The organism is Domibacillus sp. DTU_2020_1001157_1_SI_ALB_TIR_016 (assembly GCF_032341995.1).
GTDB lineage: Bacteria > Bacillota > Bacilli > Bacillales > Domibacillaceae > Domibacillus > Domibacillus indicus_A.
In genome coordinates, this window is sequence record NZ_CP135438.1 from 1,384,117 (window position 1) to 1,711,846 (window position 327,730).

Sequence of the window (327,730 nt, forward strand, 5' to 3'; positions counted from 1 at the left end):
ATGGAAAACAGCCTGTTATTGCAAATGGGCATTTAGAAAAGCCAGAACTTGCTGTCAGTATTGTTGAAAAAGGAGAAGCGGATGTAGTTTCGCTTGGTAAAGGAGCTCTTGCGAATCATGACTGGGTCAAAAAAGTCAAAGAAGGGGAGCCATTAGCGGAATTTCAGCCAGAGAAAGTGTTAAGCCCAGATGCGAAAATTAAGGATTTTGAAGCGCAAGGATAAATAGCGTTTTGTACGCCTAAGAAAGAAGCCTTACGGAATCTAATTGTTCCGTAAGGCGACTCTTATTATTTGGATAAAAGTTCACCGCAAAAAGGGAAATATGGCGAATTAGCAACATTCTGCAGTGTAAAAAAGAGCCGATGTGGCTCTTTTTAAACGCATAAACCACGCTCTTTATTTCTCGTTTAAATGCCTGGCTGTTTAGAAGAAGGAGGTTTTAGCTTAAAGTCTGTCAAAGCCATACAGTAATGAAGAATAGGACCCCCTAAACAAACAGCTAGTATCGTTCCAACGCCAACAGGTCCTTGAAACAAAAGAGATAAAGAGAGGAAAAGAATATAAATGATTGTTTTCGTAAGCCATATGTTCATTTTGGTTAATTCCCGGATGATAAGCATAAAGCGATCAACAGGGATAGGGGCGAAATCGGCGTATAAGTAAATGGCGGTGCCCATCCCTATTGTTAAAAGACCTATGCTAAAACATAAAAATTTAGTAACCCATAACTCTGGCGTAACGAAAGTGCCCAGTGAAAAAAGCCATACATCAATGCTGATTCCTGTAATCAAGGCCGTTAACAAGCCGGAAAACTCTGGTTTCTGCTTTTTTAACATCGAATTGCAGCCAATTAAGATAAAAGCAATGATCACTTCCCAGCTCCCTACTGTCAACCCTAGATTGGCGGCTAAACCGACTAGCAGAGCATCAAAAGGAGACACGCCGAGGTCTGACTGTATTGTAAGTGTAACACCAAGCGTGAGAATAACGATCCCCGTTGTGTAGTACATATATTTCGCCATTCTCAGACGCCTCATAGTGGTTCAGCAGATAATTCTTTTTTCATTAAAAGATGGGGAATACCATCTTCCATAAAAACATCAGACGCAGCATAATAGCCGAGTTTCTTATAAAAACCTTCTGCCTGTATCTGGCCATGCAGTTTAACTTGAGATGTTCCTTGTTCCTTAGCGATCGTCTCTAGCGCTTTAATGATCACTTTCCCGAGACCGAACTGACGGTAAGGTTTTAGTATACAAATTCTCTCCAGTTTACCGACACTGTCAGCCCATCTTATCCGCCCCGTTCCAACAGCTTGATCCTGATAGTAAACCAATATATGCAGAACGGGTCCCTCAAGAGTATCAAATTTATCAAATTCGTCTTCTAAAGGTACTCCTTGTTCGTCAACAAACACTTCTTTCCTGATGGAAAAAGCTTTTTTTAATTCACTTTCTAATGTTATTTTTATTGCATCCATTTTTCTTCAGTCCTTTTCTAGATTTCTCAAAACGGTCCAGTCATAATACAGATATGACTTATTATAATAAAAACTATAATGTATTTTTGTTGCAAATACAACAAAATTTTATAAAGGGGTTTACATATGAGGGAAATTCTTCGGGAAATCGGCATGATTGCAAGAGCGCTCGATTCGATCAGCAATATTGAATTTAAAGAGTTTGACCTTACGAAAGGGCAGTATTTATACCTTATTCGAATCTGTGAAAATCCGGGCATTATCCAGGAAAAAGTGGCGGAAATGATCAAAGTAGACCGTACCACAGCAGCGCGTGCGATCAAAAAATTAGAAATTCAAGGTTTTATTGAAAAAAAAGACGACGATCAGAACAAAAAAATTAAGAAGCTACATCCAACAAAAAAAGGCAGAGAGCTTTATCCCTTTTTGAAAAGGGAGGGGGATTATTCTAACAAAGTAGCTCTATCTGGGTTTTCAGAGGAGGAAGCTGAGGTACTTCATGATCTTCTTCAAAGAGTTAGAAAAAACGTAGAAATCGATTGGGATTTTGTGAAAAAAGGGAACAAAAGAGAGTATTAACTATACCTACCTATCCAGCCACTGAGCATTTGATGTATAAACGTAGGTAAATGGATTGAGAAAAGAATTAAAAATTCTTTTAATTTTTCAGAAAAAGAGTGTTATATTAAATAAATAAACATATTAATGTATTTTTATTCTTTTTCATCAGTCTTTATTTTTAAGGGAAAGTAGATTTTTGCTCAGTGAAGTATGGAGGGAGTGCGTTATGAAGAAGATTGCTATTATAGGAAGCAGCGGTGGGAATTTATACAATTTAGGAGGGAAGGATCCCGAAAAGCTGCTGCAGGAGATCATTACACAAAGTGATGCAGCTGGGTTAACCATTTCTGCTGTTCAGTTTATTGCTGCGGCTGAATCGATGGATTCTATTAAAGATACGACTAAAGCAAAAGTATTTACCTTTGATAAACACGGACAGCCAGCTGAAATGTTCCATGGACTTCTTGCAGAAGCCAACAAGGCAGCGGTGGAGCTGGATAAAGATATTGCTCAAAAAATTCGAAACGGGCAGATAGATGGATTAATTTTAATGAGTGCAGATCCAGAGGGAACGAACAAACAGGCCATTGAAGCCGCTGTTGAAATGAAGCTGCCTATTGTCGGTACAGGCGGTACATCCATGGCTATGATCGGTTCAAAAGGAGCCAACATTATAGCGCAGTCGGGAACAACCGGAACAACAAGCCGGACGCGAGCTATTTCTTTTATTACTTCCTTGTGTAAGATATGGGGGATAAAATACCAGCCTGTCATTGGTGCATCTAGTAAAAACCCTTCCGCTCAGCAGGGAAATGTATTTAAAAGGATTAATATTCGCGGAATCATGGTTTCGGCCCTGCCCGGTTTTATTGCAATGGCTATTGTATTGGCCTTGAGCCAGATTCCGGGCCTCTCTGGCATGAAGGAAGTATTCGATGTGATGATTCAGGCACTTCCTGTAGTGGTGGCAGTCATAGCAGCTAAACAAGTTTCTGATTTAGATGAAGTATCCATTGTTTCTGGTGTAATTGCAGGAATTTTATCTGTAAATGGCGGCATTATCGGAGGAATTATTGGCGGTATTTTAGCTGGTATACTCGTTCAGTTTCTTTTTAAAAAATGTATTCAATGGCGCTTTCCAATGACAACCGTCAATATTGTGGCCGGAGGATTTTCAGGATTGATTGCCGGGTTAATAGTGTACTATCTGCTTGCTCCGCTGGCTTTACAGATCGGTGACGGATTCAAAGCTGCTATCGAGTTTGCGATCAATTTCAATCCAATTCTTGCAGGAGTAGTGGCAGGCCTATTAATCTGGCCAGCTATTTTAGGTGGTATTTATCATGCCGCTATTCTGCCTATTGTTTTATTGGAAATGGAAAAAACGGGAGCCAGCTTTTTAGGGGCTGTTGATATGGTAGGACTTGTTATGGTATCTGCTGGAATTAATTTAGCGAATGTGATTGCTCCAAGGGACAAGGGAGAAGCAGCGGCCGCAACTCCAGGTTTTTTGATCAATATGGGATTTGGCACCTTTGTAGAAGCCGCGTATCCTTTTATGTTTTCCAATAAAGCCGTGTTTGCAGGAGCGATTCTTTCAGCAGGGGCAGGGGGGGCCTTGGTTGGTATGTTTAATGTTCGTGGAACAGCTTATGTACCGACCTTTACAGCGCCGCTGTTAACCAATAACATGGCTGGTTTAATTATCGCCATGGCTGCTGCATTGATTTTGTCTTTTATCATAACGATTATCGCCAATAAAGCAGCAGGCTTAATGAGGAAGAAGGATAACGCAGTGAAAGGTAAGGCAGAGAATCCAAAGTCTTATAAAGCAGAATAGAAAATACACTATAAAACCTTTGTTATCAATGATTCGTTAACAAGGGTTTTTCTTTTTTTAATAACATTTAAACTTATTACATTATGTGCAAAATTCAAATAAAATTAATCAAAAACAAAGAAATAACAACAATCAAACAAGGAGATAAAAATTATCACACGCTATCTATTTTTATATATTCAACATAAAAAATACCCCTGTCGACTTTAAAAAAGACAGGGGTCATAATTTGGATTTGTAAAAATCAATCTGATACTCCACAAAAAGAAATCTTTAGTGGGTAATAACCTCGTCATCTTCATCATCATTTGGATTGTCAACGTCAGATAAGTCTTTTTGGAGAAGTACTTCTTTTGTTTCCTCGTTCCAAGTGACTTCATACCCAAGTGATTGTGCCACTTTTAAAACCGGCAAGTAAGAGCGCTTATGCGGTTTGTATGCATTTAAATCGGAAGAGTCAATTGCACCTAAGCCAAGCAGCAGCTTATCTGATTGAATATAAGGCGTACCATTGAGCAGCTTCATTTGATCAGCTGTGTACGGATAAACCGCATCATTCACTTTAAGAGTAAAAGGCCCTTTTTTCTCTTCTTTTATCTCTTTTGACTGTTTAGACGTGTAGGAGATAGCATCCACCCCTAGAACCGTTCCTTCTCTTGTATTGTCTGCTCCGCCATACATTTGGCCATTTTCGTAATCAAAGATCACGGCTTGTACGTTGCCGATATTTTCGGGCTGTTCCTCAAAAACGTGTCCTTTCGCCATCAATTCCAATCTTGTATTTTGACTGATTCCCGATTCCCATCGTACCGTTGGATAGCCTGCTGAGTAAATGCGAGGCATTAAAATGGCTTCTTGAATCGGCATCTGATGATCAATGACATTCATGATCGTTTCAGCCACTGACGCAATAATAGTTGGTCCGCCAGGAGATCCGAGGGCCATAAATGGCTGTCCGTCTTTTAACACAAGAGTAGGGGACATACTGCTTCTTGGCCGTTTGCCGGGTTCTACTTGGTTCACGCCGCCTGGAGCTGCATCAAAGTCTGTCATTTCATTATTCAGCATAAATCCATAGCCTGGAACCATGATGCCCGATCCAAATACCTGTTCAATCGTTGTAGTATATGAAACCATATTTCCCCATTTGTCCATAACCGAAAAATGAGTGGTCTGCCCGATTGGATTTGTTTCTTTTACCGTCACCTCAGCAGCGGGTTCTTTATTTTCAAACTTCCAAGGATCGCCTTCTTTGACTACAGCTGTTGCTTTTAACGGGTTGATCAGCTTTCTTCTCTCTGCAATATATTGCTCATTTAAAAGTCCTTCTGATGGAACATCATAAAAATCTTCATCTGCCATATAAGCAGCACGATCTGCATAAGCGAGATGCATGGCTTCAATCAAATGATGAAGGTAGGCAGGGGAATTCACACCCATTTTTTGAACATCATAGCCTTCCATTAACTTTAGAATTTGGAGAACAGTTAAACCGCCTGAGCTTGGAGGAGCAGCACTGACCACATCATATCCCCGGTAATTTGCCCGCACGGGTTCCCGCTCTTTTGCAATATATTGCGCCAAATCTTCTGTTGTCATCGTTCCGCCGGTTTTCTGCACTTCTTGTACAATCGCTTCTCCAATTTCACCGCTATAAAAAGCATTCGTCCCTTGCTGCTCAATCAGTTTAAAGGTTTTAGCCAGATCCCGCTGAACAAGGGTTTGTCCTTCTTTTAGCGGCTTTCCATTCGGCACAAACACATCCGCTGCCGTTTTATATTTTTGCAGTTTCTCTGCATTTTCGTCAATATACTGCGCCATCGACCAGTTTACTTTAATCCCGTTTTCAGCCTGGTCAATAGCTGGGTCAATGACTTCAGACAATTCCATCGTTCCAAACTCTTCAAGAGCCATTTCAAGCCCTTTTAATGTTCCCGGAACTGCTACTGCTTTACCGGTTGTATGACGTTCCCCAAAAGGCACAGGCTGTCCGTTTTGGTCCAGGAAAAGTTCAGGCGTTACATTTGCTGGAGCCATTTCCCGGCTGTCGATCATAGTAATGTTATTTTCTGCTTTATTATATACCATCATAAAGCCGCCGCCGCCAATCCCTGACATCATCGGTTCCACAACATTTAGTGACAGCTGAATAGCCGCTGCCGCATCTACGGCATTCCCGCCTTGTTCTAAAATCTCTTTGCCTACTTCAGCGGCTAATGGGTGAGAGACAGAGACAATTCCTTCTGTTGCTCCTTTTTTCATCGAATCATCTACACCCGGAACAGCTGCAGAAGCGGGGGTGATCATCATAAAAAAGCTCAATGTAGCGAAGGTACTTCTTTTTAGATGTTTCATATACATCTCTCCTTTGTCCGCATTTTTCACTGACAGGTTTATGAAATAGTCCGAGAAACAGCCCTCCTTCTTAGTAAATAATTTACAAAATGTATTTCCTGCTTAGCTCTTTATATTAATCTATTTAACAACAGTGATGGATTTTCCTACGTAAATAACTAATAAAAGTAAAAAATCGCCTTTTGAACTACTTGTCCGCCAGGCACATTATAGGCCATTTTCCTGACATTTATCTGGGGGCAAGTGTAATAAAACACATTAAAAGGCAGGGGGGACGTTTTTAAAAAAAGAAACCCGGCTTCAAAAGCCGGGTTTTAAAATAAATTATCCATTGTAATGAATAATTATGTTTCATTGCATTATATTAGTGCTTCAGGCCAGACGGGTGGGAGGAAAAAGATCATTATTGCATTAATTTATAAGCGGAAATAGCATTTTTTAGCGTTCCTTTTACATTAAGCTGGTCAAGAGAGACTCCTAAATTAACCATCGGCAGGGCAAGGCTGGGTTTTATACCCGTAAAGATCAAGTTAATGCCAATCAGACTAAGTGACTGTTTCAGCTGAAACAGTTTATCTGTACCCATTGTATCTACCTGAGGGACTCCAGATAAATCTAAAATAAGGTCATTGATTTTTAAATCTTTACATTTAGGCAGCACATTTTCTAATAAAATGCTGGCTCTTTCTTCACTTAATTCACCAATTAAGGGAAGAACAGCTACTTGATCTGAAAGTGCGACAACCGGAAAAGACACTTCATTAAATGCTTTTTGTGCAGCTCTTATCGCTTTAGTATGATATTCCACATAAGAAACACTAAAGACTTGCGCAGTTTGATCCAAAATAGCATCAATAATTCGGTTTACTTTTAACACCGAGAAAGGGTTCATAGCCTCAATGTCTATTTCTTTCTCAATATAATCCCAAATCACTCCTCGATAACAGCGGACCGTAAGCATTAAATCATCGATTCCTACTCCGTAGTTAACGGCTCCTTCAGCTGTTTGTACAGACCAGTCAGCTACAGAATCAGTGACAGAAGCGTCATTCTGGTCTAAAATGGCTGTTCCAATAAAATGAATTAACTGGGCTCTCCACTTGGCAATCGCATCGTCGGCAAGCCCGCTTTCATTAAGAAAAGAAGTATAGCGTTGATTTAATTTCCGGCTGATTTCTATTGATATTTCCATTTGATGACCTCTTAATAGCTGACCCGCCGCTTCAAAAAACTTCATTATGATAAACCACCTCTCCAGTTAGACCTCTTTAGATTTATTTATAACATGTTTGTTTATTATCACCTTTTATTGCTTTTTCGATGCTATTCATCCATGTTTCTTTACCTTCCATTCATTGTGCCATTTCTTTATAAGAGAAATCAATTTAAAATTCATAAAAATAACGTTATCTTTATCTTTTTAGGATTTGTTGATGTTATTGATTAAAGGAATGAGGGGAGTAGTGAAAATGAAAAAACCTGTTTTGAAAGGATCAAAACAGGCTTTTTTTGTTCATTTACATGCAAATGAAGTCATGCTGTACCTGCTGCGCTAGGGACAGAAGCCATTACTTCACTGATATGTATAAGAACCATAATTCGTATAATTGGATTTGTTTGAACCAAAATCTGAATCAATAAATTTATCTAACGGATGCCCGGCTTCTGTGATATTTTCAATGACCGGTCCTAAATAAAGATCTGTCTGCCAGTCGCCATACGGCAGGTCAACTTGAACAGTATAAGTGCCTGGACCATACAGAGCGGTTTGGTTATCATAGCTTGTTTGATTGCCGTCACCGATTTTACGGTAGCTTGTAAAACTAAGTTCTACCGGTTTCATTCCTTCAGGTACCGTAAATGTAACCGTCCCTTTATCTACATGAGACTTAAAAAAGTCATTGTACGGCTGTTCAGGCTCCAAAACCGTATAATTTTCATTTGCTTGTGTTACAGGAATGGCCTCGCTCCATAACTCTCCCTTACCAGGATGGTTTGGACGCTGATACGCTTTAAATATGTAATTTCCTTCTTCACTCGGTATGTATGTTAATGTTTGTGATTCACCAGAAGCTAACTCATCTACTGTTCCTGTGTACACCACTTCACCGTTTTTAGGGTTGCCATCTGGCGCCCAGTATACTTCATACGTTACAGTACCTTCCATATCACGGGAATCCTGACCATTCTCTATTACAGCAAATATAGAATCTGGCGTATCATTTTGTCCAGTAAAAACTAAAGAACTCTTATCCCAGCTAAGCGCTTTTCCGGTTGATGCTATTTCTTTTTGTACATTCGCACTTTTTGCTGCATCAGCAAATGCTAAATGTCCTGGCAGCGCCAAAGAACCCCCTAATAGTGAAGCTGCAAGGGCACCCGCAGTGATTTTCGTGAATTTTTTCATAGTCTCACTCTCATTTTCAATAGATTTTTTACCGTCTGACTTTTTCGCAACAAGTTGCATGCCTGCTTTTTCATGAAGGCTAAACTAGCTTAGCGAAAATTAAAATAAGTTGTCAATTAAAGCCGTGACGCCAAAGTGAGATATGATTTTGGATTTAGAAGCGTTGGTACATATGAGGTGAAAACGCAGTCATTCTGCAGGATAGCGGTTTCAAAATTTGGGGAAATTGATACAAATATCCTGTATTTTCTAATATCTCATCTAGGGAAAATAACCTCAAAGAAGGAATATATTTGAAGGTATTTTCGCATTTCTTTAATGTTAAATTTTATATACTTATATACAAATTAAAGGTTTGTTTAGGGAAAAAGCTATATTTCTCACCAGACACTTATAAAAAGCATAAGAAGCATAATGAGCATCAAAAAAGGGGAGGCCTTGTTTTAAAAGCATTCGTTATGATTTCGGTTTTATAGCTGGAGGAAGCGAAGGAGAGAGAATCTGCATTGAATAGACATTTGCAAGTTGCCAGGACATTACGTCTTGCGATGAGACAACAGCATAAGGCAAGCCGGCATTTGTGCCGCTTGCCTTATGGAATGGCGGACAAATCGCTGAAGGTTGGTTCTGTGTAATGTTCTGATGTTCATACTGCAAGCGCTGCAGCCGGCAAAGGGGTGATGCTTACAGCACTTTGGACGTAGCAATCGCATTTTTTAAGGTGCCTTTTATATGAAGCTTGTTAATCGGAATCCCCAAGTTGACCATAGGTACAGCCAGTTCGGGTTTTATGCCGGTGAAGGTCAAAGAAATACCGATGATTGCAAGAGAGTCTTTTAACTGAAATAACGTATTAGCCGATATTGTATCGATACGAGGAACCCCTGATAAGTCTAAAATCAGCTCATCAATTTTTAAATCTTTGCATTTAGGCAGTACATTTTCTAATATAATGCTGGCTCTTTCTTCATCCAATTCGCCGATTAAAGGGAGAATCGCTACTTTATCTGATAGAGCTACTACAGGAAAAGAAACTTCATTAAAGGCTTTTTTGGCAGAGTCTATCCTCTGTTCGTAGAAATTGATATAGCCAGCATTATAAACAAGAAGGACTTGATCAAGAATATCCTCTATTAAGTAATGTACTTGCATCACGATAGAAGCTTTTGTTTGATCGATGTCGATTTTATTCTGAAGGTAGTTCCAGATGGTTTTTTTATAAGAACGAAGGGAGTGGATAAGCTCTTCTACCTGTATTCCTTGCTCAACAGCTGCTAGAGCCGTTTCCCTGGTCCAGTCCGCTATTTCCTCTGCTACACCGGGATCGTGCTGATTTAAAATAGCTGTTCCAATCAATTCAATTAAGTGTGTCCGCCGTTGCGTCATCGTCTCATTTGAAAGACCGCCTTCATCAAGCAAGGAATGATATTCATTATCTAAGGCTTTGTTAATTTCTGCCGCTATCTCAGCACTATTATTTTGCAAGAGCTGTCCTACTGTTTTAAAAAATGACATACTGACAACCTGCCTCTCTGTTTTGGCAATTTTTGAATACATATATAAGTAATTCAAATAATAAAGAAAACTTCTCTTAAAAACCATCTTTTCTTTTAAAAAATTTCCATCTGGCAGAAGCGGGGTCTTCGCACAGCAGCATTATAAGAAAAAAAGCTATTGCTATAAGGAAGTGTTTAAATTGTTAATCGCGGTCAAATACCCATGTGCATCCTGACGTAATCAGGGTACTTTCTTTAGAAATGGATAAAGAAAGATATTTAGAAGGCGGAAAGCAGAAAATAAAAGCTAAAAAGTAATCTAGAGGAGCAGGTGCCCGAAACATTCAATAAGAAATTCATAAACTAATAAAAAAAGCGGCGTATTCAAAATCTCTTGAAAGCGGACTGCAATTAGCAGCCGCTTTTTTTTTTGGTAGATACACATATATAAGCGGGCTGCGTGTCTATCAATCAGGGAATAACAGCCGTTTGGTCCTTGTTTCTTTTAACATGCAGGCTGAAATTGGTTTCAAATTGCTTTCAACAGGGTATGCTATATTTGTTTGAGCAGGCTGCCTCCAGCATCCCCCTCTTACTTTTACTCCTGAAAAGCAGATTCATTTTTTTGATTGATTGGCTTTCGTAGTAATATACATAAGAAAGATGTTAGCTAATAGAAGCGAGGATATTGAAATGACAGAAAGATTAAATCCAGCCCTGGATATTCGTTTTCAAGATTTTGAAGAAGCAGCGGTCCGGGTGCTTCAAATCATGGCGGAATTCATCCACGTGAATACTTTATTTATTGCCCGCAACGATGGCAAAACGAACCGCATGATAAAGGTATTAAACAAAAGTGAAAAGCTTGTGAATGAAGGGGATGAACGCCCATTCCCCGAAGCGTACTGCAGCTTAAGTGTGGAACATGGCGAACAGGTTCTTGTCATTCCAGACGTGAAACAGCATAAAGAAACAAAAAACATGGACGTTACAAAGAAACTTGGCGGCGGGACGTTTATTGCCATTCCGATTAATTATAAAGATGGAAAAAACTACGGAACGATTTGCGGCCTCGATACAGGAAAGCAAACATTTACAGAAAAACAAATTAAGATGTTTGAGACGATGTCTGCTCTTTTATCGTACGTGCTAGAGCTTGATTACACGAACAAGCAGTTATTTACCATATCGGCACCGGTTGTAAAGGTCGCAAAAGGCATTGCGATTTTGCCCGTTGTAGGTGATATAGATGAACAGCGCGCAGAAAGCATTATCGAAAAAGCGCTTTTTAAAAGCCGCGAATTAGAGCTTGAGTGCCTCATTGTGGACTTGTCCGGCATTTTGCATATAAATCATACAGTTGTAGCTTCACTTTTAAAAATCTCCACAGTTTTAAAGCTGGTAGGTGTAGACTGCATAGTGACCGGCTTGCGTCCTGACTTAGCTATGAAAGCCGTTCAAATGAATGCAGATTTAAAAGACATGGTGTTTGAAAAAGATTTGGAGAAAGCATTACAGAAAATTGGCTTCGAATTGAAATGAAAACAAGCCCGCCGGTAGGGAGCGGGCTTGTTTTACTTTGTTCTTAGGATATATACTAAATGAATTTAATCCAGATCTATTTTCACTTTAATCGGTGTGAAAATAGCCTTCAGACAAAAGGAAGGAAAATAATATCCTTCCTCTTCCTTATTTTACATGCTTTAAACGTCAGTCATAAAGTATGATTTGTGCTTAAAAAAAGGATGTGATACAGTATGGTCGAGACTTATTAAAGACGTTTAATAAGCGGAAGAAAAAAGAGAGGTGAGGATCATGAACGAGATGTTTGCCACTCCAAAATCCATGAAAAAGGTGATTCTTTACCGCATTCGTAAAGCCTTATTGGAGATGGGAGGAGCGACCAAAGCAGAACTCAGCGAAAAGTTAAACATTAGTTTTCCGACCATCAGCAAGTTTCTCACGCAGATGGAAAAAGACGGAGAGCTGAAGCTGCTTGGCCTTGATGATTCGAGCGGCGGCCGTAGAGCGAAACGGTATGCATACAATCCTGAATTCCGACTTGGTTTAGCCATTTTTCTGGAGAGGGAAGAAACCCACTATACGATCTTCAATTGCCTGGGCGAGATCAAGAAACAAGGAAAAGCAGGCAGTGTTTTAGCAGGAGGTTTACCGATGCTGACCGTCTGCATAGAAGACATCATGCGCCAGTATTCCAACATACGCGCGATTGCCATTGGCGTACCTGGCTCGGTGGAAAATGGCCGCGTTTTTTTTATACCGGGCTATGAACAGTTTCAGCAGGTTGACTTAAAAGAATACTATGAAACGCACTTTTCTATGCCTGTTGTGGTTGAGAATGATATGAACGCAGCGGTCCTCGGTTACCAACGGGAGAAGACTACGCAAACCAATTCATCATTTATTTATTTGTATTTTGGACAAAACGGCCCAGGGGCTGGCATTTTGGTGAATGGGAATATTGTACGTGGAAGCACATTTTTCTCCGGAGAAGTTTCCTTCGTACCGCAATACGATCACCGAAACTTTCAGGAAGCATTGGGAACCAAGCGTTCTTCCGGTTATAGCGGTCAGCAGATAGATGCTATTAGCCGCCTGGTGGCTGCGTTTGTTTCCATCCTTAACCCCCGTGCCATTATATTTTGCGAAGAAGAAGCCGATAAAGCTTTGATGGAACAGATTTTGGCTCAAACTGCAAAGTACGTTCCGGTGGAGCACCTTCCGGAATTGATTGTGAGTGACTTGAAGCAGGATTATCTATATGGATTGCAAAGTCTGGGGCTGGACTTAATCATCAATGAAACAGGGCTGCCTTCTACGTAATAATAAACGCTTTTACAGGAAATGAATCATCCTCATGACTTACTTTTGATAGGAACTGTTTTGGGATGAAAATAGAAAAAGAAAAAATGCTGGCTGGAGAGCTCTACAAAGCATAGGATCAAGAATTAAGGAAAGAACGGACCCATGCACGAAGACTCACGTGGTTATTTAACGAAACCATTGAAACAGATAGAGATACTCGGAGAGAACTGTTAAAAGAGCTATTAAGCTCAACAGGTAAAGAGTTGCACATAGAGCCATCATTTCGCTGTGACTGCGGCTGCAATATTTATGTAGGCGGGAATTTCTATGCAATTTCCACTGTATCTTTTTAGATGTCTGTGAAATCCAGATTAGTGACATTTGACCGCCCCTGGAGTGCACACTTATCCGGCAGCTCATCCTAATGGTGGTCGCATCAGAAGCTGCTGTAACCAGAGATGTACCAGATAATGTTGTCATAGGTGAGAATCCAGCAAGAATGATTAAGACAAGCGAATCTTCAATGGAAAGTGCCCTTATGAGAAAGGAGAAAATATAATGGACAGCCTGATGATATTGTTAGAAGAATTTAACCACAAAGACATAAACAAAGGACTTAAATGGTTTTCGCCTCCCCAGCATTGGAGTCATGATTCCGAAAGTGCCGCTTTCATGATCAGAACGGACAAGCAAACGGACTTTTGGCAGAAGACGCATTATGGATTCGAAGCTGATAATGGGCATTTTTTCTACTATGATGTAAACGAAGACTTTCGGTTAACGACAAAAGTACATTCAAAACCCAAAAATCGATATGACCAGGCCGGCTTAATGGTGAGATTCTCCAAAGATACATGGGTAAAAACGTCTGTTGAGTATATACCGGGCGGAAAGAGTAAATTAGGGGCTGTGGTTACAAAGCAAGGATATTCTGATTGGTCCAGTCAGGCCTTTTCCCAAGAAAACTTTTCTCTTTACTACAGAATCACAAAAAAAGAAAACAACTTTTACGTTGAGTACTCAGTGGATGGTGATGTCTGGACTCAAATCAGAATGACCCATTTACCCAAAGCAACCTACGTCCAGGCTGGCATTTATGCCTGCAGCCCTCAGGGAGAAGGATACGAGGCAGCATTTGACTTTATAAAAATTGAAAAAGTCCATGATCAGACAACAGTATACGAGTAATGGAGAGTATCCAGCTACTCATTAGGCACAAGGGAAGAGGTGAAAAAAGTGAAGATTGAACATGTATTTTGACGGAATATCCAACGAAAAGTACGTGAATCAGGCTAAAGGATTTGAGTCCTATTTTATTTCCTTTGGAATGGGCAATGCAAGGCTCGAGATTATGCGTAAAACAGGGATCAATCAACTTCAGGCTGAAAATATGACTGGGTGGGCCCATGTGGCATTTTCAGTAGGAAGCAAAGAACCGGTAAATTATAAAACGGAGCAACTTCGGGATGCTGGCTATGAGGTAGCCGGAAACCCGCGTGTTACCGGCAATGGCTACTATGAAAGTGTTATTAAAGATCTAGAAGGAAACCTTGTTGAAATTACGGTCTAAAAAAGTTGGTCATATAATTTACAAGCTTTTAACGAACCAAAGCCTTCTTTTTTTAAAGAAGGCTTTTACTGTTTTAGGTCAATTTTTACGTAATGGTTTGAGAAGCCAAACCATTACGTAAAAATTATCCAGAAAAGAAGTATGTTAGATTTTCTGCCATATTTTTATTTTGGAAATTTGAATCATGTAAGATGGAAGGAAGGGAGGAACGTGTTTATGCTACACATGCAAATGCTTCAGAACCAATCAATTCAATTAAAAATTTCACCAGAGCTGTCACAAGCGATCTCTATGCTGCAGTATTCAGCAGAAGAGCTTCTGTCTTTCTTGCAAGAAAAAGCGGAAGAAAATCCGTTAATCGAAATCGACGAGCTTATAGATTATTCCTTCCTGCCCAGTCATCCTTCTTCTAATACCCAAGCTGATCCTTTGGAGTTTATCGCCGCAGAGGACATACATTTAACAGACTACTTATTAGAGCAGCTGCTTTTTTTTGATTTATCTCCTGACGAAAAGCGCTTAACGACTTATCTCATTCAGTGCCTTGATGAGAACGGTTATCTTCAGGAAGATGAAAATGAAATGGCTCTTCGCCTTCACACAACGCAGTCAGAAGTAGAAAGATGTCTCGAGCTTATTCAAAGTTTGGAGCCAGCTGGGGTGGGAGCACGCAATTTGCAGGAGTGTTTACTTCTCCAGCTTGAGAACATACATATGCACACGCCTCTTGCTGAACACATTCTTTCCACTCACTTTGAAGATTTTGCTTATCGAAAATGGTCCAAGCTTGCAAGGCTTTTAGAAGTCGATATCAAGCAAATTCAGCACCTTCATGAAACGATTTTAACATTAGATCCAAAGCCTGGCCTTTCTTATTCAAACCAAGGGATCCCAGCTGTGATACCGGATTATACCGTTCAGTTTCAGAACGGAAAGTTATTCGTGACAAAGAACGGACAGGGCAATTGGAATATCAGCTTAAACAAAGCGTATGAAACTATGTTACGTCAAAACAAAAAGACAGAAGAAGGTTCTTATTTACGGGAAAAGTATAAAGAATTTCAATGGATTCAAAATGGGCTAAATACTCGAAATACTACTATACATAACGTTGTACTCAGCTTAGCAGACTGTCAAAAAAGTTTTTTTCAAAAAGGACCTGAATATTTAAAGCCCCTTACAATGAAAGAGCTCGCCGCTTACTTAAATGTTCATCAATCTACCATCAGCCGGGCGGTTAGAAATAAATATGTCCACACACCCTTTGGCGTATTTGAATTGAGGTCTTTTTTTACAGGTAGCACTCAGGCGGTTAACCAGGAGGAAGTATCATCAAATCGAGTAAAGCTGTTTATTAAACAAATCGTCGAAACAGAAAATAAATACAATCCGCTGTCCGATCAGCAGATTGCGGCTATGCTGAAGCTGAAACATGAAATAAATATTTCGAGAAGAACAGTAGCCAAGTACCGCGATGAGTTAAGAATTTTGTCTTCTTCCAAACGAAAGCAGTTTTCGGCAAGTGGAGCTATTTAATAGATCTCTAAAGAAAAACACGACAAGACCCAGCTTGTCGTGTTTTTTGCTTTTTAGTTGTAAGTGAAAAGCGTAGTTTAAAGAAGCATCTTTCTATCAGCTGACAACTGAATCTCCTGCTGCTCTTTTTCAATCGCCTGGTTTTTCTTGATCTTCAGGTGGTAGATCGCATAGCAGGCCAGCATAAATGGAACCCCGCAGTAAAGGGCAAGCCGCTGATCTGGATTAAATGCCATGCTGACGAGGACAGCGCAGTTCAGCACAAGGCCCAGCAGCGGGAAAAACGGATAAAGAGGGGCTTTGAATTTCAAGTCTGCTACATTGCCGCCTTCCCGGACATATTTCCTGCGAAACGCAATCTGGGAAGCGGTGATAGAAATCCAGCCGACCTGGGCGCCGAGCCCGGCAATAGAAAGCAGCCAGAGAAAAACCGTTTCTTCTGCAAAAAAGCCGGATAACAGCGATAGAAGGGCGATGCCAAGCGTCAAAATAAGCGAGTTCATCGGAATGCCTTTTTTGTTTACTCTTGCCAGGGCAGGAGCAGCCATGCCTTCTTTCGAAAGCGAGTACAGCATGCGGGAAGCCGCATACAGGCCCGAGTTTCCAACCGATAAAAGAGCCGTCAAAATAACAAAGTTCATAATATCAGCCGCATACGGAATACCGATGCTGTCGAGCACCAACACAAACGGGCTTTCCGTTACACCTGCCTGGTCCGAAGGAATTAAGCCGGCCAGGACAAAAATCGATAAGACAAAGAATACAAGGGTGCGCCACACCGACTGTTTGATCGACTTCGGAATCGTTTTTTCCGGGTTTTCACTTTCCCCAGCCGCAATCCCGATTAATTCAGTTCCCTGAAACGAGAAGTTAACTGCAATCATCGTAATCAGCAGGGCAGTGACGCCGTGTGGAAGCAGGCCGTCCGAAGCATAATTCGAGAAAAAGGGTGCTTCCTGGCCGCCTTTCATGTCAATCAGTCCAAACATCGCCGCGCCGCCGAGAATAATAAACAAAAGGATTGCCACAATTTTAATGCCGGAGAACCAGAATTCCGCTTCCCCAAATGCCTTGGCCGATAGGGCGTTGAGTGAGAAGAGCAGAACGGCAAACACCGCACACCAAATCCATGTCGGTGTATCAGGAAACCATCTGCCCATCAGCTGTCCGGCAGCCAGAAACTCCAGGGCAACCGTAACGGCCCAGCCGAGCCAGTACGTCCAGCCGAGAGCAAAGCCTACGCCGGGTCCGATAAATTTCGTTGTATAGGTTTGAAAAGAGCCGGATACCGGCATGGCCACTGCCAGTTCCCCGAGGCAGACCATCGTTAAATACATGACAAAGCCGCCGACTAAAAACGCTAAAATGGCTCCTCCGGCCCCGGCTTGATTAATCGTATAACCCGATCCGAGGAACAATCCAGAGCCGATGACCCCTCCGAGTGAGATCATAAATAAATGCCTGGTTTTCATGGTTCGTTTCAACTCTTGTTGATGATGTTCCTTCATGTATTCTCCTCCTATTTTGAGTAAATTGCTTTCCTGCCTTTTATACTGCAATTCTGATGCCAGACAAATATTTTCATTTTTCTAAAAAAATCGATGATTTTTTCCTTTTTCAAGAAAAAAACGCCAATATTTTTGGCGGATGTTATAAAAAAATCTTTGCAGGCCAGTTGCCTGGAAAGATTAATGGCCTCAAATAATAGATAAAGCAAAGCGGTGCAGCCCGCCAGGCACTTAAGAGGTAAAGCAGCTCAGTAAAAGAAAAGCAACTTCTGTAGGATTGGCATGAAGATTGCATTCTAAAAGGTACGATTCATTTTGATGGAGGTGAACAGCACTAAAGAGCAGGGGAGGGGATAAAAGTTCCCCAATAAAAAGAATGGAAGCCGCTAATGAAAGAAGAACACTGTTCAAGTAATGACTAAAAAGTGAAAGGCGGCTCATCCGCTTATAAAGAAAGGGCGATTAGGATGTGGAATATTACAGTTTTTCTGCCAAACAAGATTTGTATGTATGAGTTTGAAACAAAACAGGAAGCAGAGGAGATGTATCAAAAGATCCATAAAGGCTCTAAAATCATTTCCGAAATCATCTGCATGCAAGAACGTAAAACAGTCGTTTCAGTTTGAATGTAAAGAAGAACGATTCATTTTTTCTGTTCTTTTAACAGAGAAAAACAGACTTTTTCATAGGTTAAACAAGCCGGCTCGTTTCCTTTATTTAATGAATCTGTGAAAGAGGTAGAAACAATGAAAAATTATTTGATAGAAATAACGCTTATTATAATAGGTTCGTTCTTTTTTGCAGCTGGTGTTAATTTTTTTGCTATTCCAAATGAGCTGGGGGAAGGCGGCATTACTGGCATTTCTATGATCTTATATTATCTTTTTGAATGGTCTCCCGGCCTTACCACTCTTTTATTTAATGCTGTGCTTCTCGCTGCAGGATACAAGTTACTGGAAAAAAGAGTCATCCTTTACACGATTCTTTCGATCCTGTTTACGTCCTTTTTTCTTCATTGGATTACAGGGATAGAAATGGTTTTTGATGAAAGCATTTTAGGAACCATTTTTGCCGGCGTATTTATTGGAATAGGGATCGGCCTTGTCCTGCGGGGAGGCGGCACAACAGGCGGATCGACCATTCTGGCCAAGTTTGCCAATCAGTATTTCGGCTGGGGCATGAGCACGGCCCTGCTTATTTTTGATTCCATCGTTGTTTTTTCATCCTATTTTGTGATAGGCATTGAAAATACGATGTTCACGATTCTGTCTATTTATATCAGCACAAAAGTAATTGATTACATTATTGATGGGCTGAATATGCGAAAAGCGGTCACGGTTATCTCGAAAAAAGCTCCTCAGATTGCAGGGCAAATTAATGAGGAACTCGATAGGGGAGTTACAATTTTGCCGGCACGGGGCCACTTTACGCAGGAGTCCAGGGAAATCTTGTATATTGTCATCAATAAGCAGGAGCTGTTTAAATTTAAAAAGATCGTTCATCACATTGATCCAAAAGCGTTTGTTGTGATTCACGATGTACGGGATGTGTTTGGGGAAGGATTTAGTTATCCAAAGTCTGCATTAAAACAGAGTATGTAGCACGACATAAAGAAAATGTTTCTCTTGAAAAAAGCACCTTTAACGGTGTTTTTTTCTTTTTAAGAGAAGCAGAACGTAAAATGTAGGTTAAATGACACAATTAACAAGCAGGAATATCCATGCTATATTCTTATAAACTACGAAATACGGTATACGTAAGTTAAAAATTTGTAAATAAAGAAATTAAAAATAGATACTTTATTCCTAGTGAGCTACAATGAATACTGGTATAGTATTTTTGCAGCTGGAGGATAGACAATGTATAAAAGTAAAGAGTTACAGGAGTTTTTGCTGGTAAAAGCCCGTCAATTAACAGAGGAATGATATCATTCTTTAGATAAAAGCAATCCTTCAGGAGTTTACAGCAATACAGATCCTCAAGCTGTCCGCATTTTAAAGGAGCAAAACTACGAGTTTCATTTGCACTTTTGCCAGGTGTTTGTCCAGGAGGAATTCACCTTCCTTCAGGAAATCGAGGAATGGGTGTTAAAGGTGGCTTCAGATGAACATCACTTATCCACGCCGATTCATTTTATTGTGAGGGAATTTTTTAGAACGCGTGATCAGTATCTTCAATTCGTTCAACATTTTGTATCAAAGAACAAAGGAAGCTATTCACGGGAAATCATCGAGATGTGGAATCAGAAAATTATGAGCACAATTGATGAAATCGTCACTTCGTATATCGAAACATACCATGAATTCTGCTCCAAAAGACTGCAAAGCCAGCAGGAAATGCTCAATGAATTAAGCTCGCCAGTCATCAGCCTTAGCCGGAACGCAGCACTTCTTCCATTAGTGGGGGATATTGACACGACAAGATCTAAATATATTCTTGAGAGGACACTTAAACAATGCTACACAAAAAATATAGACCAGCTTCTTATTGATTTATCGGGTGTAGTGGTAGTTGATACGATGGTTGCCCAGCAGCTGTTTCAGCTGGTAGAAGCATTGGAGCTGATTGGAGTCAAAACATCTTTATCTGGTATCCGTCCGGAAAAAGCACAGACAGCTGCTCAGCTCGGTATAGCTTTTGACAACGTTTCTATTGCAGTCAATTTATCAAGCGCACTACCCACTCTCCATTTGTAACATTTTACTTTTATGTATATATAAGTTATCATGTGGTTTGTTCCCATCATCAAGTCTAACTCAGTCACGCTAGCGTGGAATGACTGGGTTTTTTTGTTTTAATAGCAGGAATGGGATAAAGCAGTTCCATGCAGATCTTTTTTGTTTCTATGGAAATTGATCTTTAACGGGTACTGTAACCTCAACACAGAAACAACATAAGGAACCGACCGAAACGATGACACAAAGAAAGAGGAGGAAACAAAACGTGCTGGGTGATTCAAGATAAAAGCAATTATCTGCAAATACCAACAGCTATAAAAAGAAATAAAGATGATTAATTAAAAGGAATGACTGTTTGTGACTTATACAAAAGACGATTTACAAGTCCTGGCGAAAAAACATGCTCGTTACTTTAACTCGGTAGCGGAATGGAACGAATTTGCGGTTCAAATGGAACTGCCTAAAGCCCGCACATTTATTTATACATACGGAACGTGGAACCGGGCGAAAAAAGAAATATTTTCAGATGCCTCCCACATTCACTATTCAGGTAAAGCTGCTAGCGACAGAAAAAAAGAACTGGTCGATATTGCGATTCAGCATGCGGAACATTTTGAAAAAATAAAGGATTGGAACAAGCATGCAGAAGAGATGGACCTTCCATACAGCAGATGCTATATTTACTTGTTCGGCAGCTGGAACAAAGCAAAAGAAGCGATTTTTGGGCATCAAAAAAAGAAAAACGGTGTACTGGTGGAGAAAAAGCAATTGATTCAAAGTGCCCGCATACATATAGATGCGTTTACAGATATACAAAGCTGGAATCAATATGCCGAAGAGAGAGACCTTCCGAAAGCCCACCATTATATTCACCACTTTGGAAGCTGGAATGAAGCAAAGTTAGCAATCTTTCGTAGTACAGAAGAGGTTGAGTACAATCCTGTTCGGCGTTATGAAAAAAAAGAGCTGAAAAAACTAGCACAGGACCATGCTCATCATTTCACGACAAAAAAAGACTGGGATGACTATGCGAAAGAACGGGAGCTTCCTCGCTCTGAAACGTTTGCCAATCATTTTGGCGGCTGGAACGAAGCAAAAAAGCTGATTTTCAAAGAGAAGGCCCGAATTAGGCGAAGAAGACCTAAAAAACCCGATCCTGAAAAAGCTTATTCCATGACTTAAGCGCGGCAGTAAGAGAACACACAAAAATAAAACCCTCTGTCCGGTTATCAAACAGAGGGTTTTGTGCGTTTGTTTAAAGGTATATGCCCATCCGCACGATATTTTTATTCTTTTATAACAAAAGCATCCTTGCTTTCTATACCAGTTGCAGACACGGACTTTACACTATATGTGTAGGTTCTGTCCGAACGCGCTGATTTATCCAAAAATACGGTTTTGCCCTTTGTATTGTATACGACATCTACAATATTACGTGCATCCTCATAAGATCCTAGTGTTTTGCCTGCAAAACGATAAATCACGTATTTACGCGGCTGTTTGCTGGCCTGGTCCTGAATCACGATTTTTCTGCCTGCTGCTTCTTTCTTTACTTGTACGGATGTCGGCTTTACAGGCTGCGATGCATCTTTCCAGGAGAACGCCGGCGTAAGGGAAGGGTACTTATACAGCTGCTGTTTTACAATCGTTGCATAGCCAAGTGAATTTTTCTTCCAGCTTTTCAGCGAAAAGTGCATTTGCCCTTTTGTCATTCGGTCTGCCCGGTTAGAAACAATTTGATTGGGCAGCTCCATTTTGTTTTTCCATGCCGGATCAGAATCCTGTCCAACTTTATAATCGGCTACTCCGATATACAAGTTTACCGGATGTGTTTTTGCATATACTTTTACTTCATTGCTCCACCAGTTAAGAAGCGTCCCGTATTTAGCAGCAGCTAATTTTTTCGACCAATAAATTTGCGGCGTAATGTAATCGACTGTTCCTTCTTTGATCCATGTACGCGTATCCGCATATAAATCATCATAATTATTTACGCCAGCTTTTGTGGCACTTCCTGTTTTATCGATCGATTGATTGCGCCAGACACCAAACGGTGAAATACCGAACTGGACATATGGTTTTGTCGTTTTAATCGTAGAATAAATCTTTTTAACAAGCTGATTCACGTTATTTCTGCGCCAGTCTTCTATTTTCTTAAAGGACTTTCCATACTTTTTAAAAGCAGCCTGGTCTGGAAAGGTTTCATTTTTAATTTTATATGGATAAAAGTAGTCATCCATATGGATGGCATCCACATCATAATTCTGCACCAGCTCTTTGACAGACGATACGAGATAGTCTTGTACTTCCGGAAGGCCGGGATTTAAATAGTACTGCTTGCCATATTTTACGACCCAGCCAGGGTGTTTGCGTGCCGCGTTTTGAGATGACAAGTTTTTCAGCGTTTCACCTGGCATCGTCACCCGGTACGGGTTAATCCACGCATGAAGCTCCATTCCGCGGCTGTGAGCTTCCGTAATCATAATTTGCAGCGGGTCATAGCCCGGGCTTGTCCCTTGCTTTTTCCCTGTGATATACGCTGACCAAGGAGCCAGCTTAGAAGAGTACCAGGCATCACTGGTCGGCTTTACCTGAAAAATAACTGTATTAAATTTGTTAGCTTTCAAGCTGTCTAATGTCTGCCGGGCCCAAGTTGTATACTGCGTTTTATTCATTCCTGCTTTTACATCGCTGTTTTGAACAGATGCAATCCATACCGCCCGCATTTCTCTTTTTGGTGGTGCAGACTCCGCTGCATGAGAAAGCGACGGGATGAGAGACATACATAAAACAAATGTTAATATCCACACGAGCCAGCTGCATTTTTTCATTCTCACATTTTTCTTTCTATCTTTAAACAACATTATTCTAACTTGTTCCTCCATCCATCCTTTTTTTAGTGTTATCGACAAATTCTTTGGAAAATGAAGTATTTTTTTAAAATAATGTTGGTGAATAAGCTTCTTTTTCACCTCAAAAGTTCCACTACACAGTTATTTTTAGTTTTTTGTGTTTATTTTTTATAGATAAACCGATTTTGCACCAAATCACTAAAACTACATACAAGAAATACCGATAGAAGAGATAGATTACAAAAATAGGGCGTGATACCCATAAATTGAACGGGGGCGCAGTTATGATTTACACAGAACAGCAAATGTCTAAAAGCTATGCCAATCAAGATCAACAGCTGAAAAAAGAAGAAGATGTAGAACAATTAATTGCCCAAAATATTATTCGACGGAGAAAAAAGCTTGGTCTTACGCAAAAGCAGATGGCCGATCAGCTGAATACCCAGCAAAGTGTCGTATCGAGAATTGAAACAGGAAACCATAATTTAACCATTGCGAACCTGAAAGGAATTGCCCAGGTTCTCGAGACAGATGTCAGCTCCTTGGTGGCAAGGGGAACAGGACTGACGCACAAACGATACAAACTTGTTAAAAGGTAAAAAGCCGAGTTGGTAATGGAGGATAGAACAAAAAATAAGTGAATGTTTTTTCCTTACTTTCTTTGAAAACCAAGGCAGCCTTTCCTATAAGATGATATAATAAAAGAACAATAGAACAGGTTTTCTCAATGGTGGTCAGCAAAATCCCCTTTATAGAAAGGGGGTGGCGCTGTGACAACTTTCGAATCACTTATGTTTGCAGTTAGTTTTGCAAGCCTCGTTGTAGCGATTTTGTCATTTAACCAAAAAAAATAATCCACCATTGAGTTGAGCGCTCTGGTGGATTATCCCCTTAGACTGCTGACTCCCCATAAGGGAAGCCTGCTATTGGTAGGCCGATTTGATGTTACCAGCATCGAATCGGCTTTTTTAATATAGCTGTTTGTTACCTTCAGTATACACGATCTTTTGAGAAAAGAGAAATGGAATACGCTTTTCTTTTGGGGCACAGACAAAATACAGTACTATTGCTGTAACAACCAACATAAAGGGTCCATACAGCTATTAATTATTAAAATCTGCTCTTTTTTAGATTAAATTAGCACTTTGCTTGCAAGTGCGGAAGTATACATAAATACAGATAGGTTATAAGGGAGGGGAACGGTATACATAAGATCTTTATTAGAAATATCATTTTATTATCCTTGTTTGTGTCTCTTCTTCTTTTGATTCAGCTTGACCATTATTGGAGTATTGGTCTATGGGCCGCTGTTGCTATCCTCTTTTATATCGCGTTTGATCACCTGATGAAGAGGTTTATCATCACAACCCTTTTATTTGGAATCGGTTTTTTTGCGTATTTAACTGCTGCTTCTTATGGAGATGCACAGTTTCAATCAAGGGAGCTCCAGCTGTTTTTCAACCGAGGATCATTGGTTTTCATTTTGATCCCCTTATTTTGTTATTCTTTCTTTACGCATTCTCCTTTTATAAAATATACAAAAAAACCAAAGTGGCAGGAATTGATTCATTTTCCGTTTATCTGGTCAGGGTTTCACCAGACAAGCGTTAAAGTCTTTCTTATGATCGCCTTAGTTATCAATACAGCTTCTCTGGTACCTTTTATTCTTCGAAATGGCTGGACTTATTTTGAAGAAATCTGGCTGCTTATGACCATCTTTTCTATTACAAACTCTCTGCTTGAAGAACTCATCTGGAGAGGGGCGCTGCTGAGCCGCTTTTCAGAACAACTAGGCGAACAATGGGCCGTGATCATCACGAGTATAGGATTTGGCTTGCAGCACTACTCTCTTGGCATCCCTTGGGCAGTATGTATCGCTTTTTCTATCGGCGGCGTGTTTTATGGAGGCATTACCGTTAAATCAGGAAGCATGATTCCTGCAATGGTTTGGCATTTTGTTTTAAATATATTGATGGTTTCAAGTGGTTTCATTCTAAATTAGGGAGCGCTTAAGATCTTATCTCGATGATCTCTGAGCCAACAAGGTTAACATACAGTAACTTCATAAAAATTAGTTTAGTACACGTATTTTAAAGGAGAAGTATCATGAACGTGGCTGCTGCTATTGATAAACTACAAAAAAGGTGTATTTACCTACAAGGAAAGAATGTCTCATTTCACATCCATTCTTGGGGGGCACATCCCAATCACCCAGATAACCCACTTCACAAACACTCCTTTTTTGAGATCTGTTATGTATTTGACGGAACAGGTCTTTATGTCGAAGACGGTCAAAGCTATCCTCTGCAAAAAGGCGTGTTCTTCTGTTCACGCCCGGAAAAACTGCATAGAATTCATAAAGGAAAAAACCTTTCGCTTTTCTGGATTGGTTTTGAAGTAGATTTGTCGTCTTCAACAGAAAAAGGAGTTTCTCTTTTTAAAAAGCTTTCCGAAACGAATAATATCCTTATTCAGGATGCTGAAGATTCGCCGGCGTCTCTCTTATTAATAACATTAATGAAGCACGGAAGCACATCCTGCTCAACCGACGTTTTGAACGCCCTTAGTCATTCTTTGTTACTTTCACTTCAGACGTTGTTTTGCGGAGCGGAGGAGGAAGAGAACGAGAGCGATATGAGTCATGAAACAAAAGGCCGGATGCTGGTCAACCAGGCTCAGTTATTTATTAGAGACAATTTAAACAGGCCTCTTTCAATAAAAGATGTAGCGCAATATCTGCATATATCAACCCGGCACCTATCCCGCTTATTTACTCACCATTTAGGGGTATCCTATACGGCTTTTATACGCCAAGAACGCGTTGACGCGGCAGCAGAGATGCTTCGGATGACGAACCTGGATATTAAAATAATTTCGGAGCAATACTGTTTTTCATCAGTCCATTATTTTACTCGTGTGTTTCAAGAAGAAACGGGTTTAACCCCGGGAAAATATAGAAAACAAGCAAGCCTCTAAGAACCCTTTAGAGGTCTTTTTTTATTCTTCATGTCCTTACATTATAAAAATTTAGTCTTTTTAGGACAAATACTTTGTAAGCGATTTTCATTATACTCAATTTAAGTTAAGCACTTAACCATTCAAGAAAAGGAGGGGAACTTTAGAAATACTACCTTTACATCCAAGGTACATAATGGAAAGGTAGTTGGAGGATTTTTCTGTCTTCCAAATGCAAACAAGACAGGCTGCTGCCTGATGCATAAACAGATGATTACATACGTTGATGGATCTGAAAATAAGCCAGAGCAAATTCTTAGGTGAAAGAGCATCTACTACAACGCATCCCATGGAGGTGGTTACACATGAGTAATCAAGTAATGAAGAAATCCATCAATCACAAAATGTATTTGCAAATTATTATGGTTTCCGCAACATTTGGAGGGCTTCTTTTCGGATATGACACAGGTGTGATCAATGGTGCTTTACCGTTTATGGAAAGGCCTGATCAGCTTAATCTAACACCGGTTACAGAAGGGCTTGTCACGAGTTCACTCCTGTTAGGAGCAGCATTTGGCGCCCTGATATGCGGAAGATTAGCAGATCGCTATGGACGCCGGAAAATGATCCTCAATTTATCCTTTTTATTCTTATTGGCATCGCTTGGCACTGCATTTGCTCCCAATGTTTCCATCATGGTTGTCTTTCGATTTTTACTGGGTCTTGCTGTTGGAGGAGCTTCCTCTATGGTCCCGGCCTTTTTAGCAGAAATGGCACCTCATGAAAAAAGGGGCCGAATGGTGACGATGAACGAATTTATGATTGTGGGCGGGCAGCTGCTGGCCTACGTCTTTAATGCCATTCTTGGTGTCACTATGGCGGATACTGGCCATGTTTGGCGGTATATGCTTGTTCTTTGTGCTATTCCAGCTTTAATCTTATTTGTTAGTATGCTCGTTGTACCAGAGAGTCCGCGGTGGCTGGCTTCAAAAGGAAAAAATACGGAAGCGCTGCGTGTTCTTAAGCAAATACGAGATGAGAAACGAGCGAAAGCGGAATTTCAAGAAATTGAAGCAGCCGTAAAAAAAGATTCAGAGCTTGAAAAAGCCTCTTTAAAAGACTTTTCTGCTCCATGGCTGCGCCGTATTTTGCTTATTGGGATTGGTATTGCCATGGTGAATCAAATTACAGGTGTTAACTCCATCATGTACTACGGAACGCAAATTCTTGAAGAATCAGGCTTCGGCACGAAAGCGGCCTTAATCGCAAACATTGCAAATGGACTTATTTCAGTCATCGCAGTCGTAGTCGGTATTTGGCTGGTTGGAAAGGTGAACCGGCGCCCCATGTTGATCATTGGTTTATCTGGAACCACAACCGCTCTTTTTCTGATTGCCATCTTCTCTATGGTACTCGATGGATCTGCTGCACTTCCGTATATTGTACTTTCTTTAACCGTTCTGTTCCTTGCATTTATGCAGGGCTGTGTGGGACCGGTGACATGGTTAGTCATTGCAGAAATCTTCCCGCAAAGGTTAAGAGGTCTTGGTTCTGGTATAAGCATCTTTTTCCTCTGGATTATCAACTTTGTGATTGGTTTTGCTTTTCCGGTATTGCTAAGCTCTGTCGGTTTATCGGCTACATTCTTTGTTTTCGTAGCTCTAGGTTTATTAGGAATTGGGTTCGTATATAAATTTATGCCGGAGACAAATGGGCGTACACTTGAAGAGCTGGAAGAACATTTCCGCTCACAATCTAATAAAGGTGATAAAAGGGATTCAATTGTTAAGGCAAGATAATAATAACTGTCTATTTTAAAAAGATAATTGAAAGCGCTTCTAATTATAGAGATCTTTTCATTAGGAACGAGTAAGAGGAGGGTTTTAACATGGGAGTTAAAATTGCAGGAGCGCCGTGCTGCTGGGGAGTGGATGATCCAAAAAATCCATATCTTCCGCCATGGGAACGAGTGTTATATGAAGCATCACAAGCAGGCTACAAAGGCATTGAACTTGGTCCATACGGATATATTCCAATGGATATTAAGCGGGTACGGGCAGAGCTATCTAAAAACGATTTAAACATCATTGCGGGGACCATTTTTAATGATTTGGTATCACCCTCTAACTTAGAGAGCTTATTGCACCAGGTAGACGATATCTGTTCCCTGATTACCAAACTTCCATTGTCACCCCCAGAAGAAGGACAGAAATTTCCGACTCCTTATCTGGTGATCATTGACTGGGGACATGAGGAAAGGGATTATAAGGCAGGCAAGCCGGATGAAGCACAGCGACTATCTTCAGATGCCTGGACTACAATGATAACACATATACGGGCACTTGCCGATCGCGCCTGGACAAAATATGGCGTCCGTTCTGTGATTCATCCTCATGCGGGCGGCTACATTGAATTTGAAGATGAAATTAAACAGTTATTAGAAGATATACCTTATGAGACAGCCGGCCTTTGCCTGGATACGGGTCATCTTTATTACTCTAAAATGAACCCATACCAGTGGATTCAAGGCTATGCAGACCGCTTAGACTACATTCATTTTAAAGATATTAACCTCGACATTTACAACGAAGTGATGGGTGAGCATATCCGTTTCTTTGAAGCATGCGCCAAAGGCGTGATGTGCCCGATTGGACAAGGCATCATTGATTACAATTCCATCCATAAGCTGTTAAAAGAAATTGGCTACCAGGGTTATATCACGATTGAGCAGGAACGGGATCCCCGCAATGCAGATACAAGTCTGCGGGATGTGAAACAAAGTGTCGACTATTTAAAAAGCGTAGGTTATTAACGAAAACATAGAAAAAGGGGAGCATGGCAAATGATTAACGGTGAAAAAGTAATTCAACAACCAATCCGCTGGGCGATGGTAGGAGGCGGGCGTGGAAGTCAAATCGGTTATATCCACCGCTCAGCTGCATTGCGTGATCACAACTTCGAACTTGTTGCGGGCGCTTTTGATATTGATGCAGAACGCGGCAAAGACTTTGGGGTGAATCTGCACGTTTCTCCAGAGCGCTGCTATCCTGACTATAAAACAATGTTTGAAGAAGAAGCAAAACGTGAGGATGGCATTCAAGCGGTTTCTATCGCTACGCCAAACGGCACGCATTATGCGATCTCTAAAGCAGCCCTGGAAGCAGGCCTGCATGTGATCTGTGAAAAGCCGCTCTGCTTCACGACGGAAGAAGCACTGGAGCTTGAAATGTTAGCCAAAGCACAGAATCGCGTTGTCGGGATTACATACGGTTATTCCGGCCACCAAATGATCGAGCAGGCGCGCCAGTTAATCGCAAACGGTGAGTTAGGCGAAATCAGAATTGTGAATATGCAGTTTGCCCACGGCTTTCATTCGGGAGAAGTGGAAGAGCAAAATGCCAGCACAAAATGGCGTGTCGATCCTAAAATGGCAGGGCCGAGCTATGTACTCGGAGATTTAGGAACACATCCGCTATTCTTGTCAGAAGTGATGCTGCCAAACATGAAAATCAAAAAGTTAATGTGCACACGTCAGAGCTTTGTTAAAAGCCGTGCGCCGCTTGAAGATAATGCTTACACGATCATGGAATATGAAAATGGGGCAGTGGGTACAGTCTGGTCTTCCGCTGTGAATGCAGGCTCTATGCACGGACAAAAAATACGGGTGATTGGTTCTAAAGCAAGTATTGAATGGTGGGATGAACAGCCGAACCAGCTTCGTTTCGAAGTCCAGGGGCAGCCTGTACAGATTTTAGAACGCGGAATGGACTACCTGTATCCACAAGCATTAGCAGACGATCGGATTGGCGGCGGCCATCCTGAAGGGTTATTTGAAGCATGGTCGAACCTTTATACTCGTTTTGCTAAAGCAATGGCAGCACTGGACAGCGGAGAAGAGATGAATGACGTTTGGTATCCAGGAATTGAAGCGGGTGTAGAAGGCGTTCGCTGGGTAGAGAACTGTGTGCGCTCTGCTGATAATGGTTCTGTCTGGGTTGACTACCAGCATGAATTAAGCCCATCCAAATAAGAAGAGCGAATAAAAAGCTGCCTAACAGTAGAATGAGACTTTAGGCAGCTTTTTTGCTGCTATTTTTGGAAACAGAACTGAATAATTTTGCATAAAAGGGGATAATTATTCATTTTTGCGTAAAATATTTATTTAGCACAAAGTTTGACCAATTTTGACCTTTAATCCAAAAGGACAGAACACGGCTTTCAAGATAAAAGAAAGCGAACAGCATAGCCTACGGGCGGCACATTGACTCGAAAGTCTTTTATGAATCATTGTAGAGAACTGGCTGAACACGATTTTGGTACAAAATAATTCTTGTTTCTTCAGAAAAATAATCCTTGATTTTAAAATGAGCATCCAGCGATCTGATTTATGAAATCATGTTTGGATCAAGTTTTCTGTTTGTCTTTTTACGAACAAACGTTTCATTAAAGAGGATTGTTAAAATGACATGAACATGCTTAAAAGCTGATTTTTTAGGATTTCTGAAGGATTTTATGCAGGATTTACGGAACGCAGCTGGCTGAATGTGAATAGCTAATGCGTAAATCATCCAAAGTAAAATCATTTAGCTCAAATAATTAAAAATATTTGCATGAAAAGCTGAATTTACCAAACGGATTGGGTATAATGAATATATACTATCTTTTCTTAAAAATTGAATTTTACGCAAAGTTGAAATTGATCGAAAGAGGTTTAAAAAATGGCTAATACACGTCAGCATCAATTGCACGAAAAAAAATTAGAAGAATTAATGATTATCATGCCGTTTTACGTGGTGGAATATGTGGACCAGAAACTGGGCAGCCGGTCTCCTTCTACTCTTTTAAATTATGTGCACGATTATAAGCTGTTTTTTGAATGGCTCATTGCAGAAGGCATCACCGACGTCAAAGAAATAAAAGATATACCCATGACCGTACTCGAAAACCTTAAATTGGTAGAAGCACAAGGATTTATCCGCTTTCTGGAACGACGTGATATCCAGGTAAATAAACAGGATACAAAAAAAGCGGAAAAAGTATCGATTAATCGTAAAATCTCGGCACTTCGCTCTCTTTTTAAGTATTTAACGACGCAAACAGAAAATGAAGACGGCGAACCTTACTTTCACCGTAATGTCATGCTGAAAATTGAAGTCACCAAAGTAAAAGAAACGCTAAATGCCCGCGCTGCGCGTATTGCAACGAAAATCTTTCACCAGGATGACGATATTCGTTTCCTGGAATTCCTGAAGAACGACTATGAACAGGAACTGCCTGCAGATTCTCGTAAAGTTGTTTATTTTAAGCGGGATAAAGAACGGGATATTGCCATTCTTTCGCTTTTCCTCGGAAGCGGCATCCGGGTAAACGAGCTGTCTAATCTCCGCCTGCGGGACATGGACTTTGAAATGGGCCAAATCAGCGTTCTGCGTAAAGGAAATAAGCGGGACATTGTCGCAGTCATTCCCCAGGCAATGGATGACGTAAAAGCTTATCTCGCAATCCGTAACGAGCGGTATAACGCAACTGGTGAAGATTATGAGTTCGTTTTTTTAACAAAAGTTAAAAATGAACCGCAGCCTCTCTCCAACCGGACCATTGAAGCCCTGGTGAAAAAGTATACGAAAGCATTTATGTCCAATAAATCGATGTCACCGCACAAACTGCGCCATACGTTTGGTACAAATTTGATGGAAGAAACAAATGACATTCATCTGCTTATGATGCAGCTTGGCCACAGTACGACTTCGACCGCTGCGCTTTATACAAACCCTGAACAGGAAAAAGCACGTAAAGCGCTGAAAGAGTTAGGAGAAAAACGTAAAGAGCGTTAAATGTTGAATAAATAAGTGGAAGATTCGACATTGAGGTCTAGGAATGGAACGTACCCGCATTCCGAAGGAGCCCCCCGCCTCGGCAGCTTTACAGGCGGGCTCCCGCATATTTTGCTTCTAATTGAAGTAAATACTGCTTTAACTCCAGGCCGCCTCTGTAGCCGGTCAATGCCCCGTTTTTTCCGATCACCCGGTGGCATGGAATGGTAATCAGCACGGGGTTTGCGCCAATCGCGGCTCCTACTGCCCGGACAGCAGCCGGCTTTCCAGCAAGCTCGGCAATATCCGAATACGAATAGGTTTCTCCATAAGGAATCTGCTTGAGCGCCTCCCATATTTGCAGCTGAAAAGGTGTTCCCCTTACATCAACAGGCAAATGAAAAGTGCGGCTCGTTCCGTCAAAATAAGCATACAGCTCGTCCTTGTAAGGATTTAACGCACTGCGATCTTCTATAAGAACAGCCGCTGGGAACCGTTTATTCACCCATGTTTCGAGCTCTTCGAACGTCTGTCCCGGTGACCCTACATAACAAAGCCCTTTCTCTGTTTTGGCTATATAAAGCGATCCATGTTCATAGTCGACTGTGGACCACTGGATCGCTTCTGCTTTCTTGTTCATTTTTCCCCGCCTCCTTTATCCCTATTATACAGGTAAACGAAAAACAAGACGCTTCTTTAAAAGAAGCGCCAAACAACTTACATCTCTTTCTCTAAATCTAGTAAATGCTTATACTGCCAGGCACGTTCATTAGCCACCGCTTCCGTATCAAAGTGGGTTGCATGAGCAATAGTCTTTACCGCGTAGGTGGATGCATGGATCGCATGACCGAATATATGGACGGTTGCGACGGCCTGCCCTGCTGCCCGTGCAGCAGCAGTCGCTGCCTTATCATCTGTTTGACGGGCTGCAGTATGAGCTGCAAATGAAGCTTGGCGGGCTTCCCTGATACCCATAGTTCCCTGAAGCCATGCATATCCTGCTTTAATCGCTTCTCTCGGTCGCTCATCATGTGGGAATTTTTGTTCATAATGATCAATGACATGTTCTGCACAAGCTAGTGCCCAGCGTACAGCGATTGGATGAGTGATGCGTTGCAGGTGCTCTTCAATGGTTTCTTTTGTTTCTGTATCTATAAATAGCTGCTTTGTCACCGCAGTTTCCTCCTTTTATTATTTTTATTGTTTTTTTGAAATCTTTTTTATCTTAATCGATGGATTTCTTAACGAGTTGTTTTTATCGCTTTTTGAGAGGAGAGGTATACCTTTTCTCTTCCTTGTTTACTTTCATTTAAACCTTTATTTTTTAACCGAGTGTAAAATCAGCTCAGTCACCGAAGGCTTGTCAAATATTCATCACACTTAAGCCGTTTCTAGCATGGAAGTATGACTTTAAATTCCCGAGATACTATTGCAACAAGAAAAAACAGGAACCCAACTCTGGGATTCCTGCTTTTTTTTATCTCATTAACCAGCTAGTGTTCTGTTTTTAAACGATTAACTTCGAAATAGAAGATCTGAATAAATTTTTTGGTGTTTATTTTCGTTGGTGAGTCAGCAGGCAGAGAGTGTTCTTGAAGCTCTCTCATCTTTTTACGTACTACTTCAAAATCAAAAAAACGGGCTGCATAGGTCTCAAATGATGGATGAGAGTAATCTGTCAATCCAAGAGAAGCAAAATGAATAATGGAATGGAGAACCGCTCTGCGAATACGTTGTTCCGCTGCTTTTATCTCGCGATTAATTTCAAGATCAGAGGCCTCTGGTCCCAGCTTGCGTTTAGCGGTTTGCCTAAAGATATCTTTCAGTGAAGGAAAGCTATGTTCAAAAGTGTAGCTGTGTTCACAAGAATATAAATATTCGAGAACATTAATCAGGTCTGCAGCACCAGTTTCTCCTGTAATACCAAGTTCTGTCAGGAGAAAATCACAAATATCTTCCCAGCTTCTTTCTTTCCTTGATATGGTGCACGTGCCTTGCACATCCATCAATTTATTAAGAGAATTTTGAATATCCTTAAAAGAACGCTCCATCTGAATTCTGGCTATCACTTTTTGAACGATTATCACAATTTCAATGCGGTTTACCGGCTTTAAAATATAGTATTCTACGCCAAGCTTATACGCTCGTGCAATCAGTTCTTTGGACTCTACCTGTGAAATCATAATAATTTTTCCATTGAAGGATCCCAAGAGGTGGCGAATGGTTTCAATACCATCCCGAATAGGCATCAATAAATCAATGAATAGAATATCTACTCCTTTAAAATTTAAAAATGAACTTGTCAGCTGCTCTCCGCTTGCTGCTTCTCCTACAAGCTCCCCTAAATCTTCGTCTTCAATAATTTTATGTAAGACAGCGCGTATAGCGGAGTCATCATCAACAATGTAAAATCGCATTTTCTCACCTCATTCGAGATAATTGGCGGATTGGTATTTTAACAAAAAAAGTGATACCGCTTTCTTTGTTTTGAAAGTCACACTGACCTGCCAGGTTATGTACGGCTTCTTTTACATAAAAAAGCCCGATTCCAGTTGATGAATTTCCTTTTTCATCAAATTTTGTTGTAAACCCGGGCTCGAATACGGTGTCTCTATACTTGTCCGGGATAGACGACCCACTGTTAAAAACACGAAACTCAGCTTGTTCTTGCTGCTCAAGCAGTTCTAGATGAATCGTTCCTTTTTCTTCTATTGCTTCTATAGCATTGGCCATTAAATTGTTGATCAATGATAACACTGTGTAAATATGGTAGGCTGGATGCTTTCCTTTGATAGTGTACGTGAAGGTAATCTCTTTCTTCAGAGATATCGCATACTTCTCATTAATATGAACAAGCAGTTGTAATAGCTCTTCTCCGCTCATATAGTCTTTTAAGCTTTGATTGGAGATTAACTTTGACAGACCTGCCAGAATGCGTTGATGGTCTTTTTTGACTTCATGAATCTCGGCTGCTATTTTCAAGGCCAGCTGGCTGAGCGAAGGATCCACTTCTCTTAAATGACTGTACAAATCGTAGGATTCTTTTGTTACCGTTTCTACATTGCCGGATGATTTTTTTAGATGGATGGCTTCTTCATACAAAGTAGAAACGAGCATCATCATATGATTATTCTGTTCCCTCACCTGTTTTTCTTTTGACTGAGCCTCATACATCTTAATCATGCTGAAAAAGCTTAATACGATAAAGGAATGGGCTAAAGCAATGGCAATCATCTCAAACAGCTGTGCAGCAAAAATACTGAATCCAAACAAAATGAACTGAACAGACATCTCTATTACGTTAGAAATCAGTTCAATCAGCAGCCCAAACAGCCCTATTGCTAGTGGTCTATCTTGAAATCTGCTCATTTTCATCCATTGAAATAAACAGGCATATGTAAAATAAAAGAAAAAAGCAGGGAAATGGTATGTAAAAGACGACCAGTTATCTCTTTGAATTCCAGTATAATGATCAAGAAAAACGCGAAACAAGACCACAGCCAACGCGGTTAAAAAGCCCGATAAAATAAATGTCCTTTTTCGCAACAATAGCAAAAAAAACATAGCTGGAGCACCGAGGCTGATACGGAAAGTTTCATTTAACGGATAAAACTTCATTTCTCCTAAAAGTGGAACGAGAATAATCATGAGTATAAGAATGTAAGCATCTTTCATTTCTTTGAAGAGAATCCTCACCACCTGCTTTCTTCCGTTCACTGAAATTCAGTATACATCCCCTCTTTCTTTTAAACAATGAAAATTTTAAAAGCTGCTTTGTCACTTTTTATATATTTTTATAGGCCGCTTTTTAAGATTCAGTTAATCAGCTGAAATGAATTATGAAAGCGCTTAATAAAAGGAGATGATAAGGTGGATGCAAGAACAGCCAGCAAGGAATTGCTTTATTCCGAACAATATATTCTTGATAAATGGGTGGAAGAAAGCCGGACTTATGCGGCCAATGGACAAACGGCTGCATACATTCCTGCACTTCAAAATGTAGAAGCACTGCAGCTTGGCATTTGCATAATTGAGCCAAATGGTCGCATGTTGAAATCAGGTGAAGCAGACTGTTTTTTTACCCTGCAGAGCATTTCAAAAGTAATATCCTTTATCGTCGCATGTATGCACCACAGTATTTCGTATGTACTGGAGCGGGTAGATGTGGAGCCTACTGGTGATTCGTTTAACTCTATAGTCCGTCTGGAAGTAAATCACTTTGGAAAACCATTCAACCCAATGATTAATGCAGGTGCGATTACTATCACCTCCCTCTTGCCTGGCAGTAGCGCAGAGGAAAAAGTACAAAGCGTTACTTCCCTGCTTAAACAAATAACGGGCCGTCCTTTTCAGGTAGACGAAACCGTTTTTAAGTCTGAGTGGGAATCAGCACACCGCAATCGTGCTCTTGCTTATTACTTAAAGGACAATGGCCATCTAGAGTCGGATGTAGAAGAAACCTTAACCGTGTATTTGAAACAGTGCGCTATTCAAGCAACGATCGAAGATATCGCGCTTGCAGCTCTGATTTTATCGCAGGATGGTTATCATCCTTTTTTTAAAAAACAGGTTATCCCTATCGAAGTAGCAAAACTGGCAAAAGTTTTGATGGTTACCTGTGGAATGTACAATGCTTCTGGAAAATTTGCGGCTCAGGTTGGCATACCGGCAAAAAGCGGAGTATCCGGTGGGATTATGGCCCTGGTGCTCCCAAATAAAGGACCTTTTCAAAAAGGATGCGGAATAGGCATCTACGGTCCAGCTATTGATCAATATGGGAACAGTTTAGCTGGAGTAAAGCTTCTGAAAGAAATAGCATCAGAATGGAATTTAAGTATCTTTTAAATAGGAGGATGAAATATATGCTGGAAGCAGTTGTGCAAGAATTAAACGAATTTTTTTGGTCCAAGGTGCTCATCATTTTACTGGTTGGAACAGGCTTTTACTTCACACTCCGGTCGCGTTTCTTACAGTTTCGCCTGTTAAAAGAAATGATGTTGGTCTTAAAAGAAGGAAAAACAGGTGCGGCGGCCGGCCTGTCTCCATTCCAGGCTTTTTGCATCAGTATGGCAGCGCGGGTAGGTACCGGCAATATTACTGGTATTGCTATCGCTATTGCGCTTGGCGGGCCCGGAGCTGTTTTCTGGATGTGGATCATTGCCTTGATTGGTTCTGCCTCTGCTTTTGTAGAAAGTACGCTGGCACAGATTTATAAAGTGAAAGACCGTGACGGTTTCCGTGGCGGTCCGGCTTATTATATGGAAAAGGGCTTGAAAAAGCGCTGGATGGGTGCCTTGTTTGCCATCCTGATTACACTTTCGTTTGGCCTCGTTTTTAATGCGGTACAGTCTAATACGATCACAGTCGCATTCCAAAGCTCCTTTGGAACCGACCGCTTGACGCTTGGCATCATCATGACTGTTCTGTTTGCGGTTATTATTTTTGGCGGTATTAAGCGGATTGCCAAGGCCTCTGAATATATTGTCGTTGTACTTGCTATTTTTTATATTGGTGTCGCGCTGTTTATTGTCACCATGAACATTGACCAAGTACCCGGTGTTCTCGCGCTGATTGTAAAAAGTGCCTTTGGCTTCGAACAGGCTGCAGGCGGTGCGTTTGGGGCAATGATTATGAATGGAATTAAGCGCGGCTTGTTCTCAAATGAAGCGGGTATGGGAAGTGCGCCGAATGCAGCAGCAACAGCTGTTACAAGCCATCCTGTTAAACAAGGGCTTATTCAGGCTCTAGGTGTTCTAATCGATACAGGTGTGATTTGTACAAGCTCTGCGTTTATCGTGTTGCTTTCTCCTGTATATAAACAAACCGATCTAAGTGGAATTGAACTTACACAAGCGTCATTGGCTACCCATATTGGTTCATGGGCATCAGGATTTTTGGCTTTCATGATTCTTCTGTTTGCTTTCAGCACCCTAATTGGCAATTATTATTATGGCGAAACCAATATTGAGTTTTTGAACACAAACAAAATATGGCTGATGCTATACCGTGTAGGTGTGCTCGCTATGATCTTATTTGGTGCTGTGGCCAAGGTGCAGCTTGTATGGGATCTTGCAGACTTATTTATGGGATTCATGGTTATTGTGAACTTGATTGCTATCCTGCTTTTATCAAAAGTAGCATTTACGGCGTTACATGATTACGTCCAGCAAAAAAAAGCGGGGCATAATCCCCAGTTTTACAGCGATAGTATTGAAAATATAGAAGGAGCGGAATGCTGGCCGGTGGCGGAAATGCACAAGAAGGAAAACATCTTATAACTCTCTTTCTTGCTTTCCTCATGCTTAACACCAAAACAAAGATAAAAAAACAACGGTTCTTTAAAGAACCGTTATTTTTTTGAAGCTTTTTAAGTTTAAACCCATCCACGGAACATAGATGCCTCAGCTGCCCGTCCAATGCCGACAATATAGGCAGCCAGGCGCATATCGATACCGCGTGTCTCTGACGTATGAGCAATTTGCTCAAACGACTCCCTAATTTTATAACGTAGTTTTTGAGCCACCTCTTCTTCCGACCAATAGTATCCCTGATTATTTTGTACCCACTCAAAATAAGAAACGGTTACTCCGCCTGAGCTTGCCAGCACATCAGGAACGATTAGTTTATTGCGTTTCGTTAATATTTCTGTTGCCTTTCGGGTTGTAGGGCCATTGGCTGCTTCTACAATAATATCAGCTTGTATATGTTCTGCATTTTGTTCGGTAATTTGATTAGAAATGGCTGCTGGAACTAAGATATCACATTCTTTTTCAAGTAGCTCTTCATTGGCTAACACATTTTCAAATAAGTTTGTTACCATGCCAAAACTGTCCCGGCGCTCCAATAGATAAGGTATGTCAAGCCCCTTTGGGTCGTAAAGAGCGCCGCCAACATCTGAAATCCCGACAATTTTTGCTCCAGCATCATACAGGAATTTGGCTAAAAAACTCCCTGCATTTCCGAATCCTTGAATGATAATACGTGCTCCGTTTAAATCAAGTCCTCTTCTTTTTGCTGCTTCCTCGATGCAGATCGTCACACCTGCTGCAGTTGCTGTTTCGCGTCCCTTTGATCCGCCCAGAACAATCGGTTTTCCTGTGATAAATCCTGGAGAGTCAAATTCTTGGATGCTGCTGTATTCATCCATCATCCAGGCCATTACCTGGGGGTTGGTAAACATATCCGGGGCTGGAATATCTTTTGTCGGACCCACAATCTGGCTGATCGCACGAACGTAACCACGGCTCAGACGCTCCAGTTCAAGCATGGACATTTCTCTTGGATCACAAATAATTCCACCTTTTCCGCCTCCATATGGAAGGTTGAAAATGCCGCATTTAATGGTCATCCACATCGATAACGTCTTTACTTCTTCCTCGGTTACATCCGGGTGGAAGCGGACCCCTCCTTTTGTCGGTCCGACTGCATCGTTATGCTGGGCCCGGTATCCAGTAAAAATTTGTGTGGAACCATCATCCATTTTGACGGGTATACGCACTGTCAGCATTTTTAAAGGTTCTTTCAAAAGCTCGTACATACTGCTGTCATATCCAAGTGACTGAATTGCCTCTTGAATAATCGCCTGGGTAGAACTGAATAATCCTTCTTTTGCTTTTTGTTTTACCGCTTGAACTTTTACCATATAATCCACATCTCCCTTTAAAGCGCTTTCATAATCCTCTAAACATTTAAATCATAGGAAATAAACTACAAAAGCAGACAGATAGTAACATAAAAAAATTTATTTTTAGGCAATATATTTTCTACTGCAGCAGCCCACGTAAAAAAGCAGAAATCCTTTGGATTTCTGCTTTTTATTTAGAAATATTTAAGAGCTCCCACAGCTGCTTGAAGAACAGCTGGATCCACTACTGCTGTCAGAAGAACAAGAAGAATCATTCCCGGAGTCATGATGATCATAGCGGTCGTCACGGTCATCACTATCGTAATAACCGCCTGAACTCATGTAGTTATTGTCTTCCGGTATAGGCTCATGCAAGGCCAGGATCGAATAAGACAGCAGCAAGACAGGGGTTTGATCCTCCGGCCGGGTCGCCACAATCGTTTTAGACCGTGTTTTTTGACGGCGGTCAACGTGTTCTTCTGCTTCTTCAAGAAGCTCTGCAAGCTTTTTCGTTAAAGCATGGATAAGAGGCTCATATTCTTCTGGCGCTGCTTCAAACAGCTCTTTTTGAAGATATGTTTCTCGTTTCTTTCCTTTTGCTTTCTGCCATTTTTCTACAAAGGATTTGCGAAGCAGCGTTTTTCCAAATGGACCTTGAATGGTTTCAGTGTAATCATGCTCGGTGAACAAAACTGAATATACCAATTCAAAAACAGCCCGCTCGTGCTGTGACGCTCCTTTTGTTACTTTAGCTTTGTCAGTTGGAGTATGATGAATCATCGTACCATGAAATTCCTCGCAAAAAGCCGCGTAATCCTTGGTAAACAAAATCATATCATGCCAAATGGCATCGACCTTTGTGCTGTACATCGGTACATTTTTCATGATGGCAGAAAGAATGAAAAACCGCTTTAATTCAAGCTGGTACCATGAAAACGACTGCTCGGACACCACCCCTTTTTCAATCAACCGTGCTTTTACAGACGCTTCGAGACTCCGGTTCCAGGCATGCTCTAGTTTTTCAGCTAACGGGTTTCCTTCCGGCATTTTTAAGCCAAGTGTCTGTTCCAGTTCAAAAGAAAGCGGCTTGTCTATTGCCGTTCCCTTATAACTTCTTGCTTTCTGACCGGAGCGCCTGCCAGGCGTGTTTTTTCCGCTGGCCTTTTTGATAATGACGCTGGCTATAATGGCTGCAATCACGAGGAAAAATACAACTTCCATTTCAGTCCCTCCTTTTAACTCTCCCTGCTGTTTTTTCTCTGTTTGATCTGCTCTCTTATCTCGATAAATAAAGGGAAAAAATGAAATAAATAGATTTTTTTCTGCAGGGCTTCTCTTCTATTGTATCATGCTCTTGTATTTGTTCATGTCTCCCTGGGTAAAAAGTTTAAAACATTGACAATATGCCGGTATTTTTTTGCAGAAAAAGGATTAAAAGAAATAAGGGAAGGGAAAAGGCTAGATAAAATTCAGTGAAACAGCTCACACTACCTGAATACATAACTGTCTATGGAGGGGTTTTTTATGTTAAAGGAAGCTATTTATCACCGGCCTAAAAACAATTTTGCTTATTCCTATGATTCAGATACCGTTCATATCCGCCTGCGCTCCAAGAAAGGCGACCTCACACATGTATCGTTGCTTCACGGAGATTCCTATATCCTTAAGGACGGTATATGGGTATATGATGAGGAAGATATGATTTTAGCTGGATCAGATATGCTGTTTGATTACTGGATGGCGGAGATTAAGCCTGCCCACCGCCGTCTCCTTTACGGATTTAAATGTGTCAGCGAGGACGAGACTATCTATTACACAGAGCGTGGCTTTTTCGATCAAGCGCCGGAAAAAACAGCGAATTACTTTAACTTCCCATACATTAACCCGGCCGATATTTTCACTGCTCCCCACTGGGTAAAAGATACGGTCTGGTATCAGATTTTCCCGGAACGGTTCGGCAATGGCGATCCACGTCTGAATCCCCCTAATACACAGCCTTGGGGAGGAAAGCCGGAGTTTGATAACTACTTTGGCGGCGACTTCCAGGGAGTCATTGACCACTTGGATTACCTGCAGGATCTCGGCATTACGGGTATTTACTTCACTCCTATTTTTAAAGCAAACACAAACCATAAATATGATACCATCGACTACCTTCAAATCGATCCACAATTTGGCGATGAGGCACTGCTGAGAAAGCTCATTGATGAATGTCATCAAAGAGGCATTAAAGTGATGCTCGATGCCGTATTTAATCATAGCGGCTACTTTTTTGGCCCGTTCCAGGATGTGCTTGAAAAAGGTGAAGCATCGAAATATAAAGACTGGTTCCACATTCGAAAATTTCCGCTGCAGGAAGGTGACAAGTTAAATTACGAAACCTTCAGCTTTGAAAAAAACATGCCAAAGCTGAACACCGAAAACCCGGAAGTAAAAGACTATTTGTTGAATGTGGCCTCATATTGGGTGAACAATTTTGACATAGACGGCTGGAGGCTGGATGTGGCCGATGAAGTCGATCATGCCTTTTGGAGGGAGTTCCGCCGCACGGTAAAAGCGATAAAGCCGGATGTGTATATTCTGGGTGAAATCTGGCATGATGCCCTGCCTTGGCTTCAGGGAGACCAGTTTGATGCGGCTATGAATTATCGTTTTGTTCATGCGATCGTAGACTTTTTTGCCCAGAGAAAGATGACAGCCGAACAGTTTAAACAGGAAATTACCCATGTCTATCATTCTTATCCGGTTCCCACCAATGAAGTTGCCTTTAACCTGCTAGGAAGCCATGATACGCCAAGACTTTTAACGGTTGCGTATGACAATAAACAAAGCGTCAAACTGTCTTACCTGTTTGCTCTGTCTTCCCCAGGGTCTCCATGTATTTATTACGGAGATGAAATTGGCTTAACAGGCGGGCCAGATCCGGACTGCCGCAAATGTATGATCTGGGATGAAGACAAGCAGGACTGCGATTTACGGGCCTTTATTCAAAAAGCGATTGCGCTGCGCAAACAAATACCTGCTTTTGGCAACAGCGGCAGCTTTGCGTTTGCGGATATTCATCCGGAGCTGATCAGCTACACGCGCGAAAATGAACAAGAAAAACTTCTGTTTTTGATCAATTCAAGTGATACACCAATACAAGCTGATGTGCCAGATGTCTTTATGAATGCTCAAAATGTGTGGACGGAAGAAATACACAATGAAAAGACCGTCACCATTCAGCCTCAGAACTTTATGATTTTGCATAAAACAATGCAGTAAGCAGGCTTTTGCTTTTCTAAACAGGCATATAAAAAACCGGTACGCCCTCTTTTCCATCACAAGGGGGCGTACCGGTTTTATTCTATGTTATATACGATTAATCCAGGCTCTCTAATGCTCTTTTCACAGTAGAAAACGTATCTGTACCTGAAAGCTCAAGCCCGCTTTTTACTACAATTTGAGCTAAGTCAGGACGAAGACCGGATGTGATGAGGTGAATACCCACTAACTTGAGCATCATGCCCAGCTGTTGAAGGTAGGCCGCCATCTTTACATCAATTTGGGAAAGACCTGAAAAATCGACAATGAGATGATCGATCTCCATGTCTGATAGTTTAGGAAAAACGTGCTCTAGTATATAGTTGGCTCGGTAGGCATCCATTTCTCCTATAAGAGGGAGAATCACAATTCCTTCCCTTACAGGTATAATGGGCGCGGATAGAGCGGCCATTTCTTTTTTCGCCTGCTCTTTCTTTTCCTCATACAGCTGTTCAAATGCAAAAATAGTCTCATTTAAGCTGCGGTCCAGCATTTGATTGATACGCTTAATGATCAAAACGATTTGTTCCAGGGACAATTGAAGCTTTTGTCCGATTTCTGTAAACATATCGGTTAACACTTCCCGTGTTGGAGGATACCGGACAGCCATAACGGAAACCCTTCCGCCTGAAGAAGTCTGCATATCTGCATTTTTTCGGCTCCACTCTATAAAGAAATCAGGAACGCATTTTTCTTCTTTTACAAAGGAATCCCCAAAAAACTGTAAGAACTCAAGGTACATTATACGTGCCTGCTCTTTTTCCCAGTCTGGAATCGTCAGTTCTAGATTTGAAATCACTTTTTCAACGACCTCAGTTGCTAATGCTTCTACGTTGTCAGTAATATAAGCCGAAAATTTTAAAAATGAACTCACGATGGCTTCCCCTTTTTCTCTATTACATACTTTAATACATGTATTTAATGGTTGTTCCTTGAACTACCGCCCACTTACCTGACGGTTAAAGTGGGGGATTCCTGGGCAAGAGGATCTTCGACCCTCAGTAATCAGGCTAACCCCGTATTCCAACGGTTTTATGATTAAGCTTAAATAGACTGAAGTGAAAGAAGCCGAAGGGCTTCTCTTTTAATATTCAGGCTCGCATTCAGGTCCCGGTCGTGACGAACGCCGCAGGAAGGACACTCCCACACCCGGACAGCGAGATTTTTTACATCCTTATGCTGGTGGCCACACCCGAAACAGAGCTGGCTTGATGGGAAGAACGGATCGACTTTTATAATCGTCCGTCCGTACCACTTCGCTTTGTAGGCGAGCATTTCGTTGAACCTCGACCATGACGCATCGTGAATCCCCTTGCTTAGCTTTTTGTTTTGGACGAGATTCTTCACGGACAAATTCTCCACTGCGATCACTTGGTTTTCATGAACGAGCCTGGTCGTCAGCTTGTGAAGAAAATCTTCTCTTGTGTGTTTGATTTTTTCGTGCAGTTTAGCAATCTGGGCTTTATTTTTTTTCCGCGATTTCGAACCTTCTTTTTTACGTGCAAACGCGCGCTGAAGAAACGCTAACCGTTTTTCGTATTTTTGGTAGTATTTTGGGTTGGCGATGACTTGGCCGTTTGAGAGTACAGCAAATTCTTTCAGCCCGACATCGATGCCAACGGCATCGACAGTGCTTGGCTTATAGGGGGAATATGACATTTCACAGATAACCGAAATTGAATACCGGCCGGTGCTGCTTCGGCGCACGGTGACACGCTTAATGTCACCTTCAATGTTTCGGGACTTTGAAAAACGAATCCATCCGAGTTTCGGCAGCTGAATGCGATTGTCCACGATTTTAATATTGTGATTTATCATTTTGGTTGTGTAGCTTTGGACCGGGTTTTTCTTGCTTTTGAATGTCGGATGGCCCTTAAAGTCATACGCCGTTGGCGTATAGCCTTCTGCGCATTTTTTAGCGGCTCGTTTTTTTAATTCTTTTTTTGGCTGATCCTTATATTTTTTGAATCCTTCGTACTGATATTCGATACTTGCCTGAAGAGCAATACTGTCAGAACCAGACAACCATTTGAACGTTCCTTTTAGCCCAGGGAGGAGCTTTTTAGCGGCTGTTTCTGTATACCGTTTTTTTGTTTTTTCAAAACTCTTGATGTTTTCATTTAATATATAATTGTAGACAAACCGGCAGCAACCGATCGTTTGGTTAATCAGTTGTTTTTGCTCGTCACTTGGATGGATTTTAAACCGAAAGGCTTTAAAATGAAAGTTCTTTGTTTCATCTGTTTTGGTTTTCATATTTTTCCCATCCCCTGAACGTTTGTTCTATACCTAATTATACCATTTTAGCAATAGAGCGTTCAAGGAAAAGGAATGACTGAATCGCCGAAAATGATAAAAATCTATTTTCTGTTTTCATTCCACACAAATAAAAATAAAAAGCAAACATCATCCTAGTATTAAGTATCGGGTCATTTTCTTCATATTAAATATGACTTTCTTCACAAATCAGCATTATTAATGATCAGCAATGTGCATTTATTATATAAAAAAAAGCCCGTTCTTACTAGGTTAATAAGAACCAGCGTTTTTTTATGTTACCAAAAGAGCATGAAAAAACAGGTGCCTGAAAAAGCACCCGTTTTAACGCCCTATTATGATCGTCTTACATGTATAGGAAAGTTTTTTAATCAAGCCATGTATATTGTCTGCCCCAGCTTTCTTTTGCAAGAGATGTAATTTCTTCAACGATCTCATCTTCTACCGCGTACGAATCTCCTTGTTCGTAAGGATTATAATGAAAAGCATACATACGTGCCGCAAATTGTGAAAACGGAAGAGACGCTTCTCCCTCCTGCTCTCCATGCCCTTTTACAGAAGGCTCAATGCCCTGTCCCCAGTTTTGGCCGCTGTCGTTATTAGGATTATAAAAATAAATGCGGTACTCTCCTGCTTCGTCTGCAGCGATCCGCTGAATAGACACTGCGTGAAGACCTAACAGATCACCATGCACATTGGTAATATAAATACCTACTGGATTCGGATAAATCAATTCATACCCTTCGTTATAGTCAGGATGATGGGTAGAATAAAATAAGCGGACAAAACCGGCGTAATCTGTTACCGCTCCGGTCGCAGGATTAATGATATTCGCAAATCCGCGCGGCACCCACTCTCCATAAAACTCGGGATTTACCCATTTATGGCCGTCTTCTCCGCGCAAAGCAGTTCGTTTCATCATTTCATTGTAAATCTTATCTAAATGGGGAACGAGAACCTTTGAAACGGGATCTAGTTCTTGATGAATCTCTGAAGCGACGCCTCCCTCAAGCGAAGACGAGTGAAGGGGTTCTCCTTCAAAAATAATGTCTACATCGTTGTCTCTTGCTCCCCGGGCAATAAATTCAAGAAGCTGGCCAGGGCCGTGCTGTGCCCAGAGGCTGAGAGCCCGTGCAGACTGGCATGTCGGATTTAAACCCTGCCCAATTCCTAAAGGCTGGCCAAGTACACTAAGCGTTCCGGCTAAAAGAACAGCATTCGCTGTTAAGCCTTCCCGTTTATTTTCAGGCGTAAGCAGGATTTGTTTCACTTCCGGATGAATATCAAGTTCAATCAGCCGGCGAATACTTGGAAGAAGCGGTTCCTGTGAAAGCAGTCCCCGGTCCAATATCTTCCCAAGCCCGTAAATAGATTGAGCTGTATGGGGGTGGATAGCGACCTGAATCATGTCATGGACAAGATTGGATTGAGCATTTAAAATCGCTTCACCCGTTTCAGATAAAGAGAGGGCGGCTGGCAGAAGCTCCGGTTTTACCCGATTTAAATGTCTTAAAAAAACAGCGTGATAAGGAGAAACAAGCCCTGTATCCCTTACTGATCCGGCAAATGCTTCTGCTTCTTGTTTCAATTCCTCTTCTGACGCATTTTTTAAGCTTAAGCGGTATTCCCTAAAGCTGGACCACTCTTTGCTTAACGGGCTTGGTGCCGTAACAGCAGCCGAGTATGCCTGTAAAGACTGCTTCACTTCCTCACTAATATCACTTTCCATCATTTGTTTGGCCATCGTAATCATTTTTACAATTCGGTTGACCATGATCGGCCTTTGGACAGTCAGCCGATCAATTTCCGCTACAATCTGATTGGCAATAGCCTGAAAAGAAAGTTCATCTCCTAAGAAGCGGAATAACCGTTCTGCCCGTTCAATATGTTCGCCTGAACCAATTCTGGCTTCTTCTGTTTCTGGCGGAAAAAGAATATCTAAATTTAATGCCAATACTTCGTTTAAAAATTCTTTCGCTTCCTGGGCAGACACTTCTTTATGCTCGTACAATCCTTTGGCAATCGCGAGCATGCGCAATTCACTAAGCAGCTCAACAATCGAATTGACGCCTTTTAGCTTTAAAGAGCCGCCGACAAAAGGGGGCTGGAGCTTTGATGCTTGCTCCCACGGACCTCCCTGGAAAACCCCTGCTTCATCAAATCGAGGGGCATAGCTGAATAATTGTTTAAGGCCATCATCGGTTCGTGCCAGATCGATGGCTTGTTGAAATACTTCTGTTTGATACAAACTTTTGGCATAAGGTTTTGCCTGCCCCAGGGTATCAAGAGCTTGTTCGAATTTTGTCGGTGCCAATTTGCTTTCAGCGTCCATTCTATATTCCTCCCTAACCGGTCTCCAAAATAAAAGTTTTTCAAAGATAGAAATCATAGGTTTCATATTTTTTCATCAAACCGCGCATTTCTTCACTGTCTTCTCCAAAGAAGAAAATAGTCCCGTAGTGATTGCCAAATCCAACCCGCTCCGCTACTTTGCTGGTAGCCGGGATGAACATATCGTGCTTTTCAAAATAAGGATGCGATTTTAATTCTTCCGGCACTTCCAGGCGGTCGATAATTTTAACGCGTGGATAAACCATCAAGCTTCCAGCATACCCTTTCGCAGAAGTTACCTCTTCAGGGAAAAACGCTTCCAGCTCTTCTGTGGTTGTATCTGGGTCACTGCAAAGAACCTGGGCCTGATATGCACTGAAACCGTATGCCCGCTCAATTAAATCAAAAATATGTCCCCCAGGGATCCGCGCTGCGACTTCTCCAAAATGAAGCGTGCCGTCAGGTGAAATGAAAAATTCCGGGTGGATCACTCCATATTTGATTTCAAAGGAAGTGACCAGCTTTTCAATTTCTTCTCGGATTCTAGGGCGCCATTCTTCTAGAGAAGGAGATGCAGGAACAAAATTAGAATGCCCTAATTGGACATATTCCGTAATATTTAAGAAATAAACTTTCCCATTGTGAACAAACGCTTCACAGGAAAATTCCTGACCGTCTAAGTGGCTCTCCATTAAACAAGGAAAATCCTCCTGAGGGATCAGATCGATATCAGAAGCATCCCGTATAACCCGGTGGCCAACCGTGCCGGCTTTATTTAAAGGCTTTACATGAATAGGGTCATTGATATCCCCGTCTATTTTAATTAAAGCCTCATTCACCCGTTTTAAAAAGCGGTACACATCTTCTTTTTGGTACGCCTCTTCAAATACCCCGACTTTGATGCCGGACATTTGTGCTTTTCGCTTCATAAGCCCTTTATCTCGAAGAAGAAGAGATCGATTGAAAATACGGGGATCATCCTGGAACCTCGCGTTTAAAGCACCTGCCCATTCAACCGTTTCTTCATAGATTGGAACCGCAAGCTTTACGCCTAAAGAATGCAGCTCTTTATATAGCTCCTCTGATTTTTCATTTAACCGCTCGAACTGCCAGCCGACAAACTGAATGTCATTTTCTTTGGCAAACGGTTCAAATTCAGGCGGTCCTACTACAAGAAAAGGCCGGTCAAGCTTGTCTACCGCTTCAATGACAGGCAGACTCCACCCAAGAAGGGCTGTAACTTTTTTTTCATTTTCCATTTCTTCTTCCCATCCTTTGACTAAAAAATAACAAACAGGGGTACAATTCCCTATCTTACTATAAATCAAACTTTTTTGTCTGATTTTTGTTTATTTTCTAATTTTTTGAGATACTAATTAATAGTTTATATATGTAAGAGGTAAATATTACAAAAGAGTAGGGTAATTACCCATTTTTAAATAAATTAAACTTTTTTTGAATTTTTTTGTTTATTTTCTACTTTTTTAAGGTAGTGATTAATAGTTTATATATGTATATGACAAAGGAGGAATGAAAATGAACACTTGGTATATGGCACTATCAGAATATTTTCCTGCAAATGAAATGAAATCAGAAGAGCATTTTGAGCTTCTTCTGGAAGACAAAGGCTGTTCCTACAAGATTGAAGAAGGTGCTGACTATGTACTCGCTTATTTTGAACAGGAGGATTTTTTATTTGTAGATTACGTACTGGTACATAGCCATAGCCGGAGCGCAGGTTTAGGAAGCCGAATCATGGACCAGTTGAAAAAGAAGAAAAAGCCTATCCTTCTTGAAGTAGAGCCGGAGTCGATTCATGAACCGGATACGATTAAACGGGTTCACTTTTACAAAAAAATCGGCTTTCAATGTATTGATCACATCCAATACGTGCGCAGGCACCCGGTCACTAAAGAACTGAATGAAATGAAGCTTTATTGCTGGTCTTTCGCACCAAAATCAGATAGATGGATAATAGAGAAGATGGCTGCTGTTTATCAGGAAGTTCATGCTTACCAATCAAAAGCTTTGTATGGGACACAACCGCAGGAAATCAATGAAATTCTTATTCTACGGGAACATACATACAACCAGGCTAAATAAAAAGAATTTTAAATATTCTCACATCATTGTATGCGCTTAACAGGTTTAGGCGCAAATGGACAGATTTGAGGAGGAAATAACTTGGAGAGTTTTGAGCAAATCGTCGCTTCGCTGTCAGGATGGATCTGGGGAGTGCCAATGATTATTTTATTATTAGGATGCGGCCTGATTTTAAATGTCCGGATTGGTTTTTTTCAGTTCCGGTACTTCCCTCACATTATGAAGCAGACATTTGGCAAAATGTTCTCAAAAGGAGATGCACCCGGCTCTGTTACGCCTTTTCAGGCTTCTACGTCTGCCCTGGCTTCCACAGTCGGAGCGGCCAATATTGTCGGAGTACCTCTTGCGATTGGGCTGGGCGGGCCTGGAGCCGTTTTTTGGATGTGGCTCGTTGCGCTTATCGGCATGGGAACCAAATATTCAGAAGTGGTTCTCGGATTAAAGTACCGTACAAAAAATGAGGCCGGCGAGTGGAGCGGCGGGCCTATGCATTATATTGAAAAGGGACTCGGCTGGAAATCGGTCGCCACCTTTTTTGCTTTTTTTCTTATGCTTGAAGTGATTGCAAGTACGATGGTCCAATCTAATTCCCTGTCTATCACCGTCGAATCTTCCTTCGGTATTCCGCCGCTGGCAACAGGGATTGTGGTCTTGCTGGCTGTTGGCATCGTAACCTATGGAGGCATTAAACGAATCGGTTCTGTTACCGAAAAGTTTGTGCCGATCATGGTCGTTCTGTATTTAATTTGCTCAGGGCTTGTGCTGGCTGGAAATCTGTCTGAAATCCCAACAGCCTTTGGCTTAATTTTCTATCACGCTTTTACGCCTATTTCGGCTGCCGGAGGCTTTGCAGGTGCGAGTGTAGCTGCTGCTATTCGCTGGGGGCTTGCCCGCGGTATTTACTCAAATGAAGCAGGCATGGGAACAGCGCCTATCGCCCATTCAACGGCTATGAACGATCATCCAGCCAAACAGGGCTTATGGGGCGTGTTCGAAGTGCTGGTGGATACCATTATTGTCTGTACATCAACTGCACTCGTCGTATTAACATCAGGTGCCTGGAAAGAAGTCGAAGCGAATGACGCTTCGACGATGGTGATCGAAGCATTTGCCACCGTTGTCGGTCATGGGGCTGCCGGTGTAATTCTTTCCATTTCTTTATTCTTTTTCGTATTATCTACCGTACTGGTAGTGGTTTTTTATGGAGAAAAACAGGCGGAATATTTATTTGGGATTCAGTTTTCCAAGCTGATGCGCATTGTTTACTTAGCGGCTATTTTAGCCGGAGCCGTCGGGGCTCTTGAGTTTATCTGGCAGTTCCTTGATTTAATGCTGGCATTGATTATTGTGCCAAATGTAATTGCCCTCGTGTTCTTAAGCAAAGAAGTTCGTGAAATAACAAAAGATTACATTAAAAAATATATTTAGGGGAAAAGCTAAAGTAACCCTGCTTGTCAGCAGAAAGGAGCCGTCAGAATTGATAGAGGAGTTAGCCGCTGCAATCAAAAAGAAAAAAGCCATTTTGTTTGCCGGATCTGGCGTCTCTAAAAATTTGGGACTGCCGGATTACTCAGAAATGATTCATCAAATTGCTGAAAATTTCGGTTATAACCCAGACGAGTTTACAGCATGGGGTAACAATGACTTTTTAACGCTGGCTGAGTATTATTGTTTAGAAAAAGGGTCACTCGGTGAACTGCGCAGCTGGATGGACCGAAAATGGCATAATCCGAAGATTGAGCTTGAACACTCGGAGATCCATCGAATGCTGATTGAATTGAATTTCCCCTTAATTTATACAACCAATTTCGACCGCTGGCTTGAAGAGGCACATGACTTTTATGGAAAGCCGTACACGAAAATCACCAATGTTGCGGATATTACTCAAATTGAGGAAGGAAAAACGCAGATTGTCAAATTTCATGGTGACTTTGACGATGACTCCTCTATTGTGTTAACGGAATCCAGTTTTTTTAAGAGGCTGGATTTTGAAACATCCCTGGATATTAAGCTCCGTTCAGACTCATTAGAGAAATCTTTGCTTTTTATCGGGTACAGCCTTTCGGATATTAATATCCGCTATATGCTTTATAAGTTGCATAATCAGTGGAAAATTTCTAAATACGAACATTTAAGGCCAAAATCGTACATCTTGCTGAATGAACGAAATCCTATTAAAGAAACAATCCTAAAAGAAAGAGGGATTACCCCGATCATTTATGAAAATGAAAATCCCGGAAAATCTCTTCATGCTTTTTTAACGGATTTACTCAAACTTGCCCGAGAAGAAGCGTAAATAAAGAAAGCGCCGCTTGCTGCCCATTCAGAAGCGGCGCTTTTCTCTTGTGAACCCGTGGAAATAAAACCAGTTATACTCCGTCCACAGCGTTCAGACTTCGTTTTTTCACCACTTCTTTTATCTCATCTACAAATGTATCTATCCTTCTTTGAGACGCGTCCCTTTGCCCGTAACGCCGTACATTGACCGTTTGACTGGCACACTCTTCATCTCCTACTACTAATGTATACGGTATTTTCTTCATTTGCGCTTCTCTTATTTTATAGCCGAGTTTTTCTTCCCGAGCATCCCATTCCGCCCGTATACCGGCCTGCTGTAATTGCTGCATGATTTCTTCGGCATATGTTTGATGAACATCATTCGAGACAGCGATCACTTTCACCTGTACAGGCGCGAGCCAAACAGGAAACGCTCCAGCAAAATGTTCGACTAAAATGCCAAGAAACCGGTCAAGAGACCCGAAAACAGCTCGGTGAATGACAACCGGCCGGACTTTTTGGTTTTGTTCATCTATATAGGATAGATCAAATTTTTCAGGCATTTGAAAATCCAGCTGTACCGTTGCGCATTGGTGGCTTCTTCTTAAAGCGTCTTTAATATGAATATCGATTTTAGGTCCATAAAAAGCGCCATCCCCTTCATTCACCCGGTATTCCTGTCCAAGTTTATCTAAAACCCTCTTTAACGCCCCTTCCGCCTGATCCCATAATTCGCGGCTGCCCATCGAATCGGCCGGTCTTGTGGAAAGCTCTATTTCATATGGAAAGCCAAAGACACTGTATACATAATCAATTAATTCCAAGGCAGAGGCGATCTCGTCTTCGATTTGGTCCGGCCTTACAAAGATGTGGGCATCATCCTGGCAGAATGTGCGGACCCGCAGCATTCCATTGAGAGCTCCGCTGAATTCATGGCGGTGTACCTGCCCAAACTCGGCCATACGAATCGGCAGATCGCGGTACGAACGGAGTTTATCTTTAAAAATAAGCATATGCCCCGGGCAGTTCATCGGCTTCAGAGCAAAACGCTGCTGGTCAACCTGTGAAAAATACATATTGTCTTTATAATGGTCCCAGTGACCAGACCGTTCCCAAAGCCCCTGATTCATCATAGTCGGTGTCCGTACTTCCTGATACCGATGCTTAAATTGAAGCTCCCGCAGAAAAGATTCAAGCTCGTTCCGGATGATTTGTCCGTTCGCTAAATAAAAAGGCATACCCGGCGCTTCTTCCGAGAACATAAACAGCTCTAACTCATTGCCAAGCTTCCGGTGATTTCGGTTTTGTGCTTTCTCCAGAAAATGAAAATAGTCATCCAGTTCTTTCTTTGAGGCAAAAGCAGCCCCATAAACGCGCTGAAGCATTTGGTTGCGGCTGTCACCGCGCCAGTATGCACCGGATACATGTGTCAGTTTAAAAGCCTTTAAAAAGCGCGTAGACGGTAAATGCGGGCCCCGGCACAAATCAACGAACTCTCCCTGACGGTAAGCCGTGATTTTTTCTTCCGGCGGAATACGCTCTAGCAGCTCCAGCTTTAATGGATCATCCTTAAAATATTCTTCCGCTTCCTGCCGTGTCCATTCCTCGCGGCGGATCTCCAGGTTTTCGGCAATGATTCGATTCATTTCTTTTTCAATTCTTTTTAAATCATCAGGGTTTAACGGCTGATCGATGTTTATGTCATAATAAAAGCCGTTTTCAATAACCGGCCCCACGCCTAAGTGAACGGATCCATACAATCGTTTTACGGCCTGTGCCAGTACGTGGGCGGCTGTATGGCGCATCACACCTGTTCCCTCTTTTGATTGGAGATCAAATAATACAATACTGGCGGATTCGTCAATGCTTCGTTTCATATCCCAGAGAACACCGTTTACCATTCCGGCTGCTGATCTCTTTTTTAAACCCGGACTGATCGACTGGGCAATCTCTTCTAGAGTGATCCCCTGTAAAAAGCTTTTTGTCTCCCCGTTTGGAAATGTAATCATAATGTTTTTTTGATTCATAAGAAAGCACTCCTTTAATGATTGTTTATATAAAAAAACACACCCGTCCCTAAGAAGGGACGAGTGTGTTTTTCCTCGTGGTTCCACCCAAATTCCCACTGCTGAAAAAAGCAGCGGCTTCAGTCAGTTTTATCGCACTGCTGCGGTACCGGTTCGCCAGTACAGCTCTAAGGCGGTAAATGATTTTTCTGCGCTGGGAAGCTTTCAGCCTTGGCTTCCCTCTCTGTGAGCCGGTCGAAATCACTCATGTCCTTGTCGTCGCTTATTTCTTTATGCCTTAAAAAACAAAAAAACACACGCATCCCTCAAAAGGGACGAGTGTGCTTACCCGTGGTTCCACCCAAATTCCCACTGCTAAAAAGCAGCGGCTTCAGTCAGTTTTATCGCACTGCTGCGGTACCGGTTCACCGGTACAGCTCCAAGGCGGTAAATGTATTTTCAGCGCTGGGAAGCTTTCAGCCTCGGCTTCCCTCTCTGTGAGCCGGTCAAATACATTCATGTCCTTGTCGTCGCTTATTTCTTTATGCCTTAAAAAAACAAAAAAAAACACACTCATCCCTAAGAAGGGACGAGTGTGTTTACCCGTGGTTCCACCCAAATTCCCACTGCTCAAAAAGCAATGGCTTCAGTCAGTTTTATCGCACTGCTGCGGTACCGGTTCGCCAGTACGGCTCCAAGGCGGTAAGTGATTTTTCTGCGCTGGGAAGCTTTCAGCCTTGGCCTCCCTCTCTGTGAGCCGGTCAAAATCACTCATGTCCTTGTCATTGCCTGTATAGACTACAACACTTCATGTTATTTAATCGGGGATTAAAACCAGCCTGCCTTACAAGAGATGAAGATGTATAACATGCAAATGACAGATGGCTAGTAAGATATTACAGCCACTTTATCATTTCCTTAATTGGAAATCAAGTGCCAAAAATAAAAAAGCTTTAATATTATACGGCTGTCAAAGCCTTCTCATTTTCAGCAGTATTCAAGGATAGTTCATGAAGAGTGATTTCAGGGCGGCTCCCCACTCTTATGTTAATAGAGGTTTGTCCCAATCCTTCACTTATATAAAGAGGTTTTTCATGATAATAGTGCAGCCCTTTAATCATATCCATCCGCATCATCGTGCGTCCCAGTTTTGCAAGATGGTACGGCTTGGGCCAGTAAATTTGACCGCCATGAAAATGGCCAGCCAAAAGATAATGGTATGCGTAACTCTCCATACCAAGAACAATGTTTGGATCATGAGTTAAAACAAGGCGGTATCCTTCTTTGACATTCGAAAATGATGCCTGCAAATCGCTTTTCTTTGTATGAAAGTCGTCCACTCCAATAATGTTGAGAGGTTTTCCTTCCACCAAAATGGTTTCATGTGCATTTTGAAGTGTTTTACAGCCGTGCTTTTCCAATACATTTTTTAAAGAGTTAAAATCCGTTTTGCTTAAACGATAATCATGGTTTCCAAATACAGCATACATACCATATTGAGGATTCAAGCGGTTCAACATATCTAAATAGGGAATTAATCGAGGGATGCTTCGTTTTTTATCTAAAAAGTCTCCGGTGAGGGCAATAAGGTCTATTCTCTCGCCTGCCAGTTTGTTATAAAGCTGCTCAGGGGAAATAGAAATATTCTCAAGGTGCATATCTGAAATGTGTAATATAGCGAGAGAGCTGGTTGAGTCAATGGAATCTATTGAAGACAAGTGAATTTTTTTAAACGCCACTTCATGTGTATTCTTATAAGCCTTATAAAAGAGGATCAGCGAAACGATAAACAATACAAACAACAACAACAATTTCATTCTATTTCACCTCCGCCTATCATTATAGAGGAATTTAGAATGAACTTTTACCGGTAATTCATGGGCTTTTTTAATAATGTGAAGATGTTAGTGTAAAAGAATCGTTATATAACAGTTCAGCTTGCTTAACTGTTCATAAAAAGAAGCGTTTATGTGAATCGCCGGGAATCAAGCAGGAGAACTGCAGATGAAGCCTATTTCCACTAAGGCTTCTAAACATTAGAGAAACGCTGTAAAGTACAATTCGTTATAAAGAAAGCATTTTTTAAACCTGCTGATCACATTGTAGCGAAAATGTTCCTTTGTGAAATAATCAAGATACTGTTCTTCCTTTTGAATATAATCCCCTTTATCGTTGGTTTTCATAAACCAATTACAGATCGGAGATGCATCACATAAGTAAGGTTCAATGACCACTACTTTTCCATTCGGTCTTAAAATGCGTTTGAATTCTTTGATGTAATGTCGAACCATGTCTGGCGGAATATGATGCAGAACCGCAATAATCAAAATGACATCAAAGCTGTTTTCTTCCACAGGGAGTTCATTGCCGCTAAATGCTTCAAATTGATAAGCCGCATACAGCCTTTTGGCAAAGTCAATCCTATTTGTATCAGGATCTATCCCAACGTAATAATCAGGTGAACATAACATGCAGTTCGCACCTGTACCCGCTCCGAAGTCCAGCACTTTCTGCCCCGTTAAATCAAAGTGCCGTTGAATGTTATTTTGAATATAAATTTTTGTAAACCATTTTGGCCGAACCAGTGAGTGATAAATTTTAGGGGATAATTGCACTTAAAACACCTGCACTTTTTTGGATTCACGTTCAATTTTTTTTGATTTCGTTCCACAGTATAAAAAACAATACACACAACATTCATTTCTAAAAAATCCAAAGGGTTAGTTTAAAAAGTACAAGGTGATTTTCCTAACCGCCTGATGGGTCGTTATTAGATTGGGGAAAAAACCTTATTTTTATGTTTTTTAAAATCATCCATCTCATGCAGAAAATAATATCTAGAATAATGAGCCTTCTTTTTCACATACTACAAATGGTCTTTTTCAATGAATCGTAAGGAGATGAGAGACGTGAATAATCGAAATGGCATGTTTAAATCGGTCTTGCCCATAGCTGCAACAGGTGTCGCTATCCTTGGCATCGTTAGAGGAATACGCAGCAGGTCTTTCCAGCCCTTTTTCCAAACCATTTTAAGTTCTTTAATGGGAGCGGCTCCACAAGCTGCACAAGGAATGATGGGCGGACAATTGGGGAAAAGTTTGGCACAGCCTCTTCAAGGAATGATGAATAGCCAAGGTGCTCAACAACAGCCAGCTAATCAACAAAACCCGCAGGCTGCGCAAGGTATGACAGGTGGACAAACTGGGCAAAACATGACACAGCCTCTCCAGGGGATGATGAATAATCAAGGCGCTCAACAGCAGCCAGTCAGTCAACAAAACCCACAGGCTTCTCAAGGAATGATGGGTGGACAAACTGGCCAAAACATGACACAGTCTCCTCAGGGAACAATGAACACCCAAGGCTTCCGGCAGCAAGCTGCAATTCCAAAAAATTCGGCCCGTCAATGAACAAATAGAACAGACATTTAAACATACCGACAGCGTACATGATGGAGAATACAACGATGATGGCAAGAAAAGACATATAGCCCCGGCGGGAGAACCAGGGCTTTTTTTGTTATCTATTTTCATGACGAATCTGGGGATTCAAACCGACTTTCCGGGCGATTACATTCCGGCCGGCTTCTGCCGCTTCTCTGCTTAGGAAGGTGCCTGTCCATACCCTCTTGTCTTTCGAGAATGTGTGAAAACCAGTTGCTTTTTTGATTGTATCCGCCGCCGCTTCTGCGCTTTCGTCAGTTGAGAACGTACCGGTGAAAATCCGGTATGTGCCTGGTGTAGAAGCCACTGTAATGGTATTGAGAAAAAATGCTAATGTTTTGTCGCTGTTTAACCGGCTTAAATCAACAGGCCCAGAAACACCTGCAAGACGGCCATTATCTGTATATTGCCACAAGTCACAAGAATAATCCGGCTTTTGGCTGCTATAGCGGGGAAGCCAGACAAAGTCCGCATCTACCTGATCGGCACCAAATGCCCTATATGTATGATGACCTGTATACAGCCCCACTTTTTTTGCGCCCAGGCGGCGTAATTCATCGAGATAAGCCTGCGTGCCCGCGCTTATATCCTCCATCGTTTTTACTTCAACGTCCGCTATCCAAAAGAAAGCGTTTTTATCGCCTCGGTTCCAAAAATCCTGCGCTTCCTTTTTCGCATCGTCTATAGAAACAAATCGGCAAAATGCGTAATTGCCAAATGGAATGTTATTTGCTTTGCAGCCAGCCGCATTTTGGGAATAGGTTCGGTCCTGAATACTCGAGCCATCCTGCACCCGAAGAATCGCCAAATCCAGTTCTTTTGCTGCAGCTGCCCAGTTAATACTGCCTTGATGATGAGATACATCGACAATTTTCATCGAGTTTTACCGCCTTTCTTGATTAATTATACGCTGCTCTTCCAGCTGTCCGAACCCCTCATAGAACACTTGTAATGTAATAAAAACTTAAAAAGCCTGGTGATACTCTTATTATGCACGCTCTCGCAAGTACCGCATACTTTCAAACTACTAAGGGTTAGGTTTACTCATTCGTATGCGTAAAAAGGCGGAAATAACGTGAAAATCAAGACTACATGCAGGCATATATGATACATTTCAAATGTGTGTACATTGGGAGTCATTTTCATAAAATATTTTTGCGGGAAGCTTATATAAATACAGGAGGAACAGTATGGGATATTTTAAAGCAAGAACCGCTGATAGGTTGAGGAATATATACAGTGTCATTATTGAATATACCGGAACAAAAGAATCATTGGAATCTTTGCCGCTCTCCACATCAAAGTTAATTTGGCAATATGATCACAGCCGCGGTTCTTCTTTTTTAACAGGTATGTTTAACAGAAGAAAAAGACCAGTGTTTTTGATTGATATAGTGAAGACCGATCAAATAAGTGAGAGTATGCTGGAAGATAAACGTACGGCATTATATGAATTAGATGATTTACTGACCGATGGAATATACATTGAATTTAAGGATCCAAAAGAACAAACAATATTCATGTTGGAGGCACCTCATGTTTTGAACAAATGGGCTGCCCTTCAAAGAGTTTAACATACATAATCTTTGGAGCTTAGCAAAGCTGGATTACAAAAAAGCTGGACTGCTCTGCAGTCCAGCTTTTCTCATTTCACACTTTCTTTTTGAGCAGCCATTAAGTGCAGCCTTCACACTCATAATAATTGTCTTTCAAATCTAATACCTTCAACAGGTCGCCAATCTCGATATCTTCTTCTTCTGTCATTTCGATATCTGCTACTCTGGCTTTGATCGCCTTATGAGCTGCTTCTTCGTCAGGCATGGCTACGCTGAACTCGCCTTCAGTACCTGTTGATACTACTCGATAGGCAAACAAAAATCGTTTCATCGCTTGTTTGTCCCCCTTTCCTATATGCTGCTTTCCCATCATAAACGAAAACAAGTGAATAAGGAAAAGTTTTGACTTCGAAGCAAATCAATGAAACCATTTCACTGAGCACGTGTATTTTTGTGAGCATTTCTTGTTTGAGAACAATTTTTAAATCTTTTCACCAACATTTATGCTGTTTCATAGAATGATAAAAATAAACACTTTTGAATATAGTGTGAAGAAATAATGTTTTTTCTACAAAATTAGCGTACTTTCGACAAAATAGACCTCTATCGAATATAAAAATGTCATGATATATTTGGAAAAACTCAATCTTTGTTGAAAAGAAGGGAGCCAGAGAAAAATATGTCCCCACATTTCATTCTTACCATGCTGAAAACGTTAGAAACATTTCCGACAACAGAGATATGTTTAACATTTTATAAGATAGATCAAACGCCTGCCATCAATGTTTGTTATGTAGACAAGTATTTTAAAGTATCATGCTTGAGGACATGCACCAGTAAATATTATCGTGATAAATCATCTGCGCTTTCCGCTATCAACAGGGCACTAGATCCACAAGTTCAAGAGTCTTCAGCTTAATAGCAGCACTTTGGGATCTGCATTTTGCAAAACTCAGTCGTTATATAAGTTCTTACCCATTTCCGTTTTACTATTAACCCTATATCCATTTGTTTCTTTTATTTTTTCAGGGAAATAGTAAATAAAAGAAACAAATTGTTTGAAAATTATAATTATTGTTAATATTGTTAAAGAGCATTTTTCCCAAGCGGAGCAGCTGATAACGGCTGCCCCGTTTTATTTTTCACAAAACAAGTGGCTTCCGGTTTTATTTTTGGCTATTTATTTTCCAGAAAAAAGTTGCTCATTGTTAAACTATACTTAGTCTATTATATTGAAGACATCTCATGTTTCTAAAGTAAATAACTATTATATTTTATTTCTATAATATTTTTTAGATAACGATATGGATTTATCACTTCTTTGCCTGGAAAAACATGAACGAAGCTCAGAGTAAAATCCTCCTTCCCCTTGCTATGTACATAATCCTTGAGAATGACGTTTTTTAGCTGTGCTGTATAAACCCATAACCGATTAATGTCCTCTCCCTTTTTAAGAAGAGGACATTTTTTAATTTCATACGGCTAATCCTTTACTTCTCCAAAGAAAGGTGAACTTCCTTTTCATCAATCACAAAGGCTTTCATATGTTCACGCTGCTCAAAATGAAGAGACTGCAGGACCAGACTGCCCTGCACTAATTGATCATGCTTTTGAAGCATCTTCTGAATATCAGCGGCAGCATGGATAAATAAGTGAACTCTTAACTCTACAGGAAGGTTCAATTCTTTCCGGTACGCCTGCACAGCCCGGATGATTTCTCTTACGGTTCCTTCTTCTTTTAATTCATCGGTTAACGCTGTCTCCAAAACGACCGTGAAAGAATCGTTTTCTGCAAGCGCAAATCCTTCTGGTACGCGCTTAGTGATTAACAGATCTTCTTTTTGAAGGTTTACTTTTGTTCCATCTGTCAGTTCAAGATCCAGGCTGCCACCTTGAAGCAGTCGGCTGATCTCTTCCTTTTTCAGCCCTTCAGCTCTTTTCTTCAATTCACCCATGTGCCTGCCGAATTTCGGTCCGGCCGCTGCAAAATTAAGCTTTACGATATAATCGACCAGCTCCAATGCGCCAGCGGGCTGAATGTGTTTTACATTGGTTTCATCTTGAATAATAGATGTATATGAAAGCAAATAGGATACGCCCTGATGCTTGGCGGGCAGAATATAAAGCTTGGCGAGCGGCTGCTTCGTTTTGATTTTTGCCGCGTTTCGGATTGATCTTGTCAGCTCAACCACCTGCAGCACACTGCCCATTTCCTGTTCTAACTGCTGGTTAATCCTATTCTTTTCCGGTTTTGGATAATCAGATAAGTGGACACTTTGCCCCGTTAACCCAAAATAAATGTCTTCTGCGAGAAAGGGTGTGTATGGCGCTGCCAGCTGAGCGGTTTTCTTTAAAGCTTCGTGCAGCGTGCGGAAAGCAGCCCTCTTATCCGGATTCATTCCGGTGCCCCAGAAACGCTGTCTGGACCGCCGTACATACCAGTTGCTCATGTCTTCGACAAAGGAAGCGATACTTCTCGCTCCTGCGGTAAAATCGTATGCATCTAAAAACGCCTGCACATCCTTAATAACAGTATTGAGCCGCGATAAGATCCACTCATCAAGGACAGATCGTGTTTCCTCTCCCTCTTCTTCAGGATCAAAATGGTCAATTTCTGCATACAGCGAATAAAACGAATGCACATTGAGCAGTGTATCCACCATTTTTGACTTGGCCTGGCTGACCAGTCCCTTTGAAAAACGCTTGTTATTCCATGGAGCGCTGTCTGCAAGCAGTGCCCATCTGAGCGCATCGGCGCCAAACTCTTCGATCAGTTCAACCGGATCAAGGGCGTTTCCTTTACTTTTAGACATTTTCTGCCCGTTTTCATCCAGGATATGCCCTAAAGAAAGAACGCGTTTATACGGAAGTTTCCCGGTAAACAGAACAGAGACCGCTAACAGGCTGTAAAACCAGCCTCTTGTCTGATCCACACCTTCCGCAATGACATCAGCCGGAAATTGTTTTTCGAATAACGCTTTGTTCTCAAATGGATAATGATACTGGGCATAAGGCATTGACCCGCTGTCAAACCAGACATCAATCACTTCTGGAGTCCGTTTCATAGATGCGCCGCATTCACATAAAAGCTTTACTTTATCAACGTATGGTTTATGAAGCTCAATGTTATCCGGTATTGCGCCTGCAGCCCACTGCTGCAGTTCTTTGATGGAATGAGGAGCTCTTTCTTTCCCGCATTCCCCGCATTGCCAAATATTTAATGGGGTGCCCCAGTAGCGGCTTCGGCCGATATTCCAGTCGACCATATTTTCTAGAAAGTTTCCAAACCGGCCTTCTTTCATATGATCCGGAAACCATTCGACCGACTGGTTATGCTTCTGCATAAGCTCTTTGACAGCCGTTGTTCGAATAAACCAGCCCTCCATTGCATAGTAAAGAAGTGGGCTGTCACAGCGCCAGCAGTGCGGGTAGCTGTGTTCATATTTTTGTTTATGAAACAAGAGGTTTTTTCCCGCTAACAGCTTAATAATCTCCACATCGCACTCTTTTACAAATTTTCCAGCAAGCGGTGTAACCACATCGGTATATCGTCCTTTACGGTCTACTACATTCACAAAATCAAGCCCATTGGCCTGGACGGCCCGATAATCATCTTCTCCATATGCCGGTGCTATATGCACAAGACCGGTTCCGCTCGTATCTGTTACGAAGTCAGCTAAAACCACTTTATGGCCATTTGTGACCGAAACAAAGTCAAACGGTGCTTCATATGCCGTATCTGCCAGTTCATGTCCCTTGATGACCTTTAAAACTTCTCCTTTTCCCTGCATCACCTGATCAACGAGTTTTTTGGCGACCACAAAAATCTCTGATCCCCGTCTCACTTTCACATAATCGATGTCTGGGTGAACAGCAAGAGCGACATTTGCAGGCAGTGTCCATGGCGTGGTGGTCCACCCCAGCAGGTACTCATTTTCTTTGCCTTTTATCCTGAACTTAGCAGTAGCAGATAAATCGGAAACGTCTTTATAGCCTTGAGCGGTTTCATGAGAGCTAAGCGATGTTTCGCAGTTTGGACAATACGGAACGACGCGATGCCCTTTATAAAGCAATCCTTTATTGTGAATGGAAGCCAGGATATTCCATACCGATTCAATATAGTTGTTCTCAAGCGTAATATAGGGATCGCCCATATCCACCCAATAGCCAAGGGACTCAGTAAACTTGCGCCATTCTTTTTCGTAAGAAAATACACTTTCTTTGCATTTCTCAATAAAAGATTCAACACCGTATTGTTCAATTTCATCTTTTCCACGGATCTTCAGCTGCTTTTCAACTCCTAACTCTACCGGCAGTCCGTGCGTATCCCAGCCTGCTTTTCGAATCACCTGATAGCCGGACATGGTTTTGTAGCGGGCTACAAAATCCTTGATTGTTCTCCCCAATGCGTGGCCGGCATGCGGCAGACCATTGGCAGTAGGCGGCCCTTCATAAAAAACAAACGTTTCCCGGCCTTCCCTGTTTGTAATGGACTGGCGAAATGTCCCTTTCTTTTCCCATGCTGCCCTGATCCGGGTTTCTCTTTCAAATGCCGTCTCTTTCATTGGTCTCACCTCGTTTTTAAAATTAAAAAACCCGATTCTGATACTGCGCAGAATCGGGTTTATAAACAAATAAACAATGGATAAAAAGAAAAAAACCATCAGTAGTGGTTTTCCTTTATCTCTCACTACGTACCATCATACGCGTTCTTTTTAACGGCAGAAACCCGTCAAAGCTTAACCTATGTTCAGCTTTGCTTCTCGGAGAGGATTTTCACTGCGGTCTTACCGTTGACTCTCAGCAAATCGTCAACTCTCTGTAGATAAGATGGTCACAGTTACTCTTTCTCGTCATCGAATTTTCATATTTTGTTAATAGTTACTGGCTATCTTACGCGTCACAATTCCTATTGTCAATAAAATTCAGAAAATATTTTGCATAAGCATTATAAACAAGAATCTTATTTCCCATCATTGTAGTATAGCCATTCAAAAAATGGACAGGTTACCTAATAAGTGAATCGGCAATACGTTTTTTACTGCTTGCCTGTTTAAAGCGCATACATTAGGGCATCTTCCCATTATGCATTCCATAAAGGAGTTAGGGCGATATGTACTTCTCTTTGACTTTGCTGGCCGTTCCGTGGATTATTGCTTTGTGGCACCTTCATCCAAAAGATAACCAGCTGATCCCATTGATCGCTCCTTTTGCTGCCGTTGTAGCCTTCATTGTTAATGGGCTGGGTGTGTATTTTGGTTTTTGGCGTTTTTATCCTTTTATCGAACTAAATGTTTTCGCGACATACCCCTGTAATTTAGGAGTCTTTCCTGTTTTAGGCTGCTACATGATTTACTTTGTTCAAAAAATAAAGCAGCCCTATGGAGTTGTTCTTGGAATCGCACTGTTCACAACGCTTCTTGAAGGACTGTTTGTTTTAATGGGTAAAGTTGTATACGGAAACGGATGGAATATTTTTTGGACCTTTATTTCCTATCTCCTGCCCTATCTTTTAGGATACTGGTTTTATTTGTATTTACAAAAGCTGAATATCATAAAAAAATAAGTGAATGGTGCTTATTTTTCAATATATGCTTTTTTATGTATAAATTACCACAAGGGAGTTCATACTGGTATTGTTAGTTTCAAAACCTAACTCCTATAGAACCGAAACCATTTCGCAGCCAGGCTTTCCGCCTGGCTGTCTTTTGGCGTTTTTTGTTATTCAATCATAGCGAATAGGAGTAAGCGCATAGGAAAATGCTGAATTGTATGAAAGGTGCAAGACCACAGTTCTTCATGAAAAAGGGTAATTCTACTTAAATTTTATATATTTCGTTTTAAAAAGTGTACCTTTCACACTGTGGACTTACGAAAAGCTGTCATTCTGACTTATTTTTTATTATATCAAAATACTTTATGGTTCGACGAATAAATTATCAAATAAATCAAAAAATAACAAATATTTTATCGGCAAGGGTTGCCAGAATGATAAATGAATGTATATTATTAACAATAGAATCTTTTTGAAGCATATGCGTAAAATAACGTTTCCTCTATCATTATGGACTTGATAAGTGAGAAACCGAAAAAGTGGAGTGTGTAGTAATGGAAAGTAAATTTGCTAAAAGAGCGAGCCGGGTTAAGTCTTCAGAAACGCGTGAAATCTTAAAGGTAACGGAACGGCCAGAGGTTATTTCCTTTGCTGGAGGTCTCCCGGCACCTGAATTGTTTCCAGTTGAAGCGTTAAACGCAGCCTGTGAAGCTGTACTGAAAGAAGACGGGCCGGCCTCTCTTCAATACAGTACAACGGAAGGTTATATTCCCTTAAGAAACGCGATCATCAAGCGTATGAGTGCTATCGGCATTCAGGCTTCCCTGGAGCAGGTGATCATTACATCCGGTTCACAGCAGGCGATTGACCTGACAGGGAGACTGCTTCTAGATGAAGGAGATACTATTCTTTGTGAAAGCCCTACCTATCTGGCTGCGATCAACGCCTTTAAAGTGTATGATGCCAACTTTGTGGAAGTAGATATGGATGAAGACGGTATGATCATGGAAGCGTTGGAGAAGCAGCTGCAGCTGCATTCTAACGCTAAATTTATTTACACCATTCCTGATTTTCAAAACCCGACTGGCCGAACGATGAAACTCGAAAGACGAAAAAGAATGATTGAACTTGCTAATCAATACAATGTTCTCATCGTGGAAGACAATCCATATGGAGCGGTGCGTTTTTCCGGTGAACCTCTCCCTCCTGTCAAACATTTTGATACAGAAGGCAGAGTCATTTATTTAAGTACGTTTTCGAAAATCTTCACGCCGGGACTTCGGCTTGGCTGGATTTGTGCCGACGAAGTATTTATTGAAAAATACGTAGCGTTTAAGCAGACCGCTGACTTGCACTCTGACAGCTTTGCTCAGCGAATTACCGCAAAATACATGGAGCTCTATGATATAGAAGCTCATATTGAAAAAATTAAAACGGTATATAAAGAACGATGCACCACAATGCTTGACTGCATTGATCAATTTTTCCCTAAAAGTGTCTCTCACAGCAAGCCCGAAGGCGGATTGTTTATTTGGGTAGAGCTTCCGGATTCAGTTGATTCAAGTAAAATCTTTTTAGAATGTTTGAAAAATGATGTAGCATTTGTGCCAGGTATTCCTTTCTTTCCAAACAGCCAGCAAAAAAATACGCTGCGCTTAAATTACTCTAATATGCCGAAAGAGCGTATTATAGAAGGAATGAAGCGCTTGGGAGAAGTGCTTCAGCGAGAACTGCAGAAAGAGCCTGCGTCTTAAAAAGCTTTATAAACGCAGTATGTATACAAAAAAGCACTTAGACTTTTGTCTAAGTGCTTTTCTTTTTGTGTTTATTGATAAACAGGATACTTTTTAGGCTCCATTACAAATGCCTGTTCTACATCATATACTTCTTCTACATAAATCTGGTGCCAGATCATAAACACAAGAATCGTCCAGATTTTACGGCTGTTGTCTTTTTTATTGTCTACATGCTCCTGCAGAAGGCGCAGCGCTTCCTGCTTATTGAACAAGTAGTCGGTTCCGCTGACTTGAATTAAGTTCACAGACCAGTCGTATAACTCATCTTTCAGCCAGTGGCGGATTGGTACCGGGAAACCTAATTTTTTACGGTTTACAACATGATCCGGCACAATACCTTCAGCTGCTTTGCGCAGTACATACTTCGTTGTGTTATTTTTAATTTTTTGGTCTGTCGCAATGGATGACGCTACGTCAAACACTTTTCGGTCCAAAAACGGCACGCGCAGTTCAAGCGAGTGCGCCATCGTCATTTTATCGGCTTTCAGTAAAATATCTCCCCGAAGCCACGTATGAATGTCGATGTTTTGCATTTTTGTAACCGCATCATAGTCAGCTGACTGGCGATAAATAGGTGCGGTTATGTCCGTATAGCCCAGGTTCGGCTTGTACTGGGACAGCAGGGCTCTTTTTTCCGCTTCTTCAAACATTTTCGCATTTCCGATATACCGCTGTTCAAGCGGTGTCGCACCGCGCTCGATAAAGCTTTTTCCCCTGAAGCCGTCCGGCAGAATACCGCTCAGTGCTTTCAGTGCTCCTTTCACCGGGCCTGGAATCGATTGGAATACACGTAAAGATTCCGGCTCACGGTAAATATTATAGCCGCCGAACAGCTCGTCCGCCCCTTCCCCGGATAGAACTACTTTCACATGTTTCCTCGCTTCACGCGCTACGAAGTAAAGCGGAACGGCCGCCGGGTCTGCCAATGGATCGTCCATATGCCAGATGATCTTGGGAAGCTCCTGTACAAATTCCTCCGGCGAAATAATGTGGCTGATATTCTCTAAACCGAGCGCATCCGCTGTTTCTTTTGCTACATCTACTTCACTGAAGCCATTGCGTTCAAAGCCGACTGAAAAAGTTTTTAAATTCGGATTTACCTGCTTCGCCAGTGACACGATAAAGGAAGAGTCAATTCCACCTGATAAAAAGGAACCGACCGGCACATCACTTCGCATATGCACGTTGACAGAATCAATCAGCACATTGCGAATGTCTTTAATAATCTGGTCTTCCGTTGACTTAATCGGGCGGAAGGTCGGTTTCCAGTAAGATTGGATCTTCATAGCTTGTCCAGGTTTTTGCGTAAAGAAATGGCCAGGCTCAAGCTTTTTCACGTTTTCCGTCATCGTATCAGGTTCCGGAACATACTGGAAGCTTAAGTAATGCTGCAGAGACTTGGCATCTAATTCACCTTTTCGAGCCGACAAAATGCTTTTCTTTTCAGAGGCAAAGTACGTTTTTTCTCCCTGCTCAAGGTAGAAAAACGGCTTGATGCCAAAATGGTCGCGCGCTCCAAAGATCTGCTGTTCTACTTTGTCCCAGATCACAAAGCCAAACATTCCTCTTAGTCTCTTCACTGCTTCTTCCTTCATATCGCTATATAAAGCAATAATCACTTCTGTATCAGATTCCGTTGCAAACTCGTATCCTTTTTCCATTAATTCTTTCCGAAGTTCAACATGGTTGTAGATTTCTCCATTGAAAATAATCCAGTAACGGTCGTTTTCATACGAAAGCGGCTGGTGTCCACATTCAAGGTCGATGATACTCAGCCGTTTAAACCCAAACTGCACTTGATCTTCCATAAAGTAACCTTCATCATCTGGTCCTCTATGGGTAATCAAGGCATTCATTTTTTTAAAGTTTTCTGCCATTTCTTCTGTTTGTCTATATGGCCGTGCGTGCATACAACCCACAAATCCGCACATACATTACACCTTCTTAGATAAATTTAATAAAATATTGTTTCCAGCTTTATATACGACATCCCTTTGTAGAATCCCTTTTTTTGGATGAAGAAAAATTTGTATTAACTGTACTAATACAAATAATATAGTTAATTTCACCAAAAAGCAAAGATTTACCAGGGTCGATTATTATACCATGAAAAAGAACAAATTTGTATAATAACCTTTATCTACCTTTCCACCATTTCAGAGACTATAAACGGGGAAAAATGACACCGAACAAAGAATGACAAAAAGCCTGTTTTCCTTAGAAAACAAGCTTTTTCGACGGTTTTTTTCTTATTGTGACGAAGTTCTTATATATACTTGCCAAGCGATTCACTCGACCACTGATGAATGACATGCTGTTCTCTATGAAGAACTTTTTGCAGGTAGATCATCGTTGTGTGAATGTCTTCATGCCCGAGTGCTTTCATAATTGAAAAGATATCTGCTTTATTCAAGTGAGAAATAATCGCAAAACTATGCCTGAATACGTGAGCTGTTAATTTAATATGGCCGGAATGAACAAAAGGCAGGTCCACTTCTTTAATCACTCTTTTTAAATAATGGGCGAGTCCGTCTGGTTTAAATGCCCGTCCTGTACTTGTGACAAACAGCGGTTCCTCACTGCTGTTCGGAAAAGTAACAGGACGAAACCGCGCTTTTCGGTACTGAAGGATGCTCTCAAGCACTTTTTCTTTTAAAGGAATTTCCCGCCTCTTGCTTCCTTTTCCCGTGACAGACAAATAATGATGGCCCAAAATGCTGTCATACTGCACATCGGCCAGTGTCAGCCGGCATAATTCCTCATTCCGCATGCCGGTGCTGACCAGTACATGAATAAGGGCAAAAGCAATGTATTGCTTTCGCTCCTCAAAGTAATCCAGCAGCTGTATTACTTCACGCGGCCCTAAATCGCGGTTCGGCCGGTCTTCAGAACGGACCGAAACGGTCAGCAGTTCTTCATGGATCGGTTTTTGGATATAGCCGCTTTTAAATAAAAAGGAGAAAAAGCTTTTCCAAATAACCGTTTTTCTTTCAAGTGTGGCAGGTGAATAGCTTCCTCTTTTCTTTACATGCGGGCTGTCTTCCGCGACCCACTTTTGGTACCGGCGCAGGTGCCGTTTTTCTAAGCTCTTAAACAAGGAATCATCCACAATATCCAAATCTAAATGCATCACAGGCCCATTCTCAAGCATCTGTTTAATCATCATATGTAATTCTTTTTCATACTCCCGAATCGTACGTTTGGAACGATTCGCTTTTTTGTTTAAATTGGTTTCCCGGTATAAAAAGTAATGCAGCATATCCCGGTCGTTAAAATAGTAAAAGTCTGGCTTCCCTTCCCTCTCTGCCCGGTCTTTCTGATCAACCAGCGCAGAAATAGTTTCTTCCGTGTTCTCGGGAATTAGCGGACTACTTTCATTATGTATGATTAATTTGTCCATATATATCTCCTGATTATCTATAAATTTATTTTTAATCAACATATATTTTTATTATAAAATAAATTAGTTTATTTTTGTATAATTAAAAATTAAACAATCAATAATTGATTTCTTCTAAATTTAAAATAAACTATCTTATATCAAAAAATATAGCATTTGTTGATATTGGTATAATAATTAATATATAAAAATTTTTATTTTAAACACTTACTTTAAATTAAATCTTTTTTTGTGTTTTATTTTTTAATGAATTATAATAAGAGAATAAGTACTATCAAAAATATATTGCATTATTATACATATTTTCTTATTTCATTGATTTCTTATTTTTTTAAAAAAGTATGATCACTTTTTTCTCTGTTTGTAATTAAACTTGTTTATGTAATAGCAAGGCAAAGGGAGAAAAAAGAAGAGCGTATATCGAATGCAACAAAAGAAATGGCGTTTTCACCCGAGAGGAAAAGCTGTTTTTTATAAGATGTTACAAATGGTTCTGCTCAGCTTGAAACACTGCTTGTAGAGAGCGGCATATATAATGGAAGAAACTCGGATTAAAATGAAGGAGAATGAATAAAAAAACATGAATATTTCGGATTGCTACACAACAAAAGAAGCAGCTGAACGCCTTGGAAAATCTGTGGTTACGATCGGTCACTATATACGAACTGGAAAACTGACGCCTGTTGAAGATTTTTGGGGCGGACACCGGGGACATTTATTTGAAAAAAGCGCGGTTGATCAGTTGAAAGAGGAGCTCAATCAGGAACAGCCGAACGGAATGATGACAGGAGAAGCCGCCGCTTATTTAGGTGTAACGAGAGCCGTGCTGCAATCTTACCTCCAGGAGCAGATTATTCCTTTTGAAAAAACGACCTGGCGCAGCCGGGAAGTTGTAACCATCAAAAAAGTCGACTTGGATTTGTTTCAAGAAACGCATAAAGAGCGTCTTGTAGAAGACCGCCTTAAGCAGCGCTTGTTTTATGATCGTAAAAAGCAGATTGCTTTTTACCAGCGCTTTTCGTCCAGCACGATTCAGGAAGCACGCCTTACCTGGAACGCCCAGAAAGAATGGGTGTTTTTTATCCAGGATAACGGCGCTCAACTGCCATTTGAAGAAGGCATTTATAAGCATGATTTAACACCAGACTACACACTTTCTTTTGGCAAGCGGACTGGAACGCCTGGCTACGCGAGGCTGTCGCTGCCTTTACAGCTTTCCTTTACCCGACAGTTTCTGGATCTCTTATACGAGCAATTTGACTTATCCAATGTTTATATGGATATACGGCAGGAAGAAAACATTATCGTCCTTTACGTTAAGGATATGTTATTAAATGCAGTGGAAAATGCGGAAACACTTGGCCATTTTCTAGAAAGCAACACAGAAGAAGGCTTTGTAGCAGCCAATAACAGTCAAATTCGGATCGAATCGGCCGAAAAAAGTCTATCTATTTACCTGCCGGCCGATATTAAAAAGAAAATCAAGCAGGCAGCAATAGAACAAGGCACAACCATGCAGGAGATCTCTAAAAGAATTATTATGGATTACTTTAAATAACGAGGTAAAAGAAAAAGATCCCTAAAAAGCGGCTTTCTGTTGAAGAAGCCGTTTTTTATATATTTTCATTTTGCTATTCCCCTTCAAAGTTTACATAATAAATTTATTGTTAATAATAAACCAGGTGCTTTCATACAAAAAAACACCTTTACGCAAAAATAACGTAAAGGTGTTTTGAGCTTTTGTACTCTACAGGCTTTGTGACATTGAAAGAATTATTTATTTTGCTCCATGATTTCATACGGTGAGTTTATACCGCTCTTCTTCCTGGCTTGCTCTGCTCTTTTTCCTGCTTCGTTCTAGTAAACAAGCTGATCATATATCCGGCAAGTCCGCCTGCAATCGCAGGGAAGATCCAGCCCAGACCAATTCCATAAAGCGGAAGATAGTTTGTGAAAAAAGCATCGATAGCTGAAACATTCAAGCCAGCTCCTTTTAAACCATCCATGATACTCACTAAAAAGGTTAACAACATGCTGCCTTGATATACGTGGGCATGTCCTTTAAATAAAGGATGAAGGAACGTCAAAACGATCAAGACGATCGCTAATGGATAAAGAACAGTCAATACTGGTACAGAAATTGAAATTAATTGAGCCAGACCAATATTAGCGATAACTGCACTAAATACACATAATACTACAGCAATTGTTTTATATGAGATGTTCGGGAACAGTTTGTGGAAATAAGTAGAACATGCTGTGATCAGTCCTACACTTGTTGTTAAACAAGCAACCGTAATCATTAAACCTAGTAAAACTCCGCCGTATGTTCCGAAGTAGTAGTCCGAGACACTTGCCAAAACTGCTCCGCCATTATCTAGACGTCCGACACCCGTTACACTGGCAGCCCCCATATAAGACAGAGCTGTATAGATAGCTGCAAGAATAACAGCGGCGATTCCAACCGCTTTTAAACAAACGATCAAAATATCTTTTCTCGTTTTTGCACCTTTTTCTTTGATTGCATTAATAATGATGATACCAAATACAAAGGATGCAAGTGTATCCATTGTCAGGTACCCTTCCTGGAATCCATTGAAAAAAGCATTCGTTTGATACTTTTCTGCAGGCGCCTGCAGCTTACCAATTGGGTTAAAGCATGCGACGACTACTAAAATCCCGATAAATGTGATTTTGATTGGTGTAAGGAATTTTCCGACAATATCGACAATTTTCGCTGGATTTAAAGAGAAAAAGCATGTGATGCTATAAAAGATCACTGTGAAAATCAGCAAAGGTACAAACGTTGAATTTTCTGACAAAAAGGGTTTTACGCCAATCTCAAAAGAAACACTTCCTGTCCTTGGAATCGCGAACAAAGGACCAATTGCCAAATAAAGAACGGTTGTAAAGACGAGGCCGAAAATAGGATGAACGCGGCTTGCTAAGGATTGTAAATCCTCTTTTCCAGAAAACCCAAATGCCATAACCCCTATTAGAGGAAGGCCTACTCCGGTTACTAAAAAGCCGGCAGTTGCTATCCAGACATTTGTCCCTGCTGACTGACCAAGCATAGCCGGGAAAATCAAGTTTCCTGCTCCAAAAAATAAAGCAAACAGCATCAAACCGATCACTACTATAAATGAAAATGGTATTTTGTTTGTCATTTAAAAAGCCTCCTGTTGTTACTCTTGTTGTCACAAACCATCCCCTATCATACACCAATTGAATGAAAAGTGTAAGAGTTTCTTAAATATCCAGAAAATTAAATTAATAATATACTGAAATAATTTTTCTAATTTTTGTTAAAATTTTTACAACAGTTTATATTTTTTTATACATAACAAATACCCCTGCTCTTTTAAGCGATCAGGGGTATGTTCAAGAAAAATAACATATTAATACAGTCATGTTGGATTTCCTTTTATATACTTTGTTTTATGGGGTAGAAAGAAATTTTTCAAGTGAATCCAATGCTTTTTCCTCATCGCTTCCATCAGCAATAAGCTTCACTTCAGTCCCTGGAGTCAATGCCGCAGCCATGACACCCATAATACTTTTAGCGGCAATCACTTTTTCATTGCGGATCAGGGTAATGTTGCTGCTGAATGTATTCGCTTTTTCAACAAATTGAGCAGCAGGTTTTGATTGAAGTCCTTCTTTTAATCCAATTTTCACGTTTCTTTCTAACATTATGCAGCCCAGCCTTTCACTTTATATTTTAAAATTTGAAAACGCTTTCTAGATTATTTCCATTTTATCTTATTTTTATACCTCTTCGAAATAGGCAAAGTGCCTAAATAATTTTCTGTTTCTTTGTGCAAAGCGTACAACACTGACCTGAATTAAAGCGTTTTCAGCTTTTTGTTTACTTATAAATATTGTTTCATTGGTTGTTGAAACAAGTAAGTAATAATATTGGTTCACTTGAATAAAAATATATTCATTTATTCCATACAATATGCCAATAAGAATGGCACTTTAGCAAATAACCTCTGGCACGGTTATATTTATTTCTCTAGCCACTGCTCCCCTATCCTCCTCTTTATTTGTTTTATATTTTAGCATCAACTTCTGAAAAAGGGAAATTTTTACCTTTGGTTTTGTGGATTTTTAATGATAGTCCAAGAAAACAAAGTGAAATCCACGTCCTGTACCAGCAAGATAAGATTTACTAACAAACATCATCCGGTTTTCCTCTTTTATTCGGAAAAATACATGTATACAAGTATTTATATATATGTGTATACAACTGAATATAATTTCAAAAAAATATTTTTCTTCTTTACTCCTGGCTAAAATGAAGTGAAAAGCAGCTCGCCCTTTTTAAAAAAGACGAGCTGCTTTGTTTATGACTGGTCTGGATAATGATAAATGTTTAGTTTATCACCTTTTAAGGTCGCTAATAAAACGTCTGCTGCCTTTGATTCATTATGAGCTTTTAACTGGCTGTGGAGCCACGCTTCATCTTTACCGCTTTTCTTCAATTCCTCATGGTCTATTTCCCCTTCTTTGATTACGGCCCGTGATAAAAGCAAAGGCTTTACAGCCAGCTTCATATCAGCTGGAGTGACAGGTGCATACTCCGGATGAAGGAAAAAGGAAATCGTTCCGTTCGGTTCCCAAATGGCATGTGAAATTTTTTGGATATCTTCAATTTGGCTTTTTCGCAGCTCAGCCAATAAAATATCAATAGAAATTCTTGCTTTTCTTAAGTTTTGATACCTAATTTTTCCCTGCTCAATCAGCGGATAAGGAGAGGGATCAAGCAGGCGCTGGAATCTTTTCCACTTTAAACTTAAATAAGTGCCCGCAACGTACAAAACCACCAACACGACCATAGTGATCATGGAGCCTTTTAATCCTAAATGTTGGTCCGATAAAGGGTGAGCTAAAATATTCCCAATTAAAATGGCCATTACAAAATCAAGCAGCCTTAGCTGCGCCATCGACCGCTGGCCCATTATTTTTGCAGCTAAAAGTAAAAACAAAAAAGCAACAAGCGCTCTTAAAATCCATTGAATGGTTGTAAGAGATTCTTGGGCATGAAAAAAATCCACAAGGTTCACTTCCCCTGCCTTAACTTTGTTAAATGAGTATCTGTAGCATTCCCTATTCATGTAAATTTATGATCGCAGATAATCAAAATAGTTCTTTTCCTGCTCTCTAACGAAGCAGTTTTACCGCTTCTTTTAATCCCGATTCTCTATTCGATCTAGGATCTATAAAAGGTACAATTAGAACCTAGATAAATTTTAAATAATCGGTACACCTGTATAGCGTTCCCCTTTACATACAAAACCGGCTACAGATCATTTCAGTATAAGACTCTAAGAGTTATGAAAATTCATTGAAGAAGATTTGTTTGTATGCACAGTCTCTCATTTATAACTAGAGGTTCATTAGTGTGGTAGACAGCGCCCTTGCCTCTAAGATGGCACGTTTAAACGGAAACGATTAATAAAAGTGTGTGATTTGGTTGTTAAACTGAGAAGACTTAAAAATTACAATCACTTCCCTTGTATATATGGCGAAAAGGTGTCTGCTGAATGTGAACACTTTTTGACTCTCTCTTTGTTTAGGACTAAACGTCAATAAAACGAGTAAACTATTAACAAAGGGAGGGATTAATCATGAACTTGGCATACAGCTATCTGCAGTTACACAAAGAATACCTACTCGACATAAGCAAACAAAATCGCCCCGGTGAGATGAATCAATTTGAAGTACTCTGTTTGGATTTATATAACTGGCTGCAGAAAGAACAGGGACTTACTGAGGCACAGGCAAAAGCAATCATAGAAGGTTCTCATATGCACGATGATGTTGCATAAGCCTACGGGCTCTTTTTTTTTGCTCACTTTCTTTATTTTGCTTTACTTTTAATTGGAAAAGTGTTTAATTGAGTTATTACTTGGTTTTTTAAATTTATTATTGAATTTTGCACATTGTTAATTATGTATTAAATAGGAAGCGCATTTCACCTCTGACTTTTTCGCTGTTTTAGGTGGATATCTGGATAATGATCGCTCATTTCATACTAGATTTTGCGTCATATTTTTGTTTTGCGATCCAATAATCTGCAGCTATATCCATAACCATTGTTTCGTTCTTTTTCCATAAAGTCTTCCGTTATAAATCTATTCGAACCGCTGTGTTCATTTTTCTTCCTAACTATATCTTTCTTCCTGAAAAACCATAACGCCCTATTGCCTAATTAATATTTTCCAAGACAAGATTCGACAAACTATTCACTTTTCTCTTGGTACAATACTCTTCGGTAAACCAAAAGAAAAACATATAAAAGTAAAGAAAGCTGGTCAAGCGAGAGGAGCTACTACCATTGAAAGTACTAAAATCTGCACATGACCCAGGCCTATACTGTCTGTGGAACAATATTGGAAAAGAAGTAACTGAAGCTGTGGCTTATGATCGAATTATGAAAAGTATCGTAGATGAAGAAGACTGGGATCCAGGTATCTTTAGGTGGGTCAGCGACCATAATCTTAATTTTGAGGAATGGCAAGAGATTATAGTTTCACCAATTACATATACTCATCATGGACGACCGGCTTCAGTCGGTCTTTTTTTAATATTTTAAAATAAACGAGAGAAAAGAATCCTGCTATAAACCGGATAAATTATTTTTGTTTGGCCTGTATAAGATCCTTTGAACTTGTCCATAATATGCCTATGAGACCCCCCATTTTCTCATGCGATAACCCATACCACTGTACAGCCACAGATCTATCTGGCTTTTTTTGCATATTTTTCATTAAATGTGGGAAATAATCAGTATCAAGGCGTTAAATAGTTCCCCTACCGTTAACGCTTTTGATGCTCCTTTTAGCCTCGGAGCTTTTCAAGCTCCAAGGCTTTTTTATAATACTTTATCCGACGGGCTGCCATAGTTCTGCTGTTGATCTGTAAATGTCATGTTTCTTTAGTCAAACATCCCTCCCTTGGCTATCTTCTTACACCCATTTTCCTAAAGCAGCTTTATTATGATCTAGCCTTTAGCTTGAAAACATTTTTTAAATCATATTTATAAAGAATTATCCATGATATGGTTACAGCTCACAATGAAAATCGGTTTAATTATTCTCTCTTCAGATTGAATCTCTATTTATTGGTCTATCCTGCTGTTTTATGGCATATGTTAGTATGGTTAGCTTTTCATTTAGCTCCTGTAACGAATTGGTTTTTCAGTGAGTTCATTGGGCCCACTGTGTTTATTTGTGTCTTTGCGCGGATAATTATTTCCTTTTAAAACCAAATATGGATAAGTGAGAAAGAGAATCTGAATTACATTTATTTACTTTCCTTGAAGGATATATTAGGGTTTACCTGTTTGGACATTTTTTTAATTTTTTTGTTTGTAGTCATAGATTCTTCAAAAAAGGGGTATATGCATTTTGAATAAGCAAACACTTATCCGATTAAAAATGCAACGATCAATAATCATCTTAGACTTTCACCAGCCTCTTTCCTTGTGCTTATGCAAAGGTTAGAACCAGAGAGGAGAATTAACATTGTCATTAAATAGCCTGCAGGATTTGCTAGAAACATTATGTTCTTTTAACACCATCAATATTACCCATACTTTCGAAAAGGATGAGCAGCCGATTGCTTCAGTTTGCTGCTTAAAAGATACTTCTATCATCCAGTTAACACTTTATGAAACCCAGTCAATTAAGCAGTATAAAAGTATTGAAGAAGCAGCAACCGCGATTGATAAATTGCTCAATTAGATTTTATCTCCTAGTAAAAAATGATTTGATTTACAGCCGTTTTCGTCGGATCCCTTCATACTGAGTAGGCAGCCAAAGCATTATATAGGTTTACCTGCTCTTATAATCTGCTATAGCAAGGTGTTGGTGTTCCCTTCGTAAGTAAAAGAACACAACCGATGTTAATTCTTTAAACTTGATAAGTTTAAAGTTCAGAGGTATGATTCTTTCATTACCTGGAAATGGAGGGGATAAAAATGCACTGGCTTCGCTTAATCCCTGTAGTTTTTTTCTCTTTATCGGCTTTATCGCTATTTACCATTCAAGCCGAGGGAATTCTACATTCTATCCAGGAATTTATCGCTTTTTATAAGCAGGATTCCTGATTCATTTGATAAAATCCCTTTAAGGGATTTTTTTTATGTATTCCTTTAGCACTACTCTCCCAAGCAAGAAACAATCTCCTTCTTTCAAAGTAAGTTTTGCATCCTTTCCTCCATTTTTCCATTTGCTTGTTAATAAACAGTTTATATTATTTTCATTATACTAAATCAATCATTCAAACTAAATTCGTGATATAATTCTCATAGTAAACGCTTACCCAAATACCTATCACTAAAGTAAATATTAACTTTTTAAGGGGCTGTTGAACGGTGATCATGGATAGTAACCAAGCAAGCATAAAAGAACAAACCATTTTTAGCCACACAGGAAATCTTATCCAAACCGAAGATAGAGAAATTAAGGTCATTGCGCGATTTGAGGAACCGCTCATTGTCGTTTTAGGAAATGTATTGAGCGATGAAGAATGCGCCGAGCTGATCAACTTGTCAAAAGACAATATGCAGCGTTCAAAAATTGGATCTTCACATGAAGTAAATGAAATGAGAACAAGCAGCGGAATGTTTTTTCAAGGCAATGAAAGCGATATCATTCAAAAAGTTGAAAAAAGACTGTCCTCGATTATGAATATACCCATTGAACATGGAGATGGTCTTCACATTTTAAAATATACTCCTGGTCAAGAGTACAAAGCGCATTTTGATTTTTTTGCCCCAACAAGTCCTGCAGCGAAAAACAATAGAATCAGTACCCTCGTTTTGTATTTAAACGATGTAGAACAGGGCGGAGAAACCTTTTTCCCTAAACTTAATTTTTCTGTTTCTCCACAAAAAGGAATGGCGGTCTACTTTGAATACTTTTATAACGATAAAAGCATAAACGAACTTACTTTGCACGGTGGAGCACCCGTTATCAGGGGAGAAAAATGGATTGCTACACAATGGATGAGAAGGCAGAAGTTAAGATAAAGGGGAAAAGCCAAACCTTGATTAATCAAGGTTTGGCTTTTTAAATGAATATTCATTCTACTCAATCATCATTGCTGTCGAAGAAATCAAAAGAGTCTTCTTGATCCACCAGAACCCTCTGATTCGTAATCTTCATTTTCATACCCCAGCTCCTTTTCAAAGAGGTCGCCTATTTCATCCATTAACAGAAGCGATTTAAGGATCAGGGGATAAAAAAGCCGCATCCGTAATAGGATTGATGCGGCTTAAATTATATACTTTTTTGAAAAACTAGGCTCTTTCTTCTCAAATATCCCCATTCCCTCTCTTTCCAAAATGGCTAGAAACGCTTTTGCAGTTTGAGGATCGAACTGACTCCCTATATTCTTCTCAATCTCACCCATTACATAGTTTAAATTCATGATTGGTTTATAGACTCGCTTTGTTGTCATGGCATCAAAAGAATCTGCGACAGCCAAAATACGCGCTGCCAAGGGGATCTCTTCTTTTTTCAAACCGTGGGGATACCCATTTCCATCGTATCGCTCATGATGATACAACACCATGTCGAGAACACCGTTTCTTTTGAAATCGGAAATATGCTTTAATGTTTCGTATCCTATTGTTGGGTGAAGTTTAATAAATTCAAATTCATCATCGGTTAATCTTGAAGGCTTTAATAAAACAACTTCTGGAACATCAATTTTGCCAATGTCATGGAGCAAGCCCCCGATATAAATTGCCTCACACTGTTTTTTAGGTAATTCCATTTCCCGTGCAATTTTTAAGGCATAGTCCGCTACTTTTTCGGAATGGTTTGCTGTATATGAATCCCGTGAATCCAAAGACTTAGCCAGAGTAAAAACCAGCTCAGCCTGATGGTGCTTTATTTCATAATATTTTTTTATAACCTCAGATGAAATAAACGTTACAGCTAAATAAACACAAAGGCGAACCAAAACAGCTGTAATATTGACAAACTCGTCATTTAAAAAAGTACGAGTAAAAACTACAGAGCAACAAGAAAAGAATATAAAAAGTCGTGATTTCTCTGAAAAACCAAGCCCTAAAAAAATAACAGTTAAAATATATAAAGACTTAAAATCACTTATCCAATTTGTAATTAGTATAGTGACACAAAAAGATACCGAAAAAAGAAGACGAAAAAACAGCAGATTATCCAATGAAGGTATTCTTCCACCCAACAAATTACACAATTGAGTGTATTTTAATTCCAAATCATCACACCTTAATGTTTTCTTATAAAGTAATATTTTCCTTGATAACCTTATAATAGATTTCTTTAAAAACAAAGGGTTCATTATAATGTAAACGATTTTAGTTTTCATCAAATCTCGACATATGCCATTAAATGTTCAATAGTTAACTTAGTTCTCTTTCCATTTGGGAAGAGTTTAACCTTGAATGAGTCACCATTTTTCAGATAATATAAAGTACAATAACAAGCTGGCACAGAAGAATTTACGCCAGCTTTATTTCGGGTAGTTCTATGAATATTATGAGGACATCTTAAACCTTGCTTTTGTTTGTTGTCTCCGTTATGCACTTGCCTTTCGAGGGAAGCCAAACCTATAAAGGCTGCACTACATTCAAAGTAAAATGCTCCATCAGAATCTTTAATTTAGGTGGAGAAGTCCGAGGATCATATTTGTCAGTCTTTATTTTTTCATCATTAATGGACTGATAGTGTAATAAGAGGTTATTTCGAAGAGGCTGTGTCTCACTATGCATTAAATGCTGTTTTGATTTTTTAATGTATTTGAATTTTGCACATTGTTATTTTTGTTAAAACAAGCGTTTTATTTATTCTGTAATAAATTCAACTTCATACTTTTCTTCAAAAACACGGTTTTATCTTATTGTGTATTAAAAGAAACAGCTTGCCCTGGCATGTCTTTATATCCTGTCGAATTCGTATTATCACCTTTTGTTTTCTTAAAAATAAAACTTTTTGTTATTATATGGTCATTTATACAGGCTTTCCTTAAACCCCTCCATACTATGTAAAAGTGGGAGGTGATAATCGTGAGCTGTGAAAACAATGGTGGGTACGGATCTGGCTTTGCACTAATTGTTGTTTTGTTTATTCTTTTAATCATTATCGGTGTCTCTTATGTTGGAGGCGAATATGGTGGTGGCGGATACTGCTAAGTGTCCAACACTGGCCTGTAAAACATTTTTGAGTTAGTCGAGCTTTTCAGCTGTTCCCCCGCTTCCTTCTTTAGCTCCCTATTTGATATACAGTTGACTGTATTAAATAATACAGTCTTTTTTTGTTCAAATTTTTTTATAGATAGTGATAAGTCGGTTCATTCTTATAAGAGCCTTAACTCACTGCCTTTCCTTCAGTCAGATTCCTCGCCAGGCTGCTTTTATGAAAATGCCCACCACTTCTTTGCTTCATGCAGCCAGATGTCAGCTAAGGATAACCATTAATCATTTCTTACTCAGTAAACCCTTGTTTAAGGTCACGCTCATATTGCTGCTTATTGGGTCTCGTCAGGCATAGGGCATTTTTTTTCATTCACTGTTTTTCGAAAAGCGACAAGTATTATCTTGGCCCGCTTTTTTTACTTAGACCAGCCTTTTTGATTCAAACTTTCCTTTACAATAAGCTTGTATTTTTTCTGGTGTTCATTGCTGTTTAGCGGCTGCTCCGCGACATGGCTATTTTTGTTTACCTCTCTCCAAGCCTAATCACGGTTTTCCTTCTCAAAACACGCTATTTTAGTTCTCATTTTCCACATACAAAATCGTTTATTTTTCACTAAACTGGGTATTTTAATTTTGATAAAATCACAATATTTATCTTGTGGAGGTTTTCTTTATATGTCTTCGAACGAATTGACTTTGTGGATATTTCTAACGATTTTAGAACTTATTCTTATTTATCCAATCATTTTCAGGCTAATAAAATCTGAAAGGTTTTCAACACTTCAATATAAACAGTCACAAAAGATTAACCCTAAACCTAAAAAGAAAGATACATACTTTAATTAAAGCGCTTCTGGCGCTTTCTTCCTTTTTATAAAACCTCCTGAACTTGTCCAATATACTTGCCATGTAAAAACGCTGATTTTCCCATTTGATAACCCATAAAGCTATACAGCCAGACCCACGCGGGGTGTTTTTTTACCGCCAGCACATCCACTTTTGCTTTTTTCATTATTAAAGAATAATTAGTACGATCAAGCAATCCCCCCTGTGGTACATGCTTGATAGCCCGGGAGCATTGCTTCTGGGTTTTATTGAATTCCCCACCGTTTCTTCTTCGCATCCAGCACTCCCTGTGTTAAATCCTCATACTTCGCTAAAATATGCTCATCGTTTAACCCTTTTGCAACAAACTTTTCGTACTGGACTTTACTCAAATTCCCTTTTGAATTGACCGGGCGTTTCCTTCTTGAAGAAAACCTGTTACCTACCCGTTTATCAGCTTCTCTTACATATGCGGGGCGTTTCGCTTCAAATTTCCTGCAATATGCTTCTACTTCTTCTGGGGTCCATTGTTGTTTAATTACTGCTCTACGGTATGCCATTTCTGCTTTTCCCCCGTCAGTTCTTTGAACCATTCTTTGTCACCTGTTTTTAAAGCTAGGTCAACCAATGTTGATTTATCTTGGTGCTTGTCCCAAAAATCACCGATCGGTTCTAGCTGCTCTTCTGTGAAGATACCTGGTGATGGTTTTTTTAAAAGGTATTTATTGTCCTTAATCCAAATCACTTTTGTTAACTCAACTCGTTTACTGTGCCAGCTAAAATTAATGATGTTGCTTACATATCCAACGGCTGTCATACCACCAATTTTGACTGCTTTCCAATCTCCAATGTTTAACAAAGCTTTCACCTCCAGTTTTCTTACTTTCTTTATTTCTCTTTTTATCTGAATTTATTCATTCTAAAACACAAACATATGATAATATCTTCTTAAGCTGGTGCTGATTTATGTTCACAAACCCACATATAACGTTCGCAGTGAATTCTCGCTTCCAAATTTCGCACTCCAAAACATACATATTCTTAACTGGTAACATCATCGTGATTTGTTGCCAGAAGTGTCTGAATTAAAGTGGATCAGCAAGCGTGACTCTTTGGAATACGAAACTTACAGATGGGATAAGAAGAGGGGTGCTCCTCTCCAACTAGCCCAATAGCGCTGTCTTGCCTGTCTTTCACTTCGTGTAGCACTCCTTCTCCCTAATTCGGCAGCTGATTTTTCTTTTTACACTTACTTGTATATTTGTATATATGTTAACTCTCCATTGTATACACCTTTAGATGCAACTTTTAGACGTCTTTTTAGGTAACAAGCTCCTTTCTAAATAAATAATTTCTCTTTAATTCCGTAATAGACTTCCATTTAATTTTAAATTTTGTATAATTGGCTTAATCTTAAGAAAAAGGATTTAAATAATGATACAAGCGTTTTGTTTGAGTGACGTTTTAAACAATCCTTCCATTTTAACTGCTCCCTTCATTCGTTAATCCAATTATACAGAACGTATGTTTTTTGTTACAAATAAAAAACAAACATGTTTTCGTGTTTTTATTTGCGCCCAATTAATACATGTAATGAAGCAGGAATGAAAACAAAGGAACCCCCGAGAATTGCCTCGAGGGAGTGGAAAAGACAAGAAAAAATAGATTTTTGTTCTGTCACTAATTTAATTTCTCCTAAACAAGTGTAAATCGAAATACTTTTCGCATTCATTTATTCTTTATGAAAGGTTACCGGACTATCCGACAGCCATTTTTAAGTTTTAAACGCTAGTATTGCCACTATACCTGTGAGAATGGGGATAAGAACCATTAACAGTTGTTACTCCTCGGAAAGTATGATAATGTCTGCCATCAGGCAAGGGAATAGCTGGGCCAGTTACCCCTCGGACTTCATGTTCATGCCCATCATCAAATGAAGTCACTGTTAAGTATCGATGAGTATGAGGGACGCCAGTAGGAGCTGGTGCCGTTATTCCAGCATATTGATGACGATGTCCAGCATCAAAAGAGGTTAATCCTGAAAAATGATGGGTATGAACGGGCTGCCCATTCCATGTTGTAATATACAAATGATGAGAATGATGAGAATCTGAATTTGGATCGTCTGAATCAATTATCAATCCAGTTACCGGTATCTCCATATATGTTTTTACCACCTTTCCTATCGCTTTTTCCATGTTATGAACGCAAAGTTTATAAATTCCTGTATCTTAAGATAAATGAGAAGAAGTAGGTGATTTTTCATACTAATACGCGGTAAAAGAGTATACTCTATAGATGTTATTTCAGTTCCCTTCAAAATTTTTGTTCATAAAGGAACTTAAATATAGGGTTTTGAGTAGCTTTGATTTATGTATATTTTGTTCCTTAGTAAATGGAGCAGCTAGAAGAAGTTGCCCTCTTTAAAAGAGGGCGCATATTGCAGGTTTATTTCAATAAGCCTGCTTCTCTTGCCGCGTCATAACTATCTTCAGCAAATGCAACAGGATCGCCAACATCTTCCCAGTGCATGTACATTAAGCGTGGGTTGTCAAAAGCCAGTGGTTGTGAACCGCTGTGACAGTAATTCCTCTACGTCGTAATGCAGTCATAAATCGGTTAATTTCTGATTGAAGGATGACGGTTTCTCCTAGATTAAGAGTCTTTCCACCAATGTTATTTTCGAATGATAGGGCAAATGGAAGTACCAGAGGAGAGCGGGTGCGGCGGCCTAAAATGGTTGCGTCTATATTTCGAAGACGTTGTACCACACAGACGGGAGTTGAGGTGATAACCTGGCCTCCAATTATATCAGCGAGCCGTTGACAAGGTAGTGACATGATTGTTCCTCCTTTCTACTTATTCGTTATAGTCTATGTAAAAAGTAAAAGATTTGTATAGGTTTATGTAGAAAGATAAAAATTAAGAGAATACTAGTTTCCTGATTTTAGCCGGAAGCAATCAAAAGCAGCTGCCATGAGATAGCAGCTGCTTTTTTCATTTCCTTGTTTTGATGGTTCACGTGTCATTTATCTAGCAGAGGTAAATGAGGCTGGAACCGATCATGAACCCGAATGATTCCCCACATACCCTGCTCAATTCCCCAGCGGATGTTGCCGGACCGGTACAAATAGTCGCCGGGATAGTTAAACAGTCCTCCAGCACCACCGATTAAAAACAGATCCTCTGCTGCGCCCGGTGCCAGGTGGCCGACATAGGAATCAATCCGGACATCAATGTCTCTTGGGTCAAACTTCCAGTTATGACCATGGAGGTGAAAGGTGTTGGCTCGTCTTCGTTCAGACGGATTGGCAAGGCGGACAACGATAGGTTCCCCTGGATACGCTTCGAAAACAGGTGTCGCCGGATCACCGTGAATCTCTGAGCTGAATAAGTCACCTAAGACGGGATGTTTTTTAAAGCGATTAATCAATCGTTCTGACCGGTAATTAAAGCCGCGCGAGCCGTAATCATAGGTGTCTACTTCACCGTCTTCGGGATCCGGTTTTGGAATCACGCCATCAAGTGGATCAACAATGACTTTGCCACGCTTATTCTCAAGCCGGACACCATCATGCATAATCAAGACAAATTCTCTGTAATCAATTCCAAGTGGATTACGGAGCACTACATTGGTGCCAGTTTGGACTGGTTTAAGCGTCTGCGGATCATGGTAAGTCGTAAAACGCGGTTCAGCAATAAAAGCGCCGAATGTACCAAAAGACCGGTGATTCCGTAAATCTGCCATGTCCCACATGGCACAGGTGCCTATGCTCTCTTGTACATGCCAGCGGTACGTAATGGATTCTCCAGGCCCAACCGTTTGATCTCGATTGAATCCTACGGTTCCACCGCTTGAAGTGGTAACATCGTAATCCAGCATACTGGCGTGCAGCGAAATACGCAGGGACGGCGGGTAAAATGCCTGCTCTTTTACCGGTGGGTACCGGTGAATGCCATCAGGGAACGGAAATAACTTAGCTTTCAGCCGACTGGTCAAGGTGACTTCAACCAGATCGCCGGCATTTCCTCTCAGTACCAGCGGCTCAGGTTTTTTTGTACCGCTCAAAATATCCTCCACATCTTCTTCTATAGCAAATATAATCCCGAATGGATCATAGTCTCTAAATGAGTTGTATAAAATGGGTGTTTGAAAAGCAACCACGCTGTACTTTCGGATCGGCGGCTGATGGGTTGCTTCAGGCGGCAATGTATGCTGCGGATTGGCCGGCTTCGGCGGCTTTCCGGTCACTTTTGGCAATCGTTTTGTCCGCGGCGGGGGCAGCGGACGGTCCGAAAGGGGCATTAAGTCATCAACGGCTTCACCAAATGCGCGGATCAGCCCCCATGTACCATTCCAAATATCTTCTTCATCTTCAAAGGCCCACAAATAATCTCCAGCCTTCGGAATAGCTGTTTCAAGCGTAAACGACTCTGAAATGCTGATATGCTGCTGTGAACGCATCTGTGAATCCTTGCTGGGCCGTTCTGCTTTCCAGCTTAATCCGTGCACATTAAAACTATGGGACTCTTCATGGGCACCCTGCAGCAGCCGGATGCGGATTGGATCTCCTTCATAAGCCTCCAAGATAGGCGTGACGGGATCTCCGTGCACATAAGAGCTGAAGGAATAGGCTGGATCCTTGTCTTTCCCGAGCCGGAACTGCAGTGGTTCATTTTTATAATTAACCGCAAAAATGCCGGGATCATCTAAGGAACCTGGAAATGGCGGCGGCTGAATCGGACAGCCGTCTTTGTCATACAGAAGAGCGAAATCCTGGACAAATAATGCGAAATCCCGATAATTCGGAATAAGCGGATGGGAAACGGTAATCTGTGTGCCATGATCCAGTTCCTCACCGGTTTTTGAATTTAAAAATGTAGAAAAGCGGGGCTGGATCACACAAGATCCAAAAATTCCGTGCTGCTGATGAGTCGTTGGGAACAAGTGATCGTGAAAGAAAAAGGCTTTTAATTCTGTGTCGGCATACCATTCGTACCGGCAGGTCTCACCCTGTAGAATAGAACTGTCATAATTCCAGCCTACATTAGCGCCGTCGGACACAAGGACATCGAACTTTACAAAATGGACGTGAAAACCCACTTCATAGGTTCTGGTAGTGAGCTGAAAAGCATCTCCGTCCAGAACATGAGGCAGCCTATTTGTAAAATTCAGCCTGATGCAGGAACCAGCTGGTGCGTGCAGAACAAGCGGTTCCGGCTCTTTTTTTCCAGACAGCACATCATCCAGATCTTCGTCTGCTACATAGATTCTTCCTTTCGGATCATGCCAGCCCTGTTTGTTATAAACAAGCGGCAGCTGAATAACGGATATGTTAAATTCCAGGACGACGGGATTTCCCAGGCAGGAATCAGTAAAAACAGCCCCCGGCCTTGCATTAGGTACGGCTGCATTTTTTTCAAGTTCCGTCATGTCCCTTCCGCCTACAATGCCAAGCGGCGGCCTTGGCGCTTTATATCCGACTTTTCCGGGGATAAAGTTAGGAAATCCTGGCTTTTCTTTTGTAGGCAAAGGCGGGCAGGGACGGTCCGGCAATGGCTTAAGCGGCGCAATCGGCACACCGTTTGGATAGCACTGGGTGCCGTCCTGCAGGGTATCAAAGATGCGATTTATCCCCCACATTCCAACTTCAAAATGCGGATAAAGATGGCAATGGATAACCACATCCCCGATTGCACCCTGCAGGCTGCCGAGTCCGTATAACGGCTGCACGGTATAATGGGACTGTGGGCTGATCGCCTGCGCGTCAACAATTTCTGAATGAATGTTGCCGGGATCTCTCAGCCATTGATGGACATGGTAATGAAACGCATGCGTTTCTTTTGAGCCTCCATGAATCAGGCGGATCACAGCCGGGTCGTCCCGGTAACCGCGCAGAATCGGTGTAGCCGGATCACCAAATACCCACGAGTCATGATGAACTTCCTCGCCTTCTAATTCAGGGGATACGACTCCTTCTTCAATTAATTTCAAACGATTATGAAGTGGCTCATACCGGTAGTTAACGCCATGAAAGGATTCACTTTCTTGATTGGTCATCGGATTAAGCGGCCGGTTGCCAGTTAAGTCATTTACTTCCATTTCATCACTAAAAAACCAGGCATATTCACGGAAGGAGGGAAGGAAAGGATGATGAATGTCCGCAAACACGCCGCTGTTGATCGGTCCCCCTGTTACAGGATCTGTCCACCAGGAACCTCTTTTTTCAATCAGCAGTGTGCCGAAAAGACCTTGGATGCTGGAGCCCTCTTCAGTACTTGATACATTGCCGACATCTGTAAAAAAACAAATTCCTTCATATGTTGCATTAAGCGTGTAAAGAAGCTTTTCACCGCAATCAGCCAGTGAGCTTGGATTAAGGCCGACGTTGGCTCCGTCTGACGTTAACACATTATAATCGAGATCTTGAAAATGCATGCCCACTGCAAAAGGAAGCTGGTTTTCAAAAACAATTTCAACAATATCACCTTCGTTCGCTCTGATCGTAAGCGGCTGTACGAGTTCCACAGGAAGAAAAGGTTTTTTGCGCACAAGCTCTTTTACCTTTGCTTCATTTTCCTTTAAGACATACATTCTTCCATTAGGATTATGGTCGCCAAAGTTGTTAAGGACAATGCGGATCGGAATGGCGACCACATGATAACGCCGTATCATTGGTTTTCCTCCTTATTACAGCATCTCACTTAATTCTGGAATGCGCGGCTCGCCGGGAAATTCGATATAAAACACTTCTATATTATGGATATGAGCCAGCCAGTTTTGGTTTTCCAGCTGAGCAAAATGTGTTGTTTCCACTGCAATCTTTACCTGTTCTCCTATCAAGGAAACAATTTCACTGATAACCAAAAAGGGATAGGAAGGGGCGGCAGTATAAAGCCTTCTGGCCAATACTTTCTCTAAAAGTGTTCACTAGCGCCATATCATGCCTAACGTTATCAGAATTTGAAGCGGAAGATCTAAGTACCATCCTTTTACCCTTCCTTTCTGGCTCATCCTAAGTGAGCGGGAAATCGGCCTTATAGTCGATACACGATCAAACATTTTTGTCTCAACTACAAGCCAAACAATGAAGAATGTATGTTGTAAAAGGATGTAATATTCTTTGTATCGTTACTAAAGAAAGATGCTTGTGATAAAAAGGTAAGAATGAATCACATAATAGTGATTGCTGACCTAGCCATTATTATTTTTAGTATATGAGCATAAGCCCTGCCGGTTCATCGTATAGTTCTCTTACAAAGGTCTCGCCAGCCTTATTGTTTCATTTCCTTCAACACATACATTCGCGGAAAAAGCAGCTGTCTCCTTTGGAAAGGGACAACTGCTTTTTTGATCAACAAGAGCAATACGTTTGTTTTTCTGCCAACAGCTTTAGAATGATTTTTAATGCAACATGATAGCTTTTGCCAGAACCGTAGCCGCCAACAAGAAGCTGAAATTTAGTGGACCATTCAAAAAGAAAATCATCAAAGTGTGGGCTTACTTCTTTTTCAATTGCTGTCATTTTGCCTCACCTTTTCTTTTGATGACAATTTCAATTGGTCCATCATCGTTATTGCTGGTCAGCTTCTCAACCTCGGCTTTTGATTTGGCAATAGCGGTTTGCATGCCCTCAAGCTTCAAGCAGCGTTCATCGTCAATATGCGCCTGCTCACCAAACTGTTTAATAAGTTGCGAAGCTCTGGCACGGCCTGGGACTGAGCACTTAAATAGGCGTAATATTGTTCATAGGCAAAAGACACTTTGTGCGACTCACTGCCGCCTCCTTCGCCTCAACTGCTTCCTGATTCTTTTTTCAAATGATCGTCGCCGTTTTCCACCCACATAACTTTTTGAGCACGGATGATCGCAGTGTATTGAATAACGATTTGATCCCAAATTAAATCAAGCGGATCTGCCTGGCACACTTCATCCATGATTTTTAAAAACTCTTCTGGAAAATGCTTGGCATAGAAGCCATGTTTCAGAGCATTTGAGTTTCGTTTCGGAGAAGCTGCGTGTTTATTACCCCGATTACCTTTCCCACTAGAATTACCAACGGGTGCGCCCTTCTTGTTGGTTGCATCCTTTTGCTGAATAGTTGCAACCTTTTTCGTCGGACCCCTCGACCATCCTTCACGGCTTTTCCGGCTTTTTAAGGTACCGAGATTTATATCATGCTTTTCCGCTAATGCAGCAAGCGTGATCTTGGTTGTTTCCCATTCTGTTTTGATATCATCTCAGTTTGCCACTTCACATCAACAACACCTCCGAGATTGTTTTTAAGCAAAGAAAAAAGCATCCCGCAGGATGCCTATAGAAAACGAAATTAAAATTCATGTCATACTCATAATTTTTAATTTGTCTTTATTTGTAGCCAGCTTTTTGATCAATGCTTCTTTAACCAACGCACTCACACTATCACTTGAGTCTGGATCAATCTCTACTTGTTCATAAAGTTGACGTCCTTCTGGCATCCCATCACAGTCTAAGGTATAATAACTCACTTTAATTTTTATAAGAACATCTCCTTTCCCCTTGTATTCGACAAAAGAAGCTAATTTCCCTCTTCAACATTACTTTACGTATTTGAACATAAAAATAGCACCCCGTAGGATGCTTCAATTGCACTGTATTAATATTCCTTCACTCTCACATAATCCACATTCTCCATATTTGCTTGGATGAGCGCGTCGTCTTTATCAACAAATGTGTAAACTTCTCCATCTTTTATGGACCTTAATGCATTTTCGGGCGAATCGGCCTTTACTTCTTGAACAAGTTCTTTTCCAGATGAAAAAACAAAAGTCAGTCTATACGTTTTCATTGTCTACCTCCTTTGCCTTACCATACCACAAAAGAAGTTAAATACCTTTATTCACATACATGAAATACAGCAAGAGCGTCTCCCTGCTGATTAAACAGTTTTACTATCTTTACCATGTTACACCTAGTTTCTGTCTCATTTCTACCTAATCCGACCTTTCACCCGTTTGTAAACGGGTTAATATTTCAAGAGCCGTGGACTTGCTCTCGGCTTTTTGTATAAATTTTTCTTTACTGGTCTATACTAGAATTGTTCGTTCGGAGTCCAATTCCCATGAATAAAACCATTCCCCCAGCCAGGTTCCCGCCTGGCTTTTTTGCATTACTAATCAAAACGAAACATATACTGCATACGGGAAGAAGGAAGCAGGTTAGCCCTTCCTTCATCCTGTACATAATGGACATACTGCTGATTATTCTGTTAATTTCAGATTCAATTCCTAAGGATCGAAGTCATTATGCAGTCAGAGCCCCTCTGGCTGTTTTTTCTGTGTCCGCATCCTGCTTGTGATACAATGATCTGTAACACTATGAAAGGAAGAAGGATATGAAAAGATCAATGAATTTAATCAGCCTTAATCCGTGCTTGTAAGGTGTGCTGCAGCACTCCTTGAGACACCTTGCAAGCTCGGGTATTTCAAGGAAGCTGACCTATATGAAAAACCGATCCAAAGTGTATACCCGTCACCAGCGGGAAATAATCAACAGCAATACATCAATAACTTTAAAGCTAGATCTTTGCTTTAATTAAACAGGAGTGCACATGAAAAAAACTTTTTGGATTTTTGTGGTACTTTTCATTTCTACAGTCGTCAGTGTTTCTGCATACTTAGTGAATCAATCTGATGAACAGAAGAATCGAATTGTGGTAAATGGGATCGAAAACCTTACTTTTATGAACGAGATTTCCGAAGATCACTACCTTTTATTTTATCCTTCTGACTCAAGAACCTCACAAGAATTTACGCTGGTTAAAGAAGTATCAAATACAGGCAAAACTATAAAGGAATATGAGGTTCACGATGATACAATCAGAAGAATAAATGTTCATCAAAAACCAACGAATCCTAACGAGCTTTATATTTCTTTCTTTGGAGAAGCCGTCATTGAAAACTGGTACTATATATACGATATTCAGAAGCGTTCCTTTGAAAAAGTGGACCTTCCTTATTTTAAATACGACACAGGTGTCGATCATATTATGCACTACGGATCTGATGTGCTGCTGCAAAATCTCGTTTCTCATAAAACTGGAGACCAAAACCTAAATGAAGAAACAGGCGATTTTCAGATGTCTATTACGAATGACACCGAGCAAAAAAGTTACGAAACGGACTACAAACTTGTACCTCTTTGGAGCCCGCTTTTAAAATTAGGAAATAAAATTATTTATGCTGGAAACGGAGAGGAAAACAATCTGGGAGTAGCAAAAGGTGCTATTGGCTTGATAGACCGCAAAACAAGTCAAACCGTTTATATGGATTTTGGCCAAAAGTCGTCTCAATTCTATACAGTTTATGGAACGGAGAATTATGCCTATATTATCACTAATAAAGGAAAAATCTTTGTTCTTAATCAAGATCTAACCTTCAAAGAATACGATACCTTCAAAAGTGTGCCTGCACAGGATTCTTATTTTACTGATTCTTCGGGAACTCTTCTTATAGATCAAGATAGAGCTCTTCACTTTGTATACAGTGAACAGAATGGTCCGGTTCTCGGCCTGTTATCATTTAAAGGAGAGCCCTCTTTTTCACCAATGGACAAGCCTTACATTCAATTGGATATGAATTATCGTATTTTGTATCAAGACGCCAAGCAGGACGAAATTTATATGATTGAATCAGATGGAGAAAAAGGAAACCTGCTCGTTATTGATCATAAAACATTTGATTTAGTGTACAAAATTCCGATTGAATATGATCACTTGCTTGATTTTGTAGTAAAAAAATAATAATCGTTCTAGAAAGATTCCGTTATATCTTTCGATGGTTTCTCAAGACACCCTAAATTAAAAACCCTCAACCTCAAATGGCGGAATTGGCCGCCATTTGAAATAAGGACCAAACTACCTTCAAAGCAGCCAAATGTTCATTATATACGGCAGCCCGCTGCTTAAATTCACCACCCAAAAGCTTTTTAACTTCTTTCAGCTCTTCAATCAGGTTATTTTCATCCCTTAACAGCTTTACCTGGACTTATCTAATAGGATCAATTGTCGAGTACTGTTTTTCAGCGCTCCTGCACTCAATCATTTACGCTCACGTGTTGGCGGATGCCAGCAATTCTAATCCGTTATTTTTCCTGGATGAATTTCACCACATCATACCCGCACTCGTTACAGACCATTAAATGAGGACAAATCTGATCTTTCGCAGTGTTGGGATAGCCATCACCCATTTTTACCGTCTCTTCATCATTATAATGACCGTACGGGTCTAAAAAATCTGATACCTTGCCTGAATCATCTAATTGAGTATTACATTTTGGACAATTAATTTCTAATACTGCTAATGAGTTACATAAAGGACACATGGCCATAAATATCACCCCTTTTAACTTTCAACTGTAGTATTCATTTTTTTAGCGATACTATGTACCCTGATCAAACGTGAATTAATTCCGCGTTTTTAACTGGTTCAAATTCAACAAAAAAGTTTTAGATCGAATGTTCCTGAACAGAGCCTTTATCTAAAGGTGCAAATCGCCCAAAACATTTATGTACATAACGAAAAAACCGTACCAGTTTAAATACCGGTACGGCTTTAGCGCATAATATAACGAAAGAGGCGAATCCTAGTAGATATTGGACAATTAACGATTCTAAAGCAAACGGCTGAAATAGTGTACAATAAGTAACGGTAAAGATCCCTCGCCGTATCAGACGGAATGAATAAACCTAAAAGGATGAAGCAAAAAAAGGTATAAAAAAACGCCCCCTAACAAAACCCAATCAAAATGAGTGCGACGGTTTCTGCAGCATCTTTCTTTATTCATCCTTTTTGTATATTAAAAAGACTTCGGTACGTCTGCCTCTCTGTTTGTAACAGCTGTTTTAAAATAAAGAAAGTCACAATGTTCGCTAAGATGGCTTGCAACAGCCACCATTTTACCGCTTCCTGAAATGGATCAGGATATGCATTCTATGCAAAGATGCTAGCGAAAGCTGTACCGAACAACACAAACAGCACGACCCGCATTCCTAGTGAAATGATGGCTCTTCTGAACATATTCTGTTTGTTTTGAGACTGCTGTGAACAAGCAAGTATATCCACCCTAATCCCTCTCTTCTACTTCCTTTGTTGTTTTGGACTCCTTTAAACCAGCAGTAAAATCAAACTTTTTCAGACCTCAAAAATATTTTATATTGAACAACTATTTCTTTCTGTGATAAAAATAATGCAGGTGTACCGCTATGTATTAAAGGAGGAAATACGTATGAAAATTACTGATGGGATTGAGATGCTTTCATTAGAGTATCAAGTGTCTGGACAAAAAATCGTTTTAAACCCCACACTTCTTTGGGATGAAGAAGCCGCTATTTTAGTAGATACGGGCATGCCTGGAGCGCTGCATAACGTATCTGATGCTATAAAAAGTACCGGCCTGTCATTTGGCCGATTAAAAAATGTAATCTTAACCCACCAAGATTTAGATCATATTGGAAATCTTCCTGACCTCATAAACGAATCTAAAGGCACGATAAGAGTGTCTGCCCATAAACTTGACCAGCCTTATATTGAAGGCAGCCTGCCGCTTATCAAAACCGATGCAAAGCGTATGAGCAAAGAATTTTTAGCTTCTCTTCCGGAACACGCAAGAGCCTTATACTATAATCCTCCAGTGTCAAAAGTGGATGAAACTATAGAAGATGGCGAAGAACTGCCTTACTGCGGTGGGGTTCGCGTCATTCACACACCTGGCCATACACCTGGTCACCTTTGCCTTTATGTAAAACAAAGTAAGGTACTGATTGCAGGAGACGCCCTTGTTTGTTCGGAAGGCACATTACGTGGACCCGTCGAACAAACAACATTAGATATGGGAATGGCTTATCGCTCACTTGATAAACTTTTAGATCTTGAAATTGATACCATCATCTGTTATCACGGCGGGGTATGCAGTGCGAATGCAAAAGACCAGCTCCATGATCTAATACGCGCACATGCGAACACCTAACATGAATAAAAAAAGGAAATAGTAGAATGACAGCCATAAAGAAAGAAGGCAAAAAGATGACGACATAACAGCGCTCATTTTCAAACGTTTTAGTTCATAGGGAGGAATTCCTCAGAAAAACCCCAAAAAGCTCTCGCTTATACCTGAAGAGCTGGTTCGCTTTTCTTCACTGAGCGGATGGATGGAAGTGTCTGCACGAATGGGTGACGCTCCACAGTCAGGCCTTATGTTTGTCCCATTTCATTTTGGCAGCAGAAAAAAAGAAGCCGCCAATGAATTAACAGCTGGTTTTGTAGATCTATTATCAAAGCAGTCACCGTTTAAACAATCAGCGTGTAAAATTGAAAAAATACGCAGAAAACACAAAGTTGCAGCTTATGAATCGCTGGATTTTTTTGTAGGACAGTACAGCTTATCAGCCGAGGATCTAAAAGATGCCAAAATAAACATTTCGCTAAAACCATTTATGCCCTATCGTCAAAAAATTTAACTTTGTAAAAGTGATTTCTCTTATTTTATAAAGGGGAATCGCTTTTTTCACTTCCTGGATTTTGCTGCCTGAAGTAACCTTTATGTACAAACGCTTTCTGCAAAAGGAAACTTAGATACAGCGAAGAAAACGCCATTTGACTTTTTCAGCGTACGTGTCTCTATCTTCTTTTGTTTTCACATGGAATCCTTCTGTGTACAGCACGTTTGTGTTTTCTTCATCCATGATAAAAATCGTACAAGTAATCTGGTCTTTATGCTCGGCTGCATTATCCACTACTATCATTTTATAATCATTTATATTCAATAGTTCTTCACCCCTCGCATGGCTTTTACCTTTCCACTACTATTACCAATAATGAAAAATAGTATTCAGAATCTAGGCAAAAATAGCATGAAAAGACTTGGTATATCATAGTTTTCTATGTTCTTTCTTGCTCCGCTGAGCCAGAAATATCTGAAAAGTCATCCTTCTTATTATTTAAAACATGTACCGCCCTATAGAGTGGCTATACTTGTGCATAGTATAAATAAAAAATCATTCATCATCATGAATTTTATGTAGTCCCTTTCTTAATTGAAAAAAGAATCAGCTCTTTCAAACTGATTCTTTATTTTAAATTCAAATGTTCTTTAAACTCATTTGATACACGTGCAACTTCTTCATCTTCCACCACATAATAGTAAACGCCGCCAATTTTCGTACTAGTACCGTCCATGGTAACGGTTTGGATGTGGTTACGCGCCGATGTGTAATTTTTTTGAATCGCGAGCATGTCGCTGATCGATAAATTCGTTTCAACATTGTCTCCAATCGCCTGCATGACATCTGTTAATTGCAAAATGACTGCCGGGTCACTCCCTTTGTCTAAGATGCCTTCCATTACTTGACGCTGCCGGGCCTGTCTACCGAAGTCACCATTTGGATCTTCCTTGCGCATCCGTATATAGTTCAATGCTTCAGATCCGCTTAATGTAATATGCCCTTCAACAAAATGATCGCCTCCGTAAGAAAAGGCGGAATCATTTTGCACTTCCACACCGCCAACAGCATCTATAAGTTCTTTCATGCCTTCCATATTCATTTCCACATAATAATCGACCGGCATATCCAGAAAATTTTCCACTGTTTCCACAGCCATTTTCACCCCGCCGAATGCGTAGGCATGGTTGATTTTATCTTTTGTCCCTTTTCCTACAATCTTTACTCGTGTATCTCGTGGAATGCTTAGTATTTTCGCTGTGTTATTATCCCCGTTTACGGACAAAAACAGCATGGTATCCGACCGGCCTACATCCCCTTTGCGCTCATCCACACCAAGCAAAAGAACGGTAAACGCTTCTTTTTTCTGTAGTGAGACATCTTCCGTCCGCTTGTTTGAATGCAGCACTTCCCCGCCCAATGTATTTTGAAGGGACTGGTAGACCGTAAACGCCAAACCTGCTCCAATCAGGAGTAAGACCAAAAAGAAACCTAATATAAACCGTCCTTTATTTCGCTTTTTTCTTCGCTTGTCTTCTCTTCCCACAGACACGACCCCTTCATGAGATGTGAATTGGGAATAGCTTGCCCATGAAAAGGATTTTCACAACAATCTTTTTTAAATTACTCCTTTCTTTTTAAAAGAAAAGGGCGACAGAGTGAACAAAAAGCTATCCAGCATATGAGGATAAACATAACCGTGATAATGATAGACGGGCAGTTAAAAAGTTAAACGTTTGTATCTTGCCAACTGCTCCTTATCGATACAAGTATTTTCCTTTAGACTATCAGGGAGCAGACACTTCTACTGAAACTGAAAGCTTTATTTGTCTTTACAACTCGTTTTCTTCAAATGAAAAGTAGTGATTTTCATTTCCTCAAAGCGAGTTTATCTGCATAGAAAGAGAAAACTCGCCAACAAAATCAATAAAATAAAAAAGTACATATTTTTCAAAAACAAAAAAGACAACTTGATTTCTCAAGTTGTCTTAGTGTGCCAGGCGGCGTCCTGCTCTCACAGGGGGAAACCCCCAACTACCATCGGCGCTGAAGAGCTTAACGGCCGTGTTCGGGATGGGAACGGGTGTGACCTCTTCGCTATTGCCACCTGACTATGAAGTTTGAAAGAAGTGTTCTTTCAAAACTGGATAGAAGCATAATTGTATGGGCAAAAACCTTTCGGTTACACGCCAAGTGTACATTGATTAAGTCCTCGATCGATTAGTATTCGTCAGCTCCATGCGTCGCCGCACTTCCACCTCGAACCTATCTACCTCGTCATCTTCAAGGGATCTTACTTACTTGCGTAATGGGAAATCTCATCTTGAGGGGGGCTTCATGCTTAGATGCTTTCAGCACTTATCCCGTCCACACATAGCTACCCAGCGATGCCTCTGGCGAGACAACTGGTACACCAGCGGTGTGTCCATCCCGGTCCTCTCGTACTAAGGACAGCTCCTCTCAAATTTCCTGCGCCCGCGACGGATAGGGACCGAACTGTCTCACGACGTTCTGAACCCAGCTCGCGTACCGCTTTAATGGGCGAACAGCCCAACCCTTGGGACCGACTACAGCCCCAGGATGCGATGAGCCGACATCGAGGTGCCAAACCTCCCCGTCGATGTGGACTCTTGGGGGAGATAAGCCTGTTATCCCCGGGGTAGCTTTTATCCGTTGAGCGATGGCCCTTCCATGCGGAACCACCGGATCACTAAGCCCGACTTTCGTCCCTGCTCGACTTGTAGGTCTCGCAGTCAAGCTCCCTTGTGCCTTTACACTCTGCGAATGATTTCCAACCATTCTGAGGGAACCTTTGGGCGCCTCCGTTACATTTTAGGAGGCGACCGCCCCAGTCAAACTGCCCGCCTGACACTGTCTCCCACCCGGATCACGGGTGCGGGTTAGAATTTCAACACAGTCAGGGCAGTATCCCACCAGCGCCTCCACCGAAGCTGGCGCTCCGGCTTCCAAGGCTCCTGCCTATCCTGTGCAGACTGTGCCAAAATTCAATATCAGGCTACAGTAAAGCTCCACGGGGTCTTTCCGTCCTGTCGCGGGTAACCTGCATCTTCACAGGTACTATAATTTCACCGAGTCTCTCGTTGAGACAGTGCCCAGATCGTTGCGCCTTTCGTGCGGGTCGGAACTTACCCGACAAGGAATTTCGCTACCTTAGGACCGTTATAGTTACGGCCGCCGTTTACTGGGGCTTCAATTCAGACCTTCGCTTGCGCTAAGCCCTCCTCTTAACCTTCCAGCACCGGGCAGGCGTCAGCCCCTATACGTCGCCTTGCGGCTTTGCAGAGACCTGTGTTTTTGCTAAACAGTCGCCTGGGCCTATTCACTGCGGCTCTCTCGGGCTTGCACCCTACCAGAGCACCCCTTCTCCCGAAGTTACGGGGTCATTTTGCCGAGTTCCTTAACGAGAGTTCACTCGCTCACCTTAGGATTCTCTCCTCGCCTACCTGTGTCGGTTTGCGGTACGGGCACCTTACATCTCGCTAGAGGCTTTTCTTGGCAGTGTGGAATCGAAGACTTCGGTACTAAAATTCCCTCGTCATCACAGCTCAGCCTTAATGGAAACGGGATTTGCCTCATTTCCAGCCTGACTGCTTAAACACGCGTATCCAGCTGCGTGATCTCCTATCCTCCTGCGTCCCCCCATCACTCAAACGATGCTTGGTGGTACAGGAATATCAACCTGTTATCCATCGCCTACGCCTTTCGGCCTCGGCTTAGGTCCCGACTAACCCTGAGAGGACGAGCCTTCCTCAGGAAACCTTAGGCATTCGGTGGAAGGGATTCTCACCCTTCTTTCGCTACTCATACCGGCATTCTCACTTCCAGACGCTCCACCAGTCCTTCCGGTCTGACTTCACAGCCTCTGGAACGCTCTCCTACCACTGACACCGAAAGGTGTCAATCCACAGCTTCGGTGATACGTTTAGCCCCGGTACATTTTCGGCGCAGAGTCACTCGACCAGTGAGCTATTACGCACTCTTTAAATGGTGGCTGCTTCTAAGCCAACATCCTGGTTGTCTGGGCAACTCCACATCCTTTTCCACTTAACGTATACTTTGGGACCTTAGCTGGTGGTCTGGGCTGTTTCCCTCTTGACTACGGATCTTATCACTCGCAGTCTGACTCCCAAACATAAGTATCTGGCATTCGGAGTTTGTCTGAATTCGGTAACCCGGGATGGGCCCCTAGTCCAAACAGTGCTCTACCTCCAGTACTCTTCGTTTGAGGCTAGCCCTAAAGCTATTTCGGAGAGAACCAGCTATCTCCAGGTTCGATTGGAATTTCACCGCTACCCACACCTCATCCCCGCACTTTTCAACGTGCGTGGGTTCGGACCTCCAGTGAGTGTTACCTCACCTTCATCCTGGACATGGGTAGATCACCTGGTTTCGGGTCTACGACCTCATACTCATGCGCCCTATTCAGACTCGCTTTCGCTGCGGCTCCGCCTTATCAGCTTAACCTTGCATGAAATCGTAACTCGCCGGTTCATTCTACAAAAGGCACGCTATCACCCGTTAAAGGGCTCTAACTACTTGTAGGCACACGGTTTCAGGATCTCTTTCACTCCCCTTCCGGGGTGCTTTTCACCTTTCCCTCACGGTACTGGTTCACTATCGGTCACTAGGGAGTATTTAGCCTTGGGAGATGGTCCTCCCGGATTCCGACGGAATTCCTCGTGTTCCGCCGTACTCAGGATACACTCAAGAGAGAAGAGAATTTCGGCTACAGGGCTGTTACCTTGTACCGCGGATCTTTCCAGATCGCTTCACCTATCCTCTTCCTTTGTAACTCCGTATAGAGTGTCCTACAACCCCAAGAAGCAAGCTTCTTGGTTTGGGCTATGTCCCGTTTCGCTCGCCGCTACTCAGGGAATCGCGTTTGCTTTCTCTTCCTCCGGGTACTTAGATGTTTCAGTTCCCCGGGTATGCCTCCTCCTGCCCTATGTATTCAGGCAGGGGTGCCATCCCATTACGGATGGTGGGTTTCCCCATTCGGAAATCTCCGGATCAAAGCTTACTTACAGCTCCCCGGAGCATATCGGTGTTAGTCCCGTCCTTCTTCGGCTCCTAGTGCCAAGGCATCCACCGTGCGCCCTTTCTAACTTAACCTAAAATGGCGGTGTATCTTACTCGGTTTTTTGCTTTGGTCATACAATGTGTTGCTTCTATCCAGTTTTCAAAGAACAGTTTCAGCTGCCTGCATAAATAAATGCGGGCACAAGAAGAGATTGAACTCTTCAAAACTGAACAAAATCAAACGTCAAACGTTTGTGAGAACCAAGTTCTCACTTCCGTAAATATCCTTAGAAAGGAGGTGATCCAGCCGCACCTTCCGATACGGCTACCTTGTTACGACTTCACCCCAATCATCTGCCCCACCTTCGGCGGCTGGCTCCCGTAAGGGTTACCCCACCGACTTCGGGTGTTGCAAACTCTCGTGGTGTGACGGGCGGTGTGTACAAGGCCCGGGAACGTATTCACCGCGGCATGCTGATCCGCGATTACTAGCGATTCCAGCTTCATGCAGGCGAGTTGCAGCCTGCAATCCGAACTGAGAATGGTTTTATGGGATTGGCTAAACCTCGCGGTCTTGCAGCCCTTTGTACCATCCATTGTAGCACGTGTGTAGCCCAGGTCATAAGGGGCATGATGATTTGACGTCATCCCCACCTTCCTCCGGTTTGTCACCGGCAGTCACCTTAGAGTGCCCAACTAAATGCTGGCAACTAAGATCAAGGGTTGCGCTCGTTGCGGGACTTAACCCAACATCTCACGACACGAGCTGACGACAACCATGCACCACCTGTCACCGCTGTCCCCGAAGGGAAAGCCCTGTCTCCAGGGAGGTCAGCGGGATGTCAAGACCTGGTAAGGTTCTTCGCGTTGCTTCGAATTAAACCACATGCTCCACCGCTTGTGCGGGCCCCCGTCAATTCCTTTGAGTTTCAGCCTTGCGGCCGTACTCCCCAGGCGGAGTGCTTAATGCGTTAGCTGCAGCACTGAGGGGCGGAAACCCCCCAACACTTAGCACTCATCGTTTACGGCGTGGACTACCAGGGTATCTAATCCTGTTCGCTCCCCACGCTTTCGCGCCTCAGCGTCAGTTACAGACCAAAGAGCCGCCTTCGCCACTGGTGTTCCTCCACATCTCTACGCATTTCACCGCTACACGTGGAATTCCGCTCTTCTCTTCTGCACTCAAGCCTTCCAGTTTCCAATGACCCTCCACGGTTGAGCCGTGGGCTTTCACATCAGACTTAAAAGGCCGCCTGCGCGCGCTTTACGCCCAATAATTCCGGACAACGCTTGCCACCTACGTATTACCGCGGCTGCTGGCACGTAGTTAGCCGTGGCTTTCTGGCCAGGTACCGTCAAGGTACGGGCAGTTACTCCCGTACTTGTTCTTCCCTGACAACAGAGTTTTACGATCCGAAAACCTTCTTCACTCACGCGGCGTTGCTCCGTCAGACTTTCGTCCATTGCGGAAGATTCCCTACTGCTGCCTCCCGTAGGAGTCTGGGCCGTGTCTCAGTCCCAGTGTGGCCGATCACCCTCTCAGGTCGGCTACGCATCGTCGCCTTGGTGAGCCGTTACCTCACCAACTAGCTAATGCGCCGCGGGTCCATCTGTAAGTGACAGCCGAAGCCGCCTTTCAATCAAGAGCCATGCAGCTCTTGATGTTATCCGGTATTAGCCCCGGTTTCCCGGAGTTATCCCAATCTTACAGGCAGGTTACCCACGTGTTACTCACCCGTCCGCCGCTGACTTCCGGGAGCAAGCTCCCTTCTGTCCGCTCGACTTGCATGTATTAGGCACGCCGCCAGCGTTCGTCCTGAGCCAGGATCAAACTCTCCAAAAAGTGTTTGACTTGCTCATTTGTTTCCATTAAAACACGGGGTGTTTTTAATGGAAGATAAAAATTTAAAACGTTGACGTTTTTATTGATTTTGTTCAGTTTTCAATGTTCAATGTTTATTACTGTCGTTCGTGACAGCTAAATAAATATATCATTTATACAAATGAGAGTCAATACTTTTTCAAAAGTTTTTTAAAAAATGCTTAACAAGTGTACTCTCAAGTATATTCTCAATTTCGGAATGTCAGCTCTCAATTTAGTAATATAGTTTATTACTATATAAAGAGAAAAAACAAAGATAATTTTTATTAAGTTCCGCTGTTGTTTTAACGGCGGATGAACAATATAACATTGTATTTTCTTTTACGCAATCATATTTTTTATTTTATTAATTGTATAAATATGTTTACTATACCTTCATATGTTTTATGAATTATTCTGTCTTCCTTGTAAGGAAGACATGCTTGCACCGGCAATCTCTGGCATTCATCCTGCCGCTTCGCCTCGGTACAGAATGAAAGCAAAAGTAATCAACCCGCAAGAACCTGATAGGAAGAGGCTGTATTCTATTCATGACCGCCCCCTTGTACGCTAAGTATTTATAATAGAAAATAAAAAAAACGCATATTCTGTCCGAATATGCGTCAATCTCATTATAGATTTTATCTTTTATATGGGCCCGCTCAAAACCGGCTTACTTGCTGATTATATTATCTTCTTCTTGAACATCCAGTGGTGCACGCTTACCAATACCAAAAGCGAAAAAGCTGATCACAACAAGTACAAGGAATACAATTCCGGCTACAAGCGACATGCGTGTGTCATCATTAAACCACATACCAACCAATACAGTCAGTAAGAAGGCGATCGTTACATAATTCGTTACAGGTGCAAACGGCATTTTAAAAGGATGATTCGCCATTTGAGCCCCTTTTCTTTTCCGGAATTGAATCTGGCTGATCAAAATCACAAACCATGGCACCATTCCAGGAAGAACGCTGGCACTGTATACATAAACGAACAAGTTTTCTGGCGCGATGTAGCTTAATACAACTCCGACAGCCAATCCAATCATAACACCTAATGTACTGAAGATAGGCACTCCGTTACGGGAAAGTTTTGCAAAGAACTTTAGTGCCTGTCCGTTCATCGCCAGTGTATAAAGCATACGGCCAGCGCTGTAAATCCCGCTATTGCAGCCGGACATCGCCGCAGTGATTACAACAAAGTTAATCAGTCCGGCAGCCGCTGTAATTCCCACTTTTGCAAACGTCGCCACGAATGGACTGCCAATAGAGCTTAGCTGATCCCATGGATAAACAGTTACAATAACAAAAATAGCCCCTATATAGAAAATTAAAATACGCCAAATAATGCTTTGGATCGCTTTTGTTAAGGTATTTTGCGGATCCTTCGCTTCTCCAGCTGTAATCCCAATCAGCTCCACTCCTTGATATGCCCCAATGACAAGGGACAGTGCAAAGAAAAACCCGGACCAGCCGCCTGTAAAGAAGCCGCCATGGCTCCAAAGATTTGAGATTCCAATGGCATCTCCTCCGTTGCCAAGCCCAAAGAAAATCAAGCCAAATCCAGCAATAATCATTAAAATAATGGTCACAATTTTGATGAGTGCAAACCAAAATTCAAACTCGCCAAATGATTTAACCGAAACTAAATTCGCAGCACCAAGAATCGCCATTGCTACAATGCCGGGAACCCAGGCAGGCAGATCTGGGAACCAGTACTGCATATAAGCTCCAACCGCAATAATTTCCGACATTCCCACAATCACCCATTGGAACCAGTTGCTCCAGGCAGTCATGTACCCTGCTAATGGATGAATATATTTATGGCCAAAAGTCGCAAATGACCCTGTGCTTGGCTCTAAATAAAGCATTTCTCCCATTGCACGCATAATAAAAAAGATAAAAACGCCAGTGATTGCATAAGCAAGCATAACAGAAGGACCTGTCCATTGAATCGTGCTGGCAGAGCCCATGAACAGCCCGACACCAATAGTGCCGCCTAAAGCAATCATTTGAATATGACGAGACTCAAGGCCTCTATTCAATTCTTTGTTTGCCACTTTCTTTTTCCTCCTTTGACACGATAAATAGCAGAACGCCGGGAAAGTCCACCCTGTCTTCTTTTATTCACCAGGGAAATAGTGAAGGAGGCATTGTGCTTCTCATTTTTCACCTGCAAGCATGATGCAGCTAGAAAGGTTCGTTATTTACCGTAACTGAATTATCTATTCTATAATAATAAATTTCTTCAAAAAATACAATTGTATCTCCTGGAAAAACACTAACAACTATATTTGCACTAATATTTAGAATAGTTTAACTTTTCGTAACGGTTTTACGATTAATTATCCTGAAATAGTAAATCTTGTTCCCCAGTGTGAATACAGTTTTCGCTTGAAAAAGGAGGCTTTATACCTCTTTCCTTCAATTAACCTTTTTCTCCACAAAAAGACCCTTTAAAGCAATGATCATATTGCTTTAAAGGGTCTTTTAAAGGAGTATTTACGCTTTTACGCCTTCTTGACTGTGAGCAGCAAGAAACGCTTCTGTAATCAGTAAGATCTCATCGGAATTATTATATATCACCGTATTTTCGGGAATTTCAATGTCCTCCATGACAATAGCCCGTTCGATGTATGCCCCACGGCCAATTCGCGCATTCGGCATAATAACGCAGTCTTTTACAATTGCATCCTTTTCGATCTGTACACCTTGAGAAACGACTGAATGTTCCAGTTCGCCATCGATGATAGACCCTTCATTTAAAAGAGAGTGTTTAACAGATGCATTACGGCCCATTACCTGTGGCGGATGATTGGCATTAATGGAGTAAATGCGCCATTCTGGATCATACAAATCCAACTCTTTGCCCTGGTCGAGCAAGTCCATATTGGCTTCCCATAAGCTTTTTACTGTACCTACGTCTTTCCAGTATCCTTTAAATGGATAAGCCGTTAACTTTAAATTGTCTGCAAGCATAGCCGGTATCACATCTTTACCAAAATCGTTGGATGAATCCGGATTTTGCTCATCATGCTCTAGGTATTCTTTTAAAACAGACCATTTAAAAATGTAGATGCCCATTGAAGCAAGGTTGCTTTCAGGATGTTCCGGCTTTTCATCAAAACGAGTGACATTATAAGATTCATCTGTATTCATAATGCCGAAGCGGCTTGCTTCTTCCCACGGAACTTCAATAACAGAAATGGTCGCGTCTGCACCCTGCTCTATGTGATAATCGAGCATTGCTTCGTAATCCATTTTATAAATATGATCACCCGATAAAATCAGCACATGCTCTGGATTATGCTGTTGAATATAATGGAAGTTTTGGTAAATGGCACTTGCTGTACCGGAATACCAATTTACTTTTGAAGACTCTGCGTACGGCGGAAGAACAGTTACTCCGCCATCCCGGCGGTCTAAATCCCACGCACTTCCAATCCCAATGTATGAATTTAAAGCCAGCGGCTGATACTGTGTTAAAACACCTACAGTATGGATACCGGAGTTTGCACAGTTAGAAAGCGGAAAATCGATGATACGGTACTTTCCGCCAAATGGTACAGCAGGCTTGGCTAGCGTTTCGGTTAATTCCTTTAAACGGCTTCCTTTTCCTCCAGCAAGAATCATTGCAATACATTTTTGTCTTTTCATGATGTCATTCTCCTTTTTCTTTCTCCTGTATGTTTTTTATCTATTAAATCAAGCATTAAGTATGTGAATTTACGCGGACGAAAAGTGCCACAACCTTTGTATACCCCATTTGCCGACTGTTAATCCTTCTGCCTTTAAAATTTTTTCATTTTACATTCAAGGAGAAAAAAACAATATGAAGTTTAAAAAAAGATTTCTGATAGAAAAGACCGAAAAAAATGCTGGTTTTACATAAATGTTTATTAAATAACGGGTGAATATTCTTACTCCTCAAGGCGTTTTATTGCGAATGACCGGGAATCTAAGTAGTATAAAGTGCTAGAAATAGAAAAAATTTCATCCGCGAGAGAATGAGAAAATTTTGCTGGCTGCCATAAAAAGGAGAAAAAATGAACATAATAAAACATTCAGTTGGCACCAATGAAAAAACGAATTATTTATCGCATTACAGGCCAGAAGACTCCTTCAAATTGCCTTGCAATTAGTGGGAGATGAATGGCCGCTTTTTTTTTGTTTGTTACTTAGCAGTTGAAACGTATGTTTCCTTTTTGCTATACTGTACTTGTTAAATACTGGAGGTGGATCAGAATGATGCTGAACTACCGCTTTGAAATTTTTCCGAATGAGGAACAAAAAAGCACGCTTCACTCATGGGTGAACCTCTGCCGCCAGCAGTATAATTCCGCTCTTCTTGATAAACAGAGAGCCTACCAAAAGAACAAGAAAAACCTGATGAAATCTGATCTCAGTGCTTTATTAACCCTATCTAAGAAACACCATCCCTATCTTAAAAAAGTGCCTTCTCAGCCCCTTCAGGAAACACTGGACAGACTGGGAAAAGCGTTCGATAAATTCTTTAAAAAAGAAGCCGGCTATCCTAAAGTGAAAAAACATAAAGACTACCACTCGATTACATTTACACAGTTTGGTATGAGCAAACAAAAAGATAAAAAAGGAAAGATGCATACCGTCCGGCGGGCTGTTTCCTTCGGAAAAGGAGGAAAACTCCTCATTTCTAAACTGGGCTTAATGGATATCCGCCTCCACCGGAAACTGGACGGCAAAGTAAAACAGGTGATCATTAAGCGCCAGAATGGGCGCTGGTTTGCTATTTTCTGTGTCGAAAGACAGGCAGACCCGCCACAGGCTTTCCATCAGGCCTCTGAAACAGCTGGTATTGATGTTGGTATCAATAAATTTGCCGTTCTGTCGAACGGAGAAGAGATTCCAAACCCAGGCTTTCTCCGTAAGGAGGAGAAAAAGCTTATACGTGCCCAAAAGAAGCTTTCGAGAAAGAAAAAAGGCTCCTCAAACTGGCAAAAGCAAGTGGCCAGAATGCAGAAGCTTCATGCCAGGGTAGCAAACCAGCGGAAGGATTTCCTGCATAAAGCAGCGTTCCGCCTGGCAAACACCTACAGTGTCGTTTGTGTAGAGGATTTGAACATCCGCAATCTGGTGAAAAACCGGAAAGTGTCCAAATCGATTCATGATGCAGGATGGGGAATGTTCCGCCAGTTCCTTGCGTACAAATGCGAGCGCAATGGCGGCCAGCTGGTTAAAGTGAAGCCGCATTTCACCACCCAGGACTGTTCAGACTGCGGAAAAAGGGTAAAAAAATCCCTTTCCATCCGAACACATGCCTGTCCGGATTGCGGTCTTGTGCTAGACCGTGACCACAATGCTGCCTTAAACATTGAAAAAGCCGGGCTGGTACAGATCGGACTCATTCCGGCAATATAATTTCTTTACAACTGTAGGTCGAGGTCCCGCCCGAACAGTATAAAACAACGCCTGGGGAGATGATGTAAGACCTTATTCGGAAGAACAGGGCAGACATCGATGAAGCAGGAAAATCAATGAAGTCAGAGTATATTTTTTCATGTCTCTGGCAGAGATGCTCCATCAAATTGCGCAGCAATTAGTTGGAGAGGTTCACGAAAGCGCTCGAAAAACATTTAGCCATTATTAAGTTTGATCGCAATGCGCAGGTATCCTATGTAAATCATCATTTTGTCAATCGATGGACTACCCGCCTGCTCAAATGATCGGCATGCATCATAAGGAATTTTGTTTTGCCGAGTTTTCAGAAAGTCCAGCATACCTGGACTTTTGGGAAGGATTTTTTCCAGGAAAAGCTTTCAAGATAAAATGCTTCCGGCAGAGCCCTTCACCTTGAGGCAACGTATACGCCGGTTTTTGATGAGCAAACTAAAGAAGTGGTTGAAGTTGCAAAAGCGGCGACAAATATTATAAAGCGGCAAAGTACCATCACTTCCATGGCGTCGAGCCTGCAGCAAATGGCCGTCAATTTGAATGAACGGGCTCATTTAGGTATTGTAGAAAATGAAAATTTGCTGCAAAGTATTGATGGCATTACAGAAGAATCTATTAAAAACAGTCAAACATTGACCGCTCTTCAAAAGCAGTCCGAAGATATCCAGAGCATTGTCCGAACGATTCGCGAAATTGCCGCTCAAACAAATCTTCTCGCTATCAATGTAGCTATTGAAGCGGCCCGCGCAGGAGAACACGGCCGGACATTTGATGTTGTCGCAAAAGAAGTGAGAAAGCTTTCTAATCGTGTAGAAAATTCGATTGATGAAGTACGCGCTCACATCGAGGGAGTTCGTACAGAAATCGTTCGAATCAGCTCTGGTACGCTGCGTGTGCAGGAACATGCTCTTGAAAGCCAAAAGCAAATTCATGTAACCATGGAAGGGTTTAATGAAATCTCCCAATCTGCAGAAAGTCTAGACGAGCAGGCGCAGTCTTTCCGGAGCATCATCTAATATTTTAATAGATGTTGTCCGTATCTTATGAAAGGAGACCGTGCATGAAAGAGTTAAATAAAGCTTTCCGTAAAAGAATTGGCTTTTCTGAACACGAACCGGTTACATTTGCGAACTTAGAAATGGTTTTGAGCAGAGCAGCCCAAGCCCTTCCTTTTGAGAACCTTTCTATTCTTTCTGGGAAAACAAAAGAGATCAGTGAGAAAAATCTGATTCAAAAAATGATTCTACATAATGAAGGCGGTCTTTGCTACGAACTGAATGGCCTTCTTTATCTTTTCTTAATTGAGAATGGCTTTAAGGCCGTTTTAGTGCGGGGCGTTGTTTACAGCGAGCCGGACCAGGATTGGAGCCGTACAGGCCAGACACATGCGGCTGTGCTTCTTTTTCATCAAGGGGAAAAATACTTACTTGATATAGGATTTGGCGGAAATCTTCCTTTAGTTCCTGTTCCGTTAACAGGAGAAACCGTTTCTTCTGCTAACGGCGCATTCCGGATTAAACGTGAGAAGACTCCCTATGGTGATTATCTGCTTGAAATGAAAGTAAACCACAAGCATACACACTGGAAAAAAGGATACGCATTTGATTCAAAGTCGGAAATAACAAATGTGTCTGAATTAAATCCTATGCAGGAAACGATTGTTCACCATCCTGACTCCGCTTTCAATAAAAAACCATTGGTTACCCGCTTGACGGAGCAAGGAAACATTACTTTAACGAGCACCTCACTGACTGAATGGGCAGACGGGAAAGAACACAAACAAGAAATGACAGAAGAAACATTTGGCCAATCGTTAAAAAAATATTTTAATTTAGAAGTATAATATTTTTCAAAGCCGGTATATATGTAAAGCTAGAATTAAGGAACATATGCTTTAGTTCCGGCTTTATTCCATGTTTTTAATTTTCAGCCGGTATTTTGCAGGCTTTTGAAAAACTTTTTTGCTGGTTCAGGTTTCGACAAAATCCTTTCCAACCTTTTGTTACAATGTGGAAGTAAAGATGAAAAGTTATATTATCCAAAAAACAAAAAAGGAACAAAAGGTAAACTGGCCGAAAGGCTGGGGCACAAAGCTACAGATCTAAGGTTCTTTTTATAAGACTATGATGGCTGAGCTGCTTCGTCACAGGAGGGTATTCAATGCTGGATCAAGATCTTGATCAAGGGATTGTAGAAGAGGTATTGGACACTGAATGGATAGCACTAATGAAAGCTGCAAAAAGCCTCGGCCTGTCAATTGAAGAAATTAAAGAATTTTTAGCTGCCAATACTGTAAAAAACTCTGCTTCATAATAGCGGAAGCAGAGCGGCTTACATTTTCCGCTTAAGCCAGCTTTGATGTAAGCTCTTGTCCTGGCTGGCTGTAAGATAGGAGCTTATCCCCCTCTTTGTTCTTAAATCACCCCACTGCTCTTATGTTTATACTTATTTTGATTGAATTCCTTTTAAAAGACCTTCTACTAAATGTGTAATATATGCCTGATCAATTTCCTGCTTGTAAATCGCTGCTTTTAAATACACGGCGCCAAACAGCATATCGAGGGAAGCGTCTATATCACTTTCTTCACAAATATGGCCGTTTTGAATTCCCTGCTTTAAAATGCTCTTGGTTGTATTTCTTCTTGGGTATAAAAAGGAAGAAGAAAATTGTTCAGAAACCTCATGGTTTTCAATCACCACAGAAAGCAAAGCTTTGCCTAAAGAGCTTTTCAGCACTTTCGCAAGTTCCTCTAATTGTTTTGTTAAATTTTCCTCCAGCTTCAGTGAAGGAATGTAATCGAATTTGGCTTCTGTCATTTCTAAAAAAGCACTTATTAGAAGTGCCTCTTTGTTTTTCCACCAGCGGTAAATCGTTGCTTTGCTGACGTTTGCTTCTACCGCTACCCGTTCGATTGAAAGAGCTGAAAATCCTTTTTGTTCAATTATTTCTATAACGGTGCAAATAATGGCTTTTCTAGCTTCTTCACTTCGCGGCCGTCCGGCTGCCCTGCTTTGACCTTTATCCGTTTTCATTTTAAAAAGCACCTGTCTTTCAAAAAATCCCTGCTTCCTTATCTTCATTTTCATTTATATATACTTTCTTCATTTAAAGAATTCCTTTTTATTTTAACAGGTGTAACTCCCGCTGCGCTACTATCTCAGAGACAGATAAAAGAAAGAGACTGCTTCTTCTCTTCTTGCCAAATAAAACGCAAGATAGTATATTATAGTTTGCATAAAAACGAAACGGTTCGTATCGTTTTTGAATGGATTACACTTAGAAAGAAAGGAGATTTTTTATCGTTGAACCCATTATCAAGTTCTGCTCCTCGCAGTGAGAACCATTCTTTCATCACTCTTTTATTGTTTTGGTGCGGGCTGGTTCTGTTAAGCAGTATGTATGTTACTCTCCCTTTAACTACCTTGTTCATGGACTCATTTGGGATTACCAGTGCTCAGACAGCCTGGATTGGAAGTTCTTTTTCACTTTGTTATGCGCTAGGCTGCCTGCTGTATGGCCCGTTTTCTGATAAATATGGCCGCAAGATCTTTTTAGCTGGCAGTATTTCTCTTTTATCCGTTATCACGATCAGTATTGGTTTCGTTGAAAGCTTTCATGCCCTTCTTGTCCTGCGGGGCTTGCAGGGGTTGGTTGCAGCAGCATTTGCGCCTATTTCCCTTGTGTATGCAGGAGAATTATTCCCTCCCCATAAACGCTTAACGGCCATTGGATTTATCAGCTCTGGATTCCTCATGGCCAGTATTGTCGGTCAGGTGTTCAGCGGTATGGTTAGTGAAGCGTTCGGCTGGCAATCTATCTTTTTTGTTCTGGGTGCTGTTTATCTTATTACGGCCATAGCTGTTATATTTCGCCTTCCTAAAGAACAAACACCTAAATCAGCAGAAAGCATTCTTCGTAAATTCAGCAATATGACCGGGCTTTTAAGAAATACTCAGCTTTTGCTTGCTTTTTCGATTACCTTTGTGCTACTACTTTCACTCGTTGGCATGTATACAGTATTAGGCAGTTACCTGAGCTCAGCCCGTTTTGGCCTTCAATCTGGAGAAATATTGGCTGTCCGCGGAGCCGGCATTCTAGGCATGCTTTTTTCTCCATTCGCTGGTCAAATTGCTCAAAAAATCGGACTGGGTGCTGTCTTGAAAGGCGGCTTAGCTATGGCAGCAGCCGGGCTTTTAGCTATTGGGTTCAGTCCCACGCTTCCAATCCTTGTTTTAGCAACGATTATATTTGTAGCCGGTATTGCCTTGGTCACGCCTGTTGTGATTTCACTGGTCAGCCAGCTGGCCGGAAATGCCCGGGGAAGTGCCGTATCGTTTAACGCCTTCGTTCTTTTCCTTGGCGCAAGCGCGGGTCCAGGGCTTGTGATGGGCCTTTCTAAAACCGAGCGATATGTGCTGGCGCTTGATTTATTAAGTGCCGTTATGGTCATCGCTCTGCTCGTTTCCCTGTTTATTAAAGCAGAAGCTAAAGCGCCTATTGAGGCAGCTGCCAAACAGCAAATCAGCCAATAACCCTATTAAACCAAACAAGCGAAACGCATTTTTAGCGTTTCGCTTGTTTGGTTTAATAAAACTTTTAAAAGCCATGCTTTTTAAACAGATTGTTTTTTAAAGGTACTTGAGTAGATAAAAGCCACTGCAGCAATTAAAAGAGCCAAAACCGCATAAATGTTGCTGTAGTTAATGCTTTCCTGATTGTGAAGAAACGGATTCAGCTGAATCAACGTATGGTGAACCTCTAGCGCTTTACTGATGAATGTAATAGATGTAGCTCCGGCAATAAAGTTTGTCATCATAAAAACACCCATTCCTACTCCCGCATGCTCTTTTGGAAGAGACTGTGAGACTGTGTTGCCAAGGGCAATTTGAATAAATGTCTGTCCAATGCAGGCAAGAAGCAAAACGGCCATGACGATTAAAGGGGACAATCCGGCAATCAGTGCCAAAAAGCCATAACCAAGGAAAAAGCTTAAGAGAGCCGTATAAGCCAGAAAGTGGTTTCCTTTTTGATCTGCTAATAAACCCGCTTTTTTCCCTAGAACAGCCGCCACCAGCGCGCCTGGAAACATCACAAGTCCGCTCATTAAGGGGGATAATCCATTAACGGTTTGCAGCAGGAGCGGAGTCAAATACGGAATGCCAAATCCAATGCCGGAACTTAAGGCAGAAACAAGGATGCCAATAGAGTAATGCTTGTTTCTAAAAAGAGAAAGGCGGATAAATGGATCATTCGCCATATTCATTCTCCATAAAAAGAAAACAAACAGAACTGCTCCGGCTGCAGCAAGAAGCGGCGCAGACTTCGTAACTGCCAGCAGAAGCAGTGCCAGTGTGCCAGCAAGAAAAGCAGCCCCTGCCAGGTCAATATTTGTTTTTTGCTTTTCCGCTTCATCATTCAAATACTTTCGGAAAAATGGCAGAGTTACCAACACTAGGAGGGATACGATAAAAAGATAGTGCCAGCTGATAAAACTGGTCACAAATCCAGCGACGATCGGTCCGATCGCTGTTCCCAGCGCCATCCCTGCAGAAGTAATACCGAGCGCCCTCCCCCTTGTTTCAGGGGTAAAGTAACGGGAGGGAATAATCATGGACGTAGCAGGCATAACGGAGGCTCCAGCTGCCTGAAGAAGGCGGCCGGCTACAATCATCCAAAAGTTAGCTGCGGTAAATCCAATCACCGATCCAACAGCAAAAAACAGAAGGCCTGCAGTCAATAGTGTTTTAAGTTTGTACTGATCTGCCAGCTTTCCGTACATCACAGAGCCGATCGCATACACAATAATATAACCGGTGACAATCCACCCGGCTTGAGAAGGCTTCAGCCCAAATTCATCTGTAATAGCCGGAATGGCTATGTTAAACATGGTTGAATTCATTACGGAAATCACAAGAGCAAAAGCCAAAATAAAGATAAGTCTTTCCCTTCGCTTTTCCTCTAGTTGTGAAATTGATTCACTCATTCTTTTTCCTTCTTTCTTTGTGTAAACAGAAAGGGAGCTTTTCTCCCTTTCTGTTTACACAAGTATATAGACTCTTTTTAAGCGTTCACTTTATGGGCCATTTTCAAATCCAGTTTCTCTATGTTTTGAATAACCCGGTCGAAACGAAGTGCCTGCGGATGGGCTGGGAAAATATGATGTTCATATGGATCGCCCAGCGTACGGAAGAACGGCTCAAATAAACCGGAAACGAGCAGCCCTGCGATTTTTGTATAAGCTGAATCCAAACGGTAAGAATGCACTGTATGAGCAGGAACGTGCAGGAAATCTCCCGGATTTAAATGAATTTCTTCTCCGTTTGCCCACATCGTCATCTGTCCTTCGAGGCAGAAAAAAGTTTCCGTATGCTGTTCATGATAATGGTCTACAATACGGTCTCCTTTTGGGCCTTCAGATGAAACGATAATAAACTGGCCATCCGTCGTGTCTTGAGTCGCTATAATTCTGTGGAGCTGGTCACCTGTTAAAAGCCGGTCTCCCTCTCCTGACTCAAGCACATAAGGAACCATCTTATCTGGCAAAACAGCATTTTCAACCAGCTTCGCTTCACCTTCCTGGTCATCATCCTTATGAAAAATCACATCAGCACAAGCAGCTGCTTTTGAAAATCGATCACGGCTTACTTCCCCAGCAGCATAAGGTGGATGCTCGATCTTGTTATATGAGTCTCCTAGAATGGAATAAAGATGCGCTGTATTTTCACCCATCGTATAGGATACGAATCTCGTTCGATGACTTCCCATTTTGTATCCATGAAGCGTTCCTGCCGGGATATGAGCGTAATCTCCAGGCAGCAGCAGGTGCTTTTCTCCATTAAGCGTAAGCTCTAGTTTTCCGTCTAAGACTAAAATTCCTTCCTGGCTGTTTTCATGAAGGTGTAACGGAAAAGAATCACCTTTTCCTCCGGATAACAGCACCATTTCAAAAAGATCGCCTGTGCTTTTGGCATCCGCCATCACCGTTGCTACCTGCCGACCAAAAAGGTAACGTTCTCCTTCTCCACCGCGAAGCAAGTAAGGTATTTTTTCTTTTGGTAAAGTATTTGTCCATAGTTGAGTCATTGTCATCCTCCTCGAATGTAGACCGGTCATTATAATCATAAACAAAAAAATAAATAGACCGTTCTATATAAAAATAACATAAAGGATGCAGAAGTGCTATCCTTTTCTCGGTATTAAACTTGGTATGATGTCAGACAGCAGTAAGAGCGGGGTTTTATCTTTGTCTGTCAATGAGCGCATTACACTTCCCCCAACCATCGAACTGATAAGCACTCCTAATTTCTCTGCTTCTTCTTGTTCCATCCCGCTTCGCACGAGTTTTTGAGCAAAAAGAGATTCCCATTTTGTAAATGCTTCAACACAAGCTGTACGCAAAGGTTCGCTGATCAAAGCCGTTTCTGCTGCCAGCAAACCGACAGGCACACCCTGTATGCTTTCCGGATGATCAAACTGCCTTGCCGTTTGGGCAATAAATAACTGCACCGCCTCTACAGGGTCATCTGTTTTTTCCATATTCTCCTGTATAATTCCCCCGATATATTGGCTTGTATAACGAACAGCCTCAACCGCTAACTCTTCTTTTCCATTTGGGAAATAGTAATAAAGAGAGCCTTTCGGTGCTCCACTTTCTTTTAAAATCTGATTTAATCCTGTTGCATGATACCCTTGAAGCTGAAAAAGACGTGAAGCGGTTTGAAGAATTTTCTCGCGTGAGTCTGGTTTGTTTTTCATAAAGAACGTACCCCCTGTTAGTAGAAAACGCCTTATACCAATATAAAAAACATTATGCTTCATGTCAAAAAACGCTAAAATCCTAAAAATCTGCGAAAAACTACGCTCTTCATGAACAGAGCATAGTTTTTCTTTTGTAATTTACCTCTAATAATTAAAGGTCTATGTAAAAGCAAAAAAAGCTAAATAACATTATTAAATTAAAGTTTCTTAGGGATTTGATTTAATTTGTGCTTTTGAATTCCCTTTACTCTCCCCATTGTTTTTGGAGAACTTGCAGGGAAAATTCGAACAAAAATTTAATCTGAGAATACATAATCGCCTTCTTTAATTTGATTTCTTTCAAACCATCCAAGATTTACTTCAAGTGCATAACGATAAGAAAGTTCGGGATCATACATACGGCATTCTTCCTCTTTACATGGCTCCATATCCATTATTTTGAGTATTTTTCCATCTGAATCAAGAAAAGCAATAGACAATGGAATTAAGGTGTTTTTCATCCAAAAACCGCCATATATTTTTTCTCCGTACATAAATAACATTCCCTCGTTTTCGGGTAATTTTTCAACAAACATTAGGCCCTTTTCTATTTTTTCTTGCGTGTTTGCAATTTGAACGGTTAATTTGGTTTTCCTTTCTCCACTTATTATTTTGATCTTTCTTTTCACTGTATTCCCTCACCTTCGAGAATAATTGTAAACAGATTTCAAAAGAAGTTTATGATTTTTAAATTTCCATTTTCCGAAAAAAATGCCTTTTCCCCTTGACGCTGCTCAACGAACCCGCGCCGCTCGTTCAATCAAAAAATCGACACCGGTCTTTATATACATATGATCGTTCTTGCTTTATGAGCCAAAACAGTCATCTGACAACAGTTTATGTGTAAATAAGCAGAACCTATAAATATCGATGTGTGACATAGCCTAAATAAGTACTACCAAAGCTGTTAAATTTTATTATTCATTTTTAGCCAAAGAAAAAAGACCGAAAAAATCCGGTCTTTTTTAGATTTTATTAAATTGACGCACCCGTTCATTCATTAAGTATAAACAGGATCACACGTTCCAGGTCTTGGTTCATAAAAACAGTGATTTTTATATTGACCGGCGAAAGGCTGGCCATACCATGTTGGAGGGCATGGAGCATATGGATTAAAATACCAAAGGGCATATTTCCCTGGTTGTTGTCTCCAGTAATCCAAAGCCTGTTTTGCTAATCTTTTTTCTTCCGTTCTCGCTCGATGATAAAATAAATTACCTTTTTGAACAGCTTCAAAGGCATAATTATTTCCTTGTATTTGATAAATAACATGGGGAACGGTTCTTAAATTTTTAAAGTCTAAACAATTTGCTTTAAGGCGATTAACAATTACATTTCCAACATACAACATTCCCTGTGCTCCTTCGGCTTCGGCTTCTGCTCTCATCATCCTTGCCATTAAGTCAACGTCTGAACTTCGGTAACTTACTCTTGGCATTTTTTCACCCCCAAAATATACTATAAAAAAAAGCCTGCGTTGGTGTAGGCTTTTAGAATGCAGACAAACCCTATTTTTGAAAAAAACCTTTGCAAATGGGGTTTTGCCTGTTTGTTTGGGCTTATTTAGGGAATTTCTGATTAAATACAGCACTACCTTGATTGATAATTTAGTATTTAAAATGACTGTTTACAGTAGAATAGGTTTTTCAAATAAAATCACCTTTCATCCTGAGTCCAAATTTATTTAGGTTACATTTAAAATAAATAAAAAGGATAATTAGCCACCAAAATGGACTAATTACCCTCTAAATGAGTATCTACATTCAGTTATTCGAACACCATTTTTCTTTCTTCTCTGCACTGTTCACAAATATGCAGCACTCTAGAAGGATTGTTTTCTGCGTCTACTTCTTGATTGGGCTCTTCAACCGCACCACAGATTTCACATATTTTCATGTGACTCATTTATCTCCTTCACATTTAGTTTATTCTCATCATCCGAGTAAATCGTAAAACCAGAATCAATAATCGCCTGCTCAAAGTCATGTGAAGACGCCATTTGTTCATCGTACGTAAAGACGGCTTCATTCTTTTCCAAATTGATTTCAGCCTGCCCAATGCCCCAAACCGAAAGAAGGGCATCTAAAACCGTATCTGCATCTCTCATGCTGTGCATATCTTTCACCATAATTGAACCTGACTGCATTTGTTTCACCCTTTCTTATTCTGTTCATGGTGGGAAGGCTGAACAAAAGCCGTACCCAGCCCTTCCATAAAAGCTGCCATGGCCGCGATCGACGCTTTTATTTCCGGGCTTTTTAGTTTTTTCCGCATCTTCCATAAGCTTTGAGGTTCTTCCTGCTGGCTTGCCTCAGCCATTTTTTGAAGTCCGAGGCCGACTCCTCTCATCATCTTATCGGTCTGTTCCGGCGAAAGTGAGCCAAGGAATTTAGCGCCGTTCATGCCATTTTTAATCACGTTGTGCATGAAGGGCTGGTTGATCTGCTGAATCGCAATAGCACCGACTTCTGTACGGTTCTCCAGCATCCCTCTCAGCGCATCATAAATCCCCATTTCCTGAAGGCCTTTCATTAATTGGATCATGCCAAGGACAGCTTCTTTGTTTTCCGTAAGCTCCCGCATAATTTCGGCTGCAGCCTGTGCTTGTTCTTCCTGCTGGTCAGGAACTCTTTTGCTGATTTTCCGGATAGCCTGTGCCATGTTCATCCCCCTTAATAATCATCTCATTAATTGGTGTAAAGTCTGTCCGATTCCACTTCTCTTCCACTTTTACGCTGATCTGCGGCACCCTGTTTCCATACCGGTGATTGTGTTTCGGCAGCGGCGGCTCGCCTTTTTGTTCAAGCACTTGCATTTTTACACCCATTTCCTTATAAGCCGGTGTATGCGTAATATAATCATGGTAGCTGCTCGTTAAATAGTTAACAGCTTCGTTATCCTCGCGTGTATTCATTGGCAGATACAGTTCATTGCCTTTTACCCGGTCGGTCACCATCACTCTTACTTCTACATACCCATACGGAGAAGTCAGGCCGACTAACGTGCCGTCCTCAAGACTCCGTTCTTTCGCCAGTTCTGGAGATACCTCAAGCCATACATCCGGTACTTTGTGGTTCAGCCCTTTGCTCCGGTGCGTCATGTTTCCTTCATGGAAATGCTCAAGAATACGGCCATTATTTAAATGTAGATCGAAGTCTGCGCCTGCTCGGAATGGCGGTGTCCAGTCAACAGGAACAAGTCTTGCTTTACCATCTGGAAACGCAAAGTTTTCGGTATACAGAAGAGGTGTATCGGTGCCATCCGCTGCAACAGGCCATACAAGAGACTTGAACCCTTCCAGGCGTTCGTAGTTAACACCTGCAAAGATAGGAGCGAGAGAAGCGGCTTCATCCATAATTTCACTTGGATGTTTGTAGTTCCAGTTAGCACCGAATCGGTTGGCCACCAGCTGGAAAATTTCCCAGTCAGGCTTCGAATCTCCAAGCGGCTCCATTACTTTATAAAAACGCTGAATTCTTCTTTCTGTATTCACAAATGTCCCGTCTTTTTCAAGGCTTGGTGCTGCCGGCAGGATAACGTCAGCAAACTGGGCCGTTTTGCTGAAGAAAATGTCCTGCACAACGAAAAACTCCAGTTTTTCAAAAGCATTTTGTACAAAATTAGCATTCGCATCGACGAGTGCCATTTCTTCACCAAATAAATACAATGCTTTCAAACGGTCGTCCTGCATCGCTTCTACCATATGGTGGTTATCATGGCCAGGTTCTGTTGGAAGCGCCGTACCCCATGCTTTTTCATACCGCTCACGCACGCTCGCATCCTGTACAGGCTCATAGCCTGGGAACCAAGCTGGCATTGTGCCGAAATCACAAGCTCCCTGCACATTATTATGCCCCCGAAGCGGATAAGCTCCTGTACCTGTGCGCCCATAATTTCCGGTAATCAAAAGAAGATTGGAAATCGCTGTACTCGCATCTGTGGCTCCTTTATGCTGAGTAATGCCCATCGCCCACAAGGCGCAAACAGATTTAGCTTCGTGAATCATGGTGGCAATCTGTATCATCGTCTCCTGCGATAGCCCGGTTTGTTCTTCAGCATACGCCAATGTAAATTTATCAAGCGATTTTACGTACTCATCGAGGCCATTTACTCTGTTTTGAAGAAATTCTTTGGCTTCCCAGCCCATATCCAGAATGTACTTCGTAACCGCACTAATCCAGATAATATCGGTGCTTGGCTTTGGATGTACAAGCAGATCCGCCCGCTGTGCGAGCTCATGTTCCCGTATATCGGCCACCAACAATTTCTGCCCATGGAGCTTATGAGCTCGCTTAATACGCGTAGCCAGAACAGGGTGGGATTCAGCAGGATTCGCGCCAATGACTATGATCAACTCTGCTGAAGAAATATCATGAATCGTCCCTGCATCTCCCCCGCGCCCGACTGTCCGAAGCAGCCCGGCTGTGGCAGGAGACTGGCAGTAACGCGAGCAGTTATCGACATTATTAGTTCCCATTACACTGCGGGCAAACTTTTGAAACAAATAATTTTCTTCGTTGGAGCATTTGGATGAGGCAATATATCCAATGGAATCAGGCCCATACTGCTCTTTTACATAGCCAAGCTTTTCCTGAATTAAGTCAAGCGCTTCTTCCCATGTAGCTTCAACAAATTCATCTCCTTGACGAATTAACGGCTTTGTCAATCTCTCCTCGCTGTTTACAAAATCCCATCCCCACTTGCCTTTTACACAGGTAGAGATTCCATTAACAGGCGCTTCTTCAAGCGGCTCGATTTTTAAAATATCCCGGTCTTTTGTCCAAACTTCAAAACTGCATCCGACTCCGCAATACGTACAGACGGTTTTGGTTCTCTTAATGCGTGATTTTCTCATTGCTGCTTCCACTTCGGATATGGCGAAAATCTCTTTATAGCCCGGTTCTACTTCCTTCGTCATGTCAATCATCGGTCCAAGAATTTTAGGCGGGATGGCCGTTAAGTAGCCGGCTTCTCCAAGCATCGATTTTTCCATCAAAGCGTTACAAGGGCACACATTTACACAGTGTCCGCATGATACGCAAGATGACTGGTCAATAGGTACATCATTGTCCCAAATGACCCGCGGTACTTCACGGCTCCAGTCAATCGTCAGCGTTTCATTTACCTGCAAATCCTGACAGGCCTCTACACACCGGCCGCAAAGAATGCACTGATCCGGTTCATAGCGGTAGAAAGGATGGGAATTGTCCGGCGGGTACGGTTTTGCCTTGAATGGATACTTTTGATGGGAAAGCCCCATATGCTCAACCGTATTATGTACGGTGCAGTTTCCATTGTTGTTGTCACATACCGTGCAGTACAGCTCATGGTTTTTTAAAATTCTCGACATGCCCTCGTACTGCGCTTCCTGTACAAGAATCGATTCTGTATCAACCACCATGCCAGGCTCAGCTTTCATTACACAAGATCGAACCAAAGCGCCATTTACACTTACGTAGCATGTATCGCACGTCTGAATACTGCCGAGCGCAGGCGTATAGCAAATACTTGGCACAAACACGTTTTCCTCTCTCACAACCTCGAGGACGGTTTGCCCAGGCTTTGCCCTATACGATTTGCCATTGATTTCGATCGAAAAATCCGGTTTATTCATTCGTCTTCCTCCGTTACATTTCGTTGAACTTGTCAATCATGCTTTATAGGTCTCTTTTTTATCAGAGAGCGTTGTTGGATCAGCTTTTAAATAAGCAAGCCAGTAAATCAGGGCCACAAACAGGGCGCCGCCAGCCGCATTTCCAAGAAAGACAGGAACGAAGTTTTGTATGAAGTCTCCCCAGTCAGCGTGACCGGCAAAAATGGCGGCTGGAATAATGAACATATTGGCTACGACGTGCTGAAAACCAATCGCTACAAACCCCATAATTGGAAACCAGACGGCCAGTATTTTCCCGCTTATATCTTCTGCGCCATACGACTGCCAAACCGCCAGTCCTACGAGCCAGTTACAGCCAATCGCAGAAAAAAAGCTTTGCCAAAATTCTGTTTCTATTTTCGCCTCAGCCGTATGAATTGTTTTGTCTAAAAAAGGGCCCGTTTCGGTTAGTCCAACCAGATGGCCAAACACGTAGGCGACAAACAGCGCACCGACAAAGTTACTGATTGTAATCCAAAACCAATTGGCAAACAGCTGACGGGCAGTGATCTTTTTATGCAAACACGCAATCGTGACTGCCACCATATTACCGGTTAACAGTTCACCTCCCGCGACAATGATTAACACGAGGCCAAGCGGAAAAACGGCTGCGCCTAGAAATGACGCAAATGATCCCCACTCTGCCGGCAAATCACCAGTGACCCGAATGGAAAGAAGGTAGCCGATTGAAATAAAGGCTCCGCCTAAAAAACCTAACGGGAGCATGCTTTGGAGCGGAAGCTCTGCTTTTGTTTTGCCTGTTTCAGCGGCGATCTGTGCAATTTTTTTCGGGGGCTGATATCCCATTGGAAAATCCTCCTAATCTTTACAAGCAATATTGTTTGCTGATTTAGGAGAAATTATGAGTGTTTTCAATTTATTAAAGAAAGAAGGAATGAAAATGGATAAAGGAGTTTTATTGCAGCGTGTGCAGGCGATGATTGTTTCTTCCACGAAAAAGCCAAAGCAGATGATTCTTTCTACAGTCAAAATGGCAGATTTATTAGGTGTTTCGCCGGAAGAAATCAGTCAGGGACTAAATGAGCTTGTAAAGGAAGGGCGTTTAAAGCAGTCGAAACTCAAAGAGGCGCCTCATCATGAGGTTTATTTCCTGCCTTAATCATGCGCGTGTTAGAGGAAAATGATACAGAAGCAGAGAAAGATGTGGAAGTTAACGTTTAGGCAGTATGGGATGCAAGTGGCATTCTCTCTTGGAATAGATGGATCACGATAAGAGTTCTGCCACTTGGCCATACAAGATTACATTCAGTCGGTGCGGCACCAAAGCTTTCTCAGGGTTTCTCATTCAGGGATCGGCTTATATGGACAAGCTGCCTAATCCCTTCTCTGATTTTTGTTTCATTCATATAGGAATAAGTTAGCCGAATTCTTGAGCAGTCCTGGCCATACGGGTCAAAATAAACGCCTGGCACAAAAGAAACCGACTGCTCGATGGCCCTTTTCAACAAACAGCTGCCGTCTATATGGTCAGGGAGCTCTATCCACAGATTCAGCCCTCCTTTAGGGCTTTCCCACTTCCAGTTAGTCTCGGATAGTTCTTCTTCCATAATTTCTTTCCGGATTTGCAGAGCAATTCTCAGCTTGCTGAAATGCTGCCGCATTCGTTCAGAGTGAAAAAAGTGCAGGAAGATCTTTTGATTCAGCAGCGGGGATCCGTTGTCTGCCAGTGATTTTACAGTGATCAATGACTGTCTTAAGGCAGGCGGACATAGCATCGCCGCAACCCGGAGACCGGGTGATACATATTTACAGAAGCTTCGAACATAAATAACAGATCCTGTCGTATCAAATGTGTAAACAGGCGGTGCTGCCTGCTTTTCAAAGTAGATATCCGGATAAGCATCATCTTCCACAAGCAGGCAATGATATTGTTCAGCAAGCTCTACCAGTCTTTTCCGCTGAAAAACTGGCACTACATAGCCGGTCGGATTATGAAATGTCGGATTTATATAAAAAAGTCTTGGCTTATAGGTTTTCATACAGTACTCGATCCGATCGAGGTCATATCCGTTTTCTGTTATATCGACAGCTATAATATTGGCTCCATGATTTTTAAACGTGTCAATGGCAGCACTATAGGTGGGCCGCTCAAACAGCACGGTATCTCTTGGTTTCACAAAAGCCTGGGCAATCAAATGAATCGCCTGCTGAGAACCGGTTGTAATGAGAACATTTTCGGGTGTAACGTATGTTTTATGTATGCTCATAAAGTAATGGGCCAGTGATTCACGCAATTCGTGGTCTCCTTCTACAGTAGCATAGGTAGCCAGCACCTTCGGATACAGGTCAAATACTCTTTTTACGTAATGAGATAAGTAATGGTTTGGCAGCAAACTAGGATCGATAAGCGCCTGCGAAAATTGGTATTCAACAGAAGCAGCATGAAGAGCAGCAAGCTGGTTTTCTTTTCGATACGCCGTCACAATCGGCATAGCTGCTTCTTCCTGTCTGAAGCTTCCGGTCTTTACGTAGTAGCCTTTTTTGTCGACTACATACACCTTGTTTTGTTCTTTTAGCAGCTGAAACGCTTTAAAAACCGTGAGCCGGTGGACATTCATTTCTATAGACAACTGGCGGATGGACGGAAGCTTCTCATGTTCCTTCCATTCTCCTCTTTCGATCCGCTGCAGGATAAAATCATATACCTGCTCAAAAAGAAAGCCGTTCTCGTTTTTTCTTTTGACTTTACTCACACTCCACGCTCCCTTCTGTCCTAGTGTACCACGCAGTTTCTTCGTTCTGTTCTGTTTCTTCCAAACTGTTCTATTGAGGCAGGTTTATGATGGGAGCAAGGAGGTTGTAAAGATGATTCTTTTGTTCTATGTATGGATGTGCCTGATTTTCGGGACTACTTTTTTAGCGATTAAACTGGGCGTAGATGCTGGTGCGTCCCCATTTTTCTCAGCTGGGCTCCGCTTTTTTGGGGCTGGTGCGCTTTTGTTTCTCCTTATACGCATCAAAGAAAGGGTTCCCCTTGCCCTGCTGCTCAGCCGGGATCTTTTTCTGATTGGAACCGGCCTTACATTTGGCACGTTTGCTACGCTGTATTGGGCGGAACAGTTCGTGTCCTCGGGCACGGCGGCCGTTTTGTCTGCCACTGCGCCTATGATGATTTTAGGAATGCAGACATTCGGTCTGAAACAAAAAATGCAGCCGTCTGCGATTGTGGGCTGCGCGGTAGGAATTATAGGTGTGTTTCTGCTGATTCTGCCTAACCTTTCTTTATCCATGAATGCTCACTGGCTATCCGGCTGTTTCGCTATTATACTCGGCCAGGTGTTTTACGCCGGCGGAACTCTTTACGCAAGGCGCTCCAAAGAAACGGCGGTGTCGCCAATCGCTTTGAACGCCGTCCAAATGATGCATGGCGGGCTGCTGTTGTTTGTGCTGTCATTCTTTACAGAAAACGGGCAGCTGTCTTCTTTAAGCCAGCCTGTTTTTCTGCTCTCACTGCTCTATCTTACCGTTGTCGGCTCTATGATCGGCCACACCCTGTATTATTATTTAGTCACAAAAACCAATCCGGTATTCCCGTCTACCTGGCTTTATATTTCGCCATTGATTGCTGTTATGGCAGGCTTTTTGTTTTACGGCGAGGAGCTTTCCCGGATGACGTTAATTGGGTCCATCACAATCATTGCCGGTACGATACTAGTGAATGCAGAAGCACTAAAGTCACTGGCGAGAAAAAGAATTTTGGCTCGAAAGCCATATTAAAAAGTGGAGGTTATCCCTCCACTTTTTAATATGAAATCGTCGTTCGGTTTCTTCCTTCAGCTTTCGATTGATACAAAGCGCTATCAGCAAATTGAAAAAGTTCTGGCAGTGAACTTGTCTGCCGTGGAAACTCAGAGATGCCAAGAGAGATGGTGACAGACCTTTCCTTTATTTTTATCTGGTTTTCTACAGCAATTCTTATTTTTTCCGCGATACTATAGACTTCTAACGCAGTGGTATGCGGAAATAAAATAACGAACTCTTCTCCACCATACCGAAAATAAAGGTCGGTTTTCCGGACAACAGAACGAATGGTAGCCACCAGCTTTTTTAATGTTTCATCTCCTATATGATGCCCATACGTGTCATTTATTTGTTTGAAGTAATCAACATCTATGACGACAAGAGAAAATGGCCGCCTTTGCGCCGCCCAGCTTTCCATCACCTCATTTAACTCTCTGCGATTCGGAATACCAGTCAATGGGTCCGTCCTAGCCGCTCGAGTCAGCTGCTGATTATTTTCTTGTACTGCTTTGACCGCAATCATCACACTCTTAGTCAGAAAGTCTGCTTCACGGTTCCAATGAGATTGTTCCTTGGGAACCTCTGCCGGCTTGCCTGATGCAAGCTGATTCATTAGACCAGCTAAATAAATAAAAGGAGCCGCAAGCTTTCTGGCAATCATAATCGCTAATGTCAGCAGGAGGAGAAACGGAGGCAGCACTCTCACGGCTAATTCTTTCATGTGGTTAAGCAAAACATCCTGCACATATGAAACAGGCGTCTGCTGAATAACGCCCCATCCGATGTCAGGTACTACATTATAAGCGGCAAGCATAGGCACGCCTGCTAAATTTGTAATTCTTTCAGTCCCGCTTTGTCCCTGCATTACCTTGTGTACAACTGGGTTTGATGTGTGGTCCAGTCCGATCCGCTGTTGTAAAGGATGAAATAAAACCGTACCATCGGGGCCTACCACATAGTAATAGGAACCGTTTTCATCTACGGCTCCATTACCCAGTATTTCATTTAAAACATTTTCTTCATGAAGGTAGATACTGCCGCCAATCATCCCTTTGTATTGCCCCTTTTTATCATACAGCGGCTGACTCATTAAGACTATTAGACGTCCTGAAGGGCCAATATAAGGTTCTGTTAGAGCCGGCTTCTTGGCATCAAGAACTTTTTTAGTCTCCCCTGTCGTAATGACTTGTCCTCTAAGTCCAATTTTTGAAGGAGCAATACTGCGCACACATCCTGTTTCATCGATCCATGAAAGAGAGTTAAAGTAGCGGCTGCTGCTTTGTAAAAGTTCCAGCTGCTTTTGAATTTCCTCATCGCTTAAAACATCTTTCTCTTGCAGAAATGCAGCCGTTCCTTCAAGACTTAATCGCATCGAGCCAAACAATGAATCAACAGACTGGCTGATTTTGCTTGATTTAGAATAGTTAGCAGAAAGATAGGTTTCTGTGAGTGTTTCCTTCTCCGATTGATAAGATGAAATCATTATGATAAGAACCATTAATATAACAGAGATGCTTACAAGACCAGTGAACAAGGTGGCCAAACTTACCTTATGATTAGTAAACAATTGCTTCATGGGTGTCTCCTTAATTATGGAAAAAAATCATTTATCCACTAGCCATCCCTTTATTATAAAACATACAAGTTAAAATATATAGCCTTTCGGAGCAACTATAGGGGGTAATAAACCTTTATCTGCAGGAATTTTTATTGAAAAGCTCTTTCGGCTAATCTACCTGTTAACAAGGAGAGTGTTTCTTATTTTCATCTGCATAGATAAAGTGGTTACGTTATACTAAACTTTGAGGAGGGACACATTATGCAGGCTATACTTATGTTTGCCATCTCAATGGCAATCTTCGGTTCAATCGGCCTTTTTTCGGAGAAAACGGCCCTTCCATCGATTGAACTGGTTTTTGTGCGCTGCCTTTGCGCCACTGTATTATTAGGAGCAATTTTAATCTTCCAGCTCGTAAAAAACACTGAATCCCCCACTTCTAAAGTACCGCGCCGGGAGTACGGGCTTGCCCTGCTGTGCGGGGTTTTTCTAGTTACCAACTGGGTGTTCTTCTTTCGTTCTATTGAAGTCATGCCGATTACAGTAGCGGTGTCTATTTATCATCTTGCTCCCGTGATTGTACTTGTGATCGGTTCTTTTCTTTTTAAAGAAAAAGTGACCATTTTAGGAGTAGTGTTTTTCTTTGTGTGCTTTTTCGGCACTCTGCTTGTCGGAGGAATTCACCAGCATACAAGCTTCACTGCGTTTTTATCAACTGGTGTAATGTGGGCTTTCCTGGCTGCTCTTTTCTACGCGCTGACCTCTTTGACTGGAAAGGGAATTCAAGCCCTTAATCCGTTGTCCACTACCGTTATTCAAACGAGTCTTGGCATTTTATTGCTCGCTCCATTCGTCGATTGGGTGAACTTTACCGCGCTTACGTTAGAAAATTGGATCTATATTCTGATTACCGGATTTATCCATACAGGCTTCGTCTTTTATTTGTTTTTCCGCAGCCTGCGCCAATTATCGGCTCAAACGATCGCACTGCTTGTTTTTATTGACCCTATTGTGGCGATTTTGCTGGATGTATCGGTTCTCCATTACCGGCCAGATCTTTATCAAATTCTCGGCATCATCCTCGTTTTCGTCGGTATCAGCTACTCTCCTAAAAAAGAAAAACGAATGAAAAAACAAGCTGCGTGAACACCTATATTGTTCACGCAGCTTGTTTTAATTAAATATCCAGATGGTCGTTTAACGATTTTTCAATAAAGTTGCCCTATACCCATTTAATGCCTGTTTTTCGATTTCTTGAACAAAATGATCTTTTCAAGTAATATAGTCTGCTATATTTACAATATCTTTGCTTCATAACTGATACACGTGAATATGATACGTCCGCAAGCTGTCTCCTTTCCGAAAAAAACGGCGTCCTGTAATTCCATTTTTCCCCTTCGATTCATATCCTGCTTCAGCCATCGCTTCATTGAAGGTATCCACTTTGCTTATATCTTTCACTACCGGCATCATGTCGATAATGGCTTTGCTTCCAGACCAAGAACCGCTGTGCTGCCAATACGAGAAATCCTCAACTAACTCGTCCTCAGAAATGGCGGAGAGCTTTCAGCTTCTATTTTAATTAACAACGCCATTCCTTCTGATATGAACACACTTCTACTTTTCTCATCCATTTATCCATTTCCTTGTGGTTCATCTTCCCTTGAACGCTCTTCTTTTTCATCATGAAACTCTTCTATCGTCTGTCCGGCAATATAATCAAAGGGAGTATATGTATGGCTCGGGAGTTCTTTTTTCCAAATCATTTTAAAAACGACTGTTATCACTAAAGCAACAATCAAAAGCGTGAAAATGATCGGTGCATAAAAAGCCACATTCATTTTGACGCCTCCTTACGACTTGTTTTTTAACTCTTCAAGAAGAGAAATGATTTTTTCATTTTGATCAATCAGTGTTTGATTTTGCTGTCGGAGCTTTGTGAAATCATATAAAAAAACGAGAAGAATAATTATGACAAAGAAACCCACACCTTCGCCTCCCCTTATACAAAATCCTTTTTTTACCCTATCACAAATATCCATAATTAACCACCAGCATTTTAATTTCATATAAAGGCGGCAAAAAAGGCAGCCTGTAGATGGGCTGCCTTGAAAAAGAATAGAACATTGTTTTCGGTTCACTACACACCTTCGCTGCACCTTGTAAAGAGACGTTACTGGCTGAAATTTCTATAATCTTTGATGACCAGCATCAGTACGAAACCAAACAAAACCGTATAAGCAATGAATTGAGTGTACTGAACATCTATATAGGCGTTTTTTATTAAAAACGTTCCTGCCACTAAACATACGAGCGTGCACCAGAACGACATATACCCTGCAAAATGGGCATTGGAGCGTGTACGCTGGTCATGCTGCCGGTTGATTTTGTTCCACAGTTTTTCTTTTTGATACCTAAAGCCAAGTGAAACGAGACGGATTGCTGCTAAAACGGCTGCAGCCAGTGTCAGATCTGAACCTGAACCGGCTCCTTTCCAATAGAATATAAACAAAACAACTGGAAGTAACGCTTGCATCAAAAAATAGGCTCTGTACGTAACATTCATCTTAATTATCTCCCTCAATCCAAAATAGTTTTTCAACAGGACATTTAAGCACTGCCGCCAGTTTAATGGCTGTACCAATTAAAGGTTCATAGCGCTGTTTTTCAATCGCAATTATCGTTTGTCTTGTCACACCAATTTTTTCTGCCAGCTGGTCTTGGGTGAACCCACGATGCTTTCTTTGTTCTTTTACGTGGTTATGGACTCCTTGTTTCATTCGTTGCTTCCACCTTAAAATGTAATGTACAACTTACATTTACTAGTATATTCCAGACGAAATGTAAAGTCAACCTTACATTTTAATCATGCAAGCATTAACTGAACAATCTTTGGCCATAAAAAAGCTGCTTAGCAAAAGCAGCTTTTAAACATCACTTACTATTTAAATAAATTTGAAATATATAACGGTTGTATCAAAGCTGCCCCCTGCCGACTTAGCATAGCGGGGAATCTTCCCTGCTTCCACATAGCCTAACGATTGATACAGCTTATTGGACGGGTCGCCTTCTCTTGTATCCAGCACTAAAAGAGATCGATTTTCTTGCGATGCCCTCTCCTCTGCTTTTTGCATGAGAAGACGCCCGATGCCATTCTGTCTGAAGTCGGGATGAACCATGAGCTTAGCCACTTCGGCTCGATGATCACCATTAGGCTTTGTGATAAGCTGCAATTGTACAGTCCCGGCAAGCCCGTCATCTATCTTTGCAATCAAAAGCACCGTATGAGGCGTTAATACCGTCTGCCAGTACGCTTTTGCTTCTTTCATTTGAATCGGTGGCAGAAAACCGATGGACGCTCCGTTATCTACTACTTCTTTTAAAAGCACAGACAGCTGGGCGATCACGCCTTCCATACTGCTTACTTCTTCTACCATCGCTTTTTCCATTTCTTGTCCCCCATTTCGCGTATTATACATATAAGGATAAAAAGCCTGCTTCAACCGGATATAGGTCAAAACAAGCTTTTTTAGAGCAAATAGATTTTCAATAAATTTAGCATTTGATATATTCTTTCATTTGAGCCCATTTACTACTAGGCCCTCTGCCGGAAAGCCGGTACTTTCTCTTATTGTTCATTCAATATGTATGTTTCTTGCTTGCTCATACTTTTAGTGATCCGAAAAACTCTCTTTCAGCAGCCGGCCATTCGCTTGCAATAATACTGTAAAACACTGAATGACGATACGACCCATCTCTTCGAATCATATGGTTGCGAAGTGTACCTTCTTTTACTGCACCAAGCCGCTCAATCGCTTTTTGGGACCTGATATTTCGATCATCTGTTTTAAATTGGACACGGATCATACCTAACTCATGAAAGCAATAACGGAGTAGCAAATGCTTGCACTCTTTGTTTACAGGTGTGCCCCATACAGATGGACGAAACCATGTCCAGCCAATCTCCAGACTTTTATGAGCTTGTGAAATCGCCAAAAAGCGTGTTGTACCAATGATCTTTCCTGTTTTCCGCTCAATCACAACAAATGGATATTCAGCACCTGTTTCTTTTGCTGTTAATGCGTCTTCTACAAATTGAGACATCTCTTGAAGCGTTTTAATGTGCTGGGGCAGATGCGTCCAGATATCTTGATGGCCCCCCGCTTCCCATAGCCCTCTTATATGCCCTCTTTCCATTGGAATAATACGAATGTGATTCCCTGTTAATTCTTTGAGTGAATGATTCATTTGCCCCCTCCTTTTCTCCGGATGTTTAGCATATTTGGTACTCGTCTAATCTACTGACTCCTTTAAAGAAAGTACTTCTTTATATTCTCAATGCACATACTCCTATTATTCCCATTATATCCAACTCCAGTTTCCTTGTGGAGAATGACCGACCAAATTTTTTCTCGTCGAGCCTGTAGAAATCGCAGCGAGCATAATATTTTCAAAGCTAAATACTTACTTTTAGCTTTTTTTATTTTGTTTGCATAAAATGGCTGGAACGAGGCCATACTGTTTTGTGTAAGGCAGTCCTATTCTCTTGAGTTTATATCCCTGTTACCACCATGCAGCCAGAGCCCCCTCTGGCTGTTTTTTTGTCTATATCCCCTAACTCTTGGAAAAGAATTAAAAGGGCTCACTATAGAATAAGTAATCGCAGTCGTATGCTTTATCGTTTCCATCGAACTACCACCCACTTGAACCGTTAAGTGGGTGGCGGCAGTTCCATTCAGACAGCTCTTTTTCGAAGCGCAGCATAACAGGCTACAACAATCGCTCCCGCTAGACCCGTCAGCATATCGGTCATTGTATCTTTATTATCGTCTTCTTCCATGAAACCCATAACGGCCCCGAGAAATTCAGCACTTTCCCACAGAGCACTGATCGTCACTGCGAATGTTAAAACAAACAAAAAAATCATCCATCGCGAAATTCCTTTTTCTACACTGTTTGGCAAAAGAAGTTTATAAATAGCTATTCCCACAAAACCCGCAAAAACACTCCCAAAGAAATGAAGCATTGTATCCCACCAGCGAAAGCGGTCATAAAATTTCAAGATGGCCCCCAGAAAAAATGTACAAAATATAAAAAGATAGTAGCTGATAATCAAAGGCAGGTTGAAAGGGATCTTTTTTAAAAACAAAAGTAAAACGGGCAGTAAGCTGAACAAAACCCTGCCAATTGCATCCGGCCAGGTAGAAGAATTTCCATTTGAAATGTCTCGAATAAACACAGCTGCCATTACGACAACAAACGTTATGCTTAAAAACAAAATGACTTTCTTTTTCATGTCATCACCATCTAAAAAAGTTTTTATTAGTATGCCCAGTAACTGCCATCTCAACCCGGTGATGAAAGTGCCCTTATCTGCATTTTCCTGATTCTCATACTTCTCCACTCATATTCCATTTACTCCAGAGAAAATTTCTTAGGGAAAATACCTATATGGGACAACATTCCATTCAAAAAACAGAGCATATACTTATGTCATGAACAGAATGGAGGGGTCCCTATTGGCCGACAAATCAAGAGTACACCAGCACTTGGCCTGGCATGAGACGCTTGAACTGCATGAAATAGCAGCCACGACAGCCCATTATCTGACTGAATTCAAATTGCAGCTTGCGAATGTACAGGACCCGACGCTGCGAGGTCTGTATATGGAGGCGATCCGGAACCTTGAGCAAAATACGCTTGAGCTGCTTCCTTTTTATGAAAAAGCACCAATTCCGATGTTGCTCAAAGACAGCCTTGAAACGTTCAGTCCCAAGCCGATGGGGGTAAACTTGACCGCCTTCTATGGAAGAAAACTGCTTATATTTGCAAAAAATGCTGTGCGTAATTATGCGGTCGCCATTACGGAAACTGCCACTCCAGCTCTGCGTGTCATCTTTCAAAAACAATTACAAAAAGCGATCGAATTGCACGCCAAGACGTTCGATTTTATGCTGCAGAGAAGCTATTACCCGGCGTATGATTTAGAGAAGCTGCTTGCTGAAGATTTGAAAAATGCCAAAACCTCTTTGTCCGTAAGACGCTGATAAAGTACCTTTCCTGCTTCGCTAGTATAATAACACCAAGGCACAATCAACTCAGAATTTTAAAAAACAAAAAACCCTCTGGCTTTTTCTCTTTTAACGGAAGAAAGCCAAAGGATTTTTTATTATGCCACTTGATGAAGGGAAGTGCCGCTAACTCCTGCATTTTAATCTTTCCAATAAAACACAGCATCAAATATCGTATACTGCTCTCCAAAGTCAGGCATCGTTAAAATGGTTGGAATCTCTGCTTCAAAAGGAAGCAGCCCTTCTACGTCACTTTTTTCTAAAATTATATACCCTGCTTCGTGTAAACATTGCTTAATTTCTCTTAGTTCTGATGAAAACTTTTCTGGTACATCGTTAAGATTTTCCGGTCCCAAGAAACTATAACCGCTGTAACTTTCTTCTACTCTATTATTTTCTTCTCGAATGAACTTCGATCGTTCACTCCATCCAAACACAGCAACTGGGACTAGACGACTCACGTATACAGAGACTCCTTCCATTTCCCAAACAACAACAGGAGCTTCCTTTACTTCACTTTTGCTCATCACACTGCTTCCATTTTTTTGTAGCAAAAAAATTAAATAAAAGAAGCATATCCACTTCCGTAATGACCAAATTCTCCGTCACATTCCAACTGTTCTGACTCATTTAGCTTGAAAAGAAGCTTTTTAATGTAATCCTCTATTTCCTCCCCGCACCCTTTTTCATAAGGAAACGAATTTCCGACAGGCTCTCCATTAATAATTGAAAAAAGCTGTTCATTTATAGATTTCATTTTTATCCCCTATATAAGCATGTTATAGCTCATCTATCTTCTTGTCTTTGTTAGGTTTCTGTATAAGAATAGCCTATGAACAATGAATTCATATACCGAAGTAAATGAATGAGATAAAATTCGCTTCAAATTATTTATACGGGGGTGAGCTGTTTGGATTTTTTTCCTGAAGAACTCGATTTCTTGTCATTATTTTGTGTAGAACCAATAAAACTCGATCAACATATACCCTTTTTTTATAATCAATCTACCTTTTCTTTTAACAATGAGACGGAGTCCTTTGTAGTAAAGATGGCGCCGAGCTACAGCGAATTTGATTTAAAAGTTACAAATAGGGCTAATCATACATTAATTGCATTCCACTCTTTTAAAACTGTTGGAAAGTTAGAGATTCTTTGTGATAAAAAGGATTGCGCGAAAATCCTCCTTATCCTGGATTATGATAGAGATCGCTTTATCACATCCGTTGAAATAACCTTTAAACCAAAGTTTAGTATCATTCTCAGAGAGCACTTTATTGATTGAATAAGTGATTAGATTCCGCCACACGGTTATATATATTTTATTAGTAGAAAGATAGTATTGATTTATTTTCTCTTTTTCTTATTCCCTCAATAAAATAAAGTACCCGTTCATAAATTAAAAATTCCCAATTACATAGGGGTGATATGTTATCCTAAATATCATATGTTAACAAGCAATACATTTCGGTTAACTATTTAATTGAACCTAAACCTATAAATGAGGGATAAATATGTACAAATTGCGAGGTCATCACCTTTTTTGTCTTCTGGGCTATCGAGGAATGGGCTATTCCGAAGAATACGTCGAAAATATGACACGTTTGCACCAAACGTTAAGAGATTACCCTAATACGCTCATTCATCTTGTAAACGGCCCTGATCAGTTGTGTGAAAAGTACCCCAATTCAGGTGTATACCATTGCCAGGACAACAGTATTTATGAAAGGGATGCCGCTATTTTGGAGAAAATGGGGCTTAAAATCGGACAAATGTTAAGCTGGAAGGATATTGAGTCGTGTATCCGAAAGTTTGTGGTCCCCTCTGATGTTCAGGTTATATGTGAAACCTGTGCCTGGCGGTCATATGGAGTTTGTGAAGAAGGTATTCAAGAGATTCATGAAGGGAAAAGGTTGAGGAAAATTCAATAATCCCCCTCTTCCCTTTTATTAATCCGTCCATTTTGAGAGCAACTCCTTCTGTGCAATCATCGTGAACCAGCATTTCTTTACCGTTAAGACTATTTACTAGAGAAAAACGTAAGCAGCACCTGGTAAGAGATATCACTCAAATAAGGAAGGAGATTTATCACTGAAGGCTGCCCCTTTCTTCTGAGCTATGCATTCAATATTTAGCATTAAAAAAGACCAGGCTCCATTCCTTGATAGAGAAGGAATAGCGCCTGGTTTTTCTGTTGGTTTAAGTAATCCGTCTTATTTAAATGTATGCATACCCACCTAATTCTTTTTTGCAGACATGGCGGCAATTGCAGATTCATTAAATCCTTTAGCGATCAGCCAAACGGTTAAAATCATTTCATTAGCTGCTACCGGCAGTGCCAAAACAGCACCCCAAACCGAAACTTGTTCAATAACACCGAACATAACTAACAGGGCACAAAGGAAAACAAGGGCTGCCCCCGTCATTCCTAGGATGGGTATGAATCTCGGTACGAGCTTGGATTTATAAAAGATATAACTGTACATCACGGTATTGATACCGAGCATAAAATTGGGGCCAAGCAGGAATGTCCAGTCATGTATTGCTTTTAATATGGTGCCCGAAGTTTGAAAAGATGTGGTATCCGGAGCTCCTGCCGCTACAAATTCCCGGCTTAAGGTCAACAGCGACAGCACGCTGATGACACCCACAGTAATGACAACCGCTTCAAGAAACCGGAAGCAAACATGCCAAAGAGCGATCGTTTCATTATATCTTCTTAAAATTGGAAACATGGTGGCTGCTGTACCAACCGCTGAAACGACAAGAATTAATTCCATCAACGCCCCCATTATCACCTGGTCGGCATGTTCAGCACCTTTAATCAGGTAATCAGGACTGTTTAGGATAGGATCATATAAAATAACACCCATTATCGCCGTAACAGCGGCAAGTATAAACAGGACACCGACAATTTTTGCTGCTTTTTTGTTTGAATTCATTTCTATCTCCTTCTTTCCACAAATTAACAAATGGTAAAGCAGAAACAATCATCGGTCTTACAGCTTCGAGTTGTCCCCATAAAAGAATACTTCTTCCAGCGGTAAGTTAAAGGCGCGAGCAATACGAAAAGCCAGTTCCAAAGATGGGGAGTAATTTCCCTTCTCAAGAGCTACGATAGTCTGTCTTGTTACGCCTGCCTTGTCAGCCAGTTGCTGCTGGGTCATTTCATTATGGTTGAATCGTAATTTTCGAATGTGATTGCCGACAAGATGTTTGCCCATATTAAATTCCTTTCCGATAATGATAAAGTTTTGTAATGGAGCCGGTCACATCGGAAAGAAATCCTGAAGCGATCAGGATCATAAACATCGCCTGTGACGGCTGATAAATGACCAGCGATCCCATTGCAAAAAGAAAGCCGAGGATAAATACAAAAAAAGAGTTTCGGTGTGCTTTCAATTCGATAAACTTATCCAGTTCATCCGCAAATGCTGGTTCCTTTTCTCTGGTCGTTATTCTAAAGATGATGTTAAAAATAATGCTGATTACAATGTGTGCGACTATGGAAACCAAAGTTAAAACAAGGACGAAGGACCCCCAATAGCGAAAGGTTTCGGTCGACTGAAGCCCTCCCTCGGGATGCTGCGGGTACATATATAAACAAAAAAATCCGAAAATGAGAATAACACTGATCAACGATACAATGCTTTTCTTTTCTTGATAAGTCATGACTTCCCCCCCTTGTACGTTCGCTTTTACATGATGTAAAGCGTGTTTTACACGATGTAATATAGACTATGCACAAAGTCAATTAAAGATGACACCTAATCAATATAATAAAACTTTTTTCTTTAAAAATGCAAAAAAGCCGATCCCCATCTTAGGACGTAAGCACAAAAAGATACGTAAATTTAAAAAATCCCTGATTCCTTTAATAACAAGGTTTCAGGGATTTTTTGTGTCCTTTGATGACGAATGGGAATGCTGATAATTCCCCAGCTCCTCCAAAACTCCCCTAATCTCCAAAACGTATTTCTTCTATTGTATATAGCTATTGCGTGCTGCAAAACCTGCAGTCAGAGAACGGACGATTAAAGCTTAATAACGTTTCTGACTGTATAAAAGATATGTAACGATCGGGTTTGCTGATTGATTTATCGTGAATAAAAAATAGTTTTTATAAATATTAATATAAACCCCTTACACTCTTCACTCCTTCTTATTATAATAAATGGAAAACGAGGGATTTTATTGGTAATAAGGTTAAAATTATTCATTACAATGTTTGCGGCTATTGTATTATTTTTAATTACGCACCATTCAGCAGAAGCAGAAAATCCGATCAAGCCGAGTCAAAGCCGGGTGACCTATACCCTTAAAGATGCAAATGGTGTAGCATACAAGGTCTATTTTGCTGGTGTAAGAGAGAAGAAGGGCTATGCATCTTATGATAAGTGGCCCTATGTCTGGGCAGGAGCCAATGAGGGGGATCTTATCTACAAAGGAAACTACACTCTTTACACCCACAAAGTAGGCACAAGCTATATCAAAAAGTCACGTTTCTATTTTAAAGATTACGAATTGAATTCCACTCGCAAGATGGTTCATGTTTACCCATCTAAATACAAAGGGCAGCCAGATATTTTAGCAGTTGCCGAAACAGATCATTCGAATTTAGAAATTGCGCAATGGTACTACATGAAAGATGGCGTACTAACAAAAATGATTGATGTAGGATATACTAAACGCGCGAAGCGTATTGCTATAAACAAATTTCAAATAGCAGGATACGACAATAGCACTGGCAGTTGGCATTTTAGTGATTTAGTCTTCAATCCTAAGAAAAACAAATATAGTACGGTTAATGTAAAACCAAAAAACCCAAGCCAAGTAATCAAAAACTGGCCAAAACACTGGCAATAAAAAAGACCCGTCTACTCGTCATGAGCAGGCGGGTTAGTTTATTACATTTTCATAAAATGTCTTTAAAGATCATCTTTACTCTTTATGTTGGAGTTTTTCCGCCAGCTTGTAGAAATCGAGGCAATGCTTTGAAAATTCTTCATTGATCTCTTTGTACAGTTTTGTTGATTCGTCTAATACGTTATTTAAACGATCATAAATATAATACTTTTTCGCACCTATTCCATAGCGTTTATATATAATTTCGTACTTCTTACCATTATAAACACCATTAAAGTACAAATAGTTACCTATTTCCTTCGAGAGAACAAAAGACAAATTTACTCTACCTCCCCCCTTAATATCTAAATGTATGCTGAACTGAAACGAAAAGAAGAAAAAGTAGCATCCCCTCTTTATCTGGATGAGCAGGCGCTCGAAGAAATGCAGCAAATCGTCTGCTCCCCGAGTGTGAAGTCTGCAGGTACGATGTACGACTTCACTACTTCACCGACACCATCATTGAAATCGTACTGCTTATCAATATTGGGGGCATCCTTCATAAATCCATGAGCGGCTTTATCTACATAGGATACATGTGTAATCGTTGCATTTATTCGTTCTCTAGCCACTATTCTCCATCTCCTTTCAGTGAACTTTGAAGACTCCTGTATTTCTCATGTATACAGTACATTTATTCTCTCCTTTCCAGGTTCAAGTTCATTAAGCCTGATTACTTTAGGCCAAAAGAAAAAGACCGACTTGATCGGTCTTCACTAAACATTTTCTTCAATTAAGGTACATTTATCAGCTAGATTATAAAAGCTGTTGACTCTTTATGGCAGAAGCACTTATAGCATTGGAAAGCGTAGATGTAATTGATACTTTATCAAAGCTAAGCCCCAGCTGAACAGCAGTCTGTGCTATTTCTGGCCGAATTCCTGATAAAGTCGTTTTTACTCCAATTAGACTCAACGCATCGATTAATTGAAAGATCTGATGGGCTACCATTGTATCAATCATCACTACACCGGATAGATCGATAAGGAGGTGGTTTAATCTTCTTTCAGAACATTGTTCCAAGGTGTTTTCGAGTATTAACTTTGCTCGTGCTGTGTCAATATCACCCACTAGCGGTAGTAATCCCATATTGTTATTAAGACTAATGACTGGTGAGCTTAATTCATTAATCATTTCTTGTTGACCTTTCAACCTCATCGTTGAAGCTTTGTGATGCTCTTCCATAAACCAGGTTACCACATCATCCATGGTGTCTAAGATTTTTTGATACCATAATTCGATCATTTCTTCTGAATACTTTCCTTTATTTAAAGAAACAAACTCTTTTATTAACTTTAAGTACTGATTTCGCACGCTAAAAAACTCTCTTGCTATAAAATGAACGGGCGTTGCTAAATGCTGCGCATCATTTGCTAAATAAGTCAGCCACTCCTCAAGCCCCTCTTTGAACTTGGCTTCTTCCTCAATAAACATTTGGAAAAAACGACGATGAAATTCATAGTTTTGTGTTTTTAATAATTTAACATCTTCAGTATTAGTACTGGTATAAACTCCAAACGATTCACTTTTATCTAAGGATTTATACCATTCCTCAGTCACTTCCCATGCTCTTTCTATTAAAAACTCGCCTAGCTCTTTATTTCTGTACACCTTCATTCCTCCTACAGTTTGTCGGAAATTGTCTGTTAACCCAATGATTAGTTTAACCTAACGAAGGTAAAGTATCTATTTTTCATCTCCTTCTAGAGATCGGTGCCTCAATTCCTCTTTCTCTTTCTTGCTTAATCTAAGTATCACTACTGGAGAAAGCACACAATGGCAGTTCACCCGCTCACCTGCAGGTAAAGAAGTATCACGTGGATGGTCAGCCGCATGTCCGTTCGTATCGAGCATTTCATCAACCGGAATCTCTTCCCCGTCCAGGTCAACATGCGCTTCACGTGGGTTGTTTCTCTCGATGCCTGGCGAAAGACTAAGATCGTTAAGAGAAAAAGCCAGACTTACTCAAAAAGAATTGGCTTCACGTCTAAATGTACCTAATCAAAATATTTCTAATTATGAACGCATCTTTCGTCAGCCGGATTATGAAACATTACAGAAATTAGCTGATTACTACGATGTATCAACTGACTACCTTCTCGGAAGAACTGACACATCTAAAAAAGAAAATAATGATGAGAAAGAAATGATGAATTCTTCAGTAATTCAGCACTCAATCTGTTTTTTATGAAAATGGCTGATTCTCTAGAAGAACAAGTTGAAGAGCTACGTGATTTATGGGAGTTCATCAAAAAAGAGGATTATACAAAAAATAACACGCTGCGGCGTGTATTATTTTTGCGTATACACTGGTACTTTTTTTATATTATGTTAAAAGTACCTGTTTACAAATGGAGAATAAACATGAAGAAATTATTAAGGACGAACTCCTGTTACAATCACAGGAACAATCATTTTTCCTCCAGCAGTCGATAAAACCGTAACACTCGCTGGAACACTAATAAGATTTAGTGTCAACACGCCCCCATCTGGAATAGGTAATTCGCCTTGTCCTAAGTCTGCTACCGTTAAAATGATTGGGTTAATAGAATCACTTGAGGCTGCTTGAATTGTAAGAATTTGAGTGTCGTTATTATAATTTGCGGAAGCTGATATAAAGTCGACTGGGACTGATTCTTTGATGCTTGCAGGATTATTATCACTAACATTTGTTACTGTAACCCTACTAGGCGGTTTTTTACCTATATAAGAAACACGAGCAAAGTAAAGACCGTTTTCACCTTTCAGCCTTTTAGGATTAATCCCCCTGCCAGTTACTTCAATTTCTTGCGGCGTAACATCCGATATAGCAAACACGTCTAATAAGCCACCAGAGCTTTCACTTTGTGTGTAGGATGTTCTTACCACGTCAACACCAGAAATAGTAGAGAGTTTTCCTAATAAGGCAAAGTCTCTTGTTTCAATACAGTTATTCGGATTAATTCCTGGTGTAATTGAGCGATCCGGTGATCCAATGCCAATTCCAGGTCCTTCAATTCTAAATATATTTTGAGGCTTACCAAAGCGATCAACAAACGGACTCCCAATAACAGGATGAGGCACGTTTGGGTCACCAATATACCCTTTTGGAGCTAGCGGCAATACACTAGGATCCCATTGTAAAAACGGATGGACACGACTAGTTAGCGCAAGTTCAAAATTCCCGCCATTGAATCCACCTATATCTTCCGTAAAATTGATTTCGCCGAATCCTTCTCCATCTGGCTCAGCAATGAAAGTATCCACTCCATATGGGTGTGTTACTGTATATTCCTCATTAGGCTGTAATCCTGATACACGAATTCGCACACGTCCGAATACAATTTGTTCCCCTGCTTTAGGTATTTCATTAGCAAATGCTGCCTCTAATGCTAAAACGAGCCTTGCCCTTTCCCCCGTGCCTGTTTCCATTTCCGCTTCGGCTAAAAAATAAAATGCTTCACCTGGATAATTATCTGGAAAAGAAACAGGCTGAGCAGGCTCAGGCAGATCAGCAGGCGTAAGACCAGAAAGCGAGTCATTTGGATTTGTGTTCAATTGGAGCCTTAATCCATTCTCATCTTTATACCACACGGGAAATCCATCCAAGGAATTAATCGGACCTTTTTTCATATAAATCCTCCCCAAAATAAAATTATAGAATAATAGAATTTGTATGCAAATAACAAAAATCCATCTACGACTATGCCTTATTATTAAATGAAAAATGGAAGGAAAAGGTGCAAAAAACAAACGAGTATCTTTAATGGGAAAGCATGGGATAGGTTATTGAAGGGAGCAGCAAAAACTTCAATAGGTTTTCACAATCATGATTTTTACTTTCCATTCACTTGTGATATAGTTCATCTCGATTAATTTTAAAGATAGCCAAAGACTCTGGGGTGCACACTAATGTTTTCTGCGAATTCCTTATAAGTAATCCCGTTCCATTAACCCCCATACATTACCCTCCTAAAATTCAAAGAAATTTTACATATATCCAAATCAAATTTATAGCTAATTCTCTTTATGTTTAACAAAAAATAAATGACATGAATTTTTCTGTCATGTTTTATCAATCGAAAATGATAGAAAGATCCATTATTTTGTAAGAGAATGAGAATAATGTCTATAAAATGTTTTTGTATGCTAAATATTATTAAATTTAAAATCTATGTCACTTTGTCTTCTGTGTACTATAGACAATCCGTTCAAATGGAAAAGGAATTAGTACATGCTTAAATAGTAAGTCTGGCCTGCCCCTTCATCGGAGCAGGTCTTTTCTTTATCTAGTAGTTTCCACACTTATCTCTTTTCTCATTGGTATGACAACTGTAAATTGGAAAATAGTCCTACCTTATGACCCATATGAAATCCCGCTTTGAAGACTTTATTGAGAATTTATACATAAAAATTTCGATTACTTCCCCTGAGCAGCTAAACATCGAGTTAATTGCCAGGGGGCTTGATATAGAGGTGGAATATAGTCATAAGAAAAGCAAGTTTGCAGAGATCGATAGTATCATGATGATCAGGCTTAATGAAAACTTATCCAAAGCAGAACAATGGCAGGAGCTTGCCCATGAGGTTTGTCATCTATTAAAACACTCAGGTAATCAAACAGTGCTGCTTTCCCTTTTGTGCAGCTGCAAGAGTGGCAAGCTAAAACATTTGCCCTTCACTTCTGCATGCCTACTTTTATGCTTGAAAAATTGGATCTGCCTTTCGATAAACGGCCGGCCATCAATAAAGCTGCAGAGCTATTTAATCTGGAGTATTCTTTTGTAGAAAAACGCCTTGCTCTCTGGGAGATTCAAATGATGGGGATTATTTTAAACTTCAATGGAAATTTTAAAAGCAAAAAAGACCTTATGGTACTTTTGATAAAAGTATCTTTGCAAGGTCTTTCTTGATGCCTGCATGCATATTCTTGGCTTAATGGTCGTCTCCCTGCTCAAGCCGGCCGTCTTGCTGTCCCGCTAATTCCATTTCATGAAAAAGCGAGAGTTCAGAAAGGTCAGTATGGTCCTCAGGACCGACTTTGTTGGTCAGGTAGCCTTCATAGCGCGCGTCCATCATGCCGATAAACCCTTCCGGTTTGTCTAAAACAGTCTGGCCGGTTAATTCATAAGCAGGCAGCGCAGTTTGAACAAAACGCATTTTCTCTTGAGGGGTAAAGTTGTCCCAGTCCGTCATAGAAAACGAGTGAAGGGTTTCTTTGCTGATGGCCTGTTCCCTCAAAAAACCGGATTCCTCCCCACCTGTACTTTCAGAAGCGACAAGGGATTCTATTTTTCCAAATAGGCTGGAATCAGACCCTTCTTCCCATATAGCGGATAAACTTAACCCAGCACTAACGCCTATTAGTACCATAAAAACCGGCGCAAGCAGTAACATAAGTACGTATTTCATAAGAGGCACCTCCTTTTTTACACAGTGTGCTAGGTGTCCCACTGTAAATAGATGCCAGGGATTTTCGCTTTGTTGTTTTCTCGTAAAACAAAGACGTCGTTCCCCGTAACTCCTATCTTTTCTACAAAAGCGGAAATTTATTCAAAAAACGTGAAAAATAAGATCAGTAAAATTTAAATCTCAACTACCTCTCTTTTTATGAAATAGCTTATTTTTAATCTCAAAAGAACAATATATTTATAAAGTGAAAAGCCGTATCAGCATGACAACTGATACGGCTTCTTTTATTTATAGCTGGAGAATCCATTTTAACATTTGATGTTAGATTCAAATATCCAAGATAAAAAGCTGTCTCTATTGACAGCCACAGTGAAAACAATAAAAAAGATATAAAGAAGCCCTGAAATAAGGATTTTATATCTAAAAAGATTACTGGGCAGCTTCTATTGACTTGACCTCTTTTTTCACTACTTGCAGTACCTGTTCCAATTCATATTCTAAACTTGGATCAATATATCCTTTGATAGGGGTGCTTAAATTTCCTGTAAACTGTCTACTCGCTTGTGCTTCAGCTTCCATCATTAAGATACGGTCCTCTACGCGTGACATCCCATTAGCGATCGTTTCAGAATGGAATGTCACATTCGTTTTTTGAATCTGTTTGATCGACTGAGCTATATTGGCTCTCGAAATGAGCATTAATCTTTTTTGTTGAAATTCATGATAGGTTTTTTTTAGTTCATTCAATTCTTCATACAGTGTCTCGGTTTGGCCCTGAAGAATATTCAACTGCTCAGTATACAGAGTGAGCTGCTGCTGGTGAATCAATTTTTCCTGCAAAGCCAATTTTGCGATAAAGTCCTCTCCTTGTTCCACAGCCAGCCTTGCCTGCCTGTCCCTTTTTGCAACCAGGCTTTCTGTTTCATTAATTAATGCTTTTTGTTTGTTTTCGAGGTAAATCTGCTGGGCTAATGCCTGTTCCCCTTTTTTGAGCTCCCCTTCCATTTCCCTCGTATACTCGTTTAACATCGCAATCGGATTTTCCAGGCTATCGAGTACGCCGTTTATTCCAGCAGTGCTCATCGTTTTTAATCGTTTAAAAATCCCCATATTACTCATTCTCCTTCTCAGGTTTTTGTTCTTTCTCCCAGTTGTCTAAAATGTCCGCATTACTTTGGTTTATCGGAGGGCTTATTTTTGAAGCAGGGGCATTCGTGACAAATTGCTGAAACGCATCAGCTTTGCTCTTTTTCTTATACCACCTATAGGCGAATATCGCAGCAGTCCCAGCTGCAGTAAGGAAGAGCATCATTCCAAGCCAGGAAAAGTCACCGCCGTGGTGCGGCCCACGCATGTCTGCATGGAATGCTGGTCCTCCTCCATGGACTCTCCCCATTTGATGGGCATATCCATATCGCTCATGACCTTCAGACCTTTCGAAGAGATTTAGAAAATAGTTGATTCCAGTAAGCCCTGAAACGCTTACAGTTCCCCAGAAAAGCACTTGCTTTATTTTTTCATTCACTTGTTTATCTCCCCTTTCTATTGCGTGATGAATTGATTATAGTTATGAAAAGTGAAAATTCAGTGAAAACAAAGTAATTTTCAACAAAATTAAGCTATATTGCCACTACTTAGTACAAGTAACTTCCAGCCTCGTCAAGCTCTATATAGAATTCCTTTCTGAATCTATCCACGTTTGCCTCGGAGGAGAAGGTTCCAAGTCCATAAAAGGAAGAGTCCAGAATGTAAAGCCATTCTCCTTTTAAGTTATAGGCCTAAATAAAAAAGCTCCATATTTATAGGGGACTGACCCCATAGAGTGAGACAAATAAAAACACCTTTAAGTTGAAAACGGGTATGGAATACCTGAAAACAACTTGGAGGTGTTTTTTTCTATGGGTACAAGAGTCAGTTATCCAGCGGAAGTAAAAATGAAAGCTGTAAAAATGAGATTAGCTGGAGTGCCGGTTAAAGAAGTCTTGAAGGAATTAAATATCCGAAATAAGACACAGCTTAAAACATGGATGAAATGGTACAAAGCAGGCGAACTTCATCGGTTTGATCAGCCAGTGGGCAAACAATATTCCTTCGGAAAAGGACCTGAGGAGGAAAACGAAACAGAGAAACTGAAAGCAGAAAACCGGTATCTGAAACAGCAGATTGAAGTCTTAAAAAAGTACGAAGAATTGGAGAGGAAGTGGTACCGGAAACAGCCGTAGAATTAGTGGAAGAACTCAAAAACAGCTTGCCCGTCAGGGAAATATGCCGGCATCTTGGTATTGCTAGATCCACTTACTATCGCTGGAGAAGACAGAGCCGGGAAGAAACATCCAAGCAGGCCATTGAACGAAAAATCGGCACGTTGTGCCGGAACCATAAGTTTCGATATGGCTATCGTAAAATCACAGCCTTATTAAAACGGGAGATGTTGATTAACCATAAAGCGGTACAGCGTATGATGCAGAAGTATGGCTGGCAGTGCCGGGTGAAAGTGAAGAAACGCAGGCAGACAGGACAGCCTTGTCATATTACCGATAATCTATTGAAAGGTGATTTCCAGGCAGATCAGCCCCTTCAAAAGCTCGTCACAGATATTACATACTTGCCTTTTGGCCAGAAACAGCTGTATCTTTCAAGTATCCAGGATTTATTTAACGGTGAGATTATTGCCTATTCTATTGGAGACTGCCAGGACACAAATTTTGTGCTCGACACCCTGTCGCAGCTTTCTTCCCTGCCAGAAGGGTGCATCCTGCACAGCGACCAGGGATCTGTTTACACATCTCACGCTTATCAACAGGCAGTCAAAGAAAAAGGCATTATCATGAGCATGTCCCGAAAAGGGACACCCGCTGATAATGCCTCCATCGAATCGTTTCATTCCTCGCTAAAGTCTGAAACGTTCTATCTCGACAAGTTAGACAGCACTACGACGGCCATCGTAGAGCAAACTGTCGAAAACTATATTCACTATTATAACCATATCCGTATTCAAGCGAAACTAAACAACCAGCCACCGGTTGCGTACCGGCAGCTGGCTGCTTAAAGGTGTTTTGATCCCTGTCTCAAAAACGGGGATCAGTCCCGTCCCATATGAATGGGGCTTTTATACAAAAGTTATTCGTACTCACACAGAGTTGGATTTATACGCCCTTCCCAATTTCATCGATGAGATGAAGCAATCTACTATTCTACTTTGCAAAAAAGTTTAACAATGGAGACAAATGTTTAATCCAATATGCTTCTTTACTCATATCCTAATAATATAAATCGATTACAAACATTGATTTATAGAACTGCTTCACTACCTTTCTGTAAAGGAGGTGAAATGGTATGAGTGGTTATTACGGTGGTGGCTATGGTTACAACGGCGGCTTTGCGCTGATTGTAGTGCTGTTCATTCTTTTAATTATCATTGGCGCTACATTTAAAGGCGGATACGGCTACTGATTCGAATAAGCGGGAGCGACATTTTAGAAATTCCCCTGGAATTCTCAATAGACTAGAAAGAACGCTCTCGTTAAGCTTATGATGCTGCTTTCGTGTAACTTTTACACTTTCCCGCTGAGAAAATGGTTTATATTCTACCGCAGCGGGTAAATAATCTAAGACATGGTCTTACATTGACCACTTACCCTAGTTTCTTACACCGCGGTGTCCCCCGCGGCTTTTTTTTATGCTCCATCTTCATTATTTTTACATTCATATAAAAATTCAAATAAGGTTTTTCTATCAAATAAAAAACTGAAAGACCAAGGGTCTTTCAGTTTTTTCAAAGCAACACTAACACTTATACGGGATTTGACATTTTTTCTTTATATAAACTACTATTTGGAAGACGTTCACCCTCTTGCCTTCCACTTCTATTATTGATTCAACCTTTTGCTACATTCACACGGCCCGAAAAAAAGACTGCTCCCCCGCCCATGTCCGATAAGCGGTCTGGTGTCAGGGAGTTGACGAGCTGTTTGGTTCCCGGTTCATCCGCCCACAGCCCCTGGGATACGACCACACCCGGCAGCACCTGGCTGCCGACCACTACAGTAAGGCGGCATTCTCCGCGCGAATTCCAAACGCGTACTTGGTCTCCGTCTTCAATCCCGGACGCTTTGGCATCTTCCACATTCATATATAACCGGGCTTCTTTTTCAAGCTGAATATGCTTTTCATTATTGGAAAACGTCGAATTTAAAAAGTTATGATTCGGCGCCGGAACGAATACATAGGGAAGCTTCTCATCCTGCTTAATAGGTACATAAGTCGGCAGTGGCGGAAAACCGTCCTGCTTCATTTTTTCAGAGTATAATTCGATTTTCCCGCTTGGTGTCAGCAGCTTTCCGGGAATAATCGGCTGCACATCCGCTCTTATAAACTGCTTTTCCGTCAGCGACGTATAATTGATGTGTTTCATAAATGGATTCTCCGGATAATCAAGCGCACGGTCAATCATTTCTTCGTCTGTTTCCCGGAACTCCGGCTCTTCAAATCCCATTTTTTCAGCCAGCAGGCGGAACACTTCAACATTTGATTTAGACTCCCCGTATGGCCCAATGACCGGCTGCTGAATTTGAACAAAATGATGCCAGTACGATGTAAAAAAGTCGGTGTTTTCATACGAAGATGAAGCCGGCAGGACAATATCCGCATACTTGGCTGTTTCAGTTAAAAACAGATCATGGACGACAAGAAACAAATCTTCACGCTCCAGCCCTTTTCTCACCTTGTTTCCTTCCGGAGCCACAACCGCTGGATTTGTGCTGTATACAAACATGGATTTAACCGGCTGTTTAAGCTCCGTCAAAGCCCGGCCGATCTGGTTCATGTTAATACGGCGTGTGTGTTTGTTTTGGAGAAAATCCGGACGCTGCAGTGCATCGGAATTAAAAGCCAGGTACCCCGCGTTTCCTTTAATGGCTCCACCGCCCCGCTTCAGCCACTGTCCGGTTAAAGCAGGCAGGCAGGAAATCGTGCGGATGCACATGCCGCCGTTGTCATGGTGCTGCAGGCCATTTCCAATGCGAATAAAAGAAGGTGAGGTTGTCCCGTATAAACGGGCAAGCGTATAAAGATCATCAACTGAAACGCCTGTAATCTGCGTGACCGTTTCCGGATCATACTGAACCACATGCTCCCGCAGCTCTTCAAAGCCCACTGTGTATTCTCTTAAAAAGTCTTCATCCACTAAATGTTCAGCAAATAAAATATGCATCATGCCAAGCGCGAGCGCTGCATCAGTACCTGGCTTAATGGGGATAAACCAGTCCGCCATCTTTCCAGTCTGGTTTTGGTGTACATCAATCACCACAATTTTGGCACCCTTTTTTCGTGCTTTTTGCGCGAGTACAACCTGGTGCATATTGGTGCTGACGGCATTGACACCCCAGAAAATGATCAGCTTGGCATGAACGGTATCCTCGGGATTTGTTCCTTTGCTGTCTCCCATTGTGTATCGGTAACCCGCTTCACCGGCTGACTGGCAGATTTTCCGGTCTAGCTGTGTCGCACCGAGCCTGTAGAAAAAGCGGCGGTCCATACTTTCGGAATTGAGTACGCCCATGTTGCCATAATAGCTGTATGGGAGAATGCTTTCGGACCCATCCGTTTCGATAAGCTCTTTCCAACGGGACGTAATCGTCTCAAGCGCTTCTTCCCACGTAATTCGTTCAAACCGGCTTTCTCCTTTTTTCCCGACACGCTTCATTGGGTATGACAGCCGTTTTTCGTCATAAAGCCGTTCTTTTATGTTGCGAACCTTGTTGCAAATACTGCCTTTTGTAACAGGATGGTTTGGGTCACCTTCTACCTTTACGATTCTGCCATTCTTTTTGTGGACCAGTAGGCCGCACTGGTCCGGACAGTCAAGTGAGCAGACCGAAGGAAACACGCCATCCGGCTGGTCTTTGTAAGCATACATCCCCATTCTCCTAACCTTCTAAAATAGATATCTGTTATCTCATCATAGCGCAGGCGAAAAAACCTGACAATAGAGCGGCTTCAGTCCTGCTTTTCCTAAGCATTTTTTTAAGTTAACGATTTTAAATAAGAGTAAAATTTGGTGTCTCTTTGCATGCCGACTTTTTCATACAGCGTCTGCGCAGTTATGTTATCTCTTGCTGTCTGAAGGGTGACAAATTTGGCTCCTTCGCCCTCGCAAAATTGAAAAGCGGTGTGCATCAGTGCTTTACCGATTCCTTCTTGCCGGCAATCGGGATGAACAAATAAATCATTCAAGATGTATGCCCGCTGCATGCCGACTGATGTAAACGTTGGATACAGCTGAACAAATCCAGCTGCCTTTTCTTTTTCGTATCCAATAAAAACAATCGACTCTTCCCTCTCCAGTCTCTCCTTTAAAAAAACAGCTGCTCCTTTTTCATCACTTGGCTGCTCGTAAAACACGCGGTAAGCATCAAATAATGGAGAAAGTACAGGCAGATCCTTCAGCTCAGCTCTTATTATTTTCATTTGTCTTCCTCCCACTTGATTGATAAAAAACTTTCTGTTTATAGTATAGGAAAAATGTCACATGTTAAAAAGATACAGTTTTCATTATTTTCACATGTCAAATTCGAGTACTTTATGTAGGAAGCGCGTCATTTATATCAGCACATTTCCAAAGCCTTTTTACCGTCGATCCGGCATGTTTTAGTCCAGTATGCCTCTTCCTCCAGCGAAGCGGAATTGATCGAAAAAGCCAAACAGGCTTGGGTAAAAGTTTATCCAACCGCCCTTTATTTTTCAAAAGACCCTCCCTCCGTTCCTTATATTCCATTAGGGTTCAGCGGCCTTTCGTCAGAACAAATACGCTTGGGTGTCCAACTGCTCAAAGAAGCTTGGACATAGAGCTTTTATGTAGTACTTTCGCTTAAATCTTAAAAAGTTGTTTAAGAGAAGAATAGGCGGGTATCATTAACACTGTACCACCAGAAATTCTAAGAGAACTGAGGAGGAACTTTTAATGGCTAACAACAATAACGACAAAATGAGTCGTGAAGAAGCAGGACGCAAAGGCGGAGAAGCTACAGCAAAGAACCATGACAAGGAATTCTATCAGGAAATTGGAAAAAAAGGTGGAGAAGCCACTGCCAAGAATCATGATAAAGAATTTTATCAGGAAATTGGCGAAAAGGGCGGAGAAGCCCGCGCTAAACAACGCGATAACGATTAATGCCGGTTAAACACCGAAGATAATCACATAAATCAAATCGCCATTGATCAAATCAAAAACGAGCATGCTTCGCTGTTCTAGCATGCTCGTTTTTGTGTGCTTTTGGCATCTTATACTTTAAATTTATTGATTGTTTCTCTTAACTCTTGAGCCATCCGGCTTAATGCTTCTGCGGAAGCCGACACTTCTTCCATCGCTGCATTTTGCTCTTCAGCCGAGGCAGCTACATTTTGTATGTTTCCGGCAGCCTGCTCAGAAATTCCGCTTACTCCTTTGATCATTTTCGCAGTCTTATTAAAAACGTTTTTTTACGATCCATTTATAAGAAAAGGCAACCGTTATAATAATCCATACGACTGTTGCTGCTATGCCTTTAAACATTTCTGCTTTATTTAAATGGGAGGAAAGCAATTCTATCGCCTGCAGGCTGGCACTGGCTGGATTTAGCCAACCCAACATAGGATGCAGCCCGGCCAGTATTCGAAAAGCAAGAAGACAGGCTATACTGATAAGCGCAATAACCGCTTGCCCATTAAACAAGGTACTCACCATTGCCGTAAAGGAAACAATAAAAAACACCCATAATAGGTACAACAGCAAAGCCGGCAGCGCCGTCCGAAAAGAGATATCTGTAAATAAGTAATCTGTATAGATGAAAGAGACAGCAAATCCAGCTGCCACGCTTAGGGCAGCAGTGGAGCAGCCGGCCGCTATTTTCCCTCCTATATAAGCTCCCACAGTAACCGGTTTTGTTAAAATGAATTTGAGCATGCCACTCACTTTGTCTGCCTGTATAATTCCCATAGTCGAAACGACAATAATAATTAAGCCCATCTGATCAAATTGTGAGGCAAGTGTACCAGCGAGCACTTCATCTCCGCTTTGATGGGTCATCGCCGGATCAATGGTAATTCCCTGCCCTCCTCCAACTGCTTCCAAAATAGAAGGCAGAAAAAACAGCAGAACAGGCTGTGCGGTTCCTAAACCCATGAAGGCGAGCGGCATCCAAATGATTTTCGCTTCTCTTATTAATTGAATCCACTCTTTATGCCAGATCACGTAAAAAGCATTCATGCACCTGCCACCATTCTTAAAAAGATTTCCTCCAGGGTATCTGACCTTCTTGTTTCAAAACGTAAAATGTCTACATTATTCTTCAATGCATGCCCAATCAAATGGTTTTTATATGCCTGCACATCGTCAAGCGTTACTTTAACAGTATTACCAATAAGGTCTACCTTCTGAACATAGGGCAGGCACCGGACAAGCCCCGCCCAGCCCAAGTCTCTTGGCGTAAGGTCAACATAAACCGCTGAATCCTCATTTCTGCATGTCAGCTCAGCCAGTGTAGTATCTTCCAGTTTTATGCCGTTTTTCATAATGACGAGCCGCTCACAAATTTCTTCTGCATCACTTAAGATATGTGTTGATACCAGTACAGTGGTGTCTTTTTTTATATCTCGAATTAAATCCAACACCTCTCTTCTTCCGATTGGATCCAGCGCTGAAACCGGTTCATCCAATATAAGAAAAGACGGCTTATGAAGAAGAGCTTGCGCAATACCCAGCCTTTGTTTCATGCCCCCGGAAAAGGTGCCGACTTTTATATTCTCTTCCTGCTTGAGGCCTACCCGCGTCAGCACCGTTTCAATTTCTTTCAGAAGGTTTTTCTTTGGCATGTCTGATAGGCGCCCCATAAAAACGAGTGTTTCTTTAGCCGTCATCCAGGAATAAAGAGGTGGCTCCTGTGGAAGGTAGCCAATCTTGCGCTTCATAGAAGACAGCCTTTTTCCGTCTAGGTGCACCTCACCTTTATCTGCTGGCAGCACATCTGTAATAATATTGAGCAGCGTTGACTTTCCTGCTCCATTCGGGCCAAGCAGACCTACACATTCCCCTTCCTCAATATGTAAAGAAACATCTTGGACAGCTGTTTTATGTTTAAACGTTTTAGTCACATGTTCAACGCTTATTTTCATCGGGCAGCGCCTCCTTTTCGTCCAATTGTGAAATATAAAATAGGACCGATCGTGTTACAAACTAGAATGATGATCATCCAAAAAAGCACATGATCTTGTGTTTTGCGGTGCCGGTATAAATCAATTAACGCCACCACAATTAAAACCAAAGCAATGGCTATAAACGGCATAAGAATAGGCAGCACAACCGTCCATTCGATTTCTTTCAATTCTTCCAATCCGTAATGAAGCTGCAATTGTCTCATTCCTTTCAATTTATTATTATTATCGATAATGATAACATTAAAATATGGAGAATGCATTTGTTTTTTTGGCTAAAGTTTAATATGATTTCTTTATTATCGTTACTGATAATATTCCCAACTTTTTTCAAATGACAGTTTTTAACGCTAAAAAATAGAACGTTTTCGTTCTCAAAGGAGACTTATATATGAATAAAGCGGAAATATTAATGCACCCTGTCAGAATGAAAATATCGCAGGCTCTTATGCGAAATAAAGAAAACGGCCTGACACCTTTAGAAATGGTTAAAATCATTCAGGATGTGCCTCAAGCGACACTCTACCGTCATATCAGCACCCTGCATCAAGCAGGTATCATACGTGTGACAAAAGAAAAAAAGGTCCGGTCCGTGTCTGAAAAATATTATGTATTGGACGAAGAAGCTGCCCAGCTCCATGCGGATGAGTGGAAACATTTAACGAAAGAAAAAAAGCTCAGCTATCTTTCCTACTACCAGCTATCGCTGATGATCCAGTATCAAAACTATTTGTCGGTACTAGATAAAAAGCAGCAAGCGGAAGACCACTCGACTTTCTCGCTTATGGAATTAAAAATCGATGACCAGCACTTTAAAGAGTTTCAGAAAGAATTAAACGATTTGATGCGAAAATATTATGATCGGAAAAACGAAGATCCTGATGCACCAACCCGCACGATTGCGGTAACAATTATTCCTGAAACTTAACATCCATACCTTTTTAGATCAGATTACAAATAGATACTATTGAACAAAAAATTAGCACCGCATTCCCCTTCAAAATCTCCGATTTAGTGGGGGTTAGGTGCTAAGGTCTTTATTCTCCCTGCTCTTCAATCTTTTTTCATTCCACCGATTGCCGCTTCTTGCTGGTAGTTATTTATACTGATTCTCTTTTTGATTTACAAGTAATTTCCATTTTGATACAATCAACGTATCATAAGGACTAAAAAATAGAAAGGAGGGTTTGGCTATGAAAGTTGCGAAGTCGCTGCTGCACAAGATTACAAACCAGACCGAAACCTTCAATGATACACTGGATATTTACAATGACGCCCTGTCCTTCATCATCCAGGTTATAGACAAGGAGTTTGATGGTACCGAGGGTCTGGCAACCAAGTCGATTGTGCCGGCAGTGGAAAAACTGATTCACGCAACCAAGTCAAATCCTCTTCCGAAATACAAGGAGTTTAACGAACGTCTTTACAAGTTTCCGTCCTACTTCCGTAGAAGTGCGATTGCTTCTGCTTTTGGCAAAGTAAAGAGCTTCCGCTCTAACTATCAAAACTGGGAAAAAGAGCAGAAATACGCTCTTTCCGAAGGGAAGAAATTTAAGAAACAGCCTCCGCGCCTGCAGGCGGAACATAAAGAATTCCCTGTTTTTTATCGAGGGAACATGTTCAACAGAACATCCGATACATCAGCACAAATCAAAGTGTTCCACCAGAATGACTGGGTATGGATAAATATCGAATTTAAAGGGCAGGACCATTACAAACGTGGTGTCTGGGAATGGAAAGAACATAACCCTAAGCTGATTAAGCGGGGAAAGAAATTCTTCCTTTCCATCAGCTATGAAAATAAAGTTACTTTAACTAAAACGCCTATTCAAGAACAAAAAGTGTGTGCGGTAGACCTTGGACTGACGAATTCTGCGGTTTGTTCCGTTATTGATGCAACAGGCACTGTCTTAGGCAGGACGTTTATTGACCAGCTTAAAGAAAAAGACCGTCTGCAGACGTTAACAAATAAACTACGGAAAGCACAGCGGGTAAGCGGCCGCATTCATGCGCCAAACTTTTGGCGGCAGATCAATGGGTACCAGCAGCATATTGTCTGCTACACCAGCCATGAAATTGTTAAATTCGCGTCAAAGCATGGCTGTGATGTCATTGTATTCGAGTACCTGGACAGAATGAAAATCCCAAAGGGGTTTTATGGAGCCAGGAAACTTCGTTTCAAGCTTCACGGGTGGCAGAAAATAGGTATCCAGAACAAAGTAGAAGAAATGGCGCACTGCCTGGGCATGCGCATTTCCCGGATCAATCCGCGAAACACCAGCGCCCTGGCGTTCGACGGCTCTGGAAAAGTGGAACGAAACTCGAAAAAAGACCTTGCCACATTTTCAACAGGCAAAGTCTATCATTCGGATTTGTCCGCTTCTTATAATATCGGGGCCCGTTATTTCATTCGAGCTTTTCAAAAATCCATTTCGGAAACGAAATGGTTGTCACTTCAGGCAAAAGTTCCTGAGCTGGCAATAAGGACATCTCAGACCTTGTCTTCGTTCATTAGTCTCCATCATGCACTCGGGCTTTCGAAGGAAGCTTAACCAGCTGGTGTTGTACTGTATTCAAGATAAGGGATGCTCCATCAAAATCTTTGATTTAGGTGGAGAGGTTCACCCCCGGGCATAAGCAGTGCCATTGCGAAAACAGCCGCTGCTGCATAAAGTGCAGCGAATCTTTTCTAGCCAAGCCCTTTTTCAATATAGTAGGCCGGGCCACCCCGGTACTGGTCATCTTGCTTTATTTTATAAATTTGGGCAAGTGTCGATTCAATATAAGCACTGGCTGAACCAATAAAAGCAATAAGCCACATCAAAAAAACAGCTCCTGGGCCGCCAAATGCGATAGCAGTGGCAACCCCTGCAATGTTTCCAGTCCCTACCCGCCCTGAAAGTGCCATAGACAAAGCTTCAAAAGAGGAAATACCCGCAGTTGAACTTTTCCCTTGGAAAATTAAATAAAGCATTTCTTTAAAATGACGAATTTGCAAAAACCGGGTGCTGATCCTGAAAAAACCCCTATTCCAAGAAGCAGGTAAATCACAGGGTCACTCCATAATATTCCGTTTAAGAATGTGATGATTTTCTCCATCGTATCGTCTCCCATCTTTTTGTATGCACTTTCAAATATATTTGATTGAGAGCCGCCTGTTCAATAAATCAAGCGGCTCGTTTATTAGTTTTTGCCGATTTTTTCAGATTCCAGCACCTGCTTCAGCCATTGCTCTTTTTTCATTGCCAGCGCTATGTTTTCAATATCTTTCGAAAATACCCGATCTTCTGTAATAATAGGCACAACAGAGCGGATATTAGCATGCAGCCGCTTTGAAAAAGGAGATAAGCGTTCTTTTCCGCGAATGTCAGCGGCCTGGGCGGCACATATCGCTTCAATCCCAAGCACTCGACGCGAGTTTTGCACGATATCGTATGCGTGGCGTGCAGCTGTTGTCCCCATGCTGACATGATCTTCTTGGTTCGCAGAGGATGGTATTGAATCGACACTGGACGGGTGTGCGAGTGTTTTATTTTCAGAAACAAGCGAAGCTGCCACATACTGCGTGATCATTAAGCCAGATTGAAGACCCGGATCCGGACTTAAAAAAGCGGGCAGGTCATTGAGCTGCGGATTGACAAGGCGCTCAATCCGTCGTTCGGAAATACTCGCGATTTCTGCCACCGCGATGCCAAGAAAGTCCATTGCAAACGCGATCGGCTGGCCATGAAAGTTTCCTCCGGAGATGACATTTCCACTGTCCGCAAAAATAAGCGGATTATCAGTAGCCGAGTTGATTTCAATCAATAACTTTTCTTTTACATAATGAAGTACCTGCTGAATGGCGCCATGCACCTGTGGAATGCAGCGGAGAGAATAAGCATCCTGTACGCGTATTTCTCCCTGGGTAGTGGTCAGCTGGCTCCCTTGCATGTAAGAGAGAATACGGCCGGCCACCTGCTGCTGTTCCGGGTATGGACGTACCAAGTGGGATTCTGGCTTGAATGCATCCACAATGCCCTGAAGCCCTTCCAGTGTAAGTGCCGCCACACCATCCGCTAAATCAGCGAGCTCTTGCGCTTCCATATAAGCGATTACTCCAACGGATGTCATCGCCTGAGTTCCATTAATCAGCGCCAGCCCTTCTTTTGCCTGTAAACGGACTGGATGCAGGCCCGCTTGTTGAAGTGCTTTTTCTGCAGGCAGTGTGTTTCCTTTATACATGACTTCTCCTTCACCAATTAAGACGAGAGCTAAATGAGCGAGCGGAGCCAGGTCACCGCTTGCACCGAGCGAACCCTGGCTTGGCACGACGGGGTGAATGCCATGGTTTAAACAGTCAATAAGAAGCTGAAGCGTTTCTTTGCGGATGCCCGAGTATCCTTTTGCAAGGGCATTCGCACGAAGCAGCACCATCGTGCGGGCAACCGTATCAGAAAACGGCTTGCCTGCAGCGCACGCATGGCTTCTAATTAAATTGAGCTGCAGGTTTTCCACGTTTTCTTCAGAAATCGGTGTATCGCTAAATTTGCCAAATCCCGTATTGACTCCATACATGATCTTTCCTTCTGCCATCAGCCGCTCGACAGCTGTGCGGCTTTCCTCGACTTTTTTCCACGCTGCTTCGCTCAATTCTACTGGTTCGGCATGATACACCACCTGTTTAATTTCCTCAAATGTTAATGTGCTCCCGTCTAATTGAATGGCCATGTGGACCGCTCCCCTCATCTGTTTTTCAAACATCGATTATATAAAAACAAAAAAGAGGGCTGCACAAAAAGAACACGCGTTCTTTTTGTGCAGCCCCCTCTAAACTAAAAACCACTCTGGGCATTTTTATTCTATTCGCTTCTTTAAAAAGGTCTTGCTACTAGGTAAATCACTAAGTTAGGATTCTCACTTCATCCTATACTTTCATTTTATGCATGATTCCTAAAATTGTCAAGGTTAAATATGGTTAAAACCGAACCCCAGAGCATCATGTTCAAAGCCTTTTTTAGGCGCACCGATCGTTCCATAAATACAGATACTGATCCATTCACCTGAATAACCGGGACTGTTAATTTCTCCTCTGACGATGCTATAGGTCAGTCCGACAGTTCGAAGTATTTCTCCGAACTGAACCGTGCCCCGTCCAACTCCTTGAACGGCTTCTAAAATACTATGGTAAAGGGCGTGCACTTCACGGTAAGATTCTCCATCAATGATATCGTTGGATTTAGCATTTGTTTCAATGGAGGCAATCACTTTATTGAGATCCATCGCTCCAACGCGCCCAACTGTAAACCGATATCCTCTGTTTGTTAATTCTTTTTTGATTTCATGGCCTGCCGGACTTTTATGAAGCAATGCCAGCAGTGTTGTTAATTTTCCTAAAGGAAATTCTTTTTCGTCGTTGTAAGACATTTTTCTTCACTTTCCAATCTCCGTCATCTCTGACAAAATGCCGTGCTTTTCTAGCGCGGGTCAGGCTTTGAAGGCTTCCTTATAGAGTAAAACATATTACTTTTTGAGATAAAGCTTACACTAGCCTCGAGCCAATTGAGAACTCTGTTTTATTCGACCGTTTTTAAGGAGTTTGATTATCCGGTCTTCTTAAAAACCATTATTCTTTTTTTTACTGACAAGGCCGCTTACAAATTGGAGCCAGGCATAAACACCGGTTTTTACCGTCTGTTCTACAGGTGAATCTTTAGATGGGTCCAGACACACAAAGTCAATATGAGATACTTTGGGATGCCTGCCCACTTCCAGCAGCACGTCAAACAACTCCTCGGGTTTCATTCCGCCCGGTGTAGACGCTGGAACACCCGGTGCGTTTGAAATGTCGAGCACATCCATATCAACTGTTACATAAAGGCGGTCTGTTCTTTCTGCTAAATACATAAGGGACTCTTGAACAGCTTGGATCATACCTTTTTTGCGTGCGCTGCTTAATGAAACCATTTGTATACCCTGTTTTTTCGCATAGTCAATGAGCGGCTTCGCATTAAAATAGCCATGCAGGCCAATGTTGACAACATGTTCACCTTTCACAGTTTCCCCATCAATAAGCTGGCGGATCGGCGTACCATTCGCCGGGCCAAGCTCTTTGGGATCCCGGACATCTAAATGCGTATCAAATTGCAAAACCCCTATTATGTCTTCTGGATAAGCTTCTTTAATTCCTCTTACGGCACAGGCCGTTGTTGAGTGGTCACCGCCAATCATACAGGTAGGTACGTGCGGGAAAGCTTCAGCTAAATATTTTGTTGAAGCTTGAATACGGTCATGTGACAGGACGATATCCGTTGTATGCATTATTACATCCCCTGCATCTGCGACACGGTAAGGAGATAAATCAAGATCTTCATCCAAGTTATACGCTGCAAAACTCTTCCACATGCGGCGAAATTCCTCCGGATACAAGGAAGCACCCGATACACTGATTGATGAGCGTGAGATTGGCGCACCATATATAATAAGGTCAGGCTGTTGTATGTCCTCTAGCGGTTTTACCCACTGATGTACAAAATGCTCTTCACCACCGTCTGCCTTCCATGACCAGGCTGGTTTTTGAAGCCATGAGCCGCTCATAAGCCGCCCGCCACTTGAACACCTTTTTTCCAAACCGAACGGACATGGTTCACGCCGAACAAATACTGCAGTTCTTGATAGCTCTTCACATTCCACAGAACAAAATCAGCCTGCTTGCCTTTTTCAATAGAACCAATCGTATCTTCACGGCGAATGGCACAAGCCGCATTGTATGTTGCCGCAGTCAGCGCTTCAGCTGGTGTTAATCTCATAGAAATACAGGCGAGGTTCATGACAAGCGGCATGGATGTAGTCGGCGAAGACCCGGGATTACAGTCGGTTGAAATAGCTACCGCTACACCACGGTCAATCATTTTCCGTCCTTGAGCCGCTTCTTCACGCAAATACAAAGCTGTAGCCGGAAGCAGGCAGGCGATTGTGCCAGCTTTCGCCATTGCCTCAATGCCTTCATCCGACGCTTTTAAAAGATGCTCTGCTGAGATCGCACCCACTTCGGCTGCCAGCTCTGCACCTCCATAAGATACAATTTCATCCGCATGGATTTTTGGGACAAGCCCGTATGTTTTCCCTGCTTCCAGAATGCGCCTGGATTGTTCGGGGGTAAAAACATCTTTTTCACAGAAAACATCATTAAACTCGGCTAATTTTTCTTTTGCAACTGCCGGCAGCATCTCTTCGATAATCAGGTCAACAAATTCTTCTTCCCTTCCTTTAAACTCTGGAGGGATTGCATGGGCTCCCATAAAAGTCGAAACAATGTCGATGGGATGCCGCTTCTGCAAAGCTTTCATTACCTGCAGCTGCTTGCGCTCTGTTTCCCAGTTCATGCCGTATCCGCTTTTGCCCTCAATGGTGGTTACGCCATGCGCTAAAAACGAATCCAGGCGTCTCCACGTTTGGCTGATCAGCTCTTCTTCCTCTGCTTCTCTGGTCATTCTTGCCGTTGCATGAATACCGCCGCCTGCATTCATAATGTCCATATACGAGGCTCCCTCGAGACGCATCTCAAATTCTTTTTCTCTTGTACCGCCATACACAATGTGGGTGTGCGGATCAACAAGGCCAGGTGTGACAAGGCGATAAGCAGCGTCAATAACCTCGGCTTCTTTCTGTCCATAAATTTTCTCTAGTTCAGCTGTTGTTCCAACTGCTTGAATGATGCCATCTTTAATCCAGACACTGCCATCTTCAATAAAGCCAATATCAGACATTGCTGCTTTCGTACGCGGCCCTTTTTGACTGGAATAAAGCGTCGCGAGTGCGGCGTGTTTAATCCATATATATTTCGTCATGAGGAAGATGCTCCTTTGTCCAGCATCGGCATGTGGATGCCCTTTTCCCGGGCTGTTTTTTGAGCCAGTTCATATCCCGCGTCTGCATGGCGGACCACACCCATGCCAGGATCGGTTGTCAGCACTCGCTCGATGCGCTTGGCTGCTTCTTCTGTTCCATCTGCGACAATGACGACACCTGCATGAAGAGAATATCCCATTCCGACGCCGCCGCCGTGATGAACAGATACCCACGTAGCGCCGCCTACGGCATTAATCATGGCGTTTAAAATTGGCCAGTCGGATACCGCATCAGATCCATCTTTCATCGCTTCTGTTTCACGGTTTGGTGAAGCAACAGAACCGGAGTCAAGATGATCACGGCCAATCACAATCGGTGCTTTTAATTCACCGCTTGCCACCATATCGTTTAAAATTTTGCCAAAGCGTGCGCGTTCTCCGTAACCAAGCCAGCAGATGCGCGATGGAAGCCCCTGGAATTGAATTTTCTTCTGCGCCATGCGGATCCAGTTGCATAAGTGCTCATTATCCGCAAACTCCCGCAAAATGGCTTCGTCTGTTTTATAAATATCTTCTGGATCGCCAGACAAGGCCACCCAGCGAAACGGCCCTTTTCCTTCACAGAACTGTGGCCGGATATAAGCCGGTACGAAACCCGGGAAATCAAAAGCGTTTTCTATCCCTTCATCTTTAGCGACCTGGCGAATGTTATTGCCATAATCAAACGTAACGGCCCCTTTTTCCATCATTTCAAGCATCGCTTTAACATGTACAGCCATTGAAGCCTTTGAACGCTTTACATATTCTCTAGAATCAGCCTGACGAAGCTCTGCCGCTTCATGGAGAGTCATCCCTGCCGGCGTATACCCGTTTAGTGGATCATGAGCAGATGTCTGATCCGTTAATACATCCGGTATAAAGCCACGCTTTATCATGGCTGGCAGCACTTCCGCTGCATTGCCAATCAAGCCGATTGAAAGGGCCCTGCCTTCTTTTTTCGCTTCTTCTGCCCACTGGATCGCCTCATCAAGTGAATGGGTTTTCAAATCGGTATATCTCGTTTCGATGCGGCGGTCAATTCGGGTTTCATCTGTGTCAATGCCGACACAGACACCGCCATTCATTGTAACAGCAAGCGGCTGTGCGCCGCCCATACCGCCAAGACCGGCTGTGACGGTAATGGTCCCTTTTAACGAGCCGTTAAAATGCTGCTTGGCCAGTTCTGCAAATGTTTCATATGTCCCCTGGACAATGCCTTGGGATCCAATGTAAATCCAGCTTCCCGCTGTCATCTGGCCGTACATCATCAATCCTTTTTTATCAAGCTCATGAAAAGTATCCCAATTAGCATAAGCCGGTACGATATTAGAGTTGGCGAGAAGCACTCGTGGTGCATCCGTGTGCGTTTTAAATACAACGACCGGCTTCCCTGACTGGACGAGAAGGGTTTCATCATCTCCAAGATTCTTAATCGTCTTTACAATCGCATCGAATGATTCCCAATTGCGTGCTGCTTTTCCAATGCCGCCGTAGACCACCAGTTGATCTGGATGCTCAGCCACATCCGGATCTAAATTGTTCATCAGCATGCGCAGCACGGCCTCCTGCTGCCACCCTTTCGTGTGAAGCGCTGTTCCTCTATACTGAATGACCTTTCTTCCTGATACCGTTTTCATATGGACATTTCCTCCCTTGCTTTCTTTTATACATTGATGATAGCACGGAGAGTATTCCTTTTCGGTTATGTAATAATGATTATTTTATTATTGATTTCACCAAATTAAACTTTTTCCCTTTTTGTTATGAAGTATCTCATAAACTTTAGCAGGCTAGAAGCCGGAGCGATAGTCTCGAGGAGTCCGGTGTTCGTATTGCTTAAATTTCGCATTAAACTGGGTCTGATGAGTATATCCGGTTAAACGGGCAATTTCCTGAAACGACAAATCCGTTTCTTTTAGCAGCCGCTTCGCTTCATCAAGCCGTACGCGGTGTAAGGTATCGCGGAATGTTCGTCCTGATTCTGCCGCAAACCGGCGGCTTAACGTGCTTTTATTTAAACGAAGTGCTTCTGCGCAGTCAGCCAGGTTCCATTGACTGTTCCAATAGTTCCCTTCAATTAAGCTGCGGGTTTTATCAATGAGCGACTGTGGAGTATCTTGAGAAGCCAAATGGCCGCCTGATGTAAGCAGTTTGCGAATAAATACTTGAAGCGCTTGAACAATTTTATACATAACCGGCTGCCTGACTATTTGATTGAATACATTATGATATTCATATTCTAAGTCGTTTCCTTCGATGTCATGTGATTTCATATAACGCCTCACCTGGGCCAGTACGCTCGTTAACGCAATCCGGACCATCTCTGGATCTGGATATGGGGGCTCCATTTTTAAATAATGCTGTTCCAGCCACTGCTGGATTTCTTTCATATTCCGGGTTTCCAGCATTTCGACCCATTCCCGCTGCTCGAGCGGCGTTAAAAAAGGGTCCATTTCCTGTACCCCATCCTCTTCACCCCCCTGCAAAATAACGTCATATCCTTCAAAAAATACACGCTCGGCCTGTCTTCGCAGTGCTTGATAGGTTGATTTAAACGGGGCACCGCTTTTACCTTCTTGTATCACAATGGCAATTGGCTGACTGAGCCGCTTGTTACAAAAACGAAGAAAAGCTTGATAATCCTCTAAATCAGCACGATTTACACTTTCTTGAACGGCTAAGACCATGTCTGTCAGCACGAATACATAGACTTCTTCCGCAAAAGGATATGCCAGCAACTCCTCATAAAGGTCTGACAGCACAGTCTCATCTGGTGTTAAAAAAGCCGCCATCCTGTACGGATCTCCGCTCAGCCTTTGACTGGAGATAAATAAGTCCGCATACTGGATAAACGATTGTTTCGATGAGTGAGAAACAGGCTGATTGCGCTTTTCAAAACGAGCCTGCTGAAGATGGCGGATCACCTCCATAGGCGCAAAAGGACGAAACAAAACATCTTCCGCTCGAAACTTAAGCGCTTTATAAGCTGTTTGAAAAATACGTTCTGAAGATAGGCCAAGCCAACGAGCATTGTACCTTTTTAGCAGTTTACCCACGTCCTCATGCTGCCACTGATCCATATCCACAATCGCCATTAAGGGCCTTTCCCGCTTAAATGCTGCATCAAGTTCGGACACACTATGTAATAAAGTTAATTCCAGCGTCTGCAGATGGGATTTGATCATCCACTCAATCCCTTGTGCTTCAAGTTCGTCTTTTGCCAGTACATATACCTTCATTCACACACCCCATTCTGTCTTTTTTTATTTTAACAGCTCATTATGGATTTAGTAGAATAGATAAGTCATTTACTACTCCACCCTCCAGCCAGTCTTATTAACTCAACACTCCTCCATTCTTTTAAATGGTAAAAACGAAAAAAGCCAAACCCTAAAAAGGGTTTGGCTTTTTAAGCACTTTTATGCTCTATATAGATGTTTAATCCGCTTTACATTCTCTTATTGTCTATATTTCCCGTGACTTTTCACCAGCTGCCGTATCTTCTTTGCTTCGTTTGTTTAAGGCGCACCTGTCCATAAGAACGGCCGGTATAAAAACCTTTTTTAATTAAATCCAGTGTTTGAGAAAACATAAAAGACGTTATTGGCTTGATATTTCCATCTGTTAAATTAAATAAATAATATTCACCGTTTTCATAGGTCATACTCTTTAACTGGCCTTTTTCATCTGTAAAGCAAACAAATGCTTTAATAAGGCCTTTTTGCTTTAAGCGTATAATAAATTTAGAGGCTTTTACCGATTGATCGTTTCTTGAATGTTTATGCAGAAGCACGAAAACTCCTCCTTTAAGTAGGTCCGTCTCATTTATATGCTAAGAAACCGACTTTAAACAGAGTATTTTATACAAAACCAAGGGCTGGTACAAACTTCGTTCTTTTTTTCATATATCTTAGAGTATTGAATGTCCTTGCTCATTTTGTTTTCTAATCTTTACCCACCTTCTCGAAATATAGACATCAAAATCAGAGATTCCTAAAAAAATCATTAAAAATCAGGTAAATTGATCAATATGTACTATTGACGATAGGGTCCAAACCCCTTCTTCCTCTATAAAAAAGGCCTCTGACTCTCTCTTTCATTAATTTTTAATCAGATGCTTAAATATGAAAAGCAGCTGAGTCATTCAAACGCAACTGCTTTTCAATAGATTAAGCTTTTTTAATTACTCGATTAAGTATTTTTACAGACTTTCCCGCTCGGAAAGTCTGTAAATTAAACCGACTATGTCAAGGGTTGAAACAAAACTATGAACTTTTTCCTTTTTGCATACTAAAAAAACCTGTTTATCTTCGGTACCATGTTCATGACTCGTTCCTGTTCTGAGAACATTACTTAAATAAGCATAAGCAAAAGACTGCCTAGTGAATTGCTCAATTGTACAGGCATTTATCCTTAAAAGCGAAAAACAAATGGCCCCTATGTAAAACAATGTGATACATATACACCCTTACATATTTTTCTTTATTAATTCTGTTATCGCCCGTTCCCCTGAGCCTCAGTCCTCCACTTCTGAAAAGTATTGGGTTCCAAAGCGTCGTAGCTGGGCAAGATCTTTAAAGTTGAAATCCTCATTCATATTATTGGCAGCCAACGGGGATACTGATTAGAAAATTCTAAAACTTGCTGAAAATCCCTGATGGAAAAGTGCTTATTGAAAGGATTGATAAAAGTGGAGCATACTTTCCACTCCTCCCAATGGAAATGGTATGAACTTGACCTTCAAGATACTCATCTGATCGAAAAAAAAGTAAAAGAATCACACGAGTATGAAAGATGGATTAAGCAGATAAAGAAAAACGATAATAATTCGATCAATATGTACACTGGAACGCCCGGTAAAGAAAATGTATGGGGTTCTCTTATTTATCAGCAGGACGTTGAAAAAAGAGAAGAAAATGCGACCTTTCACTTTTATTTAACAAGGAAAGAACTGGTCACGGCAAATTTTGATTTATCTCGATTAGATCATCATAATGCCAAAACCATGAAGGAAAAAATGCACCATTGTGAATCGCCAATGGAAGGTTTTTTGGTCCTGCTTAGTGAAATAATTGCTGACTTTTTAAAAAAAATCGATAAGTTTGAAGTAAAACTGCACACTCTGCTTTGGGAAATAAAAGAGAATAATCGTACGAAAATCTTGGATAGAGCTGCTACTGTCGATCATGAACTCCTCGTTTGGAAGAACCTACTCATCCCAATAGAAGAAACACAGATGGCTGTTGAAGAAGCATTTGGAGAACAAACGGCACAAGGAGCACAGTTTAAACGGGCTATATGTCGGATTGACCGGGCTAAAACACTTTTAGATGCGTATGAAGATGAGATTAAATCGTTATTAAATCTCGAAAACCTGATATCCACTCACCGGGGGAACGAAATTACGAAGACACTAACCATTATGACAACTCTGTTTGCTCCTACTACAGCCCTTGGTGCAATTTGGGGAATGAACTTTAAGCATATGCCCGAGCTGGAATGGAAATTTGGTTACGCATTTGCGGGTACCTTAATCGTTTTTAGTACAGTGCTCCTTTATTTTTATTTGAGAAGCAAAGGCTGGATGGGCGACCTTTTAAACACGAAAAGTAAAAAATCCTTTTTTAAATAAACGCATTTTTTAAAGGCAGCTGACCCCCTGTTTTTATCAGCTTTTGGCTAAAAAACATGTTATTTCTTACTTGTGTAAGGGAAAAGAAAGGAGATTAGCAAAAGAGAAAGGAGTAAAGGGAATGAGAGAATCCTTCAAATTATTGAAACTCGGCAGCAAATCCGCCCTGTGGGCCGCCATTGTAAATACCGTTGTCGCGTTGATTAAAACCGCTGCTTACCTCATTACAGGAAATGTCGCCATGTTTGCTGAAATGATGCATAGTTTCGGGGATGCAGCCAACCAGCTTTTCGTTTTTATCGGATCGGCTTTAAGTAAAAAAGCGCCAACGGATCGTTTCCCGGCTGGTTTTGGACGTCTTGTCAACCTTGTGCTGCTTGGCGCTGTACTTGTCGTTGGCGTCCTCGCCTATGAAACGATCGTCGAAGGCATTCATCATATTTCGAATGCAACTCATTCAGACGACTGGTTCTGGCTGAACATTGGCGTCCTAGGAGCTGCAGCTGCGCTCGAAGCAACTGTTCTATATAAAGCAATGCAGGAAATTACGGAACATTTGCCCCGTGAAAAAGTAAAAGGGCTAAAGATCATACCCGAAAGCTATAAGCATGTTCGAGACGCAAAGCCTGCTACAAAGCTGGTTTTCTTAGAAGATAATGTGGCTGTTGGCGGTGCGGTGCTGGCTTTGCTAGCGATCATTATTTCCACCTATACCCCGTTTCACAGCGCAACCGGTTATGCGTCTATCATTATCGGTATCCTTCTTTTATTAGTAGTCGGACGCGTCTTTTTAGACAATGCCGCTGGGGCGCTGGGCGTCGCGGATGTGAAAATGCAGGCCAAAATTGGCTCTAAAGTTTTCGCCCATCCGCAAGTAAACGATATTCAAGATTTGGATGTTATTAAAGAAGGAGACAGCCTTCATGTTGAGCTTACACTCGAAGTAGATCCAAAAATGACGATCGAGCAAGCAGATGACATCAAAGATGATATTGAAAAAAAAATCAAAGAGAGCGTTGCGAATGTTACGGATGTAGTTATCGAATTTGATGAAGATGATGGTATCAACACTTGGGACAAGATCAAAAATGTAAAAGAATAAGCAGCCTATCAGGAAAAGCTCTAAGCGAATAAAGATGATGTTCGCTTAGAGTTTTTTCTTTTCCACCAAAATCAAAAAGGGTTTTTTGTAAGTGTTGTAGAATTAAAGATTAAACAGATAGACAATAAAAGCGGGATATAAAGATGAAAGCTGAAACAGCTTCTTCTTTTGAAGTATTCAATTAAAACCGCCAATAAGGCTTAAAATCGTTAGGTACAAAAAGCGCTTTATTGTCCCTTCAAATGAATGATTATCACCTCATCAAATGAAAAGGCTGGGAGAAAAATCATGGAAACCCTCGAAGTAACCTACAACGATTTACACTCTCAAATTGAAGAGCTTCGCTGTTTAATGATTGATGCTGCCACGTTACACGGAATCAGCAGCCTGGATACACTAAGATACAGCGAGGAGCTGGATAAGCTGATTATGCAGGCACAGCTTCAAAATCCATAATGTCCTTTGCTTAGTTTTACTTCATTCAGAGAGAATCTTTAACTGTAATCATCTGTTTTCTGCCCCGTTTACCCTTTTTGCAATCCCATAGGCACAATTATAACCGCTATTTTAACTCTTCTTTTATCTTCTCTTAGTCAATGGTCCATGACAGGTACCGATTGACCGTATTCCTTCGGTTAGAAATAAAAAAAAGCCCCCGCCTTTGCAGCTTAGGGCTTTCTGATAGACGGCAATCGCTTTATATCATGAACAAATAAAGAGCCGTTCTATGGTTCGCTTCTTCTTTTTTTCGCCGGATGGCACACGTGCAGTTCAGCCATTTCGCTTTGCTTAATCTTGTGTGCAGCTGGTCATCCAGTTCCTCCTCAATTTCTCTCATTCTTTTTAATATTTCACCATATGAACAGTCAAAATGAGCTGCGGCCTTTTTGTGCGGAGCATGCTCTATTAAAAGAGATATAAAATGCTCCGAAGTTGCCGCCCGCTGTGCAAGCGTGTCCTCCATCTTTACAATATACTCGTACAGCTCTCTCTTTTCTTCCGGCAGGGATCTAACAAGTCCTTTCAGCAGCATGCCAGCCAGTGATTCGTTCATCGGCTTACCAGCTGGCCTTTTTCACGCCTGGGATCTGGCCTTTATGGGCATATTCCCGAAATGCAATACGTGACATTTTAAATTTCCGCAAGTATCCACGCGGACGCCCTGTTACTTCACATCTGCTTTTCAGCCGTGTCGGAGAAGAATCTCTTGGCAGTTTGCGAAGTGCTTCGTAGTCACCTTTTTCTTTTAGCTCCCGGCGCAGCTCCGCATATTTTGCGACCATTTCCTGTCTTTTTTTCTCTTTTATCACTTTTGATTTTTTAGCCATTTCTTATCACTCCACTCTAGTATCGTAATCATTACGTTTTAAATTTCAAATGACATCCTTGTTCCTAAACGCACTTAAAGCTTTCCGCATTAATTAACTGAAAAAGCTGGAATGGGATCCCGGAATTGAGTCCAGTCCATCGTTGCCTCTTCTTCAGAAAGCAGGCAGGAGTCCAGAGAAGTTATGACTTCCTCTTCCTGCATATCCATTCCTATGAAAACCAGTTCAATCATGCGGTCCCCATATACGGGATCCCAATTCTGAAGCAATTCAGGTTCTTCATTCAAAAGGGCTTGTTTTTCGGATTCTGGATACGCATCCACCCACTTTCCAGCTCCTTGAATCATAATAGAGGGCCCTGCCTGCGATAATAAACCGGTTGTGTCATTCCGGCTGGCAAGCCAGAAAAATCCTTTCGCCCGTATAATATTTTCCGGCCAGCTTTCGAGCCAGCTCATAAAACGTTCTGGGTGAAAAGGGCGGCGCCGCCGGTAAACGAATGAAGAAATACCAAGACTTTCTGTTTCTGGTGTGTGCTCTTCATTTAACTCTTTTATCCAGCCGGCTGCCTGGCTCATCTGGTCAAAGTCAAAACGCTCTGTATGTAAAACCGCCGTTAGTGGAACCTTGCTAAAAGCCGTTTTGATAATCTGGGCTTCGGGATTTAGCTTTGTCAGTATCGCTTCTAATTCTTCCACGCTTTGTTTATTCAGCAAATCGGTTTTATTTAATAAGATCACATTAGCGAATTCAATTTGATCAATCAACAGATCAACTACCTCCCGGGTATCAGTTTCATCTGTTCCCTGACTGCGATCTACGAGTGTTTCTCCTGATGAAAAATCCTGCCAAAAACGGTTGCCGTCTACAACGGTGACCAGCGTATCCAAATGGGTTTTTTGCGTTAAATCAATCCCCAATTCTTCATCGATGTATGTAAATGTCTGTGCAACTGGCACTGGCTCGCTGATGCCTGATGACTCGATTACAATATAATCAATATCGCCCTGTTCTACGAGCCTTTCTACTTCCTTCATTAAGTCGTCGCGCAGCGTGCAGCAAATACAGCCATTTTGCATTTCAACCAGTTTTTCCTCTGTCCGTGTAAACCCGCCATGCTTTAAAAGTGCTGCATCGATGTTTATTTCACTCATGTCATTTACAATAACCGCTATCCTTAAGCCTTCACGATTTTGCAGGATATGATTGAGCAGTGTGGTTTTCCCTGATCCTAAATAGCCGCTTAAAACAGTAACAGGAACTTTCTTCATGTGAATCCCCCTAAAAATAGTAATCATTACGATTTAAAATATAAACATCTTTCTCATGCTTTAGTGATTATAAGCTTTGTACAATTCGTTCTGCTGCCTGGCGCGCACCTGAAATGTTTCTTGCAATTGGTCCTATTTCTAATTCCGCCAAAGCGCCGATCACATATAACCCCGGCCCCCATTGAAGAGAAGAAGAAACAATCGGATAGCCGCAAGCAGCACACGAGAGGTTCAGCTTTTTAATGACCGGCTCCAGCCAATGTTTTTCGGGCAGAGATGGGTCAAATCCTGTGGCTAAAAGAACTGTTCCTGTTTGATGAATAACACGGCCCTGTTCATTTTCAAGGATAACCTCCCCCTTTTTCATCGAAGCTCTATAAACTTCTCCATCCACTGCCATCAACTTCTCATCACGGATAGAACGCCGCATCTTCATATACAAATCGCGGGGCAGCGAACCTTTCTGGCGGGCTTGCTTAATTTGTTCTCTCCGTTTTCGATAACACGCCGTTTTCCGAAATGACATTTGATTTTTAGGACCAAGCCAGGCTGGATCACTGTCAAAATCATGCAGGCGAAACGAATGTCGTTTAAGCAATATCACCTCGCCAGGAAACATGGAAGATAATTTTAATGCCAAATGAACAGATGTAATCCCCCCTCCGATTATGGTAAAAGGGCGTTTCATTTGCTCAAACGTCGGAAGAGTAGAATTAAAAATATGATAAACAGGCACATCCGGCTGTTTTTTCACTTCTTTTGCCCAGTCAGGCCAGGCGAGCTGTTCGCTGACACCAACAGCCAGCACAATATTTTCTCCAGCAAGTTTCCTGCCATCCTGCAGTTCAAGCTGCCAGTAGTTTTGAAATCGCTCCAGCTTTTGAACGCGGCCTTGAATCCAGCTCTCTTTCAGCTCTGTGTCTTGAATAAGATGGCTGCAATGCTCATTAAACAAGGAAAGAGCCGGCCGCTTAAATCTTCCATAAAAAGCGGTGGACTCATTCATTACGCTGCTTTTTGCAAACGACTGCAGACTGAATGGGTGCACGTCAAGATGATGAACAACCGGCGAGCGCAAATATGGCATTGAAATAAGCTCAGTACACCGTTTCCAGTTTTGAAGCGGTTTTTGATGTGGATCAACAATGGCCAATTCCCTGATAGAGGCCTTGTTTTCCTTTAGCAGGAAAGAAGCCATCGTTACACCTTGAATGCCTCCCCCTACGATAATCCACTTAAACATACTTCTCCTCCTTCTTAAATCGAAATCATTACGATTTATTTATCATACATCAATCCTTTCTTCCAATCAACTGCCAAAGCTTTTTATATACATGTTTTTGATTTTGATGTATAACTACTACTTCCATTCATTTTCTTTGTTTTTGTACCTTTTTTCGTATAAAAAAAGCAGAAAAATGCACATTAAGGACAGAAATTTGAATCATTCTTTCCTTTTATTATTTTGTCTCCAACATAATTTTAATATAATTTTAAGTAATATAAACGAAGAGGCCTGTTTCCAGTTCCTTTTTTTCTTAATTTTAACGTGTCCTTAGAAATTTAAACAGCTTCACAATATTTAAACAGTATCTTTACATTACTGTTTTATTTTCTTAATAAAACTTCTTTATTCTTAGTTGTATCAAGTTACTCGGAGGGATTACGTTGAAGAAGTTAAACAAAAAAGCTGCAGGAATTACATTGGCGGGAGCTGTCGCGCTTTCTTCGTTAGGGTTTTCTGCGGCTAAGGAAGATGTACAGGCGAAAAACCCGAAAAAAGAGCCAGTTAATGTCATTATGATGGTAATGGATGGGACAAGCTCCAGCACAACCACTCTTTCAAGATGGTACAAGGGCGGAAATCTGGCTATGGATCAAATGCTCGCTGGTGGTGTTCGTACATACTCCGCTGAATCGGCGATTACAGACTCTGCACCGGCCGGAACTGCGCTTGCAACAGGTAACAAATCAAATGATAAGTATGTGGGCATCCTGCCTTCAGTCGTCAATTCACCTGGCTTGGAGCCCATTAAACCGGAAGATGCTCAAAAGCCTGTAGCCAATGTGTTAGAAGGAGCTAAGCTGCAAGGAAAAGCAACAGGTATCATTGCTACTTCTGAAATTCAACATGCCACACCAGCAGGCTTCTCTGCTCACGCTACGCACCGCAACAACTACGGTGATATCGCTGAACAGCAGGTGTATCAAGGCATTGATGTTGTATTAGGCGGAGGAAAAGAGTCTCTTGCTCCAGGAACTACGAAAAATGCCCGAACGGATGGAGAAAACCTTTTAGATGTTTTGGACCAGAAAAAATATGACTTTGTCGAAAACCGCGATGAGCTTTTGGCTTCTGATTCCAACAAAATCTGGGGCAGCTTTGCCACAAGTGCTCTTGCTTATGACTTTGACCGCGAAAGTACTCAGCCAAGCCAGCCGACGTTAGCGGAAATGACAGGAAAAGCGATTAACACGTTAAACAAAGACGAAGATGGATTCTTTCTGTTTGTAGAAGGAAGCAAGGTTGACTGGGCAGCTCATGCCAACGATCCAATCGGGATGATTAGTGACACGCTTGCTTTTGACGACGCCGTAAAAGAAGCGGTTGAGTTTGCGAAAAAAGATGGAAACACGATGGTTATTGCACTTACGGACCATGGAAACAGCGGTATTTCAATCGGGAACACAAATACAAATTCCTCCTATCCTTCAACGCCGGTTTCTTCTTACATTGACCCGTTGAAAAAAGCAAAGATGACTGTTGAAGGTGCTCTCAGCCAGTTGAAAGAAGATAAATCGAATTTGAAGGAAGTAGCCGCTCTTTACGGCCTTGAAGACCTGACGGATGAAGAACTAAAAACTCTTACTGCTTCTAAAAACATTGGTTCCGATATGTCAAAAATGCTGGCTAAACGTGCAAATCTCGGCTTTACAACCGGCGGCCATACAGGTGAGGATGTTTTCTTGTACTCATACGGTCCATCAAGACCAACTGGGTTAGTTGAAAACACAGATATCGCGAAAAAGATGGCAGAAGTCATGAACTTCGATCTTGGTAAGGTGTCCGATAAGCTGTACACGAATGCCGAGAAAGCTTTAGCGAAAAAAGGCTATACATCCCGCATTGATGTAACAAATCCAAACAATCCTGTTTTAGTAGCGAAAAAAGGCGATAAAACCGTCGAATTCCCGGTGAACAAAAATATTGTCATTCAAAAATCAGGAAAATCAACGGAACAAAAAGAAGTGAACGCTGTTACAGTGTACAATGGAAAAGAATTCTATATTTCCGAACAAGCGTTGAAATTAGTAAAATAAACATTTTCATTTCGCGACTTTAAAAAGCCGGGGCATAGCCCCGGCTTTTTATATAGGTGATGGCAGTCAACAGGATAATTTTTTCTTCATTCACCTGCTTCTTTTAACACTTTAATCAGAGCCGCCCAGTCCAAGTCTTCCCAGCCCTTTTCAATCCCCTTCGCATAATGCTGCTTAATCAGCTCTGCACCTGGAAGCGGCGCCTTTACTTTCTGGGCTGCATCCAGCATGAGATTCACATCTTTTAAACCGAGCTTCATTTTGAAGCCAGCCGGCTCAAATTGGTTTTCCGCCATTATGCTTCCATAGTTTTTGTATACTGGTGAAGCAAAGAGAGCATTCGCTACTTCTAAAAACGATGTTGATTCAATTCCATACTTATTCACCATCGTCAACACTTCTGACAGCGCTTCAAGCATGGACACAATTAAAAAGTTATTCCCCAGCTTTACTACATTCGCTAAATAAGCTTTTTCGCCGATCACAAAAAGATCCTGCCCAATGCATTCTAATAGTGGCATCACCCTGTTTTGCGCTTCTTCCGGCCCGGCAATCATAAGCCGCAGTGCAGCAGCTGCTGCCGCATCGGGACGGCCTAAAACAGGTGAAGAAATGAAATGCTGGCCGCGTTTTGCGTGTTCCTTTGAAAGCTTCTCTGCTAATTCTACACTGAGCGTGCTGATGGATACATGGACGCCTCCTTCTTCAAGTCCCGCGAGGATCCCTTCTTCTCCAAAGGTTACCTCTTCTGCAGCTGAATCATCCGAAAGGACGGTGAAAACAATACCCGTCTCCCGTGCAGCTTCTGCCGGAGACGAAGCAATTCTTGCTCCTTTCGCAGCTATCTCTTCTGCTTTGCTTTTTGTTCGATTATAAACCGTTAGTTTATAACCGCTTTTTAATAGATTTTCTGCTATTGGCATCCCCATATTCCCTAGCCCGATTAATGAAACTTTCATCGTTTTTCCTCCAACTTTTTCCGGAACGTTCATTCCAGAAAAATTAAATTTTTTTAGAGTGAATCGATTACCTTATCGACCATCGCATAAACAAGCTGTTTTTCTTTTGTTACTTTAGAAAGCAAATTGATGCTGTGGTTAAGGTTTAAAAGCAAATATGCCGCAACGCGTAAGTCTGTTGTTTGGTCAATTTCACCAGAACGCTGCCCTTTTTTTAACACCTTATAAAACAGTTCCTCCAAGTCTTCCACACTCTCTTGCACAACCTGAATAATGGCTGTATCAGCAGTTCCCGCCCGGACCGCTTCATTTGTAATGAGACAGCCGCCTGGGAAATCCTTATCATAAGCAGCGTCAATATGAGAGCTAAAAAACTGCCGGATCCCTTCCTTTACCGTCGATGCTCCCAAAAGAAGTTCCCGCTTGTTCCGCCTTACTTTTTTGTAGTGGTCAATTGCCTCTAAATAAAGGCTCTTTTTATCCGTAAAACTTTCATACAAACTCGAACGGCTGATTCCCATGGACTGAATCAAATCAGGAATACTAGCGGACTCATACCCTTTTTCCCAAAACACAAGCATTGCTTGATGTAAAACGAGTTCCCTATCAAATTCTTTTGTTCTTCCCATTTGCCCCCTCCTTTGTTCACTACCTTATCATTTCCGGAATGATCGGTCCAGAAATGACTCGTTTATTTTTCAATGTTATTTAGCCTCTTTAACTGGCTCAGTCGACTCTTCGAAGCCGTTAACACCTTCCATCATTTTTTACGTTTTTATTTGACACTTTATTTTTTTCGTGCTATAAAAATATCAACGCTTACAATTTCATTTTCAATCGGATTGTTACTGTTCGGCAGGCAAAACCTAAATTGACTTTTTCGCGAACACTGTATAAAGAGTGCACCTTTATACAGATCGTTTCACGCGGTCAGTTTAGGTTTTTTTTATTGCCTGGCCCATTGTTGGGCAAACGCGTAAACGCGATGTAAGCTGTATTCAATTACACGATTTCCAGCCATAAACACAATGATACATATAAGGAGATGAAGATAATGAGTCAATTTCCACAAGGCTTTTTATGGGGCGGAGCTACGGCAGCCAACCAATTAGAAGGTGCCTACCAAGAGGGCGGCAAAGGAATGAACTTGGCAGATGTTATGCCCGGCGGGAAGGTACGATTAAAGGTTATTGCAGAACCTGGCTTTGATTTTAAAATCAATAAAGAGAAATATGTTTATCCGAATCACGATGGTATTGATTTCTATCACCGCTTTAAAGAGGATATCGCTCTTTTTGCTGAAATGGGATTTAAAACATATCGTATGAGTATCGCATGGAGCCGTATTTTCCCGCAAGGCGATGAAACGGAGCCAAACGAAGAAGGTTTAGCTTTTTACGACCGTGTATTTGATGAATTAAAAAAATATAACATTGAACCCGTTGTTACGATTTCTCACTACGAGATTCCACTGCATTTAATTACTGAATACGGCGGCTGGCGTAACCGAAAAGTGATTGAATTTTTTGAACGTTATGCAACAACGTTGTTTAAACGCTATAAAAACAAGGTGAAATATTGGTTAACATTTAACGAAATTAACGGTGCAACACACATGCCGATTTTGGGTCTTGGTTTTTCACCGGAGAGTGAAGAAACAAAGTTACAAGATAGCTTCCAAGGCCTGCACCACCAGTTTTTAGCAAGTGCACTTGCTGTAAAAGCCGGACACGAAATCATCCCTGGCAGCCAAATTGGCTGTATGCTGGTTTATGTCCCAACTTATTCTTACGACTCAAATCCTAAAAATGTGATGCACGCTCTACAAGAGGAGCGTCTATTCAATAACTATTGCGGTGATGTGCAGGTGAGAGGGGCCTATCCGGCCTTCGCAAAACGTTTCTGGAAAGAAAATGGCATCACTTTAGACATTCAAGAAGGCGACTTAGAAACCATTAAAGAAGGTACAGTTGATTTCATTTCATTAAGTTACTACATGTCCCGTACAGAGAAAAAGGATAAAACGCCAGAAGAAATTGGACAAGGCAACTTGATCGGCGGCGTAAAAAATCCATTCCTGGCTGCAAGTGATTGGGGCTGGGAGATTGACCCTACTGGCTTGAGAATTGCTTTAAATCAACTCTATGACCACTACCAGGTTCCTTTGTTCGTCGTTGAAAACGGATTGGGCGCTTATGATAAAGTGGAAGAAGATGGAACTATCCATGATGATTACCGAATTGATTATCTGCGCGAGCACATTAAAGCAATGGGTGAAGCGATTGAAGATGGTGTGGAATTAATGGGTTACACACCTTGGGGCTGCATCGACCTGGTAAGCGCATCTACCGGAGAGATGTCTAAACGTTATGGTTTTATCTATGTAGATAAACATGATGATGGCAGCGGTACACTAGAACGTAAAAAGAAAGAATCCTTCCACTGGTACAAAAACGTTATAGCTACCAATGGAGAAGAATTATAAAAGCATTTCTTTTAATTAAAATGAACATATTTTATTTGGATTGTTACTGGTAAAGCAGGCAAAACCTAAATTACAGCTGGCCTCAGAATTTGCTTCTGTGTGCCGTGTAATTTAGGTTTTTTTATTTTTCAAACAGCAAAAACAGCCGGCTATTTTGATAGCCGCTTTTTATTCACTCAACTTAGGAGGTACCTGTATGGACCACACAGCGTTAGCCAAAGATATTTTAAAGCTGGTCGGTGGAGAAGAAAATGTGCAGAGCGTTGTTCATTGCATGACGAGACTCCGCTTTACCCTCTCTGACAACAGCAAAGCAGATCGTGCTCAGCTCGAGAATTTACCCGGGGTGATGGGAACCAATATTAGCAGCGGGCAATTTCAGATTATTATCGGAAACAATGTTCCTAAAGTGTATCAGGCTCTTGTCCAAAACAGCCATATAAGCACAGAAGGAAACAAAGCAACCGAATCAAAGGAAAAGAAAAACCCTGTAACAGCTGTGTTTGAAGTGATTGCAGGCGTATTTACGCCGATCATCCCAGCCATCGCTGGAGCCGGTATGATTAAAGGTTTTCTGGCCCTGTTCGTTACACTGGGATGGTTAACACCGGAAAGCCAGACGTATGCAATTTTAAACATTATCGGTGACGGCGCTTTTTACTTCCTGCCTATTCTGTTGGCAGTGAGTGCAGCGAGAAAATTTAATACCAATCCCTTTATCGCTGCATCAGTCGGCGCCGCTATTCTTCACCCAAATTTAGCAGCGTTATTTGCCAGCGGAGAAAAGATTGAATTTATCGGCATTCCTGTAACCGTAGTAGCAACCTATTCGTCTACCGTTATCCCGATTTTACTGGCAATCTGGGCGGCCTCTTACGTAGAAAAATGGATAGACCGTATTACCCATCAATCATTAAAATTAATTGTTGTGCCAACATTAACCCTATTAATTATCGTTCCTTTTACATTAATTGCGGTTGGTCCGCTTGGAACGGTAATTGGCGATTATTTATCAACAGGCGTTAACTTCTTGTTTAATAATGCAGCCATTGTTTCTTCCATTCTGCTGGGCGCAACATTCTCATTAATTATTATGACCGGTATGCACTATGCCCTTTCACCGATTATTATTAATGGGCTGGCTCAAAACGGATTTGACTACATGATTCCAGCTATGTTTGTCGCTAATATGGGACAGGCAGGTGCGGCCTTGGCTGTTTCTCTGCGTACTAAAAATACAAAGTTCAAATCACTGGCTTTTACGACTGGAATTACAGCTTTAATGGGGATTACAGAGCCAGCCATGTACGGAGTCAATATGAAATTGAAAAGACCTTTTGTCGCAGCTATGATTGGCGGTGCTGCCGGCGGGTTCTACAACGGGCTGACAGGCGCTAAATCATTTGTTATTACTGGAAATGCCGGCCTGCCGGGTATTCCTGTTTTAATCGGCCCTACTTTTGTTCACGCCTTAATTGGTTTAGTGATTGCCTTTGCGGCTGCTATCATTGCCGGCTACTTCCTCGGATTTAAAGATGTAGAAACGGAACAAAAAGCCTCGGCTGAAACAAAACAGCCGGTAGAGAACAAAACCTTATCTGTCCAGCCAGGTGTCACTGCTGAACAACTGTTCAGTCCTCTTCAAGGGGAAGTGAGAAGTTTGCACACAGTGAATGATGCGACATTCTCGCAGGAAATTATGGGGAAAGGTATTGCCATTTTTCCTCATCAAGGAGAAGTAGTCTCTCCCGTACACGGAACCATTACGACGATTTTCAAAACGAAGCATGCAATTGGCATTACGAGTGACGATGGAGCCGAAATTCTGATTCATGTCGGCTTGGATACAGTTCGACTGGACGGCCAGCACTTTACCGCCCATCTGCACGAAGGCAGCAGAGTTAAACCCGGTGACAAAATTGTTTCCTTTGACGTGGAAGCCATTCAAGCAGCCGGCTATGACCTGGTGACACCGATTATTATTACAAATACAGATCGCTACAAACAAATCGAAGCGGCCGCTCAAGGGATAACAGTACGTGCCGGAGAACCGCTGCTGATGCTTTCTGCAGAGAGTGCGGAAGAAGCTGCACCACATACTTCACCCGTCCTGTCATAAGTAGCTGTGTATAAACGGTTTTATAAGGTTAAAGAATAAATAAGCAAAAGGAAAAAGGATAACATTGTCGTTATCCTTTTTTTATACAAAAAAGATGAATTGGCTAATGATCACTTTATATGGAGAAAAAACTGAAGCTCTCTGATCCCCTCTCCTGAACGGCTGCTCACAAAAAAGAACGGAATGTTGTATCTCTTCAATTTAAATTTCTCATTAAACTCCTGCTCGAGGCTTTTTCTGTCGTCCTCGGTTAAATCTTCTGCATACCCTCTTACCAGCACAACGGTGGACATGCGCTTGCTTTTATCCATGATCAGCCGGAACATGTCTTCATCGCTTTGATGAATCTTCCCTTTTATCACGAATACAATTGCGTCAACATTCTGGAAAGGAAAGCACTCACGGTAGCTTTGAAACGGATGGGTTTTTGTATCGTAGCCCGGTGTATCAATAAAGTACATTCCGTTATACAGATGATACCATACAGGCTCCCGGCTGCTGCTCCAATTGGTTGTATCCGTTCCCTGGCCAATGTTCGGTTTCGGTTCACACTTTCCATCCGTCAGCTTCAGTAGAAGAGAAGATTTTCCGGCACCGGGCTGGCCAATAAACACAATCTTCCTGCTCTCTGCTTCTTCCAGCAATGCCGCAAGCTTTAAAAAATTCTCTTCCAGCCTGCTTTTTCTCCAATAAGGAGCAGTATCGTAAATGGAAGAATCATAACCAGTGTTCTTTTTGTCCCGCTTAAACGGATTTTTCACCATAGTCCGTTACTGCAGCTCTTTCTTTAATACCTCAGTCGCCAGCTCATGGCAGTCATCCAGGTAATGAATGCCCGCTTTATACGTCATCGCGTATCCGGCTGACGCCGCGATCACCTGGCCGACGATCGGAACATATTTAGATGAATTTTTAAGTGCCGTCTTGGTGGCAAAGCGTTTTAATAGAAGAGACAGCCCTTCTTTTGTCGCGTAATCCAGCACTTTTTTAGCCACCGGAAGCAGTGCGCCTTCTAATAAAGCAAGTTTGGCGTCATTTAATCCATATGCTTTATTAATTTGAGAGAACAGCTTCAACATGACAGAAAGGTCAACGCTGATGTCGACTCCTGGTACTGGATTAATTCCATTTGCTGCTGCGATCGCTGCATATTTCGTCACCAGCTTTTTGCATTCTTCTCTTTTTTGCTCTAGATGTTCTACTGTATACGCTTTCGCATAGCGGATATACTTTTCTTTCTTCGCGGGCTCAAGAGATTCCTGAATAGCGTCCTGCAAAGAATCAAAACCAGTAGAAGTTCGGCAACTTGTAAAGTATACGTTTTGCTTCGACCCTACCTGCTTTTCTACATCATCAATAATATCTTGCTTCAATTCTTCCAGCGTTTTTCCGTCTTCCCACAGCTGATCGCTCATGTTGCGGACAAACAAGCACACTTTCCCGCTTTCCTGCAGCTCTTTAAAAAAGCGCGTATCCGCTTCATGGAATTTTCCGGAGAACACACAGAGGAACAAATCAAATTCCTTTGGATTAAACTGGTTCATCCATTCATTTGGCGGGAACTTGCTAGTCCCATAGCCCGGCAGATCCACCAGCAGCAGGCCTTCATACGGAATAAAATCAGCTTCTGTTGTCACATCGGTAGACGCTCCCGTTTCGGCTACCCGTTCACCGACCAGCTTATTAATAATCGAGGATTTACCTGCTCCCGGCTGGCCAAACAGGGCAATTTTCAGCGGCTCGCTGTTTTCTTCCTCTATTTGTTTTTTAATTTTTTCAATATCATCATAAATCGACATGTCCTTCACCTCATATGTATCGTTAAGCAATATTTTATCATAGATTGCATGAGCCATTATAAAAGATGAAAATAAAAAGCTTTACGCTAAAGGCACCTTTTTTTTCTACTCAGAAAAAGCCGGGTCTCTAAAACGTAAAGCTTGCCGCTAGTATACTACTTTATTTCATTTTAAAATCTAGTTCACTCTGCCTCTTTACCTCATGAATGGCCGATCAGCACAAAATTAATAATAAAGGCGGCGCTCACCACGTACATCATCCAATGAACTTCTTTCGTTCGGCCTGTCACAAGCTTTAGTACAGTATAAGAAACAAAGCCGAATGCCAGCCCTTCTGCAATGCTATATGTTAAAGGCATTAAAATCAGCGTTAAGAAAGCCGGTACAGATTCTGTGAAATCATCAAAGTTGATTTTTTTGATCTCGCTCAGCATCATTGAACCGATGATGATCAGCACAGATGCTGTTGCCGCATTTGGGATAAAGTGAATAAGGGGTGCCAAAAACAGCGTAAAGCCAAATAAAACAGCTGCTGTTACGGCCTTTAATCCTGTTTTCCCGCCTTCTACAATACCCGTGGCATTTTCAACATACGTATTTAAAGCGGTGCTTCCGAAGACAGCACTGGCCATCGTTCCAATGGAATCTGCTGTTAAAGCGCGGTTTAAGCCAGGTACTTTTCCGTTTTCATCGACCAGTCCCGCTTTTTTTGTTAAGCCGATCAAAGTTGCCAGCGTATCAAACAGCTCTACAATGGTAAAAGAAAACACAACTGAAAAAAGGCCATACGCAATTGCCCCTTTTAAATCAAGCTGCAGGAACGTATCCGAAATGCTGGGCGGCGTTAATGAAAAGACGTCACTCCATTTCTGTGGAATTTCTTGAGCTCCCACCAGCATGGCTAAAACCGTTGTAGCGAAAATGCTGATAATCAATGCTCCTTTTATCTGCTTCGCCATTAACACAGCACACAAAACAAGCCCAAACAAAGCAAGCAGCGGGCCTGGCTGGGAAAGATCGCCGAGGGAGACAAATGTGGACTCATTCGCCACAACTAACCCAGCATTTTTAAATCCAACAAAGGCAATAAACAATCCAATACCTGCCGTAATCGCCGCTTTTAAACCTTCTGGAATCGCGATAATGATTTTTTCACGAATACCTGTAACCGTCAGCAGGAAGAAGACAATACCTGAAATAAAAACAGCTCCTAGCGCTGTTTGCCAGGAAAGCCCCTGCCCTAACACAACCGAATAAGTAAAAAAGGCATTGAGTCCCATGCCCGGCCCTAAAACAATTGGAAAGTTTGCCCACAGACCCATGAGGAGTGTGGCAAACATAACTGCATAAATGGTCGCTCCCAGTGCAGCTTCTACCGGCATGCCTGCATCTCCTAAAATAATAGGATTGATCAGGATAATATAGCTGACAGTCATAAATGTCGTCAAACCGGCTAATATTTCTGTTTTTACGCTCGTATTGCGCTCGGACAATTTAAAAAACCTGTCTAAAAACAAATATAGTGAACGCGCAGGGGGCTTCTCCTGTTTTTTCGCGTTTAAGTTACTCATTTTTTCAGCTCCTTCATCGTTAATCAAAAAAAATAAGCTGCAAAAAATATGCCGACTAAGCATATCTTCTGTAGCTTGGAAATGCCGGTTTTTCTAGCGGGGTAATAAAAGTGCGGATTTCAATATGGGTCATTATACGGCTATAAGCTTTATTTAACAAGGGAGCAGGAGCACTTTTTATAATTAAAAAACTAACATGCAGACATTTGGTTTCGAACAAAAAAGAACCCAACGAGGTCCTTTAGGTGGTATCTTTATGAATGGCGCCATACCGCCGCATATTGCCTTTGATATTTAGGGTTTTCTTCTCTTTCTATTAAGTCGAGAGCTGCTTGTTTGATTTCTTCTCTTTTCACTTCATCATATAAGTGTTTTAGACCTTGGATGATATCATACCGAATCAGTGTATCATTTTTTTCATCCGCGCAATTCATAAAACGGTCAGTAAAGTGAGCCATAACTAGTTTTTGTTGCTCATCTCCCGCTAAGCCCACTCTCCAAATAGATTGTAAACTATGCCTGGCAGTGACAAACTTAGGATCTTTCGTTACTTCCCATAGCTTCAGAAAGTCATTCACTATTCTTTTCTCTGGATCACTTTTTGCTAAAGAAGCCAGAAATTGTGCTGCACGTGATCTTTTATGATGATCACGGCTCGTTAGCTCTTGCAACAATTCATCCCAAACCTCGTATGCCCATTCGACCTTCTTTTCGATTTCCGTTAATACCTTTTGGTAAGCCTCATATTGGATTTCTTTGTTTTTTGATTCTAAATCCTGAAAATAACTTTGAACTCGCGCATCCATCTAATCAGCTCCTGTGAAAAACAATAATTCATTTTAACACAGCTTTAAATCCTTCTGTTCCACCCGGTCAATTAAAAAAAGCCGTTTCCCTGGTTAGAGAATCGACTTTGAAAAAATTCTTTCCATAATATTGGATGGATTTGTGTACATTTTAGGGTTGTAATTTTTAATTCCTAACATAAAGGATTCTCCCTTCATCATTGAATACTGATTTTGGGCACAGCCCGCTCCACTAGTTTAACAGAAAATGAATAACAGTCTTTAATGCTCCTTTCCTGTGAACCGGTTATCGAAAAAACTTTTTTCGCTAACTGTTGCTCCTCCAGGGAATAGGCTGTTTATTATATGGGCGAACTACTGCGTAACTTACTTGTATTTTGTTTAGAACGAAATTATCTAAACCTAAGTGGCTTTTTCATCTTTAACAGCTGAATAGTCTTTGAAGAAGAATCCTTATTCAAAGACAATAAAGCAATCATGATAATAATACATATTGCTCCTACCCATTGAAAAATCCCAAAGGGTTCTTTTAGCCAAAAGACTGTCGTTAGGACAGCCGCCAGCGGTTCTATACTGCCAAAAAGGCTTGATTCTTTAGGCGACAGACTTTGTAAACTTTCGATATAAAACCAAAAGGCAATCATTGTACCAAATACGATAACAAACACTAAGTATACATAAGCTTCTAATGTTAAGCTTTTAAAATCCATTTGCCAAGGTGGATGTATGAAACTTAAGGCGAAACCGCCAATAATCATAGCCCAGCCAACAACGACAAGAGAATCGTATTGCTTTAATAAAGGAACAGCATATAACGTATAAAAGGCTAATGCGATTCCAGATAAAACACCCCAAATCACTGCAAGTATCGGTACAGATAATTGAGAGATTGAGCCGTTGGTTAATAAGAAAAAGCAGCCAGCTAAAGCAAGCGAAACGGTTATAAAATCCTTTCTTGTAAAAACGGATTGTTTGCGTAAGATTAAATAAATGATAATCATGACAGGTGCTAAGTATTGCAATAGTGTTGCGACAGCCGCGTTCCCATGTTTGATGGATGCCATATATGTATATTGAACTGCAAGCATGCCCATTAATCCAAAGATAATCAGTGGAACAGCAGTCCTTTTCTTTTTCCATACACCAAGTATTTGAGAAGAGTCTTTCCCAAAAAATTGAACGGCCAGGAGTAAAAAACCTGCTATAAGCAATCGGGTTGTTACAAGCCAGTTTATATCAATGGCGTATTGATGAAAAAGTTTTTGTGCAACGGTGCCTCCAATACCCCAAAAAGTTGCACCTGTAATAACAAGAAATAATCCTTTTTTTCTATTCACGCTTAGCTCTCCACCTTCAACTACAAAAATAGTATTATAATATTGTCATAATAAGTGAAGAAGCCATTAAATAATACTTAAATTGAATGTAAAAATATAAATATATTGAGGCGGTAATATGCAAATAAAAGATTTTAGAATTAACCAAAACTTAAAGGAACTAACAGAACATCGTACCGTTGTATTGCCGATTGCCTGTTATGAAACCACGATTAGCCAAAATATTAATGGGTATATACCTCTTCATTGGCATGATGAAATTCAATTTGTTTTGATTATAAAAGGAGAAGCCCTCTTTCAAATAAATGAAGAAAAGGTAGTGGTTCGTGAAGGCAGAGGGATATTTATAAATAGCGGCTGCCTTCACATGGCGGAAGAAAAAAATGATTCCGGTTGTGTTTATATTTGTTTAAATGTTTCTCCGCATTTTGTTTTATCACAAGAACTTTATACGACCTATGTACATCCTTACATCGAAGCGACTAATTTATCGTATTTATACTTAGATACAAAGGAACCTTGGGAGAAAAATATTTTAGACGCCATCATAAAAATCAATCAATTGATTCAAGAAAAGCCACCATTCTATGAAATCGAAATCACCACACAGCTAACGTTCATTTGGAAGAACTTAATCGTGAATGGCTTCCAACTAGAGTATGAACAGACAGAAATGTTGAAAAACCATCGATTAAAGCAAATGTTAAATTGGATACATCTACATTATGCTGAGAAAATTATGTTGGATGATATTGCAAGGGCTGGCCAACTGAGCCGGTCGGAATGCTGCCGATATTTCAAGCGAATGTTAAACAAAACTCCATTGAATTATGTAACAGATTACCGCATTCAAAAAAGCTTACTCCTGCTGCAACAGCCAGATTCCAATGTCACAGATGTTGCTTATCAAGTAGGATTCAATAGTACAAGCTATTTTATCGATAAGTTCCGGAAGTCTGTCAACATGACACCATTAGCCTACAAAAAACTCAAAAATGGATAGCTTTATGAGTATTATTTTTTGGCGAATGGCTATTTTGTGCCCTCCCCTTCTCACGTCTTAAAATATTAACAGTAAACAGATACTTCAGAGAGAATAGGCATTAATATAAGGGGCATTTTTGGTCTTTTTCTTATTTAACGAATCTTTCCTATTAGATGAACAAGAAAATCAGCAATATCACGTCCCTTTTTTAAGTCAGTTATCGAAAAGGCCTTTTACTCAACCGTTCCAATCTACTGTAAAAGAAGAATTGAGTAGAAAAGAGCCACATAATTACTAATGAAATAATGATGCGGCTCTTACAATTTACTTTTTTCATTTTAAAAAAAGAGAAATGTTAACCTTTCCGCGTGTTCTTTACTCAGCTCTCCGTACCCCTCTTCTTCTTTTTCACTCTGAAAAGAAATGCTTCCTTCTTTCATAAGATAGACTTTGCACATGGATAACGGTTCCGGCATGTTCTCTTCATATGTATAAAAGAAGGTGGCTTCTACTGTTCTTTCGCCTTGAATATCCATCTTGGTATTTGGTTCCCATTCGAACTTTTCAAAAGCTTCTCTTATCACATCAAAATCTTTTTCCTCCGTAATCACAAATCCATTTTCTGTTTTTACATATAATTCTCGTACCTCTACTCTGGCAAGCTGGTTTAAATCAAATTTTTTTTGATCTTCAATGGCGTGTCCAATTATTAAAAGTATAATTACAATCATAACCAGAGGAATAAGCTTCTCTTGTACTACACTATTTCCAAAGCTTCCTATTAAAAAAAGAATAATAAGCATAACAATAAAATAAATCGATCGCTCTTTCAAAAAATTTTCCTCCCAAAACAAATTCCATAATGATACATTTTAGTTTATCACAGGAAAATCATGATTGTTGTTTAATCTGAATTTTGAATCCAACCGTTTTTGTCTTGGCTTAATCAACAGTAACTGTCAACTATGAACCTAGCTGCTTTATTTCTTTTGTGGCTTTCTTAACTGATTTTTTACCGGGCTTTTACAAAACCCGGGTTTCTCCTTAATAATTGCCGTTTAATCTATTACTAGATTTAAAAAAATTATTGGTGAGGGGACACGTACTTTATGACTAATCAAACATCTAATCATGACTTGAACAGGAGAAAGTTCTTAAAAGCGGGAGGAATGGGCGCACTTGCTCTTACCCTTGGATCAACTGGAGTATTATCACTCGGTTCAAAAGTATTTGCGGATACAGCTGCTAATCCAACCAATAATCCAACCGGCGGCTTTGGCGGGTATGGTCCTTTAGTTCCGGATCCAAATGGTATTCTTGATCTTCCAGAAGGTTTTCATTACAAAATTATTTCCCAAGAGGGCGGTCAGCTGACAAACGGCGGAAAAATCCCTGGAGCCTTTGATGGAATGGCTGCTTTTGAAGGACCTAATAATACGACTATTCTTGTTCGCAATCATGAATTAGGAACAAGTGCAGACAATCCGGTGGTTGGAATCAACCCTTTTGATCCAGCCGCTAAAGGTGGCACAACAGCTCTAGTTGTTGGTCCAAATCGAGAAGTCATCAAAGAATATGTAAGCTCTTCAGGAACAATCCGAAATTGTGCAGGAGGAGCGACACCTTGGAATACGTGGCTGACTTGTGAAGAAACACGTACTGCGACACACGGATATGTATTCGAAGTAGACCCGCAGCAGCCGGAGAACGAAATGTCCAAAACTCCAATCAAGGATATGGGACGCTTTTCCCACGAAGCCTGCGCGATCGACCCAGCGACAGGATATGTATATTTAACTGAAGATGCCAGCCCAAGTTACTTGTACCGTTTTATTCCAAATGACACGAGCCAAAAACCAGGTGCATTACAAAAAGGCGGCAAGCTTTATGCAGCAGCAATTGAAGCAGTAACTGACCCAGCAGCAAGCACATTTAAAACAGGACAAACATTTAAAATTGTTTGGAAGGAACTAGATCCTCATTTATGCCGCGAGGACGCCAAGGCACAAAAATGCATTGAATTCAGCAGACTAGAAGGAGCGTTCTTCCAAGAGGGTGTTTTCTGGTTCGATGACACCTCTGCCGGGGACAAAAAGCTTGGACGCGTTTATCGTTACGTTCCTCACACTAATACATTGGAGCTTTTCTATGAGGGAAATGATGCACGAGAAATGGAATATCCGGATAATATTTGCTGTACTCCTTGGGGCGACCTTTGGTATGCAGAAGATGGTTCTGGACAAGACCGCATTATGGGAATTACCCCAGAAGGCAAAGTTTATCCTTTTGCCGCCAATCGCCTAAGTGACTCTGAATTATGTGGCCCAACTTTCTCACCAGATGGAAACACACTTTTTGTCAATATTCAAAGCCCAGGAAAAACTTTTGCTATTTGGGGACCTTTCCAACGCAGAAACGCTGCGCGCGCAAGAGAAATGTCCTTTGCTGCTCCTGTAAATCTTGCACCACAAGTTTCAGAAAAAGTGGCTAAGGCTGCTGAGGCGCAGGGTATGTCCATTCTAGAAGCGGCAGCATTTGAGCGCCACGGAGTAAAGATGATTTAAACTGTTTTACAGGATACCCCTGGAAAGATGTAAGCCAACACTTTGTATGGTTTACATCTTTTCTTTTTGTTGATCTCATATAAAAGTAATTGGCTGGGAGAGTTTCTTAGGACCTCCCAGCCCTCTTTTTAACTTATGGCTTGCCATGCTAAATCAGACAACTCTTTTAAGAAAATCGGTCCTTTGTCAAAGAAATGGCGTCCTGGTTGTATACTGAAGTAAATTACTTTATCAATTAAAGTAATACAAACAAGGTAAAAACAATGGCTAACACAATTCGATAATAAGCAAACGGCACTAACCCCAGCTTCTCCAGCCATTTTAAGAACGTGACGACGGCTATCATGGCCACCACGAAAGAAGTTAGGAATCCTACTACAAACATAGGAATATCACTTACACTTAAATAATGCCAGCTCTTAAACAAATCAAGCCCTGTTGCGCCTATCATAACCGGGAGCGCAATTAAAAAAGAGAACTCAGAAGCGGTCTTGTAACTGGCTTTTGCTAACAATCCTCCCGAAATGGTCGATCCAGCTCGTGAGAAACCAGGATATACAGCTAAACACTGAAATAATCCAATTGTAAACGCCTGCCGGTATGTTAACTCATCCAAAGAGTAAGAAACCGGTTCTGCTTTTTTCTTTTCGGCAAAGATCATGAGAAAGGCCCCTGCTACAAGGCCAATCACGACTGTATTTGGACGAAATAGATAGTCTTTAATAACATCATGTAATACCAAACCAACGATAATGGCAGGAAAAACCCCTAATATGATATGTATAGCATTAAATTTCTTCTCTTTTTCCAGGATAGGCTTAATATTGAATAAAGACACGAGGCGTTTACGATAAAGAATAGAAATAGCTAAAATCGCTCCTAATTGAATTACAATTTCAAAAGTTTTAGCTCTTTCACCTTCAAATCCTAGCAAATGACCTACTAGTATAAGATGTCCAGTGGAGGAAATCGGCAAAAATTCTGCTAACCCTTCGACAACCCCCAAAATAAAAGCAATTAACACATCACTCATCGGCTCACTTCTTTTCATCATATTTTGATTGCTCCTCTATGTTGATCACATAGCTAGAAAATCCACTAGATTATAACATACAATATTTTCATGTATAACCATTTTAATTACAAAAAATCTTCGAAGTCTCTTTGTTTTAAGCTGCTCTTGCAATAGATAATGGTATATAAGTAAATGAGGAAAATAAGAACTTCCAGCTTATGATTACTACTAAAACAATAAAAAGCACTGTTTAGATTTAAACAGCGCTGTCCGTGTAAACATTTCATCATTCTTTCGAAAACAACCTTTTTATTATGGATTCTGAAAACCGAATAAACCGATCCATGCGAGACATAGATTTAGTAAAAGTATAAAACTGGTCGAGACAAGCAGTAATTTCAATTTTTTGTTTTTCATTTTGATTACTAATGATAAAACAATACAAATAAAGATTCCTAGGATACTGTTAGCGAGAAACCCTATTGTTACTCCACCCTGACGGGTAACCCATGTATAGATGGACAAGATCAATGCATAAATTGCTGTTAATGGAGGCAGGAAAATCATTCAAAGTCTCCTCATTTCCATTTGAAACTATGTTTGATCATTTATACACACGGTTAATTTAATATAAAAATACATAATAGATCAATAGTCCTTGTCAATATTGAATTTTTTTAAAAACCAGATTCACATAATTAGCTACACAACACCAGGTCATTTATGTGGCATGCTCTTCCGATTAAAAACTCGGCTCACTTATTTAGAAACTGTCAAAAGAGGAATATCTCTTGTACCTTCAAAATCGCCTGTACATTGTTTCAAAACATAATTATCGGAACCATTTTCTATATCAATTGCTATGTCTTTACAACTGTATTCCTCTATAAATTTCTTATCAACACTACTAGAAACATGAATGTTGTCCTCTTTAGAGGTTAAGGTTGTTACCCCTCGCTGTCCTTCTATCCCGTACTCAATATAATTTACGGTATCTTCCTTTTTGATTTTTGCACGTTTTATAAATGTATCGAGAGCCTCTAAGTTCTGAATATCATTATGTTTATTCACTACCTCTCCAACATTGTTATTATGAGACTGAACATTATTATCGTTAGAACAGCCTGCAATGAAAAATAAGGAACATAAAACATTCACCATTCCTCTGTTCATAACCATCCTCCTTACTTGAAAAAGAAGTCCACCACGTTATTCCGCCCAAAAAGCACTAAAAAATTCTATCCTCTTTCTTTTATAGGCTATTTTATATTCAGAAATCTAGCGCCTGGCTAAAAGATTAAGATTCCTCTTCATAATGCTTCCATTCCTTGTCAGCACCCTCTTCGGAAAAACCGCCATCCTGCTTCACCTTGCCTCCCTCTACGTAGTAGGTATACCCTTTGTCCAGTTCATTAAGGAAAATCACTTCTATTCCTCCATGATTAAGAGAGACTCCTTCCTCTCTTCTAATAAACCACTGTTCACCTGGATATCTTTCCCGCAGATGCGTTTCTACCGTACCCATGTTTTCCATAATCGTTCTTTTTTCTGTGTCTTTTTCTCCTATCAAATAAATGACTTCCGTTGTACTTATCAAAAGGGCCAGCGCTAAAAAAACGCTTCTTTTCCTCGAATAAAATAATGCGACAAGCGACAGAATCAAAATAGGCAGCACCATGAAAAAACAGGTTACAATCGCATTGGGTGACACGGTATTCTCCCCTCCTTTATGCAAACCTTACAAATATTAAATTATGATCTATTTCCAAAAACCAGGAGTCCTTCTTCTTAATTCTTTTTTGTTAAAATAATCACTTCTGTTTTCTGCTGATGGTCTACGAGCCAATCTAGTGTCAAGGTGACTTCCTCACTTTCTGAAGCGACTGTTTTCGTGATCTTTTCATCTTTGAAAGAAATTTCTCCTTGTTCATTGAAAGAAATATCTCCTCCGCTAAAACTTCCTTGATCAGACTCCAGCTTATATTCAACACCTTTTATTTCTGTAGACGCTCCACCTCTCGGTTTAAGATATACGTAAGGCTCCGTTCCCTTTACTTCAGGCTCTATTATTTTGCCTGTATAAACTTCTGCTTCCCAGTTTTCTCCCTGACCTTTAAACAGGAGACCTTCATCGGCATTTTCATTTGTACCAGAAGCACAAGCAGAGAGGAAAGCAATGATTACCACACATGCATACAAAGCAAATAAATGATTTCTCAACTTCAATACCTCATTTTATCTTTTTACCAATATTACCATAAATAACAAAACCTTAAATGTATATGCGCAGGGTATAAGACAGATATTTCCCTGTAAAAAAACAGCTATTTGGTCTTCTAAATAAAAAAAGCTTTATGACAGATCTCTGTCATAAAGCTTTTCCGAAAATGAATGTGTTCCCTATTTATTTATGAAGGAAGCGAATCAGCTCATCAAGAGGCATTTCTTCCATGGAAGCGAGGCGATGGTCCACTTCGCAAAAAGACAGGCCGCTCGTCACCTGATTCGGTATAATCACACAGCACATCCCCGCTCTTTTTGCAGCAAGGGCCCCATTTGCAGAGTCCTCAAATACAAGGCACTCTTCCGGTTTTAAGCCGAGACACTCCGCTGCCTGCAAATAAAGTGCAGGGTCCGGTTTCACGTTTTCTACATCATCCGCTGTGCGAATGCATTCAAAATGTTCAAGCAGGCCTAAGTTTCCTAAATGAGTGGAAATCCAATTGGAATCAGAGCTTGACGCCAAACCAACTTTTAAGCCAAGCACTTTCGCAGAAGCCAAATACGCTTCTACGCCAGGCCGTGCCCTCTCAGAAGCAATTCTCTGATCAAATCGTTCTGTTCTCAGCTTTCTGAGTGCCTCATGATCAAGCTGCCTGTTCAGCTGGCTCTCCATAAAAACGAAAGGGTCAAAATCAGATTTGGTCCCGACTAATTCTGCCCATTTACTGAGCGGCAAATCACACTCGTGCTCCTGAAAAATCTCCTGAAGCACTTCATATTCATGGAGCTCTGTATCCAAAATCAGTCCGTCGAAATCAAAAATAACGCCTTTAATCATGTTCTACACCCTTTCTCTTTAAAATCAAATGCCTATTTTTTGCCCTGCCTCAAATATGTACCCTTCTTACTGAGTATGGATGACACTATCACATGCTTCACCATAAAACAGTTTCCAGTCCTCTACAAACTGTTTAACATTTGATTCAGTGACTGGATGTTCTACTAACGATTTAAGAATCTTCGGACCCGCTGTTACACCATGTACGCCGGCTAAACCTACTCCATGCACCTGCTGTGTGTTTTTAAAGCTGGCAGCCAGCACCTGGCAGGGCAGCTGGCAGCGGTCAAATGCCTCGACGATATCTCTTACCACCTGAACCCCGTCACCTGCCAGATTATCAATACGGTTCACATACGGAGCGACAAAGTCAGCTCCGGCTTTTGCCGCTACGAGCGCCTGCATCGGCGTGTAGATAGCCGTGGCAAGTGTCCGTATTCCTTGTTGCTTTAATTGTTTGATTGCTTTGATGCCTTCTGCTGTTACAGGGATTTTTATATAGAGGTTCCCGCCGATTTCTTCTTTTAAATAGACAGCTTCTTTCACCATTTCTTCAGCATATTCCTGCAATACTTGAACAAAAAGCATCCTCTCTTTGCCAATGATCGATTGGATCTCTTTTAGCAGCGGAAGAAAAGGCTTCTTTTCTTTCGTAATAATAGCCGGATTAGTTGTCACCCCATCAACCGGAAAACATTCGGCGAGGTCCTGAATGCTTTCTATATTTGCTGAATCAATAACGAGTAACATATTCTCACCTCTTTTAAAATAAAGAGAGTAACTTTTCCAGTTACTCTCATCATACACTGATTTACTTACTTTAGCAGTTAAAGACTACCCCAAGCGATTTAGCCGCGTGATTTTCCACCTGATATATTTACTGTTGTGCCTGTCACATAGCTGGCACGATCTGAAGCCAGATATGTAACGAGTTCACCAATTTCATCCAGCTTTCCAGGGCGTCCAAGCGGAATGGCTTTGCTGTAATCCGTTCCCAAACCTGCTACCGTTACGCCGCGTGTGTATGCCAGTGCTTCATTATAGGCATCCGTTGTTAATCCTGTTTGCTCGTTAATTCCTGGCGCCACTCCTACAACACGAATATTAAATTTACCGAGCTCTTTTGCCCAGGAACGTGTAAAGCCATTGACAGCTCCTTTTGTAGCTGAGTAAACACTTTGCCCAGCTGAGCCTTCCATTCCTGCTTCGGAAGAAATATTAATAATGACGCCTTTATTATTCTTCACCATCACTCTTCCGGCTGCCTGCGCACAAAGATAAGGACCTTTTTGATTGATGGCGACCATAAAATCAAAATCTTTTTCATTTAACTCGTATTGTACCTTTTCTCCTCTGGCATCTACCAACAAGCGAGGCAGGTTGACGCCTGCATTATTAACCAAAATATCGACGGTTCCAAACAATTCCGTTGCTTTTGCCACCATACTTTCAACGCTTTCTTTATTCGTTACATCACATTGAATGTGATAAGTGCCATCTGCCTGCTCACCTGTCGTTACATTAATATCAGAGACAATGACCTTCGCACCGTTGTTTACTAAATTTTCTGTAATTTTCGCGCCAATTCCAGAAGCACCCCCTGTCACAATTGCTACTTTGTTTTCTAATTCAAGCCATGAATTACTCATTTTATTTCCTCCTCTTTCTTTATAAACAGACACGTGTTTGTAATTTTTTATCCTTATTCTTTTTAGAAGGTTTTTGCTGGACATCGCCAGGAAAACCCTCATTTTGTGTTTATCTATTAACCATTTAAATAAATTATTTTTTTACAATTTGAATGGTTGTTCCTGCTGCAGGTACTTGGATATCTGATTTCTCAAGGTGCAATGTCCCTGGCAGATCCGCTGTTTCAGCGCCATCAAATTTCAGTGTAATATGCCCAAGAGAACCTAAATTCTTTTTCACTACATCTCCTACAGCTGTAATGGTGTATGGCTGGCCACCCATTACGAAAGTATCTCCCTTTTCGATTTCATCGTTAATATCATTTACATCAATTAACAGGCAATAATCCGCTAATTCACTTGGCGCATTTGCTCCAAACAAAATAAACATTTTTTCTCCAAGAAAAGCTGCTACCTCAGAACCTAATCCGTTAATTTGAGTTTCATAAATTGTTTGCATATAATACGCCTCCATTTTTGAGTATCTATGATGTTATAAAGAATCTACTTTTTTATTCATATAATCCAAAGCTTGCAAGCCAGGCAATAAACACGGTTGGAGCTCCGGTTAAAAAACGTCCATACAAGACAGATGGCACACCGACTTCAACCGTTTCCGTTTCTGCTTCTGCTAATCCCAATCCAACCGGCACAAAGTCAGCTGCAGCCTGGGAGTTGATCGCGAAAAGAGCCGGCAGTGCAAGATGCGGCGGAATGTTCCCTTTTCCAATTTCTACGCCGATTAATGTTCCAATTACCTGCGAAATAACCGCTCCTGGCCCTAAGAAAGGGGACAGCAATGGAAATGAGCAAATGAGTGATATTAATAGAAGACCAGGTAAAGAACCAGCATATGGTGATAAATAGTTGGCAAACAAGTCACCAACACCAGATGCCTTAATCACACCAATCAACATAGCGACAAATGCCATAAACGGTAAAATTGTTTTAATGATCGTATCGATCGTGTCACGGCCGGCTTGATAAAAGACGTTGACAATGGAACCCATCGCCATACCCACCCTGGCTATAAAGCCTTTAGGCTTTTGTTGTTCACTAATTTTCTTATCTGCGCTATACTTAGGTTTAGAAATATTTTTTTCAATTTGTCCGTTAGCAGAACTACTTTCCGATACAGAAGGTGTTGCAGCACCATCATGTAATTGAATGTTTTGCGGTTTTACACCCGAAACATAGATATCTTCGGTAATGTGTTTTGCTAACGGGCCGCTTTGTCCAGTTGGCATAATATTAATCGTCATAATTCTTTTTTGCGGGTACAGTCCGCAGCGGAGTGTTCCTCCACAGTCAATGATGACGCATGCCATTTCATTTTCAGGTACACTTGTTTTAAAGCCATCTACTAACTCACACCCTGTCAGTTCAGCAATTCGATCCGCTATATCCGGCTTTGTTCCGCCTGTTACGTATACCACTTTATTTTTTTCCTCTGTTGGTGTGATTATTAAAGGACCGCCAAATCCGCCTGGTCCTGCCTCAACAATAACTGAATTATACTTCGTTGCTGTTTGAGCCATTGTTTTTCCCTCCTTACAGGTCTACTGTTTCTTTCAGTTTTACACCCTGCTGTTTCGCCACGAAATGAGTAGTCAGGTCTGTTACCCAGCCTCTTAGGAAGTTTGTGAAGATCCCTACCAAGAAATAACGAAGCGCCAGTTCAGTAGTTTCAAAGCCAAGTGTTGTAATCCCAGCGGCAATTCCTAAGAATACAAATAGTTCTCCTGGATTAACGTGCGGGAAAAGTCCATTGTGCGTGTGGCAGGAGTAGGAAGCTGCCGCATAATAGCTTGGCTTGTACTTTTCCGGTAAAAATCTTCCTAATGATAATGTCATCGGGTTAGCCAGCATGAAGGTTCCAACAACAGGAAGAACAAAATAGCGTGTAAATGGATTTTTACCTGATTTTCTTGCGATCCGCTCAACCTTTTCTTCCCCAACCAACCGGATAAGCGCGTTCATTGCCACCAAAAGCATAATGAGAAGGGGCACAATCCCCGTGACTAAATCCACAAAGGTTTCAGCGCCTGCTCTAAATAAATTCATAAAGCCGTCAGCTGCATTTACAAGCCAATTCATCTGTTTCACCTCATAAATATTTATTTGTTTTTTCTAGATAAAAGTAAGTCAATCCAGCCCTTTTTAACCTTTAACTCACCTCCTTTAGAGATAATGTGGTAGCTATTTAAAGCATCCTCGATGGCTGATCGAGTCAGCTTGTTTACGGAATGGAAATCCCCTTCATTTAAATGCAAGAGGTTTTTTCCTTCAAATCCTTTTAATGTTTTGACTCTGGAAAGTACCGTTACTCCTTGCATTTTGGCCGCTTTTAGAATGTTGTTTCGCCGGTCAATGGCGAACATTACAACAGTTCCTGCTTTAAAAAGCCCTGTTTTTTTGCCAATGGCTACTCTGCCAAGCTGCCGCATTTCTGCATATTTCCTATTGAAATGCCTGATCTGCATAAAGCCGAAAAAGCTTTGCATAAGCCAGGACAAACCAATCAATACAATCACATACCATAACATAGTGGACCCTCCTTTCTTGATAGCAGAATACTTCTGCTGAAGCTCTTTTTCTACCGTATTGTTAAAGCAGAATTACTTTTCCTGCTCTATTAGACGAAGCATTTCCTCAGCTGTTTCTTCAGTGGTGACAAGTGTATTAATAAATCCCCCTCTTAATCCCCCAATAATAGAGGGCGCTTTTTCAATCGATTCTGCTACACCTATAGAATACGGAATACCCCGAAGCTTTTCGATTTCAATTGCGATGGTCCGCTCTGATAAATCAGATCGAATAAGCGTTCCTTTAATATCATAAAATCGGGAACAAATATCTCCAATGGCACCTTGACGATTCAACTCCTCAATCTCCTGATCACCGCAAAAGCCAGCCCATACTAGGTTAGAGGATTGATTTGGATTTCCTATCCCTACGACAGCAATGGTAAGGTTATCCCACAATTCTGTTATTTTACTGAAGTAGTTCGATTGAACAATATCGTCTTTTGTTTCTTTTCTTTCTACTACTGCTGCTGCGTCGATAAAGTAAGCTGTTCCATCAAAATCTTCTGCAATATTGTACACAATCGTATTCACATGATATTTCGTATCCATAGGTCCGGGACCGCCGACCAGCGGAACAAAATGGGCATCTTTTTTATCAACATGATGAAATTCACCGATCATGCTGGACATGGTGGTTCCCCAGGCAAAGCCGACTACGTCATCGTCCTTAATAATTCTCTTGAGAAGATCAGCACCAGCCGTTGCGACCGCTTTCTTTTTATCTGCTGCTGTTTGATCTTTTTTTACAGGCAGAATTATAACTTCCCGCAAGTTAAATATTTTGGCAATGCGCTGCTCTAAATCAAAGGTTTCATCAATATCGGTTTTGATTGTGATATTTACAATTCCTTCTTCCCTGGCTTTTTTAAGCCAGCGGCTGATTGATGTGCGGTAAATCCCCAGTTCTTTTGATATGGCACTTTGTGTCATATCTTCTTCGTAATACATTTGAGCAATTCTCACCATCAGCTTTTTTTCTTCTCTGCTATCCATCTTCTTTCCCTGCCTTTGACGGTATGAATTTGCACATATGTGCATTGTTTTTTTAAAATCAATCATTTGTGCTTTCTTTGAGTTGAGTATACGCTTTCAAAAATACACTGTCAACAATATTTTAACTTTTGTGCTCATTTTTATTTTTTTGTGTCATTTGTGCAATATAAGTTTTCCCATTGCTTTTTTTGTTTAACCCTCCTTTAACATCCTACTCTGCTTTTAACTGCCATAAAAAAATCGGGCTCTTAAAAGAACCCGATCCTGCCTGCTAACAAACACCTTCCCTTCCACTCCTCAATCTTTTCTTTACCGTGTTCAAGGTTCGCCAAGCATAACCTGCATTCCACTGAAATAGCCTTCTTCGGCTTTACCTTCTGGTCCATGGATTACAAGACACTTAATATCAATGAGGATCCATACATGCCTTTTACTCGGCAACTGAAGGTCTTTCAGCATAGATGACCTTCCACCTTCTTTATCCATTAACCAATTGCTTTTGATTAACTAAAGAGCTGAGCGGCTACATAACAGGTAGAAAGGTCACAATGAAAAGCAGGAATTCTGAACATTCGGCCGTCTTTTTAAGATGAGGAAAAATAATCTTTGTGTTTTTCCAAAATACATTTATAATTAGGGTTACAAACTCATAATTCCAATTCGTTAACTTGGATTTGGATGTGAGATTCAATAGAAACGCATTGGTTACATTGATCTGAAAAAACTGAATGTTCTTGTTTAAACTAACTTCGTCGCAAGAGAAAGGAAAAAAATATGTTATTAACGTACACAGCTATTGGAATTGCCCTATTTTTTGCTATGAACATTGGTGCCAGCGGAACAGCTGCTTCCATGGGTGCGGCCTATGGCGCCAGCGCGATAAAAAAACGGGCCGCTTTAATTTTAGTTTCCATTGCCGCTTTTTTAGGTGCCGTTTTGGGCGGCGGTGAAGTAGTAAAAACGATTGGAAAAGGAATCATCCCTTCTGATCTGTTAACGGTTAAAATCGTTATTATTATTCTTTTGGGCGCAACTCTTACTTTATTTATCTCCAATCTTCTAGGAATTCCGCTGTCGACTAGTGAGGTAACGGTTGGAGCGGTAGTAGGCGTCGGTCTTGCTTACCACCGGTTATTTACGGATCAGCTTTTGGTGATTTTATTGTTTTGGGTGATCGTTCCTATTGCGTCTTTCATTATTACTTTTGTTGCTGGAAAATTGATTTCCCGGGCGGAAAAACGCTGGCCTCAATTAAAAGGGCAGGGGAAATGGGCAAAAGGGCTTTCTATTTTATTAATACTTGGCGGCTGCTGGGAAGCATTTTCTGCCGGAATGAACAACGTGGCCAATGCAGTCGGCCCTCTTATTGGCGCAGGGATTATGTCCACCAATAGCGGCCTCTGGCTCGGCGCTTTATTTGTTTCAATTGGGGCCCTGGTGATGGGCAGCAGGGTGCTGGAAACCAATGCAAAGAAAATTACCAAACTGTCTCTGTTGGAAGGTAGCGCCATTTCATTTACAGGCGGTACGCTTGTGGTAGTGGCCTCTGTATTTGGACTGCCTATCCCTCTTACGCAAGTGACTACTTGTGGAATTCTTGGAGTGGGGGCGGCTCAAGGAGGATTTGGCATTTTTCAAAAAGGGATTATTAAACGAATTCTATTGATATGGATTATCTCTCCCCTGTTTTCTATTGTTGTTTCGTATTTCCTCATCAATCTGCTTGTAGATATGGATATTTACAATTTGATCGTGATGTTAAGTGTCTTTATTGCTACGGTTGGTTCCATTAAATTAGCGCAGCATGTGCGAGAGGAACAACGCTCTATTTATAACGAGGGTGAAGGAATTTAAGGTTTTCTCAGGTTAGCCAGCTTATCACGAGCTGACTAACCTTTTTTAGTATCCTCTTCCTTCTTTGGCTGCATGTAAATAATCCAGCTGTATATCCAATACTTCCTTCTTTTAAAAATGATCTATAATCCTTATTTATACTTTCGATCAACTTGCGCCTAGACCGCTTTGCTTTTTCATCGCTTCTTCCCGGAACTTCTTCTGCTCTTCAGGCGACAGCGCTTTATGCTGTTTTAAAAAGGCCTCATACGCTGGGATCACTTCTTTTACCGGTCCAAAGTCTTTTATTTCTCCATACTCCAGCCAGAGGGCTTTATCGCAAAACTCTTTAATCTGCCCCATTGAGTGGCTGACAAAGAACATTGTTTTTCCTTTTTCTTTAAACTCAAACATTTTATTTTTTGATTTCTGTCCAAATACCTGGTCTCCTACTGAAAGAGCTTCATCCACGATGAGAATATCCGGGTTTACCGTGACAGAAATCGCAAATCCAAGACGGGATCTCATCCCGCTCGAGTATTTTTTAACAGGCTGATCAATAAACTTGCCGATATCAGTAAACTCAATGATTTCTGCTTCCATCTCCCGTATTTCTTTTTTCTTGAAACCGAGCATTAAACATTTTAGTTCAATATTTTCGCGGCCCGTTAATTGATTGTTCAACCCCGATGAGATGGCGATGATCGAAGCCTGTCCCACTGTTGTAACCGTACCGGATGTAGGCGGTATCACACCGCCTAATATATTTGAAAGAGTAGACTTTCCTGAACCATTTACACCGACCAGCCCAATAACATCTCCTTGCTTCGCCGTAAATGAAATGTTTTGCAAAGCATAAAAATCTTCCCCGTAGCCCCCCGGCAGGATCACATCCAAAATCTTTTCTTTCGGGGACTTGTGCATTTTATATTTTTTGTAAACGTTTTGAACGACAACGGTTTCTTTCATCACTGCCTCCAGCTTACAAGAAATCAACAAAGCGATTTCTGAATTTCAAATGTAAAGCAGACCCAATCAAAAGCATCACTAATATTAAAGACCAAAAATAAAGCGTGTAAGGCGCATATTCCGTCATATACCATGTCGTCCCCAACAGAGATGCCCTATACCCTTCCACCAGATAATAAAGAGGATTCAGCTTTAATAAAAACGTTATGTCCACTCCTTTCAGCACAAGCTGGTCGGTATGCCAAATAAGCGGCGTAATGTACAATACCATTCTTAAAATAGACTGAACAATCTGCTGTACATCACGAATGATCGTCGAAAGTGTTGATGTAATAAGTGCAAGAGCTAACAAAAAAATTAAGGTGGCAAGCATAAAGTAAGGCAGCTGTATATAATAAACAGACAGCTTAAAATCCGTAAACTGTAATACAATGATGACAATGGCTACTAGCATTAAATGAGTATAAAAATTCGCCATAATGACAAAGGAAGGAATAGCACTCATCGGAAAACTCATTTTCGAGATCAGCTGCAGCCTTGAATAAATCGATTTCGAGGACTTTGAGATAGCCGGATTCACAAAAAACCACACAATCATTCCTGTTACCATCCAAATAAAAAAAGGTACGTGAATACCATTTTCCATGGTTATCTGCTGGCCTCCCCGTACCCCAACGCCAAATACCAGCCAGTAAATGGCCAGTTGAATCACTGGATTTAAGATTTCCCAGAGCCTGCCCAAATAATTATTGGTATGAGCGCTTTTCAGTTCAAAAGCGGAAAGTCTCAGAATAAGATAAAAAGAATGAATTTGCTCCCTTACAATGGTAATCAGTGACTTTATCATAAAAGGTGATCCTTCCCTTAAACGCATAATAACTTTGTTACCATCATTGCCTAAAAACCCATATTATAAAAATAATCACGCAAGGCTATAACGCTTCTTTTAACAGAAGGCAGCCCTAACGCGTTGTTTTCTTTTGGGACAAGCTTTTTTCAGGAAATAAGTATCGTACGACGTTACGGCTGGATTGTCCTTTGGAATATGCATTCCATTTTTCCGCGTAGCTGCGAATCGCTTCGAGATCAAAATGATTCGCTTGAATGCAGTGAACAATAGAATCCGTATCCCTCACCATAGGCCCCGGAAGGTCTCTTTCAAACCCTTCTGGCACTCCTCTGGTCTGCTTATACTCTTCTAAATCATATGTAAAAAAAATTATGGGCTTTTGCAGAAGTGAAAATTCGACGGGGATTGATGAATAATCGGTAATTAAATAATCCGCCACAGCAAGCAGCTCATTAATTTCATATTGATCCGAAGAAACATCTACTACAAAGTCCGGATATTTCTCTCCAAAAGTGGTGGTTTGCTGAATGGCCGGATGCAGCCGTAGAAACAATAGATAGTCTCCTCCGAGCTGTTCAGCCATTTTTCCAATATCCAGCTCAAGCTTAAAATGCGCTAATGCTTGATCCCGGTATGTAGGAACGTACAAAATCACTTGTTTGTGCTCAATGGCTGGATATTGGCCAGCTATTTTATGCTTCGCTTTTTGGAGCGCTTTTTTGTCAAAAAAGAAATCGGTCCGCGGGACACCCGACGGTAAAATCTGTTTCTTTTGAAGGTGAAAGGATTTGATAAAAATATCAGCCATCTGATCTGAACCAGTCACTACTTTATGAAATTGGCTGTACACCTTTAAGAAACGTTTTTTGGCTCTCTCGCTTCTTTGTTTGACCGATCCATCCTGGAGTCCAAACTTCTTTAATGCACCTGAGGCGTGCCATAATTGTATGCATTCTACACTCTTTTTAAAGTGAACGGCAGCTAGAAACCCATAATAATTATCCACCAGAACACGACGAGATGTAGCTAAATGGTATATAGAGCGGAGCACATAAAATGGATTGGTTTCAAACACAACCAAATCAATGTCAGGACAGTCTTTGAAGAGATGAAGCTTGTTTCTTTTACAAAGAACAGCCACTCTCACAGAAATATGCTGATGCCGTATTTCATCGAGTACATACCGGCTGTTATCGCCAAAGCTGACAACAAAGGTTATTTTGTTTTGAAGCGGCAGAAAAGAAAAAAAGAAAAACATCCACTTAAAAGAAAATAGAAAAAGAAAAATGGCTAGCTCCCTAACCATTTTGAATTGCCTTTAAATCTTTTTTGATTTGAGATGTAGAAACCCCGATGGTTCTCGGCAGGTACACGACTTCACAGTATTCTTTAAGAAAATCAAAATGTCCCTTCCAGTCGTCTCCCATCACAAACAGATCAACCTCATGTTTTATGACATCTTCAATTTTCTGATCCCAGCTTTTTTCCGGTATTGCTTCGTCAACAAAGCGGATCGATTCCACTATCATTTTTCTATTTTCAAAGCTGTGATATGCTTTTTTATTTTTTCCTTCGTTAAATTCATCTGTAGAAAGGCCGACAATTAAATAGTCACCTAATGCTTTCGCCCGTTTCAGTAAATTAATGTGCCCGAAATGCAGCAAATCAAAAGTACCGTACGTTAACACCTTTTTCATGTGCTGGCCCTCCTTCATGATGTAAAAAAACGTTTTTCTAACCCTTATTGTGGGAAGAAGAATTGGTTTTTATTCGGAGAAAGAGAAAAAAATGGCTTAACGGTTAAGCTTATAAAAATAAAACACAGAAGTGATTACATATCCAGCCGACAAACCAATCACTTTAAGCAGAAAGCGTATATATTTATTCATTTTGTACATAATAAAGGGCAGAAATTTTAACCATAGGGAGGAAAAAGATTCTGATAAGAAAAAAGCGATTACCTACCCGTTGTTCTTTAACTTCGATTTACTTTCGCGAACACTGCTTATACATGCAGATTGGGGTTCCCGGCTTTGATTCAACAGAACTAGACTCCTTGACCCTGCTGTTCGTTGAGCGGTACACAACCAAAAAGAAAGAGTATGCTCTAACAGCTGCTCATGAAAGAGAAAATGTGCTTCAAGCATGTTTATCGGAAGCGGACCTCGAGCAGCTTTTATCTGAAGGAAAAGACTGGGACGTTTATATTGCCCACCGTTCCGATGACAGAATACGCCTGTGCAGTAATGGCCTGGAATTAGAGCTGCTTTTTTTTCTGAAAAACGGCCAAATGCTGATGCCTTTTACAACCAATCAAGGAAATGTTTCGTTTAAATCAAAACAGCCTGAGCTGATTGAAAAAGCAGAACGAATTGATTTTATGGGCAAGCACCATATCGCCTTAAAAGGCTATACCGTTTACCCTTTATGGCTCAAACGGCCTGACAAGCTGACAGGAACATTAATACTGTCAGCGAATGAGGATGAGTATGCTATTAAAGTGCCTTTAAACATAAGTTACCGTCGTTTCTCATCAAATGGAGAAGACTATCTGCCTTTAGTTGTTTATGAAGCAGCCGTCCCGATTGAAGCGCTTCTTGCAAAACATAGTGAAGCGGTCATACTAAAAGCTCGAATTGAATTTTCCTATGCTGAGGGCAACAGGAACATCAAAATGGAGACAACTCCTATCAAGCTTAAAACTCTCCGTTTTACCAAAAAAGTGCTCGTTAAAAATGTAAATGGTCAAAAGAAAGAAATTTCGATCACGAGAACGAAAAAAAGCGGACAATTAACCATTCAGATCCTTGACTTTGATGTGAAGAAAAATGTAAAAGCGAAAATGAAGGAAAGGGTCGTCTTTATAAAAAGACATACTCTCGTCAAACAGCTCTATAAAAATGCTTTTTATTGGATTGGCAAACTTCCGGTCAATAAAAATGTCGTTGTATTTGAAAGCTTTCTAGGGAAACAATTCAGCGATAATCCCCGTGCTATTTATGAATATTTGCAGCAGCACAATTTCCCTTATAAATTGTATTGGAGTGCGGACAGGAAGCACCTTCATCATTTTCAAGATAAGAATGTACGCTGCATCCGCCGCTTTTCTCTTAAATGGCTTTTGATCATGCCGCGGGCCCGCTTTTGGGTGACTAACAGCCGGATGCCTGGATGGCTTCCCAAACCAAAACAAACACTTTATCTTCAAACATGGCACGGCACTCCGTTAAAACGGCTGGCGGCAGATATGGATGAAGTATATATACCCGGCACGACGGCTGAAAATTACAAAAAAAATTTCATTCAAGAAGCAAAAAACTGGGATTATTTAATTTCTCCTAATGCCTATTCAACCCAAATTTTTCGAAGAGCGTTTCAATTCGATAAAGAAATATTGGAAACAGGCTATCCGCGAAACGATTTTATTTGCAATCATGAGAAGGAGGAAACGGTTGAAAAGCTGTCAGCCGCTTATGGGATTCCCCGGCATAAAAAAGTGATTTTATATGCGCCAACCTGGCGGGATAACCAATTTTATGCGAAAGGCCGCTATCGTTTTGATCTCCAGCTGAATCTTGATTTAATGAAAGAGCAGCTGGGTGAAGAGTTTGTAATTCTTACCCGCCTGCACTATCTGGTGTCTGAAAATCTGGATTTAACGCCTTATAAAGATTTCGCTTATGATGTCTCCCATCATGAAGATATCCGTGAATTATACGTGATGGCCGATATTTTACTGACCGATTATTCATCTGTGTTTTTCGATTACGGCAACTTAAAGCGGCCAATGCTTTTCTACGTATACGATATTGACCAGTACAGGGATCATCTTCGCGGTTTTTACTTTGATTTTGAGCAGGAAGCACCGGGCCCACTGGTAAAAACAACGGAAGAAGTGATTCAAGCAATCCGAAAAATCAAAGAAAACGGATTTCAGCCATCCACAAAGCTTGATTCCTTTTATGAAAAGTTTTGTTACTTAGAAGAAGGAAATTCCACCCGCAAAGTCGTGGAACAAATCTTTTTACGCTAAAAAAGAACCGGCTATTCGAGACCGGTTCTTTTAAACTGTAGACAAATGATATGGATGATTGTGCACATGAATAGGGTGGATCGGCGGCGTCCAGGCAGCTCCGCTTTCCATGGGGCAGGCGCTGAGCCCGGCTTCGCCTGTCGGCTCCACCGGTCTCAGCTGCTCGCTCGTCCCATAGGAGTCTGCGCCGCCCTCCCGCCGCCAAGTGGCTTGCGACAAGATTGTATGGAGCTAATAAGGTCATATCTTTCTGTTTAAAAAAGAGAAAATGTCTATTCAGTCCATGCTTACTGATGTTTAATAACACTTAGTGAAGCCTGCCGGACGAAGACTCCTGCGGGAAGTACAGTGAGTCGGGAGACCCCGCAGGCACAGCCGAGGAGGCTCCCGCACTGCCCGTGGAACGCGAAGTCCGGCAGGCTTCACTTATCGGCTCTTTTTCAAAAGCAAAAGCCTTTATCTACACACTGAAAGAACCGGTTATCCAAAACCGGTTCTTTTTGAGTTATTTTACTTTTAGTCCGATATTCGAATGAATGGTCGTGTAAAAAGTAAAGTCACGATTTTCATAGCGAATTTGGTTTTCATTGAGTTTTCTAATATTGATTTTGTGGTAGTCATTATAGCGCAGGAACATCGCATAGCCCGCTGACGGCAGCTGGTTTAATAGATCAAGGCTTACTTCCAGCTTTCCACGTCCGTCCTGATCCACTTGAACAGGAATGGAATATTCTCTATTCACATCTTCTCGGTCCCTGATGATCACATCGGTAATTTGATCAACATAATCACCGTATACGTTAAAGTCCAGGCAATACTCGTTATCATAAAACCGGTCTTCTTTAAAAATGGCCAGCATCGGCACCCGTATATAGCGGTATTTTTCTTCAAGAAACGGGGCTACATGATAAGGAAGGTTGTCTTTAATCAGCACAGGCTTTACCTTCTCTTTTTTCTCCCATTCAAAAAGCTTTTCAAGCTGCTTCGTTTTTCCTTCTTTAAAAAGCTCATAAGCAATTTTATTTAACGGGTGAAAAAAGTTGTCAGAGACCTCATAGCGCAGCCCTTCTGTCGTTTTCAGTATTTCATTAAATTTATTATAGTACAGTGCCTTCAATTTCGTTTTTTGAAAATGGCCCGTATTAAACAATCGCGTAATCGAATCAAATTCATATAATCGATTGAGCAGCATCTTCTCTTTATCAGGCTCTAACTTTTTACTGATGATATAATGAATCACCTTTATATTGCTGTCTGTTTTTTGCATAATATTCGTTTGTTTTGTCAGCGAAGCATTATTGTCATCAAGCCGATTCAAATAATAAATGGGTGCTTTTGTCGTTGAAATCGTATTGCAGTGAATTAAGACATCCATAAAAAACTGTTTATCTTCTGCAAATTTCATTTCCGGAAAAACGATTCCATTATCTTTAATAACGCTGGCTCTGACCATCCTCGCCCGCGGCCCTAAGTGCTGAAATATATGGGGAATCGAGTAAGGAGATATATTTCTCCGTTCTTTGCAGGATTCATGCTCTCCTACAATTTTGGATCCATTTGTCTTCAGCTGTATCGTTCTTCCTACCACATAGTCATCGCCTGTTTTCTCTAAAATATCATGCAGTGTTTCCAAGCCAGAAGGTTCAAGCCAGTCATCTGCATCCAGAAAAGTAATGTACTTGGAAGTAGAGAGTTGAATCCCTAGATTGCGCGGCTGGCCGGGCGTTCCTGTATTGCATTTGAGAAAAACAGCCCGAATGTTATCATATTTAGCAGCATACTCTAACAGGATCTTTCTGGAGGAATCCGTTGAACAATCATCAACCAGGAGGTACTCAATGTGTTGAAATCCTATTGTTTGGTTGATAACCGAGTCGATCGTTTTCCTTAAATACTTTTCTGCATTATAAACCGGCGTGACCACAGATACTTTCGTTTGATTGGCTTTTCTGCCCTGTTTGTTTTCCACTTCATAATAACCGTCCGCGTTATAGTCAAAGGAACGAGTTTTCGGAAATTTTATTACATTGTAAATCCACGATACACTACCCATAAAACCACCTTATCTTTCTACTAATATTTTTACCTTCAGGCTTCTTTCAAAGACCGCCACCATTGACGGCTGGAAGGAATGGCAGCCATACCGGCAATTATTTATTTTGTAGACATAAATCGGTACATTTATTCATATCGTGTGCAAGGATTTATTTGAAAGCCCTAATTTAGTGGCTGACTCGGGATCTTTACACCCTCGTCTTTGTCGATTTCACCTCTACAGCTCCGCTGCCGCGCCGTACTCTTTCTACAAATACTTGAAGGGCAAAAACAGGCAGAACCATTTGTCTTTTTATTCTTTTCGGCTCACATAAGAGGCGGTAAAACCATTCTAATCCTAATTTCCGAAACAATTCAGGTGCTCTGCAGATTCGCCCCGATAAAATATCAAAACTGCCGCCGACACCAATCATAACCGTCGCACCGAGTTCATTTTTAAACCGATGAATAAATTCCTCCTGCTTCGGGTTACCCGCACCGACTAATAAAAGATCCGGTTTCTCACGGGAGATCCGTTCTACAATGAGACGTTCCTCGTCGGAGTCTTTTTCAAAATAGCCGTGGTGTGTACCCATAACCTGAGCATGGCCGTATAATTCTGTTAGTTTCTCGCCCGCAGCTGCTACTACGTCTTCCGTACTTCCGAGCAAGAACAATTTTGTGGCCGCGCCTGTATGTTCCCTGTGCTCAAGCAGGGCATGAATCATATCATACCCCCCCACTCGCTCTTTTAAGGAATATCCTAATATTTTAGACGCATAGATAATACCGATGCCATCGGGTGTAATCATATCAGCAGCAGAAATCACTTCATAAAAGCTTGAATCCTTCCTGGCTTTCATGACGATTTCCGGATTGGCCGTTACAATAAAAGTTGGAAGAGCTTTTTCCATTCTTTCGTTCGTCCAGCATACTGCTTCAGTCATGTTATTTTCCGCAAACGGAACAGATAAAATTTTCAGCACCAAAAACCCACCCTTTGAATAAATTTCGTATTTGTAGCCGATAGTATTGGCTAAACGCCTGCAAAATATGTCTCAAAGGCTGTCATCTACTTTTGAGATAAAAAAAACCGCCCATCCAGCTGGACAGGCGGTTCTTAAGGGTATGGGCAGCAGTTGCTCTTAAAGAAAGACTGCCTGCACACTTTTTTGATGAAAAACTATGCTCCTTTCACGGTTCAGTACCGTTTTAGACAAATAAAAAAAGCCCAAATCGTTTGGGCTTTTTTATCTGCTTATTCTGCTGCTTTCGTTGCAGGAAGACCTGCTGTGTGTGCAAATGAAGAATCCGCATTTGCACTTGAAGTTGTCTTCACAGCTGTGAAATCAAACGCTGCTTTTGCTTCAGATTCAAAGTCTTCAACGATCATCGTTCCTTTTTTGCCGGTTAAGGATACACCTGTATGGTTAATCATTAAAGCTTTGCGGTCATCTGTAAGAGAATAAGAAGCAGGTTCGAATTCTTCTACACTTCCATCGCTGTACTGAACACTGAAATACAGGTATGCTGCTACATCAGCTGCTGTATAGTCTGTCGGCACCGCTTCTGTCAGATTAATTTTCGTTTGTGTGGCCGAAGTCACTTGTACATTTGCAACCACTGGGAAATAAGAATTTTCAACAACAAAGACATACGTTCCATATAATAAATTGGCAAATTCGCCGCGCGTAATATTTAAGTTCGTGCCGTATGATGTGCTCGTCTTGCCTGATGTAACTCCTGTTCCGTAAAGAGCTTCAACATAAGGCTTGAATACGCCGCCAACATCCGTAAATGGTGTCTGTTCTGCATAATCCTCCAGCTCAAATGCCGTTACAAGGAATTTAGCCATTGCACCGCGGCTGAGAGACAATTCCGGCTTGAATTCCGTCTTGGTTACGCCTGAAATCACCCCGATTTCAGCAAGTGCGTTAACCGATCCTTTTACACGCGGATTTAAATCTTTAAACCCGGCGTCTGGTGCGCTTTCTGTATCAAGCATAAGCATATTGGCTAAAATAACCGCCGCATCGCCCCGTGTTAATGTTTGGCTCGTACCGAATTTTGTAGCTGAAATCCCATTAACTACTTCATTGTCATATAAAAAGCTGACCGCTTCATCGTACCGGCTTCCTACATCCGTAAAAGGATGGCTGGACTCCGCGCTCGCTGGAACGGCTAAACTAGAAATCGCTACTGTAGTGGCTGTGGCAGCCGTAAATAAAGAAAGTTTTTTCAAAGGGGTATCTCCTATTCTGCAAATTTATTAAAATGATTCTAGCACTTTCCAAAAATACAGTAAATAGGTAGAGAGACAGATAATATTGTATGAGTATCCTTAAGTTGGATAATCTACAATCAACTCTGCGAATATAATGGAATTAACTTCATTTATAGTAAATATAATCTTCTATGTTTATCATTTTCCATAATAAATAGGAAACCCTATTTGTATCTAATCTAAATCGCTCCCACACCAAGGACAATATTGAATTGCAATAACCGAGCTGCCCCCGTCGTGAATAATGATTCCAAACTCCCTGCCATCCTTATCACAGTAGACAAGCTGATCAGGACAGTCGAAGGGATTTTCATGAACATTACATTTAAAAGAAGCATGATACTTCATGTCTTCACAGCAATAGGTTTTCATTTGCTCCACATCCTATTTTTTAATTAAACTGTGAGATTGGTTCCTGTCATTTTCTATCAGATTTTACTGAAAGAATACCCCCGCTGCCATTTCGTCAAGGGCGCAGCCCAGAAATAAGCGGTGGGGTGAATGTCAGTTTTGCGAAGCAAACGTGTTTAGTTTTGCCTTGATTTTGGTATAATTTGTATTATAGTTACTAAACGAGGTGAGTAGAATGCTGGTGAACAAAGCCTATCGCTTTCGCCTATATCCAACCAAAGAACAAGAAGTGCTGATTGCGAAAACCATCGGCTGCTCGCGTTTTGTGTTCAACCGCTTCCTTTCCTTATGGAACGAAAACTATCAAACAACCGGAAAAGGCTTATCGTACAGTGCCTGTTCTTCCCAGCTTACCAAACTCAAGAAAGAACTAGATTGGCTTCAAGAAGTTGATTCACATTCCCTGCAATCATCCTTGAAAAACCTGGCTGATTCCTTTGACCGTTTCCTCAAGAAGCAAAACAAGGCTCCACGATTTAAAAGTAAGAAAAATAAAGTGCAGTCCTACACGACAAATATTGAAAAAAAGAATCAGCTTCCGGAGGTAAGCATTTTGGGTAATCGCATGAAACTGCCTAAGCTGGGCTGGGTTCGTTTTGCGAACAGCCGTGACGTGCAAGGCCGTATTTTAAACGCAACGGTACGGAAAAACCCTTCCGGAAAGTACTTCGTTTCTTTGCTTGTTGAAACAGCGGTGAAAGACCTGCCCAAAACAGATTCCACCGTTGGGATTGATGTTGGCTTAAAAGACTTTGCCATTCTCTCGAATGGGAAAGTATACAAAAATCCAACGTTTTTTAGAGCGTTAGAAGAAAAGCTGGCCAAAGTACAGCGCATTCTTTCCCGCCGCCAGCGCCTGGCGATTCAGCAAAAAAAACCTTTATCAAAAGCGAAAAATGTACAAAAACAGCGTATGAAAGTGGCACGTATTCATGAACAGATTGCGAACGCACGGACTGATTACTTGCAGAAAATCACGACCGAGATCATCAAAAACCACGATATCATCGGGATTGAGGACCTGAAAGTATCAAATATGCTGAAGAACCATACATTATCCAAAGCAATCAGCGAAGTTTCCTGGTCGGAATTCCGCACGATGCTGGAATACAAAGCGAAATGGTACGGCAAGAAGGTGATCGCGGTTGATCCTCGCCACACCTCCCAAAGATGCCATTCATGCGGGCATACAGCGAAGGAAAACCGTCGAACACAAGCGGCATTTATTTGCGTTTCCTGCGGTCATTCCGAAAACGCGGACATCAATGCTGCCCGGAATATCCATGATTTAGCCATGGTTTAGTCACACAATTTGATTTTCCGCAGGAGACTTGCTGCAAAGTCGTTCGTACTGCCAACCGTCGGAGTGACGGGTGTAGCCTAATGAATTAGGGGCCGATAGGTTCCTGTACTTAGGAATCGCCCATGTTCAACGAACGTAGTGAGTAACTGGGGGTAATTCAAATTATTAGTTCCCGCTTTTAAGCTTTTCAGGCTGCCCTTTAGATAAAAACCAGCCGCCTAAAGCAATCAGAACCATTACGGACCAGAAAATTGTTTTCCAAATAGGCCCTTCAACAAAATCATGAGAAATGAGATGTACCGCCGGGTGTGCAAGGGTATGCATCAACAGCTTGACCCCAACCCAGCCTACCAGCACCATTGCTGCCGTTTCAAGGCTTGGACGCTTAACAAGTAACTCCACGAAAAACCCGGCTGCAAATTTAATGACGATCAGGCCAGCAAGCGCCCCAAGAACAATGACAATAAACTTGGCGCCATCCATACCGCCAATAGCACCGATCGGTGTATCGGGCAAAGCCAGAACCAGTGCTACAGCTGCTAAAATCGAATCGATCGCAAAGGCGATATCCGCTAATGCAATTTGTGCCACTGTTGCGCGGTAGCTTTTCACTTTCTTTTCTTTTTCGTGACCCTTATTCTTTTTAAGCAGGTGTTTTAAAGCAATAAAAATTAAATAAGCAGCTCCGATAGCCTGTACCTGCCAAACATGGAAAAGAAACGAAATAAGAAAAATCGCTCCAATCCTGAATACAAAAGCTAACATCAGCCCTATATTAATCGCTTTTTTCTGCTGCTCTGCCGGCAGGTTTTTAGCCATGACCGCTAAAACCAGGGCGTTATCAGCCGATAGAACACCTTCTAGAAGGATTAAAACAATTAAAATCCATCCATACTCTAACAACAAAGACGTGTCCATAATTCCCTCCTTATAATAACCTATGAAAATAGTTTAAACACTTTTAAATTTTAGTATAAAACACATTATTTGTGAAATGGTTCACGGAAAATTTTTCATATAAATATACATACCCTTTTCATATGACCGATCGAGAAAGCATTAAACCTGAAACAGATACTTTTCACACATTGTTCATTTATTGAATAGCAGGATTGTGCCTGTTCCCATATGTATCAAACGAACTGCCAAGCAGAAAGATCTATCCTTTTATCTAATTCAGCATGAACGGATCAAGGACAAGCACTTTTTTCTCGTGTTTGTAATACGCTAAACTGATTTGAAAAATAAAAATGGGAGGGTCTAGGATGCAGCGTTTTTACACAGTCCGCCCTGGAGACACGCTTTATCAGCTCGCAAGGCGATGGCAGCTGCCGCTTGAGTCCCTAATCGCTGCCAGCCACTTAAAGGCGCCTTATACGATTTATGTCGGGCAGCAGCTTTCTGTTCCTCCCGGTGTTGATATGATTCGCGTTGAGCCCGGGGATACCGTTTTCGGCATTGCCCAATTTTTCGGCGTTCCGCAATCGTTGATTATTGAAGCCAATCAGCTTCATCCTCCTTATACGATTCAAGTCGGACAATTGCTACAAGTCCCCCAGGGTGCACCTTATTATGTTGTACAGCCTGGAGATACGTTATTTGACATTTCCAGGCGGTTTAACGTGGTAACAGGAGGACGCATTAATACAGAGCTGATCCGAAAAGCAAATAATCTTCCATCTGAGACACTGCTGCCTGGGATGAGACTACGTATCCCTTATGCGCCTCCGGGCGATGATGGCTTTATTGCCTACACCTCTAATCGTGAAGGAACGTATGACATATGGCTTTATAACCCAAACAACGGGGAAAGTGTACGGGTAACCACAGGGTTAGGAGAAGCTTTTTCAATCCCCTTCTGGTCACCAGACAGTCAGAAAATTGCTTTTGTCGGAAAAAATAACATTCTCTATGTTATTCATTTAATGGAGAGGACCGTTTCCCGTATTGATCAATTTGAAGAAGGGCTGGGCATTTACCTCAGTTGGTCACCGGACAGCCAAACGCTAGCGTATACAAATCAAAATCAAATTGTCTTATACCCTCTTTCCACCCATCAACCCCAAAAAATAAATGAGCCTGGCGCGACCGATGTCCAATGGTTTGCAGACGGAACCGAGCTGCTGTTTCAAGCGCCGGATGCATCGGGAACGAGCCAGCTTTACCGTATAAGAAGCGACAGCTCACGTAAACACCAAATTACCCAAAACACTGGCGGACCGCTTCACAATATACGCCTTTCTCCTGATGAAGCCTACGTCCTATTCACCACTCCTGGTGTCAGTATCTCTCTGATTTATACGCTGGAACTCTCTACAGGCAGAATATTTGAAATAAAAGGCGGACCGCTTGCGAAAAACTATTTTCCGGTATGGTCCCCTGATTCATCAACGATTGCTTACAGTGCTACTGCCTTTGAAGAAGCCGGGTATTTTTCATTAATTCGAACGTCTGGAAAACAAGGAGAAAACGACCGAACAAAAGCTCTTTCTAATTGCTTTGCCACTCCTGTCACATGGTCGCCAAACGGCCGAAAAGTTGCTTATCTGTCAGGATGCAGCACTGAGGAAATCGCGGATGAGATGTGGGTGGTAGATATCCAGCACCCCGTTCCAATCCAGCTTGTAAAAGGGGCTTTTATTACTGCTTTACAATGGTCTCCTGCGCCACGTTTGCCGCTGACAAAAACATTTACGAATTCTGCCTATCGTGTTCAGTTTCAATACCCTTCCCATTGGAAAAAAGTAAGCGATGAGCGGTATGAAGGCCCAGACGGTTTCTTTCAAATATCTGCTATTGCTTCAGAGGAAGCGATTCATGAAGTCTGCCGTAACGAAGCCTTTCACCCGTTACAGCCATACGGCTCCGCGCCTAGAATCATTCATACAAAAATCCAGCAGCAGGAAGCCTGCTTGATTTTCCCATCAGAGGACCAGCCTTCGGAAATGAATGGGCAGGCCGCTTTGATTGTCCGCTATCCAAAGCCGGTGCAGATTGAAGGAACGACTTACAACTATTTTATTCTCTGGGCTGATCAGCAGCATGTAAATCAATTAAGTACGTCGCTTCGATTTCTATAAAAAATAAAGGAGCGAGTCCAAATGGTTTGGACTCGCTCCTTTTCTTTCTTGCATTCTGTTTTTAAATGGTCATTTGCTTTTTTTCTTTTGAAACGGCATCTGCTGACCGTGAGTTTCTTTTCACAAAGAAAGAGCCGACAACTAAAACCGCGATCAACAGTGTCAAGAAGAACTGCGATCGAAGAGAATCAATAAATGCCATCGCGATAAAAATAGTCGAAATCGCTATAATGGTCGCGTATGTCAAATATGGAAACAGCCACATTCTGATGCGCAGCGCGCCTGGGTTTTCTTTCTCATATTTGCGTCTCATGCGCAGCTGTGAAAAAGCAATAACAAGATAAACAAGCAGCGCTACTCCCCCGGAAGCGTTTACTAAGAAAAGAAAGATTTTATCCGGGGACAGATAATTGAATGCCACACTGATATAGGAAATAACGGTACAGCCTAAGATCGCCTGAACGGGCACGCCTTTTTTATTAATTTTTAAGAACATGCGAGGCGCGTCTCCGTTTTGCGCCATTGTAAGCAGCATCCGTGAACTTGTATAAAGGCCGGAATTCAAGCAGGAAAGCACAGCAGTGAGTACGATAAAGTTCATAATTTGTGCTGCAGCTGGAATATTGACCATTTCCAGTACAGATACAAACGGACTTTTCAAAAGATCCTGGGAATTCCACGGAAGAAGCGTTACCAGTACAAGAATAGAGCCAAGATAAAAAATAAGAATACGGTAAATGACACTATTGGTAGCTACAGTAATCGCTTTTTCAGGATCCGGCGTCTCTCCTGCAGCTGTTGCAACAATTTCGCTTCCCATAAATGAAAACATCACAAGGGTAATGCCTAGGAAAATAGCGCTGATTCCATTCGGGAAAAAGCCGCCTTGGTGTATAAGATTAGATGTACCCGGTGATTCAACGCCTGGGAAAAGCCCAAAGATAATGGCTCCACCGAGAATTAAAAACAGCCCAATGCTGACCACTTTGATTAATGAGAACCAATACTCAAATTCTCCAAACGATTTAACAGAGTACAAGTTTGTCAATGTTAACAAGAAAGTCAGGATCAAACTGACGGACCAGCTTGGCAAAGACGGGAACCAATATTGAATAATGTTTGCACCGGCAATGGCTTCAACAGCGATTACGATTACCCAGAAAAACCAATACAGCCAGCCGATTGTATAGCCTGCCCAGGGACCGAGTGCTTCTCTAGCATAGGTCGCAAATGAGCCGCTTGATGGGTTGACCATCGACATTTCTCCCAGCATGCGCATAACCAAAATGACAAGCAGGCCTGCCAGGGCGTAAGAAAAGATTGAAGCAGGGCCTGCCATATTAATAAGTGAGCCGCTTCCTACAAACAATCCGGCTCCAATGATTCCACCTAAAGAAATCATGGTGATATGCCGAATCTTTAAATCTTTCTTTAACTCTGTTGGTGAATGGTTCATCTTCTCACTCTCCTTTAAATATAGAAACAGATGGCAAAAATACGTAAGCGCTTTCTTTCTTAGTTCAGCCATTCCCTTTGATCTTTTAATTTAGCAAACGATGAAATTTTGGAAAGACTGAGGACAGTTTAAACAAATCCGCTAAACTAATTTTAAACAATTCTGTTAAATAAAATAAAGTTTAAACAAATCTGTTTAACTTGTTACTATGATTATAAATAAATTTCTTTCGTTGTAAAGCCATATCGTCATATTTTCTGACAAAGAAATTACTCATTTGGTTTTCACCTATACAACAAAGGACTTTATTCCCACTCCCCTCCCCCTATTCCATGCAGATATTTCCTGAATATAACCCGCCGACGCTTATATGTTCCGTATGAAAAGTGATCAATCAATGAACGTTCTGACCAGTTTATGGTAGAATATGATTAGATATCAATCTCTTCCTGCTTCCTTTTAGCTATTTTTTCTTATTGTTTCTTGGAAGCTAACGAAATCATTCGGCCAAAAAAGCAGGAAGTACGGTTTAAAAATAAAAGATGCCGTGTTGTTTTTTCGGCATCGAATTATAGGAGTTTGAACAATGGAGGTTACCCTTCTTTTTGGCACAGGTGCCATGACACTTATTTTTGCAGCAGCTTATGTAAAAAACAGGTTTTTAAAGCCCGCCAAACCACTTCTTATTTATTCCTTTTTATCACTCATGCTGTTCGTCGTTCTTTGTGTATACAACCTCAATTTGTATAAAGAAGATATCAGCCAGGCCGTTTCTTCCTTCGGACAAGCAGAGCCCGAGAAAGCCATCCAGGAAGAACGGCCTAAAGAATCAACAGATCCTGAGCAAAAACAGGCGAATGTAAGCACAGAAGCGAATGTGACAGAAAAAATTCTGGATGCCCCTTTAATCAATCAAATGCCTGAACTGCCGCGGGGATGTGAAGTGACGAGTCTCGCTATGCTGCTTCAGGATGCGGGTGTGAACGCGGATAAGATGACGCTTGCCAAAGAAATTAAAAGAGACCTTACACCAATGACGAAGCAAAATGGAAAAACCTATTTTGGCAACCCCCATACGGGTTTTGTTGGTGACATGTACTCCTTTGAAACACCGGGATACGGCGTGTATAATGAGCCGATTTTCGAATTGGCTGAGCGCTATCTTCCCGGCAAAGTAGAAAACATCACCGGGGAAAGCTTTGACAGTATCATCAACAAACTCAAAGACAACAAAACGGTCTGGATTATTACGAACGCTACATTCGATGTGTTAGGAGAAGAAGAATTTCGGACGTGGGAAACACCAGATGGACCGGTGGAAATTACGTATAGAGAGCACTCTGTACTGGTGACAGGCTTTGATGAAAACTATATTTATTTTAATGACCCGCTGACAGGAATCAAAAATAATAAATCAAACAAAGCCGCTTTTATTGCTGCGTGGGAACAAATGGGGAAACAAGCGATCAGCTTAAAGTAAAACGAATACCGAACCCCTCAAGCAAAGGGCGATGTCCATTTTGTGCTTAAGGGGTTTTCTGTCCGGTTCTTCCCGAAATTGAAACAGGTGTTTGGTCACCAGCTAAATAAGGCATATACAAGAGATCTCCCCCTTCAGCAAAGTGAAGTTTTATTATTATAATCACTTGAAAACTTCGGCCATTACTTAGAAATTGGCCTGGTCAACATGATGAACAGGTTTGATCCGGAAGCTGTTATATTGAGGAATTCCCTGATTGAATCGAATTCCTTTGTATTAAACGCTTTGACACTCTGACAGCTAAAACCCCACAAGCGTTAATCCTTCTGATCTCACGATGAGAATTCTTAAGTTGTGTATTTTAGCTTTTTAGTGTACTTCAGCTTGTCCACACTATCCATTGCGCTTTGTGCGTTTTTTAAACGGGGGATCGTCAAAAAAGGGAAAATACGTGGTGGGGCGTTCTTTCTATTTTGATTAGATCCATTTCCATAGTTATGTTAAAAAACTCGATTGTAGATACAAAAGGTCTTATCCGGCTGATGCTGCCACTTCAACTTTCTCTGGATATCAGGATCATGGATGATACTATTACGGCTGTTCCTCCCCTAGTTTACTGGCATTTTGGTTGGATTTTTCTTTATGCTTTGTTCGTTTCAGGCCTGTTTTTTTGAATTATAAAGAAAAACAGGCATCTTAATGACCTGGCCCAGCCCAGTAGATGGGAGAATCGAAACCGTCCAGCCAGAATTATACTTCTTTCGGCAGCTTCATTCCCCCAAAGTGAAACTCTACTTCAAATTTCTGCTCAGCCAGCCGCAAAAGATGCAGGTAACCAGCATCTTGAAAAGGAACAATACCGGATTTTTTTAGCTCAGTTCCTAAACAGCCGAGGCTGGCCAGCACATCATTTTCCCTTATCTTAGGATAATGATCTTTTCGTTCAATTCTGTAACTGGACGGCTTTTGGTTTAATAATTCTTCATTAATAATAATAAGTGCTTCATCGATTGTAATATTCATTTTACTCTGCTCCTATAAAGAAAATATAAAGCGCTTTCTCTGCATTATATCCACTTTTCAGCTCTTTTATTGCTTGTTCTCCTTATATTCTTTTGTAACTCCTCCATTTTTTTGATCCTTTTATACAAAAATGTTTGTGAAAATGTGACAAAGTTATGAACAAATGAAAATCGGGACAAAATATAAAAGCAGTGACATAACAAAGAAAGGAAAAGATGCTATGAACCATTCCAAACAAAACCCGGGCCTTTACGATGTGGCCTCCCTTTTAACTTTTGCTGGATTGTCTCTTTTAGTCAGCTTGTATGTGTGTCTGCAACAGCCTGATATATATGCTTATATCCTGCCTGTTTTTGCAGTTTTGCTCCTGTCTTCTGTCCATTCCTTTAACCGTCATCATAAAGAACTCGGCAAAAAAGAAGCACAAATGAATGAACGTGCTGCCTTTTACAAGGGGTGCATGATTATGTATTTCGCTTTTTCTCTTTACCTGTTGAGTATCAGCTTTATCTTTTTTACCATTTACTCTTATGGAGGATATATGGTTGTTTGGTCCTGTGCTCCGCTCTCCCTGCTTTGTTTCTTTATGTCCTTGAAGGCAGAAAAAGGATTAACTCATATGTCAACAGACAACACGCCGATCCAGACGGATGCAGTGTAAGTAATCAAAGTGCCATTTAATCAAAATTCCTGATAATGTTACCTCTTGTGTAAAACAAAAAGAGTCCATTTTGAAAAGGACTGATCAAAATGGATTCTCCTATTTTGAAAAATAGACGTGACATCATACATACAAGAACCAGAGCAGTTGGACCCGCTTCTGTGCTGGTTTTATAATTTTTTCAAAATCACCTAATGCGCCTAAGGGATTCCCGCAGCATGGCGGCGGCAGCGTATTTGAGAGATTGTTCGTTTTTTTCTTTTATCAGATATCAGGAATTTAAATTAGTAGAATACGTCCGCTTTTTCAAAATAAAAGAAAACGAGATTCACTAGGAAAAAAGTGGGGTTTTAACGCATAAAAAAGCAAAAATTGTTTACGCTTTTATCCCCCGGGTATAAATTGAGCACAACCACTAAAGGAGGTGTTTACCTTGGAACACGTAAAAGCGATTTTGATCAAATTTGTCATGATTGCGGTTGTTTTGGGCATCGTTCTTACTGGTATTTATGATGGTGAGTTCGGGGATACACTTCTGATTAGTCTTGTGCTCACCATCGTAGCCTATATCCTTGGCGATCTGCTTCTGTTCCGCAGAACCGGTGACAATCATGGACCGAGCTCAGACTACGTAAAACGCAATACGATCGCAACAGTATCAGACGCTGTGTTAGCTTTTCTAGTCGTTTGGCTAATGGGAAAAGCTCTTTTCATTAACGACGGTGACGTGTTGTCAGCTGCTTTTCTTTCAGCACTCATTATTGCAGCGGGTGAATGGTTCTTCCATAAATACCTGGATGATCATGTCTTCCGTGAAAAACACTCGCACTATGAAGCTTAATCGGCTAAAAGCAGCATAGAAAAGCCCCGGATTTTTTATCCGGGGCTTTTCTTCGGTTATTTTTCAGCTGATTCTAAAAAATTTTAATATTTTAAAGTTTACTGAAATTAATGACGATTAAATACCGTACAATTCTTCTCGATCCAAAAGAAGTTTTTTAGTTATAAGATGCCATATGACTTCTATCCAATTAACTCCCCTATACCCGTTAACATAATTTTGGTTCCACGAGAGTCCGGGTCAAAGTCTGAAACGAACGCAGTTCCTTTAAATTCATCATTTTCAATACTTTTGAGTTCAAAATCAATGTATCCTTTTTCTTCTAATATCGAATCGTCGAATATTTTATGATTCTTGACATTTGATAATTTAACTTCCCATCTTTGTCTTTCACTGCCTTTATAAACGTGTAAAGTACCCCCGTCAAATTCAACCATTTCCCCGGTCTCTCTTATCACAATGTTCTTTAAGTCATACCTTTTTTCGTAAAAGCCCATTGTTTATCCAACTCCTTTTAGTTTTAATTCAATAAACAAGTTTTATTTTCCTTTACCTTTGATTAGGATTTCTCAAATATGAGCGTTCCTCTTGAATGAACCGTATTAAAAGAAATGTTTATTTTTAACCCTATTTAGCCTTTTACAAAAATGGTTGATTCCACCAAAATGTGGGTAACAAGAGAAAGGTAAGAAAAGAAAGGGAAAAACTCATATTTAAAAGGAGGATTCATTATGTTCCGCCATCAAAAAGAACTTCAGTTCGAGGTAAAGGTTGAACGTCCCGATCCAATGCTTGCCCGCCAGATTCAAGAGGTGCTCGGCGGCCAGTTTGGGGAAATGACTGTCATGATGCAATATCTCTTTCAAGGGTTTAACTGCCGTGGAGAAGAAAAATATAAGGATATGCTGATGGATATCGGTACAGAAGAAATCGGCCATGTCGAAATGCTTTGCGCTCTGATCAGCCAGCTTCTAGACGGGGCATCGCCAGAAGCACAGGCTGAAGCAGCGGAAGATCCAGCTATTGCTGCTATCATGGGCGGTATCAATCCGCAGCATCTGCTTGTCAGCGGGCTGGGCGGCCTGCCGACCAATTCAAATGGTGTGCCGTGGAATGGTGCTTATATTGTAGCGAGCGGCAACCTGCTGGCTGATATGCGCTCCAACCTGCACGCTGAATCTCAAGGGCGACTGCAGGTTGCACGTCTTTACCATATGACGAAAGACGAGGACGTTCGTGCCGTATTCCGGAAAATGTTGGCACGTGACCGTTATCATCAATATCAGTGGATGGCGGCTATACAGGAACTTGAAGAGAAAAATGGCGTAGTGGTGCCTGCCTCATTCCCTGCTGAGGCGGAGCAGGAAGCACAGCCTCACGCGTATGAATTCTGGGATCTTTCTGAAGGAACAGCTTCTTCTACAGGTCTATGGGCCACAGGAAGTGCACCGGATGGAACAGGAGATTATGTCTATCTGGCAAATCCATCTTCAAAAGGACAGATCCCTAATCCGGAGATCCCCTCTCCAGCTCTCCATCACGATTTAGATGCTAAAAAAGTTTCTTCTAAATGACAGAATAACACAGGGTATAGACAAAGTTAGAAAGCAGGCTGTTGACAAAAGGTACTAAACAGAGTACCTTTTGTTTTTCGTTTTATCTCCTTATTTTATCATCTTTGGCGAGAACACCCCCACATCAAGCTTGCTAAGTGGGCGGTAGTTCAAAAGAATAACAAGTTTAATTGATGAACAAGCTAGAGATTTTATATCTAAGCTTTTATACCTTTAAACAAGGAGTTGAGAGTAAGCATCTAGATGAGCAATAAAACGCTCTAGTATTCTGGATTAATGTCTGTTAAGTAAAGATAAGCAACGGCTTTTTATCTGCTGGTTCCATAGATCCCGGCATTCAGGAGACAGCGTTTTGATTTCATAAAAAAAGCATCCTATAGGATGCCTAACCAATGACTGTTTTGCATTTAGGGCAATAATGCTCCCAGTAAGAACCATCTTCTGTTACTCTTTCATCCAATTCTGTTTCCTCAAACTGGCCTTCCCATTTGCAGCTTGGGCATTTGAACATGTCTAATTCAGCCATCATATTCACCTCAAGGTTATTATGCGAAGTTAGATAAATTTAATCCTATTCCTTGAGCAATTTCCTGTACCAGTCTGCACTCCATTCAACCTTTGACACGTTGTAGATTCATCTACTTGTATTCAACAGCAGATAAATTTCCCACTTAACTTTTCTGCTCTCTCTACCAGCTTATCTTTCAATTCGCCGGGTTTTAAATCAGGCTTTTCCACTAAAGCAGCTAGCGTAATCTTCATGGTTCCCCCCTAAACTCCTTCGATTCGTTCACCATCACTTCTGCTGATTTTTTGTTTTTGAGCAAGGAAAAGCTGCTCATTTAAAAGGAATAGATCCCTCCAGATTGTAGTACTAATGTAAATGCATAGATAATGAAAAGGATTTATTTTCCTTATTAAAAACCTTGAACAATGTCTAAATATCAAGTGTTCCCGTTGCTCTGACTGCGATAACGGTCCGTCCTTAATGTTGATGCAGGCTCCTCTTTATTACAGGAAACTGCTTTTTTTATGGAGATAACAGTTTGATTTGAGTGGTAAAAAAACAAGGGAGCTGAAAATCTCCTTCAATAATCGGTACTGAAAGGGAGTGGCAGCTTGAAAACGTTACTTTTAGAGGACATATTGCAAGTAATGGGAATGAAACCAAATCAAGCACAAATGAAAGTGCCCATTGTACATGTGACTCGTGAGCTTTATGAAGCGGAAAACAATACCGTTTATTTCCGTGTAAAAAAAGGCAGAAAACTGAACGGTGAACGCTTAAAAAAATATCACCACTTCTATATTGTGACGGATGAGCCTTTTTTAAATATGGAAAAATTACATCCCGATCAAATTATAATGGTTGCCGATGTAACGGAAGCTTTCCTCAAATTCACTTCTTATTACCGGCATTTGTTTAATATCCCTGTTGCAGCCATAACTGGCACCTGTGGTAAAACCACTACGAAAGAAATGATCAAACACATTCTCCAAAATGATTTCACCGTTCAAGCTTCCATTTCCAATAAAAATGCTAGATGTTTTCATCTTCCCTATCTGCTGGGCATTGATGAAAATACAGATGTTGCTGTTTTTGAGACAGCCGTGTCAAAGCGCGGGGACATGATGAAAGCCTGCAGTTATTTCTTCCCCACTATTGGTGTCATGACTATGATTGGTGTAGATCATACAGATAAAATCCGTCGATTTGAAAATTATAAAGCAGAAAAAGCAAAGTTAATAGAAGGGCTGGGTTATAAAGGGACATTAATCATTAATCTTGATGATGAACACATTTCCTCTATGGATTTCTCTAACTACCGGGGAAAAATCGTAACATTTGGTAAAGGGAAGGATGCACAATTTCAAATTAAGGATATTCGTTTCGACAAAAACAACATGAAATATAAGATCACTCATAACAACAAGGAATTTAAAGGGACTGTTCCAGGACTGGGAAGCCATAATGTATATAATGCAGCCGCTTCTATTGCAGTGGCTGTAGAATTAGGAATGGACATGGATACTGCCATCAAAAGACTGGAATCCTTTCCACCTTTAAAATCTCATTTTCAACTCGTTGAAGGCCGAAATGACACCACTATCATTGATGATACATGGAAGTCAAATCCAGCTTCTTTAGAAAGCGGATTACGGACTTTCCACGAAATCTCGCTGCCGTCTCAAAGGAAAATAGCGGTTTTAGGCAGAATTGCTGCACTTGGCAATTATGCAGATACAGAGTATCAAAAAGTGGGAAAATTATTAGTCGAGTTGGGAATAAACAAACTGATTACAAAAGGCTCCCTTGCTAAAGATATAGGGAAAGCCGCGGTTGCATTCGGAATGAACAAAGAAGATGTGTATCATTCTTCTGACCCCGAAGACATCATCCGTTATTTTGACAAGCTGCTGCAGCCAAATGATGTGGTGTACTTTAAAACGGGGGGGAATGATAAAGCATTTAAACACTTTATTAACTACCTGAAAAAATGAAAAGTATCCCTTCTTGATTTTTAGTGAGGCTCACTATTAGGGTTCATTGGAAAAGGTAAATTCCTTAAACAATGGACTTTACCTTTTCTGTGAAAAATTCATTATACATGGTCCTTTTTCGCTGGCAGCTAAATAAACTGTTCAGCTTTTTCATTTAGCTGTGACTGAAAAAGCAAGCGGGTATAAGGATGAACGAAGCTCTGGTGGTTCCCTGGTTGAACGGTTTCAACAATTTCTCCTTCATACATGACCATGATGCGGTCACAAAGCTGCTCGGCCGATTGAAGGTCATGCGTAATAAATAAGAAGGCGATTTGCTGCTGTTTTTGAACCTGCTTCAGCATACGAACAATTGCGTTTTGTGAAGGCGGGTCAAGGCTCGCGATTGATTCATCAAAGATAATTAAATCCGGCCGGGCAGCTAATGCTTTCGCGATACAAACCCGCTGCTTCTGTCCCCCGCTCAGCTCGTGCGGATATCGAGACAAAAAAGAAGCATCAAGGTCCACTAAATCGAGCAGTTCCCTGCATGCCGCTAAACGACCTTCTTTATCGAAAGAATGAAAGTTCCGTAAAGGCTCTTCCAGTACCTCTCTTACACACATACCCGGATATAAAGAAGAAGAGGAATCCTGCAGAACAAGCTGAGCATGCTTGTATAAGTATGTGTCTTTCCCTCTTCTGCCAACCGGCTGTCCTTTTACTTTAATTTGTCCCGATGTAGGAAATTCCATATTCATAATCAGCTTGGCCAGCGTGCTTTTTCCGCAGCCGCTTTCACCCACAAGTCCCATGCTCTCTCCTTTTGCAATGGAGAAGCTGACTCCATGAACCGCTTTAAACGAAGCGGCTGGCTTAAACAGCCCTCTCCGCTTCGTGTATTCCTTTGTGACATTTTGAAGTTCAAGAATCATGTATGCACCAGCTCTCCTTCTTTCATCTGCACGACCCGGTCAGCAAATCGGCTTACACTATTGTGATCATGGGAAATAAGCAAAATTGTCAGCCCTAATTCGGCTTGAAGCTTTTTAAAAAGCCTTAATACCTTTTCCCGATTAATGACATCGAGCGCGGTAGTCGGTTCATCGGCAATTAAAAGTTTAGGCTCCAGGCTCAGCATCATAGCCAGCAGCACACGCTGGCGCATGCCTCCGCTGAGTTCAAACGGATAAGCAGATAAAATGGCTTCCGGCTCCGTAAAACCGACTTGCGTTAAAAGTGAATGCAGGCAGGCTGCGGCTTCTTTTTTAGACCGCTTTTTTGTTTGGTTCAGTGTCTCGACCATTTGCTTTTTTACCGTACGAATTGGATCTAACCCGTTAAGCGAGTGCTGGATCAAAAGCGCAATTTCCCGGCCGCGCAGCTGCTGCCAGCCTGCTTCATCATTGCACATAATAGACTGTCCTTTATAATAAATGCGTCCATTGGTGACCATACAGCTCTTTTCAAGCATCCCAGCCAGTGCATGAGCAGTTATACTTTTCCCACAGCCGCTCGGTCCTGTTAATGCGACCATTTCTCCCTCGTACAGTTCAAATGACACATCTCGAACGAGCGGTTTGGCCCGGTCGGCTTTGAGACGAGAAATTTCTATGTTCTCCACTTTCAATAAAGGTTGTTCCATACTGCTTATCAAATCCTTTTTAAAATGATGAACAATCTGTTTGAATCTAATAACTTTCAATCAATATGTACGCATCTATTTTAGATGACCGCAAACTGAATGAAAATATAATGTAAAAAACCACGGACACTTTATACTAACATAATGTGTCTCCGTATTTTAGAAATCAGGCAAAGGGGACATATCGAATTTCATTTAAAACACGGACAACAAAAAAGCATGATTCCTGTTAGGAATCATGCTTCTGATTTAAGAATTGAAGGCTGCAGGCGCTGCATTTAAGTGGAGGATAATCTTCTTTACTTGATAGTTTTCTATCTCTAAAATTTTGAACAGATGAGAGTGAAGGGCAATTGTGGCTCCTTCTTCAGGCAAAGCAGGCGTTTGAATTTGAATCCAGCCGCCAATGGTATCGACATCATGAGCGTCCGGAAATGCCAGATTGAACCGCTCTTCCAAGTCTGCAAGCAGCACACGTCCGTTTACTTCATATTCTTCCTTGCTTTTTTCTAAAATATCGGGCTGTTCGTCCACGTCATATTCATCACGGATTTCACCGACAATTTCTTCTAATATATCTTCCATTGTTACAAGGCCGGCTGTTCCCCCATATTCATCTGTTACGAGAGCCATGTGTACCCGGCTTTGCTGCATATTGAGCAGCACAGATTGAATCGGGGTCGCTTCATGAAAGCGCGGCATGCTGTGAATAAATGCGTCCATTTCGCGCTCCTGTCCGGCTGCGATATTTGTCATCATCTCTTTTGTATTGATAAAACCGATAACCTGGTCTTTATCGTGCCCATCTGTGACCGGATATCGCGTATATTCATGTTCATCCAACACGGCGATTAACTGTTCAAAAGTAAGGTTCTTCTCGAGTGTCACCATTTGCAGTCTCGGAACCATAATATCCTTGATCACACGGTCATCAAATGTAAAGAAGTTTTGCAAATAAGCAAGCTCTGTTTTATTAATTTCACCGCTTTTATAGCTTTGCTGCATAATCAGCTTCAGCTCTTCTTCTGAGTGTGCATGATCATGCCCAGCCGGTTCTACGCCAAAAAGCCGTAGGAACAAACGGGCTGCTCCATTTAAAATCCGGATAAACGGAAACATCACCCGGCCGAACCAGTAAAGCGCCGGTGCCAGGAAAAGGGTCATTTTCTCGGCAAACTGAATCGCGAGTGTTTTCGGAGCGAGCTCTCCGATTACAACGTGTAAAAAGGTAACGATGGACAGCGCGATCACATAAGACAGCACCGTAGATAATGTCTCGGACAATTTCAGCTGATCAAATACCGGATGCAGCATTTTCTCGACCGTCGGTTCACCGAGTGAGCCAAGAACGAGCGCTGTAATCGTAATTCCCAGCTGGCAGGCAGACAGGTAATAATCTAAATCATTGGTTACTTTTTTGGCAAGAACTGCTTTTTTATTTCCTTCTGCGATCAGCTGGTCAATCCGTGACATACGTACCTTTAAAATCGCAAATTCAGCTCCTACGAAAAATGCTGTCAGCACAATCATAAGCGCTGCTAAAAACAAGTTTATTATTATCGTTCCGTCCAATTGGTTCCCCTAAACAGGGGACTCACCTCCTGAGTGTTTGCCCCGTAATCGGGCGTTTATTCGTCTTTAAAATCTTCTTGGCTGAGTGTTACTTCTTTAATTTGGTACTGGTCCATCTCTGACACGGTCCAGGTTCTTCCGGCTTGTTCTACGGTATCACCATGCTGAACAAGATCAACTTTTTGAAATTGAATCCACCCGCCAATCGTATCTACCTCTTCACGTCCTTCAAACTGAATACCAAACCGCTCTTCCAAGTCCCGCAAAAGTACCCGGCCGTTAATAAGGTATTGATGTTCGCCTTTTTTGCGGATATCCGGTACTTCATCTGCATCGAATTCATCGCGGATTTCACCAACGAGCTCTTCTAGAATATCTTCCATCGTTAAAATACCAGCTGTGCCGCCATATTCATCGATCACGAGCGCCATATGCACGCGGGCACTCTGCATTTTCACAAGCGCTTCCTGCAATTTCGTTACTTCATGTACAAGCGGCAGCTCACGGACAAATTCTTCAAGCTTACGGTCTCGTCCTGCCGCAATGTGTGTCAGCATTTTCTTCACATTTACGAACCCGATGATCCGGTCTTTATCTTCTCCTTCTGTTACTGGATAGCGCGTATAATTGTTTTCAACCAGCACCTTTATAATGTCTCGATGGCCCATGCTTTTATCAAGCGCTACAATCGATGTTCTTGGGACCATGACATCTTTGGCCACCCGCTCATCAAATGAAAATACATTTTCCATGTAGGTCAGTTCGTTTGCTCCAATTTCACCGCCCTGTACGCTCTGAGCCATAATGATCCGCAGTTCATCCTCTGAATACGTTTCATCATGCCCGGCTGGCTGTACGCCAAAACCGCGAAGAAGAACGCGTGAGGTTCCGTTAAGCGCCCGAATAAACGGATACATGATTTTTCCGAACCAGTACAGCGGCGGCGCTAGCAGCAGAGTTGTTCTTTCAGAAAACTGAATCGCCAGTGTCTTTGGCGCCATCTCTCCAAGAACAACGTGAAGAAACGTAACGATTGTATACGCAATCACATACGATAAAACGGAAGCGGCTGTTTCCGATACGTTGAAATAATCAAAAACAGGGTAAAGAAGCTGCTCTATAGCCGGTTTACCAAGGGCTCCTAGTCCAAGCGCTGTCATTGTAATTCCAAGCTGACAGGCTGATAAATAATAATCAAGGTCGCCAGCCACTTTTTTTGCCAGGACAGCCTTTTTATTTCCTTCTGCAATCAGCTGATCAATGCGCGATAGACGGATTTTTACAACCGCAAATTCTACTGCCACAAAGAAAGCCGTTAATCCGAGCAGAAGCACAAGCAAAAACAAATTAATCGTTGTTGTAATGTCCAATTATTTCCCCCTAATGAGGGATTCACCTCCAAAAATAGTCACAGCATCGTTAACAGGCTCATCACGTCTGCTAGTTTTTGTTCAAGCATACAACGCACCCGCTTTCTCTCATCCTGCGGCGCGTCTTTTAATTTTTCTTCCAATGCCGCTAGTTTTTTTTCCAGGCATTCAATTTTATCCTGCACTTCATATAGAATGGACTCAATCTCCTGATTCTTTGACTCTTGAAGCGCCTGTTTAATTTCTTCAATGGACAATCGATGGTTTTTCAATAACTTTATTCTTTCTAATGTTTGCAGCACATCTTTTGAATACAGGCGGTAATTTGCTGAAGAACGCTTTACAGCCAGCAATCCGCACTGTGTATAATAATCAATCGTCCGAGACGACAGCCCGCTTAGTTTCGCCACTTCGCCAATACGCAATAACGCCTTCCCAATTTACACGCCTCCTTATTAAGAGTTTGAAAGTTACGCGGCCTTCATCTAATGCTGGGTAACTATACAGTACTACGTTATGGTTCTGATTTTGGTTTCATATTTTAAAAAAAGAAAGAGAAGTTCATGATTTAGACAAAAATAGAAATGGCCAGCTCATAAAAAGGAATGATACATGGAATTTGCTCTTGTTATTCTGATTGTGATCCTGAATTTGCTTGTGGAGGTTTATTGGGCAGGATATAAATTTATAAATTAATGGATTCAACTGCTTGTGAATCTTCTATAATAAGTACACCAGTATTTAAAACATCCATAATTTTCACGGTTCTTTTTGTAGAAATAAAAAAGCGTCCAATCCTGCTAAATCAGGGTTGGACGTTTCTGCTAGAAATAATATATTAAATATTTTAAGGATTAGGGGGCGTTCTTTAGTAGATAAATATATTAAAAGTAGTTAAATCCCATTTATATCAACAAAGTCGATCTCTTTTCTTCCTATCACCCTTGCTCTAAAAACAAGTGCGGCCCCTCAGTTTTGGCACCATTCCATGTAAGACGGCTCTTTCCTTTAAAAAATGGTAATAGCTGAATAAACGAGTAACAAACACATGATTATATTTATGATTTTATCGTATTTCGCAAATATCTTTTTAAAAGCCGAGCCAAATGAAGCCCACAATAACAACGCCGCACAGCCTATGCCTATGGTGACACACATGAAAAAGAATGCAGATGCGTTCGAATCATGATAAGGCAGGATGAACGTGGACATCGCTGTTAAAAAATACAAGATGCTTTTGACATTAAGAATTTGAAAAAACAAACCTGAAAAAAAAGAAGATTGGCTATGCGTCTCCTGCTCTTTGCTTTTTTTAGAAAAACCAATTTTCCATGCTAGATACAATAAATACGCCGCACCGACCACTTTAAAGTAAGGCTCTATCATAGGTAACCACTCATAAAGACTTGTCGTTAAAAATGATGTTACGATTCCAAGAATAATAAAACCTGAAATAATGCCAATATTGAACGGTATGGATCCTTTCCACCCAAACCTTCTTGCTTCATTCATAACCAAAATATTACTCGGTCCCGGGGTAATAGATGTGATGATAATATAAGAAAGGAATGCTGTCATATTCATTTTGGTTTATCTCTCCTCTCGATAAAAAAAGTTGAATACGTTTCGTGATTCATTGTAGTATAGGTCTATCCATCGGTAAAATTGAAATTACAAATAACCATTATCATTTTTTTAAATAAAAGAGGAGCGTTTACCTAATGGAAATAAGACAATTTATCACTTTTCGAACTATTGTCGATGTTGGAAGCTACACAAATGCTGCTTTAAAATTGGGCTATACCCAGTCAACCATTACTTCTCATATTAAAGCACTAGAAAAAGAAATGGGCGGGGAATTATTCACTTACACCAAGCGCGATTTAAAATTAACCTCCCTGGGAAAAGAACTAATTCCTTTAGCGGATGAATTGTTAGATACGTATAATCGCATCGCCCAGATGAAGAGCGATCACAAAGTAAGTGGAGAATTAAAAATTGCAGCGCCTGAGTCATTAACGATTTCCAGACTAGGACCTATTCTAAGAGAATATACAACGAAATATCCAGACGTTAATATTATATTGAGCAACGGAACCTGCGGACAAAATCAAAAAGACCTGATGAGCGGGCATGTCGATATTGCGTTTATGGTCTGGCCGCAGTTAGAAGCAGCGGATTGTATTCACCATCAACTGCATAAAGAAGAAATTGTGTTAGTGACCAGTCCGAGTAAAAACCGTCACTTTGATCATTATAAAAACAAAGAGACGGCCGATTACTTTATTACAAATGAGGACGGATGCAGTTATCGTTCTATGTTTGAGACTCACCTGGCTAATCATAAAATAACCAAATTTCAAACAATGGAATTATGGAGCCTAGAAGCTATAAAGCAAACTGTCATGAGCGGTTTAGGATTTTCTGTCCTGCCTTACGTCACGGTAAAAAATGAGATTGAAAAAGGGTTATTAACGATGATTGAACACAATGAGCAATTCGAGCCTATTTACTCGCACTTGCTCATTAAAGCAAAAAAGTGGCAATCTCCCGCGGTTGAAAAGTTTATTGAATTAACATTAGAATCTATTTAAAAACCTTCGCTGAAGCGAATTATTTATTCCTTATGTGTGATGAAACATAAATAGGATAAAAGCAATCAAGAACCCCCTTGCTGAGCAAGAGGGTTCTTGATTGCTATAAGGCAGCATTTATTAATTTTTTAATCATGAACTTTCATTGCCAGTCCAATTGATTTAAAAACGTATGTACGTCTTCGTAAACTTTCTCTTTCTCCTTACCCAACGTAATAATATGGCCCGATTGTTCATACCATTTCATTTGTTTTTCTTTCGTTGCTGCGTTTTCGTAAATCACTTTAGCACTCTCTTTGTACAGGGGATCATCCAGCGATCCCTGCAATACAAGAATCGGTGAAGTAATCAAGTTGATTTGTTTGCTCGTTTGGAGTATCAGCTGCTGCAGGCTTGTTAAAGACTGCATAGGCGTTTGTGCTAACCTCTTCATCTCTTCAGTAATTTGTTCCCCTTCTTTGCCTTCCAGCTTCTTGTATCCCCTGGCATAATGGAGAACCCGCTTAAATAAGTCATCTACATTCTTCGCCTTAACAGGTGCACACATAGACACAACCCCTATTACGGGAAGTTCGATTCCCACTTTTAAAGAGAAGAGACCGCCAAGCGAAACACCCGCCACAGCAATGTCCTCATAGCCTTCTTTTCTGAGAAAATGGTAGCCTTCTAGTACATCCTGCCACCAATCCGCTGGACCCGTTTGGATCAGTTCTTCAGGATCTTGTCCGTGCCCCTTGTATAAAGGAGCGTGACACGTAAAACCGCGTTCTTGTAAATACTTTCCCAGCTTTCTTACATCAATTGTACTTCCTGTAAATCCGTGCAATAAAAGAACCGCTTTATTTCCACCACGGTAGGTAAAAGACTTAGGTGCCACAACTTTCATTCTTTCCCTCCAAAACCAAAATGACATAATCATCTATTTTATTTATTTGTTACTTCTATACATTTCGCTTTCTCTACATCTCTATTATACAAATCAAACTATAAAGTGAATAATGCCTATTACTCATATGTTTCATGCATATTAACAATTAGAAGTTACCTGTATCAACCAGTAAGGTCTTTCAATGGATTGGCACCTATATATCAATAAACTTTTCTTACTTTTTCAGTTTGGTCCGTATTCAGATTCAGTGCCTTCACGTATAATCAAAGATTGTACTGAAAAAAACTATTTTAGAGCTGAATCTTTTGGAGGAAGAGAATTGAGACAAAAGAAGGTAATCATCCCTCTGCTCCTCTTGGCCTTATTAGGGTACGGTGTGTACTGGGCATTTTTTGACATGGACCGTTTACCAAAGGGAGATTTCATTTCAGAAGCAGATTCTCCAAATGGAGACTATACCGTTAAAGCTTATGTTTCCAGTGGAGGAGCCACTACTGATTTTGCGGTTCGTGCTGAATTACATTTTAACAAAGAGAATAGAAAGCCGAAGACTGTTTATTGGAATTATCATGAGGAACAAGCCGTGATAAAATGGATGGATCAGGATACAGTCGTCATTAACGGCCATTGGCTGGATGTCCCTTATGATGTGTTTGATTTTCGAAAAAATTGAAAAAGCACCTTGATTCCTAAATTAAAAGAAAAGCCCATACTATTTAACGTATGGGCTCCTTTCTTATATTTTTATAATTTAAATGGATGAAAGAACTGTCTCATCAGAATAAACAATCTCCGACAGGATTTTGCATCCTTTCATTTCTTTAAATGTCTTGTCCGCTTCCGTCTTCGTTTCAAATTCATACATACAAATCCTGTTTTCCGTCCACACTGTTATGACCCACATAGGAAACGTCCTCTCTTTTTTCTTTTTTAAACCCAGCCGCGGAACGTTGAAGCCTCTGCTACACGTCTGATTCCGACTATATAAGCAGCCAGGCGCATATCAACCTGTAAAGACTTTGATGTTTGATAAATATTTTCAAATGATGAAACCATCACTTTTTGAAGCTTTTCCATGACTTCTTCCTCTGTCCAGTAGTAGCCTTGATTATTTTGAACCCACTCAAAGTAAGAAACCGTCACCCCGCCCGAACTCGCCAGTATATCTGGCACAAGCAGCACATTGCGTTCGCTTAATATTTTGGTAGCTTCCAGCGTAGTCGGACCATTCGCTGCTTCCACCACAACGGATGCTTTGATTCTGTCTGCATTTTCTTCTGTAATTTGATTCGAAATAGCAGCGGGAACTAGGATATCACAGTCAAGCTCCAGCAGCTCTTGGTTGGTGATTGTGTCTTCAAAAAGATTGGTGATATTGCCGAAGCTGTCCCGGCGGTCCAGCAAATACGGAATATCCAGCCCGTCCGGCTCGTAAATGCCACCGAACACATCAGAAATGCCAATAATTTTTGCGCCTTCTGCATGCAGGAATTTAGCCAGGAAGCTGCCGGCATTCCCAAATCCCTGTATAACCACACGGGCACCTTTTAATTCAATCCCTTTTTTCTTTAAAGCTTCTTCGATACAAATCATAACCCCTTGGGCAGTCGCTGTTTCTCTTCCATGTGACCCTCCGAGTACAAGAGGCTTTCCTGTAATAAATCCAGGTGAATCGAATTCACGGATGTGGCTGTATTCATCAAGCATCCAGGCCATAATTTGCGAATTTGTGTAAACATCTGGAGCTGGAATATCTTTTGACGGACCTACAATCTGGCTGATGGCTCGTACATATCCGCGGCTTAATTGTTCAAGCTCTCTCATTGACATTTGCTGCGGATCGCAAATAATACCGCCTTTTCCTCCTCCATAAGGAAGGTTCGTAATACCGCACTTTAACGTCATCCATACGGATAACGCTTTTACTTCTTCTTCTGTCACATGAGGATGAAAGCGGACGCCGCCCTTTGTAGGTCCGACCGCATCGTTGTGCTGTGCACGGTAACCAGTAAATACTTTTACTTCTCCGTTATCCATTCTTACCGGAATTCGAACGGTCATCATCCGCATCGGTTCTTTTAGCAGCTCATATAAAGATTCTGAGTATCCTAACTCTGTAAGCGCCTGATGAATAATTTCTTGCGTTGATCGGAATAAGCTGACGTTCTCTTTTTTCTTTTGTTCTTTAGGAATTGGTGCTGTTTTTTTAATAATAGCCATGTTCTCACCTCATAATAGTTTGTTTTAAATACGTATCTATTTAACGAGTTTCTTTCTTCGTGCCAAATCACTGAAGAAAGCACAACCCGCATCTATGTTTCATGTTCTTCCCTGCGCAAAATCTTTTGTGGGATGATGACCGTTTTGATTGAGCGTGCTAAATAACTCCCGCTTTAGAGTCAGATTTTCACGATATTGAAATCGCTTCCAATAGTATGTCAAGAAAGTTTCCCATACAGCCAAACCTCTTTAGCTGTCGTTAGCTTCTATATGTTTTTTGTCTCTGTTATTACAATAAGCTGGCGGATCAGCTGCTGACTGTTTTTGCCCAGCTATGCTCTTTCCATTTAGAGCCAATCATACCATATTCCATTTTTAAAATCTTGTCTGCTTTTCCGTCAAAGTAAACGGTCAGCCATTTTTGATACTTGGCCAGCCTATAATACGTTTTATTAGAGAAGGTAATAGAATCTGGCGCGTACAGTTTATACGTTAAGTCGGTAAAACCTTCTTCCGCAATATGAATCTCGTCAATTTCCTGTACAATATCAGCGTTTTCTTCAAAGCAGCGTTTCATTTCTTGAAAACTTGAGCAGTTCTTGATCATTGCAGCCTCTTTTTCTCCTCAAATGTATTTGAATCAGTCCCAAGGATGATCAGTGGTAATAAAAACGGTTAATTCCCTACTTTTTTGCTTTCTTTCTTTTCTCATTCTGGCACGCTCGGCAGCACTTTCATTCAATCTTTTTTCTTCTTCTGTTTCGGGAATCACCTTTGGAACGGGTGTCGGTTTTTTATGCTGGTCCAGCGCGACAAAGTTTAATAATGCCGTCGCTGCGATTTTTCTTTCCCCGCTTTTCAGGTCTTCTGTAATGATTTTTACAAATACCTCCATCGAGGATACGCCGGTCCACGATACATAAGATTCAAAACAAACCGAGTCGGTGGTTTGAATCGGATTCCAAAAATCAATTGAATCGGCCGATGCTGTTACACAGTCTCTCCGGCTGTGGCGTGCTGCGGATGTGGAGGCAACTTGATCCAAATGATTCATTAACCGGCCGCCAAACAATGTATTATGATTATTCACATCACTGGGAAATACTCTTGTTGTTCGGATCACCTTTGACTCTCTGCAATACTTTGCATTCATGCTTCTTTTCCTCGTTCCTTCTTCTCTTATTCTTATTTAGTAATGAGATCCTCACATGCATCAATTACCTTATGACATAGAACTATATCGGATTTTATAAATGGGGAGCCGCTTATAAAATGTTATTTTTTTCATAAGCGGCTCAAAACAAGCCTTCCTTATTTCTAAAGCTTATCCTTAAGCAAATACCTGCTTGATCTTGTCAATAGCCCAGTCCAGCTCTTCACGTGAGATTACTAAAGGAGGTGCAAAGCGGATTACGGTTTCGTGTGTTTCTTTACACAACAGCCCTTTTTCCTTCAGCTGTTCGCAGTATGGACGGGCTGGCTCATTCAATTCCATTCCAATAAAGAGTCCGCGTCCTCTTACCTCTTTAATAGAAGGATGATCGATGCTGGAAAGCTGCTCTTTCAAATAATTGCCCAGCTCTTCTGAACGCTGTACAAGCTGTTCTTCTTCAATCACATTAAGAGAAGCGGTCGATACCGCACAAGCAAGCGGATTGCCTCCAAATGTCGAGCCATGAGATCCGGCATTGAAAACACCTAAAATACCAGCGTTAGCGACCACACAGGAAATCGGGAATACTCCGCCGCCCAGTGCTTTTCCAAGAATCAGCATATCCGGATCTACATCTTCCCACTCACAAGCAAACAGACGGCCTGTCCGTCCCAGTCCTACCTGGATTTCATCAGCAATAAATAGAACATTGTTCTCTCTGCATAAAGCAGCTGCTTCCTTTAAAAACCCTGCCGGCGGTACAATAATTCCTGCTTCTCCCTGGATCGGCTCTATGATGAAAGCAGCTGTCTGCGGTGTGATCGCTGCTTTCAGTGCTTCAAGATCGCCATATGGAATCAGCTTGATGCCAGGAAGCATCGGACCAAAACCTCGCTGGTATTCTGCTTCTGAAGAAAGAGAAACCGCTGCCATTGTGCGGCCATGGAAGTTTCCGATGCACGCAATAATTTCAGCCTGGTTGTCTGCAATCCCTTTGACTTCATAGCCCCAGCGGCGAGCAGCTTTGATCGCTGTTTCTACGGCTTCTGCTCCTGTATTCATCGGAAGAGCCATTTCTTTTCTCGTCAGCGTGCAGATTTTTTCATACCAGGGTCCGAGCTGGTCATTGTGAAAAGCACGGGAAGTGAGTGTAACCTGGTCTGCCTGGTCTTTCAGCGCCTGAATGATTTTCGGATGGCGATGTCCCTGGTTCACCGCGGAGTACGCACTTAGCATATCCATATAACGGCTGCCCTCCGGGTCTTTTACCCAAACGCCCTCCGCCTCTGAAACGACGATCGGCAGCGGATGATAGTTATGGGCGCCAAATTCTTCTGTTTGCTGAATCACTTTTTCTGAATGCGTCATCGATACTGTCATGTTAGTTCCCCCTATTAGTTGTTTGATTCAATTCGAAAAACTGCATCTGTACACCAGCCGGATATACAGATGCTTTTTTACTTAAAATGTTTCCGAGATCGTTTTTCCCTGCATATGCAGCAGTAAATAATCCGGGCTGCCTGCTTTAGAGTCTGTACCCGACATATTGAAACCGCCAAATGGCTGGTAGCCGACAATGGCACCCGTACAGCCCCGGTTAAAATACAGGTTCCCTACATGAAATTCTTTTTCGGCACGCTCAAGGTGATAAGGGTTCTTGGAAAGCAGTGCACCCGTTAAGCCATATTCTGTGTTGTTTCCAATCGCCAGCAGGTGGTCAAAATCATCTGCTTTGCAAAAAGCCACTACAGGACCGAAAATTTCTTCCTGCATCAGTCTGTCTTTTTCTTTTACATCTGCAAAAATCGTTGGCTGAATAAAATAGCCTTCTGTTTGATCTCCTTTACCACCGGCTACAAGGCGTCCTTCCTGCTTGCCAATTTCGATGTATTCCATAATTTTGTTGTATGCTCTCTCATCAATTACAGGGCCCATATATGTACCATTCTCTTCGGGGCTGCCCAGTGTCAGGTTTTTTGTTAAAGCAACCGCTTTTTCAAGCACTTCGTCATACACATCCTGGTGTACAACTGCCCGGGAGCCGGCTGAGCATTTCTGGCCGGAGAATCCGAAAGCAGAATATACGATCGAAGAAGCTGCCAAGTCTAGATCCGCATCTTTATCAACAAGCACGGTATCTTTTCCGCCCATTTCAGCAATGACACGCTTTAACCAAATTTGTTCGGGATGTACTTTCGCAGCCCGTTCATAAATCCGGCATCCAACTTCACGGGAGCCGGTAAAAGAAACAAAGCGTGTTTTAGGGTGGTCAACAAGATAGTCGCCGATCTCTGCTCCGCTGCCCGGCACATAATTTAAAACGCCTGCCGGCAATCCTGCTTGTTCCATCACTTCTACAAACTTTGCAGCGATAACCGGAGTAGAGGCAGCTGGTTTTAATAGAACCGTATTTCCTGTCACAAGAGCGGCTACGACGGTGCCGGCCATAATCGCAAGCGGGAAGTTAAACGGCGAGATCACGACCCCAACACCTAACGGAATATATGAAAATTTATTGTTCTCACCAGGACGGCTTTCTACCGGTGCGCCATTTTTCAGTTCAATCATTTGGCGGGCATAATACTCTAAAAAGTCGATGGCTTCTGCTGTATCTGCGTCGGCTTCTTTCCATGGCTTCCCTGCTTCTTTCACAAGGTAGCTGGAGAATTCATGCTTGCGGCGGCGAATAATCGCCGCTGCGCGGAACAGGATATGAGCACGAAATTCCGGGTCTGTTGTTTTCCATTTTTCAAAGGCCTGCAGTGCTGCCTGCATCGCTTGTTCTGCACGCTCTTTATCCGCTAACGAAATCGTTCCAATCACTTCTTCTTTTTTGGCTGGATTGATAGAAACAGCTTTTTTATCCGAAGTGATTTTCTCTCCCCCAATCACAAGCGGGTATTCTTTTCCAAGCTGTGTATTTACATAGGCAAGCGCCTCTTTAAATGCCTGCTTGTTTTCTTCTCTTGAAAAATCCGTAAATGGTTCATGTTTGTACGTAATCACCACGATGTGTCCCTCCAATAAGTTTTTTTCACTCTCACCCAATCTATTGCAATATCCGTGCCAACTTGAAAAAGCTAATTTCTTTGCGTTTTTCCTTGAGGCTTTTTGTTTAAAGCGCAAATTTTTTTTGCGAAAAGCAAAAAAATAAAATTATTTTGTATTCATCGAAAAAACCTTCGATTCTCTTAAATGAATATTATTGTATATTTATTCAAAAAAATGTCTAGTTGAACCGTTTTCATTTTTGTGTTTTTAATAGATAGCGATAGTACAACAGCCAGGGAGGTTACAAAAATGAAAAACAGAAACGTTTCAATTATTGGTGTACCAATGGATTTAGGACAAACCCGCCGCGGTGTAGATATGGGTCCAAGTGCGATCCGCTACGCCGGAGTCGAAGAGCAGCTTGAACAGCTTGGCTATGCCGTATACGATGAAGGCAATATCACTGTAGAATTAAAAGAAAGAGCGGCTGCTGATCCCGATACCAATTTAAAAAATCTTGCAGCCGTTGCAGAAGGAAATGAATTACTCGCAAAAAAAATCCAGGAAAGCACCGCACAGGATCGATTCCCTTTGATTCTTGGAGGCGATCATAGTATTGCGATCGGTACGCTCGCAGGAGTCGCAAAAGATAATCCGAATTTAGGTGTTATTTGGTTCGATGCCCATGGAGATTTAAATACGGCCGAAACGTCTCCTTCAGGAAATATTCATGGAATGCCCCTTGCTGTAAGCATTGGAATTGGACATCCTCTCCTTACCAACATTGGCGGTTATGCTCCCAAAATCAAACCTGAAAACATTGTTATTATCGGTGCCCGTGACCTGGATGATGGAGAAAGAGAATTAATTAAAGAAACAGGCATTAAAGTGTATACGATGCATGAAATTGACCGCCTTGGCATGACTTCCGTTATGCAGGAAACGATCAGCTACTTGCGGGAAAGAACGAATGGGGTTCACCTTTCTCTTGATCTGGATGGACTGGATCCGCAGGAAGCACCAGGCGTTGGAACACCTGTGCCAGGCGGCATTACATATCGCGAAGGCCATCTTGCAATGGAAATGCTTGAGGAAGAAGGCATTATTACATCTGCGGAATTTGTGGAAGTAAACCCGATTTTAGATGAAAAGAATAAAACAGGAAATGCTGCCGTTGCACTTATTTGCTCTTTGTTTGGGGAAAAGCTGCTTTAATCATCTAAATGTAAACAAAAAATAGTTAGAATCTTTTCATGAGTGCAAATTTTTCAGTCTAAACGACAGAAAAATTTGCACTGCTTCACGCTAATCTTAGATTATTCCTTTATTTCAAGCTCTTTCTGCAGACACTTTAAGCTGGCACGAAAATTGCATAAAAAGAGTATAAGGCATGGATCTTATGAAAGCGTTACCAAAATATGGAGCAAGGGAGGCAATACAATGAAAGTAATTGAAAACCAAGAACTACAACGAACGATGAAGACCAGGCACTTATTTATGATCTCACTCGGAGGGGTCATCGGCTCCGGTCTGTTCCTCGGATCGGGTTATACGATTAATCAAGCCGGGGCCGGAGGAGCCATTTTAGCGTTTTTAGTCGGCGGCTTTGTCATGTATTTAACGATGGTCTGCCTCGGAGAACTGGCAGTGGCGATGCCGGTATCCGGCTCTTTTCAAACCTATACAACGAAATTTATCGGACCTGGCGTAGGCTTTGCTCTCGGCTGGACGTACTGGCTCGGCTGGGCCGTTACGGTTGCCCTGGAGTTTCTGGCTGCCGGACAGCTGATGGGCAGATGGTTTCCTGATACACCGACATGGATTTGGTGTGCGGTGTTTGCCGTTCTGCTCTTCTCACTCAACGCCCTGTCGGCCAAGGCATTTGGGGAAGCGGAATTCTGGTTCTCCGGCATTAAAATTGTGGCAATCCTTTTGTTTATTATTCTCGGCGGCGCGGCGATGTTTGGACTGATTGACATGAAAGGCGGCCAGGAAGCACCCTTTTTCTCGAATTATGCTTCGGACGGCCTGCTTCCACACGGCGTCACCGCCCTGCTGATTACGATGATTGCGGTTAACTTCTCGTTTCAGGGAACCGAATTAATCGGGATTGCGGCTGGGGAAAGTGAAAACCCAGAAAAAACGATTCCGAAGTCGATCAAACAGTCGGTGTGGCGCACCCTTGTATTCTTTGTCTTATCGATTTTTGTCCTGGCCGGCTTAATTCCTTCGGACCAGGCAGGCGTAACGGAAAGCCCGTTTGTTTTGGTGCTCGACAGCATCGGTATTCCGTATGCGGCTGATATTATGAACTTTGTTATTTTGACGGCTCTTTTATCGGTTGGAAACTCGGGCCTGTATGCGGCTTCCCGCATGCTGTACTCGCTTTCGAAAGAAGGCATGGCTGCTCCTGCCCTGGCAAGAGTAAACAAAAAAGGCATTCCGATGAACTCGCTTATTTTGACGCTTGGTATCGCCCTTCTATCGCTGCTATCTGGCTTTTTTGCAGAAGAAACGGTTTTTCTCTGGCTGCTTTCTATTGCCGGGCTCGGCGCCCAGGTCGGCTGGATTTCCATCACCGCTTCCCAGATTGCGTTTCGCAGAAAATACGTCCGGGAAGGCGGCAATGTGGCAGACTTGAAATTCAAAGCCCCTCTTTATCCGTTTTTCCCGCTGCTGGGCCTTGTGCTGAACTGCGCCGTCCTGGTCAGCATGGCCTTTAATCCAGACCAGCGGCTTGCCCTTTACTGCGGAGTTCCATTTATGCTAGCCTGCTATGCGATTTATCACCTGAAGATCAAGAAAAACCAGGCGATCGAAAAAGAACAGCAGGAAATTCAATTGTCAGCTGATAAAAAAATGCTGCTCTAAAAAAAGATAACTGTGCTTTTCCGCTAAATTAAGGACAGGCCCGTAATGGATAAAACCACAAAAAGCGATCTTTCTCCTAAAAAGAAAGATCGCTTTTTTTATGGCACAACGACTGTAACGAAAGATGTATGTAAATAAGAAATGCCCTTTGCACGTCTTTTTTACTCATACATACTTGAGGCGTACAATACATCCGCTACAGTCTTCCATGATGGCTGTTCTGGCATGGGTTCTTCTCTGTTTTGATAATAGCCATTCATATCGATCACCCACGCCTCTATCGCTTCTAAATACCTTTCAAGTGTATGGTTCTCCCATTGAGCTTTATTGTTTTGCAAGTCTATCCTTAAGAGAGAAATAAACCTCGCTAAATCTTCCCTGCTTGTGATAGAATCTATACTTTTATATAGTTCCATTCCTATATCTCCTTCTTTTATAAGTTCCTCAACTGGCGGCGAAAATAAAAGACTCCTGCCAGAAGTGATAAAAGATGTTTCAAGGGACAAAACATCTGACCAAGTGACCTATCTGTACATGAAAAAAGCAGGCTGCTTCTCATTTTTATTGTATTCAAAAGAATTGTTTTGTTTTATTCGCCTGGAACGTTCATCCGCTGCATGGACACTCAGTCGATATCCACTTCAATATTCTTAACATAAACAGCCGTTCCTGAAATAGAAATATCTAATTGCTCCTGTTTTTCTTTTACATGCACATATACCTGCCCGTCCTTATGAATTTCATGACCTTGTTCTACAATAAGCGTTGCCGGTAATGCCATATCCTTCTTTACAAAGGTTTTAAAATACGCTCCCATTACGCCTGAAGCCGTTCCTGTAATAGCATCCTCAACGGTACCCGAATAAGGGGATGAAAAGTGGCGAGCATGCATATCACTTTCCTTATTTTGAACTTCAAAGCAAATCGGATGCAAAGATGCTTTTGGCATTTCCTTTAAAATGCCTGGAAATCTTTCTGTCAGCGGATTCATTTTCTTGAAACTTGCCAGTTTCTTAACGGGAATAATCAACGTCCAAATGCCTGTACTGCCATATACAATAGGATACGCTGCATGTAAGTCTTCTTCTTCTAAACCGATGGACGCAGCTAAATCCGACCTTGAACCATTAAATGGTTGAAATTCAGGCTTTGCATGCTGCATGGTGATCCGTAATTGACCATGCTCTTCACAAATATGTATGGGCAGTATGCCTGCATTTGTTTCAATCATAAAATGTGATTGTTCCAGTAAACCGTTCATTTTTAAAGCATAAACCGTTCCCATTGTCGCATGGCCGCATAAATTTACTTCATGTCCGGGTGTGAAGTACCGAATGCGAAAATCAGCTTCATCTGAAGAAACAACAAAAGCGGTTTCGTTAAACCCTACTGCTGCTGCGATGGCTAACATCTGTTTTTCCGTATAATCATTACCGTTTAACACAACGCCAGCCGGATTCCCTTTCTCAGGAATTGAACTAAACGCATCAATATGCTGTACGTCCACCTTAACCACAATGAGTCCTCCCTGTTTATGTAAACGTGCCTGCTCGCTGCAAAAATCATTATTATTATACCTCAATTGGTTAAATTATACATAAATTGTCGTCTATCAACCTTTATTTCTTTCGTTATAAGTGAAAGTATAATTGCGATCTGCCCCGGTTCATTTAACCAGTTATATGAATATATGCTGTTTTTTATATAATAAGGCATCATACAAAAAGGGATGTTTTATTTGAAACTTCGATTGTTAAAAGAAACGATATTCATTTTTTCTAGGTATCTATTTTATTCCTATTCTATTTGCATTTTTCAACGATGGAATGGAAATTTCAGCTCTTAAACGAATGTAATCAGATTATTGCGACTATAGGTGTTACCATTGTCGGCAGCTATATCGCTAGAGGTGAAAAACTCATAAAAGGACGGTGCCGCTTCTTTACTATGTTGATCGCTTTAATCCTTTCCGGCTTTATATATGTTGCACTAACCTAAAGCCTGCTATCAGCCGAACATCTTATGAAGAAACCTACAGGATAGGAGCCATTTAAACGTGAGCCATTTTAGATTTTTCGCTTATCAGTTCATCCTCATTAGTGGATTTATCGCGGCGGGCTCTTACTATAATGAACATATCAGCAAACCATTTGACCGTACAGAGCTCTTCGTAATAGGCATATCCGCTTTCCTTTTTTTACTAACCTTCCACTTAATGGATAGGCTTTATGAACATTTACGCTCTATGCGGTTAATGGATAAAATTCTTCTTTCGATTCTTGCCTTTGTTCTAGCTTCCCTAATGGTAGGGCTGCTCCTTGGCGAAATAACGTTCTAAGGCTCCTTCATTGATCTTTTATTTGGACGAATATAAGAGTAGACTGAATGAATCAGCTAGTTAAAAAGGAAGTGGGCACTTTGAGAAAGCAGGTTTATATTTACCCGTTACTGTTGATGAGTTTATGGGTCATACTGGTCAGTCGCTTTTTCTTTAAAGAATTTGCGGATTACCTGGATATATTATTTATTATTGTTTTACTGTTTATGGCAGCCTCCTCGTATAGAAGAAAGAAAAACAAAAAAATTATGTAACCCATCTGTTCATTTAATAGTTACATGATCCATTCACTCAGCAGCCGGTAATTAAGCTTTCCTGCTAAGTAAGCCACTCATGAAAATGGAGCTACGCATTAATAAGGAGATAGCATGCTGAAAAGAAATGTATTATTTAAACTAGGTCAGATGAAAAGCAAATTTTATGCCTTTCCTTAAATGGTCTCTACTTTTAACCATTACACTTGATATTTTTGAGGAGTTCCAGTAGTTTTGGGATATAATAACAAAAAGAGGATTAAATAAAAAATAATACGCTGCGACATGTAATATCTTTTTTATACAGGCACCATTAAACTTCATTGTTACTTTTCTTGGTAAAGTAACAAGACAGTTTGGCTGAAGAGTAGGGTTTAATATTTATTTATCCAGCAGGCCCTATCGTGGAAGAAAGAATGGGATTTTTGTAAGCAAAACACACGGCGTCAAACAAAACACAGCTACACGTTAGCTGTCTTGAAAAACTTCTACAATGATCGGGCCCATAAAACATATTTTAATCAGCAATTGGTAAATAGTCTTTAGCAGAATCGTATAACCATTTTCCATTTTTAAAAAGCAGAAATTCGTGATTATCGATATTCTCACCGATTTCCATAGTAATTGATATCGTCCTAATACTATACACAGTGTATATTTTATCTTCGTGAATATGTTTTACTTTAAACAAAATACCTCACTTCCTTATCATTTCTAAATTTGAGAAATAATATGTCTGAACCTTTTAATGTAGAACCGTAGAAAATTATAAAAACAGAATTCTGAAGGGCACATTGATAAGATCAACGGGAGGCATAGTTATCTCCAAATAAAAATATAGGTCATTGCTTAATGAACATCTATGAAGTTTTCACGAGAACCGCTTAACCTCAATGGTTATTAATCCAATTTATAATATCGTTTTGTACTTCGTCCTTATTGATTTCATTCAATAATTCATGACGTGCATCTTTATATAACTTATAGCTTACATCTTCAATACCAACTTGTTTAAATGACTTAAAGGTCCTGATTACTCCTTTTCCATTTTTCCCTCCTACAGGGTCATTGGTTCCAGAAACCAGGAAAATAGGAAGATCTAAAGGAACAGTATTTTTATTTTTTGGGCTATGTACCGTCTCAAGACCACTAAAGAAGTCGAAGTAGAAGCCACTGGAAAAGATCCCTCCGCACATATCGTCCTCAATATATTTGTCTACTTGTTTTTCATCCCTGCTCAACCAATCAAATTCTGTTCTATTCGGCTGGAATGCTTTATTGAAATTTCCAAATGTAAGCTTATTTAATAAGGGGCTAGGTGCCTTGCTTCCTTTCTTTTTCTTCTCCCTGGAAGCAATCATGATTCCGATTTTCCCCATTATTCCCGGATTTCCTCCCGTTCCGCACAAAACCACGCCTGAAAGCTTGTCTCCGAACAATTGAATATATCGCCTCGATAAAAAAGACCCCATACTATGACCAAACAAAAAGATAGGGACATTCGGATACTCCTTTTCCATAATAGTGGTCAAGGTACGCATATCCTGCAAGACTTTTTCAAACCCATCCTCATCAGAAAAATATCCATAACTATTTGCCATTTTTGCCGTTTCACCATGACCACGATGATCATTCCCATACACAAAAATATTTTGAGCAGCCAGCTCCTTTGCAAAGGAATCATAGCGTATAATATGTTCTGCCATACCGTGGGCTATCTGAACAAGGGCTTTCGGCTTTTGTTGTTCTTCTTTTATCCACTTGCTTGCAAACAAATCTAACCCATCGTGGGATAGAAACGTAAATGCTGATTGTTTTATCAATTTGAGCCCACCCCTCAAGATTTATCTTTTACAGTTTTGTAAATTGCTTCTCACTGTTGGTATTCCTTATTTTTTTATGCACTTTTATTTTTTCTATGACAAGGAGAAAGCGTAAAAAAGTATCTATTGCTGAAGCTAAAAAGCTAGATAATCGGACGTATTGCATGGTAATCTTTTGAACTTCGGATAGACTAATCACTAGTGTTCCAAAAACAGAGAAGAGTTACCGGACTACACTAGTGGATGACTGCATCCACCACATCCTGGTGCGTGACTGAGTAAATCAACAACACGACAGTATTGCTGATTTACTCGTTTGATATTAATCAAATGGACTGCCCTGTCGATTAAAGCCTGCATACAAAGCCGTTTATTACCAGCAGGCATTTTTTCAGAATTGAATGCTGGGCTGCAGGCAGATGTATATGCCAGGAATGATTGTAAAAATCATTAGGGAATTCCCTCGTAGGAGATTCAATCTGCGCAGTTATATTTTTTGTTTTTCTTTTTAAGCCTCGCACTTTGTGTTTACTCATTCAGCCTCTTCTTCTACATAGACACTGGCTCCCAATACATTAAAGCAGCATGAAATGGATATACGTATTCGTATGTACCGTTCTTTTCTATCACATATTTACGCAACACACGCTCTACTTCTTGAACGTCGTAGTGAGCATCTAAAATCTTCGTAATATTATCCTTCACTAACTGTTCATAAGAAGAATAGCTTTTCCGGCTTTGCAGCTTCACCATCTTGCAGCTGGCCATAATGCCAAGCTGATGCAGCACATTTAAGATGTGGATATAATCCCGGCGCCTTAGATTGATGCTGTAGCCCATTTGATGCAGCTCCATATAATGCGGCTTTTCCGGTCCTGTTGTCATTCCGGCAATGGCCAGCCGGTTTGCGGACTCATTCATTTTTAGTAAAGCTTTCCCTATGTCGTACATGCGGTAGAAACAGTTAAAGCCAAATACAACATCATACTTTTCACGTTCTTTATCACTTTCCCACTTATCGCAAATCAGCTCCATGTTCCTCACGCCTTTAGCAGCAGCCTGTGAATCTAAAAACTCTACAATACTTTTTGAACTGTCTATACCGGTCAGCTTTCGAGCTTTATCCGCGATGGCAAACGTATAATTGCCCCATCCAGGACCAATTTCCAGTACATTGTCATCGCTGTGTAAAAGAGGAAGAAGCTCCTGCTGCACGGCTATTGTATACGGATCAGGCTTGTGCGAGGTTTTTTTCTCCATCATAGAGGCCCAAAAAGCTTCTTCTGCCTGGTCATCCCTTAACCGCTCGGGTATATGCCCCTTACGATCTTTCATCGATTCCTGCCATAGCTCAATGTAATCATAGCCTTTTTGAATTACCGCCTTCATCTCATTCTCTCCCAGTCTAACTCAATAGTATTTTTGAATATGACATGCTCATTATGAAAACAGCTTCGGTGTATATATGAACAAGTCAAAAGCTTTAATAGTTCTTTTTTTAGATCATTTACCTTTTCAATATATACAGCATACATGATGATAAAACAGCTCTAAGTATGTAAAATCGACAGAGCAGTTTTGATTGATTCAAAGTATGTTTAATCTTGAACTACCACCCACTTACCTGACGGTTGAAGTGGGGGATTCCTGAGCAAGGGGATCTTCGACCCCCAGTAATCAGGCTAACCCCGTATTCCAACGGTTTTATGACCAATCTTAACTAGACTGAAGTGAAAGAAGCCGAAGGGCTTCTTTTTCAATATTCAGGCTCGCATTCAGATCCCGGTCGTGACGAACGCCGCAGGATGGACATTCCCACACCCGGACAGCGAGATTTTTTACATCCTTGTGCTGATGCCCGCACCTTGAGCAGAGCTGGCTTGATGGGAAGAACGGATCGACTTTTATGATCGTCCGTCCGTACCACTTCGCTTTGTATGCAAGCATTTCGTTGAACCTCGACCATGACGCATCGTGAATCCCCTTGCTTAGTTTTTTGTTTTGGACGAGATTCTTCACGGACAAATTCTCCACTGCGATCACTTGGTTTTCATGAACGAGCCTGGTCGTCAGCTTGTGAAGAAAATCTTCTCTTGTGTGTTTGATTTTTTCGTGCAGTTTAGCAATCTGGACTTTATTTTTTTTCCACGATTTCGAACCTTCTTTTTTACGTGCAAACGCACGCTGAAGAAAGGCTAACCGCTTTTCGTATTTTTGATAGTATTTCGGGTTAGCGATGGATTCACCGTTGGAGAGCACGGCAAACTCTTTTAATCCCAGATCAATGCCAACGGCATCGTTGGTGCTTGGTTTGTACGGGGAATAAGGCATCTCGCAAATGACCGAAATAGAATACCGGCCGGTACTGCTGCGGCGCACGGTGACACGCTTAATGTCGCCTTCGATGTTTCGGGACTTGGAAAAACGAATCCAGCCGAGTTTCGGCAGCTGAATGTGATTGTCTATCATTTTAATATTGTTGTTTGTCATTTTGGTCGTATAGCTCTGAATCGGGTTTTTCTTACTTTTGAATGTTGGGTGGCCCTTGAAATCATACGCCGTTGGCGTATAGCCTTCTGCACATTTTTTTGCGGCTCTTTTTTTTAATTCTTTTTTCGGCTGATCCTTATATTTTTTGAATCCTTCGTACTGATATTCGATGCTTGCCTGAAGAGCAATACTGTCAGAATGAGACAACCATTTGAATGTTTCTTTTAGCCCAGGGAGAAGCTTTTTGGCAGCTGTTTCTGTATACCGTTTTTTTGTTTTTTCGAAACTCTTGATGTTTTCATTTAATATATAATTGTAAACAAACCGGCAGCAGCCGATCGTTTGGTTAATCAGTTGTTTTTGCTCGTCACTTGGATGGATTTTAAACCGAAAGGCTTTAAAATGAAGGTTCTTTGTTTCATCTGTTTTGGTTCTCATTATTTTCCCCACCCCCCTGAACGTTTGTTCTGTACCTAATTATACCATTTTAGCAATAGAGCGTTCAAGGAAAAAGAATGACTGAAAGAGCAGCGATTCATCCCCCACTTAGCAAGCTTGAAGTGGGGGTGTTCTCGCCGAAGATGATAAAGGAAACATAAAGGAAGACACAAGAACGAACACAATATTTTCCCTGCCGCTTCCCCTTTCATTTCTGTTTTATCAAGAGAGAAAATTAAATTAAAAAGAAAAGCCGGCAATATGATTGCCAGCTTTTTTTAACAGGTTATACAGATAAGCAGGAATGATAGGTATCACTGCTGAATTCGTGCTTCCTCACATATTCAATTGTGTATATGAAAGCTTCTTCATTGTCACGCAAGATCACTGTAGAGACAAGTCACCCTTTTTGCCTCAAATATCGTTTATCATTCATAAATAAGCTCCAGAAGTAAAAAAAGCCGGGGAACAGAATGGCGAAGCCAACGATATACGTGATAAACACAGCCCTGAATGAATTAGGATCTGTAAAAGCGGCCTGAATGGTCACATTTGGATAAATAATATAAGGCAAATGCGCTTTTCCATAAACGTAGCTTGCAATAAGGTATTGAATGACCACGGCAATTACCGAAAGCCTCGGCATTCCTTTAACCCCTTTTTGAAAAGGCGATGAGCCATACAACCCGATTCCTACAATCAAAAAGAAGCCGACAGAAAGCAGCAGAAGCGAAAAGTCTTCCATCATACGCTCATATAACCATTCGGCCTCATTGGCTAATGTAAGCATAATCAGAAAAGCCATTAACAAGGTTACGGGCCCTAATATTTTGCCATTCCGAAGATACACTTTATAAGCTTCCATTTCATTCGATGCTTTTGAATAATCCGCCAGTAATAAAGAGGAGAGGAAAAGAGTACTGCTGACCGCAAAGCCGATAAATGCATACACATTCGGGCTTGTGAACAGCCTGGCTAAATTTAAATTGGCTGTACCATTTACATAATCGACAAACTCCCCATGTGTAATAGGCAATACACTGATTAACAGGCCGGGAATAATAATCCCTGCAATACCTGAAATGTAGGTCAATGGCTTTTTGTATTCTGTGGCGATGTTTGAAAAAACTAAAAAAGCACTTCTTAAAGCAAGCAAAAGCAGAATCGCACTTCCAGGAACGAGCAGGATGGTGCCCAGCGTGTAAGCTGCAGTTGGAAAAAGACTATAAACCGCCACAACTAGTGCAACAATAAACGTATTGGTCACTTCCCAGGTGGGAGATAAATATCGATTGGCTACATTCGTCGCTTTTGTTTTCTCGTGGTTAATGTAAATCATCGACCAAAATCCCGCCCCGAAATCCATGGTAGCCATAACGGCGTAAATAAAAACAAACCCCCAGAGCACGGTGATCGCAATCAGAGCATCAGCCATTCGTCTATCCTCCTATGAGTTGGAACCGTATAACGGTTTCCCTTTTTTCTCCGCACGCTTCATATCATCCAGTTCTGTATTTTTTCTGAAGAAATACAACAATACAAACAAAACTGCAGCCCCCAGGATAATGTACACGATAATGAATAGTATGAACAATATACCTAAATTCGTGGCAGTTGTAGCTGACTCAGCTGTTGTTAAGACCCGGTATATCACCCATGGCTGGCGGCCTGTACAAGCGAAAATCCATCCGCATTCAAGCGCAACCACGGCTAGCGGGCCTGTGGCTACCAATGTCCAAAGCACGGGCTTCGGATAGTGCTTCTTTTTCAATCCTTTTTTCCAGATCAATACGAGGATGGGAATCAGGATAAGCAGAGAGCCGATGCCGACCATCACGTTAAATAACGTATGTATATAGAGCGGCGGCCAAAATTCCTCCGGAAAATCATTCAAGCCCACTACAACCGTATCGAAGCTGTTTCCAGAGAGAAAGCTCAGCGCCCAGGGAATTTCAATCGCCCACTTTACTTCCTCCGTTTCCCGGTCTGTAAAACCCCCAATGGCAAGCGGCGCATGGGATTGAGTTTCAAATAACCCCTCTGCAGCAGCCAGCTTTTCCGGCTGATATTCATGTAAATACTGAGCGGATTCATGCCCATTTAAAGCGGTAAAGAACGCAAAGGCGCCCCCTACTACTAAGCTGATCAGGAGTGCTTTCTGATGAAACAAATAAACCCTGGATCCCCGTTCATTTTTCATCATTTTAAAAGCCGCAACAGAACCAACCGCAAAGGCGCCGACTACGTAGGCAGACAGTGCCACGTGCCCGGCCGTTACGAAAAAGCTTGGATTAAAAAATGCCGCCCACGGGTCAATGTCTAAGAACTCTCCGTTTTCATACCGGAAACCCGCCGGTGTTCCCTGAAAGGCATGGACATTTGTAATCAATACAGCTGAAGCCAAAGCACCTAAAGCGACGAGTACGAGGCTTACAATTCTCATCCAGGGCTTAATTCTTTCGGCAGCATACACGTAAATAGACATGAAAAGAGCTTCTACGAAAAAAGCGTATATTTCAATTTGAAAAGGAAGCGGCATGACTCGCCCGACAACTTCCATAAAACCGGGCCAAAGCAAGGATAACTGAACGCCCGCAATCGTGCCGGTCGGAATACCGACGCCAAGCAGGACAGCAAATGTCTTTGTCCATCGCTTGGCCATGACAACGTAGTCCAAATCTTTTGTTTTTTGATAAAGCAGTTCAGCCACTAAAATCATCAGCGGCAGCCCTACGCCTATCGTGGCAAATATAATATGAAAGGCCATCGTCGTCCCAAATAAAGAACGGGCTATTACTAAATCATCCACTATTTCTTCGTCCTCTCGGGGTTAAGATTCGTCCATATTTATCCCCATTTCACTAAATACTATACAATCTGCCTAGGATAAGTTTTTTATGGAACACCGCTCCTGACACACCACAAAAAAGCATCAGTTCTTGATAGTTCAAGGGCTGGTGCTTTTTAGGTTATAAAATCATGAAGCTTTATGATGGTGAAGCTTTTTATACTGCTGGTCTGGTCAGCCGGGGATCAAGATCCGTTAAATTCGTTCATACATCCAACTGCTATATTTCCTGGTAAACTACCCTCCTTTTCTCACCCCGTATCCCCCGCTATTTAAGCTTTTAATGAAAATAAAAAGACCGATTGTCTCGGCCTTTCAAAAAAATACCTTTATGTAAAATGGAGCTGGTTTTACTTATTTAACGCAAGCGCCTGGATGGAGTTTGCTAATTTTGCTGACACATCTATATTGTCAAAATTTAACCCTAATTGAACGGCTGTTTGAGCAATTTCTGGCCGTATCCCCGAGATAATAGCGTGCACGCCTATTAACTCTAAACTTTCGATCAACTGGAAAATTTGGTGGGCAACCATCGTATCGACCATCACCACTCCAGACAAATCAATTAAAAGTTTGTTTACACCCTTTTCATAACACTGTTGCAGCGTTTGCTCAAGAATGTATTTGGCTCTCATCGTATCAATATCGCCTACTAAAGGAAGCAGGGCCACTTCTTCATGGAGAGTAATCACTGGAGAACTCAATTCATTAATCATTTCCTGCTGACTTTGAAGTCTTTTCAGTGAGAATTCATGGTATCTTTCGATATACCAAACCACAATTTTATCAATTGTTTTAACAATATAGTGATTCCATAAATCGATCACTTCTTGTGAATATGTATCCTGGTTGTGAAAAAGAAACTCGTTAATAAATGTCAAATATTGATCTCGCGTTCTAAAGAATTCTCTCACAATCAGATACTCAGGTGTTGATAAATGCTGTTCATCTGATGCAACTTTAAGCACCCACCCTTCCAGCTCTTTTAAAAAGACAGGCTCGTCTTGAACGAATAAATTGCAAAAATGCAGATGAAAGCTGTAGTTTTGCTCTTTGAGCAATTTGATCGCTTTAGGATCTTTTGTTCCGTACACTCCTGATGTCTCACTTTTATCTAGAGATTCGTACCATTCCTCCGTTAATTGCCAGGCTTTTTCTAATAAAAATTCTTGTAGTTCTTTACTTTTATGCACGACATGCCCTCCAGCTGATTAATTATACACCAATATATTATTCTAGCTTACGAGGCATGAAGTAGCTATTTTTAAATCTCTAGATCCCGGATGTTTATACAAACCCGTTGTCTGCTGAATTAAATTCATTGCCAAGCCCATGTACCTACAAGAATTGAAAATGTATTACTGTTCAATCATCCGGTTGTTTCTCAATATAAAATACCCAAACATAAGAAGAAAAAGCTGAAACGGTTTTCGGGAAAAGAGTCAAGCGTACTAGCTTGTGAAGATGTTTACTTTAATAATAGTAGGGAAAAATAATCAATGGGTTAGGGTAACAAAAAAGCAAATGCTTTTCATGGGAAGAAATATTTGTGCAGAAAGTATTTTCTTTTTTATGTTACATAAGATCCGAAGTTTATTGGTACAAATGAAATGAGCTTTCACAAAATCCAAAAAGAAATGAGGAATGTAAACATGGCAGTATTATACACAGGCAGTGCAACAGCATCAGGCGGCAGACAAGGACACGTGATTTCCTCTGACAACGTACTTGATCTGGATTTAAAAACGCCAGAAGGACTCGGCGGCCCGGGCGGCTACGGAACAAATCCGGAGCAATTATTTGCGGCTGGCTACTCTGCCTGCTTTGACGGGGCATTGAACCTTGTGATTCGCAAAAAAGGAGTTAAAGGGGTTACTTCTACTGCTGTTACGGCAAATGTGTCCATTTTAAATGATGAAGCAGATGACGGCTTTAAGATTGCAGCTGACCTCGAAGTGGAAATCGAAGGTGTAGATAAGGAAACGGCACAGGAGCTTATAGAAGCTGCCCATCAAGTATGCCCGTACTCTAAAGCAACAAGAGGAAATATCGAAGTCAATTTGAAAGTGGTATAAACAAGCGCTTCCTGAAATAAATAGCAATCCTTAAACCATCATTCCGGCTGCTCTGGCAGCTTTAATAAAGGAGAATGGAGATATGGCGTTTATACAGGTTGGCATGGAAAATAGTGCATCGATCGATCTATACTATGAGGATGTAGGAAACGGAAAACCGGTTGTTTTAATTCACGGCTGGCCGTTGAGCGGACGCTCCTGGGAATCTCAGGTTCCTGCTTTAGTGGAAGCAGGCTACCGGGTCATCACGTATGACCGCAGAGGCTTTGGGAATTCCTCACAGCCATGGGAAGGCTATGACTATGACACCTTTTCAGCGGATTTACACAAACTACTGGAGCATTTAGATCTCCGTGATGTGACGCTTGTCGGCTTTTCAATGGGCGGCGGCGAAGTGGCACGCTACCTTGGCACATATGGAGATGAAAGAGTCAAGAAAGCGGTTTTTGCTGCAGCGGTTCCTCCATATTTGTATAAATCGGAAGACCATCCGGAAGGCGCATTGGATGAAGCCACTATTGCCGATTTCCAAACTAGTATCGAAAAAGACCGTATTACTTTCCTTGAAACATTCACCAAGAACTTTTTTACTGCTGGGGACAAAACGGATTTGGTTAGTGAGGAGTTCCGTCATTACATCCGTGATATTGCTTCATTCGCTTCGCCAAAGGGCACGATCGACTGTGTCAGCGCGTTTGCACGCACAGACTTCCGTTCTAATGTAGCTAATATTAATGTACCTTCCTTGATTATTCATGGAGATTCAGACTTGGTTGTACCATTTAAAGCAAGCGGAAAACTGACGCATGAACTTCTTCCCAACAGCCAGCTCGTCGTAATTGAAGGCGGACCGCATGGACTAAATGCTACACACCGGGAACAATTCAATACCGCTTTACTGAAATTTCTCGCGGAATAATCAAAAAGGGAACTGTATAGTCAGTTCCCTTTTTTACTCTTTACTTTCACCGCTTGTCCAAAAAAGCTGCTTTACACACAAACTTATGCTGTCCACTTCGTCCCTTTGACTCTATCAACTTTTAACACTTCCCTCTTTTCACCGATCAGCTGGCAGGCTGCCACAAAAAGGAGAATAGCGAGCCCCGGAAAAATCATAACATGCGGTGCTGTCTGGAAATAAGCAGTCGCATCATGAAGCATAACTCCCCATTCCGGAGCCGGCGGCTGTGTGCCTAATCCGAGAAATGACAGCCCCGCCATCAACAGTACGGCTTTTCCTGTATCCAATACGCTGTAAGCAAGAAGCGGTGAAGAAACTTTAGGAAGAATATAACGCCGCATAATACGGATATGAGAATTTCCCGACATTCTGGCAGACCAAATATAATCCGCCTGGCAGACATTCAAAACAAGGCTGCGGATAAAGCGGACGTATCCTGCCCATCTTACTAAAACGATTGCAATGGTCATATTGAAAAGCCCTGGACCGAGCACGCCGACGATCGCAATCGTTAATACGATATCTGGAATGGCCAGAATGCCATCCACCACTCTCATAAATAAATGACCGCCTTTTCCGCGTACATAACCGGTGAACAGCCCGATTGGCAGACTGATGACCACTGTGCATAAAACAATCAAAAACGCAAACAGAGCACTTACACGTGTGCCAAAAAGTACACGTGACAAAACACAGCGGCCTAAATGGTCCGTCCCAAACGGGTAATCCCAGCTTGGAGGAGCGAGCCGGTCGGAAAGGTTAATGACGAGCGGGTCGTGTGGAGCCAGCCACGGCGCAAACAGACCCGTTAACGCAATCAAAAGAAATAAACCAACACCCGCTGCAAAGCTCTTATTGATGGAATAAGCTATATTTTTCAGTTCCCTCTCCTCCTAACGTGCGCGCATTCGTGGATCTACAAGTTTAGAGAGAAGATCAACGGCAATATGGATGGATATAAATAAAAACGAGGTGAGAATCGCATAGCCTTGAATCACCGGGTAGTCCCGCTTGTTAATGGATTCAATCATATAGTTACCTAAACCCGGCCACGAAAAAATTGATTCCACAATCATGCTTCCCCCCAGCATAAAAGCAAAGCTTGTTCCCATCATCGTCACTACCGGCAGGAGTGCATGCTTACATACGTGAAGAAACAAAATACGCCTTTTTGATAATCCTCTCGCTTTTGCAGCTTGAACAAATGGCTGATCCATTACTTCGAGCAGACTAGAGCGCAGCACCCGGGCATAAACAGTACCAAGTCCTAAACCAAGTGTCAGAGCCGGCAGGATAAGATGCGCAGCTGTCCCCCGGCCCATTGAAGGAAGCCAGCCGAATTGTACAGAACAAACATAGATAAGCAGAAAGCCCAGCCAGAAGGAAGGAACGGATGAGCCAAGCAATGCGGCACCCCTTCCGATCCGATTGAGCCATCCGCTTGAATAAAGAGCGGTTGCCCCGCCCATGATGAAGGCAACAAGCACCATTACAAGGAGTCCTGCACCGGCCAGCTCCAGCGTAGCGGGTATCCGGCTAAGCAGTTCACTGGCGACCGGTTCTTTGGATACGTAAGAGGTTCCCCATTGAAGGGTGAAAGCATCTTGCAGCCAGTTCATGTATTGACTGCCCAAACTGTCTGTTAATCCAAGCTCTTCCCGTAAATCAGCCAGCGCTTCATCTGACACCGGAATATTATGGGCAGTGAGCAGCAAATAAGCCGGATCTCCCGGTGCCAGCCGCAGGAGCCAAAAGGTAAGCGATGAAACAAAAAAAACAATGAGTACCAGCTGGGCAATATGCTCAACTCCGAAACGAATCACTATTTTCATTCGCCAGCCACGTTTATTTGAGAATGGATATAGTAAAACTCACTTGCCTGCGGCTCAAATCCTGTCAGGCCTTTTCTGACGGCAAAAATAGTTTCGGGATGTACGAAAAATGACTGCGGCACATCACTGTTGATGACTTTTTGTATGTTCAGTGCCAGCTCATTCCGCTGTTCCCGATCAGCCGTTTCATTTAACTGGGCAATCAGCCGGTCAAGTACAGGTGAAGCATAATGACTTACATTCGAATTGCTGTCTGAACGGTAAAAAAGGTTTAAGAAGTATTCTGGATCGCCCGTATGAGCGGTCAGCATACTGTACATCGCCACGTCCCATTTTTCTTTTGCCAGTGCTTCATCGATATTTTCGACCTGGCGGAGGTTGACTTGGACTCCATTTGCCAGGAGCTCACTTTGAATGATTTCAGCCATCACGGTCAGTTCCGGACGCTGCGGAAACGTCAGCATATTTATTTCAAAGAGCTTTCCATTCTTCTCCCATCGTGCCTCTTCGTTTTTCTTCCACCCTTCTTCCTTCATAAATGCTTCAAAGGAACCTGTTTCCTTTTTCTCTTCCCCCTGACCGAATGGGAGCAAGTCAGGAAATGGCCCATTTGCGGCTGATGCCTTTCCTTTCATCACAGATTGGACAATTTCCTCTTTGGGAACTAAAGCGTCCACCGCTTTTCGAAATGCCGCATCCTTAAACACAGAAGACTGAACGTTAAACAGCATCATATGCGTACGAAGAGACGGCGCTGTTAATATTTCGAACTGATTACTTTTTTGAAGCACGTCTATGTTATCAACGGGAATGTCTACTGCTGCATCTACATCTCCCGATTGCAGAGCCATCAGCCGTGTATTCCCTTCCGGAATAAACCGGATCGTAATCTTTGAAAGAAGGGCTTTTTCTCCCCAGTACTGCTCATATCTTTTTAAAATGAGCGACTCGTCTTTATGAAACTCTTCCATTTGAAAAGGACCTGTCAGGGCTGGATACGTACCCCTTTTTCCAAGCGTCCCCGCATCCCCAATCATGACCGATGGATCTGCTAAATGAGCGGGCAGAGCTGCATTCGGCTCGGTCGTTTCGATTTTCAGTTGATTGCTGGCTGCTTCTATCGTTTTGATCTTCAATAAGTCTTTCGCTTTTGCTTCTTTCTCGATGGACCGCTGCAGAGATGCTTTTACACTCGCCGCATCCATTGGTTTTCCATTATGAAAAGTCACATTCTCCTGCAGCTGAAACGTCCATGTCGTAGGGGTTTCCTGTTTCCATTCCTTTGCGAGCCACGGAACAGGCTCCAGCTCTTTGTTCAGCTTGACCAGTGTTTCTCCAGCGCCTGAACGCATGATCTCCCAGCTGTCGCTCCCGTGAGGATCCAGGCTTGACGGGCTCCAAGGAAAAGCGAATGTTGCTGATGGCTCCTTTGAAGCATCTGCCCCCTTTTCCGACCCGCATCCGGATAATAAAAACAGCCCTGCGACCGCGATCCATAAAAGAAAAGTAAATGTTTGTGTTCTCATTCTCATCCTGTGAGCACCTCCTATGTTGTGATAAACGAAAAAAAGCATTTCCGACCAGGTTTGGAGGTCAGAAATGCTTTTCATTAAAAAAGGGAGGAACTGCACACTATCCCCCAGAAAGAGACCCATGCAGCCGGCCGTAAGCATCCTAACCACCTTCCCAAGTCCCGTAGGTCAAACAGTGATGTTAAAACAGGCAGGTCTCCTGACTTGGGGCATCTCGTTCAGGCCTTCCCGGGCTTAACCAGTGGCTTTTCTGAAAGAAATCGGCACGGCCGATATCCTTCCCCATACAGTGGCGGGTCCGTGCCGGATTAGAACCGGCTTCCCTTTTCAGCGCAGAATACATGTTATGTTGCGCACCTGTTTCCATATAATATCATATTTTGCGAATAATCATTTGAGCAGCAAAATCGGTGATGATTCTCACATACTTCTTTTAAAATTCCCTTCAATGTTAAGTTCAAGAAAGAGAAAAGTCAACAAACGGCTGGCTTCTTTCCTGTTTGATCCGCTGATTTCTTTCTATACGTTTACTTACTTTTCTTACGGCCTGGGCAGAATTGGCCGAAATGTGACCGGTGATGTAAGAATAATAGATGTGTGAACATTACCGTAAGGCATCAGCCTGTCCACGAGCAGCCTCAGACTGTCCATTCCATCAACGGCTGCTTTAATAAAGTAACCAAAGTGCCCTGTTACCCGATGGCATTCGATAACATCCAAATCCCCTGTAATCATTTCTTCGAATTCGTTGGCGGACACTTTCAAATCGCTGATTTGAATGATCAGCAGTGTATCTCTGCCTATTTTGGCGGGGGATACCCGCGCGGAAAATCCTTCAATGACACCCTGCTCCTGCAGCCGGTGCAGCCGCTCGGTAATACTGGGCCGGCTTAGAGCCAGTTTTTTGGAAAGCTCGCTAATCGTCATGCGGGCATCCTCCTGCAGAAGCGCCAGCAAATCAATATCAATTTTGTCCATCTTTTCTCCTTTTCAAAATGAATATTTTACCTCTGAAATTGATTCAATTTGTAAATATATTTGATCAAATGTATTCATTATTGCATATATAAATCGTTATTCAGATTGTATCATGAAGGTAACCATTTTGCATGAAATTGTACGAGAAGGAGAAAGCAATGAAAAGAATTCTATATATTATATTAGGCTGCCTGCTCACAAGCATCGGTGCCGTGATTTTACAGCATGGTGAAGTCATGACGGGCGGCACTGCAGGACTGTCCCTGCTTTTAAGCTATGCCTCTGATCTTCCGTTTGGATTGGTCTTTTTTCTTGTGAATGTACCATTTTATGTGTTGTCGATTATCTTTATGGGCTGGAATTTTACTGTTTCCACGATACTGTCAGTCACCCTGCTGTCTGTGATGACAGGTCTGGATAAATGGCTTCCTGCTTTTGAAATTCCCATGTCTGTCGGGGCGGTTGTTGGGGGAGTTTTTATTGGGTTTGGGCTGTCTATCATGTTTATGAACCGCGCCTCTCTTGGCGGCTCTAACATTGTCGCGCTCATTCTTCAGAAAAAGCTGGGCTGGAATCCCGGCAAACTAAATTTTCTTTTTGATTTTGTAGTCGTCCTATACGGTTTTTATTCCATCGGCGTCTTAAACGGAGCGCTTTCTGTTTTATCGATTATGGTTACTTCAAGTATTATCAGCCATTTTAAACAGAAAATCGGCGCAAGCAATCAATCTGCAAAAGAAAAAGAAGCCTCTCCTTCAGTAGAAGGAACAGTGGCAACAAGCTGATGATCGATCAAGCAATAAAAAAAACGGACCGACTTGGGTCCGTTTTTTTATTGCTCCTCTGTTTAGTTGTACAGGGGCTTAGATTGAAAAATCTGCCGGGACGAAGACTTTTAACTGGTTTGGCCGGACAAATACCGTTTCTCCGGTTTGAATGTCGAGCTCCCGGTATTGTTCTTTCGGCAGCTCGGCTTCTAAAAAGCGGTCTGCTTCCTCTTCTTTTAATTCAATATGCACCGTACGGCCAACGGCATGAACGTGTATCACTTTCGCTTCCACTGCATCCTCTGTCGGCTTTTCCCGCTCAATGACAATGTCATGCGGCCGCACATAAGCAAGTGCCTGCTGTTCAGCGTCTGCTTGATTTCCATTTCGCCATTGGCCGTCTTCGAGCCGGCCATGAAATATATTTACATTGCCAAGGAAATCATACACGAACGGGCTGTTCGGCTGTTCATATACTTCTTCCGGACTTCCGATCTGCTCAATTCTTCCTTCATTCATGACCACAATCCGGTCCGCAACATCTAAGGCCTCTTCCTGGTCATGCGTAACGAAAATGCTCGTGATATGAAACTCGTCATGAAGACGGCGCAGCCACCGACGCAGTTCCTTGCGCACTTTTGCATCAAGCGCACCAAATGGTTCATCCAAAAGCAGCACTTTCGGTTCCACGGCAAGAGCACGCGCTAAAGCGACACGCTGGCGCTGTCCGCCTGACAGCTGTGCTGGATAACGATCTGCAAAAGCTTCAAGCTTCACAAGTGACAGGAGCTCCGTTACTTTTTTCTTGATATCTTTTTTAGACGGGCGCTCTTTTTTAGACCGTACCCTGAGGCCATATGCGACATTGTCAAAAACAGTCATATGTTTAAACAGAGCGTAATGCTGAAACACAAAGCCGACTTTCCGCTCAGTGGTGCGAATATGGGTTATTTCTTCATTTCCAAAAAAGATCACGCCGTCATCTGCTTCTTCAAGACCTGCAATAATACGAAGAAGAGATGTTTTACCGGAGCCGGATGGTCCAAGCAGTGCCACCAGCTCTCCTGTTTGAATATCAAGGTTGATATTTTTCAGCGCTTCAAAAGAGCCGAATGTTTTAGATACTCCCTTTATTTGAATACTCACCTTCTGCTCCTCCTTCAGCCATGCTGGCCGGACTTCCATTCCACAATATTTTTCAAGATTAGTGTCACAATAGCCAAAATGGACATTAAAGATGCCACCGCAAACGCGGCAGAAAATTGGTACTCATTGTATAATATTTCTATATGCAGCGGCATCGTGTTGGTTAATCCGCGAATATGGCCGGATACAACCGATACGGCTCCAAATTCACCTACTGCCCGCGCATTGCACAAAATCACGCCGTATAATAACCCCCATTTTATATTGGGAAGCGTAACGAGCCAGAATGTTTTCCAGCCATTCGCCCCAAGAGTAAGAGAGGCTTCTTCTTCCGCGGATCCTTGTGCCTGCATAAGAGGAATTAACTCACGTGCGACAAAAGGAAACGTAACAAATAATGTAGCCAGTACGATACCCGGTACAGCGAATAAAATTTTAATGTCATGCTGGAATAAGAAATCTCCAAACAATCCATGTGTACTAAACAACAGAACAAAGACCAAACCTGCAATAACCGGTGAAATAGCAAACGGCAGATCAATCAGCGTAATGAGCAGGCTTTTTCCCCTGAACTCAAACTTGGTAATGGCCCAGGCTGCGGCAAGCCCAAACAGCGCATTGAGCGGAACCGTCAGCACCACCACAAGCAGCGTCAGTTTAATGGCCGAAAGCGCATCAGGGTCTGTAATAGAAGCGATATAAAGCCCTACCCCCTGCTCAAATGCTTTGATAAAAATGGCTGCCAGCGGCAGCAGAAGAAACAAGAATAAGAAAGCAAGTGCGACAGTGATCAAAAGAAACCGTATCATAAACGGCTCGCGGGCTGTTTGCTTGACCGCTTGCTTGCTGCCATACTGCAGTGGGATATGTCCAGCCATGGTTTTCCTCCTTAAGAATGTGAATATTTCCGATTTGTCCACCACTGCAAGCCATTAATAAACAGCAGCAATACAAACGAGATAACCAGCATAACCGCTGCAATCGCCGTTGCTCCTTCATAGTCATACTGTTCCAGCTTTGTCATAATCATCAGTGGAGTGATTTCTGTTTTCATCGGCATGTTGCCGGCAATGAACACAACGGACCCATATTCTCCAAGTGCCCGGGCAAAAGCCAAAGCAAATCCTGTCAGTGCCGCTGGAATAATTTCTGGGACAATAACTTTAAAAAACGTCTGCATCCGTCCGGCACCTAAAATAGCTGAGGCTTCCTCTGTTTCCTGGTCAAAATTTTGCAAAACCGGCTGCACCATCCGGACTACAAACGGAAGACCAATAAACGTTAAGGCAATCGTAATGCCAATGGGTGTAAAAGCCACTTTAAAAGGCAGAAACTGTCCGACCCAGCCTGTTTCCGTGTAAAGAGTGGTGAGTGCAATGCCGGCTACAGCTGTTGGCAGCGCAAACGGCAGATCAACTAATCCATCAATAACACGTTTACCAGGGAAGGAATACCGTACAAGTACCCAGGCAATCAGTACGCCGAATACAACGTTGATACAAGCCGCCGCAAAGGAGGCCCCAAAACTCAGCCGGTAAGAAGCGAGAACCCGCGGCTCTGTTACAGCTGCCCAAAAGCCGGACCAGCTCATAGAAGCGGTATTGACAAAAATCATGGCCAGCGGCAGCAGTACAAGCAAACTTACATATAACGTTGTAAAGCCGACCGATAAGCCGAAGCCCGGCAGTATACTATGTTTTTTCCATTTTGTCTTTCTCATTATGTCACCTGCATCTCCTTAGAGGTAGCTAAAGCGGCGGGCAAAAGCCTGCCGCTTTGAATGCTTACTTCGGCTGATAAATTTCGTCAAACGTCCCGCCGTCATCAAAGTGTTTTTGCTGCGCTTCTTTCCAGCCGCCAAATTCATCGTCAATCGTGACAAGACTGATGTCCGGGAACTGGTCTTCATATTTTGCCAGTACTTCCTCATTACGTGGACGGTAATAGTTTTCGGCGGCAATTTCCTGGCCTTTCTCCGTATACAGGTATTCCAGGTACGCTTCGGCAACTTTTTCTGTTCCTTTTTTCTCAGCTACTTTATCGACAACAGCTACTGGTGGTTCCGCTAAAATACTTAAAGACGGATTTACAATTTCAAATTTGTCTTTGCCCAGCTCATTTAGCGAAAGATACGCTTCATTCTCCCAGGCAATCAGGACATCTCCAATTCCGCGTTCTACAAAGGTAGTCGTAGAGCCGCGCGCACCTGAATCAAGCACTTCAACATTTTGATAAATGTCACCTACAAACTGCTTAATTTTCTTTTCATCTCCATTAAACTTTTTATCAGCATACGCCCAGGCAGCCAAGTAGTTCCAGCGCGCTCCACCGGACGTTTTCGGGTTTGGTGTAATGACCGATACACCTTTTTTCGCTAAATCATCCCAATCTTTGATCTGCTTTGGATTTCCTTTCCGGACAAGAAAGACGATCGTAGAGGTATAAGGTGTAGAGTTGTCATCCAGGCGCGTCTGCCAGTCTTCTGCTGTTAACCCTGCTTTGGCGACTTCATCAACGTCCCCAGCAAGCGCCAATGTCACCACGTCCGCTTCAAGCCCATCAATAACGGCCCGCGCCTGTTTTCCTGAACCGCCATGCGACTGCTGAATCGAGACATCCTGGCCGGTTTCTTCTTTCCAGTGAGCGGCAAATTCTTTATTAAATTCTTCATATAATTCCCGTGTTGGATCGTAAGACACATTTAAAAGCTCAACCGGCTCTTTTGAAGAAGCGGCTCCGCTTTCGCCGCTTTCCTTTTCGGTATTGCTGCCGCATCCTGCCAAAATCGTGGCTGTTGCGGTAAGACCCGCTAAAAATGTTAAAGCAAATGGTTTTCTTTTCATCTCCAAAACCTCTCTCTCCTAGTTCGTAATCCATATAAAAAGGCAGACTGCTTTTAACAAAGAATCGTTAAAAGAGTCTGCCTTCAGTTTGTCTGATCGGCATTTATTGAATTTTTACCTGCTTTGGTTTCTCGTATACTTGGTTTTTTTTTAATGGAAACCGCTGTTTTTCCAGTCGGTCAATTTGAGTAATCTGTGAGTCATGAATGACAATTTCTACTGACCCGTATTCAATTCCCTGCAGTGATTTCACAATCCGTTCAATCCATTGTTCATCAATTTGTTTTTTTGTCATGCTGCATCCCTCCATTTTTTAATCTCGACCTTTTCAGTCGACTTTTGGTCAAAAAAAGCTCCTTTTCATCGCCAGGCCAAACATATTGGATAGAGATTACAAGGAGCCTTCAGTTGTCTGATTGGCGTAGTATGTAGTTTTTTATAACCAAGTATTTCGGTTTGTTTTATTTGAATAATTGGATTATAGCCCATTCAGAAAATGATGTCTACCTATTTTTTCAAAAAAAATATTTTTCTGAATTAAACAGGAACAACGGGACGCAGCTGTCCTTTTAATAAGTCTTCTAATGTTGTTTGTTCCAGCACGTAAGCGATCGTGTCTCTTACAAGAGTCCAAAGCGGCTTTAGCAAACAGCTTCCTTCAAGCTGACAGGGCTCATAAGCCGTAACACTCGCACAGCTCATTGGAGACAATGGTCCTTCTATTTGCCGGATTACTTCACCAATATTGATCTCTGCCGGCGACTTGCTTAAAAAGTAACCACCTTGAATGCCGCGTTTACTCTCGACGTACCCAAGCTTCTTAAGACTGAGCAGAATCTTTTCCAAGTATTTTATTGTGACAAGCGTTTCTTCTGATATTTCACTGATTGGCATCAGCCCTTTTTTTTGCCCAAGCACAATAAGCGCCCGCAGTGCATATTCACCACGACTAGAGACCTTCATTTATTTACCTCAATTCCTATTAATTCTATTGGATTTATACAAATTATATGCATTTGCCCTCACGATGTCTACACTTCAAATAAAAAAGCATCTTCGCTTTTTCGCAAAAAATTTTTCAATATAAGATATCTTTTTTCATGCTTTCATAAATTTTTAAAAATTATATTGACGGCAAATTTACTGCTTGTTATTATAAACCTACTAATTCAATCGGATTAAACAACAATACCTACCAGTCAACTGGAGGCTCCCTTACCATCTTCGGATGAGGGAGCCTTTTTTGTTTAATCCATCAAAGGAGGAATAAAACCAGAAAATGAAGAGCGAATTTTTAGAAAAGAAAAAATGGCTGGTTCGATTTATTTCTTTTATAAGCGTTGTTATTCTATTCATCATTTGGTTCCTTGTGACAAATTTAGGCTGGGTGGACTCCTATTTCATTCCAAAGCCACAGGATGTTTGGTCTTCATTTATTGTATTGGTGACGGAAGGATATAAAGGAGCCTCTCTTTTCACACACATTTCTAATAGTTTGTTTCGTCTTTTTACAGCTTTATTATTTGCTTTTATTACAGCAGTCCCGCTCGGTCTCTTATGTGGATACTCAAATTACATTCGAGCGATATTTGATCCAATTATTGAATTCTATCGACCATGGCCGCCGTTGGCCTATTACGCACTGCTCGTCCTTTGGCTTGGCATTGAAGATGAATCAAAGATCGCACTTTTATATTTAAGTGCATTTGCTCCACTATTTATTGCTACGGTTGCGTCTGTTCAAAAGCTGCCCGTTGACCGCATAAACGCAGCGCTCTCTCTTGGTGCTAAAAAACGAAATATACTGTGGCATATTATTTTACCTTCCTGCCAGCCGGATATTTTAACAGGTTTAAGAACAGCCATAGGCATTACTTATGCAACCCTTGTGGCAGCAGAAATGGTCGCAGCAACAAGCGGTATTGGCTGGATGGTTCTTGATGCAAGCAAGTATTTAAGAAGTGACATTGTTTTTGTCGGCATCATGATAATGGGCATCATTGCCATTTTATTAGATGGTTTACTTCGCCTTTATCAATCGCGCCGTTTTTCATGGGTTGGCAAATAAAAATATAAAGAAAATGGAGAATCATGATATGAAAACGATTAAAAGAGGATTTTGGTTACTTTCAGCACTCTTATTACTTATCATCTTCACTGCTGCTTGCTCCAATGAAAATTCATCAGGCAAAGCAAACGATCAGGCTTCGGGATCCAGTTCCGAAAAAGCACCTGAAAAAATTGTTCTTGGATACCAGGTTTCACCGAGCGGAGAGCTTCTCGCTAAAGCGCTTGGCCTGCTGGAAAAGAAGTATCCAGACATTGAGATTGAATGGGTAAAATTTGATTCTGGACGGGATGTAAACAACGCTATCGCAAGCGGCAGTATCGATTTTGGGCTTGTTGGTACCCCGCCAGCCGCCATTGGTGTTGCCAGCAATATGCCTTATAAAGTCTATTATCTTCATGACATCATTGGAGAAAGTGAGGCACTGGTTGTAAAAGAGGATTCTGGCATCCAATCATTAGAGGATTTAAAAGGAAAAAAAATTGCTACAACCTTTAGTTCAACTTCACACTATAGCTTACTTGGTGCACTAAAAAATGAAGGAATTGATCCTGTAAAAGAAAATATCACACTTCTTGATATGCAGCCGCCTGATATTTATGCTGCGTGGCAGCGCGGAGATATTGATGGTGCCTACATTTGGCAGCCTATTCAATCTAAGCTCATCGCAGAACAAGGCAAGGTTATTACACATTCCGGCAAACTAGCAGAACAAGGCGTGCTTACAGCTGAACTTGGAATCGTCCACAACGATTTTGCAGAAAAGTATCCATCTATTGTAGATGGTTATGTTGATGCATTAGATGAAGCCGTTAAATATTACAATGAAAAGCCCGAAGAGTCTGCCGAACTTCTGTCAAAAGAGCTGGGCCTTACTCCTGAAGAAAGCTTAGTTACAATGAAACAAATTGTTTGGCTGGATGCTTCAAAGCAAAAGGAATATTTTAATGGACCGCTCGCAGAAACGCTTAAAGAAACAGCAGATTTCCTTGTTGAACAAAAAGCTATTTCGAGCGCACCTGATTTGGAGGCATATAAACAAGCCCTCCTTCAAGCTCCCCATCAATAACTGTTTATAAGAAGGGACGTGAAAGGCATGGCAACATCAACCGTTTTGCCGTTTGAACAGGAACAATATGAACAAGGGCAGCACAAAAAAATTATCCAAGTAAAAGATTTAACGCTGCAGTATTCACCAAAACAGGCACCTATCCTGCAGGATATCCAGCTCAATTTATACGAAAATGAGTTTGTCTGTGTGCTTGGTCCATCAGGATGCGGTAAATCTTCCTTGTTAAACATTATTGCAGGATTCCAAAAAACATCGCTTGGCAGTGTTTTTCTAAATGGGAAGCCATACACCAGGCCAAATGCAAATATAGGTGTTGTCTTCCAGCATCATAATTTATTTCCTTGGATGACGATTAAAGATAACGTTGGTTTCGGATTAAAAATGAAGGGCCTGCCGAAAGAAAAAAGAGAAAAATTAGTTAGCTATTATCTGCATTTAGTGGATCTTCAAACGTCAGGGGATTTGCTTCCCCACCAACTGTCAGGGGGCATGAAGCAACGAGCAGCAATCGCACGAACACTCGCTGCTGACCCAAAGGCAGTGTTAATGGATGAACCCTTTAGCGCACTTGATGCATTAACCCGTGAAAAAATGCAGCATCACCTTCTGTCCATTTGGCAGAAGACGAAAAAAAGCATTTTCTTTATTACGCATGATGTGGATGAAGCGCTTCTCCTCGGGACTAGAATTTTAGTCATGCAGCCAAATCCAGGGCGCATTACAATTGATTTCCAAAATCCGTTAAAAAGAAATGCTAAAAATCCAGTTGACTTTAAAACTGAGGAATTTCAGGAATTAAGAACTTACCTGATTAATTCAATAAAAAAGAGTTGAAAGGATGATCAGCGTGGCAAAAGTATTCCCAGAGTATCCGCGTCCACTTCATTTCGAAGGAAGAGAAGATAAAGAAGGACCAAAACAGCTGGTAAGAAATACAGATAAAGACATTCAACACTATTCTCTGTTTACGATTCAGCCGCTAAGCCCTGTTATTGGGGCTGTCATTGAAGGGGTTGATTTATCGAAGCCATTAACAACAAAATTAAAAGAAGAAATAAACGATGCCCTTTTAGAATGGAAGGTTATTTTCTTTAAAAATCAAGATATTACCTCCGAGCAGCAAATTGCTTTTGCCAAAAACTTTGGTGAACTTGAAATTCATCCATTTTATAAAGCGCCTGAAAACCGGTCAGATAAAGTCATTCAATTTAACCGGAATCAAAAACAAAAAGGATATGAAAATATCTGGCATTCTGATGTCTCATTTCGAGAAAAACCGGCTAAAGCAGCCGTTCTTCGATTAATTGACGTTCCTCCCGTTGGCGGAGATACACTATGGGCTGATATGGGGGCTGCTTACGACAACTTGTCTGATGATATCAAAAAACGCATCGAATCACTACAGGCTCTTCACGACTTTACCCCTGCATTCAGCCATTTACTGAGTGCTGAAGAGCTTTTAGAAAAACAGCAGCAATTCCCTGCCGTTGCCCATCCAGTCGTTCGAACGCATCCGGAAACCGGAAGAAAAATTTTGTTTGTCAATCCGTCGTTTACAACGAGAATTATAGGGCTGGGGGAAGCGGAAAGTGAAGAATTACTGCGCTTTTTATTCCGTCAGACTCATATTCCTGAATATCAGGTACGCTTTCACTGGGAGGCTAATACCGTCGCTTTTTGGGATAATCGGGCAACTCAGCACTATGCCGTGTCTGACTATTTCCCTTATAATCGAAAAGCAGAACGTGTGACAATCTCAGGAGATCGCCCATATTAATGATCAAGAACGAATGAAGGGTGTACACACTCTTCATTCGTTCTTTGTTTGCTATTTAAGAAAAGGAGTTATGATTATGAGCTGGCTATTTTTAATATTAGGCGTATTCGCAGAAATCATTGGTACGACTTCTATGAAGCTTTCAGAAGGGTTTACGAAACTGCTCCCTTCTATTTCAATCTTTGTATTTTACGGGTTAAGTCTCTCTCTTGTCACCCTGTCATTGAAAAAAATTGACGTCAGTATTGCGTATGCCATATGGTCAGGAGTCGGTACTGCCACCATCACCGTAATTGGACTGATTTACTTCAAAGAACAGCTGTCATTCATTAAAGTTCTTTCGATCCTACTGATCATTTTAGGTGTTGTAGGCTTGAATATTGGCGGCGATGTTCACGGGGAAACGGCAAAAAAACAAGCAGAAATGGAAGAAGTAAAAAAATAATGGCCCAAGAGTGGTTTTGCTTGGGATTCAGCTTATTTAGAAGAAGATTCAAAACAGGACAAAATAATAGCCGCTTTAGTAAATGAATGTGCTGAGCGGCTTTATCATGTCCATAAAATAAAACCAAATATATCACGTTTGTTTTTTTGATGTTTTTCATAACATTCAACACATAGCCAAAAGTATTTTTTACCGCTCGTGACTTCACTTCCTCTTCCCCCTCCTCATTCAGTTTGATCACTTCCCGGCAGCTTAATTTTAATAGCCTTTCGCGTTTCATTCGACGGAAAGACTCTTACGAACAACCTTAAAAGGAACCGCGAGTATAAGTTTTTTCCTGTTGTTGTCTGAATTAGGCTCCATCAGCTCTCCAAAAAACTTTACGAGCCGGTATTTTCCCGGAGGAAGATCATTTTCTAGATAAGGATCAAGAGAAACCGTTTGCGCAAAAGCTTCCTCCGGACGAATAAAAAAGTCTCCCTTTTGAAGGGCTTTTAATTGAATTGGAACAGAGTACCAAACACCATCAATATTTTTTTCTATCGCAAAACGTTCACCAGGTACAAGAGCAAATTTGCTTTCATTTAATATTGTAATGGTTAATTCATTTAGGGATATTTCATCCTGCTTTTTTTCGATCTTTAATGTGACATTATCTTTTGATTGTGTAATATGCTGGATAGGTGCTACTTTATCCTGTTTTTCATCAGCTGTTACCACCTTTTTAAAGTCGCTTATCTGACACGCAGTCAATAAAAATACGTTTATGATTAAAAACAGTAAAATAAAATGCTGTTTATTCACTATAAATCCTCCTTCCTTGTAAGCATATCAGCTTCTCACTATGAATAAGATGCAAAGAAATTATTTTAATGGAAGACTGCTTGATGAATGATATGGTTTATCTTTGGCTGCCCTGCAGGCTGTGCTCATGTAGCTGCATCCTGCTAAAACAGCTGCTGCCCGGTTAATGCCCTAAAGGCTTTAAGGCCGCTTTTCACATTGCCAAAGCCTCTTTTCTGAGATTTATCCATACAAAAAAAGACAGACCGCTTTTAACAATGTGTGAAAAGCGTCTGCCTTCAGTTAGTCTGATCGGCATTTATTCAACTTTCACCTGCTTCAATTTTCTAATTGGAACCGCTAATGTTTGTTTAATTCTTTGTAGTAACTTGGACCTAGTTAATCTATTGCTATCGTTCATCAAATTGTTTTTCAGTAATGTTTACTCCTTCCACCTTCTTTAAATCGACTATCTAAGTCGATCTCCAAGTGGAAAAGCCTCTTTTTCACCTGTATTCCAAAACGCTAGATTAACGTTTTCACCGATTTAATTGGCTTTTAATTGATGTATATTCAAGTACTTTGGGCTGATCTATTGAATACTATGATTGTATGCGCTGGCATTAGGATATTTGCCTGTTTAAAAAAGAACTTTTTCTCAATCATCCTCGAATAGTTAAAAGTGTTTGACCTTTTAAAGAATTTTGACCTATCCCCGCTTACCTAACGGCCAAGTAAAGGGGTTCGTGTTCTAAAATATGGCGTATGCTCGAGGATCCAGAAAATGGTATCGGTATCTCTCACCAATAACCGCAATAATCCCCTTAAAGTGCACAAGCTATGGATCTAGTTATACTTGCACGGCTCAGCTCGGGCAGCGGTCCTTCAATCTGTCGATTCATGTTATGTATCTTAACTTTCTCCAACAGCTTACTTGAAAAGTAACCACCTCGCACTTGCCTTCTGTAAATCCTGATTTTCAGGTGCTAACGGCCTCTTTTATAAATACCTCATATTGCATCTGAAATCCGGCTATTGGACACCCAGTCTTTCTTTTATCCGAGAACGGTCATTGCCCTCAGTGAATAACCCTCGACTGAAGAATTTTGTCTCTACTACCTAAATCTTTATCACTTATATATAGTCACTGTCCCAACCCGATGATCTACCCTCTAATTCACTGCTTTTCTTCAATATTATTGAATTTACTTTTCGTTTTTTCCAATTATACAAACCCCCAAAACTGTATTATATTTAGTTCAAATTAATCCAATCGGATAACTAAAAATTAATATCTGCTTGGGCTTTAATTTTGTTTATTAAATATTAGATGTAAATAAGAAAGGGGAAAAATCTATGTTAGTAGCAGTTGTCATTGATCAAAAAGAAAATATCGTACCCATTATTGATGGAAGTGTTATTCGAGTTTATAACACAGAAACAAATACGCATGAAGATTTTCATAACCCGGCGGTTGATTTAACCGAGGGCAGACGCGGAGCAGCATTATCGCTGGCTATTGATAAAGGAGCAGCCGTCTTTGTTGCCCCTCCCGAAACTTTTTGTGAACTATCGTATGAAAAAGCAAAAAGCCAAAACATACAATTTTACCGTTTGAATGCTTACACAAGTTTTCAAGCATTCCAAGCGTTAATACAAAACCAGCCTCTTCCATTCCAGAATACCTTGCCAGAAAAAGAGATTGTTCCAAGTTATGTACAGGCAGACAGTAATTTATAATTCACCAGTTATTTGAAAGATAGGTGTAAAGTAAGATATTCCGATCTTATTTTCACCTTTTATACCGCTGTAACTCAGCAGATTCTTAATGATCACCTGCAAGCAAATGAGGAGGAACTTAAATGGCCGGTAAAAGAACATTAAAACTTGGTGCAATGATACATGGTGTTGGCGGAGGCTGGGCAGACTGGCGTCACGCGGACTCCTTGCCAAATGCCAGCACAAATTTTGATTTTTATAAACAACAAGCACAGAAAGCAGAAGAGGGCAAATTTGATTTTGTATTTATTGCAGACAGTGTTTCTATAACAGAAAACTCAAGTCCACATTACTTGAATCGTTTTGAGCCTATTACGATTCTCTCTGCTATTGCCGCCGTAACCAATCATATTGGATTAGTGGGAACAGTTTCGGTCAGTTACAGTGAGCCTTATACGATCGCGAGGCAATTTGCCTCTTTGGACCATATCAGCCACGGCAGAGCCGGATGGAATGTAGTTACCTCCTGGCTCTCAGGCTCTGCAGCAAACTATAGCAAAGACTCCCATCCCCCTCATGCACAACGCTATAAAATTGCGGCTGAATACTTAGAACTGACCAAAGGGTTATGGGACTCATGGGAAGATGACGCATTTATCTATGACAAGGAAACAGGGGTCTTTTTTGATAAAGAAAAATTGCATACTTTAAACCATAAAGGTGAATTTTTCTCTGTTAAAGGCCCCTTAAATATCGCCCGTTCTAAACAGGGACAGCCGGTAATCTTCCAAGCAGGCACATCTGAGGATGGAAGAAACTTTGCCGCGAAGAATGCTGATGCCATTTTTGCAGGACATGATGATATCGAAGAATCAAAAGTGTATTATGCGGATGTAAAAATAAGAGCGAAAGAATTTGGAAGAAACCAGAATGACATCTCTATACTGCCAGGTATCATTCCAATTATCGGAGATACACAAGAAGAAGCCGACCGTAAGTATCAGGAAATTGCCAACCTTGTAACAATCGAGAAAGCTGTCGTTGCCTTAGGAAGACCTTTCAATGATTTTGATTTTTCAGGATATCCGCTTGATGAACCTTTCCCTGACCTGGGTGACCTGGGAAATGACAGCCACCGGGGTACATCTGAAAAAATTAAAAAACGGGCAAAAGAAAACAACATGACATTGCGCGAGGTAGCATTGGAGTTTGCCACTCCAAAAGGACAATTTGTGGGAACACCAGAAAAAGTCGCCGATCTTATCGAACAGTGGTTTGAAGAAGAAGCATCCGACGGTTTTATTATTGGCGCTGCCACGCCGAAAGGACTGCCTGAATTTGTGGACCGGGTAGTGCCCATTTTACAAGAACGCGGCTTATACCGAACTGAATACGATCAAGACACTTTACGAGGAAATTTAGGCCTTACAATCCCGGAAAATCGCTATGCACAGAAAGTAGCGTCTAAACCTCTTTAATGAATACTGGTGTAGTTTAACTACTTGAAAGGAGTCAAAATGAAAAAAACATTTATCCATTTTGCCGCAATATTTCTCGTCTTTTCCTTGTTTATCGCCGGATGCTCTAACAATGATTCGAATACAGACGCTCCTGGCTCAGCTTCTTCAAAGGGCAAGGTTACACCGGGTGGAGAGCTAAAATGGGCTTTGGCTGGCACCGTTACAGAGGATAACTTAGATGCTCATAAATCCGGAAATGCCCAGAACGGCCGGGTGACAAGATCTCTCTATGATAGTTTAGTGGTTGAACTGCCGGATCATACAATTAAACCATGGCTAGCCACTTCATGGGAGATTTCCGAAGACAAAAAAAGCTATACTTTTAAGCTTAGAGAAGATGTTACCTTTCATGATGGAACACCTTTTAATGCAGAGGCTGTAAAATTCAACTTTGACCGAATTAAAGATCCAAATACTAAAGCATCAAACTCATTAAATGAAATTGGCCCCTACGAATCAACAGAAGTACTTGATGAGTTTACAGTGAAAATTAATTTTTCTGCCCCCTTTTCTCCTTTTTTAAGTAATGCGGCAAAATCTGACCTTGGTTTCGTTTCTCCGGCTGCTGTAGAAAAATACGGAGATAAGTTTCCACAAAACCCAGTTGGCACCGGTCCATTCAAGTTGGAAAAGTTCACACCCGGAACGCAAGTTGAGCTGGTAAAGAATGAAGATTACAACTGGGCTCCAGAAAATGCTGCGCACCAAGGGCCTGCTTATCTGGATAAGCTTACTATTCAATTTGTTCCTGAGGAAGCTACACGAGTCGGTGTGCTACAAAGTAAACAAGTACATGCAGCCGATATTATTCCGCCACAGAATTTACTTACATTAAAAGAAGACAGCAACTTTAACGTACTTGAAACAGAGTTAAGACAAATTAATTTTTCTTTATATTTAAACCCAGCTAAAACCCCGTGGAATGATTTAAAAGTAAGAGAAGCCGTCCGCTCCGCTCTGGACATTAAATCAGCAGTAGAAACAGTTTATTTAGGAACTTCCGAACAAGCCTGGTCGCCCATTACACCTACAATGTTTGGTTATACCAATACCGTTGAGAACTCTTGGAAGCCAGATCCGAAAAAAACAGCTCAATTGCTTAAGGAAACAGGCTGGAAAAAAGGGGAAGATGGTATATGGAACAAGGACGGAAAACCTTTGGAAATCGACTTCATTGATACACAAGGGAATCGTGAAAAACGCATGGATTTGATGACTGTTTTTCAACAACAGCTAAAGCAGGCTGGAATACAATTAAATATTATTTCTCTTTCAGCTGGCGCCTACTCAGAACGGCGGGAAAACGGTGAATACGATTTAGTAGCAGCCAGCCAGTTTTCCGGAGATCCAGATGTAATGCGTCAAATTTTCTCATCCGAAGGACCGCTTGGAAAACAAAATTTGGCACGTACTGATGTTAAAGAACTGAACCAGCTGCTAGAACAAGGCTATTTAGAAAGTGAGCCTGATAAACGAAAAGAAATCTATAAAAAAGCGCAAGAATACATTATAAAGAATGTTTATTCCATCCCAACTTACCTTTTTCAATATTCTTTTGCCACAGGAAGCGAAGTAAACGGCATTACGTTTGATTCTCCTTCCTTCCCAGTATTCTACGATGCTTGGATTCAACAATAAACTCTAATGAAAGGGAGCCTTTGAGATGGTGAAATTTCTTCTTCAAAGATTACTTGTTTCCATTCTGGTTGTTTGGGGCTCCCTGACTTTAGTGTTTTTTCTTCTTCATATTCTTCCTGGCGATGCTGCCAGGATGATTGGAGGAGAAACGCTAAGTCAGGAGCGTGTGGACCATCTTCAAAAACAATTCGGTTTAGACCGTCCTATCGGAGAGCAGTATATGTCTTATATAACTGGTATTGCAAGTGGCGACCTGGGCAGCTCTTTTGTAGACAATCAGCCTGTAGTTGAAAAGTTGATGGTTCATTTCCCTTCCACTTTAGCCCTTACTTTTGCAAGTGGTCTTATTGCCATTTTGATAGGAGTAGTATTCGGTGTCTTATCTGCTATTTATCAAAATAGCTGGTTTGATTACATTTTTCGGTTTTTCAGCTTATTTAGTGTCTCAATGCCTACCTTTTGGATTGGCATCCTTCTGATTTTAATTTTTTCCGTTCATTTAAAATGGTTTCCTGCTATTGGAAATGGAAGTATTGAACAATTAGTCTTACCCTCGGTATGCCTTGGAGTGGCAGGATCAGGGCTGCTGGCAAGAATGATTCGCAATAGTATGTTGGAAGTTATGAATGAACAATTTGTGTTAGCGCTTAGAGCAAAAGGAATTTCAGAAAAAATGGTTGTATATCAGCATGTATTGCGAAATGCCCTCCTTCCCTCCATTACAATTATTGGTATTCTTGTTGGGGAGCTGCTGGCTGGTGCTGTTGTGACAGAGACGGTCTTTTCCAGACAAGGAATTGGAAGAGTCGTTGTCGATGCTATTAACCAAAAAGATATTCCTATGATTCAGGGAGCGATTTTAATTGCAGCTATTATGTATATTGTTGTGAATTTACTAGTAGATCTTTCTTACTCTTATATTGATCCACGAATACGGAGAGCGCCAGTAAATAAAAGCTAAGCTAAATGAGGTGAAAAATGTGTCAGCCAATACAGGTTCTTTAAAGAAAGCTTTAACACTATTTGATAAAAAACAGGTTTTTAGTTATGAGAAAAAAATGACGTGGTCTGGTACCCTTATCGGGCTCTCTTTACTAACGCTGGCTTTTATTGTTTTATGCGCATTATTTCCTCAGTGGATTGCTCCCTACTCGGTTACAGAAATGAATCCTGAGGCTATTATGAAACCTCCTAGTTTCTCTCATATACTTGGAACAGACCAGTTTGGCCGTGATATTTTTAGTTTACTCGTATATGGAGCCAGGCAGTCATTGATAACCGGGCTGGCTGCAGTATTGATAGCCGGAGTGACAGGCACCATTATTGGGCTGGTTGCTGGCTATACAGGCGGCCTTTTTGATGTTATTTGTATGCGAATGATGGATATTGCGATGACAATTCCTAATATTTTATTGGCGATCGCTATCTCGTCTGCTATGGGGGCAAGCCTTGTAAACATCATTCTGGCCATAAGTATTGCGGCGACTCCAGGATACACAAGAGTGATTCGCAGTCAGGTAATCTCTCTTAAACATCGCCCTTTTATTGATGCTTCACAGTCAATTGGAACTTCTCATTTTGAAATAGTGATCCGTCATATTTTGCCTAACTGTTTATCCCCATTAATTGTTATGGGAACGATTGGCATAGGCAGCAGCATTCTTATTGGAACAGGGCTTAGCTTTTTAGGTTTAGGTGTTGTTCAGGAAATACCTGATTGGGGATACTTGCTTTCACAAGGGCGCAGTTACATTACAGTTGCTTGGTGGATTGTTGCTTTTCCGGGTTTTGCTATCACCATGCTAGTCGTTGCGGTGAATCTACTTGGAGATGCACTCCGAAATCGGTTAGATCCTAAACAATCGAGAGTATCTTAACCTGCTAAAGGAGGAAAGTGATGAATCATTTATTAGATATTAAAGAGTTATCTGTCGGGTTTAAAGTAAAAAATGGCTTCATTAATGCTGTTAATAAGGTTGATTTGAAAATTAATAAGGGAGAAATTCTTTGCCTGGTTGGTGAATCTGGCAGCGGAAAAACGATTACTTCTCTATCGATTATGCGGTTGATTGATTTTAACAATGGTGTTATTAATCATGGGGATATTCAACTAAATGGCCAAAGCTTAGCAAAACTTACGCCCCAAAAAATGAACGAGCTTCGAGGCAAAAAAATGGCTATGATTTTTCAGGAGCCGATGTCTGCTCTTGATCCGGTTTATTCAATCGGTTACCAAATTAAAGAGGTAATTAAACGACATTCCAAAACAAACCGGGCAACTGCCCATGATAAAGCTGTTACATTGTTAAAAAGAGTTGGAATTCCTGAGGCAGAGCTTCGCATGAAACAGTATCCTTATGAACTTTCTGGAGGTATGCTTCAGCGTGTCATGATCGCCATTGCTTTAGCCGGGGAACCAGATTTATTAATTGCCGACGAACCAACAACTGCACTTGATGTAACCACTCAATCACAAATTCTTCACTTGCTTCAGGAATTAAAGGTGGAATTTAACCTCTCGATTCTTTTAATCACGCATGACCTTGGAATCGCTGCCCAGCTTGCAGGTCGTGTAGTGGTTATGTACTCAACGAAAGTAGTTGAGGAGGCACCGACAGTTCAACTATTTGACAAACCAGCACACCCTTATACCAAAGGGCTGCTTCAGTCTATTGTTCCGGCAAACGGAGAGCAAAAAAAGCGGCTTTACTCTATAAAAGGTTCAATTCCCTCTCTATCAAATGCGCCAGAGGGCTGCCGGTTTCATCCCCGCTGTCCTTATGCAACAGACCAATGCAAATTAGAAGAACCCCCTTTGAAGTCTTATGAAGGACGCAAGGTGGCTTGCTGGCATGCAGATGTATTAATGAATGAAGATTTTCAGCAGACAGACACAGAGGCAGGAGTAACCATAATTGAAAATAAAAAACATTTTCCAGAAATTATGGAAAGCAGCAATGAAGATACCGTTTCTCCCCTTGTGGAGATCGTTCATTTAAAAAAGTATTTTCCGATTCAAAAAGGGTATTTCCCGCCAACTAAAACACATATCAAAGCAGTGGATGATGTCTCTTTTTCGATTCATAAAGGAGAAACGTTTGGACTGGTTGGTGAATCCGGCTGTGGAAAGTCTACATTAGGACGCGTTTTATTGCAGCTGGAAAAAGCAAGCAGTGGAAATGTTCTTTTTCAAGGGAAAAACTTGGCCGCATTAAATAGACGAGATTTAAAACTGGCTAAAGCAGACATGCAAGTTGTATTCCAGGATCCGTACGGTTCTATTAATCCCAGATGGAAAATCGGTGACATCATTGGAGAGCCTTTCAGAGTTCACCAATCATTAAGCAGCAAAGAGCAAAAAGAAAAAGTGCTAAATATCATGAACCTTGTGGGATTGAACACTAGCTGGTACGATCGTTATCCAAATGAGTTTTCGGGAGGGCAGCGCCAAAGAATTGGAATTGCACGTGCTATTGCACTCAATCCGAAATTTATACTAGCAGATGAGGCAGTTTCAGCTTTAGATGTATCTGTACAGTCCCAAATCATTAATTTATTCCAAGATCTTCAGGATAATTTAGGGCTTACTTATCTATTTATCGGCCATGGTCTGGATGTGATGCGTCATATCTCAAATCGCATTGGTGTGATGTATTTAGGGAAGCTCGTTGAAATCGCCCCTGCAGATGAACTGTTTCAACATCCTTCACATCACTATACAAAAGCGCTTTTATCCGCGGTTCCCATTGCGGATCCAAAACAAAAAAGAAACTTTGTATCGATTAACGGTGAGATTCCATCACCGGCTAATCCTCCCTCCGGCTGCCGCTTTCATACCCGCTGTCCAGCGGCTAAAGCGATTTGCAGACAGGAAACACCTGACTTAATATCCAGAGGAGCAGGCCATCAAGTGGCATGCCATTTTCCTTTATGAACGATTTTCTATCAAATTTGAATGGAGAATAATATATGGCCAAATCCATGCATTTAGTTTTGTTTGCGACCTCAACAGGTCTTCACATGGGTGGATGGCGACATCCTGAAGCTCAAAATGCCAATGAACTAGATATCGATTTTTATCAAGATCTTGCCTATAAAGCAGAAGCCGCAAAACTAGACATGCTTTTTGTAGCAGACAAATTGGCAATCGATGATTTATATGGCGGAACATTTGATTTGTCTGTTACATACCGGCTTGTTTTATCTGTAGAACCCATTACTTTAATCTCCGCATTAAGTTCGGTCACCAAAAAGATTGGTCTTGCAGCAACCGCTTCTACCACCTACCAAGAGCCTTATCATATTGCGAGAATGTTCTCGACGCTTGATCATTTAAGCAAAGGGCGTGTTGCCTGGAACATGGTCACATCAACAAGTGATACGGAAGCAAGAAATTTTGGTAAAACTCAACATTTAGATCATTCTGCGAGATACGAAAGAGCAACAGAATTTATTGAAGTTGTGACTTCTTTATGGGATAGCTGGGAAGAAGATGCACTTATTCTAGATAAACACGAAGGAGTATACGCACGTAAAGCGAAAGTACACTACACAAATCATGATGGAAAATGGTTTAATGTAAAAGGACCTTTAAATGTATCCAGGTCACCGCAGGGACGGCCATTGATAATTCAAGCAGGGGCCTCAGAGGATTTTCAGCTTTCGGCATCGAAAAATGCCGATTTAATTTTTTCTGTTTCTCCTACTCTTGAAAAAGCAAAAATATTCTACGACCAGTTTAAAGAAAAAGTAGCTGCCAATCACCGTTCTAAAGAGGATGTCAAAATACTTCCAGGTTTAATGCCGATCGTAGGACGAACCCTTCAGGAAGCCAAAGAAAAAGAACGATTATTACGCACGCTCATCAATCCGCATGCTGCTTTAAGCTTTATGTCTGGCAGCATGAATTATGACTTATCGCTTCATGATCCAGATTCTCCGTTTCCAGATATATTAGACAAAATTACTGGAAGCCGTGGACGTTTTGAATACGTACTTAAAAAAGCAAAACAAGAAAACCTGACACTAGGTGAAGCAGCTCAATGGTACGCAGTCAGCCTCTCTTTCCCACTTCTCGTTGGCACTCCGGATTTCATTGCAGAGGAATTAGAAACATGGTATAAAGAAGAAGCTTGTGACGGTTTTATTTTGATCCCTCCTTATATGCCCGGCGGCTTGGATGATTTTTTGGAATTGGTCGTGCCTATATTGCAAAAGAAACAGATCTTTCGGTCAGATTACACCGGTGACATGCTAAGAGATCATTTAGGGCTGGATATTCCCCGTAATCGTTATAGTTGAGTGAATATCTACATTCGATCCAAAAGATTCTATCAATATACTGTGCAGCCGTACAACAATTGTTGTACGGCTGCGATTTTTTATTATTCCCCCTCGGAAAACCCTCACTTCCAGCTTGCTTAGCGGCAGGGCTGGCAAAAGAAAAAGATCCCTTCAACTTTAAAGTGTTTCTCAATATTTTATCCAAATGAAGCACAAAAAAAGATTATCAATCAGACGATCGGGTGCTGCTGATTTGTGTACAATGATGTGCTATATAAGTTGAGCAAATGATTTTCCATACTACTTTTCAGAAAAAGCGTATGAGAACAGCGCTTAGCCCAGGCAATGGAACAGCGGCATTCGCAGGGCTGCGCGTTCCATGGGGCAGGCGATAAGCTCACCTTTACCGATCTGCGGCTCCGTCGATCTTATCTGCCCGCTAGTCCCATAGGAGTCTCCGCCCCGCGCCTGCCGCCTTTGTGGGGAGGAAAAACAGCAAGTGTCAAACATGCTGGTTATTCTTCCCTTATCAAAAAGAATAAAGAGTCGGTGTCTATTCATTGGTGATCGCTTCTTTTCTAAAAAGCAACGGGCGGAGGATGGCGGCGAAGACTCCCGCGGGACGAGCGGACAGGCTGAAACGAGCAGCGCGAAGCGGCGGCTGGTTCAGCGTTCGCCCCGCAGGAAAGCGCAGCCGCCAGTTGCCCTATGTAAACAAGCATTAACAAACGCCAATAAAAACAGCAGCAAAAACAGAGTGACTGTTTTTGCTGCCAGTTCTAAACTGGATTATTCCTCAGTGAAAATTTCTTTATCCACTATTTCCGCTACATCAACCGGCTTTTCAAGTACTCCTTCCTCGGCAAATGTATCAGCAACTTTTTGAACCGCTTCAATATCCTCGTTGCTTACAGGCCGTACATCAGCATTTACTTTATTATTGATTTCACGGGCAACATCCTCTGGCAATCTAGTGATATCTGAATAAATTTTCACGTATTCTTCCTTATTGTCCTGCTCCCAATCCCAGGCTTTTGAGAATCGCTGGATCACATCTTGAAGTGCCGCTCTTTTTCCAGGGTCTTCAAGCGCCTCTTCAGATGCTGTAATAAAACCAATTCCGCTGTTAATGCCCTTCCCATCCTTCAGTACTCTTGCTCCATCATCTTCCGCAATGGTCGTATACGGATCAAAAGTAGCCCATACTTCAATATCTCCTGATTTAAATGCAGCGGCTGCATCCGTTGGAAGAACAAATTTAATGTTAACATCTTTTGTCGTTAGCCCTACTTCTTTTAATGCTTCAATCACCAGATATTGAGAAACACTTCCCTTTGCAGAAGAAATAACAATGTCTTTTCCTTTTAAGTCTTCTACATCTTTTATCGGAGAATCCTTTTGAACAAGAATAGTAACCGATTCAGCCGCTGACACACTTGATGCAATGATTTTAATGGGCACGCCGGATGCCGCAGCAGCCAATACAGGGGTATCTCCGGCAGGTGCGGTATCGACAGAGCCTGCTTTTACGGCTTCAAATAAAGGTGCTGCTCCTTGAAAACTTGCCCATTCTACTTTGTATGGTGTTCCTTCGAGTACTTTTGAAGCTTCTACTTTTGATTTTGTCAGCCCGGCCTGATCACCCAGCACTAACGTAACCTTGGAAAGATCTACTTCTCCATCCGCATTGACCTCAGCTGCTTGATCATTTTGTCCGCATCCTGCCAAGGCTGTTACCATGCTTGCAACTAAAAAAGGATATAGTAATTTTTTCTTCATTTTCAACTCTCCCAGGATATAATATTATGTTTTTCGATTAGTTTAATACTTCGGGCTCATCCTCCACCAATTTGAGCCAAAGCTGCTGAAAATTAAACCAGCCGCTGTTCGACCCGCTTACTTGTGAATGGGTTAATAGTGCTGTTTCGTGATCTATCGCAATAGGTGAGCCAGCTGCCTCTGCAAGTAACTGCGCATGGCACGCACGATCCATTGCGATAAACCAATACGCCGCTTCATCTACACTTGTTCCCACAGTAAGCAAGCCATGATTTTTTAAAATAACAGCCTTGTACTGTTTAAGTGCAGCCGCAATCCTTTCCCCTTCACTTTGATCTAAAACTACGCCTCTAAAGTCATCAAATAAACCGTGGTCCTGATAAAAGGCGCATGAATCCTGTGTGATTGGATCTAATAACCGGCCTAGCGAGGACCATGCTTTTCCATAAAGAGAATGAGAATGTGCCGCTGCTATTACGTCGGGACGCGCCTGATGAATTTGTGAATGGATGGCGATAGCTGCTTGGTTAATGGGAAGATTGCCTTCCACTACTTCTCCTTTATGATTAACTAGGTGCAAGTCGCTCACTTTCATAGAGGCAAAATGGACACCTAACGGGTTGACCCAATAATGATCTGTTTTTTCAGGGTCCCGCACCGTTATATGACCAGCCACTCCCTCATTAAAGCCAAATTGATTAAATATTCTGAAAGCGCCTGCCAGTCTTTCTTTTCGGTGCTGACGCTCCTCTTCCACATTGTTAAAAACAGGTTGTTGAAAAATGGACTGTGTTTTTGTTGACATAATATTCTTCCTCTCTGTATTTTTAATTTTTATTCATATCTTTCAATCTGTAAGTTGTTATTTTTCAACTTGGCAGCACTCAGTTGGTTTTTTCTAAATAACGATGAAACCTCTCCTGGAAATCTCCTTGAAGAACCGAATCTCTCGTTAAATTTGAAGATGACTCTTTGTCTCCTGTACATAACTCCTTTAAAGCGCCCGCTGTATCAGCCGGCATTTTCAATAAAGTATTCGACCAATTTAAAGCCGTATCATAAGCTTCCTGAGCTTCTTCACAAACTCGATGTACAAGACCATAGTGTTGAGCAGTAGCTGCCTTTACTTTTGTACCTGATAAAGTAAGAAAGCGTGCTCTTGACGGGCCAATTTCATTAATTAAGCGCTTGGTACCTAAAATCAATCCGAATTTAGGCCCAGGGAATCGAAATTCCGTTGTGGTACTGGCAACCCGGAGATCACATGAAATGGCAAGGTCAGCCCCCGCTCCATAAGCATATCCATTTATAATTGCTATAGTCGGAACTGGAAAGCAAACCAGCTGTTCTAGAAGGTTTGATACGTTTTGAAAGAACAGACTTGCTGCTTGATTTGTCAATGTTTGAATATATTTCACATCAACTCCTGTACTAAAAGCTTTTGTCAAATTACTGCTCAAGACCAGAACGCCTGTATCTTCGTCATTTGCAATATTGTCTAAAGACGTCTTTAACTCTTCGTAAAATGCCAAATCAAATGCATTTAAGTTTTGAGGGCTGTTTAAAGAAAGGTGGACTATTTTCTTTAATGAACCAGTTTCATGGATGGCAACGTTTATCCTTTTCATAACCTCTCCTTTTCTATACCAAAGTTAGTGGAATAATAGAATTTGAAACATAAAGAGCTATTACAGCTGAAAGTTGTTGGTTATACTGTAGTAACCTCATCTAAAAGTATTTGATAGTCCTTTTTCATTACACGAGATAATACTTTATTCTCTAACTTGCCAAAAGCTGCGCTTCCACGCTCCCGTGGTCTCGGTAATGGAACTTGAAGGTCCATTGTGATTTTTCCATCTTCAATCAAAATAACCCGGTCTGCGAGTGTGATCGCTTCTGACACATCATGTGTAACCAAGACAGCTGTGAACCGATGTTCCTTCCAAATATCTTCAATCAATTCTTGCATTTCAATTCTTGTCAAGGCATCAAGTGCTCCTAACGGCTCATCCAATAAAAGCAACTGTGGTTTGGTGACTAATGCCCGGGCTAGAGACACTCTTTGTTTCTGTCCACCTGATAAAACGGAAGGCCAGTCACCTTCTCTTTCTTCTAAGCCAACCTGTTTTAAAGAAAACAGCGCCTGATCTTTCCAATTGCCCACAAGCCCTAATCCCACACCGACATTTTCCGCTACCTTCTCCCACGGAAGAAGACGAGCATCTTGAAACATAAATCGTGCTTTTTTGTTTAAAGAACGAAGAATTTCACCGTTCAAGGAAATTTCCCCGCTGCTCTCTGTCTCCAGACCGGCAAGATGCCTTAATAACGTACTTTTACCGCAGCCGCTTTTTCCGACAATGGCAACAAACTCGCCAGGTTCAATTGTTAAATTAATGCCTTTTAAAACTTCTGTATTCCCATATTTTTTTCGTAGATGCTTTATGTCTAGATGAACACCTTGCTTCTTGGGAGTCATTGCTCATCACCTCCACATTTATTGTTTGTTATAGCTTGGATTCCACCTAAGTAGTCTTGACTCAAGTAACTTTGCCGAAAAATCTGCCAGTTTACCTAAAACGGCATAAAGCAGGATTGCGACAACCACAATATCTATTTGCATAAATTCGCGTGCATTCATAGCCATATAGCCTATGCCAGCGTCAGCTGCTACCGTTTCAGCCACTATAAGAGTGAGCCACATAATGCCCAGGGAATAGCGTACCCCTACTAAGATAGAAGGCAATGCTCCTTTAAAAATGACCCGTAGCATTAATTTACGCTTACTCAATCCATATACTTTTCCCATCTCAATTAACGACTTATCAACCGAAATAATGCCGTAATACGTATTCACATAAATAGGAAAGAATACACCAATCGCTACTAAAAAGACCTTTGCTTCTTCTCCTATTCCAAGCCATAAAATAACCAGGGGAATAAGAGCAAGATGCGGAATATTCCGAAACATTTGAATCGTTGTATCTAAATGCTGCTTAGCTATAGGAGAAACCCCATTGGCTACTCCTAAAATAAGTCCAATACTTCCTCCGATTAAGAAACCAGTGAAAGCACGGCTGAAGCTGACTTGTATATGTTTAAAAAGCTCTCCCGATTCAATTAATTGCCATGCGGACGTCACAATGGCGGATGGAGCCGGCAGAGTATCCGGTGAAATAACGCCTGCCAGCGACAGTATCTGCCAAAACAGAATAAGCAGAAACGGCAGCAGCCAGGGTGCTATTGTTTTGTTGTAAGAAATGACTCCCATTTTGTTCACGTCGTTCCCTCCTTTTGAGTGCTGAAGATTTACTTTCTATTAATAAAGATTCGATTATGCATGCAATTTAAGAGAACGCTTATTTAATTTTTTCTTTACTCTAGGAATCACTTCTTTACCGATTGATTCAATGACTTCTAGATGAGGGTATCCTCTTAAAAGAACTTTTTCGAATCCAAGTTCTACGTATTCAACAACACGATCAGCCACTTGATCAGGTGTGCCAACCAGGGCAATAGAGTTACCGCTTAATACTTGTGTTAAGCCTGCCCACAGGTTTGGCCCAATGACAAAATTATTGTCTCTGGAACCTTCCATTAATTTATTTAATCGTTTATGGCCTATCGATTCATCCCTGACGTTGCCTTTTTCTTTGCCCTCGATATCCTCAGGCTTTACATGGCTGATTAAATCATGGGCTCTTTTCCAAGCAAGCTCCTCTGTATCACCTAATATAACTTGCAGGGAAACTGAATAACGCAGTGATCTCCCCTCTATATCCGCAAGCTTCTTCATTTCCTCAATACGAACCTTAGTGTTTTCTAGTGATTCTCCCCACAGCATATAGACATCTGCCAACTTTGCAGCTACTTTCTTTCCTGCTTCAGAAGCACCCCCCATATAAATCTGAGGCCGAGGCTGTTGAACAGGCTTTGGAAATAATGAAGCATTTTTAAATGAATAAAAATCTCCTGTGTGATTGACTACTTCTTCAGAAAAAAGACGTTTAAGAATATGAATAAATTCCTCTGTCCGTTTATATCTCAAATGGTGAGGCAGGCTATCTCCATCCTTCTCAAGTTCCTCTGGCGATCCCCCTGTTACCACATTAATAACTGCTCTGCCGCCTGAAAGATAATCAAGAGTAGAGAATTGCTTTGCAAAAACCGTTGGACTAATGAAGCCTGGTCTCGCCGCGTACAGGTAATTCAATTTTTCAGTAGATTGAATTAATGACGCAGCAACAATTGAAGCATCCAAGCATTGCGTACCTACAGGCAGCAGCAGTGAAGTAAACCCTGTTTGTTCTGCAGTTTGAGCAATTTGCCTATTATAAGCAAAGGAAGGCTCTCTTTCCCAAGGGGTTTTAATATAATTTCCATCTCCAGAAGTAGGAGACATTGTTAAAAACTCAACCATCTTTCATCCCTCCATTTTTACTAATTCCATCAGAATACTTGGTTTTCAAACTGCACCATTGTAAATTTAATTGCTTTGTATACTTTTTTCCCTCAGCCAGTCGTTTATTACTTCCTGATTGTGTTCTCCAATTAAAGGCGGGTTTCGGAAGGTTTCAAACTCATAGTCCGATAATTTTACTGGGAATCCTATTGTTTTTGTTTGTGAGCCGTTTGGCAATTCGATGTCTTGTATGATATCAAGTGATTTTGTAACCGGACTGTCCAGCGCTTCCTGAAAATCGTTAACGGGTGCAGAAGGTACGCCTCTTTGATCAAATTCCGTCAGCCATTCTTCAGCACTTTTTGTAGCAAAAACACTTTGTAAGATCTCTTTTAATTCTTTTTGATTTTTTGCACGTAATGTTTGGGTTCGAAAGCGAGCGTCATCATACAGCTCTACTAAATTTGTCGCTTCGCAAACTTCGTACCAAAGTTTGTCATTTCCTGCGGCAATTACGAAAGGCTTATCACATCCGTTAAACCCTTGATAAGGTGCATTTCTTGGATGTGCTGTTCCTAAGCGTTTTGGAGCAAAGCCGTTTCCATAATATTCACTTGTTTGTAAAGCTGAAATTCCTAATACACTGCCGAGCATCGAGCAGTCAATATAAGCCCCTTTTCCTTCTCGGCTGGCTTTTTGAAGAGATGCAGCTATGCTGTATGCAGCGTATAACCCTGCCGCAAAGTCAGCGACTGGAACACCACATTTTACAGGCGGTCCATCCTCTTCTCCTGTAACACTCATTAACCCGCTAAATGCCTGGATTGTAACATCAAATGCTCCTTTTTGCGCAAATGGCCCTTTCTGTCCGTATCCTGAAATAGAGCAGTAAATAATCTTTGGATTTCCTTTGGCAAGTTGATCATAGCCAAGCTGATATTTATTTAAGACACCCGGCCTGAAATTTTCAATTAGCACATCCGTATTCATACATAACTCATGCAGTAACTGAAGATCTTCTTCTTTTTTAAAATCAATTGAAACACTGCGCTTATTGCGGTTTAGGGACGAAAAGTTAGCACTGTAATCTCCCTGCTCGCCATTTTCGAAAAAAGGCGGCCATGACCTCATTCCATCCCCTCCATCAGGCCTTTCAATTTTCACAACATCTGCACCCAAGTCTGCTAATAACATACCAGTGTAAGGGCCTGCTGCAATCTGCCCAAATTCAAGAACTCGAATGCCGCTTAAAGGTTTACTTTCATTAGCTCCCATCATATTCTCCTTTCCTACTTTACAATGACTTACATTCCCTTAACCGATTTAACTAAGTTGTTTACTCGGAAAAGATTATTTTGACTCAGTATATCTCATGTTTTAGCACTTGTATAATTGATAATTAGAAACCGTACATTCAAAAAATTTGAATCGTTTGAACTTAAAAATTTTCTTTTATTAATGCAATTAATCGTTCAATAGCCGTTCCCGCCGTTATATTGTTTGTTTTTCGTAAAATCCCTGTTACTACTCCCACATTTAAATCAACTACTTTCTTAGTCGTTGTGCCAACAGGAGGAGTTCTTATAATGACATCTGGAATAACAGCAATCCCAAGTCCTGCCTGAACATATTCCTTTAATGCGGACATACTATTGATCTCCAGTCCTACTTGTGGTTGAATGCCAGCTTCAACAAGGGATTTTTCTAAATTTATTCGGTAATTACAAACGAATGCTCCCAGCAACAGCCTTTCATTTTTAAAGTCTGCCAAGTATATTTCGTCTCTTTCTGCTAAATGGTGTGCAGCCGGTAATAATAAAGAAACCTGTTCGGTTAAAAGCGGTTCAAACAATGTAGTATGATCTAACACAGGCGTATTACAAAGAGCAATATCCAGTTCACCATCCTTGATCATCTTAGTTAAAGTTTGTGTATTATTAACTTGTATACTAATTTGAACTTTAGGATATTTTTTGTTAAACGGTTCTAATATTTCAGGAAGCCGGTAAATTGCCATAGGTTCTATTGCTCCGATTCGGATTTTCCCCGCTTCTCCATGTACCCACTCGTGCATTGTATTTTGTACGTATTCCAAGTCCCTTAATAGCAAATCTGCTTTATCAAAAAAAACTCTTCCGGCATCTGTTAAATGTATTTTTTTACCTCGCTCAATTAATTTTACGCCGAGGTCTGTCTCAAGTTTTTGAATTTGCATCGTGACAGTAGACTGCACATACATCAATTCATCTGCTGCTTTTTGAAAACTTCCCAGTCGGGCAATAGTATAAAATGTTTTAATTGTTCGTAGATCCATGCTTTCACTCCTGCCTCTTGTTTTTCAATAAAAAACCCCTGAATTTTCAACTGAAAATTCAGGGGTTTTGGGTTTTAAAACATAACTAAACTACGCAGCCCCTGAATTTGTAATTATCCAAGCGGCCTCTAGTTGTCTAGTTGGCATATCCACTATTTGTTAGCATTATTTTATTACTATTATTCCGATAGTTCAAGTCAACTTTATAAAAAAATGCCTGATAAATCATTTTTTTTGAATTATATGTTTCCATTTTCCAATTATACAAAAATCTAAATTGATTTTATGATAATACAAAGACCACCTGTAAGCATTAAGATAAAAAAACGATTAAAGGAAGTGAGCGAATGAGTATAAACAACACGTTACAGCAATTTGAGGCTTCTGTAAGAAAAGTTTTAAAAGATTTTAAAACAAACAGGGAAATTATTGACCAATTGCAGCCGGCTTTTCAAACCCTTTTAAATACAAAAGGACTGCTGCCAGAACACTACAAAAAACCGAAGAGCGAAAAGTACAGTCAATTTTTACTGTATAAACCACAAGATGAAGCCTTTTCTATAGTCGCCTTTATTTGGGGTCCTGGACAAACCGCACCAATTCATGATCATTTAGTCTGGGGGCTGGTAGGCATATATGAAGGAAAGATTGAAGAAACCAGATATCGAAAAGTAGCACATAATAACGAGGAAGAGTTTCGCTTGGAAATAATTGAAACGGTTGTTGCCAAAGAAAATGATATTTCCTTTGTTTACCCGCCAAATACTGACATCCACAGTGTTCGCAACCCATTTGATGAGCCAGCCATCACCATACATGTATACGGTACGGACATCGGCAAGCAGAAAAGAAATCTTTATAAGAATGAGTCCTTTAATAAAAGCACTATTGTTACGGCACACGAAAATGAAGAGGCAATCTATCATTAAACACTAATATAGTTTCTTTCCTATTTATAAGGAATTTCACCCCCTCTCTAATCTAGAACACCGGGCCTAAGCCAGGTGTTCTATTTTGTCCTTTTTATGTATTTGGACACATATGTTCAATATAGATCAATGCGTTTTTTTGTTCATTCGCCAAAAAAGCTTGTATATAAAGCCTTCTAAACAAAGGCTTTATATACAAGCTGAAAATTTCTCCAAATATCACCAAATAAATATTCTTATTTTAAAGCAAGATAACGGCCGGCTTCTTCTTTCGATAAAGTGAGCACCCGGTCCAGCCGCTCACTAATTTCCGATGCCAGAATGTATTCCAGGTCTTCTGTTTTTTCCACTTGTGTATCAAGTACATACGCACCGCTTAAAATATTAGTAGCGCCAAGAGCAGATAAAACTGGTTTCAGTGCGTAGTCAATAGCCAGCAGGTGGCCAAACGAGCCTCCAAGAACGAGCGGAAGAACTGTTTTTCCTTCCAGCCCTTTTTGGGGAAGCAAATCAAGATATGTTTTTAAAATGCCAGTGTATGCGGCTTTGTAGACAGGTGTCAGCACCACTACAATGTCCGCTTCTTCTACCGTTTTATTTGCTTTTAAAATGGGCTCGCTATTAAAATTGGCTAAAATTAAATCTTCTGCCGGCAGATCGTGAACGAAAATGGTTTCTGTATCAATGCCCTCTTTTTTAAAATAAGATTCTGCTTTATCCAAAATTCCTTTTAAACGGGACTGCTTGCTGTTGCCTCCATAGATAATTGCTGCTTTTGTCATTTTATTCATCCTTTCCTTTTAAATGCTGTAAGCGTGGGCATCATGAAGCTCCAGAAACTCTTTTAACTTTTCTGAAAGACCGCCATGCCCGAATTTTATAAATTTTTGTCCATTGCTCCGAAGCCCTGCTTCTTTTACATAGTCCAAAAAAGCCAACATATAGATACGCCGGGACATGACGTTGATAATTCCATAATCATAAAACCAATTGTCGATTGTATTAAGCACCCCCCGATTAAGCCCATACTGCTTATGGCACCATTCATAAAACCGGGTATTAGGCAAATTAAGAAATGCGCTGTCTTTGAACGGCGCCGTGGCGGCTGAATACAGTTCTTGCATAGTTTACATCCTCCTTTATCTGTTGCAGCAATGAATGAAAGGATGAAAACTTTTGTTCATCCCGAATCCGAAAGAGAGGCACACATTGGATCTTTTTTCCGTAGAGATCACCTTGGAAATCAAAGAGATGAATTTCTGTGATGCGCTCAAAACGAGAGCCAAATGTCGGCTTTACGCCTATATTCATAACCCCGTTCAGTAGTTCATCTTCAATTTGGACCTGCACGCCGTACACACCATTTTCAATCGAATCAGGTGACTGGCTGAGGTTAGCCGTTGGAAATCCAAGCTTTCTTCCGGTCTTCATACCATGAACCACCTCCCCGCCCATCGCCGGCTTGCTGATCCATTGTACATACTGTACATCTGCCATGTTAATCACCCTTTTGTTTAAAATAAAAGAGGCCTTTTACGTGAAACGAATATGTTTCACGTAAAAGGCCTCTAGTGGTCCAGACGGCTCATGTAAGATTTAAATTTATTTTAAAACAATTAATCCTATTTGTAAAGTTGGTTTTATAAAAAAACTTGCTTTTTCTGTACTCTTTTCCTTATACAGCCAGCTCCTTGTTTACAAGGGCATGACTTCTTCTGCAAAACGGATAATTTGCTCCTGCTGTTCCGCTTCTTCAAGCCCATCTACGCTGATACTTTGAAATTGATGGCCAAACGCCTGCCGATAGAATGAAAACAGCAGAAATTTCATGGTCATTCTCCTTCTTTCTATACTCGATTCACCCATTTTATTTTAGTGATCGCTGTTTGCTGGAGCAAAAGCTCTTTTGCACTATGGTATAAAAAATAAGCTGCTTCTATAAGTGCTGTTTCATCTACTGTAAACGAAGGATGATGCCAATCCTCGTCTCCATTTGTACCAAAGAACGCGAAGACACCGGGTATATGCTGCAGATAATAGGCAAAGTCTTCTCCAGCCGTTGAAAGTTCCGGTTCAATTACTTTTAAACCGTATTGCTCTGCAGCGACCCATGCTGCTTCTGCTACAGCAGCATGATTCATGAGCGGCGGCGGACCCTCAAACCAGTCAATAGCGGCTTTACTTGAGAACGCACCTGTTATTTGTTCCGTTAAAGCATAAAAGCGTTCTTTTACCTGTGTACGGACTTCGGGGTCAAATGTTCGTATTGTCCCTTCAATCGTGACGGTTTCCGGCAGCACATTCCACGTATTTCCTCCTTCAATTCTTGTGACACTTACTACTGCACTTTCCAGAGGTGATATGCTGCGGCTGACAATCGTCTGAAGGGCTGTAATCAATTGAGCAGAAGCGGTAATAGGATCATGACCGTTTTGTGGCAGCGCAGCATGCGCCCCTTTTCCTTTTATGACGACTTTAAACCGGTCTACTGCCGCCATTAATGGCCCGCTTTTAATACCAACGGTCCCCACCGGCAGATCCGGCTTGTTATGAAGGCCGATAATCGCATCTACGTCCTTCAACTGGCCATCACGCAGTACTTTTTGGGCACCGGCCCCATATTCTTCTGCCGGCTGGAAAATCAAGCGTATTTTCCCTCTCAGTTCAGCCTGTTCCGCTTTTAGTAAGTAAGCCGCCCCGAGCACAGCCGCTGTATGAAAATCGTGCCCGCATGCATGCATTTTGCCGGGGATACGAGAACGATAAGGCAGATTTGTCTGTTCCTGAATGGGCAGTGCGTCAATGTCAGCCCGAATCGCAATCGTTGGTCCGGGATGGGTCCCTTCTATATCGGCAAACACGCCGGTCTCTAAAATGGTCGGCCGTACTTTGATTCCACTTTTAAGCAGCTGGCTGGCTATGAATTTCGTTGTTTCAAATTCCTCCTGTGACAATTCCGGAAATTGGTGAAGGTGGCGGCGTATCTGGATAAGATCTTTTTCTAACGTCATCCGGTTCAAGCCATTCTCTCCTTTCTGTTAAATCGTATCGAAAGCATTTTACATGCACGTCCCGGTTAAAAAACTCTTTTGAGTGATCCCGCTTAAAGCCGAGCCATTCATATAATTGAATCGCTTTTTGCATAATGTCTCCTGAATGAAGGTAAAGGTGAGCGGCTCCCTGGCTTCTCGCATATAAGAGGCTTTCTTTAAGCAGCGCTTTCGCTACTCCCTGACCGCGGGCTTTCGGGTGCACAGCAAGCAGCCGGACAATCGGTGCTTGAATATCAAGCTCCGGCCGCTCATAGGCTGCTTCAGCGTTTTTGAACAACTGGAGTGTTCCAATCGGTTCTTCCTTCTGCTTTGCCACCAGGATGCAGTCAATATTCGGATTATCGACTGATCTGCTGATTTGTTCAATATAATTCCTCCAAGCTTCTTTATCTGTAAATTCTTTTTCATATTGCTGGTAGCTCTCTAATAGCAACTGCCGTACAGTTTCTTTATCCGATTCTATTAGCTGTTCAATTTTCAGATGAATCATTTTTATCTTCCTCCTTTTTGAAGGACTCATTATTTGCTTCAGTGATTTCTTCATTCCTTTCTTCAGCAGCGGCCGTTTTACTTTTTCTTTGTTTATTTATTTCAAATAAAGCTTCTAAACCATTCTCCAGCTCTTCCCGGTATTCATACGACATGGCCCGTAACTCCTTTCGGCAGAATATTCGGATTTTTTTGCGGCCGCATCTGTGGCTGCTGCGATAATAATTCATCCGTTTCACCAGACAGCCGCCGTAAAAAGCGTTTTGTCCGTTCTTGTTTTGGTTTTTGAAAAACCTCCTCTGGTGTTCCTTCCTCGATAATCATCCCCCCGTCCATGAACAGGACATGATCCGATACTTCACGTGCAAAGCTCATTTCGTGGGTGACAATCACCATCGTAATGCCTTCTTTAGCGATACTTTTAATAACAGCCAGCACTTCTCCGACCAATTCTGGATCAAGTGCGGAAGTCGGTTCATCAAATAAAATCACTTTTGGATTTAAAGCCAGTGCCCGGGCAATCCCGACACGCTGCTGCTGCCCTCCGGAAAGCTGGCTCGGATAATGATTCACTTTATCTAATAGACCCACTTTTGCCAGTACCTGCTCACTTCGCTCTCTTGCTTCCGCTTTTTTTACTCTTTGAGCGGTGATCAGGCCTTCCATCACATTTTCAATCACCGTTTTATGGGCGAATAAATTGTAATGCTGAAAAACCATAGCTGACTGCCTGCGCAGTGCAATCACTTCTTTTTTCTTGGCTCCCTGTGCCCCAATGGTCACGTCACCCACTTGAATAATCCCTTCATCCGGCTGTTCCAGTAAATTCATGCATCTGAGCAAAGTGGTTTTTCCAGATCCGCTCGGCCCAAGGATTGTAACGACCTGCCCTTTTTGAACCGCCATGTTAATTCCTTTGAGCACTTCCTGCTGGTGAAAGTTTTTTTTAATGCCCCTTAGCTCAATCATCGAACTCCTCCTTTTACATAGGCCGTTGCTTTTTTCTCAACGAAAGATGAAATACTTTCTGCCAGGATCGTCAGTATCCAGTAAATGAGGCCTGCAGCAATAAAAGCTTCTAAGAATTTTAAGTTAGTGGATGCGACAATGTTCGCCGCTCCCGTCAGTTCTTTTTGAGAGACAATAAAAGCGATGGAAGAGGTATGCAGAAACCCGATGAAAATATTCGTTAAATTGGGGATAGACTGCGCGAGTGCCTGCGGCAGTACAATCCGCCTCATCATTTGAAACGTATTCATCCCAACAGAGTACGCGGCTTCTATCTGTCCTTTAGAAACACTTAAAATACCGGACCGAATAATTTCTGATAAATAAGCACCCGCGCTTAGAAACAAGGCCAATAAAACAAATACACTAATCGGGATTTCTTCAGAATGTGCTTGCAGGCCCAGCTTTTCTGCAGCCGAGTCGATCAGCAGCGGTAGCCCGAAATAAATAAGCATGACATGCATAATAATGGGCGTGCCTCTTAAAAACGATACATAGCCATTCGCAATAGCAGTCAATCCCTTTACTTTGTACATTCTTATCAGGGCTACTGCCAGCCCAATAAAAAAGCCAGCCGTCAGCGGAACGGCAGTAAGCATCAGTGTAACGGGCAGGGCCTTGCTGATTTCCTTAAAAGCGGTCCAAATAAACAGAATATCGATTGTCATGCTGGTTCCTCCTTTCTCCATTAAGCAGGATGGAATATGGTTCCCTTATAGCGGTTTGCCCGTCTTTCAACGATGCTGAATGCTTTCTCCATCATCCATACAACCATGTAATAAATGATGGAAAGTGAAATATATACTTCCAGCGCATGAGCAGTAGACGCAATTAAGGTTTCCCCGCGCCCGACCATATCCATGACGCCAATCGTAAAAGCAAGAGAAGTATCTTTTAATGAGCCGATCACGGAATTGGCTATGTTTGGAAGAGCTATATTCCACGCCTGCGGCAAAACAATGCGGAAAAAACTTTGATAATCTTTCATCCCGACAGACAGCGCTGCTTCTGTCTGGCCATAATCAACTGATTGAATGGCACTTCGAAAAATTTCTGAAAAAACAGCACCGTTGCTGATGGCATATGTGATCATTACAAAGTAAACGGCATCCATTCGTGAAACATCGATTCCTATAAAAAGCAATAAAGCCGGTACGCCGTAAAAAACCAGGAAAAGCTGAATTAAAATGGGGGTTCCCCGTATGAACGAAACATACAGCATCACCAGCTGTGCAAGAACGGGCAGGCGGAAAAGCCTGGGGACTGCCGCAGCAATCCCTAATACCATTCCGGCCAGGATGGAAACAAATAAAATGTTCAGCGTTACACCTAAATAAGGGATGAGTTCCTGAAGAAACCCCCAGACCAAGGTAAGATCGAATGCTTTGCCCATAGGAATCCCTCCCTGTTATGATTAAAATTCGACTGTGTAGTCAGCGCCCAGCCATTTCTTGCTCAGCTCACTGACCACTCCTTCTTTTTTCAACTCTACTAATGCTTCATCAATACGTTGCTGCAGCACCGTTTCGTCTTTACGAAGCAGAAAATAAACTTTTGAATTTAATAAAGGCTCCCCTACTACTTTTTGCTGGGCATCTGCCTGTTCATTTAAAAAGTCCACAGCAAACGGAGTTGTGATCGTGGCATCCGCACGTCCAGTTCGGATTTGGTTCGTTGTGTCGTCTGCTCCCTGTCCAGAGTAGACAATTTCAATGCCGGCATTATGTTCCTTATTGTATTTTTCAAGGAAGACGGCTGAATTGCTTGTAGCGCTAACCACTGCTTTTTTTCCTTTCAGGTCCTTAATAGAATGAATGTCATTGTTTTTTTGATTGACGGCTACATGAAGCGGAAACACATTGTATGGTTCTTTATTAAATAGAAATTTCTCCTGACGTTCTTCATTTACTTCCATCTGATGGGCAATAAAATCAATTTTGTTTGTTTCAAGGCTTAATAAAAGATTGGAAAATTCCATCGTTTTAAATTCAAAGTTGTACTCAGGAAGTTTTTTATCGATTTCACGAACAAGCTCCACATCATAGCCGGTCAGTTTCCCGTTTTCATCTAAGAAGCATACGTTTGGAAACTGGGTACCCGTTCCGACGATAATCGTTTTCGCCTTCGAAGAGGACGTTCCGCTGCCGGCTTCCGCTTCTGTAGTGCCGGCATTTTCTTTTGGCGAGCAGGCTGCCGTTACCGCTGCCAGTAGGAGTGCTAGAAGGAACACAAAATATTTTTTCATCATTCTTCTCCTGTCTGCACCTTACGTGCTGGTAATAGATTCTCTTTTCTCAATCAGTTCGTACAAAGATGGATTTAATATTTTTCGAAGAAACACAATGTTATCGCCTTCATGCACTTTTTCTTTAAATGTCTTGTAGCCGCGTCGCTCATAAATTCCGACCAGCCAGGGGTGGCGCGTTGCGGTCGCCAGGTACACAGCAGGCGCTTTGACCTGTTTTGTTAAAACTTCCTCCTCCACATAAGACAGTAATGCTGACCCTATTCCTTTTTGCTTAAAATCCGGATGCACAGCAAACCACCAAATAAACGGATAAGCTTCGTGACCTGGATCAGCCCATGGATAACGAACCGTTACGGTAGCCGCTATTCTTCCATTCTTTTCAAGCAGATACGTGGCATTTTGAGTAAGATTGTGAAGCACAAGCTCCCTATCCGCATGGGCAGCGGAGAAACGAATGTTCAAATCCCGAATAGGCTGATAAGCTTTCAATGTGAGATCCAAAATGGCATCTGCATCTTCTGCAGATGCCAGCCGGATAAGATGGGTCATTTCAAACACTCCTCTTAACTTATTATTCTCATCTATTTAGTCGGTTTAAAGTGATAAAAATTTCTCAGACTCTGCATGACGGGCAATCGCTTTTTTTATGTGGTCCAATCCCACTTCTGTTATTCCTTCATAAATACCGTTTTTCCCGATTTCCACAACTGGAACGTGGCGCACACCATACTTTGTTTCTAAAATATCCCGGCGGTCGTCTGCTTTGGTGACGTCTACTGTCCGAAAAGGAATTTGTTTTTTCTTCAAGTATTCTTTTACTTCCTTGCAATAATGGCAGCCTTCTTTAGACCAGACAACGACTGATAATGATGTTGACATAAAGCTTTCCTCCCTTAAACGGTTTGTTTTGTATAGCGATTTTCTTTAAACGGCAGTCCTAAATTGCCACGCAGTGTATCTGCTTGATATTCCGAGTTATAATATCCTTTTGCTTGTAAAATCGGCAGGACGTGATCGATAAAATCCGCCAGCCCGCTGCTTAAAACGGGTGAACCGAGAATAAAACCATCCGCCCCTTCCTGCTCTGCCCATTGAATCAGCTGGTCAGCCACCTGCTCATAAGTGCCAAACAGGGCACTTTTCGGTGTTGTCACTTGAAGTGCCACTTCCCGAAGTGTCAACTTGTGCTTGCGTGCGCGTTCTTTAATTTTATCTGTTGTGGACCGGAAGCTGTTTTGGCCAATCGCACCGATCTCCGGAAATGGTTCATCAAGCGGATACACACTAAAGTCAAAGTGGTCAAAAAAGCGGCCTAAATAATTCAGTGCTTCATCAATGGAGACCAGGCTTTGAATCGCACGATACTTTTCTTCAGCTTCTTCTACTGTCGCTCCCATAACCGGATGAATGCCCGGGAACACACGGATTTCCTCCCTGTTCCGACCGAACGCTTCCGCTCTTTTTTTCACATCCCGATAATAAGCCTGTGCCTGCTCTAATGTTTCTGCATTGGTAAACACAGCGTCTGCTTCTTTTGCGGCCAGGTTTTTACCTGCTTCCGATGCGCCTGCTTGAAAAATAACCGGCTGTCCTTGAGCAGACCGCTCAATATTCAAAGGTCCTTTCACCGAAAAGAAGGTTCCTTTATGATTTAAGGTATGCAGCTTTTGCCTGTCAAAAAATTGTCCGGTTTCCCTGCTGCGGACAAAAGCGTCGTCTTCCCATGAGTCCCAAAGCCCTTTTACGACCTCCAGGTATTCTTCAGCAATTTCATAGCGAAGCGCATGCGGCGGGTGCTGATCTTTGCTGTAGTTTTCTGCCGATCCTTCCAGCGGCGATGTCACCACGTTCCAGCCAGCCCGTCCTCCGCTGATTTTATCCAGTGAAGCAAATTGCCTCGCCACCGTAAACGGCTCACTATAGGAAGTCGACAGTGTTCCAACTAAACCGATCTTAGAAGTAACGGATGCAAGAGCCGACAAAATCGTAATCGGTTCAAACCGGTTTAAAAAATGCGGAATCGACTTTTCATTGATATAAAGCCCGTCAGCCACAAAAGCAAACGTAAATCCTGCTTCTTCCGCTTTTTTAATGACCGATTGGTAGTACGCCAGGTTCACACTCGCATCTGCTGGTACGGACGGGTCCTTCCATGCATTCATATGCCCTCCCGGCCCATGCAGCATAATCCCAAACTGAATGTGTTTTTTACGAGACATATTCTTCCCTCTTTTCACTGAATAGTTCGATGGGGCTTAGCAGCTGGAAGGACTTAAAACGGGCCCTTCTATCCTCGATTGGCGTATGAAGAATAAACTCTTCAACTCCGTATGCTTGATGGTAATGAGTGAGCACTTCCTGAATGTAATCTGGTGTTCCGGCTACTGTGCTTATTTTTTGTTCTTTTATTTGGAATGCTTCACCCGACTCCCGGCCGAATTTCTCTGCTTGTTCAAATGATTGAACCGTTACGCTGCGGCCGCTTTTTAAAAAGACTTTATGAACAAGCTGGTTTCCCACCCTCTCTTCTGCTTCTTTCTGGCTCGAAGCCGCAAAAACCGATAATGCCATCACAAGTTTGCCTTTCTTTTTCTGTTTTTGATATGCTTGAGCCGCTTCTTCCCAAATACTGATATCACTGTTAATAAAGTGGGCAAAAACGAAATTCCAGCCGTTCTTCGCAGCCAATTCTGCGCTTTTGGCGCTGGCACCAAGCAAATAATAGTCAGGCCGCTCTGGCGGATTGGGGCTGGCTTTTACTCCTGAAAGAGGATGACCCTCCGGAATGGTATTTTCTAAAATTTGCCCAAGCAGCGTCAGTCTCCCTTCAAAATCATGCCCGTCATTGACGGTTCCATATTGAAGTGCTTTTGTGGAAAGCGGAAGCCCGCCCGGAGCTTTCCCAATGCCAAGGTCCACCCGTCCTGGCTCTAAAGAAGATAAAACATTAAAATTCTCCGCCACTTTGTAAGGGCTGTAATGCTGCAGCATCACGCCTCCCGATCCGATTCGGATTTTATTTGTTTTAGCCAGCAAATAGGCAATCAGCACCTCTGGCGATGAACCAGCCAGCTGCTCCGCGTTATGATGCTCTGACACCCAAAAGCGGTAATATCCCCATTTTTCAGCGTTTTGTGCCAGCTGAACAGTGTGCCGCAAGGAATCAAATGCACTTTCATTTTCAAAGATCGGGCTTTGATCCAGTAAACTAATCTTGTATCCCACTTCTGTTCCCTCCTTATTCTTAGTTAGTTGGTAAGATTAATCAGCTTTCGGTGATTGACACTTATCCTACCACCCGGATATTGAAAAAGAAATGCTTTTGCCGATAGAAAGATTTATTGTTTTCATTAAAAAAGTTAATGAATGCTCGACTGCTTGCTGCTTCCGCTGAACATACCGGCAAAGTGCTGGACAAATTCCCATAATGGCGGCGGTTCAGTCCCGTAATAGGCACCATATATATGTTGTTTTAACTGAAGAAGATGAGACGTTTCGATTTCAATTAGCTCTTCCTGCTCCAGTTCATTTTTTATGCATAACGAGGGTAAAAAACCGATGCCCGCTCCGCTTTTAATCAGGGATTTGGCTACTTCCAGATGCCCGACTTGAAATTCAATACGCGGCTTTACATGGGCTGCCTCGAATATTTTATGCACTCTGTTCCAGTCAAAAGCGCCGCATTCAAAAAACACCATTGGCTCCGACGCTAACTCTGCCGCTGAAATATCTGTTCTTCCAACAAAGGCATGCCCCGGCAGTGTCACCAGCCGAACTGAATTGTCTAGGATAGGCTGCTGCTCTAGCGCATCATGGGCAGCTTCTTTCATAAAAGCAATATGCAATTCTTTGCGTAAAAGCTTTTCAACAAGCAGATCATTGGATGCCGATACAACAGTAAAGCGCCATTCAGGAAACGCTTCCTTCCATAATGGCAATGCATGCGGAAGAAAGTATTGAGAAGAAATCAGGTTTGCTCCAATCACGCATTCTTTCTGGGCAGATTCTCTCCGAAGCAGCTTTTTGGCCTGCTCGTATGTTTGAACGATTTGCTCGGCATATGGCAGAAACTCTCTGCCTTTTTCCGTTAATGAAACGCCTCTTCCGCTCCGGTCAAACAGCTGCTGTTCCAGCTCGCGCTCTAGTGTTTTGATACGCGCTGTCACTGTAGGCTGTGATAAAAATAAGGCGTCCGCCGCTTTATGAATACTATTAAAATGAACTGCGTATATAAAGGCTTCTAAGTGATCAATATTCATCCGGTTTCCTCCCCGCCCAAATGTATAGAAAAAGCGCCTGAACGCATTCGTGCATTCAGGCGCTTTTGGCTGACCAATCAGCGGCTTATTTTTCCGATATAAGGTCAAAGCTGTTTTTTCACACTGTATGACTTTTAATTTTTCCGGCTAAAATGCTATTGCCAATCGTTTCTCCAATATTTCCTCTTGAACGCCCTAAATCTTCACCTTGGCCAAATGAAAGAAGCGGGAAGACAAGCTCTGCAAATCGATATGATTCTTCCAGGTGAGGATATCCTGAAAAAATAAAACTTTCAATTCCGAGGTCTTGATATTCCTTTATACGAGCCGCAACCGTTTGAGGATCACCAACAAGTGCTGTGCCGGCACCGCCTCGTACAAGCCCAATTCCTGCCCATAAGTTTGGGCTGATCTCAAGATCTGCTTCTTTTCCTTTTCTATGAAGCGCAGCCATCCTGCTCTGTCCGGCTGAATCATGACGGCTTAGTTTTTGCTGGGCTTTTTCTATCACTTCATCATCCAAGTGAGAAATCAACCGATCTGCTGCCGCCCATGCCTCTGCGTTTGTTTCGCGTACAATGACATGAAGGCGAATGCCAAACCGGACTGTGCGCCCTTCTTTTCGAGCCTGCTGGCGTACACTGTCAATTTTTTCTTTAACTTGAGCCGGCGGTTCGCCCCATGTTAAATACACATCCGAATGGGCAGCTGCTACCTGCTGGCCAGCAGGCGAGGAGCCTCCAAAATAAACAGGTGGTGTCGGCTGTTGAACAGGTGGGAACAATAATTCGCCGCCTTCTGATTTTACATATTTCCCGTCATAATTTACCGTCTCACCTTTCAGCAGGCCGCGCCAAATCGTTAAAAATTCATCCGCCGCCTCATACCGTTCGTCGTGTTTAAGAAATAGGCCATCTCCTGCAAGTTCAACAGGATCACCACCAGCAACAACATTAATAAGTACACGTCCGTTGGATAAGCGGTCCAATGTAGACGTCATACGTGCAGCAACAGATGGCTGCATTAAACCAGGGCGCAGTGCTACCAAGAATTTTAGTCTTGTAGTCTCTGCGGCGAGTGCAGCTGCAGTCAGCCATGGATCTTCGCATGATTTTCCAGTTGGAAGCAGTACACCTGTGTAGCCAAGCCGGTCAGCCGCTTGGGCCACTTGTCGAAAATACGTGTGATCCGCTTCTCTTCCGCCAATATCTGTTCCTAAATAACGACCGTCACCATGTGTTGGAATAAACCATAAAATTTCCATTTATCTCTCTCCTTTATTAATTGGTTCCTTTAAAACTGCTGCGCCACTTTAATAACTTTCGTTCAAGCAGTCTCACAAATGAATCTGTTAATTTTCCCACAACCGCAAAAATGATAATTCCGACAAACACCTTTTCCGTCTGCGAAAACTGGCGGGCATCCATAATCATGTAGCCGACACCAGCACTCGATCCCATCAGCTCTGCCACTACAAGGCCAAGCCATGCAATACCAAGAGACAGCCGAACACCAAGTAAAATGTTTGGCAGTGCAGCCGGTAAAATAAGGCGTGTAATTTGATGGCGCCAGCTGAATTCCAGAACACGTGCCACATCAAACAACTTGGCATCTACGCCCCGAATACCGAGAAAGGTATTAATGTAGATAGGAAAAAATGCGCCAAGTGCAATTAACAGCACTTTAGATAGTTCATCAAACCCAAACCATAAGATAAAGAGCGGTGTTACGGCCAAATGCGGAACAGTACGGAGCATTTGCAAAGATGGATCTAGATAGGACTCCGTTCTCTTTGAAAATCCAACCAGGATTCCAAATAAAAGACCCAGCCCGCCGCCGAGCAGAAACCCGCCGGCTGCCCGTGCAATACTGATTTTCATATTGTCAGCCAGTTCCCCCGATACTGCCAGCTCATAAAACGACGCAAGAATAGCAAGCGGTGTCGGCAGCACTGTTTCAGAGATTAATCCGGCACTTCCTGCATACTGCCATAAAGCCAGAATAATGATCGGCACAACGAATCCTTTAAGCCACGGTGGAATGGTCCTTGCTTTTTTGACTTTTGCTGCTTTTTCCTTTCCACTTAATCCGACATAAGCTGCTGTTTTCATTTCGCCCCCTCCTTCTTCACTTTTTCAATAAACTGATTATCTACTACTTCAGATACATCAATTTCCTTATCAATAACACCAAGGTCATATTGAAAATCAGCTGTTTCCTGCTGTGCTTTGATAATGTCCTCGGTGATAGGTTCATTCAGTGGTTCTGTATTGTTCAGTACGCTTTCTACTACATCTTTATCGAGCTCTTTAATTTCGGAGTAAATGGAGACGGCTTCTTCTTTGTTTGCTTTTTGCCAATCAACCGTTTTGTTATAAACCTCAAGGAAACGCTCAACTTCCTCTGGATGCTCCTCAGCAAATCCGTTTCTGACAAGAGTGAAGCCCGGCGAGTATGAGTGCAGCGTTTCACCATTCGCTAAAATTTCCGCATCATTTTGAATGGTCTGCAGTGAGACAAATGGTTCCCAGATTGACCAGGCATCCACTGCCCCATTTTCAAATGCCGGCATTGCTTCATCCGGCTGCAGCTGAATGATTTCGACATCGTCTGGCGATACACCAGCCTTTTTTAATGCTTTATGGAGAAAGTCAAAGCCGCTGCTTCCTTTCGCCACCGCTACTTTCTTTCCTTTTAAATCCTCAATTGATTGAATGGAACTTCCCTTCTTCACCAAGATCGCATTGGCTTTCAGTCCATCCTGGGAAAGGGCAATTTCTTTAAATGGAACATCCGCTGCCTGACCGCCAATAACAGGGGAGTTTCCGACTTGTGAAAAGTCCAGCTTGCCTGCTGCCAGCCCTTCAAATTGAGGCGGCCCGCTTTGAAACTCGGTCCATTTTACTTTGATTCCTTCTTTTTCAAACGCTTCTTCAAACCAGCCTTTTTCTTTTGCAATCCAAAGCGGGCTGAGGCTTTGTTGAATACCAATATTAATCTCTTTTAATTCTTGCTCCTCTCCTGACGTTTTTGCGGAGCATGCAGCTAAAAGTAATGATGATATGATTAAAAACAGCCACTTCCTCATGATGTTTCCTCCTTCGAGATCTGTTCTGTTACCGATCCAGCTTATTTGGCTTCTTCAGATGCCTGTTTTACTTTTTCAATAAATTGATTGTCTACTACTTCCGACACATCGATTTTTTTATCAATCGCACCAAGCTTGTATTGAAAATCAGCTGTTTCCTGCTGTGATTGAATAATCTCTTCAGTGATCGGCTCGTTCAGTGCTTCTGTGTTATTCAGCACATTTTCTACAATTAATGGATCAAGGTCTTTTACCTTCGCATAGATGGCAATGGTTTCTTCTTTGTTTTCTTTTTGCCATTGAACGGCTTTATCATAAACTTGAAGAAACTTTTCTACTTCTTTTGGGTAACTGTCTGCAAATTGGCTGCGTACAATCGTGAATCCTGGAGAATATGTATCAATGGTTTCACCATTCGCTAAAACCGTTGCTCCATTTTTCAGCGACTGTAGAGAAACAAATGGCTCCCAGATCGCCCAGGCATCGACCGATCCATTTTCAAACGCCGGCATTGCTTCATCCGGCTGCAGCTGGATCATCTCTACGTCATCTGGGGATACACCCGCGTATTTTAACGCTTTGTGCAGAAAGTCAAATCCTCCGCTTCCTTTCGCAACGGCTACCTTTTTTCCTTTTAGATCCTCAATTGATTTGATTGGGCTTCCTTTCTTTACAATAATCGAGTTGCCTCTGCGGCCTTCTTCCGTAATGGCAATTTCTTCAAAAGATACTCCTGCCGCCTGCCCGCTGATGACCGGTGAATTGCCGACCTGTGAAAAGTCCAGCTTGCCTGCTGCCAGTCCTTCAAATTGAGGAGGCCCGCTTTGAAACTCGATCCAGTTTACTTTCACGCCTTCTTCTTTAAACGCTTTTTCAAACCAGCCTTTTTCCTTAGCAATCCAAATGGGGCTGAGGCTTTGTTGAATGCCAATATCGATCTCTTTCAATTTTTTCTGCTCTCCCGACGTTTCCGCGGAGCATGCAGCTAAAAACAACAATGATAGAATTAAAAACAGCCATTTTCTCATAATTATTTCTCCTAAATTCCTGCGCCTTCTGAGTAATCAGAATGTTCTGTTTTTTCGAACTCTTCCAGCACTTTTTGACGTAAATATTGAAAGGATGTATCTGTTCGATTTCGTGGAAAAGGCAGCTCGATGGGCAGCCACTTTTGAAGACGGCCTGGTTTGGCCCGCAGAATCGCCAGCTGTGTTCCCAAGTAAATCGACTCATCAATGTCATGGGTCACTAAAATCATTGTGATTTTTTTTCTCTGCCAAATATCGACCAACACATCCTGCAGATGCTTGCGGGTAAACGCATCAAGCGCACCGAACGGCTCATCAAGCAGCAGAACTTCTGGTTCGCGGAGCAGTGCTCGTGCGATAGCCACACGCTGCGACATACCTCCGGACAATTCAGCCGGGTACGCCTTTTCATTTCCTGTCAGCCGGACAATATCAATCAGTTCCTGAACTTTTGCTTTCACATTTGGATCGCGCAAATTCAAGTCTGCCGCAATGTTTTGTTCCACAGTCAGCCACGGAAACAGGCGATGTTCTTGAAAAATAAACCCCTGACTAATACCCGGTTTCTTGACTTCCCGGCCATGAATGTTCACACTGCCTCTGTACTCTGTATCCAGCCCTGCAGCAATTTTTAATAGTGTACTTTTACCGCATCCGCTTGGCCCGATAATGGTTAAAAATTCACCATCATTAATGTCCAAATGTATATCGTCAAGCACCACTGTGCGTTTGTCCGCTATTCCAAATGCTTTTTCTTTTACTTGTATTAAGACACTCATTTTGCTCCTCCTCCTTAAAAGAAAACAGCCCTCTGCCAGAAAAGAACAGAGAGCCTTCGGTTGTCCGATCAGCTTTTATTCAATTGTTCGACCTACCATATGACAGTCGCTTTTCATTTTCATCATCTCCTTCTACGGCAATAAAAAAAGCACACGCCATTTTGGAAAGGCGTGTGCTTTCAGTTGTCTGATCAGCACGGTTAATATAAAGTTTATTAATCGATTTTATATCCGATTAATTCTATATGGATTATAATATATGTCTCTCCCTTATTCGTCAACCATTTTTTGATAAAAATTTAATTCTTTTTAAATTACTCATTTCACTCTTTTAGCAAAAAGAAAGACCAGCTTATATGTACATTAAAGTACAAGCTGGTCCTTTTTTATTTTGTCCCCGACTTTGCAAGTATAACAGTCGAAAGAGAGCTTCTTTTATTTTTATGTGTTGCATATAAAGCCATTCCAGTTAATAAACAACCTCCTATAATATTACCTAACGTAACAGGGATTTGATTCCACAACCACCAATCGGCAAGCGAAATATTGGCGCCGAATAAAATTCCAGCTGGAATAACAAACATGTTAACCACTGCATGCTCAAACCCTTGAGCGAAAAAGATGAAGATGGGCAGCCACATGGCAATAACTTTCCCCCCTACGCTGCTTGATGTCATAGCCATTACAGCACCCAGCGCTACCATCCAGTTACATAAAATGGCTTTTGTAAAAACGATGGCAAGTCCAGATGCTCCAAGTGCTGCATATCCAATCGTTTTGGCTTCTGCTGTTTTAACAATTTGTTCAATCACTGACTGGTCTGCTGCATGATGAAAGGACACATAATAAAGAAAAGCATAAAATAAACAACCGAGTAAATGTCCGATAAATACCCAGGACCAGTTTGATAACATTTGCTGAACAGATGCTTTTTTTTCCATTACAGTAAGTGGAATAAGAGCAAAATTACCAGTCAGCAATTCCAAGCCAAGCAAAATGATTAATACAAACCCGGCTGGAAAAAGTAATGCCCCAACTATTCCAGTGCCCGTTTGTTCAGTTGCTGTCATGGCGAGTGTAACAGAATAGCTTAAAAAAACGCCAGAAAGTGCGCTGCGGATCAGCAAATCTTTTACAGATAAATTCGCTTTCACTGCTCCAGCATGAACCATATTTTCTACGACCTGTTCGGGTTTCACAAAATTCATTGCTTTATTCCCCTCTTAAACAAATTCCTTTTTTACACAAGTAGAAATACGTCGCCATTTTCAATAACGGCTTTATAAGTGGACACACAGCCGGTATCTGGTGCCTGTACTTTACCGTCTGTCGTACAAATTTTCCAGTCATGCATCGGGCAGAAAACGTGCTCGCCGCTGACAATTCCTTCTGCGAGCACCCCGCCTTTATGGGGGCAGCGGTTTTCAATCGCTCTGACCGTGCCATTTCCAAGTTTAAACACAGCCAGTTCCAGCTCTCCCACCCGGACGGTTTTTCCCATTTTCTCCGGTAAATCCGCAATGGATGCGATCCGTACCTTCTCCAATGTTTTTTCCATGTTCATGGCCCCCTTTTATTTTGTTGTGCTCACAAGCTCTGTTTCATATAGTTCTTTTCGGATTTTTTCGCTTTCGATTACTTCTTTCCACGGCTCTGTTGTGACAGACAGTGCTTCGTCGATCCGGGCGTTCAGCGCATCACGCGCTGCTTTATCGGACAGAACTTCTTTAATATGGTCAAGGCCGACACGCTCTACCCAGGCCGCCGTCCGTTCAAGATATACCGCATCCTCCCGGTAATACTGCATAAATGCACCTGTCATTTCCATTACTTCTTCGTTCGTTTTTACTTTGCAGAAAAGATCAGCTGCCCGCAGATGGGTTCCGCCATTTCCGCCAACGTATATTTCCCAGCCGCCGTCTACACCCACGACTCCAATATCCTTGATGCCAGATTCTGCACAGTTGCGCGGGCAGGCAGATACGGCCATTTTCACTTTATGCGGTGTGCCGATTCGCTCGAATTTCTTTTCCATCTGGATTCCCATGCTCATGGAATCCTGGGTGCCGAAGCGGCAGAAACTTTCACCGACACAGGTTTTAACCGTTCGTAATGTTTTTCCGTACGCATAGCCGGACGGCATATCCAAATCCGCCCACATACCCGGCAGATCCTCTTTTTTCACACCGAATAAATCAATCCGCTGGCCGCCGGTTACTTTGATGAGCGGCACATTATATTTATCTGCTACATCCGCAATTTTCCTCAGGTCATTCGCTGACGTTACACCGCCATACATCCGCGGTACAACTGAATAGGTGCCATCTTTTTGAATATTGCCATGCATCCGCTCGTTCACAAATTTAGAGGCTTTTTCATCCTCGTATTCTTTCGGATTAATCATGCCTAAATAATAGTTCAGTGCTGGACGGCACTTTGAACAGCCGCCGTCTGTTTCCCAGCCAAGCACATTCATCACTTCTTTTGTATGAGTCAGCCCTTTTTCACGAATTGCCTCAACAACTTCATCACGCGAAAGCGTGGTACAGCCGCAGATCGCTTCTTTTTGGTTCGATGTGTCAAATCCATCTCCTAATGTATGGGCAAGCAGGTCTACAACGAGTGGTTTACAGCCGCCGCATGAACGGGATGCACTCGTGCAGGCTTTTACTTGATCCACAGTTGTCAGCCCGTCACGTTTGATCGCTTCCATGATGGTGCCTTTTGATACGCCGTTACAGCCGCAGATCAATTCGCTGTCATCCATAGATGCCACCAGGCTCGCTCCACCAGTGCCTTCTTCCGCCGCACCGATGTATTCCTCTACATCCGCTTTCTTATTAATCAGGCGAAGCAGCTTATTTCCTTCACTTGTGTCCCCAAACAAAACAGCACCGGCCATTTTTCCGTCACGGATTAAGACCTTTTTGTATGTGCCTTTCCAGTCATCAAACATTTTAATTGTCTTCGTTTCTTCATCTTCTACAATTTCACCGACCGAGAATACATCCACACCCGAAACTTTTAACTGTGTGGACAGAACTGAGCCTGCATAGCCGGGAGCCTGTGTATCACAAATGTGCGCTGCCATTGCCTTGCCCTGCTCATAAAGCGGAGCCACAAGGCCGTAGACGACTTCGCGGTGCTCGGCACATTCCCCAACCGCGTACACATCTGGGATATTGGTTTCCATAAAGTCGTTGACAAGAATGCCCCGGTTTACGGCAATACCGCTCTCTTTCGCCAATGATGTATTCGGCCGGATACCGACCGCCATCACGACCAGATCCGTTTCGATTTCTTCGCCGTCATTAAAGCGGATACCTTCTACCCGGTTCTCCCCTAAAATCTCGGCTGTCTGCTTTTGCATAAGGAAGTTCATTCCTTGCTTTTCCAGCTCTTTCTGCAGCATTTTACCGGCTGTTTCATCGAGCTGGCGCTCCATTAAAAAGTCGGCCAGATGAATAACGTTTACTTCCATGCCTAGATTCAAGAGCCCGCGTGCAGCTTCGAGTCCGAGAAGACCTCCTCCAATAACGGACGCTTTTTTGAATTCTTTGGACGCATCGATCATTTTTTCACAGTCTTTAATATCACGGAATGCGGTTACGCCTTTTTTCTCATGCCCCGGCACCGGAATAATAAAAGGAACCGAGCCTGTCGCAATAATAAGTTTGTCATATTGGACTGTCCGCTCTTTTGTGGTATGAACACATTTTGCTTCTGTATCAATCCGCGTTACCCCTTCACCTGGATAAAGCTGAATGTTTTGTTCTTCGTACCAGTTCCAGTCGTTTAGCGTAATGTCAGCGATCGTTGTATCTCCTTGAAGGACCTTTGACAATTGAATACGGTTATAGTTCGGATAAGGCTCTTCACCAAAAATAGTAATATGAAACCGATTCGGGTTAATTTTTAATATTTCTTCAATAGACCGGACACCGGCCATCCCATTTCCAATTAGTACTATTCTTTCTTTATTCAACGTAAATCCCCCTCAATAGCAGTACATACCTCGTATTATAAAAAGAATAAAAGATGCTGTCTAAATACATGTTATATTATCTGACATATTATTTTCGGAATTCCATTACTTTATAAAAAGTGTAAACCCTAAGAAATCTATTATTGAATATGTTTTAGCAACCAATAAATAAGGGAAGCATAAGGAAAAACAGAAATAGAAACAAAAGGACGAGTGCAAATGAAACTGTCACTAAAAAGAATCATTTATTACTTGATTAAATTAAGAAGCCGAATCTTTCTGCCCTTTTTTCTTCTATATATCTTGATCACTTCATATATCATTTTGATGATCGAGCCTGAAACCTTTGGTTCTTATTTAACAGCCCTGTACTGGGTAATGACCGCTTTGGCTACAGTCGGCTTTGGAGATTATGCTCCTGTTACGGATGCCGGAAAAGCTTTTACAATTTTTCTTTATGTTACAGGTATTGGAATGGTCAGTGTGTTTATTGGAAACATTCTTGAATCGGTGTATCGGATTGAGAAGATGAGGGTAGGTGGAAAAATGAAATATACAGGAAGCAACCATATTATTTTAATCGGATGGAGTGAAAAATCAAAAGCGGCAGTGGAAGAAATTATCACTTCGGATAACAGAATCGATATTGTCCTCATTGATCATCTGGAAAAGTCTCCTATAATAGATGAACACCTTTTTTATGTGCGAGGAGATGCAACGAATGAGGAAACGCTTATGCGGGCAAATTTGCCGGAAGCCAAAGGAGTAATTATCTTCGCTGAAGATCCTCTACAAGCAAATGATACTGCGAAAGATCCCCTTCTGGCCGATGGGAAAACGCTGCTTATTGCCACGGCCATTACGTCGATTGAAGAACAAATGAATTTATCTATTCATGTAACAGCGGAAGTCATTCACCAGAAGCACATTCGTTTATTTGAACGAGTTAAAGTCGATGAATTTATTCCGACCAATGAAATGATTTCCCATGCAGCCGTACGGTCTCTGTTTTCCCACGGTATCACTCATATTTATGCTGAATTAATGAGCCGTCAGGTCGGCGAAAGTATCTATGAAATTGCCAAACGCCCCCAATGGGTTACATACCGGGACGCATTTATGGATCTATTGGATGAGGGAGCCACGCTTGTAGCGGATCACAGCAATCTTCATATTAACCAAAAATTAGACGAACGAATTCCAGCTGGAGCGCGCCTTTTTGTAATGTGCGATAAAGAAGTGATTGCTAAAATTCAGCCGGATGCTAATGACTAATCTGATCATAATTTACCATATTAATGCAACACAGTTAAATTGATAAAAAAAAGGGTAGATAAAGAAAGAGCTTAGTTGTTTATCAATGGCAAGTTGCAGCTAATTAAATGATACAGCCGTTATTCATCCGTTTGTTTCAGCTTGGTTGGCAGCTTGGTTTTAACAACAAGGAGGATGCTGGATTATGAGCAGGTCATCAAATTGGGAAAGCAAACAATTATATGAATCCTCCTGCAGGGTTCAGTCATCGAGAAAACTAAAGGAAGCGATCTGGCAGTTGCTTTGGGAAGCAGAACGCCCTTATACGACCAAAGAAATTTCAAGTCTGCTTTACACAGGAGAAGCAACGGCAAACAGTCTGTTGCATTCATTAATGCAGGAAAAGAAAATAAAACGGGAAAAAATCACCTCTAAGATCAACGGACGGACGATTTCCCGTTATGTCTATTATGGTGTCGAGCCTTATGCGGAATTACAGCAGGAAGAGCTCTCCCCATTAATGGCACAGGTCTATCAGTTGTTTCAGTCTACCGGCCAGAAGTTGTCAGCAGAGCGTGTATCTTCCCTGCTCAATCTTGCGCCAACAAGCACGGCTACGGTTCTGTACCGCTTATACAAAAAAGGCTATCTCTCTAGAAGCAAAGAATACTCCGGTAAAAGAAAGCGATATCTTTACATGATTGAAGAAGATTCAGAACGCGAGTCTTCCTACATTATTGAAAGGATGGATAAACTGCCCGCCAAAGGCGGAACATTAAAAGACATATCAGCTGTTACCGGGATATCGATTCGTACTTTAAAAGAAGTGATGCTGGAGTTATTTAAAAAAGGACAAGTCTGCCGCCGGCGCCATAGCGAATATGCGGAAAATGAAAGTTTAATTTATTTTTTGCGCGACGAGAAAACATGGGAATATCACATCTCTCGATTACTAGAGTTCGAAATCGTCCAGGAATTAAACAAACATTCTTGCCCTTTGTCTTTAATTGACCTAGAAAATCGGTTGAATGTAAATGTATCCAAAATCAGGAAATCAGTGCAGTTTATGTGTGAAGCCTCCATCGTTGAACGGATTCACCTTGCAAAAGAATCGGCACACAGAAGAGGCTACGGATACAGGTTAACAAAAACCGGAAAAAGAAGAACTTCTACAATGTGGGATTACTTTGAGGAAATCGTTTGTACAGAGAAATAGCCAGTCAGCGGCAAGTAAAATCTCCTTTATACGTTGGGCTGACTGCAGTAAGACTTGTGGTCAGCTTTCTTCTATTTGATCCCCTGCCCGTTCTGATTTTCACTGCCAGCGGCGCCATTTACATATAAAAAAGACAAAAAAATTCCGCTATATTAAACCAAATATTCCTTTAATATATAAATATATTGATCAAAATAATAAAATACATTAACTGGATTAATCATATTTTTATAGATTTTAATCTTATTCGTTTGAATTTTATTAAACGTTTTGTTAAGGTATATAATAACTTTTGAAATGAAGCGTTTGTTAATTTAAAAAATCGTTTTTTTCGAAAGCAAAACCAATTTTAATATTTTTTTATGCCGTATCTGTTCGTTTCCTCTTTTTGTGATTTTACCTCTTTTTCCTGCCGGAAATGCTCACACAATCACAAACCTTTTATTTACTTTGGATGGCTGCCGTCTCGCATACACGCACGGCGCTTTCAACCAAACGATCGGCCTTTTTACATGATCGCGCAGCACTCCTGTTTTTCTCTATGTTCGCAGGGCAATGGATTTGAACCTGCATTTATAAAGCTGCCTGCTATGACAGGCATAAAACGGAGGGAATCGGCAAAACTAAATATGATATTGGCAATTCTAGATTGAGGTGATTTGATGGATCCATACGTACAAGTAAAAAATGTCTCGAAGATTTTTGGCAAATCCCCTAAAGCAGCCATTGAGTTATTAAAGCAAGGCAAGACAAAAAAAGAAATTTTAAATGAAACAGGACAGACAGTTGGAGTAAATAATGTCAACTTTGATATTTATCAAGGAGAGATTTTTGTCATCATGGGGTTATCCGGAAGCGGTAAATCAACCTTGATTCGCATGTTTAACCGGCTGATTGACCCGACTATCGGTGAAATTCTAATTGAAAACGAAGATATTGTTAAAATGAATGCTGCAAGATTAAGAGAAGTTAGACAAAAGAAAATCAGCATGGTTTTTCAAAACTTCGCTCTCTTCCCCCACAAAACTATTTTAGAAAACACCGAGTATGGCCTTGAAATTCAAAAAGTCCCTGCCGATGAACGTCGTAAAAAAGCAATGAGCGCTCTTGAAGTAGTAGGCTTAAAAGGATATGAGCACCAACTGCCTTCACAGCTGAGCGGCGGTATGCAGCAGCGGGTCGGTCTCGCCCGGGCTCTTGCAAGCGATACAAGCATTTTGCTTATGGATGAGGCATTTAGTGCCCTTGACCCGCTTATTCGCAAAGATATGCAGGATGAACTGCTGGAAATTCAAGAGCAGTATAAAAAAACCATTATCTTTATTACCCATGATCTGGATGAAGCGCTCCGAATTGGTGATCGAATTGCGCTTATGAAAGACGGCAGTGTCATCCAGCTAGGCACTCCGGAACAAATTATGATGAATCCAGCCAATGAATTTGTTGAAAAGTTCGTTGAAGATGTGGATTTATCCAAAGTGCTCACGGCTTCTCACGTAATGAAGCGGCCTGAGAAAATTGGTGCTGACCGCGGACCTCGCGTGGCGCTAGAAATTATGCGCAAGCAAGGCTATTCAAGTATTTTCGTCGTAGACCGCAAGCAAAAACTGCTCGGTGCGATTACAGCCGAACAGGCTCGTCAGGCTATTGATCAAAACCTGTCGATTCCAGAGGTTATGACTACCGATATTCCAACAGCGTCGGAAGACACACTGCTTGGCGATATTATGGATGAGATGGCTACATCCAATTTGCCGATCTCTGTTGTGGACGACCAGCAAAGAATTAAAGGAATTGTCATCCGCGGAGCCCTCATTGGAGCGCTGGCCGGTAACAAAGATTCCTTGAACGAAATGGAGAGTGAGTAAGCAAATGAATATGCAAAAAATCCCACTCGGAGCGTGGATTGATTCCTTAGTGGATTGGATTACTGTCACATTTGCTGGCTTGTTTTCCCTGATCACGAATACAATTGATGGCCTGCTAAACATCTTAGTAGATCTTTTAAGTGCGGGCCCGCCTATTGTTTTAATCTTAATTTTAACGCTTCTTGTTACGTATACGAGCCGCTGGCCGCTGGGTATTTTTACTTTAATCAGCTTGCTGCTGATCGACAATCTTGGTTATTGGGATTCCAGTATTCAAACCCTTGCCATTGTCATTTTGTCTGGACTGCTCACCATTGTGATCGGGATACCGATCGGCATTTGGTGTGCCCAGCGAAAAACAGTCCGCAATATTGTTATGCCTATTCTTGATTTTATGCAGACAATGCCTGCTTTTGTTTATTTGATCCCGTCTATTCTGTTTTTTGGAATCGGGGTTGTACCGGGAATTATCGCATCTTTTATTTTTGCGATCGCCCCGACAATTCGAATGACTAATCTTGGTATTCAGGAAGTGCCGAAAGATTTAATTGAAGCATCCAATGCTTTTGGTTCCAGCAACAGCCAAAAGCTGTTTAAGGTACAGCTTCCTTTAGCAACTCCTACGATTATGGCCGGGGTAAACCAAAGTATTATGCTTGCCCTGTCCATGGTCGTAACAGCTTCACTTGTTGGTGCTCCAGGGCTCGGCGCGGATGTTTACCGTGCGGTCAGCCAGATCAATGTAGGACAAGGGTTTGAAGCAGGACTATCGATCGTCATTATTGCCATTATTCTTGACCGTCTTACACAGAATTTACGAAACCCGGCATACAAGCATTTGATCCGTCCGAAAATTGTTTTTTCTGCACTGGCCGTGCTTGTGATCGGTGCAGCTCTCGTTCTTTCTCTGGCAAAAAATGAAACAGCAACCGGTCCAGCTGGCGATGTCGGCAGCGAAACAGGCTATCAAATCATCGGTATTGAGCCTGGAGCCGGTATTATGACACAAGCTAGAAATGCCGTTAAAGATTACGGCTTAGACGACTGGAAGCTTACGGAAGGTTCTTCAGCCGCAATGGTAGCCGAATTGAAAAAAGCGTATGATCAAAAAGAACCGATCATTATTACAGGCTGGTCGCCGCACTGGATGTTCTCTTCTTTTGATTTAAAATATCTCGAAGATCCGAATCAAACCTTTGGCGGTGCTGAAGATATTAATACGATCGTACGAAAAGGTCTCCAACAGGATGCACCTGGTGCCTACCAAATCTTAGACCAGTTCGCCTGGGAAACAAGCGATATGGAAGAAGTAATGGTGCAAATTGAAGAAGGCGCAAGTGCAGAAGAAGCCGCTCAAAAATGGATTGCCGATCATCCGGATGTAGTAGCGAAGTGGACTGAGGGTGCACAAAAAGGAAGCGGCCAAAGCATCAGCCTTGTTTATGTAGCCTGGGATACGGAAATTGCCAGCACAAATGTAATCGGCCAAGTGCTTGAGCAAAATGGCTACAAGGTAAAACTAAGCCAGGTTGAAGTCGGCCCTATGTTTGCAAGTATTGCCAATGGCAGTGCAGACGCAATGGTTGCAGCTTGGCTGCCAAGTACCCACCTTGAGTACTACAACACATACAAAAAAGACATCGTTGACCTTGGACCAAACCTGCAGGGAACGAAAAACGGCCTGGTCGTACCAGCCTATATGGATATTGATTCTATTGAAGATTTAAGATAAGAAAAAGAGCTGCTCATTCAATGAGCAGCTCTTTTTCTTATTCATTTTATTTTACAAAAACGGTTTTAATCGAAGTAAAGAATTCTTTTGCTGCTTCTCCCTGCTCACGGGAATGTGAGCTGGACTGCTTCATGCCGCCGAATGGAGCCTGAAGTTCAACCCCCGCACTTTCTGCATTTACCCGGATCAGCCCCGCTTCCATGTCATTGACGAAGGACAACAAATGCTGGATATTCGTTGTAAAGATAGAAGCACTTAAGCCGTACTCGGTATCATTCGCAAGCTTCAGCGCTTCTTCCGCAGATGCTGCTTTTAAAAGGGCAATCACTGGGCCAAATATTTCTTCTCTTGCAATCGCCATATTCGGCGTACAATTGTCAAAAATGGTTGGTTCCACATAGTATCCATCTGCCTGGCTTCCTTCCTCTGCACGTTTGCCCCCGATAAGGAGTTCGGCACCTTCTTCTACCCCTTTATTAATGTAAGAAAGAACAGTATTCAGCTGATTTTCACTTGCACACGGCCCCATCCATGTACGGCTGTCAAGGCCGCTGCCAATCGTGATCTCTTTTGTTTTTTGAACGAGCCTTTCTTTAAATGTATCAAACACTTCAGATGCCACAATGACCCGGCTTGTGGCCGTACATTTTTGTCCCGTTGAACGAAAAGCGCCTGTCACAACCGCTTCCACTGCCAAATCAAGATCGGCATCGGCAGCCACAATCACTGGATTTTTCCCGCCCATTTCAAGCTGGTATTTTGCACCGCGTGCCAGCGCTGCCTGGCCGATCTGCTTGCCAACGCCGTTTGAACCGGTAAACGTAATGCCGTTGATCTCTTCATGATCCGCAATACCCTGGCCGATGGTTCTGCCTGGTCCCGTAATTAAATTAACGACGCCAGCGGGGAATCCGGCTTCTTCGAAGCATTCAATAATTTTAGCAGCTGTCACCGCTGTTTCTGTCGCCGGCTTCATGACGACCGTGTTGCCATACACAAGCGCCGGCGCTATTTTCCAGATAGGAATCGCAATCGGGAAATTCCAGGGAGTAATGACTCCGACTACACCGAGCGGTACACGTGTTGTAAACATAAGGGCTGAGCTGTCTGTCGATGGAATCACATCGCCTACTTTGCGCATGCCTTCTCCTGCATAGTACTTTAAGATGGCAATGCCGCGGGCTGTTTCCCCTTTTGTTTCGGCAAACGTTTTGCCCATTTCCCGTGTAGCACATTCCGCAATGTCATCGATTCTTTTTTCGAGAATGTGAGCTGCTTTATACAGGTACTCTCCACGTTCTGCCCCTGACAGCCTGCGCCATCCTTCTTTCGCTGCTTTCGCTGCGGCCACCGCCTGGTTCAAATCATCGGCTGTTGATTTTTGTACATAGCCGACGACTTCATTTCTGTCTGCTGGATTCAGGCTTTTTTCCACTTCATTTGAAACGGAAGGAACCCATTCGCCATTGATAAAATTAAGATATGTTTTTGTGTCAATTGTTGTTGTCATCATAATCCCGCCTTTTATTGGATTGGTTGTACAGCTGTTTCTTTTGGAAAACGGTCCAATGCATTTTTCAGGATGCTTTCCATTTGTGCGTAATGCTCTTTTTCCACAGGAAGAACCGGCAGTCTTACATGTTCGCCAACCGGCTTGCCGACAATCTCCATTCCCGCTTTAATGAGAGAAACGGCATACCCTTTACGCTGGCAGCGGATATTGTGGATTGGCAGAATCACATGTTTAAAAATATCACGAACCGTTTCCTGGTCGCCGTTTTGCAGGCTCGTGTAAAACTTCCGGGAGATATGCGGAATGTAATTGGAAATCGCTGATGAATAAGAATCAAAACCCAGCGGGATATATGCCGGCATCGTCACTTCCGCCAGCGGCATTCCGTTCAGCCATCCAAAACGGCCTCCAAATGTCTGTGTGAGCAGTGTATTTAACTCCATATTGCCAAGGCCGTCTTTGACACCGACCACCTGCGGCACTTCAGCAAGCGTTTCCAAAGTAGAGATTGAAAAAGAGACATTGTCACGCTGGTAGACAATCGCATTTAAATCTGTGCTTTCGGCAATCGCTTTAAAGTAAGCAGCCTGCCCTTCCTGTTCGCCTGTTACAAGATAGGGCGGCAGAATCAGATAGCCGTCTGCGCCTTTGTCTGCCGAAATCTGGGCCAGTTCCAAAGATGTTTGAATATTGCCCCCTACACCTGTGTAAACCGGTACTTTTCCGCCGGTCACCGATACGGCAACTTCCACCATGGCTTCGTATTCACTCTTGCTTAAGGATGGGTATTCCGCTGCGGCGCATGCGACAAAGATCGCTTCCAGTCCATCATCCAGTAAATCCTGTACGTTTTGGGCCAGTGCCTGCTCATCCAGCTGATTGTTTTTTGTAAATGGTGCAATCGGGAATCCTAAAATCCCGGTCGGAGCCTGACGATTTTGAGTCATGGTATATCCCCCTTGTGTTGTTTGTTTTATTGTAAGACAAATATATTTATCGGTCAACTTTTAATTTTATTTTCTGAAAATTCGACCTAAAATGCCGGCTTTCTTCTGATAATATAGCGATTTATACATAAAACAGCGGCCAGAAAATCATTGCGAAAACGATTGACAAACAATTTTATTTGTCTTACCATTGGACAAAATTAAACAATTTAAATTTTTACAAAAGGAGTGTTGCTTTTGATAGCGAATATTTCTTAGAATTAGAGTAATTCATCATACACTTTTTGAAAGCGGTATCACATCATCGAATTCATATAAAGGAAGTGTGTTTATGTCTATGAATGCGCAAGAAAAAGTTTTTCCTTCTTCTCCGACGATGCCCAGCAACCAGAAAAAAACACGTGCACGCTGGTTTATTGTTTTCATGCTGTTTCTTGTTACAGCGATTAACTACGCGGATCGGGCCACTCTCTCCATTGCCGGAACGGACATGTCCAATCAGCTTGGCCTTGATTCTGTTATGATGGGCTATGTGTTTTCTGCTTTTGCCTGGTCCTATGTAGCCGGCCAGATTCCCGGCGGATGGCTGCTGGACCGGTTCGGCTCAAAGAAAGTTTACTTTTGGAGTATTTTCTTATGGTCCATGTTTACGCTTATGCAGGGGTTTATCGGTTTCTTCGGCACTGCCGGAACCGCTGTGATGATCCTGTTCGGCCTTCGTTTCTTAGTTGGGCTGGCAGAAGCACCTTCTTTTCCTGCCAACAGCCGGATCGTCGCTTCCTGGTTTCCAAGCCATGAACGCGGCACAGCGGCAGCTACCTTTAACTCTGCCCAGTATTTTGCGACCGTTCTATTCGCACCAATTATGGGCTATATTACGTACACATTTGGCTGGGAATATGTCTTCTACTTTATGGGTGCAGTCGGGATTGTCGTTTCGTTCATTTGGATGAAAGCGATTTATAGCCCAAAAGAACATCCGCGGATTAACGAGGCTGAGCTTGCTTACATTGAAGAAGGCGGCGCCCTGACCAACATGGACCAGGCAGACACAAAGAAAGAAAAAAAGAAAGCGGTTAATTGGAGCCAGGTTAAACAGCTGCTTACAAACCGGATGCTCTTAGGTGTGTACCTTGGCCAGTATTGTATTACGACGCTTACGTACTTTTTCCTTACCTGGTTCCCGGTCTATCTTGTACAGGAAAGAGGCATGACCATTCTTGAAGTTGGTTTTGTGGCTTCCCTGCCGGCTGTATGCGGATTTTTTGGCGGCATTCTTGGCGGCATGTTCTCTGACTTCCTGCTCCGCAAAGGTTTCTCTTTAACGGTTGCCCGGAAAACACCGATTGTCGTTGGCATGCTGATGTCCATGACGCTCGTTGCCGCAAATTACGTGGATACACAATGGGTTGTGATCTTTGTGATGGCGCTTGCCTTTTTCGGTAAAGGATTTGGTGCACTCGGCTGGGCCGTTGTCGCAGATACCTCTCCAAAAGAAATGTCCGGCGTCAGCGGCGGCCTTTTCAATACCTTTGGCAACATTGCCGGTATTACCACACCGATCATTATCGGCTACATTATTGCGACAACCGGTTCATTTAACGGGGCGCTTGTTTTCGTTGGTGCCAATGCATTAGTCGCGATCTGCAGCTACCTGTTCCTTGTAGGGGAAATTAAGCGGGTTGAATTAAAATCGTAATCTATTATCTTAATTTGATAGGAGAGAAAAAATATGAACACTCAATTAATCCAGGAAAACGTCCAGACAGGTACGCCTATTATTACAGAAATGAACGTTGTTCCCGTTGCCGGCCATGACAGTATGCTCCTCAATTTAAGCGGAGCTCACGCCCCTTACTTTACGCGTAATATTGTGCTGCTGAAAGACAATGCAGGAAATGTCGGTGTGGGTGAAGTCCCGGGCGGCGAGAAAATCCGCCAGACGCTTGAAGATGCACGTGAACTCGTTGTGGGCCAGTCTATCGGCACCTACAACAATATTTTAAATAACGTACGCCGTCAGTTTGCGGACCGGGACGCAGCGGGACGCGGCTTACAGACGTTTGACCTCCGCATTACGATTCATGCTGTAACCGCTTTAGAAGCCGCTCTTCTCGACTTGGTTGGAAAATACCTTGGCGTTCCAGTCGCAGCCCTTTTAGGCGAAGGACAGCAGCGGGACAAAGTGGAAATGCTGGGCTATCTATTTTATGTTGGGGACCGGAACAAAACGGATCTGGAGTACCGGAACGAAGCAGAGGCAGAAGATGACTGGTTCCGCCTTCGCCATGAAGAAGCGTTAACTCCTGAAGCGGTTGTCCGACTGGCAGAAGCGGCTCATGCCCGCTATGGCTTTAACGACTTTAAACTAAAAGGCGGCGTTTTGCGCGGCGAAGAAGAAATCGAAGCTGTCACAGCACTGGCAGAGCGGTTTCCGGAAGCGCGCATTACCCTGGACCCGAACGGCGGCTGGCTGTTAAAAGACGCCATCCGCTTATGCCGGGACCAGCACCATGTTCTGGCTTATGCAGAAGATCCTTGCGGAGCAGAAGGCGGCTTCTCGGCCCGTGAGGTGATGGCTGAATTCAGACGTGCGACAGGACTTCCTACTGCGACCAATATGATTGCCACAGACTGGCGGCAGATGGGGCACTCCATCCAGCTGCAGTCGGTTGATATTCCGCTGGCGGATCCCCATTTCTGGACGATGCAGGGTTCTGTCCGGGTCGCGCAGATGTGCCATGACTGGGGACTCACATGGGGATCGCATTCGAACAACCATTTTGATATTTCACTGGCGATGTTTACGCATGTAGCTGCTGCTGCTCCTGGAAAAATCACCGCTATTGATACACACTGGATCTGGCAGGACGGACAGCGCCTGACAAAAGAACCATTTAAGATCGTGGGTGGAATGGTCGATGTTCCAACAAAACCAGGGCTTGGTGTGGAGATTGATATGGAGCAACTGGAAAAAGCCCACCAGCTGTATAAAGAAAAAGGACTCGGTGCACGCGATGATGCGCTCGCTATGCAGTATTTGATTCCAGGATGGACGTTTGATCCGAAGCGCCCTTGCTTCGTTCGATAATTGTGTACAACAAGCGCCCTTGCTTTAAAAGGGGCGCTTTTTCTTTTTAATTTGTTCTTTCTCCTCTTATCATGCACAAATAAGTGGCACTATTATGCAATTCGTCTTACAATAAGGTTACATAGATAAAGGCAGAGAAAAGAGGTTACACCATGGAGGAATCATCTAAAAAGCTGGGCGTTCAATCCGTTCACCGCAGCACCCTTTCTAAACAAGTAGTTGAACAAATTGTGCAGCTGCTTGTCAGCGGTCAAATGAAAGCGGGAGACAAGCTTCCGCCCGAGATGGAGCTGATGGAAGAACTGGGTGTCAGCAGACCGGTCCTTCGGGAAGCACTCAGTGCTCTTGAAACACTTGGCGTTATTACCCGAAAAACACGGGAAGGGACTTTTTTCAACAATAAAGTCGGCACTCATCCTTTCTCTGTTATGCTGGCGCTGGCAACCGATAACTTACCCGCTATCATTGAAGCGCGCATGGCGTTGGAGTTAGGGCTTGTGACCATGGCCGCCGAGAAAATTACGGACGAGCAGCTGGAAAAGCTAAGAAAAACGATTGATGCCATTGCAAACAGTGAGGATAATGACTATGGCGAAGCGGATAAGGAATTTCATCACATTATAGCCTTAAGCGCTAACAACCCTATTGTCGAAGGGATGATTGATTCTCTTCTAATTACCCATAACAAAGTTAACAGCTTGATTCAAGTGAGAGAGCGGGAACGTACGGTAGAGTACCATAAAGCCATTTACGCGGCCCTCGAAGCACGCGATCCACAGGACGCCTTCTTACAAATGTACAAGCATCTTGATTTTGTCCGTCAAAAAGTCCTTCAATATTCCTCAGCGAATGACGAATAAAAAGCCTTGAAGCCATATGGCTTCAAGGCTTTTATTTTTACACTTCGGAATCTCCCAATAAGGTTTTTTTGTTTTTCATACCTGCGACAATGCTAAGGGCAATAGCCAAAACGGACAATGCCATCAGCGTGCCCGAAATCGGACGAGTAAAGATCTCCATGAAGTTTCCATTATACAGTCCAAGTGTCTGAAGCAACGACTCTTCCATCATTTTTCCTAGAATAAACACGAGCGCAATGGGAGCTACCGGAATGTCTGCTTTTTTCAGCACATAACCAAGCAGTCCAAAAACAAGCAGTCCGCCGACATCCCAAAGGCTGTTGCTGATCGAATATGTTCCGACGATGGAAACAGCAATAATAATCGGAAACAGCATGTTAAATGGGATGCTCGCTATTTTAGCCCAAAATTTCGCCAAAGGAAGATTCATAAAAAGCAAAAGCAGGTTCCCGATAAACATGCTTGCAATAACGGCCCATACAAAGTCAGCATGCCGGACAAACAGCGTTGGGCCTGGCTGCAGGCCATGAAGGACAAAAGCTCCTAACAAAACAGCCATTGTCGCTGAGCTTGGAATCCCAAGCAAAAACAATGGAATCAAAGCTCCTCCTGTAAAGGAATTGTTGGCCGTTTCAGGCCCTGCCACCCCTTCAATCGCTCCTTTTCCAAAACGAGACGGATCTTTTGCCAGTCTTTTCTCCATTGAATAAGACAATAAAGATGGAACAACGGAACTGATCCCCGGAATTAACCCTAAGAAAAAGCCAAGAACGGTTCCCCGACCGATGGACATAGCAGAGGGGCGGATTTCCTGGCGGTTTGGAAGCAGCCCTTTGACTTTTGGCGGCTTTTCAGGCTTTTTCATTTGCTGTTCGAGGCCTAACAAGATTTCTGATAAGCCAAATAACCCCATCGCAATCGTCACAAAATCAAACCCATCAATCAAAAAAGCCTGGCCAAATGAGAAGCGAATATCACCTGAGCTTGGCGCAATTCCGAACATGGCCAGCACAAGCCCGATCAAAACCGCCAGTACACCACGGATAATGGATTTTCCGGCTAAGCCGACAACCATTGTCATTCCAAACAGAATAAGAGCAAAATACTCAGGCGGCCCAAAAGAAAGAGCAAATTTCACAAGATGAGGCGCAACAAGGGCAACCCCTATGATCGCAACAACGCCTCCTACAAACGAGCCAATGGCAGAAATACCAAGCGCTACACCGGCACGGCCTTTTTGGGCCATCGGGTAACCATCCAGGCTCGTAACAACCGATGCCGCTTCTCCGGGAACATTTACAAGAACTGTTGTAATCGTTCCGCCATACATAGAGCCGTAAAAAATACCAGACAGCATAATGATCGCTGAAATGGGATCCATCGCAAATGTTAACGGAATCAGAAGGGCCGTCCCGGCGCTTGGACCAAGTCCCGGCAAAATGCCCACAATCATGCCAACGGAAACGCCCGCCAGGCAGTATAAAATATTCTGCCACGATAATGCGATTTCAAAGCCGTTCATTAATAATTGAACTGTCTCCATAAAGCCTCCTCCTTACCATCCCAACATATTCGTCGGCAGCGGAATATCCAAAATAAGGTTAAATACGACATACAACACAATCGTGACGGAAGCTGCTGTGCTAAGCGATATTTTCCATTTAAAATCAGGCATAAGAAGAATAAGCATAACGATAATACTGGAGACGATATAGCCGAGAAAAGGTGAAATAAGAATAAACAAAAAGATGGACAGCACTACTTTTAATACGCCAACCAAAGCTGCGCCTTTCGGCAGTACTTCTGAGAACATAATCTTGTTGTTTTTCCGCAGTGAATCCAATATAAACAAAATAGAAAACAAGCCCATCAGCCCGCTCAGCCAAAGCGGAAACAAGCCCGGTCCCGGACCATACTCCCCGTAATACGGGTATTTCAGCGACTCACGAACCATAAAAAGTGAAAAGAGCAAAAGAGAGATGCCTACCCATACACCGTAATTTTTCACGTTTATCCACTCCCCGCCAGATAATAGTAGAATAAGTACCCGCCTCTAAATAGAGACGGGTACGCGGTACACTTACCAGCCAAGCAAATCTTTTAAGCCTTCAATGTCTTTCACATCCTGTTCAAGCAGCGCTCTGTAATCCTCTGCATTGTAATAGCCGACCTGCGTGCCGATCTCTTCCATTTTCTTTTCATGCTCAGCATTTGTTACCGCTTTCTCAAAAGCGGTTTCGAGCACTTCCATCGTTTCTTCATCTACCCCTTTTGGCGCAACCAGTCCTCTCGTTGATTGAGAAATCACTGGCTCAAATCCTTCTTCTTCAACTGTTGGAACATCCGGAAGGAAAGACGATCTTTCTTCTGCTGTCACAGCGGCTACTTTCAATTGTTTTTCCAGGTGCATCGGATACGCTTCACCTACACTCGTTACAAGAACGTCAACATGCCCGCCTAAAAAAGCAGCTCTCGACTTGGCAGTTCCGTCAAACTGAATTGCTTTAAATTTGGTGCCAAGTGCTTCATTTAATTTCAAAGTCACCAGGTGGTCATCTCCTGCTACCCCTGTGGCCGTTGTTGTTACTTCGTGATCCTTCGCATACTCAACCAGTTCTTTGAAGTTTGAAAAACGTTTATCATCCACCCGTATCGCAACCGCTCCCGGGTCTACAACATGATTGCCAATCATCTCGAAGCTGTCAAGATCCACCTGCTTTTCCATCGTAGGATTCACCAATCCACTGGCCAGGTTTGGAGAATTCAAAAAACCGATTGTATACCCATCCGGCTTAGCCGCAGCAATCGCATTCCATCCTACCCATCCGCTTCCGCCGGGCTGATTAACAATGGTTACCGTTTCCCCGAGCTCTTCTTCTAAAAATGGCTGAAGTGTTCTGGCTGTTGTATCAGTCCCTCCCCCAGCATCATAAGCGACAATAATGCTGATCGGCTTTTTAGGAAAATCACTTTTGCCTTCTGATGAAGCTGTTGAACTCGTTTCTTCTGCTCCGGAACAGGCAGACAAAGCACCCGCCATCATAATCGACGATACCATCAATGAAAAACGTTTTTTCATTCCACTTCCTCCTCTGTTTTAATGAATAGTTATAGATGACTTCTTAACGGTCTAGATGCAGAGGGTCACAATGATGCAAATGAAGAAGCGTTATCCCCAAAATTCATTCAAAGCCGTAAGCATGGCCTTTATATAGCCAATGGAATAAGCAAATCCGATGCTGGATGAGCTCCATCCTACATTGGAATGTGACCATTTGGCATCTGTATCAGGTGCATCTCCCGCCATAATCGGAACGTGGTCAGGATTGAGACATCCTTCATATCCAACCTTTTTTAGCTCCATCAATATTTTAAACATATTTAAATCGCCATCATCAAGCAGGGATTCTTCAAATGCTTTCGCAGTGGCAAGGCTGCCTCTCACATTTCTGAAGTGAATAAGAAACAATCTTCCTTTGCGGCCGTAATGATTAATTTCATCAATTACAAGCGGGCTTCCGCCTTCTTCCGCTCTCGTTCCAACGCAGTAAATATAGCCGACATTTTTGTTTGGATATTCATCAATGATCCGGTGATACCCAAGACCGCCAAATGGACTGTCCGGGTGTGGTGAATCAGATGGATGCATGCCGACTTTAACGCCGTAATCCTGTGCAGCAGGAACAATTTCTCTATAGACCTCGTTAAATTTCTTTCTCCATTTTGTGCTTTCTTCAAGCGTCGGCGTTGCTGCTTGTTCCTTTGTAAAGCTTAAGCTTTCTCCACGGGAGATCGCTCCGCCCCGCTGAATGGCCTGATAAGGAGTAGACAAGCCATAAAATACATCTCCCGCAAAGCGCTGCCGAACGATGTTGATCCCTGCTTCTCCAAATACTTTTACAGCGTTCACAGAATGCTCGATCTCAATCTCACTGCCTGGCTTTTCATTCATAAAGTCTTCCGAGATATTTGGCAGGGTAACACGGTTAATGTCGAGTCCCCACGAACGAATTCTTTTCCTTTGCTTTAATAAAGCATCCAGATCCGGATACCCCTGCTCCTTCACGCCTGGAAACGAAGCACCATTGCCAAAATCAATATAATCGACGCCAAGCTGGCTCATTTGCTTTAAGTCTGTATCTGAAAGATCAAAGAAATTAGTTGTAACTGAAATGTTCACTCCATCTCCTCCTCTATCTGTTTGCTGGAAAGCCTCCCGTTACCATTGACGGACACAGTAAATCCCTAATAAATAAACCGCTTACATTTTCTCGCTTGTACTTTCTTTACCTTCGAGTATTAGAAAGCTTTTAATGGCTTTTTGCCGAACATAATTAAGGTGATGATACATAGCTGCGTAGGCAGCCAGAGAATCGCGTTTTTCAAGCGCGTGATAAATATCAAGGTGCTGCTGTATCGTTTCTTTTAAATTTCTTTCTTCCAGCGGTATCTTTTTTAAAATCTGGCGATGAAATTGCTGCAACGGATGAACCAATCCATTAAATAAAGCATTGTTTGCACTGAGCGCAATAATTCTGTGAAATTCTTTATCTTCTTCGGAAGAATCTTCAGTAGGCAGTTCCTTCATACGATCAATCGTTGCTTTTAATTTTTTCAAATCGGCATCGGTTATTTTTTCGGCAGCCAATGTCACTAATCCAAGCTCCAGCGCTACCCTGATTTCAGTAATGGAAAGCAGGTCTCTCGAAGAAAGCGCTAACATAATCGAGAAAGGCTCACTCCCAATTTTGTCTGCAAAGAAGGTCCCGTGCCTGGTATGGCGATGAATAAGGCCGATTACTTCCAAGGAAGTTAAGGCTTCTCTAATCACAGGCCGGCTCACTTTACAAATTTCCATAAGTTCTACTTCTGAAGGAAGCCGCTCTCCTGGACGAAGATGTCCTTCAATAAGCAAATTGATAATTTCATCGATGACTTGTTTCGATAACGTTTTTCGGGTCACTGATTTAATTTGAAGCTTTACACTGTCTCCTTCACCCACTACACTCCCTCCCAACTGTTCTGAATAGTCTTACAATAAATAATATTCTGTTATTATTGTAAGACAAATTAATTTAACTGTCAATTGGATAAATAAAATTATTTTTTTGTGCTGAACGGTTAAAATACTTCATGGGCTTCTTTTTTTTTGCGCACAAAAAGAACACTATTCAAAAATGAAACAGTGTTCTGAACGGGTGTATATAAGATGATAATGGCAGTTATATAACTCTTTTTTAACCAAAATGACTGGATGGTTCTTCTTTTAAACTCCACACAGTCTTGGTTTCTTTTCCCTTTAAAGACAAAGCGGCTGGCGGCAGCGAGATTTTGATCGTCGTTCCTTTGTTTACTTCACTTGAAATGCGCAAATCTCCCTTATGATTTTCAATAATTTTCAAACAGGTCATCAGCCCGAGCCCTGTTCCTTTTTCTTTTGTCGTATAAAAAGGTTCTCCCAGTGTCGGAATACGTTCTTCTGGAATCCCTACTCCCTGGTCTTTAAAAGAAAGGGTGATATAACCATCTTCACTTTTATGAGCCCCAACCTCGATAACCCCCCCGCCTGGCATAGCTTCAATCGCATTTTTCAATACATTGATAAATACTTGCTTCAGCTGATTTTCTTCACAAACGATTTGAGGAAGCTGCATACTGTATGAAAGGTTTATTTGTACATTTTCCATCATCGCTTGTGAATTAATGAGAGAAACTACATCATCCAGCAGCGGCTGGATATTCATTTTTTTAAACTTTACTTCATTTGGCTTGGCCAGTACTAAAAATTCACCAATAATAGCATTGATCCGTTCCAATTCCGCTAATACAATCTCTAAAAAATCTTTATGCTGATTTGTTTCAGAATGAACCAGCTGGATAAATCCTTTAATAGAGGTAAGCGGGTTTCGGATTTCATGAGCAATACCTGCTGCCAGCTGCCCGACTACTGCTAGTTTCTCAGATTTCTGCAAAAGAGATTCCGTTTGCTCTCTTTTACACGTAATATCCTTGCCAATATATAGTGTTGCTTCTTTTCCTTCGAATATAATTTGTAAAGAAGAGAATTCAAAATAAATCTGTTTTAAATTTAAACACGTAAGCTTGCACACCGCGTTTATCAGCGGACGTTGGGGCTGTTTAGGGACCGCTTCATTTTTTTGTATCTTTTCTAAATACCCTTCTTCAATAAAATCCACAATAGAGCGACCGACAAGATCACTTTTTTGATGGGCACCCAACATATTCTCGGCTGCCTTATTTGCATACAAAATGATATTATTCCGCTGTATAACAACTGATTCAGGAAGCAATTCAATCAACAGCTTATAATTTTCTTCACTTTGCTTTCTTCTTAACTGATCAAGTTTTAACTTGTCATATTGCAGGCCGACAAACCAGGCAATAAAGGTGGCGATAACCAGGTCGTACACTTCTTTTTCAAATGCAGAATTAAAAAAAATTAACTGAATGAAAGTAAAGCATAAGGAAGTGCTAATTAAAATTATTCGGCCAGTCTTTTTCATGGGAACTCCCCTTTTAAACAGATTAAAAACGAAAGCACTTTATAAGCTACCCGCCACATACTTGCAAACCTTTTCGAAAAGTGAAGGGTATTCCGACCTCCTAGTCTCGATATGAGAACAGTATATTCCTATATTGCTATAAACACAGTTAAATGCCTATATTTTTTCTTCGACAAATATCGATCATTTTGTTTCTTCTGACTGTTTTTGTTGTACTTTGATATGCTAGTGAATAAAAACAAATATACTTACAAAAAAAAAGAAAAGAACACTTAAAGTTCTTTCCTTTAAATAAATAGAGTGAATACCTTATATGTATACAACAAACATTAATATAAAGAAAATCAGCTGTTGCTTCCCGGTAACCATTGTCCATAAATGGGATTAAATGTACCATATGCTCTGAACACACCATTTTTATAAAACGGCATAAACCCGTATCGTTCAAGCCAGCGATACGCACTTTTCCTTTTTTCATCATCAAATACAACAAATAAATACTCATTTGGTTTTAAGCGATATCTGAATTCGAGAATAATATCCAAAGCTTTTTTCAGCCCTTCAAGACCGACTTTCCCGGTTGCTTTCTCTTTTGTACCTCTCGGATTTCGATTCTTCCACTTGTTCGCTTTCTTTCTCGAATCCGTTATGATAACGGCTGCATTCCAAACGTATACAACTCGATCGGAAACAAATTCTTTTTCACGCCAGAAATAAACATGCAGCGACTGCCCATTACTGAGCCCTACCTGATACCGCACCTGGCTTTTTCGTCTTTTTACTAAATCACGCATGTTTTTACAGCTCCTTTGAAGGGGGAAGATGTTTTTATATTTTCATCTTTCTTATTCATTCCCTCTTTTCTTCCCTGCATGCTAACTCATTGTCTAATTTCTTCATTAAACAAAAAAGACAACC

The 327,730-nt window shown here is 41.7% G+C and carries 301 protein-coding genes, 3 rRNA genes, 6 pseudogenes, 2 riboswitches and 1 other annotated feature (1 of these 313 cut by a window edge); of the genes and pseudogenes, 103 read left to right on the plus strand and 207 right to left on the minus strand.

Features of this window, described 5'->3' with window-relative positions; translation table 11 throughout:
* A protein-coding gene (locus RRU94_RS06500; RefSeq protein ID WP_315690974.1) for an oxidoreductase crosses the window boundary here: on the plus strand, nucleotides 1-224 show its final stretch. 916 nt of this gene lie to the left of the window's left edge; 224 of the gene's 1,140 nt are visible here — the last part of the coding sequence; its start codon lies beyond the left edge, outside the window; its stop codon occupies nucleotides 222-224.
* Between the two features lie 185 nt (nucleotides 225-409).
* Here the strand turns inward: RRU94_RS06500 and RRU94_RS06505 are convergent, their stop codons facing one another.
* Both RRU94_RS06505 and RRU94_RS06510 read right to left on the minus strand, forming a co-directional pair.
* Nucleotides 410-1,024 carry a YczE/YyaS/YitT family protein gene (locus RRU94_RS06505; RefSeq protein WP_315690975.1) on the minus strand — a complete coding sequence of 205 codons (615 nt, stop codon included), beginning with the start codon at nucleotides 1,022-1,024 and terminating at the stop codon, nucleotides 410-412.
* 11 nt (nucleotides 1,025-1,035) lie between these two features.
* On the minus strand, nucleotides 1,036-1,482 hold the full coding sequence (locus tag RRU94_RS06510) for a GNAT family N-acetyltransferase (protein WP_315690976.1): 447 nt from the start codon (nucleotides 1,480-1,482) through the stop codon (nucleotides 1,036-1,038).
* 126 nt (nucleotides 1,483-1,608) lie between these two features.
* Between RRU94_RS06510 and RRU94_RS06515 the strand changes: the two genes are divergently transcribed.
* Complete coding sequence (locus RRU94_RS06515) at nucleotides 1,609-2,061, plus strand: MarR family winged helix-turn-helix transcriptional regulator (protein WP_251272728.1); 453 nt, start codon at nucleotides 1,609-1,611, stop codon at nucleotides 2,059-2,061.
* A 208-nt stretch (nucleotides 2,062-2,269) separates the two neighbouring features.
* A complete protein-coding gene (locus tag RRU94_RS06520; protein ID WP_315690977.1) occupies nucleotides 2,270-3,883 on the plus strand; it encodes a PTS sugar transporter in 1,614 nt (537 codons plus the stop codon).
* Between the two features lie 273 nt (nucleotides 3,884-4,156).
* Here RRU94_RS06520 and ggt read toward each other — a convergent pair whose 3' ends face one another.
* The 4 genes from ggt to RRU94_RS06540 all read right to left on the minus strand — a co-directional run bounded on the left by ggt (nucleotide 4,157) and on the right by RRU94_RS06540 (nucleotide 10,160).
* Nucleotides 4,157-6,238 (minus strand): gamma-glutamyltransferase, encoded by a 2,082-nt coding sequence (ggt, locus tag RRU94_RS06525; RefSeq protein ID WP_410492931.1) that lies wholly within the window; start codon nucleotides 6,236-6,238, stop codon nucleotides 4,157-4,159.
* 403 nt (nucleotides 6,239-6,641) lie between these two features.
* Entirely contained in the window at nucleotides 6,642-7,430 is a 789-nt protein-coding gene (locus tag RRU94_RS06530; protein WP_315690978.1) for an STAS domain-containing protein, read from the minus strand.
* Nucleotides 7,431-7,811: 381 nt separating this feature from the next.
* The gene (locus RRU94_RS06535; protein ID WP_315690979.1) at nucleotides 7,812-8,645 is read right to left on the minus strand and encodes a hypothetical protein; all 834 of its coding nucleotides are present in this window, start codon (nucleotides 8,643-8,645) and stop codon (nucleotides 7,812-7,814) included.
* Between the two features lie 684 nt (nucleotides 8,646-9,329).
* The gene (locus RRU94_RS06540) at nucleotides 9,330-10,160 is read right to left on the minus strand and encodes an STAS domain-containing protein (RefSeq protein WP_315690980.1); all 831 of its coding nucleotides are present in this window, start codon (nucleotides 10,158-10,160) and stop codon (nucleotides 9,330-9,332) included.
* A 674-nt stretch (nucleotides 10,161-10,834) separates the two neighbouring features.
* Here RRU94_RS06540 and RRU94_RS06545 point away from each other — a divergent pair.
* The 6 genes and pseudogenes from RRU94_RS06545 (at nucleotide 10,835) to rpoN (ending at nucleotide 16,073) form a co-directional block, all read left to right on the plus strand.
* Nucleotides 10,835-11,683 carry an STAS domain-containing protein gene (locus tag RRU94_RS06545; protein ID WP_315690981.1) on the plus strand — a complete coding sequence of 283 codons (849 nt, stop codon included), beginning with the start codon at nucleotides 10,835-10,837 and terminating at the stop codon, nucleotides 11,681-11,683.
* Between the two features lie 273 nt (nucleotides 11,684-11,956).
* Entirely contained in the window at nucleotides 11,957-12,985 is a 1,029-nt protein-coding gene (locus tag RRU94_RS06550; protein WP_315690982.1) for an ROK family transcriptional regulator, read from the plus strand.
* A gap of 65 nt (nucleotides 12,986-13,050) precedes the next feature.
* Nucleotides 13,051-13,526: pseudogene (locus tag RRU94_RS06555) on the plus strand (maltose acetyltransferase domain-containing protein).
* Nucleotides 13,526-14,155, plus strand: coding sequence for a DUF1349 domain-containing protein (locus RRU94_RS06560; RefSeq protein WP_315690983.1), 630 nt, complete (start codon nucleotides 13,526-13,528; stop codon nucleotides 14,153-14,155). The pseudogene RRU94_RS06555 and the gene RRU94_RS06560 overlap by 1 nt, the downstream one beginning before the upstream one ends.
* A gap of 61 nt (nucleotides 14,156-14,216) precedes the next feature.
* Nucleotides 14,217-14,537 carry a VOC family protein gene (locus RRU94_RS06565; RefSeq protein WP_315690984.1) on the plus strand — a complete coding sequence of 107 codons (321 nt, stop codon included), beginning with the start codon at nucleotides 14,217-14,219 and terminating at the stop codon, nucleotides 14,535-14,537.
* A gap of 216 nt (nucleotides 14,538-14,753) precedes the next feature.
* Nucleotides 14,754-16,073: an RNA polymerase factor sigma-54 gene (gene rpoN / locus RRU94_RS06570; protein WP_315690985.1), complete on the plus strand. Its 1,320-nt coding sequence runs from the start codon at nucleotides 14,754-14,756 to the stop codon at nucleotides 16,071-16,073.
* A 77-nt stretch (nucleotides 16,074-16,150) separates the two neighbouring features.
* On the opposite strand, the gene RRU94_RS06575 is transcribed toward rpoN, so the two are convergent.
* Nucleotides 16,151-17,581 (minus strand): amino acid permease, encoded by a 1,431-nt coding sequence (locus tag RRU94_RS06575; protein WP_315690986.1) that lies wholly within the window; start codon nucleotides 17,579-17,581, stop codon nucleotides 16,151-16,153.
* A 467-nt stretch (nucleotides 17,582-18,048) separates the two neighbouring features.
* On the opposite strand from RRU94_RS06575, the gene RRU94_RS06580 reads away from it, so the two are divergent.
* The 4 genes from RRU94_RS06580 (at nucleotide 18,049) to RRU94_RS06595 (ending at nucleotide 21,441) form a co-directional block, all read left to right on the plus strand.
* Entirely contained in the window at nucleotides 18,049-18,207 is a 159-nt protein-coding gene (locus RRU94_RS06580) for a hypothetical protein (RefSeq protein ID WP_315690987.1), read from the plus strand.
* Nucleotides 18,208-18,327: 120 nt separating this feature from the next.
* A complete protein-coding gene (locus tag RRU94_RS06585) occupies nucleotides 18,328-19,182 on the plus strand; it encodes a YitT family protein (RefSeq protein WP_315690988.1) in 855 nt (284 codons plus the stop codon).
* A gap of 492 nt (nucleotides 19,183-19,674) precedes the next feature.
* On the plus strand, nucleotides 19,675-20,277 hold the full coding sequence (locus RRU94_RS06590) for an STAS domain-containing protein (protein WP_315690989.1): 603 nt from the start codon (nucleotides 19,675-19,677) through the stop codon (nucleotides 20,275-20,277).
* 339 nt (nucleotides 20,278-20,616) lie between these two features.
* Nucleotides 20,617-21,441: a hypothetical protein gene (locus RRU94_RS06595; RefSeq protein WP_315690990.1), complete on the plus strand. Its 825-nt coding sequence runs from the start codon at nucleotides 20,617-20,619 to the stop codon at nucleotides 21,439-21,441.
* 104 nt (nucleotides 21,442-21,545) lie between these two features.
* Here RRU94_RS06595 and RRU94_RS06600 read toward each other — a convergent pair whose 3' ends face one another.
* Nucleotides 21,546-23,123, minus strand: coding sequence for a glycoside hydrolase family 10-like protein (locus RRU94_RS06600; RefSeq protein WP_410492933.1), 1,578 nt, complete (start codon nucleotides 23,121-23,123; stop codon nucleotides 21,546-21,548).
* 272 nt (nucleotides 23,124-23,395) lie between these two features.
* Between RRU94_RS06600 and RRU94_RS06605 the strand changes: the two genes are divergently transcribed.
* From RRU94_RS06605 to xerS, 7 genes are all read left to right on the plus strand, one after another.
* Complete coding sequence (locus RRU94_RS06605; RefSeq protein ID WP_315690991.1) at nucleotides 23,396-23,710, plus strand: helix-turn-helix domain-containing protein; 315 nt, start codon at nucleotides 23,396-23,398, stop codon at nucleotides 23,708-23,710.
* A 665-nt stretch (nucleotides 23,711-24,375) separates the two neighbouring features.
* A complete protein-coding gene (locus tag RRU94_RS06610; protein ID WP_315690992.1) occupies nucleotides 24,376-25,113 on the plus strand; it encodes a CPBP family intramembrane glutamic endopeptidase in 738 nt (245 codons plus the stop codon).
* A 110-nt stretch (nucleotides 25,114-25,223) separates the two neighbouring features.
* Nucleotides 25,224-26,087, plus strand: coding sequence for an AraC family transcriptional regulator (locus RRU94_RS06615; protein ID WP_315690993.1), 864 nt, complete (start codon nucleotides 25,224-25,226; stop codon nucleotides 26,085-26,087).
* Between the two features lie 359 nt (nucleotides 26,088-26,446).
* The gene (locus RRU94_RS06620) at nucleotides 26,447-27,865 is read left to right on the plus strand and encodes a sugar porter family MFS transporter (protein ID WP_315691962.1); all 1,419 of its coding nucleotides are present in this window, start codon (nucleotides 26,447-26,449) and stop codon (nucleotides 27,863-27,865) included.
* A gap of 89 nt (nucleotides 27,866-27,954) precedes the next feature.
* Nucleotides 27,955-28,878: a sugar phosphate isomerase/epimerase family protein gene (locus RRU94_RS06625; RefSeq protein WP_315690994.1), complete on the plus strand. Its 924-nt coding sequence runs from the start codon at nucleotides 27,955-27,957 to the stop codon at nucleotides 28,876-28,878.
* Between the two features lie 30 nt (nucleotides 28,879-28,908).
* Nucleotides 28,909-30,096, plus strand: coding sequence for a Gfo/Idh/MocA family protein (locus RRU94_RS06630; protein ID WP_315690995.1), 1,188 nt, complete (start codon nucleotides 28,909-28,911; stop codon nucleotides 30,094-30,096).
* A 688-nt stretch (nucleotides 30,097-30,784) separates the two neighbouring features.
* On the plus strand, nucleotides 30,785-31,900 hold the full coding sequence (gene xerS, locus RRU94_RS06635) for a tyrosine recombinase XerS (protein ID WP_315690996.1): 1,116 nt from the start codon (nucleotides 30,785-30,787) through the stop codon (nucleotides 31,898-31,900).
* A gap of 88 nt (nucleotides 31,901-31,988) precedes the next feature.
* Here xerS and RRU94_RS06640 read toward each other — a convergent pair whose 3' ends face one another.
* The 4 genes from RRU94_RS06640 to RRU94_RS06655 all read right to left on the minus strand — a co-directional run bounded on the left by RRU94_RS06640 (nucleotide 31,989) and on the right by RRU94_RS06655 (nucleotide 35,554).
* Nucleotides 31,989-32,519, minus strand: coding sequence for a methylated-DNA--[protein]-cysteine S-methyltransferase (locus tag RRU94_RS06640; RefSeq protein WP_315690997.1), 531 nt, complete (start codon nucleotides 32,517-32,519; stop codon nucleotides 31,989-31,991).
* Between the two features lie 77 nt (nucleotides 32,520-32,596).
* Nucleotides 32,597-33,052: a putative immunity protein gene (locus RRU94_RS06645; protein WP_315690998.1), complete on the minus strand. Its 456-nt coding sequence runs from the start codon at nucleotides 33,050-33,052 to the stop codon at nucleotides 32,597-32,599.
* A 320-nt stretch (nucleotides 33,053-33,372) separates the two neighbouring features.
* Nucleotides 33,373-34,296 carry a response regulator gene (locus RRU94_RS06650; RefSeq protein WP_315690999.1) on the minus strand — a complete coding sequence of 308 codons (924 nt, stop codon included), beginning with the start codon at nucleotides 34,294-34,296 and terminating at the stop codon, nucleotides 33,373-33,375.
* Nucleotides 34,297-34,300: 4 nt separating this feature from the next.
* Complete coding sequence (locus RRU94_RS06655; protein ID WP_315691000.1) at nucleotides 34,301-35,554, minus strand: sensor histidine kinase; 1,254 nt, start codon at nucleotides 35,552-35,554, stop codon at nucleotides 34,301-34,303.
* 195 nt (nucleotides 35,555-35,749) lie between these two features.
* Between RRU94_RS06655 and RRU94_RS06660 the strand changes: the two genes are divergently transcribed.
* Both RRU94_RS06660 and RRU94_RS06665 read left to right on the plus strand, forming a co-directional pair.
* The gene (locus RRU94_RS06660) at nucleotides 35,750-36,724 is read left to right on the plus strand and encodes a glutaminase (RefSeq protein ID WP_315691001.1); all 975 of its coding nucleotides are present in this window, start codon (nucleotides 35,750-35,752) and stop codon (nucleotides 36,722-36,724) included.
* A gap of 8 nt (nucleotides 36,725-36,732) precedes the next feature.
* On the plus strand, nucleotides 36,733-38,157 hold the full coding sequence (locus tag RRU94_RS06665) for an alanine/glycine:cation symporter family protein (protein WP_315691002.1): 1,425 nt from the start codon (nucleotides 36,733-36,735) through the stop codon (nucleotides 38,155-38,157).
* A 95-nt stretch (nucleotides 38,158-38,252) separates the two neighbouring features.
* Here RRU94_RS06665 and RRU94_RS06670 read toward each other — a convergent pair whose 3' ends face one another.
* The gene (locus RRU94_RS06670; protein ID WP_315691003.1) at nucleotides 38,253-39,521 is read right to left on the minus strand and encodes a Glu/Leu/Phe/Val family dehydrogenase; all 1,269 of its coding nucleotides are present in this window, start codon (nucleotides 39,519-39,521) and stop codon (nucleotides 38,253-38,255) included.
* A gap of 186 nt (nucleotides 39,522-39,707) precedes the next feature.
* Nucleotides 39,708-40,724 (minus strand): glycine-rich domain-containing protein, encoded by a 1,017-nt coding sequence (locus tag RRU94_RS06675; protein WP_315691004.1) that lies wholly within the window; start codon nucleotides 40,722-40,724, stop codon nucleotides 39,708-39,710.
* Nucleotides 40,725-41,027: 303 nt separating this feature from the next.
* Between RRU94_RS06675 and RRU94_RS06680 the strand changes: the two genes are divergently transcribed.
* Nucleotides 41,028-42,767, plus strand: a complete 1,740-nt coding sequence (locus RRU94_RS06680) for a glycoside hydrolase family 13 protein (RefSeq protein WP_315691005.1) — start codon at nucleotides 41,028-41,030, stop codon at nucleotides 42,765-42,767.
* 97 nt (nucleotides 42,768-42,864) lie between these two features.
* Here RRU94_RS06680 and RRU94_RS06685 read toward each other — a convergent pair whose 3' ends face one another.
* From RRU94_RS06685 to RRU94_RS06700, 4 genes are all read right to left on the minus strand, one after another.
* A complete protein-coding gene (locus tag RRU94_RS06685) occupies nucleotides 42,865-43,680 on the minus strand; it encodes an STAS domain-containing protein (RefSeq protein WP_315691006.1) in 816 nt (271 codons plus the stop codon).
* A 170-nt stretch (nucleotides 43,681-43,850) separates the two neighbouring features.
* Nucleotides 43,851-45,062 (minus strand): IS200/IS605 family element RNA-guided endonuclease TnpB, encoded by a 1,212-nt coding sequence (tnpB, locus tag RRU94_RS06690; protein WP_315691007.1) that lies wholly within the window; start codon nucleotides 45,060-45,062, stop codon nucleotides 43,851-43,853.
* 388 nt (nucleotides 45,063-45,450) lie between these two features.
* Nucleotides 45,451-47,415 (minus strand): hypothetical protein, encoded by a 1,965-nt coding sequence (locus tag RRU94_RS06695; RefSeq protein ID WP_315691008.1) that lies wholly within the window; start codon nucleotides 47,413-47,415, stop codon nucleotides 45,451-45,453.
* Nucleotides 47,416-47,455: 40 nt separating this feature from the next.
* Nucleotides 47,456-48,673: an ATP-grasp domain-containing protein gene (locus tag RRU94_RS06700; protein ID WP_315691009.1), complete on the minus strand. Its 1,218-nt coding sequence runs from the start codon at nucleotides 48,671-48,673 to the stop codon at nucleotides 47,456-47,458.
* A gap of 277 nt (nucleotides 48,674-48,950) precedes the next feature.
* Between RRU94_RS06700 and RRU94_RS06705 the strand changes: the two genes are divergently transcribed.
* From RRU94_RS06705 to RRU94_RS06715, 3 genes are all read left to right on the plus strand, one after another.
* Nucleotides 48,951-49,517 (plus strand): GNAT family N-acetyltransferase, encoded by a 567-nt coding sequence (locus RRU94_RS06705; protein ID WP_315691010.1) that lies wholly within the window; start codon nucleotides 48,951-48,953, stop codon nucleotides 49,515-49,517.
* An 81-nt stretch (nucleotides 49,518-49,598) separates the two neighbouring features.
* On the plus strand, nucleotides 49,599-50,945 hold the full coding sequence (locus RRU94_RS06710; protein WP_315691011.1) for an alanine/glycine:cation symporter family protein: 1,347 nt from the start codon (nucleotides 49,599-49,601) through the stop codon (nucleotides 50,943-50,945).
* A 49-nt stretch (nucleotides 50,946-50,994) separates the two neighbouring features.
* A complete protein-coding gene (locus RRU94_RS06715; RefSeq protein WP_315691012.1) occupies nucleotides 50,995-51,813 on the plus strand; it encodes an SIR2 family protein in 819 nt (272 codons plus the stop codon).
* 73 nt (nucleotides 51,814-51,886) lie between these two features.
* Here RRU94_RS06715 and thrS read toward each other — a convergent pair whose 3' ends face one another.
* The 3 genes from thrS to RRU94_RS06730 all read right to left on the minus strand — a co-directional run bounded on the left by thrS (nucleotide 51,887) and on the right by RRU94_RS06730 (nucleotide 56,415).
* Nucleotides 51,887-53,821, minus strand: coding sequence for a threonine--tRNA ligase (gene thrS, locus RRU94_RS06720; RefSeq protein ID WP_315691013.1), 1,935 nt, complete (start codon nucleotides 53,819-53,821; stop codon nucleotides 51,887-51,889).
* A 938-nt stretch (nucleotides 53,822-54,759) separates the two neighbouring features.
* Nucleotides 54,760-55,617 carry a metallophosphoesterase gene (locus RRU94_RS06725; protein ID WP_315691014.1) on the minus strand — a complete coding sequence of 286 codons (858 nt, stop codon included), beginning with the start codon at nucleotides 55,615-55,617 and terminating at the stop codon, nucleotides 54,760-54,762.
* A gap of 219 nt (nucleotides 55,618-55,836) precedes the next feature.
* On the minus strand, nucleotides 55,837-56,415 hold the full coding sequence (locus RRU94_RS06730) for a class I SAM-dependent methyltransferase (protein WP_315691015.1): 579 nt from the start codon (nucleotides 56,413-56,415) through the stop codon (nucleotides 55,837-55,839).
* A 294-nt stretch (nucleotides 56,416-56,709) separates the two neighbouring features.
* On the opposite strand from RRU94_RS06730, the gene RRU94_RS06735 reads away from it, so the two are divergent.
* Nucleotides 56,710-57,210, plus strand: a complete 501-nt coding sequence (locus RRU94_RS06735) for a hypothetical protein (protein WP_315691016.1) — start codon at nucleotides 56,710-56,712, stop codon at nucleotides 57,208-57,210.
* Nucleotides 57,211-57,319: 109 nt separating this feature from the next.
* Here the strand turns inward: RRU94_RS06735 and RRU94_RS06740 are convergent, their stop codons facing one another.
* Nucleotides 57,320-58,120: a GH25 family lysozyme gene (locus RRU94_RS06740; protein WP_315691017.1), complete on the minus strand. Its 801-nt coding sequence runs from the start codon at nucleotides 58,118-58,120 to the stop codon at nucleotides 57,320-57,322.
* 313 nt (nucleotides 58,121-58,433) lie between these two features.
* Between RRU94_RS06740 and RRU94_RS06745 the strand changes: the two genes are divergently transcribed.
* Nucleotides 58,434-58,817, plus strand: a complete 384-nt coding sequence (locus RRU94_RS06745) for a hypothetical protein (protein ID WP_315691018.1) — start codon at nucleotides 58,434-58,436, stop codon at nucleotides 58,815-58,817.
* Between the two features lie 100 nt (nucleotides 58,818-58,917).
* Here RRU94_RS06745 and RRU94_RS06750 read toward each other — a convergent pair whose 3' ends face one another.
* Nucleotides 58,918-59,130, minus strand: a complete 213-nt coding sequence (locus RRU94_RS06750) for a hypothetical protein (RefSeq protein ID WP_242235522.1) — start codon at nucleotides 59,128-59,130, stop codon at nucleotides 58,918-58,920.
* Nucleotides 59,131-60,289: 1,159 nt separating this feature from the next.
* Entirely contained in the window at nucleotides 60,290-63,364 is a 3,075-nt protein-coding gene (gene ileS / locus RRU94_RS06755; protein ID WP_315691019.1) for an isoleucine--tRNA ligase, read from the minus strand.
* Between the two features lie 28 nt (nucleotides 63,365-63,392).
* Nucleotides 63,393-63,665 (minus strand) — a binding site (T-box leader).
* Nucleotides 63,666-63,912: 247 nt separating this feature from the next.
* Between ileS and RRU94_RS06760 the strand changes: the two genes are divergently transcribed.
* Nucleotides 63,913-64,365: a CBO0543 family protein gene (locus tag RRU94_RS06760; protein WP_315691020.1), complete on the plus strand. Its 453-nt coding sequence runs from the start codon at nucleotides 63,913-63,915 to the stop codon at nucleotides 64,363-64,365.
* A 542-nt stretch (nucleotides 64,366-64,907) separates the two neighbouring features.
* Nucleotides 64,908-66,107 (plus strand): aminotransferase-like domain-containing protein, encoded by a 1,200-nt coding sequence (locus tag RRU94_RS06765; RefSeq protein WP_315691021.1) that lies wholly within the window; start codon nucleotides 64,908-64,910, stop codon nucleotides 66,105-66,107.
* A gap of 71 nt (nucleotides 66,108-66,178) precedes the next feature.
* On the opposite strand, the gene asnB is transcribed toward RRU94_RS06765, so the two are convergent.
* Complete coding sequence (gene asnB, locus RRU94_RS06770; RefSeq protein ID WP_315691022.1) at nucleotides 66,179-68,080, minus strand: asparagine synthase (glutamine-hydrolyzing); 1,902 nt, start codon at nucleotides 68,078-68,080, stop codon at nucleotides 66,179-66,181.
* A gap of 335 nt (nucleotides 68,081-68,415) precedes the next feature.
* Nucleotides 68,416-69,549 carry a tyrosine-type recombinase/integrase gene (locus tag RRU94_RS06775; RefSeq protein ID WP_315691023.1) on the minus strand — a complete coding sequence of 378 codons (1,134 nt, stop codon included), beginning with the start codon at nucleotides 69,547-69,549 and terminating at the stop codon, nucleotides 68,416-68,418.
* A 580-nt stretch (nucleotides 69,550-70,129) separates the two neighbouring features.
* Between RRU94_RS06775 and RRU94_RS06780 the strand changes: the two genes are divergently transcribed.
* The gene (locus RRU94_RS06780; RefSeq protein ID WP_315691024.1) at nucleotides 70,130-71,107 is read left to right on the plus strand and encodes a helix-turn-helix domain-containing protein; all 978 of its coding nucleotides are present in this window, start codon (nucleotides 70,130-70,132) and stop codon (nucleotides 71,105-71,107) included.
* 250 nt (nucleotides 71,108-71,357) lie between these two features.
* On the opposite strand, the gene brnQ is transcribed toward RRU94_RS06780, so the two are convergent.
* The 3 genes from brnQ to RRU94_RS06795 form a co-directional block, all read right to left on the minus strand.
* Complete coding sequence (brnQ, locus tag RRU94_RS06785) at nucleotides 71,358-72,716, minus strand: branched-chain amino acid transport system II carrier protein (RefSeq protein ID WP_315691025.1); 1,359 nt, start codon at nucleotides 72,714-72,716, stop codon at nucleotides 71,358-71,360.
* A gap of 271 nt (nucleotides 72,717-72,987) precedes the next feature.
* Nucleotides 72,988-73,242 (minus strand): HPr family phosphocarrier protein, encoded by a 255-nt coding sequence (locus RRU94_RS06790; RefSeq protein WP_315691026.1) that lies wholly within the window; start codon nucleotides 73,240-73,242, stop codon nucleotides 72,988-72,990.
* Between the two features lie 656 nt (nucleotides 73,243-73,898).
* Nucleotides 73,899-74,609 (minus strand): DUF421 domain-containing protein, encoded by a 711-nt coding sequence (locus tag RRU94_RS06795; protein ID WP_315691027.1) that lies wholly within the window; start codon nucleotides 74,607-74,609, stop codon nucleotides 73,899-73,901.
* Between the two features lie 573 nt (nucleotides 74,610-75,182).
* Here RRU94_RS06795 and RRU94_RS06800 point away from each other — a divergent pair.
* The 4 genes from RRU94_RS06800 to RRU94_RS06815 all read left to right on the plus strand — a co-directional run bounded on the left by RRU94_RS06800 (nucleotide 75,183) and on the right by RRU94_RS06815 (nucleotide 78,589).
* Nucleotides 75,183-75,383 carry a hypothetical protein gene (locus RRU94_RS06800; RefSeq protein ID WP_315691028.1) on the plus strand — a complete coding sequence of 67 codons (201 nt, stop codon included), beginning with the start codon at nucleotides 75,183-75,185 and terminating at the stop codon, nucleotides 75,381-75,383.
* Nucleotides 75,384-75,892: 509 nt separating this feature from the next.
* Nucleotides 75,893-76,150 (plus strand): hypothetical protein, encoded by a 258-nt coding sequence (locus tag RRU94_RS06805; protein ID WP_315691029.1) that lies wholly within the window; start codon nucleotides 75,893-75,895, stop codon nucleotides 76,148-76,150.
* A gap of 931 nt (nucleotides 76,151-77,081) precedes the next feature.
* The gene (locus RRU94_RS06810; protein ID WP_251272782.1) at nucleotides 77,082-77,300 is read left to right on the plus strand and encodes a hypothetical protein; all 219 of its coding nucleotides are present in this window, start codon (nucleotides 77,082-77,084) and stop codon (nucleotides 77,298-77,300) included.
* A gap of 638 nt (nucleotides 77,301-77,938) precedes the next feature.
* Complete coding sequence (locus RRU94_RS06815) at nucleotides 77,939-78,589, plus strand: 2OG-Fe(II) oxygenase (protein WP_410492977.1); 651 nt, start codon at nucleotides 77,939-77,941, stop codon at nucleotides 78,587-78,589.
* Nucleotides 78,590-78,834: 245 nt separating this feature from the next.
* On the opposite strand, the gene RRU94_RS06820 is transcribed toward RRU94_RS06815, so the two are convergent.
* The gene (locus RRU94_RS06820; RefSeq protein ID WP_315691030.1) at nucleotides 78,835-79,806 is read right to left on the minus strand and encodes an HD-GYP domain-containing protein; all 972 of its coding nucleotides are present in this window, start codon (nucleotides 79,804-79,806) and stop codon (nucleotides 78,835-78,837) included.
* Between the two features lie 808 nt (nucleotides 79,807-80,614).
* Here RRU94_RS06820 and RRU94_RS06825 point away from each other — a divergent pair.
* The gene (locus tag RRU94_RS06825) at nucleotides 80,615-80,740 is read left to right on the plus strand and encodes a YjcZ family sporulation protein (RefSeq protein WP_242237686.1); all 126 of its coding nucleotides are present in this window, start codon (nucleotides 80,615-80,617) and stop codon (nucleotides 80,738-80,740) included.
* A gap of 874 nt (nucleotides 80,741-81,614) precedes the next feature.
* Here the strand turns inward: RRU94_RS06825 and RRU94_RS06830 are convergent.
* The 12 genes and pseudogenes from RRU94_RS06830 to RRU94_RS06885 all read right to left on the minus strand — a co-directional run bounded on the left by RRU94_RS06830 (nucleotide 81,615) and on the right by RRU94_RS06885 (nucleotide 90,396).
* Nucleotides 81,615-81,866: a hypothetical protein gene (locus tag RRU94_RS06830; RefSeq protein WP_315691031.1), complete on the minus strand. Its 252-nt coding sequence runs from the start codon at nucleotides 81,864-81,866 to the stop codon at nucleotides 81,615-81,617.
* Nucleotides 81,835-82,128, minus strand: coding sequence for a hypothetical protein (locus RRU94_RS06835; protein WP_315691032.1), 294 nt, complete (start codon nucleotides 82,126-82,128; stop codon nucleotides 81,835-81,837). Before RRU94_RS06835 ends, RRU94_RS06830 begins: the two co-directional genes overlap by 32 nt.
* Nucleotides 82,107-82,427: an IDEAL domain-containing protein gene (locus RRU94_RS06840; protein ID WP_315691033.1), complete on the minus strand. Its 321-nt coding sequence runs from the start codon at nucleotides 82,425-82,427 to the stop codon at nucleotides 82,107-82,109. The genes RRU94_RS06835 and RRU94_RS06840 overlap by 22 nt, the downstream gene beginning before the upstream one ends.
* Before the next feature lie 922 nt (nucleotides 82,428-83,349).
* Nucleotides 83,350-83,730 (minus strand): YmaF family protein, encoded by a 381-nt coding sequence (locus tag RRU94_RS06845; RefSeq protein WP_315691964.1) that lies wholly within the window; start codon nucleotides 83,728-83,730, stop codon nucleotides 83,350-83,352.
* 286 nt (nucleotides 83,731-84,016) lie between these two features.
* Nucleotides 84,017-84,408 (minus strand): annotated as a pseudogene (locus RRU94_RS06850) (DUF1259 domain-containing protein).
* A gap of 185 nt (nucleotides 84,409-84,593) precedes the next feature.
* Nucleotides 84,594-88,244, minus strand: coding sequence for a copper oxidase (locus RRU94_RS06855; RefSeq protein WP_315691034.1), 3,651 nt, complete (start codon nucleotides 88,242-88,244; stop codon nucleotides 84,594-84,596).
* Nucleotides 88,245-88,259: 15 nt separating this feature from the next.
* Nucleotides 88,260-88,385, minus strand: coding sequence for a hypothetical protein (locus RRU94_RS06860; protein ID WP_315691035.1), 126 nt, complete (start codon nucleotides 88,383-88,385; stop codon nucleotides 88,260-88,262).
* A 553-nt stretch (nucleotides 88,386-88,938) separates the two neighbouring features.
* Nucleotides 88,939-89,094, minus strand: a pseudogene (locus tag RRU94_RS06865) (phage terminase large subunit); the annotation flags it as partial.
* Nucleotides 89,091-89,213 carry a hypothetical protein gene (locus tag RRU94_RS06870; RefSeq protein ID WP_315691036.1) on the minus strand — a complete coding sequence of 41 codons (123 nt, stop codon included), beginning with the start codon at nucleotides 89,211-89,213 and terminating at the stop codon, nucleotides 89,091-89,093. The pseudogene RRU94_RS06865 and the gene RRU94_RS06870, both read right to left, overlap by 4 nt.
* 149 nt (nucleotides 89,214-89,362) lie before the next feature.
* Nucleotides 89,363-89,506, minus strand: coding sequence for a hypothetical protein (locus RRU94_RS06875; protein WP_315691037.1), 144 nt, complete (start codon nucleotides 89,504-89,506; stop codon nucleotides 89,363-89,365).
* 399 nt (nucleotides 89,507-89,905) lie between these two features.
* Complete coding sequence (locus tag RRU94_RS06880; RefSeq protein WP_251272791.1) at nucleotides 89,906-90,046, minus strand: hypothetical protein; 141 nt, start codon at nucleotides 90,044-90,046, stop codon at nucleotides 89,906-89,908.
* Nucleotides 90,047-90,204: 158 nt separating this feature from the next.
* Nucleotides 90,205-90,396, minus strand: a complete 192-nt coding sequence (locus RRU94_RS06885) for a hypothetical protein (protein WP_251272792.1) — start codon at nucleotides 90,394-90,396, stop codon at nucleotides 90,205-90,207.
* 762 nt (nucleotides 90,397-91,158) lie between these two features.
* On the opposite strand from RRU94_RS06885, the gene RRU94_RS06890 reads away from it, so the two are divergent.
* Nucleotides 91,159-92,349 carry a hypothetical protein gene (locus RRU94_RS06890; RefSeq protein WP_315691038.1) on the plus strand — a complete coding sequence of 397 codons (1,191 nt, stop codon included), beginning with the start codon at nucleotides 91,159-91,161 and terminating at the stop codon, nucleotides 92,347-92,349.
* A gap of 341 nt (nucleotides 92,350-92,690) precedes the next feature.
* Here the strand turns inward: RRU94_RS06890 and RRU94_RS06895 are convergent, their stop codons facing one another.
* Nucleotides 92,691-92,936, minus strand: coding sequence for a hypothetical protein (locus RRU94_RS06895; RefSeq protein WP_242237701.1), 246 nt, complete (start codon nucleotides 92,934-92,936; stop codon nucleotides 92,691-92,693).
* An 897-nt stretch (nucleotides 92,937-93,833) separates the two neighbouring features.
* On the opposite strand from RRU94_RS06895, the gene RRU94_RS06900 reads away from it, so the two are divergent.
* Nucleotides 93,834-94,574: an MBL fold metallo-hydrolase gene (locus RRU94_RS06900; RefSeq protein WP_315691039.1), complete on the plus strand. Its 741-nt coding sequence runs from the start codon at nucleotides 93,834-93,836 to the stop codon at nucleotides 94,572-94,574.
* A 106-nt stretch (nucleotides 94,575-94,680) separates the two neighbouring features.
* The gene (locus RRU94_RS06905) at nucleotides 94,681-95,064 is read left to right on the plus strand and encodes a molybdopterin dinucleotide binding domain-containing protein (protein WP_315691965.1); all 384 of its coding nucleotides are present in this window, start codon (nucleotides 94,681-94,683) and stop codon (nucleotides 95,062-95,064) included.
* 111 nt (nucleotides 95,065-95,175) lie between these two features.
* Here the strand turns inward: RRU94_RS06905 and RRU94_RS06910 are convergent, their stop codons facing one another.
* The 7 genes from RRU94_RS06910 to RRU94_RS06940 form a co-directional block, all read right to left on the minus strand.
* Nucleotides 95,176-95,370 (minus strand): hypothetical protein, encoded by a 195-nt coding sequence (locus tag RRU94_RS06910; protein ID WP_315691040.1) that lies wholly within the window; start codon nucleotides 95,368-95,370, stop codon nucleotides 95,176-95,178.
* 304 nt (nucleotides 95,371-95,674) lie between these two features.
* Nucleotides 95,675-96,592 (minus strand): LCP family glycopolymer transferase, encoded by a 918-nt coding sequence (locus tag RRU94_RS06915; RefSeq protein ID WP_315691041.1) that lies wholly within the window; start codon nucleotides 96,590-96,592, stop codon nucleotides 95,675-95,677.
* Between the two features lie 449 nt (nucleotides 96,593-97,041).
* A 5S ribosomal RNA gene (gene rrf, locus RRU94_RS06920) occupies nucleotides 97,042-97,157 on the minus strand.
* Between the two features lie 89 nt (nucleotides 97,158-97,246).
* A 23S ribosomal RNA gene (locus RRU94_RS06925) occupies nucleotides 97,247-100,179 on the minus strand.
* Nucleotides 100,180-100,377: 198 nt separating this feature from the next.
* Nucleotides 100,378-101,929 (minus strand): 16S ribosomal RNA (locus tag RRU94_RS06930).
* The 16S, 23S and 5S rRNA genes sit together here, the layout of an rRNA operon.
* Before the next feature lie 691 nt (nucleotides 101,930-102,620).
* Nucleotides 102,621-104,012, minus strand: a complete 1,392-nt coding sequence (locus tag RRU94_RS06935; RefSeq protein WP_315691042.1) for an amino acid permease — start codon at nucleotides 104,010-104,012, stop codon at nucleotides 102,621-102,623.
* A 442-nt stretch (nucleotides 104,013-104,454) separates the two neighbouring features.
* Complete coding sequence (locus RRU94_RS06940) at nucleotides 104,455-105,609, minus strand: glucose-1-phosphate adenylyltransferase (RefSeq protein ID WP_315691043.1); 1,155 nt, start codon at nucleotides 105,607-105,609, stop codon at nucleotides 104,455-104,457.
* 588 nt (nucleotides 105,610-106,197) lie between these two features.
* Between RRU94_RS06940 and RRU94_RS06945 the strand changes: the two genes are divergently transcribed.
* From RRU94_RS06945 to RRU94_RS06960, 4 genes are all read left to right on the plus strand, one after another.
* Nucleotides 106,198-107,349, plus strand: coding sequence for an RNA-guided endonuclease InsQ/TnpB family protein (locus RRU94_RS06945; RefSeq protein WP_315691044.1), 1,152 nt, complete (start codon nucleotides 106,198-106,200; stop codon nucleotides 107,347-107,349).
* Between the two features lie 476 nt (nucleotides 107,350-107,825).
* Nucleotides 107,826-108,398 carry a methyl-accepting chemotaxis protein gene (locus RRU94_RS06950; protein WP_315691045.1) on the plus strand — a complete coding sequence of 191 codons (573 nt, stop codon included), beginning with the start codon at nucleotides 107,826-107,828 and terminating at the stop codon, nucleotides 108,396-108,398.
* Between the two features lie 44 nt (nucleotides 108,399-108,442).
* The gene (locus RRU94_RS06955; RefSeq protein WP_315691046.1) at nucleotides 108,443-109,225 is read left to right on the plus strand and encodes an arylamine N-acetyltransferase family protein; all 783 of its coding nucleotides are present in this window, start codon (nucleotides 108,443-108,445) and stop codon (nucleotides 109,223-109,225) included.
* A 209-nt stretch (nucleotides 109,226-109,434) separates the two neighbouring features.
* Nucleotides 109,435-109,525: riboswitch (cyclic di-GMP riboswitch) on the plus strand.
* Nucleotides 109,526-109,542: 17 nt separating this feature from the next.
* Nucleotides 109,543-109,695, plus strand: coding sequence for an anti-repressor SinI family protein (locus RRU94_RS06960; protein ID WP_315691047.1), 153 nt, complete (start codon nucleotides 109,543-109,545; stop codon nucleotides 109,693-109,695).
* 132 nt (nucleotides 109,696-109,827) lie between these two features.
* On the opposite strand, the gene RRU94_RS06965 is transcribed toward RRU94_RS06960, so the two are convergent.
* A complete protein-coding gene (locus RRU94_RS06965) occupies nucleotides 109,828-110,415 on the minus strand; it encodes a TetR/AcrR family transcriptional regulator (RefSeq protein ID WP_315691048.1) in 588 nt (195 codons plus the stop codon).
* A 270-nt stretch (nucleotides 110,416-110,685) separates the two neighbouring features.
* Here RRU94_RS06965 and RRU94_RS06970 point away from each other — a divergent pair, with 270 nt between their 5' ends.
* Nucleotides 110,686-111,915, plus strand: coding sequence for an MFS transporter (locus RRU94_RS06970; RefSeq protein WP_315691049.1), 1,230 nt, complete (start codon nucleotides 110,686-110,688; stop codon nucleotides 111,913-111,915).
* A gap of 80 nt (nucleotides 111,916-111,995) precedes the next feature.
* Here RRU94_RS06970 and RRU94_RS06975 read toward each other — a convergent pair whose 3' ends face one another.
* The 10 genes from RRU94_RS06975 to RRU94_RS07020 all read right to left on the minus strand — a co-directional run bounded on the left by RRU94_RS06975 (nucleotide 111,996) and on the right by RRU94_RS07020 (nucleotide 121,640).
* The gene (locus RRU94_RS06975) at nucleotides 111,996-113,366 is read right to left on the minus strand and encodes an MFS transporter (protein ID WP_315691050.1); all 1,371 of its coding nucleotides are present in this window, start codon (nucleotides 113,364-113,366) and stop codon (nucleotides 111,996-111,998) included.
* Nucleotides 113,367-113,443: 77 nt separating this feature from the next.
* Nucleotides 113,444-114,466 carry a quercetin 2,3-dioxygenase gene (locus tag RRU94_RS06980; protein ID WP_315691051.1) on the minus strand — a complete coding sequence of 341 codons (1,023 nt, stop codon included), beginning with the start codon at nucleotides 114,464-114,466 and terminating at the stop codon, nucleotides 113,444-113,446.
* A gap of 96 nt (nucleotides 114,467-114,562) precedes the next feature.
* Nucleotides 114,563-115,138: a TetR/AcrR family transcriptional regulator gene (locus RRU94_RS06985; protein ID WP_315691052.1), complete on the minus strand. Its 576-nt coding sequence runs from the start codon at nucleotides 115,136-115,138 to the stop codon at nucleotides 114,563-114,565.
* Between the two features lie 299 nt (nucleotides 115,139-115,437).
* Nucleotides 115,438-115,809 (minus strand): DUF192 domain-containing protein, encoded by a 372-nt coding sequence (locus RRU94_RS06990; RefSeq protein ID WP_315691053.1) that lies wholly within the window; start codon nucleotides 115,807-115,809, stop codon nucleotides 115,438-115,440.
* Between the two features lie 371 nt (nucleotides 115,810-116,180).
* On the minus strand, nucleotides 116,181-116,618 hold the full coding sequence (locus tag RRU94_RS06995; RefSeq protein WP_315691054.1) for a cell wall hydrolase: 438 nt from the start codon (nucleotides 116,616-116,618) through the stop codon (nucleotides 116,181-116,183).
* Nucleotides 116,619-116,947: 329 nt separating this feature from the next.
* Nucleotides 116,948-117,076: a hypothetical protein gene (locus RRU94_RS07000; RefSeq protein WP_315691055.1), complete on the minus strand. Its 129-nt coding sequence runs from the start codon at nucleotides 117,074-117,076 to the stop codon at nucleotides 116,948-116,950.
* Nucleotides 117,063-117,326, minus strand: coding sequence for a heavy-metal-associated domain-containing protein (locus tag RRU94_RS07005; RefSeq protein ID WP_315691056.1), 264 nt, complete (start codon nucleotides 117,324-117,326; stop codon nucleotides 117,063-117,065). Before RRU94_RS07005 ends, RRU94_RS07000 begins: the two co-directional genes overlap by 14 nt.
* Before the next feature lie 5 nt (nucleotides 117,327-117,331).
* Nucleotides 117,332-117,841, minus strand: a complete 510-nt coding sequence (locus RRU94_RS07010; RefSeq protein ID WP_315691057.1) for a helical membrane plugin domain-containing protein — start codon at nucleotides 117,839-117,841, stop codon at nucleotides 117,332-117,334.
* Nucleotides 117,801-120,794, minus strand: a complete 2,994-nt coding sequence (gene fdhF, locus RRU94_RS07015; protein WP_315691058.1) for a formate dehydrogenase subunit alpha — start codon at nucleotides 120,792-120,794, stop codon at nucleotides 117,801-117,803. The genes RRU94_RS07010 and fdhF overlap by 41 nt, the downstream gene beginning before the upstream one ends.
* 36 nt (nucleotides 120,795-120,830) lie before the next feature.
* Entirely contained in the window at nucleotides 120,831-121,640 is an 810-nt protein-coding gene (locus RRU94_RS07020; RefSeq protein WP_315691059.1) for a formate/nitrite transporter family protein, read from the minus strand.
* 55 nt (nucleotides 121,641-121,695) lie between these two features.
* On the opposite strand from RRU94_RS07020, the gene RRU94_RS07025 reads away from it, so the two are divergent.
* Nucleotides 121,696-121,953: a helix-turn-helix domain-containing protein gene (locus RRU94_RS07025; protein WP_242236114.1), complete on the plus strand. Its 258-nt coding sequence runs from the start codon at nucleotides 121,696-121,698 to the stop codon at nucleotides 121,951-121,953.
* A gap of 172 nt (nucleotides 121,954-122,125) precedes the next feature.
* On the opposite strand, the gene RRU94_RS07030 is transcribed toward RRU94_RS07025, so the two are convergent.
* Nucleotides 122,126-123,547: an aminotransferase-like domain-containing protein gene (locus RRU94_RS07030; protein WP_315691060.1), complete on the minus strand. Its 1,422-nt coding sequence runs from the start codon at nucleotides 123,545-123,547 to the stop codon at nucleotides 122,126-122,128.
* A gap of 112 nt (nucleotides 123,548-123,659) precedes the next feature.
* Here RRU94_RS07030 and RRU94_RS07035 point away from each other — a divergent pair, with 112 nt between their 5' ends.
* Nucleotides 123,660-124,571 carry a DMT family transporter gene (locus tag RRU94_RS07035; RefSeq protein ID WP_315691061.1) on the plus strand — a complete coding sequence of 304 codons (912 nt, stop codon included), beginning with the start codon at nucleotides 123,660-123,662 and terminating at the stop codon, nucleotides 124,569-124,571.
* A 25-nt stretch (nucleotides 124,572-124,596) separates the two neighbouring features.
* Here the strand turns inward: RRU94_RS07035 and RRU94_RS07040 are convergent, their stop codons facing one another.
* Complete coding sequence (locus RRU94_RS07040) at nucleotides 124,597-126,171, minus strand: sensor domain-containing diguanylate cyclase (protein WP_315691062.1); 1,575 nt, start codon at nucleotides 126,169-126,171, stop codon at nucleotides 124,597-124,599.
* Nucleotides 126,172-126,414: 243 nt separating this feature from the next.
* Here RRU94_RS07040 and RRU94_RS07045 point away from each other — a divergent pair, with 243 nt between their 5' ends.
* A complete protein-coding gene (locus RRU94_RS07045; protein ID WP_315691063.1) occupies nucleotides 126,415-127,299 on the plus strand; it encodes a DMT family transporter in 885 nt (294 codons plus the stop codon).
* A 165-nt stretch (nucleotides 127,300-127,464) separates the two neighbouring features.
* Here RRU94_RS07045 and RRU94_RS07050 read toward each other — a convergent pair whose 3' ends face one another.
* The 8 genes from RRU94_RS07050 to RRU94_RS07085 form a co-directional block, all read right to left on the minus strand.
* Nucleotides 127,465-127,614, minus strand: coding sequence for a GrpB family protein (locus tag RRU94_RS07050; protein ID WP_315691064.1), 150 nt, complete (start codon nucleotides 127,612-127,614; stop codon nucleotides 127,465-127,467).
* Nucleotides 127,615-127,787: 173 nt separating this feature from the next.
* Entirely contained in the window at nucleotides 127,788-127,994 is a 207-nt protein-coding gene (locus tag RRU94_RS07055) for a DUF3951 domain-containing protein (protein ID WP_315691065.1), read from the minus strand.
* 12 nt (nucleotides 127,995-128,006) lie between these two features.
* Complete coding sequence (locus RRU94_RS07060; protein ID WP_315691066.1) at nucleotides 128,007-128,141, minus strand: hypothetical protein; 135 nt, start codon at nucleotides 128,139-128,141, stop codon at nucleotides 128,007-128,009.
* Between the two features lie 185 nt (nucleotides 128,142-128,326).
* A complete protein-coding gene (locus RRU94_RS07065; protein ID WP_315691067.1) occupies nucleotides 128,327-128,719 on the minus strand; it encodes a hypothetical protein in 393 nt (130 codons plus the stop codon).
* Nucleotide 128,720: 1 nt separating this feature from the next.
* The gene (locus RRU94_RS07070; protein ID WP_315691068.1) at nucleotides 128,721-128,933 is read right to left on the minus strand and encodes a helix-turn-helix transcriptional regulator; all 213 of its coding nucleotides are present in this window, start codon (nucleotides 128,931-128,933) and stop codon (nucleotides 128,721-128,723) included.
* Between the two features lie 165 nt (nucleotides 128,934-129,098).
* Complete coding sequence (locus RRU94_RS07075; RefSeq protein WP_315691069.1) at nucleotides 129,099-129,602, minus strand: GNAT family N-acetyltransferase; 504 nt, start codon at nucleotides 129,600-129,602, stop codon at nucleotides 129,099-129,101.
* A 214-nt stretch (nucleotides 129,603-129,816) separates the two neighbouring features.
* Entirely contained in the window at nucleotides 129,817-130,401 is a 585-nt protein-coding gene (locus tag RRU94_RS07080; RefSeq protein WP_315691070.1) for a GNAT family N-acetyltransferase, read from the minus strand.
* A 487-nt stretch (nucleotides 130,402-130,888) separates the two neighbouring features.
* Nucleotides 130,889-131,449, minus strand: coding sequence for a DUF2238 domain-containing protein (locus RRU94_RS07085; RefSeq protein WP_315691071.1), 561 nt, complete (start codon nucleotides 131,447-131,449; stop codon nucleotides 130,889-130,891).
* Nucleotides 131,450-131,672: 223 nt separating this feature from the next.
* On the opposite strand from RRU94_RS07085, the gene RRU94_RS07090 reads away from it, so the two are divergent.
* Entirely contained in the window at nucleotides 131,673-132,200 is a 528-nt protein-coding gene (locus RRU94_RS07090) for a spore coat protein (RefSeq protein ID WP_315691072.1), read from the plus strand.
* A gap of 164 nt (nucleotides 132,201-132,364) precedes the next feature.
* Here the strand turns inward: RRU94_RS07090 and RRU94_RS07095 are convergent, their stop codons facing one another.
* Together RRU94_RS07095 and RRU94_RS07100 are read right to left on the minus strand one after the other, a co-directional pair.
* The gene (locus RRU94_RS07095) at nucleotides 132,365-132,751 is read right to left on the minus strand and encodes a hypothetical protein (RefSeq protein ID WP_315691073.1); all 387 of its coding nucleotides are present in this window, start codon (nucleotides 132,749-132,751) and stop codon (nucleotides 132,365-132,367) included.
* A gap of 32 nt (nucleotides 132,752-132,783) precedes the next feature.
* Nucleotides 132,784-132,981: a hypothetical protein gene (locus RRU94_RS07100; protein WP_315691074.1), complete on the minus strand. Its 198-nt coding sequence runs from the start codon at nucleotides 132,979-132,981 to the stop codon at nucleotides 132,784-132,786.
* Nucleotides 132,982-133,735: 754 nt separating this feature from the next.
* Between RRU94_RS07100 and RRU94_RS07105 the strand changes: the two genes are divergently transcribed.
* Nucleotides 133,736-134,152: a DUF1284 domain-containing protein gene (locus RRU94_RS07105; protein ID WP_315691075.1), complete on the plus strand. Its 417-nt coding sequence runs from the start codon at nucleotides 133,736-133,738 to the stop codon at nucleotides 134,150-134,152.
* 306 nt (nucleotides 134,153-134,458) lie between these two features.
* Here the strand turns inward: RRU94_RS07105 and RRU94_RS07110 are convergent, their stop codons facing one another.
* From RRU94_RS07110 to RRU94_RS07120, 3 genes are read right to left on the minus strand one after another with little or no spacing between them, the layout of a single operon-like run.
* Nucleotides 134,459-135,163 carry a DUF4386 domain-containing protein gene (locus tag RRU94_RS07110; protein WP_315691076.1) on the minus strand — a complete coding sequence of 235 codons (705 nt, stop codon included), beginning with the start codon at nucleotides 135,161-135,163 and terminating at the stop codon, nucleotides 134,459-134,461.
* 57 nt (nucleotides 135,164-135,220) lie between these two features.
* Entirely contained in the window at nucleotides 135,221-135,445 is a 225-nt protein-coding gene (locus RRU94_RS07115; RefSeq protein ID WP_251272133.1) for a helix-turn-helix transcriptional regulator, read from the minus strand.
* A 1-nt stretch (nucleotide 135,446) separates the two neighbouring features.
* Nucleotides 135,447-135,893, minus strand: coding sequence for a hypothetical protein (locus RRU94_RS07120; RefSeq protein ID WP_315691077.1), 447 nt, complete (start codon nucleotides 135,891-135,893; stop codon nucleotides 135,447-135,449).
* A gap of 522 nt (nucleotides 135,894-136,415) precedes the next feature.
* On the opposite strand from RRU94_RS07120, the gene RRU94_RS07125 reads away from it, so the two are divergent.
* Nucleotides 136,416-137,087, plus strand: a complete 672-nt coding sequence (locus RRU94_RS07125; protein WP_315691078.1) for a hypothetical protein — start codon at nucleotides 136,416-136,418, stop codon at nucleotides 137,085-137,087.
* 431 nt (nucleotides 137,088-137,518) lie between these two features.
* Here the strand turns inward: RRU94_RS07125 and RRU94_RS07130 are convergent.
* Both RRU94_RS07130 and RRU94_RS07135 read right to left on the minus strand, forming a co-directional pair.
* Nucleotides 137,519-137,653: pseudogene (locus RRU94_RS07130) on the minus strand (XkdF-like putative serine protease domain-containing protein); the annotation flags it as partial.
* 229 nt (nucleotides 137,654-137,882) lie between these two features.
* Nucleotides 137,883-138,743: an STAS domain-containing protein gene (locus RRU94_RS07135; RefSeq protein WP_410492936.1), complete on the minus strand. Its 861-nt coding sequence runs from the start codon at nucleotides 138,741-138,743 to the stop codon at nucleotides 137,883-137,885.
* A 301-nt stretch (nucleotides 138,744-139,044) separates the two neighbouring features.
* Between RRU94_RS07135 and RRU94_RS07140 the strand changes: the two genes are divergently transcribed.
* Nucleotides 139,045-139,317, plus strand: a complete 273-nt coding sequence (locus tag RRU94_RS07140) for a helix-turn-helix domain-containing protein (protein WP_315691080.1) — start codon at nucleotides 139,045-139,047, stop codon at nucleotides 139,315-139,317.
* A 185-nt stretch (nucleotides 139,318-139,502) separates the two neighbouring features.
* Here RRU94_RS07140 and RRU94_RS07145 read toward each other — a convergent pair whose 3' ends face one another.
* Nucleotides 139,503-140,738, minus strand: coding sequence for a hypothetical protein (locus RRU94_RS07145; protein ID WP_315691081.1), 1,236 nt, complete (start codon nucleotides 140,736-140,738; stop codon nucleotides 139,503-139,505).
* Between the two features lie 1,007 nt (nucleotides 140,739-141,745).
* Between RRU94_RS07145 and RRU94_RS07150 the strand changes: the two genes are divergently transcribed.
* Entirely contained in the window at nucleotides 141,746-142,018 is a 273-nt protein-coding gene (locus RRU94_RS07150) for an ImmA/IrrE family metallo-endopeptidase (protein ID WP_315691973.1), read from the plus strand.
* A 22-nt stretch (nucleotides 142,019-142,040) separates the two neighbouring features.
* Here the strand turns inward: RRU94_RS07150 and RRU94_RS07155 are convergent, their stop codons facing one another.
* The 3 genes from RRU94_RS07155 to RRU94_RS07165 all read right to left on the minus strand — a co-directional run bounded on the left by RRU94_RS07155 (nucleotide 142,041) and on the right by RRU94_RS07165 (nucleotide 144,042).
* Nucleotides 142,041-142,517 carry a hypothetical protein gene (locus RRU94_RS07155; protein ID WP_315691082.1) on the minus strand — a complete coding sequence of 159 codons (477 nt, stop codon included), beginning with the start codon at nucleotides 142,515-142,517 and terminating at the stop codon, nucleotides 142,041-142,043.
* Between the two features lie 429 nt (nucleotides 142,518-142,946).
* The gene (locus RRU94_RS07160; RefSeq protein WP_315691083.1) at nucleotides 142,947-143,627 is read right to left on the minus strand and encodes a PspA/IM30 family protein; all 681 of its coding nucleotides are present in this window, start codon (nucleotides 143,625-143,627) and stop codon (nucleotides 142,947-142,949) included.
* 1 nt (nucleotide 143,628) lies between these two features.
* A complete protein-coding gene (locus RRU94_RS07165; protein WP_315691084.1) occupies nucleotides 143,629-144,042 on the minus strand; it encodes a hypothetical protein in 414 nt (137 codons plus the stop codon).
* Between the two features lie 373 nt (nucleotides 144,043-144,415).
* Here RRU94_RS07165 and RRU94_RS07170 point away from each other — a divergent pair.
* Both RRU94_RS07170 and RRU94_RS07175 read left to right on the plus strand, forming a co-directional pair.
* A protein-coding gene (locus RRU94_RS07170; RefSeq protein WP_315691085.1) for an IS3 family transposase occupies nucleotides 144,416-145,566 on the plus strand; the annotation gives its coding sequence in 2 pieces (ribosomal slippage) (nucleotides 144,416-144,686 and nucleotides 144,686-145,566; 1,152 coding nt in all).
* 287 nt (nucleotides 145,567-145,853) lie between these two features.
* Nucleotides 145,854-145,970 carry a YjcZ family sporulation protein gene (locus tag RRU94_RS07175; RefSeq protein ID WP_315691086.1) on the plus strand — a complete coding sequence of 39 codons (117 nt, stop codon included), beginning with the start codon at nucleotides 145,854-145,856 and terminating at the stop codon, nucleotides 145,968-145,970.
* Between the two features lie 424 nt (nucleotides 145,971-146,394).
* Here the strand turns inward: RRU94_RS07175 and RRU94_RS07180 are convergent, their stop codons facing one another.
* Both RRU94_RS07180 and RRU94_RS07185 read right to left on the minus strand, forming a co-directional pair.
* Nucleotides 146,395-148,434, minus strand: a complete 2,040-nt coding sequence (locus tag RRU94_RS07180) for a molybdopterin oxidoreductase family protein (RefSeq protein WP_315691087.1) — start codon at nucleotides 148,432-148,434, stop codon at nucleotides 146,395-146,397.
* 107 nt (nucleotides 148,435-148,541) lie between these two features.
* Nucleotides 148,542-148,985: a GNAT family N-acetyltransferase gene (locus tag RRU94_RS07185; RefSeq protein ID WP_315691088.1), complete on the minus strand. Its 444-nt coding sequence runs from the start codon at nucleotides 148,983-148,985 to the stop codon at nucleotides 148,542-148,544.
* 493 nt (nucleotides 148,986-149,478) lie between these two features.
* On the opposite strand from RRU94_RS07185, the pseudogene RRU94_RS07190 reads away from it, so the two are divergent.
* A pseudogene (locus RRU94_RS07190) lies at nucleotides 149,479-149,685 on the plus strand (KGG domain-containing protein); the annotation flags it as partial.
* A 113-nt stretch (nucleotides 149,686-149,798) separates the two neighbouring features.
* Here the strand turns inward: RRU94_RS07190 and RRU94_RS07195 are convergent.
* From RRU94_RS07195 to RRU94_RS07210, 4 genes are read right to left on the minus strand one after another with little or no spacing between them, the layout of a single operon-like run.
* A complete protein-coding gene (locus tag RRU94_RS07195) occupies nucleotides 149,799-149,969 on the minus strand; it encodes a hypothetical protein (protein ID WP_315691089.1) in 171 nt (56 codons plus the stop codon).
* Nucleotides 149,970-149,982: 13 nt separating this feature from the next.
* On the minus strand, nucleotides 149,983-150,762 hold the full coding sequence (locus RRU94_RS07200; protein WP_315691090.1) for an ABC transporter permease: 780 nt from the start codon (nucleotides 150,760-150,762) through the stop codon (nucleotides 149,983-149,985).
* Nucleotides 150,759-151,667 carry an ABC transporter ATP-binding protein gene (locus tag RRU94_RS07205; protein ID WP_315691091.1) on the minus strand — a complete coding sequence of 303 codons (909 nt, stop codon included), beginning with the start codon at nucleotides 151,665-151,667 and terminating at the stop codon, nucleotides 150,759-150,761. Before RRU94_RS07205 ends, RRU94_RS07200 begins: the two co-directional genes overlap by 4 nt.
* A complete protein-coding gene (locus tag RRU94_RS07210) occupies nucleotides 151,664-151,903 on the minus strand; it encodes a PLD nuclease N-terminal domain-containing protein (protein WP_315691092.1) in 240 nt (79 codons plus the stop codon). Before RRU94_RS07210 ends, RRU94_RS07205 begins: the two co-directional genes overlap by 4 nt.
* A 194-nt stretch (nucleotides 151,904-152,097) precedes the next feature.
* Between RRU94_RS07210 and RRU94_RS07215 the strand changes: the two genes are divergently transcribed.
* A complete protein-coding gene (locus tag RRU94_RS07215) occupies nucleotides 152,098-152,634 on the plus strand; it encodes a helix-turn-helix domain-containing protein (protein WP_315691093.1) in 537 nt (178 codons plus the stop codon).
* A gap of 265 nt (nucleotides 152,635-152,899) precedes the next feature.
* Entirely contained in the window at nucleotides 152,900-154,258 is a 1,359-nt protein-coding gene (locus RRU94_RS07220) for an RNA-guided endonuclease TnpB family protein (RefSeq protein WP_315691094.1), read from the plus strand.
* A gap of 74 nt (nucleotides 154,259-154,332) precedes the next feature.
* Here the strand turns inward: RRU94_RS07220 and RRU94_RS07225 are convergent.
* The 8 genes and pseudogenes from RRU94_RS07225 to RRU94_RS07260 form a co-directional block, all read right to left on the minus strand.
* A pseudogene (locus RRU94_RS07225) lies at nucleotides 154,333-154,805 on the minus strand (alanine:cation symporter family protein); the annotation flags it as partial.
* Nucleotides 154,806-154,889: 84 nt separating this feature from the next.
* Nucleotides 154,890-156,416 carry a histidine ammonia-lyase gene (gene hutH, locus RRU94_RS07230; protein ID WP_315691095.1) on the minus strand — a complete coding sequence of 509 codons (1,527 nt, stop codon included), beginning with the start codon at nucleotides 156,414-156,416 and terminating at the stop codon, nucleotides 154,890-154,892.
* A gap of 237 nt (nucleotides 156,417-156,653) precedes the next feature.
* Nucleotides 156,654-157,112, minus strand: a complete 459-nt coding sequence (hutP, locus tag RRU94_RS07235) for a histidine utilization transcription antiterminator HutP (RefSeq protein ID WP_315691096.1) — start codon at nucleotides 157,110-157,112, stop codon at nucleotides 156,654-156,656.
* Between the two features lie 189 nt (nucleotides 157,113-157,301).
* Complete coding sequence (locus RRU94_RS07240) at nucleotides 157,302-158,282, minus strand: agmatinase family protein (protein ID WP_315691097.1); 981 nt, start codon at nucleotides 158,280-158,282, stop codon at nucleotides 157,302-157,304.
* The gene (hutI, locus tag RRU94_RS07245) at nucleotides 158,279-159,535 is read right to left on the minus strand and encodes an imidazolonepropionase (protein WP_315691098.1); all 1,257 of its coding nucleotides are present in this window, start codon (nucleotides 159,533-159,535) and stop codon (nucleotides 158,279-158,281) included. The genes RRU94_RS07240 and hutI overlap by 4 nt, the downstream gene beginning before the upstream one ends.
* On the minus strand, nucleotides 159,532-161,211 hold the full coding sequence (gene hutU, locus RRU94_RS07250; protein WP_315691099.1) for a urocanate hydratase: 1,680 nt from the start codon (nucleotides 161,209-161,211) through the stop codon (nucleotides 159,532-159,534). Before hutU ends, hutI begins: the two co-directional genes overlap by 4 nt.
* Nucleotides 161,212-161,364: 153 nt before the next feature.
* Complete coding sequence (locus tag RRU94_RS07255; protein ID WP_315691100.1) at nucleotides 161,365-162,813, minus strand: helix-turn-helix transcriptional regulator; 1,449 nt, start codon at nucleotides 162,811-162,813, stop codon at nucleotides 161,365-161,367.
* Nucleotides 162,814-163,058: 245 nt separating this feature from the next.
* Nucleotides 163,059-163,367, minus strand: coding sequence for a hypothetical protein (locus RRU94_RS07260; protein WP_315691101.1), 309 nt, complete (start codon nucleotides 163,365-163,367; stop codon nucleotides 163,059-163,061).
* Between the two features lie 897 nt (nucleotides 163,368-164,264).
* Between RRU94_RS07260 and RRU94_RS07265 the strand changes: the two genes are divergently transcribed.
* The 3 genes from RRU94_RS07265 to RRU94_RS07275 all read left to right on the plus strand — a co-directional run bounded on the left by RRU94_RS07265 (nucleotide 164,265) and on the right by RRU94_RS07275 (nucleotide 166,764).
* Complete coding sequence (locus RRU94_RS07265) at nucleotides 164,265-165,206, plus strand: magnesium transporter CorA family protein (protein ID WP_315691102.1); 942 nt, start codon at nucleotides 164,265-164,267, stop codon at nucleotides 165,204-165,206.
* Nucleotides 165,207-165,327: 121 nt separating this feature from the next.
* Entirely contained in the window at nucleotides 165,328-166,308 is a 981-nt protein-coding gene (locus RRU94_RS07270) for a cation diffusion facilitator family transporter (protein ID WP_315691103.1), read from the plus strand.
* Between the two features lie 288 nt (nucleotides 166,309-166,596).
* A complete protein-coding gene (locus RRU94_RS07275) occupies nucleotides 166,597-166,764 on the plus strand; it encodes an aspartyl-phosphate phosphatase Spo0E family protein (protein ID WP_315691104.1) in 168 nt (55 codons plus the stop codon).
* 241 nt (nucleotides 166,765-167,005) lie between these two features.
* Here RRU94_RS07275 and RRU94_RS07280 read toward each other — a convergent pair whose 3' ends face one another.
* The 4 genes from RRU94_RS07280 to RRU94_RS07295 all read right to left on the minus strand — a co-directional run bounded on the left by RRU94_RS07280 (nucleotide 167,006) and on the right by RRU94_RS07295 (nucleotide 170,150).
* Nucleotides 167,006-167,362 (minus strand): hypothetical protein, encoded by a 357-nt coding sequence (locus tag RRU94_RS07280; protein ID WP_315691105.1) that lies wholly within the window; start codon nucleotides 167,360-167,362, stop codon nucleotides 167,006-167,008.
* A 4-nt stretch (nucleotides 167,363-167,366) separates the two neighbouring features.
* Nucleotides 167,367-167,636, minus strand: coding sequence for a 30S ribosomal protein S14 (gene rpsN / locus RRU94_RS07285; protein WP_315691106.1), 270 nt, complete (start codon nucleotides 167,634-167,636; stop codon nucleotides 167,367-167,369).
* Between the two features lie 89 nt (nucleotides 167,637-167,725).
* Complete coding sequence (locus RRU94_RS07290) at nucleotides 167,726-168,907, minus strand: GTP-binding protein (RefSeq protein WP_315691107.1); 1,182 nt, start codon at nucleotides 168,905-168,907, stop codon at nucleotides 167,726-167,728.
* 67 nt (nucleotides 168,908-168,974) lie between these two features.
* Entirely contained in the window at nucleotides 168,975-170,150 is a 1,176-nt protein-coding gene (locus RRU94_RS07295; protein ID WP_315691108.1) for an FAD/NAD(P)-binding protein, read from the minus strand.
* Nucleotides 170,151-170,575: 425 nt separating this feature from the next.
* On the opposite strand from RRU94_RS07295, the gene RRU94_RS07300 reads away from it, so the two are divergent.
* On the plus strand, nucleotides 170,576-172,228 hold the full coding sequence (locus tag RRU94_RS07300; protein ID WP_315691109.1) for an alkaline phosphatase: 1,653 nt from the start codon (nucleotides 170,576-170,578) through the stop codon (nucleotides 172,226-172,228).
* A gap of 86 nt (nucleotides 172,229-172,314) precedes the next feature.
* Here the strand turns inward: RRU94_RS07300 and RRU94_RS07305 are convergent, their stop codons facing one another.
* On the minus strand, nucleotides 172,315-173,187 hold the full coding sequence (locus RRU94_RS07305) for an NAD(P)-dependent oxidoreductase (RefSeq protein WP_315691110.1): 873 nt from the start codon (nucleotides 173,185-173,187) through the stop codon (nucleotides 172,315-172,317).
* A gap of 53 nt (nucleotides 173,188-173,240) precedes the next feature.
* Nucleotides 173,241-173,816: a TetR/AcrR family transcriptional regulator gene (locus tag RRU94_RS07310; RefSeq protein WP_315691111.1), complete on the minus strand. Its 576-nt coding sequence runs from the start codon at nucleotides 173,814-173,816 to the stop codon at nucleotides 173,241-173,243.
* Nucleotides 173,817-174,241: 425 nt separating this feature from the next.
* On the opposite strand from RRU94_RS07310, the gene RRU94_RS07315 reads away from it, so the two are divergent.
* Nucleotides 174,242-175,672, plus strand: coding sequence for a glycoside hydrolase family 1 protein (locus tag RRU94_RS07315; RefSeq protein WP_315691112.1), 1,431 nt, complete (start codon nucleotides 174,242-174,244; stop codon nucleotides 175,670-175,672).
* 196 nt (nucleotides 175,673-175,868) lie between these two features.
* Nucleotides 175,869-177,791 carry a beta-glucoside-specific PTS transporter subunit IIABC gene (locus RRU94_RS07320; RefSeq protein WP_315691113.1) on the plus strand — a complete coding sequence of 641 codons (1,923 nt, stop codon included), beginning with the start codon at nucleotides 175,869-175,871 and terminating at the stop codon, nucleotides 177,789-177,791.
* Between the two features lie 110 nt (nucleotides 177,792-177,901).
* On the opposite strand, the gene RRU94_RS07325 is transcribed toward RRU94_RS07320, so the two are convergent.
* The 5 genes from RRU94_RS07325 to RRU94_RS07345 form a co-directional block, all read right to left on the minus strand.
* Complete coding sequence (locus RRU94_RS07325; RefSeq protein ID WP_315691114.1) at nucleotides 177,902-178,555, minus strand: GTPase domain-containing protein; 654 nt, start codon at nucleotides 178,553-178,555, stop codon at nucleotides 177,902-177,904.
* Nucleotides 178,556-178,561: 6 nt separating this feature from the next.
* Nucleotides 178,562-179,590, minus strand: coding sequence for a GTPase (locus tag RRU94_RS07330; protein WP_251272186.1), 1,029 nt, complete (start codon nucleotides 179,588-179,590; stop codon nucleotides 178,562-178,564).
* 200 nt (nucleotides 179,591-179,790) lie between these two features.
* Nucleotides 179,791-181,161: an NCS2 family permease gene (locus tag RRU94_RS07335; protein WP_315691115.1), complete on the minus strand. Its 1,371-nt coding sequence runs from the start codon at nucleotides 181,159-181,161 to the stop codon at nucleotides 179,791-179,793.
* Nucleotides 181,162-181,415: 254 nt separating this feature from the next.
* The gene (locus tag RRU94_RS07340; protein ID WP_315691116.1) at nucleotides 181,416-181,967 is read right to left on the minus strand and encodes a hypothetical protein; all 552 of its coding nucleotides are present in this window, start codon (nucleotides 181,965-181,967) and stop codon (nucleotides 181,416-181,418) included.
* A 392-nt stretch (nucleotides 181,968-182,359) separates the two neighbouring features.
* Nucleotides 182,360-183,304 (minus strand): EamA family transporter, encoded by a 945-nt coding sequence (locus tag RRU94_RS07345; protein WP_315691117.1) that lies wholly within the window; start codon nucleotides 183,302-183,304, stop codon nucleotides 182,360-182,362.
* 118 nt (nucleotides 183,305-183,422) lie between these two features.
* Between RRU94_RS07345 and RRU94_RS07350 the strand changes: the two genes are divergently transcribed.
* Nucleotides 183,423-184,307, plus strand: a complete 885-nt coding sequence (locus RRU94_RS07350; protein WP_315691118.1) for an AraC family transcriptional regulator — start codon at nucleotides 183,423-183,425, stop codon at nucleotides 184,305-184,307.
* A gap of 320 nt (nucleotides 184,308-184,627) precedes the next feature.
* Here the strand turns inward: RRU94_RS07350 and RRU94_RS07355 are convergent, their stop codons facing one another.
* Nucleotides 184,628-185,122: a hypothetical protein gene (locus RRU94_RS07355; protein ID WP_315691119.1), complete on the minus strand. Its 495-nt coding sequence runs from the start codon at nucleotides 185,120-185,122 to the stop codon at nucleotides 184,628-184,630.
* A 276-nt stretch (nucleotides 185,123-185,398) separates the two neighbouring features.
* On the opposite strand from RRU94_RS07355, the gene RRU94_RS07360 reads away from it, so the two are divergent.
* Nucleotides 185,399-186,853: an alkaline phosphatase PhoX gene (locus RRU94_RS07360; protein WP_315691120.1), complete on the plus strand. Its 1,455-nt coding sequence runs from the start codon at nucleotides 185,399-185,401 to the stop codon at nucleotides 186,851-186,853.
* Between the two features lie 235 nt (nucleotides 186,854-187,088).
* Here RRU94_RS07360 and bacA read toward each other — a convergent pair whose 3' ends face one another.
* The 12 genes from bacA to RRU94_RS07420 form a co-directional block, all read right to left on the minus strand.
* Nucleotides 187,089-187,886, minus strand: a complete 798-nt coding sequence (gene bacA, locus RRU94_RS07365; protein WP_315691966.1) for an undecaprenyl-diphosphate phosphatase — start codon at nucleotides 187,884-187,886, stop codon at nucleotides 187,089-187,091.
* A 741-nt stretch (nucleotides 187,887-188,627) separates the two neighbouring features.
* Nucleotides 188,628-189,041 (minus strand): DUF4362 domain-containing protein, encoded by a 414-nt coding sequence (locus tag RRU94_RS07370; RefSeq protein WP_315691121.1) that lies wholly within the window; start codon nucleotides 189,039-189,041, stop codon nucleotides 188,628-188,630.
* Nucleotides 189,042-189,165: 124 nt separating this feature from the next.
* On the minus strand, nucleotides 189,166-189,579 hold the full coding sequence (locus tag RRU94_RS07375; RefSeq protein ID WP_315691122.1) for a hypothetical protein: 414 nt from the start codon (nucleotides 189,577-189,579) through the stop codon (nucleotides 189,166-189,168).
* A 77-nt stretch (nucleotides 189,580-189,656) separates the two neighbouring features.
* On the minus strand, nucleotides 189,657-190,088 hold the full coding sequence (locus RRU94_RS07380; RefSeq protein ID WP_315691123.1) for a hypothetical protein: 432 nt from the start codon (nucleotides 190,086-190,088) through the stop codon (nucleotides 189,657-189,659).
* A 184-nt stretch (nucleotides 190,089-190,272) separates the two neighbouring features.
* Nucleotides 190,273-190,929 (minus strand): HAD family hydrolase, encoded by a 657-nt coding sequence (locus RRU94_RS07385; RefSeq protein ID WP_315691124.1) that lies wholly within the window; start codon nucleotides 190,927-190,929, stop codon nucleotides 190,273-190,275.
* A gap of 66 nt (nucleotides 190,930-190,995) precedes the next feature.
* The gene (locus RRU94_RS07390; RefSeq protein WP_315691125.1) at nucleotides 190,996-191,679 is read right to left on the minus strand and encodes a transaldolase family protein; all 684 of its coding nucleotides are present in this window, start codon (nucleotides 191,677-191,679) and stop codon (nucleotides 190,996-190,998) included.
* 98 nt (nucleotides 191,680-191,777) lie between these two features.
* Nucleotides 191,778-192,578 carry an SDR family oxidoreductase gene (locus RRU94_RS07395; RefSeq protein ID WP_315691126.1) on the minus strand — a complete coding sequence of 267 codons (801 nt, stop codon included), beginning with the start codon at nucleotides 192,576-192,578 and terminating at the stop codon, nucleotides 191,778-191,780.
* 133 nt (nucleotides 192,579-192,711) lie between these two features.
* Nucleotides 192,712-193,077 carry a PTS glucitol/sorbitol transporter subunit IIA gene (locus RRU94_RS07400; RefSeq protein ID WP_315691127.1) on the minus strand — a complete coding sequence of 122 codons (366 nt, stop codon included), beginning with the start codon at nucleotides 193,075-193,077 and terminating at the stop codon, nucleotides 192,712-192,714.
* A gap of 52 nt (nucleotides 193,078-193,129) precedes the next feature.
* A complete protein-coding gene (locus tag RRU94_RS07405) occupies nucleotides 193,130-194,155 on the minus strand; it encodes a PTS glucitol/sorbitol transporter subunit IIB (RefSeq protein WP_315691128.1) in 1,026 nt (341 codons plus the stop codon).
* 13 nt (nucleotides 194,156-194,168) lie between these two features.
* On the minus strand, nucleotides 194,169-194,714 hold the full coding sequence (locus RRU94_RS07410) for a PTS glucitol/sorbitol transporter subunit IIC (RefSeq protein ID WP_315691129.1): 546 nt from the start codon (nucleotides 194,712-194,714) through the stop codon (nucleotides 194,169-194,171).
* A gap of 20 nt (nucleotides 194,715-194,734) precedes the next feature.
* Nucleotides 194,735-195,163: a transcriptional regulator GutM gene (locus RRU94_RS07415; protein WP_251272210.1), complete on the minus strand. Its 429-nt coding sequence runs from the start codon at nucleotides 195,161-195,163 to the stop codon at nucleotides 194,735-194,737.
* 72 nt (nucleotides 195,164-195,235) lie between these two features.
* A complete protein-coding gene (locus RRU94_RS07420) occupies nucleotides 195,236-196,198 on the minus strand; it encodes a sugar-binding transcriptional regulator (protein WP_315691130.1) in 963 nt (320 codons plus the stop codon).
* 774 nt (nucleotides 196,199-196,972) lie between these two features.
* Between RRU94_RS07420 and RRU94_RS07425 the strand changes: the two genes are divergently transcribed.
* Nucleotides 196,973-198,052 (plus strand): sulfate permease, encoded by a 1,080-nt coding sequence (locus tag RRU94_RS07425; RefSeq protein WP_315691131.1) that lies wholly within the window; start codon nucleotides 196,973-196,975, stop codon nucleotides 198,050-198,052.
* A 147-nt stretch (nucleotides 198,053-198,199) separates the two neighbouring features.
* Here the strand turns inward: RRU94_RS07425 and tagH are convergent, their stop codons facing one another.
* The 4 genes from tagH to tagD form a co-directional block, all read right to left on the minus strand.
* Complete coding sequence (tagH, locus tag RRU94_RS07430) at nucleotides 198,200-199,000, minus strand: teichoic acids export ABC transporter ATP-binding subunit TagH (protein ID WP_315691132.1); 801 nt, start codon at nucleotides 198,998-199,000, stop codon at nucleotides 198,200-198,202.
* A gap of 13 nt (nucleotides 199,001-199,013) precedes the next feature.
* The gene (locus tag RRU94_RS07435; protein WP_315691967.1) at nucleotides 199,014-199,844 is read right to left on the minus strand and encodes an ABC transporter permease; all 831 of its coding nucleotides are present in this window, start codon (nucleotides 199,842-199,844) and stop codon (nucleotides 199,014-199,016) included.
* A 118-nt stretch (nucleotides 199,845-199,962) separates the two neighbouring features.
* Nucleotides 199,963-201,156 (minus strand): CDP-glycerol glycerophosphotransferase family protein, encoded by a 1,194-nt coding sequence (locus RRU94_RS07440; RefSeq protein WP_315691133.1) that lies wholly within the window; start codon nucleotides 201,154-201,156, stop codon nucleotides 199,963-199,965.
* The gene (gene tagD, locus RRU94_RS07445) at nucleotides 201,149-201,547 is read right to left on the minus strand and encodes a glycerol-3-phosphate cytidylyltransferase (RefSeq protein WP_315691134.1); all 399 of its coding nucleotides are present in this window, start codon (nucleotides 201,545-201,547) and stop codon (nucleotides 201,149-201,151) included. Before tagD ends, RRU94_RS07440 begins: the two co-directional genes overlap by 8 nt.
* A gap of 314 nt (nucleotides 201,548-201,861) precedes the next feature.
* On the opposite strand from tagD, the gene RRU94_RS07450 reads away from it, so the two are divergent.
* On the plus strand, nucleotides 201,862-203,883 hold the full coding sequence (locus tag RRU94_RS07450; protein WP_315691135.1) for a CDP-glycerol glycerophosphotransferase family protein: 2,022 nt from the start codon (nucleotides 201,862-201,864) through the stop codon (nucleotides 203,881-203,883).
* Between the two features lie 505 nt (nucleotides 203,884-204,388).
* On the opposite strand, the gene RRU94_RS07455 is transcribed toward RRU94_RS07450, so the two are convergent.
* The 4 genes from RRU94_RS07455 to RRU94_RS25675 all read right to left on the minus strand — a co-directional run bounded on the left by RRU94_RS07455 (nucleotide 204,389) and on the right by RRU94_RS25675 (nucleotide 208,573).
* Nucleotides 204,389-205,936: a glycosyltransferase family 2 protein gene (locus RRU94_RS07455; protein ID WP_315691136.1), complete on the minus strand. Its 1,548-nt coding sequence runs from the start codon at nucleotides 205,934-205,936 to the stop codon at nucleotides 204,389-204,391.
* Between the two features lie 190 nt (nucleotides 205,937-206,126).
* Complete coding sequence (locus RRU94_RS07460; protein WP_315691137.1) at nucleotides 206,127-206,903, minus strand: WecB/TagA/CpsF family glycosyltransferase; 777 nt, start codon at nucleotides 206,901-206,903, stop codon at nucleotides 206,127-206,129.
* Between the two features lie 272 nt (nucleotides 206,904-207,175).
* The gene (locus RRU94_RS07465) at nucleotides 207,176-208,159 is read right to left on the minus strand and encodes an S-layer homology domain-containing protein (RefSeq protein ID WP_315691138.1); all 984 of its coding nucleotides are present in this window, start codon (nucleotides 208,157-208,159) and stop codon (nucleotides 207,176-207,178) included.
* 216 nt (nucleotides 208,160-208,375) lie between these two features.
* Nucleotides 208,376-208,573: a DUF6980 family protein gene (locus RRU94_RS25675; RefSeq protein WP_410492938.1), complete on the minus strand. Its 198-nt coding sequence runs from the start codon at nucleotides 208,571-208,573 to the stop codon at nucleotides 208,376-208,378.
* Nucleotides 208,574-208,787: 214 nt separating this feature from the next.
* On the opposite strand from RRU94_RS25675, the gene tnpB (RRU94_RS07470) reads away from it, so the two are divergent.
* Entirely contained in the window at nucleotides 208,788-209,915 is a 1,128-nt protein-coding gene (gene tnpB, locus RRU94_RS07470; protein ID WP_410492939.1) for an IS200/IS605 family element RNA-guided endonuclease TnpB, read from the plus strand.
* Nucleotides 209,916-210,080: 165 nt separating this feature from the next.
* Here the strand turns inward: tnpB (RRU94_RS07470) and RRU94_RS07475 are convergent, their stop codons facing one another.
* On the minus strand, nucleotides 210,081-210,833 hold the full coding sequence (locus tag RRU94_RS07475) for a TerC family protein (protein ID WP_251272220.1): 753 nt from the start codon (nucleotides 210,831-210,833) through the stop codon (nucleotides 210,081-210,083).
* Nucleotides 210,834-211,180: 347 nt separating this feature from the next.
* On the opposite strand from RRU94_RS07475, the gene RRU94_RS07480 reads away from it, so the two are divergent.
* Entirely contained in the window at nucleotides 211,181-212,995 is a 1,815-nt protein-coding gene (locus RRU94_RS07480) for a LysM peptidoglycan-binding domain-containing protein (RefSeq protein WP_315691139.1), read from the plus strand.
* A gap of 61 nt (nucleotides 212,996-213,056) precedes the next feature.
* Here RRU94_RS07480 and RRU94_RS07485 read toward each other — a convergent pair whose 3' ends face one another.
* Nucleotides 213,057-214,451, minus strand: a complete 1,395-nt coding sequence (locus RRU94_RS07485) for an amino acid permease (protein WP_315691140.1) — start codon at nucleotides 214,449-214,451, stop codon at nucleotides 213,057-213,059.
* A gap of 586 nt (nucleotides 214,452-215,037) precedes the next feature.
* On the opposite strand from RRU94_RS07485, the gene RRU94_RS07490 reads away from it, so the two are divergent.
* The gene (locus RRU94_RS07490) at nucleotides 215,038-215,931 is read left to right on the plus strand and encodes a C39 family peptidase (RefSeq protein WP_315691141.1); all 894 of its coding nucleotides are present in this window, start codon (nucleotides 215,038-215,040) and stop codon (nucleotides 215,929-215,931) included.
* A 750-nt stretch (nucleotides 215,932-216,681) separates the two neighbouring features.
* Here RRU94_RS07490 and RRU94_RS07495 read toward each other — a convergent pair.
* Entirely contained in the window at nucleotides 216,682-216,954 is a 273-nt protein-coding gene (locus RRU94_RS07495) for a hypothetical protein (RefSeq protein WP_315691142.1), read from the minus strand.
* A 220-nt stretch (nucleotides 216,955-217,174) separates the two neighbouring features.
* Between RRU94_RS07495 and RRU94_RS07500 the strand changes: the two genes are divergently transcribed.
* Nucleotides 217,175-217,615 carry a hypothetical protein gene (locus RRU94_RS07500; RefSeq protein WP_251272225.1) on the plus strand — a complete coding sequence of 147 codons (441 nt, stop codon included), beginning with the start codon at nucleotides 217,175-217,177 and terminating at the stop codon, nucleotides 217,613-217,615.
* Between the two features lie 433 nt (nucleotides 217,616-218,048).
* Entirely contained in the window at nucleotides 218,049-218,456 is a 408-nt protein-coding gene (locus RRU94_RS07505; RefSeq protein WP_315691143.1) for a YndM family protein, read from the plus strand.
* Nucleotides 218,457-218,638: 182 nt separating this feature from the next.
* Here the strand turns inward: RRU94_RS07505 and RRU94_RS07510 are convergent, their stop codons facing one another.
* Nucleotides 218,639-218,953, minus strand: a complete 315-nt coding sequence (locus tag RRU94_RS07510) for a hypothetical protein (protein ID WP_315691144.1) — start codon at nucleotides 218,951-218,953, stop codon at nucleotides 218,639-218,641.
* Nucleotides 218,954-219,187: 234 nt separating this feature from the next.
* Between RRU94_RS07510 and RRU94_RS07515 the strand changes: the two genes are divergently transcribed.
* On the plus strand, nucleotides 219,188-220,030 hold the full coding sequence (locus tag RRU94_RS07515; RefSeq protein ID WP_315691145.1) for a manganese catalase: 843 nt from the start codon (nucleotides 219,188-219,190) through the stop codon (nucleotides 220,028-220,030).
* Nucleotides 220,031-220,415: 385 nt separating this feature from the next.
* Here RRU94_RS07515 and RRU94_RS07520 read toward each other — a convergent pair whose 3' ends face one another.
* A complete protein-coding gene (locus RRU94_RS07520) occupies nucleotides 220,416-220,556 on the minus strand; it encodes a hypothetical protein (RefSeq protein WP_315691146.1) in 141 nt (46 codons plus the stop codon).
* Nucleotides 220,557-221,365: 809 nt separating this feature from the next.
* On the opposite strand from RRU94_RS07520, the gene RRU94_RS07525 reads away from it, so the two are divergent.
* Nucleotides 221,366-222,532 (plus strand): Mur ligase family protein, encoded by a 1,167-nt coding sequence (locus tag RRU94_RS07525; protein ID WP_315691147.1) that lies wholly within the window; start codon nucleotides 221,366-221,368, stop codon nucleotides 222,530-222,532.
* A gap of 128 nt (nucleotides 222,533-222,660) precedes the next feature.
* Here the strand turns inward: RRU94_RS07525 and RRU94_RS07530 are convergent, their stop codons facing one another.
* From RRU94_RS07530 to RRU94_RS07555, 6 genes are all read right to left on the minus strand, one after another.
* Nucleotides 222,661-223,446 carry an ABC transporter ATP-binding protein gene (locus tag RRU94_RS07530; protein ID WP_315691148.1) on the minus strand — a complete coding sequence of 262 codons (786 nt, stop codon included), beginning with the start codon at nucleotides 223,444-223,446 and terminating at the stop codon, nucleotides 222,661-222,663.
* A complete protein-coding gene (locus RRU94_RS07535) occupies nucleotides 223,443-224,156 on the minus strand; it encodes an ATP-binding cassette domain-containing protein (protein ID WP_315691149.1) in 714 nt (237 codons plus the stop codon). Before RRU94_RS07535 ends, RRU94_RS07530 begins: the two co-directional genes overlap by 4 nt.
* Nucleotides 224,157-224,405: 249 nt before the next feature.
* Nucleotides 224,406-225,728, minus strand: a complete 1,323-nt coding sequence (locus RRU94_RS07540) for a hemolysin family protein (RefSeq protein ID WP_315691150.1) — start codon at nucleotides 225,726-225,728, stop codon at nucleotides 224,406-224,408.
* A 56-nt stretch (nucleotides 225,729-225,784) separates the two neighbouring features.
* Nucleotides 225,785-227,098: a hemolysin family protein gene (locus RRU94_RS07545; protein WP_315691151.1), complete on the minus strand. Its 1,314-nt coding sequence runs from the start codon at nucleotides 227,096-227,098 to the stop codon at nucleotides 225,785-225,787.
* A gap of 38 nt (nucleotides 227,099-227,136) precedes the next feature.
* Nucleotides 227,137-227,523: a MerR family transcriptional regulator gene (locus RRU94_RS07550; protein WP_315691152.1), complete on the minus strand. Its 387-nt coding sequence runs from the start codon at nucleotides 227,521-227,523 to the stop codon at nucleotides 227,137-227,139.
* 583 nt (nucleotides 227,524-228,106) lie between these two features.
* Entirely contained in the window at nucleotides 228,107-228,682 is a 576-nt protein-coding gene (locus RRU94_RS07555; protein ID WP_315691153.1) for a LysE family translocator, read from the minus strand.
* A 137-nt stretch (nucleotides 228,683-228,819) separates the two neighbouring features.
* Here RRU94_RS07555 and RRU94_RS07560 point away from each other — a divergent pair, with 137 nt between their 5' ends.
* A complete protein-coding gene (locus RRU94_RS07560; RefSeq protein WP_315691154.1) occupies nucleotides 228,820-229,692 on the plus strand; it encodes a LysR family transcriptional regulator in 873 nt (290 codons plus the stop codon).
* Between the two features lie 142 nt (nucleotides 229,693-229,834).
* On the opposite strand, the gene RRU94_RS07565 is transcribed toward RRU94_RS07560, so the two are convergent.
* On the minus strand, nucleotides 229,835-230,578 hold the full coding sequence (locus RRU94_RS07565) for an alpha/beta hydrolase (RefSeq protein WP_315691155.1): 744 nt from the start codon (nucleotides 230,576-230,578) through the stop codon (nucleotides 229,835-229,837).
* 322 nt (nucleotides 230,579-230,900) lie between these two features.
* Here RRU94_RS07565 and RRU94_RS07570 point away from each other — a divergent pair, with 322 nt between their 5' ends.
* Nucleotides 230,901-231,254: a DUF5412 domain-containing protein gene (locus tag RRU94_RS07570; protein WP_315691156.1), complete on the plus strand. Its 354-nt coding sequence runs from the start codon at nucleotides 230,901-230,903 to the stop codon at nucleotides 231,252-231,254.
* A gap of 78 nt (nucleotides 231,255-231,332) precedes the next feature.
* On the opposite strand, the gene RRU94_RS07575 is transcribed toward RRU94_RS07570, so the two are convergent.
* From RRU94_RS07575 to pruA, 6 genes are all read right to left on the minus strand, one after another.
* Nucleotides 231,333-231,485, minus strand: a complete 153-nt coding sequence (locus RRU94_RS07575) for a hypothetical protein (RefSeq protein WP_315691157.1) — start codon at nucleotides 231,483-231,485, stop codon at nucleotides 231,333-231,335.
* 26 nt (nucleotides 231,486-231,511) lie between these two features.
* On the minus strand, nucleotides 231,512-232,801 hold the full coding sequence (locus RRU94_RS07580) for a Glu/Leu/Phe/Val family dehydrogenase (RefSeq protein ID WP_315691158.1): 1,290 nt from the start codon (nucleotides 232,799-232,801) through the stop codon (nucleotides 231,512-231,514).
* A gap of 307 nt (nucleotides 232,802-233,108) precedes the next feature.
* Nucleotides 233,109-233,408 carry a hypothetical protein gene (locus tag RRU94_RS07585; RefSeq protein ID WP_315691159.1) on the minus strand — a complete coding sequence of 100 codons (300 nt, stop codon included), beginning with the start codon at nucleotides 233,406-233,408 and terminating at the stop codon, nucleotides 233,109-233,111.
* Nucleotides 233,409-233,441: 33 nt separating this feature from the next.
* Nucleotides 233,442-233,954 (minus strand): acyl-CoA thioesterase, encoded by a 513-nt coding sequence (locus tag RRU94_RS07590; RefSeq protein ID WP_315691160.1) that lies wholly within the window; start codon nucleotides 233,952-233,954, stop codon nucleotides 233,442-233,444.
* A 177-nt stretch (nucleotides 233,955-234,131) separates the two neighbouring features.
* On the minus strand, nucleotides 234,132-235,322 hold the full coding sequence (locus RRU94_RS07595; protein ID WP_315691968.1) for an ornithine--oxo-acid transaminase: 1,191 nt from the start codon (nucleotides 235,320-235,322) through the stop codon (nucleotides 234,132-234,134).
* Nucleotides 235,323-235,415: 93 nt separating this feature from the next.
* Complete coding sequence (gene pruA, locus RRU94_RS07600; protein WP_315691161.1) at nucleotides 235,416-236,963, minus strand: L-glutamate gamma-semialdehyde dehydrogenase; 1,548 nt, start codon at nucleotides 236,961-236,963, stop codon at nucleotides 235,416-235,418.
* A 291-nt stretch (nucleotides 236,964-237,254) separates the two neighbouring features.
* Here pruA and rocF point away from each other — a divergent pair, with 291 nt between their 5' ends.
* Together rocF and RRU94_RS07610 are read left to right on the plus strand one after the other, a co-directional pair.
* The gene (gene rocF / locus RRU94_RS07605) at nucleotides 237,255-238,160 is read left to right on the plus strand and encodes an arginase (protein ID WP_315691162.1); all 906 of its coding nucleotides are present in this window, start codon (nucleotides 237,255-237,257) and stop codon (nucleotides 238,158-238,160) included.
* A 225-nt stretch (nucleotides 238,161-238,385) separates the two neighbouring features.
* Nucleotides 238,386-239,816, plus strand: a complete 1,431-nt coding sequence (locus RRU94_RS07610) for an amino acid permease (protein ID WP_315691163.1) — start codon at nucleotides 238,386-238,388, stop codon at nucleotides 239,814-239,816.
* 161 nt (nucleotides 239,817-239,977) lie between these two features.
* Here RRU94_RS07610 and RRU94_RS07615 read toward each other — a convergent pair whose 3' ends face one another.
* Nucleotides 239,978-240,232, minus strand: a complete 255-nt coding sequence (locus RRU94_RS07615; RefSeq protein WP_315691164.1) for a DUF7660 family protein — start codon at nucleotides 240,230-240,232, stop codon at nucleotides 239,978-239,980.
* A 209-nt stretch (nucleotides 240,233-240,441) separates the two neighbouring features.
* Nucleotides 240,442-241,332 carry a PhzF family phenazine biosynthesis isomerase gene (locus RRU94_RS07620; protein WP_315691165.1) on the minus strand — a complete coding sequence of 297 codons (891 nt, stop codon included), beginning with the start codon at nucleotides 241,330-241,332 and terminating at the stop codon, nucleotides 240,442-240,444.
* Nucleotides 241,333-241,872: 540 nt separating this feature from the next.
* Between RRU94_RS07620 and RRU94_RS07625 the strand changes: the two genes are divergently transcribed.
* Both RRU94_RS07625 and RRU94_RS07630 read left to right on the plus strand, forming a co-directional pair.
* The gene (locus tag RRU94_RS07625) at nucleotides 241,873-242,154 is read left to right on the plus strand and encodes a hypothetical protein (protein WP_315691166.1); all 282 of its coding nucleotides are present in this window, start codon (nucleotides 241,873-241,875) and stop codon (nucleotides 242,152-242,154) included.
* Between the two features lie 47 nt (nucleotides 242,155-242,201).
* On the plus strand, nucleotides 242,202-242,408 hold the full coding sequence (locus RRU94_RS07630) for a hypothetical protein (RefSeq protein WP_315691167.1): 207 nt from the start codon (nucleotides 242,202-242,204) through the stop codon (nucleotides 242,406-242,408).
* An 890-nt stretch (nucleotides 242,409-243,298) separates the two neighbouring features.
* On the opposite strand, the gene RRU94_RS07635 is transcribed toward RRU94_RS07630, so the two are convergent.
* The 7 genes from RRU94_RS07635 to RRU94_RS07660 all read right to left on the minus strand — a co-directional run bounded on the left by RRU94_RS07635 (nucleotide 243,299) and on the right by RRU94_RS07660 (nucleotide 251,200).
* A complete protein-coding gene (locus tag RRU94_RS07635; protein WP_315691168.1) occupies nucleotides 243,299-244,231 on the minus strand; it encodes an alpha/beta hydrolase in 933 nt (310 codons plus the stop codon).
* 231 nt (nucleotides 244,232-244,462) lie between these two features.
* Entirely contained in the window at nucleotides 244,463-244,663 is a 201-nt protein-coding gene (locus RRU94_RS25680; protein WP_410492978.1) for a DUF3916 domain-containing protein, read from the minus strand.
* A 117-nt stretch (nucleotides 244,664-244,780) separates the two neighbouring features.
* Nucleotides 244,781-245,620, minus strand: coding sequence for a class I SAM-dependent methyltransferase (locus RRU94_RS07640; protein ID WP_315691169.1), 840 nt, complete (start codon nucleotides 245,618-245,620; stop codon nucleotides 244,781-244,783).
* Nucleotides 245,621-245,947: 327 nt separating this feature from the next.
* Nucleotides 245,948-247,159, minus strand: a complete 1,212-nt coding sequence (gene tnpB / locus RRU94_RS07645; RefSeq protein WP_315691170.1) for an IS200/IS605 family element RNA-guided endonuclease TnpB — start codon at nucleotides 247,157-247,159, stop codon at nucleotides 245,948-245,950.
* A gap of 400 nt (nucleotides 247,160-247,559) precedes the next feature.
* Nucleotides 247,560-248,594, minus strand: coding sequence for a cytochrome d ubiquinol oxidase subunit II (locus tag RRU94_RS07650; protein WP_315691171.1), 1,035 nt, complete (start codon nucleotides 248,592-248,594; stop codon nucleotides 247,560-247,562).
* 12 nt (nucleotides 248,595-248,606) lie between these two features.
* On the minus strand, nucleotides 248,607-249,968 hold the full coding sequence (locus tag RRU94_RS07655; RefSeq protein ID WP_315691172.1) for a cytochrome ubiquinol oxidase subunit I: 1,362 nt from the start codon (nucleotides 249,966-249,968) through the stop codon (nucleotides 248,607-248,609).
* A 389-nt stretch (nucleotides 249,969-250,357) separates the two neighbouring features.
* The gene (locus RRU94_RS07660) at nucleotides 250,358-251,200 is read right to left on the minus strand and encodes an STAS domain-containing protein (RefSeq protein ID WP_315691173.1); all 843 of its coding nucleotides are present in this window, start codon (nucleotides 251,198-251,200) and stop codon (nucleotides 250,358-250,360) included.
* A gap of 459 nt (nucleotides 251,201-251,659) precedes the next feature.
* Between RRU94_RS07660 and RRU94_RS07665 the strand changes: the two genes are divergently transcribed.
* Together RRU94_RS07665 and RRU94_RS07670 are read left to right on the plus strand one after the other, a co-directional pair.
* A complete protein-coding gene (locus tag RRU94_RS07665) occupies nucleotides 251,660-252,082 on the plus strand; it encodes an organic hydroperoxide resistance protein (RefSeq protein ID WP_315691174.1) in 423 nt (140 codons plus the stop codon).
* 82 nt (nucleotides 252,083-252,164) lie between these two features.
* Nucleotides 252,165-253,001: an alpha/beta fold hydrolase gene (locus RRU94_RS07670; RefSeq protein WP_315691175.1), complete on the plus strand. Its 837-nt coding sequence runs from the start codon at nucleotides 252,165-252,167 to the stop codon at nucleotides 252,999-253,001.
* An 83-nt stretch (nucleotides 253,002-253,084) separates the two neighbouring features.
* On the opposite strand, the gene RRU94_RS07675 is transcribed toward RRU94_RS07670, so the two are convergent.
* From RRU94_RS07675 to RRU94_RS07690, 4 genes are all read right to left on the minus strand, one after another.
* On the minus strand, nucleotides 253,085-253,924 hold the full coding sequence (locus RRU94_RS07675) for an ABC transporter permease (RefSeq protein WP_410492979.1): 840 nt from the start codon (nucleotides 253,922-253,924) through the stop codon (nucleotides 253,085-253,087).
* Between the two features lie 12 nt (nucleotides 253,925-253,936).
* Nucleotides 253,937-254,875 carry a nickel ABC transporter permease gene (gene nikB / locus RRU94_RS07680; RefSeq protein ID WP_315691177.1) on the minus strand — a complete coding sequence of 313 codons (939 nt, stop codon included), beginning with the start codon at nucleotides 254,873-254,875 and terminating at the stop codon, nucleotides 253,937-253,939.
* Entirely contained in the window at nucleotides 254,872-256,407 is a 1,536-nt protein-coding gene (locus RRU94_RS07685) for an ABC transporter substrate-binding protein (RefSeq protein WP_315691178.1), read from the minus strand. The genes nikB and RRU94_RS07685 overlap by 4 nt, the downstream gene beginning before the upstream one ends.
* Before the next feature lie 171 nt (nucleotides 256,408-256,578).
* Nucleotides 256,579-256,783: riboswitch (cobalamin riboswitch) on the minus strand.
* A 164-nt stretch (nucleotides 256,784-256,947) separates the two neighbouring features.
* The gene (locus RRU94_RS07690; protein ID WP_315691179.1) at nucleotides 256,948-257,385 is read right to left on the minus strand and encodes an Lrp/AsnC family transcriptional regulator; all 438 of its coding nucleotides are present in this window, start codon (nucleotides 257,383-257,385) and stop codon (nucleotides 256,948-256,950) included.
* A 158-nt stretch (nucleotides 257,386-257,543) separates the two neighbouring features.
* Between RRU94_RS07690 and RRU94_RS07695 the strand changes: the two genes are divergently transcribed.
* Nucleotides 257,544-258,170 (plus strand): YitT family protein, encoded by a 627-nt coding sequence (locus RRU94_RS07695; RefSeq protein ID WP_315691180.1) that lies wholly within the window; start codon nucleotides 257,544-257,546, stop codon nucleotides 258,168-258,170.
* 78 nt (nucleotides 258,171-258,248) lie between these two features.
* Here the strand turns inward: RRU94_RS07695 and RRU94_RS07700 are convergent, their stop codons facing one another.
* From RRU94_RS07700 to RRU94_RS07725, 6 genes are all read right to left on the minus strand, one after another.
* On the minus strand, nucleotides 258,249-259,298 hold the full coding sequence (locus RRU94_RS07700) for a sulfate/molybdate ABC transporter ATP-binding protein (protein WP_315691181.1): 1,050 nt from the start codon (nucleotides 259,296-259,298) through the stop codon (nucleotides 258,249-258,251).
* 14 nt (nucleotides 259,299-259,312) lie between these two features.
* The gene (gene cysW, locus RRU94_RS07705; RefSeq protein WP_242235980.1) at nucleotides 259,313-260,176 is read right to left on the minus strand and encodes a sulfate ABC transporter permease subunit CysW; all 864 of its coding nucleotides are present in this window, start codon (nucleotides 260,174-260,176) and stop codon (nucleotides 259,313-259,315) included.
* 11 nt (nucleotides 260,177-260,187) lie between these two features.
* Nucleotides 260,188-261,018: a sulfate ABC transporter permease subunit CysT gene (gene cysT, locus RRU94_RS07710; RefSeq protein ID WP_315691182.1), complete on the minus strand. Its 831-nt coding sequence runs from the start codon at nucleotides 261,016-261,018 to the stop codon at nucleotides 260,188-260,190.
* A gap of 64 nt (nucleotides 261,019-261,082) precedes the next feature.
* A complete protein-coding gene (locus tag RRU94_RS07715) occupies nucleotides 261,083-262,141 on the minus strand; it encodes a sulfate ABC transporter substrate-binding protein (RefSeq protein ID WP_315691969.1) in 1,059 nt (352 codons plus the stop codon).
* 103 nt (nucleotides 262,142-262,244) lie between these two features.
* Nucleotides 262,245-262,436, minus strand: a complete 192-nt coding sequence (locus RRU94_RS07720) for a YezD family protein (protein ID WP_315691183.1) — start codon at nucleotides 262,434-262,436, stop codon at nucleotides 262,245-262,247.
* A gap of 242 nt (nucleotides 262,437-262,678) precedes the next feature.
* On the minus strand, nucleotides 262,679-263,104 hold the full coding sequence (locus RRU94_RS07725; RefSeq protein ID WP_315691184.1) for an RrF2 family transcriptional regulator: 426 nt from the start codon (nucleotides 263,102-263,104) through the stop codon (nucleotides 262,679-262,681).
* 316 nt (nucleotides 263,105-263,420) lie between these two features.
* On the opposite strand from RRU94_RS07725, the gene RRU94_RS07730 reads away from it, so the two are divergent.
* The 5 genes from RRU94_RS07730 to RRU94_RS07750 all read left to right on the plus strand — a co-directional run bounded on the left by RRU94_RS07730 (nucleotide 263,421) and on the right by RRU94_RS07750 (nucleotide 267,503).
* Entirely contained in the window at nucleotides 263,421-264,209 is a 789-nt protein-coding gene (locus RRU94_RS07730; protein ID WP_315691185.1) for an ABC transporter permease subunit, read from the plus strand.
* A gap of 28 nt (nucleotides 264,210-264,237) precedes the next feature.
* On the plus strand, nucleotides 264,238-265,278 hold the full coding sequence (locus RRU94_RS07735) for a taurine ABC transporter substrate-binding protein (protein ID WP_315691186.1): 1,041 nt from the start codon (nucleotides 264,238-264,240) through the stop codon (nucleotides 265,276-265,278).
* 27 nt (nucleotides 265,279-265,305) lie between these two features.
* Nucleotides 265,306-266,115: an ABC transporter ATP-binding protein gene (locus tag RRU94_RS07740; protein ID WP_315691187.1), complete on the plus strand. Its 810-nt coding sequence runs from the start codon at nucleotides 265,306-265,308 to the stop codon at nucleotides 266,113-266,115.
* 13 nt (nucleotides 266,116-266,128) lie between these two features.
* Nucleotides 266,129-267,058 carry a TauD/TfdA dioxygenase family protein gene (locus tag RRU94_RS07745; RefSeq protein WP_410492940.1) on the plus strand — a complete coding sequence of 310 codons (930 nt, stop codon included), beginning with the start codon at nucleotides 266,129-266,131 and terminating at the stop codon, nucleotides 267,056-267,058.
* A 76-nt stretch (nucleotides 267,059-267,134) separates the two neighbouring features.
* Nucleotides 267,135-267,503, plus strand: coding sequence for a DMT family transporter (locus tag RRU94_RS07750; protein WP_315691189.1), 369 nt, complete (start codon nucleotides 267,135-267,137; stop codon nucleotides 267,501-267,503).
* 276 nt (nucleotides 267,504-267,779) lie between these two features.
* Here the strand turns inward: RRU94_RS07750 and RRU94_RS07755 are convergent, their stop codons facing one another.
* Complete coding sequence (locus tag RRU94_RS07755) at nucleotides 267,780-268,307, minus strand: immunoglobulin-like domain-containing protein (RefSeq protein ID WP_315691190.1); 528 nt, start codon at nucleotides 268,305-268,307, stop codon at nucleotides 267,780-267,782.
* Between the two features lie 1,335 nt (nucleotides 268,308-269,642).
* Here RRU94_RS07755 and RRU94_RS07760 point away from each other — a divergent pair.
* The 7 genes from RRU94_RS07760 (at nucleotide 269,643) to RRU94_RS07790 (ending at nucleotide 278,464) form a co-directional block, all read left to right on the plus strand.
* Nucleotides 269,643-270,026, plus strand: a complete 384-nt coding sequence (locus RRU94_RS07760; protein ID WP_315691191.1) for a NifB/NifX family molybdenum-iron cluster-binding protein — start codon at nucleotides 269,643-269,645, stop codon at nucleotides 270,024-270,026.
* Between the two features lie 122 nt (nucleotides 270,027-270,148).
* Nucleotides 270,149-271,483 (plus strand): LLM class flavin-dependent oxidoreductase, encoded by a 1,335-nt coding sequence (locus RRU94_RS07765; protein WP_315691192.1) that lies wholly within the window; start codon nucleotides 270,149-270,151, stop codon nucleotides 271,481-271,483.
* Between the two features lie 39 nt (nucleotides 271,484-271,522).
* Nucleotides 271,523-273,163: an ABC transporter substrate-binding protein gene (locus RRU94_RS07770; RefSeq protein WP_315691193.1), complete on the plus strand. Its 1,641-nt coding sequence runs from the start codon at nucleotides 271,523-271,525 to the stop codon at nucleotides 273,161-273,163.
* 25 nt (nucleotides 273,164-273,188) lie between these two features.
* Nucleotides 273,189-274,124 carry an ABC transporter permease gene (locus RRU94_RS07775; protein WP_315691194.1) on the plus strand — a complete coding sequence of 312 codons (936 nt, stop codon included), beginning with the start codon at nucleotides 273,189-273,191 and terminating at the stop codon, nucleotides 274,122-274,124.
* A gap of 19 nt (nucleotides 274,125-274,143) precedes the next feature.
* A complete protein-coding gene (locus RRU94_RS07780) occupies nucleotides 274,144-275,040 on the plus strand; it encodes an ABC transporter permease (RefSeq protein ID WP_315691195.1) in 897 nt (298 codons plus the stop codon).
* Between the two features lie 20 nt (nucleotides 275,041-275,060).
* Nucleotides 275,061-277,097, plus strand: coding sequence for an ABC transporter ATP-binding protein (locus RRU94_RS07785; protein WP_315691196.1), 2,037 nt, complete (start codon nucleotides 275,061-275,063; stop codon nucleotides 277,095-277,097).
* Nucleotides 277,098-277,132: 35 nt separating this feature from the next.
* Complete coding sequence (locus tag RRU94_RS07790) at nucleotides 277,133-278,464, plus strand: LLM class flavin-dependent oxidoreductase (RefSeq protein WP_315691197.1); 1,332 nt, start codon at nucleotides 277,133-277,135, stop codon at nucleotides 278,462-278,464.
* Nucleotides 278,465-279,235: 771 nt separating this feature from the next.
* On the opposite strand, the gene RRU94_RS07795 is transcribed toward RRU94_RS07790, so the two are convergent.
* The 8 genes from RRU94_RS07795 to RRU94_RS07830 form a co-directional block, all read right to left on the minus strand.
* The gene (locus RRU94_RS07795; protein ID WP_315691198.1) at nucleotides 279,236-280,225 is read right to left on the minus strand and encodes an ABC transporter substrate-binding protein; all 990 of its coding nucleotides are present in this window, start codon (nucleotides 280,223-280,225) and stop codon (nucleotides 279,236-279,238) included.
* A gap of 37 nt (nucleotides 280,226-280,262) precedes the next feature.
* Nucleotides 280,263-281,030 carry a class II aldolase/adducin family protein gene (locus tag RRU94_RS07800; RefSeq protein ID WP_315691199.1) on the minus strand — a complete coding sequence of 256 codons (768 nt, stop codon included), beginning with the start codon at nucleotides 281,028-281,030 and terminating at the stop codon, nucleotides 280,263-280,265.
* 79 nt (nucleotides 281,031-281,109) lie between these two features.
* A complete protein-coding gene (locus RRU94_RS07805) occupies nucleotides 281,110-281,853 on the minus strand; it encodes an enoyl-CoA hydratase/isomerase family protein (protein WP_315691200.1) in 744 nt (247 codons plus the stop codon).
* Nucleotides 281,854-281,933: 80 nt separating this feature from the next.
* Nucleotides 281,934-282,704, minus strand: a complete 771-nt coding sequence (locus tag RRU94_RS07810) for an ATP-binding cassette domain-containing protein (protein ID WP_315691201.1) — start codon at nucleotides 282,702-282,704, stop codon at nucleotides 281,934-281,936.
* An 18-nt stretch (nucleotides 282,705-282,722) separates the two neighbouring features.
* Nucleotides 282,723-283,496, minus strand: a complete 774-nt coding sequence (locus RRU94_RS07815) for an ABC transporter permease subunit (RefSeq protein WP_315691970.1) — start codon at nucleotides 283,494-283,496, stop codon at nucleotides 282,723-282,725.
* 63 nt (nucleotides 283,497-283,559) lie between these two features.
* Complete coding sequence (locus RRU94_RS07820; RefSeq protein ID WP_315691202.1) at nucleotides 283,560-284,645, minus strand: LLM class flavin-dependent oxidoreductase; 1,086 nt, start codon at nucleotides 284,643-284,645, stop codon at nucleotides 283,560-283,562.
* Between the two features lie 66 nt (nucleotides 284,646-284,711).
* Nucleotides 284,712-285,902, minus strand: coding sequence for a CaiB/BaiF CoA transferase family protein (locus RRU94_RS07825; protein WP_315691203.1), 1,191 nt, complete (start codon nucleotides 285,900-285,902; stop codon nucleotides 284,712-284,714).
* 163 nt (nucleotides 285,903-286,065) lie between these two features.
* Entirely contained in the window at nucleotides 286,066-286,941 is an 876-nt protein-coding gene (locus RRU94_RS07830) for a LysR family transcriptional regulator (protein ID WP_315691204.1), read from the minus strand.
* A 347-nt stretch (nucleotides 286,942-287,288) separates the two neighbouring features.
* On the opposite strand from RRU94_RS07830, the gene RRU94_RS07835 reads away from it, so the two are divergent.
* On the plus strand, nucleotides 287,289-287,870 hold the full coding sequence (locus tag RRU94_RS07835; RefSeq protein ID WP_315691205.1) for a cysteine dioxygenase family protein: 582 nt from the start codon (nucleotides 287,289-287,291) through the stop codon (nucleotides 287,868-287,870).
* Nucleotides 287,871-288,106: 236 nt separating this feature from the next.
* Here the strand turns inward: RRU94_RS07835 and ssuE are convergent, their stop codons facing one another.
* From ssuE to nirB, 24 genes are all read right to left on the minus strand, one after another.
* Nucleotides 288,107-288,652 (minus strand): NADPH-dependent FMN reductase, encoded by a 546-nt coding sequence (gene ssuE / locus RRU94_RS07840; RefSeq protein WP_315691206.1) that lies wholly within the window; start codon nucleotides 288,650-288,652, stop codon nucleotides 288,107-288,109.
* An 18-nt stretch (nucleotides 288,653-288,670) separates the two neighbouring features.
* Nucleotides 288,671-288,994, minus strand: a complete 324-nt coding sequence (locus RRU94_RS07845; RefSeq protein ID WP_315691207.1) for a hypothetical protein — start codon at nucleotides 288,992-288,994, stop codon at nucleotides 288,671-288,673.
* Entirely contained in the window at nucleotides 288,939-289,367 is a 429-nt protein-coding gene (locus RRU94_RS07850) for a riboflavin kinase (RefSeq protein WP_315691208.1), read from the minus strand. Before RRU94_RS07850 ends, RRU94_RS07845 begins: the two co-directional genes overlap by 56 nt.
* A gap of 198 nt (nucleotides 289,368-289,565) precedes the next feature.
* Entirely contained in the window at nucleotides 289,566-289,700 is a 135-nt protein-coding gene (locus tag RRU94_RS07855) for a hypothetical protein (protein WP_315691974.1), read from the minus strand.
* Between the two features lie 17 nt (nucleotides 289,701-289,717).
* Nucleotides 289,718-290,881 carry an amidohydrolase gene (locus RRU94_RS07860; protein WP_315691971.1) on the minus strand — a complete coding sequence of 388 codons (1,164 nt, stop codon included), beginning with the start codon at nucleotides 290,879-290,881 and terminating at the stop codon, nucleotides 289,718-289,720.
* Nucleotides 290,805-291,413, minus strand: a complete 609-nt coding sequence (locus RRU94_RS07865; RefSeq protein ID WP_315691209.1) for a GNAT family N-acetyltransferase — start codon at nucleotides 291,411-291,413, stop codon at nucleotides 290,805-290,807. Before RRU94_RS07865 ends, RRU94_RS07860 begins: the two co-directional genes overlap by 77 nt.
* Nucleotides 291,394-291,567, minus strand: coding sequence for a hypothetical protein (locus RRU94_RS07870; protein WP_315691210.1), 174 nt, complete (start codon nucleotides 291,565-291,567; stop codon nucleotides 291,394-291,396). The genes RRU94_RS07865 and RRU94_RS07870 overlap by 20 nt, the downstream gene beginning before the upstream one ends.
* A complete protein-coding gene (locus RRU94_RS07875; RefSeq protein ID WP_315691211.1) occupies nucleotides 291,557-292,381 on the minus strand; it encodes an amino acid ABC transporter ATP-binding protein in 825 nt (274 codons plus the stop codon). The genes RRU94_RS07870 and RRU94_RS07875 overlap by 11 nt, the downstream gene beginning before the upstream one ends.
* Nucleotides 292,378-293,088 (minus strand): amino acid ABC transporter permease, encoded by a 711-nt coding sequence (locus tag RRU94_RS07880; RefSeq protein WP_315691212.1) that lies wholly within the window; start codon nucleotides 293,086-293,088, stop codon nucleotides 292,378-292,380. The genes RRU94_RS07875 and RRU94_RS07880 overlap by 4 nt, the downstream gene beginning before the upstream one ends.
* Nucleotides 293,089-293,108: 20 nt before the next feature.
* The gene (locus RRU94_RS07885) at nucleotides 293,109-293,813 is read right to left on the minus strand and encodes an amino acid ABC transporter permease (protein WP_315691213.1); all 705 of its coding nucleotides are present in this window, start codon (nucleotides 293,811-293,813) and stop codon (nucleotides 293,109-293,111) included.
* A gap of 21 nt (nucleotides 293,814-293,834) precedes the next feature.
* Entirely contained in the window at nucleotides 293,835-294,665 is an 831-nt protein-coding gene (locus tag RRU94_RS07890; RefSeq protein WP_315691214.1) for an amino acid ABC transporter substrate-binding protein, read from the minus strand.
* Between the two features lie 21 nt (nucleotides 294,666-294,686).
* Nucleotides 294,687-295,217: a GNAT family N-acetyltransferase gene (locus RRU94_RS07895; RefSeq protein ID WP_315691215.1), complete on the minus strand. Its 531-nt coding sequence runs from the start codon at nucleotides 295,215-295,217 to the stop codon at nucleotides 294,687-294,689.
* A gap of 45 nt (nucleotides 295,218-295,262) precedes the next feature.
* On the minus strand, nucleotides 295,263-295,547 hold the full coding sequence (locus RRU94_RS07900) for a glutaredoxin family protein (RefSeq protein ID WP_315691216.1): 285 nt from the start codon (nucleotides 295,545-295,547) through the stop codon (nucleotides 295,263-295,265).
* A gap of 14 nt (nucleotides 295,548-295,561) precedes the next feature.
* Nucleotides 295,562-296,887 (minus strand): LLM class flavin-dependent oxidoreductase, encoded by a 1,326-nt coding sequence (locus tag RRU94_RS07905; protein ID WP_315691217.1) that lies wholly within the window; start codon nucleotides 296,885-296,887, stop codon nucleotides 295,562-295,564.
* A complete protein-coding gene (locus RRU94_RS07910) occupies nucleotides 296,877-297,893 on the minus strand; it encodes an LLM class flavin-dependent oxidoreductase (protein ID WP_315691218.1) in 1,017 nt (338 codons plus the stop codon). The genes RRU94_RS07905 and RRU94_RS07910 overlap by 11 nt, the downstream gene beginning before the upstream one ends.
* 134 nt (nucleotides 297,894-298,027) lie before the next feature.
* Nucleotides 298,028-298,927, minus strand: a complete 900-nt coding sequence (locus RRU94_RS07915) for a LysR substrate-binding domain-containing protein (protein WP_315691219.1) — start codon at nucleotides 298,925-298,927, stop codon at nucleotides 298,028-298,030.
* Between the two features lie 118 nt (nucleotides 298,928-299,045).
* Nucleotides 299,046-300,191, minus strand: a complete 1,146-nt coding sequence (ssuD, locus tag RRU94_RS07920; RefSeq protein WP_315691220.1) for an FMNH2-dependent alkanesulfonate monooxygenase — start codon at nucleotides 300,189-300,191, stop codon at nucleotides 299,046-299,048.
* Nucleotides 300,192-300,207: 16 nt separating this feature from the next.
* A complete protein-coding gene (locus RRU94_RS07925) occupies nucleotides 300,208-301,038 on the minus strand; it encodes an ABC transporter permease (RefSeq protein WP_315691221.1) in 831 nt (276 codons plus the stop codon).
* The gene (locus RRU94_RS07930) at nucleotides 301,035-302,015 is read right to left on the minus strand and encodes an aliphatic sulfonate ABC transporter substrate-binding protein (protein ID WP_315691222.1); all 981 of its coding nucleotides are present in this window, start codon (nucleotides 302,013-302,015) and stop codon (nucleotides 301,035-301,037) included. The genes RRU94_RS07925 and RRU94_RS07930 overlap by 4 nt, the downstream gene beginning before the upstream one ends.
* Nucleotides 302,016-302,056: 41 nt before the next feature.
* The gene (locus tag RRU94_RS07935) at nucleotides 302,057-303,043 is read right to left on the minus strand and encodes an aliphatic sulfonate ABC transporter substrate-binding protein (RefSeq protein ID WP_315691223.1); all 987 of its coding nucleotides are present in this window, start codon (nucleotides 303,041-303,043) and stop codon (nucleotides 302,057-302,059) included.
* Nucleotides 303,044-303,054: 11 nt separating this feature from the next.
* Nucleotides 303,055-303,822 carry an ABC transporter ATP-binding protein gene (locus RRU94_RS07940; protein ID WP_315691224.1) on the minus strand — a complete coding sequence of 256 codons (768 nt, stop codon included), beginning with the start codon at nucleotides 303,820-303,822 and terminating at the stop codon, nucleotides 303,055-303,057.
* Between the two features lie 386 nt (nucleotides 303,823-304,208).
* Nucleotides 304,209-305,030 (minus strand): formate/nitrite transporter family protein, encoded by an 822-nt coding sequence (locus tag RRU94_RS07945; protein ID WP_315691225.1) that lies wholly within the window; start codon nucleotides 305,028-305,030, stop codon nucleotides 304,209-304,211.
* 32 nt (nucleotides 305,031-305,062) lie between these two features.
* A complete protein-coding gene (gene nirD, locus RRU94_RS07950) occupies nucleotides 305,063-305,380 on the minus strand; it encodes a nitrite reductase small subunit NirD (protein ID WP_315691226.1) in 318 nt (105 codons plus the stop codon).
* A gap of 15 nt (nucleotides 305,381-305,395) precedes the next feature.
* Nucleotides 305,396-307,807, minus strand: coding sequence for a nitrite reductase large subunit NirB (gene nirB / locus RRU94_RS07955; protein ID WP_315691227.1), 2,412 nt, complete (start codon nucleotides 307,805-307,807; stop codon nucleotides 305,396-305,398).
* 219 nt (nucleotides 307,808-308,026) lie between these two features.
* On the opposite strand from nirB, the gene RRU94_RS07960 reads away from it, so the two are divergent.
* The 4 genes from RRU94_RS07960 (at nucleotide 308,027) to RRU94_RS07975 (ending at nucleotide 313,877) form a co-directional block, all read left to right on the plus strand.
* Nucleotides 308,027-309,082 carry a potassium channel family protein gene (locus tag RRU94_RS07960; RefSeq protein ID WP_315691228.1) on the plus strand — a complete coding sequence of 352 codons (1,056 nt, stop codon included), beginning with the start codon at nucleotides 308,027-308,029 and terminating at the stop codon, nucleotides 309,080-309,082.
* A 184-nt stretch (nucleotides 309,083-309,266) separates the two neighbouring features.
* Nucleotides 309,267-310,277: a BlaI/MecI/CopY family transcriptional regulator gene (locus RRU94_RS07965; protein ID WP_315691229.1), complete on the plus strand. Its 1,011-nt coding sequence runs from the start codon at nucleotides 309,267-309,269 to the stop codon at nucleotides 310,275-310,277.
* A 662-nt stretch (nucleotides 310,278-310,939) separates the two neighbouring features.
* Entirely contained in the window at nucleotides 310,940-312,145 is a 1,206-nt protein-coding gene (locus RRU94_RS07970) for a quaternary amine ABC transporter ATP-binding protein (RefSeq protein WP_315691230.1), read from the plus strand.
* A gap of 4 nt (nucleotides 312,146-312,149) precedes the next feature.
* Nucleotides 312,150-313,877 (plus strand): glycine betaine ABC transporter substrate-binding protein, encoded by a 1,728-nt coding sequence (locus RRU94_RS07975; RefSeq protein ID WP_315691231.1) that lies wholly within the window; start codon nucleotides 312,150-312,152, stop codon nucleotides 313,875-313,877.
* A gap of 46 nt (nucleotides 313,878-313,923) precedes the next feature.
* On the opposite strand, the gene gucD is transcribed toward RRU94_RS07975, so the two are convergent.
* Both gucD and kdgD read right to left on the minus strand, forming a co-directional pair.
* Entirely contained in the window at nucleotides 313,924-315,387 is a 1,464-nt protein-coding gene (gene gucD / locus RRU94_RS07980; protein WP_315691232.1) for an alpha-ketoglutaric semialdehyde dehydrogenase GucD, read from the minus strand.
* A gap of 14 nt (nucleotides 315,388-315,401) precedes the next feature.
* Nucleotides 315,402-316,337: a 5-dehydro-4-deoxyglucarate dehydratase gene (gene kdgD, locus RRU94_RS07985; RefSeq protein ID WP_315691233.1), complete on the minus strand. Its 936-nt coding sequence runs from the start codon at nucleotides 316,335-316,337 to the stop codon at nucleotides 315,402-315,404.
* A 376-nt stretch (nucleotides 316,338-316,713) separates the two neighbouring features.
* Between kdgD and RRU94_RS07990 the strand changes: the two genes are divergently transcribed.
* The 3 genes from RRU94_RS07990 (at nucleotide 316,714) to RRU94_RS08000 (ending at nucleotide 320,288) form a co-directional block, all read left to right on the plus strand.
* The gene (locus tag RRU94_RS07990) at nucleotides 316,714-318,036 is read left to right on the plus strand and encodes an MFS transporter (protein ID WP_410492980.1); all 1,323 of its coding nucleotides are present in this window, start codon (nucleotides 316,714-316,716) and stop codon (nucleotides 318,034-318,036) included.
* 33 nt (nucleotides 318,037-318,069) lie between these two features.
* Nucleotides 318,070-319,428 carry a glucarate dehydratase gene (gene gudD, locus RRU94_RS07995; protein WP_315691234.1) on the plus strand — a complete coding sequence of 453 codons (1,359 nt, stop codon included), beginning with the start codon at nucleotides 318,070-318,072 and terminating at the stop codon, nucleotides 319,426-319,428.
* Between the two features lie 152 nt (nucleotides 319,429-319,580).
* Nucleotides 319,581-320,288, plus strand: coding sequence for a FadR/GntR family transcriptional regulator (locus RRU94_RS08000; protein WP_315691235.1), 708 nt, complete (start codon nucleotides 319,581-319,583; stop codon nucleotides 320,286-320,288).
* 37 nt (nucleotides 320,289-320,325) lie between these two features.
* Here RRU94_RS08000 and RRU94_RS08005 read toward each other — a convergent pair whose 3' ends face one another.
* The 7 genes from RRU94_RS08005 to RRU94_RS08035 form a co-directional block, all read right to left on the minus strand.
* On the minus strand, nucleotides 320,326-321,831 hold the full coding sequence (locus tag RRU94_RS08005; RefSeq protein ID WP_242237895.1) for a tripartite tricarboxylate transporter permease: 1,506 nt from the start codon (nucleotides 321,829-321,831) through the stop codon (nucleotides 320,326-320,328).
* 12 nt (nucleotides 321,832-321,843) lie between these two features.
* Nucleotides 321,844-322,296 carry a tripartite tricarboxylate transporter TctB family protein gene (locus RRU94_RS08010; protein WP_242237893.1) on the minus strand — a complete coding sequence of 151 codons (453 nt, stop codon included), beginning with the start codon at nucleotides 322,294-322,296 and terminating at the stop codon, nucleotides 321,844-321,846.
* A gap of 72 nt (nucleotides 322,297-322,368) precedes the next feature.
* Nucleotides 322,369-323,367, minus strand: coding sequence for a tripartite tricarboxylate transporter substrate binding protein (locus tag RRU94_RS08015; protein ID WP_315691236.1), 999 nt, complete (start codon nucleotides 323,365-323,367; stop codon nucleotides 322,369-322,371).
* A gap of 90 nt (nucleotides 323,368-323,457) precedes the next feature.
* Nucleotides 323,458-324,468: a mannonate dehydratase gene (locus tag RRU94_RS08020; RefSeq protein ID WP_315691237.1), complete on the minus strand. Its 1,011-nt coding sequence runs from the start codon at nucleotides 324,466-324,468 to the stop codon at nucleotides 323,458-323,460.
* 81 nt (nucleotides 324,469-324,549) lie between these two features.
* Nucleotides 324,550-325,290, minus strand: coding sequence for a FadR/GntR family transcriptional regulator (locus RRU94_RS08025; RefSeq protein ID WP_315691238.1), 741 nt, complete (start codon nucleotides 325,288-325,290; stop codon nucleotides 324,550-324,552).
* 235 nt (nucleotides 325,291-325,525) lie between these two features.
* The gene (locus RRU94_RS08030) at nucleotides 325,526-326,812 is read right to left on the minus strand and encodes an ATP-binding protein (protein WP_315691239.1); all 1,287 of its coding nucleotides are present in this window, start codon (nucleotides 326,810-326,812) and stop codon (nucleotides 325,526-325,528) included.
* Nucleotides 326,813-327,156: 344 nt separating this feature from the next.
* Entirely contained in the window at nucleotides 327,157-327,606 is a 450-nt protein-coding gene (locus RRU94_RS08035) for a hypothetical protein (protein WP_315691240.1), read from the minus strand.
* Nucleotides 327,607-327,730 lie beyond the last annotated feature (124 nt).

Excerpts from the sequence above, each read along its gene's own strand:
- RRU94_RS06505 (WP_315690975.1), bottom strand. The coding sequence starts at position 1,024 with ATGGCGAAATATATGTACTACACAACGGGGATCGTTATTCTCACGCTT.
- RRU94_RS06510 (WP_315690976.1), bottom strand. The coding sequence starts at position 1,482 with ATGGATGCAATAAAAATAACATTAGAAAGTGAATTAAAAAAAGCTTTT.
- RRU94_RS06515 (WP_251272728.1), top strand. The coding sequence starts at position 1,609 with ATGAGGGAAATTCTTCGGGAAATCGGCATGATTGCAAGAGCGCTCGAT.
- RRU94_RS06520 (WP_315690977.1), top strand. The coding sequence starts at position 2,270 with ATGAAGAAGATTGCTATTATAGGAAGCAGCGGTGGGAATTTATACAAT.
- ggt (WP_410492931.1), bottom strand. The coding sequence starts at position 6,238 with ATGAAACATCTAAAAAGAAGTACCTTCGCTACATTGAGCTTTTTTATG.
- RRU94_RS06530 (WP_315690978.1), bottom strand. The coding sequence starts at position 7,430 with ATGGAAATATCAATAGAAATCAGCCGGAAATTAAATCAACGCTATACT.
- RRU94_RS06535 (WP_315690979.1), bottom strand. The coding sequence starts at position 8,645 with ATGAAAAAATTCACGAAAATCACTGCGGGTGCCCTTGCAGCTTCACTA.
- RRU94_RS06540 (WP_315690980.1), bottom strand. The coding sequence starts at position 10,160 with ATGTCATTTTTTAAAACAGTAGGACAGCTCTTGCAAAATAATAGTGCT.
- RRU94_RS06545 (WP_315690981.1), top strand. The coding sequence starts at position 10,835 with ATGACAGAAAGATTAAATCCAGCCCTGGATATTCGTTTTCAAGATTTT.
- RRU94_RS06550 (WP_315690982.1), top strand. The coding sequence starts at position 11,957 with ATGAACGAGATGTTTGCCACTCCAAAATCCATGAAAAAGGTGATTCTT.
- RRU94_RS06560 (WP_315690983.1), top strand. The coding sequence starts at position 13,526 with ATGGACAGCCTGATGATATTGTTAGAAGAATTTAACCACAAAGACATA.
- RRU94_RS06565 (WP_315690984.1), top strand. The coding sequence starts at position 14,217 with ATGTATTTTGACGGAATATCCAACGAAAAGTACGTGAATCAGGCTAAA.
- rpoN (WP_315690985.1), top strand. The coding sequence starts at position 14,754 with ATGCTACACATGCAAATGCTTCAGAACCAATCAATTCAATTAAAAATT.
- RRU94_RS06575 (WP_315690986.1), bottom strand. The coding sequence starts at position 17,581 with ATGAAGGAACATCATCAACAAGAGTTGAAACGAACCATGAAAACCAGG.
- RRU94_RS06580 (WP_315690987.1), top strand. The coding sequence starts at position 18,049 with ATGTGGAATATTACAGTTTTTCTGCCAAACAAGATTTGTATGTATGAG.
- RRU94_RS06585 (WP_315690988.1), top strand. The coding sequence starts at position 18,328 with ATGAAAAATTATTTGATAGAAATAACGCTTATTATAATAGGTTCGTTC.
- RRU94_RS06600 (WP_410492933.1), bottom strand. The coding sequence starts at position 23,123 with ATGTTGTTTAAAGATAGAAAGAAAAATGTGAGAATGAAAAAATGCAGC.
- RRU94_RS06605 (WP_315690991.1), top strand. The coding sequence starts at position 23,396 with ATGATTTACACAGAACAGCAAATGTCTAAAAGCTATGCCAATCAAGAT.
- RRU94_RS06620 (WP_315691962.1), top strand. The coding sequence starts at position 26,447 with ATGAAGAAATCCATCAATCACAAAATGTATTTGCAAATTATTATGGTT.
- RRU94_RS06625 (WP_315690994.1), top strand. The coding sequence starts at position 27,955 with ATGGGAGTTAAAATTGCAGGAGCGCCGTGCTGCTGGGGAGTGGATGAT.
- RRU94_RS06630 (WP_315690995.1), top strand. The coding sequence starts at position 28,909 with ATGATTAACGGTGAAAAAGTAATTCAACAACCAATCCGCTGGGCGATG.
- xerS (WP_315690996.1), top strand. The coding sequence starts at position 30,785 with ATGGCTAATACACGTCAGCATCAATTGCACGAAAAAAAATTAGAAGAA.
- RRU94_RS06640 (WP_315690997.1), bottom strand. The coding sequence starts at position 32,519 with ATGAACAAGAAAGCAGAAGCGATCCAGTGGTCCACAGTCGACTATGAA.
- RRU94_RS06650 (WP_315690999.1), bottom strand. The coding sequence starts at position 34,296 with ATGCGATTTTACATTGTTGATGATGACTCCGCTATACGCGCTGTCTTA.
- RRU94_RS06655 (WP_315691000.1), bottom strand. The coding sequence starts at position 35,554 with ATGAAAGATGCTTACATTCTTATACTCATGATTATTCTCGTTCCACTT.
- RRU94_RS06665 (WP_315691002.1), top strand. The coding sequence starts at position 36,733 with ATGAAATATATGCTGGAAGCAGTTGTGCAAGAATTAAACGAATTTTTT.
- RRU94_RS06670 (WP_315691003.1), bottom strand. The coding sequence starts at position 39,521 with ATGGTAAAAGTTCAAGCGGTAAAACAAAAAGCAAAAGAAGGATTATTC.
- RRU94_RS06675 (WP_315691004.1), bottom strand. The coding sequence starts at position 40,724 with ATGGAAGTTGTATTTTTCCTCGTGATTGCAGCCATTATAGCCAGCGTC.
- RRU94_RS06680 (WP_315691005.1), top strand. The coding sequence starts at position 41,028 with ATGTTAAAGGAAGCTATTTATCACCGGCCTAAAAACAATTTTGCTTAT.
- tnpB (WP_315691007.1), bottom strand. The coding sequence starts at position 45,062 with ATGAAAACCAAAACAGATGAAACAAAGAACTTTCATTTTAAAGCCTTT.
- RRU94_RS06695 (WP_315691008.1), bottom strand. The coding sequence starts at position 47,415 with ATGGACGCTGAAAGCAAATTGGCACCGACAAAATTCGAACAAGCTCTT.
- RRU94_RS06700 (WP_315691009.1), bottom strand. The coding sequence starts at position 48,673 with ATGGAAAATGAAAAAAAAGTTACAGCCCTTCTTGGGTGGAGTCTGCCT.
- RRU94_RS06705 (WP_315691010.1), top strand. The coding sequence starts at position 48,951 with ATGAACACTTGGTATATGGCACTATCAGAATATTTTCCTGCAAATGAA.
- thrS (WP_315691013.1), bottom strand. The coding sequence starts at position 53,821 with ATGAATCAAAAAAACATTATGATTACATTTCCAAACGGGGAGACAAAA.
- RRU94_RS06725 (WP_315691014.1), bottom strand. The coding sequence starts at position 55,617 with ATGAAATTGTTGTTGTTGTTTGTATTGTTTATCGTTTCGCTGATCCTC.
- RRU94_RS06740 (WP_315691017.1), bottom strand. The coding sequence starts at position 58,120 with ATGAAAATTGTCGATGTATCTCATCATCAAGGCAGTATTAACTGGGCA.
- RRU94_RS06745 (WP_315691018.1), top strand. The coding sequence starts at position 58,434 with ATGGGATATTTTAAAGCAAGAACCGCTGATAGGTTGAGGAATATATAC.
- RRU94_RS06750 (WP_242235522.1), bottom strand. The coding sequence starts at position 59,130 with ATGAAACGATTTTTGTTTGCCTATCGAGTAGTATCAACAGGTACTGAA.
- ileS (WP_315691019.1), bottom strand. The coding sequence starts at position 63,364 with ATGAAAGAGACGGCATTTGAAAGAGAAACCCGGATCAGGGCAGCATGG.
- RRU94_RS06760 (WP_315691020.1), top strand. The coding sequence starts at position 63,913 with ATGTACTTCTCTTTGACTTTGCTGGCCGTTCCGTGGATTATTGCTTTG.
- RRU94_RS06765 (WP_315691021.1), top strand. The coding sequence starts at position 64,908 with ATGGAAAGTAAATTTGCTAAAAGAGCGAGCCGGGTTAAGTCTTCAGAA.
- asnB (WP_315691022.1), bottom strand. The coding sequence starts at position 68,080 with ATGTGCGGATTTGTGGGTTGTATGCACGCACGGCCATATAGACAAACA.
- RRU94_RS06775 (WP_315691023.1), bottom strand. The coding sequence starts at position 69,549 with ATGGACAAATTAATCATACATAATGAAAGTAGTCCGCTAATTCCCGAG.
- RRU94_RS06780 (WP_315691024.1), top strand. The coding sequence starts at position 70,130 with ATGAATATTTCGGATTGCTACACAACAAAAGAAGCAGCTGAACGCCTT.
- brnQ (WP_315691025.1), bottom strand. The coding sequence starts at position 72,716 with ATGACAAACAAAATACCATTTTCATTTATAGTAGTGATCGGTTTGATG.
- RRU94_RS06790 (WP_315691026.1), bottom strand. The coding sequence starts at position 73,242 with ATGTTAGAAAGAAACGTGAAAATTGGATTAAAAGAAGGACTTCAATCA.
- RRU94_RS06800 (WP_315691028.1), top strand. The coding sequence starts at position 75,183 with ATGAACTTGGCATACAGCTATCTGCAGTTACACAAAGAATACCTACTC.
- RRU94_RS06815 (WP_410492977.1), top strand. The coding sequence starts at position 77,939 with ATGGATAGTAACCAAGCAAGCATAAAAGAACAAACCATTTTTAGCCAC.
- RRU94_RS06830 (WP_315691031.1), bottom strand. The coding sequence starts at position 81,866 with ATGCGAAGAAGAAACGGTGGGGAATTCAATAAAACCCAGAAGCAATGC.
- RRU94_RS06835 (WP_315691032.1), bottom strand. The coding sequence starts at position 82,128 with ATGGCATACCGTAGAGCAGTAATTAAACAACAATGGACCCCAGAAGAA.
- RRU94_RS06845 (WP_315691964.1), bottom strand. The coding sequence starts at position 83,730 with ATGGAGATACCGGTAACTGGATTGATAATTGATTCAGACGATCCAAAT.
- RRU94_RS06855 (WP_315691034.1), bottom strand. The coding sequence starts at position 88,244 with ATGATACGGCGTTATCATGTGGTCGCCATTCCGATCCGCATTGTCCTT.
- RRU94_RS06875 (WP_315691037.1), bottom strand. The coding sequence starts at position 89,506 with ATGGATGAAGTGTGCCAGGCAGATCCGCTTGATTTAATTTGGGATCAA.
- RRU94_RS06880 (WP_251272791.1), bottom strand. The coding sequence starts at position 90,046 with ATGCCAGAAGGACGTCAACTTTATGAACAAGTAGAGATTGATCCAGAC.
- RRU94_RS06885 (WP_251272792.1), bottom strand. The coding sequence starts at position 90,396 with ATGAAAACGTATAGACTGACTTTTGTTTTTTCATCTGGAAAAGAACTT.
- RRU94_RS06890 (WP_315691038.1), top strand. The coding sequence starts at position 91,159 with ATGAAAAAAACTTTTTGGATTTTTGTGGTACTTTTCATTTCTACAGTC.
- RRU94_RS06895 (WP_242237701.1), bottom strand. The coding sequence starts at position 92,936 with ATGGCCATGTGTCCTTTATGTAACTCATTAGCAGTATTAGAAATTAAT.
- RRU94_RS06900 (WP_315691039.1), top strand. The coding sequence starts at position 93,834 with ATGAAAATTACTGATGGGATTGAGATGCTTTCATTAGAGTATCAAGTG.
- RRU94_RS06940 (WP_315691043.1), bottom strand. The coding sequence starts at position 105,609 with ATGAAAAGACAAAAATGTATTGCAATGATTCTTGCTGGAGGAAAAGGA.
- RRU94_RS06945 (WP_315691044.1), top strand. The coding sequence starts at position 106,198 with ATGATGCTGAACTACCGCTTTGAAATTTTTCCGAATGAGGAACAAAAA.
- RRU94_RS06955 (WP_315691046.1), top strand. The coding sequence starts at position 108,443 with ATGAAAGAGTTAAATAAAGCTTTCCGTAAAAGAATTGGCTTTTCTGAA.
- RRU94_RS06960 (WP_315691047.1), top strand. The coding sequence starts at position 109,543 with ATGCTGGATCAAGATCTTGATCAAGGGATTGTAGAAGAGGTATTGGAC.
- RRU94_RS06965 (WP_315691048.1), bottom strand. The coding sequence starts at position 110,415 with ATGAAAACGGATAAAGGTCAAAGCAGGGCAGCCGGACGGCCGCGAAGT.
- RRU94_RS06975 (WP_315691050.1), bottom strand. The coding sequence starts at position 113,366 with ATGAGTGAATCAATTTCACAACTAGAGGAAAAGCGAAGGGAAAGACTT.
- RRU94_RS06980 (WP_315691051.1), bottom strand. The coding sequence starts at position 114,466 with ATGACTCAACTATGGACAAATACTTTACCAAAAGAAAAAATACCTTAC.
- RRU94_RS06985 (WP_315691052.1), bottom strand. The coding sequence starts at position 115,138 with ATGAAAAACAAACCAGACTCACGCGAGAAAATTCTTCAAACCGCTTCA.
- RRU94_RS06995 (WP_315691054.1), bottom strand. The coding sequence starts at position 116,618 with ATGCCAAGAGTAAGTTACCGAAGTTCAGACGTTGACTTAATGGCAAGG.
- RRU94_RS07000 (WP_315691055.1), bottom strand. The coding sequence starts at position 117,076 with ATGAAAATATGTGAAATCTGTGGTGCGGTTGAAGAGCCCAATCAAGAA.
- RRU94_RS07005 (WP_315691056.1), bottom strand. The coding sequence starts at position 117,326 with ATGCAGTCAGGTTCAATTATGGTGAAAGATATGCACAGCATGAGAGAT.
- RRU94_RS07010 (WP_315691057.1), bottom strand. The coding sequence starts at position 117,841 with ATGGCACAGGCTATCCGGAAAATCAGCAAAAGAGTTCCTGACCAGCAG.
- fdhF (WP_315691058.1), bottom strand. The coding sequence starts at position 120,794 with ATGAATAAACCGGATTTTTCGATCGAAATCAATGGCAAATCGTATAGG.
- RRU94_RS07020 (WP_315691059.1), bottom strand. The coding sequence starts at position 121,640 with ATGGGATATCAGCCCCCGAAAAAAATTGCACAGATCGCCGCTGAAACA.
- RRU94_RS07025 (WP_242236114.1), top strand. The coding sequence starts at position 121,696 with ATGAGTGTTTTCAATTTATTAAAGAAAGAAGGAATGAAAATGGATAAA.
- RRU94_RS07035 (WP_315691061.1), top strand. The coding sequence starts at position 123,660 with ATGATTCTTTTGTTCTATGTATGGATGTGCCTGATTTTCGGGACTACT.
- RRU94_RS07040 (WP_315691062.1), bottom strand. The coding sequence starts at position 126,171 with ATGAAGCAATTGTTTACTAATCATAAGGTAAGTTTGGCCACCTTGTTC.
- RRU94_RS07045 (WP_315691063.1), top strand. The coding sequence starts at position 126,415 with ATGCAGGCTATACTTATGTTTGCCATCTCAATGGCAATCTTCGGTTCA.
- RRU94_RS07055 (WP_315691065.1), bottom strand. The coding sequence starts at position 127,994 with ATGAATGTGGCTTTTTATGCACCGATCATTTTCACGCTTTTGATTGTT.
- RRU94_RS07065 (WP_315691067.1), bottom strand. The coding sequence starts at position 128,719 with ATGAATGTTACGTACAGAGCCTATTTTTTGATGCAAGCGTTACTTCCA.
- RRU94_RS07070 (WP_315691068.1), bottom strand. The coding sequence starts at position 128,933 with ATGAAACAAGGAGTCCATAACCACGTAAAAGAACAAAGAAAGCATCGT.
- RRU94_RS07075 (WP_315691069.1), bottom strand. The coding sequence starts at position 129,602 with ATGGAAAAAGCGATGGTAGAAGAAGTAAGCAGTATGGAAGGCGTGATC.
- RRU94_RS07080 (WP_315691070.1), bottom strand. The coding sequence starts at position 130,401 with ATGAATCATTCACTCAAAGAATTAACAGGGAATCACATTCGTATTATT.
- RRU94_RS07085 (WP_315691071.1), bottom strand. The coding sequence starts at position 131,449 with ATGAAAAAGAAAGTCATTTTGTTTTTAAGCATAACGTTTGTTGTCGTA.
- RRU94_RS07095 (WP_315691073.1), bottom strand. The coding sequence starts at position 132,751 with ATGAGCAAAAGTGAAGTAAAGGAAGCTCCTGTTGTTGTTTGGGAAATG.
- RRU94_RS07100 (WP_315691074.1), bottom strand. The coding sequence starts at position 132,981 with ATGAAATCTATAAATGAACAGCTTTTTTCAATTATTAATGGAGAGCCT.
- RRU94_RS07105 (WP_315691075.1), top strand. The coding sequence starts at position 133,736 with ATGTACAAATTGCGAGGTCATCACCTTTTTTGTCTTCTGGGCTATCGA.
- RRU94_RS07110 (WP_315691076.1), bottom strand. The coding sequence starts at position 135,163 with ATGAATTCAAACAAAAAAGCAGCAAAAATTGTCGGTGTCCTGTTTATA.
- RRU94_RS07115 (WP_251272133.1), bottom strand. The coding sequence starts at position 135,445 with ATGGGCAAACATCTTGTCGGCAATCACATTCGAAAATTACGATTCAAC.
- RRU94_RS07120 (WP_315691077.1), bottom strand. The coding sequence starts at position 135,893 with ATGACTTATCAAGAAAAGAAAAGCATTGTATCGTTGATCAGTGTTATT.
- RRU94_RS07135 (WP_410492936.1), bottom strand. The coding sequence starts at position 138,743 with ATGAAGGTGTACAGAAATAAAGAGCTAGGCGAGTTTTTAATAGAAAGA.
- RRU94_RS07140 (WP_315691080.1), top strand. The coding sequence starts at position 139,045 with ATGCCTGGCGAAAGACTAAGATCGTTAAGAGAAAAAGCCAGACTTACT.
- RRU94_RS07145 (WP_315691081.1), bottom strand. The coding sequence starts at position 140,738 with ATGAAAAAAGGTCCGATTAATTCCTTGGATGGATTTCCCGTGTGGTAT.
- RRU94_RS07155 (WP_315691082.1), bottom strand. The coding sequence starts at position 142,517 with ATGAAATACGTACTTATGTTACTGCTTGCGCCGGTTTTTATGGTACTA.
- RRU94_RS07160 (WP_315691083.1), bottom strand. The coding sequence starts at position 143,627 with ATGGGGATTTTTAAACGATTAAAAACGATGAGCACTGCTGGAATAAAC.
- RRU94_RS07175 (WP_315691086.1), top strand. The coding sequence starts at position 145,854 with ATGAGTGGTTATTACGGTGGTGGCTATGGTTACAACGGCGGCTTTGCG.
- RRU94_RS07180 (WP_315691087.1), bottom strand. The coding sequence starts at position 148,434 with ATGTATGCTTACAAAGACCAGCCGGATGGCGTGTTTCCTTCGGTCTGC.
- RRU94_RS07185 (WP_315691088.1), bottom strand. The coding sequence starts at position 148,985 with ATGAAAATAATAAGAGCTGAGCTGAAGGATCTGCCTGTACTTTCTCCA.
- RRU94_RS07195 (WP_315691089.1), bottom strand. The coding sequence starts at position 149,969 with ATGATCAAAGGAGTAAGCGGAATTTCTGAGCAGGCTGCCGGAAACATA.
- RRU94_RS07200 (WP_315691090.1), bottom strand. The coding sequence starts at position 150,762 with ATGAATGCTTTTTACGTGATCTGGCATAAAGAGTGGATTCAATTAATA.
- RRU94_RS07205 (WP_315691091.1), bottom strand. The coding sequence starts at position 151,667 with ATGAAAATAAGCGTTGAACATGTGACTAAAACGTTTAAACATAAAACA.
- RRU94_RS07215 (WP_315691093.1), top strand. The coding sequence starts at position 152,098 with ATGAATAAAGCGGAAATATTAATGCACCCTGTCAGAATGAAAATATCG.
- RRU94_RS07220 (WP_315691094.1), top strand. The coding sequence starts at position 152,900 with ATGAAAGTTGCGAAGTCGCTGCTGCACAAGATTACAAACCAGACCGAA.
- hutH (WP_315691095.1), bottom strand. The coding sequence starts at position 156,416 with ATGGCCATTCAATTAGACGGGAGCACATTAACATTTGAGGAAATTAAA.
- hutP (WP_315691096.1), bottom strand. The coding sequence starts at position 157,112 with ATGTCTTACAACGACGAAAAAGAATTTCCTTTAGGAAAATTAACAACA.
- RRU94_RS07240 (WP_315691097.1), bottom strand. The coding sequence starts at position 158,282 with ATGAGCGGCTCATGGCTTCAAAAACCAGCCTGGTCATGGAAGGCAGAC.
- hutI (WP_315691098.1), bottom strand. The coding sequence starts at position 159,535 with ATGACGAAATATATATGGATTAAACACGCCGCACTCGCGACGCTTTAT.
- hutU (WP_315691099.1), bottom strand. The coding sequence starts at position 161,211 with ATGAAAACGGTATCAGGAAGAAAGGTCATTCAGTATAGAGGAACAGCG.
- RRU94_RS07255 (WP_315691100.1), bottom strand. The coding sequence starts at position 162,813 with ATGAAGGTATATGTACTGGCAAAAGACGAACTTGAAGCACAAGGGATT.
- RRU94_RS07270 (WP_315691103.1), top strand. The coding sequence starts at position 165,328 with ATGAGAGAATCCTTCAAATTATTGAAACTCGGCAGCAAATCCGCCCTG.
- RRU94_RS07275 (WP_315691104.1), top strand. The coding sequence starts at position 166,597 with ATGGAAACCCTCGAAGTAACCTACAACGATTTACACTCTCAAATTGAA.
- RRU94_RS07280 (WP_315691105.1), bottom strand. The coding sequence starts at position 167,362 with ATGAACGAATCACTGGCTGGCATGCTGCTGAAAGGACTTGTTAGATCC.
- rpsN (WP_315691106.1), bottom strand. The coding sequence starts at position 167,636 with ATGGCTAAAAAATCAAAAGTGATAAAAGAGAAAAAAAGACAGGAAATG.
- RRU94_RS07290 (WP_315691107.1), bottom strand. The coding sequence starts at position 168,907 with ATGAAGAAAGTTCCTGTTACTGTTTTAAGCGGCTATTTAGGATCAGGG.
- RRU94_RS07295 (WP_315691108.1), bottom strand. The coding sequence starts at position 170,150 with ATGTTTAAGTGGATTATCGTAGGGGGAGGCATTCAAGGTGTAACGATG.
- RRU94_RS07305 (WP_315691110.1), bottom strand. The coding sequence starts at position 173,187 with ATGAAAGTTTCATTAATCGGGCTAGGGAATATGGGGATGCCAATAGCA.
- RRU94_RS07310 (WP_315691111.1), bottom strand. The coding sequence starts at position 173,816 with ATGGGAAGAACAAAAGAATTTGATAGGGAACTCGTTTTACATCAAGCA.
- RRU94_RS07315 (WP_315691112.1), top strand. The coding sequence starts at position 174,242 with ATGAGTCAATTTCCACAAGGCTTTTTATGGGGCGGAGCTACGGCAGCC.
- RRU94_RS07320 (WP_315691113.1), top strand. The coding sequence starts at position 175,869 with ATGGACCACACAGCGTTAGCCAAAGATATTTTAAAGCTGGTCGGTGGA.
- RRU94_RS07325 (WP_315691114.1), bottom strand. The coding sequence starts at position 178,555 with ATGGTGAAAAATCCGTTTAAGCGGGACAAAAAGAACACTGGTTATGAT.
- RRU94_RS07330 (WP_251272186.1), bottom strand. The coding sequence starts at position 179,590 with ATGTCGATTTATGATGATATTGAAAAAATTAAAAAACAAATAGAGGAA.
- RRU94_RS07335 (WP_315691115.1), bottom strand. The coding sequence starts at position 181,161 with ATGAGTAACTTAAACGCGAAAAAACAGGAGAAGCCCCCTGCGCGTTCA.
- RRU94_RS07340 (WP_315691116.1), bottom strand. The coding sequence starts at position 181,967 with ATGGATGCGCGAGTTCAAAGTTATTTTCAGGATTTAGAATCAAAAAAC.
- RRU94_RS07350 (WP_315691118.1), top strand. The coding sequence starts at position 183,423 with ATGCAAATAAAAGATTTTAGAATTAACCAAAACTTAAAGGAACTAACA.
- RRU94_RS07360 (WP_315691120.1), top strand. The coding sequence starts at position 185,399 with ATGACTAATCAAACATCTAATCATGACTTGAACAGGAGAAAGTTCTTA.
- bacA (WP_315691966.1), bottom strand. The coding sequence starts at position 187,886 with ATGAGTGATGTGTTAATTGCTTTTATTTTGGGGGTTGTCGAAGGGTTA.
- RRU94_RS07370 (WP_315691121.1), bottom strand. The coding sequence starts at position 189,041 with ATGAACAGAGGAATGGTGAATGTTTTATGTTCCTTATTTTTCATTGCA.
- RRU94_RS07385 (WP_315691124.1), bottom strand. The coding sequence starts at position 190,929 with ATGATTAAAGGCGTTATTTTTGATTTCGACGGACTGATTTTGGATACA.
- RRU94_RS07390 (WP_315691125.1), bottom strand. The coding sequence starts at position 191,679 with ATGTTACTCGTTATTGATTCAGCAAATATAGAAAGCATTCAGGACCTC.
- RRU94_RS07395 (WP_315691126.1), bottom strand. The coding sequence starts at position 192,578 with ATGAGTAATTCATGGCTTGAATTAGAAAACAAAGTAGCAATTGTGACA.
- RRU94_RS07400 (WP_315691127.1), bottom strand. The coding sequence starts at position 193,077 with ATGCAAACAATTTATGAAACTCAAATTAACGGATTAGGTTCTGAGGTA.
- RRU94_RS07405 (WP_315691128.1), bottom strand. The coding sequence starts at position 194,155 with ATGGCTCAAACAGCAACGAAGTATAATTCAGTTATTGTTGAGGCAGGA.
- RRU94_RS07410 (WP_315691129.1), bottom strand. The coding sequence starts at position 194,714 with ATGAATTGGCTTGTAAATGCAGCTGACGGCTTTATGAATTTATTTAGA.
- RRU94_RS07415 (WP_251272210.1), bottom strand. The coding sequence starts at position 195,163 with ATGTTATGGTATGTGATTGTATTGATTGGTTTGTCCTGGCTTATGCAA.
- RRU94_RS07420 (WP_315691130.1), bottom strand. The coding sequence starts at position 196,198 with ATGGATAGCAGAGAAGAAAAAAAGCTGATGGTGAGAATTGCTCAAATG.
- RRU94_RS07425 (WP_315691131.1), top strand. The coding sequence starts at position 196,973 with ATGTTATTAACGTACACAGCTATTGGAATTGCCCTATTTTTTGCTATG.
- tagH (WP_315691132.1), bottom strand. The coding sequence starts at position 199,000 with ATGAAAGAAACCGTTGTCGTTCAAAACGTTTACAAAAAATATAAAATG.
- RRU94_RS07440 (WP_315691133.1), bottom strand. The coding sequence starts at position 201,156 with ATGGTTAGGGAGCTAGCCATTTTTCTTTTTCTATTTTCTTTTAAGTGG.
- tagD (WP_315691134.1), bottom strand. The coding sequence starts at position 201,547 with ATGAAAAAGGTGTTAACGTACGGTACTTTTGATTTGCTGCATTTCGGG.
- RRU94_RS07450 (WP_315691135.1), top strand. The coding sequence starts at position 201,862 with ATGCAGATTGGGGTTCCCGGCTTTGATTCAACAGAACTAGACTCCTTG.
- RRU94_RS07455 (WP_315691136.1), bottom strand. The coding sequence starts at position 205,936 with ATGGGTAGTGTATCGTGGATTTACAATGTAATAAAATTTCCGAAAACT.
- RRU94_RS25675 (WP_410492938.1), bottom strand. The coding sequence starts at position 208,573 with ATGAAAACCTATTGCTGTGAAGACATGAAGTATCATGCTTCTTTTAAA.
- tnpB (WP_410492939.1), top strand. The coding sequence starts at position 208,788 with ATGCTGGTGAACAAAGCCTATCGCTTTCGCCTATATCCAACCAAAGAA.
- RRU94_RS07475 (WP_251272220.1), bottom strand. The coding sequence starts at position 210,833 with ATGGACACGTCTTTGTTGTTAGAGTATGGATGGATTTTAATTGTTTTA.
- RRU94_RS07480 (WP_315691139.1), top strand. The coding sequence starts at position 211,181 with ATGCAGCGTTTTTACACAGTCCGCCCTGGAGACACGCTTTATCAGCTC.
- RRU94_RS07485 (WP_315691140.1), bottom strand. The coding sequence starts at position 214,451 with ATGAACCATTCACCAACAGAGTTAAAGAAAGATTTAAAGATTCGGCAT.
- RRU94_RS07490 (WP_315691141.1), top strand. The coding sequence starts at position 215,038 with ATGGAGGTTACCCTTCTTTTTGGCACAGGTGCCATGACACTTATTTTT.
- RRU94_RS07495 (WP_315691142.1), bottom strand. The coding sequence starts at position 216,954 with ATGAATATTACAATCGATGAAGCACTTATTATTATTAATGAAGAATTA.
- RRU94_RS07500 (WP_251272225.1), top strand. The coding sequence starts at position 217,175 with ATGAACCATTCCAAACAAAACCCGGGCCTTTACGATGTGGCCTCCCTT.
- RRU94_RS07510 (WP_315691144.1), bottom strand. The coding sequence starts at position 218,953 with ATGGGCTTTTACGAAAAAAGGTATGACTTAAAGAACATTGTGATAAGA.
- RRU94_RS07515 (WP_315691145.1), top strand. The coding sequence starts at position 219,188 with ATGTTCCGCCATCAAAAAGAACTTCAGTTCGAGGTAAAGGTTGAACGT.
- RRU94_RS07520 (WP_315691146.1), bottom strand. The coding sequence starts at position 220,556 with ATGGCTGAATTAGACATGTTCAAATGCCCAAGCTGCAAATGGGAAGGC.
- RRU94_RS07525 (WP_315691147.1), top strand. The coding sequence starts at position 221,366 with ATGGAAAAATTACATCCCGATCAAATTATAATGGTTGCCGATGTAACG.
- RRU94_RS07530 (WP_315691148.1), bottom strand. The coding sequence starts at position 223,446 with ATGATTCTTGAACTTCAAAATGTCACAAAGGAATACACGAAGCGGAGA.
- RRU94_RS07535 (WP_315691149.1), bottom strand. The coding sequence starts at position 224,156 with ATGGAACAACCTTTATTGAAAGTGGAGAACATAGAAATTTCTCGTCTC.
- RRU94_RS07555 (WP_315691153.1), bottom strand. The coding sequence starts at position 228,682 with ATGAATATGACAGCATTCCTTTCTTATATTATCATCACATCTATTACC.
- RRU94_RS07560 (WP_315691154.1), top strand. The coding sequence starts at position 228,820 with ATGGAAATAAGACAATTTATCACTTTTCGAACTATTGTCGATGTTGGA.
- RRU94_RS07565 (WP_315691155.1), bottom strand. The coding sequence starts at position 230,578 with ATGAAAGTTGTGGCACCTAAGTCTTTTACCTACCGTGGTGGAAATAAA.
- RRU94_RS07575 (WP_315691157.1), bottom strand. The coding sequence starts at position 231,485 with ATGTGGGTCATAACAGTGTGGACGGAAAACAGGATTTGTATGTATGAA.
- RRU94_RS07580 (WP_315691158.1), bottom strand. The coding sequence starts at position 232,801 with ATGGCTATTATTAAAAAAACAGCACCAATTCCTAAAGAACAAAAGAAA.
- RRU94_RS07585 (WP_315691159.1), bottom strand. The coding sequence starts at position 233,408 with ATGATCAAGAACTGCTCAAGTTTTCAAGAAATGAAACGCTGCTTTGAA.
- RRU94_RS07590 (WP_315691160.1), bottom strand. The coding sequence starts at position 233,954 with ATGAATGCAAAGTATTGCAGAGAGTCAAAGGTGATCCGAACAACAAGA.
- RRU94_RS07595 (WP_315691968.1), bottom strand. The coding sequence starts at position 235,322 with ATGACGCATTCAGAAAAAGTGATTCAGCAAACAGAAGAATTTGGCGCC.
- rocF (WP_315691162.1), top strand. The coding sequence starts at position 237,255 with ATGAAAAACAGAAACGTTTCAATTATTGGTGTACCAATGGATTTAGGA.
- RRU94_RS07610 (WP_315691163.1), top strand. The coding sequence starts at position 238,386 with ATGAAAGTAATTGAAAACCAAGAACTACAACGAACGATGAAGACCAGG.
- RRU94_RS07615 (WP_315691164.1), bottom strand. The coding sequence starts at position 240,232 with ATGGAACTATATAAAAGTATAGATTCTATCACAAGCAGGGAAGATTTA.
- RRU94_RS07630 (WP_315691167.1), top strand. The coding sequence starts at position 242,202 with ATGAATCAGCTAGTTAAAAAGGAAGTGGGCACTTTGAGAAAGCAGGTT.
- RRU94_RS07640 (WP_315691169.1), bottom strand. The coding sequence starts at position 245,620 with ATGAAGGCGGTAATTCAAAAAGGCTATGATTACATTGAGCTATGGCAG.
- tnpB (WP_315691170.1), bottom strand. The coding sequence starts at position 247,159 with ATGAGAACCAAAACAGATGAAACAAAGAACCTTCATTTTAAAGCCTTT.
- RRU94_RS07650 (WP_315691171.1), bottom strand. The coding sequence starts at position 248,594 with ATGGCTGATGCTCTGATTGCGATCACCGTGCTCTGGGGGTTTGTTTTT.
- RRU94_RS07665 (WP_315691174.1), top strand. The coding sequence starts at position 251,660 with ATGGCAGTATTATACACAGGCAGTGCAACAGCATCAGGCGGCAGACAA.
- RRU94_RS07670 (WP_315691175.1), top strand. The coding sequence starts at position 252,165 with ATGGCGTTTATACAGGTTGGCATGGAAAATAGTGCATCGATCGATCTA.
- nikB (WP_315691177.1), bottom strand. The coding sequence starts at position 254,875 with ATGAAAATAGTGATTCGTTTCGGAGTTGAGCATATTGCCCAGCTGGTA.
- RRU94_RS07685 (WP_315691178.1), bottom strand. The coding sequence starts at position 256,407 with ATGAGAATGAGAACACAAACATTTACTTTTCTTTTATGGATCGCGGTC.
- RRU94_RS07690 (WP_315691179.1), bottom strand. The coding sequence starts at position 257,385 with ATGGACAAAATTGATATTGATTTGCTGGCGCTTCTGCAGGAGGATGCC.
- RRU94_RS07695 (WP_315691180.1), top strand. The coding sequence starts at position 257,544 with ATGAAAAGAATTCTATATATTATATTAGGCTGCCTGCTCACAAGCATC.
- cysW (WP_242235980.1), bottom strand. The coding sequence starts at position 260,176 with ATGGCTGGACATATCCCACTGCAGTATGGCAGCAAGCAAGCGGTCAAG.
- cysT (WP_315691182.1), bottom strand. The coding sequence starts at position 261,018 with ATGAGAAAGACAAAATGGAAAAAACATAGTATACTGCCGGGCTTCGGC.
- RRU94_RS07715 (WP_315691969.1), bottom strand. The coding sequence starts at position 262,141 with ATGAAAAGAAAACCATTTGCTTTAACATTTTTAGCGGGTCTTACCGCA.
- RRU94_RS07720 (WP_315691183.1), bottom strand. The coding sequence starts at position 262,436 with ATGACAAAAAAACAAATTGATGAACAATGGATTGAACGGATTGTGAAA.
- RRU94_RS07725 (WP_315691184.1), bottom strand. The coding sequence starts at position 263,104 with ATGAAGGTCTCTAGTCGTGGTGAATATGCACTGCGGGCGCTTATTGTG.
- RRU94_RS07730 (WP_315691185.1), top strand. The coding sequence starts at position 263,421 with ATGAAGAGCGAATTTTTAGAAAAGAAAAAATGGCTGGTTCGATTTATT.
- RRU94_RS07735 (WP_315691186.1), top strand. The coding sequence starts at position 264,238 with ATGAAAACGATTAAAAGAGGATTTTGGTTACTTTCAGCACTCTTATTA.
- RRU94_RS07740 (WP_315691187.1), top strand. The coding sequence starts at position 265,306 with ATGGCAACATCAACCGTTTTGCCGTTTGAACAGGAACAATATGAACAA.
- RRU94_RS07750 (WP_315691189.1), top strand. The coding sequence starts at position 267,135 with ATGAGCTGGCTATTTTTAATATTAGGCGTATTCGCAGAAATCATTGGT.
- RRU94_RS07760 (WP_315691191.1), top strand. The coding sequence starts at position 269,643 with ATGTTAGTAGCAGTTGTCATTGATCAAAAAGAAAATATCGTACCCATT.
- RRU94_RS07765 (WP_315691192.1), top strand. The coding sequence starts at position 270,149 with ATGGCCGGTAAAAGAACATTAAAACTTGGTGCAATGATACATGGTGTT.
- RRU94_RS07770 (WP_315691193.1), top strand. The coding sequence starts at position 271,523 with ATGAAAAAAACATTTATCCATTTTGCCGCAATATTTCTCGTCTTTTCC.
- RRU94_RS07775 (WP_315691194.1), top strand. The coding sequence starts at position 273,189 with ATGGTGAAATTTCTTCTTCAAAGATTACTTGTTTCCATTCTGGTTGTT.
- RRU94_RS07785 (WP_315691196.1), top strand. The coding sequence starts at position 275,061 with ATGAATCATTTATTAGATATTAAAGAGTTATCTGTCGGGTTTAAAGTA.
- RRU94_RS07790 (WP_315691197.1), top strand. The coding sequence starts at position 277,133 with ATGGCCAAATCCATGCATTTAGTTTTGTTTGCGACCTCAACAGGTCTT.
- RRU94_RS07795 (WP_315691198.1), bottom strand. The coding sequence starts at position 280,225 with ATGAAGAAAAAATTACTATATCCTTTTTTAGTTGCAAGCATGGTAACA.
- RRU94_RS07800 (WP_315691199.1), bottom strand. The coding sequence starts at position 281,030 with ATGTCAACAAAAACACAGTCCATTTTTCAACAACCTGTTTTTAACAAT.
- RRU94_RS07805 (WP_315691200.1), bottom strand. The coding sequence starts at position 281,853 with ATGAAAAGGATAAACGTTGCCATCCATGAAACTGGTTCATTAAAGAAA.
- RRU94_RS07810 (WP_315691201.1), bottom strand. The coding sequence starts at position 282,704 with ATGACTCCCAAGAAGCAAGGTGTTCATCTAGACATAAAGCATCTACGA.
- RRU94_RS07815 (WP_315691970.1), bottom strand. The coding sequence starts at position 283,496 with ATGGGAGTCATTTCTTACAACAAAACAATAGCACCCTGGCTGCTGCCG.
- RRU94_RS07820 (WP_315691202.1), bottom strand. The coding sequence starts at position 284,645 with ATGGTTGAGTTTTTAACAATGTCTCCTACTTCTGGAGATGGAAATTAT.
- RRU94_RS07825 (WP_315691203.1), bottom strand. The coding sequence starts at position 285,902 with ATGGGAGCTAATGAAAGTAAACCTTTAAGCGGCATTCGAGTTCTTGAA.
- RRU94_RS07830 (WP_315691204.1), bottom strand. The coding sequence starts at position 286,941 with ATGGATCTACGAACAATTAAAACATTTTATACTATTGCCCGACTGGGA.
- RRU94_RS07835 (WP_315691205.1), top strand. The coding sequence starts at position 287,289 with ATGAGTATAAACAACACGTTACAGCAATTTGAGGCTTCTGTAAGAAAA.
- ssuE (WP_315691206.1), bottom strand. The coding sequence starts at position 288,652 with ATGACAAAAGCAGCAATTATCTATGGAGGCAACAGCAAGCAGTCCCGT.
- RRU94_RS07845 (WP_315691207.1), bottom strand. The coding sequence starts at position 288,994 with ATGCAAGAACTGTATTCAGCCGCCACGGCGCCGTTCAAAGACAGCGCA.
- RRU94_RS07850 (WP_315691208.1), bottom strand. The coding sequence starts at position 289,367 with ATGGCAGATGTACAGTATGTACAATGGATCAGCAAGCCGGCGATGGGC.
- RRU94_RS07855 (WP_315691974.1), bottom strand. The coding sequence starts at position 289,700 with ATGAAATTTCTGCTGTTTTCATTCTATCGGCAGGCGTTTGGCCATCAA.
- RRU94_RS07860 (WP_315691971.1), bottom strand. The coding sequence starts at position 290,881 with ATGACGTTAGAAAAAGATCTTATCCAGATACGCCGCCACCTTCACCAA.
- RRU94_RS07865 (WP_315691209.1), bottom strand. The coding sequence starts at position 291,413 with ATGATTCATCTGAAAATTGAACAGCTAATAGAATCGGATAAAGAAACT.
- RRU94_RS07870 (WP_315691210.1), bottom strand. The coding sequence starts at position 291,567 with ATGTCGTATGAATACCGGGAAGAGCTGGAGAATGGTTTAGAAGCTTTA.
- RRU94_RS07875 (WP_315691211.1), bottom strand. The coding sequence starts at position 292,381 with ATGATTGAGCTAAGGGGCATTAAAAAAAACTTTCACCAGCAGGAAGTG.
- RRU94_RS07880 (WP_315691212.1), bottom strand. The coding sequence starts at position 293,088 with ATGACAATCGATATTCTGTTTATTTGGACCGCTTTTAAGGAAATCAGC.
- RRU94_RS07885 (WP_315691213.1), bottom strand. The coding sequence starts at position 293,813 with ATGGGCAAAGCATTCGATCTTACCTTGGTCTGGGGGTTTCTTCAGGAA.
- RRU94_RS07890 (WP_315691214.1), bottom strand. The coding sequence starts at position 294,665 with ATGAAAAAATATTTTGTGTTCCTTCTAGCACTCCTACTGGCAGCGGTA.
- RRU94_RS07895 (WP_315691215.1), bottom strand. The coding sequence starts at position 295,217 with ATGACCCATCTTATCCGGCTGGCATCTGCAGAAGATGCAGATGCCATT.
- RRU94_RS07900 (WP_315691216.1), bottom strand. The coding sequence starts at position 295,547 with ATGTCAACATCATTATCAGTCGTTGTCTGGTCTAAAGAAGGCTGCCAT.
- RRU94_RS07905 (WP_315691217.1), bottom strand. The coding sequence starts at position 296,887 with ATGTCTCGTAAAAAACACATTCAGTTTGGGATTATGCTGCATGGGCCG.
- RRU94_RS07915 (WP_315691219.1), bottom strand. The coding sequence starts at position 298,927 with ATGAATATTGATCACTTAGAAGCCTTTATATACGCAGTTCATTTTAAT.
- ssuD (WP_315691220.1), bottom strand. The coding sequence starts at position 300,191 with ATGGAAATTTTATGGTTTATTCCAACACATGGTGACGGTCGTTATTTA.
- RRU94_RS07925 (WP_315691221.1), bottom strand. The coding sequence starts at position 301,038 with ATGAAAACAGCAGCTTATGTCGGATTAAGTGGAAAGGAAAAAGCAGCA.
- RRU94_RS07930 (WP_315691222.1), bottom strand. The coding sequence starts at position 302,015 with ATGAGGAAGTGGCTGTTTTTAATCATATCATCATTACTTTTAGCTGCA.
- RRU94_RS07935 (WP_315691223.1), bottom strand. The coding sequence starts at position 303,043 with ATGAGAAAATGGCTGTTTTTAATTCTATCATTGTTGTTTTTAGCTGCA.
- RRU94_RS07940 (WP_315691224.1), bottom strand. The coding sequence starts at position 303,822 with ATGAGTGTCTTAATACAAGTAAAAGAAAAAGCATTTGGAATAGCGGAC.
- RRU94_RS07945 (WP_315691225.1), bottom strand. The coding sequence starts at position 305,030 with ATGAATTTTGTGAAACCCGAACAGGTCGTAGAAAATATGGTTCATGCT.
- nirD (WP_315691226.1), bottom strand. The coding sequence starts at position 305,380 with ATGGAAAAAACATTGGAGAAGGTACGGATCGCATCCATTGCGGATTTA.
- RRU94_RS07960 (WP_315691228.1), top strand. The coding sequence starts at position 308,027 with ATGAAACTGTCACTAAAAAGAATCATTTATTACTTGATTAAATTAAGA.
- RRU94_RS07965 (WP_315691229.1), top strand. The coding sequence starts at position 309,267 with ATGAGCAGGTCATCAAATTGGGAAAGCAAACAATTATATGAATCCTCC.
- RRU94_RS07970 (WP_315691230.1), top strand. The coding sequence starts at position 310,940 with ATGGATCCATACGTACAAGTAAAAAATGTCTCGAAGATTTTTGGCAAA.
- RRU94_RS07975 (WP_315691231.1), top strand. The coding sequence starts at position 312,150 with ATGAATATGCAAAAAATCCCACTCGGAGCGTGGATTGATTCCTTAGTG.
- gucD (WP_315691232.1), bottom strand. The coding sequence starts at position 315,387 with ATGACAACAACAATTGACACAAAAACATATCTTAATTTTATCAATGGC.
- kdgD (WP_315691233.1), bottom strand. The coding sequence starts at position 316,337 with ATGACTCAAAATCGTCAGGCTCCGACCGGGATTTTAGGATTCCCGATT.
- RRU94_RS07990 (WP_410492980.1), top strand. The coding sequence starts at position 316,714 with ATGCCCAGCAACCAGAAAAAAACACGTGCACGCTGGTTTATTGTTTTC.
- gudD (WP_315691234.1), top strand. The coding sequence starts at position 318,070 with ATGAACACTCAATTAATCCAGGAAAACGTCCAGACAGGTACGCCTATT.
- RRU94_RS08000 (WP_315691235.1), top strand. The coding sequence starts at position 319,581 with ATGGAGGAATCATCTAAAAAGCTGGGCGTTCAATCCGTTCACCGCAGC.
- RRU94_RS08005 (WP_242237895.1), bottom strand. The coding sequence starts at position 321,831 with ATGGAGACAGTTCAATTATTAATGAACGGCTTTGAAATCGCATTATCG.
- RRU94_RS08015 (WP_315691236.1), bottom strand. The coding sequence starts at position 323,367 with ATGAAAAAACGTTTTTCATTGATGGTATCGTCGATTATGATGGCGGGT.
- RRU94_RS08030 (WP_315691239.1), bottom strand. The coding sequence starts at position 326,812 with ATGAAAAAGACTGGCCGAATAATTTTAATTAGCACTTCCTTATGCTTT.
- RRU94_RS08035 (WP_315691240.1), bottom strand. The coding sequence starts at position 327,606 with ATGCGTGATTTAGTAAAAAGACGAAAAAGCCAGGTGCGGTATCAGGTA.